Source organism: Chryseobacterium sp. Tr-659, assembly GCF_011752975.1.
GTDB lineage: Bacteria > Bacteroidota > Bacteroidia > Flavobacteriales > Weeksellaceae > Chryseobacterium.
This window is the reverse complement of record NZ_VWWP01000002.1, coordinates 1-461,373: the sequence shown is the minus strand read 5'-3', so window position 1 is coordinate 461,373 and position 461,373 is coordinate 1. Positions and strand designations below refer to the sequence as shown.

Below are 461,373 nucleotides of genomic sequence, written 5' to 3'. Positions count from 1 at the left end.
AAATTTAATCGCATGGATCTGAGGATGCTGAACTTTCAGGTTCTCAATAATACTCCATGACAGATCCGTACTTCCATCGTCTACAAACCAGATTTCATAAGATAAGCTGCTGGTTCTGCACACTTTGTCAATTCTTGAAAAAAGCTCTTCCAGAGAGTCTTCTTCGTTCAGTAACGGAATAACTATAGATAGATTCATTTAATTTTAATAAAAATTATGCTTGTTCTGTTTCTTCGGGCTGATGAATTGTTCTTGTTCTGAAAAATGCCCCGAAAAACACCGACAAAACTACGTAAAATATAAGAATTGCTGCAAAATATCCTGAAAAATGACTTGCGGTAAGCATATCTTTTCCTTTAACCGCCTCAGGAGTGAAGCTTTGTAATCTTTCTTTGTACTTCTGATCCAGCTCATCAATATCCTTCTGATGCTTAAGAATTTTTCTTGCTGAAGAGTATTCTGTATCCAACTCTGATTTTTGTCTCTGAACATATTGATAGTTCAACAGGCTTTTGGCTGCAGGATCTACAAAGTTTAAAAAGGCAAAAATACTGAAGATGGAAAGAATTCCTCCGATAAACATTGGAACGAATGCTCTCTTGAAAGCTTCTTTGAATTTTACTACTCTATGCTTGTTCCAATAAGATTTTACAGACCAGAAAGCAGCTCCGGCGTATAAAAGAGGAAGCACAAAAGCATTGGCTTTCAAAGAGATATCAAAATAATTAATTCCGGAGAAAAAGGTGTATACTACAAAGAAAATGATCATTGTAGCAATAAAAAGTATAATTCCTAGTGTTGATGGACTTTTCGTCATATTTAATTTTTTAGAAAAAAGTTGAAAAATTATTCCACTAAATGTCAGCTGTTTAGCTCTACCACTGCATTTTTTCGACTAATTTTCTTTAATAAAGTTTTGAAGTTAATAAATTATTCCTACCTTTGCAACGGCAAGTCCTAAACAACCAGCTCCTGAGAATCCTCCAGGGTGGGAACGCAGCAAAGGTAATCGGTCGTAGCGGTGTGATTTAGGTAGCTTGCCATTTTTTTTTGTATTAAAGTAAGAAGAGAGGTAATTTGATAATTATCTTTTTTTGTTTTTAATACCTTACGCATCATATTCATTTTTTCTGATTTCAGATTACCTCCGTGTTATTATTGATTAAAAATCGAACGTCTCGCCCAATTTTGGTAAAACAAGCTCTACATTTTTATCTGCAAAATGCTTTAATGCACTTTCATGATTGATCTCAATGGCAGGGAAAGTATCAAAGTGGCATCCGATTACTTTCGGTGTTTTTAATAGCTCTGCTGCTGCGAAAGACGCTTTTCTAGGGCACATTGTATAATGACTTCCGATTGGAAGAATAGAAAGATCGATGTTTCCGTATAATCTAGGGAACAGTTCCATATCTGCCATTACGCCTGTGTCTCCAGCCAAATAGATATTCTTACCTTCAGGCAGTCTGAAGATATACCCCACCGGAACGCCTCCATAGCTCCCGTCAGGGAAAGAACTTGTATGATGAGCCGGAACCATGGAAATTTTAAGATCATCGATTTTTGCCGATCCTCCTAAGTTCACATCGTCTGTATTTTTAGCCTGTTTGAAATATCCGCATACTTCCGGAACGCCAATTACGGTAGCTTCAGGATAATGCTGCAATACTTCTCCTACATCAGCAATATGATCGCCATGTGCATGAGTCAACAGGATATAATCAATTTTTTGAGCAGCAATATCAAAACCTGACTCTGCTTTTTTGTAGTTGTAAAAAGGGTCGCTCAAAATTGTTTTGTCCTTGTACGTGAACAGAAAGCAATTTTGCCCTAAGAATTGTATTTTCATTTTAAATTTAGTTTTAAAATTTTTTGAATAAAGATGATGCATCACAAAAACATCTTTTTAATTTAAGAACATCCCATCGGAGGTTTTAAAAAAAACTCGTATAATAGTAAACATGTTGGGATTATTATTAAAATCTGGAGCACCAATAAAGGCTTCACTGGTTTTAATTTTCCGATTAACACATAAAAAGCTAAAATAGCATTGGATATGATAATCAACGTAATCAATGCAGCTATAAAATCAATTTCAACAATTGACATACCCCTGCTTAGCTCCTGAATCAAATAATAAATAAGTAATAAAGCTAAAATAACAGATAGACAAGAAGATATTTTTAAAGCAGTCTTCATGCTGTTTATTTTTGTGGGAATTTATCCTCAATAAGCCTTAGATTGATTCCATGTTCCAGATAGGCTTTACAACCGTCTAAAACAGTCGTAAAACCACCCGTATTGTCATTAATTACTTTTAACAGATCTTCGCCCGCCTGGCTGAATCCGTAGCTTTTAATGATAACAAGAGTTCCTTTTTCCATTGTTTTGAATTCATAGTCTACATTCGTTGAAGGTTCCCCCCATTCTGTTTTGATCAATTGATTCGGAATAATCTCATGAGCTTTCACTACATTTTTTACTCCGTACATCTCCCATTCCCAGGTAACGGTTTTACCTTGTTCCAATTTTCCGGTAGATTTTGTAAACCAGAAATTGGTTGTTACTTCAGGATTGATGAATGCTTCAAAAACATCTTCAACCGGTTTTCTGATAAGCATTTGAGCTTCAACATAGATCTTAGAATTCATGATGTAATATTTTAGATTTAGTTAAATAAATTAAGTCCGGCTGCCGTAAGAATTGCCATTACAAACGTCATGATTCCAACCTGCTTTAAATACTGATCTAATTCTTTCGGCTCTTTTACCGACATGATATTTCTTCTTAGTTTCATTAACGGGAATAAAAGGATCATTACAATGAACACATAATAGTTTTGTGTCTGGATAAATCCGTTTATACCTAAAAAGATAAGAATTAATATTAATGGAAGCTGTAACAGGATCATTTCATAGATCATTGCATTTTTGAATCCGATTCTCAATGCAAAACTATTTTTTCCTGATAGTCTATCGCTTTCAATATCCCTCATGTTATTCAGGTTTAGAACTGCCATACTCATCATTCCAACAGCGGTTCCCGGCAATAACATATCCCAGCTGAATGTTTTCGTAAACAGAAAATAGCTTCCACATACGGAGACCAGCCCAAAAAAGATAAATACAAAAATATCTCCCAGCCCCATGTATCCGTAAGGTTTTTTCCCTACTGTATATCCGATAGCAGCCAGAATACTTGCCACACCTAATCCTATGAAGATATAGAATTCATTCATGTAATTCGGAATGAAAGCAACATACAATAAAGCAATCGTAGCTACAAAAGATAATACAGAAAAAAGAATGACAGCATTTTTCATCTGTTTTGCAGTAATTTTTCCTGATGCTACGGCTCTTGCTTCTGCTTCATTGATTCTTTTGGCATCGGTTCCTTTTACTCCGTCTCCATAATCATTGGCATAATTTGATAAGATCTGATACAAAAGGGTTACCAAGAGTGCCAGTGCAAAAATTTTCCAGTCCCAGATTCCTCCTTCACTGTAAAGTCTCCATTTTGCAATGAAGGCTCCCATAATAATTCCGCTTAGAGAAAGCGGTAAAGTTCTTAGCCTTGCGGCTTTTATCCAATCAGTCATACATTTATAAGTAATGAGCAATGGGTAATAAGTAATGAAAAATTGCTCATTACTTATTACTCATCACTAATGTTAAGATATCCATTGATCTTCTCCGAAATTGGGTTTTCTTTTTTCGAGGAATGCATTTCTTCCTTCTTTAGCTTCTTCTGTCATATATGCTAAACGGGTTGCTTCTCCTGCAAAAACCTGCTGTCCAACCATACCGTCGTCTGTAAGGTTCATAGCAAATTTCAGCATCCTGATTGATGTAGGAGATTTTGCTAATATTTCCTGAGCCCATTCGTAAGCTGTATCTTCCAGTTCTGCATGAGGAACTACTTTATTTACCATCCCCATTTCCAAAGCTTCCTGAGCAGAGTAATTTCTTCCTAAAAAGAAAATTTCACGGGCTTTTTTCTGTCCTACCATTTTAGCAAGGTAAGCAGAACCGTAACCACCGTCGAAACTTGTAACATCAGCATCTGTCTGCTTAAAAATAGCGTGTTCTTCACTTGCTAAAGTTAGATCACAAACCACATGAAGCGAGTGTCCTCCGCCAACTGCCCATCCCGGAACAACTGCAATCACCACTTTTGGCATAAAACGAATCAGACGTTGAACTTCCAGGATATTTAAACGGTGTCTTCCGTCTTCTCCTACGTATCCCTGGTGACCTCTTGCTTTCTGGTCTCCTCCACTGCAAAATGCCCATCCTCCGTCTTTAGGGCTTGGTCCTTCTCCTGAGAGTAATACAACTCCTATTGAAGGGTCTTCAGAGGCATCGTAAAAAGCATCATATAGTTCCGAAGTTGTTTTTGGTCTGAAAGCATTACGTATCTCCGGTCTGTTGAAAGCAATTCTTGCTACACCGTTACATTTTTTATAGGTAATATCTTCGTATTCCTTGGCGGTTTTCCACTCGATCATCTTATAAAAATTTTTCTCAAAGATACGGAATTACAGAGAATTTCTGAGGGGGAAATTTAAGGATCAATACGATAAAAGAGAGAAATTTCGGATGCCGTATTTTGGATTACAGATATTCAGTAGAAATGAGCTTTTAGAATAGACAATCGACATAAAAAACAAAACCGGAACAGAAATGTTCCGGTTTTTATAATTGGGTTATAGAAATAATTATTTTGCTCCAGCTGCTGTAAGCTCAGCTTCTTTAGCTTTCATTTCTTTAACTTTATCCATGTTTTTAGTAACGATATAGATTTCTTTTAAAGCAGAAACCGCATCAAGACTTTTTGGATTGGCTTTATACCAGCCTTCTGCAAATGGTAATGCCTTATTGAATCGCTCTCTTCTTGCATCAATCAATTTAGAAGCTTCATCTGGTTTGTCTTTTCTTAATGCATTGATCTCTCCTACTACTTTAGAATCGTCACCAATAGTAGTATATACAAGGTTTTGATATGCATCTGAGAAGTCCGGTTTAAGCTCAATTGCTTTTTTGAATGATTCTAGGGCATCATTAACAGTAGCCGGGCTTTTAGCCTGCATTACTCCAAGGTTATACCAATTGGTAGCATCGTTAGGGTTTTTAGCTAACTGCTCTTTCAACCCTGAAACAAATTTATCTGTATTTCCTGACTGAAGATATGCGGTAGTCTGAGCTTCTTTAAGTTTAGCATTGTTAGGAAATTTAGCTAATCCCTTTTCAATAACAGTAAGAGCTTCAGGTTTTTTTGCACTAAGAAGTAATGAAGACAGGGTCTCATATAAATCCGGCTCTATGCTTTTCGTCTGTTCTGTTTTAAAATCAGTATAGTCCGAATTTTTCTTCATCAACTCCCAAGTTCCTTTATCAAGACTTACAACTTGTCCGGTTTTCTTTTCTTTTGCTGTATAATTGGTCTCGACACCTGTAAATCCGGAATTCACAAGATCTGTAAATATTTTAATAGACTGATCACTGTTATTAGCTAGTGCGTGGCTCAATCCTGCATAATACACATATATTTTATTGTCCTGACCGTTCGCTTTAAGCAAGTCGTAAACTTCCATAAATTTAGGTGCTGCAACAGCGTAATTCTTTGCGTTGTAAGCGTCCATAGCCTCTTTATTGGCTGTCTGAAGCTTAGCATTCAGGGCATTTGCATCTTTTTGTCCGAAAACAAAGGCAGATGCAACGATAGCCATTCCTAAAATTAGTTTCTTCATAATAACTATTTTATATTTATATTGTACAATTTATTCTTCAGAATCGGAATCCTCATTTTCCTCTGCTGAATTTTCATTATCAGCCTGAGGAGCTATATTGTCTTCCTGGTTATCAAATAGTGTCCCTATTACTTCTTCATTTCCTTCAATCTCTTCTATTTCTTCAGAATCATCTTCTACATCTTTATCCATTTCTACTTTCGCAATAGCAGCAATTTCGTCATTTTTCTTAAGGTTGATCAGCTTTACTCCCTGAGTATTTCTACCCATTACTCGCATTTCATCCATTCCCATTCTGATGGCAACACCGGATTTATTGATAATCATCAATCCATCTTCGTCTGTTACATTCTGAATAGCAATCAGATTTCCTGTTTTTTCGGTAATGTTCAGGGTAATAACTCCTTTTCCTCCTCTGTTGGTAATTCTGTAGTCTTCTACTGCAGTTCTCTTACCATATCCTTTTTCGGATACTACAAGTACTGTTTCGTTTTCCACATCATTCACAACAATCATACCAATAGCCTCGTCTCCATCTTCAAGCAAAATTCCTCTTACTCCAATGGATCCTCTACCTACTTCTCTTACTTTTTCTTCAGGGAAACGGATACATTTACCATTTTTGGTAGCGATCATAATCTGGGAATTTCCGTTCGTCAGGTAAGCTCCTAATAACTGGTCATTATCTCTGATCTCAATTGCATTTACCCCGTTTACCCTTGGTCTTGAATAGGCTTCCAGTGATGTTTTCTTAATTGTACCGTTTTTGGTTACCATCACTACACTCATCTGGTTTACATATTCGGAATCCTTCAGGTTGTTGGTTCTGATATATGCTTTGATCTTATCGTCCGGTTCAATATTGATAAGGTTTTGTACCGCTCTTCCTTTTGCTGTTTTTGAGCCTTCAGGAATTTCAAATACTCTCAACCAATAACATCTTCCTTTCTCTGTAAAGAATAGCATATACTGGTGGTTGGTTGCAGAAACGATATACTCAAGGAAGTCGGAATCCCTTGTTGTAGCCGCTTTGTTTCCTACACCTCCTCTACTTTGAATTTTATATTCAGAAAGTGAAGTTCTCTTAATATACCCTGCATGAGAAATCGTAAGAACCACAGATTCGTTCGGAATAATATCTTCAATAGACATTTCTCCTCCTGAGTAATCAATTTCGGTTCTTCTTTCGTCTCCGTATTTTTCTTTGACTTCGATCAATTCATCTTTTATGATCTGGAATCTTCTTGGCTCATTAGCTAAGATATCTTCCAAATTGGCAATTTCTTTCATGATTGCATCGTATTCATCACGGATCTTATCAAGCTCCATTCCTGTTAAACGAGCTAATCTAAGATCAAGGATTGCCTGTGCCTGAATATCTGAAAGTTCGAATGCTTCAATTAAGCCTTCTTTTGCAGCCTGAGGGTTCGAACTATGACGGATAATGGAAATTGCTCTGTCTAAAGCATCCTGACTTCCAATCACTTTCATGAATCCTTCAAGGATATGTGCTCTTTCTTTTGCCTTCTTAAGCTCATACTGAGTTCTTCTTACGATAACTTCATGTCTGTGCTCTACAAAATGATGAATAATATCTTTAAGGTTCAGCTGTTCAGGCCTTCCGTGTACCAATGCAATATTGTTTACACTGAAAGAGGTTTGAAGTGCTGTATATTTATATAACAGGTTAAGAACAACATTCGGGATTGCATCGTTTTTTAATTCGTATACAACGCGAAGTCCTTTTCTGTCTGATTCATCTCTGATCTCGTGGATACCAGGGATTTTTTCATCTTTAACAAGTTCTGCTGTTCTGGCGATCATTTCAGCTTTATTAACCTGATAAGGAACTTCAGTAACGATAATCGCGTTTCTGTTTCCGATTTCTTCAAAGTTAACTTTAGCTCTTAAAACAACTCTCCCTCTACCTGTATGGAATGCATCTCTTACTCCGTCATATCCATAGATAATTCCTCCCGTAGGGAAGTCCGGAGCAATAATATGCTGCATTAACTCATCGATTGTAATATCTTTATTATCAATATATGCACAGATTGCATCTACTGATTCAGACAGGTTATGAGGTGCCATATTGGTTGCCATACCTACCGCAATACCTGAAGCTCCGTTTACCAAAAGGTTAGGAATCTTTGTAGGCATTACTGTGGGTTCCTGTAAACTGTCGTCGAAGTTATTCTGGAAATCAACTGTTTCTTTGTCTAAGTCTGAAAGCACCTCATCAGAGATTTTTTTCAATCTAGCTTCGGTATAACGCATTGCTGCCGGCGGGTCGCCATCCATGGAACCGAAGTTACCCTGTCCGTCTACCTGAGGATAACGTAAGCTCCAGTCCTGAGCCATTCTCACCATCGCATCATATACAGAGGAATCTCCGTGCGGGTGATATTTACCCAAAACATCCCCAACAATTCTCGCAGATTTTAAATATTTTCTATTAGAAAAAACCCCTAATCCATACATACCATAAAGCACTCTTCTATGAACGGGTTTCAAGCCGTCTCTTACATCCGGTAACGCTCTTGAAACGATAACCGACATCGAATAATCGATATAAGACGACTTCATTTCATCAACAATGTTGATAGGAATCAGTCTTTCTCCTTCTTTTTGCATAAACAAATTTTATTATAATGATAGTCAGACCTTTAGCTGTATGTCTGAAAATTATTTATTTCCAATTTTTATTAACGGGCTAATTTACGAAAAAAATGCCGATTTTTGTGCTAGAATTTATCCACAAAATCTTAAAAATTCTTAAAATATGAGCGTATTGAGTATAACTTTCCACTGTACGAAAGATAACCTGGAAGAATGGGAAAATTATATTGATGAAACATTGGTTTTAATGACCGAAAATTTAATGGATGTGAGCAAGTATATGCTTTCTGAAGTTCACAGCGATTATATTGATGAAGGTAAGAATTATAACCTGCTTCTCATCTTTGATAATGACGAACTCAGAAGTGATTTTATTGAAAGCGAGCTCAAGAATATTGCCGAGCATATTGAAAAAAAATTCGGACAGGAAGTGATGATTTTTAATACCTTCTTAAATCCGAAAAAAACAAGGTTGTAAAATACTATAAAACAAAAGCACTGAAATTTTCAGTGCTTTTTTATTTTATACTCTTTTATCTGTGAAATCCACCATGATGGCCGCCGCCTCCCCAAGAATGATGAAATCCTCCGTGGTGACCTCCACCATAAACATATACTCGCTGTGTATATCTGGGACCATAGCCATAACCATAGTATCTTGGTCCATAATATCCATATGCAGGCGTTCTTACTCCATAATATGCATCTGCCGTACAAGATGACAGCATGAATATTATTGTCATGACCATTAAAGCCTTAAACATAGTTTTCATTTTATTGTCACTTTTTTTGTTACATATAAAAGTAATCAATGTTAATGCCAAAACAGATTAAAAAAGCAGAAATTTCAGAAGGAATAATCTGGATTTGAAAATGAATAACGGACAGCCTTATAGCCGGTTATTTTTTAATTTCCATCTCATGTTTTTTTAAACGATTTCGCTTCTTTTTTCCATCATAATAAGATCCTTCCACTCGCCATTGAGTTTTCCTATTTTCTTACGCACCCCCACTGTTCTGAAACCATTTTTCTGATGAAACCTGATTGAGGTTTCATTTTCGGAGAAGATATTGGTCTGTAAAGTCCAGAATCCGTGATCCTCGCTATCCAAAATCATCTTTTTAAGCAATACGGAACCCAATCCCTTTCCCTGGTACTCATTATCAAAATAAATGCTTACTTCTGCTACTCCTTTAAAGCATTCTCTTTTGCTCACCGGTTTTAAGGCACACCATCCTACTACTTGATTATTTTCATTTTCCAATACCCAGCGGCAATCATTGAAATATTCCATACTCCACGCTTCTGCAGTAGGAACTTCTGTTTCCAGGGTAGCGATGCCACTGTCTACACCTTGTCTAAAGATCTCCAGCACTCTGGGTTCATCATTGGGAAGCATTTCTCTTAATTCGTAATTCATCGTATTAATGGTATTTTCTTTTAATTTTTCTTTTAATTCTTGAATAATGGGTTTGTTTGCTTTTCTCATCTTCAGATACAACACTGATATTCCCATCCACTTCCAGAACGGAAAGTTTTACATTTTTTATCTTTTCAATACCATGTTCTCTTATTGCTTCTTCCAATTCGCTTTCGGTAATTTTTACCCTGTTAAGAGCAGCCTGATCCGCCACACCATCTCTGATAAGAATAACAGGTTCGTCTTCCATAAAAGTTTGAAATGAACGACTGGAGAACATTATCCTTTTCAAAATAAAATTTGCTAAAAACAGAACCAGCGCAGCAATAATTCCTCCCTGTAACGAGGTATCTGGTCCTACCATTGCATTCTGAACGGCATTTGAAATCAGCAGCAGCAAAACGACATCTCCGGCATTCAACTGCGACAACTGGTTTTTTCCGAATAAACGAATGGCGATTACCATAAAAAGGTAAACGCACAGGGAACGGACAGCAACGTTAAGAATAGGATCCACAATTTTTTTATCTATATCAAATGTATTGATTTTTTGTTATTGTAGTGATTTTATTTACAAGACTTCTTTATTGATTTTCGATATAGCACACCCTATTAAATGATCATCATTATTTTTCAAATTTCCGGTACAGGATTTGAATCTTTTCAGAAAATATTATTTGTAAATGAAAAAACTATTATTTCTGTATCTGGGTACTTTATTATTTTTTATAGCCTGTAAGAAAGAAACAACGGAAGTTACTTTAAATCCCAATGCTGCTATTACTCTTAAAGTAAATGAACTTTATTCAAAATACGGTAAATCTAATGACGCTGTTTACAACCAGCCTATTCCGAACGATCTATTTTCTTCCGGTCTGAAAAAAGCTTTGGAAAACGCCATCAATGCTTCTAAAGAAGATATTGAAAAAGTGAAAAAGAGTGATCATCCTGATGAGAAGCCATTAATTTTTGAGGGAGCTATCTTTTCCAGCTTGTATGAAGGGTATACCCATTATGAGATTCAATCCGTAAAAGTAAATGGAAAAACAGCTGTTGTTCCCGTAAAGTTTGAATATGATATGTCTTCTCCGAAATTAATCTGGACGGATACTATTCATTTAATAGAGTCCGATAAAAAGTGGAAAATAGATAATATTACCTTTGATACCATTGGAAGCGCCAAAGATCTGAAAACAGTTTTAAAAGAATTTGCACAAAGCACACGTGAATAAAAAGAAATTTGTTCAGAATACTAAAAGCTGAGTTACTAAACTTCTGATATAATTCCATAGAAAAGCCGCTTATTAAAAGCGGCTTATATTTTTTTACGGGCACTGAACGATTGGAATGTTGCTGCAAATTACTTTATTTGCCCATTCGCAAAATGTACAGTATTTTACAGGCCCTCCACCGTACACTGATTTTAAATCTGAATTTGTCAGTTTCTTTAAATTTTTCATATGGTTTTAATTTTTATGGTAATGCAAAATTAAAACGAATTGCCTGTATTGTATTACAATTTCATATTTGAAACTTTCATTATTCACACCTTTTGGAATAATCTGTTAAGAATACTATCTGTTATGGATCTCTACAGTTACAGGCATTACATAAGTATAAGCAACCATATTTTCACTTAGCTTCTTACGGTCTACTCTATAATCCAGTTCACTTAACACTGTTTCAATTTCTTTATTCACAGTGCTGCAGTCACCTGTAGAATGTACATTAATAATTTTCCCGTTTTTTGCAATATCAAATTTCACTACTGAATTTACAGTTCCTTGTTTATAATCAGGATTTGTAAGATCAAAATTGGCCTCCAATCTATTTCTAATATCATTAAAGGTTTCACTCCTGTTCAGTTGAATTTCCTGGATTGTATTATGATCGGTATTTTGGGCTTTAACAGTGTTCATTACAGTCATGAATCCACAAACAAAAAATGTTGTGATCAATATTTGAATTTTATTTCTCATAACTAATTGGTTTTAAATATTATACTAAACTTATTTTGTATCTCTTAACCAAAGTTATTAAAAATAATTCATATTAAATTCACATTGAGTTAACATTGAGTTAACATTGTAATTTAATTAATTGATTTCCAGTATTATAAATTTTAAAAATATTTGAAAAATTAATATTGAAAAGATATACTACTTTAGCATATCTGAAATTTTTTCAGCTATTTGTTGAAAAGCTGTATCCAAATTTCCATCAACACAAATTTTATTATAAATATCCAATGGAATAATTTTATTCTCTGTTAAGCCGGAAGTATTATTATTAATATTTCCATAAGGTAAATATTGATTTTCTGCTAATCTTAAAATGGAATCTTGTAAGTTGTCTCTGTCGGAAGAAGATGCTTTAAGCATATCTAAGCTAGGAAAAGAACCAACAATTACACCTAATATCTTCTTTTTAGAATTAGAATCCATTTGTTCTATTCCTTTCTGCACCTCTTGTTCTAGAATATATTTAGAATTGAAGAAATTTTTTGACAACATATATACAATCATATCACTCTCTTCTAATTCTTTTTGAATCTGATTATGCCAATTTCCAATGGTAATTTGCTCACAGCTCCAATTGTCCGCAATATCAAATAATTTTAACATATTAAGATGCTTTTTTAATTCATCCTTAAACTCTCCATCTTTTCTTGAGTATGAAATAAATATTTTTTTCATTGCTTTTATATTGGTATTGTTTGTAAAGTTTTTAAAATTTGTTACTTGTACTGAACCAACATCATTTAATATTCCTTCAACAAAATTATAAGTACTTATAGTAAGGCTTCTTTTTTCTAAAGTTTGCAATATTGAATGTTTAATATAAGTTTTACCCCCATCTATAGATATAAAAAGATCATCAATAACTCGTTCAAAAATTTGTTCTTTTTCCTTTACCAAATCTTTTGGTTCATAATAATTTTCTTTTTTTATTTCTTCTACTTTTTCTAACCTAGTCTTTAGATTTTCCAAGGTGGGGATACTTTCATCCCAATATAAATAAAGAATATCTAAAAATATCTCTTTTTCAATATCTTTCAATAAGGATTTTTTAGGAGATTTAATAAATACTCGTATTTCCAACAATTCAAAATTAATTTTGATCCTTATTCTCGCATTTTGATGAGTAAAGATCAACTGATTCCTCCAATAAACTTTCTTCTCTGGATTTTTTCCGAAATGACAAATTAATTGATTTATAAAACCAAAAGGTATAAACCTAGAAAATTTTAAAATAAAATTTGGAGAATCAAATTCCGCAAAATAAAAAAACTCTTCATTTTCTTCATGAGCAAAGTCTAAATATCCGGGGATTATATAATGGTCATCATAATCATCAAAAAAAATTACTTTATTTTCTTTTAGCATATCAATAATCTTATCATCATTGATTTGTGATTCAAAATCTATTTTATTTATTTTCCCTTTATTCTGTTGTGATAAAATTTCATGAATTTTTTCTACCGTTTTTGAAGGATTTAGCCAAACAAAGTCTTCAAGAGATGGAATATTTTTATAATATAAAATCATACCTTTCATTGAAAGCTGTTCCAGTTCTGCCTTTAAATTTCCCAAAGAGCTATCATAAATTTCTACCAATTTTTCAACATTTGTCCATTCACTCTTTTTATAGTCGTTTATAAACCTATATAATGCTATCTCATTTTGGGTTTTTTTAGCTTCTTTCGAATGTGATTTTATTTCTTCAATGATTGACTCTTTAAGATGTTTTAAAGCAAATTCGTTTTTACGGGATTTGTAATTTTCTAAAAATGAAAGAAAAAAAGTTTGTTTTATATTTTCTTCTATAGGGTTTTTCTGTGAAGATATATCTGAATGGGTTTGTATTACATAATTGACTTCTTCAGTATTGTCCTTAAGATATTTTTTTCTCTGTGAATTAGCAAATTCTATTTGATGTAACCAGTATTGCTTATTAAAGTTTATAATATTTAATTTTTTGGAATCAATTTCTTTTGTAATATTATCTGTTTTATTTTGCCAGAAAAGTAAATTAATGGTATCCAATGTTAAAAACGCCTTATACACACCGTGATAATAATCTTGACCACCAAAGTCATAAAATATTGCACTTGGAAGTTTAGATATCCTTCTTTTATAATTTTTAGGGTAATTAATAATTTTTAAAATATGTGTACTCTCATTTTTATTTTCAATCTTATCATTTAAAAAATAGTCTAAAAATGTTGATTTTCCTGAAGCGTGGTTTCCTAATAACATTACTTTCACGGGTAATTTTATTGGCTCTTTGCTTTTTTCTAACTTTTCTAGTTCATTTTTAATCGTATCTAAATGGTTTTCATTTTTATTTAAAAGTATATTCTTTTTTTCTAAAAAAGGATTAGATTGTATTTTAAGGTTTTTTAGATTAGTATTTAAAAGTTCTTCACAGTCCTTTAAGTCTTCAATTAAATTGTTTGAAATATTTAAGGTTAACAAACTTATCAAGTGTGAAATTTGTTCAATCCTACTAATTTTATTGGATGCTATATCCAAATCTTTTAATTTCTTTAAATTATCTATTTTATCTATTTTAGTTAAGTTATTGGCTCCAACATCTAAAGTATTTAAATTTTTAAGCTCATTTAAGCCTTCTATCTCATTTATATTATTACTCCATAAATTAAGATTGATAAGATTAATTAATTTATCCAATCCTTGAATTTTATTAATTTTATTTAACCACAAAAAAAGGACTCTTAGATTCACTAAATTTTCCAAATTTTCTATTACTTCAATCTTATTATTAGATAAGTTTAAAAAATCCAATGTAGGATTTTTTAAATTTTGGATTTTTTCAATTGAATTGTTATATAGTGACAAAGATTTTAATTTTATCTGACTTTCTAAATTTTCTATTTTTTTAATTTCATTTCCTGATAAATTAAGTTCTTCTAATTTTAGTACATCTAAATTCTCAATTCTTTTTATATTATTATTGATACAAGATAAATCTACAAGCTTTGGAAAAAATTCCATGTTTTCAATCTTCTCAATTTTATTATCATCCAGATTTAAAATTTCTAAATTTGTAAATATATCTTTAGTTAAAATTTTATTAATGTTATTCTTGTTTAAATAAAGTAACCTTAGTTTGGGGAAATTTTGTGATGTTGGAAATTCGCTTAGAATATTATTTGAGATATAAAGCTCCTCAAGATTGTTAAGATAAACACTCGTCATACTATCATTAATCAAATTATCAGAAGTATTTAAAATTCTTAATTTAGGTAATAATTCTAAAAAAAATAAATTTTCTAATTGATTTCCATTTATGTAAAGCTCTTCCAAGGAATCAAATAAAAATATTCCCTCAATCTTTTTAAATGTATTATTACAAATGTTTAATGCAATAACTTGTCTATCTTGATTAAGCTTATAAACATTTTTTATCTGATTTGGTAAATAAGTTCTAAAAACACCTCCAGTCGTTTCACTTAATTCGATATTGTTTAAAATTTCAAAATTTCTTATCGCTCTAGGTTTTTCCATTGTTACTAGTTTCACCAAAAGTAAATAAAAAAACCACAATTTTCATTGTGGTTTTCCGTAATATATTTTATGTAGTTTTACTCCAGTTCCCTCTTCAAAAACTTCCCCGTCAAACTTTTCTTCGACTTCACAATTTCCTCAGGAGTACCCTGTGCTACGATCTGTCCGCCATACTTTCCTCCTTCCGGTCCAACATCAATAATATGGTCGGCTAATTTGATCACATCCATATTGTGCTCAATGATAATGAACGAGTTTCCAAGTTCTACTAACTGATTGATGGCATCCATCAGAATTTTTACGTCTTCAAAATGCAATCCTGTAGTGGGTTCATCAAGGATATAAAGGGTGTTTCCGGTTTGTCTTTTTGCCAATTCGGTTGCTAACTTGATACGCTGTGCTTCACCTCCTGAAAGGGTTGTTGATTGCTGTCCCAAGGTAATATATCCCAATCCTACATCCTGCAGGGTTTTTACTTTTGCAAAAATCTTAGGAATCGGCTGGAAAAACTCTACCGCTTCATCAATGGTCATATCCAGAACATCTGAGATTGATTTTCCTTTGTAACGAACTTCCAGCGTTTCCCTGTTGAAGCGTTTTCCGTTACAGGTTTCGCAATGTACATATACATCGGGAAGGAAATTCATTTCGATCACTTTCAATCCTCCACCCTGACAGGTTTCACATCTTCCCCCTTTTACGTTGAAAGAGAATCTTCCCGGCTTATATCCACGGATTTTACTTTCCGGCAATTCTGCAAAAAGGTTTCTGATATCGGTAAACATTCCGGTATAGGTAGCGGGATTTGAACGTGGTGTTCTTCCGATTGGTGTCTGGTCTACATCTACAATTTTATCGATATTATCCAGCCCTTCAATCTTTTTATAAGGTAAAGGTTCCTGAACCGCTCTGTAGAAGTGTTTGTTAAGAATCGGATATAATGTTCCGTTGATCAGTGAAGATTTTCCACTTCCTGAAATTCCGGTTACTACTACCAGTTTTCCAAGGGGAATATCCAGGGTTACATTTTTAAGATTGTTTCCTGTAGCTCCTTTTAAAACAATATTTTTACCGCTTCCCCCTCTTCTTTCTTCAGGAATTGCAATTTTTCTTTTTCCATTGATGTATTGAGCAGTGATGGTATCTGCTTTCAACAGGTCTTTCGGTTTCCCTTGCCAAAGGATCTCTCCACCGAATTTTCCTGCTCTCGGACCAATGTCCAGTACCTCATCGGCTTCCAGAATCATGTCTTTATCATGTTCCACAACCAGAACAGAATTTCCGATATCTCTCAGGTTTTTCAGGGAATGAATCAGTCTTTCATTATCTCTCTGGTGAAGTCCAATACTCGGTTCATCAAGGATATACAATACATTGACCAGCTGAGAACCGATCTGCGTTGCGAGACGAATCCTCTGTGATTCTCCTCCGGAAAGGGTTTTTGAACTCCTGCTCAGACTTAAATAATCTAAACCAACATCTAATAAAAACTGAAGTCTCGTTTCAATTTCTTTTAAGATCTCGTGGGCTATAATTTTGTTTTTTTCTGAGAATTTATCTTTAACATCGGCTAACCAGTCTTTTAAATCAGCCAGACTTAAACCATTAACCTCAGCAATATTCTTTCCGTCAATTTTAAAGCTTAAACTTGAAGGCTGAAGACGGGTTCCGTGACATTCCGGGCAGGTTTCTTCTGTTGTAAAGTGTCTTTCCAGTAAAATCGCTTCATAAGATTCTCTTTCATCGATTATTTCCTCCATGAAAGCAATCAGACCATCAAAACTGATCTTTATCTTTTTAGTGATTCCAGCGTATTTAAGATCTTTATTGAATTCTTTATGGCATCCGTTGTAGATATACTCTAATGCTTCTTCCGGAATATCCTGCATTGGTGTAGTTAATCCCAATCCGAAGATCTCCAGAATATTTTTGATTTGTGAAAGAATCCATTTGTTTGACTTGATGTCTTCCAACGGCAGCAACCCTCCCTGGTTGATCGATAGTTTTGGATTGTCTATAAAATAATCCGTGTTGATCTTCTTGATAGTTCCCAGTCCTTTACAGTTCGGGCAGCTTCCTTTCGGAGAGTTGAATGAAAATGTATTGGGTTCCGGCAATGCTAACGAGTGACCGGTTTCCGCATCCATAAGGTTTTTTGAAAAATATTCAATGTCTGTACTTCCCAGCTTCTGAATTCCGATAATTCCTTCCCCCATTTCCATCGCAGTCCGCAGTGATTTTTCCATTCTTCCTTCTGAAGCGCTTTCTCCAATGATCCAACGATCAATCACAATATCAATATCGTGGGTTTTATAACGATCAAGTTTTAAATCATATTCAATATCCTGCAATTCACCGTCTATTCTTGCCTGTCCGTAGCCTTTTTTCGCCATCTGTACAAAAAGTTCATGGTAATGTCCTTTTCTGGAACGTACCACAGGGGCTAATAACATGATCTTTTCTTTTTTATAGTTCTCTTTGATGGTTTCCAGGATCTGATCTTCGGTATAGCTTACCAGTTTCTGTCCGGTAGATAAAGAGTATGCATCCGAAACCCTTGCATACAAAAGACGCAGGAAGTCATACAGTTCAGTAACGGTACCAACGGTAGATCGCGGGTTTTTATTGGTTGTTTTCTGCTCAATGGCAATAACAGGAGACAGTCCTTCAATTTTATCTACATCAGGACGTTCCAGACCACCAAGGAACTGGCGTGCATATGCAGAGAATGTTTCAATATAACGGCGCTGGCCTTCTGCAAAAATTGTATCAAAAGCCAGTGAGGATTTTCCACTTCCTGAAAGACCGGTAATCACGACCAGTTCATTGCGTGGAATTTTAACATTAATATTTTTTAGATTGTGTTCACGTGCTCCGTAAACTTCTATATATTCTGTTGATTTGCTCATAATTTGGGATGATTTTGCCTGAAAATCACAACGTGCAAAATTACGGAATTTTATGGAATTTTTTTCATTATAAAAGGGAGAAAAGTTGGATAAATTCACGAAGATTTTCAGTAAAAGTTTTGTACAGCGACAGATTGTTCAGGCAAAAGCCAATGGACAGCCTTCTTTTTAATAAACGAGACTTCCTTCAATTAGACTCAATATTATAAATCACGTAGATTTTGAAGGTTCTGTGGATCTTTTGAATATATTGAATATTAAAAATGCCGTATTAATTACGGCATTTTATATTTTAAATCAATATTGTTTTAAAGAAGTTTACATATCCTGAAATTCGATATCTTCATTGCTTATTTTCACAAGATATTCAATACCATCAATAGCTTTTGCGATGATCTGATTTCTGAGAATATTGGCCATATTTTCCCAGTACGCTCTTCCGTAGAAAGAATAATTCTGTGGAATGATTTCTACCTCAACAGTTCTTACAAATCCTTCTTTAGGTTTATTGCTGATCATTGTTCCTCTTCTTACTCTTACTTCTCTTAGCTCATCTTTTAGAATCATACGGCAGTAGTTCTTAACGTCTTCAAGAGAAATGATCTTATCTCTTGTCGTAAGAGCATATTTGTAAGCCTGAATACTGTCTGTTCCTTTCTGCTCTTCTGCACCACCCAATGTTTCTGTTAACAACACAACGGTTTGGGATTTCAACTGATTGGAAAGTTCTGTTCCTGGACGCATATGATTCGCCAGTGTACAATGAGTTACCCAGAAAGCAGCATAAGTATGGTCTGTCTTTTCTACGGGCTCCATAATAACATAATTCAGTTCCTGTTTGATACTTCTTTTAGCATTGTTCACTTTTTGTACCATCGATTTCATTTTATCAGACATTTCGCTGAGAACACCTTTCACGTTATCCCTGTTTAAAAGGGAAAATGCTGCAATTTCATCTCTTGTCAGCTCCAGAACATTGGCGATCATATCTACTGCATTTCTATTAGTAAAACGCTCCATTCCTCCTTTTCTTACCGTATACAATCCTTTTTTAAGGTCATCGGCAGGTGTGAAAGGAATTTCAGTATATTTTCTTCCGTCACCATCCTGAACCTCATCTACATACAGAAAATGTTCTCCTTCATCTGTTACCAGAGGGATATTATTTCCCATAATATCCAGGCTGTACTCTGTTTTCTTCCAGCCTCTGTTATATACCGGAAAAGCATTTAATACAAAAGAAAAGTTATCAAGAATTTCGGAAGAAAACTGAGGTGGGAATTCGAAAGTAAGCCATAGATATTTTTTATTCTCTATAAACCTAATAATCTCTTCTTTTCCTGCTAAAAAATCCAGGTTTTGCGGAAGTTGTCCGGGCTCAGAGAATAAACTATTAGAAATTCCTGTTACTTCAATAAATTTATGACGATAGATACTTTTAATATCTTCAATCACTTTGTTTTTGATAGATTGCTCTTTGAACATCTGCTCATATCCATCTATCTGGTTTTCGGAAAGATAGCTTAACCCTTCTCTCACAAAAAGAGGATTCCCATTACTGGAAACCGTGATATATGGCAATAGTTTATATACGAAATCCAGGTGCTCAAAAGCTGGATTGGAACAAAATACGCTCAGGTATTTAGGAAAATTCTCACTGATGTATTTGCTTACATCCACTCCTATTGTAATTCTCCTGTAATCTTCCGGTCTTCCTTGGAATCGGGCAATTGGGATTTTATTAAATCTGTCATCAATACTATAACAGGTATTTCCTACAAACATAATTGAAGTATGAACTTTGTTGATCCTTACATTTCCTACCGGTGTAAAAGGAATGTTCAGCTGTTTGTCTGACTCCGATTTCACTGTAGATGTCATTTGCTTACGGAAGAAAAATTCCGTGTGTTCCAATAAAATTTCGGAAGACTCATAAGGCTGTGTAAAAGCAACGGAGTGCGCAGGAATCGGGTGGGTATAAATAGACGGTGTAAGAAGTTTTGCCAGTTTTTCCAATATACGGGCATTTACCGTCTGTATTTCATTATTCGCTTTAAAAACTTCTGTACTGAATGCGTCTATTAGCAATTTCACAAAGGGATCTAAAGACTGCGGGCTTTTCAGTCCCCATACTTTAGTGGCATTCTGAAGCATTCTCGCTTTTACAGATTCTTTGGAATAAATATTCTGATCTAAATTCATGATTTTTCTTTGGTGTTAAAAATATTAATCAATAGACATAGGACTTAGAAACAGTTCTGTTGAAAAACTGAAGCGTTCTCCTGTTTCTTCCATTTTTGCATTGATGGCAATTCTTACTTTCTTTTTAATTTCTGTGTGCTCTTTGGTGTCGTAGCTGTGTTCTACAAATTGTATGTGGGCATCGATCTGTGGCTGTACAATCCTTGGTTCATATTCCTGGATCTGTCTTCGAAGACTTTTAATGAAAACACTTTCCCAGATGGCACTTGTGACTCCGTTATCGAATTCCAGGTTCCAAACATCGTTTCCGTAGTTTTCATCATATCTGTTCTCCCCTTTTTTGGTGGTGATCAGCAGCATAATATTGTGGGCTATACTTTCTCCCATATCGCAGGTATCGATACTGCCGCCTTCGGTCATTAAAGTAGACGGTACGAAAGGCATTCTGTAATTTGGTGTATCCATAACTTATTGTTTTTTTACTTCATGGTCCCGTTTAAAAAACGAAATACCAAAATACACATTTTCACTAAATAATTATCAAATTCCATCAAAATATTATTCAAAAAGAAGGGCTTCCAATCTGAATTGAAAGCCCTTAATCTATTATCTAATTATATTTTTTATTTAAACTTTACCGGTCCGCATTTTTACGGTTGATGAAATAGTATACCGGAAGCCCCAAAAGAACCAGCAGGAAGCCCGGCCACGTGTATTGCTGTTTATAAATTAAAAGTAAAATGCAGAAACACGCTCCTATTGCCAGATAAATAATAGGTGTTACCGGATAAAGCCAGGTCTTATATGGCCTTTCCAAAGCGGGTTGTTTTATTCTCAAATAAATAACTCCAAACACTGTAATCATATAAAACAGAACAATGACAAATGATATCATATCCAACAGGTTTCCATACTGGCCACTCAGACAAAGAATAGAAGCCCATGCTCCCTGCATCCATAAAGCATTTTCGGGAACTTCATTTTTATTGTTCTTTACTGCTGACTTGAAAAACATTCCGTCTTTTGCCATAGTCTGGAAAACTCTTGCCCCTGCCAAAATTAATCCGTTATCACATCCGAATGTGGAAATCATCACCAGCAATGCAATAATAATAGTTCCTGCGCTTCCAAAAATATTCTGTGAAGCAGCTACTGCTACCCTGTCATTGGTTGCAAACGCAATTGAATCCCTGTCCAGAGCATTCAAGTATACAAAGTTTACCGCTATATAAAGAATCATTACGGCAGAAGTACCATAAATCATTGATTTCACAACATTTTTCTTCGGATTTTCAATCTCCCCTGAAACGAAAGTAACGCTTTCCCAAGCTACAGAACTGAAAACAGATCCTACCATTGCTGCTGCAATACCGCCCAGTAAAGTCATTCCTCCGATAGGCTCCCAGCCTTCTTTAAGAAAATTACCGCTCAGATCTTTTTTAAGGTTATTAAATGACTCTGTTCCCCAACTGAAGTTTTCAGATAAATGAGAAAGATCTACCAATATAAAGCCTGCGGCAATGAGTCCTAATAAAGCTATGATTTTAGACCCTGTAAAGATATTCTGAAGAATCTTTCCGCTTTCCACTCCTCTGGTATTGATATAAGTAAGCAATAGAATAACTGCGATCGCCAGAATCTGTATCCATGTAATTTTAAATTCTCCACTTTGAAAAATAGGCGCAGCATCATTGAGTGATGGAATAAGATAAGCTGTAAACTTTCCAAAAGCCATCGCTACTGCAGCAATGGTTCCGGTTTGTATGACTGTAAACAGTCCCCATCCGTAAAGAAATCCCATTCTTTTTCCGAAAATTTCTTTCAGATAGGTGTATTGTCCACCGGCTTTCGGGAACAAAGCTGAAAGCTCTCCATAGCTTATGGCGGCTGCTACAGTCATTACACCTGTAATCACCCATACCACAATCAGCCAGAAACCTGAGCCCAGATTTCGCATCATATCAGCACTTACAATAAAGATCCCACTTCCAATCATAGAACCCATCACCAGCATGATGGCGTCCCATAGTTTCAGTTTTTTTTGCATAGTCAAGTATAGGCGTCAAATATAAACAAATCTGCCTTTTATTTTCAATTTTGCTTAAAATTCATTAAATCACCTGTTTTTTATCATTTTTTATTCCTTTATCATTCAATTTTAATTAGTATTTTTGGGAAAATTATTAAAAATGAAATTCAAAGCTATATTATTTGCCGCTGCTGTAAGTGTTTCCACTTTGGCATATGCGCAAGAGATGGGACCACCTGCCGGGAATGCTTTAGTAGGAGATACTTATGGAGGAAGCGTTTCTCCGTCTATTGAATCAAAAGCAATTACCGTAGATAAGCTTAACAAACAGCTTAAAAAAGACAATAAGAAAATTGAAAACGTAGCTGTTAAAGGGAAAGTAACGGATGTCTGCGATAAAAAAGGATGCTGGCTTACAATTCAGACTGAAGATAATTCTAAGTTTTTTGTAAAAATGAAAGATTATGCCTTCTTTGTACCTACTGCTCTGAAAGGAAAAAATGTAGTCTTGGAAGGTGCAGCAGAAAGAAAAGTAACTTCTGTAAATGAGCAAAAGCACTATGCGGAGGATGCAAAAAAACCTCAGGCTGAAATTGATGCTATTACCCAGCCTAAAGAAGAAGTGAGATTTGTAGCTAACGGAATCAGGGTTGTAAACTAAATCTATATTTGATTATCTGAAATTAAGTTAATCTAAATTTCAGATATGAAAAACAGGAAAATAATAAAAAACCGGCAATCCTTTGGATTGCCGGTTTTTTTAATCTTCTATTTTAAAGTCTACCACTGAATCCAGTTTTGGATATCTGGTAGCAGAAATAAATTTCTTTCCTGTACAGTCAATTTCCAGCCAGCCTTTTTTCTTCTTCACCTCACCTGCTTCCATAACAAAAGGAATAAAAGAGATTTCATCTTTTCCCTCCTCTTTTATTTCCCTATATTGAACAGCGATATCCAGAATACATTCATGCTCAGTATTCAGCTTTACATTTCTGTAAATAATATCATAGTGCGTTTCTTTGTTTTCCGGGATTTCAAGATAGGTTTCCCAACCTGTAATATCAGAATTCAGTTCACTGATTGCCTTCAATGCATAATAAAGCGCAATCGTATAATATTTTCTGGTTCCTTTTCTTGTGTAATCATTAACAAAATGTCCTCCTTCAAATAAGATGGTAGGCATTCCTGCTTTAATAAAATTATCTCCTGTAGAAGTCGGATAAAATTCGTCGGAATATCTTCCAATCTGATCCGGAATTATTTCCTTCAGATGATTATAAACCCTTCCGATTACTGCCATGCATCTTTTTCTATTTTCTGTAACAGTTCGTTCCACATTTTCTGATGGGGCAAGAAACGAAAGTGTAGCAGGATGGATACCGTCGGTTGTAAAAATCGTTCTCTGCTCATGGAGATTTAATGCGTAATCATACTTTTTTGAAGCAGCAGCCTTTTTCAGAAATTTGATCTCTTTACTGGCTTCGTTATGGAAATCTCTGTTCAGATCGATATCAGCAGCATTCAGCCTGGTCCATTTTTCAGATCCGTCCGGATTCAGCATGAAGATAAAATCCAATTTGATTTTACTGAATAAATCTTCTTTCATTTCCGGAGCCTTATCAAGACTTACTAAAAGGTCTAGCATCGCATGGGTAGCATTGGATTCGTTTCCGTGCATTTGTGACCATGCCAATATATGAATGTTTCCTGTTCCGATACTTAACTGATAAATCGGTTTATCTAAATATGATTTTCCGATCTCCTGAATATAATCGCTGAGATTTGTCTGTAGATAAGAAAACAATTTTTCAGGGGAAATATAACGATGAGAGAAATCGGGGGTTGGAGAATAAATCTGTTCAAAATTCATTGTTGGAAATAGTTTACAAAGCTCAAATTTAGCCATTTTTGACCAAAAACTTAAATTAACATTTGTAAATAAGTGTAAAATACGCGAATTTACATTTGACATCTTCATTAAACTCAAATTTACAAAATTTAAAAAGCATAGTTTTGAACTTAAAAAAAACATTAACATTTGTAATTTGGTTAAACAAGACTTGAAGACAATTTGTCTGTGGATAAAATTGTGGATTGCGAATAATTTAATTAGTACTATTTAGTAATATACAAATCAATTAGTTATGATATTTATCTAAATAATATTTATAATAATACTTGAAGTCACAAAAAAGCTGTTTTAGGGCATTTAATGATTATTTTATTAAACATATAAATTGTGGAAAACCCCGTTTCTTATCATTAAATACAAATGTAAAAAGTCTTTACTATCAAAATTCTTACGGAAATTTTGCTCCAACCAAATTTTTTTTGACATGTTTGGGAGCACAAATAAAATAGTTGCTTATTTGAAATAATATATCTCGTTAATTAGAGTTTATGAAGCTTAAAAGGGCATATAAAAAGGTATTTACATCGGTAATTTACCATTGTATATCCAACTAAATAGCTTATTCATGGTATTAAATGCTTCTTTGAGGTCTTTTACTCTCTAAAATAGAGATTTACTGAGATTACTAATGTAAATTAACAATTCAAGGAGGTTTAGCAGTAAAAATAATTTATAAAAGAGCAATATTTTACAATATTAAATTAGTTTTTAAGCAAAATAAGTGGTTATAAATGTAATTCTATCCCTTATGAATGCAGATGGTATTTAATAGATTCAATTATAAGATACATATGTAATTTAGTTCTAATATTCTGATTTAAAATAAATTATAATTATGTTACAAATGTATACTGATGAAATTTTCATTTATTTACATTTGTATTTTGCATTTGTAAATTATAAGAGTTACATTTGTAAAATAATTAAAGGCTTATTTTTATGAGTTTAAATGAAAGAATTTCCAAAATTATAGAGTATTCGAATCTTACTCCTTCTGAGTTTGCTGATGAGATTGACGTACAGCGCTCCTCTATTTCGCATATTACTTCAGGAAGAAACAAACCCTCTCTTGAGTTTATCATAAAAATAAAATCACGCTTTCCTGAACTTCTCTGGGACTGGCTGGTAACAGGTGAAGGCGAGATGCTGAAATCCCAATTACCCGAAACAGAAATTTTAAATGAACCTGATGAAGAGGAGAAAGTAAAGCCTACTCCTCTGCCCGATCTGTTTACCATGATGAATAACGATGAGGAGTTCGGAACTGATGAAAATGATACGGAGGTTCCTCAAACAAGTCTTGGAGAATCGGTTATATCGTCCCAAAGTAAAGCTCCGGAAAAAATATCAGATTCTCAGCAATTAGGAAATTCTAATGATCAATCCATAATACAAGCGCTTGGTAATCAGACTGATAAAATAAAACGTATTGTTTTGTTTTATGAAAATGGAAAATTCGAAAGTTTTGAGCCATAAAATCAGATAATAGGCCGGAATCTTTTATTTAAAAAATTAAAAAACCTGACCAAAGAAAATGGCCAGGTTAAAAAATATTTGAAGAAGAAAACTAAAGCTATTGCTTTATTTTATTTTTAAAATTCAGACGGGTCTGGATTTATAATGGATATCATGATTGAAGCGGAAGGTATTCTACATTACAGAATCGTAATGGGGGGAAAATATTTTCATACATTAGTTTTTATAGTTTTATCAAATATAAAAATTTAAAATCAAATCAACAATAAAAACAATATTATTTTAACATATAATTAATGCAATATTTAATTATATGAATTATTATCAATTCCAGAATGTGAATTTAAACCTGTGAAGATAAACAATATATACGTTGATTTTCATTGAATTAACTCAAATAAAAAAACCCGCATGAGCTGCGGGTTTTTGTTTATTTTATAACAGTATTTTACTATTTTTTTCTTCTTTCTAATTCTTTCTTGATCAATCCTAATTCTCTTCCGGTCTGGCCAGCTACAGAAGTATTTTCCTGGGCTCTTCTCGTAAGGTATGGCACTACATCTTTTACAGGCCCATATGGAAGGTATTTAGCCACATTATAGCCTTTATCGGACAAATAGAAGGTAATATTATCACTCATTCCATAAAGCTGCCCGAAATAAACATGTGGATTGTCATTTTCTAAAGATTTTCCTTTCATTTTATCCATGATCAACTCGGAGGATATCTCATTATGGGTACCGAAGAATGCAGAAACTCTGTCTAAATGGTTCATTACAAAATCAATCCCCGCATTATAATTCTTATCTGAAGCGTCTTTGCTAGGCTGAATAGGATCCGCATATCCTTTTTCTGCGGCTCTGGCTCTCTCTTTCTCCATATAAGCGCCGCGAACAATTTTATATCCGATGAAATAACTTTTCTCTCTGGCTCTCTGAAGATGAGCTTCCATATATTCCAGTCTTCCGGTTCTGTACATCTGGATAGTATTCCAAACAATTGGCTTTTCCTGGTTATATTTCTCCATCATCTCTTCACAAAGGTGGTCTGCCGCATCCTGCATCCAGGTTTCTTCAGCATCAACCATTACTTTTTTATCGTTTTCATGGCAAAGGCTGCATACCTCATCAAATCTTCTTACTACTCTTTCCCATTCTTCTTTCTGGCTTGTTGTAAGTTCAGCTCCTTTCACAACAGCTTCATAAAGGTCAATTCTTCCAAAAGCGGTAGGTTTGAACACAATAAAAGGAATAGCCGGATTACCAACCGAGAACCTTACAATATCCTTAATTTCTTTACAAACGGCATCGAAAGTTTCCTCATCTTCTTTACCCTCAATGGAGTAATCGAAAATACTTCCTACTCCTCTTTTGAAAAGCTGTTTTACCACCTTCATACTTTCTTCACGGGTTTCACCCCCGCAGAATTGTTCAAATAAGGTATTTTTTACAATTCCTGTAACAAAAGGAAAGTTGTTGTGTACAGTAAAATTCAGGATAGATGTTCCAAGGCTTGTAAGAGCAGGCTGTTCAATCATTTTAAACATCCAGTAAGCCTTTCTCAATTGTGCATCAGACTTGTCTGCAAATGCAATTTTAGTATCATTAAAAATGGGCATTCCTATTTATTAAATTTAGTTACGCAAAGGTAATAATAACCTCAGTTTATTTAAAGATTTTTTTTATAATTTATGCTCTATTCCATTTAAAAGCATGGCAATAATCCCTACGAAAACCCAAAATCGTAATAGATTCAGCGTAAAGAAATTACTTTTACGGGAAGAATTCAGGAAAAGATATATGCAGAAAATCATAATAAACAACCCTCCTGCAAAATAATAAGCCATAAATCCTGAAATACCGGTTTTCGTAATGATTTTCATAGATACAATCATAGTAATCATTAGCAGAGAAATCAGGATAATTTTTGTATTCCTGCTCTTAAAATAGTTAGGAATAGTGATATATCCAAACGCTTTATCTACACTTTTAGTAAGGGTATCTTTTACAATATCAATACAAAGTAAAATGAGAAAAAGAAAAACGGCCATCAGGAATACCTTCTTGGAAAAGGTTTCGTAGTATACCATCATTCCGAAGAATGGATATAATGTAAGACTTACAAACGTGAGGTTGTTCAAAATGAGTATCCTGCTCAATTTATGACTGTAAAACCACATAAAGAACTGGTATATTACAAAAAAGGCAAAAACATTATGAGAAATCATCCATGCTACTCCCAAAGAAATTACAGTGAGCGCCAGATAAGCATATAAAAAATATTTCTGTTTAATGAAGCTTTGCACCCTCGTTCTGAAAGGTTTTACAATATGGTCTTTTTCCAGGTCGTAGAACTGATTGATAATACCTCCTGCAAGAATGGTAAGAACTGTACAGAAAATAATACCGTGAACTTTGAAATCGAACACAAAATTTCTGAAAGATTCATCCTGATTAAAGAGGAAAAATGTGGAAACATAGAGCGCAAATGTCAGCAGAGCTGCTACAAAAAAACGGGCCCCAAGCAGAAAGCCCACGAACTGTGAAAATCTGTAAAATAGAGATTTTGTAAAATAATTTTTAGATTGGAAAGTTTCTTTTTCAGAATTCATTCCAATCTGTTTAAAATCTGTAAATCACCTCTTTCTGGAAGCCGTCAAGCATTTTTTCTGCTTTTTCATAATCTTTGGTAAAACCTAAGATATAACCGCCCCCGCCACTTCCGCAGAGTTTCAGATAATAAGCATTAGAATCCAGTCCCTTTTTCCAGATATTAAAAATACTTTCCGGGATCATCGGGCGGAAATTTTCATAAGCCCAGTGGGAAAGCTTTTTAAGGTTTCTGAAGAAAGGATTCATGTCTTTTTTAAGGAAAGCTTCTATACATGCGTTATTGTAACGAATAAACTCTTCTTTCAGGGTTTTACGGAAACCTTCGGCTTTCATTTTTTCAAAGAAAATCTGAATCATCGGTCCTGTTTCGCCTGTCATTCCTGAATCAATAAGGAAAATAGCTCCTTTTCCTTCTTCGCCTTCCGGAATAGCTACCCTGTCTAAGTTTTCTTTATTTTCGATAAGAATCGGAAGGTTCATATAACAGATCAAAGGGTCCATTCCTGAACTTTTACCATGGAAATAGCTTTCCATTTCTCCGAAAACTGCTTTTAATTTTTTGAGATTATCTTTTGAGATGTTCTCCGGATTTAGTTTGCTGATTGAATATTTTTCAAAAATAGCTGCAACCAGAGCTCCAGAACTTCCTACTCCATATCCCTGAGGAATATTAGAATCAAAGAAAAGTCCGTTTGAAATATCTTTTTTGAAGCTTTGAATATCCAATTTGAAATCATCGGAAAGATCAAGAGCTGTAAGAAAGTCTGAGTATTTCTGCAGATGCCTGTTGGAATTAAGTTCAAATTCCGAACTCAGATCTGAAAATTTCAAAGTTCCTTTATAGAAGCTGTAAGGTACTACAAGCCCCTGGGAATCTTCAATCATTCCATATTCTCCAAACAGGATTATTTTTGCATAAAATAAAGGGTTGGTCATATTGACAATAAATCTTTTTTGCAAAGTTAAAATTATTCCGCTGAATATAAGCAAAACTCAGGCCGAAATTTTCCTATGAAATATAAGAAAAAAGCCTGAGAATATCAGGCTTTTTATAATAAACTCTTTAAAATTATTCTTTGATCAGCTTTTTATTGATAGTCTGCTTCTCTGTTTCTACTGTAATTACATAATTTCCTGTATGAATTGAGGAAAGATTTATTTCTTTTTTGTTTCCTTTTAAAGAAGAATCAGAAATTATCAGTCTTCCGGCTTCGTCGTAAATTTTATACCCTTTCAGCTTTTCTTTTGAAGAGAGGATAATCATATTTTTGGCAGGATTCGGATAAATATCTATTGAGTTATTTTTGGTATTGATATCTTCAACTGCTAAAACATTGCAGGAGAAATTCACATTCCATCCATTCCCTGTAACTGCTCCATCTGAAACAAACCTTACTGTTATCGCTCCGGAAGGATCAGTTGATGTAAATGGGCCGGGAACCGTACTTCCGCTCAGATTATTTCCATTGGCGAATAGTGGTGAAGCCGTAGAAGGACCATTATACACATACATAAAATCGTAGCCTTGTTCAAGATCAAATGAGGTAAATGTCATTGTCATAGAGGAGCCGGAAGCAGGATAAAATGTCTTTACAAGTTCTTCATTATCTCCATATTGACCGGTTGATCCGCCAGTGTCTAGAAACTGAACTCCATCACACCAGACTCCATCAGTTAAGAACAGTTGTGATAGCTGGAATGCATTAGGTCCGCTACAATCTGTTCCCACATTTAATCTATAATAAGTGGCTGGCTGAAGGTTTGTAAAATTAAAAGACGGAGTGCTTGTATTTCCTGAAGATATTGCAGTTCCATTAGCAGTAGTTAATTTATACTTCCATGCTGTTGAAGAGGTATCTGTAAAATCTGCATTTGCAGAGGTTTGAGTGATATTGTTAACCTTAAAGTTTGTAATGGATGTAGGACATGATGCTGTACAATTGGTACCAAGACATCCTTTTGAATCTACTGTATTTTTGATCAATGTTCCTGGCTGCGCACCAAAACCATTTGCAAAATTAATACCTACACTGCTTACCAAATGGCAGTAACTCATAATCGTTCCGCCGCCTGCAGGGGGAAGGGCAGCTGTACATCCTTCGTTATTTCCTGAGGCAGGACCGCAACCATCAATAGCTGTATTGTTTCCATTCCAGAAACAAGAATGCGTATGTGGTGAACCTAAATTATGCCCAAGTTCATGGGTCATAACTTCTATATTCCAGGAATAAGTGGGTACATTTTGGTAGTTTAAATTCATCCCACAATAAGAATATCTATAATCGGTACATAATGAATTAACATATGCAATACTTGTTGTAGCAGGATTTCTTAATAATTGTGCCACATCACCATTAAAACTAGTTCTGGTAGTTCTAAACTGGTTTAGAATTGCACTTGGTGAGCCTGAATAAGGATCAGTAGTTGTCCAGACAAAAACTTCACTTAAGGCCACATTAACATTCTCATTGGCATATAATGTTGTAACATTATTATGCATTGCAGTCACCCAATTGGTTGTAGTTGTGGTATTGCTTCCGTTTTGGGTATAAGGCCCGAAACCTGCTTCATAGTATATTCTTACGCAATTATCCGTTTTTTTACTGTTAGTATTGTTAGGATTAAAAACAGGTCTCTGAGTCTGGTTTTCTTTCAATCCGTCTACCTCACAGGCAAATGGATTAGCACCTGTTAATTTTGAATCTGAATAGTTGACAAAATCTTCAGAATTTTTAGCTTTTCCAAGTACTATATTTCCTAATTCAAGTGTAGAAGCAACTCCTACAACATCATTATTAAAAAAGCTGAAAGCAGCAATAGATGTATTATCTCCTTTTACAATTCCCTGATAATAAACTCCCGGTGTATAGTCTACTACTTTACCTTTGTCTGTGACTACTTTAAAATCATTGGTTAAAATCTGATGTCTGTACATTTCAACCGTGATCTGTCTGCCTCCGTCAAAGGGAAAAGATATTTCCAGAAAATCAGGTTTTTCTCTTATTAATTTTTTCAGTTCTGAAGACTTCAGAGACATCACAGTAATATCTGTTGCAGCCTTTTTGTATTCAGCTAATTTATCTGCATCTTTATTGATCTCAAATAAATTATAGCTTTTAAGTTCCGTTTTCCCATTATGATATTCCGAAACTTTTTGTGCAACCGGTTTTAATTTCTGAGAAAAACCAATAACACAACATTGTAAAAAGCAAATTAGTAGAAAATTTTTCATGTTTTTAATAATTTTGTGGTTTATTACAAATAAACAAAAAAAATCAAAACATAGTGAAAAATTATTACTACATTCTATCATTTATTGAAACTATATAAATAAATTCAATTAAATACCAAAATGAATGTTTTTTATTCATGAAAATAAAAAAAAGACGTTAAAAATAACGTCTTTTAATTTTTTATAAAGTTTCTCTGTCGGTTCGCATTTTGACCTTCAGGAATCGGATTAAAACTAATCCTGCTCCAAAAAACAAGGTCATGGATAAGGCTGCAATACGCATATTATTGAAATGCTCAATCAGCGTAGCAAAGATAAACGTTCCGATGATAATCGCTATTTTCTCTAAAACATCATAGAAGCTAAAGAATGTTGTATTTTCCATAGAGTCTTCTGGAAGCAGCTTTGAATAGGTAGATCTGGACATCGCCTGAAGTCCTCCCATTACTAATCCAACAACCGCAGCCACTCCGTAGAACTGATATTCTACTGTCGGGTTTTCCTTATTCAGGAAGAAAGCCCATATACAAGCTACAATCCATAATATAATTGCAATTGAAATAACGTTTCTGTTTCCGATTCTTTTAGACAACCTGGAGAAGATAACTGCCCCGATAATTGCTTCAATCTGAATTACCAACAGGGTTCCTATTAACTTATCCTGAGCAAGATTGATCTCACTTTTCCCGAATAAGGTTGCCATAAGGAATATCGTTTGCATTCCCACACTGTAAAAGAAAAAGCTGGATAAAAAGAACTTCAGATTTCTGTCTTTGAAAAGCTCTCCTCCTACCTTGAACAGTTCATGGAAACTTTCTTTTGCGATGTCTTTATAGAAACTTAGGTTGTCTTTTAATACTTCGAAGAATCCTCCCTGTTCTTCGTGTTTCTTGAAGATGTTCTTATAGTTTAGCAATACAAGATCCTTCGGAAGTTTATCTTTCACATCACCGAATTGCGGAAGATGCTTGAATGTATATTGAGAGAAACCGAACCACCATGCTCCGGTTAGCAGGAAACTGATTCTTGTAAATAAAAGCTGCTGTGCCGCTCCTTTAGCAAAAACCTGAATCAGTACCAGACAGATTACCACCAATACTACAGAACCAATATATCCGTAAACATATCCTTTTGCGGAAAGTGCATCCTGCCTGTCCGGCGTTGCAATATCTGGAAGGAAAGAGTTGTAGAACACCAAACTTCCCCAGAACCCTACACTGGCCGTAATACTGAAAAGAAGCCCCAGAAATACGTTATGCATTCCTGTGAACATGGCTAATCCCATACATGATGTTGCTCCCAGGTAACAGAAAAACTGCAGGAATGATTTCTTATTCCCGATTGTATCTGCCAAAGAAGATAAGAACGGAGATAATAATACTACGATAAAGAACGATATTGTTAATGAATATCCGTACACGGCATCCGGCTGGTATTCTTCACCAAAAATTTTAATCATATGCCTTACCGGAACATCAATCCATGATTTTGTTTCTGCCACATATTCTTTCTTTTCGTAAGCTGTGGTAAGGATAGAGTAATAAATAGGGAAAATAGTAGAGGTAATGACCAGTGAATAAACGGAATTTGCCCAGTCATATACAGCCCAGGCTTTCATAATCTTAGGATTATTCTTTATGTTTTTAGGCTGTCGATTCTCAGTTTCAGACATTTCAAATAAATATTAGTAGCACAAAAATAGAAAAACTACTGAATATTCGGTGGTTTTTAATTTTATTTTGAATTAATAATTGTTAATTAATGATTGTTAATTCAGCAAAGCTTTCCCGTTATCTTATACTTTCTAAAGGCTGGATAATATCTATTTTACGGTCTGAAACTCCTCCATTCCTGTTTATAAGCTATCTGGGAGGGTTATCTGGCGGGAAATTTTATATCATCAACCTGAAGGTACGGCTGGAAGACGGTATCGTTTTATTTTATAACCAAAAAATCGGGGTCTAAAGACCCCGATTTTTATATCTGAAACCACAAAATGTGGCTGTATACGTCAATTATAAGTTTTCAATCACAATAGCAGAAGCGCCGCCACCACCATTACAGATCGCTGCAGCACCGTATTTTGCATTGTTTTGCTTCAATACATTGATTAATGTAACAATAATTCTTGAGCCTGAGCTTCCCAGCGGGTGTCCTAATGCTACCGCTCCTCCGTTTACGTTTACTTTAGCAGCATCTAATCCTAAGATTTTATTGTTGGCTAATCCTACAACAGAGAATGCCTCGTTGAATTCGAAGAAATCAATATCAGAAATCTCTAATCCTGCTTTTTTAAGAGCAATAGGTAATGCTTTAGCCGGTGCGGTTGTGAAGTTTTCAGGCTCCTGGGCTGCATCAGCATAAGAAACGATTTTTGCCAAAGGTTTTAGTCCCAGTTCTTCCATTTTTTCTTTGGAAACAAGGATCAATGCAGATGCTCCGTCGTTCAATGTGGAAGCGTTGGCTGCTGTTACTGTTCCTTCTTCTTTTTTGAATACGGTAGGAAGTGTTGTAATTCTGTCAAAGTTTACAGCTTTGTATTCTTCATCTTCAGCAAAAATTACGGGTTCTCCTTTTCTCTGAGGAATAGAAACCGGTACGATTTCATCGTTGAATTTCCCTTCACTCCATGCTTTTGCTGATCTTTTATAAGATTCAATAGCAAAATTATCCTGATCTTCTCTGGTGATATTATAGTCTACTGCACATTTCTCTGCACATACTCCCATATGTACTTTATTGTAAACGTCTGTAAGACCGTCAAGTACCATACCGTCAAGCATTTTGATGTCTCCTAATTTTGTAGCTACTCTTGCATTATAGTAATGAGGAACTGAAGACATGTTTTCCATACCTCCTGCAACAATTACTTCTGCATCACCAGCTTTGATTGCCTGAGCAGCCATTGTTACTGCTTTCATTCCTGAAGCACAAACTTTATTTACTGTAGTGGAAGGTGTATTAATTGAAAGACCTGCTCCTAATGCTACCTGACGAGCCGGTGCCTGACCTTCTCCAGCCTGCAGAACATTTCCCATATAAATCTCCTGAACCTGGTTAGGATCAAGACCAATTTTATCTAATGCTCCTTTTACTGCAGTAGCTCCCAGTTTTGTAGCCGGAACCGTTGACAAACTTCCCATAAAACTCCCCATAGGTGTTCTTACTGCGGAAACGATGAATACTTCTTTCATGTATATAATTTTTATTTTTAGCTCAAATGAAGCAAATGCCTCATTTATATAATTAAATTTATTTTACTTTTACATAGACTACATCAAACTGAGATCCTTCAATTTTCATATTGATCTTCAAAAGGTTATCCTGAGTAGCAACTATTTTATTATTGAAAACATCTCCTATCTGAGCCGGATCATTCTTATCAGACTTCTCCATAACAATAGCTTTGTAATTGCAATCGTCTACAAAAACCAAAGTAGACTTTATATAATCTTTTCCATTATTGAAATATTCGGTCTGAACATTATCTTTAACAGTCATATACCATATAGCTTCCGGATAGTTGGCCCTTAAAAATTTTCCTTCTTTTATATTGGCACATTTAGCAGGGTTATCCGGTTTTTGTGATTCTGTCTTTTGGGATTTAGCCTGTGTAGCTGTCATCAACAATATCCCTGCTGAAAATATTTTCAGGAAACTCATTTTCATAGCTGTTTTCGTTTATTTAAGTTATTATTTCCTCCTGCAATAATCATCAGAATGGCTCCTAAGAATTCTACCCCCCAGCCCCATTTTAATTTTACCACTCCTGCAAAAGCTTCCTGCCACGATCTGAAAGGTAAAAAACTAAAATATTGTAAAGACTGCATTTTTACAGCAGCAAGGGTAAATGCAAATAAAAGAATAAGAAGAACCCCAAAAAACCTCACCATTTTCGCATTGTTATTTACAATCCCAAAAACAGCACATGCAGCAAAAATCCAACAGGTAATTGCCAGGTAATGATCTAGCTTCCAATAATTCCAGTTCCCGATTACAGGAACATGAACTAAAGGCAAAAAACTGCCTACAACCACCAGCAGTAATCCTAATAACTGAATATTTTTCATATTTACTAAAGTGCCAAAATACAAAAAAAAACACACTTTTAAATAGTGTGTTTTAAATTGCGGTTTTCCTTATACAAACACTTGTTAGTCTCAAAAAAAACCATATAAATTTATCTAATAACCAATAAAATGATCAATTTATTATTTAATTAAAAATTAAGACTTGCTACTTCTATGCCTATCTGAAGTCCATATTTTTTCTTCAGTAAAGCACCGTTATTAAAGGATGGGGTGAAATCTTTCTGAATGAAGAGATTAAAGCCGTAATAACTGATTCCAAATTTTCCTCCGAAAATAAAATCATTCACTCCATGCATCACTTTCTCTCTTTCTACAATTCTGCTAGAATTTTCAGTGGAATACTTGGAATAATTAACACTTCCTACCTTAATACCACCATAAATCCCCATAATAATGCACAATTGTTCTTTTCGGTTATCCAGATATTTAACACCTCCATATTCTTTATATTTTGGGTTTAAAACAAACTTAAGATCCATTGGAATTGTGACATAGGTATTATACAAAATACTTTTCTTTAGATTTCCACGGTCAAAATCACTGACAAACAGGTAGTTTTGATCCTGCTTAAAGGCCTGCCCGTACTTTGGAGTAAACTGATCAGACCTTACCCCAAGACCGAAACGGTAGAAAAGCGGGCTGGTATAGCTTCCAATCTGATTTCCGTACCAAAAAGTAAGCTGCCAGGAATTGATAATGGTATTTTTTACATCAGAATTTTTATTGTAAAACTTAAAGGGCTCATCTTTTCCGGTAAGCCCCGCTCCTGCTGTACTTCCTGAGATTTCAAAGGTTTCCAGATAATTTTTCGGATTATTACTCTTCTGTCGCTCATTAAATCTCAAATTCAGTCCGTTCAGTCCCAGCCAAAATTGATCTTTACCATCTTTTATCGTATCATTTGATTTAAATACCGCATCTTTAACAAGTTCTTTGGTAGCCATCTCAAGATCCTGCTTTTGAGCATCTATTTTTTCATTAATGATCTGCTCATATCTTGAGGCTACTTCTGTACGCTGTTTCTGTTTTTCGTCAGCTGTCAATTTATTTTCCCTGAATTTCTTATCAATCTGATCCAGCTCTTTATTCATTCTGCTTTTTTCAGCAATTACAATACTGTCAATTTTTTTGGAATAGATTCCCAGCCCATTATCAGACTCCTGGGCAAAGCTATAGCCAAAAGCCATTACAGCTGCAATTAATGTTAATTTCGCTCTCATATTATTTATTAATTTTTAGACAATATCTTAGCCCCGTCCCTGTATTTCGGGGCAGTTTTTTGTGATAAAAAATGATTGTTTATTTGCTTTCCAATGAATCCGAATACACCGTTACTCCAAAAATTTTGAGTGAACTTGGCCCTTTTATCTTGATCTTCGTTATATCCAATGATCCGAACTTTCTGACATCTGTTCTGTGCTCTTCCCTTTTCTTTTGAAATTCTCTTCCCTGAAGCAATTCGTCAGCATGTATGTATTCAGCTTTTTTTTGTTCTGTAAGTGAGGTTTTATCTAAAATCGGATTGATATTTCCATCCAGTACCGGAGCTTTGATCTCGCTATTGGAAACTATAATTTTCTCGTCTTTATTCAGAACCATACTTCCATTTTCAAAAAGGACTTCGGGTTGATGGGTTTCAGTATTGTTTATAACTTTCGTGGCATTCCTCTTCTCTTCTTTTTCCTTTGGCATTTCGTTTTCTGCTACAGGATTTATTTGAGTACTTTCTATATCTATATCATGGGTTTTCGTTTGAATATGATGGCCTATAGGCTTTGTATTAGTAATCAGATCAATTTTACCTGCTGGTTTTTCCTGATTGAAGTAAAGCAATGCTCCCACTGAAAATAACAGAACCAGTACAGCGGCATATTTCCACCATTGGAATGATCTTTTAGGGATCATTACGGGCACTTTTTCATCTTCTTGCTCCATTTGATCAATTCTGTTCCAAAGATCTGCAGAAGGCTTTATTTCAAGCTTCTCGTAATCAGATTTTAATTGTTTCAGTATGTTTTGTTTCATTTTCTTTTGCTTTTAAAAATTCAGCAAGCCATTTTTTTGCTTTACTCAGCTGGCTTTTACTTGTTCCTTCGGAAATGTTAAGGACTTCGGCAATTTCACTATGTTTTTTTTCTTCAAAGACATATAAATTGAAAATCAGTCTATATCCTACCGGCATTTTGGAAAATACTTCTTCAATATTTATTTCTTCCGGGTATTCATCATCATTTTCACTATATTCATCTGCAATTTCTACATCAGCATATAGAATATTCTTATTTTTCCTGATGAAGGTAATGGAATCATTCACAATAATTTTCCTGAGCCAGAACGGGAAGCTTTTCCAGTCTCTGCATTCGTTCAGTTTTGTAAAACATTTCATAAATGCTCCCAGAAGAATATCTTCTGCGTCATGAAGATTATTTACATAAGAATTTGCAATGGCCAGCATTTTAGGCGAAAACATTTCATACAGAGCTTTTTGCCCTTTACGGTCTTGCTTTTTAGCCAGTAAAAAATTCTGTTCAAGATTCTTCATGTATTAATTTCTAACTATAAGACGATATCTTTTGCAAAAGGTTGCCTGAAAATAAAAAAAAATTGCATTTTTTTGAAAAATGCAATTTAATATTTTAATAAATGTTCGTTAAAATTAATGTTTTACTGATGAAACATCTTCCGGGTTATGTTTGTGTTTAAACAATAGTCCGAAGAATATCGCCAATACGAGCGCATAGATTGCGAAAGAAAGCCATATCTGCTGCCAGTCTTTTACCATTACCACAGAGGAAAGGGTTCCGTCTGAATTAACAACAGCATTGAAACTTTTTTTCAGAATCTCCAGGAAAGTAGGATTATCCGGTGTTGTTTGTAAATAGATAGATAAATCTGAAGCGGTTGTAAATTTGTGGGTAAAGAATTTATCAATTGCCCATCCCGCGATATAACTTCCAAAAACAGCTCCAAAACCATTGGTCATCATCATAAATAAACCCTGAGCTGAAGAACGTATCTTTTTATCGGTAGTAGTTTCTACGAAAAGAGATCCTGAGATATTAAAGAAATCGAAAGCCATTCCGTATACAATACATGAAAGAATGATTAATGAAAGTCCAAATCCGTCCGGAACACCAAAAGCAAAGAACCCGAATCTTAAAACCCATGCCAGCATTGATATCAACATTACTTTTTTAATTCCAAATTTCTTCAGGAAGAAAGGAATCGCTAAAATAAACAGGGTTTCAGAAACCTGAGAAATCGACATAATGATCGTAGATCTTTTTACGACAAATGAGTCAGCATATTTAGGGAAATGCGCAAATTCACTTAAGAAAACATCCCCATATGCATTGGTAAGCTGAAGTGCTGCTCCCAAAAGCATTGAAAATAAAAAGAACAATGCCATTTTATAATTTCCGAAAAGTTTGAAAGCATTCAATCCTAATTGTTCGGATAATGGTGAGTTTTTATCAATCAGCTTTTGCGGAGGGCATTTTGGTAATGTAAGTGCATAAATACCTAAGAAAATGGCTACCGCACCTCCAATATAAAATTGCCCTTCTGTATCCTTGTTTCCACTAAGATTTGTGATCCACATGGCAACAATAAAGCCAATGGTACCCCATACACGAATGGGTGGAAAGTCTTTTACTACATCCAGATTGTTATTTTTCAGGATTGTATAAGAGATTGAGTTAGCAAGTGCGATAGTAGGCATGTAGAAACACATTGCTACAAGCATTACTGAAAAGAAAGAATTGGGATCTGCAGAATGAGGTAATATGAAAAGAATAACCCCATACAGAATGTGTAATACTGAAAATATACGTTCCGCATTGATCCAGCGGTCAGCAATAATTCCGGTAATGGTTGGCATGAAGATGGAAGCAATTCCCATGGTTCCGAACACAGCTCCAAACTGAGTTCCGTCCCAATGTTTTGTGCCAAACCAGAAGTTAGCCATCGTAATCAGCCAGGCTCCCCAAACAAAAAACTGGAGAAAACTGAGGATGGTCAGTCGTAATTTTAAATTCATAGTTTATATAAAAAGTATCTCTTTAGTCAATTTTCTTTTTCCTCCTCTTGATTTCTTCCTGAATTTCAAGGGCGGTATCATAGTCTTCTTCTTTAACAGCTTCATCCAACAATTTCTGAAGCTCCTCCATGGAAAGAGATTTTAAGTTGTCTTCGTTCTGTACGGTTTCTGAAAAAGTCTGTTCTTCTTTTGAAACGTCTTCCAGTTCCAATAAAATTCCGGCTTCATTCAGAACCTGTTGTGTGGTAAAAATAGGTGCATCGAATCTTACGGCCATTGCCACAGCATCGGAAGTTCTGGCATCAAGGATCAGTTCTTCTTCTGTTACTTTATTTTTAAAGTTGATATTTGAAAAGAATACTCCGTCTACAATCTGATAGATAATAACGGAAACTAACTCATAATTGGCAGAAACTATAAATTTTGTAAATAAATCATGAGTAAGAGGACGCGGTGGATGAATGTCTTTCTCTAGCCCGAGAGAGATTGACTGAGCTTCGAAATTTCCTATAACAACAGGTAATTTTATGTGTGTTTCTTCATGCTCCAGTAACAATGCGTACGCCCCTGACTGGGTCTGGCTGTACGATATTCCGCGAATAATTAGCTGTTTATAATCCATAGCTACAAATATAGATTAATTTTTTATTGTGATTTCACTTTTTTACGCAAAAATAAAAGCCCGGAAAGCCGAGCTTTTACTATGTGAATTATGAATTAACGTCGTTGTCAATTTTGCTTCGCAAGTGAATTTAAAAATTGACGAGCAAAGCGAATTGACGATTGCCAATTCACTTTTTTTATCCTTTTATTGCTTTGATTTTCTCTGTTAGTGCAGGAATAATCTGGAACGCATCTCCTACTACTCCATAATCTGCAGACTTGAAGAACGGTGCTTCAGGATCACTGTTGATTACTACGATAGTTTTTGAAGAGTTAACTCCTGCAAGGTGCTGGATTGCTCCGGAAATACCTACAGCGATATAAAGATTGGGTGAAATTGCTTTACCCGTTTGCCCTACGTGCTCTGTGTGAGGTCTCCATCCGATGTCAGAAACAGGCTTAGAACATGCTGTAGCAGCTCCTAAAACGTTTGCTAAATCTTCGATCATTCCCCAGTTTTCAGGTCCTTTCATTCCTCTACCTGCAGAAACAACAATTTCAGCTTCTTTAAGGTCTAATTTACCTGAACTCTGCTCGTGAGAAATTACTTTAGTATCCTCGTTAGCTACAGATAAGTTTTTAACTTCTTCTGAACCTGATACTGCATTTTCTTTAACACCGAAAGCATTTTGAGAAACGGTAACGATTACTCCGTTTCCTTCAGCTTTTGCATGCATGAAGCCTTTTCCTGAGAATGCTCTTCTTTTCACCTGGAAAGGAGAAAGGCTTTCAGGAGCTTCCAAAGCGTTAGTAATCAAAGAATAGTTCTTCATGATTGCCAACATCGGAGCTACGGAAGAAGCGTCAGTAGTATGAGGAAAAACGATAATGTTCCCATCTGCCACTTCATTTACAGCCTGTGCGAATGCTTTTGCTGAGAAATTTTTAAGACCTTCGTCTTTGATGTTGATTACATTTGATGCTCCATATTTGTATAATAAATCTGAAGAATCTGTTGGGTTTACAGAGATTGCCGTAACGGTATCTCCTGCTTTATCAGCAATAGCTTTAGCGTAAGAAACTGCTTCGAAAGCTGCCTTTTTGTAAACTCCGTTTATATTTTCTGCGTATACGAATACTGCCATTTTTTTAAATTTAAAAATTAAAAGATTGAAAATTTAAAGAATCAATAATTAGATTACTTTTGCTTCTTCGTGAAGTAATCTTACCAATTCATCAAGATTATCTGGAGAAACCATCTTCACAGCAGCTCTAGGTGGTACGCTGTCATAAGATACTCCCTGAACTTTTACTTCTGATGAAGCAGGCTCTACTACCTGCAATGGTTTTGTTCTTGCAGACATAATTCCTCTCATATTCGGGATGATAAGATCTTTTTCATCTACCAATCCTTTCTGACCTGCAATTACTGCGGGTAATTTTACAGAAATAGTTTCTTTTCCTCCTTCAATTTCTCTCACTGCAGTAGCTTCGCTTCCGTTTACGTCTAATCCTACTGAAGCGTTTACGAAAGGCTGGTTCAATAACTGAGCTACCATTCCTGGAACAGAACCTCCGTTATAATCGATAGATTCTTTTCCGCAAAGGATAAGGTCATATCCTCCATTCTGAGCTACAGCTGCAATTTCTTTTGCGGTAGAATAGCTGTCTTTAGGATCAAGATTTACTCTTACAGCATCGTTAGCACCAATTGCCAAAGCCTTTCTGATTACAGGTTCTGTAGCAGCATCTCCTACGTTGATTACTGTTACAGTTGCTCCCTGAGATTCCTGAAGCTTAACCGCTTTTGTCAACGCAAATTCGTCTAACGGATTGATTACCCACTGGATTCCGTTTTTGTCGAAAGCAGATTTATCTGCTGTAAAGTTAATTTTGGAAGTAGTATCCGGAACACTACTAATGCAAACTAATATTTTCATATGTTGTTCTTAATTTTTTATTTGGCCATTATAACCTTTCGGTTTCATGTGTACTATTTTATTTTTCCCCTTTAATGCATCAACTATGATGATTTCTGAAGAGATTTTGTTTGAATTAATTTTTGCTAATATAAGCAAAAAATATATTATGCATGCATAATATATATTGATTTGTTATTCAGAGCATTAAAATTAACAAAACGCCCTATAATAGAGCGTTTTCGTGTAATTAAAACTATGATTAAGATTATTTTTTAATGAATTTTTCAGAAAATTTGTTTCCCTTAGTTTCAATGCTGATCATGTAAATTCCGGGGGTAAGATTCCCGATATTGATTTTATTGTTGTTCATTTCAGTATTTATCTTTCTTCCTGTCTTATCAAAAATATCTGCTTTAGTTACTGCTGATTTAGATTGTATTGTAATAAAATCTGTTGCAGGGTTCGGGTAGACCAGTATCTTATTGTCTTCCAATGCAGCCTCTTGGGTTTTCAATACTGCAGTATTGGTAGCCGTAAGTACATAATCGTCAAAGGAAGTGATATGAGCTACCGTATTTCCTGCACCTACTGATGACACAAAATCCATTTCAAAAGGGTCTTCTCCTATTGCGGCAGGTGTCAGGTCGGTAATACTGGGACTAAAAGTACCTTCTGGACTCGTCCATGAAGCAATGCCTGTAGTTTTATTAAATGTACAACTTACAGCAACCCATGTATTGGGAGGGTATGTATTTGAACCCACAGTGAAACCAAAATTAGCTGTTTGCCCTGTAATATTATCGGTATAGTATGCTACTCCATTAATCTTTTGTGTTGCATAATTGTACCCTACACCCGTAAGAGTTTTATGAGTTGTTGTGTTATAAATCAAAACATTTCCTCTTCCTACTCCACCTGCCGCACTTCCGGTGTACAGATTGACATCCAATTTAATGATATCATTTCCCGGAGTTCTTGCCGCCCATGCTGCTACCAGCCCATTCTTCCACATATACTTTGTTCCTGCCGCTGTGGCACTTCCTGTAAGCTGGAGGGATTTACCATGGGCAGCATCTATATTTACAATTTGAGCTTCTGAATTGGAGCCGCCCGCAAAATCTGTATAAAACCCACCCTGCCCGGGAGTAGTTGCTGTAATATCAGTCCCTACATTGCCCATGTTATAGGTATTAAAATTATCACTTTGCAGCGTCTGAGCATTAAGTGTTTGAAATAAAATCAACACAAATGCCTTAGTTGATAGAAAATTTTTCATATAAATATTTTTAATTCGGTTCAAACTTACTTCAGTTTAAAAATGAAATCAATACCAGTTGTTAGGTAGATTTTAACTCCTGAATGGAACTGATTTCTGTTAATAATTCAATGAAGCAGGAATTCACTCCTATCCATAAGACAGTGAAAACTTTAAAAGGTTGTCCGCGAAATGGAAATATTTATTGATTAATATCTTAGAATTTAAAAATAGTTCTTATTTGAATCAGCTTCTCAAATATGTCTCTTTATGTTTTTATTATTATGAAGGTTTTGTTGCCCTAAACTCTATTTTACTTGGCAAAACCCGTGGATTCATTTTCAAAATATCCAATACAAGATTACCCATATCTTCCGGCTGAATTTTCCAACTGTCTTTTTCCGAAGGAATATTCCCGTTAAAATGAGTAGCTACAGAACCCGGCATAATCACTGTAGATTTAATGTTGTATTTTCTTAAATCTATCATAGCGGCTTGTGTAAAACCTACCACTCCGAATTTTGAAGCGTTGTATCCTGTACCGTTTTCAAAGAAGTTAGCTCCAGCCAGACTTGAGATCGTAATATAATAACCTTCTGTTTTTTTCAGTTCTTCTACAGAGGCTTTTAAGGTATAGAAAACTCCGGTCAGGTTGGTTTCGATCATATCATTCCACTCATCAGCCGTAAGTTCATCTACGGGCTTGAATATACCTAATCCGGCGTTGGCAATAATATAATCAAGCCTTCCAAACTTTTCCACTGTATATTGTATTGCTTCCTGCTCGCTTTCAAGGCTTCTTACGTCGGAAACAATTCCCAATACATTTTCTGAGTATTGTTTTAATTCTTCTTCCGCCCTCATCACATCATCTCTTTTTCTTCCTGAAAAGGCTACTGAGATTCCGTTTTCCAGTAAAATTTTAGCAATTCCAAAACCTATTCCTTTGGTTCCTCCTGTAATATAAGCTGTTTTATTTTCTGACATATGTTCTAAAAATTTAATTCTCTAAAATAGCAAAAACGCTCCTATCGGAGCGTTTTACTGATATTAAAATTTATCAGAAATTATTTTTTGATGAATTTTTCTGTAAAGTTTCTGTCCGTCGTTTCTATATTAAGCAAGTAAGCTCCTGATGGAAGGTTTCTTACGTCTACTTTATCTCCATCCAAAGTAACTTTTACTCTTTTTCCTGCCATATCATATGCTTCAACATGCTGAATCTTATTGGAAGTACTGATTTTTATGACGTCAGTGGCCGGGTTTGGATATATTGATAATTTCACATCATGTTTAACAGCATCTTTTGTAGATAGTGCTGTTTCATTATTGATTTTAATATTATCAATATAGGCAGAACCTCCATAGTTATCATTTACAAAATCCATTCTTGTAATATTATTATTGCTGTAAGGCTGTCCTGTATAGATCAGCGTATCATTTAAATAATATTGAATTCCGGTAGCAGTAGAAACCATTTTAACTCTGTACCAGGTGTTGATATTCCAGGTCTGGTTTGTATCTACCAATGAGGTAGATCCCGCATTAGCAATTAAGATCTTTCCGTTATAAGAAAAGTCAATATATGTTACAATCCCTCCTGTTCCTATATCGTTCACGTTTCTAAAAACAAAATCTGAACTTGTTGAGCTTTTCTGTGTAAGTCTTACATCAAACGATTGTGTAAAGCTGTTATAAGTTAAGGGAGCAGTAAATGAATAAAAACCACCCATAACAGGGCTTTGTTGTGGGGCAAAAGCAGGATCTGTTGTTACTTTAAAACTATTTGATCCCTGGCTGGCTACTTCACTTGAAACGACCTGGCTTGTAATAAATACCGGTGGGGTACCTCCGTCATTTGTGGAAACCCAGCCCTTCTGGCCATTGATGTTTCCTGCTATAAATCCCTCGCTTGCTTCAAATGAAATGGTCTGCTGTGCAAAAGCTGATATTGAAATCAACGAAATTGCAAAAATGTAAAATTTCTTCATAATATTTCTTCTAATTTCAACAAATTTAATATTTTTAATTAAAAAACCAAAACAAGTTAATATTTTACATTAAAAAACACTTAATAATTATGAAAACAAACAAAAACATTTAAAGATATTAAATCTATAAAAAAGCATATCCGGAAATAAATTTCCGGATATAAAGCCAAATATTAAAAAATCATACGGATTTTCAAGGAAATTGATCCCTTTATTTAATTATTACTTTTTCAGTGATTTTTTTTCTTTCGGTTTGTATATTTATTAAATAAAAGCCTGGTAAAAACCCTTTTACATTTATTTTATTATCATTCATTTCAGTTTTCATTTGTTTTCCGGAAGCATCATAAATTTCCACTCCTTTTATTTTATCCAAAGAATTGATATAGATAAAGTCTGTTGCCGGATTGGGATATAAAGACAATATTTTGTGAGTCTCCTGAGAATCTTTAACGCCCATTACCAGTTCAGTATTAATTTTAATATTATCAATATAAGCTGATCCCAATGTATTATTATGCACAAAGCGCAGCTGGTCAATATTTAAAGTGCTGGCTGCTGATCCTGTATAGATTAATGTATTATTGAGGTAATATCTTATATCACTGGCAGTTCCCACTACTTTAAAACGATACCAAATGTTCGGAGACCAGATTTCCGGCATTGAAACGAGATCCAGTATTCCTGAAACCATATTCATAATTTTGATCACTCCTGTTTTATCAAAATCTATCCTAGCAACAATAGCATCATTCGTGTTATTGACTCCCTGAAATCCAAAAACAGAACCGCTGACCTGAGACATATTAATATCGAATGAAACTGAAAAATTGTTATAAGCAAGAGGTGTAGGCAGATTATAAAAACCACCAATGATTGGATCGGGCTGCGTTCCGTAAGTAGGTTCTTTAACAATTTTCAGAGATCTGCTTCCATCGCTGGCTTTATCTGCACTAATCATTTGATTCCCTACATTTTCAGGCTGTCCTCCCGTAGGTGTACTGATCCAGCCTGCCTGGCCATTAATGTTTCCGGTATTAAAACCTTCATTATTTTCAAAGGAAATAGTTTGCTGTGCAAAGGAAAATGCTGAGCATATAATCCATGCAATTGAGTAGTATTTTTTCATAGTTAACCAAGTTTTGTATTAAAAATATAAACTTTCCTCGAACAGTGAAATATTATGTTAAAAAATAAAAATAACTTACTAATTATCAGCGAGTTTAATTTTGAAAAGCCATTAAAAACACTTATTCAACCACAATTAACGGCTCAATAAACAACAAAAAAAGAGGCATCTCTTTGCAGAAATGCCTCGTCATATTGTATTTTCTTTTAATTATTTTGAATAATTTTCAAAAAATAACGGAATACTTTCAATTCCCTTATAAAAATTAAATAGTCCGTAATGTTCGTTTGGAGAATGGATGGCGTCAGAATCCAATCCGAAGCCCATCAATACTGATTTAGCTCCTAAAACTTTCTCAAACATTGCCGTAATCGGAATACTTCCTCCACTTCTGTAAGGCAGTACTTCTTTACCAAATGCAGTTTCCATTGCTTTTTTAGCGGCCAAGAATTCTTTTGTATCACTTTGTAACACATAAGGCATTCCTCCATGGTGAGGAGTTACTTTAACTTTTACCGTATCCGGAGCAATTTTTTTGAAATATGCAGTGAATTTTTCTGTAATTTCTTCAGGAGTCTGATAAGGAACCAGACGCATAGAAATTTTAGCAAATGCTTTTGAAGGGATTACTGTTTTAGCTCCTTCTCCTGTGTATCCTCCCCAGATTCCGTTACAGTCTAAAGTAGGACGAATAGAAGCTCTTTCAAGCGTCGTATACCCTTTTTCACCTTCTATATTGCTTAATCCGATTGATTTTTTAAATTCTTCCGGATTGTCTTTCAGCTTATTCATTTCTGCTCTGTCCGCATCGGAAACAATTTCAACGTTATCGTAGAAACCATCAATGGTGATGTGCCCGTCTTCATCAATCAGATTAGCGATCATTCTTGAAAGAACGTGGATAGGGTTTGGAACTGCCCCGCCATAAAGACCTGAGTGTAAATCTCTGTTTGGACCTTCCACTTCTACTTCTACATAGCTTAATCCTCTTAGTCCTGTAGTAACGGTTGGCTGTTCATTGCTGTAAATGTGAGTATCAGAAATCAGAATACAGTCACAAGCCAGTTTTTCTTTATTTTCATTTACCCAGTCTCCCAGACTTACAGAACCTACTTCTTCTTCTCCTTCTAAAATAAATTTAACGTTGCAAGGAAGAGTATTGGTTTTCATCATCGCTTCGAAAGCCTTCAGATGCATAAAGAACTGTCCTTTATCATCAGCGGCACCTCTTGCAAAAATAGCCCCTTCAGGGTGAAGTTCAGTTTTCTCGATATAAGGTTCAAAAGGAGGTTTCGTCCATAATTCCAACGGATCTGCCGGCTGAACATCATAGTGTCCGTAAACCAATACTGTTGGAAGATTTTTATCCATGATTTTTTCTCCAAAAACGATAGGATATCCTTTTGTTTCGCATACTTCAACCTGATCAGCACCTGCATTTCTAAGATGTTCTGCGCATACGTCTGCACACTTCAATACATCATTCTTATACGCCGGATCTGCTGAAATAGAAGGAATTCTCAATAACTCAAATAATTCATCCACGAAACGCTGTTTGTTTTCGTTAATGTAATTTAATGTCTCTTGCATTGTAAAATTTTATTTTGTTAAAATTAAAAAAAATGGCCGGCAGGGACAAACAAAAAAGCAGGATTTTCCCAACCTTATGCTTATTTCTTTATTACGAGCTGCCTATCATCTTTTTAATAAAAAAATGCCCTGCAGAACAGGGCATTTGTATATTTTGTACTTCTAATTAGTGTTCAGCTTTTGGAGCTTTTTCTGCTTCAGCAGGTTTTGCAGCAGCAGTACTGTCTGTTTTAGGAGCTGCGGCTTCTGTTTTTGCATGAGCTTCTTCCTTGTGTTCTGTAACAGCGGCTTCATGCCCGTGAGCTTCTCCCTGAGCATCATCAGAGTATCTTTCTACACCTTCTTCCAGTTTCAAAGTACCTCTGTTTCCTCCTTGTGGTACTTTTTTACAGCTTACGGCTACCGTTGCAATCGCTAAACATATAACTAATTTTTTCATATGTAAAATTATTTTTTTTAAAAGGTAATATGAAACCGTCCTATTTCATCTATTCTGATGATCCAAACAGCAAGCGATTTCATGCTTAAATTTTTGATTGCCCAAAAGTAAGAAATCCTGCTTTTTTCGGCAACATTTTTATACTGATTTTAATATTATTTTCCCTTTTTTGGATTGTGTAAAAATAAGATATTGATCTCCTCCATCTTTTAAGCCATACTTTTTCTTGATTCCTTCAGGTTTTAAGGGATAATTTTTTGAAATAAGATTGAACTGGCTCTTCTTTTTAATACTTTTAGAATCAACAGTTTCTACTTCAAAGAAACGGCCCGGAAAATGCTCTACTTTCTGTTCAGAAGTATAAAAATGACTGTTGGGGTGAAGTTTTTTCAATCCGAATTTTTCTGAAATCAAATTAAAAATGCCTGCTTTCAGAATAGAATTATTGGGAATATAAATGAATTTTTCAGGTTCTGCATATTCCGATTCTGCATTTTCTTCTTCTCCCAATTGAAAACTAAAGACTGATTCTCCGCTTTCAAGGTTTACACAATTGCAGATAATTTTATCAATATTTTCATTGGAGAGAAAAATAACCACTTCTTTCACATCATTTTTTACGGCAATAATATCAATCCTGAAAATTGCCGGAAGAACGGAAACAAGGTACTTCAGGTCAATCAGCGGAGATAGTTTTATCACTACCTGATTGGAAATTGACAATAATTTTTCCTGAATGTCAAGAATATCCGGAGACAGATCTTCCAGAAGAAAAACTTTATTTTTATTCTGATCTCTTCTTGCCGGATCCAGGTATACAGTATCAAAATTTTCCTGATTGTCATTCAAAAAATCTTCCAACTTCTGATTGATGAATCTGGCTTTCTTTCCTACTCTATTCCAGTTATGTTCTACGATTTTTAAAAGTTCCGTATTCTGCTCTACTAGAGTGATATCATCAAAATTTTGAGAAAGATAGTAGGCATCAATACCAAAGCCGCTTGTCAGATCAATAAATTTCTTTCCTTTTAAAATTCGGGATTTGTATAGGGCTGTTTTTTCAGAGGATGCCTGCTCCAGGTTAAGCTGTGGAGGAAAAATAATACCTTCTTTTAATAAAAATGGAAATTTTTTCTCTGCAACCTGTCTGCCTTTGATCTGTTGTACGATTTCCTGTATGGAAACATCAGGAAACGGTGATTTTTTTAATAGTAATGCGTGCAGATCTGTATGAAGATTTGCATTGATATAGTCTTGAACGTCTTTATTTATTAATTTAATCACAGATGACACTAATTTTCACAGATGTGTATGTTTTTATTACTTTACGGATCATTAAATCCAATTTATCTTTTGTAAAAAATATAATCCGTCAATACTGGATTTATGCCATTCTGTTTAAGTAAAGAATTGATTTGCCCTCTGTGGTAGGTAGAGTGATTAACTGCATGAAAAAGCATATCAAAAATACTGTTCTCAAACTTTGTTCCTCTTGAATTCTGATATTCTATCTGTTTATCCAGATCAAGATTCTGAACAATATCAATACTTTTCAGAAAATTCTGACGGTTAATTTCCTCTAAGGATTCAAATGGATTGATCTGCCAGACTTCAAATGTCTTTTCTCCCAAAATCCGCGCATTCCAGATCTGTTGGGCATTGAGCGTATGATTGATCAGAGCGATTGTTTTATCATCTACCCGTTCTCTGTTTTCAGAAATAATTTTAATCATTTCTGCATTGAAATGATGGGTATATTCAAATAAATCAATCAGTTTTTCTTTCATTACAAACGTCTATAATTGATTTTCTTTTACAAACAATACTGTATCTGGTGATGATGGATCTATTTTATCCGGTTCTGTATTATCTGTATCCATATAAAACAGCATCTCATTTTTCTTGGTAAACTCTATAAGCCCTTTATTGAATTCACTTTCTTCAATTTCTCTTCCATTATGAAATGAAATGAACAATTGAACCTTAAACGGAGTTCCGGAAGAATCTATCTTGTATTTAATCTTCGCTTTTTTACCTTTATGGGGGCCTTCCGGGATAATAAAATCCTTTTCCGGCATACTTGTTACGTTAAAAGAGATATATCCATCCGGATAAAATGTAACATACACCTTCCCATTCCCGTTTGATCCTACCCATTTCCCAAGTAAATCTTTTTCAGTTTGTGAAAAACACAGCCCGAAAAATAGTAAAAGAATAATCAGTAAACTTTTTTTCATGGATTAATTCATTATTATTCAAACATTTCTGCCCAACGAACAGCTTTAATTTCTTTTTCACTATACAAATCTGTTATTGACTTTTTAACGTCTAACTTTGGGTATAAATTCACTCCTATGAGCTTTATTTTACCTTCTTCAATCCATTGCTGCTCTTTGATAGCGTGCTCGTAGATCTTTTTCTGAATAACCCCCTGTTTTAAAAGTTCAAGATATCCTCCAGCTTCCTCGATTTCAATAAATAAATCCCAAGATTTTTCTGCAATCTGCTGTGTGACATCTTCAACATAATAACTTCCGTTAGAAGCGTCTTCAAATACATTGATGATGCTTTCATAAGCTAATACGATCTGTTGTTTGAAAGAAATTTCCTCAGAATTATCGGTACTCCTGTCCACAAGATAGTTATTGGTAAAAACAGCGTCTGCTCCTCCAATCATTGCGGAAGCCAGCTCTAATGTAGAACGGATCAGGTTATTTTCATTGTCTGAAACCGCTTTATTTCTAAGTGAAGTTTCTGCGAAGATGTACGGAACTTCATCCAGTCCATATTCTTTGGAAAGCTGATTGAAAACTATTTTAAATGCCCTCAGTTTTGCCATTTCAAAGAAGTAGCTGCCACCAATTGCGATTCTGAAAATCAGTTTATCTAAAATTTCAGCTCCGTATACTTCTGCCAGTTCTTTTGTTTTTGCCAGAGCTATTCCCAGCTGCTGGTAAATAGCTGCTCCTGCATTCTGATGTAATGAAATATCAACGCAGATGTTTCTTTTGAAATCTTTTGCCAGTAATTCTTTTGCTAACTGATCATCAATGCTTCCTTCTTTTTCATTAAAAATATCAATCAGCGAAAAATACTGATCTTCTTCTTTTGGACTGATGTGTCCTGCAAGGTCTTTATTATTGACAAAAATTGTTTTCTGATCAAGATTTTCTACATTCTGATCCAGAATAAATGCAAATACTTCATCTTCCAGACTTTCATGATATCTGGCCACCAAATGGGTACTTTCTTCAACTCTCGGCAGGTTTACCAGAGGTTTAAAAGTCTCTGTATAAAAAGGCTTCACCTCTATTCCTTCCAAATTTTCTTTTTCCAGAACAGGATAAATATCTTCTGTTTTAAGTTGTTTTTTTACCAGGTTTTCCCAGTTTGAAAGTATATCTGTATTTGACATTAGTTTTGTTTTGTTTATGAATGGCCAATAGTGATTTTTTTACTTCGCTGGTGAATAAAAAACTGACAGGCAAAGTTAATTGGCTGTTGTTCACTATTGACTGATTCTATTTGGTTTTATTTATTTCTTGGCGACTTTTGTGCTGTCTACCACCAGAATGAAGATTTCCTCATTTGGTTTTTTCATAAAATAATTTTCTCTTGCATATTTTTCTTTTTCTGACTTGTTGTTCATCAGTTTTTTATAAAAAGCATCATTTTTCTCGTATTCTTTTTTATAATAATCAAGCTGCTCTTCATACTTATGAATTTCACCATTCAGTTCATTAATTACAAGAAATGAGGTTTTGTCGAAGAAAATCATCCATACCAAAAACAGACAGATCGTAATGGTATACTTATTCAAAACATATTTCTGGATAAGTTTGAATGTTTCAGATTTCGGCTGAATGTCTTTGATAAGTTTGTTTTCTTCCATTTTTTAATGTTTTTTCAACGAATTTTTAATAACAGTAGTTAAAAAATCAATCGCTACGGAATTCTGTTTCATATTTGGAATAATAAGATCAGCATCATTTTTAGATGGCTCGATGAATTCCTGATGCATTGGTTTTAAGGTAGTCTGATAACGGTGTAAGACTTCTCCCAGATCTCTTCCTCTTTCCTGTGTATCTCTTCTGATCCTCCTGATCAATCTTTCATCAGAATCTGCATGAACAAATACTTTCAAATCAAATTCCTTTAGCAGCTCCTTATTGGTAAGAACAAGGATTCCTTCTACTACCAATACGTTTTTAGGTTCTACAGTCACATGATCTCCTGTTCTTGAATGGGTAACAAAGCTGTAAATCGGCTGCTCAATCGGCTCATTATTCTTTAAAGCTTTCACATGTTTTATCAGTAAATCAAAATCTATGGACTTCGGATGGTCGTAGTTTAAGGCTTCTCTTTCCGTCAATGTAAGACCCTGGTTGTCGTGATAATAATTATCCTGAGAAAGGATATTCATTCCCTCAATATCAAGCTGCTGAAGTATCTTGTCAACAACTGTAGTTTTGCCGGATCCTGTACCACCGGCAATTCCTATTACAAGCATTCTTTTTTTGTTTCTTTATAGTTGGTACAAATATACTATTTTAGATAAAATATGACAATGTAAGAGTATTGAGAAATTAAAAGATTAAAGGATTTAAAGATTAAAAGATCAATAAGGAAATTAAGAGTCTTTGTCATTTATCTCTATTACTGAATTTTCATCTCCGGATTTCATAAAAAAAACCGGCCAATGAATTGTCCGGTTTTTATTTTATACAATTTCGCTCGTTAATTCGCGCGAAAGTAATTTTTCATGCATAGGCTTCAAAACATCCAATGAGCCTGTTTTTACAGTACATTTGCCCTTGTAATGGACAAGAATGGTGCATTGTTCTGCCTGTTCCAGTGTATGTTTGCAGATTTCGATCAGACAATCGATTACATAATCAAAGGTATGAACATCATCATTGTGCAGCACGAGTTTATAGACATCATCCGTATCATCCAGCACAAGAACTTCTTCTTCATACTGACGTTTCGGGTTTTCGTAATCTTTTATGCTATTATAAAAATTCATTCTGACAGTTTTAAACTTCTCCGATTTTATCGGCTAAATTATCAATTGAATTGGGTTCATGATAGATCAATTCCACAAGTTCCACACTTTTATTATTCATTTTCAGAATTTTGAAATGATAATTTTCAAGATCAAACTCCTGATTTTCTTCCGGAATTTCTTCCAATTCGTAAAGGATAAATCCGGCTAATGAATTATATTCGCTTTCTTCTGAAAGTGGCAGCTTTTTAGGCAGGAACTCATTAATTTCATCCAAAGGCTGAGTTGCCTGTACCCAATAGATATTTTCTGCTATTTTATCGACAATTTTTTCTTCTTCATCTTCTTCATCCTGAATTTCTCCTACAAGTTCTTCCAGAATATCTTCCAGGGTAATAATACCTTCAGTACCACCAAATTCATCGATAACAATTGCGATATGTTGTTTTTTAAGCTGGAACGTTTTCAATAAATCTGAAACTTTTTTGCTTTCCACAACAAAAAAGGCATCACGCATCAAATCTTTAAGGTCTTCGTGATCCAGATCTCCTTTTCTTTTAACAAATTCTCTTATAATTTCTTTTGTGTAGAAAATTCCGATCACATTATCAATAGAATCAATATATACAGGAATACGGGAATAACCGCTATCCATAATTTTATTGATAATGGCATTCACATCTTCTTCAAAATCTATGGAAGTAATATTTTGTCTCGGAACCATAATCTGCTTGGCTGAATGATCTGTAAAATCGAAAGCATTTTTAATGATTTCATAGTTTTCTTCCTCAATTTCACCACTGTCTGCACTTTGTTTTACCAAAAGCTGAAGCTCTTCCGTAGAGTGAATTTCCTGTTCTGATGCCGGGTGGATTTTAATTAGTCTTAAAAAACCGTTGGACATGGAATTCATCAACCAGATGAAAGGTTTGAAGATGGTGTAGAAAACTCTCAGCGGAACGGCAGTAGCCATTGTTGTCGCTTCAGATTTTCTGATTGCGATTGATTTTGGAATAAGCTCACCAAATACAATATGCATAATGGTAATCAGCACAAAACTTGTAGCTACTGAAATAGTAGTAATTGTTGTTTGAGTTAAATTAACGTTCAGGGAGGTGAAAATATTTTCAACAATATGATGCAGGGCACTTTCTCCCACCCAACCAAGGGCAAGGGATGCTAATGTAATTCCTAATTGTGTAGCGGAAAGATATTCATCCAGATGTTTGATGATATGTTCTGCCTGTTTAGCCATAGAATTGCCTTCTGCGGCTTTTAACTGGATTTGTGAGTAACGAACTTTAACAATTGAAAATTCTGCGGCTACGAAGAAGCCATTGAGTAAAACAAGAAATAAGGCCAGCAAAAGCCTGACTATGTCCGAGTCCATTTAGAGGTTGTATAAATTTTATTAGGTACAAAGATATGCAAAATATAAATAACCTGAATCCGGGATGTATGATTTCAGCAGAGGAATTTTTAGAAGAGAAATATGGCATCATAAAACAGGCTATTTTTCAAAGAAAAAAATATTTCGATGTTCCGGTTCATTTTCGGAGTAATCGTGTTTTTTTAAGTAATAATTAGCGATTTTCTGTTGCCGGGAATAAAAAAAGCATCGAAAATATCGATGCTTTCTTATTATATGTAAAATAATTCTTTACGAATTTTTCAAAGCTTCTGCTCCTGAAACAATTTCCAAAATTTCATTGGTAATTGCAGCCTGTCTTGCTTTGTTGTAGAAGATCACAAGATCATTCTTTAAAGCCTGAGCGTTATCTGTTGCTTTGTGCATTGCTGTCATTCTTGCTCCATGCTCAGATGCTACTGAATCTAAGATTGCTTTGAAAACCTGAGTTTTGATTGACTTTGGAATCAAGTTATCCAAGATCTCTGCTCTGTTCGGTTCAAAGATATAATCTGTTTCAACTTGTGGCTCTGTATTTTCAGGCATTGAGATCGGAAGAAGTTTTTCTGTAGTTACTTCCTGAGTGGCTGCATTAACGAATTTGTTATAAATAACATACACTTCGTCAAATTTACCTTCTGTGAAGCTGGTCATTACTCCTTCAATAATATGAGCAACTGCATCAAAGTTCAGATTATCATAAACAGAACTTCCATTAGCATATACTGAACGGTTTCTTCTTACAGCATCGTATACTTTTTTACCTACAGGAAGAACTTCAATCTCATACTGAGAATTGTTCTGAAACTGAATATTAAGCTCTTTTACGATTGAAGAGTTAAAAGCTCCCGCAAGACCTCTGTTTGAAGTAACAGCGATGAAAAGTACTCTTTTAACCTCTCTTTTTTGAGCATATACAGAAATCTGATCAGGATCTGAGCTAGAATTTACATTCTGGATAAGCTCCTGTAATTTTTCAGAATATGGTCTTAACATTACGATTGCATCCTGTGCTTTTTTAAGTTTCGCAGCGGAAACCATTTTCATAGCACGTGTAATCTGCATCGTAGATGAAATTGACGTAATTCTGCCTCGTATTTCTTTTAAGTTTGCCATTAATTTGGGTTCAAAGTTTAAGGTCTGAAGTTTAAGGTTTAAAACACTATATTCTAAACCTTAAACATTGAATTTTTTTAGTTGTATTTAGAAGCTAAATCGTTAGCTGCCTGCTTAAGAACACCTGTAATATCGTTATCGATTTTTCCAGCTTTGATAGCAGCCATTGTGTCTGGGTGCTTAGATCTTAGGAACTCGATATACTCGTGTTGGAATTCTTTGATTTTTCTGATAGGAACGTTTCTCATTAAGTTTTCTGTTCCAGCATATACAATCGCTACCTGGCTTTCTACAGGAAGTGGTGCATTTACTGGCTGCTTAAGGATTTCTACGTTTCTTTCTCCTTTAGAGATAACAGCTAAAGTAGAAGCATCAAGGTCAGAACCGAATTTAGCAAACGCTTCTAATTCTTTATATTGAGCCTGGTCAAGTTTCAATGTACCAGATACTTTTTTCATTGATTTGATCTGAGCATTACCTCCTACCCTTGATACAGAGATACCTACGTTGATTGCAGGACGAACCCCTGAGTTGAATAGATCAGACTCCAAGAAGATCTGTCCGTCTGTAATAGAGATTACGTTGGTAGGGATATATGCGGAAACGTCACCAGCCTGAGTTTCGATAATTGGAAGTGCAGTTAATGAACCACCACCTTTTACGATTGGCTTAAGAGACTCTGGTAAGTCATTCATCTGCTTAGCAATTTCATCATCAGCGATTACTTTTGCAGCTCTTTCCAATAGTCTTGAGTGAAGATAGAAAACGTCTCCAGGGTAAGCTTCACGGCCCGGTGGTCTTCTTAATAGTAGGGAAAGCTCACGGTAAGCAACAGCTTGTTTAGATAAATCATCATAAACGATAAGTGCCGGTCTACCAGTGTCTCTGAAGAATTCACCGATAGAAGCTCCTGCCATTGCAGAATATACCTGCATAGGAACCGGATCTGATGCGTTAGCCGCAACGATTACAGTATAAGCTAAAGCTCCCTTATCAGAAAGAGTTTTAACGATTTGTGCTACAGTAGAAGCTTTCTGACCGATAGCAACATATATACAATATACTGGTTTACCAGCATCAAAGAATTCTTTTTGGTTGATGATCGTATCAATCGCAACAGTAGTTTTACCTGTTTGTCTGTCACCGATGATAAGCTCTCTCTGACCTCTTCCTACAGGAATCATCGCATCAATTGCAACGATACCAGATTGTAGAGGCTCAGTTACCGGCTGTCTGAAAATAACTCCAGGAGCTTTTCTTTCCAATGGCATTTCGTATAAATCTCCTGTAATAGGACCTTTACCATCGATAGGATTACCAAGAGTATCTACTACTCTTCCTAACATTCCTTCTCCTACTTTGATAGAAGAGATTCTGTTTGTTCTTCTTACTGTATCCCCTTCTTTTACTAATTTACTTTCTCCAAGTAGAGCAACACCTACGTTGTCTTCTTCAAGGTTAAGTACAATACCTTCTACATCACTAGAAAATTTCACCAACTCTCCGTATTGTACGTTTTCTAACCCGTATACACGAGCAATACCATCACCGATGGTTAAAACTGTACCTACTTCCTCAACATTTGATTGAGTATCGAAGTTGGCCAATTGCTGTTTTAAGATCGCAGATACTTCTGCCGGATTTATTTCTGCCATTGTATGGTTGTTTTTCTTAATTTAATTGGAAATCTTTTTTAACTTGGTTCAATTTTGTCTTCACAGACGCGTCTACCTGCTGGTCACCTACTCTTAGAACATACCCTCCAAGAATTTCAGGTTTTACATTTACTTTCAGATCAAAGTTTGAATCAGCATTAACAAGATTGGTAGATCTTAAAATCTGATCAAGGTTCTCTTTTGAAAGCGGAGTTGCCGTAGTAAGCGTTACTCTTTGTACACCACTAAGGTCTTCAACTTTGTTGATGAATTCCTGAGCGATATTCTTCAATTGGCTTTCACGACCGTGCTTAATTACCAATCTGATCAGGTTCTGAGAAGAAACAGATAAACCTTTGAAAATTTCGTTTGCTACTTCTATTTTCTTTTTAGAATCGATGTAAGGAGTAAGGAAGAACTTATTTAGATCTTTAGATTCAGCCATTACCTTTACTACATCTTTCATTTCAGAAAATACAGTAGCCGTTTGACCTGATTCGTTGGTGAAGTCAAGTAAACCTTGTGCGTATCTTTTAGCTACTTTAGATGTAAGCATTCTTAGTTAAGGTTTGATTTGTTTAAATAATTTTGAACTAATTCGTTTTGAGCTTCGCTGTTGTCTAGCTTTTGCTTCAAAATAGACTCTGCAATGTTTACAGATAAAGTACCAATTTGAGTTTTGATGTCTGCCATTGCAGCATTTTTCTCAGCATTGATAGTTTGCTTAGCAGCTTCGATCATTTTGTCTCCTTCAGCTTTAGCAACATCTTTAGCTTCCCCTACGATTCTGTCTTTAATTTCTCTAGCTTCTTTAAGGATAGCATCTCTTTCGATCTTAGCTTCACGAATGATTCTTTCGTTATCCTCTTTTAAAGTTTCCATTTCTTTTCTTGCTAATTTAGCTTGATTAAGAGCGTCAACAATAGATGTTTCTCTGTCATTGATAGACTTTAAAATAGGTTTCCAAGCGAATTTACCTAACAAAAATAATAATGCTAGAAAAATAACAGACTGGATAATAAATAATCCTGATGAAAACTGATGAATTAATTCCATTATATAAATGTATAAATAATTATTACTTTTTTTAAAATTAACATTGCTGCAGCCAACCGCTGCAACAATGTTTTTGTTTTGTTTGGCTTATGATGCGAATAACGCAGCAAATGCAACACCTTCTACTAGTGCAGCTGCAATAAGCATAGCAGTTTGGATTTTTCCAGATTGCTCAGGCTGTCTAGCGATAGCTTCAAGAGCAGCAGCTCCGATTTTACCAAGACCGATACCTACACCAAGTACGATAAGACCTGCACCAATAATTCTAGGGATTTCCATAATATATAATTTTAAAAAATTGTTTTTAAATACTTTGTTTAATTTTCTTCAATTAGTGAGCCGCATGATGTTCATGCTCGTGCTCTTCTACCGCCATTCCGATAAATAAAGCTGATAACATTGTAAAGATATAAGCCTGTAGGAATGCTACCAACACTTCAAGCAAGTAAATCACCAACGTTAAGAACGGGAATGCTACTCCTGCGATCCAATTTTTGAAAATGTAGATAGATCCGATCAAAGTCATTACTACAATGTGACCTGCAGTCATGTTAGCGAAAAGTCTGATCATCAAAGCAAAAGGTTTAGTGATTGTTCCTAACAATTCAATTGGCAACATAATAAACTTCATTGGAACCGGAACTCCAGGCATCCAGAAGATGTGCTTCCAGTAATCTTTATTAGCTGAGAATGTTGTAATCAGATAAGTAAGAATAGCCAGGAAGAATGTCATTGTAATATTACCTGTAACGTTAATTCCGAAAGGCATTAATCCTAAAACGTTAAGGAAAAGAATAAAGAAGAATACTGTTAATAAATAACCCATAAATCTTTTATACTTGTGCCCAATGTTTGGGATAGCGATTTCATCTCTTACAAAAATCACCAAAGGCTCAAGAAATCTAGCTGCACCAGTAGGAACCACTGACTTTTTATAAGACTTAGCCATTCCAACAAACAACACAAACATAAAAACTGACACTAAGAAGATAATCAAAACACTTTTCGTAATTGAAAGATCTAAAACTTTTTCTTGTGTTGGGTGATGATTCTTATCTAAAGTAATCGTCCCCTTCTCATCTGTCTTGTAGATCTTCTCATGATGCAATACATAATAAGCTCCATCCACTTCAGTTGGCTCTCCATGCATAAATCCTTCTTTGTTACTCATGAAAGAATGGAATCCGTTGTCATAAAAAATAACCGGAAGAGGGAAACCAATGTGATGACCTTCTTTGTCAACCATCAATGTGAAATCATGAGCATCCAACAAGTGATGATCGATGAACTCTTTGTTTTCTTTAGTTACTTTGTCTTTCTCTGAAAGCTCTTTAGCAGGAGCCTCACCAGTGGTAGCCTCGCCATGCTGTGCAGACACTAAGTTTAATACAAAAATACTGTAAAATAAAACTGCGAATTTCTTAAACATTGATAGGTTTTTTTCGTTGTGCAAAAATATGATAATTTTTCTAGTTTCAATAAATAATTTTACTGTTTTTTATCATGGTTAATCAGCCCGATTGCATAGTATGTAAGCAGGGCTGTCAGGATAAAATATGGGATAATGAAATGAAATTTATAGCCAGGAATCATTTCAAAGTTTAGTTTTTTTCTGATTAAGTACATCAAACCAAATTTCAAAAGAATTAGACCTATGACAGATAATCCTAAAAATTGAGGTGCTACTCTATTGATTAAGATGACAAGAGTAATCATCATCATGAACATAACACTTAGAAAAAGATAAAATTTAATGATCGTAATTTCATCCAGGTGGAAAACAAATTTCCATAAGGAAAAATGCACCAGGAAAGTCAGGAAGAATAAAACGACAACAAGAATATTGGGATTAATTTTCATTCTAAATTTTAATTGATCGCAAAAATAGACTTTTTCTATCGGATTATGATAACATTTGATATTTATCATTTTTTCTTTATATATATAATATTACGTACCGAACACTTTAGATATCCCAAAAAATCCTTATTTTTGCAAACCTATAATTTACAATAAATATGTTTAATAGTTTACAGGATAAATTAGACAAGGCATTACATAATATTTCCGGAAGAGGAAAAATTACTGAAATCAACGTAGCGGAAACCGTAAAGGAGATTCGTAGAGCATTGGTGGATGCCGATGTTAACTATAAAGTTGCAAAAGATCTTACTAAAAGAGTTCAGGATAAAGCTTTAGGACAAAACGTACTTACTTCCCTTACTCCGGGACAGTTGATGACGAAAATTGTTCATGATGAATTGGTAGATCTGATGGGAGGTTCTCAGGAAGGAATCAATCTTTCAGGAAAACCAACTGTAATCCTTATTGCAGGTCTTCAGGGATCCGGTAAGACGACTTTCTCAGGAAAGCTTGCTAATTATTTACAGACAAAAAGAAATAAAAAACCTTTATTGGTAGCTTGTGACGTTTATCGTCCTGCTGCAATTGACCAGCTGAAAGTATTGGGAGGGCAAATTAAAGTTCCTGTTTATACTGAAGAAGGTTCTACTAATCCGTCTACAATTGCTGAAAATGCGATCAATTTTGCCAAATCAAACGGCCATGATGTAGTTATCGTCGATACAGCAGGTCGTTTAGCGATCGATGAGCAGATGATGAACGAGATCAAATCTGTACATTACTTCATCAAACCACAGGAAACACTTTTCGTAGTAGACTCTATGACAGGTCAGGATGCTGTAAACACAGCAAAAGCATTCAACGATGCTTTGAATTTTGACGGGGTTGTTCTAACCAAGTTAGATGGTGATACAAGAGGGGGTGCTGCATTAACGATCCGTTCTGTTGTTGAAAAACCAATCAAATTTATCTCTACAGGAGAAAAGATGGAGGCTTTAGATGTTTTCTACCCGGAAAGGATGGCAGACAGGATTCTAGGGATGGGAGACGTTGTTTCCCTGGTAGAGAGAGCTCAGGAACAGTTTGATGAAGAAGAAGCTAAAAAACTTCATAAGAAAATCGCTAAAAACGAATTTGGTTTTGATGATTTCCTTAAGCAGATCAACCAGATCAAGAAGATGGGTAATATGAAGGACCTAATGGGAATGATCCCGGGAGTTGGAAAAGCCATCAAAGATGTAGAGATCAGTGATGATGCCTTCAAACATATTGAAGCAATCATCTATTCCATGACTCCTGAAGAAAGAAGAAGACCTTCTATTATCAATACTCAGAGAAAGAACAGAATTGCAAAGGGTGCCGGAAGAAAAATTGAAGATGTAAACCAACTGATGAAACAGTTTGATCAGATGGGTAAGATGATGAAGATGATGCAAGGACCTCAAGGAAAGCAAATGATGCAGATGATGAGCAAAATGCCAAATATGCCTGGAATGGGCGGAATGTTTGGAAAATAATAAGACAACATCATTCAATAAAAAACCTCTCAGGAATCCCTGGGAGGTTTTGTTTTTATATAAAGACTCGTTTATTTAAACTTATATCCTAAACCAAGCTGGAAGAAATTCATTTTCAGTTTTTCACCATCCACAGGGTTTTTGATCATATTTGTAAGCCCGAAGCTATAACGTGCATCTACAAACAGACCTTTATAAACATTATAATCTGCCCCGAAGAACAAACCAAAGTCTGTAGATTTTAAAGAATCATCCAGAAATTTTTCAACATATCTCTCCCCTTCTCTGATGCCTGAAGGATCTACCATCATGGCATTAGGACCGCTCATCTCAAATTTAACTTTATTATTGGTTTTAAAGCTTACATATGGACCTGCATAAATCCCTAATTCCGGAGTAGCATAATATCTTGCAGAAACAGGAATTATAATTCTGTTAAGATTCATTTTTTCGGTTACGGTAATACCAGGCATCGAAACTTCTGCTTTTCCTCCAAGATTAGCATATTCTACCTCTCCCTGAATGGCAAACTTATTATTAAATTTATGTTCAACCAAACCTCCGATATAAAACCCTGACTTGGATTTTAATCCACCTTCAATTCCACCGAATTCAATGTCATTTTCATTAGAGTTCAGTTTTGATAATGCATATCCGGCTTTTACTCCGAATGTTGTCTGAGCGTTCAGCCCTGCAAATAATGCCAATGCAGATGCTAATAAGATCTTTTTCATGATTATTATATTTAAATTAGTTTTCAAACTAAAAAAAGCCTTGAGAAGATATCTCAAAGCTCTGATTTTATTTATTATTTTGCAAATACATATTTAACTCCAAAAGTTACAGAAGATAAATTCAAACCAAACTTATAGTCATTGGTTCTCTTAGCTCCCTCAAGGTCTCTTTTGTAGGTATTGTATCCGAACTCACCGATAGTAGCTTCAATAGACCAGTTTTTATTTAAGAAATAATCTAATCCCGGTTTGATATTCACTCCGATATTTGTGTAATTATTCTTCCCGGAAAAAGAATGAGATAATAAAGGATCTCCCCCCTGAACATCATTGTTAATATCCAGCTTTTCCTGACCAAATTCCAACGGAACCTGTAATTGTCCGAAGATGTATAGTTTTTCAGATAAACTCCAGTATTTTCTTACGAATGGAGCCACAACAAATACATTATCTGTTTCTTTTATCTCCAATAAATCGCCAAAGCCAGGGTTGCTTAATTTGTATTTGTTAACAGCACTTTTATACCCTACTCCTAATCCTACGGCGAGGTTAGTACCCACGAAATAACCGGCTGTAGGGATAATTTTTACAACATCTTCCTTTATTCCGGTATTCGTATTCATCCCGTTATTTACTTCGGTTCTTTCTGTATGGCTGTATTCTACCTGTCCTGAAAGATAGGCAGTTCCTTTGGCAATCTGTGCCTGTGACAGACCGAAAAGTGCAATAGCACCTGTTAATAAGATTTTTTTCATGATTATTATATTAAAAAAAGTTTTCAGACTAAAAAAAGCCCCAAGATAATTCTCAGGGCTTTATTGCTATATGCTTTGTTTATTATTTTGCAAATACATATTTAACTCCGAAAGTTACAGAAGATAAGTTCAATCCGAAGTTGTAGTTGTTTGTAGCATCACCATCTTTTGGCTTGAAGTTGTTGTAACCAAATTCACCGATAGTAGCTTCGATAGTCCAGTTTTTGTTTAAGAAATAATCTAAACCTGGCTTCACAGTAACACCAATTTGAGTGTATTTAGCTTCAGTAGAAGTAGAGTTTGTAACTACAGAGTTACCTGTTGTAGCTACAGAGCTGCTTTCAACTTCAGTTTTTCCAAACTGCATTGGCACTGCTAACTGTCCGAAGATGTATAACTTCTCAGATAAAGTCCAATATTTTCTTACGAATGGCTCAACAACAAAAGCAGGAGCTTTAGTTACGCTCTCGTTTACGATAGTTGTGTTACCTAAAGTAGCAGTAGTTGTAGAAGTGTTTTTTTCAGTTTGGTAACCAATACCTAATCCAACTGCTAAGTTTGTGTTAACGAAATATCCAACTGTAGGTAATACGTTGAAGTTTTCTTTTTTAAGGTTTCCGTTGTTAGTTTCTTTTTGAGAATAACCAACAGATCCTGATAAATATGTAGTTCCTTTAGCAATCTGAGCGTTTGATAAACCAAAAAGTGCAACAGCACCCGCTAATAATACTTTTTTCATTTTTTAAAAATTTAATACTTTCTGATGGCAAATTTACAGTGGGGGCCACTAATATTAAAATTTGTTAATGTGATTAATATCATTGTTAAATTTTACCATTTTACAGGAAAAAATTTTATCTAAAAGAACCCTTTGAGTTTTTCACAATATTATGAATAAAAAAATCACTTTTTATCAATAAGAGATGAATATGTTTACCTTTTTAAATTTTAAAATTTCCACTAAAAACCCTGAAATACGCTAAAGCCACCACATCAATTTTGTTAAAATGTTAACATTTAATCTATTAACTCTTAAAAATTAAACAACGGTTTATATTCCAAGGTTGTTTTAATTGTTTTTAGGCCTGTAAAAACATCTTATATCAAAAAAATATTAAAATACAGATATAGATACGATATAAACTCATAAAAAACTCCGGCCTTCGGCCGGAGTTAGAATATACGATTGTTTGTTTCTTATTTTAGGAAGAAGTTATAACCGATGTTAACAGCTCCTACATTCCAGCTGTAGCTGCCCCACCCCGGAAGATGGCGTTTGTTGCTGATAGACTGGTATCCTATGTACAACTCTCCTTTAGACATCTGATATCCGAATTTAGGCTGTGCATAGAAACCTCCATCCACACCGTCTTTTGTAGAAATACCATATCCTAAATCTAATCCTACGAAAATAGGAGCACCGGAAAATCTGTATTTTCCTGAAACGGCTACAGGAACAAATCCAAAATCATCAAAATGATCCTTTCCGAAAAAATGAGAATACCCTGTTGTAACCCCAAGGTCAAGACCTTTAGCGATATTCCACATATAAGCAGCATCTACTCCTAATGTAAACGAAGATACATCACTTGCATCAGATACCGGAACCCCGATATGCCCACCAATTTTAAAACCTTCCTGCGCTTGGGCAGCACCTCCTAACAGTGCGAAAGCACCTAGTAATAATAGTTTTTTCATTTTTTTAGTAGCTTTTGAATTACCCCGCAAAAATACTAATTATTTTCATCATAAAAATAAATCACAAGAATGAAGCCTTTTAAAACAAAGAAAACAGGACAACAATGTCCTGTCTTTTAATTATTTCTGATAAAATTTTACAGAATTAGTTTCCTCCGAATTTGAAACCAACACCTACCTGAACGAAGCTGTTCGTTAGTTTTTCGTTTCCTTCTGCGTGTTTTGCAAGGTTAGAAACTCCAAGGTTGTATCTCGCATCAAAGAACAATCCGTTTTCCAATGCATATTCAGCACCAAGGAAAGGAGCGATATTCAAAGTATTCATCTGGTCTTTAATATCTCTTTCATCATTCGCATCAATTTCGAATCCTGGAATTCCGAATCCGAAATCAGCTGTAAGCTTTTGTTTTGCAGAAAGGATTACCCCAAAGCTTGCCCCTGCAGAAACAGATAAGCCTTCAGTGATGAAATATTTAGCAGACAAAGGGATCATTAATGTATGGTACGTCTGTTTTGCCTTTACATTTAAAAATGTAGTAGGATTATCCGGATCAGCCTCTGCCACGTTTACTTTACCCCCAAGCGGTGAGTATAGAAGTTCACCCTGAATAGCAAATTTATCGCTCAGTTTATATTCAGCAATACCACCAATATAAAATGTATGCAAAGGATCTGATGTTTCAGACTGCCCGTCTCCTTTTAATTTAACTGTAGAGTAAGAGTATCCAGCTTTTGGACCAAATCGAAATTCTTGTGCATTAGCAGAAATCCCCATAACAGCAACCGCTGCAATAAGTAGAAGTTTTTTCATGTTTAATAGTTTTTTTTAATTAAATCGGTGGCAAAAATAGTCTTTTTTTTTTAAAAGGAAAATTTGTGCTGTTTTTTTATGAGGCAGATGTAAGGAAATATAATATTTAAAACATAAACCTAAAAGCTTAATTTATTAAATTTAAAGCCTATTCCAATCTGAAATGAGCTACTTTTCAGCTTATTATAACCTTCTCCATTATTATTTTTTGAAATGTCAGATATTCCAAAAATATAACGGCCGTCTATGAATATTTTTTTACTCAAATGAAATTCTACTCCCAGGAAAGGATTTACTTCAAAGGTTTTTATTTTTTTCTTAATATCCTCAGCCTCTCTCAATAAGTTTGTATACAATTCCAATCCGTCTTTGCCATTGGTTCTGTATTTACTTTCTGCAGCCACAACAAAAGCCAGATTGGCCCCCGCATTAATATTAAAGTTTTCATTGAAATAATATTTAGCCATTAAAGGAATGTTTAGTTTTCCCAGAGAAATAGCATTTACAATATCATAATTACGAGATTCATCTACCTGATAATTCCAGCGATTTCTTCCACCAGCCCTTGCAAAGCCTAACTCTGTCTGTAAAGCAAAATTTTCATTCAATTTATGTTCAAGAAAAATAGCAACATGTGCAGTGATGATGCCTTTAGATGAAAAATCGAAATCAGAATCGGCATAGTCCGTCTGCAAAGTAGAACGTCCAACTCCGGTTCTGATTCCGACTGTATTTTTTTGGGCATTTAAGTTTATTCCTATTAAAGAAATTAATGCAATTGGTAAAAGTTTTTTCATGGTTAAGTTTAAAATTTCTACGAATATATTCCCATTTTTTCTAGGATTGATCGAATGTATCTTAAACTTCACCTAAATGTAAACTTCTGATAACAAAAAATTAATCGTTTCTCAGTCTTTTTTCTTCATCGTTGTAAGCAAGAATAATCTTTCTTACCACCGGGTGTCTTACCACATCTTCTTCTGTAAGATGCACAAATCCAATCTCTTTCACGCCATTTAAAATTCTCATGGCTTCTTTCAATCCGGATTGCTGGTTCTTCGGAAGGTCTATCTGGCTCGGATCTCCTGTAATGATGAATTTGGCATTCATCCCCATTCTGGTAAGAAACATTTTCATCTGGGCGTGGGTAGTATTCTGAGCTTCATCAAGAATCACAAAGGCATCATCAAGTGTACGCCCTCTCATAAAGGCCAAAGGAGCTACTTCAATTACCTTCTTCTCCATAAAGCCTTCCAGCTTCTCATGAGGAATCATATCACGAAGTGCATCGTATAGAGGCTGCAAATACGGATCCAGTTTTTCTTTCAGGTCACCAGGCAGGAATCCAAGACTCTCTCCTGCTTCCACAGCCGGTCTTGTCAGGATGATTCTTTTTACTTCTTTGTCTCTTAAAGCTCTTGCCGCCAAAGCTACACTGGTATATGTTTTACCTGTTCCAGCAGGACCTATGGCAAAAACCATATCCTTTTTCTCCGTTTCCTTTACGAGTTTCTTAAGATTGGTTGTTTTTGCTTTAATAACTTTTCCATTGACACCTTTTACAATAATATCCTGATCGAAAATCAACTGTTTTTCATTTTCATCTTTAATATTCAGAATATTTTCAACGTCTTTAAGGCCAATTGAATTGTTTTTTGAGATAAATTTCACAATATCATCAAGTTTTTGCTTCAGTATATCTAAAGCTTCCTGATTTCCCATGGCAAAGATAAAATGATCTCTTCCTGTAATTTTAATGGTTGGAAAGCTTGATTTTATTAAGTTGAAATATTGGTTATTAACTCCATAGAAGATTTTCGCATCGATATCTTCCAAATCATATGTTAATTCAAACATGCAGTATTTTTATTTTTAGATTTTAAAATTAAAGCTTTTTTTCAAATTTATATCAAATTCTTTTCAACAATCTTTCGGGCTTTCTTTTTATTTTAAATAACTTTGCAATACTACACTATTCTAGAAATTGCTCATGTCAATTATTACCCTTACTTCGGATTTCGGAAATTTAGATTACAGAGTTGCCGCTGTGAAAGGCAAAATTCTGTCTCTAAACCCTGAGGTTAATATTATTGATATAACCCACGACATCCAGGCATTCAACCTTATACAGACTTCGTATATTGTAAGAAATGCTTATAAATATTTTCCGAAAGGAAGCATTCATATCCTTTCGGTAGACAGTTTTTACAACAAATCAAGAAAAAATATTCTTTACAAAGCAGACGGATCTTATTTTATTGCCGCAGACAACGGTCTCTTAAGCCTTATATTTTTCGATATTAAGCCTGAAACGATGTATGAACTGACACTGAACAATCGTTTTGATGATGTTATCAACTTTACATCAACCGACATTTTTGTTCCTGCTGCAGTACATCTTGCCAATGGCGGGCTCCCTGAAGTTATAGGCAGAAAGATTCATACTTCGAAGCAGCTGATGTTCCCAAGACCGGTTTATAATGAATCTGAAGGAATGATCATTGGTGAAGTTACTTACATTGATAATTTCGGAAATATAATCTCAAATATCAATAAAGATTTTTTCGAAAATATCAGCAAAGGATATGACAGTTTTACGATAAAATTCAGAAATCTTACGCTTTCCAGAATATTTTCCGGCCATACGGAGGTTGTTTCAGATTGGAAAAGGGAGACGGAATTTCACGGGCAGTCCGCGGCAATCTTCAATGACAGCCAGTTGTTGGAGCTAACGATCTATAAAGGAAGTAAGAAAAACGGAGCTAAAAGCCTGTTTGGATTGAATGTAGGTGAAAATATCTATATTGAATTCAGCTAAGATTATATATTTCATAAAAAAACCGATTTTTTTTATATATTTGTCAAAATCTAAAAATCAAAAATGGCAGAATACAAATTATTGCTTCCTTCCATGGGAGAAGGTGTTATGGAAGCGACAATTATCACTTGGTTATTCAATGAAGGTGATAACGTAAAGGAGGATGACTCCGTAGTAGAAATTGCAACAGATAAAGTAGATTCAGATGTACCGACACCAGTTTCGGGGAAAATCATAAAGATTTTAAAGCAAAAAGATGAAGTTGCAAAAGTAGGTGAGGCCATTGCTATTTTAGAAATTGAAGGAGAAGGTACCGCTTCAGAAGAAGTAAAAACTGAAACTCCGGCAGCGGCTCCGGATGCGGACACCTTAAAAACTATTGAAGAGCCATTAAAAACAGTAGCTGCTTCCAACGTAGAATTCTCAGGAGATCTTTATCTTTCTCCATTGGTAAAATCCATTGCACAACAGGAAAACATTTCTGAAACTGAACTAAAAACCATCAAAGGAAGTGGTTTAGAAGGAAGAATTACAAAAGAAGATATACTCGCTTATGTTGCTAACAGAGGAAGCCAGCCGGCTCAGCAAACAGCTCCGGTACAAGCAGCTTCTACTCCACAGCCAGCAGTAACTGCTCCGGCAGCTACCGTTCCGGTAAGTGCAGGTGATGAGATCATTCCTATGGACAGAATGAGAAAAATCATTGCAGAAAACATGGTAAAAGCAAAACAAATTGCTCCACACGTTACTTCTTTCATTGAAACAGACGTTACCAACGTTGTAAAATGGAGAAATAAAAACAAAGCTATTTTCGAAAAACGTGAAGGTGAGAAATTAACGTTTATGCCGATTTTCGTGAAAGCTGTTGTAAAAGCAATCCAGGATTTCCCGATGATCAATGTTTCTGTAAATGGTGAAAATATCATCAAGAAGAAAAATATCAACATCGGTATGGCTACTGCCCTTCCGGATGGAAACCTTATTGTTCCTGTAATTAAAAATGCAGATCAGTTATCACTTTCCGGTCTTGCAAAAGCAATCAATGACTTAGCATATAGAGCAAGAAACAAGAAATTAAGACCTGAAGATACTCAGGGTGCAACATATACCATCTCTAACGTAGGAAGCTTCGGAAACCTTATGGGAACTCCAATCATTCCTCAGCCTCAGGTAGCTATTTTAGCCATTGGAGCTATCGTTAAAAAGCCTGCAGTTCTTGAAACTAAAGATGGAGATGTAATTGCTATCAGAAACCTGATGTTCATGTCTCATTCTTATGATCACAGGGTAGTAGACGGTTCTTTAGGAGGAATGATGCTGAAGCATGTTCATGACTACCTTGAAAACTGGGATCTGAACACGGAAATCTAAATAATTTCCTCTGAATTTAATTTAAAAAGAAGTAAACCAATAACCAACACAAAAATGAAAAACGCTACCTTAATTGCAATAATCTCACTAAGTCTGATTATTCTTATTGATCTTATTCAGTTTGTTGGAAGTTTTTTTGAACTCTACACTATAGAGATGTACCGAGTTTTTGGAGTTTTAAACCTTATCGGTTTTATTGGTATTCTGCAGTTTTTTGTTAAATTGTATAATAAGCAGAAGGAATGAATCCTGAGTTAAGAGAACTGTTTGAAATAAAACAGGACGATGAAAACAACAATAAGCCTGTCCGTCAAAACGTAGGAACTCATATTGGAATACGTCTTGCGGTGATTATTTTAGGAACTATTGGTTTTTTCATTGGCATGATCCAGGCAAAAGGATGGGGAGCGCTGGGCATTGCATTTTTTATGATGATTTTTCATGCCTTATGGCTTCTTTTCATCATCATTGAGACTGCAGTTCTTCAAAGCAACGGAAAATTCAAACTCAGAAATGTTAATTTGATTTTCATAGCAATTCTTTTATTCATATATGCTCTGGGAGCTCTTATATTTTTAGGAAATTAAAATACAGAAATCTCACTCGGTGCCGGGTGAGATTTTCTTTTTCCGGGCTTTTCTTATTGTAACATAAAATATTAAATCGTAATTTCATTCAACAAAAAAACAATTGTAGAGATGGAATTGGATTTCAGAAAATTAATCGTTACCAAATTATTTGATTTTTCTAAAGATGAAGAAAAATTAATTATTGAAATGTTTGATCAGCTTTCAGAGATTTATAGTATTTCAGTTACTGATATCAAAAATTCTCCTTACGATCAATTCAATTCCGGTGATCCGGACCTTTTAAAAACTCCAAAAATCTGTTATTACATCACCAATGAAGACAAAACTAATACGTTTTATCTTTTCATTATGAATACAATCGGCATTTCAGGTAAAGGAGCCCGTACTACCGATAAATATGATTCATTGGAAATTTGGGGGTTAAAAAAGCTTAATGAAGATTTTGGGTTTATATCCGTCAACAGGAAAAAGCTAGCTGATAAAATTGCAGGAATTTTCAGTCAATTTAACGTTAATTTTAAGGAAAATAGAGATTTTAAAGACTTCTATGTTCTGGGAAGTGATTCTTTCAAGACCATGGCATTTTTAACTCCGCAAAGAAAAGAGATTATAAAGTCTTTTCCTGATGAAGATTTTAAGCTGGAAGTTAAAAGCGATATTTTAGGATTTGGATTACCTAAAACGCTCAACGTAAATAATGCTTTAATCATCTCAAAATTTTTAAACGACATCTAGTTTTCAAATTTTTCCCGTAATTTCATCCCTCAAAACTAACAAATGCTGAAATTCCTTATCCTTATTCGGAAATCTATTAAAAATTCTTTTGACAATATCAGAAATGAACAGTTGAAAAACAATCTGCTTCAGGCTATTCCTTTCTGGATAGGATCAGTGATTACAGGTTTTTTTGCAGTTCTTTATGCCCAGGTATTTGCCTGGGGGGAAAATCTGATGAACTTTATTTTTGACTGGCATGCATGGATGATCTTTATTATTGCTCCTATCGGATTTGTACTTTCCTGGTGGCTGGTAAAAGAGTTTGCTCCCAATGCTAAAGGAAGCGGTATTCCGCAGGTGATGGCAGCTGTAGAACTGGCCAACCCTAAAGAACATACAAAGATCAGAAGTCTTTTAAGCCTTAAAATTATTATCTTTAAAATACTATCTTCTGTGGTTTTGGTGATCAGCGGCGGAGCTGTAGGACGAGAAGGACCTACAATCCAGATTGCGGGTTCAGTTTTCAGAAAAGTTAATGAATATCTTCCCCACTGGTGGCCCAAGATCTCCAAGAAAAACATGATTATGACAGGTGCAGCAGCCGGTCTTGCTGCAGCTTTCAATACACCTTTGGGCGGAATTGTATTTGCCGTGGAAGAGCTTTCCAAAACGCATATCAATTACTTTAAAACAGCCTTGTTTACGGCAGTTATCATTGCCGGTCTTACAGCTCAAACACTAGCCGGATCTTATTTATATTTAGGATATCCTAAAACCAGTGATGTTTCGTTAATGGTAATGTTTCCGATTGTTCTTGTTGCAGCTGCCGCAGGTATTCTTGCCAGCCAGCTTTCAGTAATTATGCTCAGAATAAACGGATGGAAAAAGAAAAAACTGAAAACCGACAAAGCTAATGTAGTCTTTCTGGTGATTTGTGCATTGATTATTGCTTCAATTGCTTATTTCATCAACAGAGAAATCCTGGGTTCCGGAAAGGAAATTATGGAACGAGTTCTTTTTACTAAAGATAAGCATGAAGACTGGTATGTTCCTATTCTAAGGATGCTTGGCCCTGCCCTTTCTTTTACTTCCGGAGGTGCAGGTGGAATTTTTGCGCCGGCTCTTACCGCCGGGGCCAGCATTGGTTCTGTTATTGCAGGTGCTATTCATTTAACATCCAATGAAACGAATGTTGTTGTTCTTGCCGGAATGGTAGCTTTTCTTACAGGGATCACCAGAGCTCCGTTTACTTCAGCCATTATTGTTCTAGAAATGACGGACAGGCACTCATTGATCTTCCATCTTATGCTTGCGGGAATGGTCTCATCTATTGCCTCTATTCTGGTTAGTCGACACTCTTTATATGATGTACTGAAAGTGAATTTTCTGAAAGAAATCAGGGAAAAAGACAATTAACTGTCTATTCGGTCTGATCTTTTTTCAGCATGATTTTTAAGTCTTTCATCGCCTCCAAAAGGCCTTCTGCTGCTTCATAATCCGTCATCCTAATAACCAGTTTGCTTAACTCCCTTTTTGATTTCCTTGTCTTAAAGGTTATAATATTTAAATAACAGATATTATCCTTTCTTTTGGAAATATTATGGAACGCTACTACTTTGCTCAGATCCCATAAGTCTCCTTCATGAACGATGCGTCCTTTCGCGTTTACTGAGTTGATTTTAATATCATCTCCTTCAAAATCAGCACGCAGTGATAAATCATTTCTATCACGATCTATTCCAAATTCATTGATTTTGGAAAGAATAAAACTCTTTGCTTCATCTGCTGTTTTATACTTACCCAAGATATCCGTTTTTCCGTTGCCGTATGTAATCTGATATACTTCGGACTTATCTAAAGAATGAATTGGACCCTCTAAATTATCCAATTCCTTATAGGTAATATTTGAAGCTCCGATTTCAATAAGCTTTACATCAAAAGAAGCTCCGTTCTTTTTGAAAATCTTATCCTGAGAGTACCCGAAAATACCCGCTAACAATAATGATAGAACATAAATTTTATTCGTAGTCATGATATCATAGTTTTTCAGCTGCAAAAGTACAAAAACAAATTCTAAGCTTCTCCGTTAACCGGGATCATCTTATACGTCCTGCCAACATTTAATTATTCCATCAATACTCTTGCATATTACAAATATATTTTCTACTTTTGCACCTCGAAATAATTAACAAATTCATTTAACATTATGAACAATTACGAAACTGTTTTCATTTTAACTCCCGTTCTATCTGAGTCACAGGTAGAGGAAGCAGTGAACAAGTATGTAGATCTTATCAAAGAAAAGAACTGCGAAATCGTTGCTAAAGAAAACTGGGGATTGAAAAAATTAGCTTACCCTATCCAATTGAAAAAGAACGGGTTCTATACTCTAATCGAATTCAAAGGGGAAGGTACTGTAGTAGCTGATTTAGAATTAGCATTTAAGCGTGACGAGAGAGTAATCCGTTACCTTACTACAAAACTTGACAAGCATGCTGTTGAGTACGCTGTAACTAGAAGAGCTAAAGTAAAAGCGGCTAAAGCTTAATTATTAACCCTATTTTTTAAAAAAGACAAGACATGGCAATAGATGAAATGGCTAAACAAGCCTCAGCAGGAGGAGAATCAGAAGTAAAATTCCTTACTCCACTTGATATCAATACAAAATCTGAAAAGAAATATTGTAGATTCAAAAAATACGGAATTAAGCACGTTGATTACAAAGATGCTGATTTCTTATTACAATTCGTTAACGAGCAAGGTAAAATTTTACCAAGAAGATACACTGGAACTTCTTTAAAATATCAAAGAAAAGTTTCTGCTGCTATCAAAAGAGCAAGACACCTTGCTTTACTACCATACGTAGCTGACTTATTGAAATAAGACAAAAAATAAATAAAAGAAGAGAGCAATCTCTTCTTTTGTTGCTGAATAAATAATTAATTCTAACTTGATTTTAGACTACTCTAAAATCTAAAAAAGGACAACAACAATGGAAATTATCCTAAAAAAAGACGTAGAAAACTTAGGACTTGAGTTTGATACAGTAAACGTAAAGCCAGGTTATGCTAGAAACTTCTTAATTCCTCAAGGGATTGCTCTTTTAGCTACACCTAAAAACAAAGCTGCTTTAGAAGCTACATTAGAGGCTAGAAAAGAAGAAGAAGCTAAATTAATCGCTGCTGCTAACGCTGTAGTTGAGCAATTGAAGAAAACTTCTATCACTATTCCTGCAAAAGTAGGTGCTGGTGATAAATTATTCGGATCTATCAACAATGCTGATCTTTCTGCTGCTTTAGAGAAAGCTGGTGTTTCTGTAGAGAAAAAATACATCAAAATTCCTGGTAACACGATCAAGAGAACTGGTAAATTCGCAGCTCTTATCAGACTTCACAGAAATGTTGAGTACAACTATGAATTCGACATCGTTTCTGACGCTCCAGTTGAAGCTGCTCCTGCTCCTAAAAAGGAAGAGGCTAAATCTGAAGAAGCTTAATAAGCGACTGAGAATTTCTCACCATACAAAACCACTTCATGTATTTGAGGTGGTTTTCTTTTATCAACTACCTCCGCTTTATGCACCACAACACTCCCACTCTCAACCCCTCAAACTATTTGTCACCTCTCAGCTTCTGTTGATATTCCGTAGGCGCAATGCCAATTACCTTTTTAAAAATATTACTAAAGGAAGACAAGCTGTTATACCCTACCATCATGGCAATTTCATACATATTATATTTTCCCTCCAACATCAGCTCAAGGGAACGTGTGATTCTCAAAGCGCGTAGAAAACGGACGTAATTCATACCTAAAATCTCTTTAAACTTCCTTGAAAGAGTTCTTGTACTCATCCCGAATTCTTTTGCAGTAGAATCAATCGTCAGAGGCTTTTCCAGATTAGCATGAATGTATCTTGCTATCTTCAATAAGGTTTCATCTTTTGGGAAGGGATGCTGAACAGGAAAAGCAAGTTTTTTATCTCTTTTCTCCGGTAAAACACCTTTTAAAGCTTTGAGAAAATAATATTTAGAACCGTCATTTTTTGTGATTTTCCCATCCCAGTCTTTTGTATACATAATCATCTCTCTAAGCAAATTATTGACTGAATAGATGTTAATTTCATCAAAAAAGCCACTTTCATCTTCTTCCTTTTTAAAATAAAAATTATATAAATCAACTTTCGGGCTCGTAGAAAAAATATAATGAGGGGTTCCTGCAGGAATCCACATAAAACATCTTGCCGGAAGATACCAGTGCTTCAGATCTGTAAAAACATGTACAATACCACCTTCTGCATAGACTAATTGAGCAGAACTGTGATGATGGATTTCAGTGGTTATATTTCCTGTAAGAACGTGATAAATATAAAATTCAGCGTCATCATCTTCTACGTCTTTAAAATGGCTGTTATTCATGAAATAAAGATAAGGAGAATTTTTAAATTGGCGTAAATGAGCAAATCTTTTTCTTGTTTCACAAATCGGGTCTGATAGTCATCGTCGTAACTTTGCTGAATCAAAATCATTTTAGCAAAAATCCTTTAATTAATTTATGAATATGATATTTAACGCATGCCGATATCAGTGCATGGCGTTGTGCTTTTTATTGAGCAGTTTTTTACACTCACAGATGATCGATTACGGGCACCTTGCCTTACAACAGGCTATAGAGCTTGGTCTAAAAAACAACAAAAACATCCAGATAAGTCATTTGAAAAAAGAAATGTCCATCACAAAAGAGAAAGATCTTAAGATGGAAAAACTTCCGGACATTGAGTTTCATACGAGTTATATGCAGGTGACGAATCTTTATCAACACCAGGATGGTATTTTCAATAAAGCCACCACGTACAATGCCATTAACGGAATGTATGATTTCACACTCTCTGCATCAATTCCGGTTTATATGGGTGGAAAAATTAAAAATACAGAAAAAAAAGCGGCTATTGATACCGAAATTTCGGCTTTAAAAACCCACATGGATGAGAGACAGCTTACAATGCAGATCATTACAGCTTTTCTACAGATTCATCATTTAAAAGAGCAGCAGAGTCTCATCAGCGATAAAATGAAGGAGGATTCTGTAAATATCAAACAGGTAAAATCTCTGAAAGCAAACGGTGTGGTAACGGTTAATGAAGTCCTGAGAACTTCGTTACAGCTTTCCAATCATAAAATGAGCTGGACAGAGCTGGACAATGATATCCAGATTGCAGAGCACCAATTGAAAACGATACTCTCACTTCCTGAAAACCAGGAAATGCATGTAAATACAGATGATCTGATCTCTGAGGATGCGTCAATTCCTTATATTGATGAGCTTACGGAAACCGCTTTAAATAAAAACGAATCTGTTGGGATCACCCACAAAAACCTTTCCCTGAAAGAACTGGATCAGAAAATCACGAGAGCAAATTATTTGCCCAAAATTACCGCTGGTGGAGAATATTTCTTAAAATATCCGAACATGATGTTCTTTCCTCCGGAACCCTATGCCTACCGTCTTGGAATGATAGGAATGAATCTGACGTATCCTATCGAAAACCTGTATAAAAATAAATACAAAATGCAGGAAGCAAAGGAAAGCATTGATCTTGCCAAACTCCAGATTGAGGAAAATGAAGAAAAAATCAGACACAATGTATATGAAGCCTATAAAAAATTTGAAGAAACTGATCAAAAAGTGAAAATTGCTGAAGAAGCAATTAATCAGGCTAAGGAAAACTATCGTATTGTAAGAACGAAATACGCCAATAAATTAAGTTTGATCACTGAACTTATTGATGCAGACAATACTTATCTGGAAGCTGAATCTAACCTTATTTCCGTAAAAATCAACAGACAACTAAAATATTATCAACTCCAATATACGATTGGAAACTTATAAAAACTATGGCACAGAAACAACTAACACGAAAGGAAAAAAGAATCAACAAAAGTATTACGGTACTGGCATGGATCCTTATCATCAGCGGAATCACCGGGATGGTAAGCTTTTACCTTTTTTCAAGAAAGAATGTTACTACCAACGATGCGCAGATTGAACAATATATTACACCGGTATCCAGCAAGGTTTCCGGGTTTATCAAAACGATAAAATTCAATGAAAACCAGTTTGTACATAAAGGAGATACATTAATCATTATTGATAGCCGAGAATTTGTTAATCAGGTTCAGATGGCCGAAGCTAACCTTCATGCCAATACAGCTACGATTACTACAATTGAGAGTGGCGTAAATACTAAAGAAAGCGATACAAAGATTATTGACGCTAAGATTGCTTCTGCAAAAATTGATATCTGGAGAACTGAACAGGATTATAAGAGGTATAAAAACTTATTGGCGGAAGATGCAGCCACAGAGCAGGATTTTGAAAATGTAAAGGCTTCTTATGAGCAGTCCAAAGCCAATCTTTTGGCTCTGGAACAACAGAAAAATGCAGTAAGAGCCGGAGCCAATGAGCAGCAAACTAAAGTTGCACCGGTTAAAAGCCAGATCCAGCAGAGTTCTGCCAGTCTGAATAATGCTAAATTATTCCTTTCTTATACCGTGATAACGGCACCTTATGATGGCTGGGTTGGTAAAAAAACTATTCAGGAAGGGCAATTAATCAAGGAAGGACAGGCTCTGGTACAAATAGTAAGCAAAGAAAAATGGATCATCGCCAATTATAAAGAAACACAGCTTGGCCAGATTGATCAGAAACAGGAAGTAATCATCACGGCTGATGCTTATCCGGGCATTGAATTCAAAGGAAAGATACTTTCCGTTTCGCCAGCATCAGGATCTCAGTTTTCATTAGTAAAGCCAGATAATGCTACCGGGAATTTTGTGAAAATTGAACAGAGGTTTCCGGTAAAAATTATTCTTGATAACAATAAAGACAGCGAAAAACTGCTTTCCGGAATGAATGTTCTGGTGAGTGCGAAGAAGATATGAGTTTGCATGTGGGAGGGAATTTGAGTTTTAGAGTACAAAAGTACCTCCAATCAACATATTTCAGACGTTACCGTTAAATTATTTTTTCTGCGAAAAGGCAAAACCGCAAAATAGCGAATCTGCAAATTTTTTCTTAAAGCATATTTGCCATTTTATCTTTTTACTCTTTTTTTACTCTTTGCTCTTTTGTCTTTTCGCAATTTTTAAATTTTGCTAAATCGCTCAATAACAGAAAAGCAAAATTGCAGACAACCTTTGTTAGATTGACTGGTGATTTTACCCTTTTTCTTTTTTTTGCCTTTTGCTTCCTAAAAAATTATGCAACACAATACAGTTTATCATAAATGGGTACCACAATGGCTGAAACTGCCGCTTCTTGTACTGGCACTGTTTCCCCACTTGATGTTATTGTCGCTTTTACACTCAAACAGCGCCTTCACATCTTCTTTTATGGATGTAGATTCAGATGACATCCAATACTTAATGATTTTGATGTACGGGACATTTGTGGTTACCCTTTTAGTTTTACAACGGTTTATGGCTTATTTCAGTGTAAAATATTATGTTCTGCTGATGTCTTCCGTTTCCGTGATCATTCTTTACGTGCTATCCGTCACTAATGATTATCATGTAATTCTCGTGATACGATTCCTGGAAGGAATTTTCGGATTGCTGGAAGGAGCTATTTTCCTTCCACTGATCGTAGCAGAATTAAAAACAAAGCACGCCAAAGTGTTCTCCTATCTCCTCATGTATGCTATTATGCTTACCGGAGGAACAATAACAACTTCCCTGCTAAAATCAAGCATTGAAGATTACGATTTTCAGCATATGATTTTAATGATGGTATATTTCCATGTATTTGTACTGATCATTGGGATTGCTATTTTCAATAAAAACAGATTCTTTCCTAAAAAACCACTTTATCAACTTGATATTACCAGCTGGTTTCTGCTTTGGGTATGTTTACAGGCCGGTGGTTACGCCATTATTTACGGGAAAAGACTCATGTGGTTTGAATCTGACATAATCATCATGTGTTTATTTATATTCCTTCTTTCCGGAGGATTATTCATGTTAAAACAAAGAAATTCTAAAAGGCCATTATTTCATTTCGAAGTTTTCAGTTCTAAAAATGTAATTGCCGGAATGATCCTGTTCTTTATTTTCTACCTGATCCGTTCGGGATTGAATAATGTATACAGCATCATGGCGACTGTATGGAAATGGCCGTGGGATTATATTGTCAATATTCAGTATTGGAATGTTGCAGGAACGCTTTTGGGAGTTTTCCTTTCCGGAATCTGCCTTGTTCGTGGTATTTCATCCAGAATTGTTTTCTTTACCGGATTCCTCCTGCTCGCCGTAGATTGTGCATGGTTTACCTATACTTTTTATCCGGACACCACCCTTTCAACGATCTGTCCTCCTCTATTTCTTCAGGGTGTTGCGCAAGGGTTATTATTTACCCCCCTTGTCTTTTTCCTAATTTCAGGAATGCCGGAAGAGTACGTTGCCAATGCCACTGCTTTAGGCACTACTACCCGTTTCTGGACCACTGCCATCGGGTATGCTCTTATGCAGAACCTGATGTTATTTTTAACCTTAAAACATTCAGATACGCTTAGCTTTAACCTGACCGATACCAATCCTGTTTTTTATAGCCAATGGAATCAGGTTTTCGGAGCAAATATTTCGAAACTTCCAGTTAATGAATCTCTTTCAATGACCGCAGCAGCTTTCAAAGCTAAAATAACAGCCCAGTCGATTTTACTTTCGAATATGGAAATTTTCACGGGATTATTCTGGCTGGCATTCATTACGGCTCTGTGTTTGCTGCTTTATCATCCGGTAAAGATTGTGGTACGGAATATTATGTAGAGAAAGGAAGAAGGAAGGAAAGAAGATGGGAGATTGGAGTTTTTGAAGCACAAATAGTAATTAAAGTTCAGCTTGATTACTATTTAATCTGTTTTTAAATTCAAGATAATAACTTTCTGAAAAGGATTACCTTTATTCAAATCACTAAGAGAAACTTCCTTCTTCCAGCATCCATCTTCCAGCATTAACCACTTTGGCCAATTTCTTGTTGCTTTTTTAAATCAGTACCCCTAAATCACAGTTTACATTAAAATACAAAAGCTTAAGAATGGAAATTGAAAGAATTTTACAGAGCCAAAGAGATTTCTTTGCCACACAGCAAACCAAAAGTATAGCATTCCGGAAAATGTATCTTGAAAAACTCCGGAATCTTATAATTTCTAATGAAAATATGCTGTATGAAGCTATTCACAAAGATTTTGGAAAATCAAAATTCGACACATTCACCACAGAGCTGTCTTTTATTCTGAATGATATTGATTATTATCTGAAAAATATAAAGTCTCTTGCCAAGCCTAAAAAAGTAAGCACCAATCTTGCCAATCAGCTGGGAAGCAGTAAAATTTACGCAGATCCTCTGGGTTGTATTCTGGTAATCGGAGCCTGGAATTATCCTTATCAGCTATCCTTATCTCCCATTATTGCAGCAATGGCAGCCGGAAATTGTTGTATTCTGAAGCCCAGTGAGATTGCTGAAAACACGATGAAAGCGATGTCAAAAATTATCAATGAAAATTTCCCCCCAGAATATCTGTATGTTTATGAAGGAGGCATTGATGAAACTACAGCCCTTTTGCAATTAAAATTTGATAAAATATTTTTCACAGGAAGCACCAAGGTTGGAAAGATCGTTTACAAAGCTGCCGCAGAGCATCTTACTCCCGTAGTTCTTGAGTTGGGAGGAAAATCGCCGGCTATTGTCACTAAAGACGCCAATCTCGAAACGGCTGCAAAAAGAATTGTATGGGGTAAATTTTTAAATGCCGGGCAAACCTGTGTAGCCCCTGATTATCTGCTCGTAGAAGAATCTGTACAGGAACAGTTTCTGGAAACCCTTAGAAAATACATCAAAGATTTTAAATACGAAACCGGTTCGGAACAATATACAAGAATCATCAATCAACGGAACTTCCAACGATTGATAAGGCTTATAGATCAGGAAAAAGTCTATTCCGGAGGAGATTTTAATGAAGAAAAATTGTATATAGAACCTACCGTTTTAAATAATGTAGACTGGAATGATGAAATTATGCAGGAAGAAATTTTTGGCCCTCTTCTTCCGGTTATCAGTTTCAAAAACTATAATATTGCTTTGAATGCCATACTTGAACTTGAAAAACCTCTTGCAGCCTATCTTTTCACCAATAATTCCGAAGAGAAAGAAGCGTTCACCAGAAAACTTTCTTTTGGTGGCGGATGTATCAATGATACGGTGATGCATCTGAGCAATGATCATCTTCCTTTTGGAGGAGTAGGAAATTCGGGAATAGGAAATTACCACGGGAAATATGGTTTTGAAGCATTCTCACACCCAAAAGCGATCCTTGAAAAAATGACATGGGGTGAACCGGATATCAAATATCCGCCATATTCTGAGAAAAAATTAAGCTGGATCAGGAAACTTTTGTAACTCCCGCAGATCCTTTACAGAAAATAAAAAAAGGTTGCTCCTATTTGAAACAACCTTTTATTTTATGCCTTAGGTTTCCAGGTAGTAAAGAATTCTTTTACCTTGTCTTTACTGTATCCTTTTCCTTCTTCAAATACATCACTCTGCTGAACCTTAATCATCTTTCCGTTTTTATCCAAAACAATAAATACCGGATATCCGAATTTATCGCCCGGGTTACCATATTGTGCAAAAATCTTTTCATTCTTATTATCAGGAGAATAGTTCAGATGATAATATAAATAATTCTTATCTACAAGTTCTTTTAATTCCGGAGTTGTTTGTACAAACTGATTGAATCTCAAACACCAAATACACCAATTTCCACCTGCCTGAATCATAATATTTTTACCTTCCTTCTTCGCCTTTGCAACCAGCTTATTAATATCTGCCTGTGCATTTGCCTTAGAATCATACGGTTTAGGTAGTTTAGCCTTCTCTTCTGCTGCCTTTTTCTTGGCATCTAATTCTGCATGATCGGTTTTTACCAACAATGCATTATCTCTTATTTTTTCTTCCTTTGGAATGTTGGTAGTCTGCGAATAAGCAAGGACTCCCAATCCTAAGAAAGCAAATATTGTTAATCTTTTCATAATATAAAAATAAAAAAAATAATAGATATCCCCCTACAAAAATAGAACCATAATTTTATTATCACTAAATTTGCGTGTTTTATGAATTTCCTAATCAAAATATTATATCTGATCTCCAAGCTTCCGCTTAAAATATTATATGTTTTTTCGGATGTCATCTTTTTCTTAAACTACTATCTTGTAGGCTACAGGAAAAATGTTATTTCTCAAAATTTAAGAAACTCTTTTCCAGACAAATCGGAAGAAGAGATTCGTCAGATTCGAAAAAAATTCTATCTCAATTTTTCAGACTATCTGGTAGAAACTATAAAGTCTTTCAGCATTTCGGAAACCGAGTCCCGAGTGAGAATGCAGCATATTAATCAGCATCTGTTTCACGAAGCTAAGCAGGAAGGTAAAAATATTATTTTACTGGCGGGCCATGTCTTCAACTGGGAATGGATCAATGCGCTGGCAAAGATCATTCCTCAGGCACACTGCCATCCTGTATACAGAAAGGTAAACAGTGACTTCTGGGAAAACCAGATGAAGAAAGTCCGTAATAAATTCGGGAATGAAGCGCTTGAAGCCAATGAAGTGATCATGAATATTTTCAGATCTAAAAATAATGGTGATTCTGCATATATGTTCGTAGCAGATCAAACTCCGCATTTCTCTCATGTCAATTACGGGCTGGATTTTTTAAATCAGAGAACTCCTGCTTTTATAGGCTATGATAAGCTTGCAACAAGAATGGATCTTGTTTTTATCTATTGTGAAATGAAGAAGGTAAAACGCGGTTATTATCAGGTGAATTATCACAGAATATATCCGGATGGAGAAAAGTTTACGGAACATGAAGTTGTGAAAAAATTCCATAAGCTACTGGAAAATACACTGCACAAACATCCTGACAACTATCTTTGGTCGCACAGAAAATGGAAATATCAGGATTCTATTAAAAACTTTGATTCAGAAAAAATATAGATTGACATGCAGAACAAACTGGCGGTTGCCATCTTAAACTGGAACGGCAGAAATTGGCTTGAAAAATTTCTTCCGAACGTAGTTCAATTTTCTCAAAATGCAGATATCTATGTTATTGACAATCTTTCCACGGATGATTCCATAGAATTTCTGAATACAAACTTTCCTACAGTACGCGTTATTAAAAATGATAAGAACTATGGTTTTGCAGGTGGTTATAATGAAGGATTAAAAAAAATCGGAAACGAATATTACTGTCTTCTCAATTCTGATGTGGAAGTTACTGAGAACTGGATAGAACCTGTACTGGATCTATTTGAGAAAGATCATTCTATTGCTGCCATTCAGCCTAAAATTCTATCTTACCATCGTAAAGGATATTTTGAATTTGCCGGTGCTGCCGGTGGTTTGATTGACAATCTTGGATATCCGTATTGCAGAGGAAGAGTTTTCGATGATCTGGAGGAAGATAAAGGCCAATATGATGATGAAGCAGAAATTTTCTGGGCTTCGGGATGCAGCTTTTTTATTCGTTCAAAAGATTTTTGGGAACAGCATGGTTTTGATGAAAGATTTTTTGCCCATCAGGAAGAAATAGACCTTTGCTGGAGACTTATTAATTCAGGGAAAAAGATTTATTATACGGGAAGATCAAAAGTGTATCACGTAGGTGGTGGAACTTTGAACAAGCAGAGTGCACAGAAAACTTATTTAAACATCCGGAATAACCTTTCCATGATGCTTAAAAATCTTCCCTTTCCAACATTGATAGCACTTATTTTTTTCAGACTTTGCCTTGATGGTGTCGCCGGAATCTATTTTGGATTAAAACATGGCTTCCCTCACCTCTGGGCTGTAGTAAGAGCTCATTTCGGGTTTTACGGGCAACTTCCCAGAACATGGAAACTGAGACAGAAACATCAGAAGAGTGATTTCTATCAATCGAAATGGTTAATTTTCAAACACTTTCTGGGCGGAAAGCAGCTTGCAGATGACAGGGATTAGAAAAATACAACGAGCTGTATGACTAAGAACTGAAGTTCATTGGAACAAAAAAATCGTAACTTTAAGCAACGCCCGCTATTAAACCTGCACCCAACAACCAGCAACTAACTTACAAGTAAAAAAATGGATTTCTGCGCAATAGATTTTGAAACAGCAACTCACGAGAAAAGTTCAGCTTGTGAAATGGGAATCTGTGTGGTTCAGGATTCAAAAATTGTGGAGACTAAAACCTGGCTGATCAAACCGCCGAGCTTTCCTTATTTCAGTAAATTCAATATTGCGGTACATGGCATTCATCCGGAAGATGTGAAGGACGCTCCTACTTTTGATGAAATCTGGTATGAAGCTCAGGATATGATGTACGGAAGTTTAATGATTGCACATAATGCAGGCTTCGATGCTTCTGTTTTAAGGGGATGTCTTGAACATTATGGAATGTTTACCCCCAATCTGAACTATCTGTGCAGCATACAGCTGGCGAAAAAATCATGGAACTACCTTCCAAAATACGGTTTGAAACCTTTGGCTGAGTACCATAAGATTGATTTTACACATCACAGAGCCGGAGCTGATGCCGAAGTGTGTGCAAAAATCTCTTTATTGGCTTTTGAGAGACTCTTCCTCACCAGTAATGATGAAGTACATGAGTATATGAAAGCAAAAATCAAAAGGCTTTAATAGAACAGATTATTGAACCCGGGTTCTTTACTCTGTCATCTATCAATCATTTATTAATACATCTCACTAGCGTATTAATTGCTCAACACTTCAGACAGCAGGTTGAATTTTGGAATATCGATCTCAAAAGTTTCCTGTGTATCCATGTTTTTAACCAGGTATTTTCCACTCATATTTCCTACTCCGGAACGGAGCATTACATTGGAGAAGTAAGCGAAATTTTCGCCTGTTCCTATTTCAGGGGTGAGACCTATTACGCCATCACCTATGATCTCTGTGTATCCGAATCCGACATCAAAGATCAACCATTTTCTTTTTAATACTTTGATAGGAAAGCTTCCGTCATTTTCTATCGTAATATTGTATTTAAAAACATAACGGTTTTCGGAGGGATAACTGTTTTTACTATCATATTCAGGTATAACTGAAACTTTGATATTGGAAGTCATTTTTGAAAACATCATTGTAGCATTTTCTAAATAGATACAAAAATCTCGCCTTTTTTGAGGCGAGATTATATTTTTATATTATAATTTATTCAATTATAATCCAAGGCCTTTTCTTTCGTCACCTCCCATCAATATTTCAACAGGATTGTCGATACCTTCTTTTACCGCTACAAGGAATCCTACAGACTCTTTTCCGTCGATAATTCTGTGGTCATAAGACATAGCAACATACATCATTGGTCTGATTACTACTTGCCCATCAACAGCAACCGGTCTCTGGATGATGTTGTGCATTCCTAAGATTGCAGATTGTGGAGGGTTGATGATTGGTGTAGACATCATTGATCCGAAAGTACCACCGTTTGTAATTGTGAAAGTACCGCCAGTCATTTCATCTACAGTAATTTTACCGTCTCTTACTTTTGTAGCAAGATCTTTGATATTAGCTTCAACAGCGCTGAAAGACATGTTTTCTGCATTTCTCAATACAGGCACCATTAATCCTTTAGGACCAGAAACTGCAATTGAAATATCGCAGAAATCATAGTTTACTTTGAAGTCTCCGTCAATAGATGCATTTACATCCGGATACATCTGTAATGCTCTTGTTACTGCTTTTGTAAAGAAAGACATGAAACCAAGTCCTACTCCGTGTTTCTGAGCAAATTCTTCTTTATATAGCTTTCTTAATCTGAAAATTTCAGACATGTCAACTTCGTTGAAAGTAGTTAACATCGCTGTTTCATTTTTCACAGAAACCAATCTCTGAGCGATTTTTCTTCTTAAAACTGAAAGCTTCGTTGTAGTTGTAGATCTTGAACCAGTAGCTGTAAGAGGGCTTCCTCCTAATGCAGGAACTGCCGCTAATTCAGCATCAGTTTTAGTGATTCTTCCGTCTCTTCCTGTTCCTGAAACCTGAGCAGCATCCATTCCTTTTTCGTCAAGGATTTTCTTAGCAGCCGGAGATGGAGCTCCTGTTGCGTAAGTTTGTGGTGCAGCTACCGGAGCAGCAGGTTTTGGAGCTTCCTGTTTTGCAGGTTCAGCAGCTTTCGGAGCTTCTTCCTGTTTTGGAGCTTCAGCAGCAGGTGCAGCACCTTCTGGTCTTGCAGCATCCATATCAATTAAACAAACTACCTGACCTACTTGTACTACATCACCTTCTTCTGCCTTCAAAGTGATAATACCACTTTGTTCTGCCGGCAATTCAAGAGTTGCTTTATCTGAATCCACTTCGGCGATAGGTTGATCTTTTTCTACATAATCACCATCTTTTACAAGCCAAGTTGCAATTTCAACTTCTGTAATTGATTCGCCCGGTGAAGGAACTTTCATTTCTAAAACTGACATATCGAGTATTTTTTTTTATTTTTTAATTGATTATTATTTAAATTAAGCTGTTACAGGTCTTTTTGCAGGAGCGTCGTCTCTGTCAAAAACTCTGTTGATTACTGCATTTTGGTTTTTCTCAAACATTTTATGGCTACCTGGAGCCGGAGCACCGCTTGGTACCGGAGCAACAACTTCAATTCCTGTGTTTCTGAAGTTTCTCAGGATATAAGACCAAGCTCCCATGTTTTCAGGTTCTTCCTGAGCCCATACCAATTGTTTTCTGTTTTCGTATTTATTGAAGATCGCTTCGATAGCATCTGTCTGAAGCGGATACAACTGCTCAAATCTTACCAATGCAATATTTTCACAGTTCAGTTCTTCTTTTTTAGCCAATAATTCGAAATATAACTTACCTGAACAAAGTACTAATTTCTCAACTTTTTTAGGATCTGCCGTAGGATCATCTAATACTGGCTGGAATGCACCGTTAGCAAAATCTTCCAGTGGAGAAACTACTTTAGGGTGTCTCAATAAAGATTTAGGACTCATTACTACCAATGGTTTTCTGAAAGCCCACTTCAACTGTCTTCTCAATAAGTGGAAATAGTTGGCTGGTGAAGTAATATTCGCAACCACCATGTTTTCGTTGGCACAAAGTGTAAGGAATCTTTCCAGTCTTGCTGAAGAGTGTTCCGCTCCTTGTCCTTCGGAACCGTGAGGCAATAGCATTACCAAGCCATCCTGGATTTTCCATTTTTCTTCTGCAGCAGCTAAATACTGGTCTACAATGATCTGAGCTCCGTTCACGAAATCTCCGAACTGAGCTTCCCAGATTGTTAATGTATTTGGAGAAGCCATTGCATATCCGTAGTCAAAACCTAGAACACCATACTCTGAAAGGTGTGAGTTGAATACATCAAATCGGCTTTCTGATACATGTCTTAACGGGATATATTCTTCTTCTGTATCTTCTGTTTTTACTACAGCGTGTCTGTGGGAGAATGTTCCTCTTTCCACATCTTCACCTGAGATTCTTACGTTGTGACCTTCTACAAGAAGTGTAGCATAAGCTAACCACTCTCCTAATGCCCAGTCTAATGAATTTCCTTCAATAGCTTTAACACGGTTATCGAAAAGTCTTGTAATTTTATTGATGAATTTCTTATCTGCCGGAAGCGTTGACATTTTAAGCGCCAATTCTTTCAGTTTAGCTAAGTCATATTGGGTATTAACCGGTAACTGAACCGCTCCTCTCTTTCCGATTGGATAGTTCACCCAGTCATCAGCCATAAACAGATCCATAACGTTCTTCTCGATCTCTTTTGAAGCATCAAAATCTTTATCTAAAAGCGCTTTGAATTCCGTTTCCATTTTAGCAATTACATCATTGGAAGTAACACTGTCTTTAAGTAATTTATCTTTATAAATTTCTCTTGGATTCGGGTGTTTTGAAATTGTTTTATATAGATTAGGTTGAGTAAATCTTGGCTCATCACCTTCGTTGTGACCATATTTTCTGTATCCTAAAAGGTCAATATAAACATCTTTTCCGAATTTTGCTCTGAAATCAGCAGCAAAGTGAATGGCATGAACAACCGCTTCAGCATCATCAGCATTTACATGCATTACAGGAGATTCTGTAACTTTTGCAATGTCTGTACAGTAGGTTGAAGATCTTGCATCCATATAGTTGGTTGTAAATGAAACCTGGTTATTTACAACGATATGAACCGTACCTCCTGTTCTGTATCCTTCAAGGGTCATCATCTGCGCCACTTCGTAAGCGATACCTTGTCCTGCAATAGCACCATCACCATGGATGATAATTGGTAATACTTTAGAGTAATCTTTGTATTTATCGTCTACTTTCGCACGGCAGATCCCTTCTACCAAAGCAGCTACTGTTTCAAGGTGAGACGGGTTTGGTGTAAGGTTGATACAAACTTCTTCTCCTGAAGCCGTTTTGATCTTCTTAGATGATCCTAAGTGATATTTAACGTCACCAGAGAATACATCTTCCTCAAATTCTTTTCCTTCAAATTCTGAGAAGATCTGCTTGTAAGATTTCCCGAAGATATTGGTAAGTACATTAAGTCTTCCTCTGTGAGCCATTCCCAGAACAACCTCATCCACTCCTAACTGAGAAGATCTTGAGATTAACTGATCTAAAGCAGGGATTAACGTTTCACCACCTTCCAGTGAGAATCTTTTCTGACCTACAAATTTTGTATGAAGATAGTTTTCAAAGGCAACGGCCTGATTTAATTTTAATAAGATTTCTGTTTTTTCATTTGCTGAAAGGTTGGGATGGTTTTCGTTTACCTGAAGCCATCTTTTGATGAAATCTTTTTCTTCAACATTATTGATGTGCATATATTCAACCCCGATAGAATCGCAGTAGATGCTTTCAAGGTGCTTGATAAGATCTGCTAAAGTAGCAGGCTCTTTCATTCCTGTTTCAACGGCACAGTTGAATTTTGTATTTAAATCTTCTTTAGAAAGACCGAAGTTTTCAATATCTAAAGTAGGTGTATAATGTCTTCTTTCTCTAACCGGGTTTGTTTTTGTAAACAGGTGCCCTCTTGTTCTGTAAGCCTCAATAAGGTTTACAACTTTAAATTCTTTCTTGATATGCTCAGGAACTTCTCCGTTTGTTACCGCCTGAGAAATTTGTTGTACTGCCGGAGCAGCGTTGGCCGAAGCCTGAATAAACTGGATGTTATCGTCATCTCCGTAGTTCTCTAAAGCAAAATCGAAGCCTTGAAAGAAAGCTTTCCATGATGGTTCTAGAGAGTCCGGGAATTTTAAGTACTGTTGGTATAAATCCTCAATTAACTGAGAATGAGCTGCGTTTAGGAATGAAAATCTGTCCATTATTACAGTTTATCTATTTATTAAAATTTATTTGTAGAATTAATCTTCAAATTTAATAAAAAAAACCGAGTTAGAACAGTCTGAAACCGTTAAAAAAACTTAAGAAAAAAATAATTAAAAAAAAATTACTTATACACTGATAATGAGAGCTTCATGTTCACCTCCTGACCTTCCATAGGACGCTCAATAAAGGTCTGACAGATATCTCCGAAGCGCATCTCGTCTTTTTTGGCTTTCTGAATCAGCTGCTGAATCGCCCGAATTCGTCCATCATAATTCCCTTTGTAGTATATCACATAATTTTGGGACGGATTTACGGACCTAAAATTGAAATTATTATCAGACACTCCGATTTTCTTTGAAAGTGGAATTCCGAGGAAATATGAAACCTCTTTGTCTTTATAATTATCGGCATCGGTCATCAGCATCGGATACCCGAATTCGTCATCTTTTTTCCCAAGGTCCATCGTCACAAAATTATAAACTTTATTATAGTTCATCACGATATTCTTGTAAAGAGCGTCTTTCTTATTCGAAGTACTTACATTAATCCCCAGCAGCAGGTTGTTTTCTTCATTTTCTACCATCAGGCTGTCATATTTAATAGCCGCCATCTGATGATCTTTTTCCACTTTATTTCCTAAGGAATTTTTAAGATTGACCATACTTTTGTTGATGTTTTCGGCAAAACGGTCTTCCGTCCAGAAGTTTTCTACTCTTTTCCAGACCGGAAGTTTCGGCGTATGTACATACCAGGTAATTTTTGTTTTTTCTGCCGAAAGAGGTTTGAATTTAACATCCACCAATGTAGGATTTTCATTTTCCTCTTCAAAAAGCTGGTATTTTAAGGTCTTATTCAGATTTTCATATCTGATAAACATTTCCCCATCGGTATCATTTTTAGGATCCACATAGCTGATGGAGCTTCCCTGCCCTTCATAAGGTGTATAATAATCAATATCTATAGAGGGTGAACTGGTAAAAAAGTTATTCCATCTTGTAAAATTCTGAAGATTGTTGAACTGGGCGAAAACCTTATCTACCGGATAATCGATCTCTTTTTCTATCGTGAAATTTTTACTTTCATCTACAAAATAGTACATGGAAGCAGCATACGCTCCCCCTAAAAGAACAATGATTACCGTTAAGATTTTAAAAATACGCATCGCACAAAAGTAATACAAATAAAAAAAGTGACCAATATGCTGGTCATTCATATTAGCATTTTTTAACACTCCCCAAACAAACATGGTATCATCTGATTTTCTGACCAGCCGGCAGGCAGCAAAAAACACAAGCCCTTAAAATTATTTTTAAAGGCTTATGAAAAATGATGAAAATAAAATTACTATCTTTTTAAAACGATGAAATCCATTTTAAATAAACAACTATAATTTATTTATAATCTGCTTTAATATACAATTGATCAGGACCTTCTCCAAAAGTAATTCTTATACTCCGTCCTGAAGAACATGATGCAGTCCCAAATAAATCAAGCTGGTAAGTCCCGGCAGGCAGATCAATCATCCCGGTTGAAGTATTTGCCGTAATACCATTAAGCACTGCAGCACTAACCGCTCCGTTAGTATAACTACTTCCTCCAACTCCAAAAGCATTATTGACAACGGTGTCTGTCACAGTATCAGTCAATCTCAGAAATGTCTGTGCCAGGTAAAGAGATGAATCTGATTTATTCTGCCCTGATGCTGTTCTAAAACTTGAAGTTACATTATAAGAAACAGTAATGATCGCAGGACGATCCAATGTAAATGTAGTGCTAAAAAGGCTATTTGTTGTAGCCCCTGTTGATGAAGCTCCTCCAAATACAGTGATATTGACCGGTGCTGCATTATTGATAAAATCATTAATGGTATAGTTAAGTTCTGATGATTTTCCTTCATAAATATCCCCCGTAGAAGTATCCATTACTAAGGGTGCCGTACCTGAAGAGGGTACTGTTGAGCTCACGGTAGGCAGTGTTGTTACTCTTACAGGAGCTGAAGCGGCATTCACTTCGAGAGCTCTTTCCGGAGCCGCAGTTCCTACTCCCACTCTGTTATTAGCTGCATCTACAGACAGCGTAGTCCCATCTACGGAAAATGAATTAACCGTATTCCCGGTGAAAGCAAGTGTATTCCCTCCCTGTGTTACCGTTCTGTTTCCCGTAAGCGTTCCATCCGCATTGTAGATGTTGGTATTGTTCACTACTGGAGCATTGATCCATATAGGAGCAGTTCCCGGACCTCCCGAACTTAAAATCTGGCCGGCTGTTCCTGCGCTTCCTGCTGTGGCAGCATTCCCACCAACATTCAATTCATTGGTAATCTGAAGACTGCCATTCACATGCTGTGTTTTTTGCGGGGTGGAAGTTCCTACTCCTATTCTGTCGTTCTGGGTATCAACAGAAAACAAGGTTCCATCTATATTGAATTGATTGACCGCAGGGGTACCGGAAGTAAATCCCAATGTTTTATCTCCCATAGCCACAGTACGATTGGCCTCCAGATTTCCGTTAGTACTGTAAATATTATTTGAACTGGCATTACCGCTTATTTTTTGCCATAAAGTACCATCAAAATAATAGTAGCCAACAGCCGTAATATTAATGGTCTTTCCTGAAGGTGCTGCATTGGAAGCATCTGTTACATACACCAGAGTCCCGGTCTGCGCCGCCGCATAAGCAGAAGATTTAAGATTGAGATCTGATAAGGTAAGACGTGGAGAAATAAGACCTTCAGGAGTTCCTGCAGTGGTTCCGGAGGTTTTCGCAACAACATCCAGCGTAGCTGCGGGTGAAGAAGTATTGATACCCACTTGCGCTTTTGACAGACCTACCGCTGCTAAAAGGTATGCTAAAATAAAAGTTTTTTTCATCTTTGAAGGTTTTTAGTGGGTACTAAATTATATACCAAAAACCTTATAAACAACAAATAATCCTATAAGTTATTAAAATACAACACATTAAAAACCTGTCTTATTTAATTTTTTAAATATTTTTTAATAAATAGATTTAAAAATATCATGGAATATAAAAAGTCACTCATCAATCTAATATTTTACCCAAAGAATACCTAATTTTTCACATAATAAATTACCCTTGACAAAAACAAAAAATTTTTCTAAACCCCGTTATTTTAGTAAATAATAATAACACTTTCATCTTTCCCCGTCTGTTGAATTTGTTTGATTTAGGGAGGCTTTACAGCTATTTTGATCGTTATAATACAGCAACAGCCATTATAGATTTCCTTTTTTGTAACAAGTCTGTTTAAACTTTTTTATTCAACCACAAAAGGCACAAAAGCATTTTAAACACGTAAGCTGTTTAAGTGAGATGCTTTGTGTATAAGAAGTACACTAAAGGTTTGTTGAAAATCAAAGATTTTCATCTCATGTGAAATTAAGGGTATGGTATTTCTCTAAGCTTTCTAAAGTGGGCTCAAGTGTTTGAAAAATAAAAAACTTTTGTGACTTTGTGGTTAAGTTTAATCAGCTTTAACCTATAAATAAAGATGAAGCTTTCCTATCCTTTATAAAAAGTAAAATAATCAGTATTTATAGATAATGAGATGATAAAAATCTTCAGCCTTGTAATATGTTGAAGATTGTTGAACCGGACAAAAACCTTATCCACCGGACAACCGGTCTCTTTTTAATTTTGAATTTTTACTTTCCTCTACAAAACAATACATACAAGCAGCATATGCTCCTCCTAAAAGAGCAATGATTACCGTTAAAATTTTAAATATCATTTGATTTTCCAACAACTTACAAAGACTAAAAAGCATAAGCCCTTAAAATTATTTTTAAAGGCTTATGAAAATGATGAAAATGAAATGACCACTCTTTAGAACGATGAAATATATTTTAAATGCACTTCCATACTTTATTTATAATCTGCCTTAATATACAATTGATCAGGACCTTCTCCAAAAGTAACCCTCACATTCCGTCCTGATGAACATGCCCCACCCCCAACTACATCAAGTCGGTAAGTCCCGGCCGGCAGATCTAATATTGCAGATGAAGTATTTGCCGTAAAACCATTGAGCACCATAGTACTAGTAACTCCATTAGTATAACTACTGGTTCCAAATGCAAAATAGCCTTTTACAACAGTATTAGTTGTAGTATTAGTTAAGTTCAGAAATGTCTGAGCCACATAAAAAGATGAATCCGATATATACTGTCCTGATGAATTTCTAAAACTTGAGGTTGTATTATAAAATATAGAAATGATGGCAGGCCGTAACAGCGTAAATGTACGATTAAAAAGAAAAGCTGATGCAGCGCCTGTGGTTGATGTTCCCCCAACTGCTGTTACATTGATCGGTGCTGCATTATTGATAAAATCATCACTTGTAAAAACCAGTTCAGATGCTCTTCCCTGGTAAATATCTCCCGTAGAAGCATCCATTACCAAAGGTGCCGTACTGGAAGAGGGTACTGTTGAGCTCACAGCAGGCAGTGTTGTTACTCTTACAGGGGCTGAAGCGGCATTCACTTCAAGAGCTCTGTTGGGAGCTGCAGTTCCTATTCCCACTCTGTTATTAGCTGCATCTACAGACAGCGTAGTCCCGTCTACGGAAAATGAATTAACCGTGTTCCCCGTAAAAGCGAGCGCATTCTCTCCCTGTGTGACCGTTCTGTTTCCCGTAAGCGTTCCATCCGCATTGTAGATATTGGTACTGTTAGCAACAGGGGCATTGATCCATACAGGAGCAGCTCCCGGACCTCCCGAGCTTAAAATCTGGCCGGCTGTTCCTGCACTTCCTGCTGTGGCAGCATCCCCGCCAACATTCAATTCATTGGTAATCTGAAGACTGCCATTCACGTGCTGTGTTTTTTGCGGAGTGGAAGTTCCTATTCCGATCCTGTCATTCTGGGTATCTGCAGAAAACAAGGTTCCATCTATATTGAATTGATTGACCGCAGGGGTACCGGAAGTAAATCCCAATGTTTTATCCCCCATAGCCACGGTACGGTTGGCCTGCAAAGTTCCGTTGGTACTGTAAATGTTATCCGAACTGGCATTGCCGCTCATTTTTTGCCATAAAGTACCATCAAAATAATAATAGCCAATAGCCGTAATATTAATGGTCTTTCCTGAGGGTGCTGCATTGGAAGCATTTGTTACATACACCAGAGTCCCGGTCTGTGCTGCCGTATAAGCAGAAGATTTAAGATTGAGATCGGATAAGGTAAGACGCGGAGAAATAAGGCCTTCAGGAGTTCCTGCAGTCGTTCCGGAGGTTTTTGCAACAACATCCAGCGTAGCTGCGGGTGAAGAAGTATTGATACCCACTTGCGCTTTTGACAGACATACCGCCGCTAAAAGGCACGCTAAAATAAAAGTTCTTTTCATCTTTAAAAGGTTTTGGTTGTACAAAATTATATACCCGAAACCTTATAAACAACAAAACAAGCTCACAAACACCTATAATACAACATGTTACAATCTACCACCATTTAATTTTTTAAATATTTTTTAATAAATAGATTTAAAAATATCACGTAATATAAAAAGTCACACATCAATGTAATATTTTACCCAAAGAATACCTAATTTTTTACAAATGATCAGGCTGTAATCAAAATAGAAAATTTTACTAAACCAGTTCTCTTTTGATTAATAAAAGCAATTTTTATTTTTAATAAATCAAAGCTTTAAAGGTATTTCGGGGCATTATCCCGCTTTATATTTCAACATAAAGTGATATTATTAAGTAATTAGCTGAGTCTATTTCTCATCAATCAATAAAAAAGCCCGAACAACGCCGGGCTCTTACTATTATTTAATTGAAATTATCCTATATGAGTTCCTGGAGTCACTACAGCTCCTTTTTTCACAACTACAATCCCATCTTGTACCGAATAAGTTCCATAATCTCCATCCGGAATATGCTTTCCTCCGATGATCTTTACATTATCACCAATGTAGCAGTTTTTATCAAGGATTGCTTTTTCAATGTAGCAATATTTTCCTATTCCCATATTCGGGCGGCCGGCTCTGTCATTCATTACGATCTCTGTGGTATTCTGATAGAAATCAGCCCCCATTACGTAAGAGTTGACAATAGTACTGCCTTTATCAATCCTTGTTCTGTTTCCAATGACAGAATTTTCAATTTTATCTGCCATGATGATACATCCATCTCCGAAAACAGCTTTACTTACATAAGAACCGTTAATTTTTGATGGGGGAAGCATCCTTGCTCTTGTATAAATCGGCGAAGAAGAGAAAAGGTTGAACTGTGGTAGATCCAGGCAAAGATCCAGGTTCGCTTCATAAAAAGATTCTATAGTTCCGATATCTGTCCAGTAGCCTTCATACTGATAGCTCAGTGTTTTATATTTTCCGATAGAACTCGGAATAATATCTTTTCCGAAGTCGTCACCTGCTCCCTCATCAAACATCTTTTTAAGGATATTCTTGGTGAAGATATAAATTCCCATAGAGGCCAGAAATTCCTTTCCTTTATGTTTGTTCTCTTCTGACACTTCTGACTTTAAGCCTTCCAGCATATCATAATCGGGCTTTTCATAGAAAGAGGTGATATTTCCGTCGTCATCGGATTTTAATATTCCGAAACCGGTAGCATCTTTAGCATTCACAGGAATGGTGGCAATGGTAAGATCTCCTCCATTTTCGATATGAAAGTCCAGCATTTCTCTGAAATCCATCTGGTAGAGCTGATCTCCGGAAAGAATCAGGATATAATCATAGTCATACTTCTCAAGATGCTTCATAGATTGACGTACGGCATCTGCGGTTCCCTGATACCAGCTGTCATTTTCCACATTCTGTTCTGCTGCGAGAATATCTACAAAACCTTTGCTGAAAATGTCAAAGTGATAAGAATTCTTGATATGTGAATTTAGGGAAGCTGAATTAAACTGTGTTAAAACCAGGATTTTATTTAATCCTGAATTCAAGCAGTTTGAAATAGGAATATCTACCAGTCTGTATTTTCCTGCGATAGGAACAGCCGGTTTAGATCTGGAATACGTTAACGGGAATAGTCTTGTCCCTCTGCCTCCTCCTAAAACAATGGAGATTACATTTCGATTCATAAATATCTTGCGTTTTTTTATTTTATTAAGTTTACTGTTCGGTTCTTAGTGTTTACTGCTAGTTTAAAGCATTCTTTGTTTTCATATTTCAGGTTTGAATTGATCACTACAACCTCATATTCTCCCTGATCATTAAGCTCTTTAACCTTTTTATCTACGCCATCAATGGGAATATTGTGATCTCTCAATTTACTTCTGAATAACTTATTTACAATCAGGACATCCATTACATCTGCGCTTTTTAAAGCAAAATTTTCTATATCTTTATGATATTTTGCTTCCCAACCCTTACCATATCTCTTAGCAATAGCGGCCAGTGTTTTTTTATTTGCCCTGTTTATCTTTTTTTCCAATATTTCATCAATAATGCATCCACCGGCGTCTACTGTTTTTATTTTCCATTTTTCAGAGATACCATTGGCGGCTTCTTCTCTATACCTATCCTTAAGACCAGATCCATACAGCCAGAAATAGCCGTTGTGAAGTCCGTCATCTTCTTTTTTACAGGAAGAAATCATCACAATAATCAATAAGAATGAAAAAAGATTTTTCATATCAGCTATTATATAAAGCTAAGTATTTTTCCGCAGATTTCTCCCATGCGAAATCAAAATTCATATTGGCATGAATAAGATCTTCCATGACTCCTTTCTGATTATAGATTCCCATGGCCCTATTCATCGCATGCACAATATCATCCACTCCCGGATAAGCAAAGTTCAACCCGGCTCCTCCTGTTGAGATATCTTCAACCGTATCTCTGAGCCCGCCAGTGTACCTCACTACCGGAACCGTTCCATACCTCATGGAATACATTTGATTTAATCCGCACGGCTCTACTCTGGAAGGCATCAGAAGAAAGTCTGCAGATGCGTAGATCTTATGGGAAAGATGTTCTTTATATCCCAGATCCAGCGCAAAATTGGTGTAGGTATAATTATATTCCTTCAGTTTATTTTCAATATAGGTATTTCCGGAACCTAAAATCATGATATTTAAAGCTCCATAACTCTGTTTGATGCTTTTCCACACAACATCCGGCAGCAGATCTGCTCCTTTTTCCGTAGCAAACCTTCCAATAAAGGCAAATAAAGGAAGTTCAGGTTTCAACCCATATTCTTTGCACAGTTTTTCTTTATTTTTTTTCTTTTGGGCAACGGCATTTTTACTTGTAAAGTTGAAATCCAGCATCGGATCGGTCTCAGGGTTCCAGACTTCTGTATCAATCCCATTGATGATTCCATATGCTTTTCCGAATTCCTGGCGCACAAGACTTTCCAGTCCGCGGAAACTTATAAAAAGTTCTTCCAGATAGCCTTCGGAAACAGTGGTAAAGGCATTTGAGCATTTAATCATACTTGCCAGGGGATTGATAAACCCGTTCCAATCCATCAGTCCCCATTTATAGGCATCAAAGGAAGGCATATAATTTGCCATATTCCAGCTCATCATTCCCTGATATTCCCCATTGTGGATCGTGCCTATTGTTTTTACTCCTTTTAAGAATTCAAATTCCGGACAGTGCTCCACCATAAAAGGAACCAAGCCTGTATGGTAATCATGACAATGCAAAACATCCGGACGAATCTCCTTGGCACATAACCAGTGCAGAACTCCGTGCTGAAAAGCTAAAAACTGGAAGCTTTCATCCTGATAGCCGTAAGGGTTTTCCCTGTCCAGCAATCCCGGAATTCTCACCATATACAATTCAAATCCCAGTACATTTGTTTTTTCTTTTAAAATCTGAACCTGAAGCATATTAGGTCCCTGATGGATAAACCCGTCAAAAACCAGATCAAATTCATGATCATGCACAAAAGATTTATTGTACCAGGGCATTACTACCTTGGCTTCTACTCCTTTAATTTTATTCTGATATTTTGGCAGCGCTCCAACTACATCTGCAAGTCCGCCTACTTTTGCTACAGGATAACATTCTGTACTTAAATGATAAACAACCATTCTTTATCTCTTGTGTTTAATTCTGTGTAATTTATACTTTTTATCTTTCTTCTGTCTCAATATAATTCCGGCCAATGGCGGCAGTTTTATGGTCATCGTTTTTTGATGACCTCTCCATTCTTCATACTGCTCGTCCAGTATTTCAGGCTCTATGCCGCTTCCGTTGTATTTTTCATCATCGGAACTTAATACAACTTCCCAATGAGTCCCGGCAGGAATTCCGATTTTATAATCCAAAACCTTGGGCGCAAGATTTAATACAATCATCATTATCTCATCTCTTCTTTTGGCCTTCCTCAGATAAACATATACTGAGTTTTCCAGATCATCTGCTTCCACCCATTCAAAACCGTTTTTATCAAACTGTTGTTCATACAAAGCTGATTCAGACCTGTACAGTTGGTTCAATTCCTTTACAAGCTCCTGCAATCCTTTATGAACGGGATATTTAAGCAAATGCCAATCGAGACTTTGGGTGAAATTCCACTCACTGGTCTGCCCGAATTCATCTCCCATAAAAAGAAGTTTTGCTCCGGGATGAGTAAACATATATACATATAGGGTGCGCAGATTGGCAAATTTCTGCCATTCATCCCCTTTCATTTTATAGATCAGACTGGCTTTTCCATGTACCACTTCATCATGAGACAACGGCATCATATAATTCTCATTATACATGTACATAGAAGCAAAAGTAAGTTTATGATGATGAAATTTTCTGTTAGAAAAATCTTCTTTAAAATAATCCAGCGTATCATGCATCCAGCCCATCATCCATTTCATTCCGAAGCCTACGCCGCCATCATGTACCGGCTTTGTAAGCATAGGAAAGTCTGAGCTTTCTTCAGCGATGGTCATAATAGAATTTCCAAATTCCCTATAAACTGCAGTATTGAATTCCTGCAGAAAAGTTTGGGCTTCAAGATTTACATTTCCGCCATATATATTAGGTTCCCATTCTCCTTCGTTCCTTGAATAGTCGAGATGAAGCATTGAGGTTACCGCATCTACACGTAATCCGTCTGCGTGATAACGATCCAGCCAGAACATAGCGTTAGAGATCAGAAAAGATTTCACTTCATTTCTTCCGTAGTTGAAAATATAGGATTTCCAGTCCGGGTGAAACCCTTTTCTCGGGTCTTCATGCTCATAAAGATACGATCCGTCAAAACGATGAAGCCCGTTGGCATCTCCCGGAAAATGGGATGGAACCCAATCCAGAATAACGCCTATTCCGTTGTTATGAAGTTCGTCAATAAGATACATCAGGTCCTGTGGCGAACCGAACCGTGAAGTTGCCGCATAAAATCCCGTAATCTGGTATCCCCAGCTTGGTTCATACGGATATTCCATCACAGGCATAAACTCTACATGGGTAAAACCCATTTCCAGTATATAAGGAACAAGTTTTTTGGCGATATCACGATAATTCAGAAAGCGCTTCGGATGATCTCCTTCTCTTACCCATGAGCCAAGATGCAGCTCATAAACGGATAATGGGGCTTCCAGACTGTTTTTTTTCCAGCGGTTTTCCATCCATTCCTGATCATTCCATTCATACCAGGTTGTGGAAACCAATGATGCGGCCTGAATACTTTGCTCCCAGCTTAATGCATAAGGATCACTTTTTTCCAGAATTTCGCCTCTTGGTGTTTCAATAGCATATTTATACAGCGTTCCCCAGGTTAGCCCTTCAATGAATCCTTCCCAAATTCCTGATTCGTCCCATCTCGGAAACAGAATATGATCTTTATGATTCCAGTTATTGAAATTCCCGATTACGGAAACTTTCTTTGCATGAGGTGCCCATACTGAAAAATAAACTCCTTTTACGCCATCTTTTTCTGCAGAATGTGCTCCAAATTTACCATACAGCTTATAATGCCTACCTTCTTTAAAAAGATACACATCCTGATCAGTGAAAAGCGTATAGGTTTTAACAGAATTCATCAAGACCGGTTTGTATTTATATTTTCTTTGAAACTACGAAAAATACTAACAACAGCGATTAATTATTAATCAAATAATTGTCAAGTTAATTTCCGCTTTCGTCTATCTATCAAATATATCATTTTTTAAGTCACATTTTTATGATTTCAAAACAATCTTTTTTTATAAATTTAACATCAGGATTTTATTAAACACATACGATGAGGTTTGAACTTTATACAGAAGAAAAAGACGACAGGCCGGCATTTATTACCGGAAATTTTAACAGCTGGAACCCCAAAGACTACGTCTACCAGCTTAAACAGCTGGATTCTTTCAATTATTTTATAGAAATTGATGATCAGCTTCTCCCTGATGATATTGAGTATAAATTTACGAAAGGAGGATGGGAAAATGTAGAGCTGGACAAATACGGAAATATTACGCCTAACCGGAAAGTAAAGAAATCGAAAGGAAAAGTTTCTGATACGGTAGTAAAATGGAGACTCAACTGGGGACCTTTCAAAGATGAATACTTCCCAACCGCAGAAGTCATCTCCGAAAAATTTTATATTCCTCAGCTTGACCGTTACCGGAAAGTATGGGCGCTCCTACCTTACGATTATCATACTTCGGATAAACGCTATCCTGTTTTGTACCTTCAGGATGCTCAGAATTTATTTAATGAAGGAAGCGGTTTCGGAAACTGGGAAATTGATAAAAAGCTGTCTATTCTTGCGGAATATGGCCGTGGTGACATAATCGTCATCGCCATAGAACATGGAAGCGAAGAAAGAATCAAAGAATATATCTTTGACAACGACCACGTTGCCAACGGCTCTGAAGGAAAAAAATACATCCGTTTTATTGCAGACACTTTAAAACCTTTTGTAGACGAGAATTATCGAACTAAAAAAGATCGGGACAATACGGGAATCGGGGGAAGTTCACTGGGTGCATTAATTAGCATTTACAGCGGGTTTCTTTATCCGGAAGTATATTCCAAACTATTGATCTTCTCTCCTTCTCTTTGGGTTGAACCAAACAATAACTTCCCAATGATGAACTTCCGGGTTCCGTTTAAAACAAAGATCTATTTATACGGCGGCGGTCAGGAAGGTTCCAAAATGGTAAAAAGAATCCATATTTTTGAGGAATACCTGAAAAGATGGGAGAAGAAAAACCTTTTTGATTTTGAGTTTAAAACCAATATCAATCCAGAAGGTACTCACAATGAATTTTACTGGTCACAGGAATTTCCAAGAGCGATCGAATGGCTTTTCTACGATAACACGGAAAATCCTGTAGAGGTAAAGCCGCAACAACAAAGCATTATTAAAAACTAAATTTATGAACAGCCATCGTGAAATAACAGAAATGGCGAAGACTTATAATATCATCTGCTTATGAAACTAATCAACAAAAAAAATAAAAACTATACTCAGATCTTTCACGTATTTACTGAAGAAGAATGGGCTAAAACGAGTAAAAATTTCAACAAAAATATTTCCACTTTTTTTACCGGGAAAAAACATGAAGTTTTTGTTAATGCCCACGAAGAAGGTATTACTTACTTTATCGGTCTCGGAAAATCTTCTTTGCAGAATTTCGAAATTCAGCAGGTTGCGATAAAATTTGCACAGACTCAGAAAGAAAAACTTCAGGCTGTTCCTACTTTAACACTGGCAGATTTTATGAATGAAAAACAATTTGAAGAATTCGCAAAGGGGCTGCTGCTGGGAACATACAATTATCCATTTGAAAAAAATCATGCTTTCTGGAATGTAAAATTCGAACTTCATTTTGAAAATATAAGTCAGAAAAAATTAGATCATATCCATCAGAAAGCAGAAGCCTTAAGCAATGGACAGATCAGCTGTCAGGAATGGCTTAACAAGCCTGCCAATCTTAAGAGACCTGAGATCTTCAGTTTATATCTTAAGAATTTAGCAAAAAAACATGAATTAAAATATACAGTTTTCAACAGAAAGAAATGTGAGGAACTTGGGCTGGGCGCTTATCTTGCCGTTAACCAGGGAAGTGCTTACGATGCCGCATTTACTATTTTGGAATATAAAACAACGGTTAAAAATGCCAGAACATTCGGATTGGTCGGAAAATGTGTATTGTTCGATACCGGAGGAATATCCTTGAAGCCTTTTACCAATATGCATTATATGAAATCTGATATGGGCGGAGCAACAGCCGTTCTGGGGACTTTGATCTATGCTGCCGAAATGAAGCTTCCTGTGAATATTGTGGCTGTTCTGCCCATTACAGACAATGCTATTTCGGAAAAAGCACTACTCCCAAGTGATGTAATTACAGCCTATAACGGAAAAACGATTGAAGTTCTGGATACAGATGCCGAAGGCAGACTGATTCTTGCAGACGGACTTTCTTACCTTTCCAAAAACTACAAAACAGATTTCCTTATCGATCTTGCCACTTTAACCGGAAGTTCAGTGAGGATGTTCGCAGATACTTGTGGCGCATTGTTCTCTAATGATGAGGATCTGAAAAACCGATTGATCAAAACCGGAGATCAAACTAATCAAAGACTATGGAACCTTCCTTTATGGGATATCTGGAAAGACGATATACAATCTGATGTGGCAGATATGAAAAACATGTCCCTGAAACCTGTGGGAGACTGTATTATTGCTGCTAAATTTTTAGAACAATTCATTGAAAACCACCCTAAATGGGCACATCTGGATATAGCAGGAGTTGCCTTCGGAAATGTTGGATATGCTAAAGAAAAAGCAGCTACCGGATATGGAGTTCAATTGCTCACGGATTTAATTGAAAATTATCACTAAAAATTAGTTTATTACAAAAATTCTCTGTATACTTGATTAGTGATTTTTCAAAAAGAACATAAAATTTTAGCTTTTAACATTAATTAAATAATAAATATTTGCTTTTATTTTTGATAATTCACCAAAACCTAAAAAACATTGTATGGAGGAGAAAACTATTGTATGCATTTCGTGCTATTACAAGGGCTACGATTTTATGGACGAAATGAAGAAGCTCGGTAATAAAATAATCTTGATAACATCGGAAAATCTTAAGGAGAAAAACTGGCCCTGGCATGCCATTGATGAGGTATTCTATATGCCTGAACTGAAGCCGTCCGTGTGGAATCTGGAACATCTGGTCCAGGGTTTTTCACACCTTATGAAATCCAGAAAAGTAGATGCCGTAGTTGCATTGGATGACTATGATGTAGAAAAAGCAGCCCTGATCAGAGAAACATTCCGGATTCCCGGTATGGGACAGACAACGCACCGTTATTTCAGAGATAAGCTGGCGATGCGTCAGAAAGCTAAAGACTCAGGGATTAATGTTCCTGAATTTACAGCTGTTTTCAATGATAATGAGGTTAATAATTTCGTGGACAGTGTTCCCGCTCCATGGGTTTTGAAGCCTCGTTCTGAAGCTTCTGCATCAGGGATAAAAAAAATCACTTCCAAAGAACAGCTTCATGAAGCATTGGATACTCTTGGAGAAGAGCGTCATCTTTTTTTACTGGAAAGCTTTAAGCCCGGTGATGTGTATCATGTGGACAGTCTTACCTTCAATAAAGAAATTGTATTCACCTCCGCATCAAAATATCTTGCACCTCCCATGCAGGTTTCTCATGAGGGCGGGGTTTTCAGATCCAAGACCTTGGGAAGATATTCCGAAGAATTTAAAGGACTTGAGGAAATCAATGCAAAGGTACTTTCCAATTTCGGGCTTCTCAACGGAGCAACTCATACGGAGTTTATCCGTGGAAAAGAAGATGGAAAATGGTACTTCCTGGAAACGTCTTCAAGAGTTGGAGGTGCTCATATTCCCGATCTGGTAGAAGCATCAAGCGGGATCAATATCTGGAGAGAATGGGCAAAGATTGAAGATGCACTTCTGAGAAATAAGAATTACACGATTGCCCCTCCTACAGGATATTATTCCGGATTAATTGTGGCTCTCATCAAAGATAAAGAGCCTGATTATACTCATTTTGAATGCGAAGAGGCAGTAAAATTTCTTCCGATTGAGTATCATGTCGGAATTGTTTACAAATCCAATGATGCAGGTATTGTACAGGAAAAGCTGGACAATGCCGCTGAAAAAATACATGCAGAAATGCTCAATATTTTACCGCCAAAAAGCAGTAAATTAAACAGTTAAAAACAAACACAATTTCTAAAGAAAATTTACATGCCTCACATAGAACATACCGATTATTACTCAAATATATTGGGAATCAGCCTCAAGGTTGAAGTAACCGGACATTACGGCCATCCCATTATTATGTTCCCAACTTCTCAGGGACAATACACCCAGAATCATGACTTTCACCTTAACGGAAGCATCAACTGGTTTATTGAACAGGGAAAAGTAAAGCTTTATAATATACAGACTATTGACAGCTGGAGCTTTTATGATGATAAAATCTCTCCACAGCAGAGGATTAAAAATTACGAACGTTATGTACAGTTTCTGATCAAAGAATTTATACCTTATATACAGAAACTGCATAAAACCCACCGTGTAGCCGTTGCCGGAGCTAGTTTCGGGGGATATCATGCTGCCAATTTTGCATTCAGGTTTCCTGATGTGGTTTCTCATTTATTCTGTCTTTCCGGAGCTTTCAGTATCAGAAATTTTATGGACGGTTATTCCGATAACCTCGTATATTTTAACTGCCCGAGAGAATTTGTAAGAAATGATGAAGCCTGGAAATACAAACATATGCATATTGTATTAAGTACTTCCGACCAGGATATCTGCAAAGACAAAAATGTGGAAATGGCAGAAATTTTAAGAGTGAAAGGAATAGATTTCTGGTACGATGAAAGAAAATGGATCGGTCATGACTGGCCGCTTTGGAGAATGGTTTTCCCCACTTTTATAGGAACATTTTTCTCTTAAAATGATAAAAAAACAAATAGAAAAAAATATACACCAATTTTAAAAACAAAAATTATGGCAAAAAAAGTAGGAATTCTATTCGGTATGGAAGACACGTTCCCTTGGGCATTTATTGATAAAGTAAATGAAATGGGTGGCGGAGATATCATAGCTGAGCCTGTAACTATCGATAAACTGGAGCAGGGTGCAGATTATGGTTATGCGGTAATCATCGACAGAATTTCGCAGGATGTTCCTTTTTACAGAGCATACCTGAAAAATGCAGCACTTAACGGCACTTATGTGATCAATAACCCGTTTTGGTGGAGTGCTGATGAGAAGTTTTTCAATAATGCCCTGATGAGCAAGCTGGGAATTCCGCTTCCAAAAACTGTTTTACTTCCATCTCATGAAAGACCGGATAATACTTCGGAAACATCATTCCGAAACCTGAAGTTTCCCCACGACTGGGAATACATCTTCAATTATGTAGGTTTTCCGGCTTACATGAAACCTCACGACGGCGGCGGATGGAAAAACGTATACAGGGTAGAAAATCCGGATGATCTCTGGAATAAATTGGGAGAAACTGAACAGCTGGTAATGATGGTGCAGGAAGAAATTATTTTTGATGATTATTACAGGGTGTATTGTTTAGGCAGAAAATATGTTCACATTATGCCTTATGAACCCAGAAATCCTCATCATCTGAGATATGCTACGTCTCATCAGACTCAGGGTGAAGAGCTTGAAAAATTATTGAAAACCATTCATGATTATACGATTAAGATGAATGAAGCATTGGGATATGACTTCAATACGGTGGAGTTTGCTGTAAGGGACGGTATTCCTTATGCTATTGACTTCTGCAATCCTGCTCCGGATGCAGACAAAAATTCGGTAGGCGAGGAAAATTTTGCATGGATCATTGAACATGCGGCAAAACTTGCTATTGAAAAAGCTAAAGAATACGTTCCGGGAAAACCTAATATCACTTGGGGAACCTTTGTGAAGGATTCAATAAAATAAATCATTGAAAAAATAAAAAACACAAAAAAAATGCATCAGTTTACTATTGGAATTGAAGAAGAGTACCAGATCATCGATGTTGAAAGCAGAGATCTTGTTTCTCATGTTTCAAAAATCATTGAAGGTGGTAAAGCAGTTTTAAGCGAAAATTTAAAACACGAAATGCACGAATCCATGATTGAAATGGAAACGGGAATCTGCCAGGATATTCAGGAAGCCAGAACGGAATTAACCAATCTAAGAAGACATCTGATCAATATCGCCCATGAACAGGGATTACGGGTTTCCGGAGGAGGCACCCACCCTTTTTCACATTGGTCGGAAAACAATATCACTCAGGGAGAAAGATATATTAAAATTGTAGATGATATGGGAGATGTTGCCCGTGAAAACCTTATTTTCGGACTTCACGTTCATATTGGAATCCCCAACCGTGAAGAAGGGGTAAGAATTCAGAACGTCATGCGTTATTTTCTGCCTCATGTCTATGCACTTTCTACTAATTCTCCATTCTGGATTGGAAGATATACAGGCTTTAAATCTTACAGGCAGGAAATTTTTGTAAAATTCCCGAGAACCGGTATTCCGAGCTATTTTAATTCTCTGGCAGAATTTGACAGCTATGTTGATCTGTTGGTTAAAACCGGAACTATCGACAATGCCAAGAAAATCTGGTGGGATTTACGGGTACATCCATTTTACCCTACGATTGAATTCAGAATTTGTGATATGCCTTTAAGAATTGACGAAACAGTTTGTCTTGCGGCTATTATGCAGAGTCTGGTTGCTAAAATTTATAAACTTCATCAGCAGAATTTAAGCTTCAGAAGCTATAGAAGGCTGCTGCTCAACGAGAATAAATGGCGTGCTTCCAAAAGTGGTATTGAAGCTCATTTGATCGATTTTGGAAAAGAAGAATCTGTTCCGTATCCTCATTTATTAAAAGAACTTTTAGAGTTTATTGATGATGTGGTAGATGATCTGGGATGCCGTCAGGAAGTTGAATATGCCTGGAAAATTCTTGAAAATGGAACCGGTGCAGACAGACAGCTTCAGATCTTCAAAGAAACCGGCGATCTGACAAAAGTGGTTGATTATATGATCTCAGAAACTGAGTATGGCATAACACACGGAGAAACTGCTTCATAATATTTTTGGTAACTTTACAAAAAATATGATGTAATGAAAGATATTCGAATTGCTCTGCTGGACATGAACAACAATCATGTCAATCAAGGCTTTAGAAACATTAAAGAGATTTCCGAAGCATTTCAGCAGAACTCTGAAGAAAATGTGGTTATTCAGACATTTGATGTTCGATTCAAAGATGAAATGCCTGAAATTGGAGACTTTGACATTTTTATTTCTTCAGGAGGGCCCGGTACTCCACACAGAGAAGGTTTGGCTTGGGAAGACAGGTTTGCCAATTTTTTAGATTCAGTTTTTGAACATAATAAATACAATGAGGATAAAAAATATCTTTTCCTGATCTGTCATTCATTCCAGCTGGCAAGCATTCACTGGAAACTTGGAAATATCTGTAAAAGAAAATCATATTCTTTCGGAGTAATGCCGGTTCACAAAACAAAAGAAGGCAGAGAGGAATTTTTATTCAAAAATCTCCAAGATCCTTTTTATGCGGTAGATTCCAGAGCATACCAGTTTATAGAACCTGATCATGACCGTTTTGAAGAATTAGGAATGACTGTAATGGCGATTGAAAAATTCCGTCCTCATATCAATCTGGAAAGAGCAGTAATGGCAGTCCGTTTTTCGGATGAAATATTCGGAACACAGTTTCACCCGGAAGCCAGCCCTGAATCACTCATTGAAAATCTGAAAGACGAAAAAAATAAAGAAGCCATGATCGAAAATTTCGGTATGGAAAAATATCTTGAAACTCTGGACAGAATTGATGATGAAGATAAAATTATCCTGACCAGAAATCAGATCCTTCCAAGATTTCTTCGGTTTGCAAAAAAAAACATTTTGAAAAACGCTGAATCTTTGGCTTAAAAAAGCAGGAAGCTGGAAGAATGAGGCTGGAAGTTACCAGCAGTAATTAAACTTCTGGTAAACGTTTCATTTTAATTAGGTCTTGATTTTATTTTAAAATCGCGGCTTAAGAACTTCCCTCTCCCAGCTTCCAGCTCCCTTACCATATATAACAATCGGGCATTGCTGCTCGATTTTTTTACCATCTCAAAAGAAAAAATATGATCCCAAAATACAGAAAACAGTTCAATCAGGAGTTTTCACAAGACAAATACAGCCGGTTAAAAAATATCCTGGCGGAAAAAGGAGGAACAGCCCCTACTTTCAGAATTTCGGAAAGCCCTATTTTTCTGACTAAAGAATTTGAATCCAAGCTTATTGATGCCAGTGAAAGCATTATCAGCCAGATCAAAGCTCTCCCGGCAGAAACTCTTCAGAAAGCCATTCCTGATAACTGCAGGGTTCCCAATGATACCAACCAGCCTCATTTTTTCACCATAGATTTCGGAGTCTGTAAAAATGAAACCGGAGAAATTGAACCTCAGCTGATAGAGCTTCAGGCATTCCCTTCTTTATATGCTTTCCAGAGAATTTATGAAGAAACCTACTGTGAAGTCTATCCTTTTCTTTCTGAAATCAGAAATCCTATGTCTGATGAAACCTTTAAAAACCATTTAAAGGAACTTATTGTTGGAGATGACAAGCCTGAACATGTAATTCTGCTGGAAATTTTCCCTGAAAAACAAAAAACAGCTATTGATTTTGCTTTAACAGACAAATTACTGGGGATAAAAACAGTATGCCTGACGAAGGTAAAAAAAGAGGGGAAAAAGCTATATTATGAAAACAACGGCCAAATGACGGAGATCAAAAGAATCTACAATCGTGTGATATTTGATGAGCTGGATAACATTCCCAATCTTACTACTGAATTTGATTTCCGTGAAGAGGTTGATGTGAAATGGATCACCCATCCGAACTGGTTCTTTAAAATCTCAAAATTCCTTCTTCCTTTATTAAAGCATCAGTATGTTCCGAAAAGTTATTTTCTTCATCAATTCCCCGATCATGAAAGTCTGGAGGATTTTGTACTGAAACCTTTGTTTTCTTTTGCCGGAAGCGGTGTCAACTTAAATCCAACCCAAGAAATTACCGATGCTATTGAAGATAAAGAAAACTACATTCTGCAAAGAAAAGTAACCTATGAACCCATTTTTGAGGATATCAATGGAGATTTTTCAAAAGCAGAGATCCGTTTGTTGTATATTTGGCGGGAAAATGATGAACGTCCTATTCTATTGGAGAATCTGGGAAGAATGACCAAAGCAGCTATGGTGAATGTAGACTTCAATAAGAAAGATGCTATCTGGATAGGAAGTTCAAATGCTTTTTTTGGATAAAATAATTTTAAAACTAATATACATGAAAGAAAGTTCAGCAACTTTCAAAGAATTTGACAGTAACAACAGGATAACACGAAGAAGAGATCTATTACCTGTATGGATTAAAATTTTCTTATGGATCTTTTTAATTGGAGGAGCAATAGTCCCTATTTTATTAATAACAGGCCCTTTTCTCACCCGCACCGACCTATCTATATATGGAATGAGCGCCCATCATCCTTATTCAATGACAGGACTTTTGATATGTTTACTATTTATTTACAAAGGCATTGTGGCCTACGGACTTTGGTTTGAACAAAAATGGGCACCACAAGCTGCTATCATTGATGCAATAATAGGCATTGTCATTTGCTTTATTATGATGGCAATTATCCCTTTTACTGTCCCTAATATCAACTTTACACTGAGATTAGAACTTATCCCGCTGTATTTTTACCTTACAAAAATGCAGCAAATAAAGAAAATCTGGGAAAATTCCTAACAAACAAAAACCTCCAAAATTCTGGAGGTTTTGTTTTTTCTTATCTTTTTTCATTAATTCCAGGTCTATCATAATCAATTATTTATCAGTTCTTCTTTTCTATTTTTTTTAAAATTACCACTAGAAAAAGCATAGGAAATTATCATTAAACCAAGATCTGTAAAGGGTTTCGGGACTCCATTAATTGTGATTTATTTTAAAAATAAAAGCTATTTATTGTATATTTGCCGCGGAAAAAAATGATGTGGACACCCTGTCTAATTGGAAAATCTTATAGAAAGATCAAAATCGTATGGGTAATGTGGATTTCAACAAGAATATTCAATAGGCTAGAAAGTTCTAAAGTTTTTTTTACAAAAGCTAAAATTTAACTATTAGAATGAACAGAAAAACATTTATTCAAAAATCTTTTCATGGAATTTTATATGCAGGATTAGGTACTACCTTATTATCCTGTATACAAGATAATTTTAATGATGAAATTAATACGTTCAACAATAATGATCAATTAAAAAAGAGATTCAAGCCGATTTATATAATTAGTGAAGGTTCTGACATTAAAGGAAGAAAATCAAGATCAGTAAAATTCGATAAAAGAAAACTCATCCTTATGGAATTTGTAAGCCTGGGCTATATTACATTAAATGAATCTATAAGTGAGACTAATAAAACCAATAAAAATTTAAAAATAATGAAGTTGAATGATGAGTTTTCATGTGTCCTTTTCAAGGAACCTATTCAAATAAGCTTACCCAATACATTTACAAGACTTAAGTTTCAATATATACATTACAGTGAGCTTAGTGAAAACTTTACAAAAAGAGAAATAATATTTTAAGATGGCTTTTATTATTGGTGAAAAGATCCTCGTACGCGGTGAACATTGTATAGAATGCACCATGTGCGTTCCAGAGTGTCCGGAACAAGCTATAGATGACACTGCAATGTATTTGGATGTAGGCGGATATGTATCTCTTAAAGGGGTAACCATATCTATAAATGTAGAAAAATGTACCGGTTGTGGTGATTGCATTCCTGTATGCCCAACTTCTGTATTTTCGTATCTAGATGAACCTAATCCAGGAGGAAACAATAATGGTGGGGAGATCATTGGTGGTGGCAATCAACCCGGACAGGATAGTCAGGATAAAGACCCTTGTTCACAAGCTGCCCAGCCCTCTTTACATGCTACTCAATTATCACAAACCAATGCTGTTAATAGTGCTTTCAATGCAATTGGAGGGATTAATGATGGAAATGAACATGGTTATGTATTCGGAAGCCAAAATGGAGCTATTGTTTCTACCGATATACAACATGGAGGTCCAAATAATATGACTTTAAATCACAATTTTGAAAATCCAGTTGGGAGTATACATATCCATCCGGCGAACGAATCTCCCCCCTCAGTGGGAGATGTATATTCTCTCATCGATGCTTACAATGGGCATAATACTTATACTACGTATTATGTAATGAATCTTGATGGTACGGTTTATGCTCTGGTAGTAACCAATCCTGCCGCTATGAATCAATTTCTACAAAATTATCCTTATACACAGGTCCCAGGACATGCCCCTAACTTTCCCCCTCCATTATTTGATGAATGGAATGATTTCGATGGAAATTGGGAAATGTCATTATCTAATATTCTAGATAAATATCAGGCAGGGATGGCATTATTAAAAAGAGATAAACAAGGAAATTTTAAAAAAGTAAAAATTGATACCAAAAAAGGTCCTGATGGAACAATTAAAAACACTCAAACAAGCTGCCCTTAAATCATGAAAAACATATATACTTTCATTTTACTAATTACTCTAATTTTCTCTTTTAAAATGAATGCCCAGGAGAAAATAACCTCAAAGCAAAACGTAGGAAAATTTCAGGCTCAAAAAAATTATTATACAGGCAAAAAAGTTAAAGATCTATTAAAAGATCTAAAATTAGATATTCAACTGGTAACTTTTGGAGGAGGTTCACCGGAAACCAATAACTTTATCACAATAAGGTTTATTGATGATATCAGGAATTCCGATAAGAATGCTAAATCAGCCAAAATAACACTTTTCATTAAGGAACATGATAGTGATACCAACAAGTTATTCCAAAATACTCCAGGTCTCAAAAAAAGAATTAAAAGAGACAGTGCGAAACACAAATCTAATGAAGATCTATTAAAAGATTATCAAAATCTTACTATAATAGATATTTATGCCAGCTCTGAAAAAAACTAAATTCAATTTAGTTTTTTAGATAAAAGAATCGGCTGAACCTTTGGTTCAGCCGATTCTTTTTTATCGTATACCTATTCACCATCACTTCTTTTTTAAGAATACAACTCTTTCAGATAATTTTTTCCTGTAAATTTCCCATTACTCCAAAAGCCCTTCGATAAAATCACAAAAAACTAATTATCAAACAAATAAGTCATTGTAGTGCAATTGTAGTAGAGATAATACTGCAAATTTATTTTACTTTCGCTTAAAAAATTTCCGGAAATTTCTCTTGGTAAATTGTAGTAAAAAAATCACTTATAAAACCTTAAAATTATGCGAACTTTAAAAACCATATCTGTTGCGGTATTGTGTTTATCTTTTTTGTCGGCTTGTAATTCTTCGAAAAAAAAGGATGTTTCAGATCTTGATCATTATATGGATACATTGGTACAGTCTGTAATGGATAAAAACAAAATTCCGGGGTTAAGTATTGCCATAACAATAGATGGTAAACATACATTTTTCAATTACGGATTAGCTTCAAAAGCTGACCAGGTAGAAGTTACCAATAAAACGTTATTTGAGTTAGGCTCTGTAAGCAAAACATTCACGGCTACTTTAGCCAGTTTATCACAAGTGAACGGAACCCTTAACTTATCTGATCCTGTAAGTAAATATATGCCTGAACTGAAAAATACAGCTTTTAACCAGATCAAACTTTATAATCTTGGAACGCACACTGCTGGTGGATTTACATTGCAGTTCCCCGATGAGGTGACCAACAATGAACAACTCATTAATTATTACAATACATGGAGGCCAGATTATCCGGCAGGCACACAAAGAATGTATACCAATCCAAGTATTGGCCTGCTAGGGGTTATTGCCGGAAAAACATTCAAACAGCCTTTCGATAAAGCAATGACCCAAAATGTCTTCGCTAAAATGGGATTAAATAATACTTTTTATGAAGTACCGGCTGAAAATATGAATCAATATGCATTCGGTTACAGTAAAAATGACGAACCTATCCGCGTAAATCCCGGAGTTTTGGAAAATGAAGCTTATGGAGTGAAATCATGCACACAGGATATGATTACTTTTGTAGACGCCAATATGGGAATTGGAAACATTGACAGCAAATTATCTGCGGCCATAATGAATACACATACGGGCTATTTTAATACCTCAGAAATGACTCAGGATCTGATTTGGGAACAATATAATTACCCGGTAACACTGGAACAGCTTCAAAAAGGGAATTCTGCGGATATGGCCTTTAAACCCAATCCTGTGAAAGAAATTCTTCCGCATCAAAAACCGAAATCCGATGTACTGATCAATAAAACCGGGTCTACCAATGGTTTTGGAGCGTATGTAATGTATGTTCCTTCAAAAAAAATTGGTATCGTAATTCTTGCCAATAAAAATTATCCTAATGCTGAAAGAATTGATATCGCTTATAAAATCTTATCCTATATAGAAAAATCTGAAAAACTACAATAAATTACCATAAAATGCCTTAGATACGTCTGAGGCATTTTCTTATTCATTATAACTCTAAAACCCAAGTTCCCAAGTCCATATCAGTGGGCAATTCGAGTTTCTTTTTAAGCCTGTATTTTTTGGTTTCAACAGCTCTGAGCGTTACATTTCCGCATTGTCCGATTTCTTTATTGGTCAGGTTAAGCCTTATATAAGCAATAAATTTTATATCATGATTGGTAAGTTCGGGATATTGTGAGGTCAGTTTTTCATAAAATTCCGGATATACTTCTTTAAATTTACTTATGAAAAAAGGGTTATTGGATGTGGCCATTTTAGCCAAATCATTAATAGAAGTATCTACTTTCTTTTTCAGTCGATTTGTTTCAATTATTTTTTCGCCGATTACTTTCTTCTGTTCTTCAAGTAACTGATCTCTTCCTTTATTTTTGGTTTTATTATGTCTTCTGATCATAAATACTGCAATAAGAGATGTTGCAGCAATAGCGGCAATGACAGCAATAATTAGATAGAGATTATTTCGCTCTTTTTCCTGTTCAAGCGTAACATTATTAACAACAGAAGCCACAGCTTTTCTTTCTCTGGAATAAATACTATCATTGAGTTGGGTATATTTTGCCAAATATTCATTCGCTTTTGGGCGATCATGTAAAGCAAGATAAGTCTGATAAATCTTTTTATAGGTATCTATAATATCTGCACCACGGTTTATTTTTAGATAGATGGGTAAAGACTCCTGATAATATTTGAGTGCTTTTGGATAATCTTTTTTCAGGGTATACAGGTTTCCACGTCTTGTTGCAATAGCTCCATAGGTATGAAGAGAGCTGTTATTCTTAAGGGCTAATACAAATGCTTTGTTCAGATAATATTCTACAGAATCCAGTTCTTTCTTTTTAGATAAAAACTGTTCCGCAATTCTCACATAGATCTTTGGTTCATTGGGAAAATCTTTTAATCCTTTTTTCCGCATCATGATAACGGAATCCGGCTGTTTTAAATCTTCAAAATTTGACCATTTCCAGATGTACACAAAAAACAAAGCGTTTCTGTTCTCTTTTGTATCAGGGGCATGCTTAAGATACTCTATCGATTTATTAAGCTGAATATTAGCCTGATTATAGAGGCCTAAAAAAGCATAATTTCGTGCAATTTCATTACACAATCTTGCATTCAGCCCATTATTATTAATGATATTAAGCTTCTTTTTAGCTTCATCCAGATAATGAAGGCTTTTCTGGTGTTCATCAAATGTAGAAAGGGCATTGGCAATATTAATATTAGCTAAAGCCTCTCCCTCAGGATTATCATGTTCTTTATAATACCGGAGCGCTTCAATATTGTACTGAAATACTTTTTCATATTCTCCTTTGTTTTTATAGATCGTTGTGATACTATCCAGCTTTGCAGGAGTATAGTTTTGAGAATAAGACTGTACAGAAAAATAAAGAAAGAAAATAAAGAATGCCTTTTTCATAAAAACTGATCGTATGGCAAGTTAATAATTTTTATTTTTTATCTCTTTAAAAAAGTTAAAAGTACTTCCCTCTTATTGTCAATCAGAAAAAATTATCTTCTATGGCATTGTGATTGTTAAAAAAAATTGCAATACGTTTTTATTCATTTCGTATTGCAATTTTAATAAGTTTATAAAGATTTATTTACAAATTTTTATCATCTTCCAGAAGTTCTCTGGCCTGGTATTCCTGTACCAGATCGATCGCATTGGAAATAACATCACTTAGAGCGGTGATAAATGTTCCTTCTTCTGCCATTCCGATCGCATGCTTCAGAGCTTCAATTTCTTTTGGAATAATTTCATAGCTGACATCTCTGCCTGCAGCATTAATTCCATCAATAATCAACCCGTTGATTTCCTCTTCGGTTCTTCCGCGAAGGTGTTTCTCATTACGGATAATAATATAATCAAACATTCTTCCTGCAATTTTCCCACATTCTCTGATATCATTATCTCTTCTGTCTCCCACACCGGAAATAATACCAATTTTCTTTGTAGATTCAACATTTTTAAGATAATCTTCAATGGCTTCATAACCGGAAGGATTATGCGCAAAGTCTATTAATACTTTAAAGTTTTTGAATTTAAAAACATTTAATCTTCCCGGAGTAAGCTGAGCACTAGGAATAAATGTTCGTAAAGAATTGGAAATATCTTCAATCCCGAATCCGTAAAGATAACTTGCCAAACTTGCTGCCAATACGTTTTCAATCATAAATCTGGCTTTTCCTTCCATTGTAATCGGGAAGTCTTTGGCTTTTCCTATTCTGATTTTCCAATCACCCTTTTTGATGGTTACAAATCCTTCTTCATATACACAGGTAATTTTTCCTTCTTTCGCAAATTTTACAATATGAGGGTTATTTTCATCCATGCTGAAGATCGCCACGTTAGAGTCTAGATCATTTACAATTTTCATAGAATACTCATTATCTGCATTCAGAACACTCCACCCGCTTTTCTTTACGCTATCCAGTACAACACGTTTTACTTTGGTAAGATCTCTTAAATTATGGATATCATTCATTCCCAGATGATCTTCTTCAATATTGGTCAGAACACCGATATCACATTGCGAAAATCCAAGACCGGAACGCAGGATTCCTCCTCTGGCTGTTTCTAAAACCGCAAATTCTACCGTTGGATCTTTCAGAATAAATTCCGCAGAAAGAGGTCCTGTGGTATCTCCTTTGGAAAGCATCGTATTCTGGATATAAATTCCATCTGAAGTTGTGAACCCTACTCTATATCCATTACTTTTTACAATATGTGAGATCAGTCTTGTGGTGGTAGTTTTTCCATTGGTTCCCGTAACCGCAATGATTGGAATTGTGAAAGGTTTCCCCTGTGGATAAAGCATATCTACTACCGGAGCAGCCACATTTCTTGGCAATCCTTCACTGGGAGCAAGGTGCATTCTGAAACCTGGTGCAGCGTTTACTTCTATAATCGCTCCACCACTTTCTTTTAATGGCTGGGTTAAATTTTCAGCCATAACATCAATACCGCATACATCCAGTCCGATAATTTTGGAAATTCTTTCCGCCATTGTAATATTTTCCGGATGCACCATATCTGTAACATCAATTGAAGTTCCTCCGGTTGATAAGTTCGCTGTTGATTTCAGATACACCACCTCCCCTCTTTGAGGTACAGTTTCAAGGGTATATTGAAGTTTTTCAAGCAGTTCCAGAGTATCTTTATCCACTTCAATTTCGGTAAGCACATTTTCATGGCCATATCCTCTTCTAGGATCTTTATTTTCTTTATCAATAAGTTGTTGAAGATTAAGCTCTCCATCACCTACCACATGTGCAGGAACTCTTCTTGCAGCGGCCACCATTTTATTATTAATGACCAAAACACGGAAGTCATAACCTGTAATATATTTCTCAACAATTACTTTTCTGGAATATTTTTGGGCATGTTCCAGGCCTATCTTTGCAGATTCCCAATCATTCACATTAATTGAAGAGCCTTTTCCATGATTTCCATCCAGAGGTTTTAAAACGATAGGATAACCGATTTTCCTGATCACCATATTTAAACCTTCCTCATCCACTACAAGATCTCCGATAGGGACAGGAATTGCTGCGTCATGGAGCATTCTTTTGGTAAGCTCCTTATTACATGCTATATCTACAGCAATAGAACTTGTTTTTCCGGTAATGGTAGCCTGAAATCTTTGTTGATTCACTCCATAACCCAGCTGTACCAGAGAATTTGTTCCTAATCTTATCCATGGAATTCTTCTTGAAGCAGCTTCTTCCACAATACTTCCTGTAGACGGACCGAGACGAACACGCTCTCTGATCTCTTTTAATCTGTGGATACATGCATTCATATCATAATCCTTTCCTTCCACCAATGCTTCAGCAATCTTAACGGATTCTTCCGCTGCGTAAATTCCCGCATTCTCTTCGATATAATTAAATACTACATTATATACTCCCGGAGTCTTTGTTTCTCGAGTTCTTCCGAAGCCTACATCCATTCCCGCAAGCGTTTGGATTTCTAAAGCAATATGCTCTATGACGTGTCCCATCCAGGTTCCCGTTTCCACTCTGTGGAAAAAGCCGCCTTCCACTCCTTCTGAACATCGGTGAGTAATCAATGACGGTATTAATTTTTCAATCCTTTCCCTAAATCCGTCAATTTTATTGGTAGGATAATTCTCCATTTCTTCCAGGTCTAACCTCATCTGTATCAGCTTCTTTCTTCTGATGCTCCAGATATTAGGACCGCGTAGTGCCTGAATCTTTTCGATTTTCATAATCTATTGGCATTTTAACAGTTAACAATAACTCCTTTTATAGCCAAAGATAATGTAAAACCCTAAACAAAACCATACCATGTTTAAAGATTTATTAAAAAAATATTAATTTTAATTAACATTTCTAAAACATTAAAAATCAACTAAAGATGGCACGAAATTCGCCAAAGAATGTTAATTATTTTTTAATTTTGTACCATGACTAAACCTGTTGGAAAATTAATAGTTATCGGAGGAGCTGTAAACAAAGGAAGTTTTGCTGAAACCGATTATGATCAGAATATCGAAAAGAATCTTAACTTTTTTGAGCGAGGGATCTTAAGGAAGATCATCAATGAATCAAAGCATAAAGAAGATTCTGTGATTGAGATCGTAACCACAGCTTCTCAAATTCCACAAATTGTAGGTTCCGAGTACAAAAAGGCATTCGAATTTCTGGGAGCAAAAAATGTCAACATCCTTGATATTCACAATCGTGAAGAAGCGAATTCTGATGCCATGGTAGCAAGAGCCAATGCAGCAGATGTGATGATGTTCACTGGTGGTGATCAATTGAGGCTAACTTCTATCCTGGGAGGGACGAGATTTCATGACACCATACTGCTTAAATACCAGGAACAGGATTTTATCTACTCCGGAACTTCAGCAGGCGCGGCAGCTGCTTCTGAGAATATGATCTATCAGGGAAGCAGTTCTGAAGCTCTTTTAAAAGGAGAAATCAAAACAACACAGGGATTAGGTCTGATTGATAATGTTATTATTGATACCCATTTTGTGCAGAGAGGCCGTATAGGACGGCTTTTTCAGGCGGTAGTGAACAATCCGAGAACTTTGGGAATCGGGCTTGGCGAAGATACCGGGCTTTTCATTCATAATGATGTAATGACTGCCGTAGGTTCCGGGCTTGTTATCCTGGTAGACGGAAGATTCATTAAAGATACTAATCTTACCAATATCAATCTTGGTGAACCTATTTCTATTGATAATTTAACGGTTCATGTAATGTCTATGAATGATCATTACGATCTTACAACCAAGACTTTGACAATCGAAAACTCTCAATTTAATCCAATTCCGCTGGATAAATAATTTAAAAGTAATTCTTATTTTAGTTTAAAAATAAAACTAGATGATAGAAGAAAAAATTGGACAATTTATAGGTGTTCTGCTGGAAGGTTATGATGTTGAGAATATAGAAGAAATCATTTCAAACTGTTCTTTCTGCTATACAAACCCAGCCGAATATATCAAAAATAATGATGCAGAATGGGTGATTGACGGCAATGAAGATGGTGCATTTGAATTTTCAATTACTAATGAACTTTTTCATTTTTTAATCCGCGGAGATAAAATAGATGAAGTACATGAACTTATTGATGAAAGTCTTAATAATATAATTGGAGACTTTCCCATAGGAATAAGATATGCTGATGATTATTTTAAATGGCTACAGCCCAGGCTTGATCAGGAAAACCCACCACTGGAAGTTATTGAGCTTGCCGACAGCTATTCTGACGAACTACAGTTGATTATTGTTGAAAAACATAATGTAGAAAGTATATCCAAATTTTGTCAGGAATTGGCAGTTCATTTTAGAAGACCCTCAATGCCTTATTAATCTTATCTTGACAAAGTAATAATTAAAAATAAAACTATCTTTTATCTATGAAGCTTATCATCCACGGTGGCTTTTTCTCGGAAAGTGACCAAAGCCATGAAGTTAAGACTGCTAAACAGAATTCTTTAAAAGAGATCGCTCAAAAGGCTTTCGACTATCTTACTACTCATTCTGCATTTGACACTGTTGCTTATGCTGTTTCCCTGCTTGAAGACGATCCGTTGTACAATGCAGGAATCGGTTCTCAGATCCAGAGTGATGGTATTATTCGTATGAGTGCAGCCATCATGAATGGAGAAACCCAAAAGCTAAGCGGTGTGATTAATATTCAGGATGTCAAGAACCCCGTCTTTGTTGCCAAAAATCTGATTGGGGAAGATGACAGAGTTTTAGGCGGACATGGAGCAAAGATTTACGCTACTCAACATGGATTTGAAAACTTCTCTACAGAAATTCCACAGAGAAGAAGAGAATATGAAGCTAAACTTGAGAATGGAGGAAAAGGAACAGTAGGCTGTGTAGCGATTGATAAAAATGGAAAATTAGCCGTAGCAACTTCTACTGGAGGAAAAGGGTTCGAAATTCCGGGAAGGATATCAGATTCTGCCACAGTGGCCGGAAATTATGCCAATGCTTATTGCGCCGTAAGCTGCACCGGAGTGGGCGAAGATATTGTCAGTAATGCTACTGCTGCAAAAATTGTAACCAGAGTTACGGATGGAATGAAGCTTGAACAGGCTTTCGGTAAAACTTTTGAGGAGTTAAAAACCATCGATGGGTTTGCAGGTGCCATTGCTATTGATAAAGATGGAAATATGTATCATCAGGATTCTTACCCTACTATGGTTTTCGCCAGTTTTGATGGTGAAAATTTTGATGTCTTTTCTTAAATTTAACATTTTTTTATAATTCTATTTATTTTTTTGGCACGTATTTTACATGTTTAGTAATAACAAATTGTAATATCAATATTTAAAAAATAGAAATCATGGGAAACAAAACAAAAGGCTTATTAGCTTTACTAGGTTTAGGTGCATTAGCTTATTGGAAATATAAGAACTCAAGCCCTGAGGATCAACAAGCGGTAAAAGATAAAATTAATACGGCTAAAGATAATCTTAACAAATGGGGGAATGACCTTAAAAATAAAGCCAATGATGTTGCTTCCCAGGTTCAGAATAAAGTGGACGAAGCAAAAACAAAAGCTGAAGATTCTTTAAGCTAAGAAATAGAGAGTAGTTTTTTTAACATTCATATATAGTAAAAAGTCATCGTAATAATTACGATGACTTTTTTTGATCTTTCGGTTTCAATATAAATTTTAGTTTTTTTGAGCCTTCAAAGCAAAAACCAACGGGATTTTGTTTCCGAACTGAGGAATTCTCCATTTCCCTTTTTCGAATTCTTCTACATGTCTGAAACAAGGATAAGGTGACCAGTCGAATTCCTGAAAACTTTCCAGTTTTATTTCTTTCCTGATGAGATGATCAAGAACTTCAGATAACGAATGATTCCACATTACATATTCCTGCACGATAGGTGCAGACTGATCTGCATAGGTTCCTTCATAAGTTTCTACAATTGGTTTTTCATTGAAATAGTTGTAAGCAACTTTTGTAAAATCATCATCAAACATCCAAACAACCGGGTGGAATTCTGCCATGATAAATTGACCATCGGGTTTTAAAAAATGGTTGATCACTCCTGCCCATTTCTCAAGATCCGGAAGCCAGCCAATGGTTCCGTAACTGGTAAATACGATATCAAATTTCTGATCCAGCACATGAGGCAGATCATATACATCCGAACAGATAAAATGAGTATCGGTATTGCATTTTTGCGCTAAATCTTTTGCTGTTTCTATTGCTTTATCTGAAAGATCTATTCCGGTCACTTCAGCTCCCATCCTTGAAAGAGAAATGGAATCCTGCCCAAAATGACACTGAAGATGCAGGATACTCTTCCCTTTTATATCTCCTAGAAGTTCAAGTTCAATTGAATTCAGTGAACTTCTTCCTTGTAAAAACTCATCAACAAAATAGAAATCCGATTTCAGATGCGGCTCTACTTTGGCATTCCATGATTTTTTATTTATTTCTAAGTAATTTTCCATTGTTTAATTATTTAAGGTATGCTATCTGAAATAATATTTTATTTCTCCAACAGCTTCTTTTTCTGATTATTAAATTCTTCTTCGCTTAAAACACCACTCGCTTTCAATCTTCCCAACTGCTCCAATTGATCTAAAACGGTAAGTTCAGGTTTATTCTGAAAAAACTCTTCGGGGCGGGACATGAAATCTCTTACCCTTGCGCAAAATAATTCAGCATCATATTTTCCTACGCCATCAATCTCCACAATGTCATCTGCAACATGAATATCTATGGAAGCCAGCAGGAGTGCGGTTTCATATTGTATTGAACTTATTTTACTGTAAGAAAAATCCTCTACTTTCAATCCGTACATGAATTCTTTATCTACGAAAATCATTCTTCTGTCTGTGGCGGCTAAGATAATATGATGTTTTGTCATTTTATTCCTTCCTTCAACAAGGTAGACTATTTTTTCATCTGCTGAAAGGATATCCGGTAACGCATGAATTTCTTTTCTGGCAAAAATCGTGGGATTGATATCCAGCTTTTCCAGTTCTTCTTTTATCTCATCAAGTCTTGATCTGCCCATAGTAATAGTTTATGATCCTAAATTACTACTTATTGGAAGAAAATAATTTAAAATCGATAAAAATTTCAGGTAGATGGGATTACAATGGAAGTATATACGCTGTATAGCTCCCAGCCCAGAGTTTCATATAATAATTTCCCTTGTTCCGTTGCTACTAAAAAGTTATTGGAAATGTCTTTAGATAAAGCAATTTTTTCCAGTTCTTTCATTAAAAAAGAAGCCAGACCTTTTCTTCTATGGCTTTCATGGGTAATAATCCTGTCATACACAGCCAGGTCATCTACTAAAACCACACGGCCGGCTGAGGCTTCCTCTCCATTTTCAGCAACAATTCTTATTATAGAAGTAGAATCATACTGTTCATACTTTACGTTGTATCCCGAAGGAAGAATTACATCATCAATATTCATTGGATGAGAACAGCTCATCATATATCCTTGTGGCTGGAGTTTCCATTTCTCAGGAATATCCTCTATAAAATGATCCGGAGAAGTGCATACTTTGAGGTAAATCCAAGGTTCATCAATGGATTCTGCCAGTTGAAAAAAGTCATCATTGAGCTCAGCAAAGACGTATCTCTCTTTCTGCTTTTCATCTCCAACTTCTACTTTAAAACCTGATTTATAAAGAACAGGTAAAGGTAATTTCCGAGATAATGACCATGCTTTCAACCATTTTTTCAACAAATCTACTGATACCTGACCTTCCATGATAAAGATTTTTATTGTAATTGTTCCAGAAGTTTCTTTTTCTGTTCTGTGAATTCCGTATCTGTCAGAATTCCTCTTTCTCTTAAATTTCCTAATTTCTCCAACTGTTCAAAAACTGCTTCTGATGAGATCTTATTGATAATATTAGGCTGTTTTTGGATCTGAACTTCAGTATTATTGTAAATTACGCTTATTTTGTCATAAAATTTCTCGGCATCTTCTTTATCCATATAACATTCAAATTCTACTACTCTTTCTTCTAAGTGCAGCTTAATAATCGGAGATTTTGAATCAGGTACAAAACTTACCGCTTTGATCGATTCATTGGAATAATCGTTGATCTTTGCAGTTCCAAACATAGATTTTGAAGCGGAAAGCATTCTTTGAGGTGTTACCACAAGTACTCCGGCATCCAGTGTATTAACGAATTGAGCATCCGTTATCGCAAGTATTTTTTCATCTTCTGAGATGAGATAAGGAAGTTCTTTGATTTCTCCTCTCGTGAATATGGAAAGATTAGCGTTTAGTTTTTCAAGCTCGTATTTTATTTTCTGGTGTCTCCTTTTATATACTTCTTTCGAGATGCTGCCTAACTCAGATTCTGATAATGCCGGAAGGTTTTGCTCTGTTTTTTCTACTTTCTGAACCGGCGATATCTTTTGGGTTTGTAAAAGACTCTTGATATCAGCGATACTGAACTCATTCAGTTTGTACAAAACTTTTTCATTAATATTACTGAGTACATCTAAACATTTGTTGCACAAAGCATCGCCATCTGAAAGCTTATTTTCTCCTAACAGTATGTCCATCTGGCTTAATGGTAATCTACATAGAGCACAATCCGTGTTCATCTTAATTTTTATGTTTAAAAGTTTTTAGTAAGGACTTTTATTATCTTCCGATTGCAGTTGTTTCAAATTGCAAAATCTGAGTCGGATTTCAAAAACCAAAAATATTTAAATCTTATTATCTATGAAACAAATCGACCACAAAAAAGTTTTTTTGTGGTCGATTCTCTTTTATATCTTTTAAAGATTCCAAGCCTTTCTTCTTTAAGGAAAATCTTTAACCATTAACCTTACTAGTTTATGCCAAAAACTCTTCTAAAGAAACTGTTTTTTGCTCTCCTGCTTCAAGATTTTTAAAGGTAACCGTATTATTATTGATTTCTTCTTCTCCTAAGAAAACAAGGTTTTTAATACCTTTTTTCTCAGCATAAGTGAATTGCTTATTGATTTTTGCATTTTCAGGATACAATTCTGCAGAAATTCCTTTGGCCCTAAGCTGCATAATCAGTTTTAAAGCTTCGGTTGTTCCTTCTCCTCCGAAATTAGCAAACAGATATTCTGTTTTAGACGAAGCTTCTTCAGGGAAAAGATTCAGTTCTTCCATTACCAGATAAATTCTGTCTAATCCGAAAGAAATTCCGATTCCCGGAATATTTTTAACTCCGAAAACCTCTGTAAGGTTATCATATCGGCCTCCACCTCCTATGGATCCCATGGCCACCTCGTCAGCTTTCACTTCGAAAATTGCTCCTGTATAATAGTCCAGTCCTCTTGCTAATGTAATATTGAATACAAGATTTTGCATGTCAACACCCAGGTTCAAAGATTGAGTAAGAACAAATTCTAACTCTTCCACTCCTTTTAGTCCGATTTCGTTACCTGCAAATTTTTCTTTCAATTGAAGAAGATTTTCCAGTGCGTCATCAGATTGGTTGAATAAGAAATCCAGCTTATCAATAGATTCCTGAGAAATTTCTCTTTCCAAAAGCTCTTTTACCACACCTTCTTTACCAATTTTATCCAGTTTATCCAATGCCACTGTAAACTCAATCAGTTTTTCTGTAATTCCAGCATATTCTGCCAATCCGGAAAGGATCTTTCTGTTGTTCATATGAATGGTTACAGGAACATTCAAACCTGCAAAAGACTTTAAATACAACTGCACCAGCTCCACTTCCTGTAGTAAACTTTCACTTCCCACCACATCCGCATCACATTGGTAAAATTCTCTGAATCTCCCTTTCTGAGGTCTATCTGCTCTCCAAACCGGCTGAATCTGATAACGTTTGAATGGAAATGTTAACTTTCCATGATTCATAGCTACAAATCTTGCAAAAGGTACGGTTAGATCATAACGAAGGGCTTTATCAGAAATTTGAGAAATAAGTTTCTGATGGTTTTTATGATCCCAATCTTCCTGATTTACTTTCGAAGTATAATCTCCTGAATTTAAAATTTTAAAAATCAAGCGATCTCCTTCTTCTCCGTATTTTCCTGTCAACGTAGAAAGATTTTCAAAGCTTGGGGTTTCCAATGGCTGAAATCCGAATAACTCAAAGTTATTCTGTAAAATATTGATGATATATTTTCTTCTGGAAACTTCCTGCGCCGTAAAATCTCTCGTTCCTTTTGCTAAACTTGGCTTCATTTTTTGTATGTCATTTTGATAGGCACAAAAGTACGGAATTACAAGGACTTTACCCAGTATAAAAAGCTGAAGAAATAATCTTCTCCAGCTTTCCAAATTATGAGATCATTTATTCTGGAGAATCAGACACTTTCAAGAATCTCCAGTATTTCTTCACCATAATTTTCAATCTTATGTTTTCCAAAACCTTTGATCTCTAGCAATTCTTCTTTTTTAGCAGGTTTATATTTGGCCACAGATACGAGTTCTTTATTACTTGCAATGAAATAAGTGGGTAAATTCTGTTCTCTGGCTTTCTCTGACCTCCAGAGTTTCAGAGCATCCAGAATCTGTTCTTCATCAACGCTTAAAACATCATTATCTGCAGAATATTTTCCTGCTTTTGGTTCTTTCACTGTACTTTTTATCAGTTTTAAATCTTCAAAATACAATATCACAGACCAATATCGCTCTTCACTTACAAAAGCTGTTTCTACTTTCATAATTTCATTGGTTTCCAGAAAATCATCCAACATTTTCTGATCCTGATAGAGAAATTCTTCAGGAAGCCTGATCTTAAAAACTTTTACTTTCATCTCTTGTGTTTTTAGAATTATTTACCTCCTAATAACAGGATCTCATCTACACGAATTTCAGTAATATAGCGTTTTACGCCATCTTTATCATCATAGGATCTATAGGTAAGCTTTCCTTCAACCGCAATTTCTTTTCCTTTTGGAACATATTTTTCAAGGATCTCCGCTACTCTCCCGAAAGCAATCAGATTGTGCCATTGTGTTTCTTCCACTTTTTCTCCTTTGGCATTAGTGTAATGATCCGTCGTAGCTAAAGACACGCTTGCTTTTACATTTCCGCTGTCGAAGTTTACCATTTCAACTTCTTTTCCTGTGTAACCAATTAGTGTTACTTTGTTTCTTAGTGACATAACTTTTAGATTTTAATGATTAGTACTTCAGATAAGAGACGTTCACTGTTTTCTCAAATCTCTGTTGCAAAGATTGGAATATCACCAAAAGACAGTCGGTTATAAACTATTTAAATTCATTTGTAGTCGTTTGTAGTCGGATAAAAACAAATATTATCAGGGATTAAATATTATTGCAGAAATTCTTTAAATTAGTAATCACTAAGCATCCTAAGAAATCAGGTATGAAAGATTATTTCAAATTCATCACGCTATCAGTACTTATTATAGCATGTTTAAATTCTTTGCAGGCACAGAATCATTTCTTAAAGGTTCCTTCAGCTCAATTTGATCTGAGAGATTTCAACCTGCAGCTGCCTATTGAAAAAAATAATTCTATTGTTATTATTAAAGGATCCGAAATTTCTCAGTTTTCTTCAGAGAATTTTTATTTTTCCTCTCAAGATAATAGCATACGCTTCTTTTGTTCTTCAGATGGTAAAACAACTCAGGGTTCTCATTATCCAAGAACAGAATTGCGCCAGATAGATGAATGGCATTTTGAAAACAAACATACATTACAGGTGAAAATGGCTGTTTTAAAACAACCCGGAACGGGAAAAATCATTATTGGCCAGATACACGGACATTCCAAAGGAACTGAAGCTTTAAAGATCTGGTGGAATAATGGTGAAATTCAGGCTGGTTTCAAAAAAGAGGTTGACGACAAAGAGCAAAGAATCACGCTTTTAAAGAACGTTGCTTTAGGCGAATCATTCAGCTATACCATCAGCCAGAATAATTTAGATGTCCAGGTCAAAATCAATCAGCAAAGTACAGCTTTTAGTTTTGGAGAAAGCTGGAAATCTGAATCTGTTTATTTTAAAGCCGGAAACTATCTGCAAGATAATAAAACTCCGGTAACGTCAGGTTTGGTAGCTATATATCAAATCAATACAAAAGAATAAATTCATTTCAAATTAATATCTGCTCTATTGTCCAAGAAAGGTGCTTAAAGACTCATATAGGTGTTAAGCACCTTTTATGATAGTATCAATCTTCTTACTATTTCTCACATTCAACGATACTTTTAGCCTCTGTACCGATATTAATTAATCGATTAAACCTCAATCCTGCTTTTTCAATAAGAGCCTTAAATTCATTTAAAGATCTTTCTTTTCCGGTAAGACAGGCCATCATAACAATATCCAAAAGTTTGGCAATATGTGGTTTATTAAGAGAATCATCAGGAATAACAGCATCTATGATTAATAGTTTTGCTCCTTTAGGCATTGCTTCATAGCAGACCTTTAAAATCTGTATACATTCCTCATCACTCCAGTCATGGATGATCCATTTCATAGTATACAAATCTGCACCAGCAGGAACTTTTTCAAAAAAGCTTCCAATAGCCACGGAACACCTTTCCTTTAAATGCTCAGGAATCAATGGAATCGTTTTTTCAATTACATTTGATTCATCGAAAATAATTCCGGAACTATCCGGAGCTGCATTAAGAATAGTGTATATCATTACTCCATTACCACCTCCTACATCAACAATTCTTTTATAGGGGGTGAAATCGTAATTCTTCATAATTCCGTTTAGCTCCATTCCCGACATTCCGGTCATCCCCCTTCCAAAATTCTCTCCTGCTTCAGGATGCTTTTTATAATAGCTCCAAAGCTCTATCCCATGAATATGTTCAAAAGGAATTTTGCCTGTCTGAACTGCATAAGTAAGGTCTCCGTAAACAGGAAAATGTTCTTTCATGATGGTAAGTACAAAGTCTTTTGCTGTTCCGGGAACATTGGTTTGCAATGCCGCACCGAGATCATTTAATGCAAAGGTTTTGTGTTCAGATTCTTCGAAAATTCCAACGCTGCTTAAAGCTCTCATAATCCGGTACAGCTGTATTTCGTCCGATTGTGTTTGTTTTGCCAGTAAAGAGATTGCTTTCGGACCTTCTGCTAAAGAATCTGCAATATTCAGCTCTGCTGCTGTCTTCACACAGCCGGTAATCCATAATCCGCCTAATATTTCAAACATTTTGAAAGTAGACTCAGGCTTAATCTGTCGTTTTTCCATAGTCATAGTTTTAGTTATACATTATATAATTCAATAATATGTGAAATTAGTTATTTATATTAAAAAATTAAATATTTCAAACAAAAAACAATTGTACATATCTTACCGGGCTATCCATTTACAAACGGATAATTCCTTATCTTTGTGAAAATTCATTTATGAAAAGGGATATCAATATTTTTGAGTTTCCTCTCAACCTGGGACTTATGAAAAAAGAACATGAGACAGAGCCCGGAGTACGAAAACTTCCGGACTGGCTCAGGAAATTTGATTTTCATAAAAGAATTGATCCTGAAAATATTTTCAGACTGGATGCCCCGGAATATGCTATGAATTTTGATGAAGAATCAAAGGTCAGAAATGCAGATCAGATTATAGAGTATGCTAAAAAACAAGCTGAACTGATTCTGAAAAATTACAACAAAAGTATCTTTAACATTTTTCTTGGAGGTGACTGCAGTATTCTGATTGGAAATGCGATTGCCTTGAAAAAACTAGGTAACTTCGGGCTTTTTTATCTCGACGGCCATACAGACTTTATTCCACCTGAACTTTCGGAAACAGGAGGTGCCGCAGGAATGGACCTTGCCATTGTTACCGGTACCGGGCATGAAAAACTGACTAATATTAATGGATTGAAACCCTATTTCCTCGAAGAAAATATTTTCTGCAACGGAAATGCAGAAACTGATGATGATGAATATGTAAGTCAGATTATCAATTCACACATTCATTATTCTGATCTTGAAGCTCTGAGAAAAAACGGCTTCAGAAAAACAGCAGACAATTTTCTTGCAATGATCAATGAAAAAGGATTGGACGGTTTTTTCATCCATCTTGATGTAGATATTCTGAAAGATGAGCTGATGCCTGCCGTAGACAGCAGAATGGAGGACGGAATACATTATGATGATCTTAAAGAAATGCTGGAACCGCTTATTGATAATCCTCTGTGTTTTGGAATTCAGATTACGATTCTGGATCCGGACTATGATCAAGAAGGAGTCTATACTCAACCATTTGTAAACCATTTAATTCAAATTATAAAAAAATAAAGAAGATTCAATGAAGAAGACGATAAAAAGAACTTTCAGGGTTTCGAAATATGTGATCTATAAAGAAACGCTTGTTGATTACAAAGAGCATTTCTGGTCGTTTTTAGGAGCATTTTTTGGAATCGGACTTATTGCCTTTATTCAGTCACATTCCTTAGCAGAAACTGAAAACATATTCCTGATCGGTTCTTTTGGAGCCTCCAGTGTCCTTATTTATGGGGCTATCCAAAGCCCGTTAGCTCAGCCCAGAAATCTTGTGGGCGGCCATGTACTGTCTGCATTAGTAGGAGTTACCGTATATAAAATTGTTCCGGATATTATCTGGCTTTCGGCTCCGTTGGCGGTAGCCTTTTCTATTGTATTGATGCAGTATACGAAAACTCTTCATCCGCCCGGCGGAGCCACAGCTCTTATCGCTGTGAGTTCTACGGGTAAAATTCCGGAATTGGGATACTGGTATGTGATCTCCCCTGTTCTTTCAGGTTGTATTATTCTGTTGGTTGTAGCTTTATTCTTTAATAATATTACCTCCAACAGAAGTTATCCTTCTCACAGCAGATTTAAAAAATTGTTACGAAAAAAACATGCCCATGCACACGGGCATTCTCATAAAATGAAAAATTAAATATCATGAACTGTCTGGAATGTGGTGAAAAAATCATCGGAAGGTCTGATAAAAAGTTTTGCAATGATGCCTGCCGAAATGCCTATAACAACAAGCAGAATAAGGATTCTAGCAACCTGATGCGGAATGTGAACAACAAACTCCGTAAAAACTACCGTATCCTTGTGGAAGTAAATACTGAAGGTAAAACAAAGGTAACTAAGTCCAAATTAGAAAGTTTGGGTTTTGATTTTGATTATTTCACCAATTTTAAAATTTATAAGAACGGATCCGAATATCAATTCATCTATGATTATGGGTATAAAATACTGGAAGATGATTTTATTCTGATCGTTAAAAATCAGGCTTAGCCTTCTCCACTATCTTAAATATTAAATTATGAAAGAAATTGTTCTCATTACTGGTGCCAGCGGAATGATCGCCCGGCAGCTGGCTGAAAAAATAGGAAACGATTATGAATTAAGATTTCTGACCAGGAAAAAGAAACGCAGTAATGAATATGAATGGGATATCAACAAAGGAAGTATTGATGAAACTGCCCTTGAAAATGTATCTCATATTATTCATCTGGCAGGGGCCAATATCTCGGAAAAACGCTGGACTCCTGAGAGAAAAAGGGAGCTCATATCCAGCAGGATTGATTCTGCGGAGCTGCTTAGAAATACTTTAAAAAAGAAAAATATAAAGCTCAAATCCTTTATTTCTGCTTCAGGAATCAATTATTACGGTACAGAGACTTCAGAAAAAATATTTACTGAAAATGATCCTCCTGGCAATGATTTTTTAAGTGAAGTTGTAGTATTATGGGAAAGAGCAGCCGATGATTTTCTGGAACAAAATCTGGCGGAAAGAATTGTTAAAATCCGGACTGCTGTAGTGCTTTCCGAAAAAGACGGTGCTTTGAAGAAAATGGTCCCGCCAATTCAATATTATATTGGATCTCCCCTGGGAAGCGGTAAGCAGTACATGCCCTGGATTCATATTGATGATATTTGCTCTATTTATGAATTTGCATTAAAAAATTCGACAGTAAAAGGACCTTATAATGCGGTTGCTCCTCAACACGCTATCAATATTGATTTGACAAAAAAAATCGCCAAAGAACTTGGCAAGCCATTATTCATGCCAAATGTTCCTGGATTTGTTTTAAAATTATTATTTGGAGAACTGGCCACTGCAATTCTGGAAGGTTCAAGAGCTTCTTCACAAAAAATACAGGAAGCAGGGTTTCGTTTTAAATTCCCGGATCTGAATGATGCTTTAAAAGATTTATTAAAAAAATAGTATCATTATGATAGAAAATCTTTTAATTCTAAAAAACATCTCCAGACATATTTCTCTAAGTAATCAGGAAACCTCCTATTTTCTTTCTCTCTTGAAGGAAAAAAAGATTGCCAAGAAAACGTTGATATTACAGCAGCAACAGCCCTGTAAAGAGATCAGTTTTGTTCAGTCCGGAATATTAAGAGCATTTCATCTGGACACTTCAGGCAGGGAATCTACTATTATGTTTGCGGTTTCCGATTGGTGGATCACTGATATGTATTGCTTCATCAACCAAAAGCCGGCTATACTGAATATTGAAGCACTGGAAGAAAGTGTCATTTTTCAATTGCCAAAAGATCATCTGGAAGAGCTTTACCTCAAAGTACCGAAATTTGAAAGATTTTTCCGAATCATTATGCAGAATGCATATATAAGAGAACAGCTCCGTACCATTGAAAATCTTTCTTTACCTGCGGAAGAACGTTATTATAATTTTCTTCAAAAATACCCTGAAGCAGTAAAGCTTATTAAACAAAAGCAGATTGCTTCTTATCTTGGTATTACTCCGGAATTTTTAAGTCTTATTAAATCCAGCAAGCAAAAAAACAATTGCTCTTAAACTATATTATTTTTTTTATGATATAAGTTCTTTTATTTTACTCAAAAAAAATTATGCTAATACTTATTGCAGGACCTTACCGCAGCGGAACAAATGATGATCCGGAATTAATTCAACAGAACCTTCACCATCTTGAATCTGCAGCTTTACCTATCTTCAGGAAAGGACATGTTCCTATCATTGGAGAATGGGTAGCATTGCCTTTGATACACCTTGCAGGTTCCACACAGATTGGTGATGAAGCATGGCAGGAAATACAATATCCTGTTGCTCATGGTCTTCTTGAAAAGTGTGATGCCGTTCTGCGTATAGAAGGTGCTTCAAAAGGAGCGGATGAAGACGTAAGAATTGCAAGAGAAAGAGGCCTTACTATTTATTATAACATTGAAGATATCCCAAATGCAAAATCCTGAAATTACAATACTGAAAACTGAAATTCTGTCAGATAACTGGTACATTCTAAACAAAGTCACTTATTCGGTCTTAAAAAAAGACGGTACTACAGAAATCCAAAGCCGAGAAGCTTATGACCGTGGAAACGGAGCTGTTATCCTTTTATACAACAGGCAGTCACAAACGGTTATTCTGACCAGACAATTCCGTTTGCCAACCTACATCAACGGAAATTCTACAGGAATGCTTATTGAGGCCTGCGCCGGACTTTTGGATAATGATAATCCCGAAGATTGTATAAAACGAGAGACCGAGGAAGAAACGGGGTATAAAATATCCAAAGTAAAAAAGGTATTTGAAGCGTATATGTCACCCGGTTCTGTAACGGAAATTCTTCATTTCTTCATTGCTGAATATTCCAATGATATGAAAATCAATGACGGCGGTGGTTTGGAAGAGGAAGGAGAAAACATAGAAGTTTTGGAATTATCTTTCGAAAAAAGTCTTGCTATGATTGATAATGGGGAAATCAGAGATGCAAAAACGATTATGCTGCTGCAACATATGAGATTAAAGGGAATTCTTTAAATAAATGCCCATAGATAATCATAAATGAAAGAGTAAAATATATAAATTTGCGGAATAAGAGACGATCAACTCCGGCTCTCGAACTTAATACAATAAAAAAACATCACAACTATCAATTCAGCCTTATGCTTCAGGATCACATTACAGTTCAAAACCGTCATAAAGACTTCATCAAAAAAATCAGTGAAACAGAAACCGTTTATGCGTTAAAAGGTGAAAAAGGATATGCCACGTCCTATTCCAGCGAAATTGAATATGAAGATGGTGAACCGGTACAGATTATCTGCTTCTGGTCAGATGCGGCAAGGGCAAAATCATGTATAGAAAATGAATGGAATCAGTATGAGGTATCTTCTGTACCTCTTAACGAATTTATTGAAAACTGGTGTCTGGGAATGAATAAGGACGGACTGATCGTAGGAACTGATTTCGACAGCAATCTGTTCGGCTATGAAGCGGAACCACTGGAACTGATACTGGATATTGTAGAGGAATTTAGCGAAAAAGGGAAATCTTTAGAATTGAGAAAATTTGAAAGCCTGGAAGAGCTGGGAATACAAATAAGAGAAGTTCTAAAGGATTAAAATAAAATAATCAGGCCGCAGACAGCATTCAATGACAAAATCACTGGCAATAAGGATCATTCAGGTGATGGCTGCATTTTGCGTCATTTTCTTCAGTATTCTGATGCTGAAAACGATCTTCCAGTATACTTCTCTTGAAAAAAATACAGGATTTCTGGCTTTCAAGCAACAGGTAGTCGGAAATCCTTACTGGATGACTTTTTTCTACATTCATATTTTTTCAGTTACTCTTTGTCTTTTGGCTGGTTTAACTCAATTTTCCAATCAGTTTTTAAAAGATAACAGACGTTTACACAAAGTTATTGGTAAAATTTATGTTTATAATATTCTTGTCATTAATGTTCCCGCCTGCTTTGTGCTCGGAATGTTCTCCAATGGTGGATTCATTGGTATTACAGGATTTATTATTCAGGATATCCTTTGGGCTTATTTCACAATAACGGCTGTACTTTCCATCAGAAAAGGAAATATTACCAGGCATAAAGTGTATATGATGTTGAGCTATGCAGTAACAACCACTGCCATCACCTTCAGAATTATTAAGAACTTATTCTACAATGAAGAGTATCATGATTATGAGCTTTTTTACGGCCTCAATGTATGGCTGGCTCTTATAATTAACCTGCTGGCAGCCTGTTTCATTATCGTTCAAAGGAAACATTCTTATCAACAATAACCAACCCGATGAACACCAGCAGAATAAATGAAACTACGAAAATTAGAAAATTTAAATAGACTCCAAAGCGCGTTTTCGACGTCCATCTTTTACAAAATTTCATGATTATATAGGCAACTCCTGCAAAAATTAGCAGACTCAGGATCAGGTAAAGCAATATGACATCCATGTTATTAATTTATCTGCAATATAAAAATTAAAACATAAATATGGTGAAATATAAATTGAGGATCTTAATAAGAAGTAATTCTCAAGGCTAACATACCATTAACCCGCTGATAATCTTACGAATACCAAATCATTAAAGATCTACTGAAGAAATATGGTATAAAATTCGTATAAAATTTGGAAAATCAATTGAGAAAATCTATTTAATCCTTTAGATTTCGAATTTAAAGCCTTAATTTTGTAGGAAATTCAGAAAATTCGGATTCTTTCAACTAGTTATGTACATGGAAAAAATGATGATCGGGCTTTCTTTGGCTCTATCCGTTACTATATGGGGACAAAAAGCTCCAGCAAAAACAAACAATCTGACACCTTACAGCTATCAGACTTTCAGTTGTGACAACAAAGGATATTTTGATTCTGCTAAATATAAAAAGGAGGAAATAGACGGAGTTAATAAGCTTTTGTATCAATTTAACGGTGTACTGTTTGATACGCGTCCTGTTTTTAAGCTTTCCAATCTTGAAGAAATCCGACAAAACAGAGAAGCCTACTTACAGGATCTTGAAAAACAGTATCAGGAAAAGAAAAAAGAACTTTACAGCCTTAAAGTAATAGACCTTCCGATGTGGAAAAAGCTTCAGGATGAAACTATACAGTCTTTTGAAAACGAATATCAGTTGAATAAAGAGGAAATTAATGCCTATTCTGATCCTTCAACCCTTAAAAACAGTAAATTCTACAACACCTGCAGAGAGCATATTGATGCTATCTCTTCTCCTGATAAAGAAAAGATGTATGCTGCATGGAAAAATTACATTGAAGTAAGAAGTAAAAACAACGCTGATCCTCAGGGAGTGATGACAAGATTCAATGCCAAGATGAATGACCCTCAGAAAGAAGATTATGCTCTGATTGATCTTATTGGCCTTGGCTTCCATAATTGTGCTAACAGCAGCTTCAGACCGAAAAGAAATGATGAAGGAACCGCTTACAAAGACTTTGACAAGCTCTTTACAAAGCTGAAAAGAAATTGTGATGAACCTTAGAATTTGAATGTAGACATTCATAGATCATAATATAAAAAGCAGTATCACTTAGATACTGCTTTTTTTAATAAATATTTGGCGAAAAACAGGCATGATGGCAGTAAGAAAATTCTTGGGAATATTTTTTGCTATTGATTAGTTCATTCAATTTCACAGGGGTCATTATATAAAAGATATCCTGAAAAAATATAAACAACTTAATACTCCATGAAAATCAGATACAGTATTTCACTCCTGCTCTTTCTTACGTTTACATCTTGTGATTATAACCAGAACCAGAAAGACATTATTCAGCAGATTACATCTTCTGGTGATATCAAATATGAATCTGTATTCAAAAATAATCTTCTGACAAAGTTTTCAAAGAAGGAGATCATTGACCTTTCTTCACACGAAAATCCAGAGGTCGCACTATATTTTTTCAATATCCTGGTAGAAAAATATCCTGAGGAATGTTTTAAAGTTTTAATGAAGAATCTTGACAACCAGAAGATTCTCAACATTCATACAAGCTATGATACGATTGATGAAAAGACTGTTCCTGATGCCATGATGTTTTATACCATAAGCAGGAAAAATATTTTTACTCATCAACAGAAAGAACAACTTTTTACAGCCATTTTAAAAGATTTCGAACACAAGCACCATCTTGAAGGCTACCTTTTTTCTTATCTGTACGAGAATGTAAATAATCCAGATCCTAAATTTTACCCGGAAATCAGAAAACTCATCGAAAGAAAAAGAGAAGATATCAATCTTGGAGATTTGGCACTGCTAAATTATATGGCCAACTATAATCAGCCGAAAGACAGTCTTCTTATTAAAGATTTTCTATACAGAGGAGCAAGGCAAAACAAGTCGTACCCTATTCATATGAACATCTCTGTAGAGTTTATTAAAAAACATCCTCTACCATCTTATTTCCCAATCTTAGAAGAGTTTAACAATACAATTATCAAGGGAAAAACTTTCCGTGCTGATGATTCTTTTTTTGAACTTGAAGATCTTACAATTGCCACTCTTCAATATAAAACGGAAAAAGCAAAGAAGCTGATAAACACTATTGCCTATGATACTTCATATGAACCCAATGACCTGGCTTTAAATGAAAATCTTTATTTTCTTTTGAAAAAATATGATACCACCAATTACTTCTCTGATATTACCGATAAGATTGAACCTCAAATCAGTACAACAAAGCTGAATTCAGTTAAAGCCAAACATGAACGCTGGGATCAGCATGCAAAGTGATGGTAAAGACTGACGATGATAAGGACTGCTAAACACTATATAATGAGCACAATAACCAGACTATAAATGATTATTGTGAAGAATAAAAACACCAAATAAATTAATAATGAATAAGTTATGATTTTCTGAATTTATTTCCGTAATTTTGCACCCCGAAAATAAGGATTAGAGATATGAAAAAAATTGGTGAGCACAGGACACTTCTTGGAGTTGATAAAAATGTTACTTTAAAGGAATTAAAAACTATTTACAGAAATGTGATGAAAGATACACATCCTGATAAATTCATTAACAACGAGGCTGGAAAACTGGAAGCAGAGGAAAAAAGTAAGTCTGTAATCGAAGCCTACCACTTTTTGGTAAGTATCAATCCGGAAACACAAGAGAAATATAAGGAAGAATATACAGAAACGATAACAAAATCTAATATTCAGGATTTCTATCTTGAAAAATCGATTTTAACGGTTCAGCACCTTAACGGAAATATGTATGAATATATGGGTGTTCCTAAAAATACTTATATCAAAATGATTAATGCCGATTCACCAAGCCGTTTTGCAAGAAGACATATCTATGGAAATTTTGTCTACAGAAAGTCAGGAGAGGCTATGGCAGATTAATTTTTTTATATTACGATATTTAAGAGCTTTCAGTTTTTGCTGGAAGCTTTTTTAATTTGAAGAGGTTTTAATTTTGATTAAAGTCCAAAATATTTTTATTAACGCTATGCTCGCAAAGAATGATCTTTTAATCTCATATATTACGAACACCAAGGCAAAACATTTGTATTATTTGTCTTTTAAAGCCAACAAAAAACCGCATCAAAAAATTGATACGGTTTTCCGGTTAATTAAGGGGTTAAATTTATTTATCTAAATGCTTAGGAGTAAATCCGTCTTCATTCAGTTCTCTGTGTGTGTATTCTGCTTTCATTTCAGCTTCGTAGTCTACTTTATTGTGTTGTCCCATTCTTCTCAGAAGAGAATCAAATAAAGAGTATACTACCGGTACAATGATCAATGTAAGGAATAGAGACGATGTAAGACCACCGATAACTACCCATGCAAGACCTTTATTCATTTCTGCTCCTGCACCTGTTGCCAATGCGATCGGTAACATACCGAAGATCATCGCAATGGTGGTCATCAGGATCGGACGAAGACGGGCATGGTTGGCCTGAATCAATGCATCATGAGTAGTGGCTCCGGCTGCTTTTCTCGCATTCGTAAAGTCAACAATCATAATCGCGTTTTTCGCTACAAGACCAATCAACATGATCATACCTAACATAGTGAAGATGTTCAATGAATTGGCTGTAAGAGCAAGGATTACCATTACCCCGATCATTGCCAGCGGAATAGAGAACAATACTACGAACGGATACACGAAACTGTCATACAGTGATACCATTACCAGATATACCAATACAATAGCTGCTAATAATGCAATTCCTAAAGTACCGAAACCTTCCTGTTGGTTTTCCATATCACCACTCCAGATATAATCTACTCCAATTGGTTTATCTTTACCATCCATGAACTTGGCTGCCCATTCGTTTGCTACGTCTCCTACTGGTCTACCTACTGCTTTTGCTCTTACTTTTACTGAAGGAGATTTGTCTCTACGTTCAAGCAAACTCGGTCCTGAACCCATTTTCACATCAGCAAACTGGCTTAAACGAACCTGCTGTCCCATAGGATTTGTAAACATCAGATTTTTAACATCATCAATGGATTGTCTGTTGACGTCTCCGAAACGGATGTTGATATCATATTCATATTCCCCGGCTCTGTATTTTCCATCTGTATTTCCGTTAAATGCAGTTTGCATCGTTTGTCCTACACTTGAAAGATTCAACCCTAAAGAAGCCATTTTATCTCTGTCAATAGTTACCTGAACCTCTGGATTACCTGAGTCTGTTGATAATTCAGCATCTACTGCTCCGGGAACTTTCTTCAGTAATTCCAAGATTCTTGTTGCTTCTTTTACCGCTGTTGCGTTATCCGGAGCGGTTACTACCATCTCGATAGGAGCATTTTCCGCACCCATGATACCGATTGGAGCCGTTTTGAACTCAACTCCTGTAAATTTCTCTTCTAAAGCTCTTTTTACTTTTGCAGCTTTGATGTTGGTACTTTCGGAACGTTCAGATTTATCGGTTAAGTTTACCTGAACCTCGGACTGATAAGTTGTTGCCTGAGCACCACCAAAACCTGTTGACTGCTGCCCTACTGTAGTAATAAGGTCTACAACATCTTTATCATTTCTTAAAAACTTCTCAACATCTAATGTCAATTGATTCGTTTTTTCAATGGTTGCATCTTTTGACAATTCCATCTGTACCAGGAACTGACCACGGTCAATAGGCGGGAAGAATTCTCCTCCGATGAAACCAAATATTACTAATGAGAATGAACTGATCAGGATAATGAACGTAATGATTACTGTAGAAACTCTTCTGAGTGTTGTTTTTAAACACCATTCAAGAATATCGGTAATCCAGTGTGTAAATCTGTCAATTAATCCTTCAAACCAAAGAATAAATTTCTCGAACCAGTTCTTCCCTGTTAAATGTTCCAGTTTACCGAATCTTGATGATAACCAAGGGATAATGGTAAATGAGGCTAACAATGATAGTAAGGTTGCAATTACTACGGTGACGCAGAACTGTGCCAGGATATTTGCTACAAGCCCTGAACTCATGGCAATAGGAAGGAATACCACCACAATTACCAACGTAATCGCTGCAACGGTGAACCCAATTTCAGAGGCTCCGTCATATGCTGCTCTGATCTTACTCTTACCCATCTCCATGTGACGGTAAATATTTTCCAGTACCACGATCGCGTCATCTACCAGGATACCCACCACAAGGGAAAGCCCAAGTAAACTCATAAGGTTTAGCGTGTATCCCATTAAGTTCATTCCGATGAACGCTGCCACCAATGAAGCCGGGATAGATACCATTACGATAAATGCGTTTCTGATACTGTGAAGGAATAATAACATTACAATAGCCACGAGAATAATCGCTAGGAATAAGTCGAAAATTACGTGGTTTGCAGATTCAAGGGTAAAGTCTGTAGTATCATTTACTACTTTCACTTTTATACCCTGAACTTTATAAGCTTCTTCTACTGTTTTAATGGTTTTCTGAACACTTTCGGAAACGGCAACGGCATTCGCATCAGATTGTTTTTTAACCTGCATCAAAATCGTTGGGAACTGATTGAATCTTGCCACTTTTTCAACATCTTTCTGAGAGTCGAAAACGGTAGCAATATCAGATAGACGTACCTGAGCTCCGTTTTTATTGGAAACAACAAGATTGTTCATTTCTGCAATCGACTTGTATTTTCCTGATAGCCTGATTGTAGATTTTGTAGTTCTTGTCTTCAAACTACCTGTAGGGAAATCCAAGTTTGATGAAAGAATCGCCTGTTGTACATCCCCTACTGAAAGGCCATATCCCTGTAACTTTTTCTCATCCAGATTTACCTGAATTTCTCTCTCCTGTCCACCTACAAGATCAACCTGAGCTACACCGTTTACACGGGAAAAAATAGGTTCTATCTTTTTATCCAATAAATCATAAAGATCTTTACTGTTCAATTTATCGGATGAGATACTCATTGTAATAATTGGTAAATCATCTAATGAGAATTTATTCAGTGACGGTGCTTTTACGTCAGTAGGAAAATCTGCAAGGATAGCATTTACTTTTCTCTGAGCATCGTTCAAAGCATAGTCTACATCGGCTCCATCATTCAGCTGAACCATGATTACGGATAAGCTTTCGTAAGATGAAGATTCTACTTTTTTCACGTTTTCCAAAGAACCTACGGCATCCTCAATCTTTCGGGTTACGGAAGTTTCCACCTCTGCGGGTGAAGCTCCCGGATATACCGTGGAAATAGTTACCATGTTGGTTTCGAACTTCGGAATCAATTCGTATCCCATGAGTGTATAACTCAGGATACCTCCCAACGTCAGAATTGTAAATAATACAATAACCAACGATGGTCTTTTAATCGATATTTCTGCTAACTTCATAAACCTTCTACTTTATAATGTTCACTTTAGATCCGTTATCCAGGTTGATCTGTCCGCTGGTTACTACCTGCTCTCCTCCATTCAATCCGTTTAATACCTGAACTTTGTCTCCGTAAACTTTTCCAATTGTAACTTTGATCAGTTTGGCAACACCATTCTGAACAACGAATAATTGTCCTGAGCTTACTCCATTCACAAATGCTTCTGCAGGAACTGTCAGCATGTTCTGAGTTTCCGCTCCGTTATTTGTACTGAATGTAGCCGTTGCATACATCCCTGCTTTTAAGTTTCCTCTGTTCTGAACTTCGATTTCAACCGGGAAATTAAGAGAGGCATCACTTTTAGGGGCAATAAATGTAATTCTACCTGTGAATGAATCTTCCGGTAAAACATTCACCTTGATCGGAACTTCCTGACCTAACTGAATTTTTCCAATCTGGCTCTCATCTACTAATACGGAAAGTTTTAAGCTGTTGATATTAACAATTTCAAACATAGAAGTTCCAACTGAAACAACTGTTCCCGGTTCTACCATTTTCTTGTTAATTGTTCCGCTGATTCCTGCACGGATGCTTGTATCATTTACTCTTACGCCTTGTGCTTTAACGGCAGCCTGCATATTTTTCAGCTGTAACCTTGAATTATCCAGCTGTTGTTTTGTAACGCCTCCTGTTTTAAAAGCGTTTTCATAGCGTTGGTTATCAATGATAGCATTTTGTAAATTATTCTGAGCCTGGCTAACATCAACTTCGATAGCATCTCTTTTTATAGTTGCCAATACCTGTCCCGCTCCTACTCTTGAACCTTCTTTTACTAAAACGCTGACAATACGTCCGGCGATTTCAGAAGACTGATTCATTTCCTGCTTAGGAAGGAAGGTTCCGTTGGCAGAGTAATCTGTATCAATATTTTCTCTGGTTACAGTTACAACATTTACGTTGATCTTATCTACCTGCTTGGCAACTTCCTTTACTTCCTGAGTCTGCTTTTCTTTGTTACCGGCAATCTTATAAGCGGCTAAACCTACAAGTACAGCTGCTACGATAATATATATTAAAGTTTTTTTCATTTTATTATGGGTTTTGTAACGTATTTAACTCTCCTTTTGCTTTAATCAGCTTGATTTCGGCTTGTTTATAATCCAGCAATGCATTCGCATAATTTTGTTTAGCCTGTGTGAGAGCATTTTCAGTATCCAATACTTCTGTAAGAGTTGCTAAACCGTATTGATAGTTAGATTGTGTGTTCTTCTGTACTTTTTCTGCCAGATCCACATTATCTTTCATACTTTGGATATTAATGATTGCGTTTTCCATATTGGAAATAGCATTCTTGTAATCCAAACTCAGGTTCAGCTTTTTGTTTTCAATATCCTGATCCAGATCCTGAATATCAATTTCTGCCTGCTGAATCTGCGCCTTGGTAGCTCCTCCCATAAAAATCGGAATCTTAATGGCTACACCAATTGAAGCATAATCTCCCCAGTTGGTTCCCTGGTTTGAACCTGTGGTATATGGAAATTTATTTCCAAGCCCTTGCCATCCGTAGTTAGCAGTAAGTCCTACTGTAGGATAAAGATTGGCTATCGTTGCTTTCTTGCTGTATTGTAAAAGCTCCTTTTGTTTATTCAGAACTTTTAATTCTGAGCGGGTTTCCAGATTAACATTGGTTGCCAGCAGTTCAGGGTGAGGTACAATTTCCTTTTCTTCAAGCTCAATAGCGTTTTCAATAGGAATTCCCATATAGAACTTCAATGAATTCTTTGAAACCTCAACAGCATTGATTAACTGTTGTTTATTGGAACCAATATTGGTAAGCTGAACATTTGTACGGTCCAGATCAATAGGTTTTGCTAACCCATTATCTACCAGGCTTTTGATCACATTTCTCACCCTTTCCGTATTAGCGTAGCTTTCTTGCACGGTTTTAAGATTCTCTTCCTGAACAAAAACCTGATAGTATGCTGTTGCTACATTCTCGATGATCTGTTCGTTTGTTAAATCAGAGTTTAAAAGATAAAACTCTCTGGTGGATTTTGCTGCTTTAAGACCAATAAACACCCTTTGGTCAAAAATATTCTGATTAAGAGTTACTACGTTTACAGACTGCCATTTTGTTCCGAAAGCAACCGGAATAAGTTCACCGGGCTTCCCTACAATTTCTCCTGGAAGAACTGTTTTTTGCAGAATAGGATTGTACGTATTGTTTATAGTTGCACTTATTTGAGGCAAAGCTCCGGCTCTGGCCTCATCAATCTTATATTCAGCTTTTTTGACCTGTAAGGCCGCCTTTTTAGCTTCTGCCTTATTCTGAAGTGCCTGTTTGATTGCCTCCTGCAGAGAAACCTGCTGCTGGGCAGACACTGATGAAAAGCCGAAAATCATAAATGCTGCAGCTATCCCAATTTTTAGCTTCTTAGCAGTTATACGTTTTCTTTTCATAATTTTATACTTCGTTTATTTTTTACTTAATTTTCATCTGTTATTTTCCTTCTAAATGACGAATCATGGTAAGAAATACTTTAGATTTTTTTTAATTTTTAAACAACATATTGATAATAATCCCTTTTCGTTCGGAAATGATCTTATCATATTCTTCATCACTGATCAGGAGATTCTCCATAAACAATGGCCTTATAGCACTTGGGAACACCAATAACGAAACCATATTCAGGATAAACTGAACAGGTGACATTTTTTCAATATTTCCCAATTCCATTTCTTTTTCGATATCATCATACATCTTGTTCAGGATATCTTCTTCAATTTCTCTCTGATGGCAGGTTCCTTTATTAATCTGTGAAACGATATAAGTTTCCAGGTAAGGATACTGCAGACTTGTAGAAAGACTGCTTTCTATGAACTGGCTGATCTTCTCTTTAAAAGGTAGATCAGCGTTCTGGATGATCTTGGATTTCTCCTGTTCTACTCTCTGAGCTTCATCAAAGATGATTTGGATCAGTTTGTCCCTTGAACGGAAATAATAATTGATAAGGGTTCTGTTTACTCCGGCTTCATCTGCAATCTCCTGCGTAGTAGCATCAAATTTTCCTTTCACAAAGAACAAATTTTTCGCTGTCTCCTTGATCAATTCCTGTGTTTGGTCTTTTTTTGCTTGATTTGACATTTTTGTTAAACAAATTTGTGCAAATTTATATTAAAAAATATTTTTGACAAAATTGTTAAACAAAAATATTAAACAAAATTATTATGACATCCGTCATGTTTTTGAAAATAAGCCCTTAAAAGTTTATTATTTAATATTTAATGGGGTGCCTGTTTTTATATCTTTGCCGCAAAAATTAATAACCTGATGAAAAAACTTTTAATATTGTTCTCGGTACTGAGTACAACATTTCTATTTTCACAAAAAAAGATCTCAGAAAACAATTCCTATTATTTCTATGAAAACAAGGGACAGATTATTAATCAGGAGGGGAAAGAAAATAAAGACGTTAAATATCTTTTCCTTTCTAATGGCTTGAATGTACAGCTTCGTTCCAATGGTTTTTCTTATGATGTATATCAAGTGGAGAAAATTGCAGGAACCCATTCTGACAAAAAACAAAAATCATCTGATCAAAAACAAGAGCAGGTTAGATATAAATTCCATAGAGTAGATATAGACTTAGTTGGTTCTAACCTTAACTCTGAAATAATTCCTGAGGAAAGATCTCCGGATTATGATAATTTTTACAATGTTCCCGGAAAGCCTAATGGTATTTTAAATGTTTATCGTTTTAAAAAGATTACTTATAAAAATATCTACAATAATATCGATCTTGTTTTCTTTAAACCTAAAGATACTTTGAAGCCGGTTGAATATAATTTTATTGTAAGACCTGGAGGAAAAGTCTCAGATATTAAAATGAAGTTTAATGGTGTAAAAACATCTCTAAAAGATAAGAAGATTATAATGAATCTTCGTTTTGGAGATATGCACGAAAACATTCCTCTTTCTTGGCTTGCCAATGGAAATTCTAAGAAGGAGACGAATGTTAGTTATCAACAAATTAATGAAGATACTTATGGCTTTGTCGGAAAACAGGATTCTTTTACCCAAACTTTGATTATTGACCCTGTACCTACCCCTATATGGATTAAAAATCACCCAAATTGGGTATGGCAGGCCAATACATATTATAGAGTATTAGCCAATCCTAATCAAAACGTTTATACCAGCTTTACAACGATTGCCAAATATAATGTTGCTACCAATACATACACAACGATGGATTTCAACTCTCAAAACTACGGATACATCTGTAAGTTTGATCCATCAGGAAACAAAATTTGGGGCGTATTTTTAGGAAACCATCAGTTTAATTACGGAGGTGATGAAACAAATCTTCTGAAAGATATTACGATCAATAATGATAATGAAATATATGCTATTGGACAAGCCAGAGATTCTCAGGGAGGCACCAACAATATAACAACTCCCGGAGCGCATAAAGAGCACACTAATTACCAAGGACAATGGATGGGCTATGATATTGATTCTTTTATTATGAAATTTAATGATAATGGTGTAAGAATTTGGGGAACTTATTTCGGAGGAGATCAATATGACACAGCAAATTCAATAGTATTGGATTCTAATCAAAACGTAATTATCGGAGGTCTTTCTACCGGAAATAATGGTATTGCAACACCTAATGGAAGTATACAAAGTAACCCCAACATATATAACGGAGTTTCTTTCATTGCAAAATTCTCACCAAATGGACAGCAGATTTATGGTTCTTATTTTCTTTTGAAAGATTTGGGAATCAAAAAGATTGATAGGGATACCAACAATAACATTTATGTAGCCGGTGATGTTTATCAAGGATATAATATTAGTGGCCCTGGAACAGCAGGCACACATCAACAGACATTGATAGGTCAGGGCAATATGTATCTTGCTAAGCTAGATGGTAATTTTCAATTTTTGTGGGGAACTTATTATGGCGGCAGAAATGCATATGGTATTCAACATAATTATGATGAAGGCAGAACAGTAGTACGAGACCTAAAAGTTGACAAAGACAACAATATAATTCTATTGGGAAATACAAATGCCAATGAAAAAATATCTACTCCAGGCACCCATCAGCCTATACGCACCTCTAATCTCGGTGATGATATCTTTTTAACTAAATTCAACCCTGCAGGAAACCAGATCTGGGGAACTTACTTCGGGGCAACAACAAGTAACTCCGTAAATGATGATCAAGCTTTCGGGCTTTCTGTGGATGATAACAATAATCTTGTTTTTTCCGGACAAACCACAAACAATATACAAATAGCCACACCAAACGGTTATATGCCTGATAATAATAATGGTTATCGTTCGGGATTTTTCACTAAGTTTAGTTCAATCGGAAATCAAATTTGGGGAACTTATTTTTATTCAGCTGTTCATTCCATCTTTGCAAAAGATAATAATATTTATACATTAGGAGGAACACAGATTAATAATAACTTTGCTAAATTCTATGATTGCGCTGTAGCAATATCCGCGACATCCAATTCTCCGGTTTGTACTCATTCAACCATTCAGCTGAATGCTAGTGGAGGGACAGCATATAGTTGGACCGGGCCCAACGGCTTCACTTCCAATCAACAAAACCCTACTATTCCCAATGCAACAATTGCAAATTCCGGAACATATACATGTCAAATTACCGGAGCAGGGGCTTGTGACGGAAGTTTTACAGTAAATGTTATTGTAGGTGACAACATCGCTCCGATCCCGAATACGCCTAACCTTGCAGATATTACAGGTGACTGCCATACAACAATCAGCAACTTTCCTACTGCTGCAGACAACTGTGCTGGGACTATTACAGCAAGTACGACTGATCCTTTATCTTATTCAATCCCCGGAAACTATATAATACACTGGACCTATAACGATGGAAACGGAAATACATCAACTCAAAATCAGAATGTAATCATAAGCTCTCCTGCTCTTCCTACAGCCAATACTCAGCAAACATTCTGCTCCATCAACAACCCTAAAATATCAGACATTCAGATTACGGGTCAGAATATAAAGTGGTATGATGCTGCAGGAAATATTTTACTGCCTGCTACGGCTTTAATTAACGGACAAACTTATTATGCATCCCAAACTATCAATGGTTGTGAGAGCAATAAAATAACGGTTCAGGCAACAGTAAACAGCACTCCAAAGCCAACCGCAAATGCCAATCAGGATTTTTGTGCTTCTGCTAATCCAACAATGGAAAAGCTGGTAGTGACAGGAAATTCATTACAGTTTTATAATGCTGCCGGAAATGTTTTACCATTATCAACACCACTAGTAAACGGACAAACCTACTATGTAACCCAAACTATCAATGGTTGTGAATCTGAAAAACTAGCAATATCTGTAACTCTTTCTACAGACAATGTTCCGGCTAAAGATGTTACACAGGTGCTTTGTAATACTAGTACAGCCAATACAATGACGATTAATCTTCATTCTTATGAAGCCGGAATTATCAATAATCCTTCAAACTATATATTCACCTACACTGATAATGCCGGGAATATCATTAACAATCCTTCTGTTTATGTTTTAAATACGGGTACAACACTCATTCTTGTAAAGGTTGCTACAGCAGACGGATGTTTTAAAATGGTACGGCTGACATTAACGCTTAATCCGAAGCCTGCTGTTCATCTTCCTGAAAAACTTGACTTCTGTGAAGGTAAATCCATTGTATTGGACCCCGGCACAGGATTTAAATCTTATTTATGGAATACCGGAGCAACAACCCAATCCATTACGGTAACAGTTCCCGGAACCTATACTGTAAAGGTAACCAACAATTACGGATGTGAAAATACAAGTACAACACAGGTCAGCTATTCGGTTTTAGCTCATATTGTTTCAGTGAATATTACCAACAATACAGCAACGGTTATTCTTTCTCAATCCGGGAATTATGAATACTCACTGGACAATTCTACATGGCAGGATTCTAATGTTTTTATGAATTTAAGCATGGGAGAATATACAGTTTATGTGAGAACAAAAGGAGGTTGTATTATTGGTCAGAAAAACTTTTCAATATTCAATATCCCGAATGCGATCAGTCCTAATGGCGACGGAATTAATGATACGTGGCGAATTGCAGGTCTGGAAAACTATCCAGGAACAGAGATCAGTTTATATGACCGAAGAGGAGCTGTCATTTATAAGGAAGTTGTTAAGAACAAGCCTTTTCAATGGGATGGCAGATATGATTCGCATCCAATTTCTACAGGAAATTACTGGTATACAATAAAAGTATCGGACGGAAGAATCTACAGCGGATGGCTTCTGATCAAGAACAGAGAGTAACAAAAACGGGCAGAAATTTCTGCCCGTTTTTTATTTTATAATAATTTTATTTTGTCTTCCTGGATATCAATGATCTTATCTTTATAAAGACCTCCAATTGCTTTTTTAAAGTTCTTTTTACTCATCTGAAGCTCATCTTTGATTTCTTCAGGAGAAGACTTATCCGAAACATATAAAAGTCCGTAATTCTCTTCCAGTTTGTTCAAAATTTTCTGCTTGAATTCATCAATATTCTCAAAACCTTCCGGTTGTAAAGAAACGTCTATTTTTCCATCTTCACGGATCACTTTAATGTATCCTTTTTCTTCGGATAAAGGATATAGCTTTTTGAAAACATCAGAAGTATAGATCAATCCTATATATTCTTTATTGATGATAACGTTCCAGCCCAATTCACTTTCATTCATCATGATCAGATCTACTTTATCTCCTTTTTTGAATGGAAGCTCCTGATATTGCGGATTTCTTTTGAATTTTGTAGTCCCTGTGATCAATTCCATATCCTCATCTACATAAATATAAACCAGATATCTTTTCCCTTCAATGATCTTTGTTTTCTGCTGTTTGTAAGGAATGAACAGATCTTTGATAATTCCCCAATCCATAAAGGCACCACTCGGGAGGCTTTGTACACAGCTCATTACTGCAAATTCTCCTACTTCTGCTAATGGAATTTCTGTAGTAGCTTTTAATTTATCATCATCCTGATACACAAAAACTTCAACTTCTTCACCCGTTTCTTTTTCTTCCTGAATAAATATTTTGGGTAGAAAAGCTTTCTCACCGGATTCATCCGTAAGGATCCATCCTGAATTAATTTTTTCTGAAATTGTTAAAGTCTGAGTTTTTCCGAGTTGCATTGATGATAAAATTAGCTGACAAAGGTACGGAAATTTGAAGATGCCAACCTAGTTAATACGATGATAATTCTTTTGAATATCCATTTTGATCTTTTACCAAGGCTTTAAAACATGTACATTTGAATAAAAAAACGAAACATGAAAAAATTTTTCATTCTATCTCTTATTTTTTCTGCGGTCATTTCAAAGGCTCAGCTGCTGGAAAAAACAGCATTGAACATTTCTTACCGATATACCGGAAGAAACGTTCTGCAGGCAGGATTAGAATATAGATTTGGAGACAGCTATGATGGCTCTATTATTGTCGGTCCTTCTCTACTTTATACCCGTTTCAATGATACAGACAGGTTTATTCCAGAGATGAATATCAACATTCTACGTGCCGGATTGTTGGTTGGAATATCTGGTAATCCGTATTCATTGGAACCACGAATAGGTGTTTCACTATTTAATGCAATATTCCTCAATACAGGATATGCTTTTCCTATTCACAGAGATAAATACTTTAAGGGAATGACTTTTGGAATACAATTCAATATAGCTCCTAAAAATTCCAAATTTTATGATCACCTAAAAATCATGTAACGAGAAGGCAGGAAAATCAAAGATTTCAGCAACGTAAAATAAATAGACTCGCAGACCAAACAGATTAAGCAGATTTTTCATAAGCATCTGCTCAATCTGCAAAATCAGCGAGACATAATAATAGCCAATTTTATAATTTTGAAATGTATTCCATCAGTTCTCTCTTGCTGCTTTCGAAATCAAATGCATCATACACCATAAAATATTTGTTTTTATCAGCACAGTTCCTGTACATAGATTTAGCTAATGCCAGTTTATTATTATCAAAACTGATTGACTTTACAAGGTCTCTGATCTGCTGGGAAGTAAACATGGTGCTTCGCATTTGTTGATTAATCAAAGCAATTTTACCGTCATCAAATCTTTCATTTCTTTTCATCATTTCAAAAAACTGACGGAATGTATTGTTATCCATTACATTTCCTGCATTATACCAATCTCCGGGCTGATTTCCGTAAGGATTATTCCAGATATCATTCCAGTCATTAAAGCCATACTGATTTTGTACAGGATAGGAATCCAGCAGGTACAGCCCTTCATTCGTGAAGAAATCAAGCACTACTCTGTTGTTATTTCTAAGCATTAAAGTGGTTCTGTAGATCAGGAAACCATTTTCATAGATTGATACTGGCATTCTTCCGGATTGTAAATCGAAAAAGCGGTATTTTCCGGATCCGTTTGCGATCATTTGATCTCCAACCTCAACGGTAAAAAATCCCTGCTCGGGAATTCTGAGAAACACTTCTGCATATCCGTAATTTCTGTTCCATTGGTAATTCGGATTTTTGCTTCTGTTTCCCTGAGGAATATTGTTTCCGGATTTTGCCTGATCAAAAATTTTATTTCTCCCGTTTACGCTGTTAGGAGCTCTCATCTCTGTTGTGGAAGCTTCATTTTTTAGCAGCTCACCTGCCTTTCCGGCTTCCTGTCCAAATAAACTGATGCCTATCAAAAGCATCGAACTCATAAAAATCTTCTTCATTTCTAATTTTTTAGAATCAATCTCCATTTTTATGCCAAAAAAAGGAGAAACCAAAATTGATTTCTCCTTTTTATCTTGAAATGATTATTTTTTTTAATCAATCGTATTACATATGAATAGGTCTTTTTGCCGTAGCATCTAATGCTGCTTCTTTAATGGCTTCAGCATAGGTTGGGTGAGCGTGAGAACTTCTTGCGATGTCTTCAGCACTTGCACGGAATTCCATTGCAATTACTCCTTCAGCAATAAGATCGGCAGCTCTTGCTCCTACGATGTGCATTCCTAAAACCTCATCAGTTTTTTCGTCTGCAATAATCTTCACAAGACCATCGATATCACCACTTGCGCGGCTTCTTCCTAATGCTCTCATTGGGAAAGATCCTACTTTATAAGCTACTCCTTCTTCTTTCAACTGTTCTTCAGTTTTACCTACTCCTGCAACTTCCGGCCATGTGTAAACCACTCCAGGAATCAGGTTATAGTTGATGTGAGGCTTTTGTCCTGCCAATGTTTCGGCAACAAAAACTCCTTCTTCTTCCGCTTTATGAGCAAGCATTGCACCTTTGATAACATCACCGATAGCATAGATATTTGCAACATTTGTCTGCAAGTGATCGTTTACTTTTACCCTTCCTCTTTCGTCAAGTTCTACTCCTGCTTTTTCAAGACCAAGCCCGTCAGTATAAGGTTTTCTTCCTACAGAAACCAGACAGTAATCTCCTTCTACAACTACTTCTTCTCCTTTTTTATCTTTAGCAGTGATCTTTACAGTATCTCCATTTCTTTCAACAGCAGAAACAGCTGTAGAAAGCATAAATTTCATGCCTTGCTTTTTAAGAACTTTAGTCAATTCCTTGCTTAAAGCTCCATCCATTCCAGGGATGATTTTATCCATAAATTCAACCACAGTTACCTGAGCTCCTAATCTTAGGTATACAGATCCTAATTCAAGACCGATTACTCCACCACCGATTACTACTAGATGCTTAGGGATTTCTTTAAGATTTAAAGCTTCCGTAGATGTAATCACTCTTTCTTTATCTAAAGTAATGAAAGGCAATGTAGACGGTTTAGAACCTGTTGCAATGATTGTATATTTAGACTCGATAGTTTCAGAAGAACCGTCGTTTTTAGTAATTTTGATCTGAGTAGCAGATTCGAAGCTTCCTACTCCTTCAAAAACGGTAATCTGGTTTTTGTTCATCAGGTAGCTGATTCCATCTGTATTCTGTTTGATCACTTCGTTTTTACGTTCGATCATTCTTGCAATATCTGCTTGCGGCTCGTTGATGATAATTCCGTGACCTGCAAAATTGTGTTTTGCGTTTTCGAAATGCTCAGAGCTGTCAAGAAGTGCTTTTGACGGAATACATCCAACGTTAAGACAAGTTCCGCCTAAAGTTGAATATTTTTCAATAATTGCTGTTTTGAAACCTAACTGCGCTGCACGGATAGCAGCCACATAACCTCCAGGACCAGAACCTATTACGGTAACATCGAATTGACTCATGTTATTGTGTGAATTTGTTTATTATTATCTATCTTAATTCTCACAAATTTACATATAAATTACTAAGCACCAAAGTGAGTTTTATCAATTTTAGAATCAAAAAAATTTAAATACATTAAAGCCGTTATAAATCTACTCTTACACTTCCGCTTCCAATGACTCCTGTGCTCTCGAAGTAAGAACCGCCGTAAACATACCATTCAAGGCTTTCCAGATACTCTACTGCATTTTCCGGGGTTATCTGTGAACGATCTTTTTTCGAAACAATTCCTTTGTACCATCTTCCTGATTTCGAATAGCTTTCATATTCAACAAAATAATGGATCCATATTCTTTGGCATAATTTGCACTGTTGAATTGTTACTTCTCCATATCTTCCGTTGGTATGATCTATACCTAATTCCGAACTTCTAAATTCAGTATAATTAAAATCCGGTTTTTCACAAGCGCATCCTATTTGGGGAATTTTATTCATTGACATTTATTTTATCGATGCCAAATCTAAGAAAATAAAGCCCCATAAGGCAAATACTATGGAAATACTACTCCATTAAATCCAACAAAACCCTTTCATATTCATTCAGAATAATATTCTTCGAAAATCTTGATTTAATTGAATTTCTTATAGCATCGCGATTATAGTTGCTTTGCAGAACCCTCATGATATGTTGTGCAAAATTATCATAGTTTTCAATATTTGAAATTTCACCATTCACATTATGCTGGATAATCTCATTAATTCCCCCCGGGCAATCATTCGCTAATGAATAGGTTCCGCATGCGCCTGCTTCAAGAAGTACGTTAGGAAAGCCTTCATACCTTGAGGAGAGGATGAAAAGATCTGCATATTTCAGAAACTGGTAAGGGTTTTCCTGTCTTCCGTGGAAAATCACGTTTTTGAGTCCTAAAAATTCTTTCGTCTTTAGTAAGATGTCTTTATCTTTTCCATCTCCGAGAATATGAAGAAGTATATTTTCATTTTTAAGTCTTGAAAAAACCTTCAACAGATTATCAAACCCTTTTCTGGAAGATAAATTACCAATAGCCACTACATTTTTATAATTGTATTTATAGCAGTTGGGTTTAATGGAAACAGCCAGTTTATCATCAATAAAATCAAAATCTACGGGATTGTTGATCTTGACGATTTTTTTCTTTTTAATATTAAAATTATCAACAAGATCATTCATCATATCATCACTCTGAGCAATGATTTTCTGATAATTATTGTAGAAATTATAAAAGAATTTGATTTCTTTTCTGGTTACATGCTGAGTAACCACATTTGTTTCTCTGGCAATGAACTTTGTTCTTGGAAAAAGCTTTATAAATAAGGATAAATAGGCATTTACTTCTCCAAATCCGGAAAATACAATATCCGGTTTTCTTCTGTAAATTTCACCTAAAATAGGTTTCAGTGAATGTCTGATTCTTTCTGTATTGATATCAATAATTTCGACATCTTTTTTCAGAAAATTAAGATATCCGCCTCGTTTACGCAACAGCAAAATCTTGGGTTCAAACCGATCCCGGGAAAGATGATTTGCTATGGTGGTAACGATTCTTTCTGCTCCTCCGGTTTCTAAGTCCGGCAGAATAAATATGACAGATATTTTTTTCATCAGTTAAAGTTACTAAAAACTTTCATTATCTGTCAAGCATTCAGGGATCGAAGATTTTTTGTTATGAAAAATTTATGCTTTCCGTAGTAAAATTTTACTCTTGAGAGAACCCCACAAAAAAACTCTTCTTCCGAAGAGTTTTTTTTATTTTTTCATATTTCAATTCCTTAGTTAGCCACATCACTGATAAATTTAATTCTCAGCATTCTCACTTCCTCATCAGAAAGCTCATCTCCGAATTCATCCAGCAATACTTTCATACTGTCGCTTTCAGACTCGTTCATGAATTCCATGAAACCGTCTACGATGTCTTCATCAAAATTATCTTCAATATAATAGTCAATATTCAGTTTTGTTCCCTGATAAACGATTCTTTCCATTTCTTTGAGAAGCTCGTCCATAGAAAGGTTTTTAGCTCTTGCTATATCTTCAAGATCAATTTTTTTATCCGTACTCTGGATAATGAAAACTTTGTGGCTGGATTTGTTGGCCACCTGCTTCAATACCATATCCTGAGTTCGTTCTATGTTGTTATCTTCAACATAGGTCTTGATATAATCAGCAAATTCTTTTCCATATTTTTTAGCCTTTCCTTCTCCTACTCCGTAAATCTTGGTAATTTCATCCACAGAAATAGGATACTGAACCGTCATATCTTCTAAACTCGGGTCCATAAATACTGTATATGGTGGAATTCCGTGTTTCTTGGCTACTTTTTTCCTTAATTCTTTTAAAAGATTGAACAGATTCTGATCCAGTCCGCCGCCAGCCTGCTGCTGCACCTGGTCGCTTTCTGCTTTGGTCTGGGTAAGATCAAATTCTCTGTCTTCTGCAATTAAAAAGGTTTCTTTGGATTTTCCACTCAGAACTTTTCTGCCTTTTTCGGTAATTTTTAAAACACCGTACGTTTCAATGTCTTTTTGTAAGAAATTCTGAACGGTTGCCTGTCTCAGAATCGTTTTCCAGTAATTGTCTTTTTCTTCTTTTCCAAAGCCAAAATGAGAACTTTGTTCCAGTTTATAGGATTTTGTTACTGCAGTTTCTTTTCCTACAATCACCGAGATCAGATCTTTCGCTTTAAATTTCTCACCTGTGTCACTGATGAGTTCCAGTGATTTTTTAAGGTCAGCTGTTGCATCTTTTAATTTCGGAGGATTGGATGAATTATCACACATCTGGGCTCCGTCTCCTTTTATAGGATCGAAACTTTCTCCAAAATAATACAAAATATACTGCCTTCTGCTCATTGAAGTCTCAGCATAGCCTACGACTTCGTTTAGAAGCTGTAAACCAATTTCTCTTTCTGAAACTGGTTTCTGTGCAAGAAATTTTTCAAGTTTTTCAATATCTTTAGGATCATAGAATGCCAGACAATGGCCTTCTCCACCGTCTCTTCCTGCTCTTCCTGTTTCCTGATAGTAACTTTCCAGTGATTTCGGAAAGTCATAGTGAATCACAAAACGAACATCCGGCTTGTCAATCCCCATCCCGAATGCAATGGTAGCTACAATAACATCCACTTCTTCCATCAGGAATTTATCCTGATTGGCTACTCTCACTTTCTGATCAAGACCGGCATGGTAAGGGAGTGCATTGATTCCGTTGACCTGTAAAAGCTGGGCAAATTCTTCCACCTTTCTTCGGCTCAGACAATAAACAATTCCTGATTTTCCTTTATGCTGATTGATAAATTTAACAATTTCCTTATCTACATTCACCTTCGGACATACCTCGTAATAGAGATTAGGACGATTGAAACTTTCTTTAAATACCAACGCATTCGTCATTCCCAAAGTTTTCTGGATATCATCCTGAACTTTAGGAGTAGCAGTAGCCGTTAAAGCGATCACCGGTACATTAGCGATCTTGTCAATAATTTGTTTCAGATTCCGGTATTCCGGCCTGAAATCATGTCCCCACTCAGAAATACAGTGGGCCTCGTCGATAGCAAAGAAAGAAATTTTCACTTCTTTCAAAAAGTCCAGATAATCATCTTTAATTAATGATTCCGGAGCTACATACAGGAGCTTGGTCTTGCCGCTTTTGATATCGTCAAAAACCTGTTTGGTCTGCGTTTTGTTTAATGATGAATTTAATACATGTGCTACCCCATCATCAGATGAAAGGCCGTTCACTGCATCTACCTGATTCTTCATCAACGCTATTAAGGGCGAAACGACAATTGCCGTACCTTCCGAAATAAGAGCCGGAAGCTGATAACATAATGATTTTCCGCCACCTGTGGGCATCAAAACAAAAATATCCTTCCCATTCAATAGGTTGTCTATAATTTGTTCCTGCTGGCCCTTAAATGTAGAAAACCCAAAATACTTTTTCAATTCGCCTGATAAATTGGCTTTTTTTGCGCTCATCTAATTTTCTATTGCTAAATTTGCATCTCACCCAAAGTTATAAAAATTCTGCTTAAAATAAAAGCGAACGAATTTATAAAAAATAAAATTTATATTAAATATTCTTTTTAAAATATAACGTTTTTTAAGAACTTTTTTGTATACCTTATCATCGTAAAATGGATAGAACCAACATTATAACAATTGCAAAAAGCACTTTAGAAATAGAGATTTCTGAACTCGAAAAATTAAAAAACAGAATTGACGACCAATTTGCCCGGGCTGTGGAGATTATTCACTCTGCAAAAGGGAAGCTTATTGTAGTAGGAATCGGAAAATCTGCTCATGTAGGTAATAAAATCGTAGCTACTTTAAATTCCACCGGAACGCCTTCTCAGTTTTTGCATGCTTCGGAAGCCATACACGGAGATCTTGGAGTTATTCAGAAACAGGATGTGGTATTGTGTATTTCCAATTCCGGAAATTCTCCTGAAATTGCCAATCTTGTTCCTTATTTAAAAGATTATTCTTCGGCCCTGATCGGGATGACAGGAAATAAAGGCAGTAAGCTTGCCGAGTTTTCTGAAGTGATCTTAGATACCCATGTTGATATTGAAGCCTGCCCCAATAAACTGGCTCCTACCAGCTCTACCACCATTCAGATGGCATTGGGAGATGCTCTTGCTGTTGCTTTAATGGAGCTTAATGATTTCAAAGCTAATGATTTTGCCAAATTCCATCCGGGAGGAAGTTTAGGAAAAAACCTTACTTCCAGGGTAGAACAGTTTCTTTCTTCCCAGAAACCTCAGGTTGCAGAAGATTCGCCAATCAGAGATGTTATTATTTCAATCAGTGCTTCAAGCCACGGAATTACAGTAGTTACTACGGATGATGAAATTATCGGTGTTATCACAGATGGAGATTTAAGAAGAATGCTGATGAAAGGTGAAGATATCACTAAGGTTTTGGCTAAAGATATCATGTCTGCTCATCCAAGAACGATTGAGAAAGATGCTCTTGCCAAAGAAGCAATGAAAATCCTTAAGGAAAACAATATCGGGCAGCTTGTAGTAACTGAGAATGGAAAATATTTCGGAATTATAGACCTGCATAAACTGCTGGATGAAGGGATTAACTAGAGATTAAATAACAGATTTCAGTCATTATACCTTTGGATCAGAGCTTTAATTAAATATTTTTATGGTTTATGATGATTTTTCTTTATTTGCTGATTCTATTCCCTATATTTTTGAAAAAATATCTTGATTATCAGGATTCACAAAGAAATACAATGCATCATCCGCCACTGGAATCTGATTATAGCCCTGAATATTCTAATCATGATAGAAATCTGTACTATGATCAAAAAAGCCAGGACTATTTTGACCGTGTCATTCGATGCCTGATCTTCTGTACTTATGATGATAAAAAATTCAATACTGTTGCAGACTGCCTGTCTCTGACAGATATCGGAGATGATTTACGTATATTTTCCAGCAACGAAGAAATAGAAACATTATTCAGGAATAAGTTTATCAACGAATCACTGAGACTGAAAATATCAGATTTTAAAAACGTTACTGATGAAGTATCGGAAGAAGAATGGGTTTTTGAATTATTAAATCTTAAACATGATGAAAGATGGAAAAAAATCAACATAGCTGCAGAAGACCTTTTAACAGAAATGAATATTAAAGAAAGGGATTTTGATTTTGCTTTGTATATACCTCGATAATTTTAGAATCCAACATCGGTCATTTAACTAAATATTTCATAAATTTGCGCTTTAAAATTTTATTCTGTGAGTGAAGGTAAAGACATGTCCTTTCTTGGGCATATAGGTGAATTAAGAGGGCACCTGATCCGTTCGATTATTGCTATCATAATTGCGGCTTTTGCAGTGGGTTTTAATATCAACTGGATTATGGACCATATCTTTTTTGGACCTACCAGAAATGATTTTCCTACTTTCAGACTTGTTAACCATTTTTCAAGAATGATTTTAGGAGAAGACAGTATTCATCTTCCTAAAGATTTTCCGGTGCGTGTACAAAGACTGTATCAGCAGTTTAATGTCATGATGGCTGTTTCTATTTTTGGAGGAATGGTAGCTGCATTTCCTTATATCGTATGGGAACTATGGCGTTTTATCAGCCCTGCTTTACATCCGAGAGAAAAAAAGAATTCGATTTATATCATCAATGCGGTTTGGATGTTATTTATGACCGGAGTTTTATGCGGTTATTTTTTAATCCTTCCGTTTGCGGTTAATTTTGGAGTGATCTTTAAAATTTCAGATATCATAGTTCCACTTTATGATCTGAGTGATTATACAACCTTATTTTTACAGGTAGTTCTGGGTATGGGAGTTATTTTTCTCTTCCCAATCCTCATCTATTTCCTTACCAGCATCGGAATTCTGACACCTAAGTTTATGAAAACTTACCGCCGTCATGCTATTGTTCTGATCATGGTAGTTGCAGCAATTATTACCCCTGCAGACGTTTTGAGTATGATGATGGCTGCTTTCCCGCTGCTTATCCTGTATGAATTCAGTATTATGATGTGTACGTTCACATACAAAAAAGTACAGAAGAGCAACGGTAACCTTCCTGCAGTACAGAAATAACAGACCAATTATAGTTTAATACTAAAGCCCGGCATTGACCGGGCTTTTTTATGTCCACAAAAAATCTATCTTTAATTTGAGCTCCGGCATTTGGCTATTAATTTAATTTTATATTTTTGAAAGATTATTAATCAAGTTTAAATGAAAAGACTATCATACACCCTTCTATTTGCGTCCGGATTAGCTTTCGGGCAGTTTTTTGAAAAGGATAAGGTTTTTACCAAACAGGATACTTTGAAAGGTTCGAATACCGAATTCAGAGCTTTCTGGGATGTTAAAAAATATGATCTTTCCGTAGAACCGGATTTTGAGAAGAAAAGTATTAAAGGAAACAACAAGATCAGTTTTGAAATCATAAAAGATGTTGTGAATCCTGTTTTTCAGATAGACCTTCAACAGCCCATGAAAGCTGATCAGGTAGTAGGAAGCTTCCCTGTTGCAAGTTATAAGCAGGATGGCGACTTCATTTTTGTCACATCCAATAAAAAGTTTAAAAAGGGAGAAAAATATACTCTTGATGTAACCTATTCCGGAAATCCTCACATTGCTCAGAATGCGCCGTGGGATGGCGGATGGGTATTCACCAAAGATGAAAAAGGAAATCCCTGGATGAGTGTTGCCGATGAAGGAATTGGGGCGTCAATCTGGCTTCCAACCAAAGATATCTGGAGTGATGAGCCTGATAATGGGATTATTATGAAAATCATCACCCCGAATGACCTTGTAGGGGTTGGAAACGGAAGGCTTATTGAGAAGAAAACCAATGGTTCGAAAACAACATACACATGGCAGGTAAAAAGTCCTATTAATGCCTATTCTATTATTCCCAACATTGGCAAATATGTGAATTTCAAAGATACTTTTGACGGTGAAAAAGGCAAACTGGATCTGGATTACTGGGTACTTGATTATAATTTAGAAAAGGCAAAAAAACAGTTTCAACAGGTAAAACCTATGCTTTCTGCATTTGAATACTGGTTCGGGCCTTATCCTTTCTATGCCGATTCCTACAAGCTTGTTGATTCTCCTTATTTAGGAATGGAGCATCAAAGCAATGTTGCCTATGGAAACGGTTATCAGAATGGTTATCGCGGAAGGGATTTATCCGGTACCGGCGTTGGACTGAAATGGGATTACATTATCATTCATGAAAGCGGACACGAATGGTTTGCCAACAATATCACAGCAAAAGATCAGGCAGATATGTGGATTCACGAAAGTTTCACCATGTATTCAGAGGTTCTTTTTACTGAAAAATATCTGGATAAAAAATCCGCAGACACCTATTTAATAGGCCTTAGAAATATCATTGACAATGATGTCCCGATTATCGGAAAATACGGCGTAAGAAATGAAGGCAGCGGTGATATGTATCCGAAAGGCGCCAATATGATTCATACGATCAGACAGGTAATCAATAATGATGAAAAATTCAGGCAGATTTTAAGAGGACTGAACAAAGATTTCTACCATCAGACTGTTACTACTCAGGAAATTGAAAATTATATTTCATCAAAATCAGGAATTGACTTCTCAAGTATCTTCGATCAATATCTGAGAACGATAAAGATCCCTACTCTTGAATATACGCAGAACGGGGATACATTAAAATTCCGTTATACGGATGTGGTAAAAAACCTGAAATTACCTATAATCATTAATAATAACCAGACCATTAACCCAACAGAAGAATGGCAGACGGTGAAACTTAATAAGAATACTCCGGTAGAGTTTAATAACAACTATTATATCAACTATAAGAATGTTCAGTAAATAAAGCAAAAGGCAAATTCGCGGATCCACGAATTTGCCTTTTCTCTTTTCATCTGAAATTTTAAGAAAAGTTTAATATTTTACCCGTAACAAAATGACAAAAAAAACAACTATTTAACTATAAATGTAAACCTAATGAGAAAAACAGTACTTAGCCTGGGAATTTTTGCCGCTTTTTTAGCAAATGCTCAGTCTATTAAAACCACCATTGATCTTGTCAATGTAAAAGATGATAAAGTAGCCGTTACCATGGAATTTCCGAAAATGAAATCCGGGGATGTTAAATTTCACTTCCCTAAAACGGTTCCCGGCACTTATTCTGTAGACGACTATGGAAGGTTCATCGAAGGAATTAAATTTTATGACAATAAAGGTAAAGAGCTTACATATACAAAAGTAAATGACAATACATATTCATTGAAAAACGCTCAGAATCTTTCCAAAATTTCTTATCTGGTGAATGACAGCTTTGATGAAGAAACAGATACTTCAAAACATAAAGCTGTATTTTCTCCGTCAGGAACAGATATTGAGGCAGGAAAGGTGTACATGATCAATACTCATGGGTTTATCGGATATATTGATAATATGCAGGATGTTCCTTATCAGCTGATCGTACAAAAGCCAACTGATTTTTATGGAACAACAGCTCTGGTAGATCAGGACAAATCTGATGCTACGGATACCTATACACTGGCTAATTATGCTAAAGTAACCGATTCTCCGCTAATGTACACTAAGCCTGACTACATCACCTTTAATGCCGGAGGAATGGATCTTGTATTAGGCGTATATTCTCCAACCGGAAAATACAAAGCTGCAGATTTCAAAGACAATCTGGAAAAAATGGTTATTGCTCAGAAGAAATTCCTTGGGGATATGAACACCAATAAAAAGTATGCAATCATGCTTTATCTTTCAGGCGGTGACGGACCTAAAGTTAAAGGTTTCGGAGCACTGGAACACCACGAATCCACAAGTGTAGTACTTCCTGAAGCAATGCCGAAGGACGCTATTGACAACACCATAACAGATGTGGTTTCCCACGAATTTTTCCATACGGTAAATCCTTTGAAAACCCATTCTGAAGAGATTCATTATTTCGATTATGCAGATCCTAAAATGTCTCAGCATCTATGGATGTATGAAGGAGGAACAGAGTATTTCGCCAATCTATTCCAGATCCAGGAAGGATTGATCAATAAAGACCAGTTCCTTGAAAGAATAGGTGAAAAAATTGCCAACTCCAAGAGCTATGATGATACAATGCCATTCACAGTAATGAGTAAAAATGTATTACAGGAGCCTTACAAAGATCAGTACAGAAACGTTTACGAGAAAGGAGCTCTTTTAGCCATGTGCCTTGATATTGAATTGAGAAAACTTTCCAATGGAGAAATGGGATATCGAGATATGATCAGAAAACTGTCTCAAAGATTCGGAGAAAACAAACCTTTCAAAGATGATAAACTGATTGATGAACTGGTAACAGTAACCGGATATCCGCAGGTAAAAGATTTCTATAATAAATATATCGCCGGAAACCAGCCGACTCCTTATGCAGAGTACCTGAATATGGTAGGTGTAGACATCAAGAAGCAGGAAAGCCACCCTATTTTCTGGTTTATTAAAGACCCTAATCAAACCGGTTTTGATGAAAAAAATAATGCGTTTGCTTTTGATGAAAACTCAGCACTGTCTCCTTTTGCAAAAAGTATTGGATTTAAAATCACCGACCAGGTTCTTGCCTTAGATGGAAAAACAGTAGACATCAAAAAAGTACAGGACTTTATTGGTTATACCCGAACCATAAAAGACGGACAAGAAGTTACGGTAACAATTTTAAGAGATAATGCAGGTAAGAAAGAAAAAATGAACCTTAAAGGGAAAGCTATTCTGGATAAAATGATTAAAGAGACTCCAGTTTTCAAGGATAATCCAACTCCGGCAGAACTGAAGTTGCAAACTCAGTGGCTGACAGGTAAAAAATAAATATAAAAGCGGGGAAATTTCCCCGCTTTTTTGTTTCTGTTATCTTAATGAGAAATGACTATGCTTTTCTGATTGTAATCCTGAACGTACTTCCCTTCCCTATTTCAGTCTGGGAAATTTTGATATCGCCGTTATGATATTCATGGATTACTCTTCTTGCCAATGACAGCCCTAGCCCCCAACCTCTTTTTTTGGTTGAATATCCCGGATTGAAAGCGCTTCTGGCTTGCTGCTTGGTCATTCCGCTTCCTGTGTCTTTTACTTCGATCAAAAGATTTTTATTTCTTTCAAAAACAGACAATGTTATGGAGCCTTCTCCCTTCATAGCATCTACTGCATTTTTTACCAGGTTTTCAATCACCCAGCTCATCAGAATTTTGTTATGGGGAACCAGCAATGTATAGGTTGGAAGGTGCAGTGTAAAATTGATTTTTCTGGAAATTCTTGTCTTCAGATAGTCATAATTTTCCTGAATGGTTTCATTGAAATCCATATCATTCAGTTCGGGAACTGAGCCTATTTTTGAAAATCTTTCAGAAATCGTTCTCAGCCTTTCAATATCTTTCTCAATTTCATGCACTCCCTCTGATTCCGGATTATCCAGTTTCATAATCTCCATCCAGCCAATCATTGAAGACAAAGGCGTTCCGATCTGATGCGCAGTTTCTTTAGCCAAACCAGCCCAAAGATAGCCTTCATCCGTTTTTTTAATCGTTTTGAAAAACCAAAAGGAAAAACCGAAATACAGCAGAATAAACAATCCTAAAATATAAGGCGAATACTGAAGGTTATTAAGCAACCGAGAATTATCATAATACACAAACTGATTATTCCCGTCCGGCACTTTGATCTCAATGGGAACATAGTTTTTCTCCATATTCCGAATCAGGTCCTGCAGCTTTTCGGGATCTTTAATTGTACTTTCAGGAATGTTTCTGTAATACCCCAGATCGAGAATAGGATTTTTGTACTTATCCGTCACAATAAACGGAATGGTATTATTGATATTAAGGATATCCGGAAGAAGATCCAGAACATCGGTATCCGGAGTTTTTACTTCCTGCTGGATCCTTATCGCCTTAGAAAGCAAACTGATCCTTTTAATTTCTTCTTTTCTGAGGAAGTTAATAAGTGAGGTGGAAGCTACTACAATGGCAATTACCAAAGTAGTCATGACAACAAAAATGATCCAGTTATTCAGTCTGGAAAGAATGGATTTCCTCAAAGTTATTCTATTTTAAAACATTCAGAATTTTCTGCAGCTCTGTACTTCCGCTTCCCTGATAGTTGTTAATAATGATTGAAAACACATATTTTTTACCATCTTTAGCCGTGTGGTAGCCTGCAAAAGATTTTGTGTCCCTCATGGTTCCGCTCTTCATTTTCATGCCGTTATCCTGAACCGGAAACCCATCATAATATGCTTCAAACCAGGATTGTTTTTTAGCATATAGAAGCGCCTGTACTTCCGCTTTTGCAGCAACATAATTTTGAGGAGAAAGCCCGCTTCCGTCAGCAAAATTGATCATATTTGAATTGATACCTTTGGATTTCCAGAATTCTTTCAGATAGGAAACTCCGCTTTTGAAGCTTGGATCTCCTTTTTTTTCTTTTCCTAAGGTTTTAATCAATGTTTCTCCGTACAGGTTGATACTTTTTCTCAGAAACCAATATATGATCTTATCCAGTGTTGGAGACTGATAAGTCATGATTATATTGTTTTTTGAGGGTTGTAATGCCTGTTTCCCTTCTATTTCAAGCTGAGAATTTGTTACTGCTTTTCCGGACAGCTCAATTCCCGATTCTTTCAGCCATTGTTTCACTTCTGCTGCCAGCTGCAAAGGAGGATCAGGAGTCGCCCCCGAAACAGTAACCGTTTTTCCTCCCGGAAGCATTCCGTTAATCAAGGCTACATTAGAATGAGGTGCTGTGAAGATGAGACTTTGATCCGAGCTTCCTCCGGATTTAAGATCATTAAGCCACTTTACATTTTCCAACGGATAAGAAAAGCTTTTAAAGTCTGTTCCGTTAATATTGATATCAAATTGATTTTCCCTCCAGTTGATTCCCCATACACCGGCTCCATAATAGTTTCCGAGATCATCCCATGGCCAGCCTCCGGGAATTGTCTGATGATCAAAATAAGAGTCATCAATAACCAGATCACCTGCTATCTTTGTAATTCCTGAGTTTTTAACAGCTTCTATCAGTTTCTTTTTAAAACTTTCGGGCTTATAAGCATCATACCGCCAGCTTCCTAGCGTAGGATCTCCGTTGGAACTGATCAACAGATTTCCGTTCAGCGTACCTCCGGAAATATTTCCTGAATAACCTGATGTGGTGGTATATGTATAATTTTTGCCTAATGTTTCCAATGCTGCACCAGCTGTAAATATCTTCTGTGTAGAAGCCGTGGAAAGTCCTTTACTTCCCTGATATTCATAAATAAAATTACCGTTTTCATCAGATACATAAAATGATAAACTGGAAGAAACGGCTCCCGAAGAATCCATAAGATCCCTGGTAGCTTTGTCTAATTTCTGGGCCAGATTCTGAGCGGCAACCATCTGTACAGAAAACGTGAGAACTGCAAGTGTTTTTTTCATTGCATCGTTGTTTATTCAAATATAAAAAAGATTTTCGTTAAAGCTTACGAATTAAAGAAGGCTTCCCGCCTCTATTTCATAAGGTTCTTTATCTTTTTCAAAAACCCTTGTCAGCTCACTTCCTTCAACGGTAATATGATCGCCTTTTCTTCTGATCCAGTTTCCTTCTCTTAGTCCTACCACTTTAGTATCATTCTGGGTAAGGAATTCCTGAATACGTGTTTCTCTTGTTTCTCCATTGTGTTTCAAATCCGGATTCGGATCAAGGTAATGCGGATTCAGATTAAACGGAACCAGCCCCATACAGTCAAAGCTTGGTGGATAGACAATAGGCATATCATTCGTTGTTTTCATGTTCTGCCCTCCTATATTGCTTCCTGCACTGCATCCAAGGTATGCTTTTCCATTTTCAACATTTTCTTTCAAAACAGACATTAATCCTTCTTCGTGTAATGTTTTTACCAGTAAAAAAGTATTTCCTCCTCCTGTAAAATAACCTTTTGCCTGATTCAGAGCTTCAGCTTTATTTTCAAATTCGTGGAGTCCTTTCACTTTAATATTGATGGTTTCAAAGAAAGAACGTGCTTTTGCCGTATAATCATCATGGGAAATACCTCCGGGTCTTGCAAAAGGAACAAACACAATTTCGTCAATTCCATTATATAATTGAACTAATTCTTCTCTTAAGTATTCCAGATATTCGCCGCCGAAAAGTGTGGATGTTGATGCTAATATGATATTCATATGAATTATATTGATTATAAAAAAGTGAATTACAAAGATAAACTCAAACCTCAACGAATCAAAAATTAAACTAAAAAAAACATTCTATCCGTTAATATTTTCTAAAAAAACCTAAAGCTTCTAAAATTTGGGCTTTTATGGAATTATTCTTGAATTTCAACAAATCAGAATTTTAAAATATAAGAATATGAAAATGGCGACAGTTAATATTAAAAATTTATTTCTGGGATTATTCCTTGTTGGAAGTGCAGGTTTTGTAAGTGCACAAACTACCCAGACAGACAGTACCAGTAATACAGCGAATACAGCTGCTACAACTCAGGCAACCAATCCGGCTATTGAAGCTCTGAAAAAACAGGTTGCTGCTAATCCTAAGGATACGGAATCATTGGCCAAACTGGCAACTGCTTATCAGGAAGCTTCAGACTGGACGAATGCCATTGATACTTGGAAAAAGATATCCGCTTTATTACCGGATTGGGCACCTTCTTATTACAGCCAGGCGTATGCCTACCAATCTGCTAAAGATGATGCCAACGCAAAACTTGCTTATGAAAAGTATATTGCAACGGTAAAACCGGAAGAAGTAGAGCAAAATAAGAAAAATCTGGCTTACGCCTATTTCTACATTGCTTTTGCAGAGCAGCAAAGTGATCCTGCCAAAGCGAAAGAGCATATTGCAAAATCCATACAGTATGATCCTACCAATCAGGATGCAGTAAAGCTAAGCAAAGCTTTAAATTCATAACATAACAGCCGGAAATTTTCCGGCTTTTTTATTGGAGCTTTTTAAAATAACAAAAGTCATTCTATAATCCAACGTCAATCATCTTGATCTCCATTTAATCAATCATCTTTCCGAAAAAGTCTATTTCACCGTGCAAATGCCGGATGATTTTTTCAATATTGCGTTGAATGCTTGCTTCCGTTTTCAGATTATTGATATAACGAATCAGCTCATGCCTTCTTGAAGGAATCAGGCTTTCAAAATTAGCAGATGCAAGACTACTTTCCCTGATCGCTTTTTCTAATTGTGGATGAATGGAAATACTTCTGTCCGCATCATCATATTCCAATACAACTTCTATGGTCTCTCCTATTCTTTTGGGGGAGTTTTTAAGCATCGTGAGGTTAATATACAACCTCCATTCTCCTAAATATTTCATCAGGTTCTGGGTAAACTCTTTTCCATTCACTGTCCCTTTCACCGGAACCGGGCTCTTATTTCTTCCTGAATCTCTAAAAATCTTCTCCAAAACTTCTTCCGGAATAAAAACAAAAGGATTGATTCCGATAATTTCCAAGGCTGCTGTGAAACTGTTGTCTTTCATGGATATTGAATAATTGAATTGATCGTTACAAAAATAAATTTCAGATTCAGAACAACCAAAATTTATTTCCTGTAAACTTTACATTCAAACACTTCGTCATTTATAACTCAATTAAATCACTTATCTTTGCGGAAATAAATCTATTTAACAAAATGAAATTTTTTATTGACACAGCTAATTTAGAGCAAATCAAGGAAGCTAAAGATCTTGGAATTTTAGATGGTGTAACTACCAACCCTTCATTAATGGCTAAGGAAGGTATTCAGGGAGCTGAAGCCATCAAAAACCACTACAAAACGATCTGCGAACTTGTAGACGGAGATATTTCTGCAGAAGTTCTTTCTACAACTTATGAAGAGATGATTAAAGAAGGAGATGAATTGGCTGCAATCCACCCGAATATTGTAGTAAAGATCCCGATGATCAAAGACGGTATCAAAGCTTTAAAATATTTTTCTGATAAAGGAATCAAAACCAACTGTACATTAATTTTTTCTGCAGGACAAGCTCTTTTGGCAGCAAAAGCCGGAGCAACTTATGTTTCTCCATTCTTAGGAAGATTGGATGATATTTCTACAGACGGATTAAACCTTATCCAGGAAATCAGATTAATTTTCGATAACTATATGTTCGAAACTGAAATTTTAGCAGCATCTATCCGCCACTCTATGCACATCATCGACTGTGCTAAAATCGGGGCTGATGTAATTACATCTCCACTGCCTCCGATCTTGAGCTTATTAAAGCACCCATTAACTGACAGCGGATTGGCTCAGTTTATTGCAGATTCTCAGAAATTAGCATAAGAACAGAAAGTCATTTCAGATATACAGTCCCGGAACATCAATTCCGGGATTTTTTGTTTGTATATCTGTTGAGTTAAAGTTTATATCCAATATCTGATTTAACAACTTCCTGTTCCCTGAATCAAAAGAAAAAAGGCCATGAAAAAATACATCCTTTTATGTACGTTATTTTCTTTTGTTTACGGGTTTTCTCAAAACATTGTCTTTTCAAAGGAAAAACTGGAAGAGCTCAATAAGTTCAATCTCGACAATAAAAGCCGTGCTTTTATTATTTATCAGAACGGCCATATTATTAATGAAAAGTATTTCGGAACAAAGATCATCGATAAACAGCCATTTGATCAGAATTCGATCTGGTATTGGGCATCTGCAGGAAAATCACTTACCGCTGTTCTCATCGGAATAGCCCAGCAGGAACATCTGCTGAACATCAATGATCCCGTTTCTAAGTATCTGGGAAAATGGACAGGACTGGAAAAAAAAGATGAGGATAAGATTACCATTAAAAATCTTCTTACTATGACTTCAGGGCTTGATTATACTCAGGATCAGAAATGTGAATCTCCAAACTGTTTTATGTTTAAAAACCCGGCAGGAAGTTTTTGGTATTATGATACTTCTGCCTATTCTCAACTGGCCAAAGTAATAGAAAAAGTAAGCCATACAAGCATCGACTTGTATACTTCTGAAAAACTTTCAGGTTCCGGAATTTCAGGAAAATGGATTCCTTTTGAGGGCGGCTTAGTGTTTTCAAGTAATGCAAAAACCTTTTTACAATTCGGAAAACTTGTATTGAATAAAGGAAGACTTGACGGGAAAACCTATTATCAATATGACAGCTATTTTCAACAGATGACCAATACTTCCCAAGACCTCAATCTGTCTTATGGCTATTTATGGTGGCTTAACGGAAAAGGCGGTATCAGGGTTCCTGGTTTTGAGAGGGCTTTCAACCAGTCATTGGTTCCGGATGCTCCCATAGATATGTTTTGTGCCTTGGGCAAAAACGGTCAGATTCTGGATGTTGTTCCCAGTAAAGATTTAATCATCATCAGAATGGGTGAAAATCCTAATTTATCGAGCAGCATGATAAAGTTCCACCGGGAATTATGGGATAAAATTCTGAAATAAAAAATGTCTGAAAAACAGTTTTCAGACATTTTTTACTCTTTTATTTCAACAGATCCAGTTCGATAATATTATTTTCCTTTTTAAGATCGTTTTTCTGTTTGGCTTCCCTAGCCTTTTCTACAGTGTTACGGTCTACCGTTTTTCCTGAATCGTCTATCTCTTGAATAATTACTCCCTGGGCAAGCATTTGTCTTTCTCCTTTCATCGGATCAGCAAGATAATCTTTAAATGCTTTCTTATATTTTGTTTCATTTACTGTAATCAGAGGGTTAAACCTTTCTTTTTCTTTGGAGCTTTTCCATTCGTATCCACCGGGAAGCTTCTTATTTCCTTTTAATTCGAATGAATGGCTTCTGGTAGCATCTTCTAGTTTTACAATCAACCCTGGAAGTCCCGAAAATTTATATGGTCCATCCTGAATAGGAAGATCTGTTGTAAACCATGCGGTCCATTTTCTGCCTGCAAAATTACAAATCGCCTTCTGCGCTGTAAACGCCCCTATCTTTTCTTTATCCTGAAGAATTTTCCATTCCTGCTTTCTGCTGTCCTGTACCATATATTCGTCAGCTGCCAGATTATTGAAAAAATTCACAGCATAATCAGGATACATTTTTTCCACACTATACCGTATTTTACCTTTGAATTTGATTCCGCTGAAATTTAATTCTGTACTTCCCGCCTGAAACTGTTTTTCCATAGCTGCTCTCATCAGAGAATCCGATTCAAAGTTATCTTTACTGTAAAATTTTGATCCTTTTGGAGCAACATCAAGAAGCATGATCTCTGTTTCCGGCTTATCTTTGGCGGTAGAATCAATTACATATTTATACTCATAAATAAATCTTTGATTCTGAGCATGAGTCATCATAACAGATATGAGACTGAAAAAAATAATCAATTTTTTCATGGTTAGTTTTAATTTTCGTCTATAAATAGATTTTTAATTCTTCGGTTTAAAGATACACAATAAAAAAACAGAAGATTATGAATAACCCTCTGTTTTTTATCAACTGGAACCTGTTTATTATTATTTGTACAGATCCGGTTCTATTTTATTGTTATCTTTTAACTGATCTTCTTTTGCTTTTTTTTCAATAGCTTTATACAGTTCATTTACATCCATATTTTTCCCATCCTGATTTTTAATACTTATAGTACCTCCTGCGGGAAGAGTACTCATGGTTTGTTTCATGTCTTTTGTAGGATCAAGAAGATAATCTTTCCAGGCTTTTTTAAACTGTTTCTTGCTTATTTCGATTTCTTTACCTCCAACACCAATGATAGTGAGTCCCGGTATTTGAGTATCTTCTTCTGATGCGGCTACAGTTTTTTTGTTACCGATTAAAGTCATAACATGGGATCCTGTTTTATCTTCAATTTTAACGATAAGCCCGGGCAGTCCATAAAATTTATACGGACCATCCTGAAATAGGATATCTGTGGTAAACCATGCAGTCCAGCTTCTGCCGCCATAATTGGTGGTTGCTTTTTGGGTATTATACTCACCGATCTTTTCTTTTTCCGGTAAAATTTTCCATTCAGGCTTTTGATCCTCGGGCATCTTATAACTTGTCTGTCCTATCCTTTCAGAAAAAGAAACGGTATACTCAGGATACTTTTTTGTAACGGTTGAATTAATTGTTCCGGGTTTTGAACTTCTCTTAAAGTTTGCACTCATTCCTGATTTCATTTGCTTGGCAATATCTGCTTTCATAGTTGAATCAGCAACAAACTTTTCATGGCTGTAATATTTGGATCCGTTTTTATCAATATCCAAAAGCATTACATCACTTTTAACATCCGCTTTATTGGTAGAGTCAGAAATATATTTATAGTCATAAAAAAATCTGTTGACTTGAGCATTCAGGAAGACGCTTAAAAAAATCAATATAAGCAAATAACCTTTTTTCATCATTTATATTTTTTTAGATATTAATTAAAAGGCTTTGTTAATTTAACCTAACAAAGCCTGATAGAGTTTTATTTCTTTGTCTCAATTTTCACTTCACCCTTTTTAAAGTCTCCGTTTTGCTGTTTGTTTACCATAATTCTTGCAATATTAGCAGGTAGTAAGGTATTCACTTCCTCTTTGGATACTTCTTTTCCGTCTATATAGTATTTGTATTTTGTATCATCTCCGCTTATATTGAATTTTTTCACTCCATTCATTGAGATATTTCCATTGCCGTCTTTTTTTATAAAGTCAGCATTCATTACTATCGCCCCTGGGGAAGAGCTGCTGATTTTAATGACGGTTCCATTTTTAAAGTCCTGAGCTTCCATTCTGACTTTTTCATTTTCAAGTCTTATTCTATCGCCTTCTTTTCTTATTCTTTCACCTTCTTTTCTTATCCTGTCTCCTTCCATCCTTATTTTATCGCCTTCAATTCTGGCTCGGTCTCCCTCTCTTCTTATTCTATCTCCCTCTGCTCTTGCTTTTTCACCTTCAATTCTGGCTCGATCTCCATCTCTTCTTATTCTATCCCCCTCTGCTCTTGCTTTTTCACCTTCAATTCTGGCTCGGTCTCCCTCTGCTCTTGCTTTCTCGCCTTCTATTCTAGCCTTTTCGCCTTCTATTCTGGCTTTTGCACCCTCACGCCTTGCCTTTTCGCCCTCTTTCATTGCTTTTTTGGCTTCCTTTATTGCTTTGCGAACTTCTTCTTTTTCAGCAGGGCTTAAATCTCTGTAATCAACCGTACCATTTTTAAAATAAAATACTTTAGGGGATTTTGGCGCTCCGGGAGCTGATGGAATTTCAGGAATATCAATATCGAATTCAGGAATATCCGGTATTTTAATTTCCATATTATCAAGTGCTTTCATCTGCTGTTTCCAGTCAAAAGAATTAAAATAGTTGTTAAGGTTTTTTGTCACATCCATTGCATAATTCGCTTTAGATGCTTCTTCACCTGCAATTCTTCCTATCTCTGCTGCAAGCACATTTATTTCTTCGATCTTTTTATTAAAAGCTTTGCTACCAGGTTCCAGCTTTTTCAATGCTTCTCCTTTTTTCTTAATTTTCATATCAATCTCCGTCATTCTTTTCTGACTGTCAGATGATTTAGGAGTAGGTTCCTGGATTTCTTCCTGTGCTGTTTTTTCAGGTCTTACGGTATCTTTTTGAATTTGGGCAACGGCCTTTTCAATATGAAGATTGGTTTCTTCAATCTCTCTGTTTTTAGCATTCACCAGATAAGCAAAAGCTACTGAGAATAAAACCGGTAATGCAAGAATTCTACGCGCATATCCGAATTGGGTTTTGGGTTTTTGTAACATCTTAAGTCTTTTTTTAAGGTTTGAACTTAGAAACGGACTGGCAGCAGGCAACTGTGTTCCGGAAAAGTGGCTTGCTAAAAGCATCTGCGCAAATGCTTTGGTGTCCGAATGTTTTACGGCTTTTTTATCAGCCAGATATTCATGAATTAGATTAATTTCTCTTTTAATGATATGAAAGAACGGGTTGAACCAGAAAACAGAAGTAATAATCTCGATAAGGATCTTATCAAAAGAGTGTTTTTGTTCAATATGGACCATTTCATGCTTTAAAATCTGTTTTCCAAGATCAGAATTCAGTGTAATTGCATTCTTCCAGAAAAGATTTTTAAAATAGGAAAAGGGAGCTTCGTTAAGGTCTGTACGATAGAAGTTAATTCCGTCAAAACTTTCTTTCTGAAACTGTTTTTTAAACTGCTGGATTTTGAAGATTCCATAGATCAGCTTCCCTAAAAAATAGAGAGAAACCAGTCCCAGAGTTGAAAAAATAATGTTAAAATAAAGGTTGCCATTGTCTGTATTTTTTTCTGTATTAAAATTCTGAATCTTGTCAAGAAGCATATATACATCACTATTCACCTCTATCGTAAAATCATCTACTCTGATAAGAGGCAGCAATAATGAAATCAGTATTGCAGCCAACAGATAAAATCTGTTATAATGATGGAATGTCTTGTCTTTTAAAGACAACTGATAATACAAAAACATTACACCTGAACATACAATTGTTTTTCCAAAGTATAAAAGTATTGCTTCCATAGCTGTTAATCTTTCTTTTTGAGTTCATCCAATAACATTTCAAGATCCTGTACTGTCATTTCATTTTTTTCTACCAGAAACGAAACAGCACTTTTATAAGAACCTTTAAAATAATTTTTCACAAGACTTTTCATCGTCTTTCCTGAGTATTGTTCTTTTGAAATCAGCGGGAAATACTCATGTTGTCTTCCGTGTATATGATAATCTACAAATTCTTTATCCTTCAATACTTTTAAAATTGTAGAAACAGTGTTGGTATGCGGTTTGGGTTCAGGGAAAAGATCAAGGACATCTTTAAGGAATCCTTTTTCTATTTTCCATACATACTGCATTACCTGTTCTTCTGCTTTGGTTAAGGTTTGAATTTTCATATCCTGTTCATTTATCATTATGGTGATATAAAACCATTAAAATTTCATATCACTAAGAAATTAGTTATACAAATGTAGAAATAAAATTGACTCAAACAACTATTTTTTTAGTGATAAACCAAACAAAACACATAACTACCTGTAAATCAAATGAATAAAATTTATACAAATATATTAAATATGCAATGGAGTAAAATTATCACCTGCTTAATTGGCAGAAAAAGAGTCATTTCAAGTATAAATTCTTAAAACTTGTTAATTTTTATTAAATAAAATTAAAATGAATTTGTTTAAACCGGGAAATTATATTTATTTTAGTGCTTTAAAAATTTCTCATGAAAAGATATAATTTATTGATTGTACTATTGCTGCTCATTTTTAACGTTACTACAGCACAAAAGAAAAAGTCTCCGGCTGCTGATCTCAGCATACTAAAAGATACGAAATCAAAAATTGAAGCTACCGTTCCATTGGTTATTCAGCATCTTCAGACCATTGCTACTAAAGAAGGAGATAACAATATTGTGAATAACGGTAAAATTGCTTTAGGGAAAGAATATGGTATTTTAGAATCTGAATGGTTCTTATACAGAAACAATATGAAAAACTGTATTCTGAACAATTCTTCCAAGAAAGCGAAAAAGTGTCTGGAATATCATAACAACATGTTGAGAGGCACCATGATCAATTACAACAATTATATTACCAACCTTACCAGAAAAAATGGATACCTTGGTGTGGAAGGGGATACAAAGTTTGATTTCAAACCTGCTGAAACGGCTACCAAACTGAGCGAAGCTTATTTCAATGCGAATGACGCTGCAGGAAGAATGAAAGCCGATCAGAAAAGAGAATTCTTAGGGGAAACGATGTCTGATGACAATAAACTTACTCCTTATTCTCAACTAGCTCAATAATATAAAGATTACCTTAATAATACAAAAAAGAGAACTGCAATGCAGTTCTCTTTTTTATTTAAAGCAAAAAATCTCCGTCAGAAAAAGCAGTTTTGTGGTACTAATCATAAAACCGTTGGGGAAAAAGTAGAAAATAGACGGAGATTTTTTTGCAAATGTTTTACAGACCAAATGTCCTACCCATGGTCTGTAAGAACTCTACAAAAATAGGATTATGTCTTATCCTTGTGAAAGAATAGATGTAGAATTAAGTGAAATTGCTTGTAGAAATAATTCTATGAGAATTAGCATATTGAATAGAATTTCTGATCATCAATATGAATATCTTTCGTTTCAATGGCTTCTTCAAATGAAAAAAGCAGGGAAATTACCTGCTTTTTGTCTCTATTTCCACCAGTGATAATAATTGTGTAATCCATCATATTCAAACCCGCATCGTGGATAGAGTGTGTTCCCGATATCATTCGTCTTTTCAGTTTCCAGCATCAGTCCGCAAGCTCCGGTTTCATCACACCACTTCTTACTTCTGTCAATTAGCGCAACAGAAAGCCCCTTTCCTCTAAAGTCAGGATGAACGAACAGATCACTCAACAGCCATTGTTTCTGCAATCTGGTATAATGGAACAATTTATAAAGCTGTACAAATCCTACTGCTTTGCCCTCTGCTAACGCAAGAAAAATATCAGATTCACTGTTTAAAAAACGTTCTTTAAGAAAAGCTTTTCCCTTTTCAACATCTGATTCCTGTCTGTAAAAAACACGGTAAAGATTGAATAATTCTGCCGTTTCATCAAGATCCTCAAGGCTTGCTTTTTTAATCATGTAATTCATCGTTATTATATTTTAGTTAACATGGCAAAAGTAAACTTAATCAGGACTACTTTTATCCGCCAGATTACGATTATAAAGATAGTCCAGAATTCTATTTATCATCCGTTAAATACCGCATGTTTCGGATTTTATAGCGGGCTGCAACACGAGATCTTTGCAGTACAAAATAAGAGCAATGAAAAATATAAATGATACAATCAAAAATGCGGACTGGCAGTCCGTTACGGAAGACATGCATAAAAACGGATACGCTGTGATACAAAATCTAATATCCGATGAAGAATGTGAATCACTGAAGGCAAGCTATGATCAGTCTGGCTTATACCGTAAAACAGTAGTTATGGCAAGACATCGTTTCGGGCTTGGTGAATATAGATATTTCAATTATCCTTTACCAGAGCTCATTCAAACCATACGAACTCATATTTACCCTTATCTTGCTTCTATTGCCAACTCATGGTTTAAGGCATTGCATATAGAAACTCAGTTTCCTTTAAATCATGAAGAATTTTTACGAGAGTGTCATTCTAACGGCCAGCAGAAAGCTACGGTTTTAATATTAAAATATGGAGAGGGCGGTTTTAATACTTTACATCAGGATTTGTATGGAGATATTTATTTTCCGATTCAGGTCGTATTGATGCTCAGTGAACCGGATCTGGATTTTACGGGCGGTGAGTTTGTACTTACCCGGCAGGTTCCGAGAGCTCAGTCCAAAGCGATTGTCTTAAAGCCCAAAAAAGGAGATATTCTCATTTTCACAACACAGTTTAAACCCGAAAAAGGAACTAAAGGATATTACAGAGTTCATATGAAACACGGGATAAGTGAAGTCATAAAGGGAAGTCGATATGCTTTGGGGATTATTTTCCACGATGCAGTAAGCTAAAATTTAAAAATATGATTCAACATTCTCAGATATCAAACTTAATACTCAGAAGCAAGATCAAAAACCGGGAAATCTGTTTTGGAGGAAATAAAAACCTGAAGATTTACGGATTACTCAGCTGCCGATCCGGTAAAAGAATGAAAAGAGAAAACAGAGTATTCTTTACAGATGAACAAGAAGCTTTACGATATCACTATCGCCCTTGCGGACATTGTATACGAAGTAAATATTTACAATGGAAAGAATCTTCTAATCAAGATTTCAAAAATAATATGTAACATTTTTTTGACTAATGCATCTAAATGTTAAACAAATATAAAATGAAAAATTTAAGGAGTTATATCTGTGTGTTTTTACTTTTTATGGCGACAAAAAATAATGCTCAAGAATTTGAAGTTACGGTAACCGGTAAGGGTAAACCGGTCTTATTGTTTCCGGGATTTGCCTGTACAGCAGAAGTCTATAAAGGAATAGTTAATGAACTTTCAAGCCATTATGAAGTACATTCTTTTACTTTTGCAGGTTTTGGAAAAGTTCCACCTATCACATTTCCCTGGCTTCCTAAAATAAAGGACGCTCTGCAGGTATACATACAAAAAAATCATATTAACAAACCTGTAATTATTGGTCATAGCTTAGGAGGAGTATTAGGCTTATGGCTGACCGCAGAAGAACCTAAAGCATACTCAAAATTAATTGTAATAGATGCATTACCTGCAACAGGAGCCATAATGATGCCTAATTATAAGTCTGAGAATATAACATACGAAAATCCACATAATAAAAAGATAATTGAAATGAATACCCGGGATTTTACAAATATGGCTAAGCAAATGGTACAGTCTATGAGCCTTAATAAAGAGGTACATCAGCAGTTGACTGACTGGATGGTAATGAGTGACAGGTCAACATTTGTTTATGGGTACACAGACTTTTTAAAATTAGATCTTCGGGATAAGCTTGCTGATATAACTATTCCTGTGAGTATTTATGCGGCAACCTATCCTTTTGGTATGGAAGTAAAACAAACCAATTATAAAACACAATACGCAAACCTAAAAAACTATACATTAAATTTCGCAGAAAATTCAGGGCATTTCATTATGTATGATAAGCCAGAATGGTTTTTAAAACAAATAAAGTCTGAACTGAGTATAAAATGACACCTGAGCAACAATTTGAAGAGATCTATAATGAAAATTATCATGCTGTAATCAGTCTTTGCCTCGGCTATGTAAATGGTAATAAAAATTTGGCACAAGACCTTACACAGGAAGTTTTTATTAAAGTTTGGCAGAATTTGAAAAGCTTCAGAAATGAAGCCAGTATATCGACATGGATTTATCGTATTACGGTAAACACTTGCTTTCAACAATTGAGAAAGAAGCAATTCCCGCCTATAACAATTGAGGAGATACCGGATGAAACGGAGGAGGAAAAAGTAAAAACCGAAATGCGCTACCAAAGTATGTACCATTGCATTGATCTCCTGTCGGATACGAATAAGAATATTGTTCTATTAGAATTACAGGACGTTCCGCAAAAAGAAATTTCAAATATTACAGGAATCTCTTATGAAGCGCTAAGAATCAGGCTTCATAGAATCAAAAATCAACTAGCAAAATGTATAAAAAAATGAGTCACTTTAACGAAATGAAATCTGCCTGGGAGCAAAGAAATATCCCTGAAATCCCCAAAGATGGTTATAAAGGCATCATCAAGGATAGTCTTCATTTGAAGAGAAAACAAATGACCATACAGGTAGTACTGGGTGTAACCATAGTGGTTTTACTTCTCTTTATGTTTCGTATTTCGGCTTTTGATAAAGACAGGTCTACTTTGGGAATGCTCTTAATGATCGGAAGCCTGGTACTCAGGGTCTCTATAGAGCTTTTTTCCAGAGTTCAATTCAAAAGTTTGGTACCAACGTTACAATTTAAGGAGTATAGCGAAAAAATATTGATTTTTTATAAATCCAGACTAATGATTCATTATCTGATAACACCCGTTTTATTCATTATATATATTATAGGCTTTATTATCATGCTTCCTATTTTTAAATCAACCCTATCCCATGGCTTTTATAGTTATATCATTTTTTCTTCCGTATTCATATTTATTTTTCTGACGCTGCTTATCATAATTCACGTAAAGAACGAAATAAGGATAATAAACAAAATGAAAAATAATATGAACGAATAATATCTCCTGGTGAGAACAAATTGTTTCTATATAAAAAGCAGACAAGCCGAACACTGTTTCAAGAAGTAGGCAAAATTTACAATTAAACAAATAGTATGAAAAAAATCTTTTTACTGGTTATATCTATTATTATATTTGGATTAGCCTACATCTCGTTAACATCCTGCAATAAAGATGAGGATGAATCACCACCATCTAATAAAACCGTAAAATATGAGCTAAAAGGAAATTATACGGGACGAATTTTTGTTGCATTTACAGATCAAAACGGAAGCACCGTAAATGAAATTGTTTCTTCTTTACCATGGAACAAAGAAATTACAGTTAAAAGCAGCGTTATTGCTGTAGGAATAGGGGGGCAGACATCGGCACCTTATTATGGAGCAGTTGGTCAAACAGTAACAGCCAATCTATATGTTGAAAACCAAGTAAAACAATCAGGAACTGCAACAGCCGATACAAATGGGGTTATTGTACTGCCTAATCTGGCTTCTTCTCTTCAATAATAAGATATAAGACAGAACAAATTCATAGTCGGAAGAAAAACCTTCCGACTCTTTTATTTTTCTATGAAAATTTAATAAAAATTATTTCTGACTTACAGCTATTGGGTTTATTCATAATTTACAATAAATATCCCAAAAATAAAAAAAGAGAAGCAATATAACATTGCTTCTCTCGTTGAGTAGCGGGAACCGGACTCGAACCGATGACCTTCGGGTTATGAGCCCGACGAGCTACCTACTGCTCCATCCCGCGGTGTATTTTTAGAGTGCCTACCGAAAGCACTTGCTTAGTAGCGGGAACCGGACTCGAACCGATGACCTTCGGGTTATGAGCCCGACGAGCTACCTACTGCTCCATCCCGCGGTGTATTTTTAGAGTGCTTACCGAAAGCACTTACTTAGTAGCGGGAACCGGACTCGAACCGATGACCTTCGGGTTATGAGCCCGACGAGCTACCTACTGCTCCATCCCGCGATATTGGATTGCAAAGGTACGAATATTTTTTACAAATCCTAATTTTTCTTTTAAATAAAGGACTTTTATAAAAACTATTTTATTATTTGTATCTTTGTTTTATGGCAAAGATATTAAAAATTTACCCTGAAAACCCACAAGAAAATCTTGTAAATGAGGTTATTAAAACATTAAATAACGGCGGGCTTATCATCTACCCTTCAGATACGATTTATGCACTAGGCTGCAATATTTTTGATATTAAAGCCATGGAAAAACTGGCCCAGCTCAAAAAAATGAAGCTGGAGAAAGCTAAATTCTCAATAATCTGTAATGATCTGAGCCATCTTTCTGACTTTACAAGACCTATTGAAACATCAGTTTTCAGATTTCTGAAAAGTCATCTTCCGGGGCCGTTTACGTTTATCCTTGAAGCCAACAAAAGCCTGCCTTTAGCTTATAAAGGTCATAAAACCATTGGTATTCGTGTCCCTGATCACCCGATTCCACAGCTTATTGTTGAAAAACTGGGCCATCCTATCGCTTCAACATCCATTAAGGATGATGATGAAATCATTGAATATTCCACAGATCCGGAGCTGATTGCAGAAAAATATGATCACCTGGTAGATATTGTTATTGATTCAGGATATGGAGATAATGTAGCGTCTACTATCGTAGATCTTACTTCAGGAGAGCCGGAAATTATCCGTCAGGGGAAAGGAATTATTTAATTCAAGGTTTAAAGATTGAAACATTTGAATTATGGGGATTAATGGGAAATATTCTGCAGGGATTCTGCTTATATTTTTACTTTTGGCGGCAATCATGCTTTATATCTTTCCTTTGATCAGTATCATTACCGGAACAACCGGAATTACAGCCAACACCTTCTTTTTAAGCAGACTTGTTATTTGGATCGTTTTAGGAATACTGTTTTTATATAGTCTCTTTATTGAAAAAGGCTCTTTTTTACTTAGAAAAGAAAAGAAATATTCAATAATGTTTTATATAAAGGCGGTTATATGCTTATATCTTATTTGTATTCTTGGGGGTGCTTTTCTGAATCTCCTTATTCACCTTCTCATTCATGAGAAAACGAGCGATAAGCTTTTGGGGCTTTCTTTCCTTTTTAAAAACAATTATTTTTTAATTATTTTTACATGTCTTACAGCAGGCGCTGTGGAAGAGCTTTTAATGCGGGGATATATACAGCCCAGAATTGAGAAGATATATAACAGTCCCATTTCAGGAGTACTTGTTTCAGCTTTATTATTTGGAGTTCTTCACAGCACTTACGGAACCATAGGCCAGGTTGTAGTACCTTTCTTTATTGGAGTCGTCTTTGCTGCATTTTATAAATTATATTCGAATATTAAAATTTTGATCATCTGCCATTTTATGATTGACTTTGTGTCTTTGATGCTCATGAATTTTATTGATATTAAACACTTATCTGTATTTTAACATTATGAAAATTATAACATCTCCTGCAAAATTAATGAACGTGGAAAACTCAACAGATCTGTTGAAAGCTACTACACCGAAATTCATTGAAGATGCAGCATTTATACAATCTTATTTAAAAGAGAAATCCCCAAAGTATCTCTCTGAGCTGATGGAAATATCAACCAAACTTGCTGACGAGAACTGGGAAAGAAACCAAAGATGGAAAGCCAGACCTACGGCAAAGGAATCTGCACCGGCTATGTTTGCCTTTACCGGTGAAGTCTACAGAGGATTGGATGCCAAAACTCTTGACAAAAGTGCCATAGATTATCTGCAAAAAAATTACAGAATGCTTTCCGGGTTGTATGGTCTTTTGAAACCTTCTGATAAAGTGATGCTTTACAGACTGGAAATGGGACGCCCGTTTGAGTTCGAAAATTATAAAAATCTATATGAATTCTGGAGAGAAAAAATTACTGAACAGCTGAATTCTGAAATGAAAAAAGGGGAAATTCTCCTTCATCTTGCCAGTAACGAATATGGAAAAGTAATTGACAGAAAAAAGCTGAATCATAAAGTGATTGATTTTGACTTCTATGAATTAAAAGACGGAAAGCTGAAAACCATAGTGGTATACACCAAACATGCGAGAGGCCTTGTGGTGAGATTCTGTGCAGAAACCCATGCTAAAACCCTGAATGACGTAAAAGCATTCAATTATGAAGGGTACAGAATTGATGAAGAGAAGTCTACGGATACAAACCTGGTTTTTACAAGATAAATGACGATATCAGCATTTAAAAAATATTTCAAAACAGAACTTTCCGACCTTTATACTGAGTCGGAAAGCACTTTTTTATCTTCTTTATTCCTTCATAAAATTGTAGGACTTGATAATTTTCAGCAAAGAAGGTTTTCTGAACAGGAGCTTCTGACAGATGATCAAAAGCAGCTTTCTCATTTTATTTCCGAACTAAAGACCGGAAAACCTTATCAGCAGATCCTGGGAGAAACCGAATTTTACGGAATGAAATTCTTTGTGGATGAAAATGTCCTGATTCCACGTCCTGAAACGGAAGAATTACTGGAAATGGCTATTCGCAACATTCAAAGTTTAAAGCTTAAAATTCAAGGTTTAAAGATTTTGGATATAGGAACCGGAAGTGGAATCATTCCATTGGTATTAAAGAAACATTTTCCGGAAGCCCAGGTTACCTCTATAGATTATTCTGAGAAAGCTTTGAAAACAGCCCGCAGAAATGCTGATTATCATCAATTAAAAGTACAGTTTATTCATGCTGATTATCTTAGTTTTGAGCTGACTGAAAATTATGATGTCATCATTTCAAATCCACCATATATTGGTATGGAAGAGGAGGTTGAAATTGCAGATTCCGTAAAGGAATTTGAACCCAAAATGGCTCTTTTCTCCCCTACCTCTGATGCATTGATCTTTTACAGAAAAATTGCGGAAGACTCCGGAAAATATTTGAAAACTGAAGGACTTCTTTTTTTAGAAATCAATCAGAAATTAGGTCCGCAAACTTTGGAGCTCTATTCTGATTTTTCTGATGCTCAACTATTGAAAGACCTGTCTGAAAATGACAGATTCATTTACGGAAAAAAGTAGTAAGCATCTATATTCCTCTATAACCTCCTGATTAATAAACCAAAACCTCCTCAAGACGAGAGTCAACCACTAAAAACATAACAACCATGGAAATCAGATCATATGAGATTAACTCTATAAAAGCTGCAGAAATAATTTCCGACACCATCATTATCCAATCTGCGCAGGACGGATTGGATCTTATGGGAAATATGTATTATCAGGGATTTGATAAAGTGATTCTTCATGAGAAAAATATTACTCCTGAATTTTTTGATCTGAAAACCAAAATAGCTGGTGAAATTCTTCAGAAATTTTCCAATTACCGTATCGGACTCGCTATTGTGGGTGACTTCAGTAAATATGAAAGCAAAAGCATGAGGGATTTTATTTTTGAAAGCAATAAAACAAGACATATAAATTTTGTAGAAACAGTAGAAAAAGCGTTGGAAAATTTTTCAAACTAATCTATTTTTCAATTTGTTATATAAAAAATGGAAAAATTCATAGTATTTTCTCTGATATCCCATCCTCAAAGAAATTCATTTTTAGGAATTTCTAATAAAACACTCTAATTCAAACATTAAAAATAATCTCGATAATTTATTAATTATATAAAAATTTAAATTAAAACATGTTAATTAAATTAAAAAAAGATAATTAATTAAAATTAATCGCTTAAAAAACAAACACATAAGTATTTTATTCCTATATTTGCAAAAAACACAAAGGAATATGAATCTTACTTATTTAATGGCTTACAGAGCTACTTAATTCAATCTACTTTTCCGGCTATTTCAGGTTAAACATAGAATATCTCTATGCCCTACTTGTTATATTTATTATGGGCTTTTGAAACAAAGGTCTCATTATATTATTCTTTAACAATTCATTATTTAAATGAATTGACAGAAATGCTATATACTAAATGGGCAGGAAAAGACTTTTCAGAAAAAACACAATACAAAAAACATAAAATACACAGATAAAAAATTATTAGAAACATTATGATCAAAAAATTCTTTCTACCCATCGTTTTAACAAGTTCGTTTTCATTAGCTCAAGTAGGGATTAATACCCCAACACCTGATGCCAGTGCGGCTCTTGACGTGTACAGTCAAAGCAAAGGAATGTTAATACCAAGACTCTCAACGGCAAAAAGAGATGCTATTTTGAACCCAGCCACTTCACTTCTTATCTATGATACTGATAAGAAATGTTTAAGCCAGAATATAGGAACGCCTACCAAACCTGATTGGCTATGTATCAGTAATAATGCAGTAAAAATGTTTTATATGCCCAGTGTTTCTTTTGATACTTCTACTACGGCCAATGGTCGTACTAAAGACTTGTATACATTGTATAAAACTCAGTTCGGGTCTCCAAAAGCAAAAAGCACCAGTGCTCCTGCATCTATTCCCTTCTTCCCGTCTAGCAAAGATCTTTATTATTATGTAACTGATGCTGATCCTAATGTGTTCAGTAATATTTCTATTTCTGATGATGGTATAATGACCTATAATGTAAAAGCAGCAGCAACAGACTGTTCTTTTATTAATATTGTTTTCGTTGTTAAATAATTGGGCTATGATAAAGAGTACCTCAATTATACAATGTAAAAGATTTTTGCTCATTTCCTCCTTAATTCTTTTCTCTCAAAACATTCAGGCACAGAATGAGCAAGGGACTGGTTATCCGTATTTCGTGAACTTCACCCAAGGATTACAGCCCCAGGAAGCCTATAAAGTTACAACGAGCGGAGTTCAGAATGATGCTACTTTTACCACAGACGGTTTGCGGCTCACGCGAAGTGTAAATAATATTTCAGGAGGAGTGATTCTGGCGGATAAAATATTCAAAAGTGACCAGGGAATTAAGTTTGAATTTGAATTTGCCATTTATGGAGGAAACACTAATGGAGGAGATGGTATTTCTATATTTTTAGTAGATGGATCTATTCCTAAACAGCAGCTTAACCTGGGATATTTTGGTGGAGGATTGGGATACAGTTTTGTACGTGGAGGCGAATCTACGGAAGGACTGAGAGGAGCCTATCTCGGGATAGGCCTGGATGAATTCGGAAATTTTAAAACAAGCTTTAAACAAGGTGAAAGAGTTAGAAATGGAATTTTTGGAGTAACCCTGGCCGACGGACGAAGCAATGTTTCGTTAAGAGGTAAACGCGGGAACCAATATCTGTCATCTGCTGAACCTGTGGGATACAACGGCTATCCTTTACTTTACAGCACTGCTACCAATGCATCTCCAAACAGTAACAACAGGTCTGCTTATCTCGATACTCAGACGGGGAAGTTTATTGGTATTAAAAATACGAGTCTTCAGCAATTCAGTATTGAAAGTGGAGGAACTACGATTCCTCAGAATGAAAATGATTCAAGATTCCGTAAAGCATATGTCACATTAGTACCCAATCCATCCGGTGGTTATAATGTAACGCTTGAAATTCAGCATGGGACTGTGAAAGAAAAAGTAATTGATAATTATTATTATCCAACTTCCCTGAAATATACTGAGTCTACAATTTCCACAAGCACAGTAAGAACCCTGGATACATCACCTCCTTCTACTTTCAGAATTGGTTTTGCCGCCTCTACCGGAGCTGCTAAAAATATACATTTATTAAAAAATCTGGGTGTAAGCAGGCCTTATGCTGCCGAAGTAACTGATGATTTATTTGCAGGGTGTCCGGGGATAAAATCTACCTATTCTCCTTTGCTCAATGACGCAGCTTATTCTTCTGCAAATGGTCAAAATCCACCAACACTTTCTTATAACAATCTTGATTTTAACTCATTCCGTTTTTTGGACAACAACGGAACGGTGATTCCAAATATAACAGGCGGTGTTTATACCAATAGCCAGGGAACATGGGCGTACTCCTACTCTACGGGAAAGCTCTCTTTTAAACCTGCGAATGGATTTACCGGAGTAGCCCAAATACAATATGACATTAAAGGAGGCGGAAGCAACGGCACCGAGACTCCTTACAATAAGGAAGAATACAGATCATTGCCCGCACTGATACAGGTTAATATATCAAGTGCAAATAACTGCAGCAATTCCTGCGTTATTTCTAATAAAAATGTAACCCAAAATATAACAAGATAATTGTATACAACCCGTTTTAACTGCTGGTTGTTGCAATAACCATACTGAAAATCAACACCTATTATTTTTAATAAAATATTCAATGGCATCACTTACAGCCTTATCCACAGATTGATACTGCATGCCTAAATCTTTTACAGATTTCAGATTGGAATAATAATTACAAACCTGAAGTGCTTTCATATTGGTAGTACTAAGGTTTGTTTTTATTTTCAGTTTTCTCAGTCCGTCTCCTATCAGTCCAAGGATACTTAATACCTTGTTAGAAATAGGAATCATAATGGGTTTTTGGTTTGTAATTCTGCTAATTTTTCCAAAAAATTCTTTATAGCTTAGGTTTTCATGGGCTAAAAGATATTTTTCTCCGTCTTTTCCTTTTTCAATGGCTTTTATGACTCCTTCTGCCGCATCTGCAGCATGAACGAAATTTTTTCCTCCTTTCGGGTAACATATTAATTTCTTTTTCCAGGCCCAGAAAATAATTTTCCCGGAGCTGGGCTTATGATCATAAGCACCGATCATAAATGTAGGATTAAGGATAACAACCTCTGTGTCTTTCCTGTTTTGTAACAGGTAGTCTTCAGTTTCAAGCTTACTTTTGGCGTAGAATGAGTGGGTAAAAGGATAAAGCTGTGGAGCTTTTTCACTTCCCCAGAAAATGGTATTTCCATATCCGATTGTATTTGCCGTACTTACAAACAGAAATTTTTTAACATCTGCTGTCTTTGATTGTGTAAAAAGATTCACTGTCATTTCGTAATTTACTTTTCTATATTCATCATAACTGAGCAGATTCTGGCGTGTTTCTGCAGCAATATGAATGACACAGTCAATTTCTTTAAGGTGTGATGAAAAGTCCGATAACAGATCAGTTTCAACCAGTTTCAGATTCTCGTTTTCTTCACCCATCCAGCCGCTTTTCTTGCGCACCAAAGCAATAACAGAATAACCATTTTCCAATAATTTAATAATAACATTAGTTCCCAGAAGCCCGGTGGCACCGGTAACACAAATTTTCTTCATATGTTCTTTATAATTCAGATCTTATGCTTCAATCTCTCTCTTTATGGCTTGAGTCATCAGAGGAAGTTTGATCCAGATTGGTAAAATCTTCATCAACAGCCAGCTGAGCGGGTTCACCATAATTACGGAATCTTTTTTAAACAGCTGATGAATACTGTAAGAAGCTACTTTATCCGGATTCAGAAGTGTCATTCTGCCCAAAAAGCCTTGCTTTTCAATTCTTTTACACACATCAGTATTGGTTTTCATTGCTCCGGGATTAACCACACTTACAAAAACACTGGTATCTTTTAATTCTTCATGTAATCCTCTTGAGAATGAATGAATAAAAGTTTTTGACGCAGGATAAACGGTTTTAAATCCTATCGGAGAGAAAGCAGCCATGCTTGAAACGTTTAAAATATAAGCTCTGGGCTGTTTTAAAAGATTAGGAAGTAATTGATGGGTAATGAGCGAGGTTGCTGTTACATTAACCTGCAGAATACGGTTGATATAATCCGGGGTTGCTTCAGTAAACCTTTTGGTTCCTCCAAGCCCTGCATTATTGATCAGAATATGAATATCAAATGAGCGGTTAAGCCACTCTGTAAGTTTCATTACATTTTCATTCACGGAAAGATCTGTTTCGTAATAATGGGTTTTTATATCATAAAGTTCTTCCAGGCTCCGGGAAAGATCTTCCAGGTTCTGGTTTGGAAGGCTTACCAGAATGACATTGATTTTCTTTTGGGCAAGATTCTCCGCGAAGGCTTTGCCCAATCCCTGACTTGCTCCCGTAACTACAGCATATGATTCTTTGGTATCCATAAGTTTAAATTTTACGGTACAAAGCTATTGTGTAAGGATGGTTTGAATGTTCCAGCTTATCTGAATGAACTGATTTTCAAGCAAAAAACAAAAACAAAGCAACGAATTGAAAACCAACAATTTACTATCGAAAGAAAGTAAAACTTTATAAACCTGAACCTATTTTCTGAATTCAGAAGGGGTTTGTCCGGTCATTTTTTTGAAGGTTGTATTGAAGGAAGTCTTGGAATTGAACCCGGATTCATAAGCAATCCCCAAAATGGATAGCTTGTTGTCTGTCTTCTTCAGAAGATGTTTTGCATAATCCACTCTGAATTCATTTACATACTGGAAAAAATTCTTTCCAAAACCGGTATTGATCACATAAGACAAATGATGGGTAGAAACCGAAAGCATTTCGGCAAGTCTTATAAGGTTCAGTTCACTGTCAAGATAAGGTTTATGAGTTTCCATGATATCTTCCAGTGATGTCTTGATCTTTTCTAATTCTTCATCAGAGATCAGTTTTCTTTTTATTTCTTCCGAATCTGAGTCGTCATTGATGGCAATTAGTTCATCCCTCTGCTTTTCTTCCAAAGGATAAATTTCTTTCTGTTTCAGAGAATAATAAGCTACAAAATAAATCACCAGCAGAAAGACTGTATTGATAAAGAAATTCAATGATTTCGGATCATAAAAAAGATTATAGATCACATAGATGATATTCACAATAAGAAGGACAAGAATAATATATTCAAGCCAATTAAGATTGATTCCTTCTGTATTGGAAGAAAACTGCTGGATCTTCCGCTGATGTTTTCTTATCGTAATGTAAGAAAATACGGTGTAAAAGAGTGCCTGTATCAGGATTAGAATAATACTCAGATAATCAAATGGGTTATAATAACCCCATCTCACCAATAAAAGGCACACCAGAAACGCTACCGGAAGTATCAGGAATTTACTATCCGTAAGCTTAAATTTAAAGGATGGATTAGTGTAAAATAATACACTGAAATAAAAAACAATTGGAGTAAGATACTGTATAAACCGGATCAAGAATAAGGAATGAAATTCTACAGTAGAATCTGTAATCAGAAACAGGATTTCATCCATCCAGAATGTAGACCAAAGGAACAGGAATATTCCGAACCAGAAATTGGCTTTCCTGTTTACTTTTAAAGGATTGGCCAGTTTCAGCAAAGAAAGCAAAACCAATGAACCATAGATAAGTATCACGATGAAACTGTTGAATTCTGATGTGTTCATTGGTTTTTATTATCTTAATATGTTATTATTATTTTTTGATAATCTTGGTCACCTGTTTCGTGTTATCACCGTATATTATCTCTAAAAAGTACATTCCGGGATGATGTTCTGACACCCCGATCTGCGATGTGTTTCGGACTGTTTTTATCATTTTCCCGGAAATATCGATCAGCCTGATCTCATTTATTTTCTTCTTCGTACTTACATGTACATAATCTGTTGCCGGATTAGGATAGATTTTCAGATCGTTGGTATTGGTATTTGCATCTGCTTCACTTGCGGCAAGAAATCCTAATGAATACTTATAAATTCTTCCTCCATTACCAGACAAATATAAATAATCACCTCCAACTTCCAATGTTTTAATATCAAAGCCGTAGTTATTGTCTAAAAGCAGGCTCCACGTTGTTCCGCCGTCAATTGTTTTGTAAACCTTTTCCTGATCAGCTACATATCCTGTATTCTGATCTACAAATTTAATTTTATCAAAGGAATAGTATGGAAGCTGGGACTGCGTCCATGTAGTTCCTCCATCATTTGATTTAAAGAAGTCTCCATTATTTCCTTTCAGGAAGATCTGGTTTTCATTTAAAAAATCAAAGTAAATGTTTGAAGAAGGTCCTTCAAAGCATATATTCCAGGTAATTCCTCCGTCCAGCGTTTTGTACATTGTCCAAAAAACACCTGTCTTCACCCCGTACCCTACATTATTATTGAAAAATTTAAGGTAGGAAAACTTTAAGTTCGAAATCTTCTGCCAGCTTGATGCTCCATCCACAGTCTTGAATAATCCGGCATTAGGAGTATCATATCCTCCACTTACATATCCTACATTTTCTGAAAGAAAGCTTACTGAATATAGAGGTTCATACTGAATTACCGTGCTGGGAGTCCAGTTTTGGGCCCCATCTGTAGTTTTGTATACCAATCCCTGATTGGCACCGATAGAATATCCTACATTTTCATTCAGGAAAGTAAACCCGTTGCTGTAAGACTGGTGAGGAGGATACTGAACTTTCTGCCATGAGTTTCCGGCATCTGAACTTTTAAAAAAGCCTCCCATATTGGTTTTTAAATAAGCATTATTGGCATTTATAAAGTGAAGTTCATTAATCACATCATAGGTAGGAGCATAGTTGGTCCAGTTGGTTCCTCCGTTTTGTGTTTTTATGATTCTTCCGTTATTACCGACGCAAATGGCCGTTTGAGTATCAAAGAAATACAATCCGTTCAGATCGTAATCATGATCACTGTTGTACATAGATGTCGGGCTGATCCATTGCCATGAAGTACCACCATTGGTTGTTTTATAGACGGCGCCATTTGCTCCAACGGCGAACCCGTTATTTTCATCAAAAAACTGCATTCCATATGTTTCAGTATGGTAAGTGCTGTAACTTAATGCTGTCCAGGTTTGTCCTCCATCCGTAGTTTTAAGCATATCTCCGAAGCCTTTATTCACATACCCTACGTTCTGGGATGGAAATACGAGAGAATAATATTGGTTGCTGGAACTTGTATCAGAAGCAGTAGTTACCCAGGTGTTTCCTCCGTCTGTAGATTTTCTAATTCTTCCATCGTAAGTGGTTGCAATCACATTATCAGCATTTGTAAAAACAGTGATAGCTGCTGACATCCCATACATTGTTGTATTAACTGGAAAGGTAAGCCCTTTGTCTGAAGATTTCAGAATCTGTGTCTGCCCGGAAATATAGACCTCATCATCACTGATAAAGTTAATTGAGTTTAAAGAATATCCACCGAAAACATTCACAGGATTCCATGTTACTCCATAATCATCAGATCGGAGAATGGTATAATCTCCTACGATAAATCCTACATTATTTCTGAATTTGATATCACGCGGAACAAAATTCAGGGTTTGTTTAAGCCCCCAGCTCAATCCCTTATCATTGGTGGATAGGAGTTCTTTATTGTTATTGATAATAAAGCCTAAATTATCCTTGGAAAAGGCAATTTTAGTGGCTTTGGCATCAGAAGGCTTTGGTGTGACCAGTGTAAAATTATTTTGTGATAAAAAATAGTTACTAATCAGCACCAAAATCAGGTTAATAGTTTTTTTCATTTATAGATTAATTGATTTTCTTTTTTATAAAAATCTGATATCCGAGGTATATCAGCGGAAGCGACATCACTCCTAAGAAAAGAATGTTGCTCATCGCTTGCTGCGGGTGCAGGGCAATAGAATACACAAGTCCGAAGAAAGCTCCTCCAAGATGTGCAGCATGTCCCAGATTATCCCATTGTTTAGGATTCAGCATCATATACACGGAATATCCGAAATACAAAGTTCCGAATAACCATCCCGGCAGGAAGTTGACACTGATCTCATTCGGAGCCATTGCGATGGAAGCAAAAATAATTCCTGAAACGGCTCCTGATGCCCCGATAGCGGAATACCACGGTTGATTTTTATAGATTTGTAAGCTGAATAAATTTCCCAGGATCATGGAGCCGAAATAAATAATCAAAAAACCTATTTCTCCAAAGAAACTGATAACCACTCCCTGAAAAAAATACAGGGAAAGCATATTAAAGAACAAATGCATAAAATCGGCATGCAAAAATGCAGAGCTGATTAATCTTATATATTCTTTACGGTTTGCAATAGCTCCAACATTAAACTTGTATTTCTCAAACAATGTCATATTGTTGAATCCCATGTAACTGAAGATACACGTAACTGCAATGATTATTAAAACAATTATATTCATCTTATGTTTTTTTATTTATCCTTATAAAAGGTAATTTTTATATCCTACTCATTTCCGCTGTTCTCATCTTCCTGGAAAAGGTCTCCGATGATTCCTCCATCCTCATCTGCATCAGCGGAAGGTTCCGGATCTTCATACATTTCCGGTTCCTCCTCTACAGGTTCAGGAATTGTAATATTGATGGCTTTTACCTTAAATTTCGTAAACTGGTTGCCAATCGCCTTAATTCCTTTTACAGCAATGAATTCATCGATATTCACCGTTTCCGGATCACGTTCCTTGCCTTTATCTTTTGCGAAAATGATATCAGCAGTTGCATCATTGGCAACAATTACATTTTCAATAAATGACTTCGGGTGTTCCGACGGCATGAACGTCTGTACATTAACCGTGTTTTCCAGTAAAAATCTCTTGATGAAATAAATATCTTTTTCTCCATCATAATAGATACAGGTAATCGGTTGTGCAGGTCTCCATTTTTCCAGCACCAGATATTCATCATCAAAACGGTTGCCAAGATCAAATGATACCAGCTTCACCTCACCATTTGTATTGATCGTAAGGATTTTGTCATCTCCTTTGAAGTTCCCCAGCAGCGTTCCTCTTGCATCCGCATTCAGTCTTCTCACTGTATCATCAAACCATATCTTTCTTGGTGCCAGTGTAGAAACTCCTTCTTCTTTCATATCCACTTTCTTCACCGCATATTTGGTCACCAGATTTCCTTTGGAATCACGTCCTTTAATCGCAAGATCTGAGAAGTTGATCTCCATTTTGTTTTTTCTGATTCTTGGATTCGGCTTTAAAAGAACGGTTACAGTTTCCGCTTCCCCGTTAGGATTGGCTGAAAAGTATAAGGTTTCTGAGCCTTTTTTGTCTGAAGCCAGCGGATAATCTGTATTTCGGGTTACTCCTGTTACGGAGAAACGCTTCATATAATAGGGCCCTTCCCTGCCTTCACGATAGATCATGTTGTACACCGTTCTTTTATCATTTTTCTTCCATATGGCAACGTGAAGTATGTCTTTTCCAATGAAAGTCTTGGCTTCCACCTTTACCACCTTCATGCTTCCGTCTTTTCTGAAAGTAATGATATCATCAATATCAGAGCAATCGAACAGATATTGATCTTTTCTCAGAGAAGTTCCGATGAATCCTTCTTCAAAATTTGCATAGAACTTCTCATTGGCAACGGCTACTTTTGTAGCATCAATGGTATCAAAAATTCTAAGCTCGGTTTTTCTCTGTTTGTCTTTTCCGTATTTTTTCTGGATATTCAGATAATAATCAACAGCATAAGCTATCAGATTGGCAAGGTGGTATTTCACCTGTTCTATTTTGCCTTCCAGAGCGGCAATATTTTCTTTAAATTTATCCAGATCGAATCTTGAAATTCTCTTGATTCTGATTTCTGTTAGTTTTAAAATATCTTCTTCCGTTACAGCTCTTAAAAGATGTCCGGTATGAGGTTTTAATCCTTTATCAATCGTCTTCAGTACATCTTCCCAGGTTTTCACTTCTTCTATGTCATGATAAATTCTGTTTTCGATGAAAATCCTTTCCAGTGAAGAGAAGTGCCAGCTTTCCTGAAGCTCATGAAGTTCAATTTCAAGTTCTTTTTTCAATAAGGAAACCGTATGGTCCGTATTCATTTTCAGAATATCGGAAACATTCATGAACATAGGCTTATCTCCAACGATTACACAGGCATTCGGCGAGATTGTCACCTGGCAGTCTGTGAATGCATAAAGTGCATCAATCGTCTTATCCGGAGAAACATCGTTATGAATATGGATCAGAATTTCTACTTTATCAGAAGTATTATCTTCAATCTTTTTGATTTTGATCTTTCCTTTTTCATTGGCTTTCAGGATAGAATCAATCAGGTCAGTGGTTGTTTTTGAATACGGAAGTTCGGAGATCACAAGGGTATGTTTATCCGTTTGGGTAATTTTAGCCCTGGCTCTTACTTTTCCTCCTCTGTGACCGTCATTATATTCTGAGACATCCAAATATCCGGCTGTTAAGAAGTCCGGATAGAGTTCAAATCTTTTTCCTTTTAAATAAGCTACTGATGCGTTGATGAGTTCGTTGAAGTTATGCGGAAGTATTTTTGTAGAAAGTCCTACCCCGATCCCTTCCACACCTTGTGCAAGCAGTAAAGGAAACTTTACCGGCAGATCGATAGGTTCATTGTTTCTTCCGTCGTAGGATTTTGTCCATTCCGTAGTTTTAGGGTTAAAAACTACTTCCAGAGCAAATGGAGTAAGTCTTGCTTCAATATATCTTGCAGCGGCTGCAGAGTCTCCCGTATAGATATTCCCCCAGTTCCCCTGAGTGTCTATCAGTAGTTCTTTCTGTCCTATCTGCACCATGGCATCTGTAATGGAGGCATCACCGTGCGGGTGATATTTCATGGTATTTCCCACGATGTTGGCCACCTTATTGTAACGGCCGTCTTCCAGTTCGCGCATAGAGTGCATGATTCTTCGCTGAACGGGTTTTAAACCATCGTATACCGAAGGGATCGCTCTATCCAAAATTACATAGGAAGCATAATCCAGAAACCAGTCTTTGTATAACCCGGAAACTTTCTTCAGGCTTTCACCCTCATGCGAATATTCTTCTGTCGTCATCTGTTTTTTAATCTTTTTTCTCTTTATTAACTTTTACAACTTTGTTAAGAGAGATTTTTAAATCATTTACTTCTTTTCTGGTCAAATAAGAAATCTCATACTTCAATATGGTAGAGCCATTATTCTTACTTGAAACGGTAATATATAATCTTTTGATAAAGAAAATATTGATTACATCATATTTTATCAGCTTATATTTCGGAAACTCGTCGTGAAGAGGTTTGCTTAAAAAAGGGATAATATTCCTGTTTTTAAAATTCAGGGCCTCGCCATCGCTGTCATATTCGAAAACCTGTCGTCCTCTAAGATGAAAAATCATCAACAGGCCAACAGGAATAATTATCAGCAGATAACTTTCCTTTCCCAGCGCATTAAATCTGTACTCATTGGCAAAAAACACCAATATTCCAAATACGGTCATCATTAAAAGCAAAGTGCTTGCGGAGTTATATACTGATGTTTTATTACGGTTACTTAGTCTCATTATAATTTTGGGTTGTAAGTTTTCTAAATTTTTTTACTTTCATCCAAAATGTGTTTTTTTATATTTGTGCCGGCTTTCACGGCCCAGGCTTTAGTTTGTTGTTATTTCTTCTGCAAATTCCTTTTTATCAATATCTGTATCATCTTCCACTACCAGGTTTTCAAGAATAAATATTTGTCTGTCTGGTGTATTTTTTCCCATATAGAATTCCAGAAGCTGGTCAATGGTTTGATCTTTTCCTACCACTACAGGTTCCAGACGAATATCTTTACCGATAAAATGTTTAAATTCATCTGGCGAAATCTCCCCAAGTCCCTTGAATCGGGTAATTTCAGGATTTTTGCCAAGTTCATTCAATGCTTTTACCCTTTCCGCTTCCGAATAACAGTATCTCGTTTCCTTTTTATTTCTCACCCGGAATAAAGGGGTCTGAAGAATATAAAGGTGTCCGTTCTTAATCAGATCCGGGAAAAACTGCAAGAAGAATGTAATCATCAGCAAACGGATGTGCATTCCATCAACATCGGCATCTGTTGCGATAATCACCTGGTTGTATCTTAGGTCTTCTAAACTTTCTTCGATATTCAACGCAGCCTGAAGAAGGTTAAATTCTTCATTTTCATACACTACTTTCTTGGTAAGCCCATAACAGTTCAGAGGTTTACCTTTCAGTGAGAATACCGCTTGTGTTTCTACATCTCTGGATTTTGTAATAGATCCTGATGCGGAATCGCCCTCGGTAATAAAGATTTGTGTATCTCCTTTTCTTTCGGCTTTCTGATCGTTATAGTGCTGTCTGCAGTCACGAAGTTTTTTATTGTGAAGAGAAACTTTTTTAGCTCTTTCTCTTGCCAGTTTCTGAATTCCGGAAAGTTCTTTTCTTTCTCTTTCTGAGATCAGAATTTTTCTCTGGATTGCTTCTGCTATTTCCGGATTTTTGTGTAGGAAATTATCCAGTTTGCTTTTAAGGAAATCAATGATGAATGTTCTCACGGTAGGTCCGTTGGGGCCCATATCATTAGATCCTAACTTGGTTTTGGTCTGGGATTCGAAAACCGGTTCCTCTACGTTGATGGAGATCGCTGCAATGATTGACTTTCTGATATCCGAAGCATCAAAACTTTTGTTAAAGAACTCACGAATCGTCTTTACATATGCTTCACGGAAGGCATTAAGATGCGTTCCTCCCTGTGTTGTATTCTGTCCGTTTACGAATGAAAAATATGTTTCCGTCTGGGATTTGTCGGAATGTGTAATTGCCACTTCAATATCATCATCCTTTAAATGAACGATCGGATATAGAATATCGCTTTCCAGTTCTTCTTCCAGGAGATCTTTAAGACCGTTTTCGGAATAATACGTTTCACCGTTGAAAAGAATTTTAAGTCCCGGATTCAGGTAAGCATAATTACGGAGCATTCTTTCGATATACTCTTTTCTATACTTGAAATGCAGGAATATCTCTCCATCCGGAATAAAGGAAATTTCAGTACCGTTTCTGTCCGAAGTATCTTTTTCCTCAAAGTTTTCTTTGATCATACCGCGGGAGAACTCGGCCGCTTTCATTTTTCCATCGCGGAAGGAACGCACCCTGAAATAGTCTGAAAGGGCATTCACAGCTTTGGTACCGACACCGTTCAACCCTACGGATTTTTTGAACGCTTTACTGTCGTACTTACCCCCGGTATTCATTTTGGAAACAGCATCTACTACTTTTCCCAATGGGATTCCGCGCCCAAAGTCACGGATGGTAACTTTACCGTCGTCCAGTTTTATTTCGATTCTTTTACCTGCTCTCATCCTGAACTCATCAATAGAGTTGTCCAGAATTTCTTTAAGCAGAATGTAAATACCGTCATCGGCAGAAGAGCCGTCCCCAAGCTTCCCGATGTACATTCCGGGACGCAGACGGATATGTTCCTGCCAATCGAGGGTTCTGATATTATCTTCTGAGTAGGTTGGATTTATTTCTTGTGACATATATGATTTCAGCAAACATACAAAAGTACGAAATTGTCTAAAATTATCCGAATTTTAAAAATCATTTTTTATAATATTTGATGATATGTATTGTGTGATTATTCAGCAAATTTTATATTTATATATTATTCGATATGATGTGAAATATGTATTCTTTTCTATGTTTTTTATTAATGTCATTCTGCTCACTTCCCCTGGCTGCTCAAATTCCAGGGGTCATTCATTATGGTGAAGAGGATGGGCTAAACACCTTCTATACCTACCGTCTCAGCCAGGACAAAAACGGTTTTATCTGGATTGGCAGTGATAACGGATTATTTCGTTTTGATGGGAAAGAATTCAAGCAGTATAAAGAGGGGTTAAAAAACATGGATGTTCTCGATTGTAAACCTATTTCCAATAATGAGCTTTTTATTATATCATTTCTCAGTGATTTTGCTTATCTCAAGAATGACAGAATCATCAATTCCGATATTAATAAAGAACTAAAAAAGATTCAACTCTGTTATAATCCTATTTCTGTACATATAAAAGGTGGTTTTTATATGTGCAATAAATCAAATCCTAAAAATATTTATCTCTACAAAGATGAAAAAATACAAATTCTGCCCCTGGATATCACTCAGGGAAAAACAGCTACAGAAGCCATTGGCTTTGATGTGAATGCTCATCTCTTATATACAAGAAATGATAAAAATCAGATTGAAGCTTATAATATGGTTAGAAAAACCATCACAATCTGTGATATCCCTTTAACTAATAGTGATTTCATTTTTAAAAAAGATAATTTTTTCATCAGAAAAAGCGAAAAGAAGATTGAAATTTATAAAATTGAAAATAAATATCACTTTGCTAAAATAAATACCTATTATACTAAAGAAGATATTGACCAAATCAGTATTGATAAAAATAATAAACTCTGGCTTAGTCTTGATAAAGGAGGGGTTCTCTATTTTGACCAGCCACTATCTGCCACAAAAAAGCCATTATCTCCTATTCTGCTTTTAGAAGATTACATTATTAATAATATTTTAGTAGATGTGGACAATAATGTCTGGTTTTCTACCCGGAATAACGGAATCTTTTTCGTAACCCGTTCTTTTTTCAACAACTATATCAACCTTACACTTAAAAATAATTCCTCATTCATCACTGCTATTACGGATAATGGAAAGAATATTATTTTAGGCTATAATCAATCAAAAGGAGGAGTTCTTCACTCTAACACAATTACTGACATTACACTGCAGGAGAATAAAAAAACTGAACACAAAGCTATATTTGCAAAAGGAAATATGGTTATTTTCGGAATAACAAAAGCTATCTTCAAATATGATCTTGCCAGTAAGAAAAAGAAAAGCTTAAATAATTATAGTTTAAAAAATATTGTTCCCTATAACGACAGCTCCGTATTATTATGTGCATCGAGCGGGTTAATTATTTTCGATTTCATCAAGGACAAATACTCACATTATTTATCTGATGAAAGAATTTATTCTGCTTTACCTTATAGCCGAGACAGCATATTTGCAGGAAACTTCAAGGATCTCTATAAGATAAATCTTAAGACAAGGAGTAAGAAAATGTTTCTGGAAGGGTATTATTTTAAAGATATAAAAGAACTTAAGCCCAATCTGTACATAGCTGCTACAAATCCCAATGGAATTCTTGTTTTTAATCGTAACAAAATAGTCCAAAAAATTACTGAAAAAGATGGCCTTCTGTCTGATCAGATTAAAAAGATCTCCATTGAGAACGAAAATATTTTTTGGGCCAGCACTAATTTCGGAATCAGCAGAATAGAGTTTAAAAACGGGAAACTCCTTATCAATAATTTTACACAAACAGACGGCTTGCCATCAAATGTTATAGCCGGCTGTGTGATCAGGAAAGACACCATTTATATTGCCACCTCAAAAGGCTTAAGTATTCTATCTATCCACCAACTGCTTTCCCAGCAAAAATCTATTCATAAAAAAGTAATAGTAAACTCAGTGTCAATTGGTGATAAAAAATATTTTAATGTTAATCGTAAGCTTGTAGGACGATATCCGGATAATGAGGTTACCTTTCATTTAAGTTTTCCTGATTACTCTTCTCAGGGAAAAATCAGCTACAAATACCTGATTTCAGGTCTTAATAACAGCTGGCAGATCAGCAATTCATCTTCTATTATCCTTAATGCGGTTCCTCCTGGCAAATACGTCCTCAGAGTTTTCGGATTGGGTTACAACGGCAGACAATCGGCCACTTCATCTGATATTGCCTTTGAAATTGAGCCGCAATTCTGGCAGACATGGTGGTTCCGGTTATTATTAATTGTTACAGGTATTCTCATACTTCTCTGGTTATGGAGTTTATATCTTCAAAAAAGGAGAAACAAAAAACTGGAGAATCTTTATTATGAAAAGAAAATTGCAGAATTAGAACTTCAGGCTATTAAAGCTCAGATCAATCCACATTTCATTTACAACTGTCTCAATTCCATTCAGTTTTTGCTGTATAAAAAAAATTATCCTGAAACTGAAAATTACCTTGATATATTTTCTCAGATGATCAGAAAAACACTGTATTATTCTGAAAAAGCATTAATCCCGATCAAAGAAGAGATAGAATATCTTACCCTTTATTTAAGTATGGAAAAACTAAGACTGAAAGAGCAGTTCAATTATGCGATTACGATTTCCGACGCTGTCGATAAAAACTGGATCATCCCCTCACTTCTTATTCAGCCTTTTGTTGAAAACGCAATCAAACATGGGGTATCTAATTTAAAAGACAGAAAAGGAAAAATTACGATTTCGTTTGACTACAAATATCCTTTTCTGGTTATGACGATTACGGATAACGGAGTAGGAATAGATGCCAAACTGCATACGACTAAGTCCTCAGATTCATTCGGCGTAAAATTATCTAAAAAAAGGATTGAAACTTTCCGCCAGATTTTTGAAATTGATATCAAACTGGAAATTGAAGATCTTGGCAAAAAACAAAAGACACCCGGTACACTAATAAACTTATATATGATTCCCCATGAAAACAAAAATACAAACCAGCATCATTGATGATGAACAGGACGGAAGAGATTACATTTCTTTACTGCTGAAGAATGAATTTCCTGATATACAGATTGCATTTCAGGCGTCAAATATTGAAGAAGCCTATATCCATCTTTCAAAAAACACTCCGGATATTATCTTTCTTGATATTCAGCTAAGTGACGGAACTGCTTTTGATCTTCTATCAAAATTTAAAGAAATCAATGCTCTTATTATTTTCATCACAGCCTTTGAACAGTTTGCCATTCAGGCTATTAAAAATGGCGCAGTAGATTATCTTTTAAAACCTATTAAAAGGATAGATTTCCTAATTGCCGTCAACAAAGCACTGGAAATTATAAAAAAAGACAAAACGTCTTCCGGAACCTACCAGAATAAAATCAGTCTCCCTACCCTTCAGGGGTTTAAGTTAACCGATATTGAGGATATTATACGCTGTGAAGCAGATTCAAGTTATACAACCTTTTATATGAAGGATAAAACTAAAATGATTGTTTCCAAAACGCTTCATGATTATGAGGGGTTTCTCTCGGAACATAATTTCTTTAGGATCCATCATAAACATTTGATTAATCTTACTCATTTAAAAGAATATATCAAAGGAAAAGGAGGGCAGGTTATTATGGCAGATGATTCTGTTATAGACGTATCTGTACGCAAAAAGAATGATTTCTTGTCTAAAATCAGGTATTTTGAATAAAAATAATGAATAATTCCTGATTGAAATTATCGATTAAATACAAAAAGACAACACTTATTTAAGAACTACCTACACCTGCTAATTCTTTACTGTGGGGAACTATTCCTTATCATACTTTTATTTCAACATTAGTTGATATAACAATTAACTATTGAACTTTTAAACCAATCACACTTTTATTAATTTCTAAAGTTTTTCTTGGCTTTTGATTTATAAAACCAAGATATATTATGATAAGAAATTATTTATTAGCATTCTGCTTAATCCTGGGTTGTTCTATGATAATGAATGGGCAAACTCCGTGCTCAGACTTTAATGCCACTACCAGCCCTGCAGGAAACTGGGCTCCCTCACCTTATCCCAATGGGAATGTCAGTGTAAACTTTGGATCTCCTAATGCCTTAGACGGATCTCAGTACCTCATATTGGGAGACCAGTCCGGCGGCTCCTGGTACGAAAACTCAACAGATTTTAGAAGTCTTGGTAAAAAATATCTTGGTCAATGCCTGTACTTTGACTTTTACCTTAAAAATGACAGTGGCTATGGGCAGCCTTATCATCCGTATATCACTCTTTCTAATGGGGTTCACAATGCATCTTTCAGAGCAAATGTAACAGTAACTCCCGGAAGTGGCTGGGTACGCATCAAAGCACCCATCCAGCTTTCAAGCGGTGGAATTCTTCCAAGCAATTCGGAGGGAACATGGGTATTGAATACTGCCGGTACTTCTGCCGATTTTGATAATCTTATTATGAACTCTACTACTCTGGCTATTACACCGGATATTACCAGCACACAACAGGAAATTGTATTTTTTGATAATATCTGTGTAAAACCATGTGATGGATGTACTGCAGATTTTACCCTCAGCACTTCATTCAGTACATTAAATAATACAGCAACGGCCACTATTAATTTAATTAATCCTATCCTGTATTCTACTCCCGGCAATCCAGGACCAACGTATATCATCGACTGGGGTGACGGCAGTTCATCAAATTATATCTATCCCACAGTATCACATACATATAATGCAGCGGGCTCTTATACCATATGCGTAAGTGAAAATCAGGGTAGAATCTCTGTTTGTAAACGATGTTTTACCTTCTGCTATAAACCATCCATCCCAACATTCACAAATTTTTCAACAGTAGATTCTCCAACAAAAGGTATGGAAGCCATTATAAAAGCCGAACTCCAATCTGCCGAGTCTAAAGATTTCACTCTCGTTCCCAATCCGGCAAAAACTTATGTAGATCTTGAGACCAGACTGTTAAAAAGAGAATTGGTAACGGTAAGAATTATTGATAACACTGGAAAGGTTGTCATTGAAAGATCTGAAAACCTGAACAGCGGAACTCAGTTCATCCGATTAGATACTCAAAAGCTTATGCAAGGAGCTTATCTGGTAGAAATGAAATCCGACACTAAAGTAAGTACCCAAAAACTATTGATTTCAAAATAAATGATTCTCAATTTGAAAAATAAGGCTATCTGTATAATAGATAGCCTTATTTGTATAATTTAAAACCTTATGTATTCTTTTCCAGTTTTCCGATAATATTCTTCAGCATTGCAGGAACAATCAATTTATGAAATGGCCGAACCGGCAGAAAATACAGTACTCCCAGCCAGTTATGAAACTTTACTGTGGTGGATATCTTTAAAGATTTTCCATTCACCTGTTTCTGATTCTTATCGAATAAAAGAGAAATTCTAAAATCCAGATGTTTATCATCTTCTCCAAGAACAATTTCGTTACTGGTTTTATCAAATACTTTAAAAAGTCCCACACGCTCTCCTATTTCACATGTAAAATCCTTTTCTTTCTGCTTCTTTTCAGTTTCAGATCCTGTTTTTAATCCAAATAATCCTACCACTTTATTTCTGAATGCAAACATTTTCTTGCCCCATTTCGGACCGTTTGTAAAAAAGGCCTTCCCTACTTCTGTTATATCAATATCTTTACTATCGTCTCCCAGTTCTCCCTCGAAACTGTCCATATAATCAAAATCTTTTTTCTTGCGGGATAAAAGTGATTGTTCAGGAAACTCAATCTTCTTAATTTTCGTGGTCATTGGTTTTAATTAATTAGGTTATCTAACAAATGTAACCATCTTTCAGCATATTTAAAAGAAAAAATTAAACATATGTTTAAAATCATATCTAATGTTAATCCACACTCCAAACCACTGGTTTCATATACTTTACAGACAAACATCAATTTAAAAATCTAAATATTTACACTTTATGATTATGATTCCAATTTTAAAATAAGTTTTATCCTCAAACTTGTCCTGATTTTTATTCCTACAAATTCAAACTGTTTTAAATATTTCATTAAATTCGGTCAACAAAATTGTTTTTATGATACAACTTCCTTTATCAAAGCTTTCCAATGTAGGAACTACTATTTTCAGCCAAATGACACAACTAGCCAATGAAAATGAGGCCATCAATTTATCTCAGGGATTCCCTGATTTTATGCCTGATCCGGAATTACTTGGCTATGTAGATCATTTTATTCAGAAAGGGTTTAACCAATATGCTCCCCTAGGCGGAATGATCGGTTTAAAGGAAGAAATTGCCCGTAAAATTGAGAACAGCCATCAAGCCATTTATCACCCGGATTCTGAAATTACAGTTACTGCAGGCGGAACCCAGGCTATTTTCACAGCGATTGCTGCTTTCATCAAAAAAGATGATGAGGTGATTATCTTTGAGCCGGCTTATGATTGTTATGAACCTACGGTAGAGCTTTTCGGGGGAATTGTAAAACGTTTTGAAATGAAAGCTCCCGATTATGAAATTGATTGGAAAACCGTAAAAAATCTGATCAGCGATCATACGAAAATGATTATTCTGAATAATCCCAACAACCCTTCCGGAAAGATTCTGAAGGAAGAAGACCTGCAGGAGCTTATTCAGTTGGTAAAAGGGACTTCTATACTTATTCTGAGTGATGAAGTATATGAAAATATTGTCTTTGATGGAAAACAGCATTTGAGTATCTGCCAATATCCTGAGCTTAAAGAAAGAAGCCTTCTTGTAGCTTCATTCGGAAAGCTTTTTCATGTTACAGGCTGGAAAGTCGGCTATTGTGCAGCTCCCAAAAACCTGACAGATGAATTCAGAAAAGTACATCAATTCAACGTTTTTTGTGTAAATACTCCTATTCAGCTTGCATTGGCAGAATACATGAAAAATGATGAACACTATATTCATCTGAACCAGTTTTTCCAGGAAAAAAGAGATTTTCTGAGAAAAGGCCTTTCAGGAACTTCTTTTGAACTTCTCGATTGTGAAGGCACTTACTTTCAGGCAGTAAAATATGACAAGATCTCTGACAAAAATGATTTTGATTTTGCAAGCGAACTTACCATCAATCATAAAGTAGCCAGTGTTCCATTTTCATCATTCTATAAAAATAAGCTGAATGAAAATGTGATCAGATTATGCTTTGCCAAGAAACAGGAAACATTGGAAAAAGCGATTGAAAATTTATCAAAAATCTAATGCCGTAAGAATTTTTCAACAGTAATTTTGTCATTCAGAGCACAGCGAGAAATCTAGGCTTGGAAAGAATGCACATATTTTAATCTCCCGCTGATTTTTCTGATTTCGCAGAATTTACATCCAAATCTGCATCATCGGATAAATCAGCGAGAGTTTTTTTTAAATAGTATAAGTCTCACAAGCCGCAACTCTGCAGACCTTATAAGAACATTCCTCCGGAAACCTCTATTCTTTGTCCATTAACCCATCTTGCATCTTCCGTACAAAGGAATGCCACTACTCCGCCAATATCGTCCGGAAGCCCCACTCTTCCTAAAGCTGTAGCTCCGGCTACCATTGCGTTGATATCTTCATTATCCCTTACTCTTCCACCTCCAAAATCCGTTTCAATAGCTCCAGGAGCGATCACGTTAGCTTTGATCTTTCTTGCACCTAATTCTTTGGCCATATATTTAGTAAGCATTTCTACACCTGCTTTTATAGATCCGTAAATGGATGAACCCGGTGTTGCAAATCTTGCCAATCCCGAAGATACATTAACGATTCCGCCCCCGTCATTGATGAATGGCAAAAATTTCTGAGTGAGGAAAAATACTCCTTTAAAATGAATATCTACCACATCATCCAATTGTTCTTCCGTTACTTCCGTAATAGGTGAATATAAGGCGGTTCCTGCGTTATTGATAAGATAATCGATATTTGTACTTCCTGTATTTTCCTGTAAATGACCGGTTACTTCTTTTACAAAAGCATCGAAGCTTTTAATGTCTTTGGTATCTAACTGAAATGCTGCTGCTTTTCTTCCCATTGCTTTTATTTCATTCACAACAGCATCCGCTTCGTCTTTATTACTTCTGTAGGTGATGATAACATCTAATCCTTTTTGAGCAATTTTAAGAGCTGAGTTTTTTCCTAATCCACGGCTTCCTCCGGTTACCAGTGCAATATTTGTTTTTGTGTCCATTTTTATTTTGATTATTTTGATGTTACAAAGTTGGGATAATTTCAGGGTGAAGCATTTGCTTGAATCAATCTGAAATTTGCAAAATTCAAATCAGGACCGAAATTCTAATGGAGTAAACGACGTTTTTCTTTTAAAGAAATTTGAAAAATGGGCTATTTCTTCAAATCCCAGTGCATATGATATTTCTGAGATATTCCATTTCGTCTGCTTTAAAAGAATTTTTGCTTCCTGAATAATACGATCAGAAATCAGTTCCGTTGTTGTTTTTCCTGTACTTTCTTTTAGTCTTTTGTTTAAATAATTGACATGAACGGCCAGTCTTTCAGCGTAATCCTTAGCTGTTCTTAACTGTAGTTTCTGTTCCCAGGATTCAATCGGAAATTGTCTTTCCAAAAGCTCTATAAATAGGGAAACCACTCTCATTGAAGCATCGTTGGAAGCAGAGATCTTTGTTGCGGGTTGTAATTTTTGTCCGTAATGAATCAGCTCCAGCACATAATTTCGGATGAGATCATATTTGAAAACATAATCGGAATCAATCTCTTTTTTTATTTTTTTAAAAAGTGATTCGATTTCTTCTGCCAGTTCATCATCAATTTCAAAAACAGGAACTCCTCCAGGCTGAAAAATAGGCAGATCTTCGAGATGATAATAGGATTTATCTTTAATAAAGAAATCTTCTGTAAATACGCAGAAACTTCCTGATTGTTCAGGATCTTCAGGAATCCAGTGGTAAGGTACTCTGGGAGTGGCAAATAGTAAGGCGTTCTGTTTTATAGAAATCACTTTATCCGCATATTCGGCTCTGTTCTTTCCTCTTATAAAACTGATCTTATAGTATTTTCTCCTGTTATAAGGCATTTCAGAGGTTGTTTTAACGCGCTCTATTGTTTGGGCAATATCAAAAACATTGAAATGGCCGATATCTTTGTGAAGGCCTTTTGGAAAAATACTTTCGAGATCCTTACCCAGCTTGGCAGCCATCTCTTTGTAGAAGTCATCTAAAGAAGTGTGAGCTATTTTTTCCATAGCAGATCATTTGTAAAATTCAAATATACGAAGCAAATTATTAATGAAAATAAAAAAACAACATTTTTTTCTCCATATCAAGTGATATAATTCATTTTTTATTATTACATTCGTAAAAACTAACCACCTAAAAATCAAAGCAATGAAAAATCCGATCTTGAAAACCGGTAAAAAATTAAACAAAAAAGAATTAAAATTTATCACTGGAGGAATGCTAAACTGTATGGAACCCATTTTATGTACAGAGTTTCCTTGTGAAACTTATCCTCCCGATGATATTAGAAACTGCACGACAATTTCTATAGGTTGTGCACAAAAAATATGCAGGCCACAGCCATAAGACATCATCATCTATTAAATCAAATCTAAAACCCAATACTATGAAAAATCAAAACTTAGACAAAGGTAAAAAGTTGAACAAAAAACAACTGAGAGTAATTACTGGTGGAAAAGAAATGTGTCTTCTTCCAGACTTAACCTGCAAAAAGTATTCTTTTGCATGTGCAGAAATACAATGCCAGCCAGGTATTGAAATTTAATATTTACAAAAAAACTAAACCATAGAGACTTTTAACGAATGAATAACAAACATTTAAACAACGGAAAAAAATTAAATAAGAAACAGCTAAGAACAATTGCCGGAGGGGTAAAAGTATGTATGCGCGGCGGTGTATGTACTCAATTCGGTCCTTCATGCTATGAGCCGGAATGTAAAGAGGGCTCTGGAGGAACATTAAAATGCACTGATATTGTTAATAACTGTGTGGTTTACTCTATAGAATGTATAGAGCCAAAATGCAGATTCGATATAGGTATTCCGCTTTAAGAATAAAGAAATCGCTTCCCTTGATTAGAGAAGCGATTTTTATTTCAGATGGGTGGAGCTATTTAAACAACATATCCTCCCACAATGGTAAGTTTCCATTTTCCGTTTTCATATTCCGCAGAATAATCATTTCCAAAGCTATTTCCGGATTTATAGATATAAAATACCTTCGGATCTTTATTATTTTTCTGGATTTTGGAAATTGTTTCATCCGTTACATCCGTCATTCTTGTATAATAAGTCTGCTTTCCTTTACTTTCGGGCATAAATAATACCCTCAACTCAGGATTGATCTGATGAAAGTAGTCACAATCAGTTTTATAGACCTCAAAGGTATACTGCAATCTTTTCATATTTGCGTTTCCGTAGCCGGGCAGCAGAAGTTCATACAACTGAGTGAATTTATTATTTCCGGATTTAAACATGGGATTCATGTCTTCAAAATCATTAATTCCATCACCGTCCGTATCTTTATTTTCAGGATTTAATCCAAAGCTTTTTTCAAAAATATCGTTGTAACCATCTCCATCCGTATCTTTCTTCAAACGCTCAATATTGATTCTGAATAATTTTCCGTCTTCAATAGCAGAGTAATCGTCATAACCGGGCAGCCCTGCAACCTTTATGATTTTCACAAGACTTCCTTCAAGCTGAAGAAAACCGTCTCTTATCATCGGATTTTCCTGAATTTCGTTGATATAATAATGACTGAAACTCAATCCCAGAAAATGGGCATTGGCTTTTCCATTCTCAATACTAAGAAGCCAAAACCCAAGCCTGTTTCTGCCTAGACCGTAAAGGATATTTCCTATCTGCTGTTGGGAGTAGCAGAGAAACTGATCTGAAAAGTGGTCACTGAATATTTTAAACTCCTTCTCCTGTCTGCTGAATATATCTTCTGATTCTTTTGAACTTTCATAAGAATGTGATACTGCGCTGTCTTTCTTAAAGCTTCTGTATTTTTTGAGATTGACAATTTCAAGATACTCGGGTTTTTCATTCAATATCTGGTTTACAGTATAAGATTTCTGTTCTTCATAATCATTGATAACGTCTTTCCGATTGTTAACCAAGCATCTCTGTTCAACGGATTGTGAACAGGAAAAAAATAAGAACGGCAGTGCAAAATATATAATTTTCATGATTAAAGTTTAGCACGTGAATGCAAAAAGCGCTCCCAAATTCATGGAAGCGCCTTTTATTACAAACTAACTTTAATATTTTTTCTTATACATTGAATCTGAAGTGCATGATGTCACCATCCTGAACTACATATTCTTTACCTTCCACAGAAAGTTTCCCGGCTTCTTTTACTTTTACTTCTGAACCGTAATTAACATAATCATCATACTTGATTACTTCTGCACGGATAAATCCTTTTTCAAAGTCTGTGTGGATTACTCCTGCAGCCTGTGGGGCAGTCCATCCCTGTCCGATAGTCCATGCTCTTACTTCTTTTACCCCGGCAGTAAAATACGTCTGAAGTTTCAAAAGATCATAAGCTTTTCTAATCAAACGGTTAACCCCCGGTTCTGTAAGACCTAGTTCCTCAAGGAAGATTTCTCTTTCTTCAAAAGTTTCAAGCTCGTTGATATCAGCTTCTATCTGTGCAGCCAAAACTACTACTTCAGCGCCTTCATTTTTAGCCATTTCTTCAATCTTGCCAATCCACTCATTTCCGTTTTTGATAGAATTTTCGTCTACATTACAAACGTAAAGTACCGGCTTATTGGTCAACAGCTGAACTTCTGCGATAATTGATTTTGTGAAATCATCAGTGGCAAATTCTCTTGCATTTTTACCATCTTCAAGAAATTTCTGTAAATTCTGAAGGGTTTCGTAAGTAAGAGTATCTTCTTTCTTCCCTGATTTGATAAATTTTTTAGCTTTTTCAACTGCTTTCCCTACTGTTTCAAGGTCTTTCAATTGCAGCTCAATATCAATAATTTCTTTATCTCTTAACGGATCTACTGAACCTTCTACGTGAACAATATTTCCGTTATCAAAACATCTTAAAACGTGGATAATTGCCTCACATTCACGGATATTGGCAAGGAATTGGTTCCCCAATCCTTCTCCTTTGCTGGCTCCTTTTACAAGACCTGCAATATCAACGATTTCAACTACAGCGGGTAAAACTCTCTCAGGTTTTACGATTTTCTCCAGTTCAAACAATCTCTGATCCGGTACGGAAACCGTTCCAAGGTTCGGCTCAATAGTACAGAAAGGATAGTTTGCTGATTGAGCCTTTGCATTGCTCAGACAGTTAAAAAGAGTTGATTTACCTACATTCGGCAGGCCTACGATTCCACATTTCATATTGTAAAATTCAAAGTTTAAGGTTTAGGGGTTAAAGTTCAATGTTTAAGGTTTAGAGTGTATTGCTTTCTATTGCCTTTATTGTTGAACCTTGAACTTTCAGCGTGCAAAGATAGTGAATTTTAAGGGAGTTTCATAATAAAAAAATCTGCCTTTGTGATGACAGATTTTCAAAAAAATTTGTTTGGCAAAGGGCTTTAAGGATTATTTCCTGTAGCGCTCTGAGCTAAAGGAACACTATCTGGTGCTTCCTGCAAAGTTTTATCCAGGGTAAATAAAGATTCGTCGGTGGCTCTGTCGCCTCCTGCAATTTTTAATTTATCAATCAGATTTTGGGCTAATGTTTCTTCTTCAATCTGCTCCTGTACGAACCATTGCATAAAATTCCACGTAGCCCAGTCTTTTTCTTCCATTGAAAGATCTACAATTTTATAAATTGCAGTTGTATTGTCTACTTCATGTTTAAAGACGCCGTCAAAGCAGGCAGTTAATGTTTTGGGATCAGCAGGAGGAGCAGGAATGGCAGCTACTTTTGGTTTTCCGCCTCTGTTTAAAATATATTCCATGAATTTGATGGAGTGATTTCTCTCTTCCTGGGCATGGCGGTATAAAAAGTTGGCAATTCCCTGATAGCCTTTATCATCGGCCCAAATTCCATACGATAGAAAAACGTGTGATGCATGAATTTCCTTGTTCATCTGATCACTAAGTGCTTTTTCCACTTTCGCGGAAAGTCTTTTAGTATTCATAATGTTATATTTTGGTGATTATGGGAACAATCATGCAAAAATGATTCCGATAAAGTTTTTATTTTAAATAGGACACAATAAAAAACATTTACATCTTATTGATTTTCATTATTTTAAAATAATAATTTATAGTTATTCTAAAATAAGAGCCAGTCTTTTTTAAAAACCGGCTCTTATTTTACATTGTTTCTCTGTTTAAATTACACAGAGCAAATCCATTTATTTTCTTATAGACAAATTACCTAATTTTCTTTGCCATATAATCGCTTTCATTTCCAAGCCTGTCAATAGCTTTGATGGCTACAGCATTCAGTTTTTTTCCGTCTTTAAACTTAGGAATATCTTTAGAAAGAGCATCCAACGTAAGGATTTCAGTTTCCCATATACCGTTATACTGCGTGAAAAGTACCCACTGGAAAACTTCTCCGATATTTTTTGTGCTCCAGCTGGTTTGTGCAAAACTTCCGTTATCTGTGATAAACAATGAAGGAGTTTGCAGCGGAATAGTCTTTATCCATGGAGATTTCGGAATCAATGCTTTTTCACTGTAAGGCCCATTTTTCAGCGTGGGAAGCATGTTAGGGTTTTTAGTCAGCCCGGCAATGCTCCAATGGATCTCCCCGGCATCTTTTTTCAATATATTTCTTGAAATCTCAATCTGATTCTTGATTTCCGTAGGACGATCGGATACTTTGATCTCAACTGTATTCAATCCTGGCCATAAATGGCGGTTCATTGTATTTTCGGATTGCCACCAGCTTAATAGGGCTTCAAAACTTTGTCCTTTGGAATCTATAGGCCAATACAGCTGTGGTGAAAAATAATCTACCCAGCCTCTATTCAGCCATAATTTAGCATCTGCGTAGAGTTCGTCAAATTGTGAAGAACCTACTACTCCTGCCGGATATCCGGGTTTCCAGATCCCAAACGGGCTGATCCCGAATTTCACATAGTTCTTTTCTGCATGGATCTCTTTATAGATACGTTCTACAAATTTATTTACGTTATCTCTTCTCCAATCTGCTCTTGACAGCGTTCCACCACTGCTTACATAAGCATTCCAGGTTGCATTATCCGGAAAATCTGCCCCTTTGTTATAAGCAGCATACGGATAGAAATAATCATCAAAATGAACGGCATCTATGTCATATCTTTTTACAATATCTTTTACGACATTGGAAACGTGTCCCTGCGTTCTCGGATCAGCAGGATCAAACCAATACATTCCATTCTTTAGTCTTACGACAATATCTGAAAGCTTACTAGCCATGGAAAGCTTATTTACAGCTCCTCCATTGGAATGATGGGCACGATAAGGGTTTAACCATACATGCAGCTCCAACCCTCTTTTGTGAGCTTCTTCAATCCAAAACTGAAGCGGATCATAATTGGGATAAGGTGCGGTTCCTGTTTCACCTGTCAGAAAATAAGACCACGGTTCAATATTACTTGTATATAAAGCATCTGCCGAAGGTCTGATCTGAAAAATAGCTGCATTGAAATTATTATTTTTCAACATATCAAGCATACTGATTGCTTCTGCCTTCTGCTGTTCTACCGTAAGATCATTTCTTGACGGCCAGTTGATATTGGCAACACTGGCAATCCATGCTCCACGGAATTCTCTCTTGATCTCCGGAAGATTGGTTCTGAAAGTATCATCTGCAGCAATTCCTGTTACCGGTTGGGCAGTGGATGTATTTTCTTTTGGTTTGGGTATATTTCCTGTATTAGGTTTAGGTGCATTTTTAGGGGAAGGTGGTGTTTTCACTACATTATTCTGAACTGAACACGAAGTAGTATAAGATGCAAAAACACTTAGTAAAACGATAAGCTTTAATCTATTCATTCTCATAGTCTGCAAAACTATTTTAAATTATTTTTATTTTTTGTAGAGATTATTATGCCAAAATAAGCATTTTAATGAGTAACAACAGAAAAAAAGCCTCGAAAATCGAGGCTTTGATTTTATGTATATAAGTTGGATTATGCTTTCGCAGATCTTTCCACTCTTTTTCTTTCTTCTTCAGAAAGGATTTTCTTTCTCATTCTGATAAAGTTTGGAGTTACCTCAATGGCTTCATCTCCTTGAATATATTCCATACATTCTTCCAGAGAGAATAAGATTTTCGGAGCAACACCAGTATCTTTATCTTTTCCGGAAGCTCTCATGTTGTTCAACTGTTTTGCTTCTACGATGTTTACTACCAAATCTCCAGGTTTGTTTTGTTCACCGATGATCATTCCAGTATAGATTTCCTCACCCGGATCAACGAAGAATTTACCTCTATCCTGTAATTTAGCGATAGAATATTCTGTAGCAGGACCTGTAGTTTTGCTGATCAATACTCCATTGTTTCTTCCAGGGATAGCACCTTTGAAAGGCTTGTATTCTGTGAAACGGTGTGCCATAATAGCTTCACCTGCAGTTGCAGTTAGCATCTGAGAACGTAGTCCGATTAGACCTCTTGAAGGAATTTCAAACTCCATGTGCTGCATTTCACCTTTAGTTTCCATAATGTGAAGGTCACCTTTTCTCTGAGTGGCAAGGTCGATTACTCTTGAAGCAAATTCTTCAGGAACGTCAACTACCAAAGACTCATAAGGCTCACATTTCTCACCATCAATTTCTTTGAAGATAACCTGTGGCTGACCGATAGTCATTTCGTACCCTTCTCTTCTCATTGTTTCAATCAAAACTGACAAGTGAAGAATACCTCTACCGAATACCAGGAAAGTGTTTGCATCATCAGTCTGCTGAACTCTTAATGCTAAGTTTTTCTCTAATTCTTTAGTTAATCTTTCTTTAAGGTGGTTAGAAGTAACATATTTACCATCTTTACCGAAGAAAGGTGAATTGTTGATAGAGAACGTCATGTTAAGCGTAGGCTCATCGATCGCTGTTCTTTCCAATGGTTCAGGATTTTCAAGGTCTACGAAAGAGTCTCCAATCTGGAATGCATCGAAACCTACTACCGCACAGATATCTCCTGCCTGTACTTCCGTTACTTTTTTCTTTCCTAATCCTTCGAAAACGTAAAGTTCTTTTACTTTTCCTTTTACAATTTTACCTTCTGCCTGAGCAAGACCAATCCATTGAGATTCTTTGATCTCACCTCTTGTTACTTTCCCAATGGCAATTCTTCCTAAGAAAGAAGAGAAATCAAGAGAAGTAATCTGCATCTGAAGACTTCCTTCCGTTACTTTCGGTTCAGGAACATATTGCAAAATACCATCTAATAGTGGTAAAATATCTTCAGTCTGCTCTAATGAAGTGTTGAACCAACCTTGTTTTGAAGATCCGTAGAATGTAGGGAAATCCAATTGCTCTTCTGTAGCATCAAGGTTGAAGAACAAATCAAATACTTTGTCGTGAACTTCGTCCGGACGGCAGTTTGGTTTGTCTACTTTATTGATAACCACTAATGGTCTTAATCCTAATTCCAGGGCTTTCTGAAGTACAAATCTTGTTTGCGGCATTGGACCTTCAAAAGCATCCACCAACAAAATAACTCCGTCAGCCATTTTCAATACTCTTTCTACTTCCCCTCCAAAATCGGCGTGACCTGGTGTATCAATTACGTTAATTTTAGTGTCTTTATAGGTAACAGAAATATTCTTGGATAAGATGGTGATCCCTCTTTCTCTTTCAAGATCATTGTTATCCATAATTAATTCTCCACTCTCCTGATTTTCTCTGAAAATGTTGGTAGCGTGTATGATCTTGTCAACCAAAGTTGTTTTTCCGTGGTCAACGTGTGCGATAATCGCAATATTTCTAATGTTTTGCATAAAAGATTTTTACGGGTGCAAAAATAGTGATTTTTAATGAAAAACCATTTTGTTGTCTAAATAATTAATATTTTGTTTAAAATACTTATTTACAGGACCATAAAAAAAGAGTGTTCAGAAAACACTCTTTATCCTATATTAACATATCTGTATTTCACATGGATCTACTGCAGGCGGTTCTCCACATATGATGTCAAATTCGCCACAGTTACTGGAGAATCCTGTTCCCCACCCCCATCTTACTACACAGGTATCTGCATCTTTGCATCTTACCATTCCTTTAATAATTCCTCCCTGAACTGATTTCATTTCAGTTCTGGAAATTTTTCTGAGTTTTTTCATGTTATTTAGTTTTTAATGTCTCCTGATAAAAATATAAAATTTTATCACACAAACTTATTTTTTATAAAATATTTAACTTTTAAAAACCAATATTAACCGCCTCAGAAACAATTATTTATTTTTGATCAATGTCTCATCAGGCGATACAGCAGAACGAGATCAATCAGAACCACGAGAATAAATTTGACGAGAAATGATTTTTTGGAAACTTTATGATTGAACAGCATCATTCCGGAAGCAGCACCTATGATTCCGCCTAAAAGAGATATTCCCAGAAGGGTATTTTCGGAAATTCTCCATTGATTTTTTTTAGCTTGCCATTTATCAAAGCCAAAAACACAAAATGTGATCAGATTAATGATCAGCAGAAAAGGAATCATGTTAAAATTAATTTGCAGCAAAAGTATGGAAAAGTCCAGAAACATTAATCGCAGAAAATATTTCGGCGCTATCAGGACAGGATTTTTTAAATTTGTCATCCATAAAAAATAATCAATGACAGTACATGATCTGGCAGGAAGCTATTCAATTGAAGGAAGCAATCAGGAAGAGTCTTCCCAACCTTCTTATCACGGTATATTAATCTTATCCGTTGATGAAAATAACCGTATTATAGCTCAATGGATCATTGGTGATCATCTCCAAAATGGAACAGGTTTTTATAAGGACCAGATTTTAGTGATCAATTTTAATTATGAAGGAGAAGATCATGAAATTTATAAAGGTGTTGCAGTATATCGGTGTTTGGGCAAAGATATACTGGATGGTTTTTGGTCTGAAAAGCATGGTAATCCTTTATATCTGGGAAGTGAGTACTGCGTGAGAATGAATACTTCTGAGTTTTTGAATTGATATTTTTATATTGAATTTGTCATTGCGAGCGCAGCAAAGTAATCTTAACAAAATTCCAGAGATTTTTCGCAATTTTCTTTTGATAATTCAATTTGTTCATTATTAAAATAACTTTCACTCTGACTTTGATATAGCAGCTAAACTGTTTTTATTCTTGTACTTTTTTTAATATATCGTCATTCTATTTAAGTGCTGTAATTTTTCCTGATAGATCTTTTATAAAAGAGAGTTCATTATTTTTTTCGGTAACAAAAAAATTATCGTCACTGGTGAAATGCATTTTCCACATACAAGTACCCCAATATTCATTATCAGTTATGCTTAAATAAATGCCATTATCTTTTTTAATAATGGACCAGATATAATGTCCACTGCCATATCTTCCTAAATAAGTTTGTAAATCAGTATCTTTAAGGTAAATCTCTTTTTTAATTTCAGGTGTATAAGCATTATTCCAACTATATTCCTGGGCAACACTTCTGATAATTTCATCAAATAAAGCTGTATTGTAAGTGTTTGTCATAACCACAACGCCATTGCCTCCTTCCAGAGTGCCTATATATTGGCTTACAAATCCTTCATCTACACCACCATGCTCAAAATTTTTAACTCCATTTTTATCAATGATAAATACTCCTAGTGCCGATTTTTTATCAATGAAGGGAGTGAGCCTAAGTTCAGTCATTTTTTTTGAAAGTACTTTTTCAGATTTCCCTTTTAAAGACAGTTGAGTTTCAATGACATATTTTGCTAAATCTGTTGGGTTTGTCCAAAGTCCGGCTGCGGCCTGTTCCGGATAAATATGGTATTTGCCTTTTACCGCTTTTCCATCATTGTAATACCCTGTAGCTAATACATTGAGGTTAGATGATATTGGAGGCTGAGTATAAGAACTATGAGTCATTCCCATTGGTTTTAGTACATTATTCCACATATATTCATCGTAGGGTTTTCCTGTTACATCTTCAATAATTAATTGCGAAATAGTGGTACCACCACCGGAATATTCATATTTTAGAGAGGGTTCATACATGGAACCGATGGCTTCTGAATTAGCTGGTTTTTGACCATTTAATATTTGGACAAGGGTTGGTATTTTAGTTCCGTATTCATATCCGTCAAATCCATGTACAGTAATACCGCCAGTGTGGCTCAATAAATTGGCAATACTTATTTTTTTTCCCTTTGATAAAGAGTCGTAGGGAAATTTCCATCTTTTTAAGTAGTCGTTGATATCGGCGTTGAGGTTTAATTTTCCTTCCTGAACCAATTTTAATATACCTATAGCATTGATGGATTTGCTATTTGAACCCGCCTGAAATAAAGTGTTTGTTGTTACGGGCTTTTGTTGCAAACTGTCAGCCCATCCGTAACCTTTTGCCCACTCAATTTTATAGTTTCTGATTACAGCAATACTTACTCCATTTGCATGATAGAATTTCATTCTTTCTTCCAATGTCCATTTTGTAGGATTATTTTCTATTTGTACCCAGCTGGAAAGATTATTCTCCACGTTTTTAATCCTTGTTTGGACTTCTTTTGAATATTCTTTTGATGATTGCCCATATACTGAAGATACCTGAGTACAGAAAAATAAGAGGATAAGGGCTGATTTACAATTTTTAATGTTTATTGTCATTTACTTATGGTAATAGTTATTGAATTCTTCATTTTGGGCAAAACTGCCTACACTGCTATTGTTAATGTACTATCATTGTGTGAAATATTTTGTCTTTTGTAAATAGTGTAAATGATAGAAAAAAGAGAGTAAGCAGTGTCATTTTTATTCGTATTTAAAGAATTGATTCCATGGTTGTTTTATTGGTCTGAGTTACTATTAAAACAACTGAAAAAAGAATTTTATTACATGGGAGCATAAAATCTTAGAATGTGTTATGCTTTATTTTTTATTGAGTTTCAATTTTTAAAAATGTTTCTCATAGTATTTTCCTCTGTTGCGCGAAATATCCCGACGTTGAACTAATGAAAATAAGATGATTTTCTTTAACATTGTTCCAGAGCTCAAAGACTTCGGAGAGCGGGGACTTCGGAGAACAAGAAAGCCAGAAGACTTCAGACGGCAAGTGATTCCTATTACTTTCAATGTATTTGATTTATTATTACATTAGTACTACGTTAATTTTAAATGAATTATGAAAGCATTGGTCATTTCAGGAGGAGGAAGCAAAGGTGCTTTTGCAGGCGGTGTAGCTGAACATCTTATAGAACATAATAAAAACGACTATGAACTCTTTGTAGGGACTTCAACCGGAAGTCTTCTGATTCCTTTTCTGGCTCTTGGAGATATCCAAAGAATTAAAAAGTTGTATACCACCATCGAGCAGTCCGATATTTTTACGGTTTGTCCGTTTAAAATAACGAAAAAGAATGGTGAAGTAAAAGTAGGGATCAACCATCTGGGGATTATCAGGCAGTTTATAAAAAAACAAAAGACATTAGGAGACAGTACCAACCTCAGAAATCTTATCCGCAATAGCTTTACAAAGCGGGATTTTGAAAAAATAAAAGAGCTGAAAAAAGAAATTGTAGTCACAGTAGCCAACCTTACAACGCAGCAAATAGAGTATAAATCTTCTAATGAACACAGTTATGAGGATTTCTGCGACTGGATCTGGGCTTCATCCAATATGGTTCCTTTGATGAGCTTATGCCGGAAAAACGGAAATGAATATGCTGACGGAGGCTTTGGAAACCTTATCCCTTTACAGCACGCCCTGGAAAAAGGAGCATCATCCATAGATACCATTGTATTGCGGCTGGAAAAAACGTCATACAATAATCCGCCTCTCCAGAATGTATTGGATGTTTTTGCCCGCACCACAGATTTTATGCTGAATCAGATTGCCAGTGATGATCTTATTATTTCACAGTTGGAAGCGGCAACTACCAATGTACACATCAATTTCTTTTTTATCAACAGGATACTTACCACCCATTCATTTATATTTGATAAAGAGGAGATGACGAAATGGTGGCAGGAAGGACTGGAGCTTTTCCAAACCACCGAATGCAAAAGTTTATTGTTAAAAGCGAAGCCTGCAGACCTTATTTAAATGAATGATAAGGAAAGTTACAAATGCTGGTTGGCTATGATTAATAAAAATGTTGGAAGCTGAAGAGCTGCATGCAAATTGACACCTATTTATCCGAAGTTTTTATCTGATTCGGAAAATCCTGGGTGGCATAACGAACATTGAGATCAGGCAGCATTAAAATGGGTGGTTTTTTACCGGACATGATTAATACCTGATCGATGGGACGGGCATCTGCCGGTGAATCTGCAACGAAAGCCTGAATGAGTCTTATACCTGATTCCGGCAGGAGGTTCTGAGGAACGGAAATGGAATGTCTGTTCATCTTTAATAACCATTCTGGGCGTCCATTGATAAGTGTAACCGGCGGATGAACGACCTGTAAATCTACAGCTCCGGATAAAAGGCCCGTAGTTAAAGGCTTACCCTGATTCAATAAAACGACTGATGTTTTCGGAGCCTTTAATGAGGCAATTTTGTATAGGTCAACGTCAGGTCTGTTCATTGGGATAACGGATAGTCCGGCCTGATCAATTGTCAGAGGGTCTATGCCAGTTTTAGCTTTAAGAATAGCGGCCATTTTCAGATAAGGTTTTTCTTCGTTGAGAATAGGCCCTTCAGCGGCGTGGCGCTCGCCGGCATAAATAAGAATTTTGGCTTCCGGAAAAGACTGCACAGCACGACGAATAAGATTATCTGTCTGTTTCTCTTCGCGCTCCTGAGCCGTATATCCCCGACCGGCTGTCTCGTAAGATACCGGACGATAACCCATTGCTAGCGATTGTCTTACGAAATCAGCGAAAATGGGATCATCAAAATAATAACCACTATAGAAATCACCTGCTCCTCTCACGACTCCATCTGCCGACAGCTGATCCATTTTGCGGCGTTCTTCCTGATCATCTGCATACGGTCTCAAAGCTTCCATAGCAAGAATGGTATAGCCAAGTGGTTGTAAAGCCTGGGCCACTTCAAGTCCAAAAGCACGTCCACGAGGATCCAGGTGATTCTCATTCAGAATAACGATACGGGTATGACGTGCACGCTTTACTATTTCATCGATGGCATTAATACCTTTAGATAAGCGCAGGTTCGCAATCTGTTCTTTAGGTACATGGAAGTCCGAACTTTTAGCCTTATTGAATGTGGGTATTCCGGTCATTGCAGACATCACCTGTGCCCATTGATCCACCACATCGGGATCATCAAGCTGATCCGCGCTTTCTACATTCAATCTTTTGAGCATACCGAATGAAGCTTCCAGATACAACCCATGTGAAGCATCATCAATAGATTTCTTATAAGCCACTAAAAGCGTATCGTTATCTATTTTCTTTATCGGAAGAACAGCGGTTGATTGTGCCGGGATTATGGTAAAAGCAGATGTAGTAAGGATCATCAATAAACTAAAGCGAAGCGGTATTGCAATTTTCACAGGGATAATCATTTTTTAATGATACAATTATAGTCAAAAAAACGATTAAGTTGAGTGTTATTACAGATTGACAGGAATGCACCAACGCCCGGTCGTATATAGACCGTGGAATTACCAACATAAATATTGTTAGTGGCTATCACAATACCCCATTCCTTGTTTACATTATCATAAGCAAGGATTGAAAAAGTAGCATTTATATCTTTATTAAGCAGGGTACTCTGCAGATTCTGTGCCCTGCAAAACAGAAAAACCATAGTAAGAATAAGGAGTAATAAACTTTTCATCATAACCTCGTTTAATTATTTTAATTTTTTATGCCCGGATGGTCGTAACTGATAACCCTCGTTATTTTCCATTTATCGCCTTTCTTTTGCCAAACATGCAAAAACTTATACGTACCTATCGGGTATTCTTTTTCATTCGGTTTTTTTTCATAAAACCGATGTACTCCTATTTCCAGAGCGCCATAGCTACCCAATGGATATACCTCTAAAGAATTTTTAACGAGCTTGCGGGTCATTTGAATATCCCTACTGCATTTTTCCCTCACAGATTGCATTTCTTTATCCAGATAATGTACACCACCCAAATCATGATAAAATTCTAGATCATCGCTGATATATTGGCGGTAAACAACCGTATCGCACTGGTTAAAAGCGTTAAAAAAAATACTGTCTAATTTAAAGATTTCTTTAAATAATTCATTTGACTTAGGGAGACCAAGATGAGCTTCCTTTGTTACATTGCTTTTTTGCCCATAAACTATTGTTATCTGAGAAATAATAACGGATAAAATGAGCATCGTTTTTTTAATCATAGTTAATCGTTTTTTAATCATAGTTAATTATATTTTTTTATCTCACAGGACTCAATTGGTTAAGCAACTAAAAGTGAATAGCTAAGCTAGAAAAATCAAAACTGAACTTATCTTTTATTTCGAGATCAAAAACCTTTACAATTCCTGACATATGATAATCAATGTGAAATGTAAACATAGATGTCTTTTGTTGATTTCCCAGATTCGTATTCTTTAAGAATATAATCAATCCTGCCTTTCAGCTTTGTTTAAATTCCGTTTTACAATTTCTTTACCTGTTTCTCCTAAATATTCCTCAATTATTTTTTTCCAGATCATAAGGCCATTTTCAGAATTTATAAAAATAATAAGTCCTCTTTTTGATTTTGGAAGAAGCAAGACAATACATTTAGTTCCATCATCCCCGCCGGTATGCTGCAGTGCTAATTCATCATTAGGAAGATCACGAAGAATCTGCATTCCCAATCCCCAATTTATGCCTGTTTTGACCTCGGTTTGTGATTGAATAAATTCATCATATAACTGTTTCGAAAGTCCTGCATGTTGTAAAATATACATTAAGAATTTACTGTAATCTTCAACTGTTGTGAGCAAATTTGCAGCAGCATTGGATGTATAGTATTTTTCATACTTCATAGGTTGCCCTGTTGTATCGCTTTCTACTGCATATCTGCTTTCGTCCGTTGTTTTCATCCAGTAATAAAAGGTATCATTCATTTCTAATGGAGCAAAAAGTATTTCTTTTGCAATTTCCTCCAAGGATTTTTTAAATTTCCTTTCAATAGCTTTTCTTAAATATTCAAATCCTTCACCTGAATATTGAAATTTTGTTCCAGGCTCAAATTCAAATAGTAATTTTTTGTCCGTTCTTAAGTATCTCCAATTTGGAAAACCTGATTTTTGAGACAAAATATTTCTGGTTGTTAGCTTATTTAAAAATGGACTTTCTTTAATGTCAGGATCAATATAATATTTTGCTAAAGGTTCATCTAAATTCCATTTTCCTGCCTCTACAAGTTTCAACACTGCTATTGCTGTAATTGGTTTTGTAAGTGAAGCTACTTTATAAATACTGTTGTACTTCACCGGAATGTCTTTTTTTTGTTCTCCAAAAGATCTTATTTGCTGCAATTGTCCATCATGAATGTATCCAATTGATAATGATGGAATTTTCAGATATTTTAAAAGAGATTCAATTTCTGAATCCGTATTGAATAAAGGAAAAGGATAGCCATCTTCAAATTTCGCATCATATCTTTCCGGTTTTCTGTGATCATAGCTTAGTTCTTTTTTCAACTTCCATTCCCCCTTTTCCAAAAGCCATGTTGCCATAAATTTTGCATTTTCCGTGAAATACTGTTCTCTATTATTTATCATGTAAAAATCATGAATCCCTGACTGAATGGCTCCATATAATTTCCCTTCATTATATAAAGGAAAAACACTGAGACTTCCTTTTATTAACTTTCGGATTGGCTTGCCCTTTGGGTTTTGACAAATACTTTCTTTAAAATTAGTTAAAAATGTTTTTTTGTCTTGAATCCCGTTTTGATCATGATAAAATTCAAAATCGTTAGTGACTAAATTTACGATAGCATTCAGATTACATTTATTAAATCCTTGTTCAAATAAGATACTGTCTTTTTTCTGAAGGGTAATAAATATTTCTGACTTTTGGCTTATCTGAGCTCTTGCATTTATTGAGGATAAAATTAAGATAGCGATAATTAAATTTACTTGTTTCATCGTTAAAATATTTACTATTAATTGATGAGACAAATTTCAAAATGATTATCGATTTATAAGAAAAGTTAGTATGACAAGAACACGCCAATTATACGTCAGTTGTCATAAAAAATTGAAATTCAATGATATACACATCTTACCTTGCCTGTCGATTGAAATCGCATTTTGAATTATTATATAGATATTTATAATACACGCTGTTGCAGCAACAATTAATATAAATGGAAAATCAATAGAAAATATCCTGTTCAAAAACGGACTTAAGAAGAATAGAATTGCTGATACTAGAGTCCATAAAATTTGAAGCGAAACAAGCTGTTTTGCCATTAAATTATTTTCCTTTTTAAAATACATAATAAGCAACGGTACCAATATATTTATCGGTGGAAAAATAATAAAAAATAAAGAAGATAAATTGATGATTTTAATCAATTGGTAATTTACAACCTCACTAACTGGATTAGTTAATAATTCGGTTTCTTTTATATTAAGTGTTTTTGCCAGTGTTTTTAAAGTATACCCTTTCGGTTCAGTACCAGCTTCAATACGTTGAATAGTTCTTATGGAAATACCTGACTTTGCCGCCAGCTCTTGCTGAGTCAGATTTAGACTTTCTCGATATTTAAGAAGTTGAGACATACAGTATTGAACATTTTAATTTAAGTAACAATATTAATTATTTTTATTTTAATCCGGAATAGCTAATCATCCAACCAAAAATGTTTTGTAAAACATGTTCCAAAGTCAGGAGACTTCGGAGAGTTGAGTGTTTACTATATATAGATTACAGATTGACAGGAGTCTATGCTGCGTAAAATATTACAGGTTTGGGGTATCAATAAGATTATTTCCTTTAAACGTACTTCAAGTCAAAAGGCTTCGGGAGCAAAAATCCGATAGCAGATAATAGTTCTGAACAAGGAAAGGTGCAAAACCGTAGAGTATAGCTGGTGAAAAAATAATGTAAAGCTTATAAGAATACAGGATTAGATATTCTTTTGCTTAAAAATCCCAACGAAAGCTGGGATTTTTTTGTTTTGATTTATGTTGTGTACAATTGAGAGACTCCGGAGAACAAGCTAATGAATTTTAAAGTTGCATATCCAATTCCATTATGTCATTAAAGATTTTCATTGTTTCAAACGCATTTTCCCATCCACCACAACATTCAGGACTCAATGCAATTGTAAAGACATCAATCTTATCCATATTTTTCACTAATATAGTTGCAATCTTTTTGACAAGTTCATCAGAATATATTTTATATATGCCTTTATGTTCAGAGTAGAAGAAATCAATATCAAAATTAATGATCCAACCGTTTTTAGAATCCGCCAACCAGCCTTCAAAATTTTTGACAAATTCTTCTATTCTAAACTCAAAATCAATAAACTCACTATCTGGATATGCCTCTTTTGTTATAAAATATTTTGTTCCAAAAAACTCTGGATAAACTTCTTCTAAGTTTAAAATATAATTGTCCCAGCGGAAGAGTTTTACTTTTATATTATATTCTTCGGGATCATTTTCATTAAGATTAAGATATTCTTCAAATGTAATTTTGCAAAGGTCTATATTGTTTTTTAGTAAGTCTGTTTTGATTGATGGACTTGGAAATAAAAGGTCATTATGTCTATCAATATGTACAAAATTATAAGTTTTTTACAATCTACTTTCTGTAGCCAACACCACGTTGCACACAGATGATTGTCCATTACATAGACTTTATCTTTATTGTATAAAAAGTTTGCTTTAGTTCTTCCGGATTCGAATAAATGTGTTGGTTTTTCTTTTATCCACATATAAAAAATTATCTATGAGATCAAATATACAAACTCCAAAGCTAGGAAGCTATAGAAAATAGTTATACATTTTAGTTAAATTATTATTTTTGTACTTTTGCAAACTTTTTACAGTATATTTGTTCAACCATGAATGATCTTAAAATAAGAACAGCCATAAAAGAAATTGAATTTCAAACCCATTTCGAAGAACTGGATACAAAAGTTATTGATGAAATGGGGCTTAATCTGGGGAGTTCTATAATTGATATTGCTGTTATTAATGGATGTATGATGGGGTATGAAATAAAGTCAGATCATGATACTTTAAGAAGATTGGAGAAACAAATTCTTGAATATAACAAAGTTTTCGACTTTCTAAATATTGTTACATCTAAAAAATTTGCTCCAGTAATTAAAGATTATGTTCCAAAGTGGTGGGGAATAATTGAAGTTGAAGAAAAAAACGATCAGATAAAGGTTCATCAAAGAAGAAAAGCGAAGCCTAATAAACACATTTCGGGGTATTCATTGCTTCAATTGCTATGGAAAGAAGAGCTTTCAGAGATTATAGATACTTATTGTTTGGATAAAAGAATAAAAAATAAACCCAAAAAAGAGATTTGGGTTTATATATCTGAAATGTTGGCTTTAGATGTTATAAAAGATAATGTACGTTTTTATCTTAAATCTCGTACTACTTGGAAAGCTGATCTATAACTAAAGTAATATGATGGTTAGTTCCAATTTGTCTCCATATTGTAGGATTACCTGGTCCTCCATTTCTAATTGATTTATTGTGTATTTGCTCATCTCCCCAAGAGAATACTTCACCACTGTAAACTTTTGATGCAACTATGTCAGCACATAATTTATAGTATTGTTCTGAACCGTGCTTTTTGATTGACGATCCTTTAAAAATATACCAATGGTTTTCTCCGGTGTATCTAACTGAAGCACCTATTGTCATTAATCTAGGATCCATTTCTAGAACATCAGGATTAGAAATACAATAGTCAGAAAATTTTGGCATTCTGTTTAACTTTGAACCATTAGCTCTAAAGTATTCATGTATTAAAACCTCAATTCTTTCAATCTCAGTAACTGAGTTAGTTTTACATCCACTTAAGTTAATTGGAAAGCTAGTTGCAGCAAAATAAAAGTCTTTAAAATTAGCTATATTTTGTATTGAATTAACTAATGCTTTTGAAGACATTTGACCCATTAAACCGTTTTCTGGAGACAGATAATTCATATCCAATAACAATATGATGTCTGATAAGTCGCTATTTAAAACTTTTTTTATTCTATCAATTTCATCATTAATATCAAAAGCTTCTTGATCTTCAAAACTAATTCTAATACATACAGAATCCTGATATACTAAATTAGATAAAACTTCGCTAGTTGTACTAATATGAATAACAGGAATCGGTAAATATCCTTCTTCAATTAATGCTTCTGTTAATACATTGATTGTTTTTCTTGTTGCATCAAAGTTTTCATCCAAACTATTTGTATCAATTAAAATCTCATTTTTGGGATCCCAAGAAGATGTAATACTTTTAACAGTTGAAGAGATTTGTTTGTCTATAGAAGATGCTTCTTTTTCATTAACAAAATCCCACGGAATTGCAGGAACTTCAATAAGAGGTAGAATGACGGATTGAACATTTTCTTTTAATGTTTTTAATGCATCAAATTCTCCTTTTTTGCCTTTCAGTATAGGCATGTAAATTTTTTTATCCATAATAATAGTTAAGAAAACAATTATATGAATAATATTTTAGTTTGATTTACGGTTTTCCGTAATAATCAATGCTTTACGGATTGTTGATTTAGGGTTATGGTAGAAAAATTGAAAATGAAATATTAAAATAACTTAATCATGAAAACAAGACCTCCACTTTCCAATTTTGAAATAATTCTAACAGAAACACCCCTTACGGCAGCAGGTGAAATATTTAAAAATATTGAAATTATTAGATGCTCTAAAACAAATAATATTATTGAAATTATTTTAGAATATAATGAAAAACATTATGTTATTGAAAACAATAGATATCTTTTTATCTATACTGACAAATGTATTACATCAAATGGATATGAGAATACGGCATATGAACTTTATGATATAATTAAAAAATTGACAGGTAAAATTATTTTAACAGATAAGTGGAAATTAATATCATTAGATGATATAGATTTAATCTAATTATTATTCGATTTTATAAAAATTGTAAAATTAAATCCTCAAAATTTGGAAATTTTTAAGATTCGAAATAGCATTTATTTTTTATCTTTAATTAAATAAGGCTGTAAAATTTACGTAAATATTTCCGGTTTCACTTGCTTTTCTACGTTTTTTAAATAGCAAATCACTTAGACTGATTCTATGATCTAGGACAGCTAGTAGATCTACACCATCCATAATTATTATTGATTTAAAATGAGATGAAACAGCTTCTTTTGTAACACCATCTATCGAAATTAACAGCCCCGCTGCATTTTTAAATTTTGATTCTACTTTATAACAAAATGTTGCTAAGTCGCTTCTATTTACCTCTTTGGCCCATTTAGCTTCTAACAAATAATCAGTATTTTGAAATGTAAAAGCACCATCTATTTGTTCACCATTAATCTTAAAAGAACCTTTAGGTTCTAAATCATATAGAAGAAATAATTTATACAAAAATTTTTCTAATTGAAATCCTCGTTGATTGAAATTTTTATTAATTGCTATTTCATAAAACTCATTTTTCAACTGCGAGAGTTCTTCTTCTAATGACAATGCCTTTTTTACGGATTGCTCTGCTTTTATTCTTCTTGCCTTTGCTTCTTCTTGCTCTTTATTAGTTTGGGTGTAGCCTTTTGTTGAATTTCTTAAGCTGTTTACAGCTTCTTTAGCTTTCTTTGTTTTTGATCCGTCTTCATCCCAATAAGATAAATTTCCAAAATCATTAAAATCAATTACAGCAAAAACTAGATTAATCAAATCATTTTCGTAAATATCCAGTCTACTAACCATTCTGTTAATTAATTCTTTAACAATTTCTCGTTTGGTTAAATTCCAGTTTATTGTTGCTACTATTGTTCGATTATCAAGTGATAATTTTATAAATTGTTGTAAATCTTCTTTTTTCCAATATATTACAGATAATGCTTCCTTAACAGCAATAATTTGTTGCGGAGAAATTTTCTTTTTTTCTTCCATCATTAACTTTATTTTATGGTCTTTGGGTATTGTATACGATGTTTTTAAGCTTATTTATATAGCTGTATTTTTAAGAAATTAATTAGATTTCTTTTTTTTAGAAATAGCTTTCAGAATATTATTTTCTTTCATATATGCTTCGAAATCAAATTTGATTGAAAAAAGTTTTGAAGGTTCTATTCCAGCTGCTAATAGTATTCTTACTAAAGTAGATAATTTAGGTATATTTTCCTTATTTATTAATCTATAAATTTGTTTTCTATCAACATTAGCAGCAGCAGCTAAATCTGCAATATCAATTCCTTTTTCATCAATGAATTCTTTAACATAGTCAGCTATTGCAATAAAATATTTATCTTCAATATATTCCATTAAATAAAAGTGACATATTTGTCAAAAAATTCATTGACAAATATGTCACTTTTTGAAAAAAAGTATTACATTTGCTCAATAAGCTACAATAAAGTAGCTTTGCGATACTTCAAAGAATAATAGAAGCTATTGCTTAGAATCTTGTCATTGAAAACTGGTAATTTTTAGACACGCAAGACGATAAGCAGGAAGCTCACGACCTAGGCGTGGGCTCTCTTATCTGTGTGCAAGGTATACCAGTGCCTCAATGACGGATATTGTAGAGTCTCATGCCGTTTTTATTTTCATGCTGTTCTGCTTTTTCTACAATTATCTTTTTCTAAGCCGCTTCACCACATAAAGTATCATGATACGATACAATGGAGTGTACAATCCATTGCGGCTTCAGGGCTTTCACGGGAATACAGATTTTATTTCTATTCATCATTTACCATACAACTCAGCATACATCGGTAGGTTGATGGTTTCATGCATTCTAAAAATACGAACAATGAAAAAGATAAAAACACATTTCGACACCCGCTTTTGGGCAAACAACAAGCACTCCGGGCTACAGCTGATGGAAACTTTCTTCCACTTCAATGAACTGGATGATTCTAAAGAAATGCTCAGCAACTTAGTGAACTATGCAGTAAAGAGAAATAGCTGGATCCATGAAGATCCGGCGGTGATCTTCCAGTTTCATCAGTCGATGAGGTCGTTGATCCGTGCAGGATATCTCATGATGCTAAAGGAAAGAAAATGGACTGTAGATAGACAGCCGGAAAAGATTTCCCCGTGGCTTCTTGGTTTGCTTTCGGAAAAGGAATACCGGAATCCGCTGCTGGTTTTCAAACAAGCATTCAGAGCATACACGCTCAAAGAATTTGATTATTTTATATCCGGAATCGTCTATTTTTCCATGGGTGTCTATGAAAATCTCCCGGAAAGGAATATCGTGATGCCTTATATTCATACCGTTAAAATGCTGGATGCAGCACACCTGATTCTTCAAAGAAAAAGAGAAAAGAGAATGGCTGAGACTCATTCAGGATAAGAAGGTTGAGCGTTGCTGATACAGATGATTAATGTTTTGATAACGTTTTTGTTTAACACAAAGTTTTCATTTTTGAAACTGTTGATTTGTAAGGGAGCAAAGGATATAATCAACTTTGTTAATTCGTCGAAGCATACGGATAAACATACTGCTTCATCAGCGACAAAGTCGCCTCACTTTGCCTCCTTATAATAAAGCAGAATTATCCATAGACTTTGCGTTTAATCTTTTCATCAAAAAATAATTCCAAGTATCATCTATGATAATGTTTTGATGACGTTCTTGTTTAACGCAAAGTTTTCATTTTTGAAACTGATGATTTGTAAGGAAGCAAAGGATATAATCAACTTTGTTAATTCGTCGAAGCGTAAGGATAAACATACTGCTTCATCAGCGACAAAGTCGCATCACTTTGCCTCCTTATAATAAAGCGGAATTATCCATAGACTTTGCGTTTAATCTTTTCATCAAAAATGAATTCCAATTATGATGTATGATAATGTTTTGATGACGTTTTTGTTTAACGCAAAGTTTTCATTTTTGAAACTGATGATTTGTAAGGGAGCAAAGGATAGAATCCACTTTGTTGATTCGTCGAAGCGTAAGGATAAACATACGGCTTCATCAGCGACAAAGTCGCCTCACTTTGCCTCCTTATAATAAAGCGGAATTATCCATAGACTTTGCGTTTAATCTTTTCATCAAAAGATAATTCCAAGTATGATCTATGATAATGTACTGATGACGTTTTTGTTTAACGCAAAGTTTTCATTTTTGAAACTGTTGATTTGTGAGGGAGCAAAGGATAGAATCCACTTCGTTGATTCATCGAAGCATACGGATAAACATACTGCTTCATCAGCGACAAAGTCGTATCACTTTGCCTCCTTATAATAAAGCGGAATTATCCATAGACTTTGCGTTTAATCTTTTCATCAAAAGATAATTCCAAGTATGATCTATGATAATGTACTGATGACGTTTTTGTTTAACGCAATGTTTTCATTTTTGAAACTACTGATTTGTAAGGAAGCAAAGGATAGAATCCACTTCGTTGATTCATCGAAGCATACGGATAAACATACCGCTTCATCAGCGGCAAAGCCGCATCACTTTGCTCATTTAAAATAAAGCGGAATTATTCATGAGCTTTGCGTTTATCTTTTTAATGCAAAAAACAGATCAAATAATTAAAAAATAGCATTTTTCTGCATTATTCTACACGCTAATTTTGCGGCAATAAATGGATTGATTTGAATACAAATATTATCATTAGAAAAGCAATAGAATCAGACAGTGAAAAACTTTGGATTTTGATGGAGCAACTGGCGGTTTTCGAAAATTACATTGACAGTTTTGAAATTACCCCTGAAATTGTGAAAGAAGCCGGTTTTAGAAAAAGTCCACCCGACTTTTATTGTTGGGTTGCAGAAGATGAAGATCAGATAGCAGGAATGCTGGTCTATTATTTTCTTCCCTACACGGCACAAAACAGGCCTGCCATATATATGAAAGAGCTTTATGTAGAAGAAAAATACCGGGGTCATAAAATTGGGGAACAGCTGATGAACGCTTTGAAAACGGAGGCAGTAAAAAACAATTGCTCCCAGATAAAATGGACCGTTGCTCCCTGGAACAAGTCCGGGCAAAACTTCTATGAACGCCTTGGAGCAAAAGAAAATAAAGATTGGTTGAACTACGAATGGACCGTATAGAAATGGAAATAATCATAACAAAAATTACAGAAAACGATATCGCAGAATTACAGGAGATCAGTAAAAAAACGTTCTTTGAAACCTTCTCTGAAGATAATACAGCAGAAAGTATGACGCAATATCTTGAAACAAGTTTTACAGCAGAAAAACTTCATGCCGAACTCAATGACAGAAACTCTGAATTCTACTTTGCCAGACTTGATGATAAAGTCATTGGATATTTAAAACTCAACACCGGTTCATCCCAAACAGAAATGCAAGGGGATAATGCCCTTGAAATTGAAAGGATATATGTTTCTAAAGAGTTTCACGGAAAGAAAGCAGGACAGGCTCTTTATGACAAAGCGATTGCCATTGCCACAGAAAAAAATGCAGATTACGTGTGGCTGGGCGTTTGGGAAAACAATTTACGGGCAATCAGCTTTTACAGGAAAAATGGATTTAAAGAATTTGATCAACATATTTTTATGCTTGGAAACGAAAAGCAGACCGATATTATGATGAAACTGGATTTAAAAAGCAACACAATGAAAATTGAATTTATTATAAAATCATTCGAAGAACTGTCCACGATCGAACTCTATAATATATTAAAACTAAGAAGCGAAATATTTATTATAGAACAAAACTGTGTGTATCAGGATATTGATGATAAAGATTTAAAATGCCATCACCTGATGTGTTTCGTGGATGGAAATCTGGCGGGATATACCCGAATTGTTCCGCATGGCTTAACCTATGAAGATGCTTCCATTGGCCGTGTTGTGATCGGTACAGCGTATAGAGGACTGGGATTGGGAAAACAGCTGATGGAACATTCCATCAAAGGCTGTCAGGATATTCTTAAAGAATCAAGAATTCGCATCAGTGCCCAATTGTACCTGTTGAAATTTTACAATTCCCTGGGCTTTAAAGAAGTAGGTGATCCTTACGATGAAGACGGAATTCCGCACATAGAAATGGTGTTAAATTAATTCCAGAATATTTTTAAGAATCGGATTAGGGTCGTCTTTCCGCCATTGGATGTACAAATCAGTAACAAAAGGCAGAGGGATAAATCGGATTCCTGTATTTTCGTGAAGATGATAAGAATGCGGCAGAATTGAAATACCTAATCCTTTTTTAATCAGTGAAATAATGGTAGATCCAAACTCACAGCGGATATAAGAATCAAGACTTATGTTGTAAAAATGGAGAACCTGCTGAACTAACAAATTGTAACTGCTCCCGTCGTCCCCGGTGGTTAAAAGAAATTTTTGCTCTTTCAATGTTTCCGAAGAAATATCAGACAGGGTTTTAAAATAATGATTTTCAGGAACTACTAAAGAAAGATTTTCCTGGCCTAATTTCTTTTCATGAATTCCCGAATAGGTATTAATATCACGGGAAAATGCCAGATCTATCTTATAATTTTTAAGATAATCCTCCTGAATCTCATTGGTCAGCTGAAACAGTTCCAGATTAAGTGTTGGAAAAGCAGCTGAAACCTTTTTTACAAAATCGGGTAACACTGAAGATGATATAGAATCGGGATGTGCAATTCTTATCGTTCCGGATTCCCCTAAATGAATTTGCCGGGCCAACTGATGAAAAGCCTCCATCTGGCTCAGTTCTTCGCCCCATTTTTCCTGCAAAAACTGACCTGCGGGGGTAAGTTTTACATTTCGCTTATCACGATAAAACAACTGAACCCCCAGTTCACTCTCTAAAGACTGAATGTTCCGGCTCAAAGCAGATTGCGTAATATTCATTTTTGCGGATGTATTCCAGAAATGAAGCTCCTTTGCCAATGCCAGAAAGTATTTGAGCTGTTGTAGATCCATTGATGCAGATTAATCATTAGTTAAGCAAATTTAATAAGTAAATTGAATTAAAAGCACATCTGTAAAAGAAAACTAGAAACTTTAAGAAACCGGAATCAGGTATCTGTACTAACAAAAGTATCACTTTTTAAAGTTGTGCTTTTTAATTGTTTATGAACTGTACATAAAAACTTGTACCTCATCAAAAAAACTCGCATCTTTAGCCCCCCAACGTCATGCAGCGACAAGACGTTTACGGTTCTTATACCGCAGAAACTATTTAACAATGAAAACAGAATTAAAAATATGAAAATAACAGCATTACTTTTTGCTTTAACTTTTGGGGTTATCGTATCCGGACAGACTCAGAAAACCAAAATTCTATTAATCGGAACTATTCATTTTGAAACCCCGCATACCGATCAGTTTGAGTTAAAAGTAGACGATTTTTTAAGCGCAAAGCGACAAAGTGAACTGGAAGACTTAACGAATGTCCTGTCTCAAACAAAAGCTACTAAAGTAATGATTGAAAGACCAATTGACAAGCAGCGTACTACCGACAGTTTATACAGCTTATATGTAACAGATCGTTATAAAATGACAGTTTCAGAAAGAGAACAAATGGGTTTTAGGTTAGCTAAAAAATTAAAATTGAATCGTGTAAACTGTATAGACAAATTCTACGGAATGACACACGATAGTTTAATGGCTGCGACTGCCAAAGAAAACAATCAGCTTTATTTACTGAACGATTTACAGGTTCATGCCAAAGCAATGATCAGAGATTTTGACAACAAACTGAAAAACGGTACCATCACTGAAGTTTTGCAATACATCAACAGACCCGAAGAATTAAAAAGGAATTTATCAATCTATCTGAAATATATAGCAAAGGTTGGCGCAGGTAAAAACTTTGCAGGAGCAGAATATGTATCAGATTGGTATTTAAGAAATCTTGCTATTTATTCAAATATTATCGATCAGGTTGAACCTTCAGACAAATATGTTATTTTAATTTTCGGGCAGGGACACATTCCTATCTTAAAGCATTTTTTAGAAAACAATGAGAACTTTGAGGTTGTGGAGGTTAAAAATGTATTAAAATAAAAGCCAACAACAATCCCTTAGAACCAGCTGAAATTTGCTAAAATACCGTTCATGAAATCCAAGTGAAAAGTAATATATGTTTTTGTAAGCAATGATTTTGATGAATACAATGAATAGAATTAACATTTTTATAATATATAATCAAGCACATCCAACTATATAATGTTATAATTTTTCTATATTTATAAAAATGGCCTATGTCTGCAATTTGCGTTCTACAGCCTTACTATGAACCTATATAAAAAAGACAATGCCCATAAACCTACTACCTCCGGACGGAGGCATGTTATATAAAGAAACAGATATGGCTCAGTTTTTCCCTGAGCCATTGAATGCCATAACTGCTCTCTTATTCTTAGCCATAGCCATTTTTTGGACCCTTAAAATGAAGGGTGATTTTAAAAAATATCCATTTTTAACCTATTGTTTGGTTTTATTATATATTGGGGCCATTGGGGGAACTGTTTACCATTCATTCAGACAATGGCCGGTATTTATCATGATGGATTGGATGCCCATTATGCTGCTGTGCTTGTCTGCCGGATTTTATTTTATAGCTCAGCGCACCAGATGGTATTATGCTGTTGTAATGGTTTTGGTCTATCTGATTCTTATGGTGGGGTTAAGAAGCTGGATGCTGAGAGATAACCCATCTCTCTTTATCAACATAAATTATGCAATCATGGCTTCGTTTGTTCTTTTTTCGGTAGTAAGCTATTTAATCTATACCCAATGGAAAGCCGGCAAATGGGTAGGTTTTGCTTTATTGTCTTTTGCTCTTGCCCTCACTTTCCGCATCATTGATAAATGGGACTGGTTGAGTTTTGGAACGCACTTTTTATGGCATACTTTCGGGGCCGCAGCCACATTTTGCATGTTTAATTATATCTATCTCACACGAAATACAATTAGAAAAACATAAGAACCTGCTTACATCTTCTCTGATAAAATGGATACATGAGTATCAAACCTTGGGTTTATGATTAAAATAATTTCCTGCAGGTTCCACAAATTTCATGGATATATTTTTCTCTCACTGAGTTTGCAGATCACGCTGATTTTATAGACACTCTATCATATGTCTATTAAAAACCTATTATGTCTGATTCTACAATTTCCAAAAGATTTCATAATTCTTGTGGATAAAAAGATCTACTTAATCTGCGAGAATAAGAATATCATCAAATTCGTGTTTTAATAAAAAATAAGATGGTTTTTTAATAAATTCACAGTCTGATTCTTTTAAGGCTGAAAGAAAGATGATTTACTTATATTTGTCCCGCAAAGCAAATTCACATGTTCAAAAAAGTAATCACTGTATCTATCCTTGGTTTTTACACGGTTTTTTGTTCGGCCCAACAGGTCCGGCCTTCAAAATCATCTGAAATTTACCGCGAACTCAAAACTCTTAAACACCTGCCTAAGGTTTTATACCTTGCGGCTCATCCGGATGACGAGAATACAGGATTACTCTCCTGGTTAATCAACGACCAGAATGTAGAAACGGGTTATTTGTCTTTAACCAGAGGTGATGGCGGTCAGAATTTATTAGGCACCGAGCAAGGTCCTGCATTAGGTTTAATCAGAACACATGAGCTTTTAGAGGCAAGAAAATTAGACGGCGCCCAACAGTTTTTTACACGGGCTATTGATTTCGGATTTTCTAAAAACACTACCGATACTTTTAAACAATGGAATGCGGACAGCATTACAGCGGATGTTGTTTGGGTCATCCGTAAATTCCGTCCAGATATTATCATTTGCCGTTTCCCTCCTACTGCTGCGGCAGGTCATGGACAACATGCGGCTTCGGCTGTGGTTGCGGAAAAAGCATTTAAGCTGGCAGGCGATAAAAATGCTTTTCCGGATCAATTAAAATATGTTAATGCTTGGCAGCCCAAACGTATATTGTGGAATACTTTCCGCTTTGGCGCAGTCAATACCACAGCTGACAATCAACTGAAAGTTACCGTTGGTCAATATGATCCGCAATTGGGAATGGGTTATGGTGAACTGGCAGGATTAAGCAGAAGTTTACATAAAAGCCAGGGTGCGGGAACACAGTCTGTAGCCGGCATCAGAACCGAATATTTTACCAACGTTAGCGGTGAACCTGCAAAAGCTACTCTTTTTGACGGAGTAGTTAAATCCTGGACTTCGCAAGGAAATGCAGACATTGACCAATCATTAGATAAAATTATTTCCGCTTTCAATTTCAATAATCCTGACCTTAGCCTTCCTGCTTTGCTTGCTTTACGAAAAAAGGTGATAGCGCTGAAGGATGCAGACTTAAAAAGGGATAAACTTCAATCTCTTGACAACATTATTTTAAGCTGTGCCGGGTTTATGGGCGAGGTGGTTACTAATCAGGCTGAAGCTGTTGCCGGGGATCATTACAATTTCAGGTTAAACCTGATCTCAAGAGCTTCCGACCCTGTTGTTTTAGAGAATGTAAAATGGTTAGAACAGTCAGAAAATTTTAATAAAAAGCTATCAAAAGATTCTTTAATTACCCTTCAGCATGATATTCAAATTCCTGCTGATGCAGCACTTACGGAACCTTACTGGCTGGCAAAACCACCCACAAACGCCGCTACATTCTCTGTTCCCGATGAAACTTTAGTCGGTTTGCCTGAGGCAGAATCGCCACTGAATGTTTTGCTTGATCTAAAAATCGGTTCAGAAAAATTTCAGGTTAACCTTCCTTTATCTTTCAAGAAATTAGACCCTGTGCGTGGTGATGTGGTGGAAGCTTTACGCATTGTTCCGGCATTGGAACTGAAATTTACACAACCTCTTTATGTAGTCAAAGAAAATGAAGACTTACATTTGAGTTTAAATGTGAAAGTTAATTCAGATAAACAGTTCCGAAACGGGAGTCTCAATCTGATGTATAAAGGAGAGAAATTAGGAAGTACTAACATCAGTTCGATCAATGGGAAAGACAGTACCATCGATTACGTGATTCCAAAAAATAAACTGGCTGCCATAAACTCATCCCGTTTGCAGCTGGATGCCAATTTTGTTACAGATGGAATCACTTACAATAAAAAACAAGTATTAATTCAATATCCGCATCTCCCCTCTTTACAATATTTTGAACCTGCAACGGCAACCGTAATGAAAGGTGATATTCAGGCTAAGGTTAAAAAAGTTGGTTATATAGAAGGTGCGGGCGATTTCATCCCTGAATTCCTGCGCATTTCAGGCATTCAGGTAGATATACTGAAAGACGGAGATTTCTATGGAAACACAGATGGAAACGGCAGCCAAAACAAGCTATCGCAATATGATGCCATCGTACTTGGTGTACGTGCCAATAACACTGAGAAGAAACTGGGCCGCTGGATGCCTTTTTTATGGTCTTATGTAAAAGGCGGAGGTAATCTGGTGATGCAGTATAATACCAACCAGGATACCACCGTTGATCAATTGGGAATGTACAATTTCAGCATTGCCAATAAGCGGGTTACCGAAGAAAATGCTGCGGTTACGTTTTTAAATCCAAATCATAAATTGCTCAACTTTCCGAACAAAATTACCCCGGCTGATTTTAACGGCTGGGTGCAGGAACGTGGTGCCTATTTCCCGGCTCAATGGGATTCGAAGTATGAACCGCTTTTTGAAATGCACGATACGGGTGAAGAACCTCTTCAGGGCTCTACTTTATACGCCCAATACGGGAAGGGTAATTTTATTTATACCCCGTTAGCATTTTTCAGACAGCTGCCTGCAGGAAATGTTGGCGCGGCACGTTTATTTTTAAACTTTTTATCTGCACAGAAAAACTGATGAACAAGCCACTTAAAAATTGGAATATCTGGTATATATTATTAGCGGTTGCACTAATATGCCAGATTGTATTTTATTATTTGTTTACTAAATTCTGGGCATGAGTACTATAGATTGGACAGTTCTTATTTTTACACTTGTTGCAGTGGTTGTTTACGGCGTATTCATCGGTCGTGGACAAAAAAGCAACGAATCTTACCTGAAAGCAGATAATAAAATGCCCTGGTACATTGTGCTTATAGGCATCATGGCAACTCAGGCAAGTGCTATTACCTTTCTTTCAGCACCGGGCCAGGCGTATACAGACGGCATGCGTTTCGTTCAGTACTACTTTGGTCTGCCATTGGCAATGATTGTGATCTGTATCACTTTCATCCCGATTTTTCAGCGCTTAAATGTTTATACCGCCTATGAATATTTAGAAAACCGTTTTGATAAAAAAACAAGGGTACTCACTTCCCTCCTATTCCTTTTTTCCCGAGGTTTATCAACAGGAATCAGCATTTATGCACCAAGTATCATCCTATCAAGCGTTTTAAACTGGAATATTTATTTAACGAATATTTTAACGGGAGGAATTCTATTGATTTACACCTATGTTGGCGGTGCAAAAGCAATCGCCCATACCCAAAAATTACAGTTTCTCATTATTCTGGGAACCATGGCCTTTGCAGGGTATCTGCTTATTGAGAATATGCCGAATGGAATTGGTTTTACAGATGCGCTTTATCTGGCAGGGAAATCCGGAAAGCTGAATGTAATCACCACAGAATTCGATTGGAAGGATAAGTACAATATCTGGAGCGGGCTGATTGGCGGTTTTTTTCTGGCACTTTCTTACTTTGGTACTGATCAGAGCCAAGTGGGAAGGTATATTACTGCGAAAGACAATACCAATGCAAAAATGGGCTTGCTGCTGAACGGGTTGGTTAAAATTCCGATGCAGTTTGCGATTCTCCTCATCGGAGCTTTACTTTTTGCATTCTTTTCCCTAAAACCAGCTCCTATTTATTTTAACGAAAGGTCTTATCAGCATTTAAAGGATGTACAACCTGAACAGGCTGCGGTTTTTGAAAAAGAGCATCAGGATCTACAACTCAAATTTAATGCAGAATCGAAAGAAATTCTAAAGTTGAAAGAAACTAATTCTCCTCAACTCCAAAAAACAATTCAGGATTTTAAAAATACACAAACCCAGGTCAAGACACTTCACGGCAAAGTGGAAGAAGCCATCAATCACTCAAATTATAATGCAGAGAAAACAGATACCAATTACATTTTTCTGTATTTCGTAAAAAACACCCTGCCTGTAGGAATGATCGGTTTACTGTTTGCCGTTATTTTTCTGGCCAGCTGGGGCTCTATTTCTGCTGCGCTGAATTCCCTTGCTGCCTGCTCATTAAAAGATGTTCATCTGATATTTAAAAAAGATATTCCTGATCAGGAAACCGAATTGAAGTATAGCCGCCTGCACACTTTAGCCTGGGGTATTTTCTCAATTGGTGTAGCCATGTTTGCAACGCAGATGGGTTCCCTTATTGAAGCGGTAAATGTATTAGGCTCTCTCTTCTATGGCCCGATATTGGGGATTTTTCTTGTCGCATTTTATTATAAAAAGATTGAAGGCACCAATGTATTTATTGCTGCAATTGTATCAGAAATCGCTGTTATTGCCGTTTATCAGTTCGATATCGTTTCTTTCCTTTGGCTTAATGTAATCGGTGCAGCGGCAGTAATTATATTTTCAGCAATTGGTCTATTGTTTTATAAGCCGAAAGCAGTAAATTCGTAAACCAAGAACAAACAAATAAAAAATAGTATGAAAACAATGATTAAATCTGTTACTGTACTTTTCGCTGCTATGACACTTTCAGTGAACGCCTTTGCACAGGAGGCTAAAAAACCTGCCAGCCCTCCTGCTACTGCAACAGGAAAAATTAAAGATGCAACCATTACCATTGCCTATAGCAGTCCTTCTGTTAAAGGACGTACCATATGGGGCGGTTTAGAAGCTTACAATAAAGTTTGGCGTGCGGGTGCCAATGAAGCAACTACTTTTGAAACGAATAAAGACATTACCGTTCAGGGTAAAAAACTGCCTGCAGGTAAATACAGCTTTTTCTTAATTCCTAAAGAAAGCGGAACCTGGACTGCAATTTTTAACAAAGAACCTAAACAATGGGGTGCTTATAAATACGAAGAAGCTAAAGATGCTTTACGTGTGGATGTAAAAACAAAAGCTTTACCCGCAACACAGGAAGCTTTAGTGTATAAAATAAACAGTAACGGATTCTCGATGGATTGGGATAAAATCTCAGTTCCTGTAGAGATAAAATAAATGTTAATATCCGAAATAAGAATCCCGTTAATACGGGATTCTTATTTTATGATCCTTAATGTATTTATTTTTAATTTCAACACAAAACACAGTTTTCACTATTTTTTGAAAACCTAAAATATGCATCTGATTTTTGCATTAAAAAGATAAACGCAAAGTCTATGGATAATTCCGCTTTATTATAAGGAGGCAAAGTGATGCGACTTTGTCGCTGATGAAGCAGTATGTTTATCCGCACGCTTCGACGAATCAACAAAGTTGATTCAATCCTTTGCTCCCTCACAAATCAACAGTTTCAAAAATGAAAACTTTGCGTTAAACAAAAACGTCATCAGTAGATTATCATAGATCATACTTGGAATTATCTTTTGATGAAAAGATTAAACGCAAAGTATATGGATAATTCCGCTTTATTATAAGGAGGCAAAGTGATGCAACGCTGTCGCTGATAAGTAATATGTTCATACTAACGCTTCGAGGAATCAACTTCGTTGATTCTATTCTTTGCTCCCTTACCATCAGCAGTTTGAAAAATGAAAGCTTGGCGTTAGAAAAACATGTCATCAGTACATTGTCTCTATTCATCAAAAAAATCCTTAAACAATATGATTGAAATCAAAACCTGAATGGTACACAAAAAATCAAATTTAGAAATTTAAAGAGACTCTTAATGATTGTAACGTTTCCTTCTGTTAAAAACTTTCTTTCAAAAAAAAGCTGCTTCCCAAAGAAAGCAGCCTATAATTTATTGATTATCCTAAAAATTATTTTTTAGCTTTTACGTCAATCGCAATCTCAATATCTTTACTGATCATCCATTCTGCAGGATCTGCTTCCGAAGTACCGAATTTAAGTCCCCAATCTGCTCTGTTTACTGTAAATTTAGCCTGAATAGCTGCTGAATTTTCTGCTACCTCCACTTTCGCAGGGAAAGTAACATTCATTGTTTTTCCTGATAAGGTAAGGTTTCCGCTTACTGTTTTATTAGCACCTGCAAAAGCATCTTTTGGTGCTTCTTTTAAATCTGTAACACCGGTAATCTTGAAATCCGAAGTAGGGTTTTTCGCTGCATCAAAGAAATCCGCACTTTTCAGGTGAGTTTCAAGTTCTGCAGGCTTTTTATCTTTTTCTGTTACTGAAGCAGGGTCTACTTTAATAGAATTCATATCAATTACAAAGTTTCCGGCAGAAACCTGACCTCCTTCAACACTGATATCTCCTGACTTTACAGTAAGTGTTCCCCAACGAGGAGCCATACCTCCTTTATGGAACGCTTTCCAGTTTACTACTGAAGTTGCTGCATCTACGGCTAATACTTCACCTTTGCTCTCAGCTACGGTCTGCTCCTGAGCTGTTGCCGCAGAATCTGCAGATTTTTCTTTATTACATGATGCTAAAAGCAATCCTACTCCTACTAATGCAATTACACTAAATTTTTTCATATTATTGAATTGTTTTAAAAGTTTATCAAAATTTTTCTTATCGTTTTCCGGAACAAAAATAGAGAAACCTCTTTTCCGGCATCTTATCATATATCAAGAAATGAAAAATCTTCTTTTTTATTGTGGGTTGCTTTCAAAAATTATGACTTTTAATTCCAATTTTCATTCCTATATCCCGAACTCAGATTAATTCATTAAAAATTATCAAATCATTAATAAATAATTAACAAAATATAATTTTCAATTAATTAACAATATTATTCCCATTTCAATATATATACTTTTTTTACACTAATTTATCATTAATTATTTTATTTTTTACATCAATTAATACAATTTGTTTAATTTAAAAAATAAATTATTTTTGCATAAAAATCATTTATTTTAAACACAATAAAGAATATTATTAAAAAAATATACTTCTAAAAAATATACTGGTTTGTAATAAAATCTGCTCCTATAGCTAATCATGAATAATGATAATAGAGTTGATCCTGAATTTGGATTTATGATAAAGATTATTGAATAAAGCTTTTCCCGCTTTAGCTGAAGTGTTCATAAGCCTACAGTTTAAAGAAACAATATCTTCATACAGCTCTCTTTTCGAACACAATGGTTTCCTATACGTAATACTGAATAATTTCAGGATGCATTGAGTAGATTTTCACGAATTATATATTAATAGAAATTTAACTACTAAAAAACAATCTTTAAGAGGCTACATAAAAATACAAGTGATGAAAATATATTTTTTGAAGTGTCTTACACTTCTATTAGTTTTTAATTCTATACATGGAAAAGATTATTCTAAATATTCCGTGTTACTGAATGAAAATTCCCTTACAGAACCCGTGAAAAGCGAGAAATTATTAAATGCTAATCCTTTAAATGCAGAGCATTATTCTTTAGTTTCAGATACCTGTACTACAAAGACTTATAAAGCGGTGACCAACGGGTGGAGCGCTCATAGTCCCCAACCAGGGCCACAGTCTACTTCTCCTTCCGGATGTAATAATAATACAGGAGGGACTACTTATGAAGATAATACTTCGAGCAGAGGTTTTGAAACCTGGTATGATACACCCGTGGGGGTTTTCTGGAAAAGAAGTGTTTCGGGGCTTAGCGCAACGAAAACGTATAGAGTTTATGTAAATATGTACGCAACTACAGGTTCAGGCGACAAAAGATCTATGTTTTTCAACAACTATAATCTGGGAGGCGTTACGGGAAGCAATACTTTTGTAGGAGGGAGTGATGATAACAATCAGATTATTTATGATTTTGAGGTGACCAACAAAACAACTATAAGCTTTTCAGGAACAATTCAGGCTGCTTCCTATTTTAATTGTGAGCAGGCCAGAAATTTCAGATTGGTTATTAATGTATTCGAAGTCACCAATACACCATATCCTTCTCCAGCTGTTTCAGCAACAACAGTAAATAATACCTGTCCTGATCTTTTTGTCAATCTATCCAATCTGGTAACCAGTACCTGTGTCTCAGGAACCACTTTAGAATGGCATTCTGTTTCCAGCAATCCAAGTTCTTCTACCAAAGTAGCTAACCCGAGCCAGGTGACTTCATCCGGAACCTATTATGCGTATTGCCATAATTTAACGACAGGGTGCTATAGCCTTCCTTCCGAAGGAGTTAAAGTGGCAATATCCCAGTGCTCTTCAGGCTGCTATAAACCAGGAGCCCCGGCTACAAGCGGAAATTCGGCATTGATCAGTAAAGTAGGGTTCAGTTCTTTATTAAGGAACAACAATCAGCAGATTCAGGACAACTGGCCTGCATCAAGAAACGGGGCCTGGCTCGTTATGGAAGCCAGAACCAAAGGTTTTGTTGTTAACCGTGTGGCCTTTAACGCCTCAGGAAATCCGGTAAATATTCCTCCTGCCAACTTTATAGAAGGAATGTTGGTATATGATCTTACCAATAGATGTCTTAAAATGTATACTTCACAAGATTCGGGAGCTACTTTTGGCTGGTATTGCATAAGCACAAGAACCTGTCCGGATTAATATGATCAGTTCATCGAAAAGCAATCAAAAAAGGTCAGAATCATAGCTTTTTCACTTTGGCTAAAAGTAATATTTATTTGGTATCCCTCAGAATATTTTCCTGAATAAGAAGATTAAATTGTGTTTCAGGAGCATTATTTAATGTTGACATTTGTTTGTATGAAAGAGCTCCCCTATGCCACTCTGATGCTTCTAACCAAATTGATATTCCTGGAAAATAAAACAGGCAATCATATAGATTGCCTGTTTTAGTATTATTTATTTCATTAATAATAGAAGCTAGTATTTTTTGGTGAATATTAATTCTTTTTTTACATTAATCAAATAGCTAAATAGTTTTAAAGCCAACCAACAATATCTTCTTTACCTTTGCCTATTGAAAGTAAATATTGTACTCTATTATTTTCAATTTTAATGAAAAACGGATCTTTTAGATTTTTGTTCTCCAAAATATAAACACCTTCAGTCATACCATCTAAATCAGGCTTTTCTTTTTTATAGGAGTTATAATCTGTAATAATAAATTCACAATTATATTTTTTAAACTCTTTTAGTACTTGAATATATCCTTCTTTATAGTCTTTGGGCTTATCTTTATAATAAGAGTTATAAAATTTTTCGGCACTCTCATTACTAAGTTCACTAAAAAAAGTTGCAAAAATCGGTTCAGTATATACCTGCTTTGGTTTTGAACAGCTAAAGCAGAAAAAAACAGCAATCAAACTATAAACCAATACCTTTAACTCTGTCGTTATCGTTATCGTTTTCATTATTTTTATTTTTTTGAGGTTTTGAATTACCTTCAGGGGTTTTTCCCTTCCGAATATTATTATTTTGTTCTCTTAAATCTTCTCCTAAATCTCCAGGATTACTCATTTAAACAAAAAAACCTTTGAAAATCATCCGAAGGTTTTTTGATTTTTTGTTTCAAAAGCACTGAGCAGGCCTAAAATAGATAGATAATACCTCCTTAATTTCTTGTACGGCAAAATATAGGTATCATTGGCCGACAAGAAATTTAGTATAATCCATCAGCAGTGATCTTATTTTGTTACGAAACAGTGCAGGCTCTCCTCTACCATCATAAAATGAGCCAGTATATCCTTAGTATTCCGATAGCTGTTGAGTATTCTGATTTCTAGTTAACACTTCCCTTGTGTGGTACCTGACTGAGATTCCATACTGTCTCTATTCCAATAATCTAACAGGACAATAAGAGAGTTTTTCTTTTCAACTGTTTATCTCTTTCAAAAATTATTATCTTCGTGATTAATCACAGCATTATATGGCAAATTCAGAGTCGTTTATCCGTTGTGAAAACATTCAAGGCGGGGCAACTCGCCTTTTTTCTTTTAAAAACCTTATTTTAGCTTTCCGAAAACAGAACAATGACGACCGTAGAATTTATACAGAAGCAGCTCAATATTTCTGAAAAGAGCATCAACAATACCTTACAATTACTAGCAGAAGACTGCACCATTCCTTTTATTTCCCGTTACCGAAAGGATAAAACCGGAAATCTGGATGAAACACAGATCGAACAAATTGCAAAGCTCAGTAAACAATTTGAGGAGATTGTCAAAAGAAAAGAATCCATTTTAAAATCTATAGAAGAGCAAAATGCTTTAACACCTGAGCTTCAGCAAAGAATAAAAGAAAGCTTTGATATTCAGGAGCTGGAAGATTTATATTTACCTTTTAAAAAGCGTAAAAAAACCAGAGCAGATGCTGCCAAGGAAAAAGGATTAGAACCTTTAGCCAGGATCATCATGAGCCAGAAAAACAACGACATACAGTTTCTGGCATCTAAATACCTCAACAATGAAGTTAACTCTGAAGAAGAAGCACTGCAGGGAGCCAGAGATATTATGGCTGAATGGATCAATGAAAATATGTATGTCCGTAAAAACCTCCGTAGATTATTTCAACGTAAAGCTGTAGTTACTTCCAAGGTGGTAAAGGCTAAAAAAGACGAGGAAGACGCTCAGAAGTTTTCGCAATATTTCGAATGGGAGGAAAATCTCAACAGAACTCCTTCCCACAGGCTCTTGGCTATGCTAAGAGCGGAATCAGAAGGTTTTGTGAAAACCAACATCGGAATTGATAAAGATGAAGCGATTGATTTTATTGAAAAAGCCATTATCAAATCCAATAATGAAAGTTCGGAGCAGATTGCTTTGGCTATAAAAGACAGCTATAAAAGACTTCTGGAACCAGCCATCTCCAATGAAGCGCTGCAGGAAGCAAAAGAAAAGGCGGATCAGAAGGCTATTGAGATCTTTTCGGAAAATTTAAGCCAGCTTCTTCTTGCCCCGCCTTTGGGAGAAAAAAGAATTCTCGCCATTGATCCGGGTTACAGAAGCGGCTGTAAAGTAGTATGTTTGGATGAAAAAGGAGATCTGCTTCATAATGAAACCCTCTACCCTCACGCTCCACAAAATGAAAGCGGAATGGCAATGAAGAAAATCCGTTCTATGGTAAACGCCTATAATATTGAGGCAATTTCCATTGGAAACGGAACAGCAAGCCGTGAAACAGAATTCTTTATTAAAAAGATTGCTTTTGATAAACCATTGCAGGTTTTCGTAGTATCTGAGGCGGGTGCTTCGGTTTACTCTGCCAGTAAAATAGCAAGAGATGAATTCCCAACATATGACGTAACTGTGCGTGGTGCGGTTTCGATCGGAAGGAGACTTTCTGATCCGCTGGCTGAACTGGTAAAGATTGATCCGAAATCTATCGGCGTAGGACAATATCAGCATGATGTGGATCAGACTCAATTAAAAAATGAGCTGGATTCTACCGTGATGAAATGTGTAAATTCAGTAGGAATTAATTTAAATACAGCCAGTAAATCATTATTAAGCTATGTTTCCGGAATTGGTGAAAAAATGGCAGAGAACATTGTTAATTACCGTACTGAAAATGGAGCATTTGAAGACAGAAAACAGCTGAAAAAAGTGCCAAGACTTGGTGAAAAAGCTTTTCAACAGGCTGCAGCCTTTGTACGAATTGCAAACGCTAAAAATCCATTGGATAATTCTGCAGTACATCCTGAAGCCTATGGCATTATAGAAAAAATGGCTAAAGATTTGGGGATTAAAACCAATGAACTGATTGCTAACAAAGAGAAAATAGCTTCGGTGAAACCTGAAAGCTATACCACTGAGGAAATCGGGATCTTAGGAATTAAAGACATCTTAAAAGAGCTTGAAAAACCGGGACTGGATCCCAGGAAAGCAGCCAAAGTATTCGAATTTGATCCTAATGTCAAAAGTATTAAAGATTTAAAAGCAGGGATGATTCTCCCTGGGATTGTTAATAATATTACAGCTTTTGGATGCTTTGTAGATCTTGGAATCAAGGAAAGCGGGCTCGTTCATATCTCACAACTGAAAGACGGCTTTGTTTCTGATGTAAACGAAGTAGTAAAACTTCACCAGCATGTAAGGGTGAAAGTTACAGAGGTAGATGAAGCCAGAAAAAGAATACAACTGAGTATGATCCTCTAATGCTTTTAAACATAAAAATATTACATTTTGAGTACAAAAAATTTAATTTTTGATCTGGATGGCACCTTATGGGATTCCAGGGCAACGATCATCAACATATGGAATAAGGTATTGGGCAAACATCAATTGATTAAAAAAGAATTGAAACCTGAAGATATGAACCAATACATGGGGCTGCTGGCTCATGATATTATAAAAGATATTATTCCGGGTATTTCAGATCTGCAGGCACAGGAGCTTCTTTCTGAAATTGTAGCCGAAGAGAATAAAGTGCTGCGTATACAGGGCGGAATTTTATATGAAGGTGTAGAAAATACTTTGAGAAGTCTTTCTAATACCCACTCTTTGTTTATTGTAAGCAACTGCCAGAAAGGTTATATTGAATCGTTTTTAGAATATTATCAGTTTAACGATCTGTTTGTTGATTTTGAATCCCACGGACGTACCCAAAAACCAAAATCTGAAAATATACACCTTCTTATGGAAAGGAATCATTTAAGCATTGAAAACTCCCTCTACATAGGAGATACACAAACCGATTATAATGCTGCAATTTCTAATAATCTGCCTTTCGTTTTCTGTACATATGGTTTTGGAAAATTAACTGAAAGTGAGTACCAGCCTTCTATTTCAAAACTTTCAGAGCTGACACTTTACCTTTCTTAAATTGAAAAATAAAGATAAATTTAAAAAACAAAAGACTGTCATTGGGACAGTCTTTTGTTCTTAATATTAAGTCTGTTTAACTTTTTTACTAAACCACAAAATGCACAAAAGTATTTTAAATACTAAAGTTATTTAAGTTATTTAAGTTATATACTTTGTGTACAAGAAGTACACTAAATCTTTGATTTTCATCTTATGTGAACTTAAATGTATGGTATTTCTCTAAACTTTCTAAAGTGGACTAAAGTGATTCAAAAATAAAAACCTTTTGTGATTTTGTGACTTTGAGGTTAAGTTTAAACAACTTTATTTTTAGAATTGTTCTACAGGAGGAAAGCTGGATAAATCCATATAATTATCGCGAAACGATCTAAGTACTTTAGTTACATCTAAAAATCTGTATTCTTTCCGATATGCGTTCAGTACCATATTTCCAATAATTTCATAGGTATCCTGAAAAGACTGGCGTTCAAAATCAGGTCCTTTCGGCTCTACGAATTCAACAAAAATACCATATCTCATAGCGCTTCCGCTTCCTACCATTTTATTGTATCTTAATGAAATCTCCTTATTTTTTGTTCCGCGTAAGGTAATTCCCGTTAACAGATCCTCCAGACCTGAGTCTCTCATTCCCGGATTTTCAATAGTATTACAATTTACTGATAATAAATAATTGAAGGCTTCAATCATAATTCCATTCTCCTGAGTTGTTTTAATATTGTTGTTACAAACTTCAACTCCTTTTGTATCAGAAATATAAATCCCTGCATAACTTACATCATTGATGACATTATTGGAAACTACACCCAGATCTACAAACCTTATATTAATTCCGTGCTGACCTGCATTCCTCACCACATTTCCGGAAACAACTACATTTTTTGCATAAAGCTGCGGAGTTCCCACTGTTGTATTATTGATCAAAATACCATCTCCACCAACCCCTGTATTTTCAACAATATTATTAGAGATCACAATATTATTGCTTATATAGCCTGATTTATCACTGTTTTGAAGCTTGATCCCTATTTTAAGAGTATTCCTTACTCTGTTACCTATCACAGTAAGATTTGAGATACCGGAATCAAGGTACATTCCGTGCTCCAGAATGGTATTGGCAATATCATTATCCGAAATGCTGATAAAATTGGAATTTTCAGTAATATAAATACCTTGTGATGAATTTTCAAAATAGTTTTTAGAAATGGTAATATTTTTTCCTCCTACTACAATACCCATATTATCTTTTTTGTACCCTTGTGCTGCCCAGCTCTGATTAAATAAATTTTTAACCTTATTGAATCTAAAGTTTAAATATTCTATTTCATACAACCCTGATACCGCAGAATAAGTAAAGTTTTCAAATAGGTTTTTCTCAATAGTAAGATTTTTTGCTCGAGGACAAAGAACCCCTACATTTCTGGAGCTGGGGCTGCCGTCATAATCTATTTCTTCTCCTTTTAAAATGAATCCTTTGATAGAAATATTTTCTTTTTGCTCACAGTTGAAAATTTCTGCTTTGGGTCTCTTCTGCTTTATTGTACACTTATTTGACAAGACCTTTTGATTATTCTGCAGATAAAGTGTTCCATCAATCTCAATAGACATTTCATCAAAGAATGTATTATATCCTAAAGCAAGAGCTTTGTTAATACGCTCTGCAGCCGCTGATGCGGATATCCCCGCTTCCCGGATATTCCACCACAATACATTGATATATCCTGACCATTGTCTTTCATAAAAATCATTATCCTTTTTTCGGTATATAACCCCATCGTCAACAGCAGTCCCAATTTTCTTATAAACAACAGCCTCATGAGTGTAGTTGTCTATCAGCTGTACAATATCCTCATTAGGATAACTATTACCCGATGTGAAAAAAGCATTTGCGTAAATCATAAAATTTTGTTTTTTTGGTTTAATTTAAATGGTAAAATATTCTTTTATAAATTTTACTGATGCAAATGTATTCACGCGGTACGACAGAACTTGACGTGTTGTATTGAACTTTTATTTTTATTTTTGAGTCATTGAAAAAATTAAAAACTACAGAAACTCCATTGAAAATATCAGAACTTAAAGACAGAAGAATTATTCGCAGGCCAACCCGGCAATTTGATGAATTTGGAAACAGAATTTACAATGAGTTCGAATACGAATTTCCTTATCACCCAACTCATAAAGGGAATGAAAGAGAGCGCCTTTTTGCTAAAGTGATTGATACGAGCCCTTTTTTCATGGCCTTTGTATTCATATTTCATCAACCGGTCTTTATAAGCATCGTTCTTTCCATTCCTTGTGTGATTATATTAGGTACATTTTGTGAATGGTATTTTGGAACAACTTTAGGTAAGAAAATTTTCAAGCTTACAATTCTTGATGATCATGGAAATCAGCCTGGTTTTATAAAATCATTCTTAAGGAATATTTTATGCCTGGCCAACCTTTTTCCGGTTTTTACAGATTTTATCCCTCCACCTAATCATACCTGGGAAGCAGAAGGTACTCAAATGAATTTCAGCATGTATCTGAATAATAAAATCTGCAAGACCTATATTGTAAAAGAACATAAAATTCAGGAAATAAGAAACCTTCTTTACACGCAAAAAACAAAGGCTGCACAATAATCTGTACAGCCTTTTTATAAGTTTCAGGGTATTTTAAAAACACAATCAAATTTGAGTTCATAAAATTTTCCCTCGGATATCCAGTCTTTCTATTTATAATCCTTAGAACTCCTTCTAGGCTCCTTAACTTCCGGCCATTTCACCGTTTCACCTTTATCATCCTGAGGCATTACTCTCTTTTCTCTGTTCGTAAACTCCGGATCTTCAGAAGCCATATAAGCCAAAGCTGCTGTTAAGATCACATTATTCTTCACCTCATCAAAAACGATTTTGTCATACGTATCTTTTGTGGTATGCCATGTATATCCGAAATATCCCCAGTTCAGAGAACTTAAGGAAAACCCGGGAACCCCTGCTGCAACAAATGAAGCGTGGTCAGATCCGCCTCCTCCCGGCATTCCTGGAAAATCTGTCTTAATGTGGGTTTTTACCGCTTTTGGAACTCCGTCAAGCCATTTCCCAATATAATCGTAAGCATTTACAAATCCTTGTCCGCTGATGCTCACAACACGTCCGGTCCCATTATCCTGATTGAATGCTGCCTGTACTCCTTTAATGATCTGAGGATTATCTGCTACAAAACCTCTTGAACCATTTAATCCCTGTTCTTCACTTCCCCAAAGCCCTATGATAATGGTTCTTTTATTATTCGGATAATATTTCTTAAGAATTCGCATTGTTTCAAGCATAGTAAGAGTTCCGGTTCCGTTATCTGTAGCTCCTTGTGCTCCGTCCCATGAATCCAGGTGGGCAGAAAGAATTACATATTCCTCCGGTTTTTCCTTTCCTTTGATCATTCCGATTGTATTGAAACTTTTAGCTTCAGGAAGTATTTTTGACTGGGTATCAACCTTAATTTTTGGCTGAGCTCCTTTTTCCGCCATTCTGTAAAGCATTCCATAATCTTCCACATCGATATCGATCATCGGAATTTTTGAGGTTTTTGCTCCGAATATTCTGTTAGCTCCCATAATTCCCGTCCAGTTTGAGATGGCAATTCCTGCCGCCCCTGCCTTTTCTAAAGCTTCCGGAAGTGTGTTGTTATCATATCCGATATTCTTTACATACGCGGTAAAATCTTTGGCAGCCTTTTCTTTCTCAGCTTTAAGCTTTTCATACAGTTCTGGCGTTGCAAATTCTTTGATCTGTTCATCAGAACGTCCTATTTTCTGATACTGCGCCATCAGTACTATTTTTCCTTTTACAGTGGGAAGCCATTTGTCAAATTCTGCTTTTGAAGAAACCTTAGGAAGAATAATCACTTCTGCTTCGATAGCTTTTTTCGTTGCCGGGCTCCATGCCAGCTGTGTTGCTGATAAGGATTTCACTCTTGGATGAGTCATATCTACATGAGTGGTTCCTCTCTGCCACCCTTTCCAGGTTCCGAACTGTTGAAGATTCGCATCTACCCCCCAGGAACGAAGCTTACCGGCACTCCATTCATTAGCCGCAAGCATTTCAGGGGTACCTACAAGACGAGGTCCGATACCATCCAGCAGCTCGTACGCCATATTTTCCAGCTGAGAATTGCTGTTTACTTCATCTACAAAACTTTTTACGATAGGGTCAAGCCTTTCTTTAGGGTCAACCTTTATCTGAGCCCATGAAAACTGGGCAGCCAGCATAACTGCAGGCACTGCAAAAAATCTATTTATCCTCATAATATATATTGATTGTTTAAAGATAAAGGAAATTGGGGAAATGATAAAAGATTTATCCTTAAAAAAGCTTTTATATAAAGAGATTCTCAATATTTCATATCATTAAGAAACAATATGGGTGAAATCTGGTGGATCTATAAATAAAAAAGACCGTCAGCCTGACGATCCTTCATATCTTATAATTCATTAAATTCCTATTTTCCGGTTATAAAAGCCTGTTCTCCTTCAAAAACAGTACGATCTCTGTTTTTTCTTTCTATTGTGGATATCACTTCAAAATTCCGGTATAAAAAAACCGGCTACAAAAAGCCGGCTAAAGGAGAATTATTTCTTAGCTTCTTCTACAGAAACTTTTCTGAATTCTTTGAACAATTTGCTTAGTTCTAAAGCTGCTTTACGAGCTCTTGTACCAGCTGCTTTGTTTCCTTTTTCCGCTTGTTGGTTTGCCTCAGTTGAGAACGCTTCAAATTCCGCGTTGATTTTTTCAATTAGTTCTTTCATTTATTTAAAAATTTAGGCTGCAAATATAGGTTTTATGGTGATTCCAGCCTAATTGTGCTGAAAAAAATTATGAGATTTAATTAAATTTTGTGAAGGTTTCTCAAATTCAATTTAAATTTTAAAACAAAATCAAATTATTACAGGAAACCCGCCATGTGATTTTGTGTTGCAAAGCTCTTTATATGTATTTTATGGTAGATTAACTAAGGTTCACTTGTTTTTCTAATGTTTTTGGTTAAATTTGATTTAAACTCAATAATCAATGTTTAAGCAAAGCCTTCTTTTAATTATCTTATTTCCCTACTACCTATTCTCTCAGGACAAAATCAGCTACAAAATTTTTTATAACAAAGATCTCGGACAAAACGGATTAAAGGTTCAGGCAGATTATACTCTTAAAAGTCCTTCAGATACTATTTCCTTTTATTATGCCAATGAAAATTGGGGAGAGAAAGATCTTTTCAAAAATCTAATTCTGCTAAAGGAGGAAAACCCAGGCATTACATTTGATTCCCAGCCGGAAAATAATAAAATAAAAGTACATATGAAAAAGGGTGAAAAAGTCACTCTTATTTACCATATAAAACAAGATTTTATAGATCCGAATTATAGAATATTTAATCGCCCAAGAATCAATAAAACCTTCTTTCATGTTTTGGGCAAAAATCTGTTTATAGTACCTAGAACATTTACTCAAATTCCGGAAGACAGGGAATTCGAATTCAATATTGAATGGATAGGTTTCCCGCCAGAGTTCAGATTTCATAATAACTTTGCTACTCAGGCCCGGGCACAGAAAATCAAGACAACTTTATGGGAAGGGTTCTACAATTCATTATTTATTGGGGGAGATTACAGGTTTTATAGTTTTACCATTCACAACAAACCGGTTTATCTTGCATTAAGAGACAACTGGAATAATGGCTTTACAGATGATTTTCTATTTTCAAATCTAAAAAAGGCGGTACAATCTCAAAGAGACTTCTGGAAAGACTATGAACAGGATTACTTTACTGTAACTATGACTCCAACTGTTTCCCAAAAAGACAGCCTATACAAGGGTTATAGTACAACAGGTTCTGCCATTAAAAATGCATTTATGATTCAGGGGACCAATAATCCCTTTAATAACAAAAATACCTATCTCTATCTTCTTCATCATGAACTGATGCATGAGTGGATCGGTAATAAAATTCAAAATAAGTATGAAGAACTGAATTACTGGTTCAGTGAAGGTTTTACGGATTACTATACTTATAAAAACAGACTTCGGATAAAAGATATATCTTCGGATGAGTGGCTAAGTTTATTCAACGAAGAAGTCATCAAAAACCATTGGAAAAACCCACAGAAAAATATTCCTAACTATAAAATAAAAGACGATTTCTGGAAAAGCCGTGACGTAGAAAAAGTTCCGTACAGAAGGGGGGCTATTTTTGCTTTCTGGCTGGATAACCAGATCATGTTAAAAACCGATTATAAAAGATCTTTAGATGACTTGATGCGAGAGTTATTAAAAATCTCTACGGAAAAGAAAGTAAAGTTTACAGATGAACTTTTTCTCGATCTGGCTCAAAAATACCTGGGCAGAGATATCTCTTATTTTTTTCAGAAGCACATTATCAGCGGAGAAGATATTAACCTTACTCAGGAAAAATGGATTAACGGATTTGAATTCAAAATCATTAATGATATCCCACAGCTGGAAATTGATACAATGAAGAATCTGAAATACGTAGTAAATTAAAACAAACAACATATTTTAAAGAAGCAATTCCTTCGCCTGCTTCCCTGCATTTTCCAATAAGATAAAGCTTTCAGAAGTAATCCTTTCTGCAAAGACGATCCGGAAATGATGGTGATACCTGTCTGTGAAAGAAAAAGTATCTCCCGGAGTAAATAAAACCCGCTGCTCTTCACAATATTGATAAAACCGATGCATATTGATAGGTTCCGGCAGCTGCCCCCAGATGCTGTACCCGCCTTCAGGTCTGTGAAAATAAGAACCTTCAGGAAAAGAGTTCCTCAAAACCTCTAATACCTGATCAGCCTGCAGGTTCAGTTTTTTACGGAATGTGCGAAGATGCCTTTCATAGCTGCTTCCTTCTAAAAGCTTCAGCATCAGTTCCTGATAAACGGGAGCAACCGAACGGCCTAAGGCAAACTTTGCTCTTTCTGATTTAGAGTAGAATTTTCCTGCATACAGCCAGCCCAGACGAATTCCCGGGGCAAGAGTCTTTGAGAATGAAGAATAAGTCATCACCAGCCCTTTTTTATCAAAGCTCTGAATATTCTGCGGCCGCCTGTCTCCAAAATACAAATCTGAATAGATATCGTTTTCAATAATACACAGCTGATGCTTTTCTGCAATTTCCAGGATTTCCTTTTTCACCTCATCACTCATCAAGATTCCTGTAGGATTATGAAAGTTAGGCGTGGTGACAAGAGCGCGGATGTCATTTTCTGTACAGGCTTTCTGAAAATATTCTGTATCAAAACCATTTCTGTAATGAATGGGAATCTCAATCACTTTAAGACCGAGATGACTGATAACTTCCAGTACGGAAAACACGCATGGACTGTCAACCGCAATCACATCGCCGGTTTTCGTCACGGATTTCAATGCAATGGTAAGAGCCTGCAAAGCGCCATCAGTAATAATCAGTTCATCCGGATTAAAGACAGAGCCGTAAACCGCCATCTGATCAGCAATGCTTCTTCTTAGTGCTTCCAAACCATTGGACGGATAATACCTGAGTAATGAAGCTCCTTTTTCACGAATCACTTCCTGCATAGTTCTGAGGATAAGCTTTTGCGGGATAAGCAGATCTCCCGGAACAGCATGATGAAAGGAACTGAACTCTGAACTTCTTCTGGAGGTCAGCACCATATTTTTCATGAATACCTCATCTCTTACTACCGGCGGAAGATCAGCTTTTATCTCAGGGATATTTTCTACCTGAATATCTGCTGCGAAATATCCTGACCTTGGACTGCTTTCAACCAAACCTTTCATCATAAGATATTCATAGCCGCTCTGCACGGAACTTGTACTCAGCCTGTATCTTTCTTTAATATCACGAACCGACGGAAGTCTGGTCTTTGCCTTTATAATCCCCTTTCGAATCTGCTCTTCAATGGCAGCTGTAAAAATTTCATACTTATAAGTTTTCCCCATAATACACTCAACTGTACTGAACAAATTTATGAAATTCCTCCTCTGTACCGATTATATTTCAACAAACTGTATCCATTTTGAATAGTTTAATCTTCTAATTTTGAATAAAAAAAAAGCCCCATGGATATCATTTCAAAATTTACAGTAGGTTCTGAAGAGGGAATTTCTGATCTTATAGCCATCATTGACTCTTCAGTTCTCAGTCTTCATAAAGACTTTGTTTCTGAGGAAGACATCAAAAGATACCAAAACGAAATAGATCCGAGAAAGATGATCAATGATCTTAATGATCTTTCCAATCAGCTTATTATGACATATGCTGATCAAAAACCTGTAGGATACAGCATTATCAAAAGCGGCTCTGTGCATTCCGGAATATCTGATGGAAAAAGAGCTACAGAAATCAGTTTTGTGATTCTGCCTGAATTTGATTCACCTGAAACAAGACAATCGTTATGGAAAAAATGCAGAGCAGCCATAAGCTTTACAGACGTAATATGGATCAATATGCTGGCTCATGATCCGCTTCTTGAGTTTTTAAAAGAAACCGGCTTCACAACTATTTCCGATGCTCAAGCAGGACCATTCCTGCTGCCTTCCTACCTTTTGGAAATGCAGATCAGTAAGAATTAATCTCCAGCTGACAAATTTCACAGCCGAACATTCAAAACCAACCAGATAGATCTTAATATAAAAGATTTACCTATCTTTGATTTTTATAATTTAAAGATCATGAGTGACCAGCTGGAAACCATAGAAGATTATTACAGAAAACTCCGGGAAGATCAGCTCAATATGTTTGATTCTGATGATTTTGAGACAGGAAAATCACATTTTAATATTTCCACACGAAAATACTGTGGTTTTAAAAGCCCTTACAACCGCCGTGACTATTACAAAGTGAGCTTCATTGTCGGAAAAGGAACGTTTCAGTATGGGGCTCATCAGTTGTATATTGACCGCCCGGTTCTTTTTTTCCCATCCCCCAACATTCCTTATTCCTGGGAGTGTGACGGTGATCAGGAAGGGTATTTCTGCTTATTTAACCAGGAGTTTTTCAATGGGAGTCCTGAATTCAATCCTTTCAGAAAAACCTCATTATTTAAGGAATGGAGCAAGCCTATTGTTTTTCTGACTGAAGAACAGACACAGCTGGCGATGTTGTATTTTAAGCAAATGCATAAGCTGAATCATTCCACTTATCCGTTTCGCTGCAGCAGTATTAAAAGCCATCTCGCATCTGTTCTTCATCTTGCACTCGAAAACCGTGTAGAAGATATTCATCCTAATGAACTTCCTGCTAATGTCCGGTTATATAAATTATTTGATGAACTGCTCAATAAACAGTTCCCTCTGGACTCACCTGCTTATCCGTTGGCATTAAAAACGCCAGCTGATTTTGCCCGCCATCTGAATGTACATGTTAATCATTTGAATTCATCAGTAAAATCAGTAACAGACCTTACCACCACACAGATCATCAAGGAAAGGATGTTTGAAGAATCAAAAAACCTATTGAAATATACCAATTGGGATATTGCACAGATAGGATATACTTTAGGGTTCGATCAGCCTTCGCATTTTAATAATTTCTTTAAAAAGCATGCGCAGACTTCCCCATTAAAATTTAAAAACGCTATTTAAATATTTGAATTTTGTAATTTTTACTTTGTCTTTTAAAACAGGTTTAAATATTTCTTACACTATTTTTGCATGGTAAAAAAGAACGAATATGTTGAGAGCAGCATCTGAGCAGCGCATCAGATTAATAACCATTATGGCGTTTGTGTCTATCCCGCTTTCCGGATTTGTCACAGATATTTATTTGCCGTCATTTCCTTCTATGGCGAAAGGAATGATGGTTTCTGAAAAAGATATCCAGATCACTTTAACCTCTTATCTTCTGAGTTATGGAATTTCTCAGTTATTTGTAGGCGGAATTCTGGACAGCATCGGCCGCTACCGTCCCAAATTACTGGCTTTATTTCTTTTGGTAGTAAGCAGTATCCTGATTACGATGACCAACAGTATTTTATTAATATGTCTGCTTCGTATCCTTCAGGGCGCAGCCGTTTCCGTACTTGTGGTGGCTACCCGTGCTATTTTTGTAGATATTTATGATGCGGAAAAAGTAAAGCATTATCTCAGTTATTTTACCATTGTGTGGTCCTGCGGCCCTATTCTAGCCCCTTTCCTTGGCGGATATCTTGAAAAGCTTTTTAACTGGCATGCTAATTTTTATTTCTTAGCCTTTTATGCCGGGTTTTTATTCTTATTTGAATGGTTTTTCAGTGGCGAGAGCCTTCCACAGAAAAAGAAACTTGATCTTTCTGAAAATATAAGTTTGTATAAAATGATGCTTAAAAACAGAATTTTCATGCTGGGAATCTTCATTTTAGGACTGAGCTATTCTATTGTGATGCTATTCAATATTACAGGGCCTTTTATCATTGAAAATACATTCCATTTTACCCCGGTTGTAATAGGATATTGTACGCTGATCTTAGGCTTTTCCTGGATGATTGGCGGTTTTATCGGGAAACGAAGGCTCACACTGGATTTTAAGCCCAGAATCTTACAGCCTATCCTTCTTCAATTGATCCTGATTGCTGCTTTAATTATCACCAGCTATTTTGCAGAGAGTCTTTTTATCATGATCCCTTTTGCCTTTTTCATTCATATCTGTTCGGGGATTTTATTTACTTCATTCTTTACTACAAGTATGTTGTATTTCCCAAAAAATGCAGGAACTGCCGGCGGGCTGATGGGCGGATTGGTGTATGTGATTACTTCTATTACCAGTTTTATTATTTCTGTAAGCGGAACTGTAACGGATCAAAAAGGTCTTTCCTGGCGGTATCTGATTATTGCGGTATTTCTCCTGGGAATTATCCTTATTATGAATCAGACCGTAAAAAAAGAAAAAGCAGAGAATTAACCTCTGCTTTTTTATGCAATAAAACTGTTTTCTGATATTATAGATTCGGATAACAAACCTCTCAAATGCAAAATCGACTATTTCCAGATAGTCGATTTTGATATGTACTTATATTTAGTTATTTCTAATAAGGCTGAGGACTTGTATTATTTATTTTTACCTCAAATTGTACATCAGCCGTTACACTTGTTCCGTTCAGATAAACCCAATCAGTTCCGGATTTATTGTACACCTGAAGATAATAAGAATTTCCGATTGTTGTTTTATCTTTGAAAGCAACAATATCACCATCTTCAATGCTTGCAGAAGTATTCCCGGTCTTTTTCTTTACCATTTGAATTCTCAGATTTTTAAGAGATTTTCCAAATTTTGGAAAGTAATAATAGCTTCCGCTGTTCAAGGTTTCCCAGTACCAGAAGTTATTGATCAGCTCGCTGCTTTCTACTCTTACGAGTCCTTCTTTTAAATCAAAATAATTATCATTATCACCAATATTCACGATATTGAACCATGTTTTCGCCTCCGGCTGTGTAGCAGAGACCGTTAACCAGTCATCAGGTTTTGAAAGGTTCATAGTAACATATTTGCCTGTGGATACTGATTTGAGTGAAATACGATCATATTTTCTGAATTTCAAACTCTGTGCAGGTGTATTCTGATCTGAATAAATATTCCCTTCAACAGGATAATGATCTGAATAATCTGTCCAGTAATATTTATCACCTGTTAAATTCGTATAGGTCATCAGGTTTGAAGATACAGGATCAAATGCAATATTCTGCCAGGATGAAGGTACAAGATGGTCATTAGACACAAGGATATAATCCAGATATTCTCTTGGATTGGCTGGATACGGATAATGATATGCAGCCATCGTATTGGTTTTTGTATCCCAGGAATATGGCAGTCCTTTGTATAAAGGAGCATTAACATTAAGTTTCTGAAGCATTTTAGGATATTCAGGACTGTCTTTTATAATATTGAAATCGCCACCATACATTACCATTTCATCTGCAGAAATTTTCAACCCGTCAATAAAAGATTTCATTATCCCCAGCTGCTGTTCACGGATTTCCACTTCTTTTCCATTACAAGACGGCTGCGTAGATTGTGTATGTACTGATATAAAATGAACTCTTTTTCCCTCTTTTAGTATTCTGACATATACGAACCCCTTCAGAGATAAGGCATCAAAAGAGCATCCTGCAGGAAATATATACTGATCCATTCTTTCTATGGGATATTTACTTGCAATCATCACTCCCCCGTTTTCAAATCCTCCGGAAGTGATTTCCCGCCAGTCGCCCCAGGTATTATCCCAGCCGTTTTTGGTCTGTCCCAACACTGGTGTCTGGTATGGGAAAGTAGCAAGAAGTTTTTGGCGCAGCTTATTAGCAGCCGTATTATCAAAGCATTCCTGAAGCAGCAAAACATCATAGTTTTTCAGAAAAGGAGCTTCGCCTAATTTCTCCGCCCTTGCTTGTTGAGACCATTGTGTAGTGGAAGCCACATTGATATCACGTAATAAAAATGTATTATAAGCAAGAACTTTAATATTAGGAATGGCAGTTCTATATGCGCTCTCCTGTTTGTTAAGCGGTTCTCCATCTGCTAAATTCTGATCTGTTCTGCATGATAATAAGGTAAAAAGACATACAATCGGGAAAAACCGAAATAAAGGAAATCGAAAGTAATTCATAAATGTTTTTTTAATTTAAAATTTTTCACTAAAATATGAATTACATCCCCCGGGAAAATGAAATGAATGTTATCTGTTTCTTAATTTTATGTAATTGTGATTTCCATAGCTTGTCCATTGTATAATGAGTAGAATATATATTATTGAGTAGTATGATTTTAGCATTAATTAGTTTTAATTAAAACTAATTTTTTGTATATTTGTTAGGTAAGGTTAAGCGATCAAACCTTTTGGATTTCAATTTTATTGAGTGTAATTATTACCTGTTAAAGTATGCCTGTTAAAGAAAAGAATATTTCAGAACTCGCTTTAGAACTAGGCCTGGCTATGAGTGAAATGAAAAGCCGTTTGAGACAGAAGATCCAGACTGCTGTAAGTGAGTATGATTCTGATTTATCATTTGAACTAATTGAGATTTTAGGACTTTTGTCACGTAATAACGGGATCAATCAGCAGGAAATCGGGAATAAAGTAAGCAAAGACAAATCAAGCATTACCTACCTCATCAACAGTCTTGTAAAAAGGGATCTGGTGGAACGGATAGCCGATAAAACCGATAAAAGAAATAGGCAGATCTTTCTTACTGTAAAAGGACAACACATTGTAGAAACCATCTATCCATGGGCTTTGGAACTTTATAAAAAAGCGGCAGGTGACCTTCATGAAGATGAAATCAGGAAAGCCCTGCTTCTGGTAAAAAAAATGACCGCTAATCTGGAATAATCAGAATCTAAATTTGAATATGCTATGAAAACAATCCTTGTACCTATTGATTTTACATCAACTACAGAAAATGCTGCAAGAACCGCTGCAGACTGGGCAAAACAATATGAATATCAACAAATCATTCTTTTAAAAATAGCAGGAGAATCTGAATTTGATTATCTGCATATTGCAGAAGGCCATTCATTTGTTAATGAAGAAAGTGTCAATGATTTATTGCATAGAACGGAACAGTTATTTGATCACCTAAGCGATATCATCACGGAAAAAGCTCCGGATATCAAAGTTTCAAGGGTATTAAGTGACTGGGCGCTTACCAGAAGCATCAATGAGCTGATAAAAAATCAGCCTTCTGTTGAACTTATCATTTTAGGAAGTGATGATTCTACTTCCACTACTGAAAGTTTTGTTTCGGATAATATTATCAGTATTGCAAGAACAAGCCCTGTTAAGACTTTAATTATTCCTAACAGCTATCGTTACAGTACTATTAAGAACATATTTATTCCTTGTGACATCAAAGGAATTAAAAGACTGGAAAGGCTTTTCCATCACAAATATATTATTCACAAACAAGATGTACAGTTGTTATTTTTAAATATTAACACCAAAAAGAATGATATTGATGAGGATAAAAAAAGAGAACTGGAAGAATACATTCATCAGCATCTAACAGAGGTCCCAAGCAGCATTCATTATTCTTATGATGAGGACATTATCAACGGAATTCTGACTTTTGCTTCTTCAAATAATGCTGATCTGATTATTGCATTGCCGGGCAGACACAGTTTCCTTTATTATCTGGCAAGCAGAAGTATCTCTGAAGGGATTTACCAAAATACCCATCAGCCTGTTTTAATCCTTAAATAAGAAACATTCTTTAATCTGAACAATTAATAATAGATTTTAGTATTGTCAATTTTCACTAGTTTTTGCTCATGCATTTTCTTGACATATCGGATTACGGTTTCTACCCGTAGCCCGGTTAAGGATGCTATTTGCTGTCTGGTATAAGGAATCAGAAAAGAATGGGCTTCTTCAAATCCGAAATATTTTTTGAGATGATCAAACAGCTTCTGCAGCTTTATGATAGGATCGGAAATGGCGAGAAAACTGGAAATCATATACCGGAAATGAAGTCTGTCTGCGGTATACTTGTTCAATTCCAGCATTAATGCAGGCTTTTCCAGCAGAATTTGTAAAAATTCATTCTTCGGAATCTTAATAATTTCGCAATGGGTAACAGCAATAGCATTCACAGCATAATTATGGCAGGTAAATAAATAGCTTTCACCAATGCAATGCCCATCAAAAGGAAGCCCGTGAACGAATTCTTTTCCATCTTCCAGAAAAGTATTCAGCTTTACTGTTCCATATTTTATCTGGAAGTAATATTTAGCAGCTGTTCCTTCCTGAAAAATATAATCTCCGGCGTTATATTTTTCCAGCTTGGCACTATGAGAAAATAATAAGTCTTCGCATATGATCATCTTTCCATTATTAATTTGAGTAAAATTAAGTAAAGTATAAGGAATCATGCAACATAATAAATACCACAAAAAAACGCTTCATTTTTCATAGTTGTTGCAGATTCTAAAGCATTAAAATTTTTTCCGATTCTGACATCAAAAATCAAGTTCGGTCTTATTGAGCAGTAATCTTCTTTTTATGTTTTACCCCCCATTCTGCCAAGGCTGATATTACATCTTTTAATGACTGGCTGTATTCTGTAGGAATATATTCTACCAATACCGGCTTCTGATCGATAAGGACTGTTCTTTCTATCAGATGATTCATCTCCAGTTTCTTTAATTCGCTGGATAATACCCTTGCTGAAATTCCGCTGATGGTTCGCTGCAACTCATTGAAACGTGTATGCCCGCCTAAAATCGCAATCATTACTCTTATGGTCCATCGGCCGCCAAGAACATACAAAGCATCTTCTGTAGCAGAGAGATGAGTACTGCACTGCGGCCTTGAATACACTATTTTTTCTTCTTCCATTTTAATTGGTTTTATTTAACTACTAACCTGAAAGTTATTACTAACCTTTTGGTAACTACTATCTTTTTATTAGTAAATATAAATAATTTTGAACAGTTAATTTTAAATAAATAAAAAAATGAAACAAGTACTTCATATTATTTCAAGCCCAAGAAGTGAAGCTTCAGTAAGTAAAAAGCTGGGAAACGCAGTGGTAGAAAAAATTTCAGCCAAATATCCGGATAGTGTTTTTAAAAGAAGAGATCTGGCCAACCCTCTTTTTCCTCATCTGGAAGAAAGCCATATTAACGCATTTTTTACTCCTGCGGAACACCGTACTTCTGAACAGTTGGAATCTATAGCTCTTTCTGATACTGTGATTGCAGAGCTGCAAGAAGCCGATATTATCATCATTGAAGCTCCTCTCTACAACTTCAGCATTACTTCTACGTTGAAATCTTGGCTCGATCATGTTGCAAGAGCGGGGGTAACTTTCCGTTATAGTGAAAACGGTCCTGAAGGGATGATCAAAAACAAAAAAGTATATCTTGCTTTTTCAAGCGGCGGAGTCTATTCTGAAGGAGAAAGACAGGCTTATGATTTTGTAGTTCCTTATCTTAAACAGACATTGGGATTTTTGGGAATGATGGACATTTCGGTTGTTCGTGCCGAAGGATTGTCTGTACCTGTAATTCAGGAAACAGCTTTGCAGAAGGGAATTGAAAGTATTGTAGTAGAATAAATAAAGTAAAAGTTGTCTCAAAGATATATTCTGAAACGCAGTTGGTCTTGCTATTTGTTTTTTTAAGATTCACCTGTAAACCAAGATTATTCTTTCAGGCAACTTCTTTTTAGTTTCATTCTTGTTATTAACTATTCTTTTTTGCAGTATTGGAAAGGTAATAGTGCCACAGTATCATGGAAGCAATGGAACGAAAGGGTTTCCATTGTTCACTTATGCTGAGAATTTCTTCTTTTGTTACGGAAGGCGGAAGCTTCTTAAGGCGTTTTAATGCATTAACGGCTGCCAGATCTCCAACAGGAAATATATCTGTTCTCTGAAGGGTAAACATCAAATATACATCTACCGTCCAGTTTCCGACTCCTTTTAAACTTACGAGAATTTTACGAACCTCATCATCTGACAGCCCCGGAAGGCTTTCAAGATCAATATGATTATGTATAATAGCTTCTGCCAGCCCTCTTATATAAGCAGTTTTTTGCCGGCTGACATAACAACCTCTCATTTCTTCATCACTAAGTTTAAGAATAGCCTTCGGAGTGATAGGATTTGTTTTTTCTTTCAATTTATGTAATGCTGCAAGAGCTGATGCCAGCGAAACCTGTTGTTCCAGAATAATATGAACAATTGTTTCAAATGTATTTTCCCTCGTCCACATGGGAGGATATCCGTGTTGATCCAGAATTATTCTCAGATCCGGATCATGACTGGCCAGATGCTCACATAATTCCTGAAAATTTTCTTTACTGAATGTTTTTGCTTCTGTTATAGAACTTCTGTTTTTCATATCATTCAATTTCGGATTAAAATAAAGCAGGTATTGTAAAGCCCCGCTCCAGATCAAGTAAAATAGATTTATTTTCCAGTCCTCCTGCAAACCCTACAAGTTTTCCTGTGGTACCCACAACTCTGTGGCAGGGAACAATGATGGAAATCGGATTTTTATTTAATGCTCCTCCTACTGCTCTAACTGCCTTTATGTCACCGAGAATCCGGGCAAGGTCTCCATAACTTTTTGTTACTCCAAAAGGAATCTTCAACAAGGCCTTCCAGACTTTTACCTGAAATTCGGTTCCTTTGAAATCCAGGGGAACTTCAAAAACGGTTCTTTTATGATCAAAATATTCTTTCAGTTCTCTCTCTGTCCATAATAATATGGGATGATCATTGTGCTGTACAGGTGTTTCAAGTTTTGTTCTTTTATAATCTTCTCCTTCCCATAGAATGGCTGTAAGACCAATGTCTGAAGTAATAATCCTTAAACATCCCACCGGTGACTGTATATCTTTATAAAACAGGTTTTTATATTTTTCCATTTTTTAAGATCAATTAATTTTAATTTGCCGTTTTCTTGTCCGGAAGCCAGTAAAGCATAATCCCAACTAAACCAACACAAACTAATATAGCTATTATTCCGGCGTCATATGCAGTTTGCCAGCTTTTTTCAGAAAAATAGAAAAAAATACCGCCAATGATGCTTACTCCCAACGCAGAAGCCGTCTGTTGAAATGTAGAATAAATACCTGCTGCCGCTCCTGCATACTGAGCAGGAACATTTTTAAGAGCAATATTTAATAATGAAGGAAGCACCAGGCCGTTTCCAAAGCCCCATAAAGCCATCAATCCGATAATTAACCCGGTATGAATTCCCGGTTTCCACAATTCCATCTGTAAATAAAATGCTAGTGCCAGGACAGCTACTCCAAACTGTAATACCCGTTTCCCAAATGTAACGATCATCCGTGATGCCACTGCAGAAGATATAATGAAAAGGATTCCCGGAGCGATAAAATATAAGCCGCAATGCAAAGCAGAAACTCCGAGCCCGCTCTGAAGGTACACTGCACTTAATAAAAGATAGGCCGTATGCAGCATAAAATGGAACAGCACAGCTGCCAATCCGATATTAAAATCCTTTATCTGAAATAATCTTATATCAATTAAAGGGTTTTCATTTCGATCGAGTTTATTTTTCTGATTATAAATAAAGAACACAAAAAATATTACAGACAACACCATTAATCCTAAACTCCATAAAGGCCAGCCTGCTTCTCTGCCCTGAATCAAAGGATAAATCAGGCAAAACAAAGCTAATGTTAAAATCAAGATTCCTGTATAATCAAATTTTGTATTCTGATGTTTCTGGGTTTCGGTTACGTATTTATGTGTAGCCCAAAGTGTTATGATCCCAATTGGAAGGTTAATAAAAAAGATGAGTCTCCATCCTTCTATTATCCAATGTGTATCAGACAGATAGCCTCCCAGTATCTGCCCTATTGCGGCAGCTGTTCCGAGGGTAATTCCATAGAGTCCAAAAGCTTTTGCGCGTTCTTTGGTATCTGTGAAAAGAACCTGGATGAAAGCTATGGTCTGCGGAACCATAAATGAGGCACTCAATCCTTGAAAAAATCTGGTAATATTGAGTTGAAGTGCAGAATTTGACAGCCCGCACAAACATGAAGTAACCGTAAAAGCAAACATTCCCCAGAAAAAGATCTTTTTCCTGCCAAAGTGGTCTCCTGCCCTTCCTCCGGTAATCAGAAAGGCTGCATATCCCAGAAGATATCCTGCAATCACAAGCTGCATTTCTGCATCTGTTCCATGAACTCCTTTTTTAATGGTAGGAATAGCAACATTGATAATGAATACATCAATTACAGAAAGTAAAGGTGCTGCCAGTACAATCAAAAGCTCCAGCCATTTATTCGTAACCTCTTTCATCTTAAATAAACTTTTGAATTATTTGTTTGGCGGATTCTATGGGACCGGAATTTTTAAAAACCGAAGCGGTAACAATCGCTCCTTCAAGCATTGTATAAACAGTTTCTGTTAATTCTTCATTTGTCAGCTCCTTTTTATGAGCGGAACCTGTTACCAGTGCTTTAATGTATTCTTTGCTGTGAAGCTTCATTTTTTGTACCTGCGCCAAAACACGCGGATCATTGGTTCCTGCTTCATCATTGACTTTTATAAAAGGGCATCCTCCGAATTCTCTGATCTGCTGCCGTTCTATGTGATAGTCAAAAACTGCCAGCAGTTTCTTTCCGGGATCTTCAGCTTTATTTACCGTTGCTTCCAATCTGCTAAACCAACGTTCATGAGCACGCTCAATGTAGGCTATCAACAAATCAGTCTTCGTTTCAAAATGTTTATATAAAGATGCTTTTGCGATATCTGCCTCTTCTATAATCTGATTGATGCCTGTATTGCAATACCCTTGTGTATAAAACAAATGCTCAGCGGTATCTAGTATTTTGTCAATGACGACTTGTCCTCTCTGTTTCATGAAACAAAGATAAACAATAAATAGACAAACCTGTCTATTTATTTTATATAAAACTTTTATTGATTTTATAAATGGTTCTCCAAAGCTATTCTATGACCTGTTCGAAATGGATGCAGTTTCTGTGAAGTATCAATTTTTAAGGCGTTCCATAATTAGAGATGAAAAGCATCCCACGCCTGTTCTGATGCTTTCTTCATCTACCTGAAAGTTAGGTGAATGATTCATGGCTATAATTCCTTTTTCAAAATTGGAGCCCCCCAGAAAAAAATAAACGCCCGGTATTTTCTGCTGAAAATAAGAAAAGTCATCATTAAAAAACGGAATCTGGCCGTAATCTGCTGTAACTGCATTTTTACCATAAATATTCCGGAGAATGCCGGCTGCAGTTTTTGTTAAATTCTCATTATTAATAATGGTCGGGTTTTCTTGTATAAAAGAAACGGAAATAAGCTGATCTTTATACCCGTTATTGATGATCATCTTTTTAACTTCAGGAATTATTTTATCTAAATTAGCGGAACTTGTCTCATAAAGATAAGCCTCAAGAGAAAGTTCATCATTCTTAGAATATGTGGTAAAATTGCCATCCACAAAAAGATAATCTTTGAAAATAGTTTCAGGATTTGTTAACCCTATTGCCGGATCAACGATATTTTGTATTTCCCAAGGCTTAGTTCCTGCTTTTATCCGAGATAAAGAATTTTTAAGCTTTGCGGTCAATTCATTTATTTTTTCCTTGGATAATTCATTCTTTAACTGAATCCTTATCTTCTTTTGATAAGCAAACATTTCGTTGGGTTTCACCATTATCTGGCCTACCGGTAAAGGCGTTACATGCAGCCCGTATATTTCATCAGGGTGTATTTTTGAAAGAAGGCCGTTGTTCAACATTTCTTTTGCACCTTTGAATGTTTCTTCTTCAGGCTGAAATATAAAATAGACGGTTCCTTTTAATCTTTTTTTATTCTTTGCCAGAATTTCCGCTATCCCTAATCCGATAGTCATATGGATATCATGACCGCAGCCATGCTGAACATCTTTTACTTTCGATTTAAAGGTTTCCGGATCGGGATAACTGCTCTGTAAGGCATCCATATCTGCCCTCCAGGCAATTGTTCTACCTTTTTCTGCCCCTTTCAAAATTCCTACAACCCCATAACCATAGATATCTGTTTCAACTTCTAATCCCAGATCCAGCAGATACTGCCTGATTATTTTCTGAGTTTGTACTTCCTGGCCTGCCAATTCGGGATGTTCATGAAAACGTCTCCTGGTATTGATTAATTTATCAAAAATCCGATCTGTTTCAATCTGAACAGACTGATGTCCTTGCTCCTGCAGCTTTGGGGAAGAATAGGAGACTGATCTTTTTTCATTACTCAATTGTTGTGCAAACATTAGTGTATTAATAAAATACAGTACAATAAATAGGGTCTTTTTCATTTTTTATAGATTGGGCTTTGTCAATAATTATCTTTCATAAATAATTCAGCACTATTATAAGACAAGTATAGCTGCATTTATATTACCTGCTGATTTCTACAGAAGAAACGCCTGGTATTTTTATTTTCTTTCCAACTTTCTTCAATAATCCTGTTTCAGAATTTCGTTTGAAAACAAATGCTGTTCCTGTTCCTGCATTGGTTGTAATTAAGAATTTTCCGGTGCTGTCAAGAGCAAATGTTCTCGGGTGCCTGCCTTTTGTCGGCTCATAGGCAACCGTTTTTAAAGTTCCGTCATGCTGAATTGAAAATAGGGCAATATTATTTTCACTTCCACGATTGGAGGCGTATAAAAAACGTCCGTCCGGAGAAATATGAATGTCCGAGCTTTCAAAATTATCTTTGATCTTATCCGGATGGGTATTGATACGCTGAATGCTGTCTAATCTACCATTCTCATAAGAATAAACGCTTACGGCTCCTCCCATTTCTTCTATACAATAAGCAAATTTACCGTTGGGATGAAAGGTAAAATGCCGGGGCCCACTTCCCAAAACGGCCTGTGTAAAAGATTTTTCAGCTACCGTTAACGGTTCTTTTTTATCATCTTCAAACTTATAACTTCTGATCTTATCTGCACCTAAATCCGGTAAAAAAATATACTTAAAGTCCGGTGAAAATACCGTTGAATGTATATGAGATCGCTCTTGTCTGTCCCGGTTTATGCTTCCTTCTGAAAATTGAAAATTCTGCGCCAGCGGTTCTATGAATCCGTTTTCTGAAAGCGGATAAACTGAAACACTTCCTTCTGTATAATTTCCATTGACCAGCCATTTTCCGTTTTTATGTACTGTAAGATACACCGGGTTTTCTCCTCCGCTTTTCTGACTATTGATGAAAGTAAGTGATTTTTTTTCAGGATTAAATTCAAAACTGCTTACCCTTCCTCCATTTTTTGTTTTACTTTCCGTACAGGCGAACAGATATTTGCCGTTGGGAGACAAAGTAAGAAATGATGGATTTAAAATCCCTTTCACGGAGGCTACTTTTGAAAGTTTTCCCTTAATGGTATCCAATTTGTAAACATAAATTCCTTCGGTTTCTTTATCACGGTTAAATGAACCAAAAAATACATATTTATTCTGTGCATATAATGGTATCCCTGATAAAATGATAAGCATTACACTAAGTGTCTTCTTCAATGTTTATTAGTTTTTTGAATGTTTTGAAAGATTATGAAAGAATCTCAAAGTTATGAATTTGTATCAATCCCAGACGCTAGTTTTTATAATTCGTAAAAAATACTGATTCAATATTCCTCAAAGGCTAATATTGAATCGAATCATATTATATTTTGTACGCAGTTGATAATATATGGTTCAAACATCTATCAATATTTATAATAAAAGACTACATTTATAAAAACTAACAACAATGGAAACAAAAACGATCAGATTAGGGTTATGCCTCGCAGGAGCTGTATCTGCAGGGGCTTACACTGCAGGTGTCATGGATTATCTTATTGAAACACTGGAGCGGTGGGAAAAAGAAAAGGTAAAAATCAGAGAAAAGGTAAAGCGTAATGAAGAGCTTTCGGCAGAAGAACTTAAAATTCCCCTTCATAATGTTGTTATTGAAATTATTTCAGGAGCATCTGCAGGAGGAATGACCGGAGCTATACTTGGATACTCCTTTTGTGATAATACCTATTGTAATAAGGTAAATAATGATATTGCTGATTATAACTATACAATTCCTGACCATAATTTTCAAAAGTCAAAATTGTATCAATCCTGGATTGAAATGGTAGATGATGATGAAAAAGGAATCAGCACTCTGGAAAAACTGCTGGATACCAGTGATATCAAAAAAGAGAAACCTTCATTGTGGGATATGAAATCGCTCTTAAATTCACAAGTGATTGACGATATTGCTAAAGCAGCAGTTCCTAAAGAGGGAATTAATTACAATCCGCCCAACTTTATAAGCAAAAATCTCAATCTGCTTTTGTCTGTAACCAATGTACAGGGCGTTCCCATTGATATAAAGTTTGCTAATATCAGCCAGAACAATCCTACCAGAAATGTTTTGAGAATGCATAGTGGTTTTTTGCATTATACTTTCTCCACCAATTCCCATACCAATATAAATTGTGATTTCCCATCAGATATTTTATTAAACAATAATAAAGATTACCTGTCTCATGCAGCTATGGCAACGGGAGCTTTTCCTTTTGGATTGAAAAATAGAGTTATTCATGTTTCGAATGATTACTTTTTAAAATTTAAACAGAATCTGCTTGATAAGTATAAGATGGATGTTGCCGTAGATCCTCAGGGAAAACAGTATTCATTTACAGCTGTTGATGGCGGTGCTATCAATAACGAACCTCTAGGAACGGTTGTAAAATTAATGCAATCCAAAATACAAAACTATCATAAAGAGGATAAAGACTATTACATTCTTGTAGATCCGTTTCCTAATATTACCAATGCCAGTTCTATTCCCGGCCAGGAGGAAATATCTCAAAATAATTTAAAAGACCTTATATTTAAACTTATCGGTACATTCAGAAACCAGTCTATGTTTAAGCAGGAAGATATTTTAAGCGCGTTAGACATGGAGCGATCCAGATTTCTAATTTATCCTTCCAAAAGAGGATTTTACTTTTTAGCAAGCGGATTGATTGAAGGATTTTCAGGCTTTTTTAAAAAGTCTTTCAGAGAACATGATTATCAGCTGGGAAGAAAAAACTGCCAGACCTTTCTAAGGTATTATTTTGGGAATGATTTTTCAGAATTTGAAAAGGAAACCGGTACTCAGCTCACTCCTGATCAAAAGGAAATATTTGGCTATGACGCTAATTATAAGATCCCGGACAAAAATCAAGATCTCAGGTTCCCTTATATTCCTGATCTGTTACTGCTTAAGTATAAACGTAGTGATGAAATACCGGTACCAGTGTACAAAGGACTCAGTATACAGGAGTTCAAAAAAATTAACAGTAAAATTGAGGAGAGATTAAGAGTCATCATAGACAACACTTATCCCTCTATTGCTTCTCAGGTCAAAAAGCAAAACAAACTTATTGGCTTTGCAGTCTCATTGTTTTCCGGCTGTATCAAAAAAAGTATCCATAAAAAAATCAATACTTCTGTTACAGAATTTCTGAGTACTACTTTTAAGCCGCAATCTATTAAGCAGGAAGAGCTTATGGTTAAATATTCGGATCTTATCTTAAAGTATGGAAAGAAATACTATAAAATAAAAGGAGTATATGCAAAAGCTGCAGAAACCAGCCAGGAAGTCAAATCTGTAATCGGAGGAAAAACAGAAACTGTTAATTATGCAGGAAAAGGGGATTATATTATTAAAAACGACACGGGTCATAAAGAAAAATATATTCTATCGAAAGAAAAGTTTGATACAAGATATAAACTCCATAGCAATGATATGGACAGCGAAGGCTATTTATACTATAATCCTGTTAAAATACCTGTACATGCCATTCAGTTAACGGCAGAAAATATAAAAAAACATAATCTTTCAGAGTTCTATAATATTTTTGATACAGATAAGACATCTCATATTGAAGCCCAATGGAGCCAAAGCATGCTGGTTACCGAAAACGATTACTTAGTTCTGGCTTTCGATGAATCCGGAATATACAGAATAGAAAAAGACGTATTTAAAGAAACTTATCAATCCGAATAATTTACTGGTTAATTACAATTTTCTTTCCGTCCTTATTATAAAATTCTCCTTTCAGTTTTACAGGATTATTCATAAAATCAATTCTTTCTATGGCTGATGTGGAGAATTTTTGTTTTAATAAATTCAAATCTGGAAGTCTTATTGCAATACAGTTGTTGAGATAAAGTTTTTTTAAAGATTCGAGTTCTAAAGTCATTAAAGGGAATTCAGAAAAAAGATTCCCGGATAAAGATAATGCATCTAAGTTCTTTAATTCTTTAATTTCATCCGGTATGATTAAGATCTGATTATTGTTTAGTGTTAAATATCTTAACGATCTCATGGTACAAAGTTCTTTTGGAATTGTTGTTATTGAATTTTGATTAAGATATAGTGTTTCAAGGTTAACTAACTTTGATATTTCTTTTGGAATAACTGATATTTTATTATTCTGAAGATTAATTTCCCTGATCGTTTGGATGCTTAAAATATTAGGAGGTATGGTTTCAAAATTATTGCCTTTCAATTGCAGATTTTCCAGAGATTTAAATTCTTTGATCTCATCCGGCAGCACATTGATTCCTACATTTTCCAGCCCTATATTTTTAGACGCTCTTACATCCGTAGAATCCTGCCTTGCTATTACCCAATCTCTGAAAGCATATACTGATGCATAATAACTACTCACGATATTGTATATTTTGGCAGTATTCCCTTTGTGGTTTCTTATATAAGAAATCACTTTTTCATAATCAGCCATAGCCTGATCATATTTTCCAATAGAAAATAAATAATCTGCTCTTAATCCGGCTTTTAGAGTATCCTGTACAGTTTTGCTATTATATTTCCCTCTCACATCTTTATCCGTATAAGTTCCTGTAAGGCAATAAAATATAATTGCATTTTTAAAATCTTTATTTTCCAGAAACCGTAAATAGTAATCATTTTTCTTGTCAACAGATGCCAAAGAATTTATTATTGAACTGATAGCAGAATCTTTTTCCTTGTTAAAATATTGGGGAACATAAATAAAACACAATATAATAGCCAAAATAAGTAATCCAAATGCCAAGCGAAACCTCATCAGTTTTTTTAACGTTCGTTCCAGCCTGTTATTCATTTTTTCTGTTTCCTCATTCGCAATTCTAACTTCTTCAGCTACCCTGTCTCTTTCTTCAATCCTTAAGATATCATTCTTTACAGGATCTACCAATCGGTCATGAGTGAGCTGATAAAAGGTATTTCCATCAGAAATCACTTCCCGTATCAATCCTTCTTTTTTGAGGGTATGCATTGCATTTGTGGGGTTTCCTTCAGGAATTTTCGTCGTAATAATCAAGTCTCTTCTGCCGTTAGAAATCAATTGAGGAACTACTACTTTTTTTACATCGAAAATTTCATTCTCTTTTAAACCGAAATCATGAGAAACAGTATCCCAGCAATCATCATAGAATTTTCTGATAATATCTGAAACTTCCGGAATATCACTTTCCTCAATAACCGTTTTTCCTTTTCCAATAACTATATTTCTTTCTATATCGCGGGCAACGATCTGAAGTTGTATGGGATCTACCAAATGGGTATCACCATCCGCAATTTTTTCTATTAATTCTTTTAAAATATTGTCATCTTTAAAGTAAAAAGGTTTGGAATAATAATTCCCTTCAATGCCTGCCGGCTCGTTAATAGCCTGGAAAGCATCTTTCTTTGTAAGTGGTTCAATAGCAAAATCATTTTTCAAAATATCCGGAAAAAGATCACTAAACCTTGTCATTACCCCCAGCTTATCTTCTCTTACAACAAAGAGACATTTAGCTCTGCCGGGAACACTAAAAAAATTATATTCTTCCCGAATGGAAAGCTGTAAATTGCTTTCTATATTAAGTCCTTCTTCTATAAAAGAATAAATTTCTGCCGGAATTTTTGAACCCAGAAGATAAAACAATTCTTTTTTAAAATAATCAATCTGTTTTTTAGTAAAAATCTGAATGTTTTCAAATTGGTCAAAAATCAATACTAAATACTGCCCTGTTGTTTCGCACTGCTTATTCATTAACCATAATGATCTGACCATATCCGGAATAAGTAAAAAAGGATTTTGCTTTAACGATGGAATTTTCTCATAAATTTTATTAAATACAAAATCAACCAGAAGACGATTGTTATTTTCCGGATCATTTACAACCTCTGTAAGTTTTATTTCGATGGGAATAATTTCACAGGAAACCTCCTCATTATATCTGTCTATGAGAGGCAGCAGGCCTGCCTGAATCAATGAGCTTTTCCCAATGCCTGACTCAGCATGAAAAACGGTTGTTTTATTTAAAAGCAAGCGGTCAAAAAGATTCTGAGAATCATCATATCTGCCCTTAAAGATAGAAGCATCCTTTTTTGAATAAGCATTTAAACCTGGGAATCTATAATTGGCATTCATAACTCTTCTTTCATTTTGTTGATTAATTGCAGGATAAACCCGTCAAGAGATTCTTCTTCCACTTCATTCATATCAACTACATAATTATTCATATCTGAAATATTCTTTATAAATTTTTTAATAAAATCTCTGATAAGAACATAACCGATAATTCTTTCCTGATCTGCCCCTTCTCTGGAAGCTGTTTCAGTAAGTTTACTTTGCCAGTAATCGTAGTAATATTCTATACTTTCATCAAGGTTTTTAAAATCAAGAATAAGGTTATTTGTAACCAGAATGTAAAATACCCTTTCATCAAACTTATGATGTTCGTTTACGCGCAAGGCTTCAGTCATACAATAGTAAGATTTCAGATATTCTTCACTTACTATCATTATAACGGTTTTTCCCTTGCCAATTCTGGTCATAAAAGAATCAATGCTTTGTCCATATCCCAAATCCTGAGTATCATATAATAGCTGTAGTTCGGTTTTAGTATTTTCCTTTACATTCATTTCTTCTACTTTCTTTTTGAATCTTTCTAAAAGAATCTCCAGAAACAGCTTATTTCTTCTGTTGTAAGAAATGAAAGAGCTGAATTTGTCCTGCATACCGGTATCTCTTAACAGATCAGTAGAACCAGACTCATTGATTATTTGAATAAGTGTATTCAGTATCTGAAGAGGAGGGCTGGCGGTAATGCTTATACCTAAAGGTTTGGTCATTATAGAATTGATCATTTTATCCTTTATATATTGTGGGCTGCTGCTGAGCCTGATCTTACCCGGATCTTTATTCTTTTCATTAAATATCTTATAACTGAGCAGCTGATATGCCCAGGAATCAAACCTGAAGCCGAGAAACAGAAAACTATTTGCTTTTTGCAAGTAGGTTCTGATCGCATTGGGAAAAGAGTTGGGAGGAAGAATTTCCTGCATTCTCCTGTATAAAAGATCGTGGGAGATAATTAAGCTTTGAGGATCTGAAGACTTGCCAAAAACATTGTATATCAACGGTTTATTTCTATCAAATGCAATAACCTTGTTTTCATCAAGATCACCTTCAAAATAATCTTCCTGAACACTATTGTCCAGTTTATATAAATACCGGAATAATGATTCATCCGGGGAAGCATTAATAATCAAAGGAAATCTTATTTTGGAAATCGTTTCCAATAACTGAATATCTCCATCTCCGGAATAAAACTTTCTGACAACTTGCTGCATTTTATGGATATCCACATCCGGAAATATCATCACTCCATCCGTAGGAAAGAAAGTGATGTTATCATTTTCTTTCTGAAGTTTAAGAAAAAACTCTGTCCTGTCAATTACTTTATTTTCAACTTCGGCGTTCATATAAATGTCCGGCCCCAATACCAGAACACATTTTTGCTGCGATAAACTTGCTGAAGTAATTGATAAAATAGTTTCTAAATTATCATTTTCATGCATAACGGTTTTCGGTTTTTAGTTCTTTATAATGATATGACTATCAGCATAAAGTTAACATTTTTTTTAAGAAAAAAACACCTATTTGATAATAATATGGGCTTCATTTATTTCTATCAATTATTCAAACAAAATTATTTTGAATCTGATACCACATTATTTAAATTAATTCTAAACTAAGTGAAAACAAAACACGCTTAACCCCTCTATTTAAAGTAATTTTAAAAATATTTCAAGAAAACTAAAATAAAAATTACGTAGAAATACTGAATCTAATTTTCCCGGATCTAATTAATTTCGGAGTAACAAAAATTGATAGTAATGAACACTTTAGCAAGCAAAAAACCATTTCTGAGAAAAGAGATGGGTTCTGAAATGACACCCGGGAGATTCCGGAACAGTTAGGTAGTAAACTGATCTTAAATTTAAATCATTTTTCCTCAAATTTTGCACCTGCTCATGGCTCATTCCATGTAAGTATCTCTTGAAAAAGAGATGAAGTTATTGTAACCCTCAAATTTTAAACGAAATGAATATTATTAACAAAATTCTCAACGTCGATGATTACTATTTCGACGTGTTTATGTCCATCTCGGAAGCGCTTACAGGGTTTTCTGTAAACGAATTACAATCCACAGGTCTGGCAGAAACCTATTACAAGTACATCCTGAAGAGTTTGGAGGCAGCTACATTCGTAGAATTCCTTACTATTTCTAAAGATGTTCTTGAAAAATCTTCAGACAGCGACCAACTGAAAAAGGCGATTACTCATGAAATTATATCGCATTCCGGAATGAATGATATGGCCGGAAAAGTGATTACCATGTGGCTTCTTGGTACTTGGGATAATGCCTACGTTAATGATCTTTCTTACAAAGAAGGCATGGTCTGGAATCTGATGCATTCTCATCCGCCGGGAGCGAAACAGCCTGGCTATAAATCCTGGAATATTAAACCTGTAAACACCCACTCATGAGCTCAATCAACAATAAAAAAGATGTGATCATCGTAGGAACGGGAATCGCAGGATCACTAATCGCCAAGCTGCTTACCGATCACGTATTTGATGTTACAAAAGGGAAAATGATTCACCGTGCGGATGCCGGAAAATCTGATAATATCCGTGAAATTTCAATACTGATGTATGAAGCCGGATTAGAAGCCGGTCTGGAGCTGGATTCCGTATCTTCAATGACCACTTATAATGACTATATCCGTACTTTCTTTATGGAGGAAGCCAAAGTTCCCAATTCACCTTATCCGAATCTGAAGCAGGCTCCATCTCCAAATGTGCTGGATATGGAACATATCACACCTCCATTTCCGGGTAAAAACGGATATCTGGTTCAGTTTGGACCAATGCCGTTCGCGAGTGATGCCATCAGAGTTGGAGGCGGTACTACCCTTCACTGGCTGGGAACTACACCAAGAATGCTTCCTAACGATTTCAGACTTACTGAAAAATATGGGATCATGATAGACAAACCGGATTCTAAGGAAAAAACATCCATCAACTGGCCAATAGAATATGGAGACTTAAAACCTTATTATGAAATGGCTGAGTTTGAAATCGGGGTTTCCGGAGATGTTTCAAAACAGGAATATCCTATTGAGGAAACCACAGAAAACTATTACGGAAAGTATGTCTTCCCAATGGAAGAGATTCCTCAGAGTTATATGGATCATAAGATCAGTGAAGGTCTTAAAGGGACAAGTGTAAAGTTAAGTTCCGGAGATATTCCTTTGCTTTTAGTTCCGTCTCCGCAGGGAAGAAATTCTATTCCTAATCCAAAATACGGGAAAACAAGACTTATTAAGGCAGAAACTATACAAACTGGGTACAAACTGTTTCTGGACAGCTCTGAAAAAGAAGAATACAAAGCACTTGGTTCTGTGTGGAATCCTTATATGGGAGAACGTTGCGAAGGAAATGCTTCCTGTGTTCCTATCTGCCCGGTTCAGGCAAAATACAATGCTTTAAAGACACTGAAAAAAGCACTATACAAACTTAATGAAAATGATAACCTTACACGTAATCCATACATGCAGGTTCAGGCTCAGAGTGTGGTGTACAGATTAAGTGTTGATCAGAATGATAAGGATAAAATATCCAAAGTTCATCTGAGAAGATATATTTCAAAAGAGAAAACAGATTTTGTTGAAGAAGTAATGGACACTTCGGATTCTATTGTTATTCTGGCAGCAAATGCTTTTGAAAATCCAAAAATCCTCCTGAACTCAAAATACACGGTTACTGAAAACGGTAAGAAAGTTGAAAAAACCGTTGCCAACCGCAGTGATCAGGTAGGAAGAAACTTAATGGATCATATGGTAATGCTCACCTGGGGGCTTTTCCCTGAACCTGTTTATCCATACAGAGGTCCTGGTTCTACTACCAATATTTCGTCTTTCCGTGACGGAAATTTCAGAGGTGATTTTTCAGCCTGGATCTCTCCGCTTGACAACTGGGGCTGGGGCTGGCCGGCATTTTCCCCGGGCTCAGATGTTGCCGAATTTATCGGAAAAGGACTTTTCGGAGCTGAACTGAAAGAAGCTCTTACATCAAGACTTTCAAGACAGGTGTTGTTCCATTTTGAAATCGAGCAATTACCAAACCCCAATAACAGAGTTACGATTAATGATGAATACATGGATGTTCTTGGAATTCCCCGCCCTGTTATTCATTATGAACTGACAGACTATGAAAAGAAAGCGATGGAACAAGCAAAACACGCTTCAGACCAGATGTTTGAAAGATTAGGAATTGAAGATTTCACCAGGTATACCGAAGCAGATAAAAACTCTGTGATGTACAACGGCGTGAGATATTCTTACAACGGCGCCGGCCATATTGTAGGCACTCACAGAATGGGCTCAACGCCTGATGATTCTGTAACCAACAGTCATTGCAAATCCTGGGATCATCCGAATCTATACATTGTAGGAGCAGGAAATATGACTACACTCGGAACTTCAAATCCTACTTTAACATTATCAGCATTTACAATCCGTTCGGTGGAGGCTATCCTTACCGATCTGGAAATTCAACTTAAAAAATAGAAACATGAGACAAAGACTTATCAATAAAACTGAACAGTCCCAGGAAACAACTCTGTCAAAAGGAACTAACCTGGCAGGCAGAAATGCTGTTGTTACAGAACCCCTTTCTTTACAATCCTTATTATTTGATTCGGGAATCAGTAAGGAAGACTGGATTGAAGGATTAAAACATCACAGCAAAGCAGTAACGAATCTTTTACTGAATGATCAGATTGATGAATTTAATCAGTATTTAAGCTCACAATTCAGTCTGGCTGTTCCGGAAGCCAAAAAAGATTCAACGAAGATTAAATACCGGCCTGTTTTACAGGACCTTTTACAAACGGCAATCTTAATTGAGCATTCTACAATTCCGCCTTATCTGACAGCTTTATATTCGATTAAAGACGGAACAAATGCTTTGGCTTCACAGATCATCAGAAGCGTTGCCGTGGAAGAAATGCTTCACCTGATTATGGTTTGTAATGTTTTGAATGCCATTGATATTCAGCCTTCTGTAAATCAATCCCAAAACTACCCTACTTACCCGATGAAACTTCCAATGAATGTGGATTTTTATGTAGGGCTGGAAAAATTCTCTACAAACAGTATTGCTACATTTATCGCTATTGAAAGCCCAAGCAGTCCTTTGGTAAAAGCTCCGAAATATGATCAGGAAACAGAATCTGTCTCTTCATTCACTCAAAGAACAGCAGTACAGGAAAATAATTTCTGGACACTGGACAATATGAAAGACTTTATCATGAAAAATGTTCATACCATTGGTGAATACTATGATGTATTGTTCTTTTATATTGTTGTTTTCCAAATCATTGCTTATTTCGAAGAGCATGGAAGTCTTCCTAAAAGTTTTGAGGATATAAATAAGGGAGGAATTTTCACAGGAGATCCTTCGAAACAGATCCGCCCTGAGCAATATTACGGAAGCGGCGGAAAACTACATTTTGTGGAGGCTTTGGACGGAGTAATTGCTGTTTTCCAGGAAATCAAAGGGCAAGGTGAAGGTGCTGATGATTCTATTTTTGATGTTGATCCGTCACAATTTGAAGAAGGTGCAGAACTGGCCCATTATTTCAGATTTAAGGAAGTATTCCATGAACATTTTTATGTAGGAGGAAATTATAAACCTTTTATGGATGAAAATGGGATGATGCCTGTAATAACGCCACCTACAGGAAAAGCTTTACCTGTAGACTGGAGCCAGGCATATCCTATGAAACCCAACCCTAAACTAAGCGATTATACCGGCAATAAAGAGCTGCATGCGCAGGGGGTTGAATTCAACAAAACATATAAACGACTGCTGGATGCCATTCAAAGCGCAGTAGAAGGCAATCATAGAGAGCTTGAAAAATCAATTATGTACATGTATGCCCTGAAAGAGCAGGCCGTTAACTTAATGAAACAGCCGTTGGATTCTCAGAATAATGCAGGTCCAACGTTTGAATACATCAATTTATAACCATAAAAACTATATATCATGCTTAAAAGAAAAACAGAAAGCCTCGAAACGGGAGGCAAGCTATTCCGCAAGAGTTTTAATGAAAACGAGGGAGTTCTGGAACAAATTATGGACGGATACTCCAAACTTCTTATTGATGATCCGGTAAGACCATTCAAAGAAGCAAACCTTCAGGAAATCGGTAATAATGTAGACTATGGTATCCTGAAAGCGTTAGATGGAACCTGGGTAAGCTATAATGCCAATTATAATAAAAATGTTAAAGCTCCTTCATTAGCGAGTGGGATTCATACAACCATCATGCCTTCTCCGGGAACCAATTCAGGTACAATTCCCGGTAAATTCGCTTTTGACTGTGAGGAATATATTGAAAAGCTTACATTTTCCATTGTGCCCGGCGGAGTACGTAACCGTGGGGGTGCCAGTGAACTTTTCTGCGGGGCTGTTAAATATGAACAAACCATCAAAAGTGTAAATACCGTAAACGGACAGGATGATCAGAGATATTATACTCCTATTCATGAGGAAAACGGAATGTTTCTGTGGTTAAGTGATATGTACAACCATGCAGCTACAAAAGAATCTATTGAAAGAGATCGTGGTATTCACGCTTTTTCACAAGAAGATTATGATAACTATGGTTATACGGGAAAATACAGAGATGAACCTCTTGTAAGAGTTTCTCCGGACGGACAGGAAAAGAAATATATTCTTCAAAGCCAGCTTCTTCCGGGGCAGGAATATTATGAGATTATTCCAGCTCAGGAATTAAAGCCCGGAGCAGGAATGGATGGTCCTTACTTTATTCCGGACTACTCTATTTCACGAAGCGGCGTTATTCCTCACGGAAGTACAATTACTTTGCTGGGAGATATTATTACCAAAAACGGCGAATATCTGGTAAACGGTTTCCCTGAATTCCCTTATGGTGATGCTACCTGGGATCCTGACCATCTTGCGATTTCTCCTACAATGGGGGGCGCAGGAGCCAGCCCTACTCGTCCTATCGACCTGGATCAGCCGGCTCCGGCATGGGTGCATGAAACATTAACCGATGAGAATGACCCGGGTTCCAACAAAATTTATACACAACGTATTCTGGCGGACGATCTGTATCCATATTCTGTAAGGCCTGACTTACGACTTCGGGATACGTTAAGAGGTCAGGAAGTGACCAACTATGTTCATATTAAGATGTCTTCCAAAATGAAGACAGGAGCTCAGGGAGGAATTTTAAACGTTCCGTTCGTGAATCGCTTTGTACCAACTGTTGAGGTGGATATGAATATGTGGATTGAAACGGTAATTGAGGATGGTAAAGAAATCCTTCAGCTTCAGTACGAGCAAATCGTATTCTTCGAATTTGATTTCGGAAATGACGGTGGTACAACAAGCTGGCCGCATATCCAGACCAATACGCTTCGTAAGCTGGAAGATATTCCTGAAGATCAGAGAAAAGTAATCGAAGAGCAGTTCTTTGCTCCTTACGGAAGTTCGGATTCCGCTTCCGGATGTCCTTATCACAAAGGATAAAATATATAAAAATTCCACGGTATTTCATGATAAAATACCGTGGAATTATATTATTAATCTGTTATATTTTTTTTAAAAGCTATGGCATCCACTTCTATCAGCATGTCATCCAATGCCAATCTCGGAACCGGGATTAAGGTACTTGCCGGGAATTTATTGTTTTTCCAGGTTTTGTGCATTTCTTCTGTCCATATTTTAAGTTTCTCCTGATCATGATCCACAATTAATATCGTAATCTTAAGAACATCACCAACTCCTAATCCATCATCAGCAAGTACTGTTTCCAAATTTTTCAGGGAATACTGAACCTGAGTTCTAAAATCTTTAGAAAGACTGTGCTTAAGGTCTTCTCCACCGCTCTGTCCGGATATGAATACATATTTACCTGCAACACTATTCGTTGCAGCGTGTGAAAAAGCAAACGGAGTAGGATCAAAAAGAGTTTTAGGATTTTTGTGAATAATTGTGTTCATATTATTTTGTTTCAAGGTTTTACTTTGATGATTATTTTGTGAGAAAGCCAGAAATCCCATGCAGAGTGTGGATAAATTCAACAGTATATTTTTCATTATGCTTATTATATTTTTTGTTTCGAAATATGGAAGCAAAAATAGATTTCAACATTTTAAAAAAGATCAACATATGTTGACGCTTTCAGTTTTAATTGATGATACATTTGTTAAATTTTAATATCCTGAAAAAGAAAATAAATATTAAAAGATAAAATAGAATTGACAGCTGCAGCCAAGAGCAGACAATTTACATCAGGTCTCTCTGGCAATAGTTTCAGACATAATTCCTTTCTTACAAAAAAGTATACAAATCCAATCTAATGTTTATATTTGCAAAGTTTGAGTTTGAATTTCAAGACATCATTTTTGTCGCGGAAAGCTCAGTTACAAACCACCAAAACTACCTAACTATGAACAAAAAAATAAAAAATGGATAAGAGTAATTTATTAATTATTGTAACAATAATCTCTTTGTTCATTTCATTATTTCTTGCCTTTTTTCTTCTTACAGTTAAAACGAAGCATAAAACAAGCAATTCTCTTTTTGCTTGTTTCCTCATCATTACTGCAATAGATACTAGCGAACCCTTATTCAATCTAATAACAGATGGTCCTTCCAATCTGGGGATGTTCAGAATTTCTATTGCCTTTCTGCAAATTCCAACCTTTTATCTGTATATATTATCGGTTTGCTATTCTGATTTTAAGTTCAAGCCAAAGTATCTTATCCATCTGCTTCCCTTTTTGGCTGCAAATATAGCTTTGATCCCTCGTTTTTATTCAGTAGATACAGCTTCCAAAATTAATTTTATTATGAATCGTCAGGATATGATAGAAATTCACTTCACTCATATCCTTCTTCCTATTCAGATAGTTATTTATTTTACTGCTGTTTTTATGCTATTGAGGAAAACAAAAAAATTATATCTTGAGAATTACTCCAGTACCAACGTTAATTCTTATAACTGGCTATTTCAGTTTACCATTGTGCTTACTGTTGTCTATTTAACTGCCTTTTTAAAAAATGTTCTAAAATTTTCAGATTATCCCAACATCTCAGAGTGGATAAAAATTGGATTACTGGCCTCTCAATTGTTTATTGTGTGCTGGTACTTATTTAAAGCTCTTAATAATCCGGATCTGTTTAGAAACATCAATTCAAAATTAAAGCTTGTTTCAGTTATTGTTTCAGAGGAAAAAAAGAATGAACCTGAAGCTGTATATGAACAAAAGTACAATGAAGAATTGCTGAAATTAAAGCACTTTATGACAGCAGAAAAACCATTTCTGAATCCTTCCCTAACGATTCAGAATATTTCTGATGATGTTGGAATTCCTACCCGCGAATTATCGGTTTTAATCAATCACCAATTAGGACAGCATTTTTATGATTTCGTGAATACCTATCGTATAGAATATGCTATGGATATTTTAAAAGATGTTACAAAAACTAAGGTAACTATTCTTGAAATCTTATATGAAGTTGGTTTTAATTCAAAATCTTCTTTTAATACTGCTTTTAAAAAGCATACAGGAGACACGCCCACAGCGTATCGTAAATCACTACAATCCAGCGCTTTGTAATTACTCGTACCTTTTTTTAAAGTATCCGTACTTATTTTTTTGAACAAATCCGTTCAAATACTTTTATTCGGTCGCATAGGATAAGCTCCTTTCTCACATTTGTATCGTAATAATGTTTAACCATAAATAACGATACAATGAAAACTTCATTTAAACTTTTAGCAGTACTATTATTAGTAAGCACTTTTACTTTTGGACAAAATATTTCTCAAAAGATAGATTCATTAATCAAGGATAATTATCAAAAGAATCCTAATGTATCTATCAGCTTTGGCTTCATCAAAAATAATGAGGAATACTATACAGCCTATGGTAATCTAAATGCAGAGAGCCCAATTAAAATTAATAAAAATTCCATCTTTGAAATTGCATCGATTACTAAAATTCTAACTTCAAATTTAATAGCACAAGCTGCTCTTGACCACAAATTAAAATTAGATGATTATATAGACAATTATCTTCCAAAAGATTATACTCTTCATAAAAACCTTAGAAATAAAATAAAAATATCAGATCTGGCTTCTCACCAGTCCGGCTTACCTGATATTGATTTCGCAAAGCTGATACAACTTGATCCTCAGCAGCCTGTAAATAATGTAACTCAAAAAACATTAGCTGATATCATCAATAATTGCAGTGAACTTACTGATTATGGGAAATATCGCTATTCTACCATAGGATATACTCTGCTGGGACAAATATTAGAAAAGGTGTATGGCAAGAGCTACGATGAAATCATCAGAGCCAACATAATAGAGCCTCTACAGATGAGCAATACACTTACTAAAGATTTTAATGTAAAAAACAGAACTGTTGCCCATAATCCTGATGGAGGCATACAAGAGTTTTTTAAGTGGAATATTACAGCTCCTGCCGGATTGATTAAATCAAGTGCCTCTGATATGGTTACTTATTTAAAAGAGCTTTTAAATAATGAAACAAACATCGGTAAAGCAGCTATCCTTACAGAAAAGCTTTTCTATAAAGACGAAAAAAGAGAAATGGGATTAGGATTGAATATAGCCACAGAGGGGGCAGATATCCTTTATTTAAAATCAGGAGATTCTATGGGACAATCATCTATTATATGCTACAACAGGGCTAAAAACTGGGGTTTCATCATTCTTCTTGATCAAAGAAATTCAAAAATGAGACAGGATCTGCTGAATAAAATTAATGACATCATCATGAAATAAATAATAACTGAATAAGTAAAATAAATCATGAAAAACTTAATCTATATATGCGTTCTTCTGGGATTAGTGTCAAGCTGCCAGACAAGTAATCAAGCATTATCAAAACAAAGAGATTACAGCTTTCTTACTGATAGTTTGCGTATTAAGCCGCAATTAGAGAAATATAAACTTCCGGGATTCAGCATTGTCGTTTTTGAAAACTATAAGATTGCATATACCAATCAGTTTGGATTAAAATCAATGAATGCTCAAGAAAAGATAGATGAAAATACGGCCTTTTCCTGCGCATCTATTTCCAAGCCAATCACAGCTCTTCTTTGTCACATTCTTGAAGAGAAAGGATTGATCAACTTAGACGAACCCATAGATAAATATCTGAAAAGGTGGCATTTACCAAAAAGCAAATTAACTGAAAATAACATCCCAACCTGGAAGCCATTTTTCAACCATACCTCGGGGGCAAGTCAGAGTGGATTTGAGGACCATTATGAGGGAGAAAACATTCCTACTCTGCAGCAGAGTCTTATGGGACAGATTCCAGGATATAATAAAGAAATTGAATTCCTGTTTACTCCCGGAACTGACTGGCAATACAGCGGAGGTGGGTATGTAATTGTTCAGATGGCATTGGAAGACACCTTAAATAAGTCTATTGCAGAACTTGCGAACGAGTATATTTTTGCTCCACTTGGTATGAAAAATACCACAATGATACAACCCAACCAAAGTGGATTTCCCACCAATGTTGCTCTTGTACATGATAAAGACGGTAAGGTAATCAAAACTGGTCTGCCTATCACTCCACAAGTGGGACCATCAGGGCTGTGGTCTACTCCTACAGATCTTGCTCAACTTTCGATTGAGATACAAAATGCATTGCGTAACAAAAATAACAAAGTGATTTCTCATCAGGTAGCAAAGAAAATAACGGAAGTCTCCGCTTTAAAAAATGCAGTTGGGGGCTGGGGATATGGATGGCAGAAATCTTTTGGATATAATAATTATGAATGGTTTTCATGTAACGGCTCCAACACGGGAGTGGGCGGCAGCACTTTTGCAACAATGACAGACGGAAATGGTTTTGTTATTCTGGCTAATGGTGAAAAACCTAACCGTATTCCTGTGATAACTCAGGCGCAAAGAAAAATTCTGACACTGATGAACTGGGATGGGAAATCAGAGCATGAAGAAACTCAGGAAATACCTTTGGATCTAAAACAAAAACTAGCCGGAACCTATGATGATTTCCTTTATTCACAAAAAATGCCTACAAAAATAATAGAAAAAAATAACCGGTTATACGTTGAATCGCCAATGTTAGGAATGTTTAAGGGAAAAAATGATAACGAACTGATCTATCTGAAAAACGGATTATTTAAGCTTGTTGATTATCCTAATTTGTTAAAATTTGAGTTTGCCAATGGAAAACCAAGCTCAGTAACTTTAATAAGAGGCCGTCTGAATACTAAAGTTACTCTTATTAATGAAGAGAAATAATGTGTGATCTGATAGAGACAGAAAATATCATTGTAATAAACTCTAGTTAATTATACAAACAAAGGGGCAGATGACTGCCTCTTTTTATGTTTTTAAATTCGTTAAGATATCTGGTTGATATCAGAGATTTTCATACGTCTGATCCACTATAAAAGAGATTGCTTTTTTAATTTTTTCACGTCCTTCCGGGGTATTGGTATCTATACCACAGAAAAGGCTGCCGTTCAGAGAAGAAAACATATTCAGATAATAAAGTCCTGAAACCATAATCGCCATGATAGATCTGTAAACGTCCATTTTATCTTTGAAATGGGATTCCATCAACAATTTAAAAATATATTCTCCGTTTTCCTCCTGCGTATCGATCAGCTTTTTTAAAGACTTTCTAGGTTCCGATATTGTCCACAGCAATAGCTTCTGTGCTTCTTTATTCGTATATACATAATCAAACTGAGATTGCAGCATGGTTTCGATGAATGATCTTCCTCCATCTTCCAGATTTGGTTTGATTCTTTCAACCTCTTCGCTGGTTACTTTTACCCAATAGTCCTGTGTACGAACATATTCGTCCATCAAGCCGTCCATTCCGCCAAAATAGGTATAGATCATTTTTTTATCTACTCCTGCCATGGCAGCAATATCATTGATCTTTAATCCCGCATGTCCCTTCGTTTTCAGAATTTTCCCGACTGCATCCAAAAATTTTTTCTTACTGCGTTCTTTATTTCTGATGCTGCCTGCTGCTGACTTTCTTTCCATAACTAAAAATTCAATATACAAGTTTATGAAATTTTTTAATCATTTTAAACACTTTAAAGTGTCTTATTTTATATATTTGCAAAAACTAAAACCAAACCTATATCAAAAACACTGTGTGGTGAACGATGTAAAAACAATTCAAATTACATGATGTACCTTTGTTGATGCCCGTTTCGAATACTTGGTAATGGTGCTAAAAACAATACTGTGAACAGTATCATTAAATTTTTAATGGTGCTGTTTTTATTTAAAAAAAAATTCAGATAATTCTGATATCAGCTTCCCCAATTTCTCTATCACAAAGGGACTGAAAATTATCCAACTGATTAACAGATAATTAAGTAAAATTTAAAAAAAAATGTTTATTTTAGACACTGAGTAGTGTCTTAATTTATATATTTGCATAAACTAAAACCAACTATATATTAAAAACATTATTGAATTGAAAAAAAATGAAGCTTTTTACAACGGATCTTATCATCCGGCTCCCTCATCAACCTTTAAACGACTAAGGTAAAAACACACACTACAGCATCATTACTTTTCTAATGCTGCTGTTTTTATTTTATAGAAACTGTTTTCACCATATGAACCTTTAATAATTAAAACAATGAAATTTATTACACTGATTAACAATACATTATATTTTTTTTGAAAAATTTTAATCATTTTAGACACTACATAGTGTCTTAATTTATATATTTGCATAAACTAATACCATCTATATATAAAAAAACATTATCTAAGGTGAAAAACTAAAAGCAGTTCTTATTGAATTGTATTATTCGGTTCCCTCTGTTGAAGACATTTCGAACACTGAACGAGGGTAAAAACACACAAACAGCATCATTATAATTTAATGGTGCTATTTTATTTTACATATTCATATTTAGATACAGACTTCATATCACTTAGGGGTTATTTAGATTTTCATAGCACTGCTTCACCATAAAGGATACTGCTTTTTTGATTTTTTCACGTCCTTCCGGGGTATTTACATCTATACCGCAGAAAATACTGCCATTCAAAGCTGAAAATAAATTCAGATAATAGAGCCCGGATACCATAATAGCCATTATAGAGCGGAAGTCTTCTGCCTGCTTTCCAAAATGTGAGTCCATCATCAGCTTATAGATATATTCCCCGTTTTCTTCCTGTATATCAGTTAATCTTTTCAAAGACTTCCGGGGTTCGGATAATCGCCACAATAAGAGTTTCTGTGCTTCCTTGTTAGTGTAGACATAGTCAAACTGAGTCAGTAACATTCCTTCTGCAAACTGTTTTCCTCCGTCATCTATTTTAGGTTTTAATTTTTCAGTTTCTTCAAAGGTTACTTTGCTCCAATAATCCTGTGTCCGGATATATTCATCAATCAAGCCGTCAATATCTCCAAAATATCTGTAAATCATTTTCTTGTCCACACCGGCTGTAGCAGCAATATTACTCACTCTTAATGCTGCATATCCTTTCGTTCTCAGAATTTTTCCAACCGCGTCCAAAAACTTCTTTTTACTGCGTTCTTTATTTCGGATACTGCCTCCTGCTGCTTTTCTTTCCATGGTACAAATTCAAGAATACAAGTTTAAGGAAATTTTGAATATTTTACACACTTTATAGTGTCTTATTTTCATATATTTGCACCGATCTAAAAATCATCCTGTATAAAATACTATGTGGGTTGAAAACCACAAATTTAATTGCGTTATGTATCCTTGGTTAATAGAGTTAGTTCGGACATTAAAAATTAAGGTAAAAACACTAAATGCAGCAGCATCATTAGAGTTCTAATGATGCTGTTTTTATTTTCTTCTGAAAGATCCAGGTAAAGATAAAATACAGTAGATTCCCGGTTTTATAAATCCAATATTTTAGTTAATATTGCAAAAACCTAATAATCAAATAAAACTCATTACAACATGAAGAAAATTCTTATGCTTTGTGGTTTGGTACTTCTAACCGCATGCTCTAATCCTACGAGCAAAAAATACAATGAAGCTACTATGGCTGAAGATCTGAAAGAGATCGGAGAAAGTAAAAAATGGAACGAGCAGGATGCCGGTTTGTTTGCCGGATGGATCATAAGAGCAAAATTAAAAGGTGAATCTTTAGAAAATAAAACGTATCAGGGTATTCTTGATGAAGCAAAAAAAGCAAAATCTGAGGAGGAAGCGTTAGCTGAGAAAGCCAAAAAGGAAGCTGAAGCAAGAAAGCTGAAAATGAAAAATGCTCTTACTGTTACTATTTTTGCAAAGGAGTATATCCCGAGTAACTTTGATGTCGGAAGACTGGATGATTACAACTTATTTAAATATGCAATCCAGAATAAATCACCAAAAGAAATAAAAGCAGCCAAAATAAGCTTTAAGATCTTTAATTCTTTGGGAGAGCAGATTGGAGACTCTTACAGCATGGATTTTACAGATGACAGAATTGCCGCAAACAGTACCTTTAAGGGCGATGCTGCTTTCGATTACAACCAGTTTTCCAATGAAGATAAGAAAATTGCGACTGCAAAACTTGAAGACCTTACTTTTGACTTTGATGTACAGAAGATTGTATATTCTGACGGTTCAATTTTGGAATAAATGATAAAAACACCCTGAAAATCTGGATTTTCAGGGTGTTTTGTTTTAGTCTTTCTCAAAAAAATAAGATCAGTACTTTAATATATAACCTTAATATTTTAGTGTAAGAGTTGTACAGCTTCCTGGTTACCCTGCATTACAGCATGCTGCAAAGCCGTATTACCTCTGTTGTCTTTAGCCCGCTTGTCTGCACCATTTTCTATAAGAAGTTTAACCATCTCATTTTTCCCAAAAACAGCGGCATATATGAGAGCTGTTGCATCATTATAATTCCTCATATTGATATCAGCCTTATGGGAAAGCAATAACGGGATCATGTCTTTATACCCTTTGAATACAGCACCCATTAATGCCGTATTTCCGTTATCATCCTGCAAATCTGGCTGGGCTCCATTATCCAGAAGCCATTTTGCGGTATTATAGCTGTTATTATATACTGCTAAAATTAAAGGAGTATATCCCTGAGAATTTTTCGCATTTAAATCTCCCTTTACTTTAGATAATTCTGTTACATTATCTGATTTTGCATAAGAAAAAATGTCCTGTGCATTTATTTTGATAATGGCAAATATCATCATTAAGACCAAACTGTATTTCATCACTTTCTATTTTGAGGATAATAAGGATTCCAGTTGAGAACGGTCCATTTTAACATATTGAGCTAAGCGCTTTCCAAATTCTGAATCTGCCTGGTAGAAGTAAGAAATCATTTTAGCAACCACTTTCTTATTGGTTACACTGTTCAGAGCACTGCCCAGATTCTTAATCAGGTTATCCTGATCTTTTTTGCTGAAAGATCTGTAAAGCTCACCTGCCTGTTTAAAATTATTTTCTTTATCTATTTTGGATTGGACTGTTGAGGTACCTGCAGGGAAAACGGTTTGGGAGTATTTGAATTTTTTATGATCTGTCACTTCCGGCTTATCTGCTGAAGGCTGGTAATTGACTTCTCCGCTCTGAGGTCTTAATGACATAAATCCGTTTTGATTATAAGTAAAAACCTCATTTTTAGATGCATTTACAGGTAACTGTTGAAAGTTTCCGCCAATACGGTGTCTTTGTGTATCAAAATAGGAAAATAACCTTCCCTGTAATAGTTTATCTTCTGACGGTTCAATACCCGGAACAAGGGTACCCGGAGAGAAAGCCGCCTGTTCAACCTGCTGAAAATAGTTAACAGGATTCTGATTAAGAGTCATTGTTCCTACTTTTATAGATTTGGCAACAGATTCGGGCCATACTTTGGTAACATCTACCGGATTAAAATCCAGCTTTTCAAAATCATCTTTCTTCAACATCTGTACATACAGTTCCCATTTTGGAAAATTTTTGTTCTGGATAGCATGATAGAGATCTCTGGTAGCATGTTCTATCTGGGTGGACTGAATTTTATCTGCTTCTTCCTGAGTAAGGTTTCTTTCACCCTGCTTAGGAAGCCATTTATATTTCACATAAGTTACTTCACCTTTATTATTAACCCACTTAAAAGCATGTACTCCATTTCCCTGCATTTCTCTATAATTAGCAGGGATTCCATAATCAGAAAACAACCAAGTCAGCATATGGGTTGCTTCCGGGATGTTAGCCATAAAATCAAATACTCTGTTATTATCTGATGCATTATTGGTAACGGGAGATGGTTTAAAAGCGTGTACCATATCAGGGAATTTAATAGCATCTCTGATGAAGAATACCGGTAAATTATTCCCTACCAGATCATAATTCCCCTGATCTGTGTAAAATTTAACAGCAAAACCTCTTGGATCTCTGAAGGTTTCCGGTGATCCCTGCTGATGTACCACTGTAGAGAATCTTACCAATACAGGGGTCTTTTTACCTGCTTTTGAAAGAAAATCTGCCATTGTAACATCAGAGAAATCGGCATCGGCTACAAATTCTCCGATTGCTCCGGCCCCTCTTGCATGCACTACTCTTTCAGGAATTCTTTCTCTGTCAAAAGCTGCTAATTTTTCAATTAAGTGGATATCTTCCAGTAAAACAGGTCCATTATTACCTACCGTTTTAGAATTCTGGTTATCCCCCACAGGGGTTCCGGTATTAGTTGTCAGTTGCTGACCATACAATGCAGAGGTAATGAAAACCCCGGCTAAAAAAACATTCTTTTTCATAATCTTCTGTTTATAACGGGGCAAATATAGAAAGATGACAGCGTGGATCCTTCTCAATAGTTTCAATCCAAATGATTTATCAAATCTATTAATAAATAATAATCGATAGATAAAAACTACTATTTTATTAAAAATAAAGATCCCGGGAAAATAAATTCTATTTGTAATAACAATTTAAACTGACATTTGTATTGTTTTAAAACTTATAAAGTGGGTCGTTATCCCAAACATTTGAATAATTAGTGATGTATTTATTCATGTTTAAAGTGAGGTTTATTCACTAAATATCTGATCTTTGTGGTACCTTAATGATGATTTTATCCTGAAATTATTTGTATTATATTCCACGAAATGAAAGAGTAACGTCTTATTTTCAGAAATTTATTAAATTTTTATGAGTTTAATTTATTTTTTACTTTGTTTTTTTTCAGGTTAAGGGTAAATTTGCACAAAAATAAATTTATGAATTATACGCTTGAACTCAATACACAGGAACCCGATTCTAATATTGTATTTAACACAATTGTATTTGATTCGTTCAAGATTAATATAGTTGAAAGGTACATTAGATCAATCAAATCTCAGCCTAAATTATGTGAAGCTTTATTTAAAGTAAGAACCCTGGATGATGTTCTCATTAAAACAAGAGAAGATAACGGAAGAATCAAGATCAAAGGAGATCAATTTGAAACTTATCAGAGACTGAGAAGAGGCCTGAGTTCTTACGAATACAAGAATAAACTGATCAATAGGAAAGAGGTTGAAGAGAATTACGTTCATTTCATTTTGAGTCTGGTAATAGCCAACTATAATCTTAGTTAATACGCTTTTGGAGTTCATAACGGCTCTGACAGTAAATAAAGAATCAGGTTATAAAAAATTAAAGGTGCTCAATAAAGAGCACCTAATTTTATTATTATCTATTATCATCTGAATAGACAATCCGCAGAAAATTACGGTCTGTCCTTTTATTGATATATTAAGTTTCAATCTTGCTTTTCAAATTCAATGATTATTATTTTAACAATATTATCTCATATTTGAGAAAGCTACAGAGAAATAGATAGAAGCTAGTGTAAACTTATTTCTCATTCATATTTTCCCTAAAAAATACAGATCTATAAATAATAGAAATTGGAAAATAGGAGAAATATTTATCGAATTCGAAGTATCATTAAGTTTTTAAAGAATTAAATTGTACTTTTGTCTTCCATATGCAAAAATTTCTCAGAGTCTTTTTTGTTTTCACTTTACTTCTGATATTTGTTTCAAATGTCAGCGGTATTGGTATTTGTCTTGATCATGCTAAACATGCAAAAAGCAAAGTAATTCATAAAAAGGGTTCAAAAGAAGAAAAGATTCCTACTTTCTCTCAGGATGATGAATGCCAGTGTGTGCTGCATATGCACATGAACAACGTTCTTCTTCCTGAACGTCTGGACGTAAATTTTGCACTCAATTCTTCTAACGACAATGAAATGCCTCAGCCAAAGGCAATCTCATACCGTTGTCTCCTTGACTTTTTCAGCTCCAGGGCTCCCCCATCTGCATTTTTCACTGCAGCTTAATTTAAACTGCAACCATTTTACACATACAGATTCCTTAGTCTGTATAATAATTCCGTGGATATTTGTGCTTTACAAATAACAGGTATCCTTTTATTAATGTGGCATATCTAATGCCTGTTCAACCATTTTCATGATTACCTATAATTTTTATTATCCGGGAATAATTCATTTTATTTCCCCAAACCCTGTAAAGTTTTTCAGCTTAGGGCTTATTACAGTATCATCATTTTTCTATGCTCAGTCACATCCTGGGGATTCTCTATCAACAGAGGTACAAACTGTTGAAATTATCGGAAGAAAATCTAAAGATTATACTTCGGATTACTCTTTTGCCGCCACGAAAATTGCAATGAAAAACAAGGACTTACCTCTCACTCTCAACACGGTCACAAAGGAATTAATTACAGACCGACAGGCCTTCCAGCTTGGGGATGTGATGAAAAATGTTGCCGGCGTATCTCTTTCCAGTTATTATAATCAGTATAACATCCGGGGAATCAGCCAAAATGAGGAAGGTCAAATTATTAACGGAATGAGAACCAGGCAGTTTTATTTTTTACAGCCAATGACCTCTAATATAGAACGCGTAGAAGTCTATAAAGGTCCAGCAAGTATTACTATGTCCAGTGTTGATCCCGGAGGTACTATTAATATGGTGACTAAAAAGCCATTATCAATCGCCCGCCATGAGATCAGTTCATCGGGAGGAAGTTTTGACACCTATCGTATTACTACAGATCTTACCGGACCTTTGAATAAGAGTAAAACCCTGCTTTATCGTTTTAACGGAGCTTATCAGGATGCTCATTCTTTCCGGGACAATGTCAAAAACAGCGGGATATTGATCTCTCCTTCCCTCACGTTTATTCCCAATGAGAAAACATCTGTAAACGTAGAAATGATCTTTAATAATCTTCGCGGTAATCTGGACAGAGGACAGCCTATTTTCGGGGCGGTTGCAGGAAAAACAGATCTTAACAGTACCCCCAAGAGCTTAAACCTGGGAGATCCTGATGATTTTTTCAAAACCAGAGAACTTATTCTTATGGGAAGTCTTGCCCATCACTTTAATCAATCTATAAGCTTCAATGCTTCCTACATGAAACAGTACTGGAAAGAAAACCTTCAGGAACACAGAACAACCAATTCTTTTGCTCCTGACCTGAGTAATAAACCGGTCTCAAGCCTTGCTATGATGCAGTTTGTTCAAAGAAGGCAGAATTGGGCTACAGATAATATCAATGCTTATTTTAATTTTAAGTTTACTACCGGCGCTGTTCAGCATCAGGCATTAATTGGATACGATGGACAGCTGTGGGAAAAGCGCCAGGGAGGGCAGCAGAATGCCGCAAGAGGTTTTCTTTTGAAGGATGGCAGTGCAGTTTCTTCATTTAATCCGGCTAAAGCAGGTGATTATCAAACCTTCAATTATCATGGAATGATATTACCCAAACCTAATGTCAGTCCGTTTGATCTGAATCCCGGGGCGGAAAACCATCAGGGCATTGATTATAATACACTCAACGTGATTACTCCTTTACCGTCTGCTCTTACCACTACGCATGCGGCTTATATTCAGCATCTTTTCAGCTGGAAAAAGTTTAAAATATTATCAGGAATACGACAGGAATGGTTTCAGGATACCACTAATTATAAGGAGGTTAACGAATCCTCTTTTCAAAATAATAAATTGTTGTACAGATTCGGGATTACATACAGCATAACGGATCAGGTCAATGTATATGGAACTTATCTCACCGGTTATCAGCCACAATCCAATACAGTAACCTTAATGCCCAACACATCAAGCCTTACGGGTTCTGCAGCGAGATTTAAGCCTTTAACATCGGATCTCAAGGAAATAGGTGTTAAAGCACTACTTTTTGGAAAGATATCCATGAATATTGCGGTTTATGAAATTAACCAAAGAAATATTTTACTCAATGCCAACAACCCGTCACAGCCTGATGAGCTTACGCAACGCGGTGCAGACCGAAGCCGTGGATTTGAAGCTGAGTTTTCAGGGCATATTCTTCCAGAATGGCATATTTACGGAGGTTACAGTTATATTGATGCCAAAATCCTGGATGATACCAACCCGGATCTTATAGGAAAAAGAAAAGAAAATACGTCTAAAAACTCTGTCAATATCTGGACGCGTTATAACTTTTCAGCAATTAATTTTATTAAAGATTTCGGAATTGGTGCAGGAATGCTGTACCAAAGTTCAAAAGTACCATGGTTTACCCGCAGTTTTGAACTTCCGGCTTACGCTACAATAGATGCGGCATTATATTACGCTCCCGCAAAATCAAATATTCAACTGTCTTTTAATCTGAATAATATAACCAACAAAACTTATTGGATGGGAGCTCAGAATTATCTCCGGTTATTTCCGGGCTCACCAAGAAATTATTTACTAACTGCTACTTATAAATTCTAAACTATGGCAATTTCAAACTTACAACTGATTGTGAGGAAAACCAGGCAGGATCTTTTTAAAGGAAAACAGAATCTGCTTATCACCGTCACTGTACTCTTATTCTGTATGCTGAGTATCGGCATTGGTTTTACCAGATACACAGACACCTTTTCAAAAGTAAAAGAGTATCGGAAAGAAGTCCGGGAAAGCTGGGAGCACCGCCCGGATAAACATCCGCATCGTATGGCTCATTATGGCTATCTGGTATTCCGGATCGGACATCCGTTAAATATTTTTGATAACGGGCTGGATGATTATCTTGGAAACGTCATCTTTCTGGAGGCTCATAAACAAAACACGGCTAATCTGTCGGAAGCCGGAAGTTCAGGTATTTTGGTGAGATTCGGAGCCTTCACCAGTGCTTTTATTCTACAGAGCATTGTTCCGCTTATTATTCTTTTTCTAGGATTTGGTTTAATAGTCCAGGAGCGGGAGAATGCAACTTTAAAAATCATCAGCGTACAGGGAGCTTCGGGAAGGGATCTTATTTTAGGGAAAATTCTGGGATTATGGCAGTTTTCTCTGTTTTTTCTGCTTCCGGTAATTCCTGTTGTTTTCTTAGCAGCATTAGTCACGGAAGCAACAGATTGGGTTGATATTTTCACAAGACTATTATTCTTACTGCCGGGTTATATGATCTATTATTTTTTCATCTGTACTTTAACCGTTGTGGTTTCTGCCAACAGCAAAACTACGTCTTCAGCACTGATCAGCCTTATCGGGTTCTGGCTTCTTTTCATCATTGTTCTGCCTAAAGGGATTCAGTTTGCGGCACAAAACCTATATCCGGCTCCTTCCCGCATTGCCTTTGAAACCAATCTGGAAAAGGATATTTTAAAAGCCGGTGACAGTCATAATCCGGATGATCCTCATTTTAAAAAGATAAAGGATTCTCTACTGGCGCATTATAAGGTGCAGACAACTAACGAGCTTCCATTCAATTATGGTGGATTTGTTATGAAAGAAGGAGAAAAAATAAGCTCACAAATCTATATCAGACATCAGAAAGAACTGCAGGATATTTATAACAAACAACAAAGACTTACGGACATTTCCGGATTAATCAACCCTGCAATTGCCATTAAAAACTTTTCTATGATGGCAACAGGAACCGACTTTTTCTCTTACACTCAATTTCAGAAGCAGGCAGAAGACTACCGCTACCAAATGGCACAACATCTGAACGACTTACAGATTGAACATATCAGTAACATAAAACCTGAGAAAGGTGGTCCTCCGGCTATTATCGGAAAGGATAACTGGAAAAAATTCCCGGATTTCAGATATCAATATGCTTCTGTTTTTGACAGCATAAGAGAACAAATCATCTCTTTTGTTGCTTTAATAATCTGGCTGGCCGTATGTATAATTTTTATTGAGGTAAGTGGAAGAAAATTAAAATTAATCTAAATGAATCATTATTTATATACCCAATTTTATCGTAACAAAGCTTATATCATTGCATTGTTATTTTTATTCCTCGCCGGGCTTATGGCCATTTACACAGGAAAGAAATTCCTTGACCGGAATGAAGACATCATCTCCAGAAGCGGAGAATTTCAGAAAGAAAGTATTGAAAGAAATATAAAATTCCACAAAGATGACCTCGGGCTGGCTCTTTACTATATTAAATTTAATTTAGTGAATGAAACTCCGGAGCTGGCTGCTTTGAATATTGGCATGCGTGATCTGAATCCTTCTATTCAGGGAGTTACCATCAGAAACCTTGAAGAACAACGCTATAATTCTGATTTTTATAACCCGGCTAATGCGGCGGTAGGAAATTTTGATTTCAGCTTCGTTGTGGTTTTTCTCTTTCCATTGGTAATTGTGGCGTTCTGCTATAACCTGATTTCTGAAGAGGAAGAAAGAGGTACCTGGAAGCTGCTTTCTGTTCAAAGTGGTAATTTAACAAAGATCCTGGATCACAAGATGTTGATACGGTTTCTGGCCATAACCTTAATTTACACGGCTTTGATTATCATTTCCTGGGTTTGGCTCAGCATCCCTCTGGACAGATATTATCTTGCTTTTATCATTATTGGTCTTTTGTATATCATATTCTGGTTTGCTTTGTGCCGGTGGATTATTTCTTTCCGGAAGTCATCTGCTCAGAATGCCCTGATACTTCTTATTGTATGGGTAAGCATCAATTTTATTATTCCGATGGGCAGCAATATACTGATCCAAAAGCTTTATCCGGTGCATGAATCTCTTAAAGCGGTAATGCAGCAAAGAGAAGGATATCATAATAAATGGGACGAGGCCAAACAGCCTACGATGGAAAAGTTTTACAAAGTATATCCTCAATACAGAAAATTCACTGTTCAGGAAAGCGATGCATTTACATGGACGTGGTATTACGCAATGCAGCATATGGGAGATCTTGAATCTATGGAATCTTCAAAACAATATGCAGAGAAAATGAAGAAAAGAAATCAGGCAGCTATTTATTTAGGCTACCTGCTCCCTAATCTTCACACGCAGCTTACCGGAAGCCAACTGGCAAAAACCGATATCAATAATCATTTACAATATGCCTCCGGGTTAAAGAAGTTTCATGAGGGAAAACGTTTATTCTTTTACCCTCTTATTTTCTCAGGGAAAAATACGGAATCTGTAAACTGGAAGCTACAAGATATTCAAACATTCAGATTTTCAGAGCAATTAAAATTCTTACAGCTCTTCCTGCCCTATCTGGTCTTTATTATGCTGCTTATCATCCTTTCACAAATTAAATACAGAAAACTATGCTAAAAACAATCAATCTACATAAAAAATATAACGACTTTACAGCTCTTCAATCATTAAATCTTGAGGTCGGAAAAGGTGAGATCTTTGCTCTTCTCGGGCAAAACGGAGCGGGTAAAAGTACAACTATCAATATCCTTCTCGGGCTTATAAAAGCAACATCAGGAGATGCTTTTATTAACAACATCTCTGTAAATGAACATCCTCAAAAAATAAAAAAACATCTGGCTTATATCCCTGAAACGGTATTGCTTTACCCTCATCTTACAGGGATAGAAAATCTTGATTTCTTCTCCAAAATTGCAGGTTTCAACTATCATAAAGACGAATTATCTGAATTGCTTAAACGAACCGGTCTTCAGGAAACAGCCCATCAGAAAGCTTTAGGAGGATACTCTAAAGGAATGCGCCAAAAAGTAGGCATTGCCATTGCCCTTGCGAAAGATGCGAAAGTTCTTCTTCTCGATGAGCCTACCAGCGGGCTGGATCCCATAGCTACGGCGGAATTTACAGAAATTGTACGCCAGCTGGGTAAAGAAGGCAGAACGGTATTGATGGCAACTCATGATATTTTTAATGCGGTAAGTGTTGCCACCAATATCGGGATTATGAAACAGGGAGAACTGGTTCAGAATTTACCTTCTAAAGCATTTACAGCACAGGAATTACAGGAATTGTACCTGAAAACGATATAATTGTTTTACCAATTGAAAATCATGCAAATAAAAAACAGGCTGCCTTTTTACAAGACAGCCTGTTTTTATTTACAATATTAATTATTGAGTTACAACACCTTTAAAAGACAAGGTTTTAGGAGTTTTGCTCTCACTTGTAGTAACATTAACCGTTTTCATGAAAGGTCCCACTGCAGCAGCATTGAAACTTGCCTCAACAAAGCCTTTTTTCCCTGGCTGAATCGGAGTTTTTGTATAATCTGCTGTTGTACATCCGCATGATGGTGCTACATTCTCTATGATCACCGGTTTTGCGCTGGTATTGGTAAATTCAAATCTGATCAACTTTGGTTTTCCCTGCGGAATGTTCCCAACATCAATGGATTCTTTATTCCATTTAATAGCATCAGCAACTCTATGTACAATAGACGGAATTCCTTCAGAGATGACATTTGCATAAAAAGGAGAAAATGCTAAAACAGCAAGTAAAGCGGAGATTTTTAAATTTTTCATGTGTATATATTTTTATGATTAAACTCAGAATAACAATATTATCTTTAGCAAATGTAAAACGGATGGCTTATACATTTTGTTAACCGCTTTCTAACATTTGTTAATGAGTTGTTAATGATCTGGAATTAATTACTTTTTTTGGATAATATTGTTTCTGTAAATGGAAATCAAAAAACTCAATATCATTATTTCTTTGGGATTTGTAGCTATTATTGGTATTTTGATAGCTCAACTTCTCTGGACGCGACAGGCTTATAACCTCGAGGATCAGAAGTTCGATCAGAAAGTCAATATTGCCTTAATGGAAGTGGTTGAAAAATTATCCGGAGGCCAGACTTCTTTGACTGAAAATCCTGTACAGAATATTGCCAACGATTACTATCTGGTGAATATCAATAAAGAAATTCATCCTGCTGTTCTCGAATATTATCTGAAAACCGAATTTACCCGTTTCCAGATCAATACGGATTATGTATATGCCCTGTACAATTGTCATAACGATAAAATGATGTACGGAAAATATATATCCCCCAATCAGCAGAATACTAAAAGTAAGACTATTGATTTTCCGAAACACAAAAATCTTGTATATTATTTTTCTATCCGTTTTCCGGATAAAAATACTTACCTGGTAAGTTCCCTGAGATTCTGGTATCTTCTTACTTTCGCCATTATCATTATTTTGTTCGTATATGTGTATTCCATCTATACTATTATTCAGCAAAAAAAATTCTCGGAATTGCAGCGGGACTTTATCAATAATATGACCCATGAGTTCAAAACACCGCTCTCCTCTATTCTGCTGGCTTCGGAATCATTAAACAAACAGGAAGTAATACAGGGAAATCCCAAACTTAAAACTTATACTTCTATTATCATCAATCAGAGCTTAAAACTCAACAATCACATTGAGAAAATATTGAATATTGCTAAAAATGATGCCTCTGGCCTTTCTTTAAAGCCACAAAGGATCGTTTTGCTCCCATTTATTGAAGACATTGCAGAATCGGTTCGGCAAAAGAATGAGAATGTAAAAATCCGGGTAGCTGTTGAAGATGGAATTTCGATTATAGCTGATGAGTTCCATTTTAGTAATATTATTTATAACCTTCTGGACAACTCTGTAAAATATTGTGAAACAGATCCTGAGATTATCATTTCGGCTCATAAAAATACTAAAGGGCTCTGTCTGATGTTCAAAGATAACGGAATGGGGATCCCTGCTAAAAATATTCCTCATATATTTGATAAATTTTACAGGGTAAATACAAATAAAAGTGACGAAATTAACGGTTTTGGGCTGGGCTTATTTTATGTAAAAAAAATTGTTCAGCAGCACAATTGGAAGATATCTGTTGTGAATAACCCGGATACCGGAATCACCACCACTATTTTTTTCCCTGATAAATAAGGTAAGGAATGGATAAATCTAAAATTTTATATGCAGAAGACGATGAAACCATCGCTTTTCTGATACAGGATAGTCTTGAAGCTTATTACGAAATAAACCATTATGCAGACGGAAAATCCGCATTAGATGCCTTTAACAGTCATAATTTTGACATCTGCTTACTGGATATTATGATGCCAGGAATAAACGGTTTTGAACTGGCACAGGAAATACGCAGCCGTAATTCGGAAGTTCCCATCATATTCATTTCTGCCAAAGCGTTAAAAGAAGACCGAATTAAAGGTCTGAAAATTGGTGCTGATGATTACCTGGTAAAACCTTTCAGCATTGAAGAGCTTATCTTAAAAATTGAAGTTTTTCTTAAAAGATCAAGGAAAACAAATATCCTTACCTCCAGCTACAGAGTAGGAAAATATGATTTTGATCCCAGAAATTATACGCTAAAGGATCAGGAACAGCTCTTTACTCTTACACAAAGAGAATCTGATCTGCTCTTTTATTTTATCAACCATAAAAATACCATTCTGAAAAGACAGGATATATTAAAAGCCATATGGGGCGATGACGATTATTTTATGGGACGAAGTCTGGATGTTTTTATTTCAAGACTGAGAAAAGTACTTGCCCATGAAAATAATGTGGCGATCGAGAATATACATGGTGTGGGGTTTCGCTTTCTTGAGAAGAATTAGTTTCTTATCTGAATTCAGGTTGCAAACAACTTCCAGGTTTATAGTATAACCAAAGTGGAAAGCTAGGAACCTTAAAAGCACATCCATTCATATACAAACAAAAAAACCAGAAAAGGAGCTAAAAGTGATCGCAGCAGCTTCAACCGAAAACAAAAGAGAAAACGGGAAAGACTTTTAATTCTAATAAAGCGGTGTAGAGCGTAAGCTTAGCTATAAAACCTTTAATTTCCTTCTACTTTTTGTTATATTTGCGGAAAATTAATAACGATATCCATTCCAAAGATTCTATAGGCCTATCTTCGATGAAAGATTCTGCCCCGGCCTTTCCGCCATTATCAATATGAAATTCAAAAATAACTATGAAACTGACTCTAAAAATATTTAAGTTTATAGGTAAGCTTATATTAGGAATTCTAATATTATTACTGTTCTCTGGTATATGTTACCGATTATTGAGTTCAAAACCCATCCCGCCAGGTAAACTGGTGAATGTTAATGGAACCAATATTCATACAAGGATAGATGGTGAAAAGAAATCATTGCCTACTATTATTATTGAAGCCGGAGCACATAGCAATACGGATATGCTGCATTGGCTGGCAGAAGGTTTGAAAACCCAAACGAGAGTTATACGCTATGACAGAGACGGAAAATGGTTTAGTGAATCAAGTAATAGGAATAATATATCTCCCGAGTTTTATGCACATCAGCTTCATGAATTGTTAGATAAGATCGGAGAAAAACCCCCATACATTCTGGTTGGTCATTCTATGGGAGGCCCTTATTGTAGAATATTTAGAGATCTTTATCCCAATGAAGTAGAGGGAATTGTTTTCATAGATTCAAGTCATCCTGAACAATGGAGTCGCTTAGCCCAAAAAGAATTAGTTCCGAAAGGACAGGCAAAATTATTAACAATAGGATCTATACTTGCAGATTTAGGCATTTTGGGTATTTATAATAAAACACTCGGTAAGGCTCCGTATCAAGGTGATGGTTTGCCGAAAGAACTGTATGGTCGTTCACAGTCGTTAACTTATAACTCCGGAGATGTTTATAGAATGTTTTTAAGAGAGAATGAACTTACAAATGATGTATTGAAGCGTGCTGGAATGGCAAAAGGTTTAGATTCATTACCTGTGTTGGTTTTTACTGCTACAGAACAGTATAAAGATTCACAAAAAGAAAAATACAGAAAATCAGGAATTAACCCTGAAAATCAAGTTCAATTATGGTTTGATATGCAAAAAGAACTAAAAGAACTCTCTTCTAACGGAAAGCAAATAATTATGAACGCAAGCCATAGTAGTATTATTACGAAAAAAGAAAATGCAGATGCAATAAATAAACAGATACTTCTACTAGCTGAAAATATTGAAAAGAAAAAGTAGACAACCTGCTACAAGGTATCTAAACAGCAAAATATTTTATACAGCCCCAACTAAGGGGCTGTTTTTGTTTATTAATTGCACCCAAGAACATTTATTTAAATGGAACAATGTTTCCTTTTTCTGTTAAATATATAATTCTTTTCTTATGGTGTCATTTTTATGATGATCAGGCCATAACCTGTTGTTCTTCCCCTGCATTAATCATATTTATTTCTGAATTCTAAGACAGCCTGCTTGCATAATTTTGAAAAGAAAGTTCCAAAATTCTTCTGTTAAAAGGATAGTCAGCTTTCCAACGGCCTATAAAGGCTTGGCTTCTGGGATGAATTTGGTCATTATCGATCTGTCAGACAGTAAAAAATTCACCCTCACCTGATAGCTATAACACTATTTAACACTAGGTAACATCTGATAACCCACTTTGAAAATCACAGATTATAAATTTGTCTCATTAAAATACACTTAAAATGAGAAATAAAAATTTATTGTCCGCATTAGTCATCTTATTCATGATTATTTCAGTTTCAGTTTCTGCAAAACTTAATGAAAAATATAACTCTTCGGTTGAGCTGGCCATACTTGCAGGTAAGGAGGTAGATTTAATCACAAAACCTAGTGTCATGATGTCTCAAGATAGAGTTGAAATCCCTTTTGAAGTACGTAAAGGATTGATTTATGTAAAAGTAATGCTAAACGGTATGGAAGAAGAGTTTATTCTGGATAGTGGAGCTCCCTGCATTATTCTTAATTCAGATCTGGAAAAAATTAAAGCAGTATCAAAAAACACGGGAGCGAGTGTAAACGGTGTAGGAGGAAATACTAAGATGGGTTTTGCTGAAGTTCAATCTTTTGACTGGAATGGCATTCAAATTAAAAATACTCCGGTAAGAACAGCTCCATTAGGAAATCTTTCAAAAAACATTGCTGGGTTAATAGGATATGACGTCTTTAATGAATATCAGGTTACTTTTGATTACAAAAATCATAAAATCATTGTAAATAAAGGAAAAGAAATTAGTCAGGAAAAGATGGAATATGGAAGACTTCTGACCATTGTTCCATTTGAAATGCAAGAACATATACCTGTGTTTGATGTGGAAATAGGAGGTCAAAACTACAAATTTGGATTAGATACCGGAGCAAGTGCAAACCTTTTCCACAGTAAATTTTTACCAGAATTACAAAACTTTACAAATGACCTTAAAGAAGGTGGTTTGAAAGGTCTTGCGGGCATTGTGAAAAGCACAACAGGTACTATTGAATCTACAAAAATTGGAGATCTTGAATATAAAAACATGCGTTTTTCCTTTGAAGAGAGTACTTTAAATCAGCTTAATGCAGAAAACGAATTAGGGATAGACGGCTTATTAGGTTATGAGTTTTTAAAAGAACATGTTATAATCATTGATTTTATATCGAATGAAATGCGCGTTTATAATGGAAAATAACAATCTAGAGCCCTTCAGAAAGACACAAATTCATCATAATTAAAACCTTTGTAAATAGCTTTAAACCAATACTGGTAAGTTTATTTACAAAGGGATTTTGCAGGTAAGAGCTGATAAGGCAAAATTACATTTGCAGAATCTCAACCTCTAAAAACAAAACAACCTATCGTAAGACAGTAGCTTGTTTATTTAGTATGGTGACCTCACTGGTACAAAACTCGAACTCTCTGTTACAGGATTTGAGACGATTGTGTACTCTGGATACCTGACATTAATAAGATGTAACTACCTGCTATTTAAGCTTTCTTGAATTTTTAATGCCAATTTTCAAGTTTTCAAGGTCACTAAAAGTCCATATAACTTGTGACCTATTTTGGTTTTTTTGTTTTAGTTTCTCAACTCACGGAGAGAAAAATACTTTTTTTATTAAATAAACTGTATTTTTCGATTTATATCGATTAAAAACACTATCCCTGCAAAGAATCTTTGCAGGGATAGTGTTTTGTTTATTCACCCCAACGATTAAATCCGGGGTTTCCCGTATCTTCCAGGGGACAGGTATCGTTTGTTAACCTGGCTTTCCGGGCCACAACACAGCCACAGGTTTTACAGGTACGTTTATCTTCATTTTTCTTTAAGCTGATCTTATACACCAATTGGTCGGGGGCTTCTTCTAATTGATCGCACGAAGCACAGGCCGCCAGTCGTTTGTTATAAATCTCTTCCGTTACGGTAGAAAAGCCAACCAATCCCCATTTCCACATCGATTTTCCTAACTTTTCAATCAATTGCAGGTTGGTATAGCCGCTTTGTTTTTCTTTTTGTGGTACAACCGTTTTCGGACTATATTGGGCCCGTTGGGCCAATAGCATATTCATCAATTCAGGACTTCTACGAGCTAGTAATAAATTCCGTGCATAATCCTCATCCTCAAGTGCAGTATACAACACACCGCCCGGAACAGGTTTCGACAATCCCAAAATTTCGCTAAATCGCATACAAGCCTCGTTAATGTCGGTTATTTCTTTTAGTTCATTCAGTTCCATAGATTCAGGTTTTTAGTTAAAAATCGCTGCCGGCAGGATTACCGACAGCGATAGTAATCGTCTCTTTTAGATTTCAAAAGAAATAGATCGTTGTTGTAAATCAATTGTTGATCCGTTAAACGAACGAACATTCGTCGATGCAGTCAACGTATATTTAACACCACGTTTAATTTCGGCAGCAATTTCCACCACAGGAATATTGGTTTTGGCCACAACACTACCGATACGGGCATCCGGATCGAGTGTAAAATCGTGGTAGCTGGAAGCCGAAGCCGGATTGACAAGATCGTTAAATTCCAATTGAATAAGTCCCATCGCGTGAATCAGACTACTGCGAACCTGTTCGATCATCATGTTGCGTTGATTTTCATCCGAAACATGAGGGAATAAAAAGTTTAGGTTGGTATTCACTGTAAAGTCCGGAGAAACCACACCATCAGCAGTCACCTCTTTGTTTTGTACCAACAAGTGGAATGCGTCTTCCGATGCTGCTTCGTCAATATCCTGATTCACAAAGCTAAACACCCCTACCATTGGTGGGAATGCTTTAACATCTACAACTTTCAATCCACCGGCTGTTGGACCACCAATTCCATCAGGTGGGAAATCCATTGCTTTACCTGCATCCAGTGAGTCGAAACGCGTATCTACCGTAGGCTGATACGGATCGTTTGTATACGCCTGATTTTCGGGCGAAATATATTTAAACAACGAAGTATCCAATTGTTTAATTCCAGGATTGTACATCGTTCCGAAATTTTTCCCGAAATAGACATCCATTAGGAAACCTATACTGTAATAATCGGCCATAGCCACAGAAGTCCAGCCATTAGCCCCAATCGGATTCGATTTTTGAAGCGTCGAAATCATATGCGCCAATACAAACGATAATCCTTCCTGATCCATTCCTTTTAAACGTGTTAAACCACCCGTTAACACCACGTATTGCATATCCATCAGCACAAAAGCATATGCATTAGGCGTTACGTTTGACTGATCGTAATAGAAATTGATTTCCGGGAAAAACCCTTTAAACAAACGCAATACATATTTTACTAGCGAGCTGTTCATTCCAATGTCTTCAAAACTCCAACGCGGTGCATTGTTGTACACGTCCGCAGCCTGAGCATCGTCCAGATACGCTGCTGCTGAATTCGGAACATTGATCGAACGTTCGCCATGCAGATAGAATTTTTGCGGACGTTGTACTTTTTCTCTTCTTCCGTCGCTTAATGCCGTAATATGCATTACGCCATAGTATTCTTTCGATAATTGCGAATACTTTTTATCGTATTCTTCCGAACCGATTTTAGGCAGTTCTTTATGATCTTCCATTGCCCCCATATCGATAAGTTGCCCGGAATTGGCCTGTAAGGTAAAATCGCCCGAAACAACCCCTTCCGACAATAACAAGTGTCCGTCTATAACGCCATCAAAAGCAGCAGCAGTAGAAATATGGTGTACCCCACCGATATATTCTCCGATACTGATTTCGTGAATCGGCACCGCGTCGCCCCACTCATTTACCAATTCGTCCACACCCGGAACCAAACGATCACTACGTTTTAATTTTCCGGTACTCATTAAAAACAACTGATCCGGAGTTACAATAATCTGACGATCATCGTCACCATAGTGCATATATACCATAGCCGACTGATGTCCGTCTGGCCCGGTACCCATACTATATGCCACTTTTCCTGTATTCCATTTCAATGATCCTGTTGCTAGTGATGCCGTTAATACCTCATCTCCCGTTTGAAAATACTCAATCGTTTTGAATCCCGTCGGAACAGCAATTTTGGTACCGTTCGCATAGCACGAACAACAACAGAAACACGTTAATGCATAATAGCTATCGCCTTGCTTAGTACAAGCCCGTCCCCGTTTGGTACTATAATCCGATGGATTGTCGATGTTCAAGCAAACACCACTCGGATAAGGATATAATACATTTTTAGGAACACAATCCGGAATTGGGTTTCCGTTCACGTCTTTACAGTTACATAAAGCGTGTGCCTGAGGCGAAAAATCGCCGTAATCCTGACAGTGACGGTCCGGACAAATCAAGGCAAACGGCTTACTCGCCGAAAAACTATCGGTTTCCAGATTGTCTTCTGTAACCTGTTTGTTTGGCCCTGTCCAGATTACCTGATTTACTTCTTTTGCGTTAGGGTCAAGGTTCGCCCTAATTGATGTTACGCATTCTTCCCATGCCATAATTTAAAAGTTTAAAGGTTAATATTTATTTGATGATGAATTTTATTGTTTTGCAAATACGTTGGACGTATAGTTAATAATAATGAGCAGTCCGCTTAATTTGTTCGGATCCAATTGTTTCTTATCAGCCGTAAGCAATTCATCCGGTGTATTGGCGATCGTAAATAGAAGTTCTGCCGTTTCTGCCTCAAAAGGCCCGCTAAGAGCAACCGTTCCTACATTATTCATTATCGGAATACTCAGATCGCTTTTACCCGTTTGTTTTAAGGTTAAGAAACTACCCGCTTGTTTATCGGAAACCGTTGTATTATTTTGAGTTTGCACCACCACTGTTACCAATTGTAATGCTACCTTTTTAAGGTTTGGCAGAACAATAGCATCAGTTAAACTAAACACCATCGATTGCGTTACCGGATTCGGCTGCGGATGCATAAACTGATACCAGTTAGCACTAAAAGCCTGTTGCAATACAATTTGCTTGGCTACCTGATACGGATATGGTGGATTCTGGGATTGCAGCTGATTTTTTACATCGGTGGCAAACTGCCCCATATCTTCGTAAGCCGTATAGCTGATTTTTACGATAATGTCTGATATTGAATTAAAATCGAAATGATTGGTTTCCGGCGGCAGGTTTAATTCCCATTCCGAAACAGCACCGGTTCCTTCAAACGGCAGGTACATGCTATCGTTAAAGTTGAGTACAAACAAACCATTATCGTCCATACCTTTGGAAAGTGCGATTTTCTGGTTTGGAATCCAGTCTACACGTACATTACCCGGATCGGGATTATTTACCGGATCCATAACATATTTAACCGCATTGATTTTAGGTTCCATTACGGTATAATTTTTGGTTTGCCGCAATACCGCATTAATATTTTGGTAAGGTCCTACCACGGCAGGAATCGACACCGAGATAGTTTTGATTTTACGCAGATACTGTCCCGGGAAATCAAAATCGAACAACTGTTCCGAAAGTTTAAAACGAAGCGTTCCTTTTACTCCCGAGTGAAGTCCTGTTTTAAATTCCATAAACTGTAACGGATCCAGTTGCAGCAAGGAAATCGTCTTTTCAATTTCGAAAGTACGTGTGTTTTTCAGCACATAACTGCGTTCCATTTGTTGTAACGATAATAATAAAGCTTCGCCCGACAACAATCCTTTATGAAGCGTATCCCAATAATCGAACTGAATAAACTGTTCGGTACTGTTCATCTCATTCTGATAAGCCGATTGTGCTGCCAACGCCATTCCCAGCGTAAGCTGATACGATTGGAAATAAATGGTTGACAATCGGCTGATCATCCACGAATAAAAATCCATATTCGTAAAACGGGTCGTCAGGAATTGTTCATAGGCATTCTCCTGATCAATTGTTTTTTTATGAATCACCAGATTTTGCTGGTTGATCAGTAATTGCGCATTAGCCGAATTAATCTGATCCTGAATTTGAGCCACATCATAAGCCGCCGTTTGCTGTTGCAACTTCCAATCGTCACGTCGTCTGTTATACTGAGCAGTCGTCGCAATAATTCCGGCACTCTGGTTTAAAATAGATGAAGTCGTTTGTGCCATCTGAGCGCCCGCAGTAATGGCATCTCCAAACTTCATCCCTCCATCGGCAAAACCAAAGATATTCGGCGCCAGATAACCGGCAACTGAAATTCCGTTAATTCCAATCGAAACCGATTCCGGATAAATGGCCGAGCCTTGTAACGAAAGGCTGGCAATTTCAAGAGCACTTAGGTTTTCGTCGTACTGCTGTTGGTAAAACTGTTCACGATTTTGAGCACTTAACAGATTTTGTTGCAAACCGGCAATGTTTTGTTTGGCCTCTTCGATCTCCTGTTCTTTAATCATTGTGTTAAGATTAAGCAGCACATTTTGCTGTGTGGCCTGTAATTTGGCCAGTGCCGAATCGTCTTTACGTTCCAGTGCGTTTAATAAACCGGATCCCAACTGACTTAATGTAGAAGCTATATTTTTTACCCGATCGATAAGATACTCAAAGCGATAAGCCGGAATAGCCGCATTCTGCGTCATAATGCTTAACGGATTACCACCGCTTGCCGCAGCACGTGCCAATAAACCAGGATCGATAGGCGGTTCGAATAATTGCAATGGTTGCGGTATCCCATTAATATTTAAGCTATTATTTATTTTATAAAGTCGATCGATAACAGTGTCCCAGTATTGTTCGAGTTTGTCGTTTTCCGGTACACAGAAATAGGCATCAATATCGTTATACGGTTGGAAATTTAATCCGCTGGAACCACTTCCAACATGATCTTCGAGGGTAATTTTAAACTGTGGTATATTGTCGCCATATTGGGCTACAATGTCGTTAAAATTCGCAGGATCCTCGGCCTGACATGGCCCAAGGTCCTCCGGTTTTGGCCCAAGTAAATTATAAGCGTAGATGTACAACATATTCGCCGTGGTATTACTCTCCCAGGTGTACTGCGAAAAATACCAGTCGCCCCATTTAATCAGATTATCGATATATTGCATTACAATCGTTTTTTCGTAGGCGCCAATACGCAAACGGGCAATAGCATGCGGATCGAACGGATACTGATTGTAAGCTGCAATTTGTTTGGCGTTCGTAATGTTTTCGAGCAACGAAGCTACCGTATGGTTCCGGAAAGGATTAAACTGCCATACGCGGCAAATATCACGCGCTACCTGATGGTTGAGCAATACATTTGTTACCGATTGAATTTGTACCGGCTGAAGGAAAGAAAGAATCGAATTCAGATTTGTTTTGGCTGTAAATTTACTGCTCACATATCCTTCGCTATCAATCCATTTGTTGTCCAGTAAAACTCGGTAAATACGACTCGAATCGGTAACTCCTATCGTGGCACACACAAAAGAATCTGCCTCTACCAGATACGGAGCCGCCGTTGGATCGTAAATATATTTGTACCATTTTTCGGCCTGATCAAATCCCTGATTTGTCTTTAGTAAATTGGCAATATACATGGGCGCATGGAAAAACAATTCCCAATAATACAATTCATACGCCCCGTTAAAATCGACCTGTCCCCCATCGGGAGCTTCAGGAGCGATAACATACGGTTCTTCAAAACCAAACCTGTTAAAAGGCAATTCCGGATCCACCGGGATCAATTGACTTTCGAGCGACAACAGTTTGTCGACTCCACCGGAAAAGATACGGGCACTAAGGTTATGAATAGCTCCTGTGGTAAGACGTATCGCTTTAAAATTATATTCGCACGCATAAGGAGTGGTGTTCAAACTTCGGAAGAATCCGATAGACGACGGGTATTCTGCCTGATACAACACCTGTACCACAAAACGTACTTTTTTATCAATATCCGGTTGCCCTTCCAGAATATCGTAAAGCACACCAGTTAACTCATTAAAATCAATATCCGTCATTAAACGGCCGTTTTTATCCAGATACCCGGCCTGCATAAGCTGATCAAAAATATTTTTAGAACCATTGGCATTAATCCCGGCACTGCCAGAGATAAAATCAGTATTATAAAACAGTGGTTGATTGGTTAATACATCCATAACCGAATCGACCTTATCGGTTTTATTCGGTTGTCCTTCCAGCATCTCATTGAGCGCCTTAGTCAGATCGTCAATTGTTGTACCGCGTTCCAGTTGTCCGTCGGCTGTAAAATACCCGTAATCAATCAGATTATTGTAAATCTGGCTGGATCCGCTGGCATCGATACCTGCGCCCGACGAAAGGAACGACGATTCCAAAAACATGGTGTCGGCATTAAACAACAAATCGGAAATAAATACCGGATCTTTATCCGGATCTTCCATTAAAAACGCTTCTTTGTCACCATAAAAAACAAAGGTTCCTACAGCGTTTTTAATCGTAAACAATCCATAATTTTTATTCCGAACGTTTTGGGATAACCAGCGGGAACCACTGGCTCTGTTTACGACTCCCATTACAAACTGTGTCTTTTTAAGCTGACCAGGATCGCCTTCAAAAATGCTCATCACGTCGGTACGCATTTCCGCATAATCAGAACGTCCCAGCATACCGCTGCTATCGATATAACCATAGTCAACCAACGTATTATAAACCGTTTTAGAACCTGTCGCATTAATACCGGCATCGGTCGAAATAAAAGAACTGTCCGTTAAGGAAGTTTGTGGCGTTGGAATGGCCGGGGTAATAATCTGCCCCGCAATATCATTATCGTAAATCGTACGGGAAGTACTAATCAGATTCATTTGTCCCGATGTCGCGTCGATTTGCGGAGTAAACAGATCGTTACTCTTATCGCTGTCTTTTTCGAAAAACAGGATTTCGTCGGGATTTACCAAATAACTGCTATCCAGACTATCGTTTAAAACAATCGGTTTAAACAACGGCAACTGCCCTTTATAACCCAGATTATAGACATAATTATAGTTTTGCCCCGTTTCAAACAACTGACTTTCAAAAATCTGAACCGCCGGATTGGACGCATTCGGTGGATTATTGGCAGGTTGCGGATATTGCACCGTAGTATCAATCATTGGGCCGAAGGCAATCACTAATTGTTCAAATCGATTGCCGCCATTGGTAATTTCCCAGAAACTATCCTGTTGTATTTTGAGCGGATATACTTTATTCCACCAAAGACTATTGGGGTCGAAGAAATTGTCTGGAAAAAGTTTATTATTTGCAGTTCTATAATCACTTGGACTAACATCGATAATATAGTCTTTTACCAGTGATTGCGCCGGTACCCATTGATTCTGGAAATTATAAAACGTATAGTTGATCGAGGCCTTCACAATGTTTTCGGTAGTGGTATTTGGTGTTTTATCGATCGCAACACTTTGTTCTACCCAAAATAGGAACAACTTATTAAAGGCATAAACCGGTGTAATTTGTACGGCATTAATGGCCAGATCAATTTTAATCCATTGCGACCAGGTACCTTCGCTCTCCCGTGTGATATAGTAATAGGTATACGGATTGGTAGCGGTGCGCGCAAACAGAAACAAGGTTGGCTGATTATCACGGGTATCGTCGGAAACCCTGCAATAATAAGCATCTACATAAACCAGTTTTGCCAGTTCTGCAAAGCCTTCCAGGTATTTCATATAAGCCGATGTTACATTGCCTTCGGTAATATCGTTTTGTTTCAGGTCGTTTTCCAGTTGTTTAAACAAATCGGTTTTGGAGCTACGGAAAGCCGGATCGAGATAATTTTCAGGATAGAGGAAAATTTCGCGGTTGGCTTCCCATACCCGATAATTCATCATCCATTCCCACCAAACTTCGGGGATCGGTAACAGTACCACACCGGCTTCCAGTTTCGAATGACAACGGTTCATATACAACTGAATCGCATTAAGTGCTTCTTTGATATAGGAAATTTGTGCTGCATCCGACATATCCACATCAATAAGCAAATAGTCGTGTAAATCGCGTGTATTCTGGATGTAGGCAGTGGCATCGGCCGAGCGCAGGGCAAAGATAGTCGCTCCAATCAGAGCGTCTCTTTGGGCTGATGCGGTTTTACCGCCAATTTGTACGGCCAGCTGATTCCAGTCGCTTCCTACATTATATCGTGCCTGAATCGCGGTTAATAATTTGTTTTCCTGTGCTACAAATTTATCCCAGTCGGCAACACCTTTTCCGGCCAGACTAAGTAACCCCTGAAAAGCATCCAGATTTAAACCTGTTTTATTAAGCAACGTAATAACGGCCTGCATGCTGTACAGGCGGTCGACCTGATTGGTATATTTTAAGGCATATAATGCTGTGATTATCGATTTATCCCATCCGGTTGCTTCCGACAAAATGGCTGCGGCAACATCATTTTTATTGCCGGTAATCGCCGTCATGTAGTCTGAAAACCGATTGTTTACATCATTATAAATACCGGTAAAAAACTGGAACTGAAGTAATACAATGCTATTTGCAAACGTTAGTTTTGTGGTATCGGTAATGCCATAAGCCGCTTTACTGACAGCAATGTTATCGAGTAAATCCTGACTGACTCCCGTTTTTTGTACCCATACCAACCAACGTGAAATTAGACTTAATGCTTTTATAGCGTTGGTCGTATCGGTATTCAGGAATACCGAAAGTGGATTGGTAACAGTAAGTGTCAAAATCGATTGCGCCAATGAGGACGGAATATCGAAGAACGCGCCGACCTGTCCGTAAAGTTTGATCAATTGATCGTCTTCAGAATCGGATGCCGGAATAAGTATCGGCAGTGTTTTAAGCCATGCTTCACTTTTATCGGGATAGTATAAAATGTTAACGGTTGGCGATACAACCGCATTTACCGTATAATTGAGATCCTCTAACGTTAATCGGGTCACTGTAGCCAGTGTTTCTTTGTTGTCAATGAGTGCCGTCAGCTCATCAATTGTAAAAACCAGTTGTACTTTTCCGGATAAATTCAAAAAGCTCAGATAATCTTTGATGCTTAATTTAAAATATCCTGCCAGGCGTACATGGCGCGACAAAGCCGAAATGGTAGGTACATTTAACACAATGGTTGGTGTACTCGTATATAAAGCCGAAACCAGCAACTGCAAATCGTTTTGCGAAACGCCCAAGGCCGAAGCGACACGAACCGCATTGGCCGGGTTGTTTCCGCTGTTGGAAGCATATTCCCAACTTAGCGGCGTATCCAGATAGGTTTTATTAAGCGGATAGGCTGCCGTTGCGCTATTTTTAGGGTGGTATAAAGTGGTTTGTCCGGTATTAAACACCACATCAAACGGTGCTGTCGACTGTGCCGGATCGTTCCCCATTCCGTAAGTTTTCAAATCAAACAAATAGGTACTTACCGTAGCGACATCGCTATTCATTCGGGTAACCAGTTGTTGTAATTTTGGTACCAGTTGTAATATGCTTTCATTAATTTCCGGTGTTCCGTTATTCAAAGCATGTAAAGCCCAGTCCAGATCATCAAACGACCATTCGCTAAGCAACGTAAGGCGTAAATAGCGATTAATCTGATCGAGAGCTGCTGGCGTCAGGTTATCGATGGTATTTACCGAATCGGTATTCCCAACTACAATTGGTTTAGTTAGCCCCTTATTGATAAAGAACTGGGCATTCAGCCCGGCTGTAATTTCGGTACCGGATAAATTTTGGTATAGTAAATCCTGGACTTGCGTTACCAGTAAATCGGTTTGTTTAGAAAAGACTTTAAAACTATTCAGATCGTCCAGTTTCGCCACCCCAAAATAGGTTTGTAATTTCGCGGTATCTACTGTTGCCGTTTTAAGCAAATTCCAACCTTCGAGGGTGGTTTGCAATTGTTCGGCAGCCAATTGCGGTCCGGTTAATTGTTGGCAGGCAAATACCTCGGCCAGTGTTGTTTTTAGTTCCTCAAGATAAATCCGTATGGTGCTTAACGGTTGCAGGAATGGTAAGTTAAATGGATAATACGTCGCGGCAAGCTGCTTGTACAAATCGGTCGTACTCGTAATTTTCCAACTGGTCGACAGACTTTGTTCCAAACGCTCAATGATGATTTGTAAATACGGGACGATTGTATTTGTTTTTTCGCAGGTTAGCGGTATCGTTCCCAAATCGGGACGTCTTACAGCCAATGTACTTGCATGTGGTATTGTAGCGGTATTGGGTTCGGTAATATATTTTTGTACAATACGCATCAGATCGACAAAATAGGCTGCTGGTCCCAGTACTGATTTACATTCCGGGCAATCGCAATAGTTGAGACTTCCAAACAGTTCCTGATAGCCTACCAATCCAGTAAAATAATCGGTTACCTCTTCACTGACAGATGAAGTCGATATCGCTTTAGAAAGCGGCGTCGACATATTTAAAATTGCATTGGTAAGATTGGCTACATTATTGGTTACTTCAGTTGCTCTCTTGTATACCTCCGATGCTACTTTGGGGCAGCCAAAAGCATCGGTATATTGTTTTACAAACACTTCTCCGCTTTGTCGGGTAATGTCGTGAGCCGAGTTTAATCCATCAAATTTTTCGTATAGAGTACCAATTGCATCAGCCGTTAATTTTTTGCCTGTTTGCGCTTCCGGATGTAACCGTACCACCCGAGCCACTTGTTTGAGCTGTTCCACCATGTTGGTTGCGGCGGCACGTGCCTTGGTTTTGGGCAGCTTTATGGAGGCTAAGGTATCTTCCAGATGAAAATTGGTCGTTAGCAAATCTACGTCCGGATTTGCTTCATAAAAGTTATGAATCAGTTGTTTTGTTTCCATGAATAGTAGTTTTACTGTTTTTTAATATCATTATTCACTATCGGTATCGTAATCGTGTACCTGACTGGCCGATACCCCGAAATTTTTATAAAATATTCCTTCATAGGTCGTCATACTCAGGTGTTCCTGATAAGGGCTCAACGAAAGAAGTGCCGCTACAGAATCCCAATAAGCACCCGGGTGCTGACCATAAGATGTGGTAGCAATACTATGAATTTGGAAAAACAAGCTACAAGCCAGACAAGGTCGACGTGTACCGCCGATATAATTGAATTGTTTTCCGGCTTCCACAATTTTGGTTTCGGCATGTTGTTCTTCGTGTCCTTTAACAAATTCCAGTTTATAATCTTGATATGCTCCGTTGATCTCGGTTTCCAGTTTACCCAGATGCCGGGCTACACGTCCTGAATATTTTGTTTTATCCGGAACGGTAAAATTTTTAAGGGTGTCTGACAATAATGCACTGAGTTCATTTTGCTTTTTGTTACTGGCTACATAAATCGTTTTTTCAGTATGATTGATTGCTGCCTGTACTTCGGTGAACTCCTCGTTCTGAGCCAAAAGAGCCGTCGATAAATGGCGAACCAGTAACCGTTCGGGACTCATCCCTTTATTAGGAGCGACAATCTCCTCGGTTATTCCGGTAAATAAATTGGACTGATGGACACGTTTGGCTAATTTCATTTTGCTACCATGCTTGGAAGCTATTTCTTCTTTCAGCATTTTACTTTTTTCTTTACGAATCTTTTTGGGGGCATTCTGTAATCTGGCTTTTTTAGGCGACTTTCCGCCATCCGATTCATCATCTGCATCGGTTCCCGAGCTGTCGCTTGATACAGGAGCCTTTTTTCTCTTTATTTTTTTTGCGGCTTCTCCCTTACCACCCGCACTTAGTCCATCAGCATCTTTCATGCTAACCGGATTACCGATACAAAAAGCATATAAATTGAGACCATCTACGCCACCAGCCGGGTCGGGTTTATTCCAGCGCATCAGCCAGGGAACATAGTAGCGGTGCCCATAGTAATATAATCCGGTAGTATCGTCCCGTTCTTTTCCGGAATACCGGTAATTTTTAAGACTTACTTCCTGCTGATTCGGACCTGCAATAATAGACGTTCCGCCATACGGGAAATATTCTTCGTAACTAATCAGCAGCGCCTGATCGTCAACTTCAACCGCTACAGAATCCAGTTTGGTAGAAAGCTGCCAGCGGAATGAGCGGTCGCCGGTTTGCTTTTCCTTTTTATTGTCGTCGAGCTTCCAGTAATGCATAATCAATAAACAGGTTTCGCCATCCATAATGCGTAAGGTTTCGCGTTCTAAGGTGGTGGTGGTTGTATTATCGGTAACCGTTTGCTGTTGTTTTAAGGCATAGTTGCCAAAGTATACCGTACTTTCCATCATGTTTACGGTACCGCCGTTTGCCATTCTTTCGCTCACTTTTCGGGTGCGTTGTTCTGCACTGTCGTATACATAATAATCGGCATCATCTTCTTCTTCCGGGCGGGTAATAATAGCAGCGCGCACCAGATTTTCGCAACAGTTATAATCCAGCGCCACGGGTTTATTGATCATAACCTGACGCAAATTTCCGGAGTCGTCGTAAGTAATACCGATTAAACGATTGGAATTCACCTCAACCGGTAAATCGCGGGTCCACGAGGCCGATTTGGCACTATGTTTTAACTGAGTTAGGTTTCCGGAATTATCGTAGGTATAGCTTTCTCGATAGTTTTCCAGTTTGTCATAATCAGACGGTGCAACCGAAAATTTACTTTGTTTAAAATCGTTGTTCACCACGTTATTCTGATAGGTGTTGGCTAATATTCCGGGATGCTGATAGCCGTTTGCCGCCAACAAACGGTATAAAATATCGTAGGTATAATCCGATAGCGGCACCACCTTCTGATTGTTATAAAAGATAGTATCCCTACTTAAATCCCGTAATCTTGTAATATTACCCACCGGATCGTATACATAGGTTATGTTTTGCAACAGCGGATTTTCGCCCGACGTTACCAATCGGGTATTTTTAAGTGTCATCAATCGCTGGGTGGTCGCTTCGTAAGTACAAACCGTTGATGAATTGTTGGCAAAAACAACCCTGTTTCGTTGGTTTGAAGCGTTATATTCAATTCGTTGGATAACCGGCTTTGACTTTCCGTCCGGTAATTTCAGATCGATCGTTGCCAATAAGCCCGATTTCGAATAACTGCGTTGTGTTACAGTACCGTCGGCACTTGTCTCGGTTAGTAAATCGCCTACAGCATTATAGATTTGTTCGAGTGATAAAATGTTTGGATCTAAAGGAACCTTTGCCGGATCATTCCAATCGATGGCATCTTTGTAAACGGTAGTCATCTGGCGGCTTTTCGAAATCGATTGTCCGGTAAGTGCATACCTGTTAAACGTTACAATTCCTGATAAATCTTTTTGTTCGTACAATTTTCCGCGGAGATTTAGCAAGGCGGCATCCTGAATTTCTTCGCCATAAGTACACACTTCTACTAAAGGATATTGATCGACCGGAACCATCGGATCGCCATCAACATATCGCTTAACCCGTAGCGTTTTCTGGCGTTGTAAACGATCGTAAGTAATGCGTTGGTTATACATTCTTGGTGTCCACGACCAACATAACAACCCCATGATATTGTTAAAATGAAACTCCATTCCGGCATCTGCACTTTCGGTAATCAGCGCACTCGTTTCGTTCATCTGATAGGTGTTGCGCTGATTAATATAATCGGTACCCGTAGTCGCATTCGTGTAATACAAACGTGGATCTATTTGCAGCAGCACCCGGCTTTGTATATCGGTTTCCGAATAAGATGTTAATACGCCTTGCAACAAGATTAGGGTTATCTGTTCTTTTATACCGTCAAATTTCGGAGCCAGCTGCAGTTCAAATCCGGGTTGATACGGCGTAAAAATCGCGGTAAGCCATCCTTCGGCAGTAATATAACCTGCGGTAACCAAAGCCTGTAAAATTTCGGCACTCGTACTGCCGGATCCGGTAGCAATGGCGTCGAATGTAGCAGCAGTAACTTTTCCCAGATTATTTGTTTGAAGCAAAAACTGCGTTCCGGTATTGTCAAAAACCTCGGTTGTGGGTGTATTATAACATTTGGCCGCCTTATCTAAGGCATTTTTTTCGTCCTGCTGCTCCTGAGTCGGATTAGCAGGATAATTAGCCATAAACGTTTTATAGTAATCTGAATCCAATACCGTATCGTTTGCATCGTAGGTTTTTTGTTCCCAGGCGGTAAAAGTGATTTGTGAAAAGAACCCTTTCGGATCGTCGGTACGGATTAACCGGCCGAGAGGGTCATAATGCATTACCGAAGGGGGCGGCATATTCCCTTCATCAATTAATGTCTGCTGATTTTCGTAATCGAATGTTGCACTAAAAAAAGGCAGGTATTGTTGTGCTACCAGTCCTTTGTTATTGTATACGGTTCGACCGGACGTATTCCAGCGTTCTTCAACCTCCACCAGATTATTGTCGACATAAGCCAATCCCGGATCCACTAATTCTTTCTGTTCGATAATCCGGCCCAAACCATCTGAAAACTCAATCCGGATGCGACACTCGGAATTTGTGGCGCCTTTATGAACAAAATTGGTTGCCGATAAAGATATAGCCGCCAACGGTTGTTTACGATCGGTCCAGTTATACTCGTCGTAGAAAAAGTACGTCAAAGCGCCTTGCAAATAGTAGTCCTGTTGGTCTAAAACCGATTGTATTGTGATCGGTGTTCCATCCGGTGCTGTTGTTCGTGTTTGATATGCTGCCGGAAAACCGCCATACGGATACAGGAGCATGCCGCCTTCCAAATCACCATTTTTAATTCCGAATAGAGATGACACACGCACTTGTCCTAACGGGTCGTAAAGTACCTGCGACACATTACCATTAATATCCACTAACTGTTTCGGTGTACAGGTATGATAATCCAGGGTGAGTAATTGCGTGTTTTTGATGTCTTTATCGGGATCAATATATTCTATTAATTCCACCACCTGAATGTTATACGGTGCATCGTAGCCCATCTTCCCGCAAACCGACAATTCTGAATCGGCCGCAACAAAAGGGTTGATCACTTCATCAGGCAAGAAAAACAACTCTGGTGTATCGGCTTTAAAATAAGTTTGTACCGTTCCGTTATTCCACCAATAGCCTGTTTCTTTATCGAAAACAAATCCGGCATTGGTAACAACATCGTTTGTTAATTTTCCTTTATAGGCCGAATCGATATAATTTTGGGTAAACTGTGCTGTGGCAGTATACGCCTGTAATCCCCGTGAGGCGATTGTAAGTAATGGTAAAAAGTTATCTTGTGTTTCATTCCAGAAATAATTGCGGGTCCAGGAAAACTGCAGGGCCGCAACCGTTTCTCCGGCTGATATTCCATAAGGAATGATATTTTGCAGCGCCTCTTCTATGAGGTCATTACAGTAATCGAAATCCATGTATTCTTTACCCGTCTCCAGGGTAAAGCCTGACAATTGAAACGCTTGCTCCTGACCTACGATTCCCCTCCAATATATTTCGTTTTCGTCGGTATTGATCACATCGGTCGTTGTAAAAGTCGCCAAAAGTTGTTGCTGTTCCGGATAAAAGGAAACCTCGTTAGTTGATGGTGCACGGCGCGGCAGATAAAGGGTACAGGAGCGTTTTACGGTACCGCTTTCAGGATCTACTTCGAGTGTAAATTGTTGTTCTACCCGCGGATCGTTTGCGTTGCGTTCATAATGATAAGCAATATGTTCCCGTGGATCGACGCGGAAAACAGCATGCTCTTCATCGGATGCCGGCTGGATCAAAACCACGGCATAATTAGCTTGTTCTACGGCATAAGGCACACTCGATTCGGATTGATCATCTAAGCCGTAAACTTCCGTCCGGATACTGCTTCCGTTTAAGGCTACAAAAGCTTCCCGAAACGTTTTACCATTGGCGGTATAAATATCGGCAGCAAATACATTGTCCGGAAAATCGTAGGCATTAGCATCGCCCTTAAAGAAATCGGCCCGGTATTGCTCCTGTAATGCGTCATAACTTTCAAACACTCCGATATTAAACCATTTTTTGGTGTATACCGGAGGGACAAACAATTCTTTATTGATCTCGTTTACCGGGAACTCCTGATTCTGGATGGTCGTGGTAAACGCTTCGTAGGTTTGTGTATCCCATGTTTCTACAAAACCGAATCCGCGGAAACTTCTTTCCACAGGATCATAGTATCCGTCGTGATAACCAAACTCCTGAACGTAGCACGATTGCGAAACAGCATCCGTCTGTGTAATGCGGTCGATAACCTGAACCGGGAAAAACAAACGGGTTTTCCAGGGTTTTCCGGCTTGTTCGTCTTCCAGATAAAAGCGCACCGAACTGGAATAATGCAAAGCCGTTCGGCTACCGGTATTATTATTGGTTTCGGTAAGCAAATAGGGTTTTAGCGTTACCGTAGCGATGTCCTGCGGATCGACTCCCGAAAAATTCAGGTAATAATGTCTTGGCGTATCGGTTAGTTTCGAAAAAACCAGGCAACTTGTTCCGGTTCCCAGTATATCGGCAAAATGAAGGCTATCCAGCGGATCGAACGATTCCGGTAAAGTAATAGTAATTGCGTCCGAAAAACTATTTCCGCTTTTATTGAGAAATAGCTGAACCGTATTGTCTAATGCATATACAATATCCATAGTACCGGTTCCATTCAGATCGGCAAAATAGAATCGGGAAGCATCAAAACCGGCTTCAAAATATGGTGCATTTATTAATTGGATACGTTGTCCAAACCGGCCGTATCCTAAGTTAGGCCAACAATAAACCGTTCCGTTTGCCACGGCAACCCGATGCTGTAATCCATCACCAAACAAATCGGCAAAAGAGACCGATGTTTTTCCGGAATTCTGGCTTTGTAACGGGAAACCTTCCGGTGCCGGTACTTGTTGCGGCTCGCCATATCCAAAGTTTCCCAATCCGGGATAAACCGTCAGATAATCGTCCGAAGCCACTAATAAATCCGATTTACCATTCCCATTCAAATCCACAGATTCCGTTCCGGCCAATGTACTTGGATATTGTTCAAACGGTTGGAACGGTTCCCAGCCTTGTCCGGTATTGGTATAATATCCGGGTGGACTGCTTACCATCAGGTCTTTAATTCCATTACCTTGTAAATCGGTAATGACACCCGAATCTCCCACGGCAAAATCCAGTACGGTTTCCGGTTCGGAATAATGGCCGCTTCCTTTCGGATTGTAATAAAATGATCCGCTATTGCGGGTATATAAAATGCCAGGTAAACCGGCACCATTTAAATCAACCGGAAGGAAATCGCCTGTATCGAGTTTTCCGGGAATAGTCCCACTATCTGCAACAGTTAATGTACTAAACGTTGCAGTTTGTGCCACATCGAATACCGAAAAAGTAAGCTCCAGATCCGGTTTTGCTAATAATTCGTAACTACCGTCACTTTGAATTCTACATCCGGTAATGGTTACCTTTTTCAGGCAGGAAATCACTGCGGTCTGATCCGGTATCTTGCTATAATCCGTTGTATCATAGTAGGCAAGTTGCAAACGGTTTACCAGAAAAGGATTTCCGTTGTTTTCGTTTTCAAAATGATGAAACAACAGTATATTTTGGCACCTGCGATAAGTGCGCAATTCGAAGCCACTCCTAAACGAAGAAAACGGATCCGGTCGGCATGCCCACGGACGTACCTCAGCATAGGGGTCGGCCGCGGTTGTTGTTAAATTATCCAGTTCATGCGATCCGTAGTCAAAAATAACTTCGAAGGCAAATTTTTCTTCTTTGGAAGTATTGTAATAATTGCCGTAAAAAATACGGTCAATATAATTTCGTGTAAAAGCGCCCCGGTTTAAAATTCCGGTTTCCTGATCATTTTCCCGTTGGTACCGAAACTGAACTTTATTTCCTTTTGGGTCGGTTATCGAAACGATTTGCCAGCTAAAAATCCGGGCTGCATCATCGGGATCGGCAACACGCGCTTCGGGAACTGATCCATATTCCGATACCGTATTATTGGTTGCAAATGTACGCCAGAAGCTCTCACCGGTGGTTTGGTTTTTATGATATTCGATACGGGAATAATCATCTTCCACACGTGGAAAATAAATACGAATACTCCATATATCGCCTTGTTGATCGGTTTCGGTACGGGTCTCATTTTCTTTAGGTACCAGTTCTTTTCCTGAAAAGAGAAAAATATCGGTTCCGTCATATTTGGGGATTCCCTTTTCGGTTCGAATTGTAAATTCGGGGATTTCCACATCCCAGCCTACACCAAAGATATTGTTACCCGATCCGGAATTGTAGGCCAACGAAAGGGACGGTGCTAACCCGCGGCCAGCCGTTATGGGAACCGGGATTGTATAGGCTGCGGTTCCTGAAAATGAATTAGGCTGAAATGTTTCACCTATTCCTTTTATTGCTCCTCCTCCACCAGGCAGAGAAGTACCAGAGATCGATACTTTTTCCATAGCTATCATTTTGACTGATTGCAATTAAAACACGTTTAAATGCAGAACGACTTAAAACCAATAGAATCCAAACAAAAAGTTTACATTTTTCCTTGCGATCCAGTAACTTAGACCACTATATTGGGTTGCAAACAAAATAATTTCATAAACAATTATATACCTTAAAGGTATGCACAAAAAAAAGCATTAAATAGAGTGTAAATGCCTAATTTACAATTACGTATAAATACCTATTTGCGAAGAGATCTCTGTAGCAGCTAATACTAATTAAAATAGAAAAACAATAGATACTTTCGGCAATAAAAGAACATTCGTATCTGAATTGGTTTGGCGTTGGGTCATAATCCACGGTTCACCATCAACTCCATTTTTTTGGATATTGAGGCTTTAAATTGAAAGCATCCATGTAGACCAACCCGGTATCATTATTACGAAAAAGGAAAATGCGGATGCAATAAACAAACAGCTACTTCTACTAGCTGAACATATTGAAAAGAAAAAGTATAAAGATTAAATCCATTTTTTAGTAATGGAAAGAAATACATAATGTTTCAAGTAATCATTGCAGGAACCTGAACATTACTAAAGGAATAGTGTGATTATTATTACGAATCTTATCATCACAAAATTTAAACTGGGATTGAAAAGAGAAAATTTACTTTTATTTTTGAGTGCAGTCACTGCTGTACTGATAACGTATTTGTAGATCATATACTTTGTCAAAGTCTGAATACTTCTATTCAATTGTCTTTTGATTTTTAATTACTTAAACCCACAAAAAAATCCCTCAATATGAGGGACTATATCTTAAACAATTGGAACGCAATAACAATTACAAGCTGCATCTGATTCTGGTCCACAAATTCCGGTAGCTTCACAAACCCACTTGTATTGAGGTTTGCAATTTCCTATTCCTCCACCATTTACTTGCTTTAATTGCTCTCTAGAAATTTTTTTGAAATTTTTCATTGGTTTAATTTTAGTTTAGGCTCCTAATATAGCAACTATTCCTCAATAAGAGATTTAACATAATAAAATAATTGTTACAGGCTTCCACAATAAAAAACCAAGCAACAAAAATATACTTAGATATATGAAAGGACTTTTCAACGAATGCATACTATTTAAGAACAAGATACTCAAATAGGGTTATCGGTGCTTTGTTGTGGATTTGGACTGGTTGTGTTGTTTGCTTGATTTTATTGATGTTTTAGTATATCTACTCCATGGAAAACATGGAAGAATTTGATAGAGCTGATAGGAACCAAACCTTCATTAGAGATATTCAGTAAATCTTTAACAGGGTTTGGATATATCTTTACTGAATTTATTTTTTGTTATGATCAATCCAAATTATATTGCCGCTAAAGCATTGTTAAATCTTCTCTCCGATGAAGAGAAAATAAAACTTTGTAAAGAAATACTAGATGCACCAAACTGTAAAGAAGCTGCTAAAAAAAGAGAGTTGAATACTACAAAAAATGGTTGGAGAATAAATAGAAAGCTGGCGAGGCAGAATGAGATACATTTTTGCTTTCTTTATATCCTGGGGGTATTATATCTGGGGTATATAAATAAAAAAGCCCCTAAAAAAGGGGCGATTAGTGACCGCAGAAGGATTCGAACCCTCACTGTCGGAGCCGAAATCCGAAGTTCTATCCATTAAACTATGCAGCCGTATTCATAAATAATGAATGATAAGTAATGAGTAATACCAGGATTACTTATCATTCATTACGTATTGATAACTTAGAAAGTAATTTTCACACCTCCCAAAATCTGTGCACCTAAGACTTTGTATCCTTTGTACGTCTGGTATTTTGAGCTTAGAAGATTATTTCCGAGTGCGAAAATACTGAAATTTTTGTGAATTTTATACTCTGCGGAAAGATTTAAATCAGCATATCCTCCAACTTTATCATTGGTATTCTCCGTAGACTGGAAAATTACGTTAGGAGCGCCTGCACCTTCGATCATATAAGAGTTTGTAGTTCTGTCACTTGCAAAGATCCCTTTGAATCCCAGCAATAGCTTTTTATCAAGCATCGTATATTTTGCACCAATGCTTGCATTGAATAAAGGAACGTTATAAATATTGTCGAAATTTTTCAGATTGTACTTTGTAAACCTCAATTCTCCATCTAAAACAAGATTTTCAAGTGGGAAATACTGCACACTTCCTTTGATATCACTTACAGTACCATCATCATAAACGGCAGAGAAAGTATTGGCAAAATTATAAGCGGAACGGTTCACTGAAGTATAATCAAAAAGGTCATTAGCCTTAAAGAACATAATATCCCTCATCTTTCCGTAACCTGCAGAGAAGTCATATTTGAAGGTTTCATCAATATCCCCTCTCAATCCTGCATAAAAATGATATTTTGTTTCTGTTGGCTTTAAAAACTGGTCGGAAAGGACAAATGGATTTACCTGCAACATATCTCCATATGTATTCAGTTTAAGACCTCCGTCTACCCCACCGTAGAATTTAAATTCTTTAGCAGCGGCAAACTGGAATTCCGCCTGCGGGAACCAATATGTTTTGTTATTTTTTTGCTGAGCCAATACATCACTTGAATTCTTAGCATTCAGGAAAGAGAATGAAGATCCCAGCATTAAATAAGACTCCCCTTTTCTGAACGTTACTTTTGGAGTCAGATTCGTATTGAAAAAGTTGGACGAATTTTTATCTCTGATTGCAAAATCTGTCTTCACAGCATCTAATCCTACCCCTAAATCAGCATTAAGGTTGATCCCTGATTTTCCTAATTCAACTGCATGTTTGGAGAAATTAGCCAAAATGGAGACCTGATTTTCCTGCGCATCAAAATGATCTTTCAGGAAAGACGATTTTACTCTTACATCATTCAAGATCTCATTGGAATAAAAATCATAGTATCCGTTTACTTTGAACTGATTAACTTTTTGTTTCAGATCAAGATCACCGGTTGGCTGAAAGGCATAGATTCCGTAATAATTATAATTATCCAATCCATATTCAGCATTGATATTGAACTTCCCTTTTTCTCCGTAAGAATTTAAGAAAGCCCCGATAGTAGCTCCGGTTTGCCCCGATTTCCAGTCATAATCTTTTTTAAGACCACTGGTGGAAAGCAAATGAACATCCGCTCCTACTTCGAATTTGTTTTGAAGAGTTTTGGAAATATTCCCATCTACCAAAATCTTTCCGTAATTCCCCATTCCGAACTGTAAATAGTTGTTCTGGGCTGTTCCTTCAAATTTCGGAGCTACATCTTCCCCCTGAATGGTTGAAGTCTTAAAGTCTGAAACTGCCGGCACATCTGTGATGGTATATTTCACAGGGTTCTGGGATTTCTCTTCCGGCGGATAATTTTTGATGGTTTCCACAGAAGTCTTCTTCTTCTCGATCTTCTTCACTTCCGGTTCTCTTTTTTTATTAAGAACCAGTTTTTCCTCCTTGATCTGGGAAAACGCCACCGACGAAAACCCTAAAAATAATATGGATAATAATTGAATTTTTCTGTTCATTACTATTGGGTGTATTTATGTATTCATATACATGCATCAATGAGCATTTACATGAATAGGATACTACATTTTTACTTTTTAATCTGCTTTTTAACCTCCTTAGCTTCTGCAACGATTTCAGGGAAATCCTTATAGTTAGCAATGATCTGGTCACATGTATAACTTGCCTGGTAATTATCTTTCAGACCGATATAGTTTTTAGCCATCAACACTAACGCTTTTGCTCCCCAGAATTCTTCTGATGCATAGTTATTGGCAAGCTTAAAGACTGACTCATTCGAAGATTTAAAGGCTTTTCCTTTATTCTGATAGTACGCTTTTGCATATAAAGCTTCTGCAGCTACCGATGTATTGGATGATTTCTCAAGAGAAGCATACGCAGCCTGAGCATCTTTATCTTTTCCGGAGTTCATCAGGCTTCTCGCTTTAATCACTTTTGCAGTCTCAATAACTGCAGCAGAGTTCTTGGAATTGGCAATAACAGCATTGGCCAGTTTTTCAGCTTCAGAGAAATTCTTTTCTTCAGCATACAACTTCATCAGTTCCACATTTGCATAATTCTTAATGCCAATATTGGAAGAGTTCTTAATACCTTCAAGGTATTTTTTAGCTTCTGCAGTATTCCCTTGTGCAATAAAGATCTGAGCTAAACGAGTTTGTGCATCATCCTGGTAATCATTCTGAATTCCAGCGACTTCCTGAAGCACAAGTAAAGCTTTTGTTGAATTATTAGTTTGGTAATAACTTTCTCCCAATTCATACTTCGCCTGATATAATCCTTCACCTGTTGGGTTCTGTGTCAGATACTTTTCATAATAAGAAATTGCATTCTTATAATCTTTCTTAGAGAAGTATTGTTTTCCGGTAGATAGGTTGATTTCATCAATTTCAGCAGTATCTACATTCACACCTGCATTTCTGGCAAAAGCTTCATATCCTGAAACATCTCCGTTTTTCGTGAAAATAGGTTTTGCTGCCTGAACAATTTTCTGTGCATAAGCTGTATTCTTATACTGCTCACTTAAAGATTGAAGTTCAGAAAGTGCTTTATCATTCTGGTTCTGATCGATGTAATTCTGTGCTCTGTAAATAGAAGCATTTGCAATAAGATCTTTGTCAGAGGATGTTTTAATTACTTTTCCAAAATAATCATTGGAGTTGGTAAAATCATCCTGAGCAGCATATGCCGTTCCGATTTCATACTGAGCATCATCATAATATTCCGAATCCGGATATTTAGAAAGAAGGTTTTTAAGATTGCTGATTTTTGCCTGGGTATCTCCTTTAAATCCTAAAGCCATTGCTTTCTGGTAAAGGGTATAATCTGTGGCATCTTCGTTTTTATCGTAAATAGCAATCGCTTCATTCAGATCATTATTTGCATAGTGGATATCTGCCAGACGAAGTTCGGCATCATTTTTAAATTCAGGCTTCGGATTCGTCAGATATTGTTTGAAATAAGCAGCTGCCTGATCAAATTTCTTGGATTTAAAATAAGCATATCCAAGATCATAAGGCAATTGTTGTTTCTCCGGGAAATTTTCGTTCAGAAGCTTTTCATAACGAACAATAGCAGACGGATAATTTCCTTTCTGATAATATACCTGTGCCAGCCAGTATAAAGCTCTGCTGTTAAATTCTTTATTGATATTAAATCCAAGGCTTCTTAAGAAATATTTTTCAGCCTCGTCATAATTTCCTTTGTTAAATTCTTCTGTTCCTAATAAATAAGAAACCTCCTGGTCTACTTTATTAATATCGGGAGTAGAGCTCTGTAATCTGTCAATTGCGTTCAGGGTTTCCTTGTAGTTTCCGGAATACAGATAAGATTTCACAAGCAGTGATCTCATTTCTGAAGCATTGCCTGCATTCTGGTTTTCGTTAATATAACTTTGAATAACCGCAGAAGGACTTTCAAACGGGTTACCGATATCGTAACTTAATTTGGCATATTGTTCATGAGCCAGTTTTTTCACTTTCGCATCATAATCCATTTGATAAGAAGAACGGAATGCGGAAAGGGCTTCCTGCTTTTTATCTACCGCCAGATAAGCATTTCCTAATTGGTAATAAGCATTTTGCGCCAACGCGGAATTGCTGTTCAGAAGCTGATTGTAATATGAAACCGCTTCATCATATTTTTTAAGCTGAGCCGCCACAAATCCCATTTCATACAAATCATTTTCAGACGGATTCTGCTGTACACGCAAATAATCTTTCAAATGGGGATAAGCAGAGGTATAATCATTCTTCATAAAGTAACTTTCCCCGATGATCTTGTGAACCTCAGCTTTATAAGAGTCTGAAATATTTTCGTTCAGCAGAGCTGTTCCTTCAGAAATGGCCTGATCATAGTTCTTATCATTATAATACATCTGTACATAATAAGGACGTACCAGTTTTGAGAACTTATCCTGATCTTTTATAGAATCAAAATACTGAAACGCTTTATCATTCTGTCTGTTGCTGTAATATAAATGCCCCAGCATGTAAGCAATATCTCCTTTTTGAGACTGATCTGCAGACTTATAAGCTTCCTCCAATGCATCCGTTGCTCCTTTTGAATCACCGGTCATGAATTTGGCATATCCCAATTTCAGAATATACTGGGTATTCTCTTCTTTTGAAAGCTGATACTGATTTACTTTTTTCAAAGTCTCCAAAGCTTTGTCAAAATCTTTTTTTGCCAGATAATAATCTGCTAAAGGCAGGTTAGCCTGAGCAAAATAAGCAGAATTCGGGTATTCTTTCATAAAGGCAGTTAATCCTTCCTCAGCATGGTTTTTTTGAAGAATTACCCCAATTACGTTGTCAAAAAACTGCGCAGCTTCCTTTTTTGAACGTGACAAATTCTGATTATAGAAGTATTGTCTTGCATATTCGTATTGAGAAGCATTGTATATTTTTGTCTGGTAAAGATTTTCAGCTAGATTAAATCTATAATTTTCTTTCTGTGTAAAATATTGAGACTGTTGAGCTTCGGAGATTCCGAAATAGATGACCGCAGCCGCTAAAAGTATTTTTTTTGATTTCATTCTTCTTGATATAAGAAAATTAGTCTACATAAGTTAACGAAAATATTAAAAACTTATTGTTTAAGCAAGTTTTAACAGATTTAATAATCATTAATAATCAATTTCACAATAATGAAAGCATTTCACTATTTCATGATAAAAATTCTTACTTTAGCCTTATAAACTTTAAACAATCATAGCATTTAACTAAAATATATTTTGATCAAATACTTTTTCAACAGCAGCGAAAAACATACCATTAACATATCATTACATGAAATTTAAGATACTTTTAGCATTAATTTTTGTAAACCTGGTGCAGGCACAGAAATTATATTTTCCGAAAACAGCTGTTACCGACTCTATTATTCTGGAAAAACAGATACCGGGACTTGCATTACAGGTAATCCCCCAACTTCAGTGTGCGAAGTATAAACCAGAAAATAACATTGACCTTCTGGACAATCTTTTCCGCTTACAAATGTTGGCCCAGGATTACCAGAAATCGATAGGAAGTCTTTCCGAAAACCGTAACCTTTTTGCAGATAACAATATGGGCGGATACAGATTGATTGGTCTTGAACTATACAGCATGGCCAAACTGGCTCAAAAAGAAGACAACAGTTCTTTTCCTGATGCTCTTCGGAAAGTATTTAATCAAAAATACGAAAGTCTTCCTGAAAAACTTATTCCCCGCCTGGGGCTTACTCTTGATGGAGATGTAAAAGAGTCTAAAAAACAATTGAAAGCCATACTGGACAAACAGAAAGGTAAAGACAGTATTGATTACAGGACGGCCCTGGCTTTATGCAAAAGTTATCTGAACTATAAAGTGTATTCCAGCATCAAACCTCAGGTAATGCAGCTGTTAGCTGCAAAGGACAAAGAGAAATTCATTGTAGAAACCCGGGATCTCGCTATAAAAAACGGAAATACTTTAACGGTTACTATTGTCAGAAAAAAAGAAAACACATCTCCGCTTCCGGTTATTCTTACCAATAATATTTATGCCGGTCCATTCGATGAATTCTTTGGAAAAAGAGCCGCTACTTATAATTATGTTGGAGTTGTTGTGAATACCCGTGGCAAGAGAAACAGCAATGATATAAACAATCCCTTTGAGCATGAATCAGAAGATATCTATGAAGTGATAGACTGGGTAAGCAAACAGCCTTGGTGCAACGGAAAGGTAGGAATGATAGGTGGAAGTTATCTGGGATTCAGCCAGTGGGCCGCAGTAAAAAAACTTCACCCGGCATTAAAAACAATTGTACCACAGGTTGCTGTAGGAATAGGAATTGACTATCCTGCTCAGAATAATATCTTCATGAGTTATATGCTCCAGTGGATCCAGTATGTAACCAACAATAAATTTACTGATGAAACCGACTTTGCAAACGCCGTAAAATGGAATGATATTAATACAAAATGGTATAAAAGCGGTAAATCCTTCAGATCTTTGGATGCAATAAGTGGAAAACCCAGCAAAATATTCCAGCGATGGCTGGATCATCCGGGATATGATCAATATTGGCAGAAAATGGTTCCTTACAAAGAAGATTTTTCTAAAATTAATATTCCTATCCTTACAACAACAGGATATTACGATGATGATCAGATAGGTGCATTGTACTATTTCAAGGAACATTATAAATATAACAAAAATGCAAACCACTATTTGGTTATAGGTCCTTATAATCATGGAGGAGCACAAAGTTTCGGATTTACTTATGTGAATGGAAATCCTATTGATCCTGTAGCCAGAATAAGTATTGATGACCTTGCATTTTCATGGTTTGATTATATTCTTAAAGATGGCAGCAAACCGGAAATTTTAAAAGACAGAATCAACTTTCAGGTGATGAATACCAATACCTGGAAACATGTTTCAGATCTTGATAAAATGCATACCTCAACCTTGAAATTTTATCTTCAGGACAAAAAAAACACTTCATCAGTATTTAATAAACCTGAAACCCAGAATTTCACAAAACAAATCGTAGATTTTAAAAACAGAAATCAGAAAGACACCTATTATAAGGCCGGTAAAAAGGACAGCATAAAAACCACCAATTCTATTGCCTTTGAAAGTGAAGTCCTTGATAAGGATATAATCATAAGCGGAAACTTGTCAGGAGTATTCAATGTTTCCATCAATAAAAAAGATTTTGACACGGATACTTACCTGTATCAGATTCAGCCGGATGGGAAATCATCTTTATTATCTACCCATATTGTAAGAGCCAGCTATGCTAAAAACAATGAAGTACGTGCGCTTCTTCAACCCAATACAATGGAACAAATTCCTATTAACAATTCATATGTTATGAGTAAAAAAATTGAAAAGGGAAGCAAACTGCTTTTACTGGTAGGAGTAAATAAAAGTCCCAACTGGCAGATCAATTACGGAACCGGTAAAGATGTAAGTGATGAAACTATTAAAGATGCCAAGGAACCTCTGGAGATAAAATGGTACAATGACAGCTACGTGGAAATACCCGTTTATAAAGATTAAAACCTTTTGTTTAAGTGATTTTCAGCAGACTTCACATAATAAAACTCCAATAAAATCATTTCATTTTTTAAAGATAAAAAATTCTTAATTTACGCGCCTAAAAACGTAACCAGCTGAGTAATCAAAAATATCTTGATGTGATACTTTGTTAACAGCAGCTCAAAACATACCCTTAATGAAATTTAATATACTTTTAGCATTAATTTTTGTAAATCTAATGCAGGCTCAGAAATTTTACTTTCCGAAAACCGCGACAACAGATTCTGTAATTCTGGAAAAACAAATTCCCGAACTTGCTCTAAAGGTGATTACTGAACATCAGTCTCCTAAAAATAAACCAAAACACATAGTCACATTTTTAGACAATCTATTTCGTTTACAGCTCGCTGCAAAAGATTACAAAAATTCTATTGCAAGCTTAGCCGATTACCGCAAAGAATATGCAGATCATAATATGGCAGGGAACAAATCTCTTGCTTATGAAATCTACAGCATGGCCAAACTGATCGAAAAAGATAAAAAAACTTCTTTTTCCAATGCCCTTCAAGCTGCCTTCAATTCAAAGTATGAAAGTTTACCTGATCCGCTTACTGCCAGAATAGGAACTACTCTGGATGGTGATGTAAAGGAATATAAAAAATCTCTGAAAGCTGCACTTGCCAAACAAAAAGATAAGGATAGTATAGATTATGCTTCCGCTCTGGCTTTATGTAAAGATTATGTCAATTATAAGACCTATTCTAGTATCAAGCCTCAGATTATGCAGCTTTTCAAAGTAAAGGAGCAGGAAAAATTCATCATTGAAACCAAGAACCTTACCTTAAAAAACGGAACAACACTTACTATTACTATTGTACGAAAAAAAGAAAACACATCTCCCCTTCCTGTTATTCTTACCAATAATATTTATGCCGGAGAATTCGTAGATGCAGGGATGGGGAAAAGAGCAGCAGTTTATAATTATGTAGGAGCTGTGGTTAACACCCGAGGAAAAAGAGACAGTAATGACCCCAATAATCCGTTTGAAGATGAAGCACAGGACCTTTATGAGGTAATAGACTGGGTAAGCAAACAACCATGGAGCAATGGTAAAGTAGGAATGATAGGCGGAAGCTACTTAGGATTTAGCCAATGGGCAGCTGTTAAAAAACTACATCCGGCTTTGAAAACGATTGTGCCTCAGGTATCGGTGGGAATCGGGATAGATTATCCTGCTCAAAACAATGTATTCATGAGCTATATGATGCAGTGGATCCGCTATGTCACCAATAATAAGCTGACCGATGAAGCGAACTTCACGAATTATCCAAAATGGGATTCTATCAAAACAGAATGGTACAAAAGTGGCAAATCATTCAGAGCTCTCGATTCCATAAGCGGGAAGCCAAATAAGATTTTCCAAAGATGGCTGGATCATCCTGGCTATGATAAATACTGGCAGAAAATGGTTCCTTATAAAAAGGAATTTGATAAAATAAATATTCCTGTTCTAACAACTACGGGCTATTATGATGCTGATCAGATTGGAGCATTGTATTATTATAAACAGCATCACAAATACAACAAAAACCCTAACCATTATTTAGTGATAGGGCCTTATGATCATGCAGGAGCTCAAAGTTATGGGTACAATTACGTCTATGGTTCTGGAAATATCCTGATAGATCCCATAGCAAGAATAAGTATTGATGAACTTGCCTTTTCATGGTTTGATTATATTCTGAAAAATGGTAAAAAACCGGAACTCCTAAAAGATAAAGTCAATTTTCAGATCATGAGCAGTAATACATGGAAACATGTTTCTGGTCTGGATAAAATGCACTCTTCAACTCTTAAGTTTTATCTTAAGGATCCTAAAAGCGGTTCTTCAGTTTTTGAGAAACCCACAAGTGAGCAATTTACTAAACAAACCATTGATTTTAAAGACAGAAATATAAAATATCTTTATCATCCGGTAAGTAAACAGGACAGTGTTCATGTAACAAATTCTGTTTATTTTGAAAGTGAAATTCTGGACAGAGATATTATAGTAAGCGGGAATTTATCCGGAATATTCAACGTTTCCATTAATAAGAAAGATTTTGATTCCAATACCTTATTATATCAGGTGCAGCCGGATGGGAAGACATTTTTACTGTCTACGCATCTTACAAGGGCCAGTTATGCAAAAGACAATTCTAAACGTCATCTTCTTAAGCCTGGCAAAAAAGAACAGATCCCGATCAAAAATTCATTATTTATGAGTAAAAAAATTGAAAAAGGAAGCAAGCTGGTATTATTGGTAGGGGTTAATAAAAATAAAAACTGGCAAGTTAATTATGGAACAGGGAAAAATGTAAGTGATGAAACGATAAAGGATTCCGGAGAACCTCTGGAGATAAAATGGTACAATGACAGCTATGTGGAAATCCCTGTTTATAGGGATTAAAGTTTTTTGTTTGAGCATTTTCACCCAAATGTTCTTAACAACTGTTAACATCAAAATAAAAAATCATTACATTTGCTTTTTTTCAAATCAAATATAGTTATTGAATGAGTCAACTTTTTAGAAGAAAAATCTATTCGGATACAGATACTTCAACAGGACTTTTAAGAGTCTTAGGTGTGTGGGACATCGTATTTTTTGGTATTGCGGCCATTATTGGAGCTGGGAGTTTCAGCAGTTTGGGAGAAGCCGTTTTCAGAGGTGGCCCCGGTGTTATCCTTCTATATTTGATTTGTGGTTTTGCCTGTGGCTTTACTGCTTTATGTTATGCTGAATTTGCCAGCAGAATTCCCACCGCCGGATCTGCGTATACTTATGCTTATGCCAGTTTTGGAGAACTTATAGCCTGGGTTATCGGCTGGGCGCTTATTATGGAGTACTCTTTCGGAAATATTTATGTAGCTTTTTCCTGGTCAGATTATTTCACCAGTTTCCTGGGAAGACTTGGGATGCATATTCCTGATTATCTGACCTGCAGCTATACGGAAGCCCGAAAAGCATTCCAATATGGTTCGGAAAATAAAGAATTATTAAATGCGTGGAATAGCGCTCCATTAATCGGAAGCTTAAAATTCATTGTAGATATTCCCGCTTTGGTTATCAATGGATTAATTACATGGCTTTGTTATGTAGGTGTCAAGGAAAGTAAAAACTTCAATAACTCTCTGGTTATCTTAAAACTTGCAGTAATCATACTGGTAATTCTTGTGGGTTCTGCCTATGTAACCCAAGACAACTGGACACCTATCAGCCCCGTAACGGGAACTCCTTCTTTCATGCCTAATGGTTTTGCAGGAGTAATGAGTGCGGTATCCGGGGTATTCTTTGCGTACATCGGATTTGATGCTTTAAGTGTACTTTCTGAGGAAACAAAAGATCCGCAGAAAACTCTTCCGAAAGGGATGATCATATCTCTTGTATTATGTACAGTAATCTATATCGCCCTGACATTGGTATTAACCGGAATGGTGGATTATAAAAAGTTTGATGGTGTAGGAGATCCACTTTCTTTTATATTTGAAAAAACGAACGCCAACGTAGCCTGGATGGAACTAGTCGTTTCTTTTGTAGCTATTGTGGCCATCACTACAGTATTGTTAGTTTTCCAAATGGGACAACCAAGAATCTGGTACGCTATGAGCCGAGACGGATTAATGCCTCAGAGATTCCAGAAGGTACATCCAAAATACAAGACTCCGTCTTATGCAACTATTGTTACAGGTATTGTAGTAGGAATTCCTATCTTATTCACTGATAAAACTTTCATCCTTGATTTTACAAGTATCGGAACTATTTTCGCCTTCGTACTGGTATGTGCAGGTGTACTTCTTCTTCCGGCTAAAGAAAAGATCAAGGGAAGATTCCACCTTCCGTATGTAAATGGAAAGATTATTTTCCCAGTTGTTTTTATTGGAGGCTTAATTGCTTTTTATAAATGGCAGCCGGAGTTTTTCCAAAACCTGATGAATTGGGCAGATCCTAAAGAAGGAGAATTCAGAGCTTCTATTTTCTTCTTTATCATTATTAATCTGATCCTTTGTATTCTTGCTTTTGTAAAGAATCTTTCATTAATTCCGCTGGTTGGTTTAAGCTCATGTTTATACCTTCTTACGGGAATGAGCCATGAAAACTGGTTCTGGTTCGGGCTATGGTTCCTGATCGGAATGGTTATTTATTTCTGCTACGGATATAAGAACAGCAAACTCGGGAAAGAGCTAAAGAATAGCTAAATAATAATTAGCAAGCTGCGAAAAGGCAAAATGGCAAAAAAGTTAAACCTAATGGAGAGACTGATTTGCGATTTTGCCTTTTTTCTTTTTTACCATCAGATAAAATCGGCAGAATTATTGCTGTAACTCTATCAGAAACAACAAACTAACACTGCCATGGCTGAAAGAATCAAAACATACAGAGAGTTTTATCAGTTTTATCTTACTGAACACAGTAAAACCGGAACACGTATTTTCCATTTTATCGGAACACTGCTTGTATTCTTTGTTATAGGATATGTCATCAGCTCCGGGAAAGAACGGTTTTTATGGTATATTCCGATTTTCGGATACGGATTTGCCTGGTTTAGCCATGCTGTTATTGAAAGAAATAAACCTGCAACTTTTAAGTATCCTATCTGGTCTTTAATTTCAGATTTCAGACTGTTCTTCGAATTATTGATTGGGAAACAGAAATTTTTCACATCCAATAATCAGCCTCAAAATCAGGAACAGCCTTAGGGTTTTCTCCCTCTTTTTATTCAAAAATATTGAGTACTGTGAAGCGCAAAGGCACAGGAGTTAATCTTAATTTACAAAATCTTCAAGCGTTAAGAATATACAGTGTACAATTTTATCGAACATAAAATCCTTGTGACTTATATTTTCTAAAAACTTCTATTTCTTATTTTATGTTTTGTCTCTATTTGAGATTGCTTCATCTTCGATTCGCAATGATTACCAATCAGTGGAATTTTGTTTGTTCTGATGAAGCTTCTTCCCTATCAGATATCCTAATGAAGGCAGAACAAAAGACAATATCACCGGGAATATCAACGCCAACCCTGAACCTTCAAGAATGACAGTGAAAGGGAAAAGATATCCGTTATAAGCAATAAGTACCAGCGTAAACCAAAAGCTGTCACTATTTCCTGTGGAAAGGATATTGAAATGACTTCCGAACTGATCAAATACCCCCGAACAGATGAATAATAACACATTTACAAAAAACATCCAAAGAACGGTTCTGTAAATCATTTTTTTCCTGGCATTAAGATATCCTGCAAAGATCAGCAAAAGAGATAAAATTCCGGAAACAAAAAAGTCTGCTGCAGAAACATCTGTTTCTCCACCGGTTCTTCCAAAGAAGTACATGGCATACAGCAGAATATTGAGGAGATAGATTACCGTTACATAATTCATACATTAAATGATTCTTTAAAATAATACAGGATAAAAAGTTTAAACATTAAGCCTTAATTTCAGTTTCTATTTAAACTTTTTCTTAAAGCTGAACTTCAGTCTGTTCATCAATCCCGGTTCTATAATGTCAATCCCCAGCCCGAAATTACTATCTGCCACAGTATGGTGAGCCGTTCTGAATTCTTCAAACTCACTTTGTGGAATTTCAAGATTGATCAAAGGATGATATTCAATATAAACGGTTGCTCCATTTTTCGTTACTTTTTTACGGCTTTTATAATCAAAATAAGGATTGGAAATAGTACTTTCCTGGACCGTATACTTTTCCTCGCTGTCGATTTTCTGATCCGTATACAGATTGATCTCATATTTCTCACTATCGAAATTATGCCAGAATGGTAAATCTTTATGCATAAAATCTCTGGCACTCCCCTTTACTACGTTACGGTCAAAGTACATCAGAAAACGGTTTTTCTGCGGATCCACATAGTAAGGATTTTCAACTGTTGCCGTATATTGAATTTTCACTTCATTGAGTCTTTTATCATCACTTACGATATCAATAACCGCATCTTTGAAGACATCTCTCACATCGGTTCCATTTCTGTCATTGGAATAATTTAAACCATAAAAAAGGAAACTGTTCCAGCTGTCTATAATCTCTCTTTTATTAGTACTTTTAAAATACCTTCTCATTGCATTAGCCCTGCTGCCTTTATAAGTTGTGTTCAATCTAAGCTTTCCGCTGTTCCCTTGTACACTGAAATCTACTTTCTCATCAATACAATAATATGGGAATTTAAAAGATTTTCTTACCTGCAGTTCCTGGTCTTTTTTCACTTCCAGATAATGCATGAAGTACATAAAGCTTCTGTTTTCAATCAATCCAAACTCATCACGAACCGTTGCATCCACAAAATATTCTTCTCCTTTATAGTTGATTTTTACCACCACATGATTAAAGCTTAACAGTGACGGAAGATAATATTTGATATAATAATCCGTATTGAAATTCACCAATACGACTGATGCATCTACATCAATATAATCCAGAATTACTTTTAACAGAACCGATTTTGCCTTACAGTCTCCCTGCTTATTCTCATAGGTTACAGCAGGCTCCTGTGGTTTGTGCCCATTCATCTCATCCGCATTGAAGATATAATAAATATGATTCTGAACATATTCTATGGCAAACTGCAGCTTTTCTCCCTGATCCGCAATAGCATCCAACTTTTCAATGAGGTTGGGAGCAAAATCTTTTAAAGATGATTTACTGAAAATATCTTCATAAATAGGAACAATATAATTGGAAAGATCTTTCCAATTGCTTTCTGTTGCGAAATCAACATACGGAAAGATCTCACGCCCGGAATCCACGGGATTGATATAGTTCTCCTCTTCGATTACAAAGCGTTCCCCTTTTTTTAAATGATTGATTTCCGGTTCCAGAACATTTCCAAGATCATCTCTGAAAAAAGTCTTTTTATAAGCAATAGTCTGTTCACGGTCGTTAATAAATGTAAATTTAAAGCTGCCGTACGCCCAATAATTATCCGGACTTACCCAAACATACTTTGAGAATTCCTTTCTCAGAAAGTCGCGGTCTGTAAATTCTTTAATTCTGGAATCTTCTAAAATTAATACATCATATAACCTGAGATCTTTGATCGTAATATTGATCTTTTTATTACTGCTTAAAACACCTCCGCTGCTCTGGTTTTCACTATCAAGAACTTTAATTTTAGTATCAGGGATCTTATCGATCAATACACCATCTCTCAAAACACTGATCCTGTGGATCTGATAGACTTCATTTTCCTCTACAATAACATCCGATACTGAAGCTCTTTCCAGGTTACCAGGCTCATTCAAAGTATAAGCCATGCAAACATATTCGCTGTTTTCTGTATTGCTTGTATAATATTTCTTGTCTAAAAAGTAGCAGTAATCTCTGCCTTCGTCGGTCTGTTTTCTGGCAAATTCGGAGTCTTTGATTCGGTCTTTTATTTCCTGATCCCCGATTTTTCCTGCCCACATTTCAGGTTCTTGAATCCTGTAATTTTCAACTTGAATTTGATTATCCATATTTTTTATAATTATGTGTTTGGGTTAGAATGATTAAGAAGTTCAAATTAAACAATTAAAAAACTAAAAAGCAATAGCAGAAGTACGACAAATTATGGAAATCCAACTTCGGCATGGTAATTGCGAGGTATGGGGAAAAATCAAGTTTATGAAAAGTATAGCAACAATTCTAAAAGGGGCAGCGCCCGCATTAGCATTATTCGCAATGACGCAATGTACAACCACAGCAGGAGTATCCGCAGGTGATGAAAAAACCTTCATTGTAGGACCTCAAACCGCAGATTGTACAGGTGTAGCTCCTATGAAATGTCTGCAGGTAAAAGAAAACGCTTCCGGAAACTGGACTAATTTTTACAGCAATATTGAAGGATTTACTTATGAGCCGGGTTATGAATATGTTTTAAAAGTAAAAACAGAAAAAATAGCTAACCCTCCGGCAGATGCTTCTTCTATAAAATATACACTGGTAAAACAAGTTTCCAAAACGAAAAAAGAAGCTATGGCAGCCAACGAAAAAACACTTATTATAGGATCAGAAACAGTAGACTGTTCAGCAGGAGCCGGACGTATGAAATGTATGCAGGTTAAAGAAAACGCTTCTGAAAACTGGACCAATTTCTACAGTAAAATCGAAGGGTTCACCTATGAGCCGGGTTATGAATATGTTTTAAAAGTAAAAACAGAAAAGATCGCTAACCCTCCGGCAGATGCTTCTTCTATAAAATATACATTGATAGAACAGGTTTCTAAAACGAAAAAATAATAAAAAAACGCTTCTGAAAATTTCAGAAGCGTTTTTTTATTATTAACAACAGGAAGATGAAATCCGAAGTTATTTTTTGGACAATCAAAGAAAGTCAGCAAGTGACTACTCTTTTCAATATCCATTTCCTTTATCCTTGTTTTAAAATCCTGATTCTTTTTGAGGCGGATCGGGATATTTCCCTTTTGTAGCCTCTCCTACCGTATTGGCAGTAGTCATTGCAACTACAAGATCATTCAGCATTCCACTAGCCGCTGTAGGCGAATTGGGAAGAAGAACAAGGTTGCTTCTATTGCTTGCCCCTACGGAATGTAAAGTATCATAATGTTGCGTTACAACGATAAGTGCAGATGCTTCATGGGAATTGATATCTACATTATTCAGCATTCTTACAGATTCTTCAAGTCCTTTTGCAATTTCTCGTCTTTGGTCCGCAATCCCTTGTCCTTGTAATTTTTTAGATTCAGCTTCAGCCTTCGCTACAGCTACAATTCTGATTCTTTGTGCTTCAGACTCATATTCCGCAGCTGTTTTTTCTCTTTCTGCAGCATTGATCCTGTTCATGGCATGTTTTACCTGTTCATCCGGATCGATATCTGTTACTAAAGCTTTGATAATATCATATCCGTAACTGTTCATTGCCTCCTGAAGCTCACTTTTCACCGCAATCGCCACATCATCTTTCCTTACGAAAACATCATCCAGCTTTAACTTTGGAACTTCTGCTCTTACCACATCAAAAACAAATGAAGTAATTTGATTTTCAGGATTTTCCAAACGATAATAAGCATCTCCCACTTGACTTCTGATCACCTGATACTGAACAGAAATTTTCATTTTGATAAAAACATTGTCCAATGTTTTGGTATCAATCATGACATCGAGCTGCTGAATTCTAAGGTTCAGTCTTTTCGCAATCTGATCTATAATTGGCAGCTTAAGGTGAAGTCCTGAATGTTTTACAGCCTTGAATTTCCCAAACCGTTCGACAATAGCTGCTGTTTCCTGCTTAACCACAAAGAACGAAGCGAATAAAATGATAAGCCCGAAGAAAATAACGGGCGCTAAATAAATACCCATAGCTTTTTAGATTTTTTTAATATGTCGTTAAAAATTCTGTTTTGTTAAAACTTTTTTTGCCGTTCGTTTAAATATAAGAAAAATAAAATTAAGCATCAGAAGGTAATCATCAGGAAATTCTGCTGTTGAATATTGATCATTTTTAAATTAAAATTGTTCTGAAAAGACTTACTTTTGAATATTCATTACATATCATGGTCAATTCTAAAGAACTATTAAAGGATCATATCTCAAAATTCACTTCTCTTACCGAAGAGCAGTTTGATTATGTTTTTGAACACTTTAACCTGGTTACTTTAAAGAAAGGACAAAGCCTGATTGCGGAAGGTGATTTCGTGAATCATGAGTATTTCGTTCTGGAAGGCTGTCTGAAGGCATTTTATCTTAACGACAGCATGAAAATGTTTATTCTTCAGTTTGCCATGCCTACCTGGTGGGTAACAGATTTTGATGCTCTTTACAATAAAACAAGAGCAACCATTCATGTTGATTGTATCACCAATGCAACAATCTTATCCATTTCCAACGAAGACCGGGAAAAAATCTGCAATGAGATCCATGAGGTTGAACATTTTTTCAGATGGAGAACCAACAAAGGATATGTAGCTGCCCAGAAACGGCTGTTATCTTTTATGAATAACGATGCCAAATTCCGGTATGAAGAACTTTTGGCGATGTATCCTCAATTATACAATCTGGTTCCCAAACATCTGATTGCTTCGTATCTGGGAGTGACCAGAGAAACCCTGAGCAGGCTTCATCAATAATCTATGGTATTGTAAAACCATTTCCCCCTTTACTCCATTTTGTGAGGTACATCACGTAATTATTTTTTTTGATCGGCTGAACTTTGTCTCATCATTTAAAACCAATAAAAAATGGACACAAAAAGTTTTAAAGTCAATACTGAAAACAGTACTATCGACTGGATCGGAAGAAAAGTAACCGGAGCCCACAATGGAACCATTGGTATAAAGGACGGTAACTTCAGATTCGAAGATGGAAAATCTTTATCAGGAAAATTTACCATTGATACCCGCACTATCAAAATCCTTGATATTGAAGATCCTGAAACCAATGCACAGTTTGCCAGCCACCTTACTTCGGATGACTTTTTCAATGCCGAGCATTTTCCCGAAGCCTTTTTTGAAATCACTCATGCTGAACCTGGCGGCCAGGACTTATATTATGTAAAAGGAGATCTTACCATAAAAGGTATTACCCAGCCTTTCGACACCAGCTTCCATATTGTAGCAACAGAGCGTGCAGCGGTTTTGGATACCAAAATCGTGGTCGACAGAACGAAATTCAATATCAAATTCAGATCTTCCAATTTCTTCACCAATCTTGGAGACACTTTGATCTACAACAATTTTGACTTAAATATCCATCTTGTTGCAGACGCCTATTAATTTAAAAAATTCACCATCATGCCATTCATTAAAATAGATGTACTTCGCGAAGATCTTAACCGCGAAACAAAACAGCAATTAATCAGAAAAATCAGTGAAGCAGTAACTACTGTTTTAAATAAAGATCCTCATTTAACTCATATCATGATCAATGAGATTGAAGATGATAATTGGGGATATGCCGGAGAGCAGGTTTCAGTGTTAAAGGAACAGGGATTTTCAACAAAAAAAAAGTAAGCAGAAAATGGAAAAACAAACCATAATTATAACAGGAGCTTCTTCAGGGATCGGATTGGAAACAGCCCGCTATTTCTTAGACAGAGGAGACAATGTAATTATAAACTCGCAGACTGCATCCAAATTAGAGGAAGTTTATTATAAATTGGGAGCTGGAGAAAACCTCGCCATGGTTGCTGGAAATGTTTCGAAAAAGCAAACAGGGGAAGCCTTAGCACAAACAGCACTTGAAAGATTCGGATCTATTGATGTGCTTGTCAACAATGCAGGAATTTATGAGAACAAACCTTTTCTGGAGGTTACTGAAGACTATCTGGATCGGTTTCTAAGTACCAACTTAAAAGGAACCTTCTTCACTACACAGGCTGTAATTCCCCAAATGATCAGCCAAAAAAATGGCGTGGTTATCAATGTAGGAACTCCATTAGTATATCATGCAATTGCACAGTCTCCATCTACCGCACCTATTTCCAGTAAAGGAGCTATTCATGCATTGACCTTACAGCTGGCTGCCGAGTTTGGAAAAGATAACATCAGGGTAAATACTGTTGCTCCCGGGCTGATCAGAACTCCAATGCACAGTTCTGATCTTGATAATAATTCCGGAATACACCTCATCAACCGTATCGGTGAACCGGAAGAAGTAGCTCAGATGATTCATGCTATTGCCAAAAATAAATTAATTTCCGGAGCCATCATTAATGTTGACGGAGGAATGGGTGCCGGACATCATTTATCATGAAACTATCATTAATTATAGCATGGCTGTTCAGCTTTCCGTTGAACGGCCATGCACAAAATGTAAAGGATATGAAAACCAACCAAACAGCAGAAACTGAAATAAGAAATGTTATTGAAAATTATTATTTCAAAGGTATTTATGAAGGAAATACAGATCTTCTAAAAAAAGTATTCTATAAAGGAGCTTTGCTTTTCGGGGATATAAATGGTGTTCCTTATTCCAAAACTGCAGAGCAATATATTGAAGGAGTGGGAAGCCGTGTAAGCCCTGAAAAATCAGGAAAAGATTTTAAAGCAGTCATTCTTTCCATTGACGTTATCAATTCGATTGCAACAGCAAAATTAAACGTAAGGATGTATGATTTTAATTACTATAATTTCATAACTTTCAATATCATAGACGGAGAATGGCTCATCGTGAACAAGACATTAACGAACGTACATCCCTAATTCAAATTTCAACTAAAATTAACAAATCATGTGGAATAAAAATAGAATCACAAAATTATTGGAAATTGAATATCCTATTCTTCAAGGTCCTTTCGGAGGTGGTATTTCTACAGTTGAACTGACCACAACAGTGAGCAATTTGGGAGGTTTGGGCGGATTCGGAGCGTATACTTTATCACCTCAGGAGATCTACAATACCCACAAAGAAATACAATCAAAAACAAATAAGCCATATAACCTTAATCTCTGGGTAAATGATCATGACATCATTGATGAAGAGCACACAAAAGAGCAATATCGACAGGCTGTCGAAACATTCAAACCTTATTTTGATCTTTTGCAAACTGACATTCCTGCTCTACCACCTTCTTTTCAATCAAGATTTCAGAATCAGCTGGATGTTGTGTTCGATATTAAGCCTAAAGTCTTCAGCTTTATGTTTGGCCTATTGAATGAAAGTATCATTGAAGACCTTCATCGCCAGGGAACTATTGTTTTAGGAAATGCAACAACACTGGATGAAGCTTCTGCCCTGGAAAAAACAGGAGTTGACGCGATTGTAGCTTCCGGCTTTGAAAGTGGCGGCCATCGTCCTTCGTTTCTGGATAAGGCAGAGCTTTCTACAACAGGAACTTTTGCTTTGATTCAATTAATCAGGGATCGCGTAAAAATACCTGTCATTGCTGCCGGAGGAATTGCCAACGGACGGGGAATTGCCGGAGCTTTTAAGCTTGGCGCTGAAGCTGTGCAGATCGGGACAGCATTTCTGGCCACGGAAGAATCCGGAGCATTACCGGTTCATAAAGAGTTTTTATTTTCCGACTCAGCAAAATCCACGACTTTGACAAGAGCCTATACCGGTAGACTGGGCCGTGGAATTACGACAAAAATTACAAGAGATCTATTGGCTGCCACTGATAAAACCCTTCCGTTTCCTTTGCAAACCCATTTTATGGGAGCGCTAAGAAAAGCAGCCCTGGAACAGCAGAAAAATGATCTGGTTTTCTTCTGGTCCGGTCAGATTGCTCCACTTTTAAAGCATAAAAAAGCCTCCACTTTAATGCAGTCATTAATTGAAGAGGCTTCTGAATTATTATCATAAATAGAATTTACACGGTCATCCCGATCTCTATTCCTTTAATCTTTCTATACAAATCGGTCGCGTAGTTATCTGTCATTCCTGAAACAAAATCAATGACTCCCAGAACTTTCTGGTAATCGGTTCCGTCATTATAAATGAATTGCTTTGGAATTAGTTTCAAAGCTTTTTCATCATAAGATTTTCTATGGTCTTCAGGTTTCAGAATGGAGGGGATAAAATGATTCAGCAATTCATACATTACATTGTACCCAGCATTTTCAATTTCAACAACTGCCTTATGATTATAGATTTTTTCTACAGAAAAGCTGGCAATATCCTGTAATGCTTTATTTTCATTTTTATAGATATCAAGCAAACCATTGCCCAGATTTCCTTCAAGAATCGTTTCAAAATTGTATTTGTACATCTCTATCGACTTATTGATCAAGGCATTGATTACTTTCGCTCTCAAATAAGAAATTTGTTCATTTTCATTAGAGATTGAGTTTAATTTGGTTTCAATTCTTTGAACATCATCGGTCTCCGATTTTACCAGTTCAAAAAATAGATTTTTACAGTCTGCTGTTGAAACAATTCCCAATCTATGAGCATCTTCCATATCAATAATATTATAACAGATATCATCGGCAGCTTCTACCAGCCAGACGAACGGATGCCTTTTGAAAATATGGGGTTCTTCGCTTTCAGAAATAAGTTGTGTTCCTTTTGCGATTTCCAGAAATATATCTTTTTCATTCTGGAAAAACCCGAATTTTTTTCTGTGAATAATCCCTTTTTTCTTGGCTACTGCCTCACACGGGTATTTTGCTATACTTGCCAATGTTGAGAAAGTCAGCTGAATACCTCCTGCATCTTTCCCATGCTGTTGCTGAGCCAGTACTCGGATCGCATTCGCATTTCCTTCAAAATTTACCAGATCTGCCCACTCCTTTTCATTGAACTTTGACTTCAGATCTTTTTCATTTCGTTCAAAATAACTTGCAATGGCATCTTCTCCGGAGTGTCCGAAAGCCGGATTTCCTACATCATGACACAAACATGCCGCCGCAATAACATTTCCTAAATTATGGAGATAAAAATTTTTTGAATCTTCAGTAAGTTCATTTTTATAATCTTCCGCAATAAATTCACCAATAATACTTCCTAAACTTCTTCCTACGGATGATACTTCCAGAGAATGGGTAAGTCTGTTGTGTACAAAAACACTTCCGGGAAGAGGAAAAACCTGCGTTTTATTTTGCAGTCTTCTGAATGCAGAAGAGAAGATAATTCTATCAAAATCCCTTTGAAAATCAGTTCTTGAAGCCTTTGTTTGTGGATTGTTTCCTGTACGTTGATTGGTGAAAATCTGGTTTAAATTCATCATTTTTCAAAATTACTCCAAATTTTAATTGTACGGAATAGTATTTAGATTTTTATTCTTCAGTTCGTATGATTCAAAAAATCTATTAAAACCAATGGTTTTTCCAAAATTAAACAGGCTGAAAAGGCTTTATCTTTGAAAAGCTAAAAACATTACCAATGAAAGACAACACATGGCTTGATAAATGGGACGAAAGATACAGTAACGAAGAATTTGCGTATGGAACTAATCCCAACAATTATTTATCTGAGCAGCTGAAACAACTTAAGCCAGGCTCTATCCTTTTTCCGGCAGATGGTGAAGGAAGAAATTCTGTTTATGCCGCTCTTCAGGGGTGGAAAGCTTCTGCATTTGATATCAGTACTGAAGGCCAGAAGAAAGCTCTACAACTTGCTGAACAAAATCAGGCAGATATAGATTATAAAGTGGGAGAATTGGAAACATTGGGATATGAGGAACAACAGTTTGATGTCATCGCCCTTATTTACGCTCACTTTCCTGCTGATATTAAGTCTTCAATACATAAAATGCTGGATCGTTACCTTCGTACTGGAGGATATATTATTTTTGAAGCTTTCAGTAAAAATCACCTTGAATATATTGCTCAAAATGAAAAAGTAGGCGGCCCGAGAGATCTTGAATCCTTATTTTCTATTGATGAGATCAGATCTGATTTTCCAAACTACAGTATTATAGAACTTACCGAAACCGAAATTGAACTGAGTGAAGGTCTTTTCCATAACGGAACCGGCTCTGTAATACGGTTCGTTGGGCAAAAGAAATAACAGGTTTTCCATGGGAGAGATCAGAAATTAATCTGAATTCAGAAGACCTCCTGCATATTTTGTGAAAAACTCTGAACGATAAACTTCTCCCAGTGGGATTTCTGAATCTTCTATATAAATATTATGATTATCAAATGAATCAATATAATTCATATTAACAACGTATGATTTGCTTACTCTTATAAAGTGGTCCCCGGAGATTTTCTGATGAATGGTTTTAAGGTTCATTGCAGTGATCAGTTTTTGCTGCCTGGTATGCATTACAACATAGTCTTTCAGCCCTTCTATGAACTTAATATCTGAAAAATTAATTTTATAAAACCGGCGGTCTGCTTTGATAAACAAAAAATCTGCAGAATTGGATTCTACCGTATTTTTTATAGTATCCTTAGATAGAAGCTGGGTGTAAAGTACTGCTTTATCGATGGCTTTTTCCAGTCTCTGCGGATCAATGGGTTTTAGAAGATAATCTACAGCCTCGAGTTCATAGCTTTTCAATGCATACTGGGAATATGCTGTTGTGAAAATAATCAGTGATTTTTTGGGAAGCATTTCGGCGAATTCCAGTCCTGTTACCATGGGCATTTCAATGTCAAGAAAGATCAGGTCAACATCATTATCTTTAAGGAAATCCAATGCAGAGGGTGCATTGGAAAATTCGCCAAGGATGTCAATTTTTGAGCCCTCATCAATCAACGATCTCATTTCTGCCCTTGCTAAAGGTTCATCATCAACTATAATACAATTCATCACACGGGAATTTTTAAATTTACAATATATTCTTTATCTCCTGATTCTATCTGCAGTTCAAAGGTATCATTATAGAGAAGTTCAAGCCTTCTGATAATATTCACAAGCCCAAGTCCGCTGTTTTGTTTATCTGCAACATACCCCGCACTTCTGGAGTTGATACACATAAAATAAAGCTGTTTATTCTCAATTCTGATATCTATTTTCACATAAGATTCTTCTCCATTAAGATCAATACTGTGCTTTACTGCATTTTCAACAAAAGTGGTAAACAGATTCGGTGGAATAAAAGTAGTGTTTACGATTCTTTTATCTGTTTCTGTAAGAACTTCAAAAGAAAAATTTTCACGCCTTATTTTTTCAAGGTTTAAAAAATTAGACAGAAATTCAATTTCCGAAGTCAGTAAGGTTTTTTCTTCACTATTTTCATAAAGCTGATATCTGAGAAACTCCGAAAGCTTAACAATCACAACGGAAGCTTTTGCAGGATCTGTTCTGATAAGTGCTTTTACATTATTCAGCATATTGAACAGAAAATGAGGATTAATCTGATTTCTGAGCGCATTGAGCTCCATATTCAGAGTAAGATTGCTCAGTTCGTTGATTCTTTTATTATCGCTGATCCATTTCTGTAAAAGCTTTACGGTTGTAGTGGTTAAAATTATTGGAATACACATTAGCACGCCTTCATAAATTCCTCCTTTTTCACTATCCCGATGTACATTTTCAATCCTGAAATCCGCAAAAAAAGACCTGAAACCGGTTCCGATAATATTGAGTCCTATAACTCCCATCAAAACAAGTAAAACAAGGTAAGTGATATATTTTGTTCTGAAGAAAAACCTGGGTACCAGCACATATATATTAATGTAAACCATTGCAATCAGTATGGTATACACAAAAAACAAAGCATAGTACTGGTAAATTCCGGAATACGAATGCCAGAATCTTGCACTATACAGCATGAAGAAAAAGAAAATAAGAAATAAAAAGTGTCTCAGAAGCCTGTATTTCTTCTCCACCAGAAAATCTATTACGATAGTTTCTTCAAATTTCCATGGGCTGTATTTCATATCATCAGGATGCTTTTATTATTCACAAAAATAGACAATAACGTAATTTAAGACTATTTTATTATACGAAACCTGTATTTTATTATACGAATTATAAAGCTCTGAGATTTGGTATAAAATACATGGCGGTTTGTATAAAAACAATACTTCACCCTGCTTTTCTCTATTCCTTTGTATTGTAAAAAAAATACATATGGAATTAACAGTTTTTCACGAGTTGACACAGAAAATATCATTAGAATGCTTTTTTATGACAGAATCCCAACAGGAGGAAAAAGTAATACAGCTTATTGATCTGCATCATTTTATAGAATGCTTTGATCCGGAAATCAAAATACTGAACTGTATTCATCATCCTATTAATATTATAGAGCATCATGATCATAAGAAAGGGATTATCTTTTGTGATCTGAAGCACTCCCTTGTTCCTGACAGCAATGCTTCGGAGGAATTTAAAAGAAGATATGCACTTTCAGAGCTATGGTTTGTCTTTGTAGAGGAAACATCGGTTTCTGACATGTCCATTTATACGGATGCTATTATTGAAAACAGTCTGGATATTTTCTATGATCGGATTTTTTCATTCAATTTTTTTCAGTCTATTATTCATTCTTTAAAATAAGTCCCATGAAAACATTGAGAAGAGCACTTGTTCCTTTGGCTATACTGCCTTTCAAAAATATGACCTATGCTCAAAAAAGAGACAGTATCCCTTTAAAGGTAAGAGCCTTTGCTGCCGACAAGTTTCCGCAGGCGCGGGATTTTAATCTAGATTATACCTTAATAACTCCCTATGGTTCTTCATCAAGACTTAAGGACCATGAACTTCCGGATAATAAAGTAAAAAGTTTTCAACAGGTAAAAACCAGCGCCAATATTTATCTTATCAAAAAGAAAAGCTTTCTTCTGACGACTTCGTTGAATTATTCCTATACTTCAATGAAAACCGAAAATCCGGAAACAGCGCCGGGAATGTCTGCAAATAACAATTTCCACTACCATTCCGAAGCTCTGAATATCAACTATTTTTCAAGACTGTTTAACAAAACGGCAATTTACACAGCAAGTCTTTCTGTGGATGGAAGTGATATGCATTTTGAACGGCTCAGAGGAATGGTGACTGCTTCTGTTGTTTTAAAAGCTGATCATAAAATAAAAATGGCAGTAGGGATTGCAGGTGTTATTGATCCCAGCACCCAGATTCCTGTTCTTCCCATCTTTACTTATGAAAACAGATTTAACAATGGTTTAACCCTTGATATTCTGCTTCCCAAAAAAGTCCTGATCCGAAAAGGGATTTCTTCCAACAGCAGAATATCGCTAGGAACGGAAATAAATGGTACTTCTTTTTATATGTATAAGAACAGCAGCACTTATGAATTCCGTCAAACAGAGATTAATTCAGGAGCCATTTATGAGCATTATCTGGGAGGAAATTTCATAGGAACATTTAAAACAGGTGTGCAAACTATTCTTAGAGCAAGGATATTCAACAAACAGGAGTCTTTTAAAAATTACGAATGGGAAGCGAATTACCGCCCTTCATTTTATTTCAATATAGGATTATCATATAATCCGTTCGGAAAACCTAAATCCAAATAATTATTTACCATTTTTTATTTTAAATATTTAACTAATTCCTTAAAAAACAATCAAACGTTTAATTGAAGTAAATATTCAGCCTTATTCTTCAGGTTGGAAATCATCTTATGTTTATTAAAGGAAATACTTATAAAAATGGCTATACCTAAACAAATATTCCAGACTTTTAAAACAAAAAATCTTCCTTTGCTCACCAGATATCATATCTGGAATATGAAAAGAAAGAATCCCGAATATCAATATTTTTTTTATGATGATGCTGATATAGAAAAATTTATAAGGGAAGAATTTCCACCCAGATATATTGAGAGCTATAATAAGCTGACCATTGGCGCAGCAAAAGCTGATTTTTTCAGATATGCCATTTTGTATAAGAAAGGAGGAGTATATCTGGATGTGGACAGTGCTATTACAAAACCTTTAAGAAAACTTATAAAAACAACTGATGAAGCGGTAATCAGCAAAGAAAGACATGCCAATTTATATGTGCAATGGGGGCTTATTTTCAGTAAAAACCATCCTTTTTTAAAGAAAACACTGGAGCTGATGCTTGATAATATAGAAAACCATCGTCATCCTCATAATATACACGCTACTACCGGGCCTACTATATTCAGTGAGGGGATCAGACAGTCTTTAAAAGAAGATCCTGCCATCCCTTATACATTATTTGATGGTATTGAATTCCGTGGTTATTTAAAATTCAAATACAAATTGGGAAAATTCTTTTTATATAAAAGAAAATCCGAACATTGGAAACAACTTCAGCTTACACAGGACATCATTGTTTAATGAGTACCCATTTTTGAAAATACATTAATAACAATCACACCAATTACAATTAATGCTATTCCAATAATCGCAGGCAGATCCGGAACCTGCTTAAAAGCGATGATCCCGATCATCGTTATAAAAACTATACCTACTCCAGACCAGATGGCATAGGTAATTCCTACGGGGATCTGGCGAAGTGTAAGGCTTAGAAAATAAAATGCACAGGCATATCCTATTACAGTAACAACGGATGGCAGCAACTTTGAAAATTCTTCAGATTTTTTCAGAAAAGTGGTTGCGATGATTTCGAATATAATTGCCAGGGCAAGGAATAAATAGCTGCGTCCCATAATTGATTATTTCTACAAAAATAATAAAAGTGATCTGGCATTCCTATAAGCTATTGAAGAAAGAGTTCCATTACAATTTTTCTTTATTCTGTTCCGAAGAATATTTCGTCATACACAACATGTAAACAACTCTATTAAAACCACTTAAACCCACCCTATCGTCTCAATAAGAGTATTTAAATAGTGTCTTATTTCTTTCAATACTGTCACAAATCTATATTTCCCTATGTCATGAAATCTGACAGATGAAAAAAAAAATTAAGCTAAAAGACAGCCTTCAAAAAATAAATTTTCTTAACATAAAAATCAATTTGCGGAGAATTTTCACTGTGAGAAAATAAGCTTTAAAGCAATATTATGCAGAGCATTATTTATTATTTGTTTTATCAACTCCAATATAGAAGCCAGTAAACGATTAACGGTTTCACATAATTTTACAGTAAGAATAATTAATGTATTAATAAATTCTCAATAATGCATTAATTTAATGTAAACAAAAAATCACAAAACAATGAACCAAAACACTCATAAAACACTGATATACATCATTATGTTTTACTTTGGCACGTGATTTGAAAACAGTAATATTGCAATTGAAAGATTGATAAAAAAAAGTCAAATAATTAAAAATAATACAAAATGGTAACTTACATCGGTATCGCAACATGTTTAGTAGTATTCACTTCATATTTCATGACAGCAAGAAGAGAGAGAAACTAATTTAAAACAAAATAAGCCTATAGAATATCTATACTAATTATATTGTTTTATGTTTTTAATCTGACTCATCAGATGCTCTTTTACTCATAGGGTAAAAGGGCCCAAAAACATAAACAAAAAGATCTTAGTTTCATAACAAATTTTAATATCCAAATGAGTTAAGCCAGACATCAGTCTGGCTTTTCTTTTTGATTACAAACTTCTCTAAAGCCCGTTAATTGATTATTTCTTGGTAGTTACTACTCCTTCCCTGGCCTACCTGTTTATTCTCATTCAGGATTCATACCAGCATTTAATAAAACTTTATCTTTGTGTATTCAAGAATATTCAATCATGAATTTGTATAACCTCATCATTCAAGATAAAGAACAGGTAGACCTTAACGAAGTGTTTCTCGATAAAAACAACAGAGACCAGCTTGTACAGCTTATTAAGGAACACTCTTATGTAAAGGAACTGCAGGAATACGGTTTGCCGGTTAATCATAAAATTTTGCTTCAGGGGAGTTCCGGATGTGGAAAAACTATGACTGCAAAGGCGATTGCTACTGCATTAGGTAAGAATATCATTATCCTTAATCTGAGTAATATTGTTTCATCCCGTATCGGAGAAACTTCCCAGAATATTAAAATGATTTTCGATAAAGCAGCACGGGAAAGGTCTGTACTTTTTCTTGACGAACTGGACCAGATTGGAAAAGCAAGAGGAAGTGATGATAAGGATGTTGGTGAAATGAGAAGACTCGTTAACACATTGATCCAGCTCATTGATTATTATCCTGAAAATTCACTTCTGCTGTGTGCTACCAATCACCCGGAAATTATTGACACAGCATTATTGAGACGTTTTCAGCTCAAGGTTAATTATGAAATGCCTTCGGATAAGTTTCTGGATACTTTTTACGATCAATTGCTTAGTCAGTTTCCGGAAGAGATGAGAAATATTGAAAGGAAGTATTCCATTTCTTTTGCTGAGGCTAAAGATCATGCTTTAACTTCTGTAAAGGCAGCTTTAATCAAAAAGCTGGAAGCCAGAGAAACCATTCGGTCATGAAAGAAGATATTCTCCATAATATTTCCGTTATTAATGAACGAATCAGAAATGCCTGTGAAAAGGCAGGAAGAGATATCCGTGAGGTTAAATTATTGCTTGCAACCAAAACCGTTTCTGCGGAGCGTATCAAAATCGCTTTAGAACATGGCCAGACCCTCATTGCAGAAAACAAAGTACAGGAGCTCAAGGAAAAGTATGAAGGCTTAAAGGATATTCCCCATCAAAACCACTTTATAGGGCATCTTCAAACTAATAAAATCAAAGATATCCTGAAATATAATGTCATATGTATTCAGTCTCTTGACCGTCTGGATTTAGCGGAAAAACTACATCAAAGACTTTTGACGGAGAACAGAACTATTGAAGTACTGATTCAGGTAAATACTTCCAGCGAAGAAAGCAAGTTCGGAGTTGACCCCAATAAAGCCATTGAGCTGACCCGTAAGGTTTCCCAATTTTCGACTTTAAAAATAAAAGGATTGATGACCATTGGTTTGTTTAGTGCTGAAACTGAAAAGGTAAGACAATGTTTTAAAATTCTGAAAAACCTTCAGCTGGAGATCATCAAAGAAAATATCCCCAATGTGGAAATGAAAGAACTTTCTATGGGAATGAGCGGAGATCTGGAAACAGCAATTGAAGAAGGCGCTACAATTGTACGGGTGGGAACTGCTGTTTTCGGAGCGAGAATCTATCCGGATAGTTATTATTGGAACGAAGGAAAAAAAGAAACAAAGTAATGATTTGATTGAAAAACAATATTTCATTTTAGTCTATAAATTCGGTATACTTTTTGATCATAAAACTTTAGTAACCAAACAAATGCATTTTATGATTAAAAAATTATTCCTGAGCTGTCTGTTCCTGACAGTATTATTCTTTTATTCATGTGAAAAAGAAAACACACAGATGAAAAGTGGAATTTCAATTGAAACAATTTCAATTATAACAGTACTTACAGTGGGTATAGCCATTCTGATTGCCTACAGCTTTAAAAGAAGATAATGAAATAAAAACTACAGATTACAGCACCTCTCAATTCGGGAGGTGTTTTATATTTTGAATTAAAGATCATAAAAAGCTTTTATTAAAGACTAAAAAAGGTATTTTTGTGAACAGAACTAATAATCAAACTTAAATAACCTAAATGAAATTATCATTTCTTATAGCAACAATTTTTCTTCAACTTTTGCTGGTTGTCATTTCTCAATTGCTTGATAATTTCGAGATCATCCTAGGAATTTTTATCGCATGCTTAGTCATAGGAGCCTTTATTCATTTCTCAAAATCAGTAAAAAATTCTTTTCTTAAAAATTTGGGTTTCGGTCTTTTTTATGGGTCACTCATCTCCTCGGTAAGCGTGGCGGGTTTTATGATCTGGCTTTCTTATAACTTCCCGAAATGATACTTAAACATTATTCAATTAGGTTCTTATTTCACTTAAGATGTGTACTTTTTTGATTTTTTCAGCTTAAGTTTTTTTATTTTTAACGGAATATAGCATAATTTTAATGCTGATATTTACGATAAAAACACAATGACTTATGGCGAATACCAATATCCTTGAAAAATGTCTGCCCGATTTTGGAAAAGAACTTATAGAAGAGATTGAAAAATCGGGAACTATCAAAATATTTTCCAGCACTGAATATATTGTAAAGCAAGGGCAGCTGATCCGCTATTTACCTATTGTTTTAGAGGGCAACGTAAAGGCATATAGTGAAGAAGATGGTATGCCATTTTTACTGTATTATATCCAGCAAGGATCCGCTTGTATTTTTAGTTTCGTTCATCTATTTAATCAAAATCCTATTGATTTTACAGCTGTCTCGGAAGGAAAATCGGTTATCCTGCTTATCCCAATTGATAAAGCTAAACAATGGCTCATTCAGTTCCCATCATTTAACAGTCTCATTATCGATGCTTTTCAGAAACATTACAATGATTTACTGCATACCACGAAACAGATTATCTGCTATAAACTTGAAGAAAGACTTTGGGATTATTTAAAAACCAAAGCAAAAATTTCCGGTACGTCTGAGCTTACTATATCCCATAAAAGCATTGCTGATGATTTGGGCACTACGAGAGAAGTGATCTCAAGATTGATGAAAAAGATTGAATTGGATAAAAAAGTAATACAAAATAATAGAAAAATAAAGGTATTGATCAGTGACTTTTGATACTGATATTGAAAATGACAGCTTTTATTTTTGTGGCATAAAATAAAAAGTATGAAACAATATTCAGGGAACATCATCAAAACACTTGCTTTTGCAGCCATTATTTTAACAGGCACAAAAATACAGGCACAGACGGTTTCCACTCCTCAACAAATGGTAGATGCACTGCATGGAACTTTTGGCAAGCATTCCAATGCAAGAGCTGTACATGCAAAAGGAATTATTTTACAGGGAACATTTATTCCAGGTTCAGAAGCTAAAAAAATTACAAAAGCTGCTCATTTCCAGAATAAATCTACTCCTGTTACTCTCCGTTTTTCAGATTTTACGGGAATTCCGTCCATTTCGGATACGAACCCTTTATCAAACCCAAGAGGATTAGCCATTAAATTCAATTTGCCGAGCGGGCAAACTACAGACATTATTGCCCACAGTTATAATGGTTTTCCAGTGGCAACAACAGATGAATTCAGACAGTTATTACAAGCAATTTCTTCAAGTGGTCCCAATGCACCGCATCCAACTGCTCTTGAACAATTTTTTGTAACACATCCCATTGCCAAAACTTTTTTAACATCACAAAAGCCTGCTACTACGAGCTTTGCAACACTGTCTTATTATGGTGTAAATTCATTCAAATTCACCAATCAAAAGGGAAAATCAAAATTTATCCGGTATCAGTTTATTCCTGTTGAAGGTGAACATTTCTTAACGAAAGAAGAACTGGCAAGCTACAGCCCTGATTATCTATCAGAGGAAATTACAAAACGTACCGCAACAAAGCCTTTTCAATTTAAACTATATGCACAAATCGCTGAAGAAGGTGATGAAATTGCCAACCCGTCAATAGCATGGAGTGACAGTAGAAAATTAGTTCTTTTAGGGACAATCACCATCAATGCATTAGGAGACAATAGTACACAGGGAGACAAAAAACTATCTTTCCTTCCCAACAATATTACCGATGGCATTGAGATTGCTGATCCAATGCTGGATGATCGTTCAAAAGCGTATCCAATCTCTGTAAAAGAACGTCAATAGATATTATCAAATTTAAAAACAACAAAATGAGTGAACAAATTCAACTAGTACCCAACAATTCCTTATTAACAAAAACACCTGAAGAAGGAAGGCAATTAGCCGTAAAAATGGCCAGATTAATTATTAAAGTAACACAACCTGATGCTGCAGTTCGTGAAAAGTTACGCCCTGTGTATGCGGATGATGCATCCATGCTGATTGCGATAGGACAAACGGTTGCAACGGAATTTGCGACTATTGCAGCAGCCAATAATTATTGGAGAGAAGCCAAAGAGTAAGCAGTACATTGCTTCGCTTTACCCTCAATGATGATAAAAACAAAAATCCCTCTCATTTACTGAAAGGGATTTTTATATTTTAAAAACTAAGATTACATATAAGCTTCAATTGGCTCACAAGTACATACCAAGTTTCTGTCTCCATATGCTTCATCTACTCTTGATACAGAAGCAAAGAATTTGTGGTCTCTTACCCACTCCAGCGGATAAGCTGCCTTTTCTCTGCTGTATGGTTTATCCCAAGAGTCAGAGATTACCAATTGTTCTGTATGTGGAGCATTTTTCAATACGTTGTTTGCCGGATCTGCTTCACCGTTTGCAATTTCATCGATTTCTTTTTTAATAGAGATCAATGCTTCAGCAAAACGATCAATTTCAGCTTTACTTTCAGATTCAGTAGGCTCAATCATCAATGTTCCTGCAACCGGGAAAGAAACCGTAGGAGCATGGAAACCATAATCCATCAATCTCTTCGCCACGTCTGCTACTTCAATTCCTAATGATTTGAACTGACGGAAATCTACGATACATTCGTGAGCTACTCTTCCGCTTTCGTTTGAATATAAAATCGGGAAGTGTTCTGCTAAGATTTCTTTCAGGTAGTTAGCATTCATGATTGCATGTCCTGTAGCTTTTTTAAGTCCTTCTGTACCTAACATTTTGATATAAGCATACGAAATATTAAGGATCAGACCTGAACCGTAAGGTGCAGCAGAAATACCGTCGATAGCTTCTTTAGAACCGATTCTGATATTCGCATTAGAAGGCAGGAAAGGTACTAAGTGTTTCGCCACACAGATTGGACCTACTCCAGGACCTCCACCTCCGTGAGGAATTGCAAATGTTTTGTGAAGGTTAAGGTGGCAAACGTCTGCTCCGATGTTTCCAGGACTTGTAAATCCTACCTGAGCGTTCATATTTGCACCGTCCATATATACTTGTCCACCATGTTCGTGGATTAAGTTTGTAATTTCTTTGATATTTGCATCGAAGAATCCGTAAGTAGACGGATAGGTGATCATTACAGCAGATAAGTTCTCTGAATGCTGTTCTGTTTTAGCTTTAAGATCTTCGAAATCAATTTCTCCGTTTTCAAGATTCTTAACTACAACGATCTTCATTCCTGCCATTGCTGCAGAAGCCGGGTTTGTTCCGTGTGCAGACTGAGGGATCAATACTACATTTCTGTGGTGGTCTCCTCTTGAGATGTGATATTCTCTGATCACCATTAATCCTGCATATTCTCCCTGAGCTCCGGAGTTTGGCTGAAGAGAAGTTCCTGCAAAACCTGTAATTTCTGCTAAATCTTTCTCCAACTCACGAATCATTTCCTGATAACCTTCCGCCTGGTTAATTGGAACAAACGGGTGAATTGCACCCCAGTTTTCCCATGAAAGCGGTAACATTTGAGTGGCTGCGTTCAGTTTCATCGTACAAGATCCTAAAGAGATCATTGAATGCGTCAATGATAAATCTTTTCTCTCAAGACGTTTGATATAACGCATTAACTCTGTTTCTGTATGGTATCTGTTGAATACTTCTTCTGTAAGAATTTCATCCTTTCTCAGGTTTTCTTCAGGAATGCTGTATCCTTCTTTTATTTCTAATTTAAAGCCTTGTTTATCTTTGAACTGAGCAAAGGAGGCCATCAGATAGTTCAGTTTTTCTAATGTAGTACTTTCGTTGATCGCAATACTTACCACTCCTTCCGTGAAATAATTCAGGTTAATTCTGTGGTCCTGCATCATTCTCATCAATCTGCCTTTCTCATCTTCAGCCATTATGATTTTCACGGTATCGAAGATTGGTTCTTCTACAGCCTGATAACCTAAAGCAATAAGCCCGTTTTTCAAAGCATTTGCTTTAAAGTGAATCTGATCAGCAATATAATTTAATCCTTTTGGACCGTGATAAACGGCATACATACCCGCCATTACAGCTAAAAGAACCTGAGCTGTACAGATATTGGAAGTAGCCTTCTCTCTCTTGATGTGCTGCTCTCTTGTCTGTAATGCCATTCTTAAAGCACGTCTTCCGTACATATCCTGAGAAACCCCGATGATTCTTCCAGGAATATCTCTCTTATAATCTTCTCTACAAGCAAAGAATGCAGCATGAGGACCTCCGTATCCTAATGGAATACCAAATCTTTGTGTAGTTCCTACAGCACAGTCGGCACCCATCTCAGCAGGAGATTTCAGCTTCACCAAGGCCATTGGATCACAAGCAACTGCTACCTGAAGGTCTAATTTTTTATATTCTACAATATTTTCAGTGTAATCCAGTACGATTCCGTTTTTACCTGGGTATTGTAATAAAACTCCATAATAAGAAGCATCGAATGCATGATCTTTGTGATCTCCTATCACCACTTCAATTCCTAATCCTTCTGCTTTGGTTTTCAATACAGAGATCGTCTGAGGCAATACAAGGTCAGAGATAAAGAATTTATTAGCTTCTGCTTTTTTCTGATCTTTAGTTCTGTTGTTGAAGAACATGTGCATTGCTTCTGCAGCCGCAGTAGATTCATCTAACAGAGAAGCATTGGCTAAAGCAAAACCTGTAAGGTCACATACAACAGTCTGGAAATTGAGAAGAGCTTCTAGTCTTCCTTGTGCTATTTCTGCCTGATACGGAGTATAAGCCGTATACCAGCTAGGGTTTTCAAAGATATTCCTTTGGATTGCTGAAGGCAAAAGTGTATTGTGGTATCCGAAACCGATATAGCTTGTATAATCTGTGTTCTTAGATGCCAGTTCTTTTGAATGATTCAACATTTCATATTCCGAAAATGGTGCTGAGATCTCAAGATCTTTTTCTAAACGGATAGAAGAAGGAATGGTCTGAGAAATTAACTCTTCAATACTAGAAACGCCAAGTTTTTCCAACATCGCCTGCTTATCGGCTTCATTCAGGGAAATGTGACGGCTCACAAACTGTTCTGTATTCATTTTTATTTATTAGATTTTGTTTGTAAAAAGATGGGTAAAATTACAATTTTCTGAACGATTGTACAAGAGCATACAATTGGTGATAATTCACTAAACTATTTAGAGCACCAAACCGAATTTTCTTTTAATCAGTCCTTATAATAGTTTACTTCATTTTAAACAACCATCCTTATCATTTAACAAATAATACTCAACAATAAAAGAAATTCACAACCGATAAAACATTTGACTATAAATTAAAATACATCATGTATATCTGAAGAGCATTATCCCTTTTACAAAAAGCCGATTTAAAAATCATTTCTTTGCTCATTATGTTTATTCTTTCAAAAAACAAAATTAATTGAGATTTCATAGAAAATCCGGAAGCTCACTATAGTAAAATTCTAATGCTTATTTTCTGTGAAAAGGGCGCTGTAACTGCTATTCATCAGGTTTAAAGAATTTTATGAAATTTTATTAATTATATTTATTCTAAATTAATATATTTGCAACATGAATATGATTGTCCCATTTAAAGTTCCGCCTTTGGCTCCTGTTTACGCATTCAATAATGAAGAGATGTTCTGTGAAAAGAAATCCTGCTGTAAGAAATTCAAGAAAGGGAAAAGGTGTAAAAAATGTCCGGGAAGGAAGAAGATGGCTTAATCAGCTGAAATTTCTGATCAACATATATACCGCAATTGCCAGGATAACAATTCCCCAGATCAGCATCATAATTTTAGGCTGACCGTATCTGTTCACAACTGTTCTAGGCTGAGGCTTAAACATTTCTTCTACAGTATTTTTGAGTTTTTCTGTATCATTTTCAAAAACCTCTGTGATGGTAATTCCCTGCACTACCGTTTTATGCAAAAGTGAATTGGTTGCATGAAGCAAAAGCTGAAATTTTCCATCCTTAAATTCTGTGATCTTAAAGATTCTTTCTCCATAAGGCTTTTCCAATCCGAAAGGCAATACTTTCACTACATCAGCATTGCTTGTCTGCCAGTTGATGATAATCTCCTCCCCTTTTTTAGCATGTATTTTATTAGCTGTAAAGGTTTTGATGGCAGGAGGAACATTATATCTGAAACTTCTCTGATGATTTTCTAAATTCTGATCATAGCTACGTCTTCTTACCGGATCATTCAATGTTTCATATGCTTCCTGAATCTCACGAAACCGGTCTGCGAAAAAATCATCATTTTCATTTTTATCGGGATGATATTTTAAAGAAAGCTTCCGATAAGCTTTTTTGATGTCTTCTTCTGAAGCATCCTGAGAAATACCGAGAAAATAGTAGTAGTCTTTCATTGAACAATACAAAAATAAGGATTTATTTTTCTTTGTCTTTGATATTTACAGTAAAAATTTGTTGAAAGAACGGATCTAAAAGTCATTGCGTATCAAAGATGAAGCAATCTCAATGTAGCTTACCATCTATGGGGTTAGAAAACGTAAAGACGCTAAGTTTATTCACAACAATCTCTATATTTTTAAGGCGCAACGATTTTATCTCCGATAAAATTCAACTTCATTTTTTATTTCTCGCGGATTGTCCAGATCAACCAATCTTAATGTAGCTTATCATCTATGGGTTTAGAAAACGCAAAGGTGCTAAGTTTATTCACAACAATCTCTATATTTTTAAGGCGCAACGATTTTATCTCCGATAAAATTCAACTTCATTTTTTTATTTCTCGCGGATTTTGCAGATAAAGCAGATACTAATGTAAAATCTGCCTGATCCCGTTAATCTGCGAGAAAATAGAAATGATTTTATCCCCAATAAAATTGTATTCTTCTAAAAATAAAACAGGTATTTCAAAGACGTACTTGTCATTCCGAGCGAAGCAAGAAATCTAAACCTCGTGTAAGAAATTCTCACAGATTTCACAGATCACATAGATGACCGCATAGTCATTTTTAATTGTCTCCGAAAGAAAGCATTATCTATTTACGGGAAACCCAAGCTTTAGTAGGAGCAATCCAGCTATCAAGAGCTTTGAAAAGAAAGCCGTGATTCAATCCTGTATTAAGTTCTATTTCTTTAAAATCTTTAACCTGAGATCTTATAAACCGCTCTTGTTGAGACATGGGAACATGTCCGTCATCCGATTTCTCTGTAATTGAAAGAATCCTTCCGTATAACCTGAAATTTGGGTCCTTCTCCAAAGAATCATCTTTAAAGCTGGCACCAATGAAAACAAACTTCAACTGCGGGTTTTTCTCATAATAAGACACATACTGTGCAATATAGCCACCTTGGGATGTTCCTATAACGGTAATTCTTCCAGCCGGAATACCTTTCTCTATAAGGCTGTCTATTTGCTTTTTCACTTTCTGTGCATATACCGCCGGATCCGTATTGGGTTTGCGTTTTTCAGAAATCACCACCGTATTTTTATTCTTTAGTTTGCGGAGTATTGCCTCATATTCTGCTATACCATACTTAGGATGAGACTCCTGTAAAGAATGATCTTCCAGAAACTTATTATGCAAAAAGAAAACATATTGTTTTTGTCCATACATGATGATTGAACAAAATGAGAATACTGCAATAAAAATATTTCTGAGTTTCATATTCTTCTGAATAGCTTTTAATAATAAAAACAAATGTAGCATTAAAAAGCTTTTCAGCACCTGTTTAAATAAAAAATTCCGGCGCGGGAAGCTCTGCTTCCCGCGCCGGAATTAAACAATTTCAATTTAGTATTTTACGGTTTTATGCTTCGCAGGTATTATCCTTTTTGCAGCATCTTGATGCAAATTCTTTTTTGAATTTCCCTTTCAGTTCCTGATATTCATCATCGTTCATTTCTCTGATTTTATCTGCTAATCCGAAAGGTGATTTTTCTTTGATTCCGTACTCATCAAAAATACCTCTGATAAATCTTTTTCTTTGTGCTGCTTTTTTAGCGATTAAGGCTACACCTACAACAGCTAATGCTCCAAGAGCTCCTTTTAATGCTGAATTTTTCATTTTTCCAAAATTTTAAATTTTACTACTTTTTGTTTTTTATATAGACGAATGAATTTTAATTTTACTTTACTACTTCTTGAAAATTTTTAAATTATTCGTTGTTTCTGTTGAAGAATCCTCCGGAACATTTATTTCTCCAGACTTCTTTGAATTTTTCTCTTTCTTCAGGAGACCAGCTTTCCATTTTCTGTCTCATCTTTCTTTCTTTAAGATCTCTCATACCTTTCCCGAAATGGAATCCTCCGAAAAGAATTTTGCTCAGGATCAGTATTCCCATTGCCTGCCAGAATGTGATTGCTTTTACACCTAAAATCTCCGGGAGAAGACAGTTCCAAAGCAGCATCACAATCCATGTAACAGCGGCTAAAATTAATGGCGGACATAACAATAAAAAAATCCAACCCTTTTTGTGTTTATGATTCATAATTTCTTTTTCTAACTTTTTAAATCTTCGTATAACTTTCTCAATCTGTTTCTCAGGTGCTTCACAGCATAATTTTTTCTACTGATGATGGTTTTAATGTTTTCTCCCTGTTCATCGGCGATCTCCTGGAGGGTTTTGTCGTTTAGTTCGTTTTCTACGTAGACCAGCCTTTGTTTTTCGGGAAGTTCATCAAGTGCTTCAAATAGTTTTTTCCAGATTTCATCCTGAAACATTTTCACCTCAGGACCTGCGCTTTCATCCATCAATAAAATATCTTTGATGGAAAAACTGCCGTCTTCATCTTCATAGACAAAGTCTTCAAGATTTTCTGTTTTCTTTTTACGGTAACGGTCTGTGATCTTATTGGCCGTTACCCTGTACAGCCAGCCCCCAACGTTTACGATTTCGGAAAGATTCGTAAGGCTACTGAACTGATACCACACTTCCTGCAGAATATCTTCCGCATCCTCCGTGTTTTTCACTTTAGGACGAATATAAGACATCAGCTTCCCTCCGTAGTTGGAAACGGTCTGTGAGATGATACTTTCTTTCTCCTCCTGTGGCATTATTATTTTTTCGACAACCTCCATACTGATATGACGGCTATCCTTTTTGTTTTACTTTAATAAATTTAAAATATTTTTCTGAAATTTCAACTTTTCTTTTATTCATCAATATTTTATCTCCAAAATTATGAACAGGCTGCAAGTTGTTTATTGTTTAATGAAGCTATTTCCTGCTATCCGCTCATACTCCTCACGCCAAGTCCCCACCCTCTTCACATCCCTCTACTCTTCTGCTCTTGTTGCGGGGTAACCGCTACTATCAGGGCTAGGATGGAAGACGGTGGGTTGAGATTCCACACTTTGTTTTGCTCTGAATGACAAAGGCAGTTGGAAATTCATTCTAACTGTGGAAGAACAAATGTTATCATGCATACAGATTTTTTGGCGTACAATGACAAAAAAACGGAAGACCTCGGCCTTCCGTTTCCATACAATATAAGATTATGGTTATTTATTAAAATTTTCTGCAAAAAATCCTAACATCGATTTATACAGTTCAATTCTGTTGGGTTCTTTCCCGAATCCGTGTCCTTCATCGTATTTTACCATATAAGGAACTTCAAATCCTTTGGCGCGCATTGCCTTTACAATCTGATCCGATTCATTGATATTTACTCTTGGATCATTAGCACCCTGTACTACAAATAGAGGTTTCTTGATTTTATCAATCTGGAAAACCGGTGAAACTTCTTTCGCAATTTTTGCTTCTTCAGGATTATCCAGGTCATACCATATTTTTTTCATCTGTTCTTTCAATGGTTTCCAATATTCCGGAAATGAATCAAAGAATGTAAAGATATTGGAAACCCCAACGTAGTCTACTCCACAAGTATATAGATCAGGGGTTTTTATCAGTCCCATCAAGGTAGCATATCCTCCGTGGCTTCCTCCATAAATAGCTACTTTATCTTTATCCACCCAACCCTGGCTGATCGCATATTTTACTCCGTCTTCCACATCATCCATCGCCTTTCTTCCAATCTCATTATAACCAGCTCTTAGAAATTCTTTTCCATATCCTCCTGAAATTCTGAAATTCACCTGGAGTGTAGCATAACCTCTGCTTGCAAACAACTGCGCTTCCGGATTGAAGCCCCAGCTGTCTCTTATTCCTTGAGGGCCACCGTGAGGATTAACGATCAATGGCACTTTTTTACCTTCCAATGCCGCCTTAGGTAAAGTGATGTATCCGTAAATAGTCATGCCATCTCTGCTTTTGAATTCTATAGGTCTCATTTCAGCCATGTCTTCTTCTTTAAGCTGCGGCATCAGGTTGTAAAGCTGTTTGGTTTGTTTGGTCTTCGTGTCATATTCGTAATAGGTACCATATAGCTTATCACTGTCTACAATTACCAATAACTTATCATCATTATCATCGGAAGAAGCAATTGAAAATTCCTTGCCTCCAAACTGAGATTTCAGTTTATCATCAACTTCTTTATAAAATTTACTCACCGGAACGGTCTCTCCTTTTACCCCTTCATAACTGATATAATCCAGTTCATAATTTCTGTTTTTACCAGCTGTGCTTATTGAGCTTACGTCATATACAGGGTTAGAATATACTTCTTTGATTATGGCATTTTTTTTAAGATCATACAGTATAATTCTTGATTTATCGCTGTCTAGATTCGTTACGACATAGGCTTCATCTTTATTTTTAGAATGATAATTGAATCCGGTAATACTGAATTGATCTTTCCAGTCTACAGATTTAATAAGATTAAACTTCCCGCTTTGCAGGTCTTTATAATATGTTTTTCTTGTTAAGCCATTCTCCAAAACTACATATCCGCGCAGGTTACCATCTTTATCGAAAATATACTGACTAATGGGGCTTTTAGTATCTTTATTTTCAAATAACTGAACCATTTCTCCGGTTTTGTAATTGATTTTAAAAGGTTCAAAAACCTGTTTATTGTTCTTATTCATGGTAACAATAACAAAATCTGTGTCTTTTATGATCTGAACAAAACCAATCTTAGTTCCTTCAAACGGAGTAAGGTCTTTAGGATTTCCTCCGTCTAAATCTACTACGTAAAAATGAATATTTTCATTTCCGCCTTTATCCTGTACATAATAAAGATGATCTTTATTCAGCCAGCCATACGACTGGATGAGATTCTCTTTTTCTACAATGGCTTTGGTAACTTTTCCTGTACCAAGGTCTTTGACATACACATGGTTTTTCTTGTTCTCATCTTTTTCTTTATAAGAAAGATATTTCCCGTCAGGAGAAATCTTAAATGATGATGCTTTTGGTCTTGCGAAATAGTCTTCAACATTATATTTGAAGTTTCCTTTATCAAAAGAAATAAGCTTCTCAAAGGTTTCTTTGGAAGATGGTAAAGTAGGATCTCCCGGCAGTTTGGCATTGCTTTGAGCTTTGATAATAACAACAGACAGTATGACTTGAACTCCTGTCAGGATTTTAGATTTTAAATTCATTATTTATATATTTAATTTACTATTAAACAATTCTTTATGACTCATTTTAACACTTCAAATTTCCTCCGAAAATTTCCAGATATGGGTTATCAGACTGTTACATAGTGTTAAATAGTGTTATCCTCCTGTTTTCATATTCTATAATATGTTAATTTCGATCTGTTAAATAATTCTTATGAATAAATTATTTGTCCATTATGGAAAAACATTATTTATAATAACCAGTATTGTAGTTGTTACATTTCAGGGATATTGGCTGTGGAATAATTTTAAGAATAAAAAGAAAGAATATCTGGATCAGACAAAGTTTGAAATGACCCAAATACTGGTGAACCGGCTTATTCACAGTCTTCCTCTTTCTTCTAAGAAAAAAGATTCGATTTTTGGATCAGAAAAAATATATTTTGAAGAAATAAGGTCTATTAATAATAACCGAATATTTACCGAGAAAAGACAGATTGGGAAAATCAAAAAAACAAAACCTAAAACAAATACAAAGATTGACAGCATGATATTTCAAAAAAAAGAAGTAAATGCTATTTATAAAAACAAAATGGATTATATCCTCTATACCGAAATAAAATCTGCTATTCCTGAGCTTTCCTCTGAAAATATAACGGTTTATTTTCATGAAAATGAAAAGCTTATAAGAACTTACCCTGCCGGCCGTTCGGTCCTGAAGAATGATACAACTGAGCCGGTGGCGCTATTAGATAACAAAAGTACCTATAGTATACATATTGATCACTTAGCCCGCATTATCATCATCCACAAGATGCTTTGGTCTATCATTTTTTCAGTGTTGTATATTATTCTCTTTTTAGGAACAATGCTTATTCTTTTCCGTAATCTGACATTGAATCAGAAACTGCTCACAAACAAAGAAGTTTTCACCCAAAACATGACTCACGAGCTGAAAATTCCTATTTCCACCATAACGATTGCTGCTGAAGGGCTGGAAGGATATCATATTGCAGAAGAACCGGAAACGGTAAGAAAATATGCAGCCATTATCCAGAGGGCAACAGGTCAGCTTTCTTCACTTGTTGATACGATACTACAACATGCAAGAGCAGAAAATAACACTGAAAAACTAACTTTAGATCGTATAAATTTATTATTTTTATTTCAGGAAGTACAGAAAGATCTGTCAAGTATTATATTAAAAAAACAGGCTGAAATTATCTTTGAAGATATACCAGAGAGTATTTCAGTTAAAGGTAATTTTAAACAACTGAAACAGGTTTTTTTAAATTTAATTGACAACTCACTTAAATATTCCGAAAAAGCACCTCAGATCATTATTACAGCTAAAAAACATAAACAGATTATTATAATCAGAATAAAAGATAATGGTATTGGTATTTCTGAAAAATACAGGGAAGATATATTCACTCCTTATTTTAGAATTGTTCAGGGCAATACCCATGATGTAAAAGGATTTGGCCTGGGATTAAGTTTTGTAAAAAGATCTTTGAAAAACCAAGGCGGTGACATTACAGTGCTAAAAGAAAAAACAGAAGGTACAACTATGGAAATCAGAATGCCAGCTTATGAATAAACCTCAGATATTATATTTGGAAGACGATCCCGATTTGGGTGAAGTTACTACTGACCTGCTATCCAGAAAAGGATTTACTGTAAAATGGGTAAACGATGGAGCCGAAGGATTGGAAGCTATTGCCAACCATGAATTTGATCTCATTCTCGCAGATATAATGATGCCTAAATTGGACGGATATACTTTTCTCAAGCAGATAAGAGAAAAGGGTAACCCAATTCCGTTTATTCTCCTTTCCGCCCGGGTTCTTACTGAAGATGTATTGCATGGATTTTCCATTGGAGCTGATGATTATATGCGTAAACCTTTTAATCTGGAAGAGCTGACCGCAAGAATTAACAGGTTATTGAAAAAACCTTCTGCCGTTTCTATTCAAACTGAAAAAAAAATAATTACTGTTGGAATTTACGAATATAATCCTACTACTTATAAATTAAGCAACAAAGGAGAATCCGTCTCTCTTTCCCCTCGTTCAGGAGAGGTACTTTATCGCTTAGCTACCAATAAAGACAATTTTCTCCCAAGAAAGGAAACCTTATTGGAATTATGGGGTGATGATAACTTCTTCAACGGAAGAAGCCTTGATGTTTTTATATCAAAACTCCGTAAAACACTTTCTGAAGATTCCCGAATTAGTATTATCAATATAAGAGCTACCGGATATCGTTTAATAATAGACTAAAAAACAGCGCCGGATTTCCAGACCGCATTTTTAAATTAAAAATTTTGTCTTTTTAAAACTATTGCTCTTTATTCAAATAAGAAACGGAAGACCTCAGCCTTCCGTTTCCATGCAATATAAGATTATAGTTATTTATTAAAATTTTCCGCAAAAAATCCTAACATCGATTTATACAGTTCAATTCTGTTGGGTTCTTTCCCGAATCCGTGTCCTTCATCATATTTTACCATATAAGGAACTTCAAATCCTTTGGCACGCATTGCCTTTACAATCTGATCAGACTCATTGATATTCACTCTTGGATCATTAGCTCCCTGTACTACAAACAAAGGTTTCTTGATCTTATCAATCTGGAAAACTGGTGAAACTTCTTTCGCAATCTTAGCTTCCTCAGGATTATCCAGGTCATACCAGATCTGTTTTACCATTTCTTTATAAGGTTTCCAGTATTCAGGAAATGAATCAAAGAATGTAAAGATATTGGAAACCCCAACGTAGTCTACTCCACAAGCATATAGATCTGGAGTTTTGATAAGCCCCATCAAAGTAGCATATCCTCCATGGCTTCCTCCGTAGATGGCTACTTTATCCTTATCTACCCAACCCTGGCTGATCGCATATTTTACTCCGTCTTCCACATCATCCATCGCTTTTCTTCCGATTTGCTTATAACCGGCTTTCTGAAATGATTTTCCATATCCTCCCGAAATTCTGAAATTCACCTGAAGTGTAGCATAACCTCTGCTTGCAAATAACTGCGTTTCCGGATTGAAACCCCAGCTGTCTCTTACTCCTTGCGGGCCGCCATGCGGATTAACCACCAACGGAACCTTTTTGCCTTCCAACGCTGCTTTAGGCAGAGTAATATATCCGTGAATAGTCATTCCGTCTCTGCTTTTGAACTCGATAGGCCTCATTTCAGCCATATCTTCTTCCTTAAGCTGCGGCATCAGGTTGTAAAGAAGTTTCGTTTGTTTGGTCTTTGTATCATATTCGTAATAAGTACCATATAGTTTATCACTCGCTACAACAACCAAAAGTTTATCATTATTATCGTCAGAAGAAACAATTGAAAATTCCTTGTCTTTGAATTGAGATTTTAATTTATCATCAATCTCTTTATAAAACTTACTTACCGGAATTGTTTCTCCTTTCACCCCTTCATAGCTGATAAAATCCAATTCATAATTTCTGTTTTTACCGGCAGTACTTACTGAGCTCACATCATATACAGGATTGGAATACACTTCTTTGATTACTGCATTTTTCTTAAGATCATAGAGCACAATCCTTGCTTTATCACCATCCAGGTTTGTTACCACATAAGCTTCATCTTTATTTTTAGAATTCTCATTAAATTCTATAATACCGAAGGTATCAGACCAGTCTGCAGATTTAATCAGATTAAATTTCCCGCTCTGCAGATCTTTATAATATGTTTTTGTTGTCAATCCGTTTTCGAGAACACTGTACCCTCTCAGATTTCCATCCTTATCAAAAATATAATCATTAATAGGGCTGTTAACGTCTTTATTTTCGTACAACTGAGTCATTTCTCCTGTAACGAAATTGACTTTAAAAGGCTCAAAGATCTGTTTATTGTTCTTATTCATGGTGACAATAACAAAATCAGTATCCTTTATAGGAATAATTGATCCCACTTTAACGCCGTCAAATGGTGTCAGATCCTTTTGATTTCCTCCGTCTACATCCGTTGCATACAAATGAATATTTTCATTTCCGCCCCTGTCCTGGGTATAGAAAAGACGTTTCTTATTAAGCCATCCATAAGCCCGGATGAGATCATCTTTTTCTACAATAGCTTTAGTGATCTTTCCCGTAGCGAGATCTTTTACATACACATGGTTTTTCTTTTCCTGATCTTTTTCTTTATAGGAAAGGTATTTCCCATCAGGAGAGATTTTAAATGCTGAGGCTTTTGGTCTTGCAAAGTAATCTTCCACTTTATATTTGAAGTTTCCCTTATCATATGAAATAAGCTTCTCAATATTAGCTTTAGAAGAAGGTAAAGTAGGATCTCCCGGCAGTTTGGCTGTAGAACTTTGTGCATTAATCATAATAGTGGATAGTACAATATAAGCTGTACCAAAAATTTTGGAATTAAAATTCATAACTTATGCTTTAAGGTTGGTTTCAAAAAGTACTTCTATTTTAAATCAATAAAAAAGACCGCACTTTTATAATATAAGACATACAAACCCAATAAAACGTTACATTATTTAACATTTTTTTTAATATTTCCAAAATAAAAAAAGACAGCCATTCGTTGGCTGTCTTTATAATTTACTGTAAATGAATTCCGAAATACCAGGTCCAGACGATCAAAATAATCTGCATGGGAATTCTTTGAAAATAGAGATATCTCATTCCCGGCCCTGTATAATCTGCTTTGAAAATATTGATTTTTTTTCTGGATGAATTGATATTGGCAATAAAAACCAGCACGTAGAAAACAATTAATAAAACTGCTGTGATCTCACGAAAAGACGGAATCATAAGACCTATGCCGGCTGCAATTTCCAAAACTCCGGTAAAATATACCCAGAACATTTTTCCCGGTATAAAATCAGGAATCATCATCGCCATTCCTTTCTGGAATTTAAAATGTGAAAAACCCGTAAAGATGATAAAAACTGCCATCCCCAGATTTCCGGAAAATAAAAAATCAGCTTTTCCCTGGAACACCAGTGTTCCAAGCAAAGCAAGTATAAATGTTCCAAAAAGGATTGTTAATAATTTCATTTTTTTACGATGCGGAAAAAATATATAATTGAATAAGATAAGATCACATGCCCGATAAGCATCAAAATTACATTTTTATACAGAACTCAAATTTACACCTTCTGCCAGGCTTTTCACCACCATCAATCCTTTTGTAAACCCTGTATTCATATGATCCTGCCATTGTTTTTCAACCTGGACTTCAGCGTGGAGTTTTGTTTTGCCGTCAAAATCGATTAAGAAATATTTCTCAAAGGAGCCATTCCATTCCATAACTTCCTTACTGTGGATATCTTCCACACCGTCTTTTACCACACCAAGATGCTTAAAAACCACCTGATTAGGTTCATCCAGACTGTCTATGGTAGAAACCATTCCTTCGCCCTGAGCATTCAGAAAATAGGTTTTTCCGTTTACCTTCCAATCGGATTTCATGATAGATCCGGCACCAAAATATTTAGTCCATTCACTATAAGTTTCAGGACTCCATAAAATATCCCAGACTTTTTGCCGAGGGGCATCAATTATTGTTTCGTATGATAAAGTTTCCATATTTTAACATTTTACAGTTGATTAGGTGTTGTCTGTTACTTTAATATCAGCTTTATTCCAAAACCGATTACCATATTAAAGCTGGTTTTCCGAAAGATGTTTTATAATGGCCAGTGCTTTGGGAAATTTTTCTTCAAAAAAATCTTTAAACTCAGCGGGTGTCTGAATTTCTGTTTTCAATAAAGTTCCTTCCTCATTTTCTTCGAGAAAGTAAGCCTCTGTGGCTTCTCCCCAATCCTGAGGGACTTCAATTCCATCATAAATTTCTCCCAGATGCAGAAATTTTATTTCCTGGTTGGGAATTACTTTTTCAACCCTGCTGTACATTCCGTTATGCTTTGGGTCAAAAAATTTAATAATATTATTTTCTTCGAGAGTTCCTTCGTAAAAAGAACCTTCTGTAAAGGCTGTTGTCCACTGTCTGTAAGTAATGTCTCCCCAGAGAACACTCCATACTTTTTCAGGCTCTGCGTTGATCTCTATTTCGTATGATAATTGTTCCATATTCTTATTTTAAGATGTTAAATAGTTGGCATTTTCACTTTTTTAAAGATAACTTTCTTCACTAAATTACATCAAACAATACGCCGAACCGGGTTTAAGAATGATAAGCATCTTCTAAATCCTGAATGATGATCTTCTGCATTTTCATCATAGCCTGTACTACCTGGTAAGCTTTTTCCTGATTAGAATCATTCATTAACTGAATCAGTCTTTTAGGAACAATCTGCCAGCTTAATCCGTATTTATCTTTCAGCCAGCCGCACATACTTTCTCTTCCTCCGTCTGCAGTAAGGGAATTCCAGTAGTGATCGGTCTGCTGCTGATCATCCGTCATTACCACTAATGATATTCCTTCATTAAAATCAAACTGATGATCGTAAGAGTTATCCATACAAAATAAACTGTAATTATTGATTACAAACTGAGCATGCTGGACATTTTCCGCTGGTTCTGGAGAATCATGTCCTTCACTTCCTGCTCCATAGGTCAGGATATTTCCAATTTTTGAGTTAGGAAAAGTCCGGGTATAAAGCTCCATTGCCTCTTTGGCCTTTCCGTTATTCTGGTGAATGAACATCAGAGTAGGAACTATTTTCTGATCACTTGAATTTTCACCTAAATACAGCTGCCATGTTACTCCATATTTATCCTGTACCCATCCGTATTTTTTGCTCCATGAATATGACCCAAGCTCCATTAGAGCCATACCTCCGTCTAACAGCTGATCCCAATACGTCTGAACCTCATCCTCAGTTTCACACATCACCATGAAGGAGATGGAAGGATTCTTTTTAAACTGAGGCCCTCCGTTTAACAGCATCAGCCTTTGTCCGAACACATCAATGTTCATTACAACCGGAGTATCAGCTGTGATCTCTCCGTTAAAAACTTTGCAGTAAAATTCTGCGGATTCTTTGGCATCTCCATCATACCAGAGACATGGAAAAATATCGTTGTTCATCGTTTTAAATTTTATTTGATTGATATGATTTAAGTATTATTTTCTTGTTAATGAGCTGATATAACAACTGTATAATCAATTTTTTTCCTGTAAGACCAACGTAAGGATAAAAATCTTTTTATATACTGTCTTTAAGCTTTTAATTTTTTTCCATCCATTGAAATTGTCTTCCTTAAAATCTGCAATGACAATGGCAAAGAAAACATAAGACAGGAGAAATCTACTGCCGCAAAAAATGTGTTTTTTATATATTTCTATGCTTCTTTAAAGCATACCTGATTTTCTTTCATATAATTCTTCAGTTTCATCATCGTATTTTTCCCAAAACCATGCATCTGCATAATTTCTTTTTCAGAATAATCTGATAATTTTTCCAAAGAATCTATTTTTTCTTTTTCCAAAGCTCTTCTTGCAGGTATAGCAATTACGCCCTGAAGGAATCCTTCTGTAAGGTCATAATTAACAGCATAAATGGAATTTAAACTCTTTGACATGATAACTAAATTGATCATGGCTACAAAAAATATTGTTAGTGATTCTCAACATACTTATGGAAATTGTTGAGGATAGCATACCAGCCATCTCTCTGCATTTCCACTGAATTTTGTTTTTCCGGATCGAAAATTTCAATGACTTTCGTTGTGTTTTCATCTATTTTATCAAATACCACTTCTACTTTTCTTCCGTCTTCCATGTGATATTGTATTCTTTCGTGAGGAATAACTTCATCGTAAACTCCTTCAAAATCAAACCCGAAGCTTTTATCTTTGGCTTCCATTCTGTTTTTGAATTTCCCTCCTACTCTAAGGTCATTTTCAGAACTAGGGCACTGCCAGCTTTCATGGGCAAAATTCCATTTTGTAATATGTTTGGGTTCATTGAAATAATCCCAAACCTTATCTACCGGAGCTAAAATTGTAATATCTATTTTGATTGGATCCATAGTTCTATCTTTTTATGTTTGAATAAAGAGCTGCCCGAAAGTGGGCACCTCTTTTTAATGATTAGTTAAATATAGGATTATTTTGTGTATTGATCATTATAGTTCACCATCCAATGAACACCATATTTGTCCTGGAAGCTTCCGAAATAATCTCCCCAAAACTGGTCTTCAATCGGCATTTCTACATTTCCTCCTTCAGAAAGTCCTTTAAAAAGTCTGTCCGCTTCTTCTCTGGATTCAGGAAAAATGGAAACATAGTTATTATTACCCACAGTAAGTGTCTGTCCAAAACCGGGTACAATATCTGAAGCCATTAAAAGATCTCCACCAATTGGCAGCGCAATATGCATCACTCTGTTTTTTTCTTCATCTGAAAGATTTTCTGTTCCGGGTGCATTTCCCATTTTGTGAACTTCTCCCAGAAAGTCTCCTCCAAATACAGATTTGTAAAAATTGAACGCTTCTTCAGCAGTTCCGTTGAAATTCAGGTACGGATTTAATTTAGCCATGATTTTTAATTTTAAATGTTATTGTTTATTTTAAATACTAATATGTTCATGAATGACACAAATATCCCATCTTATGAGAAAATTTAATGTTTCTGTTGTTTTAACTGTTTAAGAACTTTTCTACTTCCTGAACAGTAAAGTTGATTAGATTTTCATCTATACTTCCATCAAAATCAGGCATCATATAAGCGCCGTGTGTTCCCGGAAGAATAATAAGCTGTGCATCTTTCACCAGCCGCCACATGGCTACGGTATGCTCCGGCTTCATCACATCTTTATCTGCACTGATGAATAATATAGGCGATGGTATAGAAGTCAAAACCTTGTCATCCCAGTCTTCAAAAGTCTGCATCCTTTTGCAGTCTTTATCAAAGAGATTTTCCAGTTTTGAAAAGTCCGGATTGATCTGTAAGAAATTGATCTTTAACGGTTCCGGCATGGACTCAAAGGTTGCCTCCATCATTCCTTCAAAAAAGCCGTCCATCATTCCTTCTTTTTTATAAAATGCTGAAGCTGCCACCAGTTTTTCTACAATTTCCGGGTGGCGGTATCCGATTTGTAAAACCGTATTTCCGCCATTACTGAATCCCCAGAATGAAGCTTTATTAATGTTAAGCGCTGTTAAAAGTGCGGCAACATCATCAGCATCCTGTTCAAATGTCTCGGGAATATCACGGTGCTCGCTTCTGCCATGGTTCTGTAAATCAATTCCGATGAGCTTAAACTTCCCGTTCAGTCTTGTTATTACTTCTGTAAAATCATATAATATGGATGAACCTCCGCCATGAATAAGTACCAATGGCTCTCCTTCACCGTAGATCTCGTAATACAGCTGAATTCCGTTAACGTGTTTATATCCTTTTTCTACCGGACTCATAATTAATAATTAAGATTTTCATCCACATCATACTTCATTCCCGGATAGTTTAAAATTCTCCGCATCAAACCGATTTGTCCGCAGAGATAGTCTTCACGGCCGATACTCATGCCTACAAAGTTGAGTTTTGTTTCTTTTATAAACGGAATATTCATCCCTATTTCGAAGATCTCATCCAGCTCTTCATCTGTTACTTCCCACAGTTTCTGATAAACTTTAGGAGAAATATCGTGAAAATTTTTCTTCAGATCAGCTAGCGTTGGATAGGTAAAACTTTCATCCAGTGCTTTCCCCTGAAAAAACAGGCCGCTGTTCGGATCTTCTTCCTGTAAACCAAGCACCCAGCCTAGACCATACCGCATATTTACAAAGTTCCCTGCCATCCATACAATATGATTGGTCTTATTTTCAATTCTTTTCAAAGCATCTTCTTCCGAAATGCCTTCCAGAACGTTCATAAAACTTTGGGTATGCATTCTGTAAGCCGGAATAACGAGCTCCATTTTTTTTGATTTTGGTGTGTCCATTTTTTTGTTTTTAGAAATCAGAAATTATTATATTCCCACAGATTTTACCAACTACACGGGTATATTCAGTATTTTCTTACTAGGATCTAACTTGATAAGATTATCTTATAGCTCCTGGTTTCCCTAAGATTCTTCGAAGGTAACCGAATTGCCCGGTGTGATAGATTTCGTGGAAACAAAGTGTGGAAATATCCTTAACCTGTTCCGGCGCAAAACTTTCAAGAGTATTTAGTTTAGCTTCCAATCTATCCTGAGATTCTTTTAAATAGGATTTTAAGTCTTCAAAATTCACAAATTCACTTTGCCTGTCCAAAGCAATTTCTCCTCTGTTGTAATATGAAAATTTTTCAGCATCCCAGACAGATTCTGCTCCCAGGATATTCAGGAAAGCATTTCTGATGTAAATTAAATGTCCTAGAATCCAATTCATACAATTGGCTTCATTATTAGGAAAAATCATTGATTCCTCATGAGTAATTCCTTCAATATTTAAAGAAACTACTTGAAAAGTAACCGCTGCCTGGTTTTTCACCAGTTCTATCTCATTCGTTTTTGTTTCCATATGTGATGGCATGTTATATTGGATTACTCTGTCGGTAATTTGGACATATCCGCATGCATTACTTCCCACTGATGTCCGTTGATATCTGCAAAAGCACTTTGATACATCCATCCATGATCCATAGATTCGCTATACTTTGAACCTCCGTTCTCAATAGCTGTATTTACAATCTGGTCTACCTCTTCACGGCTGTCTACACCAATTGCAAGAAGCACCTGTGTAGTATCGCCTTTGGCCAAAGGTCTGTTGGTAAAGGTTTGGAAGAATTCTTCCTTTAGAAACATGGTGTAAATATGATCTTCTTTCATTACTACACACACTGCTTTGTCATCTGAGAATTGTTCGTTGATGGAGAATCCAAGCTGGGTCCAGAAATCTCGGGTTTTCTGTACGTCTTTTATGGGTAGATTGACATAAATTTGGTTGACTTTCATTTTTTGTAATTTTAGTGTTAAATTATAATCCAAAATTACCAAGGTCTAGTGAAAGTCTACTTGCCATAAGGCAAGATTTAATTTTTCTTGGGATGAGATACCAGTTCTTTACGGATACGGCTCAAAGAAGTGTCTGTTACCCCCAGATAAGAAGCAATCTGCTTTAAAGGGGCAAATTGTATCACTTTTGATTTTTGCTCTAAAAGATTGAGATATCGCTTGGTTGCAGAAAGCGTGAACATTTCTACAGATCTCTGTTTATAATCAAAAAGTTCTTTAGACATCCATGATCTTCCCCATTCTCTGAGGTTTGGGATTTTATGGAATAATTCCTGAAAAGTATCATAATCCAGCTTCCAGCATTCACAATCTGTAATACAAACAATATTTTCCTGAGACGGTATTCTCTGAAACATTGATAATACCTCAATAATCACTTCATTCTCCACAAAAAAATGTGTAGTTACCTCATTTCCGTTGAAATCATTTACAAATGAACGAGCCAACCCTTTTTCAAGAATATAATATTCATTAGCTGTTTTCCCTTCTTCAAGAATGAAATCTCCTTTCTGAAATGATGTCTTTTCATGGGCCTGAAATATCTCATCCAGCTCTTCCTGAAGAAAAAATGGAAAATCATAGCAGGTTTCTAAGGCTTTATTGGTCATCAGGTTAATTTTTTTAAGTCTTTAAAAATAAATTTTTTAATTGAAATAAGGAAAATAAATAATAAACAAATCATTCAAATTATGATCAAATACCACATATCAAACTGATATTATATGATTTTTTTAACTTTAAACAATTAAACAATAGATTAAGATTTTTTTTAATGTACTATCAGATCTTCAATTGGACACCTTTCCTCAGAATGGGGATGATTATATAGATATTTAACTATAAAGCTGTTTAAAATTAAAACAGACTTTATATTATTAAGAATAATAAGCCTTAAAAGAAAATAAGGATCTTTTTGTTTAAAACAGAGACAGCTGTATTGGTTTAGGAGGGTTCGGTTTTTGTGCATCACCAAAAACAGTTTTACCACCAAACCGCCACGAATTTTGTCTTTCTTCTTCAATTACTTCCTGGATATCAAAATCCGGAGTGAAATCTTTTTCTGCATTAGCAATGATCTGGTGAAGTTTATTCAAAGAGTTCAGTTTATCAGAATTTCCCAGCTTGGATCTTTCAATTCCTTTTCTGAGAATACTGATGCTCTCATCATATGTTTTAGTAGGAACAGGGAAAGGATGTCCGTCTTTTCCTCCATGAGCAAAAGAGAATCTGGCCGGATCGGCAAATCTTGACGGAGCCCCGTGAATCACTTCACTTACCAACGCCAGCGACTGCATAGTTCTTGGTCCCACTCCTTCCAGCATCAGTAAATCTTCAAAGTTCTCAGGCTGCTGTTCACGCGTAACATATAAAAGCGCCCCCAGCCGTTTCAAGTCTACATCAGAAGCCCGGACATCATGATGAGCAGGAAGAATCAATCTTGAAAAATCTTTCATTACTTCTGCTGAATCTGTATGGGAAATATCCAAGATCCCTTTTCGGTTTTCAGAAGCTTCGGCATCTGTAAGATTCAGAATCTTACCCCTGGAAATTCCATTGATTCCTGTGTGAGGCTTTTCTACAAATGAAGTGATATTTTCAGAATGCCAATGATAACGTCTTGCCGTGCCATCCGATTCATGCATCCCCTGCTGAATAACACTCCAGTTTCCATTATCAGACAAAATAAAATTATGAAGATAAAGCTGATAACCATCCTGAATAGCTGTATTATCAACCTTTGCAGAAAGTTTACTTGCCCTTACGAGCGCTGTTCCGTTCAACCCTGTTTGATCAGCAATACGGATCAGTTCTGCCGGTGTTTCTCTTGAAAATTTACCTTTTCCCCCACAAATATAAAGCCCTAAAGATTGTGAGTTGGGATTAATGGAACGTTTCAAAGCGCCCATCACAGAAGTCGTAATCCCTGAAGAATGCCAGTCCATCCCCATTACAGCTCCAAAACTCTGAAACCAGAACGGATCAGCCAGCCGGCGCAGCACCTCATCTTTACCATAATCCATAAGGATAACTTCAACAATGGAAAGCCCAAGCACAGACATGCGCTCATACAGCCATGGCGGTACTTTGCCATAGTGCAACGGTAAATCTGCAGTTCCTGAACGTTTCATCTTTAAAATTGAAAGAACAAAGTTAGTTTTAATATTCCGGAATACTCATGATCTGAATCAACTTTACCATTTATGATAAAAAGCTAAGATCAGTGAATGGAATAGAATTCCAGACCTTTATGTTTTTCTTCATCAAATTCTTCCTCGAATGTAATCTTATTCCCAAATGGATCAATTACAGTAAAGGATACCGCCCCGTAGAATGTTTTTTCAAGGGCCGGACGGTTGTATTTATACTTTTTGCCGATGAGTTCTTTATGATAATCCGGAACTCCTTCTCCCCATATAGCCACTCTCGTTCCAGGTGTTCCATCTCCATGATGTTCGCTTAAATGGAAAATGATATTTTCTCTTTTCACTTCCATATAAACAGGGGTATTTTCGGCAAAATAATGCTCCCAGACAATTTCAAATCCCAGCCAGTCTACATAAAATTCTTTTGTCTTTTGATAATCGAAAATTCTGAGGATAGGAATAATCCGTTCTGCTTTCATAAGTAAATGATTTTATTGGTGAGAAAGTATATTAATCAGTTTTCCGAACGGATCTTTCACAAAGAACCGGCGGACTCCCCATTCTTCATCAGTCAGTTCATAAAATATTTCAAAACCTGCCGTTTTCATCTTATTGTAAACATCTTCTACCTGATCCACTTCAATGGACAGATCGGGAACTTCAGTATCGTTTCCTCCTTGTACAGCAAAACTGACCTGAACTCTGGCTTCTTCATCATTACCGAAAGTTTTGATCCAGCCGTGATCCATCAGAACATCCAATCCTAAGATCTCCTGATAAAAATGATCAGCTTTTGAAAGATCTTCTGCTCTGATATTGACAACAATTCTTTTAACCATTTTATATTTAATTATTGTATTCAAAAAAAGCCTTGTGAAATTACATAAAATTCCCAAGGCTTTCCAGTCTATTTGTAAATATTTTAAATTTTAAACTGCAGCAGCAGCTTCTAAAATCAATTGAGTAACTTCTTCAGGATGTGAAGCTAGTGAAGCGTGTCCGGCATCTAAAGAAATTATCTTTTTGGGTTCAAGACGTTCTGCCATCTCTTTTTCTGTTTCTGCAGGAATCATGCGGTCTTTTTCTGAAATCTGATACCAACTTGGTCTTTTTTTCCATGCCGGTTCTCCTGCAATATCTCCGAAACATTGACCGTGAATAGGTTTTTGTGACAAAGACATTACCAAAGCCTTTTCGCTGTCGAGATCCTGACAAAAAGCAGAATGGAATTCATCATATTTGATCCATAGAAATCCTTTATCGTCAGGATAAATACTGGCTCCTCCCGGAGATTCTCTTCTTCCTAACAGAGATCCAAGACTATCTCCTGCATCCGGTGCAAAAGCCGCAATGTATACCAGCCCGGCTACTTTGTCATGATTTCCTGCTCCGGAAATAACGGCACCTCCGTAGGAATGTCCTACCAGAAGAACATTTCCTTCCTGCGCATCAATGAGATCTTTAGTCTTATTGATATCATCTTGCAAAGAGGTCAAAGGATTCTGAACGCTTCTTACTTTATATCCGGCTTTTACAAGCGAAGGAATAACATACTGCCAGTGTGAGCCATCTCCCCAGGCTCCGTGTACCAAAATAATGGTAAGGTCTTTTTTTTCCATAATGATTAATAATATTAAAATTTGATGATGGTAAAGCTACGTTCTAAAATTTCTGCGGGCGTTAACTTAAGTTAATTAATGATACGGCCCCTTATACGGCTGAGAGACTGTTCTGTTACTCCCAGATAGCTGGCAATGTGTTTCTGGGCTATTTTCTGAAAAAGTAATGGTTCTTTTTTTAAAAGATTTAAATATCGGTTTTCGGGTGAGAAGCACAACAGATCATCAATCCTTTTTTTGGCATCCAGATAAATTTTTTCACTCATCATGCGCCCGAATTGCTGCCAGTAGGCTTCTTTTTTATATAATCCCTGAAGATGATCTTTACTCAACAGCAAGATCTCACAATTTTCCAGAGCCTGGATATTCATATTGGATACAGTATCGCACAATATGCTTTCATAGTCTGTGAAAAAATCATTCTCAAAATAGAATGCGAAGTTAATCTCACGTCCCTGGTCATTAATATAAAAGCATCTGACGGTTCCTTTTTTAATAAAACCCAGATATTTACATTTTTCGCCCTGTTTCAGAAAAAAATCGGACTTTAAAAGCGGTGTATCTTTGAGCAGGCTATAAAACTCATCAAAATGTTCTACGTCTACTTGAAAAAGTTCACCGTATTTTTTATAATTATCGAAAATCATTCGTGATTGTTTATTACTTCTCAAGTTAAAAAAAAGCCTTGTAAAAATGAATTTCACAAGGCTTTTTTTCACAAAAATTATTTTTATTATTGATTTAATGCTGCAAGAGCGGCATCGTAATTAGGTTCGTTGGCAATTTCTGAAACCTGCTCAGTATAAAGCACTTTATTGTTTTCGTCTGTAACGATTACAGCACGGCTTAATAAACCTTTCAACGGTGAATCTGTGATAGTCACTTCATAATCATCTCCGAAGCTGCTTCTGAAATCTGAAAGGGTTTCTACATTGTTTAATCCTTCTGCTGCACAGAATCTTCCTAAAGCGAAAGGAAGGTCTTTAGATACATTGATTACAACTGTATCGTTAAGCTTTGAAGCTTCTTCATTGAATTTTCTGGATGAAGCGGCACAGGTTGGTGTATCAATACTTGGGAAAATATTGAATACTTTCTTTTTTCCTTCAAAAGTTTCAAGAGTCTTTACATTTAAGCCTGAATCCACCAAAGCAAAATCCTTAACGGTAGTTCCTACTGATGGTAATGTTCCTATTGTGTGTACTTCGTTTCCTTTTAAAGTGATTGTCGTTGACATAATTTTATTTTTTTAGTTTTTCAAATTTAATCAAAACGAAAAGCTTTTTATCTCAAATAAAGGTTAAATAATTCTTAAAGTGAAAAATCTCGGATTCTATGAACCCCAAAATTTAAATTTTAACTAAATTTGTGGGACTTTAATTTCAAATAACAAATAACAGTATAATGTCAGAAAAATCAAAAATCTATTACACACTTACTGATGAAGCTCCAATGCTGGCTACACACTCGTTTTTACCTATTGTAAAAGCTTTCACTAAATCAGCAGATATCGAGATCGCAGTTCCGGATATTTCTTTGGCAGGAAGAATTTTAGCCAATTTCCCAGAATTTTTAAAAGACGACCAGAAAATTGGTGATGCTTTAGCAGAATTAGGAGAATTAGCTACAAAACCAGAAGCTAATATCATTAAATTACCTAATATTTCTGCTTCTGTACCTCAGCTGGATGCAGCTATTGCTGAACTTCAGGGAAAAGGTTTCGCTGTTCCGAATTATCCTGCAGAGCCTAAAAATGACGAAGAAAAAGCAATCAAGGCTAAATATGCAAAGGTTTTAGGAAGTGCTGTAAATCCTGTGTTAAGAGAAGGAAACTCTGACAGACGTGCTCCGAAAGCTGTTAAAAACTATGCTAAAGCAAACCCTCACAGAATGGGTGATTGGGCATCTGACAGCAAAACTGACGTAGCTCACATGAATAATGGTGATTTCTACGGAACAGAAACTTCTACAACGTTAGAAAACGCTACAAAATACAGAATCGTATTTAAAGGAAATGATGGTTCTGAAACTCTACTGAAAGACTTCGCTGGCCTTCAGGCAGGAGAAGTAATTGATTCTTCTGTAATGAATTTAAAAGCTTTAAAAGCATTTGTTCAGGAAGCTATTGAAGAGGCTAAGAAAAGAAACGTTCTCCTTTCTGCTCACCTTAAAGCTACAATGATGAAAATTTCTGACCCTATTATTTTTGGGGCTATTGTAGAAACTTTCTTCAAAGATGTATTTGCAAAATATGCTGAGACTTTCAAGTCTTTAGACATTAACCCTAATAATGGTCTTGCTGACCTTTTTGAAAAAATCAAAGGAAATGCTCAGGAAGCTGATATCAAAGCTGATATTGAAAAAGCTCTTGCTGAGGGACCAAGAGTGGCTATGGTAAATTCTGACAAAGGAATTACCAACTTCCACGTACCTTCTGACATCATTGTTGACGCATCTATGGCTGCTTTAGTAAGAGGTGGAGGTAAGATGTGGAACAAAGACGGAAACGAAGAGGATACTGTTTGTATCATTCCGGACCGTTCTTATGCAGGTTTCTATCAGTCTGTAATTGATGATATGAAAGCTCATGGAAAATTAGATCCTACTACAATGGGTTCTGTTCCGAATGTTGGATTAATGGCTCAGAAAGCTGAAGAATATGGTTCTCACGACAAAACTTTCCAAATGTCTGCAGAAGGAACTGTAGAAGTTCAGGATGAGGCTGGAAACGTTCTTCTTTCTCAAAAAGTAGAAAAAGAAGATATCTTCAGAATGTGCCAGACTAAGGATGCTCCTATCCAGGACTGGGTAAAACTTGCGGTAAACAGATCAAGATTATCTGATACTCCGGCTATTTTCTGGTTAGATAAAGGAAGAGCTCACGACAGAGAGATCATCAAAAAAGTTGAAAAATACCTTGCTGATCACGATACTACGGGTCTTGACATCAGAATTCTTGATGTAAAAGATGCTATGACAGAAACTTTAAGAAGAGCAAGAGAAGGTAAGGATACCATCTCTGTTTCAGGAAATGTATTAAGAGATTATTTAACGGATCTTTTCCCAATTCTTGAACTTGGAACTTCTGCTAAAATGCTTTCTATTGTTCCATTAATGAATGGTGGTGGTTTATTTGAAACGGGTGCTGGAGGTTCTGCTCCTAAGCACGTTGAACAATTCCTTGAGGAAGGATATTTAAGATGGGATTCTCTAGGTGAATTCTTAGCACTCCAGGCATCTTTAGAACATTTAGCACAAACTCAGGGGAACACAAAATCTCAGGTTTTGGCGGATACATTGGATGAGGCTAATGCTAAATTCTTAGCTACTGATAAATCTCCTGCAAGAAAAGTAGGACAAATTGATAACAGAGGTTCTCATTTCTATTTGGCAATGTATTGGGCTGAAGCTCTTGCTAACCAGACAGCTGATGCCGAACTGGCAGCTCAGTTTGCTCCGGTAGCTCAGGCTATGCAGGAAAATGAAGCTGTAATTAACGCAGAATTAATTGGTGCTCAGGGTAAACCTCAAAACATTGAAGGTTACTACAAAACGGATACGTATAAAACATATGCTGCCATGAGACCAAGTACTGTTTTAAATGAAATCATTGACGGAATTTAATCTTCCGTTCTGATATAAATTAGAAAAAGCTCCTTATTTTAAGGGGCTTTTTCTGTTTTGTATGATAAAAGCGGACTAAAGTCCGCTTTTACTATGTTTAAAACACCCCGCCAGAGGAGAGGAGCTGAGTGCATCTTTAAAATTCAGGACTGATATTTCTTACTGTCAGGTCCTTATTTTAAAATTCTTTTCTACCCTGTAACATGTTTTAATTGTTTACCAGCTTCATTGAACCTTCGCTGTATCTTTCACCTACATTCGGGTATTTTTTCAGAATGGCATCAATGGTATCAAGATCCGACTGAGAAAGCTCTACATCAGTAGCAGCAATATTCTCTTCCAGATATTTAATTCTTTTGGTTCCGGGAATCGGAATGATATCATCACCCTGGTTCAACACCCAGGCCAAAGCAAGCTGGGTTCCTTTTATCCCTTTGGAAGCCGCAAATTCATTGATTTCGCTAGCCAGTTTTGTATTATTCTCAAGATATTCCTGCTGATAACGTGGTAACGATTTTCTGAAATCATCATCACCAAGATTCTGTACCTCATTGATATTGGCAAAAAGACCTCTCGCAAGCGGTGAATATGGCACTAATGAAATCCCCAGTTCTCTGATCGTTGGTAAAATTTCTTTTTCTACATCTTTGGTAAGGATAGAATATTCTGACTGTAAAGCTGTAACCGGGTGTATTTTATGGGCTTTTCTGATGGATTCTGCAGAAGCTTCAGATAATCCGATATATTTTACTTTTCCGGCTTTTACCAATTCTGCCATAGCTCCCACCGTTTCCTCTACAGGAATATTGGGATCTACTCTGTGAGCATAGTACAGATCAATGGTATCTATTTTCAGCCTTTGAAGACTCAGATCTACCGCTTGTCTGATCCATTCGGGTGAACCATCAAAGTAAGTTCCCGGCGCACCGCTGTGACTGGCTTTACCATCTTTAAATCTGAATCCGAATTTGGTTGCAATAAAGATTTTATCTCTGTTCGGAACCAAAACTTTGGAGATTAGTTTTTCGTTTTCCCCGTTGGCATACATATCTGCCGTATCCCAAAAATTAACTCCCAAATCTAATGCTCTATGTAAAGTATTGATACTTTCCTGTTCATCTGTGGGACCATAAGCAAAGCTCATTCCCATACAACCTAATCCTATGGCTGATAATTGCTCTCCTGTGTTTCCTAATTTTTTAAATTTCATGATAGGTTTGATTTAATTTTACAGGACAAAATTAGAAAATGGCAGAGTTATCTACGATATAGAATTCAAACTAAGAATTATAAAATTCAAACAGTATCTGTTCTTAAGGCATTGGGTGTGATTCCTGTCTGTTTTTTAAAGTAATTGGTAAAATAAGCCGGTTCTTCAAAGCCTAGCCCATAGGCAATTTCAGCAATATTCCAATCTGTATGTTTTAATAAGGCATTGGCTTCCCGGATAATTCTTCCGGTAATCTGCTGACTGGTAGTTTTTCCGGTAATTTCTTTTACTGAACGATTTAATGAATTGACATGAATGGAAAGACTCTGTGCATAATCATTAGGCGTTTTTAATTTCAGGAAAGCATTCGGGCTGTCAATCGGGAATTGTCTTTCCAGCAGTTCCATAAACAATGAAGCAATTCTTTGTGATGCATTCTGGTAAGGTTCAAAACTCTCCGCGGGATGCATTTTCATTGTTTCATGAATCATTACATAGAGATACGCCCTGAGCATATCGTATTTATGAATATAATCAGATTCAATCTCGGTCATCATTTTGGTGTAAATATCAGACAGAATCTTCTGTTGTTCGTCATCCACAAAGAAAACCGGAGTACCTCCAATTTTAAAAAGCGGAGATTCCTGAAGATTTCCAAGACGGGTACCATCTTCCAGAAACTGATCTGTAAAAAGACAAAACCAGCCTTTCTGGTCTTCATCATCTGCTTCCCAGGAATAAGGAACAATAGGATTGGAAAAAAGCAATGCCGGCCGGTCCACATGAATCCATTTATTAGCATAATGAAGTTTTCCCTTCCCTATAATCAGTGAGATCTTATAATAATCTCTCCTACTGTATGGACTCATCAAAGAACAGTTATCTCGTGAAAACACATTGAAGTGTCCCATTCCTCCTGCACCAATGCAATGTTGTCCCAGATGGGGAGCATTCCGTTCATAAAATATTTTTAATGACTCATTTGATTCCATAGATCAAAGTTATAAAATTCAAACAAACAAATAGATTATTTTTTCACATTGAGTATTCATAAAAAAGCAGCCTGCACGAATGCCGGCTGCTTAATAGTGAAAATATAGTTGATTATAGTTTAATCCCAATCATCATGACCGTGATGCTTATTTTGTTTTTTGTAATATTTAGCCTGTTCCTTATAATATTTATCCTGCTGTTTACGGTATTTCTTATAATCGTTTTTGTTTCTTCCGTAAACGATTACAGGGTTTTGCCCTCTGTAATATTTCTTTTTGAATACTATATATTTTTCTCTGCCGAGGATTCTTTCCAGTTCTGAATATCGATCTCCTCTCCATCTTCCCGGATCTACTACATATACTCTGCTCCATGAATTATAATCATGATATCTGTCATTCAGTGCATAGATCTGGTTGGCTTGTGTTGTAGATAACAGCAGGTCTGCTACCACCCTCTGCCAGTTCACATCCGAAATACTTCTTCTGTAATCATTATAATAGTCTGACTGGGCGTAACTCAAACTGAATGTTCCAATCAGAAATGCTGTTAATAATAACTTTTTCATTTCATTCCACTTTAAAATTAAACATATTGGCATAGTCAATTAAAGTGCCAACAATTGATTATAAATACTAATATTTGTTAAATAAATTTACAAATCATTGATTATCTTTAGTATATTTTCTAATTTATTTCAATATTATTAAGACATAAACAGTATCACATATGTTTAATTATTTTGTTAAACAAAAGTTCTTTAAAAATGAAAATCAGAATCTAAGAAAAGCTTTAGCTATTTCTTAATTTCTCAATGTCTTGATCTTTCACTTATAAAATTCGTTAAGATTCCTGTAAACTATTATTTTGTATGATTTAATTTTGTAATTTTAAAGGAGAGAATGTTATTCGGGAAATTTTAAACCCCATTTTTAATCAACCAAATCTTAGTAATTATGGAAAATATAAAGTTTGAAGTATCTCCATATCAGGATGAATTGCAGCTACTCATTGACGGGAAAAAAGTAGGTTATATGTCCATAGAGGTTGACGGAAGACTGCTGATTGTTTATTATACGAAACTTGACGAAGAGCGTGAAGGGAAAGGATACGCCAAATTGCTATTGGATGAGCTGGTACGCTATGCAGAAGAAAAAGATTTGCTTGTAGACCCGGAATGTGATTTTGTTCGCCAGCAGTTTGAAAATCATCCAAGAAGATATAAAGATATCTGGCATGCCTGATCAGTCTTCCCACCAGGCTGTAAACGGCTGATCTGATTCATTCAGATCTACAACCTCTCCAATCATTGGAGTAAGGATATCTAAGTTTTGGGCTTTTCCGAATGCTGTAATCTTTTGTAAAGGCTCGTTCCATGGATGTAAAGCCAATGCAAATTTTGCAGCATGAACCGGAATTATTTTTTTCCCTTTAAGATCAATAGCTGCCCGGATCACATCTTCCGGAAGTGTATGAATATACCTCCATGCCTCTCCATACTGTCCATTCTCAAGAATTGCATAATCAAAAGGACCATATTTCTCTCCTATCATTTTAAAATGGGAATCATAGCCGCTGTCTCCACCCAGGAAAATCTTTTTTGTTGGGGTTATCAATACGTAAGAACTCCAGAGTGTATCATTTTGTCGGATACGTCTGCCTGAAAAGTGTCTGGCGGGAGTGAAAATAATCTTTAGGCTATTTTTCAGCTTTATTTCTGCTCCCCATTCTTCTTCAATAAGTTGACTTTCGGAATATCCCCATCTTTCCAGATGGGCTCCAACCCCTAAAGGTATAATAGCCATACTTGTCCGGTCTTTGATAGATTGCACTGTTGGGTAGTCCAAATGATCAAAATGATCATGAGTAATAACCAGATAATCAATATCAGGAATATCTTCAGGCCTAAAAATATCAGAACCTTTGAAGGCTTTATTAAAATATTTAAATGGAGAACCATATAGACTTAATACGGGATCAATCAAAAATGAAACTCCATCCGTTTGCAGGTAATAAGAAGAATGTCCCAGCCAGATAAATACATCTGTTTTTTTATCAATATGCTTCAAATCTGTATGAATTGAAGGAATTGTTTTCTGAGGCTTCAATAACGGATGCTTCTTACCTAAAAAGAAATCATAGGTAACCTTAGACATTTTATATCCTTCTGCAATAGAGGGTGTATGACTGATATTCTGAAACTGTTTTCCCTTGTAAAGTTTTGATTTTCTGATACGTTTCAAACGCTCCCCTTTCGGAGCAGCACCAAATGCCTTCATATTAACTATTATAAAAAAAGTAGCAGTTAATATCACTACGCACGTAATAATCCAGTAAATCATCTGTAAAAATAAACATCAAATGTATTAACTTTTGATTTTAAATAAAAACAACGGCTATTTTAATGCATTTTTTTAACTAATTTTATCATGTATTTTGTAAAATTTATTATTCATTTAAGTGATGGTTAATTTTAAACTTTTTATTTTAGCGGCTTAAAAAAACTCAAAGAAATTGAAAAAATATTCGGTAATATTCATTCTCACTGTACTTTCGTCCTGTGCATCGATAAAAAAACACAACGAACAGCGGGCTTCATGTATTCCACCGGAACAACTTAAAGAGGATGTGGACTATGCTTATTCAAAACTTCAGCAAATGCACCCTCAACTGTATTGGTATATTCCCAAACAGGAATTAGACCACAAGTTTGACAGTCTTAAGCAGACCCTCAACGAACCTCTGACTCCTCTCCAGTTTTATTTTAAACTTCAGCCTGTCATTGCCGGAATTCGTGAGGGACATCTTTCGTTAAGAATTCCCAGAAAGAAATTTACTAAAAAGGAAATTAAGAAATTAGAACACCAAAAAGGTCTGTTCAGCCGTTTTGAATATTATATTAAGGGAGACCAGATGTACGTTACTCAAAATAATGATTCTATTGAACATATAAAACCCGGAACCGAAATCTTATCTATTAATAACGTTCCGGTTTCAGATTATATCAAAAAATACAGAGGACTAATCAGCAGTGACGGTTATAATACAACATTCCATCCTTATTTTTTAAAGGATCTGTTTTTTAATTTTTATACGGCAGAAAACGGACTTGCAAGTAAGGCCACCATAGAAACCCTTTATGAGGGCGAGAAACACACCTATACTTTAACCCGGGAAACAAAATCAGATTCCGATCTTGAAAAAGATAAGGAAATGAAGAAAAGAACTCAGGAAAAGAAATTGAATGATTATGTAGCTGCCAGCAATTCTTATAACCGAAGCTTTAAGTTCCTTGACAAAGACAGTACCATTGCCTATATAAAAGTGAAAAGTTTCTCAAGAGACTATTCGGATGAGTTTTATAAAAAGACTTTTGCCAAAATTAAAGAAGCGAAAGCACCATACCTCATCATAGATGTACGTAATAATTATGGCGGCTCTCTTCAGGAAATCAACAATCTGTATTCTTATTTAACAGATCAGCCTTTTACCTTGATAAAACCATCCCAGATAACATCAAGAGCCATTCCTCTGAGAACTAATTATTTCAGAAAAAGCTCACCACTGGAATATGCTTTTAAAAGTATAGCTTATCCTAGTTACTTTTTTGCGCAAGCTTTCAGTACGTATAGAAAGGATGGAAAAGTTTTTTATAAAATGAAGGCAGATAAACCTACAAAGCCAAACAAAGAGGCATTTCTTGGAAAGGTTTTCGTCCTGATTAACGGCGGAAGCTTCTCTGCTTCTTCCATCATTACGGCAAAGCTTAAAAACGACAAAAGAGCAACTCTTGTAGGGGAAGAAACCGGTGGTGCGAATGACGGAACCGTAGCCGGATTTTATTCATACCAAAAACTGCCTAATTCCGAGATCAGATTTCCTATCGGATTATTGCTGGTACAGCCCAATATTAATTTTTCAGATTCTAAAAAAGGAGTTGTCCCAGATGTTATAATTAACGAAAGTATGCAAGATATTATTAATAAAAAAGATCCGCAGCTGGACTGGATAAAACAAGAAATCACAAGGGAAAAAGAAATTAAGGGACAATAATTTATAAGATTTCGGCGGGCTTTCAGCCCGCCGAAATTGTTTCTATCTTTTTAAATTATCCAGAAGATCTTCAATACGATGGATATATCTTCCGTAATATTGGTGGAACCAGAATTTACCGGCTAAATACAGAAGAAATAGACCTCCGATCAGAGAGCCAATCAGTATGGCTGCAATCTTCATTTCCCCTAAAGGCTGCGGCCATGGTATAAATTCCAGCACAATAAGGACCTCACACACCAGAAATGGCGCAAAACTGATATAATAGGACAGATAATACTGTTTATTCAGGTTGAGCTGTGTGATAAGATCTTTCAGAGAATCTGAGGTCTTAAGAACAGGATTGCTGAGTTCATTATAAAGTTTAAAGAATTTATAGTAAAAGAAAACGGTAACAATAAGCATGGAAGCCACTAAGACCGTAATATACAATTGAAGCTTGAAGGGTTTGCAGACCGAGCAGACCAGAAAAGCAAAAATAAAGATCCCGATTACCCACCAGAATTCCACACGCATATTTTTACGGATTTTTTCGAGCGGAAGATTTATTTTGTTTCTCTGTTCTATGCTTATTTCAGGAGTTTCCTCCACAATATCTTCATTCCAGGTATTTTTTAATTCATCGATATTCATTGGATTACTGATTTAAATGTTTGTTAATTTTTTATTTGGCTTAAGATATCTTTAAGTTTATTTTTTGCTCTGTTCATTTTCACTCTTGCATTGCCTTCGGAGATTCCCATTTGTTCCGCAATCTGTTTTCCGGAAAAGTCTTCCAGATAATAGAATATAAAAGCCTTATCAATAGGATGAAGCTGATGAATAGCCTTATACATTTCAGCCATCCGGTCTTCTTTTCGGTAATCATAATCTTCCTGTACAACAATGTGATTGGAGAAATCTTCATGGGTAATAAAACTTCTGCGTTTTTCAGTTTTAAGGAAAATAAGGGCTGTATTTAAGGCAATCCTGTAGAGCCATGTAGAAAATTCACTTTCTCCCCGAAATCCGGGAAATGCTTTCCAGAGCTGATAGGTAATTTCCTGAAAAAGATCGTCGCGGTCGTCTTTTTCGGTCATGTACATTTTAGAAATCTTAAAAATGATTCCTTTATGCTTTTCAATATTACTTATAAACTCTTTTTCTAGTGAGGTCATGGCTTAATGGCTTGTTACTCTATGGAGTTAGTTTCCGTTTAAAAAAATTGTTACAGTAATTTATAAAAAATAAAAAAACCCGGCAGAAAATTCTGCCAGGCCCCATTGTGTGTTTTTTTAAGTTGTACTATTTTCTTAGAATAGTGTTTTATTTTAAACTATTTTGTAGCTTTTCTTTTTATCAACAAAGTATTGTAATTAATTTATACAATTAATATGTATATTTTTCTTATTCTGAACAGTTAGTAGAAAAAAAGTAAAATTGTTACATAAAAAATAAAGACCTGACGAAAATAATTTTGCCAGGTCGTTGTATAATTTTATAATAAAGTGTCTAATTCAGTCTGTTTAAAGCTCTTTGCAATGATTTTACATCGAGGAAATCTAGTTTGGCTCCAATAATAATGATCATCAAAAGAACTACCGTTAAAAATAAGATAATAAAAACATACATGGATATAAACCATATCACGGTATTCAGGATATTTCCCCGAACTCCCCATTTGTTCATCAGAAACTTCTGAGATCGTTCAAACCATGTTTTTCCCTTTTCTCCTGCCAGGCTTACTTCAATTCCGTTCAGTTCATCTACCAGTCTTACCACATCATCTATATATCTTCCATACATATAATAGATCCAATACCTTATGATAAAAACAACCAGCAGCAAGGTAATCAAAAGACTGATTCCGAAAATAGCCAGATTATATTCCATATCAAAATGGAAACTTATTTTGATCAGTGATAAGAGGAACCCGAGCGGGATGTAAGAGATATAATAGGAAATGTAAATTTCTTTCGATATAAGCAATTGGGTTTTAAGGTTAAAAAGGTCATAATTGGTATTGATGCTATTTTTTTGAAGCAGTTTATAGAGTTTTAAAAACCGGGAATAAAAATAGGTGATAAAAGCAAGCGTCAGCATAGTGACAAATGCTGAGATGATTTTGATATTGGAATCCGGGGAAGCAAAAGGAAAATTGGTTAACAGCAGCGGTAATGTAATAACCATCAGCCAAAATTCAGTTTTCATATTGATTTTCAGCATCTGTAACGGAGAATGTATCTCACGTTGTTTTTCCAGTAAAATTTCAGGTGGTTCATGCCCTGTATCTTTATTCCAAAGCTCTTTAAAGTTATCTAACTCCATAGTTTTATCTGTTAATTTGAACCTGTATTCTGTTTTGCAATAATATCTTTCAGCTTTTCTTTTGCTCTCTTAAGCTTTACCCTTGCATTTACTTCAGTAATTCCCAGCTGAAGAGCGATTTCCTTTCCCGAAAAATCTTCCAAAAAGAAAAATATCAATGCTTTGTCAATGGGACTCAACTGATGAATTGCCTCATACATCTGCTTCATATTCATATCATCCTTATCGTTATAAGGTTCCTGTCTAACACTCAGCCCATCAATATTTTGATTCTGTATAAAACTACGTTTTTTTTCACTTCGCAGGAAAACTATTGCTGTGTTAAGTGCAGTTCTGTACAGCCATGTAGAGAAATCACTTCTCTTTTGAAAATCATCATATGATTTCCAGGCCTGGTAAATGATCTCCTGGTAGAGATCATTTTGGTCGTCCTTATTATCCATATACATCTTAGAGATCTTGAAAACAACTCCCTTATGCTTTTCAATTTTCTCTAAAAATTCTTTTTCCCGTGAATACATGGTTTACACACTGATCCTTGGGTAACATTTGTTAAAAAACATTACCCTATTATAACACAATACTCAATTTCCAGGGATTAAGTTAAAAAAAACCTCAAAAAATAAAGAGATTTATTGAGGATTTTATTTTATGTTAAATACTTTAAGACAATAATCAAAAAATATAATCAGTACTTAAAAAATTGGAATCATGCTCTCTCACGATGTTATTTAATAGTTCTTTATTAGATTCCGTCAATTTTGCAGCTACCAGAGATCTGATTGAAAATGAACGGAGCGCATCAAAAACAGAAAGTGTACCTTCTGCGCTGTCTTTTCTTCCGGTAAAAGGAAATACATCCGGGCCGCGCTGCGCCTGGCAGTTGATATTGACACGGCTTACTAGGTTTACAAACGGATCTATTAACTGAGCTACTTCTTTTGGATCTTCACTGAAAATACTGACCTGCATTCCGTGGGACGCATTAACCTGATAGTCTATAGGTTCTTCTATATCTTCAAACGGAACTACCGGAATTACAGGCCCAAACTGCTCTTCATGATACAGCTTCATATTACTGTTTACAGGATATACAACGGCAGGAAAAACAAAAGATTCTTCCGTATATCCTCCGTCTTTATTTAAAACTGCAGCTCCTTTCACTAAAGCATCATCAATACATTCTTTCAGATATGGAGGTTTATTCACTTCCGGAAGCGGTGTAACCTTTACCTCTTTTTCCCATGGAAGACCAGCTTTTAGAGCAGAAACAGCTTCGCTCAGTTTTTCTGTAAATTCTAAAGCAACTTCCTTCTGAACAAATATCAGCTTTAATGCTGTACAACGTTGTCCGTTAAAAGAAAGAGCTCCCAAGATACATTCACTTACCGCTACATCTAAATTCGCATTCTTGGTAACAATAGCTGCGTTTTTAGCGTCAAGGCTCAAAATTGCTCTTAGTCTGTTTACTTTTGGATGTAATTTTTTAAGTCCGTTTGCTACTTTACTGGATCCGATGAAGGCCAGTACATTTACCTTTCCGCTTTCCATAATCGGGGTGATAATCTCTGAACCTTTTCCATATAAAGTATTTACCGTTCCTTTTGGAAAGGCTTCCCTGAACGCATTCAATAAAGGATAATGGGCTAATACACCATGTTTTGGGAGTTTAAACAAAATTGTATTTCCCATGATCAACGCAGGAATCAATGTTGTAAAAATTTCATTCAAAGGATAATTGAATGGTCCCATACTTAAAACCACTCCAAGCGGAGCCCTTCTGATCTGAGCGATGGTTCCTTCCGCCTGCTGGAAACGGGAAGATTCTCTGTCAAGATCTTTGAGTGCATCAATGGTTTGATTGATATAATCTACGGTACGGTCAAATTCTTTAGTAGAATCTGCAAGCGTTTTCCCGATCTCCCACATTAATAATTTAATGATCAGATCCCGCTGCTGAATCATCAGATACACAAACTTCTGCATGCATTTAATGCGTCCTTCTACAGACATTGTCGGCCATTCGCCAAGACCATTATCATAGGCTTTCACACAAGCTTCAAGGACTTCCATCGCTTCTTTTGGGCCAATATTCGGGATACTTCCCAAAAGCTTTCTTTCCAATCCATTTTCTGTAGGAATGCATACCGGAGAATAAATATTGGTGACGTCTCCGTTCCACTCTACCAGCTCTCCATTCAGAAGATAGGTTCTCTGGTGAATGACCGGAACTTTATATTCTTCAGGAATTTCACTTTCGCTCTTAAAAATATCATGGAATGATGCTCTATTTTCTGAATTCATAAGCTTTTTTATTTTTTTAATGTGACAGGATTCTCCTTTAACCGGAGATTTAATAATATAAAGGTAGAGGTAAAATAGATGGAAAAAAACAGTCTTTTCATAGATTCGATCTATTTGAATAAAAATTAATCTCAGCTGCAGAAAAAAAGAATAATTTAGCTTAAAAATAAATTTCATGTTTTCAAAATTCGCTTTCAGTACCTTATTATTCTTTTCGGCATTTATTTTTGCTCAGAAATCTAAAACAGCCAATACGGTGTTAATGGGAGGAAAAGAGGTTCATACCTATTCCAAATTGCCATCTGTGAATAAAGCAGCTCCTAATTTCAAGCTTACGGGTGTTGATATGAAGGATCAGACACTGGATTCTTATAAAGGAAAATTCGTTATTCTTAATATTTTCCCAAGTGTGGATACGGGTGTATGTTCGGCTTCTGTACATCACTTCAATGAAGATGCTGCCAGCCTTCCGAATACAGTGGTTCTTTGTATTTCCAAAGATTTACCGTTTGCACAGAAAAGATTTTGTGGTGCAGAGGGAATCAAAAATGTAGTAATGCTGTCAGATTTCCGTTCTGATTTTGGAAAAACTTACGGAGTAGAACTTACAGATTCTGCAATGAAAGGGCTTTTAAGCAGGGCTGTTGTAGTGATTGACCCTTCAGGAAAGATTATCTATGAAGAGCAGGTTGCCGATATTTCGCATGAACCAAATTATGAAGCGGCAATTAAGGCTGTGAAATAACAAATTACATTCAACTATTAAGAGAATCTTCCCTAACAAATAAAATTTTCTTAATGATTCAAAAAAATAAAACTCGGCTACATGCTGAGTTTTTGTATTATATTTAAAAGCATAGTTGAGACTCCTACGGAGTGACAATGGAAACTGGTTTCTGGAATTATAATGAAATCATCATTGGGTCTTTATAGAAACGCTTTTAATCTCCGTCTCTTCCATTTTTCTTCCCGGATCTCAATTAACAATTTTCCTTTCTCAATTTGTATATTTATTCAAATACCTTATTTTTTACTTTCAATCACAATAACTCCATATTTTCCTTTATCTCCATACAGCTTAATAGCTCCTTCGCCAGAAAGTACTTTTACACTTTTTACTTTATCTCCGTTTATCCTTTTCATTTTCTCTTCAGATATTTTTTTATTATCCAGCAAGATTAGAGGTTGTGTAGATTCAATATCTTCTTTACTCGGCATACCTAACCACATTGTTTTATTTAAAGTTTTGTTGATCACTTCTACTCCTTCAAATCCTTTCTTAAAATCTACTTTTTTTACTTCTTCATCCTTTAATTCCTGTGCTTTGGCTGTTGTTACCACTCCGCTTGCAGCCAACAATCCTAGAGCCAGTTTGCTTGTTAATGAAAAATTCAAATTCCTTCCCAACTGATCGTCAGTAAATCTCCCACAACTTTTATTATCAGACTTAAATCTAATTAAAAGTTCTTCATCTGAAAAGCCTGTAAAATCTGTTATTGTTTTGGAACAAACAGCACAAAATCTTCCTTTTTCATCAGATGTCATGGTATCCCAGTTTTCATGGCAAGGGCTTGGTATAGTAATTTTCATAATATCTCTTTTATTCTAAAGATACAATTTTACCGACAAAGGTTGGAACGCAAGTATACATTTCAATAAAATTCTCTGAACTATACATTACATCAACCATTAAGCAGATTGATAGAATTAAGAGTATTAAGATAAAAAGTCCTCACCATTAGAAGTAAGGACAATATAGATGTAGATCAACACTCAACAATTAATCTTTAATACCTTATTTTTTTGGTTTCAAAGAAAAGTTATCCAGATAAACGGCCTGATGCACGCCATTCAGTAATACTTTCAGGCCTAAATGTGTATCTTTTTTCAAAGAGAGAGTAAATGTCTTTTTCTCTCCGGTTATCTTTGAAGATTTAGCGATTGAAACATAAGATTTTGCATCAGCAGGGCTGTTTATCGAGAAAAGTTCTAATGTTGTTTCTCCCCCGTTATCCGATAGATCGAGAGAAAGAGTATAGGTACCTGCTTTAATTTTTGGAGTCACTAAATACATATTTTCTCCCGGACTGGTCATTGAATAAAAAGTGATCTTTTTATCATTTGCATAAAGCATTGCTTTTCCCTGTTGAGCAGTCCAACATTTGTCAATATCTTTCCAGGTATCAAAATTTTCTACCAGTGTGGATACAGTTTTACATTGTGCATTAGCCATTAGAAACCCTCCTAAGACAGCTATTCCCGTGAATACGATTTTTTTCATGTATTATTTATATTGTGAAGTAAAAATAGGCAAAAAAGCTCGTATCAGAAAGCTATTTCCGGAATATAAAGAAGCCGTATGGAGCTTTTAGGAGAATATTTTGAAGCAGGGTTCCTGATATGCTCAAAGGATTTCAAGCTCTTAATTTGTGTAGAGATTCCTACGGAATGACAATATAAATACTTCATCTCTTCATCAGATTGACGATATAGTTTTAATTAGGTCCTGGGAATAGAAATAATATACATGCTCAGCATTTTGATTAGTTGTTGGGGATTTTATAATTCGCGTTAAAAAGTGAATTAAAAACCTATTGAAAACATTTTTGTACCTTATCTCAAAATAAACACACAAATGATAGAATTTTCAGAAGGAAGATATACTTATTATATCTATATTCTTACCAACAAAAGAAGAACTGTACTTTATACTGGCGTGACAGGAAATCTGCACAAGAGATTACATCAGCACAAAACTAAGCTAAATACCAATAGTTTTACAGCAAGATATAATATTGAATTTCTAATTTATTATGAAAAATTCGATTGGATCCATCATGCCATTGAGCGGGAAAAAGAAATTAAAAACTGGTCAAGAATTAAAAAGCTTGATCTTATAAGAGCAACCAATCCTAACTTAGAGTTTTTGAATTATCTGTTTCAAGATCTGTCTTAATATGGATAAATATAAATTTTCAATTACATAGAAATAACAAAGCAGTACATACCTAAATAAAGTAATGGAACACTCATATTGTCATTCCGTAGGAATCCAGCTTAATAAAACAAAATGCTCATCATATAATAACTTTGTGTAGAGATTCATACGGAATGACAAAGAGGACACGAAAAATTCTCTGCTTCTCGTGTGTGGATCATCCAATCTTTAAAGCACGTTTAAATTACGTGTAAATTAAATTTTCAATTACATAGAAATAACAAAGCAGTACATACCTAAATAAAGTAATGGAACACTCATATTGTCATTCCGTAGGAATCCAGCTTAATAAAACAAAATACTCATCATATAATAATTTTGTGTAGAGATTCCTACGGAATGACAAAGAGGACATGAAAAATTCTCTGCTTCTTGTGTGTGGATCATCCAATCTTTAAAGCACGTTTAAATTACGTGTAAATATAAATTTTCAATTACATAGAAATAACAAAGCAGTACATACCTAAATAAAGTAATGGAGCACTCATATTGTCATTCCGTAGGAATCCAACTTAATAAAACAAAATGCTCATCATATAATAGCTTTGTATAGAGATTCCTACGAAATGACAAAGAGGACATGAAAAATTCTCTGCTTCTTGTGTGTGTGTGTATGGATCATCCAATCTTTAAAGCACGTTTAAATTACGTGTAAATGTAAATTTTCAATTACATAGAAATAACAAAGCAGTACATACCCAAATAAAGTAATGGAACACTCATATTGTCATTCCGTAGGAATCCAACTTAATAAAACAAAATGCTCATCATATAATAACTTTGTGTAAAGATTCCTACGGAATGACAAAGAGGACACGAAAAATTCTCTGCTTCTTGTGTGTGGATCATCCAATCTTTAAAGCACGTTTAAATTACGTGTAAATTAAATTTTCAATTACATAAAAATAACAAAGCAGTACATACCTAAATAAAGTAATGGAACACTAATATTGTCATTCCGTAGGAATCCAACTTAATAAAACAAAATGCTCATCATATAATAACTTTGTGTAGAGATTCCTACGGAATGACAAAGAGGACACGAAAAATTCTCTGCTTCTTATGTGTGGATCATCCAATCTTTAAAGCACGTTTAAATTACGTGTAAATTAAATTTTCAATTACATAAAAATAACAAAGCAGTACATACCTAAATAAAGTAATGGAACACTCATATTGTCATTCCGTAGGAATCCAACTTAATAAAACAAAATGCTCATCATATAATAATTTTGTGTAGAGATTCCTACGGAATGACAAAGAGGACATGAAAAATTCTCTGCTTCTTGTGTGTGGATCATCCAATCTTTAAAGCACGTTTAAATTACGTGTAAATATAAATTTTCAATTACATAGAAATAACAAAGCAGTACATACCTAAATAAAGTAATGGAACACTCATATTGTCATTCCGTAGGAATCCAACTTAATAAAACAAAATGCTCATCATATAATAACTTTGTGTAAAGATTCCTACGGAATGACAAAGAGGACACGAAAAATTCTCTGCTTCTTGTGTGTGGATCATCGGATATTTAAAGCACGTTTAAATTACGCAATGCTTGTCATTCAGAGCGGAACGAAGTGAAGCGTGGAATCTAAAATCGTCTTATAATGTTATACATCTATAAGAATGATAATGGGAGCTTTTAAATAGGTTTTGGCTAAATCCAATAGCATCCATCTCAAAAAAAACGGGCTAAAGCCCGTTCCTATTGAATTTTAAATTACGTATCTCTTCAGAGTACTATTATTTAAGATTTTGCCAACACGGCTCCGTCCTTCAGAGTCAGATATTCCTGCCCTACTTCTTCTGAAACGTTCTTTAAATCCTCCTGACTAAACTCTTGAGGAATATAACATTTCTCATGGGCAAACAACCCGTAATGAATAGGCACAAGCTTTTTAGCATGCAGAAGATGAGCTGCCGTGAAGGCTTCTTTCAGATTAAGGGAAGCGGCAACCGGACTGTATTCCAGCCCGATAATCTCAAAATTAACCACAACACCATTGACAGGTAAAAATGCATAATCAATGTTTGGATTTTCCTTTCCAAGTGCCCAGAATTGGTTATGCCAGATTGTATCTCCGCCGTGAAAGATTTTGGTAGTTCCGTCTTCCACGATCCAGGATGATTGTATTTCCCCTATTCCATCCATTGCAAATACAGGTTTGAAGGTAATATTGTTTTCAGTAAAAGTTTCATTCAGATCCAAAACAATCATTTCAACATCTTCTACAAATTTTCTTACCAAATGCTCCAGCCCCGCATACACAATCAGCTTACCGTCTTTCTTTAAACATTTCCCAATCACTCCTTTATCAAAATGATCCAGATGTAAATGGGTAAACAGAATATAATCTGCTTTTACATCATCCGAGAATACAATAAGATCTTCCACCGCATCTCCTAAAACGGGTTTGTAGTAAGAGAAGTCTTCTGCTGCGTCTATTAATACAGTTTTGTTGTTAGAAGTTAATTGAATGCCTGCCCAGTTTAATTTTTGTATTTCCATACTCTTTCTTTTTTTCAGCAAAGGAAGGGAGTTATGGAAGGCAAGACAATAAACAAAAGATAATTAATGAAGTTGTTTTGGGGTTGGAAGATGAGAGTTATTGAGGTGATAGAACAGCTATACCTTTTTTTTGTTTGAAATGGTTCACCAATTTAGTTATTAAACCTATAGAAAAGATGAAGAGTGACGGCAACCTCCAGTTCCCCCTCTTCCAGCTTCCGGCTTTTTTGTTCTCCTCATCCAACAGACTACATAATCCTCTTTCTGATTCTGCTTAAAGAGATTGGAGTAATCCCGATGTATGAAGCGAGATATTTTAAGGGAATATTCTGGATATAATGAGGTTTATTTTTTAAGAGATACTCATACAAATCCTGAGGCGTATTTTTCAAGAGCAGCATTTCTCTTTTCATCGCTGCATTAAGTTTTCTATTCAGATAATAATTCTGAACGAAGCGGCAGCGCGGGTTTACAGTAAACAGGTCTTTCACCTCATCAAGGGTAATTTCCCATGCCAGCCCGCTGTTGATGGATTCGTAAACCGCATCAGATTCTTTTTCTTCAACGGTAAAAATATCACCGGGAAAATAAAACTCCGCACAGATCTCGGTATCGATATCCGATGTGCTGTTGATATAATATTTCCGGACAAGCCCATCTTCTACAAGATAGGCTCTATTGTCCGGGAATAAGTTTTTTTTTGAAAATCCAACTTCAGCAAACTTTTCCCATACAGGGTCATCATCCTCTACATTAAGGTGTGAAAAAAGTTTTTTGTTGATAGTTGCCAATGTTGAATATTATGTATTATAGTAAATTTTCGTCTACGAGGTTAGGAAGGGTTACTTTCAGATTCGGTTCTGCTTCCATAGCTCTTTTAATGGCGAAAACAGCGCCTTCATTTCTTGCCCAGCTTCTTCTTGAGATTCCGTTGTTCACATCCCAGAAAAGCATAGATTTCAGTCTTCTGTCGGCATCATCACTTCCATCCAGCAGCATTCCGAAACCTCCGTTGATAACTTCTCCCCAGCCTACTCCGCCACCGTTGTGGATGGATACCCAGGTTGCACCACGGAAACTGTCACCAATCACATTGTGGATTGCCATATCTGCGGTAAATCTTGAGCCGTCATAGATATTGGAAGTCTCTCTGTAAGGAGAATCTGTTCCTGAAACATCATGATGATCTCTACCCAATACTACAGGTCCGATTTCCCCATTTTTAATGGCTTTATTGAAGGCTTCTGCAATTTTCATTCTTCCTTCGGCATCTGCATAAAGGATTCTTGCCTGAGAACCTACAACCAATTTATTTTCCTGAGCACCTTTGATCCATTGGATATTGTCTTTCATCTGCTGTTGAATTTCTTCCGGAGAATTCTTAACCATTTCTTCCAATACAGCGCATGCAATATCATCCGTTTTCTTCAGATCTTCCGGCGTTCCACTGGTACATACCCAACGGAAAGGTCCGAAGCCATAATCAAAACACATAGGTCCCATAATATCCTGAACATAGCTCGGATATTTAAATTCTCTTCCCAATGTAGGATTGTCTGCCATTACATCAGCTCCCGCTCTGGAAGCTTCCAATAAAAAGGCATTTCCGTAATCAAAGAAATAAGTTCCTTTTTCAGTATGTTTGTTGATGGCTGCAGCATGTCTTCTTAATGTTTCCTGAACTTTTTCTTTAAATAATTCAGGGTTTTCTGCCATCATTGTATTAGATTCTTCGAATGTTTGTCCTACCGGATAGTAGCCACCAGCCCAAGGATTGTGAAGGGAAGTCTGATCTGAACCGATATCAATTCTCAAATCCTCCTGATCGAACTTCTCCCAAACATCAACAATATTTCCAAGATAAGCCAGAGAAACAGTTTCTTTGTTAATCTGCGCTTCTCTTACTCTTTTTACCAGTTCATCAAGATTTTCATGAATCTCATTTACCCATTTCTGATCGTGGCGGATTTTCGTAATTTTTGGATTCACCTCAGCACATACAGTTACACAGCCTGCAATATTTCCTGCTTTTGGCTGAGCTCCACTCATTCCTCCTAATCCTGAAGTTACAAAAAGACCTCCTTGCGGCTCTTTCTTAATTTTTCTGAAAGCATTTAAAGCAGTAATTGTTGTTCCGTGAACAATCCCCTGCGGACCGATATACATATAACTTCCTGCCGTCATCTGTCCATATTGCGTAACGCCCAATGCATTGAATTTCTCCCAATCATCCGGTTTTGAATAATTCGGAATCATCATACCATTAGTAACCACTACTCTTGGAGCATCTTTATGAGACGGGAACAACCCCATAGGATGTCCCGAATACATAACCAGAGTTTGCTCATTGCTCATTTCCGACAGATATTTCATCGTTAGCAGATACTGTGCCCAGTTCGAAAATACAGCTCCATTTCCACCATATGTAATCAGTTCATGAGGGTGCTGAGCCACAGCATAATCCAGGTTATTCTGGATCATCAGCATGATTGCTTTTGCCTGCTCAGATTTCCCAGGATAATCTGTAATTGGTCTCGCCTTCATTTCATAATCTGGTCTGAAACGGTACATATAAATTCTTCCATAATCCTCCAATTCCTGCTTAAATTCAGGAATCAGTTCTGCATGAAACTTAGGATCGAAATAACGTAATGCATTTTTCAATGCCAGTTTCTTCTCTTCTTCTCCTAAAATTTCTTTACGCTTCGGAGCATGGTTAATATTGGTTTCGTATGGTTTCGGTTGTGGCAGCTGATTAGGAATCCCCTGCTGAATCTGTTCTTGAAATGTCATATTGCTATTTAAAGGTCTATGTTTTAAACAATGTTTGAAGTTTTAAAGATATTCAAATTAGAAAATATAGGCAAGGGGGAAATCGATAAAGGTGAAAGGGCACAATAGCCGATTTGCTTACTCACAGTAAAAAACAAAAACACTCTTATTTTAAATACTATATTTGAAATAAAACACCACCATTTCCCTCCCATTGCCTTTACCTCAAACAGCCGTTATTTACTACAAAAAAACCTTACTGAAAATCAATAAGGCTGGTTTTTGTTTATCGTAAAAGTTTAAGTTAACACATCATCGTTTTCCTCTTCGTGGTCATCTTCATTATCGCTGAGACTCCAATAGTTATTTTCTTCATCTTCTTCTCCTATTTCCTCCATTTCATCATCGTCTTCAGCTCCGGGAATATCGAGGCCCTTATCAATTTTATCTTCATCAAAATCTTCATCCATAATCGGGTTTCCGTCTCCATCAAGCGGGATATGCTTTTCTCTTTTGAATATATCTTCGTTGGGATTATAATTCATTTGTTCTAACCTCCTGTTTTGCTCATTACTATTTTTCTCTGGTGCCATGATATTAAGGTTTTAGATTTATAAAGTTAAAACAAAAATAATTCCAAGTTATTATAAAATGGGAGAATAAACTTCAGGATTAGCACAATGGGGCATCTTTTCACCTTTTGAAAAAGCGATAATATTTCCGGCCGCGAGTCTTGCCATTCCATTGCGGGCTTCAATTGTTGCTGAGCCAATATGTGGAAGGATACAGACTGTTGAAAGTTCTAAAATAGGATCATCTACCTGCATTGGTTCCGGATGGGTTACATCCAGGCCGGCACCCCATATTTTTTGATCAACCAAAGCCTGATACAGATCTTTCTGGTTATGAAAACCACCTCTTGCTGTATTGACAAAAATTGCATTGGGCTTCATCTTTTCAAATACGGAACTATTGAACAGGTCTTTATGTTCCGGTGTAAAATTAGCATGAACACTTAATACGTCAGAATTTTCAATCAGCTCTTCGAAAGATACATAAGCCGCTCCAAGTTCTTTTTCTGCTTCTTCATTATGACGGCGGTTATGATAAATGATGTTCATTCCAAAAGCATTCTTTGATTTTTCCGCCATTTCATACCCAATACGCCCTAATCCGAAAATCCCTAGTGTTTTCCCGTAAAGTTCCTGCCCTAAAGCATGTAAGGGATCGAAAGTGCTCCATTTTCCATCTCTTACTTTCTGAAAGTTATAACTTGCTCTTCTTGCCACCGACTGCATCAACAAAAATGCAGTATCGGATGTTGCTCTGCTTAAAACATCAGGCGTATTTCCAATCGGAATGTTCCTTTCACTTGCTTCTTTGATATCAACATGATCAAATCCCACGGAATACAAGGCAATGGCTTTAACATTAGGACAAGCTTCAAAGAAGTTTTTGTCATATTTAAAATCTGCGCCTATATTCAGAATTGTATCTGTATTTTTACAATAGTTCAGCCATTCTTCGTAAGAAAGGTTTTCGTTTTCGGGGAATAGTATTTCCAGTCCTGCTTTTTCTAACATGGCAATTCCTGTTTCCGGAATTCTTTTATTGATAAAAACTTTCATTACCTGCATTGTTTTGTTAAATGAAAAACCTCACTCGCAAAAGTAAGGTTATTGAACTTTAATATTAAAAATTATTTCTTTTCATCTGAGTGGTATATTCAAAATCTATATCACTTTCCTTAATGGAAATTTCAATAGTGAGGGTCTTAATTCCATCAATTTTCATTCCGAAACAGAGTTTAATATTTTAAATTTCGGATAATTTTAAAGTATAAAAGAATCTCTTAAAAGTAGGCTCTTCTATCACTAAGCAATCACAAAAGTCTAATTATTTTAAGTTTTTTTTTGATCGAAAAGTTGCTTATAGCACTGGTGTTTGAGACCGGCACGTCCACCAATTCCGTTAGATTTCTATATCTGGTTTGTTTTACTGATTGGTATTTCCCAGCATAGGAACAAATTTATATGCCCCGAATTCTTCTTTTTCAAATTCTGTAGGACCTACTTTCGTGAATCTGTACAACACCTGCTCATCGGTAGGACCTAATGGAATAACCATTTTCCCGCCGACTCTTAATTGCTTTAATAATTCTGTAGGCAAAGTAGAGGCTCCACAGGTTACAATAATCTTATCAAAGGGCGCAAATGTCGGAAGTCCGGCAAAACCATCTCCAAAGCTTTGAAACTTAGGATACAGATGAAGCTCTCTCAGCTTCTTTTTTGAAAAATCAAACAGGTCTTTTTGCCTTTCCACGGTGTATACATGAGCCTTCATTGCCATTAAAACAGCAGTTTGATACCCGCATCCTGTTCCAATTTCCAGTACTTTCTCTCCTGCGCTTACCTGTAACAGCTCAGATTGTTCCGCTACCGTAGAAGGATGGGAAATGGTCTGATGTGCCAGAATTGGGAAAGCCCTGTCTTCATAGGCAAAATCTTCAAAAATACTTTCGATGAAGAGATGTCTCGGAACTTCACTCATTGCCGAAAGTACATTTTCATCCGAAATTCCAATTCTGTGTCGAAGGTATTCAACTAAAATCTTTCTTTTTCCTTTATGTACAAACGAATCCTGCATCCGACAAAAGTAAGAAATTAGATTTTAGATTTCAGGAATTAGGGAAAAGAATTATCCACAAAAACTACTTCTACAATCTAACTTCTTTCTTATCTTTACAAAAATTTAATACAGGTATGTTAAAAGCAGGTTTGGTAGGTGCCGGACACTTGGGAAAAATACATTTAAAACTTCTTAATCAGTCAGATAGATACGAGTTTGTAGGTTTCCATGATAAAGATGTTGAAAACGGAAAGAAATTAGAGGCCGAATTCGGATATAAATATTTTGAAAATTTTGATGAATTGCTGGATCAAATCGATATGCTGGATATTGTCACTCCGACAATCTATCATTACGATTATGCTTTAAAAGCGATAGAAAAAGGTCTTCATTTCTTTATTGAAAAACCGGTTACCCAAACCCTTGAGCAGGCAGAAGAAATCCTTCGCTTATGCCAGGAAAACGGAATTAAAGCGCAGGTAGGACATGTTGAAAGATATAATCCTGCTTTCATTGCTACAAAAGAATATATCAACAGTCCGATGTTCATTGAGATTCACAGGCTGGCAGAATTTAATCCCCGTGGTACGGATGTTTCCGTGGTATTGGACCTGATGATTCATGACCTTGATATTCTCTTGAGCATGGCAAAATCCAAAGTTAAAAACATTCACGCAAGTGGAGTTTGTGTGGTAAGCAAAACTCCGGATATTGCCAATGCAAGAATAGAGTTTGAAAACGGATGTGTAGCCAACCTTACCACTTCCAGAATCTCTATGAAGGCTATGAGAAAAAGCAGATTCTTCCAGAAGGATGCTTATATCTCTGTTGATTTCCTTGAGAAAAAAGCTGAAGTAATCAGAATGAAAGACGCTCCTGAAAATCCTACTCCTTTTGATATGATTATTGAAAATGCAGATGGAGAGAAAAATCAGATCCTTTTTGAATATCCGAATATTCAACCTAATAATGCGATTCTGGATGAGTTAAATTCTTTTGCTGATGCAATCACAGGTGATAAAAATGTTGAAGTATCTCTTGAAGACGGAACTGAAGCATTAAAAGTAGCCTTAGAAATCATGAATTTGATTAACCCAAAATAAAATATACGCTGTCTTATAGCGATAATGATTACAATGCTATCTTATAATCAAAAGAAAAATGGTTATAGGATAGCATTTTTTATAAGATATATTCCTTCTGATAAGAGCTGTCATTCATTTTTAAATTCAAAAGAATGATTTTGCATTAATTACTACTTTCCAGCTTTAAGAATTGCATCATAAAAATTAAAATTTATTGATTCGTTAATAAAAATCTCTTTTCAAAATAAAAAAACAATATATTTGAACAACAATTCAATAAGCAGTTGAAATATTTTGTTTTATATACACCATGGATTTTCACCAGAATGAACAGTCTGAGTACAGACTCTTATCGTGATATGCCATTAATTATGAATACATTCTAAATCTCCCCCACTATTTAAAATCAAAACAATTATGAAAAGAGCCATTTTATTATCCGCCTTATTATTGTCTCAATTTGGGACATCACAATTATTAAAGACCTCAGGAAAGAAAATTATTAATGACAAGGGTGAAAACATTCAATTAAGAGGGCTTGGTTTGGGAGGCTGGATGCTTCAGGAAGGCTATATGCTGAAAACAGCTGATTTTGCAGGACCTCAATACAAAATCAAAGAAAAAATAAAGGAGCTGATTGGGGAAAACGGAATGAATACCTTTTATAAAGCTTACCTTAAAAATGGAATTACTAAACAAGACATCGATTTTCTGGCAAAAGCAGGATTCAATTCTATAAGGCTTCCTATGCATTATAATCTTTATACTCTTCCTATTGAAAAAGAGCCTGTAAAAGGTAAAAATACCTGGATAGAGGAAGGTTTTAAAATGACTGATGATCTTCTTCAATGGTGTGCGGCCAATAAAATATATCTTATTCTTGATCTTCATGCGGCACCCGGCGGGCAGGGAAATGATGTGAACATCTCTGATAACGACAAATCAAAACCTTCACTTTGGGAAAATGAAGAAAACCAGAAAAAAACAATTGCCCTTTGGAAAAAGTTAGCAGAGCGGTATAAAGACAGTCCGTGGATTGGAGGTTATGACCTTATCAATGAACCCAATATTAATTTTACAGGAAAAAATCCGAATGGAACGGATGAAATGTCTAATGCACCGCTTTGGAAACTGCAAAAAGATATAACTGCAGCTATCCGGGAAGTGGACAAAAAGCATATTATTTTTATTGAAGGAAATGGCTGGGGAAATAATTATAACGGATTGATTCCGATCTGGGATGATAATATGGCCTTCAGTTTTCATAAATATTGGAATTACAATGATGATCAAACCATAAAAGCAGCATTGGATCTGAGAGAGAAACACAATATGCCGATATGGCTCGGGGAAACCGGCGAGAATTCCAATGTATGGTTTACTGAATTGATTCAGCTTCTGGATAAGCATAATATCGGGTATGCCTTCTGGCCTATGAAAAAGATTGATAATATTGCAGGAATTGCGAATGTGAAAACCACTCCGGAGTATGAAAAGTTATTGCAATACTGGAAAAACGGAGGCGAAAAGCCTTCTAAAGAATATGCTACAAAAGCATTGATGCAGATTGCCGATCATTACAAATTCAATAATGTGGAAATCAAAACCGACGTTATTGATGCTATGTTCAGACAGGTTACGGATGATTCTACCAAACCGTTTAAGGATCATCAGATTCCGGGAAGAGTTTTTGCCTCGGAATATGATCTCGGGAGAATAGGAAGTGCTTATCAGGATCAAGATTTCGTTAACCTTTGGGTAAGTGATCCTGCCAAAAGATCAGAGTGGAACTCTGGCCAGCAGATGAGAAATGATGGTGTAGATATATATCAGTGTAATGACACAATAACCAATCAGTATTATGTTGGCAAAACCGAAGCCGGCGAATGGCTTCAGTATACGCTCAACATTCCGGAAGAGAGAAATTATATTTTTAATATCAGATATTCTTCCATTAAAGATTCCAGGATCAAAATTGTAACATCTGCCGGAAAGGTTCTAGCATCGGTTTTAGTAAATGCTACAGGAGGAAATGAAATCTGGAATATGGGTTTTGTAAAAAATATTCATTTTACGAAAGGAGAAAACAAGATCAGAATTCTTTTTGAGAATGATGGTTTAAACCTGAATTATTTTGAACTAAAATAGCGATAATTATCTTAAATTGCAGCTCCCATTTGATATTCAAACGGGAGTTTTTTAATTCTATCTTTATGAGAAAAACAGCATTTCTTTTTATTCTGATCTCTGCATTTACATTGGCTCAGACCTCAGCATTGGAACAAAAAATAAGTTCAATTCTGAAAAATAAAAAAGCAACCGTAGGAATTTCCGTCTCCGGATTTGAAAATGGATTTACTTATAACAGAGATGCGGATAAAAAGCTTCCGATGCAGAGTGTATTCAAATTTCATATTGCTGCAGCAGTTTTGAATGCTGTAGACCATGGGAAACTATCATTAGACCAAAAAATCCCATTAAATAAATCAAATCTGCTGGAAAATACATGGTCTCCGCTCCGCGATAAATATCCTGACGGAAATGTAGGAATCCCATTAAGCGAGGTGATTGAATATACTGTTGCCAAAAGTGATAATAATGGATGTGATATTCTCCTGAAACTATTGGGAGGAACACAAGTTGTTCAGAAATTTACGGACTCTAAAGGAGTCAAAGATTTTCAGATTAAGTATAATGAGGAAGAAATGCACAAAGCCTGGAATATTCAATATGAAAACTTCAGTACAACAAAGTCAGCAGTTGATGTGATGAGAAAATTCTATGACGGAAAATTATTGTCGAAAAAATCCACTAATTATCTGATGAAAGTGATGTTATCCACTTCTACGGGATTAAACAAAATAATAGAACAGCTTCCTAAAAACACGCCCGTCGCCAGAAAAACGGGATCTTCCGGAAAGAATAAAGAAGGTTTAACAGGGGCTGAAAACGAAATCGGAATCATTACACTACCCAATGGCAAGCATTATGCAATAGCTGTATTTGTCAGTAATTCAATGGAAACGGAAGCTGACAACTGTAAAATGATTTCAGACATTTCAAAGACTGTGTGGGATTATTTTAATAAGTAAAATTTTAAGCTTATTTTTAAACCGATTTAAAATGAAAAAAATAATAATAACAGCCGCTCTTTTTTCTTTTGCATTCTTTTATTCACAGAAGAATCAAAATTATTTAGAAGTTGGCTATGCCAGCATATGCTGTGGTCCTCCATCTGAAAAACCGGTGGTAAGTTATCTGAAAGAATTTAAAAGGAAAAACCGGGTCAAAAGCCTTGAAATACTGATGCAAAGCAGATTGGGAAGAGAGGGTGAATACAAATTGTATATCGGGACGGATTTCCTTTCAAAAAATCAAAAAAGCAGGCTTATAAGAGGGCTTATGGCTACAGTATCCAACCAAAATAACAACAAGCAGCAGCCCAATAAAGGAAATGTGAATTTCGATCCGGAAATTATTGTTTCTCAATCGGATCTTACGGATGCAAAAAATTTAACTATCTATAAAAAATAAACGAAAATGATCAAAAACATTGTAGTTATCGGAGCAGGAACCATGGGGAATGGTATTGCACATACTTTCGCACAAAGCGGGTTTAAAGTAAATCTTGTAGATGTGTCTCAGGAAGCTTTGGACAGAGGTTTGAAAACCATTACTACCAATCTTGACAGAATAATTGCAAAGGGAAACCTTACTGAGGAGCAAAAAGCTGAAACTTTAGGAAACATCACTACTTTTACCGCACTTAATGATGCAGTGGGAAGTGCAGACTTAATTGTAGAAGCTGCAACGGAGAACCTTGATCTTAAATTAAAGATTTTCGGCCAAATGGATGAATTGGCACCTGCAGGCTGTATCCTGGCAACCAATACTTCATCTATTTCCATTACTAAAATTGCTGCTGCTACGAAAAGAGCAGACAAAGTAATCGGAATGCACTTTATGAACCCGGTTCCTATTATGAAGCTGGTAGAAATCATCAAAGGATATTCTACTTCCAAAGAAACTTTCGACTCCATCTATGAGATGAGCAAAACTTTAGGAAAAGTTCCTGTAGAGGTAAATGACTACCCTGGTTTTGTTGCCAACAGAATCTTAATGCCTATGATTAATGAATCTATTGAAACTCTTTATAATGGTGTAGCAGGTGTAGAAGAAATTGATACGGTAATGAAATTAGGAATGGCTCATCCAATGGGGCCGCTTCAACTGGCAGACTTTATTGGCCTTGATGTATGCCTTGCTATTCTCAATGTAATGTATGACGGATTCAAAAATCCTAAGTACGCTCCAAACCCATTGCTTGTAAACATGGTGACAGCCGGAAAACTTGGAGTAAAATCAGGGGAAGGGTTCTATGATTATTCTGAAAGTAAAAAAGCTGAAAAAGTTTCAAAAATGTTTTTGAACTCATTTTAAGTCAATAATTTTATTTATCTTTGAGAAAGTTAAAACATTAAAAAAATGAAATTACCAAAGTTTTTATTAGCAGATAATTCGGAATTTCCAGAGGATCTATTCGTGGTTCATACAGAATATCCAAGATTTATCTTAAACGTTGAGGAAGAAGAAGTTGAGTGGTTAGATGATCTTGAGGGTGATGATGAAGAAACGATGGCAGATGAGGCTACGAAAGTAGTAGAAGCAGCATTTAAATGGTGCGATGAGGAGCTGGCTAAGTACGACGAAGAAGAGGAAGATTAATAACACTCTAAACATAAAAAAGGAACTCCAAGGAGTTCCTTTTGTTTTTTTATTCTGATTTATTGAATTTCAATAATAAAAGATTGTCTTTATAAAGTTCTAAGGTATTTCCGGAAATCACATATTTATTAGCTTTTCCCATCATATCCATGAAGTTCTGCTCTACCCCGATGTTATTACACATCATTTTTGTAGCTCCCATTTGTCCAGCTTCAAATGCTCCGGTAGCCGGGTCTATTTTAGCCGTTCCGAAGTAATTGTTGCAACCAGCATTTCCAGTGATCTTTTCCCCTTCAATATTCAATGTAGGAATTTTACCTTTTACATTGTCAGCCAATGTCCATTTTGTGTTGGCAAGAGCCGGCTGGGCTTTTCCTACTTTAGACGCAGACGGGCTTGTCATAGATCCACATGAAGCCAATACTGCTGCTGTACATATACTTAAAAAAAGATTTTTCATTTTTTTCTTTTTGAATTAACCCAAATTTACGGAATTTATATTATTTAAACGGGTTACAGTGAATTTTATTATTCTTTAACAGATGGTATTTTTAATATTTTCCCGAGATGTTTTTAAGGGTGAAAGCTTGCTGAAACTCCCGCGGAGTGATGAAGAGACGAGGCAGAATATTTAGAGAATCATTCAATAAGAACGGACTTTAGCCCGTTTATCTAAAAACAATATTCAAATTGCTCTAGCCGAAACTTATTTGTACATTTTTATAAAATTAATTAAAAATAAAAAACGGACTTTTTTAAGTCCGTTTCAATTATAATAAAAATAAATATTTTCACTTATTACGATCTCAACTCTGCGTTGAATTCTTTCTGGAAAGATTTGATCAAAGAATCCATCACTTCGGTGATTTCTTTTTCCTCCAGTGTTTTTTCTTCATTTAAAAGCTCAAAGCTCATAGCATAAGACTTTTTCCCTTCAGGAAGATTCTTTCCTTCATACACGTCAAACAGATTAACGCTCTTAATGAACGGAGACTTGTTTTTCTTAGCAGTCTGATAAAGATCCTGATAATTTACATTCTTATCAATCAATAAGGCCAAGTCTCTTCTGATTTTATTGAATTTCGGAATGTCTTTGAATTTCAGTTCGTTTTCAGAGCGTAATTTCTGAGCCAATTCCAGTTCAATTTCCGCATAGAAACAGTCCTGATCAATATCAAAGTCTTTCAATAAAGCAGGAGCTACCTTCCCTATTCTTACCAAGGCTTTTCCATCTGCTTCATATACCAGTGCATCAGAGAATCTCTCGTCAGATAAAGCCACTTCTTTATAACTAACCGCAAGCCTTTCCAATAAAACTTTTACATAGGCTTTAAGGTTATAAAAACTTACCGCAGATTTAGGCTGAAGCCAGTTTTCCGCAACATCTCTTCCTGAAATAAGAATCGCCAACTGCTTTCTTTCTTCGTATTTATCTTTCTTGTGATAGATCTTTCCGAATTCAAAGAATTTGATATCCTGATTCTTTCTGTTGATATTATAAACGGTATTCTGAAGAAGTCCTTCCAATAAAGACTTTCTCATGAATGCCAGATCATTGCTTAAAGGATTCAATAGTTTTACCGCATCTGTTTCATCTTTTACAGAAGTTAATGAATTATTCATTACTTCATTGAAACCAAGACTTTGTAATGCTCTTGCCCAGCTGTTTTCCAGTTCATCCTGATCATTTGCACTTAGCTTCACCGGAGTAAATGAAATTTTCTGTGGAGCATCAATCTTATTGTATCCGTAGATTCTTAAGATTTCTTCAATAACATCAATTTCTCTTGTTACATCTGCTCTGTATGCAGGAACAGAGATCTCAAAACCATTAGGAATTTCGTTTAACACCTGAATTTCCAACGCTTTTAAAATTTCTTTTACTTTCTCTCTGTGAATTTTTGTTCCTAAGATCTGTTCAATTTTTGAGAATCTCAAAATCACATAATGATCTTCAATTTTCTTAGGATATTCTTCCAATAAATCTCCTACCAGTTTACCTTCTGCAATTTCCTGAATCAATTTGATAGCATGAGTAATAGCCGTTCTTGTAAGATTCGGATCTACTCCTCTTTCAAATCTGAAAGAAGCATCTGTATTCAAACTGTGTGCTTTTGCTCCTTTTCTTACCGCAACCGGGTTAAAATAAGCGCTTTCAAGGAATACGGTCTTTGTAGTTTCAGCGACTCCTGAGTTCTCACCACCGAAAACTCCGGCAATACACATTGGGTTATCTTTACCGTCTTTGATCATGATTTCAGAACCGTTCAATGTTCTTTCCACCCCGTCAAGAGTTGTAAATTTAGTTCCTGGTTTTACGACTCCTACTTTTACTTTTTTGTCTGCAATTTTATCTGCATCAAATGCGTGAAGCGGTTGTCCGTAACCGTGAAGAATGTAGTTGGTAATATCTACAACGTTATTAATCGGGCTTAATCCGATTGCTTTCAGTCTGTCTTTTAACCAAGATGGAGATTCTGCTACTTTTACATCTTCTATAACAGCTCCGATATATCTTGGGCATAATTCAGCATCTTCAATCTCCAGTGTAAAATCGTGGCTACCTTCATTATTTAAAACTTCAGAAGCTACTTTATTAAACTGAGATTTCTGTTGATTGGTAGAAAGATAAGCGTGCAGATCTCTTGCAACTCCATAGTGAGACATTGCATCGGTTCTGTTCGGTGTCAGTCCAATTTCAAAAACCTCATCATTGGTTAACTCAAAATAATCTGCAAAGTCTTTTCCTACTTCATATTTTGTTTCATCCAACACCATAATACCTCCGTGATCTTCGCTAAGGCCAAGCTCATCTTCTGCACAGATCATTCCCTGAGAAACTTCTCCTCTGATCTTTGCTTCTTTAATTTCAAAAAAGTTTCCGGTTTTGTCATAGATTTTTGTACCAACAACTGCTACAGGAACTGTTTGTCCTGCTTCTACGTTAGGAGCACCGCAAACAATGTTCAGCACTTTTCCGTTTCCTACGTCTACTGTTGTCTTTTTCAGTTTGTCAGCATTCGGATGCTTTTCGCAGGTTAATACTTTACCTACTACAATACCTTCCAGGCTGCCTCTTACGCTTTCAAATTTATCTATCCCTTCAACCTCAAGACCTATATCTGTAAGGAATTCACCGATTCTTTCAGTTTTCAATTCCGTTTTTACAAAGTCCTTCAGCCAGTTGTTTGATATTTTCATTTGTTTATCTATCTACTTTTTTAATTGGTCAGATGAAACCTATGGCTCCTTCTTCTCTATTTTGAAATTTTTATTTGGATTTTCACGTAAGTTTTCACGTAAAATTTCACGGTACAAATGTCGTGTTTTTTTGAGAAATAGCGAAATTTAGAAACAATTTTAAGATAATTAATTTTAGTTAACTCATCTTTCGCGGATAGAAAAAATCTCCTAACAACCGTTATTATCTCACTATTAAAATAAATTCAGGAGAATCAATCCGATAGCGGTTTATCTGCCGGACGATGTGATTACCTTTTTCAAGCTGTCAGAGAAGAGAACCAATCCACCAGCCATCATGATAATATCTTTCAATACCAGTCGCCCTGCGCCGGACAGATAGGGGAAGCCATACTGCGGTGTAGGATAATCCCCTCCTAAATTGGGAACGTATACTTCAGGGGTTGTAATCAAAAAGGATAAGGTAACCAATGACATTAAAAATGTTAAAGCTCCCCCAACAGCTCCAATTTTAGGGAACCAAATTCCTGATAGCACCAAAAATCCGATAACAACAATCATTGTACCCAACCCATAAGAAAAGGTATAGGTTCTGTTTTCTGCATGCCATTCAATATTTTTCTTTACTACTTTTCCTTCCGGATTTTTATAAAGTGTATATTCTGAAACCAGTTTTTGATCTTCATTCATTACTTTATTGCCTGCATTTTTATAAAAGAAGCTCATTAAAGGACTATTAGCAACAAAGGGAACAATTCCATCAGCTTCGTACTGGAATGCTTTAAGCCCGCCAATCCAGGCCATCACAATAAAAATTGAAATTCTAAGGAAATTGAAAAAATAAGAATCGAATCTTAACAAGCTGTTGTATAATCTACTGTTCTGCATATGTTTATTTTTTACAAAAGTATTCACATGCATGAAGCCTTACCATAGATATTTGAGGACATTACATGGATATTTTCGCCACCACAGAGATCCCTACTTTTTCCCTGTATTTTTTCGGCGAACAGCCTACTGATTTTTTGAAATACCTGCTGAAATAAAATTCATCCGCAAATCCTAGTTCCGAAGCAATTTCTTTCACAGAACGATATGTCAAATGCAATAATTTTTTAGATTCCAAAATAATTCTTTCATTAATAAGCTGCGTTGGGGTCTTGGTAAATTCTTTTTTTACTGCTTTACTCAACGCATTGTTGGTTATACTCAGCTTATCACTGTAAAATGACAGTTCCTTCTGACTTTTAAAATGTGCTTCCAGTAGTTTTTGAAATTCTGCAGCATTTTTATTCGGAAGTTTATCGTTAGAAGCCATACTGTTTTCAATACTGCTTTTCTGTTTACTTCCAATGGCCAGAATCAGCTGTATATAGGTTTTGATGATCGATTCCGAGAACTGATGCTTTTCAGATTCTTCTTTTTTGATATGATTAAAAAGCTCAAGGATATATTCATAGTTCTCTTTTGTAATTTCTATCCCGGGATTCAGATAAATATTATTGAAAAGAAGCCCGTTGCAGGCTACTTCTTCTTTATGATATTCTATGCAGTAAAAATCTCCATGAAAGAAAAGGATATGGATATTTTCATCAGACTCCGAAGCAAGCTTTAATTTCTGATAAGGAGAGAGGAACAAAATATTGTATCCGTAATAGGAATAATTGATATCATCCACAGAGTAAATCCCAGAACCTTTCCATAATACAACACTATAGTTTTCAGTGGAAAAATCTGAAAGAAGATCTGAAGTATGATAATTCTGTATTTTTATTTCCATAATCTAAAGATGCTAAAAAAAGCTTTACTGCAAAAATCTGAAATCAACTTATTTAAAGACAAATGATACAATTTTATAAGCTTATTTAAAATACAGATGAGAAATAAGTTCTGATTTTAAAACACAAATGGTACGATTTATACAACTCCTAATTGTGATGTTTGTGAAGACAATTAGTGAAATTAATGTTTTAAACGGTTCGAAATATTTCACCAGTTTTGAAATTCCTATAAAGAATAAAAGCCGGAAAACTCCGGCTTTTATTTATTTTATTGTTAATCTTATAATCCGATTACCGGCATTGATAACATTAAGATGTTTTCGTTTTCTTCAAGACCGTCAAGAGGTTCAATGATCCCTGGTCTGTTAGGTTGAGACATTTTCATTGTGATATCATCAGAACCTAAGATCGTAAGCATTTCAGTTAAGAATTTAGAACTGAATCCGATATTGATATCTTCTCCGTTGTAATCACAAGGAATCTGCATGTCTGCTTTGTTTGCATATTCTGTGTCTTCTGCATGAAGATGAAGAATGTTTCCGGAAAGCTTAAATCTTACCTGGTTGGTAGACTTGTTTGACATGATAGAGGCTCTCTTAATAGCTCCCAACAAAAGGTTTCTGTTGATCGTCAATACATTTGGGTTTTCTTTTGGAATTACTGCTGTATAGTTAGGATATTTCCCATCAATCAGTCTACAGATCCAGATGTGCTTATCAAAAGTAAATTTAGCCATATTCTCATTGAAGTCGATTTTCACATCTTCATTGGAGCTTGCCAGGATATTTTTGAAAATATTCAAAGGTTTTTTAGGCATGATAAACTCCATTGGCTCGGCATTCATAAGGTCTGCTCTTTTGTACACCACTAATCTGTGGGAGTCTGTAGAAACGAAGTTGGTTTCGTTTTCTCCAAACTGGAAAAGCACCCCTGTCATTACCGGACGAAGAGAATCATTACTTGTTGCGAATAATGTATTGGTTAAAGCTTCAGACAAAACTCCAGCCGGCATTGTTACACTTTGTGAAGCGTCAAATTCCGGAAGCTCAGGATAGTCATCAGCATTATCTAATGCTACTGCGAAATTATCTTTTTCATCTAAAATCTCAAGCTGGCTTCCTGTTCCTTCCGCATTGTCTTTTACCACAAATGTTAAAGGCTGTTCGCCATAGGTCTTGATAAAATCCTGAAAAATTTTAGCAGGAACAGCAAATTTACCTGAGTCATCAGACTTTACTTCCAGAGAAGTAACAAGAGTCGTCTCACCGTCAGATGCTGTAATGGTCACATTATTTCCGTCTAATTCAAAAAGATAGTTTTCTAAAATCGGTCTCGATTGAGAGCTTGATATTACGCCACTTACAGTTTGCAAAGCCTTCTGCAGTTCACCACTTGAAATAATAAATTTCATAGATTTATAAAATAAGTTTCTACAAATATAATAAATACATACAACAAAGAAAAAAATAATCGGGAGGAGTTTTTAACAAACATCATCAATTTGTTTTTACACCGAATGTTACGTTCAGATTTCCATTGCTTTTCTTATTTCTGATAAAATAATGGCAGGAAGACCGCTCCTCTTTTGTTTTTCAATCTTGTATTTCAAATATAGCAGAAAAAAATTATAATCAAAATACAAAACCTATCTTTGTCTGAAAAGTTTTTAAATCATGCAAAAGCCACCTATCCATAAAAGTTTTCTGAATGCTTTCAGAGGTGTTTGGGTAATGATAAAAACGGAAAGAAATTTCCAGATCGAGCTTTTGGCTTTTGTTATCAATATATTTCTCATTTTTTATTTCAGGCTGAATGCCATGGATACAGCACTTATTCTCATAGTCTCATTTGCTGTTCTGAGCGCCGAAATTTTCAATACGGCCATTGAAAAGATATGTGATATCATTCAACCGGATTTTGACAAGAGAATCGGTTTTATTAAAGATATTGCAGCAGGTGCTGTGGTATTGATGGCGATTGCAGCCGCAACAGTGGGAATTCTTGTATACCGAAAATATATTTTCAGCTGATTAACATCATAAAATATCTGTCAGATTTTGCCTTTTGCTCGTATACTTCAATGAATAATTTTCATTAAGTTCGCGGAAATTTAATTTATGAAGAAGTTATTAGCAGCAGCTTTGGCAGCGGGCATCTTTTCATCCTGCAGTACAGATGATGAGTCTTTACCTATCAACAATCTTCCCGACAACACTACGAATGTTGTAGGAGTATGGAAGATACAAACTGAATATTTAGTTTCCGGAGTAGATAAAGCAACCGTTATTAAGGAATATGCCCCTGATGATTGTAAGAAAAAAAGTACTTATGAATTCAAAAATGATGGTAAATATTATCTGATTGATTATAATAGTGTCAATTCAGGATGTCAGAAAGTTGAAAATACTTTTAGCTACACTTATTCTTCAGCCAGTATGGAACTTACCATCGAAAATAATACAGTCAAAGTTCTTGAAATTTCTTCCAACACACTTACTTTATTAGCTCCAAATAATGAGGATAGTAACGGGGATGGAATTAACGATTATACAAAGTATCTTTTATATAAGTAATTTGTTTTAATAGCAACCCTTATAGCTTTTTTAAGTCTATAAGGGTTGTTGTTATTTTCAGGATTTTATTTTACAGCGATTAAAATATCGACCTCTGCATCTGAAGGATTCTGTGCTTTTTCTCCGTACACTTCAAAATCGGTGGTGAATACTCTTCCCAGATCCATTTCCCAGATTTTCAGCCATTCATTAATGATCAAACCTTTTGAGAGGTCTCCTTTTGTAGTAAATTGTATATAATTTCCCCCGTCAAATGAATACCCGGCCATTCCGTCCGGGATATGGTCAAGACTATCCACTTTACATCCTAAAACAGTTGTATAAGGCTTTGTATGGTCTTTTTCATAATCAGTGTAAATGGAATAAATGGTATTGTCAATCTTATTCGGAATTTTATTCTGAATATCTTCTTTGATCATTTTTTCCCATAAAACAGGGATGTCCTTTGCTGCCTGCTCATTTTCATTAGTTGTTCTTACTGAAATTCCTATGACCTTAAAAGGTTCCACTTTTACGTTATTCATTTTTTTGATTTTTTTGTTGTAGAACAAAGATAAAGGCAGGTTATGACAAGGGGCTGTCAGTAGATAAAAAAAAATTGATTCAATATACTTTTTTAAGTTTTGGCTAAATGGATTGGGTTTTAACCCACTCTTATCGAATCTAATTGGTCTCGTAAATTTGAATAGTAAAGTTTGTTGAGATGGCTTCGCTTTACCCGCATGACTATTTTCCAATATAGATAAATCCTTTTTTTCCGGATTTAAAAGTTGTTTCTATTCTTTTATAATCATCCACTTCGTATTCATCTGCCTGAAGTATTTCGGTTTCTGTCACTTCAAAAAGAATCCCTTCTATCTCATCTTCTTCATTTCCTGAAAAATTCAGTACCGGATGGTATTTCTGACCGCTTTTTCTAAGCACTTCTGCATCTGTAATTTCTATCATGTCAAGTCTGTATCCGGATAGAACATCTTTTTCACCATGTAAAAGCCTTCCGAAGGTTTCCATTTGAACCTGTTCTTTCTGCAGGGTTCCATAAGAAAATAAGTGAGTCATTATAAATATTTTTCAATAATTGGTATTGCAATTTCGGCCATCATTCCATAGCCTTTTTCGTTAGGATGTACACCGTCTGCAGATAGTAAAATCTCTTTATCTTCTAAAAAAGCAGAATAGAAATCAATATACACCAGTGATTCTTGGGCAGCAATGTCTTTCAGAATCTGATTATAGAGAATAACATCCTCGTTGATTCTCTTTTTCCCTGAACTCACCACTACTCCATCTATTTTTTGAGAAAAAGGGAGAATGCTTACCAGGTAAATCTCATTGGAAAAATTTCTGGCATGTATAACAGCAGTTTTTATATTATTTTTAAATTTTTCAGGATCTACGATCTGTATTCCGTCTTTTATTGCCAGATCATTGGCTCCATAACTTAAGAAAACGATATTTCCATCGGCAGAATTTCTTGCAGCCAATTCGTGGGGAATTCTTTTGAGCAATCCTTCTGTGGTTTCTCCTCCTATTCCGAGATTGAATAAGATCAGTTCATCTCCATTTCCTTCGTGAAATTGCTGCAGGGCATATCTTTTCAGAATATCTACCCAACCTCCAAAAACGCCGTCATATTCCCCGTAGGTAATGCTGTCACCGAAGAACAGCCCATACATAATTTTCTTCATTCAATTCTTCTTGTTATTTTTTGTTTTGTTTAGTAAAAATATTAAGAAAAAACTATTAAAGGATATATTATGACTTAATTTGTATGATTTTTAACGCAAATCTACTGATCAAAAAACGCCAAATTACTCCAGTTTCAATCTAATATTGCTATGTGACTCAATAATTTCCACCAGAATTTCAAAAAGGATCTGTCCTTTTCCTTCTGTCAAGTCATCTAATTTCTGCTGAATCAATTCTATGTTGAAAGGTTTGCCTTGCCTGATTTTATTTTTGTAGAATTCTTGTGTGGTTTTAAAACCCAGATCCTCTTTTGATTTGCGCGATTCTTTCCAGATGATTTCAATTTCTTCTTTGCCTTCGAATACTCCGAATCCTCCGTAGAGGATATCATCAAACCCATCCAGGGTTCCTACTTTCCAATCCACATCTTTCATCAAAACATTGGAAACTTCTTCATAAAAACCGGCTAAAGATGAAAAATGACCGCCATTGATGACGATCATTTTTCTTTTATTATTATTTGAAGTATTCAACACCGTTTTTGAATATGTTGTGATAATTCGCGGTTGGTATATTTTTCATAAGACCATCCGTAAAACGTTCAGGGTGTCCCATCCTTCCGTAGATCTTTCCACATGGGCTGGTAATTCCTTCGATTCCGAATAATGAGTTATTTGGATTGAATGGCATTCCATGAGCGATGTTTCCATCAAAATCTATGTATTGGGTAGCAATCTGTCCGTTTTCGTAAAGTTTCTTAATCTCTTCTTCTGAAGCCATGAAACGACCTTCACCGTGAGAGATAGGAATGGTGAATGTTTGACCTTTCATTCCTTTCAGCCAAGGACTTTCATCGTTCACTACTTTTACGGTAACCATTTGAGAGATGTGTCTTCTGATAGCATTGTGCGCAAGCGTTGGAGAGTTTTCATCCAGATCTTTAATTCTTCCGTACGGCAGTAATCCTGATTTAACTAAAGCCTGGAATCCGTTACAGATACCGATAATCATCCCATCTCTGTCTAATAACTCATGAACTGCATTTCTCATTTTTTCGTTTTTCAGAACGTTTACAATGAATTTTGCAGAGCCATCCGGCTCATCACCTGCGGAGAAACCTCCTGAGAATGCCAGAATCTGAGCTGTTCTGATCTCTTCTACCCATGCATCGATACTTTCATCCAGCAATTGGTGGCTGATATTGATTAAAGGCAGACTGCTTACTACAGCTCCTTCTTTGCGGAATGCGTTTAAGGTATCATACTCACAGTTGGTTCCCGGGAACACCGGAGCAAAAACCTTAGGCTGTGCAATTCCGTGTTTTTTAATGATGATATTTCTTGGGTTGACTGAGTTATGTTTTCCATCAATCTCAACCGTAATCTTTTCTTTTTCTACTGTAGGGAAAAGGTTTTCGAATGTATTGGTATTCGCTGAAACAAGGTCTATGATATTGAATTCAAGATCATTGATTTTTACTATACCTGAATCTTTTACTTCTCCAATCAGCTGAAGAACTGCAGCGTTTAATTCGTCTTTGGATTCAATGATTAAACTTCCTATGTTTTTCGATAATAAAACATGTTGATCAGCATTGATCTCGGCACCTAATCTGTTTCCGAAGCTCATTTTTGCTAAAGCTACTGCCAGACCTCCTTCTTTCACTGTTTTCACAGAAACGATTTTTCCTGCTTTGATGTTTTCGAAAATGAATTCAAAAGCTTCTTTTAATGCATCATAGTTTGGAAGCCCGTTTTCCTGAGCAATATGATTGAAGAAATACAGTTTGTTTCCTGCAGTCTTTAGTTCAGGTGAGATAATATTTTCTTTATCTCCGTTGGCACATGCAAAAGAAATCAAGGTTGGCGGAACATTCAGATCCTGATAAGTTCCACTCATGGAATCTTTCCCTCCGATTGCGGCCAGACCAAGTTTAATCTGTGCATCATAAGCTCCTAAAAGTGAAGCCAATGGTTTCCCCCATTTTTCAGGATTTTGTCCTAGTTTTTCGAAGTACTCCTGGAAGCTTAATCTGATATTTTTGTAATCGCCTCCCATTGCAACGATTTTCGCTACACTTTCAATTACAGCGTAAGAAGATCCCAACAGAGAATTCTGTTTTGAGATTTCTGCATCAAATCCCCAGCTTGCCAGAGAAACGGTTCTGATATCTTTTGCTCCCAGTACAGGTAATGTCTGAACACTTCCTTCCATTAGTGTCTGCTGATACTTTCCTCCTAAAGGCATTGCTACGGTTGTAGCTCCAATTGAAGAATCGAACATTTCCAGCAGTCCTTTCTGGGATGCTACGTTTTTGTCTTTTAAAATGGTGAGGAAGTTTTCTTCCGTGAATGCTTTTACTTCTTCTTTTACTTCTTCAAGGTGAGTAATTTTTACCTCCTGAGACTTGGAACATCCGTTGGTATCTAAGAAAGCTCTTGAAAGGTCTACAATTTTGTCTCCTTTCCAGAACATCTGCATTCTTCCCGAATCTGTTACTTTGGCTACTTCTACGGCAACAATGTTTTCAGCTTCACAGAATCTGATGAACTGTTCTTTATCTTTAGGATCTACTACTACCGCCATTCTTTCCTGAGATTCGGAAATAGCAAGCTCGGTTCCGTTTAATCCTTCATATTTTAATGGCAAGATATCAAGGTTCACTTCTAAAGAATCTGCAATTTCACCAATTGCTACGGAAACACCTCCTGCTCCAAAGTCATTTGATTTTTTGATCAGCTTCGTTACTTCAGGATTTCTGAATAATCTCTGAATTTTACGTTCTTCTACGGCATTTCCTTTCTGAACTTCTGAACTCATCGTGTGGATAGAGGTCTCATCCTGTTCTTTTGAACTTCCGCTTGCTCCTCCAACTCCATCACGACCTGTTGCTCCTCCTAGAATAATGATTGAATCACCATTAGCAGGCTTTTCACGTCTCACCCAATCCACGGGAACGGCTCCGGTAACGAAACCAACTTCCATTCTTTTTGCTTTATAGCCTTCATCATATATTTCGGAAACCATTGTTGTTGCCAGACCGATCTGGTTACCATAAGATGAATATCCGTTGGCTGCTTGTTTGGTGATGGTTTTTTGAGGTAATTTCCCAGGTAAAGTTTTGTCTACTGGTTCTAAAACGTCTGCAGCACCGGTTAACCTCATCGCCTGGAATACAAAAGATCTTCCTGATAAAGGATCTCTGATGGCTCCTCCCAAACATGTTGAAGCTCCTCCGAAAGGTTCAATTTCCGTTGGGTGGTTGTGCGTTTCATTTTTGAATAATAAATACCAAGGTTCCTTTTTACCGTCGTATTCTGCTTCAATCTGAATGGTACAGGCATTAATTTCGTCAGAAATCACAAGGTTGTCCAGATTCCCTGTTTTATGGAAATATTTACCACATACTGTTGCTAAATCCATTAAAGAGATTGGCTTTAGCTCGCGGCCTAAGAATTTTCTTTTCTCGATATAGTCATTGAAAATAGTTTCCAATGTATGTTTAAACTGACCTTCAAACTGGATGTCTGACAACTCTGTTTCGAAAGTTGTGTGACGGCAGTGGTCACTCCAATAGGTGTCTAATACTTTTAATTCGGTTTCCGTAGGATTTCTCTGTTCGGTTTTAAAGTATTCCTGAATGAATTTCAGATCATCCAATCCTAATGCAAAACCGTGGTTATTATAGAAGTTTTCCAGTTCAGCATCATTAAAATTGATGAAATTTTCATGGATGATCACTTTTGAGGGTGTTTCATCAGCAGGGATATTTAGAATTGATAGGTCTTTTTCCTGAGATTCTACTTTGTTGATCAAAAGGTCTTTGATTTTTGCCAAATCACCTTCCGAAACTCCTTCAAATTCGATCAGTTTTCCACTTCTTACTTTTGATTTTTCATTTTCTGTAAGCAAAGCGATACACTGTTGGGCAGAGTCTGCTCTCTGATCATACTGGCCTGGTAAAAACTCCATTCCGAAATGAATATTTTTTGCCGGGTTTTCAGTGTGTAAGATATCAGTAACCGGATCTACGAAAGTGTTGTTAACCACTTTTTCAAATTCTCCCTCATTCAGATTGAAAATATCATATACATTGTATACTTTCACGCTTTGAACGGCTGGAACAACCGCTTTTACTTCATCAAAAATTTTTGGACTTTCAACATCGAAAATACCTCTTTTTTCTACGAAAATTCTTTTGTTATTAGACATTAGATGTCAGATTTTTTAATATTAGATTTATTTTTTATTTTCAATTTTATTTCTTGCTATCTCTATTGAACGATGCAATTTTTCAAGCAAAACTTTTTCAGAAGGTAAGATAAGTAAATATTCTGCAACTTTTATATTATCCCCTTCCAGATTCATAAGTTCAATATGTTCAGAATTTTTTCCGGAACAAAGAATTAAACCAATCGGCGGATTTTCACCTTCTATTTTCTCATACTTATTAAGATATGAAAGATAAAGTTCCATCTGCCCTTTATGAGAAGCTTCAAATTCTCCTAATTTGAGTTCAATAACCACCAGAGATTTTAATTTCCTATGATAGAAAAGCAAATCCAAATAGTAATCCCTATTATCTATTGTGATTCTTTTTTGTCTTGAAAGAAAGGCAAAATCAGTTCCTAACTCAGAAATGAATTTTTGGAGTTCTACAACAATTGCTTCTTCCAGGTCTTTTTCAGAAAAGGTATCTTTCAGCTCTAAAAAGTCAAGGAAATAAGGGTCTTTAAAAACCAGATCCGGATTTAGAATATTATTATCAGACCAGTTTTTCAGTTCTCTATGTATTATTTCTTCAGGTTTTTTGCTGATGGCAGTCCGTTCAAAAAGCAAAGAATTAATCTTGTCTCTTAAAACTCTTACGCTCCAGTTTTCAATCTTACAGACTTCAAGATAAAAGTTTCTTTTAGTATCTTCAGAAATGGGAATAAGAAGCAGGAAATGAGTCCATGATAATTGTCGCATCGCTGATGCGACAATTTCAAAATTATCAAAAACAGAGGCAAATTGCATCATTTTCCGGATATTTTTTTCAGAAAATGAATTTCCAAATTCTAGAGTAAGCTGCTGAGAAATTTGAAAAATAATCTCTTTACCATACTCTGCTCTTTTATTTCCTAAAATATCTTCATTTATTCTTTGTCCGATATTCCAGTACAAAACCACCATTGCTGAGTTTACCTGAGCCGCAACCTGATACCTAGTCTCATCAACCAGCTCTTTCAGATCGGTAATTAATTGTTGATAGTTCTGATTCTGTAACATCATTTAAAAATTAAATGTCAGATTTTTTAATATTAGATTTATTTTTCTTTTTACTTTTCAATGTTTAAGTACTTGTAGGGTACCAAAACTAACCTATTATATTTCTGATCCTCCTGTAAGGAAACCATTTTTTTATAGAGTACAAATTTAAAGGAATATGTTTACTTTATTCCTATCTGTCCTCATATTTTATGAATTTAGCAAGCCATACTTTACAGCGTCAATACTAAACTGTTATTTTCTGTTCTGTCTGTGTTGGAAGCATTTTTTGGACTGGTCATCCAGCCTTCTTTATTGAATACAAATTTAAAGGAATAAGCTTTACCTTTTTCAAATTTTGAAACCGGAACTGCCACTTCAAAATAACTCTTCCCTTTTTTTACCATTTGATATTCCTTATCATTAGGATTCCAATCATTGAAACTTCCTGCTACCGCAATATTGTTGATCAGATCTGCATTAAGATTTTCCGGATGGGTATAAGAAAATACTACTTTATCTCCTTTAACTGAATACCCATATACATCCTTCTTATCGGATGTAGAAATTAAATCTCCCACCAAATCGGCTGCTGTATTATAAAGTATCCCAAATGTTTCAGGTCCGTTGATATTCACAATCATACAAACCCCTATATTTAACTCAGGATATACTGCAAACCATGTATTTGTTCCGTAAGATCCGCCATGTTTAAAACCTGTCTTTCCTTTTTCATTGATAAAATATTTATTCCAAAAGTATCCATACCATGCTTCTTTACTGTTATCAATATTTCGTTGTGATTCTTTTGCTATTTTATTCTGAGAATCTAATTCTTCTTTTAAAAATTTCACCATATCTCCCATTGTAGATTTGGTTTTTGCTCCTCCCGATCCCCATAATTCGCTTTGTGAAGCTGGCATCAGACGGTAGTTGATATGATAGCCATTAGCCTGAGCTTCATTTTTATCAAGATTAAATTTTGTATGATCCATACCCAATTTTGAAAAAATATTTTCTTTCAGAAGAACCTCATAATCTTTTCCATATATATTTTCAAGCATAAGGCCTGCTACTTCAAGACTGAGATTGCTGTATCTGTATTTTGTTCCCGGAAGTGCATCAAGCTTTACTGCAGCCAGATCTCTCTTAAAATTCTCTTTTGTATAATTTTCATTCAGCTTGTTATACAGAAAAGGGGTTTCATCTGACATATTTTTCCTTAATTCATCATCATTAGGAAGATTTCTGGGTAAGGCAGTCTGATAAGAGATCAAATTTCTTACTCTTATCGGGGTACCATTGTATTCCAGATTCGGGTAAGATCCTTTTAAATATTTTCGCACATCATCATCCAGATTTATCTTTCCTTCCAAAACTGCTTTCGCCAGCAGCTGGCCTGTAAAAAGCTTGGTAACGGAAGCTATTTCAAAATAAGTATTATCATCTGCCTTATTCCCTTTTCCTTTATCAATTTCACCAAAATGCCTGGTGTATACTTTACCATCTTTCAAAATCCCTACAGATACGGAGTAAGCTCCTGATTTCTGAGCAAGCTTCTGAGCATTGGCATCAATAATGGAATACACTTTCTGGTCATTTTGTGCATAATATTTCACAAATGCCAAAGCAAATACGAGTAATAAGACATTTTTCATGGTTTTGATAGTATTAGTTAATCAATTTATTCGGATTATCGGGGTGCTCTTTCTGAAAGTCTTCCGCACTTTTTATTTCTTCTTTCAGCCAGTTTTCAAAAGGTATTTTTTTGTTATTATAATCTTCAATAGCATAGAATGTTTTACCATCTTCTGAAACCAGAAATTTGAAACGGTAAAGCATATCCAATTCTTTTTTTCTGTAATTATAGGTATTTACCTGATAATACGGAAAGTTTTCTTTAGGTCTTTCTACAATTTCAAAGAACAGTTTTTTTTCATTTTCAGACATTTTATTGTAAAAGTTCACATAATAAAGGTCTGCCAATTTTTTCTTCTGCTTTTCAAAGAATTGAAGAATACTTTTCTCTTTTTTATTATATTGAAACGGATTCGAATAGTATTTCCCCTCTATTTCAACATCTTTTTCTGATGGTTTTGCAACCGGCTGAACAGTTTGTCCTTTAACATTCATTATTCCCCATTGTCCGCCTACAATAGATCTGTGCTCTTCATTTGTCTTTTCCCAGTCGCATCCGTCACAAAACTCAGCATAACCATAATTAAATGGTGAAACAAAATCATGTTTGGCCTCAATGACAACCTTTCCGTTTCTATCTGCAAAGCCAACTTTACCATTTTTGACCAATCTTCTTACTCCTTCGGAGAAATAATCTGCTCCGTTATCATAAGAATAAGGTTGGTAAAGAAGATTTCCTTTTCTGTCAAAAACTACTCCCCATGAATTTTTCTCAATTTTATCTCTATCAGCTAAAGAGCCATCAAAAAAGATTGTATGACTCCCGTCTTCAATAATTTCTCCATTTTTCAATCCTGTAAGATTGATAAACTGTGCGGGAATGATAATTTCACCCTTCTGATTTTTCACTCCAACTAAACTATCTTTGGAAATAAAGTAGCTTAAAGCATCTTTCTTCTGAGCAAAAGCAAGTATGGGAATTAATGACAGAAATAAAAAGGCCTTGGCTTTAATCATGGATTTTGTTTAAAAAAAATATGCAGCCGAAAAGACTGCATATTATTTTATACTTTAAGATCTGCTTCCAATCCTATTAAATCTTTATTCTGATCTATAATCGGCTGTACTTCATTCTTGACGAATTCTTCCGTCTGAATCGGAGCGAAACCAATAAAGTTCTTAGGATCTAAAACTTCTTTTAATTTGGATTTGTCTAATTTTAAAGAATCATCGTTTAAGATTCTTTCAATAAGATCATTTTCTTTACCTTCTTCTTTTACTTTCTTGGAAGCTTCCATAGAATGAACCCGGATTACTTCGTGAATTTCCTGACGGTCACCACCCGCTTTCACTTCTTCCATGATAATATATTCTGTTGCCATGAAAGGAAGTTCTTCCATAATATGTTTGTTGATTCTGTTCGGGTATACCACAATTCCGTTCATAATGTTGTTCCAGATCAATAGAATGGCATCAACTGCTAAAAATGCCTGAGGAATTGTTAATCTCTTGTTGGCAGAATCATCCAGCGTTCTTTCAAACCATTGTGTAGAGGCTACCATTGCAGAACTGGTTGTTAAAGACATTACGTATTTTGCCAATGCTCCGATTCTTTCGCTTCTCATTGGGTTACGTTTGTACGCCATTGCAGATGAACCGATCTGGTTTTTCTCAAATGGTTCTTCAATTTCCTTAAGGTTTTGAAGTAAACGTAAATCGTTTGTGAATTTGTGTGCAGATTGTGCAATATTCCCTAGTAAAGCAACTACTTTAGCATCAATTTTTCTATCGTAAGTCTGTCCGGAAACTCCGAAAACTTTATCGAACCCGAATCTTTTTGAAAGTTCTTTATCCAGGTGTTTTACTTTGGAATAATCTCCATTGAAAAGCTCAAGGAAACTTGCAGCAGTGCCTGTAGTTCCTTTTACTCCTCTGAAACGAAGTGTTTCAAGGAAGAAATCCAATTCTTCAATGTCAAGAACCAAACTCTGTAACCAAAGTGTAGCTCTTTTTCCAACCGTTGTTAACTGAGCCGGCTGAAAGTGAGTAAATCCTAGCGTTGGAAGGTCTTTATATTGAATAGCAAAATCTGCTAAGTTTTTCATTACGTTCACCAACTTTTTCTTTAGAATCAAAAGTCCGTCACGAATCTGAATTAAGTCTGTATTGTCTCCTACAAAAGCTGAAGTAGCTCCAAGGTGAATAATTCCTTTTGCTGAAGGTGCCACATCCCCATAAGCGTGAACGTGAGCCATTACATCATGACGGAATTTCTTTTCGTACTCTGCTGCTTTCTCATAATCGATATTTTCAGCGTTAGCTTTCAACTCAGCGATCTGCTCGTCCGTAATTTCAAGTCCAAGGTCTTTTTCGATTTCAGCAAGAGCTATCCAAAGTTTTCTCCAATTCTGGAATTTGTTATTGTGTGAGAAGTTAAATAACATTTCTTCACTGGAGTAGCGCTCTTCCAATGGATTTTTGTAGGAATTCATTCGTTCTTTTACTTTTTAGATGTACAAAAATACGGTTTTTCAATGAGAGATGAAAATTGTACAGGTTCTTTTATCTTATCATTATAATGCTGGAAATTCACAGATTTTCTTCATCATAAAAGTTTACTTCCTATTATATTTTCCCTTAATGTCATTAAAATTTATCCTAATGAGACAATCAAAGTATAGCATAAGCTCTCTTGTCTCTTTCCTAATTTTTACAAATATTTACAAATTATCACTGTATTGTGATTTTATTTCAATAAATTTTATAATTTAGTAAATATTGTAAAGCTCAGAAAAGCTTTGAGCACCAATCAACTCATTTAAAACAAATTAATTATGAAAAATTTAAAGAAACTATCAAAATCTGATTTAAAAATGATTTCCGGAGGATGGGTTCCACAGCCGGGACAAAGCTGTCCAGCCGGAAAATGCCAGTATATTGAAAATGGACCATGCAGAAGGTATAATGAAGAATTGTGTATCTAAAAAGATAATGCCTGGTAAAATTCAGGTTTTTTCTTTGTGACAGATTTCTGTATCCAAAAATAAGAATAGCCGTTCGGATGAACGGCTATTTACTTTTAATGAGAACAGCCCTGAGGCCGCAGGAGAATGCTTTGTTATGCAAGTCCGCATTCTATACCCACCGAAATACATTTTTTTACAAATGTACACCAGTAATAACCTGGTAAGCACATAGGGATACCTCCCTGAACTGTTTTTAATTCTTGTTTCGAAAGTTTTTTTAGATTTTTCATAGCTCTATTTTTTTGGTCTTTTCCTACTCTATATGCTTTTCGGATTCTGCCTTAATTTGGTAACCCTAATATACATATTTTTCAAAAAACAAAAACACAAGTCATTTGTTCTAAACAACTTAACTTTAAATTAAAAAAAACACTTTTGCTAAAACAATCTTAAACCCATCTGCTTTTAACCATTATTCTTCCCAAACAGGAATGTTCACGTAGCTGTCGTTATACCATCTGATCTGAAGGGGCACTGAAGCATCTTTTATAGTTTCCGTACTTACTTTCTTTCCTGTTCCATAGTTAAGCTCCGAAAAGGGATTTTTATTGACATCAATCTTTACAACCAGCCTGCTTCCTCTTCTAAGCTTTTTACTGACAAAATGAGTATTTGTGAACTCTATCCATGTTTTTTCACCGGGTTTAAGAAGGGCTCTCTTCGTGATATCTTTAGCATAACCTGCTCTCCCAATGTAGTAGGATAAATGGAAATATTTCCCTTCCGGGGTTAATTCATATAAAGTAACACCCAAGTCTGCATCTTTCTTATTTACAGCTATATGAAGCCCCCCAACGAAAGAGCCATTGACCATCATTGTTTTTGACAGAGGATCGCTGGTGAAAATAAAACCGGTACTTGTGTCAAGTTCGTCCTTTTCTATGGGAGAAGGGTAATAATCATTGTTATTACTGATTTTACGATCTTTAAAATCTACTGTCTGGGATAGGAATGTGCTTTTACGGGGGGATTGGGGATCAAGAAAGTAGGCAGTTTTTCTTTTTTGATCTGAAAGGTAAAACTTCAGCATTTTATTATGCATTTTTTCAAAAGACGGAGCACTGCGCCATTCATTAGCTCCCATCACTTCATAGTTGATCCTATCTTTAAGTACAGATGGCTTCGGTCCGTTTTTCAGGATATAGTCCAACCATTCATAAGTGATTGCATTGATATCGAAGAGAGCGGTATCATCTACTTTGTATCCGTTTATTTCTTTTTCTCCTCCTCTTTGTGTTCCGAAATGCCCGTATGGACCGATAATTAAATAAAATGGTGTATTCGGGCTATATTTCTGTAATTCTTTAAGATAATAAAGGCTTGAGTTCTGCGAATCATTATAATAGCCATCAAAGGCCAGAACCGGAATATTAATATGTTTAAAGTCTTCTTTATAAGGGGCCATCTTCTGCCAGTATTCATCAAAATCGGGATGAGAAATCCACTGTTGAAACAATCTGTTGGGTGTTCCGTCTATACTATCCATTTTACTGTAAGCTGCACCTGCATCCCACCATTTAAACATCATTGATCTGAATCGCTGCCTGTCGTTTCCTGTTTCATTATCCAGGTATTTATTGTTCCCAACATAGAATGACCACTCATAATTGGGATTGATGAATATATTGTTTTCCATTGGCAGTCCCATTCCGGGTCTGTTGGCCACATAAGGAACAATTGTTTTCAATGCGGGATGCAAAGTCTTGCAGGCCGCCCATTGTGTAAAGCCGTTATAGCTTCCGCCGTACATTCCTACATTTCCGTTACACCATTTCTGTTTGCTGATCCAATCGATCACATCATAGGTATCACCAGCTTCAAATTCGTAGGGATTAATTTCATCCGGACTGAATCTCTTTCCCCGAGCATAAGCCATCACTCCCACATACCCTCTATCTGCCGCATCTTTCAGACTTTGAAGATCACGTCCTGTATCCCGGACATAAATGGTAAACTGAAATACCACCGGAAGAGGTTTTATAACACCTTTCTTACTGACAACCATCACAGAGAGCATAGCTCCATCTCTGGTTTTAACCATCACACTGTCCTGGATATTATAAGAACTTTCATGAGCATCAGCTAAGGTCTGCCTCATCTGCTGCCCCTGAATAATACTACAAGCAAACAGAAAAAAGATGAAGAGATGTCTGGTCATTTTGTTTTTATTTTATGGGCTAAAGTACTAAAAACCACAAAAAAACAGAAAAATAAAAAAACCACTCTTCCGAGTGGCTTTCCATTTTTTGATATCATCTTATTGATAAATTACTTCATCATTTTTCTTGATCTGGTAACTTTTTTTGTAAGGAGTCAGAACATAGCTGTCTTTGATGTGAGAGCCGCTTTTCCAGACTTTTCCTTTTCCTTCTTTATCCAGGATAATACTTTTAGCCATTCCGTCCGGAATGAATACCTCAGCTTTTGTCATGCTTTTATTAAAAATTACCGCTGTCATTGAAGTATAACTTTTATCTGAGCCTACCTCTTTTAGTTTTATCTTCTGCTCGAATGTTCTTACACATTTATTTTTGATTTGTGAATAGGTATATCCTGCAGAACCGATACACCCGTGAACATCTCTGTCGCCTCCTACAACAGGAGTGCTTTTTTGTGCAAAAGCTAGCGAACCAAGGAACATTGCGCTGAATAAAATTGTTTTTTTCATATGTAAAATTTTTGTTTTTCTAATTGGTAAAAAATGTGCCAAAAGTGTGATATTGATTAAATTTATTCTAAGTTACAAAAAAAGCCACTCAAAACGAGTGGCTTATGAAAAAATTATTTTATCCAGTTAATCTTTGAATGCTGAACATGATCAGAACTCGTTCCGATCATGATATCAAACTCTCCGGACTCCCAGTCATATTTCAAATCTCCGTTGTAAAACTTCAGATTTTCAGGAGTGATATCGAAAGTAACTTTTTTAGATTCTCCTTTTTTCAAAAATATTTTCTGGAATCCTTTCAGCTCTTTTACAGGTCTTGTAATACTTCCCACCATATCTCTGATATACAACTGAACTACCTCAGCTCCGTCGTAGTTTCCGGTATTGGTTACGGTAATAGATGCCTGAATAGTCTGATTTCCTTTTGGATTCGCATTGGAAACTGTCATATCGGAATAATTGAATTTTGTATAACTCAATCCGTATCCGAAGGCATACAATGGTGTATTACATTCATCCATATAGTTTGAACGGAATCTCTGATATTCACATTTATCGGTCAATTCCTGACTTAACGGGCGGCCTGTATTTTTAGCATTATAATAAATTGGAACCTGCCCAAGACTTCTTGGGAAAGTCATCGGAAGTTTTCCTGATGGGTTTACTTTACCAAACAGCACATCTGCAATGGCATTTCCTGCTTCAGATCCGGCAAACCAGGCATTCAAAATAGAATCCGGGGTATCTTTTACATTTGTTAATGCTAATGGGCGGCCTGTGAACAGAACCATGGCAATAGGCTTTCCTGTTTTCTTTAATTCATTCAATAAATCAACCTGAGACTGAGGAATGGTAATTTCTGTTCTTGAAGAGGATTCTCCGCTCATTTCTGCAGATTCTCCGATTGCCAGAACAATAACATCTGCTTTGTTGGCAACATCTACAGCTTCTTTTAATAATTCTTCTTTTGAACGGTTGTCTCTGTCTGTTTTTTTACCATGAGCTGCATAAATATCTTCCAGTTTAGCATCATAATCAATATTGGCACCTTTAGCAGAAATGAATTTCACCTCTTTACCATAGTTGGCCTGAAGCCCCTGCATCAGGTTTACCGCTTTATCATGTTTTGCCGCTACACTCCATGTTCCGGCCATATTAAGTGAATTGTTCACCAATGGCCCTATTACTGCAACTGTTCCGGATTTCTTTAAGGGCAGTACCTGATTTTCGTTTTTCAACAAAACCATTGATTGAGCAGCCGTATTTCTCGCTATATTACGGTTTTCCATATTATAGACTTCTTTTGCCGCCAGTTTTGCATCGCCATGTTTGTATGGGTTATCAAACAAGCCAAGGTCATATTTTGCTTCAAGAATTCTTTTCGCTGCTATATCGATTTCAGCTTGTGTAACTTTTCCTTCCGCCAGAGATTTTTTTAATGTTGTTAAAAAACCTTCTCCTACCATATCCATATCAACTCCAGCTTTTAAGGCTAAAGCAGAAACCTGCTGAAGATCTCCCATTCCATGGTCTACCATTTCATTGATACCGGTGTAATCTGTTACCACGAAACCTTTAAACTTCCATTGGTTTCTCAATACTTCGGTCTGAAGCCATCTGTTTCCTGTTGCAGGCACTCCATCCACTTCATTGAAAGAAGCCATTACAGAAGCTACACCAGCATCCACCGCAGCTTTATAAGGAGGAAAATACTCGTTGAACATTCTTACATGGCTCATATCAACGGTGTTATAATCTCTTCCTGATTCTCCTGCTCCATATAGTGCAAAATGTTTTACACACGCTAAGATATTAGTTCCATTGGCCAGGTCTTTCCCCTGATAACCATACACCATATTTTTGGAAATTTCACTTCCTAAATAAGGGTCTTCTCCTGAACCTTCGGATACTCTTCCCCATCTTGGCTCGCGGGAAATATCCACCATGGGCGAGAACGTCCAGTTGATTCCGTCGGAAGCGGCTTCTCTTGCCGCTACTCTGGCAGACTGCTGGATAAGATTCATATCCCATGAAGCAGCCAATCCCAAAGGTATAGGAAATGTAGTTTCGTAACCGTGAATTACATCCATTCCGAAGATTAAAGGGATTTTCAGACGGCTGTTTTCTACAGCAACTTTCTGAACGGCTCTGATTTTTTCAGCTCCTTTTATATTGAATAGTCCACCTACTAAACCTTGTTCCACTTTTTTACCGATGTCTGAGCTTTTAGCCAAACCTGTGGTAAAATCACCTGAGCTGGGTAAGTTAAGCTGGCCGATCTTTTCATCCAACGTCATTTTAGATAAAAGATTATCTACAAAAGCTTTCTTTTTAGCCTGATACTGAGCCGTCTGATAAGACTGAACGGGCTTCGTTACCATTTCCTGTGCGGAAAATACAGGAGCCAATGCTAAAGTGGCGATTACAATTAACTTTTTCATAAATCTATCTTCTTAAATTATAGTTCTATTTTATTTTTCCTTTGTTGATCCATTTTGATTCATCAACTTTATGTTTTAGGAAGATCTCAAAAAGCTGAAATCTGAGGTTTATTGATCCTTTTTCTTGGACAGCATCCATTCATACAGCGCAGGATTTGAATAAGCTGAATCCCACGAGTTATGATTGTCATTCGGGAAGATAACCAATTCTGCCGTCGGGTTTACAGGATGAAGCTTTTGATAAAAATTAAATGCATTGGCTGGCAATACAATATCATCCATTCCGCCATGAAATATTTTCATATTCAAATCTTTAAACTTATGGATATTAGCAGTCATCACCTGATCTGTAGGAGCACAGACTGAGGCCACTGCGGCAAACATTTCAGGGTGTTCCATTGCCAGTTTCAAAGTTCCCCATCCTCCCATGGAAAGTCCTGTAAGGTAGATACGGGAAGCATCAATTTTATATTTTTTCTGAATTTCCTTGATCAGATTATAGACAGTAACCGTATCCCACCAAGTACCTTCCGGACATTGGGGTGCGAGAATGGCTACCGGTTCTTTGATCAGATTTTTATAGGTGAACGGGCTGTGAGTTTTTACCGCTTCAAGGTTTGCTCCACGTTCTCCTGAACCATGAAGGAAAACCATCAATGGTACATTTCCCTTTGCATTCTTAGGATAATCCAGAATGTAGGACATTTTTTCCTGTCTTTTTATCTCTTTATTAAGTTCCGCCTTTATCTCCTGTGCATTCAGCTGTAATGAAAACGGCAGCAGTAAAAGAGGAATATGCTTCAGTTTTAATTTCATATTATTAGGTTTTGGCTAAAGCCATGGATTTGAATCTTTTTATTTTTAAACGGGCTAAAGCCCGTTCCTATTGAATTTACTTTATTCCGTATTTGGGTGACTGAAAGCTTAACTTTTTCAATCCCTGCTGAATTTCAGGAGCATTCATAAATAGTTTCCAAAGGAATCCTGTTCTGTAATTTTCAATCATCGGGGCAATTGTACCCTGATCAATGGCAAGGTATCGTGGAGTAAACCAGTTGTTATAATTGATGGAAGTGGCATCATAAGGGCCTGCAGATCCTATAAATTCAGGCTTTTGAGTATAGATGAATCTCAGGAAATTCATAGATTCTTTGGGAGTATATGGAAAGCTGCTTAATGCTGCAGTAGGGGTTATCACTCCGTTGTCATTGCTTGGCATATGTGCGGTATATCCTGTACTTCCATCTTCATTTCTGGTATAGCCGGCTGTTAATCCCCAGTAGTTAGGTCCGTAACCTTTCCATTGTTTTGGATTTTCAACGCAGTATTTATAGTCAATAAGCGTCTGGTTTTTATTGATATCAAAATAATTTTTCACCAGTTTATCGGATAGTCCTGTAGGATCAAGACCAATATAAGAGTACTGTGCCCAGAATAATGGACCGCCATATTCTTCAGCATAGTTGTGTTTTACATACAGAGGTAAACCGTATTTTGTTTTGTCTGTAAGGTAGGTTCCGTTTCTCGTCCAGCCTTTATAATAAGTTTCGGCATCAATGGAGTATGTGGGTGAAGATGCTGCTAAAATATAAGTAATCAGACATTCATTGTATCCTTCAAGCGGAAAATTCATTTCCCATTGGTATTCCGGAGACCAGTGCCAATAGAGTACTTTTTCGCCTCCTTTTGTGTACCAGTTCCATTGGATTCCTTTCCATAATTCATCACATTTTGCTGCCAGTGCTTTTTCTTCTGCATTTCCATTTTTAAAATATTCACGAACCATTAGAATTCCTGAGGTAAGAAATGCCGTCTCTACAAGATCTCCACCGTTATCTTTTTTCCCGAAAGGAACTGTTTTTCCGGTTTCCCCGTTGATCCAATGTGACCAGGCTCCTTTGTGACGGTCTGCCTTTGCCAGGAAATCCATGATATGAGTAAGTCTTTTTACAGCTTCTTTCCTCGGAACAAATCCTCTTTCCGCACCTACCAGAATGGTTGCCAGTCCAAATCCCGAACCTCCTGTAGTGATCACATGTTTATCATTATCCGGATAGATATTATCTTCATGATAACGCTCTCTTCCCAGCATTGAATTAGGCTCAGCATAGTCCCAGAAATACTTCAGGGCATCTTTCTGTACTCTATCCATCAGCTGTTCATCAGTGATATCGCTTTTTACGGCTTCAATTTTTCCGGCTTCCTGTTTTGCTGCAGGAGCATTTTTACAGGAATAGACAAAGAATAAAGAAGTGACAGCAATTGATAATATGTTCCTTTTCATGAGATCTCTTTTTATAGGGTTCTAAAAGAAGAGGAGAACTTTCATTCTCCTCTAAAGTTTTTATGATTAAATTTTAATAACCTGGATTTTGAACAAAAGCACCATTACTTTGGTTCATAGCATCCAATGGAATCGGGAATAATTCGTTCTTCCCTGTCTTAAATCCTTTTGGCCCCAGATAAGTAGCCGCTTGACCTGTTCTTACCAAATCCGGGAATCTATCCATTTCCATAGCCAGCTCTACCCTTCTTTCCTGCCAGATAGCAGTTCTAAGAGCAGATTGAGTAGCTGCTGTAGTATTACCAAGGTGAGCTCTTGTTCTTACTTTATTGATATTGGTAACGGCTGCAGCTGTATTACCTAATTCATTGGCTGCTTCTGCGTTAATTAAAAGAATATCAGCAAATCTTAATATTCTTATATTCTGAATAGAACCGTAACCGCATGCATTATTATTTAAAGATGTAGGTACATAAACTTTCTGATTCCACATATTACCTGCCTGAGGATCTCCTTTCTTAATCAAGTCTCCTTCAAGAGTGGTTTCACCTTCTCTCAGGATGCTCAATTCTTTTCTGATATCACCCGGCTCAAATGCATTTTCCAATTCCTGGGTTGGAGTAAAAAAGCCCCATCCGAATTGATTTCTTACCCCTTGAACTTCGGCATACTGGCTGCCGCCATATGTTGCTGAACAATCACAATTTACTTCAAAAACAGATTCTGAACCAAATTCCCCAGCCGGTCTGAATAAATGATTGAAATCAGGATCTAATGAATATCCCATTCCCATAACCTGATTAGATGTTTCATAGGCTTTTTGGTAGTCTTTCATATATAGATATACTTTTGAAAGTAATCCTAAAGCTCCGCCTTTTGTAACCCTTCCAAGATCTGAGGCAGGATAACTCTGAGGTAAAACTGCCGCAGCAGCTGTAAGATCTGAGACAATAAAATTATAAACCTCTGCCGCTGAATTTCTTGGTTTCACATAATTTCCGTCTGCCGGCAATCCGTCAAATATAGGAACACCTCCATAAATCCTTACCAGGTTAAAATAAAAGTAAGCTCTCAACATTCTGGCTTCAGCTATCAGTCTATTTTTAAGCGTGGCATCCATATTAATTTTCGGAACGTTTGTAATCACCTGGTTTGCTCTGTTAACAGCCTGCCATTGTCCGATCCAATATCCTCTTACTCCATCATCACTTACTGTAAACGTGAAATTATCATAAGCATTAATGAATGATGCATCTCCAGGGTTTGATCCTTTTTCCACATCATCACCAGTTACTCCAAACACATATTGTGCAGGAAAACCTGAATTTTCCCAACTTCTTAAAAAGCTGTAAATGGCGCTTGTTGCCTGCATTGCATCATCCTGCGTGGTGAAGAAAGCAGTTGCATCGGTTCGCCCTTCGTCTTTAATATCCACAAAATCGTTATTGCAACTTACCATTAGTGAAATCAAAGAGATTGTTAAAAATATTTTTTTCATGATTTTTTAATTAAAATGTTAAGTTCATACCGAACGTATAAATTGCGGAGATTGGGTAAATATTATTATCAATTCCCATCTGTACTCTATCTGTATTCGTAATCTCTGGAGAAAAACCATGATACTTGAAGCTTGTCCATGGATTCTGTGCACTTACATATAATCTTAATTTTGTAATTGAAAGAGCTTTTGCAAATGTTTTTGGCAAGTTATATCCAATCTGAACATTTCTTAATCTGATATAGCTTCCATCTTCTACATAAAAACTATTTGGCAAAATGATAGATTGGTTGGATGTAATCATTGCATTCGTATTAGAAGTGCCTGCCCCACGCCATCTGTTATTATACATATCCAAATCCCATGTTTCGTTTCCAAAACGCTGTTCACGGTTATAGTTGTATATTTTATTGCCAAATACTCCTTGGAAATCGACGGCTATGTCAAAATCATAGATACTAAAATTAACTCCGAAACCATATGTTCCTTTAGGAATTGGACTTCCCAAGAATGTTTTATCTCTGGAGTCAATGATACCATTGCCGTCTTGATCTGCAAATTTGAACCATCCTGCTTTTGCTCCAGGCTGTCCTGAAGCTGCGGCCTCTGCATCTGTCTGGAAAACACCTGCCACCTGATAACCATAGTAAGAACCTACCGGCTGGCCAGTTTGTAATCTAACTATAGAATTTCCGAATAAGCTGGCTCCTGTTTCTAAATAAGACCCACCATAGACGGATGTAATTTCATTTTTAAGGGAAGTAAAGTTTCCATAAACACCAAAAGTTATATTCTCGTTAATTTTGGTGTTATAATTCACTGAAACTTCAAAACCTTTATTGTTAAAGGAGTAAGCATTAGTATAAAAACTATTCCAGTTACTTGCTCCGGACACCGTTCCTTGAACGATACCATAAACTACATTTTTAGAGTCTTTATCATAATAAGCGGCATCAATTTTAAGCTTATTGTTGAATAGAGCCATTTCCAGACCTACATCTTTACCAGTTGTTGTTTCCCAACCAATATTTGGATCGATAAACTCGGTAATAGTCTGGGCTGGATAACCCGTATTCCCAAAATAAGCACCTCCTCCTATAATCGTTGTATTTGCATTAAATTTTCTTTGTATGTTCGGATTTCCTAACTCTCCATAACTTGCTCTTAGCTTTAATAAATTGAAGACGTTTTGCTCACTCATAAAGTCTTCCTTAGATATTACCCAACCAGCACTCACTGCAGGGAAGGTTCTGGATCTGTCAACACTAATCTGAGAACTTGCATCTCTACGAATAGAGGCATTCAATAGGTATTTCCCTTTATAGTCATAGTTTAATCTTCCAAAAAAGGATTCAACTCTTTGCTGATCCTGGAAAACACCACTAACAACGTTATCATCTCTATCTATACCTTCTACATGAACAAGATCTGTCCCGTTTGCAATATTTAAAGAACCATTGGTTCCGTCATAATGTACACTTCTTGCAGACCAATAATCTTGTGATAAGGTAGTTCTGGTTCTTGAAAAACCTGCTAGTATATCAAAATTATGATTACCAAATTTCTTTTTCCAATTGATTGTGTTATCCCAAACATAATTGCTGTTTCTAAAGTTCCTTGTAATCAAAGTAGATTTTACCTGACTGGCAACAGGAACATAGCCTAATGTCGGTGTGAATTCATATTGGCTAGGATTATAATTATCAGTAGAATAACTGATTCTGAACGTAAAATCTTTTAAGAATTTTAGTTCTCCCCATATATTATTAAGCAACCTCTCCTGTCTTACCTGAGAACGGTATAAATCTAGCTTAGCTCTTGGGTTAGGTATAGAATATCCGTTAAAAAACTGATAATCACCTGTTGAAGGGTTGATTACGGAAAATATAGGAGGAGCATTATATGCGTCTAACAAAGGGTTTTGTGCTACATCAGTCCGCATTTTGGAGAAACTGAAATTATCTCCAATGGTGATGTTATCCGTAATTTTATAGCTAAGATTTAATTTTGTATTAAATCTGTTAAAACCACTTCCAGAATTAATTCCACGGCCAGCTGCAAGGTTTCCTTCATCCTGAAGGTATCCTATACTCCCATAATAGTTAAGTTTGCCTATACTTCCTGTTGCCGAAAAATCATTAGCATTAATGATACTGGTACGGAAGATCTCATTAAACCAGTTTGTATCTGCCGGGAAATTGGCTCTGGAGATTGAACCATTAAGATTTCCGTTATCATTCATTAGCTTCTCATTATAGAGCTCAACGTATTGATCAGAATTAACCATTTTAGGAATGTTAGTTACCTTTTTAAATCCTAAATATGAGTTTACATTAAAAACAGGTTTTCCCCTTCCTGTTTTGGTTTTTATAATAACAGCACCATTGGCCGCCTGAGCTCCAAAAATTGCTAAACTCGACGGATCTTTCAAAACACTCATTGACTCTATGTCCTGCGGATTCAAATAAGAGATATCGGTGGTTATCATACCATCTACAATAAAGACAGTATTTCCCGTTAAAGAACCAACTCCTCTGATATCTACTCTTGGAGAACCTCCCGGAGTACCTGTATTTGTTATATTTACTCCCGCCAGCTTTCCTTGAATTGAGCTAATAGGGTTTGCGTTTGGCTTATCCGCTAGATCTTTAGCAGAAACTAATCCGATACTTCCCGTAACGTTTTCCTTTTTCTGAGATCCATATCCAATCAAAACTACCTCCTCGATCTTCTGCTCTTTTGCAGCAGTATCTTTCTTGGTAGTCTGAGCATTGGCATTCATACCGAAGTATAAAGCAGCAATGAGACATGAATACTTTAAATTACTTTGTTTCATATAGTTTCAATTTTATTCGTACAATCAATTTTTGTTATGCCGTTTGTGGAGTTATTTTAAAATCTCAAAAAAAGACATTAGCCAAAAATATAAAAAATATCCAACAATGTTAAATTATCTTAAACATTTAATAATTATTATTTTTTTTTAAATTAAAAGTATTATATAATCAAACTTTACCAATTTTAAAGCAAAATAATTATCAATTTTCCATCATATCACTAATAGCAATTTAATAATTTTATCACAAAAAATCACCAAATACTGGTGTGAATTTAATATTTTGTTAAATAGAGAATAGTATTTACCTTTGGTGCAGTTTTTGACAAAAGCATTTAGAAATAAATAATAAAAAATCAATGAAGAAATATATCATTGCAGCCGCTCTTATCATCGGGACCGGGGCAGTCATTACCACCACAATACATTCATGTACCACACTGGCTACATCCGATATGGGGCTTTCCATTATTAAAAGGATGCTGCTGAACGGTATTGATAAAGGGATGGGAGTTTATGGAAATAAAGAAGCTTTTCTGCAGAACAATATGGTAGATAAAGCTCTCCCAAAAGAACTCAGAGATATCAATTCTATGTTGGAAAAAGTGGCACCATCCATCGTAGCTAAAGAAAGAGACTATATTGCACAGGCAGCTGCTTATACGGTAACTACTTCGAAACCTATTTTGGAAGGCGCTGTAAACAGCCTGAATGCTCAGGATGTAACAAGAATTATCCAGGGAACGACTGCGACACAAATTCTGAAGGAAAAAACTTCTCAACAGCTTATCGCGGCTATTGCGCCTAAAGTAGATGAAAAACTAAATGAATACGGAATCGTAAAAACCATCAATACTGCATTATCCGGAAGTAATTTTCTGGGCAGTCTTTTAGGTGGAAACAGCAATACGGTAAATTCCGGAGGACTAAGCCAGCTTGCTTCTGAACAGCTTGTGAACGGCTTATTCAATATCATTGAAGATTATGAGCATCAGAACTCCAAGTCTCTGCTCGGGCCATTTGGAAAATAAGAAAAATTTTGTTATATTTATATATTATATTAACAATTGCAGATGGATATATTACAAGGAAATCAACACGCAAGTCCTGAAGATTTCTACAAATCTTTGAAGGAAAAACTGGATGATCATCATGATTTTCCGGAGGATTATTTATTTAAATTTATTATTCCTACAGACCAGGCAAAACTTACTGAAATTTACAGAGTTTTTGATGGTATTAAATTTACACTAGGAAACCGCGAAAGCAAAAATGGAAAATACACGGCCTGCAATATTAATGCATTTGTATTGGATGCTAATCAGGTGGTGAATATTTATAAAGAAGTAGCAAAAATAGAAGGCGTTATTCTATTGTAAAAAAAACCGTTTCTCTTCGAAACGGTTTTTTTTATTTATTTACTTTTCAATAAAGAATTTCACATTTTCAATAGGCCTTCCCAGCATGGCGACTGAGCCTTTCACCAAAATTGGCCTTTGTATCAGAGAAGGATTTTCAGAAAGAATTCTGATCCATTCTTCTTCAGAAAAATTCTTGTCTGCATAATCTTCAATGTAGAGTTTGTCTGTTTTACGGATGATATGGAAAACGCTCTGATTAAGTTTTTTCAAAACCGTTTTGATCTCCATAACGCATAAAGGATCTTCAATAATATTAATGATCTCAAAAGGCACTCCATTTTCATCCAGATACTCTAACACAGCATTCGACTTGGAACAGTTCCCGTTATGTAAGACTTTAACTACCATTCTATATGATTCAAAAAATTAAACTTCTCTACAACAAATTTAGGAAGAAATGAATGGATATCCGTATTAATTTCTGATAAAAACTGTTAAATAACCGTTCCCTGTCTATTCCTGAGAATTATTCTTTTAAATGATTAGAACAATCCATGAAGCTCTGTCTCAATTTTTTCCAGAATAATCCCAAAATCTTCAGGTTTTTCTACAAAATCAAGATCATCCACTTCAATAATCAAAAGTTTTCCTTCCGTATAATTGGAGATCCATTTCTCATATTTCTGGTTCAGTTTTGAAAGGTATTCAATACTGATGGATGCTTCATATTCACGTCCTCTCTTATAAATTTTCTTTACCAGATTAGGAACATCAGATTTCAGATAGATTAATAAATCCGGTGCAGACACAAAAGTCTTCATCAGATCAAAAAGTGAAGAATAGTTATTAAAATCTCTGTTGGAAAGAAGGTTCATATCATTTAAGTTTTCTGCAAAAATATGTGCATCTTCATAAATAGTACGGTCCTGGATAATATTTTTACCACTTTCTCTGATCTCTTTTACCTGACGGAATCTGCTTCCCAGGAAATATACCTGAAGTGCAAAACTCCATTTGCTCATATCTGAATAAAAATCCTCAAGATAAGGGTTATGATCTACGTCTTCAAATTGTGCATCCCATCCGTAATGCTTGGAAAGCATTGTAGTCAAAGTTGTTTTTCCTGCTCCAATGTTTCCTGTAACCGCAATATGCATATTCTTTTTCCTTGTATTTACTAATTAATTGATAGGCTTTTCTACTCCCTTTTCTACTCCTGCAGACTGAATTTCGGAAATGTCTTCAATCAGTTTCTCCAACGTATTATCCGAAGACTTCTCGACTGTATCCTGATCCGGTTTTCCTTCCGTTTTTTCTACCTGCTTTTCTGTAGATGGCGGTGGAGGTTCCGTCTGATTTTCCAGCTGTTTCTGCTGCCTGGCTTTCTTTACTTTTTCAAGGCTGTAAAGATAGAGTTTGTTCCCCTTGATTTCAAAATAAGAAAGGATGTTTTTATCCACAATTTGCGCATCAGGATCTTCAAAAACAGTTACCATACCTTTTCCGGGATCATATTTTGAGATGAAATTATTTGCTACTACCAGAATCATATCATTCTCTCTTCTGAATCGTTTTCCGTTTTCCAAAGGGGCTTCAAAAAGCTTTTCGAATTTCAGATTATAGACCCTGATATGCTTTCTTGTTAAAATATAGACCTTACTTTCGTATACCAGCAGATCCATCAGATCCTCAAAACTAATGTCAAAAGGATATGAATTGATCGTTGTATCATTTCTAAAATTGTATTGTATTAATCGTTTTGTACTGTCGTCCAGCAGCCATAACTGTTGTAAGTCTTCTGCATAAGCCATCCTGATAAAGCCAAACTTTTGTTTAAAATCAAGCCTTTGGATTTCATTCATATTTTGATCTACAAACTTCATTTCCTGGGCATTTTCAGAGAACAAGGGAACATTCAATGGATTTTGTACAGTCTGTACTTTATAAGGAACAGTAAGCATCATTTTCCCGATCTGTTTTCCTAAAGAATCATATTTGGTAAAACTGAAATCCTTGTTTTTATAGATATACAGATTTCCGTAATCATCGGCAAGCATATCCCTCGCTTCCTTAAGCTTTAACGTATCCAAAGGAAGAACATTCTGTCCCGAAATGGCACAAAAAAGGAAAAAAAATATTAAGTTTAAAAACTTCACCCTGCTTTTTTAATATGGTCAATATACTGAAAAATAATTTCATCCAAAAGACGATCTAATCTGATAGAATTTTCTTTGAAATTAACAAAATTCTAAAAGAGTCAGCTGTTATTCAGACATATTTACAAAAATTGAAACCATCAATTTCTTCTATTTTTCATGTATTATGTATTGAAAAATAGCGCCCCTTAAGGAACGCTATATATTTTTACAGATCGCATTATTATTTGATCTGAACTTCATAAATCTTTGGCCAGTTCTTACCTGTCACCAGCATATTATCTCCTTTGAAAGCAATTCCGTTTAATACATCGTCACTTCCTTTGGTATTCTGTTTTGCAATTTCCGTGAAATCAAATGTTCCTACAACCTCTCCGTTAGCAGGATTTATCTTTAAAATGATGGGTTTCTGCCAAACATTGGCATAGATGAATCCGTTATGATATTCCAGCTCATTCAGCTGGTCATATGCCTGGGAGCTTCCTGCAACAGCAATATACTTGATCAGTTTTGAAGGATCATTAACATCCAGGAAATATAAAAGTTTACTTCCGTCCGATGCAATCAGGCTTTTCCCATCATAAGTTAATCCCCAGCCTTCACCCAAAACATTTGGATAAGCAAATTCTGAAAGCAGTTTTAAAGAGCTTTTATCATAGATATATCCTTTTTTGCTTTGCCATGTTAGCTGATAAACTTTATCTCCAACAATTGTGCTTCCTTCTGAGAAGTCTTCCTGAGCCTGTTTTGTAGAAGCCAGAGGTGTTGTTGTTCCCAATGTATATTTTAAAATCTGAGAAGAACCATTCTGCCCGTCACTTTCATAAATGGTATTTCCTTCAATCTGGAACCCTTGTACAAAGTTCTTAGGGTCGTGAGGATATTCGGCAACAATCTGGTAAGTGATATTCTTTTCAGGATTTTTTGCAAATACATTAATGGTTGCATCCTGATTCAGTACTTCTCCACCTTTTGTTTTGATATTGAATGTAACAGCATTGTCTCCTAATGTGAAAAATTTCGGATCAACAGTTAAATCTGTTGTCTCTTTATCTCCGAAGCTGATGGTTACGCTTTCTGCATTTTCTGTTACTTCTTTCGGAAGTTGAAGTTTATCCCCGAAATGATATCCCTTCGTCTCCATAGAAGTATTATAAGTACTTAATGAATCCAGAATCTCTTTATCCTTATTACAAGATGCCAGTAATAAAATTGCTGCGAAACCCGCTATTATATTTTTTTTCATTGAATTTCTAAATATTTCCCCAAAAATAGCAAATTTTATTCCGTATTGCCAATATTATCTACGGGTTCTCCAAATTGTAAGATATAGCCGTTGTTATCATAGATAGCAAATTCTCTCATTTCCCATTCAAAAGTCTCAATTTCATAGCAGATTTTAGCTTTTGTCTTCAGATCTTCCCAAAGCTCATCCACATTATTGACTGTAAAATAAAATGATCCTGAAAAACCAATTTTAGAAACCTCTTCATGTTCATTAGGCTGTGAAAGCATAATAAACACATCATCTTTACGAAGGGAAGCCCATTGCCAGTCGTCATTTCTAGCCATCAGCGTAAAGCCCAGAACATGCATATAAAATCCTATCGTCTCATCAAGTTTTTCGGTCCATAGAATGGGACGGAGTATGCTGAATTTTGTCATAATACCTCTGATTTAAAAATATTTTTATGGATTTTCATGTTAAGGGAAACCCAGGTTTCCGTATCAATTTTAACTTCGCTTTTTATAGCGGGATCGAAAGTAAATCCTACTTTTTTATAGCATTCGATAGCTCCGGTATTCCAGTCGTACACATTCAATTCCGCAATTTCTTTATCAAAATGGCTGAATCCATATTCCAGAAGTTGCAGCATCACCTTCTTTCCATACCCTTTTCCTCTGTTATTTTCATCCCAGATCAGTATTCTTCCCAGCAAAAATGTATTTTCTTTTAAAAAGATCTGAGCATGCCCGATTGTACTTCCCATGTCATCTGAAATTTTGAACAATGTTCTGTTTTCATCACATACATCTTTAGCCAACTGTTCTTCGGTAAGTGGAAAACGGTATACAGGACCGGCAAACTGCAAAAGCATTCTTTCATCTTTTATTTTTGAGATCAGCAATGGAGCATCTGTAATTGTAAAAGGCAATAATTGAATCATCATTTTTCCAAATATTCTTTTAAACTTTGTCCCAGAATACTATTCCAGCCTCCTGTAAAACTTTCCCTGGAGAAGGCTTCTCCCAGATCTTCAAAGTTTTCGATTCCTTCATGGTTTAATTTTACCACCGTACGATCTCCTTCGGGCAGCAGTTCCCAGGTTACTGTAGTTTTCAAGGATGAAAAATCAGGATAAGACCAGGTATGCTTCAGCTTCTGATTGGGAATTATCTCCAGAATTTCAGCCTGATGATGGTATTTATTTTCTCCTCCCGGTTCGAAGAAGTTAAATATTTTTCCTGTTTCCAATACAAAATCCTGGATATCAAAATACCAGGATTTCATTTCATTTTTATCTGTCAATGCCTTCCAGACTTTTTCAGCCGGGGCATTTATTGTGTACTGAACAATGATTGGTGTGTTCATAATTATTATTTTTTTAATAGAATATCAAACTATTCTTAACCACAAAGTCGCAAAAGTTTTAAACATCTACACTATTTAACTTCAAAGCTTTATTACCCATGTGAAAATCCTGTAATTTTTGCTTCATCAAAATCCAGCTGCATTTCTATTGTTCTCATCACATGATCATCAAAAATCTTCTCTCTTTTCATTCTATGCAGCTCATTTCTTTGCGCCTGAATGATTTGACGTAATACATCTTTATTCTGATTGATTGCCGTCACATAATCTCCTGTAGAAGCCATACATTGTGCTTTGTCTGCCATCAGCATCATCTCATTCTCCAGCTTATGCTTTTGGTGACGTACAAGACTATTGCTTACTGCCAGTTCGGAAAAATCATTATCCAGCTTATGAAGTGCAGTTTCTTTTAGTTTACGCATTAGAATCACTTCTTGTTTTTCTTCCGGCAACTCGCTTCCTGCATCTTGTATATTCAATAATTTTAAGATTGGGGAAAGTAATAGTCCCTGCCCTACCAGAGTGATTAATATAATAACGAAAGTTACAAATAATATAATATTACGATGTGGAAATGCTTCTCCATTTGGTAAAAAAGCAGGAATCGACAATGCCGCTGCTAATGAAACCACTCCCCTCATTGCTGCAAAACTGATGATAAACGGCTCTCTCCAATCCGGCTTGGGAACTTTTAACCTCAGCTCTTTTGAGCAAAGTCTCGGGAAATACATTAATGCATAACTGTACAAAATTCTTGTTCCGATAATTGCACCTCCAATTACCACACTATAGAAAATTCCTTCGGAGATGGTGTATTCCTGCATTCCTTCAACGACAATAGGAAGTTCAAGACCAATCAGAATAAAAATAATGGTATTCATTAAAAATATCAGCACACTCCATACGTTTCCGGACTGAATTCTTGAGGTATGGCTTAAATAGCAATGTGAATTATATGACATCAACAATCCTCCGGCTACCACTGAGAGTACTCCTGAAAAGTGAAAATGCTCTGCACCTACATACATAATATAAGGTACAATGAGTGTAATAATGGTATCAATATTGGAATTTGTAGGGATCACTCTCAATAAGGCTCCAAACAGAAAACCAACTGCAACTCCTACTGCTATTCCTCCAATTGCCATGGTAAAGAAGTCCTGAACAGCATCTCTCCAGATAAATTGGCCGGAAATAACTGCTGCCAGTGCAAATTTAAAGACTATTAAACTGGATGCATCATTGATGAGGCTTTCTCCTTCCAGAATACTCGTGATCTTTTTAGGAATTTTCATGTGCTTCAATACCGAAGTTGCTGCCACTGCATCCGGCGGAGAATTTACCCCGCCTAACAAAAAGCCCATCGCCACCGTAAGCCCGGGAATAATAGAAGATGAAAGATAAGCAACCACAATTGATGTTAAAAATACCAACCCGAATGCCATAGAGAAAATCTGCTTTCTCCATTTATGAAAATCCTGCCATGAAGTGAACCAGGCCGCTTCAAATAAAATCGGTGGAAGAAAGATAAGGAAAACCAGATCCGGTTCTATTTCGATACGCGGCATTCCCGGTACAAAGCTTATCAACAATCCTGCAATTACAAGAAAAATGGGATAAGCAACTTTTAATTTCTGTCCTATCATTACTAATATCATCACAGAAAGCAGTACTGCAATGGATATTATAACATAGCTGTGAATCATTTTGATTTTTTTTTAAGTGTTATTTTCTTTAAGCTTCTTAGCGTTTCATTTTTTCACCCTATAAGGTTTGATTACTGAAGCTCAATGTCTTAAATTTTTATTCTAAAGAACAATATTATTCTTAGGAGTAATTGCCGGTGGAAGATCAGATTCATCCAGCATATCTCTCATATCAATTTCAATAGTGCGGCTGATCTGAGTAATCGGAACGTCATTTGCACTTCCTTCAAACGGATTGACAGATGCTTCTCCCACACTGTCTAACGTATGGAAACACCAGGTCACTAATAAGGAGAATGGAATATTAAACCATAACGTCCATCCTTCTACCATGGTACCATCTCCCAGTTTATCAAATTCTTTTAGCATCCCGAAAGGCACAAAAACAATGAATAAGAGCAAAAGATAAGTGGTTATCGAAGAGAAGTTTCTCGGGTAAGGAAAGTTCTTGATTCTTTCCGCTTTTCCCTGGTTATCAGTAAATTTCACCAGCTGCTGGTTGATCTGTGTCCATTGAAAGTCATTAATCTCTCCTTTTTTATAAGCTTCGGACAATTCTTTACTCTGGCTTGCCATTAGCTGAGTTGCTCTGTTCTTTTTACTTAAAATATATTGGAGCTCAGTTTCGGAAAGATATTTCTTCAATTCTTCATCCAACTTGGAAAGTCTTTCCGGAATATCATATTTTCTGGCATATTCATCAAACTGAGCCGTTCCCATATTTTCCCATGCTCTTGGCTCGCGAAGCTGAAATCTTAACGCCGTCAGCCATGCATAATGACGAAGAAACATTTCTTTTACTTTACTCGAATCTTTTGATGCCAGAGAATCTCTGAGAATATATCCGAAACTACGGCTGTCATTGATGATAGCTCCATAAATCTGTCTGGCTTCCCAAAGCCTGCTGTAACTGGCATTATTTTTAAAGCCGACAATGAAAGCTACTGCAGTTCCCATGATCGCAATAGGCTGCCATGGAACGGAGAGAAATGTCCACCCTAAAAAGTATAGGGTTGTAGGAATGGCTGATAGTATAATCAGAGCATAGATACTTCTTCGTGTCCATGTTGCGAACTCGAGTGCTCCGAATCTTTTTCCTGAATGCATATTGTGTTTATTTTATTGTGTTTATATTTATTTTCCGGATAATGGCTTTCATCAGGCATTCAGCATTACCAATCAGTTTCGGGTAAACGGAATATTGTTATAAAAGCCGATCTGAATCTGCCCGCGGTTTCTGTTTTCCTGAATCTGGTTCATATATCCGGCTTCAATCCTCATATTTTTATTGATTACATATCCCAATGCGCCATAGACTCTGTTTCTGTCGAAAACCGGACTGTCAAAATGAAGAAAAATTTCATTGTAAACAGATGCATAAAGGGTTTTAGGCAGCATTTCCTTCTTTGTGATCGGAATATTCAATCCTAACATATAACGGAATCTCATTCTGAAGTCATCTTCTAAAAAGCGTTCTTCCAAACGGTAACGATGCTGAATATTAAAACGTCCGAACTTCTGTTTGGTAATATACTGCTGGAAAATCCTGTGCTCAATATTTTCTTTTTTCTCCCCGTTTACATAAGGCTGGCTCAGAATAAAACCATATCCCAATAACACATTGTTATTGTTTTCTGTGAGATCATATCCTATCCCTGTACGGATTAAAAGCTGTTCCAGATCTCCAACTGCATCAAAATTCCGGTATTGAATCTCATTATGCCAGTTTAATTTCTTGCTGATTTTATTATTCCCGAAATACATATACCATGCTCCCAGATCACTTTTCTGCGCAAATGTAAGTATGGATCCTAACCCTAATACTGTGAATGCCAACTTCGTAAAAACCTTTCTCATGTTTATTAATTACTATTATCTATCGTTTTTAACAAAATTAATATTTTAAATCAATAATAGCAAACAATATTTAATTACATGATTTAAAGAAATTTATATTAGCCCGGAACCTTTTCTACCAGAATTTCCTGATCATTTTGGTCAAAATAAGAACACGTCATTGCATTCAGATCCATTGTCCAGCCTTTAATCCCGTTTTCTGCACAGTCATTACAAAAAGTCATATAATCTGTTCCTCCCTGTTGGTGAAGTTTTAATCTGATCTTAAAATTTTCCGGATCGGTATTTTCAGCAATGGTAAGCAGTTTATATTTACTCCCTGTTTGTGCAGACTGGTTATCTGCGTCAAAATATTCGGTATTACCGTCCTGAACATAGGTTTTGTAGTGAGAGACACCCAAATTTTTAATAGCTCTGATATATTGAGGAAAATCAGCACCGCTTTTTACTTTTTGATGTTCTGTTTTAATCTCTTCAATAGTAAATTTCATCTTTTGATTTTTTTAGTTTGATAATAATATTTATAGTTTTTCCTTCCATGATTTACCCAAATTTATAAAATTTCGGGATGTAAATATATCATCAAATAAAAAACCGGCAGTAAATTGCCGGTTAGTTCTAACTCTATTTCAAATAGAAAATATTCATATTATGGATGCTGCTGCATTTTAGCAGGGTCATCGTAGTTGATCATCCAGTTGATTCCGAATTTATCAGTAAACATTCCGAAATAAGCACCCCAGAATGTATCTGCCATTGGCATGGTAACCTGTCCTCCTGCAGAAAGACCGCCAAATAATTTATCAGCTTCTTCTTTAGATTCTGCATTCACAGAGATCGCAAAATTATTTCCAGCTTTAAAATGGGAAGCCCATTCTCCGCCTGTATCACTTCCCATTAGTATTGTTTCCTTGGAAATAGGAAGGGAAACGTGCATGATCTTATTCTTATCTTCTTCAGGAGTTTCTTTTCCTTCCATTGGAGGCATTTCTCCAAATGTTCCGATGTAAGGATACTCTCCCCCGAAAACTGATTTATAGAAGTCAAATGCTTCTCTGCAATTTCCATTGAATGTTAAATAAACGTTTACTGATGCCATGATTGTTTTTTTTATTAGTTAAGTTTTTGTATACTTTTATCTGTGCTGGTCTATTAAGATCATATTTCCATCCGGATCTTTCAGATAGATATGTTCCGGTCCTGAAGTAGTTTCATCAGCATCTTTTTCAAGTTCTACCCCATTTTCTTTCAGATGCTTTTGAATGGCACGTACATCATCAAAAGATTCAAGATTTTGTGCATTTTCATCCCATCCAGGATTGAAAGTAAGCATATTACCATCGAACATTGCCTGAAACAGCCCTATTAAAGTAGAGCCGTTCTTCATAATCAGGTAATTCTGTTCGGTAGTTCCTGCCATCACAGTAAAGCCGAGTTTTTCGTAGAATTCTTTAGATTTCTGAAGATCTTTTACACTTAAGCTGATTGAAAATGCTCCTAGTTTCATATGTTTGTTATTGGGTTTAATGGGTTGGGAATCTGTATTTATAGATCTGAGTATGATTTTTATTATTGATTTTTCAGGTGGGTTTTAAATTCTAAGCTTCCGTCATAGCTTTTCCAGTCTCCATCAAATTCAATATGCTGTTCTTCGATCTTTTCAGTTTTTTTATTCCATTTGAAATGGTAAACAAACTTTCCTTTAAAAAGTCCGGAATGTTTTCCTTTATTCTCTTCTGCCAGCTCATATTCTCCGAATACAGTTCCCTGCTTTTTTGCATCTTTATATTTTGAAATGGTAATTTTTCCTTCAAATTTTGCATAGTTCGCATCCACAAGAGAATATCCCGAAACAAAATATTCCTGATCATTCTTTTTATTCTGTTCAGCAATATTAATTTTAAGTTTCAGTTCCTGACCTTTATTTCCGATAGTCCCGACATATGGTTTACTGTTATTAAGCCATACATTTGAGATATCCGGCATTTGTCCCAATACAAAATTGGCTGCCAGAATGAAGAGTAATAAAAATTTTTTCATGCAGTGATTTTTAAACGCCAAATTGCGAAAGGTGGTGATTCAGGTGTTTTGCAAACATGTTATTCCACTCCTGAGCTTTTAATTTTCCGAAAGAGAAAGATTCTTTACCGTCAAACGCATCTGCACCCAACTGCTGTGTCTTCTGGATAAAACCGATCAGCCTTTTTTTCTCTTCGTCAAAATTTTTTCTGCCGGTCACTAAAAACTGAGGTGCTGTAGGGGAATCTCTCGGGTACGCTTTTTCACCCACCACTTTGGGCTTTACAAAAGTTTTGAGGATAAATTTTGCGATAGATCCCGGTTTTTTATGTTTTTCCGGTTCATAAATCATTTCATAAGTTACACAACAATGTGCCAGCATTTGGTCTACTGTCATTTTTCCCCATAATCCATGAGTATCTTCCACCAGTTTATTTATTCTATCAATATAGTTTTGAGCATCTTTTGCGTCAAATACATTTTCCATATTTTTTCTGTTTTACCAGAAACAAATATATCAGTTTTTTTGTTTGATTTTATAGTCGGTTGAAAAAAGGAGAAATTGTTGGGTACAGGATGCTTTTCGCAGGTTAATAGTTGCTGGATACCGGATGGTGGTTTCAGATTAAGTGCAGCGATTAAGATTGAAGGGATATGAGCTGCTGGATGCAAGATGTTTAGATTAGCTGTTAATTATGTTTGACTTATTTTTTGGTCATTGATATTTTGAATCATCACAAATAAATTCCAGCAATTAAAATAATTGACACTGTCCGCCATCAACCAGACAACAAGCAACCGGATAACTAGCAACTAGTAAAAAAAACTATTCCACATCCTCCTGAGAAGTACTCTCAACTTTAATCTCCTGCGGAGTTGCTTTTTTGAAAATAAACCAGAGTTTGATTTTCAAAGCAATCCAGCCTAAAACGGCATATACCACTAAAAGGATACTTAAATGCTGAAGGTATGGAAAAGTAAGTTCTACTGAACCTTTCTGAATCAATAAAATCTTAAAGGCTTGCAGAAACGGGGTTAACGGGATAATATTCGCAATAAACTGAACAAAGGCAGGCATTGCATTCAAAGGCCATGTAAAACCACTGATAATGAATGCCGGTGATGCTATAACCATAAGGATCTGTGTTGCTTTCAAAGCATCCGGAATCAATATGCTGATGAACACTCCTAAAAATGAAGCAGAGCCTACAAAAACAGCTGTAAGGAGAATAAAATTGAGTATTCCTTCCGGCATCGGAACCCTGAAAATCATGTGCATGAAGTAGTAAATACTCACGATAAGGATTGAAAACACCCAGATTGGAATTACTTTAATAAGCATCGTTGGAAAAGCCCATCTTTTCATTTTAAGATATTCTTTTACGAAAGAACCTCTCTCAAATTCTGCTGCAAAGCTCACTGCCATCGCTAAAAGAATTACCTGCTGCAATACTACTGCGAGCATTGCTGGCCACATAAAAATAAGGTAGTTTCCGGTGGTATTGAACAGCGTTATATAATTGGCTTTGAAAGGCTCGTATTGTGTAGCAGCCTTTGCTGCTGGCATTCCTGCTTTTTGCAAAGCTTTTATTGAAGCTCCGGCAGAGAAAGTTCCTATGGTTAACTGAAGGGCTTTCGAAGCAAAATTTGCCGTCAGAACGTTTCCTGTATTGATGTAGACATTCAGTTCGGGATATTTCTTCTGAAGCATATCTCCTTCAAATCTGGACGGAATGATTACGACGGCCGCGGCTTCATGTCTAATTACCTCATCTTTAATGCTCAAAGGCTCCTGCAAATATTTAATAATTCGGATGCTTTTATTGTCATCAAGCATTTCCGTTAATTGATTAGAAAGAGGCGTATTATCCCTGTCAATAACCAGCACAGGTGTATTTTCCACTTTTCCGCTTTTGTAAACAAACCCCAGCAAGGTTGCATAGAACACCGGTGCCAAAAAGAACACCGTCCTTAAGGTAGAATTGCCGATAAAAAGTTTGAACTCACGTTTTAAAAGACGGAAAAATTCTTTCATCTGTTTATTTTTATATTTTTAAGAACACAACGGAAATTCATCCATTATGACCTGTTAATATTATTTCAGGATTACATTGGCATTGACTAAAAGACTTTTCGCCTTATTCATATCGTTTGGCTTTACCTTGATCTCGTAGATCGCGTCCTGCAGCTGATAATCAGGATAGGCTGTCGTAATATCTGCATATCTGGTCAGCTGTTTGATGTAAACGATATTTCCTTCCAGGTTTTCTTTGTTATAAACTACCTGCATATTGACGTTCTGTCCTTTTTTATATTTTGAAATGGCACTTTCAGGAACGGTAAATCTGAAATAAGTACTTTCCGGGATATATCCGTTGAACAGTGCAAAGCCGGCCGTTGCCAGTTCTCCCGGATTCAGGCTGATGGTTTCTATTTCCATATCATTGGTAGCAATCACATATCTTTCGGAGTAGGCAACATTCGCTTCCTGCAAAGCTCCTTTAGCCTGAGATGCCTGCCCAGCAGCCATTTCCACTTTTTCGAAACGAGTTCCTCTTTTTACATCATCCAATTCTGCCACTACAGCATCATACTGTGCTTTCGCTCCTTGAAGTTTTGCATATACCTCATCATGAGCCTGTGGAGACATCAGACTATCGCGGAACATATTGTTTGCTCTTTTATAAGATTTCTGAGCAAATTCGTACTGTTCTTTCAATCCTTTATATTTAGCCTGAAGCTGCTTCATCTGATCGGCTGTTGCTCCGTTCTTGGCCATCTGTTCCTGTGCTATTGCCGCACTTACAGCTCCCTGGGCCTGGGCTATTTTTGCAGAAACCTCCGGCACATCAAGCTGTGCAAGGGTGTCTCCTTTTTTCACAGTTTGACCTTCGGAAACGTATATTTTTAAGATCCTTCCGGTAACCTTAGGTGCAAAAGAGATTACATCCTTTTTGGTCTTCCCTTCAGGTTCTTTCACCTTTTCGTCTTTTTTACCGCAGCTCCCCAACAAAAACAGAGCAGTGAAGAGTATAGATATATTTTTATGCATCATTTAAATTTTTAAGGAATTAAATAAAATTTGGTGATATCCAGCTCCTGGGTAGACCTCATCAGTTCTATTCCCGCTCTTCTCTGGTTGAAGATGGCATTCTGATATTCCAATTCGGCAGCTTCAAGATCGTTTTCGGCATCAATAAGCTGTGAAGATTTGCTCATTCCATATCTGAACTCTTTTTCTGCTTGTACAAGTGCACTTTTAGCCAATTCTTTTTCTTTAGCTTTGAGAGTGATTTGCGCAGAAGCAATATCATAATTGGTCTGATTATTTGCCAGATTTAACGTCAGTTTTTTCAAAGCATCATCTTTCTGGTTCTGCAGGACTTCTTTTCCCACTTTAGCGGTTTCTTCCGCATGTTTTCCTTCTTTCCCGTCAAAGATTTCCCATTTAAAGCCAACACCTGCTGTAATCAAAGGAAATACGTTGATATTATTGGGTCTCCAGTCCAGCTTTTTACCTTCATATCCCAACAAGGGTACGGCTGGGATTATATTTTCGGAAGATTTGATTCTGTTTCCGTACAATCCTATATAGTATGCAGAAGCCATAAGCTGCACTTTAGGAATCATCCATGTTCTTTCTGCTTTGATCTTATAGTCTGCAGCGGCAATTCCATGTTCCAAGGCACGAATTTCAGCTCTCTGCTCTATTCCTTTTTCTGCCTCCAGCAATTCTACAGGAGAGAGTACCGGATCAATCATTCTGAGGCGTTCTCTGTTGATTCCCGTTAAAATATAAAGCTGGGTCAGCAATAGTTCTTTCTTTCCCTCATATTCCACTACTTTAGCATTTAAGGTAGCCTGAGCGAGTTCAATTTTTTTGTGATCATAAGGAGTAATCAAGCCGTAACCTAAAGCTTTGTCTGCTGTTTTCTTGTTGATATCAAGTCTTTTCTTACTTTCATCCAGTACTTTTTTAGACTGATGGATTAACGCCAGCTGATCATATGCTCTGGAAATCGCGGCAATCACTTCATCTTTTGTTTTTTCCAGAAGGATATCTTCAGATTTTTTCTTTTCTTCAACAGCCTTCTTCAGGTATTTAACCTTACCTCCGGAATAGAGAAGCATTTTAGCATCTGCCTTGGCAATACCTGAAAATCCGGATACATTGAAATTATTGTTAAACGCTCCCTCGGGAATATTGATAAAAGGAGCCAGATTTATTTCCGGCGATGTTAGTCTTGCTGTTCCGTTGAGATAGCCGGCTTTACCGCTCAATTCCAAAGTAGGAAGAAAGATGTCTTTAAGCTTGTGCTCGTCGAGATCGGTAAGTTTATTTTGGGTAACCTGCATTTTAAGATTCGAATCCCGAACCATTGCACTATCCAGAAGTTCTTTAAAATCCGGCGCAGACTGTGCCCAGCCAAAAGCGGGGAAAGCAAAAAAACTAAACGTAAAAATCAATAAATTGTTTTTCATGGTTTATGTTTATAACAAATATAATGCAAAAAATGTTAAAATCCTTAAAGATAATTCTACAAAACGGTGAATTTAAAGTAAGTTTAAAATACGTTTAAATATAAAGCTCTTTACAACCAAGTTTTGGCAAAACCGTTTAATTGTTAATTAAAAACCAAAAAAATTGAAAAAAAAATTTAATTCTAATTTTTACACACCATTTTTCACCGTTATTTTATGAGCAAATAAAGGGATATTAGAGTATTTGATCAGAAAATCATCTGCACTAGTTTACTTCAAATTTTGAAGTTTAGATTCCTACGGAATGACAAACTATGGGGATAGCTAAGGATTGAACCGTATTATAGGCGATTAATCAGTACACATCACATACATAATAACCTTATCATTCCGCAGGAATCTAAGCTCCTGCTTTTATGATGCGTTTATATTTTGGTCTGCTGCAGAAATTTAGTGGAAGCGGGTCTTACCTAAACTTGAATACATTATTTAGATTCCTACGGAATGACAATAATGGGTGGATAAACTTGAAATAATAATCTGCATAATCAGAAAAATCCGCGAGAAAAGATACTCAACAGGAACGGGCTTTAGCCTAAACTTAAATCCGCTATCTGGAGCCCAGAAATGACAGACTATGAGGATAGCTAAGGATTGAACGGTATTATAGGCAATTAATCAATACACATCACATACATACTAACCTTATCATTCCGCAGGAATCTAAGCTCCTGCTTTTATGATGAAGCGTTTATATTTTGGTCTGCTGCAGAAATTTAGTGGAAGCGGGTCTTACCTAAACTTGAATACGTTATTTAGATTCCTACGGAATGACAATAATGGG

At 35.9% G+C, this 461,373-nt stretch carries 417 protein-coding genes, 4 tRNA genes, 1 other RNA gene and 1 pseudogene (1 of these 423 only partly in view); 165 read left to right on the top strand and 258 right to left on the bottom strand.

Annotated elements, in window-relative coordinates; genetic code table 11:
• Together F3J23_RS06325 and F3J23_RS06320 are read right to left on the bottom strand one after the other, a co-directional pair.
• Positions 1-198 carry the 5' portion of a glycosyltransferase family 2 protein gene (locus F3J23_RS06325; RefSeq protein ID WP_167025794.1) on the bottom strand. Its footprint begins 753 nt before the window's first position, so the window shows 198 of its 951 coding nt (coding positions 1-198); its start codon is at positions 196-198; its stop codon lies off the left edge, out of view.
• 16 nt (positions 199-214) lie between these two features.
• On the bottom strand, positions 215-817 hold the full coding sequence (locus tag F3J23_RS06320) for a DUF4199 domain-containing protein (protein WP_167025791.1): 603 nt from the start codon (positions 815-817) through the stop codon (positions 215-217).
• Positions 818-948: 131 nt separating this feature from the next.
• On the opposite strand from F3J23_RS06320, the gene ffs reads away from it, so the two are divergent.
• Positions 949-1,046, top strand: an RNA gene (gene ffs / locus F3J23_RS06315) — signal recognition particle sRNA small type.
• Between the two features lie 116 nt (positions 1,047-1,162).
• Here the strand turns inward: ffs and F3J23_RS06310 are convergent.
• The 6 genes from F3J23_RS06310 to gyrA all read right to left on the bottom strand — a co-directional run bounded on the left by F3J23_RS06310 (position 1,163) and on the right by gyrA (position 8,383).
• A complete protein-coding gene (locus F3J23_RS06310) occupies positions 1,163-1,849 on the bottom strand; it encodes a metal-dependent hydrolase (RefSeq protein ID WP_167025788.1) in 687 nt (228 codons plus the stop codon).
• A 355-nt stretch (positions 1,850-2,204) separates the two neighbouring features.
• Positions 2,205-2,651 carry an SRPBCC family protein gene (locus tag F3J23_RS06305; RefSeq protein ID WP_167025785.1) on the bottom strand — a complete coding sequence of 149 codons (447 nt, stop codon included), beginning with the start codon at positions 2,649-2,651 and terminating at the stop codon, positions 2,205-2,207.
• Between the two features lie 17 nt (positions 2,652-2,668).
• Entirely contained in the window at positions 2,669-3,598 is a 930-nt protein-coding gene (gene menA / locus F3J23_RS06300) for a 1,4-dihydroxy-2-naphthoate octaprenyltransferase (protein WP_167025782.1), read from the bottom strand.
• A 72-nt stretch (positions 3,599-3,670) separates the two neighbouring features.
• On the bottom strand, positions 3,671-4,507 hold the full coding sequence (locus F3J23_RS06295; RefSeq protein ID WP_167025779.1) for a 1,4-dihydroxy-2-naphthoyl-CoA synthase: 837 nt from the start codon (positions 4,505-4,507) through the stop codon (positions 3,671-3,673).
• A 210-nt stretch (positions 4,508-4,717) separates the two neighbouring features.
• A complete protein-coding gene (locus tag F3J23_RS06290) occupies positions 4,718-5,749 on the bottom strand; it encodes a tetratricopeptide repeat protein (RefSeq protein WP_167025776.1) in 1,032 nt (343 codons plus the stop codon).
• A gap of 30 nt (positions 5,750-5,779) precedes the next feature.
• On the bottom strand, positions 5,780-8,383 hold the full coding sequence (gyrA, locus tag F3J23_RS06285) for a DNA gyrase subunit A (RefSeq protein ID WP_167025773.1): 2,604 nt from the start codon (positions 8,381-8,383) through the stop codon (positions 5,780-5,782).
• Positions 8,384-8,531: 148 nt separating this feature from the next.
• Between gyrA and F3J23_RS06280 the strand changes: the two genes are divergently transcribed.
• Positions 8,532-8,846 carry a DUF4286 family protein gene (locus F3J23_RS06280; protein ID WP_167025770.1) on the top strand — a complete coding sequence of 105 codons (315 nt, stop codon included), beginning with the start codon at positions 8,532-8,534 and terminating at the stop codon, positions 8,844-8,846.
• Positions 8,847-8,901: 55 nt separating this feature from the next.
• On the opposite strand, the gene F3J23_RS06275 is transcribed toward F3J23_RS06280, so the two are convergent.
• The 3 genes from F3J23_RS06275 to F3J23_RS06265 form a co-directional block, all read right to left on the bottom strand.
• Positions 8,902-9,132, bottom strand: coding sequence for a hypothetical protein (locus F3J23_RS06275; RefSeq protein ID WP_167025767.1), 231 nt, complete (start codon positions 9,130-9,132; stop codon positions 8,902-8,904).
• Positions 9,133-9,297: 165 nt separating this feature from the next.
• Positions 9,298-9,789 (bottom strand): GNAT family N-acetyltransferase, encoded by a 492-nt coding sequence (locus F3J23_RS06270; RefSeq protein ID WP_167025764.1) that lies wholly within the window; start codon positions 9,787-9,789, stop codon positions 9,298-9,300.
• A 4-nt stretch (positions 9,790-9,793) separates the two neighbouring features.
• Positions 9,794-10,306, bottom strand: a complete 513-nt coding sequence (locus F3J23_RS06265) for a DUF421 domain-containing protein (protein ID WP_167025761.1) — start codon at positions 10,304-10,306, stop codon at positions 9,794-9,796.
• A gap of 166 nt (positions 10,307-10,472) precedes the next feature.
• On the opposite strand from F3J23_RS06265, the gene F3J23_RS06260 reads away from it, so the two are divergent.
• On the top strand, positions 10,473-11,021 hold the full coding sequence (locus F3J23_RS06260; RefSeq protein ID WP_167025758.1) for a nuclear transport factor 2 family protein: 549 nt from the start codon (positions 10,473-10,475) through the stop codon (positions 11,019-11,021).
• Between the two features lie 342 nt (positions 11,022-11,363).
• Here the strand turns inward: F3J23_RS06260 and F3J23_RS06255 are convergent, their stop codons facing one another.
• The 6 genes from F3J23_RS06255 to F3J23_RS06230 all read right to left on the bottom strand — a co-directional run bounded on the left by F3J23_RS06255 (position 11,364) and on the right by F3J23_RS06230 (position 22,478).
• Positions 11,364-11,768 (bottom strand): hypothetical protein, encoded by a 405-nt coding sequence (locus tag F3J23_RS06255; RefSeq protein ID WP_167025755.1) that lies wholly within the window; start codon positions 11,766-11,768, stop codon positions 11,364-11,366.
• Between the two features lie 180 nt (positions 11,769-11,948).
• A complete protein-coding gene (locus F3J23_RS06250) occupies positions 11,949-15,320 on the bottom strand; it encodes a TIR domain-containing protein (protein WP_167025751.1) in 3,372 nt (1,123 codons plus the stop codon).
• A gap of 77 nt (positions 15,321-15,397) precedes the next feature.
• The gene (uvrA, locus tag F3J23_RS06245; protein ID WP_167025748.1) at positions 15,398-18,229 is read right to left on the bottom strand and encodes an excinuclease ABC subunit UvrA; all 2,832 of its coding nucleotides are present in this window, start codon (positions 18,227-18,229) and stop codon (positions 15,398-15,400) included.
• 318 nt (positions 18,230-18,547) lie between these two features.
• Entirely contained in the window at positions 18,548-20,431 is a 1,884-nt protein-coding gene (locus F3J23_RS06240; protein ID WP_167025745.1) for a type VI secretion system baseplate subunit TssF, read from the bottom strand.
• A gap of 24 nt (positions 20,432-20,455) precedes the next feature.
• A complete protein-coding gene (locus F3J23_RS06235) occupies positions 20,456-20,896 on the bottom strand; it encodes a GPW/gp25 family protein (RefSeq protein ID WP_066692510.1) in 441 nt (146 codons plus the stop codon).
• A gap of 169 nt (positions 20,897-21,065) precedes the next feature.
• A complete protein-coding gene (locus tag F3J23_RS06230; RefSeq protein WP_167025742.1) occupies positions 21,066-22,478 on the bottom strand; it encodes an APC family permease in 1,413 nt (470 codons plus the stop codon).
• 142 nt (positions 22,479-22,620) lie between these two features.
• Between F3J23_RS06230 and F3J23_RS06225 the strand changes: the two genes are divergently transcribed.
• Positions 22,621-23,121: a DUF4920 domain-containing protein gene (locus F3J23_RS06225; RefSeq protein ID WP_167025739.1), complete on the top strand. Its 501-nt coding sequence runs from the start codon at positions 22,621-22,623 to the stop codon at positions 23,119-23,121.
• 99 nt (positions 23,122-23,220) lie between these two features.
• Here F3J23_RS06225 and F3J23_RS06220 read toward each other — a convergent pair whose 3' ends face one another.
• The gene (locus tag F3J23_RS06220; protein WP_167025736.1) at positions 23,221-24,330 is read right to left on the bottom strand and encodes a M14 family zinc carboxypeptidase; all 1,110 of its coding nucleotides are present in this window, start codon (positions 24,328-24,330) and stop codon (positions 23,221-23,223) included.
• Positions 24,331-25,311: 981 nt separating this feature from the next.
• Here F3J23_RS06220 and F3J23_RS06215 point away from each other — a divergent pair.
• On the top strand, positions 25,312-25,848 hold the full coding sequence (locus F3J23_RS06215) for a helix-turn-helix domain-containing protein (protein ID WP_167025733.1): 537 nt from the start codon (positions 25,312-25,314) through the stop codon (positions 25,846-25,848).
• Positions 25,849-26,299: 451 nt separating this feature from the next.
• On the opposite strand, the gene F3J23_RS06210 is transcribed toward F3J23_RS06215, so the two are convergent.
• The 5 genes from F3J23_RS06210 to F3J23_RS06190 all read right to left on the bottom strand — a co-directional run bounded on the left by F3J23_RS06210 (position 26,300) and on the right by F3J23_RS06190 (position 33,364).
• A complete protein-coding gene (locus F3J23_RS06210) occupies positions 26,300-27,466 on the bottom strand; it encodes a proline dehydrogenase family protein (RefSeq protein ID WP_167025730.1) in 1,167 nt (388 codons plus the stop codon).
• A gap of 63 nt (positions 27,467-27,529) precedes the next feature.
• Positions 27,530-28,459 carry a UbiA family prenyltransferase gene (locus F3J23_RS06205; RefSeq protein WP_185156432.1) on the bottom strand — a complete coding sequence of 310 codons (930 nt, stop codon included), beginning with the start codon at positions 28,457-28,459 and terminating at the stop codon, positions 27,530-27,532.
• A gap of 10 nt (positions 28,460-28,469) precedes the next feature.
• On the bottom strand, positions 28,470-29,396 hold the full coding sequence (locus F3J23_RS06200; RefSeq protein ID WP_167025727.1) for a mevalonate kinase: 927 nt from the start codon (positions 29,394-29,396) through the stop codon (positions 28,470-28,472).
• Between the two features lie 133 nt (positions 29,397-29,529).
• On the bottom strand, positions 29,530-31,692 hold the full coding sequence (locus F3J23_RS06195; protein ID WP_167025724.1) for a M12 family metallo-peptidase: 2,163 nt from the start codon (positions 31,690-31,692) through the stop codon (positions 29,530-29,532).
• A 181-nt stretch (positions 31,693-31,873) separates the two neighbouring features.
• The gene (locus F3J23_RS06190; RefSeq protein ID WP_167025720.1) at positions 31,874-33,364 is read right to left on the bottom strand and encodes an MFS transporter; all 1,491 of its coding nucleotides are present in this window, start codon (positions 33,362-33,364) and stop codon (positions 31,874-31,876) included.
• An 89-nt stretch (positions 33,365-33,453) separates the two neighbouring features.
• On the opposite strand from F3J23_RS06190, the gene F3J23_RS06185 reads away from it, so the two are divergent.
• Complete coding sequence (locus tag F3J23_RS06185; RefSeq protein WP_167025717.1) at positions 33,454-33,657, top strand: hypothetical protein; 204 nt, start codon at positions 33,454-33,456, stop codon at positions 33,655-33,657.
• A gap of 50 nt (positions 33,658-33,707) precedes the next feature.
• On the opposite strand, the gene F3J23_RS06180 is transcribed toward F3J23_RS06185, so the two are convergent.
• The 31 genes from F3J23_RS06180 to F3J23_RS06030 all read right to left on the bottom strand — a co-directional run bounded on the left by F3J23_RS06180 (position 33,708) and on the right by F3J23_RS06030 (position 60,851).
• A complete protein-coding gene (locus F3J23_RS06180; RefSeq protein WP_167025714.1) occupies positions 33,708-34,886 on the bottom strand; it encodes an acetyl-CoA C-acyltransferase in 1,179 nt (392 codons plus the stop codon).
• A 58-nt stretch (positions 34,887-34,944) separates the two neighbouring features.
• Positions 34,945-35,361: a hypothetical protein gene (locus tag F3J23_RS06175; RefSeq protein ID WP_167025711.1), complete on the bottom strand. Its 417-nt coding sequence runs from the start codon at positions 35,359-35,361 to the stop codon at positions 34,945-34,947.
• Entirely contained in the window at positions 35,358-35,762 is a 405-nt protein-coding gene (locus tag F3J23_RS06170; RefSeq protein WP_167025708.1) for a hypothetical protein, read from the bottom strand. Before F3J23_RS06170 ends, F3J23_RS06175 begins: the two co-directional genes overlap by 4 nt.
• A gap of 149 nt (positions 35,763-35,911) precedes the next feature.
• Entirely contained in the window at positions 35,912-37,003 is a 1,092-nt protein-coding gene (locus tag F3J23_RS06165) for a hypothetical protein (RefSeq protein ID WP_167025705.1), read from the bottom strand.
• A gap of 79 nt (positions 37,004-37,082) precedes the next feature.
• Complete coding sequence (locus F3J23_RS06160) at positions 37,083-37,808, bottom strand: hypothetical protein (protein ID WP_167025703.1); 726 nt, start codon at positions 37,806-37,808, stop codon at positions 37,083-37,085.
• Positions 37,774-38,325 carry an RNA polymerase sigma factor gene (locus F3J23_RS06155; protein WP_167025700.1) on the bottom strand — a complete coding sequence of 184 codons (552 nt, stop codon included), beginning with the start codon at positions 38,323-38,325 and terminating at the stop codon, positions 37,774-37,776. Before F3J23_RS06155 ends, F3J23_RS06160 begins: the two co-directional genes overlap by 35 nt.
• A 114-nt stretch (positions 38,326-38,439) precedes the next feature.
• On the bottom strand, positions 38,440-39,822 hold the full coding sequence (locus F3J23_RS06150; protein WP_167025697.1) for a nucleoside permease: 1,383 nt from the start codon (positions 39,820-39,822) through the stop codon (positions 38,440-38,442).
• A gap of 22 nt (positions 39,823-39,844) precedes the next feature.
• Positions 39,845-40,444 carry a bifunctional nuclease family protein gene (locus F3J23_RS06145; protein WP_167025694.1) on the bottom strand — a complete coding sequence of 200 codons (600 nt, stop codon included), beginning with the start codon at positions 40,442-40,444 and terminating at the stop codon, positions 39,845-39,847.
• A 178-nt stretch (positions 40,445-40,622) separates the two neighbouring features.
• Positions 40,623-41,570 carry an electron transfer flavoprotein subunit alpha/FixB family protein gene (locus F3J23_RS06140; RefSeq protein WP_167025690.1) on the bottom strand — a complete coding sequence of 316 codons (948 nt, stop codon included), beginning with the start codon at positions 41,568-41,570 and terminating at the stop codon, positions 40,623-40,625.
• A 48-nt stretch (positions 41,571-41,618) separates the two neighbouring features.
• Entirely contained in the window at positions 41,619-42,365 is a 747-nt protein-coding gene (locus F3J23_RS06135; RefSeq protein WP_050020848.1) for an electron transfer flavoprotein subunit beta/FixA family protein, read from the bottom strand.
• 247 nt (positions 42,366-42,612) lie between these two features.
• A complete protein-coding gene (locus F3J23_RS06130) occupies positions 42,613-43,623 on the bottom strand; it encodes a T9SS type A sorting domain-containing protein (RefSeq protein ID WP_167025687.1) in 1,011 nt (336 codons plus the stop codon).
• A gap of 261 nt (positions 43,624-43,884) precedes the next feature.
• Positions 43,885-44,589 carry an SDR family oxidoreductase gene (locus F3J23_RS06125; protein ID WP_167025684.1) on the bottom strand — a complete coding sequence of 235 codons (705 nt, stop codon included), beginning with the start codon at positions 44,587-44,589 and terminating at the stop codon, positions 43,885-43,887.
• Between the two features lie 80 nt (positions 44,590-44,669).
• Positions 44,670-45,593 (bottom strand): T9SS type A sorting domain-containing protein, encoded by a 924-nt coding sequence (locus F3J23_RS06120; RefSeq protein ID WP_167025681.1) that lies wholly within the window; start codon positions 45,591-45,593, stop codon positions 44,670-44,672.
• A gap of 211 nt (positions 45,594-45,804) precedes the next feature.
• Positions 45,805-46,722, bottom strand: coding sequence for a T9SS type A sorting domain-containing protein (locus F3J23_RS06115; RefSeq protein ID WP_167025678.1), 918 nt, complete (start codon positions 46,720-46,722; stop codon positions 45,805-45,807).
• 210 nt (positions 46,723-46,932) lie between these two features.
• Positions 46,933-48,312 (bottom strand): dipeptidase, encoded by a 1,380-nt coding sequence (locus F3J23_RS06110; RefSeq protein ID WP_167025675.1) that lies wholly within the window; start codon positions 48,310-48,312, stop codon positions 46,933-46,935.
• A 166-nt stretch (positions 48,313-48,478) separates the two neighbouring features.
• Entirely contained in the window at positions 48,479-48,751 is a 273-nt protein-coding gene (locus F3J23_RS06105; RefSeq protein WP_167025672.1) for a hypothetical protein, read from the bottom strand.
• 138 nt (positions 48,752-48,889) lie between these two features.
• Positions 48,890-50,035 (bottom strand): class I SAM-dependent methyltransferase, encoded by a 1,146-nt coding sequence (locus F3J23_RS06100; protein WP_167025669.1) that lies wholly within the window; start codon positions 50,033-50,035, stop codon positions 48,890-48,892.
• Positions 50,036-50,097: 62 nt separating this feature from the next.
• Complete coding sequence (locus F3J23_RS06095) at positions 50,098-50,538, bottom strand: DinB family protein (RefSeq protein ID WP_167025666.1); 441 nt, start codon at positions 50,536-50,538, stop codon at positions 50,098-50,100.
• Positions 50,539-50,547: 9 nt separating this feature from the next.
• Positions 50,548-50,988, bottom strand: coding sequence for a hypothetical protein (locus F3J23_RS06090; RefSeq protein ID WP_167025663.1), 441 nt, complete (start codon positions 50,986-50,988; stop codon positions 50,548-50,550).
• A 14-nt stretch (positions 50,989-51,002) separates the two neighbouring features.
• Complete coding sequence (locus tag F3J23_RS06085) at positions 51,003-52,166, bottom strand: methylmalonyl-CoA mutase family protein (RefSeq protein ID WP_167025660.1); 1,164 nt, start codon at positions 52,164-52,166, stop codon at positions 51,003-51,005.
• A 120-nt stretch (positions 52,167-52,286) separates the two neighbouring features.
• On the bottom strand, positions 52,287-52,643 hold the full coding sequence (locus F3J23_RS06080; protein WP_101238163.1) for an FtsB family cell division protein: 357 nt from the start codon (positions 52,641-52,643) through the stop codon (positions 52,287-52,289).
• Between the two features lie 3 nt (positions 52,644-52,646).
• Positions 52,647-53,261: a uridine kinase gene (udk, locus tag F3J23_RS06075; RefSeq protein WP_167025657.1), complete on the bottom strand. Its 615-nt coding sequence runs from the start codon at positions 53,259-53,261 to the stop codon at positions 52,647-52,649.
• Between the two features lie 210 nt (positions 53,262-53,471).
• The gene (locus F3J23_RS06070) at positions 53,472-53,777 is read right to left on the bottom strand and encodes an ATP-dependent Clp protease adaptor ClpS (RefSeq protein WP_167025653.1); all 306 of its coding nucleotides are present in this window, start codon (positions 53,775-53,777) and stop codon (positions 53,472-53,474) included.
• 10 nt (positions 53,778-53,787) lie between these two features.
• The gene (locus F3J23_RS06065) at positions 53,788-55,146 is read right to left on the bottom strand and encodes a hemolysin family protein (RefSeq protein WP_167025650.1); all 1,359 of its coding nucleotides are present in this window, start codon (positions 55,144-55,146) and stop codon (positions 53,788-53,790) included.
• Positions 55,147-55,416: 270 nt separating this feature from the next.
• Positions 55,417-56,280, bottom strand: coding sequence for an ATP synthase F1 subunit gamma (gene atpG / locus F3J23_RS06060; RefSeq protein WP_167025647.1), 864 nt, complete (start codon positions 56,278-56,280; stop codon positions 55,417-55,419).
• A gap of 77 nt (positions 56,281-56,357) precedes the next feature.
• Positions 56,358-57,935 (bottom strand): F0F1 ATP synthase subunit alpha, encoded by a 1,578-nt coding sequence (gene atpA, locus F3J23_RS06055; RefSeq protein WP_167025644.1) that lies wholly within the window; start codon positions 57,933-57,935, stop codon positions 56,358-56,360.
• Between the two features lie 16 nt (positions 57,936-57,951).
• Entirely contained in the window at positions 57,952-58,491 is a 540-nt protein-coding gene (gene atpH, locus F3J23_RS06050) for an ATP synthase F1 subunit delta (protein WP_167025641.1), read from the bottom strand.
• A gap of 2 nt (positions 58,492-58,493) precedes the next feature.
• Positions 58,494-58,991, bottom strand: a complete 498-nt coding sequence (locus F3J23_RS06045) for a F0F1 ATP synthase subunit B (protein WP_002979110.1) — start codon at positions 58,989-58,991, stop codon at positions 58,494-58,496.
• Between the two features lie 87 nt (positions 58,992-59,078).
• Positions 59,079-59,270 carry an ATP synthase F0 subunit C gene (atpE, locus tag F3J23_RS06040; protein ID WP_027384648.1) on the bottom strand — a complete coding sequence of 64 codons (192 nt, stop codon included), beginning with the start codon at positions 59,268-59,270 and terminating at the stop codon, positions 59,079-59,081.
• A gap of 52 nt (positions 59,271-59,322) precedes the next feature.
• Positions 59,323-60,420 (bottom strand): F0F1 ATP synthase subunit A, encoded by a 1,098-nt coding sequence (gene atpB / locus F3J23_RS06035; protein ID WP_167025637.1) that lies wholly within the window; start codon positions 60,418-60,420, stop codon positions 59,323-59,325.
• 59 nt (positions 60,421-60,479) lie between these two features.
• On the bottom strand, positions 60,480-60,851 hold the full coding sequence (locus tag F3J23_RS06030) for a hypothetical protein (protein WP_167025634.1): 372 nt from the start codon (positions 60,849-60,851) through the stop codon (positions 60,480-60,482).
• 158 nt (positions 60,852-61,009) lie between these two features.
• On the opposite strand from F3J23_RS06030, the gene ffh reads away from it, so the two are divergent.
• A complete protein-coding gene (gene ffh, locus F3J23_RS06025; RefSeq protein ID WP_167025630.1) occupies positions 61,010-62,371 on the top strand; it encodes a signal recognition particle protein in 1,362 nt (453 codons plus the stop codon).
• A gap of 71 nt (positions 62,372-62,442) precedes the next feature.
• Here the strand turns inward: ffh and F3J23_RS06020 are convergent, their stop codons facing one another.
• The 7 genes from F3J23_RS06020 to F3J23_RS05990 all read right to left on the bottom strand — a co-directional run bounded on the left by F3J23_RS06020 (position 62,443) and on the right by F3J23_RS05990 (position 68,226).
• Positions 62,443-63,105: a porin family protein gene (locus tag F3J23_RS06020; protein ID WP_167025627.1), complete on the bottom strand. Its 663-nt coding sequence runs from the start codon at positions 63,103-63,105 to the stop codon at positions 62,443-62,445.
• 74 nt (positions 63,106-63,179) lie between these two features.
• Entirely contained in the window at positions 63,180-63,860 is a 681-nt protein-coding gene (locus F3J23_RS06015) for an outer membrane beta-barrel protein (RefSeq protein ID WP_167025624.1), read from the bottom strand.
• 82 nt (positions 63,861-63,942) lie between these two features.
• A complete protein-coding gene (locus tag F3J23_RS06010) occupies positions 63,943-64,599 on the bottom strand; it encodes an outer membrane beta-barrel protein (RefSeq protein WP_167025621.1) in 657 nt (218 codons plus the stop codon).
• A gap of 458 nt (positions 64,600-65,057) precedes the next feature.
• Complete coding sequence (locus F3J23_RS06005) at positions 65,058-65,558, bottom strand: hypothetical protein (RefSeq protein ID WP_167025618.1); 501 nt, start codon at positions 65,556-65,558, stop codon at positions 65,058-65,060.
• Positions 65,559-65,703: 145 nt separating this feature from the next.
• Positions 65,704-66,369, bottom strand: a complete 666-nt coding sequence (locus F3J23_RS06000) for a porin family protein (RefSeq protein WP_167025615.1) — start codon at positions 66,367-66,369, stop codon at positions 65,704-65,706.
• A gap of 119 nt (positions 66,370-66,488) precedes the next feature.
• Entirely contained in the window at positions 66,489-67,166 is a 678-nt protein-coding gene (locus F3J23_RS05995; protein WP_167025612.1) for a porin family protein, read from the bottom strand.
• Positions 67,167-67,266: 100 nt separating this feature from the next.
• The gene (locus F3J23_RS05990; RefSeq protein ID WP_167025608.1) at positions 67,267-68,226 is read right to left on the bottom strand and encodes a PhoH family protein; all 960 of its coding nucleotides are present in this window, start codon (positions 68,224-68,226) and stop codon (positions 67,267-67,269) included.
• 133 nt (positions 68,227-68,359) lie between these two features.
• Between F3J23_RS05990 and F3J23_RS05985 the strand changes: the two genes are divergently transcribed.
• The 5 genes from F3J23_RS05985 to F3J23_RS05965 all read left to right on the top strand — a co-directional run bounded on the left by F3J23_RS05985 (position 68,360) and on the right by F3J23_RS05965 (position 73,281).
• A complete protein-coding gene (locus F3J23_RS05985) occupies positions 68,360-69,187 on the top strand; it encodes an S-adenosyl-l-methionine hydroxide adenosyltransferase family protein (protein ID WP_167025605.1) in 828 nt (275 codons plus the stop codon).
• A 63-nt stretch (positions 69,188-69,250) separates the two neighbouring features.
• Positions 69,251-70,558 carry a dihydrolipoamide acetyltransferase family protein gene (locus F3J23_RS05980; protein WP_167025602.1) on the top strand — a complete coding sequence of 436 codons (1,308 nt, stop codon included), beginning with the start codon at positions 69,251-69,253 and terminating at the stop codon, positions 70,556-70,558.
• Between the two features lie 242 nt (positions 70,559-70,800).
• Positions 70,801-71,145: a hypothetical protein gene (locus tag F3J23_RS05975; protein WP_167025599.1), complete on the top strand. Its 345-nt coding sequence runs from the start codon at positions 70,801-70,803 to the stop codon at positions 71,143-71,145.
• 111 nt (positions 71,146-71,256) lie between these two features.
• On the top strand, positions 71,257-71,883 hold the full coding sequence (locus tag F3J23_RS05970; protein WP_167025596.1) for a hypothetical protein: 627 nt from the start codon (positions 71,257-71,259) through the stop codon (positions 71,881-71,883).
• Positions 71,884-71,925: 42 nt separating this feature from the next.
• Complete coding sequence (locus F3J23_RS05965; protein ID WP_167025593.1) at positions 71,926-73,281, top strand: chloride channel protein; 1,356 nt, start codon at positions 71,926-71,928, stop codon at positions 73,279-73,281.
• Between the two features lie 4 nt (positions 73,282-73,285).
• On the opposite strand, the gene F3J23_RS05960 is transcribed toward F3J23_RS05965, so the two are convergent.
• A complete protein-coding gene (locus tag F3J23_RS05960; RefSeq protein WP_167025590.1) occupies positions 73,286-73,897 on the bottom strand; it encodes a hypothetical protein in 612 nt (203 codons plus the stop codon).
• Between the two features lie 174 nt (positions 73,898-74,071).
• Between F3J23_RS05960 and rpsF the strand changes: the two genes are divergently transcribed.
• From rpsF to rplI, 3 genes are all read left to right on the top strand, one after another.
• Positions 74,072-74,413 (top strand): 30S ribosomal protein S6, encoded by a 342-nt coding sequence (gene rpsF, locus F3J23_RS05955; RefSeq protein ID WP_123274091.1) that lies wholly within the window; start codon positions 74,072-74,074, stop codon positions 74,411-74,413.
• Positions 74,414-74,445: 32 nt separating this feature from the next.
• Entirely contained in the window at positions 74,446-74,748 is a 303-nt protein-coding gene (gene rpsR, locus F3J23_RS05950) for a 30S ribosomal protein S18 (RefSeq protein WP_002979091.1), read from the top strand.
• Between the two features lie 109 nt (positions 74,749-74,857).
• Positions 74,858-75,361, top strand: a complete 504-nt coding sequence (gene rplI / locus F3J23_RS05945) for a 50S ribosomal protein L9 (RefSeq protein ID WP_167025587.1) — start codon at positions 74,858-74,860, stop codon at positions 75,359-75,361.
• 115 nt (positions 75,362-75,476) lie between these two features.
• On the opposite strand, the gene F3J23_RS05940 is transcribed toward rplI, so the two are convergent.
• Positions 75,477-76,280, bottom strand: coding sequence for a helix-turn-helix domain-containing protein (locus F3J23_RS05940; protein ID WP_167025584.1), 804 nt, complete (start codon positions 76,278-76,280; stop codon positions 75,477-75,479).
• Positions 76,281-76,416: 136 nt separating this feature from the next.
• Here F3J23_RS05940 and F3J23_RS05935 point away from each other — a divergent pair, with 136 nt between their 5' ends.
• The 4 genes from F3J23_RS05935 to F3J23_RS05920 all read left to right on the top strand — a co-directional run bounded on the left by F3J23_RS05935 (position 76,417) and on the right by F3J23_RS05920 (position 82,314).
• Positions 76,417-77,751, top strand: coding sequence for a TolC family protein (locus tag F3J23_RS05935; protein WP_228455274.1), 1,335 nt, complete (start codon positions 76,417-76,419; stop codon positions 77,749-77,751).
• A 5-nt stretch (positions 77,752-77,756) separates the two neighbouring features.
• On the top strand, positions 77,757-78,803 hold the full coding sequence (locus tag F3J23_RS05930; protein ID WP_167025581.1) for an HlyD family secretion protein: 1,047 nt from the start codon (positions 77,757-77,759) through the stop codon (positions 78,801-78,803).
• A gap of 318 nt (positions 78,804-79,121) precedes the next feature.
• Positions 79,122-80,684, top strand: a complete 1,563-nt coding sequence (locus F3J23_RS05925) for a hypothetical protein (RefSeq protein ID WP_167025578.1) — start codon at positions 79,122-79,124, stop codon at positions 80,682-80,684.
• Positions 80,685-80,952: 268 nt separating this feature from the next.
• Positions 80,953-82,314: an aldehyde dehydrogenase gene (locus tag F3J23_RS05920; RefSeq protein ID WP_167025575.1), complete on the top strand. Its 1,362-nt coding sequence runs from the start codon at positions 80,953-80,955 to the stop codon at positions 82,312-82,314.
• A gap of 62 nt (positions 82,315-82,376) precedes the next feature.
• Here F3J23_RS05920 and F3J23_RS05915 read toward each other — a convergent pair whose 3' ends face one another.
• On the bottom strand, positions 82,377-82,946 hold the full coding sequence (locus F3J23_RS05915; protein ID WP_167025572.1) for a thioredoxin family protein: 570 nt from the start codon (positions 82,944-82,946) through the stop codon (positions 82,377-82,379).
• Between the two features lie 81 nt (positions 82,947-83,027).
• Here F3J23_RS05915 and F3J23_RS05910 point away from each other — a divergent pair, with 81 nt between their 5' ends.
• From F3J23_RS05910 to F3J23_RS05900, 3 genes are all read left to right on the top strand, one after another.
• Positions 83,028-83,912 (top strand): lysophospholipid acyltransferase family protein, encoded by an 885-nt coding sequence (locus F3J23_RS05910; protein ID WP_167025569.1) that lies wholly within the window; start codon positions 83,028-83,030, stop codon positions 83,910-83,912.
• Between the two features lie 6 nt (positions 83,913-83,918).
• Entirely contained in the window at positions 83,919-84,917 is a 999-nt protein-coding gene (locus F3J23_RS05905; RefSeq protein WP_167025566.1) for a glycosyltransferase family 2 protein, read from the top strand.
• A 123-nt stretch (positions 84,918-85,040) separates the two neighbouring features.
• Positions 85,041-85,595 (top strand): 3'-5' exonuclease, encoded by a 555-nt coding sequence (locus tag F3J23_RS05900; protein ID WP_167025563.1) that lies wholly within the window; start codon positions 85,041-85,043, stop codon positions 85,593-85,595.
• A gap of 74 nt (positions 85,596-85,669) precedes the next feature.
• Here F3J23_RS05900 and apaG read toward each other — a convergent pair whose 3' ends face one another.
• From apaG to glgB, 11 genes are all read right to left on the bottom strand, one after another.
• A complete protein-coding gene (gene apaG, locus F3J23_RS05895) occupies positions 85,670-86,059 on the bottom strand; it encodes a Co2+/Mg2+ efflux protein ApaG (RefSeq protein WP_167025560.1) in 390 nt (129 codons plus the stop codon).
• Between the two features lie 78 nt (positions 86,060-86,137).
• Entirely contained in the window at positions 86,138-87,391 is a 1,254-nt protein-coding gene (gene odhB, locus F3J23_RS05890; RefSeq protein ID WP_167025557.1) for a 2-oxoglutarate dehydrogenase complex dihydrolipoyllysine-residue succinyltransferase, read from the bottom strand.
• A 42-nt stretch (positions 87,392-87,433) separates the two neighbouring features.
• A complete protein-coding gene (locus F3J23_RS05885; RefSeq protein ID WP_167025553.1) occupies positions 87,434-90,247 on the bottom strand; it encodes a 2-oxoglutarate dehydrogenase E1 component in 2,814 nt (937 codons plus the stop codon).
• 125 nt (positions 90,248-90,372) lie between these two features.
• A complete protein-coding gene (locus F3J23_RS05880) occupies positions 90,373-91,464 on the bottom strand; it encodes an SRPBCC domain-containing protein (protein WP_228455273.1) in 1,092 nt (363 codons plus the stop codon).
• A 178-nt stretch (positions 91,465-91,642) separates the two neighbouring features.
• A complete protein-coding gene (locus F3J23_RS05875) occupies positions 91,643-93,121 on the bottom strand; it encodes a hypothetical protein (RefSeq protein WP_167025550.1) in 1,479 nt (492 codons plus the stop codon).
• Positions 93,122-93,873: 752 nt separating this feature from the next.
• Positions 93,874-93,999, bottom strand: coding sequence for a hypothetical protein (locus tag F3J23_RS21710; protein WP_262888147.1), 126 nt, complete (start codon positions 93,997-93,999; stop codon positions 93,874-93,876).
• 134 nt (positions 94,000-94,133) lie between these two features.
• Entirely contained in the window at positions 94,134-95,612 is a 1,479-nt protein-coding gene (locus F3J23_RS05870; protein WP_167025547.1) for a hypothetical protein, read from the bottom strand.
• A 440-nt stretch (positions 95,613-96,052) separates the two neighbouring features.
• Positions 96,053-97,321 carry a glucose-1-phosphate adenylyltransferase gene (locus F3J23_RS05865; RefSeq protein WP_167025544.1) on the bottom strand — a complete coding sequence of 423 codons (1,269 nt, stop codon included), beginning with the start codon at positions 97,319-97,321 and terminating at the stop codon, positions 96,053-96,055.
• 17 nt (positions 97,322-97,338) lie between these two features.
• Complete coding sequence (locus tag F3J23_RS05860) at positions 97,339-97,875, bottom strand: hypothetical protein (protein ID WP_167025541.1); 537 nt, start codon at positions 97,873-97,875, stop codon at positions 97,339-97,341.
• A 1-nt stretch (position 97,876) separates the two neighbouring features.
• Positions 97,877-99,283, bottom strand: coding sequence for a glycogen synthase (locus tag F3J23_RS05855; protein ID WP_167025538.1), 1,407 nt, complete (start codon positions 99,281-99,283; stop codon positions 97,877-97,879).
• A 3-nt stretch (positions 99,284-99,286) separates the two neighbouring features.
• Complete coding sequence (gene glgB / locus F3J23_RS05850; protein WP_185156431.1) at positions 99,287-101,233, bottom strand: 1,4-alpha-glucan branching protein GlgB; 1,947 nt, start codon at positions 101,231-101,233, stop codon at positions 99,287-99,289.
• A gap of 200 nt (positions 101,234-101,433) precedes the next feature.
• Between glgB and F3J23_RS05845 the strand changes: the two genes are divergently transcribed.
• From F3J23_RS05845 to ampC, 13 genes are all read left to right on the top strand, one after another.
• Positions 101,434-102,558, top strand: a complete 1,125-nt coding sequence (locus tag F3J23_RS05845) for an alpha/beta hydrolase (RefSeq protein WP_167025532.1) — start codon at positions 101,434-101,436, stop codon at positions 102,556-102,558.
• Between the two features lie 60 nt (positions 102,559-102,618).
• Positions 102,619-104,034: a leucyl aminopeptidase family protein gene (locus F3J23_RS05840; protein WP_167025529.1), complete on the top strand. Its 1,416-nt coding sequence runs from the start codon at positions 102,619-102,621 to the stop codon at positions 104,032-104,034.
• 142 nt (positions 104,035-104,176) lie between these two features.
• Positions 104,177-105,391 (top strand): acetyl-CoA carboxylase biotin carboxylase subunit family protein, encoded by a 1,215-nt coding sequence (locus F3J23_RS05835; RefSeq protein ID WP_167025526.1) that lies wholly within the window; start codon positions 104,177-104,179, stop codon positions 105,389-105,391.
• A gap of 30 nt (positions 105,392-105,421) precedes the next feature.
• Positions 105,422-106,135 (top strand): alpha/beta hydrolase-fold protein, encoded by a 714-nt coding sequence (locus F3J23_RS05830; protein WP_167025523.1) that lies wholly within the window; start codon positions 105,422-105,424, stop codon positions 106,133-106,135.
• A 54-nt stretch (positions 106,136-106,189) separates the two neighbouring features.
• Complete coding sequence (locus F3J23_RS05825) at positions 106,190-107,143, top strand: RimK family alpha-L-glutamate ligase (protein ID WP_167025520.1); 954 nt, start codon at positions 106,190-106,192, stop codon at positions 107,141-107,143.
• 30 nt (positions 107,144-107,173) lie between these two features.
• Complete coding sequence (locus F3J23_RS05820; protein WP_167025517.1) at positions 107,174-108,292, top strand: carboxylate-amine ligase; 1,119 nt, start codon at positions 107,174-107,176, stop codon at positions 108,290-108,292.
• A 33-nt stretch (positions 108,293-108,325) separates the two neighbouring features.
• Entirely contained in the window at positions 108,326-109,159 is an 834-nt protein-coding gene (locus F3J23_RS05815; protein WP_167025514.1) for a type 1 glutamine amidotransferase, read from the top strand.
• Between the two features lie 200 nt (positions 109,160-109,359).
• Positions 109,360-110,538, top strand: a complete 1,179-nt coding sequence (locus F3J23_RS05810) for a hypothetical protein (protein ID WP_167025511.1) — start codon at positions 109,360-109,362, stop codon at positions 110,536-110,538.
• A gap of 22 nt (positions 110,539-110,560) precedes the next feature.
• Positions 110,561-111,022: a hypothetical protein gene (locus tag F3J23_RS05805; RefSeq protein WP_167025508.1), complete on the top strand. Its 462-nt coding sequence runs from the start codon at positions 110,561-110,563 to the stop codon at positions 111,020-111,022.
• Between the two features lie 379 nt (positions 111,023-111,401).
• A complete protein-coding gene (locus F3J23_RS05800) occupies positions 111,402-111,860 on the top strand; it encodes a hypothetical protein (RefSeq protein ID WP_167025505.1) in 459 nt (152 codons plus the stop codon).
• Between the two features lies 1 nt (position 111,861).
• The gene (locus F3J23_RS05795; RefSeq protein WP_167025503.1) at positions 111,862-112,803 is read left to right on the top strand and encodes a 4Fe-4S binding protein; all 942 of its coding nucleotides are present in this window, start codon (positions 111,862-111,864) and stop codon (positions 112,801-112,803) included.
• A 3-nt stretch (positions 112,804-112,806) separates the two neighbouring features.
• A complete protein-coding gene (locus tag F3J23_RS05790; RefSeq protein ID WP_167025500.1) occupies positions 112,807-113,259 on the top strand; it encodes a hypothetical protein in 453 nt (150 codons plus the stop codon).
• Between the two features lie 315 nt (positions 113,260-113,574).
• Positions 113,575-114,747, top strand: coding sequence for a class C beta-lactamase (gene ampC / locus F3J23_RS05785; RefSeq protein ID WP_167025497.1), 1,173 nt, complete (start codon positions 113,575-113,577; stop codon positions 114,745-114,747).
• 46 nt (positions 114,748-114,793) lie between these two features.
• On the opposite strand, the gene F3J23_RS05780 is transcribed toward ampC, so the two are convergent.
• Entirely contained in the window at positions 114,794-116,224 is a 1,431-nt protein-coding gene (locus F3J23_RS05780) for a tetratricopeptide repeat protein (protein ID WP_167025494.1), read from the bottom strand.
• Between the two features lie 184 nt (positions 116,225-116,408).
• A complete protein-coding gene (gene cphA, locus F3J23_RS05775) occupies positions 116,409-119,039 on the bottom strand; it encodes a cyanophycin synthetase (RefSeq protein WP_167025491.1) in 2,631 nt (876 codons plus the stop codon).
• 198 nt (positions 119,040-119,237) lie between these two features.
• Between cphA and F3J23_RS05770 the strand changes: the two genes are divergently transcribed.
• The 4 genes from F3J23_RS05770 (at position 119,238) to F3J23_RS05755 (ending at position 121,882) form a co-directional block, all read left to right on the top strand.
• Positions 119,238-120,128, top strand: coding sequence for a cyanophycinase (locus F3J23_RS05770; protein ID WP_167025488.1), 891 nt, complete (start codon positions 119,238-119,240; stop codon positions 120,126-120,128).
• 40 nt (positions 120,129-120,168) lie between these two features.
• Positions 120,169-120,657: a hypothetical protein gene (locus tag F3J23_RS05765; protein WP_167025485.1), complete on the top strand. Its 489-nt coding sequence runs from the start codon at positions 120,169-120,171 to the stop codon at positions 120,655-120,657.
• A gap of 47 nt (positions 120,658-120,704) precedes the next feature.
• Positions 120,705-121,547, top strand: a complete 843-nt coding sequence (locus F3J23_RS05760) for an isoaspartyl peptidase/L-asparaginase (RefSeq protein ID WP_167025482.1) — start codon at positions 120,705-120,707, stop codon at positions 121,545-121,547.
• A 98-nt stretch (positions 121,548-121,645) separates the two neighbouring features.
• Positions 121,646-121,882 (top strand): YtxH domain-containing protein, encoded by a 237-nt coding sequence (locus F3J23_RS05755; protein ID WP_053329005.1) that lies wholly within the window; start codon positions 121,646-121,648, stop codon positions 121,880-121,882.
• A gap of 96 nt (positions 121,883-121,978) precedes the next feature.
• Here F3J23_RS05755 and F3J23_RS05750 read toward each other — a convergent pair whose 3' ends face one another.
• The 7 genes from F3J23_RS05750 to F3J23_RS05720 form a co-directional block, all read right to left on the bottom strand.
• The gene (locus F3J23_RS05750) at positions 121,979-122,770 is read right to left on the bottom strand and encodes a class I SAM-dependent methyltransferase (protein WP_167025479.1); all 792 of its coding nucleotides are present in this window, start codon (positions 122,768-122,770) and stop codon (positions 121,979-121,981) included.
• Positions 122,771-122,808: 38 nt separating this feature from the next.
• Positions 122,809-123,339: a PH domain-containing protein gene (locus tag F3J23_RS05745; RefSeq protein ID WP_167026548.1), complete on the bottom strand. Its 531-nt coding sequence runs from the start codon at positions 123,337-123,339 to the stop codon at positions 122,809-122,811.
• 65 nt (positions 123,340-123,404) lie between these two features.
• The gene (locus F3J23_RS05740) at positions 123,405-124,049 is read right to left on the bottom strand and encodes a GNAT family N-acetyltransferase (RefSeq protein WP_167025476.1); all 645 of its coding nucleotides are present in this window, start codon (positions 124,047-124,049) and stop codon (positions 123,405-123,407) included.
• Between the two features lie 11 nt (positions 124,050-124,060).
• Complete coding sequence (locus F3J23_RS05735) at positions 124,061-124,858, bottom strand: PH domain-containing protein (RefSeq protein WP_167025473.1); 798 nt, start codon at positions 124,856-124,858, stop codon at positions 124,061-124,063.
• Positions 124,859-125,135: 277 nt separating this feature from the next.
• Positions 125,136-126,485 (bottom strand): histidine--tRNA ligase, encoded by a 1,350-nt coding sequence (gene hisS / locus F3J23_RS05730; RefSeq protein ID WP_167025470.1) that lies wholly within the window; start codon positions 126,483-126,485, stop codon positions 125,136-125,138.
• Positions 126,486-126,607: 122 nt separating this feature from the next.
• Positions 126,608-127,060, bottom strand: coding sequence for an HRDC domain-containing protein (locus F3J23_RS05725; protein WP_167025467.1), 453 nt, complete (start codon positions 127,058-127,060; stop codon positions 126,608-126,610).
• A gap of 17 nt (positions 127,061-127,077) precedes the next feature.
• Entirely contained in the window at positions 127,078-127,410 is a 333-nt protein-coding gene (locus F3J23_RS05720; RefSeq protein ID WP_167025464.1) for a single-stranded DNA-binding protein, read from the bottom strand.
• Between the two features lie 224 nt (positions 127,411-127,634).
• On the opposite strand from F3J23_RS05720, the gene F3J23_RS05715 reads away from it, so the two are divergent.
• Positions 127,635-128,357: a polysaccharide lyase family 7 protein gene (locus F3J23_RS05715; RefSeq protein ID WP_167025461.1), complete on the top strand. Its 723-nt coding sequence runs from the start codon at positions 127,635-127,637 to the stop codon at positions 128,355-128,357.
• Positions 128,358-128,454: 97 nt separating this feature from the next.
• On the opposite strand, the gene F3J23_RS05710 is transcribed toward F3J23_RS05715, so the two are convergent.
• A complete protein-coding gene (locus tag F3J23_RS05710; protein ID WP_167025458.1) occupies positions 128,455-129,477 on the bottom strand; it encodes a methyltransferase in 1,023 nt (340 codons plus the stop codon).
• 158 nt (positions 129,478-129,635) lie between these two features.
• Here F3J23_RS05710 and F3J23_RS05705 point away from each other — a divergent pair, with 158 nt between their 5' ends.
• The 12 genes from F3J23_RS05705 (at position 129,636) to F3J23_RS05650 (ending at position 138,371) form a co-directional block, all read left to right on the top strand.
• Entirely contained in the window at positions 129,636-130,532 is an 897-nt protein-coding gene (locus tag F3J23_RS05705; RefSeq protein WP_167025455.1) for an arginase family protein, read from the top strand.
• A 10-nt stretch (positions 130,533-130,542) separates the two neighbouring features.
• A complete protein-coding gene (locus F3J23_RS05700) occupies positions 130,543-131,157 on the top strand; it encodes an HPP family protein (protein ID WP_167025452.1) in 615 nt (204 codons plus the stop codon).
• A gap of 5 nt (positions 131,158-131,162) precedes the next feature.
• On the top strand, positions 131,163-131,507 hold the full coding sequence (locus F3J23_RS05695) for a hypothetical protein (RefSeq protein ID WP_185156430.1): 345 nt from the start codon (positions 131,163-131,165) through the stop codon (positions 131,505-131,507).
• Between the two features lie 28 nt (positions 131,508-131,535).
• Entirely contained in the window at positions 131,536-132,441 is a 906-nt protein-coding gene (locus F3J23_RS05690; RefSeq protein WP_167025449.1) for a TIGR01777 family oxidoreductase, read from the top strand.
• A 7-nt stretch (positions 132,442-132,448) separates the two neighbouring features.
• Positions 132,449-133,042 carry a Crp/Fnr family transcriptional regulator gene (locus tag F3J23_RS05685; RefSeq protein ID WP_194303837.1) on the top strand — a complete coding sequence of 198 codons (594 nt, stop codon included), beginning with the start codon at positions 132,449-132,451 and terminating at the stop codon, positions 133,040-133,042.
• A 53-nt stretch (positions 133,043-133,095) separates the two neighbouring features.
• Positions 133,096-133,455, top strand: coding sequence for a DUF4406 domain-containing protein (locus F3J23_RS05680; protein WP_167025446.1), 360 nt, complete (start codon positions 133,096-133,098; stop codon positions 133,453-133,455).
• On the top strand, positions 133,442-134,023 hold the full coding sequence (gene nudK, locus F3J23_RS05675; RefSeq protein WP_167025443.1) for a GDP-mannose pyrophosphatase NudK: 582 nt from the start codon (positions 133,442-133,444) through the stop codon (positions 134,021-134,023). Before F3J23_RS05680 ends, nudK begins: the two co-directional genes overlap by 14 nt.
• Positions 134,024-134,070: 47 nt before the next feature.
• Positions 134,071-134,607 carry a DUF2750 domain-containing protein gene (locus tag F3J23_RS05670; RefSeq protein WP_167025440.1) on the top strand — a complete coding sequence of 179 codons (537 nt, stop codon included), beginning with the start codon at positions 134,071-134,073 and terminating at the stop codon, positions 134,605-134,607.
• A gap of 31 nt (positions 134,608-134,638) precedes the next feature.
• Positions 134,639-135,283: a DUF2306 domain-containing protein gene (locus tag F3J23_RS05665; RefSeq protein ID WP_167025437.1), complete on the top strand. Its 645-nt coding sequence runs from the start codon at positions 134,639-134,641 to the stop codon at positions 135,281-135,283.
• A 452-nt stretch (positions 135,284-135,735) separates the two neighbouring features.
• Positions 135,736-136,500, top strand: coding sequence for a hypothetical protein (locus tag F3J23_RS05660; RefSeq protein ID WP_167025434.1), 765 nt, complete (start codon positions 135,736-135,738; stop codon positions 136,498-136,500).
• A gap of 207 nt (positions 136,501-136,707) precedes the next feature.
• Positions 136,708-137,751, top strand: a complete 1,044-nt coding sequence (locus F3J23_RS05655) for a hypothetical protein (RefSeq protein WP_167025431.1) — start codon at positions 136,708-136,710, stop codon at positions 137,749-137,751.
• 173 nt (positions 137,752-137,924) lie between these two features.
• Positions 137,925-138,371 (top strand): KTSC domain-containing protein, encoded by a 447-nt coding sequence (locus F3J23_RS05650; protein ID WP_167025428.1) that lies wholly within the window; start codon positions 137,925-137,927, stop codon positions 138,369-138,371.
• A 244-nt stretch (positions 138,372-138,615) separates the two neighbouring features.
• Here the strand turns inward: F3J23_RS05650 and F3J23_RS05645 are convergent, their stop codons facing one another.
• From F3J23_RS05645 to F3J23_RS05630, 4 genes are all read right to left on the bottom strand, one after another.
• A complete protein-coding gene (locus tag F3J23_RS05645) occupies positions 138,616-141,804 on the bottom strand; it encodes an efflux RND transporter permease subunit (RefSeq protein ID WP_167025425.1) in 3,189 nt (1,062 codons plus the stop codon).
• A 7-nt stretch (positions 141,805-141,811) separates the two neighbouring features.
• The gene (locus F3J23_RS05640) at positions 141,812-142,873 is read right to left on the bottom strand and encodes an efflux RND transporter periplasmic adaptor subunit (protein ID WP_167025422.1); all 1,062 of its coding nucleotides are present in this window, start codon (positions 142,871-142,873) and stop codon (positions 141,812-141,814) included.
• A 4-nt stretch (positions 142,874-142,877) separates the two neighbouring features.
• Positions 142,878-144,245 carry a TolC family protein gene (locus F3J23_RS05635; protein WP_167025419.1) on the bottom strand — a complete coding sequence of 456 codons (1,368 nt, stop codon included), beginning with the start codon at positions 144,243-144,245 and terminating at the stop codon, positions 142,878-142,880.
• Positions 144,246-144,336: 91 nt separating this feature from the next.
• Entirely contained in the window at positions 144,337-144,930 is a 594-nt protein-coding gene (locus tag F3J23_RS05630; RefSeq protein WP_167025417.1) for a TetR/AcrR family transcriptional regulator, read from the bottom strand.
• 186 nt (positions 144,931-145,116) lie between these two features.
• Between F3J23_RS05630 and F3J23_RS05625 the strand changes: the two genes are divergently transcribed.
• Entirely contained in the window at positions 145,117-149,139 is a 4,023-nt protein-coding gene (locus F3J23_RS05625) for a T9SS type B sorting domain-containing protein (RefSeq protein ID WP_167025414.1), read from the top strand.
• Positions 149,140-149,174: 35 nt separating this feature from the next.
• On the opposite strand, the gene F3J23_RS05620 is transcribed toward F3J23_RS05625, so the two are convergent.
• Positions 149,175-149,999: a S1 RNA-binding domain-containing protein gene (locus F3J23_RS05620; RefSeq protein ID WP_167025411.1), complete on the bottom strand. Its 825-nt coding sequence runs from the start codon at positions 149,997-149,999 to the stop codon at positions 149,175-149,177.
• Between the two features lie 138 nt (positions 150,000-150,137).
• On the opposite strand from F3J23_RS05620, the gene F3J23_RS05615 reads away from it, so the two are divergent.
• Positions 150,138-150,584 (top strand): hypothetical protein, encoded by a 447-nt coding sequence (locus F3J23_RS05615; RefSeq protein ID WP_167025408.1) that lies wholly within the window; start codon positions 150,138-150,140, stop codon positions 150,582-150,584.
• Positions 150,585-150,714: 130 nt separating this feature from the next.
• Here F3J23_RS05615 and F3J23_RS05610 read toward each other — a convergent pair whose 3' ends face one another.
• From F3J23_RS05610 to recQ, 5 genes are all read right to left on the bottom strand, one after another.
• Positions 150,715-151,566 carry a DUF4476 domain-containing protein gene (locus F3J23_RS05610; protein WP_167025405.1) on the bottom strand — a complete coding sequence of 284 codons (852 nt, stop codon included), beginning with the start codon at positions 151,564-151,566 and terminating at the stop codon, positions 150,715-150,717.
• Between the two features lie 106 nt (positions 151,567-151,672).
• Positions 151,673-153,076 carry a dihydrolipoyl dehydrogenase gene (lpdA, locus tag F3J23_RS05605; protein ID WP_167025402.1) on the bottom strand — a complete coding sequence of 468 codons (1,404 nt, stop codon included), beginning with the start codon at positions 153,074-153,076 and terminating at the stop codon, positions 151,673-151,675.
• Positions 153,077-153,200: 124 nt separating this feature from the next.
• Positions 153,201-153,551 (bottom strand): hypothetical protein, encoded by a 351-nt coding sequence (locus F3J23_RS05600; protein WP_167025398.1) that lies wholly within the window; start codon positions 153,549-153,551, stop codon positions 153,201-153,203.
• 67 nt (positions 153,552-153,618) lie between these two features.
• Positions 153,619-154,698 carry a glycosyltransferase gene (locus F3J23_RS05595; protein ID WP_167025395.1) on the bottom strand — a complete coding sequence of 360 codons (1,080 nt, stop codon included), beginning with the start codon at positions 154,696-154,698 and terminating at the stop codon, positions 153,619-153,621.
• Between the two features lie 167 nt (positions 154,699-154,865).
• Entirely contained in the window at positions 154,866-157,070 is a 2,205-nt protein-coding gene (gene recQ, locus F3J23_RS05590) for a DNA helicase RecQ (RefSeq protein WP_167025391.1), read from the bottom strand.
• Positions 157,071-157,228: 158 nt separating this feature from the next.
• Between recQ and F3J23_RS05585 the strand changes: the two genes are divergently transcribed.
• From F3J23_RS05585 to F3J23_RS05565, 5 genes are all read left to right on the top strand, one after another.
• Positions 157,229-158,188 carry an SIS domain-containing protein gene (locus F3J23_RS05585; RefSeq protein WP_167025389.1) on the top strand — a complete coding sequence of 320 codons (960 nt, stop codon included), beginning with the start codon at positions 157,229-157,231 and terminating at the stop codon, positions 158,186-158,188.
• Between the two features lie 110 nt (positions 158,189-158,298).
• Positions 158,299-158,784 carry a hypothetical protein gene (locus tag F3J23_RS05580; RefSeq protein ID WP_167025386.1) on the top strand — a complete coding sequence of 162 codons (486 nt, stop codon included), beginning with the start codon at positions 158,299-158,301 and terminating at the stop codon, positions 158,782-158,784.
• 66 nt (positions 158,785-158,850) lie between these two features.
• Positions 158,851-159,678 (top strand): twin-arginine translocase subunit TatC, encoded by an 828-nt coding sequence (tatC, locus tag F3J23_RS05575; protein ID WP_185156429.1) that lies wholly within the window; start codon positions 158,851-158,853, stop codon positions 159,676-159,678.
• Between the two features lie 141 nt (positions 159,679-159,819).
• Positions 159,820-161,451: a M1 family metallopeptidase gene (locus F3J23_RS05570; protein ID WP_167025384.1), complete on the top strand. Its 1,632-nt coding sequence runs from the start codon at positions 159,820-159,822 to the stop codon at positions 161,449-161,451.
• A 135-nt stretch (positions 161,452-161,586) separates the two neighbouring features.
• Positions 161,587-163,443, top strand: coding sequence for a PDZ domain-containing protein (locus F3J23_RS05565; RefSeq protein ID WP_167025382.1), 1,857 nt, complete (start codon positions 161,587-161,589; stop codon positions 163,441-163,443).
• Between the two features lie 58 nt (positions 163,444-163,501).
• Here F3J23_RS05565 and F3J23_RS05560 read toward each other — a convergent pair whose 3' ends face one another.
• From F3J23_RS05560 to pepE, 3 genes are read right to left on the bottom strand one after another with little or no spacing between them, the layout of a single operon-like run.
• Positions 163,502-164,668 (bottom strand): sensor histidine kinase, encoded by a 1,167-nt coding sequence (locus F3J23_RS05560; RefSeq protein WP_167025380.1) that lies wholly within the window; start codon positions 164,666-164,668, stop codon positions 163,502-163,504.
• A 7-nt stretch (positions 164,669-164,675) separates the two neighbouring features.
• A complete protein-coding gene (gene dacB / locus F3J23_RS05555) occupies positions 164,676-166,049 on the bottom strand; it encodes a D-alanyl-D-alanine carboxypeptidase/D-alanyl-D-alanine-endopeptidase (RefSeq protein ID WP_167025378.1) in 1,374 nt (457 codons plus the stop codon).
• Between the two features lie 51 nt (positions 166,050-166,100).
• On the bottom strand, positions 166,101-166,793 hold the full coding sequence (gene pepE / locus F3J23_RS05550; RefSeq protein WP_167025376.1) for a dipeptidase PepE: 693 nt from the start codon (positions 166,791-166,793) through the stop codon (positions 166,101-166,103).
• 187 nt (positions 166,794-166,980) lie between these two features.
• On the opposite strand from pepE, the gene F3J23_RS05545 reads away from it, so the two are divergent.
• Positions 166,981-167,541 (top strand): tetratricopeptide repeat protein, encoded by a 561-nt coding sequence (locus F3J23_RS05545; RefSeq protein WP_167025373.1) that lies wholly within the window; start codon positions 166,981-166,983, stop codon positions 167,539-167,541.
• Positions 167,542-167,635: 94 nt separating this feature from the next.
• On the opposite strand, the gene F3J23_RS05540 is transcribed toward F3J23_RS05545, so the two are convergent.
• Entirely contained in the window at positions 167,636-168,124 is a 489-nt protein-coding gene (locus tag F3J23_RS05540; protein WP_167025370.1) for a YdeI/OmpD-associated family protein, read from the bottom strand.
• Positions 168,125-168,276: 152 nt separating this feature from the next.
• On the opposite strand from F3J23_RS05540, the gene fsa reads away from it, so the two are divergent.
• Together fsa and F3J23_RS05530 are read left to right on the top strand one after the other, a co-directional pair.
• The gene (gene fsa / locus F3J23_RS05535; RefSeq protein ID WP_167025367.1) at positions 168,277-168,930 is read left to right on the top strand and encodes a fructose-6-phosphate aldolase; all 654 of its coding nucleotides are present in this window, start codon (positions 168,277-168,279) and stop codon (positions 168,928-168,930) included.
• Positions 168,931-169,068: 138 nt separating this feature from the next.
• Positions 169,069-170,061: a serine hydrolase domain-containing protein gene (locus F3J23_RS05530; protein WP_167025364.1), complete on the top strand. Its 993-nt coding sequence runs from the start codon at positions 169,069-169,071 to the stop codon at positions 170,059-170,061.
• A gap of 40 nt (positions 170,062-170,101) precedes the next feature.
• On the opposite strand, the gene F3J23_RS05525 is transcribed toward F3J23_RS05530, so the two are convergent.
• The 4 genes from F3J23_RS05525 to F3J23_RS05510 form a co-directional block, all read right to left on the bottom strand.
• Positions 170,102-170,968, bottom strand: coding sequence for a GLPGLI family protein (locus tag F3J23_RS05525; RefSeq protein WP_167025361.1), 867 nt, complete (start codon positions 170,966-170,968; stop codon positions 170,102-170,104).
• Positions 170,969-171,088: 120 nt separating this feature from the next.
• A complete protein-coding gene (locus F3J23_RS05520) occupies positions 171,089-171,976 on the bottom strand; it encodes a GLPGLI family protein (RefSeq protein WP_228455272.1) in 888 nt (295 codons plus the stop codon).
• Between the two features lie 65 nt (positions 171,977-172,041).
• On the bottom strand, positions 172,042-174,093 hold the full coding sequence (locus tag F3J23_RS05515) for a M56 family metallopeptidase (protein ID WP_167025358.1): 2,052 nt from the start codon (positions 174,091-174,093) through the stop codon (positions 172,042-172,044).
• A gap of 5 nt (positions 174,094-174,098) precedes the next feature.
• Positions 174,099-174,464: a BlaI/MecI/CopY family transcriptional regulator gene (locus F3J23_RS05510; RefSeq protein WP_167025355.1), complete on the bottom strand. Its 366-nt coding sequence runs from the start codon at positions 174,462-174,464 to the stop codon at positions 174,099-174,101.
• A gap of 335 nt (positions 174,465-174,799) precedes the next feature.
• Here F3J23_RS05510 and F3J23_RS05505 point away from each other — a divergent pair, with 335 nt between their 5' ends.
• Positions 174,800-175,381, top strand: a complete 582-nt coding sequence (locus F3J23_RS05505; protein WP_167025352.1) for a hypothetical protein — start codon at positions 174,800-174,802, stop codon at positions 175,379-175,381.
• 384 nt (positions 175,382-175,765) lie between these two features.
• On the opposite strand, the gene F3J23_RS05500 is transcribed toward F3J23_RS05505, so the two are convergent.
• Entirely contained in the window at positions 175,766-176,212 is a 447-nt protein-coding gene (locus tag F3J23_RS05500; protein ID WP_167025350.1) for a GNAT family N-acetyltransferase, read from the bottom strand.
• Between the two features lie 175 nt (positions 176,213-176,387).
• Here F3J23_RS05500 and F3J23_RS05495 point away from each other — a divergent pair, with 175 nt between their 5' ends.
• The 6 genes from F3J23_RS05495 to F3J23_RS05470 all read left to right on the top strand — a co-directional run bounded on the left by F3J23_RS05495 (position 176,388) and on the right by F3J23_RS05470 (position 179,809).
• Positions 176,388-177,101 carry a 2OG-Fe(II) oxygenase gene (locus F3J23_RS05495; protein ID WP_167025347.1) on the top strand — a complete coding sequence of 238 codons (714 nt, stop codon included), beginning with the start codon at positions 176,388-176,390 and terminating at the stop codon, positions 177,099-177,101.
• Positions 177,102-177,112: 11 nt separating this feature from the next.
• Positions 177,113-177,379, top strand: a complete 267-nt coding sequence (locus tag F3J23_RS05490) for an Ada metal-binding domain-containing protein (protein WP_167025344.1) — start codon at positions 177,113-177,115, stop codon at positions 177,377-177,379.
• 42 nt (positions 177,380-177,421) lie between these two features.
• On the top strand, positions 177,422-178,264 hold the full coding sequence (locus F3J23_RS05485; protein WP_167025341.1) for an alpha/beta fold hydrolase: 843 nt from the start codon (positions 177,422-177,424) through the stop codon (positions 178,262-178,264).
• A complete protein-coding gene (locus tag F3J23_RS05480; RefSeq protein WP_167025338.1) occupies positions 178,261-178,740 on the top strand; it encodes an RNA polymerase sigma factor in 480 nt (159 codons plus the stop codon). The genes F3J23_RS05485 and F3J23_RS05480 overlap by 4 nt, the downstream gene beginning before the upstream one ends.
• Positions 178,737-179,303, top strand: coding sequence for a hypothetical protein (locus tag F3J23_RS05475; RefSeq protein ID WP_167025336.1), 567 nt, complete (start codon positions 178,737-178,739; stop codon positions 179,301-179,303). The genes F3J23_RS05480 and F3J23_RS05475 overlap by 4 nt, the downstream gene beginning before the upstream one ends.
• Positions 179,304-179,398: 95 nt before the next feature.
• Positions 179,399-179,809, top strand: a complete 411-nt coding sequence (locus F3J23_RS05470; protein WP_167025333.1) for an MmpS family transport accessory protein — start codon at positions 179,399-179,401, stop codon at positions 179,807-179,809.
• A gap of 180 nt (positions 179,810-179,989) precedes the next feature.
• Here the strand turns inward: F3J23_RS05470 and F3J23_RS05465 are convergent.
• The 3 genes from F3J23_RS05465 to F3J23_RS05455 form a co-directional block, all read right to left on the bottom strand.
• Positions 179,990-180,062 (bottom strand) — tRNA-Met (locus F3J23_RS05465).
• 38 nt (positions 180,063-180,100) lie between these two features.
• Positions 180,101-180,173, bottom strand: a tRNA-Met gene (locus tag F3J23_RS05460).
• A 38-nt stretch (positions 180,174-180,211) separates the two neighbouring features.
• Positions 180,212-180,284, bottom strand: a tRNA-Met gene (locus tag F3J23_RS05455).
• A 101-nt stretch (positions 180,285-180,385) separates the two neighbouring features.
• On the opposite strand from F3J23_RS05455, the gene F3J23_RS05450 reads away from it, so the two are divergent.
• The 7 genes from F3J23_RS05450 (at position 180,386) to F3J23_RS05420 (ending at position 186,450) form a co-directional block, all read left to right on the top strand.
• Positions 180,386-180,997, top strand: a complete 612-nt coding sequence (locus F3J23_RS05450) for an L-threonylcarbamoyladenylate synthase (protein ID WP_167025330.1) — start codon at positions 180,386-180,388, stop codon at positions 180,995-180,997.
• 31 nt (positions 180,998-181,028) lie between these two features.
• Positions 181,029-181,730 (top strand): CPBP family intramembrane glutamic endopeptidase, encoded by a 702-nt coding sequence (locus F3J23_RS05445; protein WP_167025327.1) that lies wholly within the window; start codon positions 181,029-181,031, stop codon positions 181,728-181,730.
• Positions 181,731-181,734: 4 nt separating this feature from the next.
• Positions 181,735-182,493 (top strand): peroxide stress protein YaaA, encoded by a 759-nt coding sequence (yaaA, locus tag F3J23_RS05440; protein WP_167025324.1) that lies wholly within the window; start codon positions 181,735-181,737, stop codon positions 182,491-182,493.
• Positions 182,494-183,342 carry a peptide chain release factor N(5)-glutamine methyltransferase gene (gene prmC / locus F3J23_RS05435; RefSeq protein ID WP_167025321.1) on the top strand — a complete coding sequence of 283 codons (849 nt, stop codon included), beginning with the start codon at positions 182,494-182,496 and terminating at the stop codon, positions 183,340-183,342.
• 86 nt (positions 183,343-183,428) lie between these two features.
• On the top strand, positions 183,429-183,788 hold the full coding sequence (locus F3J23_RS05430) for a DUF4180 domain-containing protein (protein ID WP_167025318.1): 360 nt from the start codon (positions 183,429-183,431) through the stop codon (positions 183,786-183,788).
• Positions 183,789-184,328: 540 nt separating this feature from the next.
• Entirely contained in the window at positions 184,329-184,901 is a 573-nt protein-coding gene (locus F3J23_RS05425) for a hypothetical protein (RefSeq protein ID WP_167025315.1), read from the top strand.
• Between the two features lie 7 nt (positions 184,902-184,908).
• Positions 184,909-186,450 carry a lectin-like domain-containing protein gene (locus F3J23_RS05420; RefSeq protein WP_194303836.1) on the top strand — a complete coding sequence of 514 codons (1,542 nt, stop codon included), beginning with the start codon at positions 184,909-184,911 and terminating at the stop codon, positions 186,448-186,450.
• 51 nt (positions 186,451-186,501) lie between these two features.
• Here the strand turns inward: F3J23_RS05420 and F3J23_RS05415 are convergent, their stop codons facing one another.
• The 8 genes from F3J23_RS05415 to F3J23_RS05380 form a co-directional block, all read right to left on the bottom strand.
• Complete coding sequence (locus tag F3J23_RS05415) at positions 186,502-187,473, bottom strand: NAD-dependent epimerase/dehydratase family protein (protein ID WP_167025312.1); 972 nt, start codon at positions 187,471-187,473, stop codon at positions 186,502-186,504.
• 21 nt (positions 187,474-187,494) lie between these two features.
• Entirely contained in the window at positions 187,495-188,280 is a 786-nt protein-coding gene (locus tag F3J23_RS05410) for an SDR family NAD(P)-dependent oxidoreductase (RefSeq protein WP_167025308.1), read from the bottom strand.
• Between the two features lie 159 nt (positions 188,281-188,439).
• A complete protein-coding gene (locus F3J23_RS05405; protein ID WP_167025305.1) occupies positions 188,440-189,528 on the bottom strand; it encodes a helix-turn-helix domain-containing protein in 1,089 nt (362 codons plus the stop codon).
• A gap of 28 nt (positions 189,529-189,556) precedes the next feature.
• On the bottom strand, positions 189,557-191,614 hold the full coding sequence (locus F3J23_RS05400) for a YCF48-related protein (RefSeq protein ID WP_167025302.1): 2,058 nt from the start codon (positions 191,612-191,614) through the stop codon (positions 189,557-189,559).
• A gap of 7 nt (positions 191,615-191,621) precedes the next feature.
• Positions 191,622-192,263 (bottom strand): rhomboid family intramembrane serine protease, encoded by a 642-nt coding sequence (locus tag F3J23_RS05395; protein WP_167025299.1) that lies wholly within the window; start codon positions 192,261-192,263, stop codon positions 191,622-191,624.
• Positions 192,264-192,307: 44 nt separating this feature from the next.
• A complete protein-coding gene (locus tag F3J23_RS05390; RefSeq protein WP_167025296.1) occupies positions 192,308-194,899 on the bottom strand; it encodes a DNA gyrase/topoisomerase IV subunit A in 2,592 nt (863 codons plus the stop codon).
• 7 nt (positions 194,900-194,906) lie between these two features.
• Positions 194,907-195,383, bottom strand: a complete 477-nt coding sequence (locus F3J23_RS05385; RefSeq protein WP_228455271.1) for a hypothetical protein — start codon at positions 195,381-195,383, stop codon at positions 194,907-194,909.
• Positions 195,384-195,473: 90 nt separating this feature from the next.
• A complete protein-coding gene (locus F3J23_RS05380; protein WP_167025293.1) occupies positions 195,474-197,363 on the bottom strand; it encodes a DNA topoisomerase IV subunit B in 1,890 nt (629 codons plus the stop codon).
• Between the two features lie 173 nt (positions 197,364-197,536).
• On the opposite strand from F3J23_RS05380, the gene F3J23_RS05375 reads away from it, so the two are divergent.
• From F3J23_RS05375 to F3J23_RS05365, 3 genes are all read left to right on the top strand, one after another.
• A complete protein-coding gene (locus tag F3J23_RS05375; RefSeq protein WP_167025290.1) occupies positions 197,537-200,428 on the top strand; it encodes a histidine kinase in 2,892 nt (963 codons plus the stop codon).
• Positions 200,397-201,122, top strand: coding sequence for a LytR/AlgR family response regulator transcription factor (locus F3J23_RS05370; RefSeq protein ID WP_167025287.1), 726 nt, complete (start codon positions 200,397-200,399; stop codon positions 201,120-201,122). Before F3J23_RS05375 ends, F3J23_RS05370 begins: the two co-directional genes overlap by 32 nt.
• A 230-nt stretch (positions 201,123-201,352) precedes the next feature.
• Positions 201,353-202,588: a T9SS type A sorting domain-containing protein gene (locus tag F3J23_RS05365; RefSeq protein WP_167025284.1), complete on the top strand. Its 1,236-nt coding sequence runs from the start codon at positions 201,353-201,355 to the stop codon at positions 202,586-202,588.
• 67 nt (positions 202,589-202,655) lie between these two features.
• Here the strand turns inward: F3J23_RS05365 and F3J23_RS05360 are convergent, their stop codons facing one another.
• On the bottom strand, positions 202,656-203,201 hold the full coding sequence (locus tag F3J23_RS05360) for a DUF2867 domain-containing protein (RefSeq protein ID WP_228455270.1): 546 nt from the start codon (positions 203,199-203,201) through the stop codon (positions 202,656-202,658).
• Positions 203,202-203,490: 289 nt separating this feature from the next.
• On the opposite strand from F3J23_RS05360, the gene F3J23_RS05355 reads away from it, so the two are divergent.
• Positions 203,491-204,639, top strand: coding sequence for a methionine aminotransferase (locus tag F3J23_RS05355; protein WP_167025281.1), 1,149 nt, complete (start codon positions 203,491-203,493; stop codon positions 204,637-204,639).
• 199 nt (positions 204,640-204,838) lie between these two features.
• Here F3J23_RS05355 and F3J23_RS05350 read toward each other — a convergent pair whose 3' ends face one another.
• Together F3J23_RS05350 and F3J23_RS05345 are read right to left on the bottom strand one after the other, a co-directional pair.
• On the bottom strand, positions 204,839-205,603 hold the full coding sequence (locus F3J23_RS05350) for an SDR family NAD(P)-dependent oxidoreductase (RefSeq protein ID WP_167025278.1): 765 nt from the start codon (positions 205,601-205,603) through the stop codon (positions 204,839-204,841).
• Positions 205,604-205,693: 90 nt separating this feature from the next.
• Positions 205,694-206,632: a helix-turn-helix domain-containing protein gene (locus tag F3J23_RS05345; protein ID WP_167025275.1), complete on the bottom strand. Its 939-nt coding sequence runs from the start codon at positions 206,630-206,632 to the stop codon at positions 205,694-205,696.
• A gap of 142 nt (positions 206,633-206,774) precedes the next feature.
• Here F3J23_RS05345 and F3J23_RS05340 point away from each other — a divergent pair, with 142 nt between their 5' ends.
• Genes F3J23_RS05340 through F3J23_RS05330 form a run of 3 tightly spaced genes read left to right on the top strand, consistent with a single transcriptional unit; the run spans position 206,775 to position 207,458 of the window.
• A complete protein-coding gene (locus F3J23_RS05340; protein WP_167025272.1) occupies positions 206,775-206,972 on the top strand; it encodes a hypothetical protein in 198 nt (65 codons plus the stop codon).
• Between the two features lie 40 nt (positions 206,973-207,012).
• Complete coding sequence (locus F3J23_RS05335) at positions 207,013-207,171, top strand: hypothetical protein (protein ID WP_167025270.1); 159 nt, start codon at positions 207,013-207,015, stop codon at positions 207,169-207,171.
• Between the two features lie 38 nt (positions 207,172-207,209).
• On the top strand, positions 207,210-207,458 hold the full coding sequence (locus tag F3J23_RS05330; protein WP_167025267.1) for a hypothetical protein: 249 nt from the start codon (positions 207,210-207,212) through the stop codon (positions 207,456-207,458).
• Positions 207,459-207,520: 62 nt separating this feature from the next.
• On the opposite strand, the gene F3J23_RS05325 is transcribed toward F3J23_RS05330, so the two are convergent.
• From F3J23_RS05325 to F3J23_RS05295, 7 genes are all read right to left on the bottom strand, one after another.
• Positions 207,521-208,600: a thrombospondin type 3 repeat-containing protein gene (locus F3J23_RS05325; protein WP_194303835.1), complete on the bottom strand. Its 1,080-nt coding sequence runs from the start codon at positions 208,598-208,600 to the stop codon at positions 207,521-207,523.
• A gap of 85 nt (positions 208,601-208,685) precedes the next feature.
• Complete coding sequence (ychF, locus tag F3J23_RS05320; protein WP_167025265.1) at positions 208,686-209,777, bottom strand: redox-regulated ATPase YchF; 1,092 nt, start codon at positions 209,775-209,777, stop codon at positions 208,686-208,688.
• Positions 209,778-209,974: 197 nt separating this feature from the next.
• Positions 209,975-210,526, bottom strand: coding sequence for a ferritin (locus F3J23_RS05315; protein ID WP_167025262.1), 552 nt, complete (start codon positions 210,524-210,526; stop codon positions 209,975-209,977).
• 238 nt (positions 210,527-210,764) lie between these two features.
• Positions 210,765-212,381, bottom strand: coding sequence for a family 10 glycosylhydrolase (locus F3J23_RS05310; protein WP_167025259.1), 1,617 nt, complete (start codon positions 212,379-212,381; stop codon positions 210,765-210,767).
• Positions 212,382-212,512: 131 nt separating this feature from the next.
• Positions 212,513-214,318, bottom strand: coding sequence for a translational GTPase TypA (gene typA / locus F3J23_RS05305; protein ID WP_167025256.1), 1,806 nt, complete (start codon positions 214,316-214,318; stop codon positions 212,513-212,515).
• Between the two features lie 138 nt (positions 214,319-214,456).
• Positions 214,457-214,660: a bacteriocin-like protein gene (locus F3J23_RS05300; protein WP_167025253.1), complete on the bottom strand. Its 204-nt coding sequence runs from the start codon at positions 214,658-214,660 to the stop codon at positions 214,457-214,459.
• Positions 214,661-214,785: 125 nt separating this feature from the next.
• A complete protein-coding gene (locus F3J23_RS05295) occupies positions 214,786-215,040 on the bottom strand; it encodes a DUF1294 domain-containing protein (protein WP_167025250.1) in 255 nt (84 codons plus the stop codon).
• Between the two features lie 115 nt (positions 215,041-215,155).
• On the opposite strand from F3J23_RS05295, the gene F3J23_RS05290 reads away from it, so the two are divergent.
• Positions 215,156-215,512, top strand: a complete 357-nt coding sequence (locus F3J23_RS05290; protein ID WP_167025247.1) for a hypothetical protein — start codon at positions 215,156-215,158, stop codon at positions 215,510-215,512.
• 181 nt (positions 215,513-215,693) lie between these two features.
• Here the strand turns inward: F3J23_RS05290 and F3J23_RS05285 are convergent, their stop codons facing one another.
• A complete protein-coding gene (locus tag F3J23_RS05285; RefSeq protein ID WP_167025243.1) occupies positions 215,694-217,025 on the bottom strand; it encodes a serine hydrolase domain-containing protein in 1,332 nt (443 codons plus the stop codon).
• A gap of 640 nt (positions 217,026-217,665) precedes the next feature.
• Between F3J23_RS05285 and F3J23_RS05280 the strand changes: the two genes are divergently transcribed.
• Positions 217,666-218,586, top strand: a complete 921-nt coding sequence (locus F3J23_RS05280; RefSeq protein ID WP_167025240.1) for a patatin-like phospholipase family protein — start codon at positions 217,666-217,668, stop codon at positions 218,584-218,586.
• A gap of 85 nt (positions 218,587-218,671) precedes the next feature.
• Here F3J23_RS05280 and F3J23_RS05275 read toward each other — a convergent pair whose 3' ends face one another.
• The 6 genes from F3J23_RS05275 to F3J23_RS05250 form a co-directional block, all read right to left on the bottom strand.
• Entirely contained in the window at positions 218,672-220,000 is a 1,329-nt protein-coding gene (locus F3J23_RS05275; RefSeq protein ID WP_167025237.1) for a hypothetical protein, read from the bottom strand.
• Between the two features lie 8 nt (positions 220,001-220,008).
• The gene (locus F3J23_RS05270) at positions 220,009-220,287 is read right to left on the bottom strand and encodes a DUF1028 domain-containing protein (RefSeq protein ID WP_167025234.1); all 279 of its coding nucleotides are present in this window, start codon (positions 220,285-220,287) and stop codon (positions 220,009-220,011) included.
• Between the two features lie 20 nt (positions 220,288-220,307).
• A complete protein-coding gene (locus tag F3J23_RS05265; RefSeq protein WP_167025231.1) occupies positions 220,308-220,820 on the bottom strand; it encodes a nuclear transport factor 2 family protein in 513 nt (170 codons plus the stop codon).
• A gap of 225 nt (positions 220,821-221,045) precedes the next feature.
• The gene (locus tag F3J23_RS05260) at positions 221,046-222,599 is read right to left on the bottom strand and encodes a serine hydrolase (RefSeq protein ID WP_167025228.1); all 1,554 of its coding nucleotides are present in this window, start codon (positions 222,597-222,599) and stop codon (positions 221,046-221,048) included.
• 69 nt (positions 222,600-222,668) lie between these two features.
• A complete protein-coding gene (locus F3J23_RS05255; RefSeq protein ID WP_167025225.1) occupies positions 222,669-223,205 on the bottom strand; it encodes a helix-turn-helix domain-containing protein in 537 nt (178 codons plus the stop codon).
• Between the two features lie 450 nt (positions 223,206-223,655).
• Positions 223,656-223,904 (bottom strand): hypothetical protein, encoded by a 249-nt coding sequence (locus tag F3J23_RS05250; protein WP_167025222.1) that lies wholly within the window; start codon positions 223,902-223,904, stop codon positions 223,656-223,658.
• 593 nt (positions 223,905-224,497) lie between these two features.
• On the opposite strand from F3J23_RS05250, the gene F3J23_RS05245 reads away from it, so the two are divergent.
• A complete protein-coding gene (locus F3J23_RS05245) occupies positions 224,498-225,067 on the top strand; it encodes a sce7726 family protein (RefSeq protein WP_167025219.1) in 570 nt (189 codons plus the stop codon).
• Here the strand turns inward: F3J23_RS05245 and F3J23_RS05240 are convergent.
• A complete protein-coding gene (locus F3J23_RS05240) occupies positions 225,045-226,079 on the bottom strand; it encodes a beta family protein (protein ID WP_167025216.1) in 1,035 nt (344 codons plus the stop codon). The genes F3J23_RS05245 and F3J23_RS05240 overlap by 23 nt on opposite strands.
• 156 nt (positions 226,080-226,235) lie before the next feature.
• Between F3J23_RS05240 and F3J23_RS05235 the strand changes: the two genes are divergently transcribed.
• Positions 226,236-226,562 carry a hypothetical protein gene (locus F3J23_RS05235; RefSeq protein WP_167025213.1) on the top strand — a complete coding sequence of 109 codons (327 nt, stop codon included), beginning with the start codon at positions 226,236-226,238 and terminating at the stop codon, positions 226,560-226,562.
• An 87-nt stretch (positions 226,563-226,649) separates the two neighbouring features.
• Here F3J23_RS05235 and F3J23_RS05230 read toward each other — a convergent pair whose 3' ends face one another.
• Both F3J23_RS05230 and F3J23_RS05225 read right to left on the bottom strand, forming a co-directional pair.
• Positions 226,650-227,564, bottom strand: a complete 915-nt coding sequence (locus F3J23_RS05230) for a hypothetical protein (protein WP_167025210.1) — start codon at positions 227,562-227,564, stop codon at positions 226,650-226,652.
• 75 nt (positions 227,565-227,639) lie between these two features.
• Complete coding sequence (locus F3J23_RS05225) at positions 227,640-227,933, bottom strand: helix-turn-helix domain-containing protein (RefSeq protein ID WP_167025207.1); 294 nt, start codon at positions 227,931-227,933, stop codon at positions 227,640-227,642.
• Positions 227,934-228,423: 490 nt separating this feature from the next.
• Between F3J23_RS05225 and F3J23_RS05220 the strand changes: the two genes are divergently transcribed.
• The 4 genes and pseudogenes from F3J23_RS05220 to F3J23_RS21605 all read left to right on the top strand — a co-directional run bounded on the left by F3J23_RS05220 (position 228,424) and on the right by F3J23_RS21605 (position 231,658).
• Positions 228,424-228,969: a hypothetical protein gene (locus F3J23_RS05220; RefSeq protein ID WP_167025205.1), complete on the top strand. Its 546-nt coding sequence runs from the start codon at positions 228,424-228,426 to the stop codon at positions 228,967-228,969.
• A gap of 1,253 nt (positions 228,970-230,222) precedes the next feature.
• Positions 230,223-230,684, top strand: coding sequence for a GNAT family N-acetyltransferase (locus F3J23_RS05215; protein ID WP_228455269.1), 462 nt, complete (start codon positions 230,223-230,225; stop codon positions 230,682-230,684).
• A gap of 2 nt (positions 230,685-230,686) precedes the next feature.
• Positions 230,687-231,199: pseudogene (locus F3J23_RS21610) on the top strand (GNAT family N-acetyltransferase); the annotation flags it as partial.
• A complete protein-coding gene (locus F3J23_RS21605) occupies positions 231,182-231,658 on the top strand; it encodes a GNAT family N-acetyltransferase (protein ID WP_317167701.1) in 477 nt (158 codons plus the stop codon). The pseudogene F3J23_RS21610 and the gene F3J23_RS21605, both read left to right, overlap by 18 nt.
• Here the strand turns inward: F3J23_RS21605 and F3J23_RS05205 are convergent.
• Positions 231,650-232,507, bottom strand: a complete 858-nt coding sequence (locus F3J23_RS05205; RefSeq protein ID WP_167025199.1) for a LysR family transcriptional regulator — start codon at positions 232,505-232,507, stop codon at positions 231,650-231,652. The genes F3J23_RS21605 and F3J23_RS05205 overlap by 9 nt on opposite strands.
• 285 nt (positions 232,508-232,792) lie before the next feature.
• Between F3J23_RS05205 and F3J23_RS05200 the strand changes: the two genes are divergently transcribed.
• From F3J23_RS05200 to F3J23_RS05180, 5 genes are all read left to right on the top strand, one after another.
• Complete coding sequence (locus F3J23_RS05200) at positions 232,793-233,593, top strand: DUF5694 domain-containing protein (RefSeq protein WP_167025196.1); 801 nt, start codon at positions 232,793-232,795, stop codon at positions 233,591-233,593.
• 250 nt (positions 233,594-233,843) lie between these two features.
• Positions 233,844-234,515: a hypothetical protein gene (locus F3J23_RS05195; protein ID WP_167025193.1), complete on the top strand. Its 672-nt coding sequence runs from the start codon at positions 233,844-233,846 to the stop codon at positions 234,513-234,515.
• A gap of 374 nt (positions 234,516-234,889) precedes the next feature.
• Positions 234,890-237,385: a PIG-L family deacetylase gene (locus F3J23_RS05190; RefSeq protein ID WP_167025190.1), complete on the top strand. Its 2,496-nt coding sequence runs from the start codon at positions 234,890-234,892 to the stop codon at positions 237,383-237,385.
• Positions 237,386-237,485: 100 nt separating this feature from the next.
• The gene (locus F3J23_RS05185; protein ID WP_167025187.1) at positions 237,486-239,177 is read left to right on the top strand and encodes a sodium:solute symporter; all 1,692 of its coding nucleotides are present in this window, start codon (positions 237,486-237,488) and stop codon (positions 239,175-239,177) included.
• Between the two features lie 27 nt (positions 239,178-239,204).
• On the top strand, positions 239,205-239,723 hold the full coding sequence (locus F3J23_RS05180; RefSeq protein ID WP_167025184.1) for a DUF2911 domain-containing protein: 519 nt from the start codon (positions 239,205-239,207) through the stop codon (positions 239,721-239,723).
• 764 nt (positions 239,724-240,487) lie between these two features.
• On the opposite strand, the gene F3J23_RS05175 is transcribed toward F3J23_RS05180, so the two are convergent.
• Positions 240,488-241,165: a YceI family protein gene (locus tag F3J23_RS05175; RefSeq protein ID WP_167025181.1), complete on the bottom strand. Its 678-nt coding sequence runs from the start codon at positions 241,163-241,165 to the stop codon at positions 240,488-240,490.
• Positions 241,166-241,902: 737 nt separating this feature from the next.
• Between F3J23_RS05175 and F3J23_RS05170 the strand changes: the two genes are divergently transcribed.
• Positions 241,903-243,189, top strand: a complete 1,287-nt coding sequence (locus F3J23_RS05170; RefSeq protein WP_167025178.1) for a hypothetical protein — start codon at positions 241,903-241,905, stop codon at positions 243,187-243,189.
• 338 nt (positions 243,190-243,527) lie between these two features.
• On the opposite strand, the gene F3J23_RS05165 is transcribed toward F3J23_RS05170, so the two are convergent.
• Positions 243,528-243,959 (bottom strand): hypothetical protein, encoded by a 432-nt coding sequence (locus F3J23_RS05165; protein ID WP_167025175.1) that lies wholly within the window; start codon positions 243,957-243,959, stop codon positions 243,528-243,530.
• Complete coding sequence (locus tag F3J23_RS05160) at positions 243,913-244,065, bottom strand: hypothetical protein (protein ID WP_167025172.1); 153 nt, start codon at positions 244,063-244,065, stop codon at positions 243,913-243,915. The genes F3J23_RS05165 and F3J23_RS05160 overlap by 47 nt, the downstream gene beginning before the upstream one ends.
• Positions 244,066-244,577: 512 nt before the next feature.
• Here F3J23_RS05160 and F3J23_RS05155 point away from each other — a divergent pair.
• Both F3J23_RS05155 and F3J23_RS05150 read left to right on the top strand, forming a co-directional pair.
• The gene (locus F3J23_RS05155) at positions 244,578-246,701 is read left to right on the top strand and encodes a Tex family protein (protein ID WP_167025169.1); all 2,124 of its coding nucleotides are present in this window, start codon (positions 244,578-244,580) and stop codon (positions 246,699-246,701) included.
• Positions 246,702-246,728: 27 nt separating this feature from the next.
• Complete coding sequence (locus F3J23_RS05150; RefSeq protein ID WP_167025166.1) at positions 246,729-247,367, top strand: HAD family hydrolase; 639 nt, start codon at positions 246,729-246,731, stop codon at positions 247,365-247,367.
• Positions 247,368-247,679: 312 nt separating this feature from the next.
• On the opposite strand, the gene F3J23_RS05145 is transcribed toward F3J23_RS05150, so the two are convergent.
• Positions 247,680-249,266 (bottom strand): right-handed parallel beta-helix repeat-containing protein, encoded by a 1,587-nt coding sequence (locus F3J23_RS05145; RefSeq protein WP_167025163.1) that lies wholly within the window; start codon positions 249,264-249,266, stop codon positions 247,680-247,682.
• A gap of 131 nt (positions 249,267-249,397) precedes the next feature.
• On the opposite strand from F3J23_RS05145, the gene F3J23_RS05140 reads away from it, so the two are divergent.
• On the top strand, positions 249,398-249,994 hold the full coding sequence (locus F3J23_RS05140) for an RDD family protein (RefSeq protein WP_167025160.1): 597 nt from the start codon (positions 249,398-249,400) through the stop codon (positions 249,992-249,994).
• A gap of 89 nt (positions 249,995-250,083) precedes the next feature.
• Here F3J23_RS05140 and F3J23_RS05135 read toward each other — a convergent pair whose 3' ends face one another.
• On the bottom strand, positions 250,084-251,655 hold the full coding sequence (locus F3J23_RS05135) for a M20/M25/M40 family metallo-hydrolase (protein WP_167025157.1): 1,572 nt from the start codon (positions 251,653-251,655) through the stop codon (positions 250,084-250,086).
• A gap of 324 nt (positions 251,656-251,979) precedes the next feature.
• Complete coding sequence (locus F3J23_RS05130; protein WP_123273877.1) at positions 251,980-252,156, bottom strand: histone H1; 177 nt, start codon at positions 252,154-252,156, stop codon at positions 251,980-251,982.
• 262 nt (positions 252,157-252,418) lie between these two features.
• Between F3J23_RS05130 and F3J23_RS05125 the strand changes: the two genes are divergently transcribed.
• Positions 252,419-253,903, top strand: a complete 1,485-nt coding sequence (locus F3J23_RS05125; RefSeq protein WP_167025154.1) for a M1 family aminopeptidase — start codon at positions 252,419-252,421, stop codon at positions 253,901-253,903.
• Positions 253,904-253,918: 15 nt separating this feature from the next.
• Here the strand turns inward: F3J23_RS05125 and F3J23_RS05120 are convergent, their stop codons facing one another.
• Positions 253,919-255,334: a PLP-dependent aminotransferase family protein gene (locus F3J23_RS05120; protein WP_167025151.1), complete on the bottom strand. Its 1,416-nt coding sequence runs from the start codon at positions 255,332-255,334 to the stop codon at positions 253,919-253,921.
• Positions 255,335-255,454: 120 nt separating this feature from the next.
• Between F3J23_RS05120 and F3J23_RS05115 the strand changes: the two genes are divergently transcribed.
• The 3 genes from F3J23_RS05115 (at position 255,455) to F3J23_RS05105 (ending at position 258,272) form a co-directional block, all read left to right on the top strand.
• The gene (locus F3J23_RS05115; protein WP_167025148.1) at positions 255,455-255,967 is read left to right on the top strand and encodes a hypothetical protein; all 513 of its coding nucleotides are present in this window, start codon (positions 255,455-255,457) and stop codon (positions 255,965-255,967) included.
• Between the two features lie 99 nt (positions 255,968-256,066).
• Positions 256,067-256,978, top strand: a complete 912-nt coding sequence (locus tag F3J23_RS05110; protein WP_167025145.1) for a helix-turn-helix domain-containing protein — start codon at positions 256,067-256,069, stop codon at positions 256,976-256,978.
• An 88-nt stretch (positions 256,979-257,066) separates the two neighbouring features.
• Positions 257,067-258,272, top strand: a complete 1,206-nt coding sequence (locus F3J23_RS05105; protein ID WP_167025142.1) for an MFS transporter — start codon at positions 257,067-257,069, stop codon at positions 258,270-258,272.
• Between the two features lie 124 nt (positions 258,273-258,396).
• On the opposite strand, the gene sph is transcribed toward F3J23_RS05105, so the two are convergent.
• Complete coding sequence (gene sph / locus F3J23_RS05100) at positions 258,397-259,971, bottom strand: sphingomyelin phosphodiesterase (RefSeq protein WP_167025139.1); 1,575 nt, start codon at positions 259,969-259,971, stop codon at positions 258,397-258,399.
• Between the two features lie 273 nt (positions 259,972-260,244).
• On the opposite strand from sph, the gene F3J23_RS05095 reads away from it, so the two are divergent.
• Together F3J23_RS05095 and F3J23_RS05090 are read left to right on the top strand one after the other, a co-directional pair.
• Positions 260,245-260,694: a MarR family winged helix-turn-helix transcriptional regulator gene (locus tag F3J23_RS05095; protein ID WP_167025136.1), complete on the top strand. Its 450-nt coding sequence runs from the start codon at positions 260,245-260,247 to the stop codon at positions 260,692-260,694.
• Positions 260,695-260,718: 24 nt separating this feature from the next.
• Positions 260,719-261,564, top strand: a complete 846-nt coding sequence (locus F3J23_RS05090) for a universal stress protein (RefSeq protein WP_167025133.1) — start codon at positions 260,719-260,721, stop codon at positions 261,562-261,564.
• 23 nt (positions 261,565-261,587) lie between these two features.
• Here F3J23_RS05090 and F3J23_RS05085 read toward each other — a convergent pair whose 3' ends face one another.
• Complete coding sequence (locus F3J23_RS05085; RefSeq protein ID WP_167025130.1) at positions 261,588-262,184, bottom strand: Crp/Fnr family transcriptional regulator; 597 nt, start codon at positions 262,182-262,184, stop codon at positions 261,588-261,590.
• A 154-nt stretch (positions 262,185-262,338) separates the two neighbouring features.
• The gene (locus F3J23_RS05080) at positions 262,339-262,698 is read right to left on the bottom strand and encodes a winged helix-turn-helix transcriptional regulator (RefSeq protein WP_167025127.1); all 360 of its coding nucleotides are present in this window, start codon (positions 262,696-262,698) and stop codon (positions 262,339-262,341) included.
• 118 nt (positions 262,699-262,816) lie between these two features.
• Here F3J23_RS05080 and F3J23_RS05075 point away from each other — a divergent pair, with 118 nt between their 5' ends.
• Entirely contained in the window at positions 262,817-263,419 is a 603-nt protein-coding gene (locus tag F3J23_RS05075) for an FMN-dependent NADH-azoreductase (RefSeq protein WP_167025124.1), read from the top strand.
• A gap of 127 nt (positions 263,420-263,546) precedes the next feature.
• Here the strand turns inward: F3J23_RS05075 and F3J23_RS05070 are convergent, their stop codons facing one another.
• The 6 genes from F3J23_RS05070 to F3J23_RS05045 form a co-directional block, all read right to left on the bottom strand.
• Positions 263,547-264,206, bottom strand: a complete 660-nt coding sequence (locus F3J23_RS05070; RefSeq protein WP_167025121.1) for a DNA-3-methyladenine glycosylase family protein — start codon at positions 264,204-264,206, stop codon at positions 263,547-263,549.
• A gap of 16 nt (positions 264,207-264,222) precedes the next feature.
• The gene (locus F3J23_RS05065; RefSeq protein WP_167025118.1) at positions 264,223-264,735 is read right to left on the bottom strand and encodes a methylated-DNA--[protein]-cysteine S-methyltransferase; all 513 of its coding nucleotides are present in this window, start codon (positions 264,733-264,735) and stop codon (positions 264,223-264,225) included.
• A 19-nt stretch (positions 264,736-264,754) separates the two neighbouring features.
• Complete coding sequence (locus F3J23_RS05060; protein WP_167025115.1) at positions 264,755-266,140, bottom strand: DHA2 family efflux MFS transporter permease subunit; 1,386 nt, start codon at positions 266,138-266,140, stop codon at positions 264,755-264,757.
• Between the two features lies 1 nt (position 266,141).
• The gene (locus F3J23_RS05055; RefSeq protein WP_167025112.1) at positions 266,142-266,705 is read right to left on the bottom strand and encodes a TetR/AcrR family transcriptional regulator; all 564 of its coding nucleotides are present in this window, start codon (positions 266,703-266,705) and stop codon (positions 266,142-266,144) included.
• Positions 266,706-266,834: 129 nt separating this feature from the next.
• Positions 266,835-268,148 carry a M20 family metallopeptidase gene (locus F3J23_RS05050; RefSeq protein ID WP_167025109.1) on the bottom strand — a complete coding sequence of 438 codons (1,314 nt, stop codon included), beginning with the start codon at positions 268,146-268,148 and terminating at the stop codon, positions 266,835-266,837.
• 82 nt (positions 268,149-268,230) lie between these two features.
• The gene (locus tag F3J23_RS05045; protein ID WP_167026517.1) at positions 268,231-269,328 is read right to left on the bottom strand and encodes a lactonase family protein; all 1,098 of its coding nucleotides are present in this window, start codon (positions 269,326-269,328) and stop codon (positions 268,231-268,233) included.
• Positions 269,329-269,581: 253 nt separating this feature from the next.
• Between F3J23_RS05045 and F3J23_RS05040 the strand changes: the two genes are divergently transcribed.
• Positions 269,582-271,861, top strand: coding sequence for a patatin-like phospholipase family protein (locus F3J23_RS05040; protein WP_167025106.1), 2,280 nt, complete (start codon positions 269,582-269,584; stop codon positions 271,859-271,861).
• Between the two features lies 1 nt (position 271,862).
• On the opposite strand, the gene F3J23_RS05035 is transcribed toward F3J23_RS05040, so the two are convergent.
• The gene (locus F3J23_RS05035) at positions 271,863-274,274 is read right to left on the bottom strand and encodes a leucine-rich repeat domain-containing protein (RefSeq protein WP_167025104.1); all 2,412 of its coding nucleotides are present in this window, start codon (positions 274,272-274,274) and stop codon (positions 271,863-271,865) included.
• Positions 274,271-275,707, bottom strand: a complete 1,437-nt coding sequence (locus F3J23_RS05030) for a toll/interleukin-1 receptor domain-containing protein (protein WP_167025101.1) — start codon at positions 275,705-275,707, stop codon at positions 274,271-274,273. Before F3J23_RS05030 ends, F3J23_RS05035 begins: the two co-directional genes overlap by 4 nt.
• 526 nt (positions 275,708-276,233) lie before the next feature.
• On the opposite strand from F3J23_RS05030, the gene F3J23_RS05025 reads away from it, so the two are divergent.
• Genes F3J23_RS05025 through F3J23_RS05010 form a run of 4 tightly spaced genes read left to right on the top strand, consistent with a single transcriptional unit; the run spans position 276,234 to position 281,759 of the window.
• Entirely contained in the window at positions 276,234-276,680 is a 447-nt protein-coding gene (locus F3J23_RS05025) for a hypothetical protein (protein ID WP_167025097.1), read from the top strand.
• Positions 276,677-278,764, top strand: a complete 2,088-nt coding sequence (locus F3J23_RS05020) for a GMC oxidoreductase (protein WP_167025094.1) — start codon at positions 276,677-276,679, stop codon at positions 278,762-278,764. Before F3J23_RS05025 ends, F3J23_RS05020 begins: the two co-directional genes overlap by 4 nt.
• 4 nt (positions 278,765-278,768) lie before the next feature.
• Complete coding sequence (locus tag F3J23_RS05015; RefSeq protein ID WP_167025091.1) at positions 278,769-280,226, top strand: ferritin-like domain-containing protein; 1,458 nt, start codon at positions 278,769-278,771, stop codon at positions 280,224-280,226.
• Between the two features lie 18 nt (positions 280,227-280,244).
• On the top strand, positions 280,245-281,759 hold the full coding sequence (locus F3J23_RS05010; protein WP_167025088.1) for a peroxidase, FMP-type: 1,515 nt from the start codon (positions 280,245-280,247) through the stop codon (positions 281,757-281,759).
• A 53-nt stretch (positions 281,760-281,812) separates the two neighbouring features.
• Here F3J23_RS05010 and F3J23_RS05005 read toward each other — a convergent pair whose 3' ends face one another.
• Entirely contained in the window at positions 281,813-282,232 is a 420-nt protein-coding gene (locus F3J23_RS05005; RefSeq protein WP_167025085.1) for a RidA family protein, read from the bottom strand.
• A gap of 468 nt (positions 282,233-282,700) precedes the next feature.
• Here F3J23_RS05005 and F3J23_RS05000 point away from each other — a divergent pair, with 468 nt between their 5' ends.
• The 3 genes from F3J23_RS05000 to F3J23_RS04990 all read left to right on the top strand — a co-directional run bounded on the left by F3J23_RS05000 (position 282,701) and on the right by F3J23_RS04990 (position 286,548).
• The gene (locus F3J23_RS05000; RefSeq protein ID WP_167025082.1) at positions 282,701-283,855 is read left to right on the top strand and encodes a helix-turn-helix domain-containing protein; all 1,155 of its coding nucleotides are present in this window, start codon (positions 282,701-282,703) and stop codon (positions 283,853-283,855) included.
• A gap of 137 nt (positions 283,856-283,992) precedes the next feature.
• The gene (locus F3J23_RS04995; RefSeq protein ID WP_167025079.1) at positions 283,993-285,051 is read left to right on the top strand and encodes a serine hydrolase domain-containing protein; all 1,059 of its coding nucleotides are present in this window, start codon (positions 283,993-283,995) and stop codon (positions 285,049-285,051) included.
• Between the two features lie 27 nt (positions 285,052-285,078).
• Positions 285,079-286,548, top strand: coding sequence for a serine hydrolase domain-containing protein (locus F3J23_RS04990; RefSeq protein ID WP_167025076.1), 1,470 nt, complete (start codon positions 285,079-285,081; stop codon positions 286,546-286,548).
• Positions 286,549-286,668: 120 nt separating this feature from the next.
• Here the strand turns inward: F3J23_RS04990 and F3J23_RS04985 are convergent, their stop codons facing one another.
• Positions 286,669-287,307: a TetR/AcrR family transcriptional regulator gene (locus F3J23_RS04985; RefSeq protein ID WP_167025073.1), complete on the bottom strand. Its 639-nt coding sequence runs from the start codon at positions 287,305-287,307 to the stop codon at positions 286,669-286,671.
• A 911-nt stretch (positions 287,308-288,218) separates the two neighbouring features.
• Entirely contained in the window at positions 288,219-288,866 is a 648-nt protein-coding gene (locus tag F3J23_RS04980) for a TetR/AcrR family transcriptional regulator (protein WP_167025070.1), read from the bottom strand.
• Positions 288,867-289,223: 357 nt separating this feature from the next.
• On the opposite strand from F3J23_RS04980, the gene F3J23_RS04975 reads away from it, so the two are divergent.
• Complete coding sequence (locus tag F3J23_RS04975; RefSeq protein WP_167025067.1) at positions 289,224-289,892, top strand: hypothetical protein; 669 nt, start codon at positions 289,224-289,226, stop codon at positions 289,890-289,892.
• A 98-nt stretch (positions 289,893-289,990) separates the two neighbouring features.
• Here F3J23_RS04975 and F3J23_RS04970 read toward each other — a convergent pair whose 3' ends face one another.
• The gene (locus F3J23_RS04970; protein WP_167025064.1) at positions 289,991-290,491 is read right to left on the bottom strand and encodes an ankyrin repeat domain-containing protein; all 501 of its coding nucleotides are present in this window, start codon (positions 290,489-290,491) and stop codon (positions 289,991-289,993) included.
• 6 nt (positions 290,492-290,497) lie between these two features.
• Positions 290,498-292,021 (bottom strand): catalase, encoded by a 1,524-nt coding sequence (locus F3J23_RS04965; RefSeq protein ID WP_167025061.1) that lies wholly within the window; start codon positions 292,019-292,021, stop codon positions 290,498-290,500.
• A gap of 462 nt (positions 292,022-292,483) precedes the next feature.
• Here F3J23_RS04965 and F3J23_RS04960 point away from each other — a divergent pair, with 462 nt between their 5' ends.
• The 6 genes from F3J23_RS04960 (at position 292,484) to F3J23_RS04935 (ending at position 299,517) form a co-directional block, all read left to right on the top strand.
• Complete coding sequence (locus tag F3J23_RS04960) at positions 292,484-292,843, top strand: prevent-host-death protein (RefSeq protein WP_167025058.1); 360 nt, start codon at positions 292,484-292,486, stop codon at positions 292,841-292,843.
• Positions 292,844-293,235: 392 nt separating this feature from the next.
• Entirely contained in the window at positions 293,236-293,589 is a 354-nt protein-coding gene (locus tag F3J23_RS04955) for a hypothetical protein (RefSeq protein WP_167025055.1), read from the top strand.
• Between the two features lie 130 nt (positions 293,590-293,719).
• On the top strand, positions 293,720-296,032 hold the full coding sequence (locus tag F3J23_RS04950) for a TonB-dependent siderophore receptor (RefSeq protein WP_167025051.1): 2,313 nt from the start codon (positions 293,720-293,722) through the stop codon (positions 296,030-296,032).
• A gap of 3 nt (positions 296,033-296,035) precedes the next feature.
• Positions 296,036-297,481, top strand: coding sequence for an ABC transporter permease (locus F3J23_RS04945; RefSeq protein WP_167025048.1), 1,446 nt, complete (start codon positions 296,036-296,038; stop codon positions 297,479-297,481).
• Positions 297,482-298,828, top strand: a complete 1,347-nt coding sequence (locus F3J23_RS04940) for a DUF3526 domain-containing protein (protein WP_167025046.1) — start codon at positions 297,482-297,484, stop codon at positions 298,826-298,828.
• On the top strand, positions 298,822-299,517 hold the full coding sequence (locus F3J23_RS04935) for an ABC transporter ATP-binding protein (protein ID WP_167025043.1): 696 nt from the start codon (positions 298,822-298,824) through the stop codon (positions 299,515-299,517). Before F3J23_RS04940 ends, F3J23_RS04935 begins: the two co-directional genes overlap by 7 nt.
• Positions 299,518-299,598: 81 nt before the next feature.
• Here the strand turns inward: F3J23_RS04935 and F3J23_RS04930 are convergent, their stop codons facing one another.
• Complete coding sequence (locus F3J23_RS04930) at positions 299,599-300,009, bottom strand: DUF1573 domain-containing protein (RefSeq protein WP_167025040.1); 411 nt, start codon at positions 300,007-300,009, stop codon at positions 299,599-299,601.
• Positions 300,010-300,169: 160 nt separating this feature from the next.
• On the opposite strand from F3J23_RS04930, the gene F3J23_RS04925 reads away from it, so the two are divergent.
• From F3J23_RS04925 to F3J23_RS04910, 4 genes are all read left to right on the top strand, one after another.
• Positions 300,170-301,420, top strand: a complete 1,251-nt coding sequence (locus F3J23_RS04925; protein WP_167025037.1) for a sensor histidine kinase — start codon at positions 300,170-300,172, stop codon at positions 301,418-301,420.
• 8 nt (positions 301,421-301,428) lie between these two features.
• On the top strand, positions 301,429-302,112 hold the full coding sequence (locus F3J23_RS04920) for a response regulator transcription factor (RefSeq protein WP_167025034.1): 684 nt from the start codon (positions 301,429-301,431) through the stop codon (positions 302,110-302,112).
• A 359-nt stretch (positions 302,113-302,471) separates the two neighbouring features.
• Positions 302,472-303,503 carry an alpha/beta fold hydrolase gene (locus F3J23_RS04915; RefSeq protein ID WP_167025030.1) on the top strand — a complete coding sequence of 344 codons (1,032 nt, stop codon included), beginning with the start codon at positions 302,472-302,474 and terminating at the stop codon, positions 303,501-303,503.
• Between the two features lie 467 nt (positions 303,504-303,970).
• On the top strand, positions 303,971-304,951 hold the full coding sequence (locus F3J23_RS04910; protein WP_167025027.1) for an aspartyl protease family protein: 981 nt from the start codon (positions 303,971-303,973) through the stop codon (positions 304,949-304,951).
• A gap of 506 nt (positions 304,952-305,457) precedes the next feature.
• Here F3J23_RS04910 and F3J23_RS04905 read toward each other — a convergent pair.
• The 8 genes from F3J23_RS04905 to F3J23_RS04870 all read right to left on the bottom strand — a co-directional run bounded on the left by F3J23_RS04905 (position 305,458) and on the right by F3J23_RS04870 (position 330,488).
• The gene (locus F3J23_RS04905; protein WP_167025024.1) at positions 305,458-305,997 is read right to left on the bottom strand and encodes a hypothetical protein; all 540 of its coding nucleotides are present in this window, start codon (positions 305,995-305,997) and stop codon (positions 305,458-305,460) included.
• Positions 305,998-306,063: 66 nt separating this feature from the next.
• On the bottom strand, positions 306,064-308,217 hold the full coding sequence (locus tag F3J23_RS04900; RefSeq protein ID WP_167025022.1) for a Hint domain-containing protein: 2,154 nt from the start codon (positions 308,215-308,217) through the stop codon (positions 306,064-306,066).
• A gap of 42 nt (positions 308,218-308,259) precedes the next feature.
• Positions 308,260-316,425 (bottom strand): neuraminidase-like domain-containing protein, encoded by an 8,166-nt coding sequence (locus F3J23_RS04895; RefSeq protein ID WP_167025019.1) that lies wholly within the window; start codon positions 316,423-316,425, stop codon positions 308,260-308,262.
• Between the two features lie 30 nt (positions 316,426-316,455).
• A complete protein-coding gene (locus F3J23_RS04890; protein ID WP_167025017.1) occupies positions 316,456-323,940 on the bottom strand; it encodes a SpvB/TcaC N-terminal domain-containing protein in 7,485 nt (2,494 codons plus the stop codon).
• 807 nt (positions 323,941-324,747) lie between these two features.
• Positions 324,748-324,909: a bacteriocin-like protein gene (locus tag F3J23_RS04885; protein WP_167025014.1), complete on the bottom strand. Its 162-nt coding sequence runs from the start codon at positions 324,907-324,909 to the stop codon at positions 324,748-324,750.
• Between the two features lie 636 nt (positions 324,910-325,545).
• Positions 325,546-325,617: transfer RNA gene (locus tag F3J23_RS04880), tRNA-Arg, on the bottom strand.
• Positions 325,618-325,689: 72 nt separating this feature from the next.
• Positions 325,690-327,453 carry a TonB-dependent receptor gene (locus F3J23_RS04875; RefSeq protein ID WP_167025011.1) on the bottom strand — a complete coding sequence of 588 codons (1,764 nt, stop codon included), beginning with the start codon at positions 327,451-327,453 and terminating at the stop codon, positions 325,690-325,692.
• 71 nt (positions 327,454-327,524) lie between these two features.
• A complete protein-coding gene (locus F3J23_RS04870; RefSeq protein WP_167025008.1) occupies positions 327,525-330,488 on the bottom strand; it encodes a tetratricopeptide repeat protein in 2,964 nt (987 codons plus the stop codon).
• Positions 330,489-330,741: 253 nt separating this feature from the next.
• On the opposite strand from F3J23_RS04870, the gene F3J23_RS04865 reads away from it, so the two are divergent.
• The 4 genes from F3J23_RS04865 to F3J23_RS04850 all read left to right on the top strand — a co-directional run bounded on the left by F3J23_RS04865 (position 330,742) and on the right by F3J23_RS04850 (position 337,698).
• Positions 330,742-332,982 (top strand): CocE/NonD family hydrolase, encoded by a 2,241-nt coding sequence (locus tag F3J23_RS04865; protein WP_185156428.1) that lies wholly within the window; start codon positions 330,742-330,744, stop codon positions 332,980-332,982.
• Between the two features lie 175 nt (positions 332,983-333,157).
• Positions 333,158-335,410: a CocE/NonD family hydrolase gene (locus F3J23_RS04860; RefSeq protein WP_167025005.1), complete on the top strand. Its 2,253-nt coding sequence runs from the start codon at positions 333,158-333,160 to the stop codon at positions 335,408-335,410.
• A 104-nt stretch (positions 335,411-335,514) separates the two neighbouring features.
• Positions 335,515-337,197, top strand: coding sequence for an APC family permease (locus F3J23_RS04855; RefSeq protein ID WP_167025002.1), 1,683 nt, complete (start codon positions 335,515-335,517; stop codon positions 337,195-337,197).
• Between the two features lie 156 nt (positions 337,198-337,353).
• Positions 337,354-337,698, top strand: a complete 345-nt coding sequence (locus F3J23_RS04850) for a DUF962 domain-containing protein (RefSeq protein ID WP_167024999.1) — start codon at positions 337,354-337,356, stop codon at positions 337,696-337,698.
• Positions 337,699-337,914: 216 nt separating this feature from the next.
• On the opposite strand, the gene F3J23_RS04845 is transcribed toward F3J23_RS04850, so the two are convergent.
• Together F3J23_RS04845 and F3J23_RS04840 are read right to left on the bottom strand one after the other, a co-directional pair.
• On the bottom strand, positions 337,915-338,379 hold the full coding sequence (locus F3J23_RS04845; protein WP_167024996.1) for a hypothetical protein: 465 nt from the start codon (positions 338,377-338,379) through the stop codon (positions 337,915-337,917).
• Between the two features lie 66 nt (positions 338,380-338,445).
• On the bottom strand, positions 338,446-340,467 hold the full coding sequence (locus F3J23_RS04840) for a hypothetical protein (protein ID WP_167024993.1): 2,022 nt from the start codon (positions 340,465-340,467) through the stop codon (positions 338,446-338,448).
• Between the two features lie 148 nt (positions 340,468-340,615).
• Here F3J23_RS04840 and F3J23_RS21600 point away from each other — a divergent pair, with 148 nt between their 5' ends.
• Positions 340,616-341,230 carry a DUF4377 domain-containing protein gene (locus tag F3J23_RS21600; protein ID WP_228455267.1) on the top strand — a complete coding sequence of 205 codons (615 nt, stop codon included), beginning with the start codon at positions 340,616-340,618 and terminating at the stop codon, positions 341,228-341,230.
• A 141-nt stretch (positions 341,231-341,371) separates the two neighbouring features.
• Here the strand turns inward: F3J23_RS21600 and F3J23_RS04825 are convergent, their stop codons facing one another.
• The gene (locus F3J23_RS04825; RefSeq protein ID WP_167024990.1) at positions 341,372-342,310 is read right to left on the bottom strand and encodes an SPFH domain-containing protein; all 939 of its coding nucleotides are present in this window, start codon (positions 342,308-342,310) and stop codon (positions 341,372-341,374) included.
• Positions 342,311-342,504: 194 nt separating this feature from the next.
• Here F3J23_RS04825 and F3J23_RS04820 point away from each other — a divergent pair, with 194 nt between their 5' ends.
• The 6 genes from F3J23_RS04820 (at position 342,505) to F3J23_RS04795 (ending at position 346,252) form a co-directional block, all read left to right on the top strand.
• On the top strand, positions 342,505-343,077 hold the full coding sequence (locus tag F3J23_RS04820; RefSeq protein WP_167024987.1) for a Crp/Fnr family transcriptional regulator: 573 nt from the start codon (positions 342,505-342,507) through the stop codon (positions 343,075-343,077).
• A gap of 111 nt (positions 343,078-343,188) precedes the next feature.
• Positions 343,189-343,722, top strand: a complete 534-nt coding sequence (locus tag F3J23_RS04815) for a YceI family protein (RefSeq protein WP_167024984.1) — start codon at positions 343,189-343,191, stop codon at positions 343,720-343,722.
• A gap of 18 nt (positions 343,723-343,740) precedes the next feature.
• A complete protein-coding gene (locus F3J23_RS04810; protein WP_167024981.1) occupies positions 343,741-343,959 on the top strand; it encodes a tautomerase family protein in 219 nt (72 codons plus the stop codon).
• A gap of 7 nt (positions 343,960-343,966) precedes the next feature.
• Positions 343,967-344,701 carry an SDR family NAD(P)-dependent oxidoreductase gene (locus F3J23_RS04805; protein ID WP_167024978.1) on the top strand — a complete coding sequence of 245 codons (735 nt, stop codon included), beginning with the start codon at positions 343,967-343,969 and terminating at the stop codon, positions 344,699-344,701.
• Positions 344,698-345,150 carry a nuclear transport factor 2 family protein gene (locus tag F3J23_RS04800; RefSeq protein WP_167024974.1) on the top strand — a complete coding sequence of 151 codons (453 nt, stop codon included), beginning with the start codon at positions 344,698-344,700 and terminating at the stop codon, positions 345,148-345,150. The genes F3J23_RS04805 and F3J23_RS04800 overlap by 4 nt, the downstream gene beginning before the upstream one ends.
• Positions 345,151-345,178: 28 nt before the next feature.
• Entirely contained in the window at positions 345,179-346,252 is a 1,074-nt protein-coding gene (locus F3J23_RS04795; protein WP_167024971.1) for an NAD(P)H-dependent flavin oxidoreductase, read from the top strand.
• Positions 346,253-346,259: 7 nt separating this feature from the next.
• Here the strand turns inward: F3J23_RS04795 and F3J23_RS04790 are convergent, their stop codons facing one another.
• Positions 346,260-347,615 (bottom strand): deoxyguanosinetriphosphate triphosphohydrolase, encoded by a 1,356-nt coding sequence (locus F3J23_RS04790; protein WP_167026508.1) that lies wholly within the window; start codon positions 347,613-347,615, stop codon positions 346,260-346,262.
• 158 nt (positions 347,616-347,773) lie between these two features.
• On the opposite strand from F3J23_RS04790, the gene F3J23_RS04785 reads away from it, so the two are divergent.
• The gene (locus tag F3J23_RS04785; RefSeq protein WP_167024968.1) at positions 347,774-348,400 is read left to right on the top strand and encodes a class I SAM-dependent methyltransferase; all 627 of its coding nucleotides are present in this window, start codon (positions 347,774-347,776) and stop codon (positions 348,398-348,400) included.
• A gap of 27 nt (positions 348,401-348,427) precedes the next feature.
• On the opposite strand, the gene F3J23_RS04780 is transcribed toward F3J23_RS04785, so the two are convergent.
• Together F3J23_RS04780 and F3J23_RS04775 are read right to left on the bottom strand one after the other, a co-directional pair.
• The gene (locus tag F3J23_RS04780; protein WP_167024965.1) at positions 348,428-349,150 is read right to left on the bottom strand and encodes a LytR/AlgR family response regulator transcription factor; all 723 of its coding nucleotides are present in this window, start codon (positions 349,148-349,150) and stop codon (positions 348,428-348,430) included.
• The gene (locus F3J23_RS04775) at positions 349,150-350,223 is read right to left on the bottom strand and encodes a sensor histidine kinase (RefSeq protein ID WP_167024962.1); all 1,074 of its coding nucleotides are present in this window, start codon (positions 350,221-350,223) and stop codon (positions 349,150-349,152) included. Before F3J23_RS04775 ends, F3J23_RS04780 begins: the two co-directional genes overlap by 1 nt.
• 193 nt (positions 350,224-350,416) lie before the next feature.
• Between F3J23_RS04775 and F3J23_RS04770 the strand changes: the two genes are divergently transcribed.
• The 3 genes from F3J23_RS04770 to F3J23_RS04760 all read left to right on the top strand — a co-directional run bounded on the left by F3J23_RS04770 (position 350,417) and on the right by F3J23_RS04760 (position 352,617).
• Entirely contained in the window at positions 350,417-350,845 is a 429-nt protein-coding gene (locus F3J23_RS04770) for a hypothetical protein (protein WP_167024959.1), read from the top strand.
• A 5-nt stretch (positions 350,846-350,850) separates the two neighbouring features.
• The gene (locus F3J23_RS04765) at positions 350,851-351,825 is read left to right on the top strand and encodes a DUF6268 family outer membrane beta-barrel protein (protein WP_167024956.1); all 975 of its coding nucleotides are present in this window, start codon (positions 350,851-350,853) and stop codon (positions 351,823-351,825) included.
• 135 nt (positions 351,826-351,960) lie between these two features.
• Positions 351,961-352,617, top strand: a complete 657-nt coding sequence (locus tag F3J23_RS04760) for a glycosyltransferase family 32 protein (RefSeq protein ID WP_167024953.1) — start codon at positions 351,961-351,963, stop codon at positions 352,615-352,617.
• On the opposite strand, the gene F3J23_RS04755 is transcribed toward F3J23_RS04760, so the two are convergent.
• Complete coding sequence (locus F3J23_RS04755; protein ID WP_167024950.1) at positions 352,614-352,949, bottom strand: DMT family transporter; 336 nt, start codon at positions 352,947-352,949, stop codon at positions 352,614-352,616. The genes F3J23_RS04760 and F3J23_RS04755 overlap by 4 nt on opposite strands.
• 1,053 nt (positions 352,950-354,002) lie before the next feature.
• Between F3J23_RS04755 and F3J23_RS04750 the strand changes: the two genes are divergently transcribed.
• From F3J23_RS04750 to F3J23_RS04725, 6 genes are all read left to right on the top strand, one after another.
• Positions 354,003-354,722, top strand: coding sequence for an AAA family ATPase (locus F3J23_RS04750; protein WP_167024947.1), 720 nt, complete (start codon positions 354,003-354,005; stop codon positions 354,720-354,722).
• Complete coding sequence (locus F3J23_RS04745; protein WP_167024944.1) at positions 354,719-355,462, top strand: YggS family pyridoxal phosphate-dependent enzyme; 744 nt, start codon at positions 354,719-354,721, stop codon at positions 355,460-355,462. The genes F3J23_RS04750 and F3J23_RS04745 overlap by 4 nt, the downstream gene beginning before the upstream one ends.
• A gap of 91 nt (positions 355,463-355,553) precedes the next feature.
• A complete protein-coding gene (locus tag F3J23_RS04740) occupies positions 355,554-355,727 on the top strand; it encodes a hypothetical protein (RefSeq protein WP_167024941.1) in 174 nt (57 codons plus the stop codon).
• A 539-nt stretch (positions 355,728-356,266) separates the two neighbouring features.
• Positions 356,267-356,905 carry a Crp/Fnr family transcriptional regulator gene (locus F3J23_RS04735; protein WP_167024938.1) on the top strand — a complete coding sequence of 213 codons (639 nt, stop codon included), beginning with the start codon at positions 356,267-356,269 and terminating at the stop codon, positions 356,903-356,905.
• A 51-nt stretch (positions 356,906-356,956) separates the two neighbouring features.
• Positions 356,957-357,946: a catalase family peroxidase gene (locus F3J23_RS04730; RefSeq protein ID WP_167024935.1), complete on the top strand. Its 990-nt coding sequence runs from the start codon at positions 356,957-356,959 to the stop codon at positions 357,944-357,946.
• 26 nt (positions 357,947-357,972) lie between these two features.
• Complete coding sequence (locus tag F3J23_RS04725; protein ID WP_167024932.1) at positions 357,973-358,224, top strand: hexameric tyrosine-coordinated heme protein; 252 nt, start codon at positions 357,973-357,975, stop codon at positions 358,222-358,224.
• 92 nt (positions 358,225-358,316) lie between these two features.
• Here F3J23_RS04725 and gcvP read toward each other — a convergent pair whose 3' ends face one another.
• The 7 genes from gcvP to F3J23_RS04690 all read right to left on the bottom strand — a co-directional run bounded on the left by gcvP (position 358,317) and on the right by F3J23_RS04690 (position 367,578).
• Positions 358,317-361,175, bottom strand: a complete 2,859-nt coding sequence (gene gcvP / locus F3J23_RS04720; protein ID WP_167024929.1) for an aminomethyl-transferring glycine dehydrogenase — start codon at positions 361,173-361,175, stop codon at positions 358,317-358,319.
• Positions 361,176-361,823: 648 nt separating this feature from the next.
• Positions 361,824-362,471 carry a J domain-containing protein gene (locus F3J23_RS04715; protein ID WP_167024926.1) on the bottom strand — a complete coding sequence of 216 codons (648 nt, stop codon included), beginning with the start codon at positions 362,469-362,471 and terminating at the stop codon, positions 361,824-361,826.
• 639 nt (positions 362,472-363,110) lie between these two features.
• Positions 363,111-363,782 carry an alpha/beta hydrolase gene (locus F3J23_RS04710; protein WP_167024921.1) on the bottom strand — a complete coding sequence of 224 codons (672 nt, stop codon included), beginning with the start codon at positions 363,780-363,782 and terminating at the stop codon, positions 363,111-363,113.
• 100 nt (positions 363,783-363,882) lie between these two features.
• Positions 363,883-364,140, bottom strand: coding sequence for a hypothetical protein (locus tag F3J23_RS04705; RefSeq protein WP_167024916.1), 258 nt, complete (start codon positions 364,138-364,140; stop codon positions 363,883-363,885).
• A 91-nt stretch (positions 364,141-364,231) separates the two neighbouring features.
• Positions 364,232-364,564, bottom strand: a complete 333-nt coding sequence (locus F3J23_RS04700) for a hypothetical protein (protein ID WP_167024913.1) — start codon at positions 364,562-364,564, stop codon at positions 364,232-364,234.
• An 11-nt stretch (positions 364,565-364,575) separates the two neighbouring features.
• Positions 364,576-365,130, bottom strand: a complete 555-nt coding sequence (locus F3J23_RS04695; RefSeq protein ID WP_167024910.1) for an RNA polymerase sigma factor — start codon at positions 365,128-365,130, stop codon at positions 364,576-364,578.
• Between the two features lie 447 nt (positions 365,131-365,577).
• The gene (locus F3J23_RS04690; RefSeq protein WP_167024907.1) at positions 365,578-367,578 is read right to left on the bottom strand and encodes a S9 family peptidase; all 2,001 of its coding nucleotides are present in this window, start codon (positions 367,576-367,578) and stop codon (positions 365,578-365,580) included.
• A 175-nt stretch (positions 367,579-367,753) separates the two neighbouring features.
• Here F3J23_RS04690 and F3J23_RS04685 point away from each other — a divergent pair, with 175 nt between their 5' ends.
• Both F3J23_RS04685 and F3J23_RS04680 read left to right on the top strand, forming a co-directional pair.
• Entirely contained in the window at positions 367,754-369,139 is a 1,386-nt protein-coding gene (locus tag F3J23_RS04685) for a sensor histidine kinase (protein ID WP_167024905.1), read from the top strand.
• Complete coding sequence (locus F3J23_RS04680; RefSeq protein ID WP_167024902.1) at positions 369,132-369,821, top strand: response regulator transcription factor; 690 nt, start codon at positions 369,132-369,134, stop codon at positions 369,819-369,821. Before F3J23_RS04685 ends, F3J23_RS04680 begins: the two co-directional genes overlap by 8 nt.
• A 128-nt stretch (positions 369,822-369,949) precedes the next feature.
• On the opposite strand, the gene F3J23_RS04675 is transcribed toward F3J23_RS04680, so the two are convergent.
• The 19 genes from F3J23_RS04675 to tpx (F3J23_RS04585) form a co-directional block, all read right to left on the bottom strand.
• Complete coding sequence (locus tag F3J23_RS04675) at positions 369,950-371,953, bottom strand: alpha/beta hydrolase family protein (protein WP_167024899.1); 2,004 nt, start codon at positions 371,951-371,953, stop codon at positions 369,950-369,952.
• Positions 371,954-372,125: 172 nt separating this feature from the next.
• Positions 372,126-372,584, bottom strand: a complete 459-nt coding sequence (locus F3J23_RS04670) for a hypothetical protein (RefSeq protein WP_167024896.1) — start codon at positions 372,582-372,584, stop codon at positions 372,126-372,128.
• A gap of 75 nt (positions 372,585-372,659) precedes the next feature.
• On the bottom strand, positions 372,660-373,115 hold the full coding sequence (locus F3J23_RS04665; protein WP_167024893.1) for an SRPBCC family protein: 456 nt from the start codon (positions 373,113-373,115) through the stop codon (positions 372,660-372,662).
• Between the two features lie 75 nt (positions 373,116-373,190).
• The gene (locus tag F3J23_RS04660) at positions 373,191-373,619 is read right to left on the bottom strand and encodes an SRPBCC domain-containing protein (RefSeq protein ID WP_167024871.1); all 429 of its coding nucleotides are present in this window, start codon (positions 373,617-373,619) and stop codon (positions 373,191-373,193) included.
• Positions 373,620-373,713: 94 nt separating this feature from the next.
• A complete protein-coding gene (locus tag F3J23_RS04655; RefSeq protein ID WP_167024868.1) occupies positions 373,714-374,580 on the bottom strand; it encodes a VOC family protein in 867 nt (288 codons plus the stop codon).
• Between the two features lie 254 nt (positions 374,581-374,834).
• Positions 374,835-375,074: a hypothetical protein gene (locus F3J23_RS04650; protein ID WP_228455266.1), complete on the bottom strand. Its 240-nt coding sequence runs from the start codon at positions 375,072-375,074 to the stop codon at positions 374,835-374,837.
• A gap of 35 nt (positions 375,075-375,109) precedes the next feature.
• The gene (locus tag F3J23_RS04645; RefSeq protein ID WP_167024862.1) at positions 375,110-375,523 is read right to left on the bottom strand and encodes an SRPBCC family protein; all 414 of its coding nucleotides are present in this window, start codon (positions 375,521-375,523) and stop codon (positions 375,110-375,112) included.
• A gap of 77 nt (positions 375,524-375,600) precedes the next feature.
• A complete protein-coding gene (locus F3J23_RS04640; RefSeq protein WP_167024859.1) occupies positions 375,601-376,032 on the bottom strand; it encodes a VOC family protein in 432 nt (143 codons plus the stop codon).
• Between the two features lie 100 nt (positions 376,033-376,132).
• On the bottom strand, positions 376,133-376,909 hold the full coding sequence (locus F3J23_RS04635; RefSeq protein WP_167024856.1) for an alpha/beta fold hydrolase: 777 nt from the start codon (positions 376,907-376,909) through the stop codon (positions 376,133-376,135).
• A gap of 2 nt (positions 376,910-376,911) precedes the next feature.
• The gene (locus tag F3J23_RS04630; RefSeq protein WP_167024853.1) at positions 376,912-377,436 is read right to left on the bottom strand and encodes a DinB family protein; all 525 of its coding nucleotides are present in this window, start codon (positions 377,434-377,436) and stop codon (positions 376,912-376,914) included.
• A 100-nt stretch (positions 377,437-377,536) separates the two neighbouring features.
• On the bottom strand, positions 377,537-377,998 hold the full coding sequence (locus tag F3J23_RS04625) for a hypothetical protein (RefSeq protein WP_167024850.1): 462 nt from the start codon (positions 377,996-377,998) through the stop codon (positions 377,537-377,539).
• Between the two features lie 23 nt (positions 377,999-378,021).
• Positions 378,022-378,432: a VOC family protein gene (locus F3J23_RS04620; RefSeq protein WP_167024847.1), complete on the bottom strand. Its 411-nt coding sequence runs from the start codon at positions 378,430-378,432 to the stop codon at positions 378,022-378,024.
• A 77-nt stretch (positions 378,433-378,509) separates the two neighbouring features.
• A complete protein-coding gene (locus F3J23_RS04615) occupies positions 378,510-379,100 on the bottom strand; it encodes a Crp/Fnr family transcriptional regulator (RefSeq protein WP_167024844.1) in 591 nt (196 codons plus the stop codon).
• A 309-nt stretch (positions 379,101-379,409) separates the two neighbouring features.
• Positions 379,410-380,621, bottom strand: a complete 1,212-nt coding sequence (locus F3J23_RS04610; protein ID WP_167024841.1) for a DUF763 domain-containing protein — start codon at positions 380,619-380,621, stop codon at positions 379,410-379,412.
• 89 nt (positions 380,622-380,710) lie between these two features.
• Positions 380,711-381,115 (bottom strand): glyoxalase superfamily protein, encoded by a 405-nt coding sequence (locus tag F3J23_RS04605; protein WP_167024838.1) that lies wholly within the window; start codon positions 381,113-381,115, stop codon positions 380,711-380,713.
• A gap of 12 nt (positions 381,116-381,127) precedes the next feature.
• Positions 381,128-381,475, bottom strand: a complete 348-nt coding sequence (locus F3J23_RS04600; RefSeq protein WP_167024835.1) for a VOC family protein — start codon at positions 381,473-381,475, stop codon at positions 381,128-381,130.
• Positions 381,476-381,565: 90 nt separating this feature from the next.
• Positions 381,566-382,255, bottom strand: coding sequence for an alpha/beta hydrolase (locus F3J23_RS04595; RefSeq protein WP_167024832.1), 690 nt, complete (start codon positions 382,253-382,255; stop codon positions 381,566-381,568).
• 71 nt (positions 382,256-382,326) lie between these two features.
• On the bottom strand, positions 382,327-382,902 hold the full coding sequence (locus tag F3J23_RS04590) for a Crp/Fnr family transcriptional regulator (protein WP_167024829.1): 576 nt from the start codon (positions 382,900-382,902) through the stop codon (positions 382,327-382,329).
• 86 nt (positions 382,903-382,988) lie between these two features.
• Positions 382,989-383,492 carry a thiol peroxidase gene (gene tpx, locus F3J23_RS04585; protein ID WP_167024826.1) on the bottom strand — a complete coding sequence of 168 codons (504 nt, stop codon included), beginning with the start codon at positions 383,490-383,492 and terminating at the stop codon, positions 382,989-382,991.
• A gap of 167 nt (positions 383,493-383,659) precedes the next feature.
• Here tpx (F3J23_RS04585) and F3J23_RS04580 point away from each other — a divergent pair, with 167 nt between their 5' ends.
• On the top strand, positions 383,660-385,879 hold the full coding sequence (locus tag F3J23_RS04580; RefSeq protein ID WP_167024823.1) for an NADP-dependent isocitrate dehydrogenase: 2,220 nt from the start codon (positions 383,660-383,662) through the stop codon (positions 385,877-385,879).
• Between the two features lie 208 nt (positions 385,880-386,087).
• Here F3J23_RS04580 and F3J23_RS04575 read toward each other — a convergent pair whose 3' ends face one another.
• From F3J23_RS04575 to F3J23_RS04565, 3 genes are all read right to left on the bottom strand, one after another.
• Complete coding sequence (locus F3J23_RS04575) at positions 386,088-387,089, bottom strand: aldo/keto reductase (protein WP_167024820.1); 1,002 nt, start codon at positions 387,087-387,089, stop codon at positions 386,088-386,090.
• Positions 387,090-387,175: 86 nt separating this feature from the next.
• A complete protein-coding gene (locus F3J23_RS04570; RefSeq protein WP_167024817.1) occupies positions 387,176-388,081 on the bottom strand; it encodes a helix-turn-helix domain-containing protein in 906 nt (301 codons plus the stop codon).
• Between the two features lie 119 nt (positions 388,082-388,200).
• Positions 388,201-388,650, bottom strand: a complete 450-nt coding sequence (locus F3J23_RS04565; RefSeq protein ID WP_167024814.1) for a hypothetical protein — start codon at positions 388,648-388,650, stop codon at positions 388,201-388,203.
• Positions 388,651-389,038: 388 nt separating this feature from the next.
• Between F3J23_RS04565 and F3J23_RS04560 the strand changes: the two genes are divergently transcribed.
• The gene (locus F3J23_RS04560; protein WP_167024811.1) at positions 389,039-389,326 is read left to right on the top strand and encodes a GNAT family N-acetyltransferase; all 288 of its coding nucleotides are present in this window, start codon (positions 389,039-389,041) and stop codon (positions 389,324-389,326) included.
• Here F3J23_RS04560 and F3J23_RS04555 read toward each other — a convergent pair whose 3' ends face one another.
• Positions 389,327-390,361 carry an MBL fold metallo-hydrolase gene (locus F3J23_RS04555; protein WP_228455265.1) on the bottom strand — a complete coding sequence of 345 codons (1,035 nt, stop codon included), beginning with the start codon at positions 390,359-390,361 and terminating at the stop codon, positions 389,327-389,329.
• A gap of 235 nt (positions 390,362-390,596) precedes the next feature.
• Here F3J23_RS04555 and F3J23_RS04550 point away from each other — a divergent pair, with 235 nt between their 5' ends.
• Positions 390,597-392,135, top strand: coding sequence for a S41 family peptidase (locus F3J23_RS04550; protein ID WP_167024805.1), 1,539 nt, complete (start codon positions 390,597-390,599; stop codon positions 392,133-392,135).
• A gap of 42 nt (positions 392,136-392,177) precedes the next feature.
• Here F3J23_RS04550 and F3J23_RS04545 read toward each other — a convergent pair whose 3' ends face one another.
• From F3J23_RS04545 to F3J23_RS04525, 5 genes are all read right to left on the bottom strand, one after another.
• Complete coding sequence (locus F3J23_RS04545) at positions 392,178-392,768, bottom strand: hypothetical protein (RefSeq protein WP_167024802.1); 591 nt, start codon at positions 392,766-392,768, stop codon at positions 392,178-392,180.
• Positions 392,769-392,791: 23 nt separating this feature from the next.
• The gene (locus tag F3J23_RS04540; RefSeq protein ID WP_167024799.1) at positions 392,792-393,292 is read right to left on the bottom strand and encodes an RNA polymerase sigma factor; all 501 of its coding nucleotides are present in this window, start codon (positions 393,290-393,292) and stop codon (positions 392,792-392,794) included.
• A gap of 334 nt (positions 393,293-393,626) precedes the next feature.
• The gene (locus F3J23_RS04535; RefSeq protein ID WP_167024796.1) at positions 393,627-394,442 is read right to left on the bottom strand and encodes a hypothetical protein; all 816 of its coding nucleotides are present in this window, start codon (positions 394,440-394,442) and stop codon (positions 393,627-393,629) included.
• Positions 394,443-394,453: 11 nt separating this feature from the next.
• Positions 394,454-394,963, bottom strand: coding sequence for an RNA polymerase sigma factor (locus tag F3J23_RS04530; protein ID WP_167024792.1), 510 nt, complete (start codon positions 394,961-394,963; stop codon positions 394,454-394,456).
• Positions 394,964-395,117: 154 nt separating this feature from the next.
• Complete coding sequence (locus F3J23_RS04525) at positions 395,118-396,746, bottom strand: NADP-dependent glyceraldehyde-3-phosphate dehydrogenase (protein WP_167024789.1); 1,629 nt, start codon at positions 396,744-396,746, stop codon at positions 395,118-395,120.
• Between the two features lie 175 nt (positions 396,747-396,921).
• Here F3J23_RS04525 and tpx (F3J23_RS04520) point away from each other — a divergent pair, with 175 nt between their 5' ends.
• Positions 396,922-397,491, top strand: a complete 570-nt coding sequence (tpx, locus tag F3J23_RS04520; RefSeq protein ID WP_185156427.1) for a thiol peroxidase — start codon at positions 396,922-396,924, stop codon at positions 397,489-397,491.
• Between the two features lie 278 nt (positions 397,492-397,769).
• Here tpx (F3J23_RS04520) and F3J23_RS04515 read toward each other — a convergent pair whose 3' ends face one another.
• Positions 397,770-398,336: a hypothetical protein gene (locus F3J23_RS04515; RefSeq protein WP_167024786.1), complete on the bottom strand. Its 567-nt coding sequence runs from the start codon at positions 398,334-398,336 to the stop codon at positions 397,770-397,772.
• Between the two features lie 205 nt (positions 398,337-398,541).
• Positions 398,542-399,027 carry a hypothetical protein gene (locus F3J23_RS04510; RefSeq protein WP_167024783.1) on the bottom strand — a complete coding sequence of 162 codons (486 nt, stop codon included), beginning with the start codon at positions 399,025-399,027 and terminating at the stop codon, positions 398,542-398,544.
• A gap of 354 nt (positions 399,028-399,381) precedes the next feature.
• On the opposite strand from F3J23_RS04510, the gene F3J23_RS04505 reads away from it, so the two are divergent.
• Positions 399,382-399,702, top strand: coding sequence for a GIY-YIG nuclease family protein (locus F3J23_RS04505; protein WP_167024780.1), 321 nt, complete (start codon positions 399,382-399,384; stop codon positions 399,700-399,702).
• Positions 399,703-401,498: 1,796 nt separating this feature from the next.
• On the opposite strand, the gene F3J23_RS04500 is transcribed toward F3J23_RS04505, so the two are convergent.
• The 6 genes from F3J23_RS04500 to F3J23_RS04475 all read right to left on the bottom strand — a co-directional run bounded on the left by F3J23_RS04500 (position 401,499) and on the right by F3J23_RS04475 (position 407,678).
• Complete coding sequence (locus F3J23_RS04500) at positions 401,499-402,260, bottom strand: MBL fold metallo-hydrolase (RefSeq protein WP_167024777.1); 762 nt, start codon at positions 402,258-402,260, stop codon at positions 401,499-401,501.
• Positions 402,261-402,508: 248 nt separating this feature from the next.
• The gene (locus F3J23_RS04495; RefSeq protein WP_167024773.1) at positions 402,509-403,051 is read right to left on the bottom strand and encodes a Crp/Fnr family transcriptional regulator; all 543 of its coding nucleotides are present in this window, start codon (positions 403,049-403,051) and stop codon (positions 402,509-402,511) included.
• Between the two features lie 16 nt (positions 403,052-403,067).
• Positions 403,068-405,053 carry a urocanate hydratase gene (locus tag F3J23_RS04490; RefSeq protein ID WP_167024771.1) on the bottom strand — a complete coding sequence of 662 codons (1,986 nt, stop codon included), beginning with the start codon at positions 405,051-405,053 and terminating at the stop codon, positions 403,068-403,070.
• A gap of 278 nt (positions 405,054-405,331) precedes the next feature.
• The gene (locus F3J23_RS04485; RefSeq protein WP_167024768.1) at positions 405,332-405,625 is read right to left on the bottom strand and encodes a hypothetical protein; all 294 of its coding nucleotides are present in this window, start codon (positions 405,623-405,625) and stop codon (positions 405,332-405,334) included.
• A gap of 51 nt (positions 405,626-405,676) precedes the next feature.
• Entirely contained in the window at positions 405,677-406,660 is a 984-nt protein-coding gene (locus tag F3J23_RS04480; protein WP_167024765.1) for a 2-hydroxyacid dehydrogenase, read from the bottom strand.
• A 367-nt stretch (positions 406,661-407,027) separates the two neighbouring features.
• On the bottom strand, positions 407,028-407,678 hold the full coding sequence (locus tag F3J23_RS04475) for a protein-L-isoaspartate(D-aspartate) O-methyltransferase (protein WP_167024762.1): 651 nt from the start codon (positions 407,676-407,678) through the stop codon (positions 407,028-407,030).
• 116 nt (positions 407,679-407,794) lie between these two features.
• Between F3J23_RS04475 and F3J23_RS04470 the strand changes: the two genes are divergently transcribed.
• The 6 genes from F3J23_RS04470 (at position 407,795) to F3J23_RS04445 (ending at position 413,470) form a co-directional block, all read left to right on the top strand.
• Positions 407,795-408,763 (top strand): Gfo/Idh/MocA family protein, encoded by a 969-nt coding sequence (locus F3J23_RS04470; protein ID WP_167024759.1) that lies wholly within the window; start codon positions 407,795-407,797, stop codon positions 408,761-408,763.
• Positions 408,764-409,162: 399 nt separating this feature from the next.
• Entirely contained in the window at positions 409,163-410,893 is a 1,731-nt protein-coding gene (locus F3J23_RS04465; protein ID WP_167024755.1) for a cellulase family glycosylhydrolase, read from the top strand.
• A 65-nt stretch (positions 410,894-410,958) separates the two neighbouring features.
• A complete protein-coding gene (gene bla-A / locus F3J23_RS04460) occupies positions 410,959-411,837 on the top strand; it encodes a CGA/CIA family class A beta-lactamase (protein ID WP_167024752.1) in 879 nt (292 codons plus the stop codon).
• A gap of 31 nt (positions 411,838-411,868) precedes the next feature.
• Positions 411,869-412,279, top strand: a complete 411-nt coding sequence (locus F3J23_RS04455; protein ID WP_167024749.1) for a hypothetical protein — start codon at positions 411,869-411,871, stop codon at positions 412,277-412,279.
• Between the two features lie 9 nt (positions 412,280-412,288).
• Positions 412,289-413,185: a 3-hydroxybutyryl-CoA dehydrogenase gene (locus tag F3J23_RS04450; protein ID WP_185156435.1), complete on the top strand. Its 897-nt coding sequence runs from the start codon at positions 412,289-412,291 to the stop codon at positions 413,183-413,185.
• Between the two features lie 45 nt (positions 413,186-413,230).
• Positions 413,231-413,470 (top strand): hypothetical protein, encoded by a 240-nt coding sequence (locus F3J23_RS04445; protein WP_002977986.1) that lies wholly within the window; start codon positions 413,231-413,233, stop codon positions 413,468-413,470.
• A gap of 49 nt (positions 413,471-413,519) precedes the next feature.
• Here F3J23_RS04445 and F3J23_RS04440 read toward each other — a convergent pair whose 3' ends face one another.
• The 5 genes from F3J23_RS04440 to dnaN form a co-directional block, all read right to left on the bottom strand.
• The gene (locus F3J23_RS04440; RefSeq protein WP_167024742.1) at positions 413,520-413,930 is read right to left on the bottom strand and encodes an META domain-containing protein; all 411 of its coding nucleotides are present in this window, start codon (positions 413,928-413,930) and stop codon (positions 413,520-413,522) included.
• Positions 413,931-414,268: 338 nt separating this feature from the next.
• On the bottom strand, positions 414,269-416,671 hold the full coding sequence (gene pheT / locus F3J23_RS04435; RefSeq protein ID WP_167024738.1) for a phenylalanine--tRNA ligase subunit beta: 2,403 nt from the start codon (positions 416,669-416,671) through the stop codon (positions 414,269-414,271).
• 270 nt (positions 416,672-416,941) lie between these two features.
• Entirely contained in the window at positions 416,942-417,559 is a 618-nt protein-coding gene (locus tag F3J23_RS04430; RefSeq protein ID WP_167024735.1) for a DUF417 family protein, read from the bottom strand.
• A 61-nt stretch (positions 417,560-417,620) separates the two neighbouring features.
• The gene (locus F3J23_RS04425; protein ID WP_167024732.1) at positions 417,621-418,451 is read right to left on the bottom strand and encodes an AraC family transcriptional regulator; all 831 of its coding nucleotides are present in this window, start codon (positions 418,449-418,451) and stop codon (positions 417,621-417,623) included.
• A 281-nt stretch (positions 418,452-418,732) separates the two neighbouring features.
• A complete protein-coding gene (gene dnaN / locus F3J23_RS04420) occupies positions 418,733-419,863 on the bottom strand; it encodes a DNA polymerase III subunit beta (RefSeq protein WP_123273779.1) in 1,131 nt (376 codons plus the stop codon).
• 262 nt (positions 419,864-420,125) lie between these two features.
• Here dnaN and F3J23_RS04415 point away from each other — a divergent pair, with 262 nt between their 5' ends.
• Together F3J23_RS04415 and F3J23_RS04410 are read left to right on the top strand one after the other, a co-directional pair.
• Complete coding sequence (locus F3J23_RS04415) at positions 420,126-420,482, top strand: diacylglycerol kinase family protein (protein WP_167024729.1); 357 nt, start codon at positions 420,126-420,128, stop codon at positions 420,480-420,482.
• A gap of 87 nt (positions 420,483-420,569) precedes the next feature.
• The gene (locus F3J23_RS04410; RefSeq protein ID WP_167024726.1) at positions 420,570-421,025 is read left to right on the top strand and encodes a lipocalin family protein; all 456 of its coding nucleotides are present in this window, start codon (positions 420,570-420,572) and stop codon (positions 421,023-421,025) included.
• 65 nt (positions 421,026-421,090) lie between these two features.
• Here the strand turns inward: F3J23_RS04410 and F3J23_RS04405 are convergent, their stop codons facing one another.
• The 9 genes from F3J23_RS04405 to purB all read right to left on the bottom strand — a co-directional run bounded on the left by F3J23_RS04405 (position 421,091) and on the right by purB (position 432,094).
• Positions 421,091-421,549 (bottom strand): GyrI-like domain-containing protein, encoded by a 459-nt coding sequence (locus F3J23_RS04405; protein ID WP_167024723.1) that lies wholly within the window; start codon positions 421,547-421,549, stop codon positions 421,091-421,093.
• Positions 421,550-421,751: 202 nt separating this feature from the next.
• Positions 421,752-422,084, bottom strand: coding sequence for a gamma-glutamylcyclotransferase family protein (locus tag F3J23_RS04400; RefSeq protein ID WP_167024720.1), 333 nt, complete (start codon positions 422,082-422,084; stop codon positions 421,752-421,754).
• Positions 422,084-422,713 (bottom strand): SGNH/GDSL hydrolase family protein, encoded by a 630-nt coding sequence (locus F3J23_RS04395; protein ID WP_185156426.1) that lies wholly within the window; start codon positions 422,711-422,713, stop codon positions 422,084-422,086. The genes F3J23_RS04400 and F3J23_RS04395 overlap by 1 nt, the downstream gene beginning before the upstream one ends.
• Before the next feature lie 123 nt (positions 422,714-422,836).
• Entirely contained in the window at positions 422,837-423,217 is a 381-nt protein-coding gene (locus tag F3J23_RS04390) for a ribonuclease inhibitor (protein ID WP_194303834.1), read from the bottom strand.
• Between the two features lie 13 nt (positions 423,218-423,230).
• The gene (locus F3J23_RS04385) at positions 423,231-426,926 is read right to left on the bottom strand and encodes a phosphoribosylformylglycinamidine synthase (protein WP_167024714.1); all 3,696 of its coding nucleotides are present in this window, start codon (positions 426,924-426,926) and stop codon (positions 423,231-423,233) included.
• 27 nt (positions 426,927-426,953) lie between these two features.
• Positions 426,954-427,985, bottom strand: coding sequence for a YhcG family protein (locus tag F3J23_RS04380; protein WP_317167691.1), 1,032 nt, complete (start codon positions 427,983-427,985; stop codon positions 426,954-426,956).
• A gap of 212 nt (positions 427,986-428,197) precedes the next feature.
• On the bottom strand, positions 428,198-429,622 hold the full coding sequence (locus F3J23_RS04375; RefSeq protein WP_167024709.1) for a serine hydrolase: 1,425 nt from the start codon (positions 429,620-429,622) through the stop codon (positions 428,198-428,200).
• Between the two features lie 13 nt (positions 429,623-429,635).
• Positions 429,636-430,619, bottom strand: coding sequence for a WG repeat-containing protein (locus F3J23_RS04370; RefSeq protein WP_167024706.1), 984 nt, complete (start codon positions 430,617-430,619; stop codon positions 429,636-429,638).
• Between the two features lie 47 nt (positions 430,620-430,666).
• On the bottom strand, positions 430,667-432,094 hold the full coding sequence (gene purB / locus F3J23_RS04365; RefSeq protein ID WP_047377647.1) for an adenylosuccinate lyase: 1,428 nt from the start codon (positions 432,092-432,094) through the stop codon (positions 430,667-430,669).
• A 342-nt stretch (positions 432,095-432,436) separates the two neighbouring features.
• Between purB and F3J23_RS04360 the strand changes: the two genes are divergently transcribed.
• Positions 432,437-432,586, top strand: coding sequence for a bacteriocin-like protein (locus F3J23_RS04360; RefSeq protein WP_167024703.1), 150 nt, complete (start codon positions 432,437-432,439; stop codon positions 432,584-432,586).
• Positions 432,587-432,720: 134 nt separating this feature from the next.
• Here F3J23_RS04360 and F3J23_RS21790 read toward each other — a convergent pair whose 3' ends face one another.
• The 8 genes from F3J23_RS21790 to F3J23_RS04325 all read right to left on the bottom strand — a co-directional run bounded on the left by F3J23_RS21790 (position 432,721) and on the right by F3J23_RS04325 (position 444,355).
• Positions 432,721-432,858, bottom strand: a complete 138-nt coding sequence (locus tag F3J23_RS21790; protein ID WP_410497421.1) for a bacteriocin-like protein — start codon at positions 432,856-432,858, stop codon at positions 432,721-432,723.
• A 182-nt stretch (positions 432,859-433,040) separates the two neighbouring features.
• Positions 433,041-434,786, bottom strand: coding sequence for a CocE/NonD family hydrolase (locus tag F3J23_RS04355; RefSeq protein ID WP_167024700.1), 1,746 nt, complete (start codon positions 434,784-434,786; stop codon positions 433,041-433,043).
• Between the two features lie 99 nt (positions 434,787-434,885).
• Positions 434,886-435,296 carry a hypothetical protein gene (locus tag F3J23_RS04350; protein WP_167024698.1) on the bottom strand — a complete coding sequence of 137 codons (411 nt, stop codon included), beginning with the start codon at positions 435,294-435,296 and terminating at the stop codon, positions 434,886-434,888.
• A 113-nt stretch (positions 435,297-435,409) separates the two neighbouring features.
• Positions 435,410-437,737, bottom strand: a complete 2,328-nt coding sequence (gene bglX / locus F3J23_RS04345; protein WP_167024694.1) for a beta-glucosidase BglX — start codon at positions 437,735-437,737, stop codon at positions 435,410-435,412.
• Between the two features lie 108 nt (positions 437,738-437,845).
• Positions 437,846-438,553 (bottom strand): prolyl oligopeptidase family serine peptidase, encoded by a 708-nt coding sequence (locus F3J23_RS04340; RefSeq protein WP_167024691.1) that lies wholly within the window; start codon positions 438,551-438,553, stop codon positions 437,846-437,848.
• A gap of 76 nt (positions 438,554-438,629) precedes the next feature.
• Positions 438,630-440,021 (bottom strand): glucoamylase family protein, encoded by a 1,392-nt coding sequence (locus tag F3J23_RS04335; RefSeq protein ID WP_167024688.1) that lies wholly within the window; start codon positions 440,019-440,021, stop codon positions 438,630-438,632.
• A gap of 73 nt (positions 440,022-440,094) precedes the next feature.
• Positions 440,095-441,519, bottom strand: a complete 1,425-nt coding sequence (locus F3J23_RS04330) for a RagB/SusD family nutrient uptake outer membrane protein (protein ID WP_167024685.1) — start codon at positions 441,517-441,519, stop codon at positions 440,095-440,097.
• 10 nt (positions 441,520-441,529) lie between these two features.
• On the bottom strand, positions 441,530-444,355 hold the full coding sequence (locus F3J23_RS04325; protein ID WP_167024682.1) for a SusC/RagA family TonB-linked outer membrane protein: 2,826 nt from the start codon (positions 444,353-444,355) through the stop codon (positions 441,530-441,532).
• 359 nt (positions 444,356-444,714) lie between these two features.
• Here F3J23_RS04325 and F3J23_RS04320 point away from each other — a divergent pair, with 359 nt between their 5' ends.
• Together F3J23_RS04320 and F3J23_RS04315 are read left to right on the top strand one after the other, a co-directional pair.
• Positions 444,715-445,386, top strand: a complete 672-nt coding sequence (locus F3J23_RS04320) for a DUF4197 family protein (RefSeq protein WP_167024679.1) — start codon at positions 444,715-444,717, stop codon at positions 445,384-445,386.
• 42 nt (positions 445,387-445,428) lie between these two features.
• Entirely contained in the window at positions 445,429-445,734 is a 306-nt protein-coding gene (locus tag F3J23_RS04315) for a DUF493 family protein (RefSeq protein WP_167024676.1), read from the top strand.
• A gap of 39 nt (positions 445,735-445,773) precedes the next feature.
• Here F3J23_RS04315 and F3J23_RS04310 read toward each other — a convergent pair whose 3' ends face one another.
• The 18 genes from F3J23_RS04310 to F3J23_RS04225 form a co-directional block, all read right to left on the bottom strand.
• Entirely contained in the window at positions 445,774-446,124 is a 351-nt protein-coding gene (locus F3J23_RS04310; RefSeq protein WP_167024673.1) for an ArsC/Spx/MgsR family protein, read from the bottom strand.
• A 134-nt stretch (positions 446,125-446,258) separates the two neighbouring features.
• Complete coding sequence (locus tag F3J23_RS04305; RefSeq protein ID WP_167024670.1) at positions 446,259-446,873, bottom strand: deoxynucleoside kinase; 615 nt, start codon at positions 446,871-446,873, stop codon at positions 446,259-446,261.
• A 24-nt stretch (positions 446,874-446,897) separates the two neighbouring features.
• The gene (locus tag F3J23_RS04300) at positions 446,898-447,872 is read right to left on the bottom strand and encodes a hypothetical protein (RefSeq protein WP_167024667.1); all 975 of its coding nucleotides are present in this window, start codon (positions 447,870-447,872) and stop codon (positions 446,898-446,900) included.
• Positions 447,873-448,095: 223 nt separating this feature from the next.
• The gene (locus tag F3J23_RS04295; RefSeq protein WP_167024664.1) at positions 448,096-449,118 is read right to left on the bottom strand and encodes a glutaminyl-peptide cyclotransferase; all 1,023 of its coding nucleotides are present in this window, start codon (positions 449,116-449,118) and stop codon (positions 448,096-448,098) included.
• 35 nt (positions 449,119-449,153) lie between these two features.
• Positions 449,154-449,537 (bottom strand): VOC family protein, encoded by a 384-nt coding sequence (locus tag F3J23_RS04290; RefSeq protein ID WP_185156425.1) that lies wholly within the window; start codon positions 449,535-449,537, stop codon positions 449,154-449,156.
• Positions 449,534-450,043 carry a GNAT family N-acetyltransferase gene (locus tag F3J23_RS04285; protein ID WP_228455264.1) on the bottom strand — a complete coding sequence of 170 codons (510 nt, stop codon included), beginning with the start codon at positions 450,041-450,043 and terminating at the stop codon, positions 449,534-449,536. The genes F3J23_RS04290 and F3J23_RS04285 overlap by 4 nt, the downstream gene beginning before the upstream one ends.
• Entirely contained in the window at positions 450,040-450,465 is a 426-nt protein-coding gene (locus F3J23_RS04280) for an SRPBCC family protein (protein WP_167024661.1), read from the bottom strand. The genes F3J23_RS04285 and F3J23_RS04280 overlap by 4 nt, the downstream gene beginning before the upstream one ends.
• A 92-nt stretch (positions 450,466-450,557) precedes the next feature.
• Positions 450,558-452,171 (bottom strand): Na+/H+ antiporter, encoded by a 1,614-nt coding sequence (locus F3J23_RS04275; protein ID WP_167024658.1) that lies wholly within the window; start codon positions 452,169-452,171, stop codon positions 450,558-450,560.
• 102 nt (positions 452,172-452,273) lie between these two features.
• Entirely contained in the window at positions 452,274-453,278 is a 1,005-nt protein-coding gene (locus tag F3J23_RS04270; RefSeq protein WP_167024656.1) for a bestrophin family protein, read from the bottom strand.
• A gap of 72 nt (positions 453,279-453,350) precedes the next feature.
• Positions 453,351-454,028: a DUF2490 domain-containing protein gene (locus tag F3J23_RS04265; protein ID WP_167024653.1), complete on the bottom strand. Its 678-nt coding sequence runs from the start codon at positions 454,026-454,028 to the stop codon at positions 453,351-453,353.
• Between the two features lie 98 nt (positions 454,029-454,126).
• Positions 454,127-454,519, bottom strand: a complete 393-nt coding sequence (locus F3J23_RS04260; RefSeq protein ID WP_167024650.1) for a DUF1398 domain-containing protein — start codon at positions 454,517-454,519, stop codon at positions 454,127-454,129.
• 158 nt (positions 454,520-454,677) lie between these two features.
• Complete coding sequence (locus F3J23_RS04255) at positions 454,678-455,127, bottom strand: VOC family protein (RefSeq protein ID WP_167024647.1); 450 nt, start codon at positions 455,125-455,127, stop codon at positions 454,678-454,680.
• Between the two features lie 36 nt (positions 455,128-455,163).
• Positions 455,164-455,535: a VOC family protein gene (locus F3J23_RS04250; protein ID WP_167024645.1), complete on the bottom strand. Its 372-nt coding sequence runs from the start codon at positions 455,533-455,535 to the stop codon at positions 455,164-455,166.
• 62 nt (positions 455,536-455,597) lie between these two features.
• Complete coding sequence (locus F3J23_RS04245; RefSeq protein ID WP_167024642.1) at positions 455,598-456,068, bottom strand: hypothetical protein; 471 nt, start codon at positions 456,066-456,068, stop codon at positions 455,598-455,600.
• 10 nt (positions 456,069-456,078) lie between these two features.
• On the bottom strand, positions 456,079-456,534 hold the full coding sequence (locus F3J23_RS04240) for a DUF1569 domain-containing protein (protein WP_167024639.1): 456 nt from the start codon (positions 456,532-456,534) through the stop codon (positions 456,079-456,081).
• A gap of 339 nt (positions 456,535-456,873) precedes the next feature.
• Complete coding sequence (locus tag F3J23_RS04235; protein WP_167024636.1) at positions 456,874-458,082, bottom strand: ABC transporter permease; 1,209 nt, start codon at positions 458,080-458,082, stop codon at positions 456,874-456,876.
• Between the two features lie 60 nt (positions 458,083-458,142).
• Complete coding sequence (locus F3J23_RS04230) at positions 458,143-459,099, bottom strand: HlyD family secretion protein (RefSeq protein WP_167024633.1); 957 nt, start codon at positions 459,097-459,099, stop codon at positions 458,143-458,145.
• A gap of 11 nt (positions 459,100-459,110) precedes the next feature.
• Entirely contained in the window at positions 459,111-460,529 is a 1,419-nt protein-coding gene (locus F3J23_RS04225; RefSeq protein ID WP_167024630.1) for a TolC family protein, read from the bottom strand.
• Positions 460,530-461,373: the final 844 nt, after the last annotated feature.

Bases quoted from the DNA above. Each gene is read 5' to 3' on its own strand.
- F3J23_RS05680 (WP_167025446.1), top strand. From the start codon at position 133,096: ATGCTAATACTTATTGCAGGACCTTACCGCAGCGGAACAAATGATGAT.
- F3J23_RS04270 (WP_167024656.1), bottom strand. From the start codon at position 453,278: ATGCATTCAGGAAAAAGATTCGGAGCACTCGAGTTCGCAACATGGACA.
- F3J23_RS04250 (WP_167024645.1), bottom strand. From the start codon at position 455,535: ATGAAACTAGGAGCATTTTCAATCAGCTTAAGTGTAAAAGATCTTCAG.
- F3J23_RS04735 (WP_167024938.1), top strand. From the start codon at position 356,267: ATGGCGAATACCAATATCCTTGAAAAATGTCTGCCCGATTTTGGAAAA.
- F3J23_RS06095 (WP_167025666.1), bottom strand. From the start codon at position 50,538: ATGAAAGAAAAACTGATTGATTTATTTGAATATACCCATCATTTCAAT.
- rpsF (WP_123274091.1), top strand. From the start codon at position 74,072: ATGAACAATTACGAAACTGTTTTCATTTTAACTCCCGTTCTATCTGAG.
- F3J23_RS06090 (WP_167025663.1), bottom strand. From the start codon at position 50,988: ATGAAAAAAAGTTTACTGATTATTCTTTTACTATTTTTCGGGCTGTGT.
- F3J23_RS05885 (WP_167025553.1), bottom strand. From the start codon at position 90,247: ATGGACAGATTTTCATTCCTAAACGCAGCTCATTCTCAGTTAATTGAG.
- F3J23_RS05820 (WP_167025517.1), top strand. From the start codon at position 107,174: ATGCATCAGTTTACTATTGGAATTGAAGAAGAGTACCAGATCATCGAT.
- ychF (WP_167025265.1), bottom strand. From the start codon at position 209,777: ATGAAATGTGGAATCGTAGGCCTGCCGAATGTAGGTAAATCAACTCTT.
- F3J23_RS05000 (WP_167025082.1), top strand. From the start codon at position 282,701: ATGGATAAGAGTAATTTATTAATTATTGTAACAATAATCTCTTTGTTC.
- F3J23_RS04810 (WP_167024981.1), top strand. From the start codon at position 343,741: ATGCCATTCATTAAAATAGATGTACTTCGCGAAGATCTTAACCGCGAA.
- F3J23_RS04820 (WP_167024987.1), top strand. From the start codon at position 342,505: ATGGTCAATTCTAAAGAACTATTAAAGGATCATATCTCAAAATTCACT.
- F3J23_RS04995 (WP_167025079.1), top strand. From the start codon at position 283,993: ATGAAAACTTCATTTAAACTTTTAGCAGTACTATTATTAGTAAGCACT.
- F3J23_RS04745 (WP_167024944.1), top strand. From the start codon at position 354,719: ATGAAAGAAGATATTCTCCATAATATTTCCGTTATTAATGAACGAATC.
- F3J23_RS05180 (WP_167025184.1), top strand. From the start codon at position 239,205: ATGAAAACAATGATTAAATCTGTTACTGTACTTTTCGCTGCTATGACA.
- odhB (WP_167025557.1), bottom strand. From the start codon at position 87,391: ATGTCAGTTTTAGAAATGAAAGTTCCTTCACCGGGCGAATCAATTACA.
- F3J23_RS06170 (WP_167025708.1), bottom strand. From the start codon at position 35,762: ATGAAAAATATTCAGTTATTAGGATTACTGCTGGTGGTTGTAGGCAGT.
- F3J23_RS04285 (WP_228455264.1), bottom strand. From the start codon at position 450,043: ATGATGATTCAATTATTGCCTTTTACAATTACAGATGCTCCATTGCTG.
- F3J23_RS04475 (WP_167024762.1), bottom strand. From the start codon at position 407,678: ATGCAGGATTCGTTTGTACATAAAGGAAAAAGAAAGATTTTAGTTGAA.
- F3J23_RS04510 (WP_167024783.1), bottom strand. From the start codon at position 399,027: ATGAAAAAAATCGTATTCACGGGAATAGCTGTCTTAGGAGGGTTTCTA.
- F3J23_RS05015 (WP_167025091.1), top strand. From the start codon at position 278,769: ATGAGACAAAGACTTATCAATAAAACTGAACAGTCCCAGGAAACAACT.
- atpE (WP_027384648.1), bottom strand. From the start codon at position 59,270: ATGGAAATCCCTAGAATTATTGGTGCAGGTCTTATCGTACTTGGTGTA.
- F3J23_RS05265 (WP_167025231.1), bottom strand. From the start codon at position 220,820: ATGATTAAAAAAACGATGCTCATTTTATCCGTTATTATTTCTCAGATA.
- F3J23_RS06065 (WP_167025650.1), bottom strand. From the start codon at position 55,146: ATGGACTCGGACATAGTCAGGCTTTTGCTGGCCTTATTTCTTGTTTTA.
- F3J23_RS05595 (WP_167025395.1), bottom strand. From the start codon at position 154,698: ATGAAAAAAATATCTGTCATATTTATTCTGCCGGACTTAGAAACCGGA.
- F3J23_RS05650 (WP_167025428.1), top strand. From the start codon at position 137,925: ATGAAAAAAATTGGTGAGCACAGGACACTTCTTGGAGTTGATAAAAAT.
- F3J23_RS04440 (WP_167024742.1), bottom strand. From the start codon at position 413,930: ATGAAAAATCTTTTTTTAAGTATATGTACAGCAGCAGTATTGGCTTCA.
- F3J23_RS05750 (WP_167025479.1), bottom strand. From the start codon at position 122,770: ATGGAAAATTACTTAGAAATAAATAAAAAATCATGGAATGCCAAAGTA.
- F3J23_RS05835 (WP_167025526.1), top strand. From the start codon at position 104,177: ATGGAGGAGAAAACTATTGTATGCATTTCGTGCTATTACAAGGGCTAC.
- F3J23_RS05220 (WP_167025205.1), top strand. From the start codon at position 228,424: ATGAAAAAGATAAAAACACATTTCGACACCCGCTTTTGGGCAAACAAC.
- F3J23_RS04310 (WP_167024673.1), bottom strand. From the start codon at position 446,124: ATGGTAGTTAAAGTCTTACATAACGGGAACTGTTCCAAGTCGAATGCT.
- F3J23_RS06125 (WP_167025684.1), bottom strand. From the start codon at position 44,589: ATGTCAGAAAATAAAACAGCTTATATTACAGGAGGAACCAAAGGAATA.
- F3J23_RS05290 (WP_167025247.1), top strand. From the start codon at position 215,156: ATGACAGTACATGATCTGGCAGGAAGCTATTCAATTGAAGGAAGCAAT.
- F3J23_RS04975 (WP_167025067.1), top strand. From the start codon at position 289,224: ATGAAGAAAATTCTTATGCTTTGTGGTTTGGTACTTCTAACCGCATGC.
- F3J23_RS05420 (WP_194303836.1), top strand. From the start codon at position 184,909: ATGATAAAGAGTACCTCAATTATACAATGTAAAAGATTTTTGCTCATT.
- F3J23_RS05375 (WP_167025290.1), top strand. From the start codon at position 197,537: ATGTCATTCTGCTCACTTCCCCTGGCTGCTCAAATTCCAGGGGTCATT.
- F3J23_RS05745 (WP_167026548.1), bottom strand. From the start codon at position 123,339: ATGGGCAGATCAAGACTTGATGAGATAAAAGAAGAACTGGAAAAGCTG.
- F3J23_RS04500 (WP_167024777.1), bottom strand. From the start codon at position 402,260: ATGGAAATACAAAAATTAAACTGGGCAGGCATTCAATTAACTTCTAAC.
- F3J23_RS04625 (WP_167024850.1), bottom strand. From the start codon at position 377,998: ATGGAAACAAAAACGAATGAGATAGAACTGGTGAAAAACCAGGCAGCG.
- F3J23_RS05860 (WP_167025541.1), bottom strand. From the start codon at position 97,875: ATGAAAAATCTTTTTTCATTCTTATTGATTATTGTGATGATTTCTTCC.
- F3J23_RS05900 (WP_167025563.1), top strand. From the start codon at position 85,041: ATGGATTTCTGCGCAATAGATTTTGAAACAGCAACTCACGAGAAAAGT.
- F3J23_RS06320 (WP_167025791.1), bottom strand. From the start codon at position 817: ATGACGAAAAGTCCATCAACACTAGGAATTATACTTTTTATTGCTACA.
- F3J23_RS06015 (WP_167025624.1), bottom strand. From the start codon at position 63,860: ATGAAAAAAATCTTATTAACAGGTGCTATTGCACTTTTCGGTCTGTCA.
- F3J23_RS06165 (WP_167025705.1), bottom strand. From the start codon at position 37,003: ATGAGAGCGAAATTAACATTAATTGCAGCTGTAATGGCTTTTGGCTAT.
- F3J23_RS05655 (WP_167025431.1), top strand. From the start codon at position 136,708: ATGAAAATCAGATACAGTATTTCACTCCTGCTCTTTCTTACGTTTACA.
- F3J23_RS05325 (WP_194303835.1), bottom strand. From the start codon at position 208,600: ATGAAAATTATATATTTTGCACTGCCGTTCTTATTTTTTTCCTGTTCA.
- F3J23_RS05270 (WP_167025234.1), bottom strand. From the start codon at position 220,287: ATGAAAAGTTTATTACTCCTTATTCTTACTATGGTTTTTCTGTTTTGC.
- F3J23_RS04415 (WP_167024729.1), top strand. From the start codon at position 420,126: ATGCAAAAGCCACCTATCCATAAAAGTTTTCTGAATGCTTTCAGAGGT.
- recQ (WP_167025391.1), bottom strand. From the start codon at position 157,070: ATGAGCGCAAAAAAAGCCAATTTATCAGGCGAATTGAAAAAGTATTTT.
- F3J23_RS05830 (WP_167025523.1), top strand. From the start codon at position 105,422: ATGCCTCACATAGAACATACCGATTATTACTCAAATATATTGGGAATC.
- F3J23_RS04265 (WP_167024653.1), bottom strand. From the start codon at position 454,028: ATGAGAAAGGTTTTTACGAAGTTGGCATTCACAGTATTAGGGTTAGGA.
- F3J23_RS06030 (WP_167025634.1), bottom strand. From the start codon at position 60,851: ATGAAAATTAATCCCAATATTCTTGTTGTCGTTTTATTCTTCCTGACT.
- F3J23_RS05545 (WP_167025373.1), top strand. From the start codon at position 166,981: ATGAAAATGGCGACAGTTAATATTAAAAATTTATTTCTGGGATTATTC.
- typA (WP_167025256.1), bottom strand. From the start codon at position 214,318: ATGCAAAACATTAGAAATATTGCGATTATCGCACACGTTGACCACGGA.
- F3J23_RS04485 (WP_167024768.1), bottom strand. From the start codon at position 405,625: ATGGCACCAGAGAAAAATAGTAATGAGCAAAACAGGAGGTTAGAACAA.
- F3J23_RS05685 (WP_194303837.1), top strand. From the start codon at position 132,449: ATGATAGAAAATCTTTTAATTCTAAAAAACATCTCCAGACATATTTCT.
- F3J23_RS05990 (WP_167025608.1), bottom strand. From the start codon at position 68,226: ATGTTTGAATTAACATATGATTTGGAAGATATCGATGCGAAAATCTTC.
- F3J23_RS04315 (WP_167024676.1), top strand. From the start codon at position 445,429: ATGGATATATTACAAGGAAATCAACACGCAAGTCCTGAAGATTTCTAC.
- F3J23_RS04910 (WP_167025027.1), top strand. From the start codon at position 303,971: ATGAGAAATAAAAATTTATTGTCCGCATTAGTCATCTTATTCATGATT.
- F3J23_RS04695 (WP_167024910.1), bottom strand. From the start codon at position 365,130: ATGCCACAGGAGGAGAAAGAAAGTATCATCTCACAGACCGTTTCCAAC.
- F3J23_RS04605 (WP_167024838.1), bottom strand. From the start codon at position 381,115: ATGAAAGCAGAACGGATTATTCCTATCCTCAGAATTTTCGATTATCAA.
- F3J23_RS05130 (WP_123273877.1), bottom strand. From the start codon at position 252,156: ATGAAAGAACTAATTGAAAAAATCAACGCGGAATTTGAAGCGTTCTCA.
- F3J23_RS05770 (WP_167025488.1), top strand. From the start codon at position 119,238: ATGACTAAACCTGTTGGAAAATTAATAGTTATCGGAGGAGCTGTAAAC.
- F3J23_RS05160 (WP_167025172.1), bottom strand. From the start codon at position 244,065: ATGAGTAATCCTGGAGATTTAGGAGAAGATTTAAGAGAACAAAATAAT.
- F3J23_RS06280 (WP_167025770.1), top strand. From the start codon at position 8,532: ATGAGCGTATTGAGTATAACTTTCCACTGTACGAAAGATAACCTGGAA.
- F3J23_RS06310 (WP_167025788.1), bottom strand. From the start codon at position 1,849: ATGAAAATACAATTCTTAGGGCAAAATTGCTTTCTGTTCACGTACAAG.
- F3J23_RS05110 (WP_167025145.1), top strand. From the start codon at position 256,067: ATGAGTGACCAGCTGGAAACCATAGAAGATTATTACAGAAAACTCCGG.
- F3J23_RS04825 (WP_167024990.1), bottom strand. From the start codon at position 342,310: ATGGGTATTTATTTAGCGCCCGTTATTTTCTTCGGGCTTATCATTTTA.
- F3J23_RS05660 (WP_167025434.1), top strand. From the start codon at position 135,736: ATGGAAAAAATGATGATCGGGCTTTCTTTGGCTCTATCCGTTACTATA.
- F3J23_RS04430 (WP_167024735.1), bottom strand. From the start codon at position 417,559: ATGCAGAACAGTAGATTATACAACAGCTTGTTAAGATTCGATTCTTAT.
- hisS (WP_167025470.1), bottom strand. From the start codon at position 126,485: ATGAAGCCAAGTTTAGCAAAAGGAACGAGAGATTTTACGGCGCAGGAA.
- F3J23_RS06150 (WP_167025697.1), bottom strand. From the start codon at position 39,822: ATGAATTTAAAATTACGACTGACCATCCTCAGTTTTCTCCAGTTTTTT.
- F3J23_RS05940 (WP_167025584.1), bottom strand. From the start codon at position 76,280: ATGAATAACAGCCATTTTAAAGACGTAGAAGATGATGACGCTGAATTT.
- F3J23_RS05910 (WP_167025569.1), top strand. From the start codon at position 83,028: ATGAATTTCCTAATCAAAATATTATATCTGATCTCCAAGCTTCCGCTT.
- F3J23_RS05090 (WP_167025133.1), top strand. From the start codon at position 260,719: ATGAAAACAATCCTTGTACCTATTGATTTTACATCAACTACAGAAAAT.
- F3J23_RS04355 (WP_167024700.1), bottom strand. From the start codon at position 434,786: ATGACCAGACATCTCTTCATCTTTTTTCTGTTTGCTTGTAGTATTATT.
- F3J23_RS06005 (WP_167025618.1), bottom strand. From the start codon at position 65,558: ATGAAAAAACTATTATTACTAGGTGCTTTCGCACTGTTAGGAGGTGCT.
- cphA (WP_167025491.1), bottom strand. From the start codon at position 119,039: ATGAAAATCGAAAAGATTCAGGCACTACGCGGTCCTAATATCTGGAGC.
- F3J23_RS05645 (WP_167025425.1), bottom strand. From the start codon at position 141,804: ATGAAGTTAGCAGAAATATCGATTAAAAGACCATCGTTGGTTATTGTA.
- F3J23_RS05625 (WP_167025414.1), top strand. From the start codon at position 145,117: ATGAAAAAACTTTTAATATTGTTCTCGGTACTGAGTACAACATTTCTA.
- F3J23_RS05920 (WP_167025575.1), top strand. From the start codon at position 80,953: ATGGAAATTGAAAGAATTTTACAGAGCCAAAGAGATTTCTTTGCCACA.
- F3J23_RS05295 (WP_167025250.1), bottom strand. From the start codon at position 215,040: ATGATTCCTTTTCTGCTGATCATTAATCTGATCACATTTTGTGTTTTT.
- F3J23_RS04775 (WP_167024962.1), bottom strand. From the start codon at position 350,223: ATGAAATACAGCCCATGGAAATTTGAAGAAACTATCGTAATAGATTTT.
- F3J23_RS05450 (WP_167025330.1), top strand. From the start codon at position 180,386: ATGGCAAAGATATTAAAAATTTACCCTGAAAACCCACAAGAAAATCTT.
- F3J23_RS04235 (WP_167024636.1), bottom strand. From the start codon at position 458,082: ATGAAAGAATTTTTCCGTCTTTTAAAACGTGAGTTCAAACTTTTTATC.
- F3J23_RS04705 (WP_167024916.1), bottom strand. From the start codon at position 364,140: ATGAAAAATTCAGCATTAAAAGGAGCTCTTGGAGCATTAGCTGTTGTA.
- F3J23_RS05715 (WP_167025461.1), top strand. From the start codon at position 127,635: ATGAAAGATTATTTCAAATTCATCACGCTATCAGTACTTATTATAGCA.
- F3J23_RS06260 (WP_167025758.1), top strand. From the start codon at position 10,473: ATGAAAAAACTATTATTTCTGTATCTGGGTACTTTATTATTTTTTATA.
- F3J23_RS04425 (WP_167024732.1), bottom strand. From the start codon at position 418,451: ATGGAAATAAAAATACAGAATTATCATACTTCAGATCTTCTTTCAGAT.
- F3J23_RS05310 (WP_167025259.1), bottom strand. From the start codon at position 212,381: ATGAGAATGAATAGATTAAAGCTTATCGTTTTACTAAGTGTTTTTGCA.
- F3J23_RS04920 (WP_167025034.1), top strand. From the start codon at position 301,429: ATGGATAAATCTAAAATTTTATATGCAGAAGACGATGAAACCATCGCT.
- F3J23_RS04765 (WP_167024956.1), top strand. From the start codon at position 350,851: ATGAAAACATTGAGAAGAGCACTTGTTCCTTTGGCTATACTGCCTTTC.
- bla-A (WP_167024752.1), top strand. From the start codon at position 410,959: ATGAGAAAAACAGCATTTCTTTTTATTCTGATCTCTGCATTTACATTG.
- F3J23_RS04885 (WP_167025014.1), bottom strand. From the start codon at position 324,909: ATGAAAAATTTCAAAAAAATTTCTAGAGAGCAATTAAAGCAAGTAAAT.
- F3J23_RS05350 (WP_167025278.1), bottom strand. From the start codon at position 205,603: ATGGACACAAAAACAAATATTGCACTGGTAACCGGAGGAAGCCGTGGA.
- F3J23_RS04795 (WP_167024971.1), top strand. From the start codon at position 345,179: ATGTGGAATAAAAATAGAATCACAAAATTATTGGAAATTGAATATCCT.
- F3J23_RS05405 (WP_167025305.1), bottom strand. From the start codon at position 189,528: ATGAACACATCAGAATTCAACAGTTTCATCGTGATACTTATCTATGGT.
- F3J23_RS05505 (WP_167025352.1), top strand. From the start codon at position 174,800: ATGAAAAGATATAATTTATTGATTGTACTATTGCTGCTCATTTTTAAC.
- F3J23_RS04390 (WP_194303834.1), bottom strand. From the start codon at position 423,217: ATGATCGTCATCAATGGCGGTCATTTTTCATCTTTAGCCGGTTTTTAT.
- F3J23_RS04750 (WP_167024947.1), top strand. From the start codon at position 354,003: ATGAATTTGTATAACCTCATCATTCAAGATAAAGAACAGGTAGACCTT.
- F3J23_RS05640 (WP_167025422.1), bottom strand. From the start codon at position 142,873: ATGAAAAAAACTTTAATATATATTATCGTAGCAGCTGTACTTGTAGGT.
- pepE (WP_167025376.1), bottom strand. From the start codon at position 166,793: ATGAATATCATATTAGCATCAACATCCACACTTTTCGGCGGCGAATAT.
- F3J23_RS06295 (WP_167025779.1), bottom strand. From the start codon at position 4,507: ATGATCGAGTGGAAAACCGCCAAGGAATACGAAGATATTACCTATAAA.
- F3J23_RS05915 (WP_167025572.1), bottom strand. From the start codon at position 82,946: ATGAAAAGATTAACAATATTTGCTTTCTTAGGATTGGGAGTCCTTGCT.
- F3J23_RS04555 (WP_228455265.1), bottom strand. From the start codon at position 390,361: ATGAAGGCATTTGGTGCTGCTCCGAAAGGGGAGCGTTTGAAACGTATC.
- F3J23_RS04900 (WP_167025022.1), bottom strand. From the start codon at position 308,217: ATGGCATGGGAAGAATGCGTAACATCAATTAGGGCGAACCTTGACCCT.
- F3J23_RS04245 (WP_167024642.1), bottom strand. From the start codon at position 456,068: ATGAAAAAATTTTTATTACTCTTCATTCTGGCAGCCAATTTTGTATTG.
- F3J23_RS04560 (WP_167024811.1), top strand. From the start codon at position 389,039: ATGGAAAATATAAAGTTTGAAGTATCTCCATATCAGGATGAATTGCAG.
- F3J23_RS05710 (WP_167025458.1), bottom strand. From the start codon at position 129,477: ATGGAAAAACGACAGATTAAGCCTGAGTCTACTTTCAAAATGTTTGAA.
- F3J23_RS04840 (WP_167024993.1), bottom strand. From the start codon at position 340,467: ATGGATAATCAAATTCAAGTTGAAAATTACAGGATTCAAGAACCTGAA.
- F3J23_RS06290 (WP_167025776.1), bottom strand. From the start codon at position 5,749: ATGAAGAAACTAATTTTAGGAATGGCTATCGTTGCATCTGCCTTTGTT.
- F3J23_RS04930 (WP_167025040.1), bottom strand. From the start codon at position 300,009: ATGAAAAATTTAAAAATCTCCGCTTTACTTGCTGTTTTAGCATTTTCT.
- F3J23_RS04915 (WP_167025030.1), top strand. From the start codon at position 302,472: ATGAAACTGACTCTAAAAATATTTAAGTTTATAGGTAAGCTTATATTA.
- F3J23_RS05095 (WP_167025136.1), top strand. From the start codon at position 260,245: ATGCCTGTTAAAGAAAAGAATATTTCAGAACTCGCTTTAGAACTAGGC.
- F3J23_RS05570 (WP_167025384.1), top strand. From the start codon at position 159,820: ATGAAAAGACTATCATACACCCTTCTATTTGCGTCCGGATTAGCTTTC.
- F3J23_RS04715 (WP_167024926.1), bottom strand. From the start codon at position 362,471: ATGAAAGACTACTACTATTTTCTCGGTATTTCTCAGGATGCTTCAGAA.
- F3J23_RS06110 (WP_167025675.1), bottom strand. From the start codon at position 48,312: ATGCAAGAGACATTAAATTACATTAACGAAAACAAACAGCGTTTCGTG.
- udk (WP_167025657.1), bottom strand. From the start codon at position 53,261: ATGCTTGTAATAGGAATTGCCGGTGGTACAGGATCCGGCAAAACTACA.
- F3J23_RS05225 (WP_167025207.1), bottom strand. From the start codon at position 227,933: ATGGAATATATTGAAGATAAATATTTTATTGCAATAGCTGACTATGTT.
- F3J23_RS05905 (WP_167025566.1), top strand. From the start codon at position 83,919: ATGCAGAACAAACTGGCGGTTGCCATCTTAAACTGGAACGGCAGAAAT.
- F3J23_RS06070 (WP_167025653.1), bottom strand. From the start codon at position 53,777: ATGAATTTTTATAATAGCATAAAAGATTACGAAAACCCGAAACGTCAG.
- F3J23_RS05200 (WP_167025196.1), top strand. From the start codon at position 232,793: ATGAAAATAACAGCATTACTTTTTGCTTTAACTTTTGGGGTTATCGTA.
- F3J23_RS04575 (WP_167024820.1), bottom strand. From the start codon at position 387,089: ATGAAATTTAAAAAATTAGGAAACACAGGAGAGCAATTATCAGCCATA.
- F3J23_RS05340 (WP_167025272.1), top strand. From the start codon at position 206,775: ATGAAAAATCCGATCTTGAAAACCGGTAAAAAATTAAACAAAAAAGAA.
- F3J23_RS04295 (WP_167024664.1), bottom strand. From the start codon at position 449,118: ATGAAAAAAAATATAATAGCGGGTTTCGCAGCAATTTTATTACTGGCA.
- F3J23_RS04635 (WP_167024856.1), bottom strand. From the start codon at position 376,909: ATGAGTCCGGTAGAAAAAGGATATAAACACGTTAACGGAATTCAGCTG.
- F3J23_RS05365 (WP_167025284.1), top strand. From the start codon at position 201,353: ATGATAAGAAATTATTTATTAGCATTCTGCTTAATCCTGGGTTGTTCT.
- gcvP (WP_167024929.1), bottom strand. From the start codon at position 361,175: ATGAATACAGAACAGTTTGTGAGCCGTCACATTTCCCTGAATGAAGCC.
- F3J23_RS05155 (WP_167025169.1), top strand. From the start codon at position 244,578: ATGACGACCGTAGAATTTATACAGAAGCAGCTCAATATTTCTGAAAAG.
- F3J23_RS05085 (WP_167025130.1), bottom strand. From the start codon at position 262,184: ATGATCATATGCGAAGACTTATTATTTTCTCATAGTGCCAAGCTGGAA.
- F3J23_RS05690 (WP_167025449.1), top strand. From the start codon at position 131,536: ATGAAAGAAATTGTTCTCATTACTGGTGCCAGCGGAATGATCGCCCGG.
- F3J23_RS04630 (WP_167024853.1), bottom strand. From the start codon at position 377,436: ATGGACACACCAAAATCAAAAAAAATGGAGCTCGTTATTCCGGCTTAC.
- F3J23_RS06105 (WP_167025672.1), bottom strand. From the start codon at position 48,751: ATGAAAAAATTAGTTATATGTTTAGCGATTGCAACGGTAGCCGTAAGC.
- F3J23_RS05355 (WP_167025281.1), top strand. From the start codon at position 203,491: ATGATACAACTTCCTTTATCAAAGCTTTCCAATGTAGGAACTACTATT.
- F3J23_RS05490 (WP_167025344.1), top strand. From the start codon at position 177,113: ATGATTCAACATTCTCAGATATCAAACTTAATACTCAGAAGCAAGATC.
- F3J23_RS04405 (WP_167024723.1), bottom strand. From the start codon at position 421,549: ATGAATAACGTAAAAGTGGAACCTTTTAAGGTCATAGGAATTTCAGTA.
- F3J23_RS04505 (WP_167024780.1), top strand. From the start codon at position 399,382: ATGATAGAATTTTCAGAAGGAAGATATACTTATTATATCTATATTCTT.
- F3J23_RS06255 (WP_167025755.1), bottom strand. From the start codon at position 11,768: ATGAGAAATAAAATTCAAATATTGATCACAACATTTTTTGTTTGTGGA.
- F3J23_RS05480 (WP_167025338.1), top strand. From the start codon at position 178,261: ATGACACCTGAGCAACAATTTGAAGAGATCTATAATGAAAATTATCAT.
- F3J23_RS04465 (WP_167024755.1), top strand. From the start codon at position 409,163: ATGAAAAGAGCCATTTTATTATCCGCCTTATTATTGTCTCAATTTGGG.
- F3J23_RS04870 (WP_167025008.1), bottom strand. From the start codon at position 330,488: ATGAAATCAAAAAAAATACTTTTAGCGGCTGCGGTCATCTATTTCGGA.
- F3J23_RS05315 (WP_167025262.1), bottom strand. From the start codon at position 210,526: ATGAATACTAAAAGACTTTCCGCGAAAGTGGAAAAAGCACTTAGTGAT.
- F3J23_RS21600 (WP_228455267.1), top strand. From the start codon at position 340,616: ATGAAAAGTATAGCAACAATTCTAAAAGGGGCAGCGCCCGCATTAGCA.
- F3J23_RS04700 (WP_167024913.1), bottom strand. From the start codon at position 364,564: ATGAATCATAAACACAAAAAGGGTTGGATTTTTTTATTGTTATGTCCG.
- lpdA (WP_167025402.1), bottom strand. From the start codon at position 153,076: ATGAGTCAATTCGATGTTACCGTAATAGGTTCTGGTCCTGGAGGTTAT.
- F3J23_RS04965 (WP_167025061.1), bottom strand. From the start codon at position 292,021: ATGAAAAAGAATGTTTTTTTAGCCGGGGTTTTCATTACCTCTGCATTG.
- F3J23_RS05740 (WP_167025476.1), bottom strand. From the start codon at position 124,049: ATGGAAGGTCAGGTATCAGTAGATTTGTTGAAAAAATGGTTGAAAGCA.
- F3J23_RS04875 (WP_167025011.1), bottom strand. From the start codon at position 327,453: ATGAACAGAAAAATTCAATTATTATCCATATTATTTTTAGGGTTTTCG.
- F3J23_RS04645 (WP_167024862.1), bottom strand. From the start codon at position 375,523: ATGGATCCAATCAAAATAGATATTACAATTTTAGCTCCGGTAGATAAG.
- F3J23_RS05055 (WP_167025112.1), bottom strand. From the start codon at position 266,705: ATGAAACAGAGAGGACAAGTCGTCATTGACAAAATACTAGATACCGCT.
- F3J23_RS05170 (WP_167025178.1), top strand. From the start codon at position 241,903: ATGAAAATATATTTTTTGAAGTGTCTTACACTTCTATTAGTTTTTAAT.
- F3J23_RS05065 (WP_167025118.1), bottom strand. From the start codon at position 264,735: ATGGAAAAATATAAAAACCTGTTTTATAAAGATATACAGTCACCGGTG.
- F3J23_RS05120 (WP_167025151.1), bottom strand. From the start codon at position 255,334: ATGGGGAAAACTTATAAGTATGAAATTTTTACAGCTGCCATTGAAGAG.
- F3J23_RS06305 (WP_167025785.1), bottom strand. From the start codon at position 2,651: ATGAATTCTAAGATCTATGTTGAAGCTCAAATGCTTATCAGAAAACCG.
- F3J23_RS05500 (WP_167025350.1), bottom strand. From the start codon at position 176,212: ATGAATTACATGATTAAAAAAGCAAGCCTTGAGGATCTTGATGAAACG.
- F3J23_RS05020 (WP_167025094.1), top strand. From the start codon at position 276,677: ATGAGCTCAATCAACAATAAAAAAGATGTGATCATCGTAGGAACGGGA.
- F3J23_RS05815 (WP_167025514.1), top strand. From the start codon at position 108,326: ATGAAAGATATTCGAATTGCTCTGCTGGACATGAACAACAATCATGTC.
- F3J23_RS04685 (WP_167024905.1), top strand. From the start codon at position 367,754: ATGAATAAATTATTTGTCCATTATGGAAAAACATTATTTATAATAACC.
- F3J23_RS05115 (WP_167025148.1), top strand. From the start codon at position 255,455: ATGGATATCATTTCAAAATTTACAGTAGGTTCTGAAGAGGGAATTTCT.
- F3J23_RS05765 (WP_167025485.1), top strand. From the start codon at position 120,169: ATGATAGAAGAAAAAATTGGACAATTTATAGGTGTTCTGCTGGAAGGT.
- F3J23_RS05445 (WP_167025327.1), top strand. From the start codon at position 181,029: ATGGGGATTAATGGGAAATATTCTGCAGGGATTCTGCTTATATTTTTA.
- F3J23_RS06235 (WP_066692510.1), bottom strand. From the start codon at position 20,896: ATGGATACACCAAATTACAGAATGCCTTTCGTACCGTCTACTTTAATG.
- F3J23_RS05965 (WP_167025593.1), top strand. From the start codon at position 71,926: ATGCTGAAATTCCTTATCCTTATTCGGAAATCTATTAAAAATTCTTTT.
- F3J23_RS05010 (WP_167025088.1), top strand. From the start codon at position 280,245: ATGCTTAAAAGAAAAACAGAAAGCCTCGAAACGGGAGGCAAGCTATTC.
- F3J23_RS05255 (WP_167025225.1), bottom strand. From the start codon at position 223,205: ATGTCTCAACTTCTTAAATATCGAGAAAGTCTAAATCTGACTCAGCAA.
- dacB (WP_167025378.1), bottom strand. From the start codon at position 166,049: ATGAAAAAAACACTTGCAGTTCTCACGTTTTCTGTACAGATGGTTGCC.
- F3J23_RS04970 (WP_167025064.1), bottom strand. From the start codon at position 290,491: ATGAAATACAGTTTGGTCTTAATGATGATATTTGCCATTATCAAAATA.
- F3J23_RS04950 (WP_167025051.1), top strand. From the start codon at position 293,720: ATGATTACCTATAATTTTTATTATCCGGGAATAATTCATTTTATTTCC.
- F3J23_RS05235 (WP_167025213.1), top strand. From the start codon at position 226,236: ATGAAAACAAGACCTCCACTTTCCAATTTTGAAATAATTCTAACAGAA.
- F3J23_RS04680 (WP_167024902.1), top strand. From the start codon at position 369,132: ATGAATAAACCTCAGATATTATATTTGGAAGACGATCCCGATTTGGGT.
- F3J23_RS04380 (WP_317167691.1), bottom strand. From the start codon at position 427,985: ATGTTACAGAATCAGAACTATCAACAATTAATTACCGATCTGAAAGAG.
- F3J23_RS05495 (WP_167025347.1), top strand. From the start codon at position 176,388: ATGAAAAATATAAATGATACAATCAAAAATGCGGACTGGCAGTCCGTT.
- F3J23_RS05700 (WP_167025452.1), top strand. From the start codon at position 130,543: ATGAAGAAGACGATAAAAAGAACTTTCAGGGTTTCGAAATATGTGATC.
- F3J23_RS04530 (WP_167024792.1), bottom strand. From the start codon at position 394,963: ATGTATTCACGGGAAAAAGAATTTTTAGAGAAAATTGAAAAGCATAAG.
- F3J23_RS04945 (WP_167025048.1), top strand. From the start codon at position 296,036: ATGGCAATTTCAAACTTACAACTGATTGTGAGGAAAACCAGGCAGGAT.
- F3J23_RS06145 (WP_167025694.1), bottom strand. From the start codon at position 40,444: ATGGATTATAAACAGCTAATTATTCGCGGAATATCGTACAGCCAGACC.
- F3J23_RS05960 (WP_167025590.1), bottom strand. From the start codon at position 73,897: ATGACTACGAATAAAATTTATGTTCTATCATTATTGTTAGCGGGTATT.
- F3J23_RS05930 (WP_167025581.1), top strand. From the start codon at position 77,757: ATGGCACAGAAACAACTAACACGAAAGGAAAAAAGAATCAACAAAAGT.
- F3J23_RS05395 (WP_167025299.1), bottom strand. From the start codon at position 192,263: ATGAATATAATTGTTTTAATAATCATTGCAGTTACGTGTATCTTCAGT.
- F3J23_RS06190 (WP_167025720.1), bottom strand. From the start codon at position 33,364: ATGTCTGAAACTGAGAATCGACAGCCTAAAAACATAAAGAATAATCCT.
- F3J23_RS05705 (WP_167025455.1), top strand. From the start codon at position 129,636: ATGAAAAGGGATATCAATATTTTTGAGTTTCCTCTCAACCTGGGACTT.
- F3J23_RS04615 (WP_167024844.1), bottom strand. From the start codon at position 379,100: ATGACCAATAAAGCCTTAGAAACCTGCTATGATTTTCCATTTTTTCTT.
- F3J23_RS04400 (WP_167024720.1), bottom strand. From the start codon at position 422,084: ATGACTCACTTATTTTCTTATGGAACCCTGCAGAAAGAACAGGTTCAA.
- F3J23_RS05875 (WP_167025550.1), bottom strand. From the start codon at position 93,121: ATGAAAAAAACTTTTATTTTAGCATACCTTTTAGCAGCGGTAGGTCTG.
- F3J23_RS04850 (WP_167024999.1), top strand. From the start codon at position 337,354: ATGGCTGAAAGAATCAAAACATACAGAGAGTTTTATCAGTTTTATCTT.
- F3J23_RS05845 (WP_167025532.1), top strand. From the start codon at position 101,434: ATGAGGTTTGAACTTTATACAGAAGAAAAAGACGACAGGCCGGCATTT.
- F3J23_RS04255 (WP_167024647.1), bottom strand. From the start codon at position 455,127: ATGGCATCAGTAAACGTTTATTTAACATTCAATGGAAATTGCAGAGAA.
- F3J23_RS05060 (WP_167025115.1), bottom strand. From the start codon at position 266,140: ATGAAAGAGGTTACGAATAAATGGCTGGAGCTTTTGATTGTACTGGCA.
- menA (WP_167025782.1), bottom strand. From the start codon at position 3,598: ATGACTGATTGGATAAAAGCCGCAAGGCTAAGAACTTTACCGCTTTCT.
- F3J23_RS06020 (WP_167025627.1), bottom strand. From the start codon at position 63,105: ATGAAAAAGATCTTATTAGCATCTGCATTGGCATTATTTGCAGGGCTG.
- F3J23_RS04535 (WP_167024796.1), bottom strand. From the start codon at position 394,442: ATGGAGTTAGATAACTTTAAAGAGCTTTGGAATAAAGATACAGGGCAT.
- F3J23_RS04815 (WP_167024984.1), top strand. From the start codon at position 343,189: ATGGACACAAAAAGTTTTAAAGTCAATACTGAAAACAGTACTATCGAC.
- F3J23_RS06160 (WP_167025703.1), bottom strand. From the start codon at position 37,808: ATGAAACAAAACATACTGAAACAATTAAAATCTGATTACGAGAAGCTT.
- F3J23_RS04895 (WP_167025019.1), bottom strand. From the start codon at position 316,425: ATGGAAACAAAACAACTGATTCATAACTTTTATGAAGCAAATCCGGAC.
- tpx (WP_185156427.1), top strand. From the start codon at position 396,922: ATGTTTTCAAAATTCGCTTTCAGTACCTTATTATTCTTTTCGGCATTT.
- F3J23_RS21790 (WP_410497421.1), bottom strand. From the start codon at position 432,858: ATGAAAAATCTAAAAAAACTTTCGAAACAAGAATTAAAAACAGTTCAG.
- ffh (WP_167025630.1), top strand. From the start codon at position 61,010: ATGTTTAATAGTTTACAGGATAAATTAGACAAGGCATTACATAATATT.
- F3J23_RS04470 (WP_167024759.1), top strand. From the start codon at position 407,795: ATGTTAAAAGCAGGTTTGGTAGGTGCCGGACACTTGGGAAAAATACAT.
- F3J23_RS05485 (WP_167025341.1), top strand. From the start codon at position 177,422: ATGAAAAATTTAAGGAGTTATATCTGTGTGTTTTTACTTTTTATGGCG.
- F3J23_RS04905 (WP_167025024.1), bottom strand. From the start codon at position 305,997: ATGGAACTGAATGAACTAAAAGAAATAACCGACATTAACGAGGCTTGT.
- F3J23_RS05810 (WP_167025511.1), top strand. From the start codon at position 109,360: ATGATCCCAAAATACAGAAAACAGTTCAATCAGGAGTTTTCACAAGAC.
- atpG (WP_167025647.1), bottom strand. From the start codon at position 56,280: ATGGCAAACTTAAAAGAAATACGAGGCAGAATTACGTCAATTTCATCT.
- F3J23_RS04340 (WP_167024691.1), bottom strand. From the start codon at position 438,553: ATGAAATTAAAACTGAAGCATATTCCTCTTTTACTGCTGCCGTTTTCA.
- prmC (WP_167025321.1), top strand. From the start codon at position 182,494: ATGACGATATCAGCATTTAAAAAATATTTCAAAACAGAACTTTCCGAC.
- F3J23_RS05280 (WP_167025240.1), top strand. From the start codon at position 217,666: ATGAAAGCATTGGTCATTTCAGGAGGAGGAAGCAAAGGTGCTTTTGCA.
- F3J23_RS06270 (WP_167025764.1), bottom strand. From the start codon at position 9,789: ATGAATTACGAATTAAGAGAAATGCTTCCCAATGATGAACCCAGAGTG.
- F3J23_RS04940 (WP_167025046.1), top strand. From the start codon at position 297,482: ATGAATCATTATTTATATACCCAATTTTATCGTAACAAAGCTTATATC.
- F3J23_RS05725 (WP_167025467.1), bottom strand. From the start codon at position 127,060: ATGAAAGTAAAAGTTTTTAAGATCAGGCTTCCTGAAGAATTTCTCTAT.
- F3J23_RS05400 (WP_167025302.1), bottom strand. From the start codon at position 191,614: ATGAAAAAAACTATTAACCTGATTTTGGTGCTGATTAGTAACTATTTT.
- F3J23_RS06175 (WP_167025711.1), bottom strand. From the start codon at position 35,361: ATGAAAATGAGTTTCCTGAAAATATTTTCAGCAGGGATATTGTTGATG.
- F3J23_RS04305 (WP_167024670.1), bottom strand. From the start codon at position 446,873: ATGCATATTGCGGTTACAGGAAACATTGGAGCAGGAAAAACAACTTTG.
- F3J23_RS04370 (WP_167024706.1), bottom strand. From the start codon at position 430,619: ATGATTAAAGCCAAGGCCTTTTTATTTCTGTCATTAATTCCCATACTT.
- F3J23_RS04570 (WP_167024817.1), bottom strand. From the start codon at position 388,081: ATGGAATCAAATGAGTCATTAAAAATATTTTATGAACGGAATGCTCCC.
- F3J23_RS06205 (WP_185156432.1), bottom strand. From the start codon at position 28,459: ATGAATTCTGAAAAAGAAACTTTCCAATCTAAAAATTATTTTACAAAA.
- F3J23_RS05195 (WP_167025193.1), top strand. From the start codon at position 233,844: ATGCCCATAAACCTACTACCTCCGGACGGAGGCATGTTATATAAAGAA.
- F3J23_RS05145 (WP_167025163.1), bottom strand. From the start codon at position 249,266: ATGATTTACGCAAATGCTTTTTTCACATCGGGTAATAGTTATCCTAAT.
- F3J23_RS06080 (WP_101238163.1), bottom strand. From the start codon at position 52,643: ATGGAAGAAAACAAACTTATCAAAGACATTCAGCCGAAATCTGAAACA.
- F3J23_RS04935 (WP_167025043.1), top strand. From the start codon at position 298,822: ATGCTAAAAACAATCAATCTACATAAAAAATATAACGACTTTACAGCT.
- F3J23_RS05975 (WP_167025599.1), top strand. From the start codon at position 70,801: ATGAATCCTGAGTTAAGAGAACTGTTTGAAATAAAACAGGACGATGAA.
- F3J23_RS04600 (WP_167024835.1), bottom strand. From the start codon at position 381,475: ATGGTTAAAAGAATTGTTGTCAATATCAGAGCAGAAGATCTTTCAAAA.
- F3J23_RS04620 (WP_167024847.1), bottom strand. From the start codon at position 378,432: ATGAAAGTCAACCAAATTTATGTCAATCTACCCATAAAAGACGTACAG.
- F3J23_RS04790 (WP_167026508.1), bottom strand. From the start codon at position 347,615: ATGAATTTAAACCAGATTTTCACCAATCAACGTACAGGAAACAATCCA.
- F3J23_RS04665 (WP_167024893.1), bottom strand. From the start codon at position 373,115: ATGGAAACTTTATCATACGAAACAATAATTGATGCCCCTCGGCAAAAA.
- F3J23_RS05240 (WP_167025216.1), bottom strand. From the start codon at position 226,079: ATGCCTATACTGAAAGGCAAAAAAGGAGAATTTGATGCATTAAAAACA.
- F3J23_RS04545 (WP_167024802.1), bottom strand. From the start codon at position 392,768: ATGAATATCGATGAATTAAAAAATACCTGGAATGAAGATATTGTGGAG.
- F3J23_RS04595 (WP_167024832.1), bottom strand. From the start codon at position 382,255: ATGGAAAAAAAAGACCTTACCATTATTTTGGTACACGGAGCCTGGGGA.
- F3J23_RS04565 (WP_167024814.1), bottom strand. From the start codon at position 388,650: ATGAAAAAGTTATTATTAACAGCATTTCTGATTGGAACATTCAGTTTG.
- F3J23_RS04290 (WP_185156425.1), bottom strand. From the start codon at position 449,537: ATGACAAAATTCAGCATACTCCGTCCCATTCTATGGACCGAAAAACTT.
- F3J23_RS04800 (WP_167024974.1), top strand. From the start codon at position 344,698: ATGAAACTATCATTAATTATAGCATGGCTGTTCAGCTTTCCGTTGAAC.
- F3J23_RS04780 (WP_167024965.1), bottom strand. From the start codon at position 349,150: ATGAATTGTATTATAGTTGATGATGAACCTTTAGCAAGGGCAGAAATG.
- F3J23_RS05585 (WP_167025389.1), top strand. From the start codon at position 157,229: ATGGATAGAACCAACATTATAACAATTGCAAAAAGCACTTTAGAAATA.
- F3J23_RS06210 (WP_167025730.1), bottom strand. From the start codon at position 27,466: ATGCCCATTTTTAATGATACTAAAATTGCATTTGCAGACAAGTCTGAT.
- fsa (WP_167025367.1), top strand. From the start codon at position 168,277: ATGAAATTTTTTATTGACACAGCTAATTTAGAGCAAATCAAGGAAGCT.
- F3J23_RS05600 (WP_167025398.1), bottom strand. From the start codon at position 153,551: ATGAATAAAATTCCCCAAATAGGATGCGCTTGTGAAAAACCGGATTTT.
- F3J23_RS05825 (WP_167025520.1), top strand. From the start codon at position 106,190: ATGGCAAAAAAAGTAGGAATTCTATTCGGTATGGAAGACACGTTCCCT.
- F3J23_RS04890 (WP_167025017.1), bottom strand. From the start codon at position 323,940: ATGGAAAAAGTATCGATCTCTGGTACTTCTCTGCCTGGTGGAGGAGGA.
- F3J23_RS05430 (WP_167025318.1), top strand. From the start codon at position 183,429: ATGGAAATCAGATCATATGAGATTAACTCTATAAAAGCTGCAGAAATA.
- gyrA (WP_167025773.1), bottom strand. From the start codon at position 8,383: ATGCAAAAAGAAGGAGAAAGACTGATTCCTATCAACATTGTTGATGAA.
- pheT (WP_167024738.1), bottom strand. From the start codon at position 416,671: ATGAAAATATCAAACAACTGGCTGAAGGACTTTGTAAAAACGGAATTG.
- glgB (WP_185156431.1), bottom strand. From the start codon at position 101,233: ATGAATTCTGTTAAAACCTATACGCTTTTCACTGATCAGGATGTGTAT.
- F3J23_RS05925 (WP_167025578.1), top strand. From the start codon at position 79,122: ATGCAACACAATACAGTTTATCATAAATGGGTACCACAATGGCTGAAA.
- F3J23_RS04755 (WP_167024950.1), bottom strand. From the start codon at position 352,949: ATGGGACGCAGCTATTTATTCCTTGCCCTGGCAATTATATTCGAAATC.
- F3J23_RS05735 (WP_167025473.1), bottom strand. From the start codon at position 124,858: ATGGACATACTGTTAGGAGAAAATAAGCTTTCAGATGGCGATGCTTTG.
- F3J23_RS04960 (WP_167025058.1), top strand. From the start codon at position 292,484: ATGAATTATACGCTTGAACTCAATACACAGGAACCCGATTCTAATATT.
- F3J23_RS05760 (WP_167025482.1), top strand. From the start codon at position 120,705: ATGAAGCTTATCATCCACGGTGGCTTTTTCTCGGAAAGTGACCAAAGC.
- F3J23_RS04770 (WP_167024959.1), top strand. From the start codon at position 350,417: ATGGAATTAACAGTTTTTCACGAGTTGACACAGAAAATATCATTAGAA.
- F3J23_RS05790 (WP_167025500.1), top strand. From the start codon at position 112,807: ATGAAAAACATATATACTTTCATTTTACTAATTACTCTAATTTTCTCT.
- F3J23_RS04540 (WP_167024799.1), bottom strand. From the start codon at position 393,292: ATGACCTCACTAGAAAAAGAGTTTATAAGTAATATTGAAAAGCATAAA.
- F3J23_RS05380 (WP_167025293.1), bottom strand. From the start codon at position 197,363: ATGTCACAAGAAATAAATCCAACCTACTCAGAAGATAATATCAGAACC.
- F3J23_RS04725 (WP_167024932.1), top strand. From the start codon at position 357,973: ATGAGTGAACAAATTCAACTAGTACCCAACAATTCCTTATTAACAAAA.
- F3J23_RS05230 (WP_167025210.1), bottom strand. From the start codon at position 227,564: ATGATGGAAGAAAAAAAGAAAATTTCTCCGCAACAAATTATTGCTGTT.
- F3J23_RS05695 (WP_185156430.1), top strand. From the start codon at position 131,163: ATGAACTGTCTGGAATGTGGTGAAAAAATCATCGGAAGGTCTGATAAA.
- F3J23_RS04785 (WP_167024968.1), top strand. From the start codon at position 347,774: ATGAAAGACAACACATGGCTTGATAAATGGGACGAAAGATACAGTAAC.
- F3J23_RS05040 (WP_167025106.1), top strand. From the start codon at position 269,582: ATGGAAACAAAAACGATCAGATTAGGGTTATGCCTCGCAGGAGCTGTA.
- F3J23_RS05855 (WP_167025538.1), bottom strand. From the start codon at position 99,283: ATGGTTGTTTATCATTTAAGTACAGAATGTTATCCTGTAGCAAAAGTA.
- F3J23_RS05335 (WP_167025270.1), top strand. From the start codon at position 207,013: ATGAAAAATCAAAACTTAGACAAAGGTAAAAAGTTGAACAAAAAACAA.
- F3J23_RS05410 (WP_167025308.1), bottom strand. From the start codon at position 188,280: ATGGATACCAAAGAATCATATGCTGTAGTTACGGGAGCAAGTCAGGGA.
- F3J23_RS06010 (WP_167025621.1), bottom strand. From the start codon at position 64,599: ATGAAAAAAGTATTATTAGCGGGTGCTGTTGCACTTTTTGGTTTATCA.
- purB (WP_047377647.1), bottom strand. From the start codon at position 432,094: ATGAATTCCTACAAAAATCCATTGGAAGAGCGCTACTCCAGTGAAGAA.
- F3J23_RS05800 (WP_167025505.1), top strand. From the start codon at position 111,402: ATGAACAGAAAAACATTTATTCAAAAATCTTTTCATGGAATTTTATAT.
- dnaN (WP_123273779.1), bottom strand. From the start codon at position 419,863: ATGAAATTTATTATTTCAAGTGGTGAACTGCAGAAGGCTTTGCAAACT.
- F3J23_RS04650 (WP_228455266.1), bottom strand. From the start codon at position 375,074: ATGTCAAAGAGTTTAAATTCCATTTATGCTGTTAATTATGACCTTACA.
- uvrA (WP_167025748.1), bottom strand. From the start codon at position 18,229: ATGAGCAAATCAACAGAATATATAGAAGTTTACGGAGCACGTGAACAC.
- F3J23_RS04335 (WP_167024688.1), bottom strand. From the start codon at position 440,021: ATGAAAAGGAACATATTATCAATTGCTGTCACTTCTTTATTCTTTGTC.
- F3J23_RS05795 (WP_167025503.1), top strand. From the start codon at position 111,862: ATGGCTTTTATTATTGGTGAAAAGATCCTCGTACGCGGTGAACATTGT.
- F3J23_RS04350 (WP_167024698.1), bottom strand. From the start codon at position 435,296: ATGAAAAAAACAATTTTATTCAGCGCAATGTTCCTTGGTTCGCTAGCT.
- F3J23_RS06200 (WP_167025727.1), bottom strand. From the start codon at position 29,396: ATGACCAACCCTTTATTTTATGCAAAAATAATCCTGTTTGGAGAATAT.
- apaG (WP_167025560.1), bottom strand. From the start codon at position 86,059: ATGATGTTTTCAAAAATGACTTCCAATATCAAAGTTTCAGTTATACCT.
- F3J23_RS05075 (WP_167025124.1), top strand. From the start codon at position 262,817: ATGAAACAAGTACTTCATATTATTTCAAGCCCAAGAAGTGAAGCTTCA.
- F3J23_RS05520 (WP_228455272.1), bottom strand. From the start codon at position 171,976: ATGATGAAAAAAGGTTATTTGCTTATATTGATTTTTTTAAGCGTCTTC.
- F3J23_RS04865 (WP_185156428.1), top strand. From the start codon at position 330,742: ATGAAATTTAAGATACTTTTAGCATTAATTTTTGTAAACCTGGTGCAG.
- F3J23_RS06185 (WP_167025717.1), top strand. From the start codon at position 33,454: ATGATTGTTAATTCAGCAAAGCTTTCCCGTTATCTTATACTTTCTAAA.
- F3J23_RS05330 (WP_167025267.1), top strand. From the start codon at position 207,210: ATGAATAACAAACATTTAAACAACGGAAAAAAATTAAATAAGAAACAG.
- F3J23_RS04395 (WP_185156426.1), bottom strand. From the start codon at position 422,713: ATGAAGAAAATTATGTATGGGCTGTTCTTCGGTGACAGCATTACCTAC.
- F3J23_RS04805 (WP_167024978.1), top strand. From the start codon at position 343,967: ATGGAAAAACAAACCATAATTATAACAGGAGCTTCTTCAGGGATCGGA.
- F3J23_RS06225 (WP_167025739.1), top strand. From the start codon at position 22,621: ATGAAATTCAAAGCTATATTATTTGCCGCTGCTGTAAGTGTTTCCACT.
- F3J23_RS05840 (WP_167025529.1), top strand. From the start codon at position 102,619: ATGAAACTAATCAACAAAAAAAATAAAAACTATACTCAGATCTTTCAC.
- F3J23_RS05030 (WP_167025101.1), bottom strand. From the start codon at position 275,707: ATGCATGAAAATGATAATTTAGAAACTATTTTATCAATTACTTCAGCA.
- F3J23_RS04480 (WP_167024765.1), bottom strand. From the start codon at position 406,660: ATGAAAGTTTTTATCAATAAAAGAATTCCGGAAACAGGAATTGCCATG.
- F3J23_RS04985 (WP_167025073.1), bottom strand. From the start codon at position 287,307: ATGGAAAGAAAGTCAGCAGCAGGCAGCATCAGAAATAAAGAACGCAGT.
- F3J23_RS05780 (WP_167025494.1), bottom strand. From the start codon at position 116,224: ATGAAAAAGGCATTCTTTATTTTCTTTCTTTATTTTTCTGTACAGTCT.
- rplI (WP_167025587.1), top strand. From the start codon at position 74,858: ATGGAAATTATCCTAAAAAAAGACGTAGAAAACTTAGGACTTGAGTTT.
- F3J23_RS05935 (WP_228455274.1), top strand. From the start codon at position 76,417: ATGAATATGATATTTAACGCATGCCGATATCAGTGCATGGCGTTGTGC.
- F3J23_RS04640 (WP_167024859.1), bottom strand. From the start codon at position 376,032: ATGGCTAAATTAAATCCGTACCTGAATTTCAACGGAACTGCTGAAGAA.
- F3J23_RS05415 (WP_167025312.1), bottom strand. From the start codon at position 187,473: ATGAAGAAAATTTGTGTTACCGGTGCCACCGGGCTTCTGGGAACTAAT.
- F3J23_RS05870 (WP_167025547.1), bottom strand. From the start codon at position 95,612: ATGAAAAGAACTTTTATTTTAGCGTGCCTTTTAGCGGCGGTATGTCTG.
- F3J23_RS05720 (WP_167025464.1), bottom strand. From the start codon at position 127,410: ATGTCACTAAGAAACAAAGTAACACTAATTGGTTACACAGGAAAAGAA.
- F3J23_RS04325 (WP_167024682.1), bottom strand. From the start codon at position 444,355: ATGAAACAAAGTAATTTAAAGTATTCATGTCTCATTGCTGCTTTATAC.
- F3J23_RS05045 (WP_167026517.1), bottom strand. From the start codon at position 269,328: ATGCTTATCATTTTATCAGGGATACCATTATATGCACAGAATAAATAT.
- F3J23_RS04515 (WP_167024786.1), bottom strand. From the start codon at position 398,336: ATGAAAATTACTATACCAAGCCCTTGCCATGAAAACTGGGATACCATG.
- F3J23_RS04955 (WP_167025055.1), top strand. From the start codon at position 293,236: ATGCAAAAATTTCTCAGAGTCTTTTTTGTTTTCACTTTACTTCTGATA.
- F3J23_RS05245 (WP_167025219.1), top strand. From the start codon at position 224,498: ATGAATGATCTTAAAATAAGAACAGCCATAAAAGAAATTGAATTTCAA.
- F3J23_RS05105 (WP_167025142.1), top strand. From the start codon at position 257,067: ATGTTGAGAGCAGCATCTGAGCAGCGCATCAGATTAATAACCATTATG.
- F3J23_RS05540 (WP_167025370.1), bottom strand. From the start codon at position 168,124: ATGAAAGACAACAGTTTCACAGCAGCCTTGGAAATTATCGGAATCAAT.
- F3J23_RS06230 (WP_167025742.1), bottom strand. From the start codon at position 22,478: ATGCAAAAAAAACTGAAACTATGGGACGCCATCATGCTGGTGATGGGT.
- F3J23_RS04490 (WP_167024771.1), bottom strand. From the start codon at position 405,053: ATGACATTTCAAGAACAGATTCAGCAGGGGATTCCTAATCAGCTGCCA.
- F3J23_RS05135 (WP_167025157.1), bottom strand. From the start codon at position 251,655: ATGAGGATAAATAGATTTTTTGCAGTGCCTGCAGTTATGCTGGCTGCC.
- F3J23_RS06115 (WP_167025678.1), bottom strand. From the start codon at position 46,722: ATGAAAAAATACTACTCAATTGCATGGATTATATGCTCAGCATTTTCC.
- F3J23_RS06240 (WP_167025745.1), bottom strand. From the start codon at position 20,431: ATGAATTTAGATCAGAATATTTATTCCAAAGAATCTGTAAAAGCGAGA.
- F3J23_RS05425 (WP_167025315.1), top strand. From the start codon at position 184,329: ATGATCAAAAAATTCTTTCTACCCATCGTTTTAACAAGTTCGTTTTCA.
- F3J23_RS04375 (WP_167024709.1), bottom strand. From the start codon at position 429,622: ATGAAAAATGTCTTATTACTCGTATTTGCTTTGGCATTTGTGAAATAT.
- F3J23_RS04990 (WP_167025076.1), top strand. From the start codon at position 285,079: ATGAAAAACTTAATCTATATATGCGTTCTTCTGGGATTAGTGTCAAGC.
- F3J23_RS05385 (WP_228455271.1), bottom strand. From the start codon at position 195,383: ATGAGACTAAGTAACCGTAATAAAACATCAGTATATAACTCCGCAAGC.
- F3J23_RS06195 (WP_167025724.1), bottom strand. From the start codon at position 31,692: ATGAAAAATTTTCTACTAATTTGCTTTTTACAATGTTGTGTTATTGGT.
- F3J23_RS06000 (WP_167025615.1), bottom strand. From the start codon at position 66,369: ATGAAAAAACTTCTACTTATTGCAGCGGTTGCTGTTATGGGGATTTCT.
- F3J23_RS05175 (WP_167025181.1), bottom strand. From the start codon at position 241,165: ATGAAAAAATTTAGTGTAATTGCATTAGTAGGAGTAGGATTGCTTTTA.
- F3J23_RS06275 (WP_167025767.1), bottom strand. From the start codon at position 9,132: ATGTTTAAGGCTTTAATGGTCATGACAATAATATTCATGCTGTCATCT.
- F3J23_RS04385 (WP_167024714.1), bottom strand. From the start codon at position 426,926: ATGTCTAATAACAAAAGAATTTTCGTAGAAAAAAGAGGTATTTTCGAT.
- F3J23_RS05985 (WP_167025605.1), top strand. From the start codon at position 68,360: ATGTCAATTATTACCCTTACTTCGGATTTCGGAAATTTAGATTACAGA.
- F3J23_RS06155 (WP_167025700.1), bottom strand. From the start codon at position 38,325: ATGAAGAATCTTGAACAGAATTTTTTACTGGCTAAAAAGCAAGACCGT.
- F3J23_RS05995 (WP_167025612.1), bottom strand. From the start codon at position 67,166: ATGAAAAAACTTTTACCAATTGCATTAATTTCTTTAATAGGAATAAAC.
- F3J23_RS21710 (WP_262888147.1), bottom strand. From the start codon at position 93,999: ATGATATTTAAAATTTTAACGGTAATCATTGCTCTTTTAGGAGGAGCA.
- F3J23_RS05360 (WP_228455270.1), bottom strand. From the start codon at position 203,201: ATGACCACGAAAATTAAGAAGATTGAGTTTCCTGAACAATCACTTTTA.
- F3J23_RS05530 (WP_167025364.1), top strand. From the start codon at position 169,069: ATGAAAAAATACATCCTTTTATGTACGTTATTTTCTTTTGTTTACGGG.
- F3J23_RS06120 (WP_167025681.1), bottom strand. From the start codon at position 45,593: ATGAAGAAATTTTACATTTTTGCAATTTCGTTGATTTCAATATCAGCT.
- F3J23_RS05125 (WP_167025154.1), top strand. From the start codon at position 252,419: ATGTTTAAGCAAAGCCTTCTTTTAATTATCTTATTTCCCTACTACCTA.
- F3J23_RS05630 (WP_167025417.1), bottom strand. From the start codon at position 144,930: ATGTCAAATCAAGCAAAAAAAGACCAAACACAGGAATTGATCAAGGAG.
- F3J23_RS05050 (WP_167025109.1), bottom strand. From the start codon at position 268,148: ATGAAAAAGACCCTATTTATTGTACTGTATTTTATTAATACACTAATG.
- F3J23_RS05515 (WP_167025358.1), bottom strand. From the start codon at position 174,093: ATGGAAGCAATACTTTTATACTTTGGAAAAACAATTGTATGTTCAGGT.
- F3J23_RS06135 (WP_050020848.1), bottom strand. From the start codon at position 42,365: ATGAAAATATTAGTTTGCATTAGTAGTGTTCCGGATACTACTTCCAAA.
- F3J23_RS05190 (WP_167025190.1), top strand. From the start codon at position 234,890: ATGTTCAAAAAAGTAATCACTGTATCTATCCTTGGTTTTTACACGGTT.
- F3J23_RS21605 (WP_317167701.1), top strand. From the start codon at position 231,182: ATGATGAAACTGGATTTAAAAAGCAACACAATGAAAATTGAATTTATT.
- F3J23_RS04240 (WP_167024639.1), bottom strand. From the start codon at position 456,534: ATGGAAAATGTATTTGACGCAAAAGATGCTCAAAACTATATTGATAGA.
- F3J23_RS04670 (WP_167024896.1), bottom strand. From the start codon at position 372,584: ATGAAATTATTAACAATCCTTTTTGGAACATTTATACTTGCTTTGCTT.
- F3J23_RS04660 (WP_167024871.1), bottom strand. From the start codon at position 373,619: ATGGAACAATTATCATACGAAATAGAGATCAACGCAGAGCCTGAAAAA.
- F3J23_RS04525 (WP_167024789.1), bottom strand. From the start codon at position 396,746: ATGAATTCAGAAAATAGAGCATCATTCCATGATATTTTTAAGAGCGAA.
- F3J23_RS05610 (WP_167025405.1), bottom strand. From the start codon at position 151,566: ATGAAGAAGATTTTTATGAGTTCGATGCTTTTGATAGGCATCAGTTTA.
- F3J23_RS05345 (WP_167025275.1), bottom strand. From the start codon at position 206,632: ATGGAAAAAATAGCTCACACTTCTTTAGATGACTTCTACAAAGAGATG.
- F3J23_RS05165 (WP_167025175.1), bottom strand. From the start codon at position 243,959: ATGAAAACGATAACGATAACGACAGAGTTAAAGGTATTGGTTTATAGT.
- F3J23_RS06085 (WP_167025660.1), bottom strand. From the start codon at position 52,166: ATGTCAAATACAGATATACTTTCAAACTGGGAAAACCTGGTAAAAAAA.
- F3J23_RS04980 (WP_167025070.1), bottom strand. From the start codon at position 288,866: ATGGAAAGAAAAGCAGCAGGAGGCAGTATCCGAAATAAAGAACGCAGT.
- F3J23_RS05070 (WP_167025121.1), bottom strand. From the start codon at position 264,206: ATGAAAAACAGAAGTTCTATAACAGAAGCAAAAACATTCAGTAAAGAA.
- F3J23_RS04925 (WP_167025037.1), top strand. From the start codon at position 300,170: ATGGAAATCAAAAAACTCAATATCATTATTTCTTTGGGATTTGTAGCT.
- F3J23_RS06130 (WP_167025687.1), bottom strand. From the start codon at position 43,623: ATGAAAAATTTTCTATCAACTAAGGCATTTGTGTTGATTTTATTTCAA.
- F3J23_RS06220 (WP_167025736.1), bottom strand. From the start codon at position 24,330: ATGAATTTTGAACAGATTTATTCTCCAACCCCCGATTTCTCTCATCGT.
- F3J23_RS04280 (WP_167024661.1), bottom strand. From the start codon at position 450,465: ATGAACACACCAATCATTGTTCAGTACACAATAAATGCCCCGGCTGAA.
- F3J23_RS05185 (WP_167025187.1), top strand. From the start codon at position 237,486: ATGAGTACTATAGATTGGACAGTTCTTATTTTTACACTTGTTGCAGTG.
- F3J23_RS05035 (WP_167025104.1), bottom strand. From the start codon at position 274,274: ATGAATGCCAATTATAGATTCCCAGGTTTAAATGCTTATTCAAAAAAG.
- F3J23_RS05970 (WP_167025596.1), top strand. From the start codon at position 71,257: ATGGAATTGGATTTCAGAAAATTAATCGTTACCAAATTATTTGATTTT.
- F3J23_RS05615 (WP_167025408.1), top strand. From the start codon at position 150,138: ATGAAAAAATTTTTCATTCTATCTCTTATTTTTTCTGCGGTCATTTCA.
- F3J23_RS05525 (WP_167025361.1), bottom strand. From the start codon at position 170,968: ATGAAAAAATTGATTATTTTTTTCAGTCTCATATCTGTTATGATGACT.
- F3J23_RS04610 (WP_167024841.1), bottom strand. From the start codon at position 380,621: ATGAAACGTTCAGGAACTGCAGATTTACCGTTGCACTATGGCAAAGTA.
- F3J23_RS04710 (WP_167024921.1), bottom strand. From the start codon at position 363,782: ATGCTACATTTGTTTTTATTATTAAAAGCTATTCAGAAGAATATGAAA.
- F3J23_RS04655 (WP_167024868.1), bottom strand. From the start codon at position 374,580: ATGAACAACGATATTTTTCCATGTCTCTGGTATGATGGAGATGCCAAA.
- atpH (WP_167025641.1), bottom strand. From the start codon at position 58,491: ATGCTTACATCTAAAGTAGCTAAAAGATACGCACAAGGTTTACTTGAC.
- F3J23_RS05205 (WP_167025199.1), bottom strand. From the start codon at position 232,507: ATGGATCTACAACAGCTCAAATACTTTCTGGCATTGGCAAAGGAGCTT.
- F3J23_RS04455 (WP_167024749.1), top strand. From the start codon at position 411,869: ATGAAAAAAATAATAATAACAGCCGCTCTTTTTTCTTTTGCATTCTTT.
- F3J23_RS05080 (WP_167025127.1), bottom strand. From the start codon at position 262,698: ATGGAAGAAGAAAAAATAGTGTATTCAAGGCCGCAGTGCAGTACTCAT.
- yaaA (WP_167025324.1), top strand. From the start codon at position 181,735: ATGAAAATTATAACATCTCCTGCAAAATTAATGAACGTGGAAAACTCA.
- nudK (WP_167025443.1), top strand. From the start codon at position 133,442: ATGCAAAATCCTGAAATTACAATACTGAAAACTGAAATTCTGTCAGAT.
- F3J23_RS05865 (WP_167025544.1), bottom strand. From the start codon at position 97,321: ATGAATCGAAATGTAATCTCCATTGTTTTAGGAGGAGGCAGAGGGACA.
- tpx (WP_167024826.1), bottom strand. From the start codon at position 383,492: ATGTCAACGACAATCACTTTAAAAGGAAACGAAGTACACACAATAGGA.
- bglX (WP_167024694.1), bottom strand. From the start codon at position 437,737: ATGAAAAAGTTAATTGTAATCGCCACTTTAGCATTGGCTCCTGTATTT.
- F3J23_RS04275 (WP_167024658.1), bottom strand. From the start codon at position 452,171: ATGATTCACAGCTATGTTATAATATCCATTGCAGTACTGCTTTCTGTG.
- F3J23_RS04410 (WP_167024726.1), top strand. From the start codon at position 420,570: ATGAAGAAGTTATTAGCAGCAGCTTTGGCAGCGGGCATCTTTTCATCC.
- F3J23_RS04845 (WP_167024996.1), bottom strand. From the start codon at position 338,379: ATGAATTATGTAACGGTAATCTATCTCCTCAATATTCTGCTGTATGCC.
- F3J23_RS04855 (WP_167025002.1), top strand. From the start codon at position 335,515: ATGAGTCAACTTTTTAGAAGAAAAATCTATTCGGATACAGATACTTCA.
- F3J23_RS04360 (WP_167024703.1), top strand. From the start codon at position 432,437: ATGAAAAATTTAAAGAAACTATCAAAATCTGATTTAAAAATGATTTCC.
- F3J23_RS05805 (WP_167025508.1), top strand. From the start codon at position 110,561: ATGAAAGAAAGTTCAGCAACTTTCAAAGAATTTGACAGTAACAACAGG.
- atpA (WP_167025644.1), bottom strand. From the start codon at position 57,935: ATGGCAGAAATAAATCCGGCAGAAGTATCTGCGATCTTAAAACAGCAA.
- atpB (WP_167025637.1), bottom strand. From the start codon at position 60,420: ATGTTTAAGAAATTCGCAGTTTTATTTTACAGTATTTTTGTATTAAAC.
- F3J23_RS06140 (WP_167025690.1), bottom strand. From the start codon at position 41,570: ATGGCAGTATTCGTATACGCAGAAAATATAAACGGAGTTTACAAAAAG.
- F3J23_RS05025 (WP_167025097.1), top strand. From the start codon at position 276,234: ATGAATATTATTAACAAAATTCTCAACGTCGATGATTACTATTTCGAC.
- F3J23_RS06180 (WP_167025714.1), bottom strand. From the start codon at position 34,886: ATGAAAGAAGTATTCATCGTTTCCGCAGTAAGAACACCTATGGGGAGT.
- F3J23_RS05370 (WP_167025287.1), top strand. From the start codon at position 200,397: ATGAAAACAAAAATACAAACCAGCATCATTGATGATGAACAGGACGGA.
- F3J23_RS04260 (WP_167024650.1), bottom strand. From the start codon at position 454,519: ATGAAATTTACTATTGAAGAGATTAAAACAGAACATCAAAAAGTAAAA.
- F3J23_RS05470 (WP_167025333.1), top strand. From the start codon at position 179,399: ATGAAAAAAATCTTTTTACTGGTTATATCTATTATTATATTTGGATTA.
- F3J23_RS04580 (WP_167024823.1), top strand. From the start codon at position 383,660: ATGTCAGAAAAATCAAAAATCTATTACACACTTACTGATGAAGCTCCA.
- F3J23_RS04675 (WP_167024899.1), bottom strand. From the start codon at position 371,953: ATGAATTTTAATTCCAAAATTTTTGGTACAGCTTATATTGTACTATCC.
- F3J23_RS05620 (WP_167025411.1), bottom strand. From the start codon at position 149,999: ATGCAACTCGGAAAAACTCAGACTTTAACAATTTCAGAAAAAATTAAT.
- F3J23_RS05635 (WP_167025419.1), bottom strand. From the start codon at position 144,245: ATGAAAAGAAAACGTATAACTGCTAAGAAGCTAAAAATTGGGATAGCT.
- F3J23_RS04590 (WP_167024829.1), bottom strand. From the start codon at position 382,902: ATGATTTTCGATAATTATAAAAAATACGGTGAACTTTTTCAAGTAGAC.
- F3J23_RS05980 (WP_167025602.1), top strand. From the start codon at position 69,251: ATGGCAGAATACAAATTATTGCTTCCTTCCATGGGAGAAGGTGTTATG.
- F3J23_RS05390 (WP_167025296.1), bottom strand. From the start codon at position 194,899: ATGACGACAGAAGAATATTCGCATGAGGGTGAAAGCCTGAAGAAAGTT.
- F3J23_RS05475 (WP_167025336.1), top strand. From the start codon at position 178,737: ATGAGTCACTTTAACGAAATGAAATCTGCCTGGGAGCAAAGAAATATC.
- F3J23_RS04860 (WP_167025005.1), top strand. From the start codon at position 333,158: ATGAAATTTAATATACTTTTAGCATTAATTTTTGTAAATCTAATGCAG.
- F3J23_RS06045 (WP_002979110.1), bottom strand. From the start codon at position 58,991: ATGGAATTAATTCATCAGTTTTCATCAGGATTATTTATTATCCAGTCT.
- F3J23_RS04730 (WP_167024935.1), top strand. From the start codon at position 356,957: ATGAAACAATATTCAGGGAACATCATCAAAACACTTGCTTTTGCAGCC.
- ampC (WP_167025497.1), top strand. From the start codon at position 113,575: ATGCGAACTTTAAAAACCATATCTGTTGCGGTATTGTGTTTATCTTTT.
- F3J23_RS05665 (WP_167025437.1), top strand. From the start codon at position 134,639: ATGACAAAATCACTGGCAATAAGGATCATTCAGGTGATGGCTGCATTT.
- rpsR (WP_002979091.1), top strand. From the start codon at position 74,446: ATGGCAATAGATGAAATGGCTAAACAAGCCTCAGCAGGAGGAGAATCA.
- F3J23_RS05880 (WP_228455273.1), bottom strand. From the start codon at position 91,464: ATGAATGACCAGCATATTGGTCACTTTTTTTATTTGTATTACTTTTGT.
- F3J23_RS04740 (WP_167024941.1), top strand. From the start codon at position 355,554: ATGATTAAAAAATTATTCCTGAGCTGTCTGTTCCTGACAGTATTATTC.
- F3J23_RS04225 (WP_167024630.1), bottom strand. From the start codon at position 460,529: ATGAAAAACAATTTATTGATTTTTACGTTTAGTTTTTTTGCTTTCCCC.
- F3J23_RS04760 (WP_167024953.1), top strand. From the start codon at position 351,961: ATGGCTATACCTAAACAAATATTCCAGACTTTTAAAACAAAAAATCTT.
- F3J23_RS05755 (WP_053329005.1), top strand. From the start codon at position 121,646: ATGGGAAACAAAACAAAAGGCTTATTAGCTTTACTAGGTTTAGGTGCA.
- F3J23_RS06215 (WP_167025733.1), top strand. From the start codon at position 25,312: ATGAGTTTAAATGAAAGAATTTCCAAAATTATAGAGTATTCGAATCTT.
- F3J23_RS06250 (WP_167025751.1), bottom strand. From the start codon at position 15,320: ATGGAAAAACCTAGAGCGATAAGAAATTTTGAAATTTTAAACAATATC.
- F3J23_RS05300 (WP_167025253.1), bottom strand. From the start codon at position 214,660: ATGAAAAAACTCAGAAAAATTTCCAGAACTGAAATGAAATCAGTTCAG.
- F3J23_RS04320 (WP_167024679.1), top strand. From the start codon at position 444,715: ATGAAGAAATATATCATTGCAGCCGCTCTTATCATCGGGACCGGGGCA.
- F3J23_RS04230 (WP_167024633.1), bottom strand. From the start codon at position 459,099: ATGCATAAAAATATATCTATACTCTTCACTGCTCTGTTTTTGTTGGGG.
- F3J23_RS04445 (WP_002977986.1), top strand. From the start codon at position 413,231: ATGAAATTACCAAAGTTTTTATTAGCAGATAATTCGGAATTTCCAGAG.
- F3J23_RS05510 (WP_167025355.1), bottom strand. From the start codon at position 174,464: ATGAAAATTCAAACCTTAACCAAAGCAGAAGAACAGGTAATGCAGTAT.
- F3J23_RS05565 (WP_167025382.1), top strand. From the start codon at position 161,587: ATGAGAAAAACAGTACTTAGCCTGGGAATTTTTGCCGCTTTTTTAGCA.
- F3J23_RS04690 (WP_167024907.1), bottom strand. From the start codon at position 367,578: ATGAATTTAAAATCTAAAATCCTGACAGGAGTTCAAGTCATACTGTCT.
- F3J23_RS05005 (WP_167025085.1), bottom strand. From the start codon at position 282,232: ATGAACACAATTATTCACAAAAATCCTAAAACTCTTTTTGATCCTACT.
- F3J23_RS04330 (WP_167024685.1), bottom strand. From the start codon at position 441,519: ATGAAAAAAATATTTTTAACAATCTCTTTGATTTCACTAATGGTAAGT.
- sph (WP_167025139.1), bottom strand. From the start codon at position 259,971: ATGAATTACTTTCGATTTCCTTTATTTCGGTTTTTCCCGATTGTATGT.